General features: G+C 60.4%; 442 protein-coding genes, 2 tRNA genes, 1 pseudogene and 1 riboswitch (2 of these 446 running past the window's edge). Of the genes and pseudogenes, 200 read left to right on the top strand and 245 right to left on the bottom strand.

Features of this window, described 5'->3' with window-relative positions; translation table 11 throughout:
* On the bottom strand, positions 1–154 hold the start of the coding sequence (locus tag BFP92_RS08950) for an MlaA family lipoprotein (protein WP_065929195.1). Its footprint begins 536 nt before the window's first position; only the first 154 of its 690 coding nucleotides appear in the window; it begins with the start codon at positions 152–154; its stop codon lies beyond the left edge, outside the window.
* Between the two features lie 209 nt (positions 155–363).
* Between BFP92_RS08950 and BFP92_RS08945 the strand changes: the two genes are divergently transcribed.
* Positions 364–972, top strand: coding sequence for an HAD superfamily inactivated hydrolase PcrP (locus BFP92_RS08945; RefSeq protein WP_065929194.1), 609 nt, complete (start codon positions 364–366; stop codon positions 970–972).
* A 110-nt stretch (positions 973–1,082) separates the two neighbouring features.
* Entirely contained in the window at positions 1,083–1,349 is a 267-nt protein-coding gene (locus tag BFP92_RS08940) for a DUF4404 family protein (RefSeq protein WP_058419628.1), read from the top strand.
* 136 nt (positions 1,350–1,485) lie between these two features.
* Here the strand turns inward: BFP92_RS08940 and queF are convergent, their stop codons facing one another.
* A complete protein-coding gene (gene queF, locus BFP92_RS08935) occupies positions 1,486–2,316 on the bottom strand; it encodes an NADPH-dependent 7-cyano-7-deazaguanine reductase QueF (protein WP_065929193.1) in 831 nt (276 codons plus the stop codon).
* A gap of 66 nt (positions 2,317–2,382) precedes the next feature.
* Positions 2,383–2,904: a copper-resistant cuproprotein CopI gene (locus BFP92_RS08930; RefSeq protein ID WP_065929192.1), complete on the bottom strand. Its 522-nt coding sequence runs from the start codon at positions 2,902–2,904 to the stop codon at positions 2,383–2,385.
* A 156-nt stretch (positions 2,905–3,060) separates the two neighbouring features.
* Here BFP92_RS08930 and BFP92_RS08925 point away from each other — a divergent pair, with 156 nt between their 5' ends.
* Complete coding sequence (locus BFP92_RS08925; protein WP_065929191.1) at positions 3,061–3,741, top strand: heavy metal response regulator transcription factor; 681 nt, start codon at positions 3,061–3,063, stop codon at positions 3,739–3,741.
* Entirely contained in the window at positions 3,738–5,096 is a 1,359-nt protein-coding gene (locus BFP92_RS08920; protein ID WP_065929292.1) for a heavy metal sensor histidine kinase, read from the top strand. Before BFP92_RS08925 ends, BFP92_RS08920 begins: the two co-directional genes overlap by 4 nt.
* A 116-nt stretch (positions 5,097–5,212) precedes the next feature.
* Here BFP92_RS08920 and BFP92_RS08915 read toward each other — a convergent pair whose 3' ends face one another.
* The 3 genes from BFP92_RS08915 to BFP92_RS08905 form a co-directional block, all read right to left on the bottom strand.
* Positions 5,213–6,460 carry a lipoprotein-releasing ABC transporter permease subunit gene (locus BFP92_RS08915; protein ID WP_056857275.1) on the bottom strand — a complete coding sequence of 416 codons (1,248 nt, stop codon included), beginning with the start codon at positions 6,458–6,460 and terminating at the stop codon, positions 5,213–5,215.
* Positions 6,461–6,521: 61 nt separating this feature from the next.
* On the bottom strand, positions 6,522–7,205 hold the full coding sequence (gene lolD / locus BFP92_RS08910; RefSeq protein ID WP_020372695.1) for a lipoprotein-releasing ABC transporter ATP-binding protein LolD: 684 nt from the start codon (positions 7,203–7,205) through the stop codon (positions 6,522–6,524).
* 7 nt (positions 7,206–7,212) lie between these two features.
* Complete coding sequence (locus BFP92_RS08905; RefSeq protein ID WP_065929190.1) at positions 7,213–8,463, bottom strand: lipoprotein-releasing ABC transporter permease subunit; 1,251 nt, start codon at positions 8,461–8,463, stop codon at positions 7,213–7,215.
* A 94-nt stretch (positions 8,464–8,557) separates the two neighbouring features.
* Between BFP92_RS08905 and BFP92_RS08900 the strand changes: the two genes are divergently transcribed.
* Positions 8,558–9,136 (top strand): PilZ domain-containing protein, encoded by a 579-nt coding sequence (locus tag BFP92_RS08900; RefSeq protein ID WP_065929189.1) that lies wholly within the window; start codon positions 8,558–8,560, stop codon positions 9,134–9,136.
* A gap of 44 nt (positions 9,137–9,180) precedes the next feature.
* The gene (locus BFP92_RS08895; protein WP_065929188.1) at positions 9,181–9,903 is read left to right on the top strand and encodes a glycerophosphodiester phosphodiesterase; all 723 of its coding nucleotides are present in this window, start codon (positions 9,181–9,183) and stop codon (positions 9,901–9,903) included.
* A gap of 42 nt (positions 9,904–9,945) precedes the next feature.
* On the opposite strand, the gene sthA is transcribed toward BFP92_RS08895, so the two are convergent.
* Complete coding sequence (sthA, locus tag BFP92_RS08890) at positions 9,946–11,340, bottom strand: Si-specific NAD(P)(+) transhydrogenase (RefSeq protein ID WP_003189670.1); 1,395 nt, start codon at positions 11,338–11,340, stop codon at positions 9,946–9,948.
* A 235-nt stretch (positions 11,341–11,575) separates the two neighbouring features.
* Here sthA and BFP92_RS08885 point away from each other — a divergent pair, with 235 nt between their 5' ends.
* Together BFP92_RS08885 and BFP92_RS08880 are read left to right on the top strand one after the other, a co-directional pair.
* Positions 11,576–12,118 carry a chalcone isomerase family protein gene (locus BFP92_RS08885; protein ID WP_065929187.1) on the top strand — a complete coding sequence of 181 codons (543 nt, stop codon included), beginning with the start codon at positions 11,576–11,578 and terminating at the stop codon, positions 12,116–12,118.
* A gap of 257 nt (positions 12,119–12,375) precedes the next feature.
* Positions 12,376–13,674, top strand: coding sequence for an MFS transporter (locus BFP92_RS08880; protein WP_065929186.1), 1,299 nt, complete (start codon positions 12,376–12,378; stop codon positions 13,672–13,674).
* Positions 13,675–13,838: 164 nt separating this feature from the next.
* Here the strand turns inward: BFP92_RS08880 and BFP92_RS08875 are convergent, their stop codons facing one another.
* On the bottom strand, positions 13,839–15,302 hold the full coding sequence (locus tag BFP92_RS08875; RefSeq protein ID WP_065929185.1) for a glyceraldehyde-3-phosphate dehydrogenase: 1,464 nt from the start codon (positions 15,300–15,302) through the stop codon (positions 13,839–13,841).
* Positions 15,303–15,642: 340 nt separating this feature from the next.
* Between BFP92_RS08875 and mfd the strand changes: the two genes are divergently transcribed.
* Genes mfd through BFP92_RS08860 form a run of 3 tightly spaced genes read left to right on the top strand, consistent with a single transcriptional unit; the run spans position 15,643 to position 22,373 of the window.
* On the top strand, positions 15,643–19,092 hold the full coding sequence (mfd, locus tag BFP92_RS08870) for a transcription-repair coupling factor (RefSeq protein ID WP_065929184.1): 3,450 nt from the start codon (positions 15,643–15,645) through the stop codon (positions 19,090–19,092).
* 11 nt (positions 19,093–19,103) lie between these two features.
* Positions 19,104–19,673: a CsiV family protein gene (locus tag BFP92_RS08865; RefSeq protein WP_065929183.1), complete on the top strand. Its 570-nt coding sequence runs from the start codon at positions 19,104–19,106 to the stop codon at positions 19,671–19,673.
* Between the two features lie 9 nt (positions 19,674–19,682).
* Positions 19,683–22,373 carry a DEAD/DEAH box helicase gene (locus tag BFP92_RS08860; RefSeq protein WP_065929182.1) on the top strand — a complete coding sequence of 897 codons (2,691 nt, stop codon included), beginning with the start codon at positions 19,683–19,685 and terminating at the stop codon, positions 22,371–22,373.
* A 100-nt stretch (positions 22,374–22,473) separates the two neighbouring features.
* On the opposite strand, the gene nagZ is transcribed toward BFP92_RS08860, so the two are convergent.
* Positions 22,474–23,484, bottom strand: a complete 1,011-nt coding sequence (nagZ, locus tag BFP92_RS08855) for a beta-N-acetylhexosaminidase (protein ID WP_065929181.1) — start codon at positions 23,482–23,484, stop codon at positions 22,474–22,476.
* Positions 23,485–23,618: 134 nt separating this feature from the next.
* Positions 23,619–24,326 (bottom strand): transcriptional regulator PsrA, encoded by a 708-nt coding sequence (psrA, locus tag BFP92_RS08850; protein ID WP_058419618.1) that lies wholly within the window; start codon positions 24,324–24,326, stop codon positions 23,619–23,621.
* A 263-nt stretch (positions 24,327–24,589) separates the two neighbouring features.
* Here psrA and lexA point away from each other — a divergent pair, with 263 nt between their 5' ends.
* Both lexA and sulA read left to right on the top strand, forming a co-directional pair.
* Positions 24,590–25,198, top strand: a complete 609-nt coding sequence (lexA, locus tag BFP92_RS08845) for a transcriptional repressor LexA (RefSeq protein WP_017137423.1) — start codon at positions 24,590–24,592, stop codon at positions 25,196–25,198.
* 10 nt (positions 25,199–25,208) lie between these two features.
* A complete protein-coding gene (sulA, locus tag BFP92_RS08840) occupies positions 25,209–25,682 on the top strand; it encodes an SOS-induced cell division inhibitor SulA (RefSeq protein ID WP_065929180.1) in 474 nt (157 codons plus the stop codon).
* 270 nt (positions 25,683–25,952) lie between these two features.
* On the opposite strand, the gene BFP92_RS30270 is transcribed toward sulA, so the two are convergent.
* From BFP92_RS30270 to BFP92_RS08805, 7 genes are all read right to left on the bottom strand, one after another.
* Positions 25,953–26,186, bottom strand: coding sequence for a hypothetical protein (locus BFP92_RS30270; RefSeq protein ID WP_017254451.1), 234 nt, complete (start codon positions 26,184–26,186; stop codon positions 25,953–25,955).
* 260 nt (positions 26,187–26,446) lie between these two features.
* Positions 26,447–26,968 carry a DUF6586 family protein gene (locus tag BFP92_RS08830; protein ID WP_065929178.1) on the bottom strand — a complete coding sequence of 174 codons (522 nt, stop codon included), beginning with the start codon at positions 26,966–26,968 and terminating at the stop codon, positions 26,447–26,449.
* Positions 26,969–27,095: 127 nt separating this feature from the next.
* Positions 27,096–29,717, bottom strand: a complete 2,622-nt coding sequence (gene topA / locus BFP92_RS08825) for a type I DNA topoisomerase (RefSeq protein WP_065929177.1) — start codon at positions 29,715–29,717, stop codon at positions 27,096–27,098.
* A gap of 114 nt (positions 29,718–29,831) precedes the next feature.
* Entirely contained in the window at positions 29,832–30,068 is a 237-nt protein-coding gene (locus BFP92_RS08820; RefSeq protein ID WP_017137419.1) for a DUF1653 domain-containing protein, read from the bottom strand.
* Positions 30,069–30,165: 97 nt separating this feature from the next.
* Positions 30,166–31,341, bottom strand: coding sequence for an acetyl-CoA C-acyltransferase FadA (gene fadA, locus BFP92_RS08815; protein ID WP_017137418.1), 1,176 nt, complete (start codon positions 31,339–31,341; stop codon positions 30,166–30,168).
* A gap of 29 nt (positions 31,342–31,370) precedes the next feature.
* Positions 31,371–33,518 (bottom strand): fatty acid oxidation complex subunit alpha FadB, encoded by a 2,148-nt coding sequence (gene fadB / locus BFP92_RS08810; protein WP_017137417.1) that lies wholly within the window; start codon positions 33,516–33,518, stop codon positions 31,371–31,373.
* A 491-nt stretch (positions 33,519–34,009) separates the two neighbouring features.
* Positions 34,010–34,447, bottom strand: a complete 438-nt coding sequence (locus tag BFP92_RS08805) for a hypothetical protein (protein ID WP_017137416.1) — start codon at positions 34,445–34,447, stop codon at positions 34,010–34,012.
* Between the two features lie 105 nt (positions 34,448–34,552).
* Here BFP92_RS08805 and BFP92_RS08800 point away from each other — a divergent pair, with 105 nt between their 5' ends.
* The gene (locus BFP92_RS08800; protein WP_058419614.1) at positions 34,553–35,005 is read left to right on the top strand and encodes a universal stress protein; all 453 of its coding nucleotides are present in this window, start codon (positions 34,553–34,555) and stop codon (positions 35,003–35,005) included.
* A 130-nt stretch (positions 35,006–35,135) separates the two neighbouring features.
* Here the strand turns inward: BFP92_RS08800 and BFP92_RS08795 are convergent, their stop codons facing one another.
* On the bottom strand, positions 35,136–37,055 hold the full coding sequence (locus BFP92_RS08795) for an ATP-binding cassette domain-containing protein (RefSeq protein WP_065929176.1): 1,920 nt from the start codon (positions 37,053–37,055) through the stop codon (positions 35,136–35,138).
* A 213-nt stretch (positions 37,056–37,268) separates the two neighbouring features.
* Between BFP92_RS08795 and BFP92_RS08790 the strand changes: the two genes are divergently transcribed.
* Positions 37,269–39,197, top strand: a complete 1,929-nt coding sequence (locus tag BFP92_RS08790; protein WP_065929175.1) for a transglycosylase SLT domain-containing protein — start codon at positions 37,269–37,271, stop codon at positions 39,195–39,197.
* A 193-nt stretch (positions 39,198–39,390) separates the two neighbouring features.
* On the opposite strand, the gene BFP92_RS08785 is transcribed toward BFP92_RS08790, so the two are convergent.
* Complete coding sequence (locus BFP92_RS08785; RefSeq protein ID WP_170875826.1) at positions 39,391–41,178, bottom strand: ABC transporter transmembrane domain-containing protein; 1,788 nt, start codon at positions 41,176–41,178, stop codon at positions 39,391–39,393.
* A 235-nt stretch (positions 41,179–41,413) separates the two neighbouring features.
* Between BFP92_RS08785 and BFP92_RS31700 the strand changes: the two genes are divergently transcribed.
* Positions 41,414–41,587, top strand: a complete 174-nt coding sequence (locus tag BFP92_RS31700; RefSeq protein WP_163005420.1) for a PA1571 family protein — start codon at positions 41,414–41,416, stop codon at positions 41,585–41,587.
* An 82-nt stretch (positions 41,588–41,669) separates the two neighbouring features.
* Here the strand turns inward: BFP92_RS31700 and pdxB are convergent, their stop codons facing one another.
* Positions 41,670–42,812, bottom strand: a complete 1,143-nt coding sequence (gene pdxB, locus BFP92_RS08780) for a 4-phosphoerythronate dehydrogenase PdxB (protein WP_065929174.1) — start codon at positions 42,810–42,812, stop codon at positions 41,670–41,672.
* Positions 42,813–43,015: 203 nt separating this feature from the next.
* Here pdxB and BFP92_RS08775 point away from each other — a divergent pair, with 203 nt between their 5' ends.
* On the top strand, positions 43,016–44,398 hold the full coding sequence (locus BFP92_RS08775; protein WP_065929173.1) for an MATE family efflux transporter: 1,383 nt from the start codon (positions 43,016–43,018) through the stop codon (positions 44,396–44,398).
* Here BFP92_RS08775 and tusA read toward each other — a convergent pair.
* Both tusA and rlmM read right to left on the bottom strand, forming a co-directional pair.
* The gene (tusA, locus tag BFP92_RS08770) at positions 44,395–44,646 is read right to left on the bottom strand and encodes a sulfurtransferase TusA (protein WP_065929172.1); all 252 of its coding nucleotides are present in this window, start codon (positions 44,644–44,646) and stop codon (positions 44,395–44,397) included. The genes BFP92_RS08775 and tusA overlap by 4 nt on opposite strands.
* Before the next feature lie 145 nt (positions 44,647–44,791).
* The gene (rlmM, locus tag BFP92_RS08765) at positions 44,792–45,868 is read right to left on the bottom strand and encodes a 23S rRNA (cytidine(2498)-2'-O)-methyltransferase RlmM (protein WP_065929171.1); all 1,077 of its coding nucleotides are present in this window, start codon (positions 45,866–45,868) and stop codon (positions 44,792–44,794) included.
* A gap of 196 nt (positions 45,869–46,064) precedes the next feature.
* Between rlmM and acnA the strand changes: the two genes are divergently transcribed.
* Positions 46,065–48,806, top strand: coding sequence for an aconitate hydratase AcnA (gene acnA / locus BFP92_RS08760; RefSeq protein ID WP_065929170.1), 2,742 nt, complete (start codon positions 46,065–46,067; stop codon positions 48,804–48,806).
* 128 nt (positions 48,807–48,934) lie between these two features.
* Here the strand turns inward: acnA and BFP92_RS08755 are convergent, their stop codons facing one another.
* Positions 48,935–49,873, bottom strand: a complete 939-nt coding sequence (locus tag BFP92_RS08755) for an aspartyl/asparaginyl beta-hydroxylase domain-containing protein (RefSeq protein WP_065929169.1) — start codon at positions 49,871–49,873, stop codon at positions 48,935–48,937.
* Between the two features lie 276 nt (positions 49,874–50,149).
* Entirely contained in the window at positions 50,150–51,124 is a 975-nt protein-coding gene (gene cysK, locus BFP92_RS08745) for a cysteine synthase A (RefSeq protein ID WP_056857297.1), read from the bottom strand.
* A gap of 124 nt (positions 51,125–51,248) precedes the next feature.
* Between cysK and BFP92_RS08740 the strand changes: the two genes are divergently transcribed.
* From BFP92_RS08740 to BFP92_RS08730, 3 genes are all read left to right on the top strand, one after another.
* Positions 51,249–52,325: a DUF748 domain-containing protein gene (locus BFP92_RS08740; protein ID WP_017137403.1), complete on the top strand. Its 1,077-nt coding sequence runs from the start codon at positions 51,249–51,251 to the stop codon at positions 52,323–52,325.
* 151 nt (positions 52,326–52,476) lie between these two features.
* Positions 52,477–53,322, top strand: coding sequence for an AAA family ATPase (locus BFP92_RS08735; RefSeq protein WP_065929167.1), 846 nt, complete (start codon positions 52,477–52,479; stop codon positions 53,320–53,322).
* On the top strand, positions 53,322–54,500 hold the full coding sequence (locus tag BFP92_RS08730; RefSeq protein ID WP_065929166.1) for a vWA domain-containing protein: 1,179 nt from the start codon (positions 53,322–53,324) through the stop codon (positions 54,498–54,500). Before BFP92_RS08735 ends, BFP92_RS08730 begins: the two co-directional genes overlap by 1 nt.
* Positions 54,501–54,543: 43 nt before the next feature.
* Here BFP92_RS08730 and BFP92_RS08725 read toward each other — a convergent pair whose 3' ends face one another.
* From BFP92_RS08725 to BFP92_RS08715, 3 genes are read right to left on the bottom strand one after another with little or no spacing between them, the layout of a single operon-like run.
* Positions 54,544–55,458: a 5-oxoprolinase subunit C family protein gene (locus tag BFP92_RS08725; protein ID WP_065929165.1), complete on the bottom strand. Its 915-nt coding sequence runs from the start codon at positions 55,456–55,458 to the stop codon at positions 54,544–54,546.
* Entirely contained in the window at positions 55,455–56,159 is a 705-nt protein-coding gene (gene pxpB / locus BFP92_RS08720) for a 5-oxoprolinase subunit PxpB (protein ID WP_065929164.1), read from the bottom strand. The genes BFP92_RS08725 and pxpB overlap by 4 nt, the downstream gene beginning before the upstream one ends.
* Positions 56,156–56,896 (bottom strand): 5-oxoprolinase subunit PxpA, encoded by a 741-nt coding sequence (locus BFP92_RS08715; RefSeq protein WP_065929163.1) that lies wholly within the window; start codon positions 56,894–56,896, stop codon positions 56,156–56,158. The genes pxpB and BFP92_RS08715 overlap by 4 nt, the downstream gene beginning before the upstream one ends.
* A 175-nt stretch (positions 56,897–57,071) precedes the next feature.
* Between BFP92_RS08715 and BFP92_RS08710 the strand changes: the two genes are divergently transcribed.
* A complete protein-coding gene (locus BFP92_RS08710; protein ID WP_065929162.1) occupies positions 57,072–57,986 on the top strand; it encodes a LysR family transcriptional regulator in 915 nt (304 codons plus the stop codon).
* A 109-nt stretch (positions 57,987–58,095) separates the two neighbouring features.
* Here the strand turns inward: BFP92_RS08710 and BFP92_RS08705 are convergent, their stop codons facing one another.
* Genes BFP92_RS08705 through BFP92_RS08695 form a run of 3 tightly spaced genes read right to left on the bottom strand, consistent with a single transcriptional unit; the run spans position 58,096 to position 59,993 of the window.
* Positions 58,096–58,638, bottom strand: a complete 543-nt coding sequence (locus BFP92_RS08705; RefSeq protein WP_056857304.1) for a DUF2937 family protein — start codon at positions 58,636–58,638, stop codon at positions 58,096–58,098.
* An 11-nt stretch (positions 58,639–58,649) separates the two neighbouring features.
* On the bottom strand, positions 58,650–59,426 hold the full coding sequence (locus tag BFP92_RS08700) for a class II glutamine amidotransferase (RefSeq protein WP_065929161.1): 777 nt from the start codon (positions 59,424–59,426) through the stop codon (positions 58,650–58,652).
* A 30-nt stretch (positions 59,427–59,456) separates the two neighbouring features.
* On the bottom strand, positions 59,457–59,993 hold the full coding sequence (locus tag BFP92_RS08695) for an MFS transporter (RefSeq protein WP_065929160.1): 537 nt from the start codon (positions 59,991–59,993) through the stop codon (positions 59,457–59,459).
* Between the two features lie 21 nt (positions 59,994–60,014).
* Here BFP92_RS08695 and BFP92_RS08690 point away from each other — a divergent pair, with 21 nt between their 5' ends.
* Together BFP92_RS08690 and BFP92_RS08685 are read left to right on the top strand one after the other, a co-directional pair.
* Positions 60,015–62,057 (top strand): S9 family peptidase, encoded by a 2,043-nt coding sequence (locus tag BFP92_RS08690; RefSeq protein WP_065929159.1) that lies wholly within the window; start codon positions 60,015–60,017, stop codon positions 62,055–62,057.
* Positions 62,058–62,127: 70 nt separating this feature from the next.
* The gene (locus BFP92_RS08685) at positions 62,128–62,601 is read left to right on the top strand and encodes a cyclic nucleotide-binding domain-containing protein (protein WP_065929158.1); all 474 of its coding nucleotides are present in this window, start codon (positions 62,128–62,130) and stop codon (positions 62,599–62,601) included.
* Here the strand turns inward: BFP92_RS08685 and BFP92_RS08680 are convergent.
* Complete coding sequence (locus BFP92_RS08680) at positions 62,598–62,882, bottom strand: hypothetical protein (protein ID WP_065929157.1); 285 nt, start codon at positions 62,880–62,882, stop codon at positions 62,598–62,600. The genes BFP92_RS08685 and BFP92_RS08680 overlap by 4 nt on opposite strands.
* A gap of 78 nt (positions 62,883–62,960) precedes the next feature.
* Here BFP92_RS08680 and BFP92_RS08675 point away from each other — a divergent pair, with 78 nt between their 5' ends.
* Positions 62,961–63,647, top strand: coding sequence for a spermidine synthase (locus tag BFP92_RS08675; protein WP_065929156.1), 687 nt, complete (start codon positions 62,961–62,963; stop codon positions 63,645–63,647).
* 78 nt (positions 63,648–63,725) lie between these two features.
* Here BFP92_RS08675 and BFP92_RS08670 read toward each other — a convergent pair whose 3' ends face one another.
* On the bottom strand, positions 63,726–64,646 hold the full coding sequence (locus BFP92_RS08670; protein ID WP_065929155.1) for a ParB/Srx family N-terminal domain-containing protein: 921 nt from the start codon (positions 64,644–64,646) through the stop codon (positions 63,726–63,728).
* Between the two features lie 151 nt (positions 64,647–64,797).
* Here BFP92_RS08670 and BFP92_RS08665 point away from each other — a divergent pair, with 151 nt between their 5' ends.
* From BFP92_RS08665 to BFP92_RS08655, 3 genes are all read left to right on the top strand, one after another.
* Positions 64,798–65,172, top strand: a complete 375-nt coding sequence (locus tag BFP92_RS08665) for a YajD family HNH nuclease (RefSeq protein WP_003210675.1) — start codon at positions 64,798–64,800, stop codon at positions 65,170–65,172.
* Between the two features lie 172 nt (positions 65,173–65,344).
* Complete coding sequence (locus BFP92_RS08660; protein WP_003189607.1) at positions 65,345–65,812, top strand: RNA methyltransferase; 468 nt, start codon at positions 65,345–65,347, stop codon at positions 65,810–65,812.
* 67 nt (positions 65,813–65,879) lie between these two features.
* Complete coding sequence (locus tag BFP92_RS08655) at positions 65,880–66,221, top strand: YgaP family membrane protein (RefSeq protein WP_065929154.1); 342 nt, start codon at positions 65,880–65,882, stop codon at positions 66,219–66,221.
* A gap of 55 nt (positions 66,222–66,276) precedes the next feature.
* On the opposite strand, the gene BFP92_RS08650 is transcribed toward BFP92_RS08655, so the two are convergent.
* Entirely contained in the window at positions 66,277–67,497 is a 1,221-nt protein-coding gene (locus BFP92_RS08650; protein ID WP_065929153.1) for a hypothetical protein, read from the bottom strand.
* Between the two features lie 14 nt (positions 67,498–67,511).
* Positions 67,512–67,961, bottom strand: coding sequence for a YcgN family cysteine cluster protein (locus BFP92_RS08645; protein WP_058419594.1), 450 nt, complete (start codon positions 67,959–67,961; stop codon positions 67,512–67,514).
* A 153-nt stretch (positions 67,962–68,114) separates the two neighbouring features.
* Between BFP92_RS08645 and BFP92_RS08640 the strand changes: the two genes are divergently transcribed.
* Positions 68,115–68,699, top strand: a complete 585-nt coding sequence (locus BFP92_RS08640) for a nitroreductase family protein (RefSeq protein ID WP_056857314.1) — start codon at positions 68,115–68,117, stop codon at positions 68,697–68,699.
* Between the two features lie 124 nt (positions 68,700–68,823).
* Here the strand turns inward: BFP92_RS08640 and BFP92_RS08635 are convergent, their stop codons facing one another.
* The 5 genes from BFP92_RS08635 to BFP92_RS08615 form a co-directional block, all read right to left on the bottom strand.
* Positions 68,824–69,756, bottom strand: a complete 933-nt coding sequence (locus tag BFP92_RS08635; protein WP_065929152.1) for a D-2-hydroxyacid dehydrogenase — start codon at positions 69,754–69,756, stop codon at positions 68,824–68,826.
* A gap of 108 nt (positions 69,757–69,864) precedes the next feature.
* Positions 69,865–70,158 (bottom strand): YcgL domain-containing protein, encoded by a 294-nt coding sequence (locus BFP92_RS08630; protein WP_056857316.1) that lies wholly within the window; start codon positions 70,156–70,158, stop codon positions 69,865–69,867.
* The gene (gene rnd, locus BFP92_RS08625) at positions 70,155–71,288 is read right to left on the bottom strand and encodes a ribonuclease D (RefSeq protein WP_056857317.1); all 1,134 of its coding nucleotides are present in this window, start codon (positions 71,286–71,288) and stop codon (positions 70,155–70,157) included. The genes BFP92_RS08630 and rnd overlap by 4 nt, the downstream gene beginning before the upstream one ends.
* A 122-nt stretch (positions 71,289–71,410) precedes the next feature.
* Positions 71,411–72,010, bottom strand: a complete 600-nt coding sequence (locus tag BFP92_RS08620) for a class I SAM-dependent methyltransferase (RefSeq protein WP_065929151.1) — start codon at positions 72,008–72,010, stop codon at positions 71,411–71,413.
* Positions 72,011–72,191: 181 nt separating this feature from the next.
* Entirely contained in the window at positions 72,192–73,562 is a 1,371-nt protein-coding gene (locus tag BFP92_RS08615; protein WP_065929150.1) for a glutamine synthetase family protein, read from the bottom strand.
* A 356-nt stretch (positions 73,563–73,918) separates the two neighbouring features.
* Between BFP92_RS08615 and BFP92_RS08610 the strand changes: the two genes are divergently transcribed.
* Both BFP92_RS08610 and BFP92_RS08605 read left to right on the top strand, forming a co-directional pair.
* Entirely contained in the window at positions 73,919–74,683 is a 765-nt protein-coding gene (locus tag BFP92_RS08610) for a transporter substrate-binding domain-containing protein (protein WP_065929149.1), read from the top strand.
* A gap of 50 nt (positions 74,684–74,733) precedes the next feature.
* Complete coding sequence (locus tag BFP92_RS08605) at positions 74,734–75,570, top strand: cache domain-containing protein (protein ID WP_065929148.1); 837 nt, start codon at positions 74,734–74,736, stop codon at positions 75,568–75,570.
* Positions 75,571–75,702: 132 nt separating this feature from the next.
* On the opposite strand, the gene BFP92_RS08600 is transcribed toward BFP92_RS08605, so the two are convergent.
* Together BFP92_RS08600 and pobA are read right to left on the bottom strand one after the other, a co-directional pair.
* The gene (locus BFP92_RS08600) at positions 75,703–77,157 is read right to left on the bottom strand and encodes an MDR family MFS transporter (protein WP_236371456.1); all 1,455 of its coding nucleotides are present in this window, start codon (positions 77,155–77,157) and stop codon (positions 75,703–75,705) included.
* Positions 77,158–77,305: 148 nt separating this feature from the next.
* Positions 77,306–78,499, bottom strand: a complete 1,194-nt coding sequence (gene pobA / locus BFP92_RS08595) for a 4-hydroxybenzoate 3-monooxygenase (RefSeq protein WP_065929146.1) — start codon at positions 78,497–78,499, stop codon at positions 77,306–77,308.
* A gap of 181 nt (positions 78,500–78,680) precedes the next feature.
* Between pobA and BFP92_RS08590 the strand changes: the two genes are divergently transcribed.
* Complete coding sequence (locus BFP92_RS08590) at positions 78,681–79,556, top strand: helix-turn-helix domain-containing protein (protein ID WP_065929145.1); 876 nt, start codon at positions 78,681–78,683, stop codon at positions 79,554–79,556.
* 78 nt (positions 79,557–79,634) lie between these two features.
* Here BFP92_RS08590 and BFP92_RS31695 read toward each other — a convergent pair whose 3' ends face one another.
* Both BFP92_RS31695 and BFP92_RS08585 read right to left on the bottom strand, forming a co-directional pair.
* Complete coding sequence (locus BFP92_RS31695) at positions 79,635–79,811, bottom strand: hypothetical protein (RefSeq protein ID WP_017137373.1); 177 nt, start codon at positions 79,809–79,811, stop codon at positions 79,635–79,637.
* Positions 79,812–79,910: 99 nt separating this feature from the next.
* Positions 79,911–80,816 carry a LysR family transcriptional regulator gene (locus tag BFP92_RS08585; RefSeq protein ID WP_056857325.1) on the bottom strand — a complete coding sequence of 302 codons (906 nt, stop codon included), beginning with the start codon at positions 80,814–80,816 and terminating at the stop codon, positions 79,911–79,913.
* Between the two features lie 104 nt (positions 80,817–80,920).
* Between BFP92_RS08585 and BFP92_RS08580 the strand changes: the two genes are divergently transcribed.
* Both BFP92_RS08580 and BFP92_RS08575 read left to right on the top strand, forming a co-directional pair.
* The gene (locus BFP92_RS08580) at positions 80,921–81,787 is read left to right on the top strand and encodes an MBL fold metallo-hydrolase (protein ID WP_065929144.1); all 867 of its coding nucleotides are present in this window, start codon (positions 80,921–80,923) and stop codon (positions 81,785–81,787) included.
* Positions 81,788–81,821: 34 nt separating this feature from the next.
* Entirely contained in the window at positions 81,822–82,436 is a 615-nt protein-coding gene (locus BFP92_RS08575) for an NAD(P)-dependent oxidoreductase (RefSeq protein WP_065929143.1), read from the top strand.
* 114 nt (positions 82,437–82,550) lie between these two features.
* Here BFP92_RS08575 and BFP92_RS08570 read toward each other — a convergent pair whose 3' ends face one another.
* Positions 82,551–83,420 carry a LysR substrate-binding domain-containing protein gene (locus BFP92_RS08570; protein WP_065929142.1) on the bottom strand — a complete coding sequence of 290 codons (870 nt, stop codon included), beginning with the start codon at positions 83,418–83,420 and terminating at the stop codon, positions 82,551–82,553.
* A gap of 110 nt (positions 83,421–83,530) precedes the next feature.
* On the opposite strand from BFP92_RS08570, the gene BFP92_RS08565 reads away from it, so the two are divergent.
* The 3 genes from BFP92_RS08565 (at position 83,531) to BFP92_RS08555 (ending at position 87,797) form a co-directional block, all read left to right on the top strand.
* Positions 83,531–85,156: a 5-guanidino-2-oxopentanoate decarboxylase gene (locus BFP92_RS08565; RefSeq protein ID WP_065929141.1), complete on the top strand. Its 1,626-nt coding sequence runs from the start codon at positions 83,531–83,533 to the stop codon at positions 85,154–85,156.
* A complete protein-coding gene (locus BFP92_RS08560) occupies positions 85,153–86,595 on the top strand; it encodes an aldehyde dehydrogenase family protein (RefSeq protein ID WP_065929140.1) in 1,443 nt (480 codons plus the stop codon). The genes BFP92_RS08565 and BFP92_RS08560 overlap by 4 nt, the downstream gene beginning before the upstream one ends.
* Positions 86,596–86,861: 266 nt before the next feature.
* Entirely contained in the window at positions 86,862–87,797 is a 936-nt protein-coding gene (locus tag BFP92_RS08555; protein ID WP_065929139.1) for a LysR family transcriptional regulator, read from the top strand.
* 3 nt (positions 87,798–87,800) lie between these two features.
* Here BFP92_RS08555 and BFP92_RS08550 read toward each other — a convergent pair whose 3' ends face one another.
* Positions 87,801–88,163 carry a 5-carboxymethyl-2-hydroxymuconate Delta-isomerase gene (locus tag BFP92_RS08550; RefSeq protein ID WP_058419580.1) on the bottom strand — a complete coding sequence of 121 codons (363 nt, stop codon included), beginning with the start codon at positions 88,161–88,163 and terminating at the stop codon, positions 87,801–87,803.
* Positions 88,164–88,326: 163 nt separating this feature from the next.
* Positions 88,327–89,262: a LysR substrate-binding domain-containing protein gene (locus BFP92_RS08545; protein WP_065929138.1), complete on the bottom strand. Its 936-nt coding sequence runs from the start codon at positions 89,260–89,262 to the stop codon at positions 88,327–88,329.
* A gap of 221 nt (positions 89,263–89,483) precedes the next feature.
* Between BFP92_RS08545 and BFP92_RS08540 the strand changes: the two genes are divergently transcribed.
* Positions 89,484–89,876, top strand: coding sequence for a VOC family protein (locus BFP92_RS08540; protein WP_065929137.1), 393 nt, complete (start codon positions 89,484–89,486; stop codon positions 89,874–89,876).
* A gap of 123 nt (positions 89,877–89,999) precedes the next feature.
* Here the strand turns inward: BFP92_RS08540 and BFP92_RS31690 are convergent, their stop codons facing one another.
* Positions 90,000–90,146: a hypothetical protein gene (locus BFP92_RS31690; protein WP_017137360.1), complete on the bottom strand. Its 147-nt coding sequence runs from the start codon at positions 90,144–90,146 to the stop codon at positions 90,000–90,002.
* Between the two features lie 197 nt (positions 90,147–90,343).
* Here BFP92_RS31690 and BFP92_RS08535 point away from each other — a divergent pair, with 197 nt between their 5' ends.
* On the top strand, positions 90,344–91,648 hold the full coding sequence (locus tag BFP92_RS08535; protein ID WP_065929136.1) for an MFS transporter: 1,305 nt from the start codon (positions 90,344–90,346) through the stop codon (positions 91,646–91,648).
* Positions 91,648–92,406 (top strand): substrate-binding domain-containing protein, encoded by a 759-nt coding sequence (locus BFP92_RS08530; RefSeq protein ID WP_065929135.1) that lies wholly within the window; start codon positions 91,648–91,650, stop codon positions 92,404–92,406. Before BFP92_RS08535 ends, BFP92_RS08530 begins: the two co-directional genes overlap by 1 nt.
* Here BFP92_RS08530 and BFP92_RS08525 read toward each other — a convergent pair.
* On the bottom strand, positions 92,398–93,300 hold the full coding sequence (locus BFP92_RS08525; RefSeq protein WP_065929290.1) for a LysR family transcriptional regulator: 903 nt from the start codon (positions 93,298–93,300) through the stop codon (positions 92,398–92,400). The two genes, BFP92_RS08530 and BFP92_RS08525, sit on opposite strands and share 9 nt — an antisense overlap.
* Before the next feature lie 344 nt (positions 93,301–93,644).
* Here BFP92_RS08525 and BFP92_RS08520 point away from each other — a divergent pair, with 344 nt between their 5' ends.
* From BFP92_RS08520 to BFP92_RS08505, 4 genes are all read left to right on the top strand, one after another.
* Positions 93,645–93,926, top strand: coding sequence for a ribbon-helix-helix domain-containing protein (locus tag BFP92_RS08520; RefSeq protein WP_065929289.1), 282 nt, complete (start codon positions 93,645–93,647; stop codon positions 93,924–93,926).
* Complete coding sequence (locus tag BFP92_RS08515; RefSeq protein WP_065929134.1) at positions 93,923–94,237, top strand: type II toxin-antitoxin system RelE/ParE family toxin; 315 nt, start codon at positions 93,923–93,925, stop codon at positions 94,235–94,237. The genes BFP92_RS08520 and BFP92_RS08515 overlap by 4 nt, the downstream gene beginning before the upstream one ends.
* Positions 94,238–94,287: 50 nt before the next feature.
* Positions 94,288–95,166, top strand: coding sequence for an SMP-30/gluconolactonase/LRE family protein (locus tag BFP92_RS08510; RefSeq protein WP_065929288.1), 879 nt, complete (start codon positions 94,288–94,290; stop codon positions 95,164–95,166).
* 170 nt (positions 95,167–95,336) lie between these two features.
* A complete protein-coding gene (locus tag BFP92_RS08505; RefSeq protein WP_065929133.1) occupies positions 95,337–95,546 on the top strand; it encodes a cold-shock protein in 210 nt (69 codons plus the stop codon).
* A 378-nt stretch (positions 95,547–95,924) separates the two neighbouring features.
* Here the strand turns inward: BFP92_RS08505 and BFP92_RS08495 are convergent, their stop codons facing one another.
* From BFP92_RS08495 to BFP92_RS08475, 5 genes are all read right to left on the bottom strand, one after another.
* Positions 95,925–96,692, bottom strand: a complete 768-nt coding sequence (locus BFP92_RS08495; protein WP_065929131.1) for an anti-sigma factor family protein — start codon at positions 96,690–96,692, stop codon at positions 95,925–95,927.
* Positions 96,689–97,186 carry an RNA polymerase sigma factor gene (locus tag BFP92_RS08490; RefSeq protein ID WP_065929130.1) on the bottom strand — a complete coding sequence of 166 codons (498 nt, stop codon included), beginning with the start codon at positions 97,184–97,186 and terminating at the stop codon, positions 96,689–96,691. Before BFP92_RS08490 ends, BFP92_RS08495 begins: the two co-directional genes overlap by 4 nt.
* A 60-nt stretch (positions 97,187–97,246) precedes the next feature.
* Positions 97,247–97,798, bottom strand: a complete 552-nt coding sequence (locus BFP92_RS08485; RefSeq protein ID WP_065929129.1) for a tetratricopeptide repeat protein — start codon at positions 97,796–97,798, stop codon at positions 97,247–97,249.
* Positions 97,799–97,838: 40 nt separating this feature from the next.
* Positions 97,839–98,390, bottom strand: a complete 552-nt coding sequence (locus BFP92_RS08480) for a cytochrome b (protein ID WP_065929128.1) — start codon at positions 98,388–98,390, stop codon at positions 97,839–97,841.
* A 143-nt stretch (positions 98,391–98,533) separates the two neighbouring features.
* Complete coding sequence (locus tag BFP92_RS08475; RefSeq protein WP_065929127.1) at positions 98,534–98,788, bottom strand: hypothetical protein; 255 nt, start codon at positions 98,786–98,788, stop codon at positions 98,534–98,536.
* A gap of 274 nt (positions 98,789–99,062) precedes the next feature.
* On the opposite strand from BFP92_RS08475, the gene BFP92_RS08470 reads away from it, so the two are divergent.
* Complete coding sequence (locus BFP92_RS08470; RefSeq protein ID WP_065929126.1) at positions 99,063–99,935, top strand: DUF6216 family protein; 873 nt, start codon at positions 99,063–99,065, stop codon at positions 99,933–99,935.
* A 351-nt stretch (positions 99,936–100,286) separates the two neighbouring features.
* Positions 100,287–101,513 (top strand): MFS transporter, encoded by a 1,227-nt coding sequence (locus BFP92_RS08465; protein WP_065929125.1) that lies wholly within the window; start codon positions 100,287–100,289, stop codon positions 101,511–101,513.
* A 73-nt stretch (positions 101,514–101,586) separates the two neighbouring features.
* On the opposite strand, the gene BFP92_RS08460 is transcribed toward BFP92_RS08465, so the two are convergent.
* Entirely contained in the window at positions 101,587–101,853 is a 267-nt protein-coding gene (locus BFP92_RS08460) for a DUF6124 family protein (RefSeq protein WP_065929124.1), read from the bottom strand.
* A gap of 528 nt (positions 101,854–102,381) precedes the next feature.
* Here BFP92_RS08460 and BFP92_RS08455 point away from each other — a divergent pair.
* A complete protein-coding gene (locus tag BFP92_RS08455) occupies positions 102,382–102,621 on the top strand; it encodes a type II toxin-antitoxin system RelB/DinJ family antitoxin (protein ID WP_026013721.1) in 240 nt (79 codons plus the stop codon).
* Positions 102,611–102,898 (top strand): type II toxin-antitoxin system RelE family toxin, encoded by a 288-nt coding sequence (locus BFP92_RS08450; protein ID WP_065929123.1) that lies wholly within the window; start codon positions 102,611–102,613, stop codon positions 102,896–102,898. Before BFP92_RS08455 ends, BFP92_RS08450 begins: the two co-directional genes overlap by 11 nt.
* 69 nt (positions 102,899–102,967) lie before the next feature.
* On the opposite strand, the gene BFP92_RS08445 is transcribed toward BFP92_RS08450, so the two are convergent.
* From BFP92_RS08445 to dapA, 7 genes are all read right to left on the bottom strand, one after another.
* Positions 102,968–103,417, bottom strand: a complete 450-nt coding sequence (locus BFP92_RS08445; RefSeq protein WP_065929122.1) for a type VII toxin-antitoxin system HepT family RNase toxin — start codon at positions 103,415–103,417, stop codon at positions 102,968–102,970.
* A complete protein-coding gene (locus tag BFP92_RS08440) occupies positions 103,407–103,802 on the bottom strand; it encodes a type VII toxin-antitoxin system MntA family adenylyltransferase antitoxin (protein ID WP_065929121.1) in 396 nt (131 codons plus the stop codon). The genes BFP92_RS08445 and BFP92_RS08440 overlap by 11 nt, the downstream gene beginning before the upstream one ends.
* A gap of 119 nt (positions 103,803–103,921) precedes the next feature.
* Positions 103,922–104,011, bottom strand: a tRNA-Ser gene (locus BFP92_RS08435).
* 83 nt (positions 104,012–104,094) lie between these two features.
* Entirely contained in the window at positions 104,095–104,808 is a 714-nt protein-coding gene (gene purC, locus BFP92_RS08430; protein ID WP_065929120.1) for a phosphoribosylaminoimidazolesuccinocarboxamide synthase, read from the bottom strand.
* Positions 104,809–104,835: 27 nt separating this feature from the next.
* Entirely contained in the window at positions 104,836–105,594 is a 759-nt protein-coding gene (locus BFP92_RS08425) for an MBL fold metallo-hydrolase (protein WP_065929119.1), read from the bottom strand.
* A gap of 4 nt (positions 105,595–105,598) precedes the next feature.
* On the bottom strand, positions 105,599–106,714 hold the full coding sequence (gene bamC, locus BFP92_RS08420; RefSeq protein ID WP_065929118.1) for an outer membrane protein assembly factor BamC: 1,116 nt from the start codon (positions 106,712–106,714) through the stop codon (positions 105,599–105,601).
* Between the two features lie 17 nt (positions 106,715–106,731).
* On the bottom strand, positions 106,732–107,610 hold the full coding sequence (gene dapA, locus BFP92_RS08415) for a 4-hydroxy-tetrahydrodipicolinate synthase (protein WP_056857365.1): 879 nt from the start codon (positions 107,608–107,610) through the stop codon (positions 106,732–106,734).
* Between the two features lie 273 nt (positions 107,611–107,883).
* On the opposite strand from dapA, the gene BFP92_RS08410 reads away from it, so the two are divergent.
* Both BFP92_RS08410 and BFP92_RS08405 read left to right on the top strand, forming a co-directional pair.
* Positions 107,884–108,444 carry a glycine cleavage system transcriptional repressor gene (locus BFP92_RS08410; RefSeq protein ID WP_017137336.1) on the top strand — a complete coding sequence of 187 codons (561 nt, stop codon included), beginning with the start codon at positions 107,884–107,886 and terminating at the stop codon, positions 108,442–108,444.
* A gap of 10 nt (positions 108,445–108,454) precedes the next feature.
* Positions 108,455–108,928 carry a peroxiredoxin gene (locus BFP92_RS08405; RefSeq protein ID WP_065929117.1) on the top strand — a complete coding sequence of 158 codons (474 nt, stop codon included), beginning with the start codon at positions 108,455–108,457 and terminating at the stop codon, positions 108,926–108,928.
* 38 nt (positions 108,929–108,966) lie between these two features.
* On the opposite strand, the gene BFP92_RS08400 is transcribed toward BFP92_RS08405, so the two are convergent.
* Complete coding sequence (locus BFP92_RS08400; protein WP_017137334.1) at positions 108,967–110,037, bottom strand: AI-2E family transporter; 1,071 nt, start codon at positions 110,035–110,037, stop codon at positions 108,967–108,969.
* A 30-nt stretch (positions 110,038–110,067) separates the two neighbouring features.
* Positions 110,068–110,307 carry a sulfurtransferase TusA family protein gene (locus BFP92_RS08395; protein ID WP_010212198.1) on the bottom strand — a complete coding sequence of 80 codons (240 nt, stop codon included), beginning with the start codon at positions 110,305–110,307 and terminating at the stop codon, positions 110,068–110,070.
* Between the two features lie 95 nt (positions 110,308–110,402).
* On the opposite strand from BFP92_RS08395, the gene BFP92_RS08390 reads away from it, so the two are divergent.
* The gene (locus tag BFP92_RS08390; protein ID WP_065929116.1) at positions 110,403–111,836 is read left to right on the top strand and encodes a M48 family metalloprotease; all 1,434 of its coding nucleotides are present in this window, start codon (positions 110,403–110,405) and stop codon (positions 111,834–111,836) included.
* 67 nt (positions 111,837–111,903) lie between these two features.
* Here the strand turns inward: BFP92_RS08390 and BFP92_RS08385 are convergent, their stop codons facing one another.
* The 4 genes from BFP92_RS08385 to rpoE all read right to left on the bottom strand — a co-directional run bounded on the left by BFP92_RS08385 (position 111,904) and on the right by rpoE (position 115,755).
* Positions 111,904–113,343 (bottom strand): DegQ family serine endoprotease, encoded by a 1,440-nt coding sequence (locus BFP92_RS08385; protein WP_065929115.1) that lies wholly within the window; start codon positions 113,341–113,343, stop codon positions 111,904–111,906.
* Between the two features lie 234 nt (positions 113,344–113,577).
* Positions 113,578–114,537: a MucB/RseB C-terminal domain-containing protein gene (locus BFP92_RS08380; protein ID WP_065929114.1), complete on the bottom strand. Its 960-nt coding sequence runs from the start codon at positions 114,535–114,537 to the stop codon at positions 113,578–113,580.
* Between the two features lie 16 nt (positions 114,538–114,553).
* Entirely contained in the window at positions 114,554–115,141 is a 588-nt protein-coding gene (locus tag BFP92_RS08375) for a sigma-E factor negative regulatory protein (RefSeq protein ID WP_034096393.1), read from the bottom strand.
* Positions 115,142–115,173: 32 nt separating this feature from the next.
* Positions 115,174–115,755 (bottom strand): RNA polymerase sigma factor RpoE/AlgU, encoded by a 582-nt coding sequence (gene rpoE / locus BFP92_RS08370; protein ID WP_003172477.1) that lies wholly within the window; start codon positions 115,753–115,755, stop codon positions 115,174–115,176.
* Positions 115,756–116,218: 463 nt separating this feature from the next.
* Between rpoE and nadB the strand changes: the two genes are divergently transcribed.
* Positions 116,219–117,835: an L-aspartate oxidase gene (nadB, locus tag BFP92_RS08365; RefSeq protein WP_065929113.1), complete on the top strand. Its 1,617-nt coding sequence runs from the start codon at positions 116,219–116,221 to the stop codon at positions 117,833–117,835.
* On the opposite strand, the gene BFP92_RS08360 is transcribed toward nadB, so the two are convergent.
* Complete coding sequence (locus BFP92_RS08360) at positions 117,804–118,250, bottom strand: hypothetical protein (protein ID WP_065929112.1); 447 nt, start codon at positions 118,248–118,250, stop codon at positions 117,804–117,806. The genes nadB and BFP92_RS08360 overlap by 32 nt on opposite strands.
* Positions 118,234–118,488 (bottom strand): FAD assembly factor SdhE, encoded by a 255-nt coding sequence (locus BFP92_RS08355; RefSeq protein ID WP_065929111.1) that lies wholly within the window; start codon positions 118,486–118,488, stop codon positions 118,234–118,236. Before BFP92_RS08355 ends, BFP92_RS08360 begins: the two co-directional genes overlap by 17 nt.
* 140 nt (positions 118,489–118,628) lie before the next feature.
* On the opposite strand from BFP92_RS08355, the gene BFP92_RS08350 reads away from it, so the two are divergent.
* Both BFP92_RS08350 and BFP92_RS08345 read left to right on the top strand, forming a co-directional pair.
* Complete coding sequence (locus BFP92_RS08350) at positions 118,629–119,570, top strand: CAF17-like 4Fe-4S cluster assembly/insertion protein YgfZ (protein ID WP_065929110.1); 942 nt, start codon at positions 118,629–118,631, stop codon at positions 119,568–119,570.
* 36 nt (positions 119,571–119,606) lie between these two features.
* Positions 119,607–120,428 carry an HDOD domain-containing protein gene (locus tag BFP92_RS08345; RefSeq protein ID WP_065929109.1) on the top strand — a complete coding sequence of 274 codons (822 nt, stop codon included), beginning with the start codon at positions 119,607–119,609 and terminating at the stop codon, positions 120,426–120,428.
* Here BFP92_RS08345 and BFP92_RS08340 read toward each other — a convergent pair whose 3' ends face one another.
* Positions 120,429–121,814 carry a sensor histidine kinase gene (locus BFP92_RS08340; RefSeq protein ID WP_065929108.1) on the bottom strand — a complete coding sequence of 462 codons (1,386 nt, stop codon included), beginning with the start codon at positions 121,812–121,814 and terminating at the stop codon, positions 120,429–120,431.
* On the bottom strand, positions 121,807–122,478 hold the full coding sequence (locus BFP92_RS08335) for a response regulator (RefSeq protein WP_017137322.1): 672 nt from the start codon (positions 122,476–122,478) through the stop codon (positions 121,807–121,809). Before BFP92_RS08335 ends, BFP92_RS08340 begins: the two co-directional genes overlap by 8 nt.
* A 235-nt stretch (positions 122,479–122,713) precedes the next feature.
* On the opposite strand from BFP92_RS08335, the gene BFP92_RS08330 reads away from it, so the two are divergent.
* The 5 genes from BFP92_RS08330 to BFP92_RS08310 are packed head-to-tail and all read left to right on the top strand — an operon-like array spanning position 122,714 to position 128,085.
* The gene (locus BFP92_RS08330; protein WP_065929107.1) at positions 122,714–124,003 is read left to right on the top strand and encodes an OprD family porin; all 1,290 of its coding nucleotides are present in this window, start codon (positions 122,714–122,716) and stop codon (positions 124,001–124,003) included.
* Between the two features lie 33 nt (positions 124,004–124,036).
* Entirely contained in the window at positions 124,037–125,020 is a 984-nt protein-coding gene (locus BFP92_RS08325) for a Bug family tripartite tricarboxylate transporter substrate binding protein (RefSeq protein WP_017137320.1), read from the top strand.
* 60 nt (positions 125,021–125,080) lie between these two features.
* Positions 125,081–125,539 (top strand): tripartite tricarboxylate transporter TctB family protein, encoded by a 459-nt coding sequence (locus BFP92_RS08320; RefSeq protein WP_065929106.1) that lies wholly within the window; start codon positions 125,081–125,083, stop codon positions 125,537–125,539.
* A 1-nt stretch (position 125,540) separates the two neighbouring features.
* Positions 125,541–127,055, top strand: coding sequence for a tripartite tricarboxylate transporter permease (locus BFP92_RS08315; RefSeq protein ID WP_065929105.1), 1,515 nt, complete (start codon positions 125,541–125,543; stop codon positions 127,053–127,055).
* On the top strand, positions 127,048–128,085 hold the full coding sequence (locus tag BFP92_RS08310; protein ID WP_065929287.1) for an AbrB family transcriptional regulator: 1,038 nt from the start codon (positions 127,048–127,050) through the stop codon (positions 128,083–128,085). The genes BFP92_RS08315 and BFP92_RS08310 overlap by 8 nt, the downstream gene beginning before the upstream one ends.
* Positions 128,086–128,210: 125 nt before the next feature.
* On the opposite strand, the gene ung is transcribed toward BFP92_RS08310, so the two are convergent.
* Complete coding sequence (gene ung / locus BFP92_RS08305; RefSeq protein WP_065929104.1) at positions 128,211–128,903, bottom strand: uracil-DNA glycosylase; 693 nt, start codon at positions 128,901–128,903, stop codon at positions 128,211–128,213.
* A gap of 136 nt (positions 128,904–129,039) precedes the next feature.
* Between ung and BFP92_RS08300 the strand changes: the two genes are divergently transcribed.
* Positions 129,040–130,152: an enoyl-CoA hydratase/isomerase family protein gene (locus tag BFP92_RS08300; RefSeq protein ID WP_065929103.1), complete on the top strand. Its 1,113-nt coding sequence runs from the start codon at positions 129,040–129,042 to the stop codon at positions 130,150–130,152.
* Positions 130,153–130,206: 54 nt separating this feature from the next.
* On the opposite strand, the gene BFP92_RS30265 is transcribed toward BFP92_RS08300, so the two are convergent.
* Positions 130,207–130,572 carry a hypothetical protein gene (locus BFP92_RS30265; protein WP_074854444.1) on the bottom strand — a complete coding sequence of 122 codons (366 nt, stop codon included), beginning with the start codon at positions 130,570–130,572 and terminating at the stop codon, positions 130,207–130,209.
* A 305-nt stretch (positions 130,573–130,877) separates the two neighbouring features.
* On the opposite strand from BFP92_RS30265, the gene BFP92_RS08295 reads away from it, so the two are divergent.
* The 12 genes from BFP92_RS08295 (at position 130,878) to BFP92_RS08240 (ending at position 144,926) form a co-directional block, all read left to right on the top strand.
* Positions 130,878–132,500: a methyl-accepting chemotaxis protein gene (locus BFP92_RS08295; protein WP_065929102.1), complete on the top strand. Its 1,623-nt coding sequence runs from the start codon at positions 130,878–130,880 to the stop codon at positions 132,498–132,500.
* A 157-nt stretch (positions 132,501–132,657) separates the two neighbouring features.
* Positions 132,658–132,761, top strand: a riboswitch (guanidine-I (ykkC/yxkD leader).
* A 60-nt stretch (positions 132,762–132,821) separates the two neighbouring features.
* Complete coding sequence (locus BFP92_RS08290; protein ID WP_065929101.1) at positions 132,822–133,889, top strand: putative urea ABC transporter substrate-binding protein; 1,068 nt, start codon at positions 132,822–132,824, stop codon at positions 133,887–133,889.
* A 12-nt stretch (positions 133,890–133,901) separates the two neighbouring features.
* Positions 133,902–134,717 (top strand): ABC transporter permease, encoded by an 816-nt coding sequence (locus BFP92_RS08285; RefSeq protein WP_065929100.1) that lies wholly within the window; start codon positions 133,902–133,904, stop codon positions 134,715–134,717.
* A complete protein-coding gene (locus tag BFP92_RS08280) occupies positions 134,714–135,478 on the top strand; it encodes an ABC transporter ATP-binding protein (protein ID WP_065929099.1) in 765 nt (254 codons plus the stop codon). Before BFP92_RS08285 ends, BFP92_RS08280 begins: the two co-directional genes overlap by 4 nt.
* Entirely contained in the window at positions 135,475–136,200 is a 726-nt protein-coding gene (locus BFP92_RS08275; RefSeq protein ID WP_056857391.1) for an urea amidolyase associated protein UAAP1, read from the top strand. Before BFP92_RS08280 ends, BFP92_RS08275 begins: the two co-directional genes overlap by 4 nt.
* Positions 136,201–136,209: 9 nt before the next feature.
* Positions 136,210–136,839, top strand: a complete 630-nt coding sequence (locus tag BFP92_RS08270) for an urea amidolyase associated protein UAAP2 (protein ID WP_065929098.1) — start codon at positions 136,210–136,212, stop codon at positions 136,837–136,839.
* Positions 136,840–137,095: 256 nt separating this feature from the next.
* Positions 137,096–140,722 (top strand): urea carboxylase, encoded by a 3,627-nt coding sequence (gene uca / locus BFP92_RS08265; protein WP_065929286.1) that lies wholly within the window; start codon positions 137,096–137,098, stop codon positions 140,720–140,722.
* Between the two features lie 28 nt (positions 140,723–140,750).
* Positions 140,751–142,523, top strand: a complete 1,773-nt coding sequence (atzF, locus tag BFP92_RS08260; RefSeq protein WP_065929097.1) for an allophanate hydrolase — start codon at positions 140,751–140,753, stop codon at positions 142,521–142,523.
* A 51-nt stretch (positions 142,524–142,574) separates the two neighbouring features.
* The gene (locus tag BFP92_RS08255) at positions 142,575–142,787 is read left to right on the top strand and encodes a cysteine-rich CWC family protein (protein WP_017137305.1); all 213 of its coding nucleotides are present in this window, start codon (positions 142,575–142,577) and stop codon (positions 142,785–142,787) included.
* Positions 142,787–143,479, top strand: a complete 693-nt coding sequence (locus BFP92_RS08250; protein ID WP_065929096.1) for a pseudouridine synthase — start codon at positions 142,787–142,789, stop codon at positions 143,477–143,479. Before BFP92_RS08255 ends, BFP92_RS08250 begins: the two co-directional genes overlap by 1 nt.
* A gap of 304 nt (positions 143,480–143,783) precedes the next feature.
* Positions 143,784–144,668 carry an alpha/beta fold hydrolase gene (locus BFP92_RS08245; RefSeq protein ID WP_065929095.1) on the top strand — a complete coding sequence of 295 codons (885 nt, stop codon included), beginning with the start codon at positions 143,784–143,786 and terminating at the stop codon, positions 144,666–144,668.
* Positions 144,669–144,852: 184 nt separating this feature from the next.
* Positions 144,853–144,926: transfer RNA gene (locus tag BFP92_RS08240), tRNA-Gly, on the top strand.
* Between the two features lie 194 nt (positions 144,927–145,120).
* Here the strand turns inward: BFP92_RS08240 and BFP92_RS08235 are convergent.
* On the bottom strand, positions 145,121–145,360 hold the full coding sequence (locus tag BFP92_RS08235; RefSeq protein WP_056857397.1) for a DUF6124 family protein: 240 nt from the start codon (positions 145,358–145,360) through the stop codon (positions 145,121–145,123).
* Between the two features lie 464 nt (positions 145,361–145,824).
* Here BFP92_RS08235 and BFP92_RS08230 point away from each other — a divergent pair, with 464 nt between their 5' ends.
* Positions 145,825–146,118, top strand: coding sequence for a type II toxin-antitoxin system RelE/ParE family toxin (locus tag BFP92_RS08230; RefSeq protein ID WP_065929094.1), 294 nt, complete (start codon positions 145,825–145,827; stop codon positions 146,116–146,118).
* A gap of 2 nt (positions 146,119–146,120) precedes the next feature.
* Positions 146,121–146,429: an addiction module antidote protein gene (locus tag BFP92_RS08225; protein WP_065929093.1), complete on the top strand. Its 309-nt coding sequence runs from the start codon at positions 146,121–146,123 to the stop codon at positions 146,427–146,429.
* Here the strand turns inward: BFP92_RS08225 and BFP92_RS08220 are convergent.
* Positions 146,414–147,613 (bottom strand): MFS transporter, encoded by a 1,200-nt coding sequence (locus tag BFP92_RS08220; protein ID WP_065929092.1) that lies wholly within the window; start codon positions 147,611–147,613, stop codon positions 146,414–146,416. The two genes, BFP92_RS08225 and BFP92_RS08220, sit on opposite strands and share 16 nt — an antisense overlap.
* A complete protein-coding gene (locus tag BFP92_RS08215) occupies positions 147,610–148,773 on the bottom strand; it encodes an MFS transporter (protein WP_065929091.1) in 1,164 nt (387 codons plus the stop codon). The genes BFP92_RS08220 and BFP92_RS08215 overlap by 4 nt, the downstream gene beginning before the upstream one ends.
* 95 nt (positions 148,774–148,868) lie before the next feature.
* On the opposite strand from BFP92_RS08215, the gene BFP92_RS08210 reads away from it, so the two are divergent.
* From BFP92_RS08210 to BFP92_RS08190, 5 genes are all read left to right on the top strand, one after another.
* Complete coding sequence (locus tag BFP92_RS08210) at positions 148,869–149,762, top strand: LysR family transcriptional regulator (RefSeq protein ID WP_065929090.1); 894 nt, start codon at positions 148,869–148,871, stop codon at positions 149,760–149,762.
* 165 nt (positions 149,763–149,927) lie between these two features.
* Positions 149,928–150,110 (top strand): type II toxin-antitoxin system HicA family toxin, encoded by a 183-nt coding sequence (locus BFP92_RS08205; protein ID WP_065929089.1) that lies wholly within the window; start codon positions 149,928–149,930, stop codon positions 150,108–150,110.
* A gap of 22 nt (positions 150,111–150,132) precedes the next feature.
* On the top strand, positions 150,133–150,543 hold the full coding sequence (locus BFP92_RS08200) for a type II toxin-antitoxin system HicB family antitoxin (protein ID WP_065929088.1): 411 nt from the start codon (positions 150,133–150,135) through the stop codon (positions 150,541–150,543).
* A 74-nt stretch (positions 150,544–150,617) separates the two neighbouring features.
* Positions 150,618–150,941, top strand: a complete 324-nt coding sequence (locus BFP92_RS08195; RefSeq protein WP_065929087.1) for a hypothetical protein — start codon at positions 150,618–150,620, stop codon at positions 150,939–150,941.
* 88 nt (positions 150,942–151,029) lie between these two features.
* Positions 151,030–151,530, top strand: a complete 501-nt coding sequence (locus BFP92_RS08190; protein WP_065929086.1) for a methylated-DNA--[protein]-cysteine S-methyltransferase — start codon at positions 151,030–151,032, stop codon at positions 151,528–151,530.
* Here BFP92_RS08190 and BFP92_RS08185 read toward each other — a convergent pair whose 3' ends face one another.
* Positions 151,531–152,313, bottom strand: a complete 783-nt coding sequence (locus tag BFP92_RS08185) for a GNAT family N-acetyltransferase (RefSeq protein ID WP_065929085.1) — start codon at positions 152,311–152,313, stop codon at positions 151,531–151,533.
* Positions 152,314–152,494: 181 nt separating this feature from the next.
* Here BFP92_RS08185 and BFP92_RS08180 point away from each other — a divergent pair, with 181 nt between their 5' ends.
* Entirely contained in the window at positions 152,495–152,920 is a 426-nt protein-coding gene (locus BFP92_RS08180) for a low affinity iron permease family protein (protein ID WP_065929084.1), read from the top strand.
* Positions 152,921–152,978: 58 nt separating this feature from the next.
* Here the strand turns inward: BFP92_RS08180 and BFP92_RS08175 are convergent, their stop codons facing one another.
* From BFP92_RS08175 to BFP92_RS08160, 4 genes are all read right to left on the bottom strand, one after another.
* Positions 152,979–153,506: a DUF4142 domain-containing protein gene (locus BFP92_RS08175; protein WP_017137290.1), complete on the bottom strand. Its 528-nt coding sequence runs from the start codon at positions 153,504–153,506 to the stop codon at positions 152,979–152,981.
* A gap of 119 nt (positions 153,507–153,625) precedes the next feature.
* Positions 153,626–154,267, bottom strand: a complete 642-nt coding sequence (locus tag BFP92_RS08170; protein WP_065929083.1) for a LysE family translocator — start codon at positions 154,265–154,267, stop codon at positions 153,626–153,628.
* A 53-nt stretch (positions 154,268–154,320) separates the two neighbouring features.
* Positions 154,321–154,731, bottom strand: coding sequence for a VOC family protein (locus BFP92_RS08165; RefSeq protein WP_065929082.1), 411 nt, complete (start codon positions 154,729–154,731; stop codon positions 154,321–154,323).
* Positions 154,732–154,749: 18 nt separating this feature from the next.
* Positions 154,750–155,673: a LysR family transcriptional regulator gene (locus BFP92_RS08160; protein ID WP_065929081.1), complete on the bottom strand. Its 924-nt coding sequence runs from the start codon at positions 155,671–155,673 to the stop codon at positions 154,750–154,752.
* A gap of 68 nt (positions 155,674–155,741) precedes the next feature.
* On the opposite strand from BFP92_RS08160, the gene BFP92_RS08155 reads away from it, so the two are divergent.
* Positions 155,742–156,230: a DMT family transporter gene (locus BFP92_RS08155; RefSeq protein WP_065929080.1), complete on the top strand. Its 489-nt coding sequence runs from the start codon at positions 155,742–155,744 to the stop codon at positions 156,228–156,230.
* On the opposite strand, the gene BFP92_RS08150 is transcribed toward BFP92_RS08155, so the two are convergent.
* The 6 genes from BFP92_RS08150 to yiaY form a co-directional block, all read right to left on the bottom strand.
* Positions 156,231–157,562 (bottom strand): MFS transporter, encoded by a 1,332-nt coding sequence (locus tag BFP92_RS08150; RefSeq protein ID WP_065929079.1) that lies wholly within the window; start codon positions 157,560–157,562, stop codon positions 156,231–156,233.
* Between the two features lie 59 nt (positions 157,563–157,621).
* Entirely contained in the window at positions 157,622–158,563 is a 942-nt protein-coding gene (locus BFP92_RS08145; protein ID WP_065929078.1) for a hydroxymethylglutaryl-CoA lyase, read from the bottom strand.
* Entirely contained in the window at positions 158,560–159,753 is a 1,194-nt protein-coding gene (locus BFP92_RS08140) for a CaiB/BaiF CoA transferase family protein (RefSeq protein WP_065929077.1), read from the bottom strand. Before BFP92_RS08140 ends, BFP92_RS08145 begins: the two co-directional genes overlap by 4 nt.
* Before the next feature lie 217 nt (positions 159,754–159,970).
* A complete protein-coding gene (locus tag BFP92_RS08135) occupies positions 159,971–160,882 on the bottom strand; it encodes a LysR family transcriptional regulator (protein ID WP_065929076.1) in 912 nt (303 codons plus the stop codon).
* The gene (locus tag BFP92_RS08130; RefSeq protein ID WP_065929075.1) at positions 160,882–161,556 is read right to left on the bottom strand and encodes an NAD(P)H-binding protein; all 675 of its coding nucleotides are present in this window, start codon (positions 161,554–161,556) and stop codon (positions 160,882–160,884) included. Before BFP92_RS08130 ends, BFP92_RS08135 begins: the two co-directional genes overlap by 1 nt.
* Positions 161,557–161,648: 92 nt before the next feature.
* Positions 161,649–162,797, bottom strand: a complete 1,149-nt coding sequence (gene yiaY / locus BFP92_RS08125) for an L-threonine dehydrogenase (protein ID WP_065929074.1) — start codon at positions 162,795–162,797, stop codon at positions 161,649–161,651.
* 123 nt (positions 162,798–162,920) lie between these two features.
* On the opposite strand from yiaY, the gene BFP92_RS08120 reads away from it, so the two are divergent.
* Complete coding sequence (locus tag BFP92_RS08120; protein ID WP_065929073.1) at positions 162,921–163,937, top strand: DUF4917 family protein; 1,017 nt, start codon at positions 162,921–162,923, stop codon at positions 163,935–163,937.
* A gap of 81 nt (positions 163,938–164,018) precedes the next feature.
* Here the strand turns inward: BFP92_RS08120 and BFP92_RS08115 are convergent, their stop codons facing one another.
* Positions 164,019–164,546 (bottom strand): helix-turn-helix domain-containing protein, encoded by a 528-nt coding sequence (locus tag BFP92_RS08115; RefSeq protein ID WP_065929072.1) that lies wholly within the window; start codon positions 164,544–164,546, stop codon positions 164,019–164,021.
* 106 nt (positions 164,547–164,652) lie between these two features.
* Here BFP92_RS08115 and BFP92_RS08110 point away from each other — a divergent pair, with 106 nt between their 5' ends.
* The 6 genes from BFP92_RS08110 to BFP92_RS08085 all read left to right on the top strand — a co-directional run bounded on the left by BFP92_RS08110 (position 164,653) and on the right by BFP92_RS08085 (position 171,715).
* Positions 164,653–165,435 carry an aldolase gene (locus tag BFP92_RS08110; RefSeq protein WP_065929071.1) on the top strand — a complete coding sequence of 261 codons (783 nt, stop codon included), beginning with the start codon at positions 164,653–164,655 and terminating at the stop codon, positions 165,433–165,435.
* A 27-nt stretch (positions 165,436–165,462) separates the two neighbouring features.
* Entirely contained in the window at positions 165,463–166,335 is an 873-nt protein-coding gene (locus BFP92_RS08105) for a dihydrodipicolinate synthase family protein (protein ID WP_065929070.1), read from the top strand.
* Positions 166,336–166,473: 138 nt separating this feature from the next.
* Positions 166,474–167,013 carry an RNA polymerase sigma factor gene (locus tag BFP92_RS08100; RefSeq protein WP_065929069.1) on the top strand — a complete coding sequence of 180 codons (540 nt, stop codon included), beginning with the start codon at positions 166,474–166,476 and terminating at the stop codon, positions 167,011–167,013.
* Entirely contained in the window at positions 167,010–167,978 is a 969-nt protein-coding gene (locus BFP92_RS08095; RefSeq protein ID WP_065929068.1) for a FecR family protein, read from the top strand. Before BFP92_RS08100 ends, BFP92_RS08095 begins: the two co-directional genes overlap by 4 nt.
* A gap of 129 nt (positions 167,979–168,107) precedes the next feature.
* Positions 168,108–170,666, top strand: coding sequence for a TonB-dependent receptor (locus tag BFP92_RS08090; protein ID WP_065929067.1), 2,559 nt, complete (start codon positions 168,108–168,110; stop codon positions 170,664–170,666).
* A 149-nt stretch (positions 170,667–170,815) separates the two neighbouring features.
* A complete protein-coding gene (locus tag BFP92_RS08085) occupies positions 170,816–171,715 on the top strand; it encodes a DMT family transporter (protein ID WP_065929066.1) in 900 nt (299 codons plus the stop codon).
* 105 nt (positions 171,716–171,820) lie between these two features.
* Here BFP92_RS08085 and BFP92_RS08080 read toward each other — a convergent pair whose 3' ends face one another.
* From BFP92_RS08080 to BFP92_RS08065, 4 genes are all read right to left on the bottom strand, one after another.
* Positions 171,821–173,038: a class I SAM-dependent methyltransferase gene (locus tag BFP92_RS08080; protein ID WP_065929065.1), complete on the bottom strand. Its 1,218-nt coding sequence runs from the start codon at positions 173,036–173,038 to the stop codon at positions 171,821–171,823.
* Between the two features lie 235 nt (positions 173,039–173,273).
* Complete coding sequence (locus tag BFP92_RS08075) at positions 173,274–173,891, bottom strand: TPM domain-containing protein (protein ID WP_056857428.1); 618 nt, start codon at positions 173,889–173,891, stop codon at positions 173,274–173,276.
* 31 nt (positions 173,892–173,922) lie between these two features.
* Positions 173,923–174,654, bottom strand: a complete 732-nt coding sequence (locus BFP92_RS08070; protein ID WP_065929064.1) for a TPM domain-containing protein — start codon at positions 174,652–174,654, stop codon at positions 173,923–173,925.
* A gap of 18 nt (positions 174,655–174,672) precedes the next feature.
* Positions 174,673–175,284, bottom strand: a complete 612-nt coding sequence (locus tag BFP92_RS08065) for a LemA family protein (protein ID WP_017137266.1) — start codon at positions 175,282–175,284, stop codon at positions 174,673–174,675.
* Between the two features lie 241 nt (positions 175,285–175,525).
* On the opposite strand from BFP92_RS08065, the gene bglX reads away from it, so the two are divergent.
* Positions 175,526–177,817, top strand: a complete 2,292-nt coding sequence (bglX, locus tag BFP92_RS08060) for a beta-glucosidase BglX (protein ID WP_065929063.1) — start codon at positions 175,526–175,528, stop codon at positions 177,815–177,817.
* A 113-nt stretch (positions 177,818–177,930) separates the two neighbouring features.
* Here the strand turns inward: bglX and BFP92_RS08055 are convergent, their stop codons facing one another.
* The 4 genes from BFP92_RS08055 to BFP92_RS08040 form a co-directional block, all read right to left on the bottom strand.
* Positions 177,931–179,088: a phospholipase D-like domain-containing protein gene (locus tag BFP92_RS08055; RefSeq protein ID WP_065929062.1), complete on the bottom strand. Its 1,158-nt coding sequence runs from the start codon at positions 179,086–179,088 to the stop codon at positions 177,931–177,933.
* A 1-nt stretch (position 179,089) separates the two neighbouring features.
* Positions 179,090–179,671 (bottom strand): YceI family protein, encoded by a 582-nt coding sequence (locus BFP92_RS08050; protein WP_065929061.1) that lies wholly within the window; start codon positions 179,669–179,671, stop codon positions 179,090–179,092.
* Positions 179,672–179,844: 173 nt separating this feature from the next.
* Positions 179,845–180,603 carry an IclR family transcriptional regulator gene (locus tag BFP92_RS08045; protein WP_065929060.1) on the bottom strand — a complete coding sequence of 253 codons (759 nt, stop codon included), beginning with the start codon at positions 180,601–180,603 and terminating at the stop codon, positions 179,845–179,847.
* Positions 180,604–180,667: 64 nt separating this feature from the next.
* The gene (locus tag BFP92_RS08040; protein ID WP_065929059.1) at positions 180,668–182,110 is read right to left on the bottom strand and encodes an amidase; all 1,443 of its coding nucleotides are present in this window, start codon (positions 182,108–182,110) and stop codon (positions 180,668–180,670) included.
* Positions 182,111–182,173: 63 nt separating this feature from the next.
* On the opposite strand from BFP92_RS08040, the gene BFP92_RS08035 reads away from it, so the two are divergent.
* Complete coding sequence (locus BFP92_RS08035) at positions 182,174–182,710, top strand: colicin-like pore-forming protein (protein ID WP_065929058.1); 537 nt, start codon at positions 182,174–182,176, stop codon at positions 182,708–182,710.
* Between the two features lie 24 nt (positions 182,711–182,734).
* Here the strand turns inward: BFP92_RS08035 and BFP92_RS30250 are convergent, their stop codons facing one another.
* The 3 genes from BFP92_RS30250 to BFP92_RS08030 all read right to left on the bottom strand — a co-directional run bounded on the left by BFP92_RS30250 (position 182,735) and on the right by BFP92_RS08030 (position 184,272).
* On the bottom strand, positions 182,735–183,049 hold the full coding sequence (locus tag BFP92_RS30250; protein ID WP_083221716.1) for a colicin E1 family microcin immunity protein: 315 nt from the start codon (positions 183,047–183,049) through the stop codon (positions 182,735–182,737).
* Positions 183,050–183,153: 104 nt separating this feature from the next.
* Positions 183,154–183,495 (bottom strand): Cki family colicin immunity protein, encoded by a 342-nt coding sequence (locus BFP92_RS30245; RefSeq protein WP_074854450.1) that lies wholly within the window; start codon positions 183,493–183,495, stop codon positions 183,154–183,156.
* Positions 183,496–183,900: 405 nt separating this feature from the next.
* Entirely contained in the window at positions 183,901–184,272 is a 372-nt protein-coding gene (locus tag BFP92_RS08030; RefSeq protein ID WP_065929057.1) for a colicin E1 family microcin immunity protein, read from the bottom strand.
* 544 nt (positions 184,273–184,816) lie between these two features.
* On the opposite strand from BFP92_RS08030, the gene BFP92_RS08025 reads away from it, so the two are divergent.
* The gene (locus BFP92_RS08025; RefSeq protein ID WP_065929056.1) at positions 184,817–185,107 is read left to right on the top strand and encodes a DUF3077 domain-containing protein; all 291 of its coding nucleotides are present in this window, start codon (positions 184,817–184,819) and stop codon (positions 185,105–185,107) included.
* 335 nt (positions 185,108–185,442) lie between these two features.
* Here the strand turns inward: BFP92_RS08025 and BFP92_RS08020 are convergent, their stop codons facing one another.
* Positions 185,443–185,757, bottom strand: a complete 315-nt coding sequence (locus BFP92_RS08020; RefSeq protein WP_065929055.1) for an amidase — start codon at positions 185,755–185,757, stop codon at positions 185,443–185,445.
* Complete coding sequence (locus tag BFP92_RS08015) at positions 185,754–186,836, bottom strand: serine hydrolase domain-containing protein (protein ID WP_065929054.1); 1,083 nt, start codon at positions 186,834–186,836, stop codon at positions 185,754–185,756. The genes BFP92_RS08020 and BFP92_RS08015 overlap by 4 nt, the downstream gene beginning before the upstream one ends.
* A 185-nt stretch (positions 186,837–187,021) precedes the next feature.
* On the opposite strand from BFP92_RS08015, the gene olsB reads away from it, so the two are divergent.
* On the top strand, positions 187,022–187,777 hold the full coding sequence (olsB, locus tag BFP92_RS08010; RefSeq protein ID WP_017137255.1) for an L-ornithine N(alpha)-acyltransferase: 756 nt from the start codon (positions 187,022–187,024) through the stop codon (positions 187,775–187,777).
* The gene (locus BFP92_RS08005; RefSeq protein WP_065929053.1) at positions 187,777–188,568 is read left to right on the top strand and encodes a lysophospholipid acyltransferase family protein; all 792 of its coding nucleotides are present in this window, start codon (positions 187,777–187,779) and stop codon (positions 188,566–188,568) included. Before olsB ends, BFP92_RS08005 begins: the two co-directional genes overlap by 1 nt.
* Before the next feature lie 109 nt (positions 188,569–188,677).
* Here BFP92_RS08005 and BFP92_RS08000 read toward each other — a convergent pair whose 3' ends face one another.
* Complete coding sequence (locus BFP92_RS08000; RefSeq protein ID WP_065929052.1) at positions 188,678–189,262, bottom strand: acyl carrier protein phosphodiesterase; 585 nt, start codon at positions 189,260–189,262, stop codon at positions 188,678–188,680.
* Positions 189,263–189,416: 154 nt separating this feature from the next.
* Between BFP92_RS08000 and BFP92_RS07995 the strand changes: the two genes are divergently transcribed.
* Genes BFP92_RS07995 through BFP92_RS07985 form a run of 3 tightly spaced genes read left to right on the top strand, consistent with a single transcriptional unit; the run spans position 189,417 to position 192,010 of the window.
* A complete protein-coding gene (locus BFP92_RS07995; RefSeq protein WP_017137252.1) occupies positions 189,417–189,743 on the top strand; it encodes an ArsR/SmtB family transcription factor in 327 nt (108 codons plus the stop codon).
* Between the two features lie 13 nt (positions 189,744–189,756).
* The gene (locus BFP92_RS07990) at positions 189,757–190,923 is read left to right on the top strand and encodes an MFS transporter (RefSeq protein WP_065929051.1); all 1,167 of its coding nucleotides are present in this window, start codon (positions 189,757–189,759) and stop codon (positions 190,921–190,923) included.
* A gap of 31 nt (positions 190,924–190,954) precedes the next feature.
* A complete protein-coding gene (locus BFP92_RS07985; RefSeq protein ID WP_065929050.1) occupies positions 190,955–192,010 on the top strand; it encodes an alkene reductase in 1,056 nt (351 codons plus the stop codon).
* A gap of 397 nt (positions 192,011–192,407) precedes the next feature.
* Here the strand turns inward: BFP92_RS07985 and BFP92_RS07980 are convergent, their stop codons facing one another.
* Positions 192,408–193,040 carry a TetR family transcriptional regulator gene (locus tag BFP92_RS07980; protein ID WP_056857447.1) on the bottom strand — a complete coding sequence of 211 codons (633 nt, stop codon included), beginning with the start codon at positions 193,038–193,040 and terminating at the stop codon, positions 192,408–192,410.
* 265 nt (positions 193,041–193,305) lie between these two features.
* Between BFP92_RS07980 and BFP92_RS07975 the strand changes: the two genes are divergently transcribed.
* The 3 genes from BFP92_RS07975 to adeC are packed head-to-tail and all read left to right on the top strand — an operon-like array spanning position 193,306 to position 199,079.
* Positions 193,306–194,460 (top strand): efflux RND transporter periplasmic adaptor subunit, encoded by a 1,155-nt coding sequence (locus tag BFP92_RS07975; RefSeq protein ID WP_065929049.1) that lies wholly within the window; start codon positions 193,306–193,308, stop codon positions 194,458–194,460.
* Positions 194,461–194,463: 3 nt separating this feature from the next.
* Positions 194,464–197,625, top strand: coding sequence for an efflux RND transporter permease subunit (locus tag BFP92_RS07970; protein WP_065929048.1), 3,162 nt, complete (start codon positions 194,464–194,466; stop codon positions 197,623–197,625).
* Entirely contained in the window at positions 197,622–199,079 is a 1,458-nt protein-coding gene (gene adeC, locus BFP92_RS07965; RefSeq protein WP_065929047.1) for an AdeC/AdeK/OprM family multidrug efflux complex outer membrane factor, read from the top strand. Before BFP92_RS07970 ends, adeC begins: the two co-directional genes overlap by 4 nt.
* A gap of 94 nt (positions 199,080–199,173) precedes the next feature.
* Here the strand turns inward: adeC and BFP92_RS07960 are convergent, their stop codons facing one another.
* Positions 199,174–199,614: a hypothetical protein gene (locus BFP92_RS07960; protein ID WP_065929046.1), complete on the bottom strand. Its 441-nt coding sequence runs from the start codon at positions 199,612–199,614 to the stop codon at positions 199,174–199,176.
* 251 nt (positions 199,615–199,865) lie between these two features.
* Here BFP92_RS07960 and BFP92_RS07955 point away from each other — a divergent pair, with 251 nt between their 5' ends.
* Positions 199,866–201,116 (top strand): OprD family porin, encoded by a 1,251-nt coding sequence (locus BFP92_RS07955; protein WP_065929045.1) that lies wholly within the window; start codon positions 199,866–199,868, stop codon positions 201,114–201,116.
* 83 nt (positions 201,117–201,199) lie between these two features.
* Positions 201,200–202,087, top strand: a complete 888-nt coding sequence (locus BFP92_RS07950; RefSeq protein WP_065929044.1) for a polysaccharide deacetylase family protein — start codon at positions 201,200–201,202, stop codon at positions 202,085–202,087.
* Positions 202,088–202,204: 117 nt separating this feature from the next.
* Here the strand turns inward: BFP92_RS07950 and pcaC are convergent, their stop codons facing one another.
* From pcaC to pcaR, 11 genes are all read right to left on the bottom strand, one after another.
* The gene (gene pcaC / locus BFP92_RS07945; RefSeq protein WP_056857455.1) at positions 202,205–202,603 is read right to left on the bottom strand and encodes a 4-carboxymuconolactone decarboxylase; all 399 of its coding nucleotides are present in this window, start codon (positions 202,601–202,603) and stop codon (positions 202,205–202,207) included.
* 228 nt (positions 202,604–202,831) lie between these two features.
* Complete coding sequence (gene pcaD, locus BFP92_RS07940) at positions 202,832–203,623, bottom strand: 3-oxoadipate enol-lactonase (RefSeq protein WP_065929043.1); 792 nt, start codon at positions 203,621–203,623, stop codon at positions 202,832–202,834.
* A 10-nt stretch (positions 203,624–203,633) separates the two neighbouring features.
* Positions 203,634–204,998, bottom strand: a complete 1,365-nt coding sequence (locus tag BFP92_RS07935; RefSeq protein ID WP_065929042.1) for a 3-carboxy-cis,cis-muconate cycloisomerase — start codon at positions 204,996–204,998, stop codon at positions 203,634–203,636.
* A 9-nt stretch (positions 204,999–205,007) separates the two neighbouring features.
* Complete coding sequence (locus BFP92_RS07930; protein ID WP_065929041.1) at positions 205,008–206,303, bottom strand: MFS family transporter; 1,296 nt, start codon at positions 206,301–206,303, stop codon at positions 205,008–205,010.
* A 190-nt stretch (positions 206,304–206,493) separates the two neighbouring features.
* Positions 206,494–207,060, bottom strand: coding sequence for a protocatechuate 3,4-dioxygenase subunit alpha (gene pcaG / locus BFP92_RS07925; RefSeq protein WP_058421728.1), 567 nt, complete (start codon positions 207,058–207,060; stop codon positions 206,494–206,496).
* A 1-nt stretch (position 207,061) separates the two neighbouring features.
* Complete coding sequence (gene pcaH / locus BFP92_RS07920; protein WP_065929040.1) at positions 207,062–207,766, bottom strand: protocatechuate 3,4-dioxygenase subunit beta; 705 nt, start codon at positions 207,764–207,766, stop codon at positions 207,062–207,064.
* 17 nt (positions 207,767–207,783) lie between these two features.
* Entirely contained in the window at positions 207,784–208,986 is a 1,203-nt protein-coding gene (gene pcaF, locus BFP92_RS07915; protein ID WP_170875831.1) for a 3-oxoadipyl-CoA thiolase, read from the bottom strand.
* Entirely contained in the window at positions 208,983–209,762 is a 780-nt protein-coding gene (locus BFP92_RS07910) for a CoA-transferase subunit beta (protein ID WP_065929038.1), read from the bottom strand. The genes pcaF and BFP92_RS07910 overlap by 4 nt, the downstream gene beginning before the upstream one ends.
* Positions 209,762–210,619, bottom strand: a complete 858-nt coding sequence (locus tag BFP92_RS07905; RefSeq protein WP_065929037.1) for a CoA transferase subunit A — start codon at positions 210,617–210,619, stop codon at positions 209,762–209,764. The genes BFP92_RS07910 and BFP92_RS07905 overlap by 1 nt, the downstream gene beginning before the upstream one ends.
* Before the next feature lie 295 nt (positions 210,620–210,914).
* Positions 210,915–212,255, bottom strand: coding sequence for a 4-hydroxybenzoate transporter PcaK (locus BFP92_RS07900; RefSeq protein WP_065929036.1), 1,341 nt, complete (start codon positions 212,253–212,255; stop codon positions 210,915–210,917).
* A gap of 143 nt (positions 212,256–212,398) precedes the next feature.
* Positions 212,399–213,241, bottom strand: coding sequence for a pca regulon transcriptional regulator PcaR (gene pcaR / locus BFP92_RS07895; protein WP_065929035.1), 843 nt, complete (start codon positions 213,239–213,241; stop codon positions 212,399–212,401).
* Positions 213,242–213,743: 502 nt separating this feature from the next.
* On the opposite strand from pcaR, the gene BFP92_RS07890 reads away from it, so the two are divergent.
* Both BFP92_RS07890 and BFP92_RS07885 read left to right on the top strand, forming a co-directional pair.
* On the top strand, positions 213,744–213,944 hold the full coding sequence (locus tag BFP92_RS07890; RefSeq protein WP_003189295.1) for a hypothetical protein: 201 nt from the start codon (positions 213,744–213,746) through the stop codon (positions 213,942–213,944).
* 334 nt (positions 213,945–214,278) lie between these two features.
* Positions 214,279–215,754 (top strand): inorganic phosphate transporter, encoded by a 1,476-nt coding sequence (locus BFP92_RS07885; RefSeq protein ID WP_056857464.1) that lies wholly within the window; start codon positions 214,279–214,281, stop codon positions 215,752–215,754.
* 225 nt (positions 215,755–215,979) lie between these two features.
* Here BFP92_RS07885 and ccoM read toward each other — a convergent pair whose 3' ends face one another.
* The 3 genes from ccoM to BFP92_RS07880 form a co-directional block, all read right to left on the bottom strand.
* Positions 215,980–216,096 (bottom strand): cytochrome c oxidase subunit CcoM, encoded by a 117-nt coding sequence (gene ccoM / locus BFP92_RS32335; protein WP_017137226.1) that lies wholly within the window; start codon positions 216,094–216,096, stop codon positions 215,980–215,982.
* A gap of 143 nt (positions 216,097–216,239) precedes the next feature.
* Complete coding sequence (locus BFP92_RS31685) at positions 216,240–216,401, bottom strand: hypothetical protein (RefSeq protein ID WP_099485822.1); 162 nt, start codon at positions 216,399–216,401, stop codon at positions 216,240–216,242.
* A 101-nt stretch (positions 216,402–216,502) separates the two neighbouring features.
* On the bottom strand, positions 216,503–216,988 hold the full coding sequence (locus tag BFP92_RS07880) for a lipocalin-like domain-containing protein (protein WP_083221715.1): 486 nt from the start codon (positions 216,986–216,988) through the stop codon (positions 216,503–216,505).
* A 158-nt stretch (positions 216,989–217,146) separates the two neighbouring features.
* On the opposite strand from BFP92_RS07880, the gene BFP92_RS07875 reads away from it, so the two are divergent.
* From BFP92_RS07875 to BFP92_RS07865, 3 genes are all read left to right on the top strand, one after another.
* A complete protein-coding gene (locus BFP92_RS07875) occupies positions 217,147–218,019 on the top strand; it encodes a LysR substrate-binding domain-containing protein (RefSeq protein WP_065929034.1) in 873 nt (290 codons plus the stop codon).
* Between the two features lie 90 nt (positions 218,020–218,109).
* Positions 218,110–218,580, top strand: coding sequence for a RidA family protein (locus BFP92_RS07870; RefSeq protein ID WP_065929033.1), 471 nt, complete (start codon positions 218,110–218,112; stop codon positions 218,578–218,580).
* Positions 218,577–219,758, top strand: coding sequence for an aminotransferase class V-fold PLP-dependent enzyme (locus BFP92_RS07865; protein WP_065929032.1), 1,182 nt, complete (start codon positions 218,577–218,579; stop codon positions 219,756–219,758). The genes BFP92_RS07870 and BFP92_RS07865 overlap by 4 nt, the downstream gene beginning before the upstream one ends.
* Here BFP92_RS07865 and BFP92_RS07860 read toward each other — a convergent pair.
* Entirely contained in the window at positions 219,755–220,096 is a 342-nt protein-coding gene (locus BFP92_RS07860; protein WP_065929031.1) for an aspartate-semialdehyde dehydrogenase, read from the bottom strand. The two genes, BFP92_RS07865 and BFP92_RS07860, sit on opposite strands and share 4 nt — an antisense overlap.
* Positions 220,097–220,313: 217 nt before the next feature.
* Between BFP92_RS07860 and rapA the strand changes: the two genes are divergently transcribed.
* The gene (gene rapA, locus BFP92_RS07855) at positions 220,314–223,160 is read left to right on the top strand and encodes an RNA polymerase-associated protein RapA (RefSeq protein ID WP_065929030.1); all 2,847 of its coding nucleotides are present in this window, start codon (positions 220,314–220,316) and stop codon (positions 223,158–223,160) included.
* Positions 223,161–223,320: 160 nt separating this feature from the next.
* Here rapA and BFP92_RS07850 read toward each other — a convergent pair whose 3' ends face one another.
* Positions 223,321–224,667: a spinster family MFS transporter gene (locus BFP92_RS07850; RefSeq protein WP_017137218.1), complete on the bottom strand. Its 1,347-nt coding sequence runs from the start codon at positions 224,665–224,667 to the stop codon at positions 223,321–223,323.
* A gap of 251 nt (positions 224,668–224,918) precedes the next feature.
* Between BFP92_RS07850 and BFP92_RS07840 the strand changes: the two genes are divergently transcribed.
* Together BFP92_RS07840 and BFP92_RS07835 are read left to right on the top strand one after the other, a co-directional pair.
* Entirely contained in the window at positions 224,919–225,284 is a 366-nt protein-coding gene (locus BFP92_RS07840; protein WP_065929028.1) for a YkgJ family cysteine cluster protein, read from the top strand.
* Positions 225,285–225,422: 138 nt separating this feature from the next.
* Complete coding sequence (locus BFP92_RS07835) at positions 225,423–227,687, top strand: putative bifunctional diguanylate cyclase/phosphodiesterase (protein WP_065929027.1); 2,265 nt, start codon at positions 225,423–225,425, stop codon at positions 227,685–227,687.
* 356 nt (positions 227,688–228,043) lie between these two features.
* Here the strand turns inward: BFP92_RS07835 and BFP92_RS07830 are convergent, their stop codons facing one another.
* Positions 228,044–228,364 carry a DUF2288 domain-containing protein gene (locus tag BFP92_RS07830; RefSeq protein WP_065929026.1) on the bottom strand — a complete coding sequence of 107 codons (321 nt, stop codon included), beginning with the start codon at positions 228,362–228,364 and terminating at the stop codon, positions 228,044–228,046.
* Between the two features lie 341 nt (positions 228,365–228,705).
* Here BFP92_RS07830 and BFP92_RS07825 point away from each other — a divergent pair, with 341 nt between their 5' ends.
* The 5 genes from BFP92_RS07825 (at position 228,706) to BFP92_RS07805 (ending at position 233,701) form a co-directional block, all read left to right on the top strand.
* The gene (locus BFP92_RS07825) at positions 228,706–229,833 is read left to right on the top strand and encodes a branched-chain amino acid ABC transporter substrate-binding protein (RefSeq protein WP_017137213.1); all 1,128 of its coding nucleotides are present in this window, start codon (positions 228,706–228,708) and stop codon (positions 229,831–229,833) included.
* A gap of 227 nt (positions 229,834–230,060) precedes the next feature.
* Positions 230,061–230,984, top strand: coding sequence for a high-affinity branched-chain amino acid ABC transporter permease LivH (gene livH, locus BFP92_RS07820; protein WP_017137212.1), 924 nt, complete (start codon positions 230,061–230,063; stop codon positions 230,982–230,984).
* Entirely contained in the window at positions 230,981–232,234 is a 1,254-nt protein-coding gene (locus BFP92_RS07815) for a high-affinity branched-chain amino acid ABC transporter permease LivM (RefSeq protein WP_065929025.1), read from the top strand. The genes livH and BFP92_RS07815 overlap by 4 nt, the downstream gene beginning before the upstream one ends.
* Positions 232,231–232,998: a high-affinity branched-chain amino acid ABC transporter ATP-binding protein LivG gene (livG, locus tag BFP92_RS07810; protein WP_065929024.1), complete on the top strand. Its 768-nt coding sequence runs from the start codon at positions 232,231–232,233 to the stop codon at positions 232,996–232,998. Before BFP92_RS07815 ends, livG begins: the two co-directional genes overlap by 4 nt.
* Before the next feature lies 1 nt (position 232,999).
* Positions 233,000–233,701: an ABC transporter ATP-binding protein gene (locus tag BFP92_RS07805; RefSeq protein ID WP_017137209.1), complete on the top strand. Its 702-nt coding sequence runs from the start codon at positions 233,000–233,002 to the stop codon at positions 233,699–233,701.
* Between the two features lie 49 nt (positions 233,702–233,750).
* Here the strand turns inward: BFP92_RS07805 and BFP92_RS07800 are convergent, their stop codons facing one another.
* On the bottom strand, positions 233,751–235,043 hold the full coding sequence (locus BFP92_RS07800) for an MFS transporter (RefSeq protein ID WP_065929023.1): 1,293 nt from the start codon (positions 235,041–235,043) through the stop codon (positions 233,751–233,753).
* Between the two features lie 223 nt (positions 235,044–235,266).
* Between BFP92_RS07800 and BFP92_RS07795 the strand changes: the two genes are divergently transcribed.
* The 4 genes from BFP92_RS07795 to BFP92_RS07780 are packed head-to-tail and all read left to right on the top strand — an operon-like array spanning position 235,267 to position 237,738.
* Complete coding sequence (locus BFP92_RS07795) at positions 235,267–235,572, top strand: BufA1 family periplasmic bufferin-type metallophore (RefSeq protein ID WP_058421711.1); 306 nt, start codon at positions 235,267–235,269, stop codon at positions 235,570–235,572.
* 23 nt (positions 235,573–235,595) lie between these two features.
* Positions 235,596–236,483 carry an MNIO family bufferin maturase gene (locus BFP92_RS07790; protein ID WP_065929022.1) on the top strand — a complete coding sequence of 296 codons (888 nt, stop codon included), beginning with the start codon at positions 235,596–235,598 and terminating at the stop codon, positions 236,481–236,483.
* Positions 236,480–237,256 (top strand): HvfC/BufC N-terminal domain-containing protein, encoded by a 777-nt coding sequence (locus BFP92_RS07785; RefSeq protein WP_065929021.1) that lies wholly within the window; start codon positions 236,480–236,482, stop codon positions 237,254–237,256. The genes BFP92_RS07790 and BFP92_RS07785 overlap by 4 nt, the downstream gene beginning before the upstream one ends.
* On the top strand, positions 237,253–237,738 hold the full coding sequence (locus BFP92_RS07780) for a DoxX family protein (RefSeq protein WP_065929020.1): 486 nt from the start codon (positions 237,253–237,255) through the stop codon (positions 237,736–237,738). Before BFP92_RS07785 ends, BFP92_RS07780 begins: the two co-directional genes overlap by 4 nt.
* Here the strand turns inward: BFP92_RS07780 and BFP92_RS07775 are convergent.
* Positions 237,729–238,643, bottom strand: coding sequence for a LysR family transcriptional regulator (locus BFP92_RS07775; protein ID WP_065929019.1), 915 nt, complete (start codon positions 238,641–238,643; stop codon positions 237,729–237,731). The genes BFP92_RS07780 and BFP92_RS07775 overlap by 10 nt on opposite strands.
* 104 nt (positions 238,644–238,747) lie before the next feature.
* On the opposite strand from BFP92_RS07775, the gene BFP92_RS07770 reads away from it, so the two are divergent.
* The 3 genes from BFP92_RS07770 (at position 238,748) to BFP92_RS07760 (ending at position 241,836) form a co-directional block, all read left to right on the top strand.
* The gene (locus BFP92_RS07770; protein WP_065929018.1) at positions 238,748–239,347 is read left to right on the top strand and encodes a short chain dehydrogenase; all 600 of its coding nucleotides are present in this window, start codon (positions 238,748–238,750) and stop codon (positions 239,345–239,347) included.
* 97 nt (positions 239,348–239,444) lie between these two features.
* Positions 239,445–240,116: a COG3650 family protein gene (locus BFP92_RS07765; protein ID WP_065929017.1), complete on the top strand. Its 672-nt coding sequence runs from the start codon at positions 239,445–239,447 to the stop codon at positions 240,114–240,116.
* A 106-nt stretch (positions 240,117–240,222) separates the two neighbouring features.
* The gene (locus BFP92_RS07760; RefSeq protein WP_065929016.1) at positions 240,223–241,836 is read left to right on the top strand and encodes an NAD(P)/FAD-dependent oxidoreductase; all 1,614 of its coding nucleotides are present in this window, start codon (positions 240,223–240,225) and stop codon (positions 241,834–241,836) included.
* A gap of 75 nt (positions 241,837–241,911) precedes the next feature.
* Here the strand turns inward: BFP92_RS07760 and BFP92_RS07755 are convergent, their stop codons facing one another.
* On the bottom strand, positions 241,912–243,006 hold the full coding sequence (locus tag BFP92_RS07755; protein ID WP_065929015.1) for a PLP-dependent cysteine synthase family protein: 1,095 nt from the start codon (positions 243,004–243,006) through the stop codon (positions 241,912–241,914).
* Between the two features lie 215 nt (positions 243,007–243,221).
* Here BFP92_RS07755 and nhaA point away from each other — a divergent pair, with 215 nt between their 5' ends.
* Entirely contained in the window at positions 243,222–244,397 is a 1,176-nt protein-coding gene (nhaA, locus tag BFP92_RS07750) for a Na+/H+ antiporter NhaA (protein ID WP_065929014.1), read from the top strand.
* Positions 244,398–244,609: 212 nt separating this feature from the next.
* Positions 244,610–246,232 carry a methyl-accepting chemotaxis protein gene (locus tag BFP92_RS07745; protein WP_065929013.1) on the top strand — a complete coding sequence of 541 codons (1,623 nt, stop codon included), beginning with the start codon at positions 244,610–244,612 and terminating at the stop codon, positions 246,230–246,232.
* Between the two features lie 707 nt (positions 246,233–246,939).
* On the opposite strand, the gene BFP92_RS07740 is transcribed toward BFP92_RS07745, so the two are convergent.
* From BFP92_RS07740 to dinG, 6 genes are all read right to left on the bottom strand, one after another.
* The gene (locus tag BFP92_RS07740; protein WP_056857494.1) at positions 246,940–247,404 is read right to left on the bottom strand and encodes an outer membrane lipoprotein; all 465 of its coding nucleotides are present in this window, start codon (positions 247,402–247,404) and stop codon (positions 246,940–246,942) included.
* 262 nt (positions 247,405–247,666) lie between these two features.
* Positions 247,667–248,314 carry a pyridoxamine 5'-phosphate oxidase gene (gene pdxH / locus BFP92_RS07735; RefSeq protein ID WP_065929012.1) on the bottom strand — a complete coding sequence of 216 codons (648 nt, stop codon included), beginning with the start codon at positions 248,312–248,314 and terminating at the stop codon, positions 247,667–247,669.
* A 28-nt stretch (positions 248,315–248,342) separates the two neighbouring features.
* Entirely contained in the window at positions 248,343–249,497 is a 1,155-nt protein-coding gene (locus BFP92_RS07730; RefSeq protein ID WP_065929011.1) for an OmpA family protein, read from the bottom strand.
* Positions 249,498–249,640: 143 nt separating this feature from the next.
* Entirely contained in the window at positions 249,641–250,786 is a 1,146-nt protein-coding gene (locus tag BFP92_RS07725; protein ID WP_065929010.1) for a serine hydrolase domain-containing protein, read from the bottom strand.
* A gap of 82 nt (positions 250,787–250,868) precedes the next feature.
* Positions 250,869–253,166 (bottom strand): beta-galactosidase, encoded by a 2,298-nt coding sequence (locus BFP92_RS07720; protein WP_065929009.1) that lies wholly within the window; start codon positions 253,164–253,166, stop codon positions 250,869–250,871.
* A gap of 98 nt (positions 253,167–253,264) precedes the next feature.
* Positions 253,265–255,409, bottom strand: coding sequence for an ATP-dependent DNA helicase DinG (gene dinG / locus BFP92_RS07715; protein WP_065929008.1), 2,145 nt, complete (start codon positions 255,407–255,409; stop codon positions 253,265–253,267).
* Positions 255,410–255,508: 99 nt separating this feature from the next.
* Here dinG and BFP92_RS07710 point away from each other — a divergent pair, with 99 nt between their 5' ends.
* Positions 255,509–255,973 (top strand): CopD family protein, encoded by a 465-nt coding sequence (locus BFP92_RS07710; protein WP_065929007.1) that lies wholly within the window; start codon positions 255,509–255,511, stop codon positions 255,971–255,973.
* A gap of 172 nt (positions 255,974–256,145) precedes the next feature.
* On the opposite strand, the gene BFP92_RS07705 is transcribed toward BFP92_RS07710, so the two are convergent.
* The 3 genes from BFP92_RS07705 to BFP92_RS07695 form a co-directional block, all read right to left on the bottom strand.
* Positions 256,146–256,904, bottom strand: a complete 759-nt coding sequence (locus tag BFP92_RS07705) for a hypothetical protein (protein ID WP_056857500.1) — start codon at positions 256,902–256,904, stop codon at positions 256,146–256,148.
* Entirely contained in the window at positions 256,897–257,190 is a 294-nt protein-coding gene (locus tag BFP92_RS07700; RefSeq protein WP_065929006.1) for a DUF1145 domain-containing protein, read from the bottom strand. The genes BFP92_RS07705 and BFP92_RS07700 overlap by 8 nt, the downstream gene beginning before the upstream one ends.
* Positions 257,191–257,322: 132 nt before the next feature.
* A complete protein-coding gene (locus BFP92_RS07695) occupies positions 257,323–258,018 on the bottom strand; it encodes a PA1041 family peptidoglycan-binding anchor lipoprotein (protein ID WP_065929005.1) in 696 nt (231 codons plus the stop codon).
* Positions 258,019–258,208: 190 nt separating this feature from the next.
* On the opposite strand from BFP92_RS07695, the gene BFP92_RS07690 reads away from it, so the two are divergent.
* The 4 genes from BFP92_RS07690 to BFP92_RS30240 are packed head-to-tail and all read left to right on the top strand — an operon-like array spanning position 258,209 to position 259,894.
* Positions 258,209–258,706 (top strand): DUF6231 family protein, encoded by a 498-nt coding sequence (locus BFP92_RS07690; protein ID WP_065929004.1) that lies wholly within the window; start codon positions 258,209–258,211, stop codon positions 258,704–258,706.
* A gap of 4 nt (positions 258,707–258,710) precedes the next feature.
* Positions 258,711–259,181, top strand: a complete 471-nt coding sequence (locus BFP92_RS07685) for a YchJ family protein (RefSeq protein ID WP_056857503.1) — start codon at positions 258,711–258,713, stop codon at positions 259,179–259,181.
* Positions 259,182–259,202: 21 nt separating this feature from the next.
* Positions 259,203–259,685, top strand: a complete 483-nt coding sequence (locus tag BFP92_RS07680; RefSeq protein WP_065929003.1) for an LEA/WHy family protein — start codon at positions 259,203–259,205, stop codon at positions 259,683–259,685.
* The gene (locus BFP92_RS30240) at positions 259,682–259,894 is read left to right on the top strand and encodes an SEC-C metal-binding domain-containing protein (protein ID WP_082463548.1); all 213 of its coding nucleotides are present in this window, start codon (positions 259,682–259,684) and stop codon (positions 259,892–259,894) included. The genes BFP92_RS07680 and BFP92_RS30240 overlap by 4 nt, the downstream gene beginning before the upstream one ends.
* 124 nt (positions 259,895–260,018) lie before the next feature.
* Here the strand turns inward: BFP92_RS30240 and BFP92_RS07675 are convergent, their stop codons facing one another.
* Positions 260,019–261,404: an ATP-binding protein gene (locus BFP92_RS07675; RefSeq protein WP_065929002.1), complete on the bottom strand. Its 1,386-nt coding sequence runs from the start codon at positions 261,402–261,404 to the stop codon at positions 260,019–260,021.
* Entirely contained in the window at positions 261,401–262,111 is a 711-nt protein-coding gene (locus tag BFP92_RS07670; protein ID WP_065929001.1) for a response regulator, read from the bottom strand. The genes BFP92_RS07675 and BFP92_RS07670 overlap by 4 nt, the downstream gene beginning before the upstream one ends.
* Positions 262,112–262,308: 197 nt before the next feature.
* Here BFP92_RS07670 and BFP92_RS07665 point away from each other — a divergent pair, with 197 nt between their 5' ends.
* From BFP92_RS07665 to pdeM, 15 genes are all read left to right on the top strand, one after another.
* Entirely contained in the window at positions 262,309–264,693 is a 2,385-nt protein-coding gene (locus BFP92_RS07665) for a TonB-dependent receptor (RefSeq protein WP_065929000.1), read from the top strand.
* A gap of 25 nt (positions 264,694–264,718) precedes the next feature.
* Positions 264,719–265,834 carry an ABC transporter substrate-binding protein gene (locus BFP92_RS07660; protein WP_065928999.1) on the top strand — a complete coding sequence of 372 codons (1,116 nt, stop codon included), beginning with the start codon at positions 264,719–264,721 and terminating at the stop codon, positions 265,832–265,834.
* Between the two features lie 74 nt (positions 265,835–265,908).
* A complete protein-coding gene (locus tag BFP92_RS07655) occupies positions 265,909–266,967 on the top strand; it encodes a FecCD family ABC transporter permease (RefSeq protein ID WP_065928998.1) in 1,059 nt (352 codons plus the stop codon).
* On the top strand, positions 266,964–267,749 hold the full coding sequence (locus BFP92_RS07650) for an ABC transporter ATP-binding protein (RefSeq protein ID WP_065928997.1): 786 nt from the start codon (positions 266,964–266,966) through the stop codon (positions 267,747–267,749). The genes BFP92_RS07655 and BFP92_RS07650 overlap by 4 nt, the downstream gene beginning before the upstream one ends.
* A 93-nt stretch (positions 267,750–267,842) precedes the next feature.
* Positions 267,843–268,487: a glutathione binding-like protein gene (locus tag BFP92_RS07645; RefSeq protein WP_065928996.1), complete on the top strand. Its 645-nt coding sequence runs from the start codon at positions 267,843–267,845 to the stop codon at positions 268,485–268,487.
* 193 nt (positions 268,488–268,680) lie between these two features.
* Positions 268,681–271,122, top strand: coding sequence for a penicillin acylase family protein (locus BFP92_RS07640; RefSeq protein WP_065928995.1), 2,442 nt, complete (start codon positions 268,681–268,683; stop codon positions 271,120–271,122).
* A gap of 236 nt (positions 271,123–271,358) precedes the next feature.
* Complete coding sequence (locus BFP92_RS07635) at positions 271,359–272,363, top strand: ligase-associated DNA damage response exonuclease (RefSeq protein WP_065928994.1); 1,005 nt, start codon at positions 271,359–271,361, stop codon at positions 272,361–272,363.
* Complete coding sequence (locus BFP92_RS07630; RefSeq protein WP_065928993.1) at positions 272,360–273,994, top strand: ATP-dependent DNA ligase; 1,635 nt, start codon at positions 272,360–272,362, stop codon at positions 273,992–273,994. Before BFP92_RS07635 ends, BFP92_RS07630 begins: the two co-directional genes overlap by 4 nt.
* A 229-nt stretch (positions 273,995–274,223) precedes the next feature.
* The gene (locus BFP92_RS07625; protein ID WP_017137173.1) at positions 274,224–275,003 is read left to right on the top strand and encodes a transporter substrate-binding domain-containing protein; all 780 of its coding nucleotides are present in this window, start codon (positions 274,224–274,226) and stop codon (positions 275,001–275,003) included.
* A gap of 60 nt (positions 275,004–275,063) precedes the next feature.
* Complete coding sequence (locus tag BFP92_RS07620) at positions 275,064–275,792, top strand: ABC transporter permease (protein ID WP_017137172.1); 729 nt, start codon at positions 275,064–275,066, stop codon at positions 275,790–275,792.
* Entirely contained in the window at positions 275,789–276,499 is a 711-nt protein-coding gene (locus tag BFP92_RS07615) for an ABC transporter permease (RefSeq protein WP_017137171.1), read from the top strand. The genes BFP92_RS07620 and BFP92_RS07615 overlap by 4 nt, the downstream gene beginning before the upstream one ends.
* Before the next feature lie 9 nt (positions 276,500–276,508).
* Entirely contained in the window at positions 276,509–277,627 is a 1,119-nt protein-coding gene (locus BFP92_RS07610; protein WP_065928992.1) for a succinylglutamate desuccinylase/aspartoacylase family protein, read from the top strand.
* 13 nt (positions 277,628–277,640) lie between these two features.
* Positions 277,641–278,405 carry an ABC transporter ATP-binding protein gene (locus tag BFP92_RS07605; RefSeq protein ID WP_017137170.1) on the top strand — a complete coding sequence of 255 codons (765 nt, stop codon included), beginning with the start codon at positions 277,641–277,643 and terminating at the stop codon, positions 278,403–278,405.
* Between the two features lie 57 nt (positions 278,406–278,462).
* Positions 278,463–280,943 carry a ligase-associated DNA damage response DEXH box helicase gene (locus BFP92_RS07600; RefSeq protein WP_065928991.1) on the top strand — a complete coding sequence of 827 codons (2,481 nt, stop codon included), beginning with the start codon at positions 278,463–278,465 and terminating at the stop codon, positions 280,941–280,943.
* Positions 280,943–281,593, top strand: a complete 651-nt coding sequence (gene pdeM / locus BFP92_RS07595) for a ligase-associated DNA damage response endonuclease PdeM (protein WP_065928990.1) — start codon at positions 280,943–280,945, stop codon at positions 281,591–281,593. The genes BFP92_RS07600 and pdeM overlap by 1 nt, the downstream gene beginning before the upstream one ends.
* Positions 281,594–281,618: 25 nt before the next feature.
* Here the strand turns inward: pdeM and BFP92_RS30230 are convergent, their stop codons facing one another.
* Both BFP92_RS30230 and dcd read right to left on the bottom strand, forming a co-directional pair.
* Positions 281,619–281,819 (bottom strand): hypothetical protein, encoded by a 201-nt coding sequence (locus BFP92_RS30230; RefSeq protein ID WP_017137167.1) that lies wholly within the window; start codon positions 281,817–281,819, stop codon positions 281,619–281,621.
* 107 nt (positions 281,820–281,926) lie between these two features.
* Positions 281,927–282,493 (bottom strand): dCTP deaminase, encoded by a 567-nt coding sequence (gene dcd, locus BFP92_RS07585; RefSeq protein WP_017137166.1) that lies wholly within the window; start codon positions 282,491–282,493, stop codon positions 281,927–281,929.
* Positions 282,494–282,882: 389 nt separating this feature from the next.
* Between dcd and BFP92_RS07580 the strand changes: the two genes are divergently transcribed.
* Positions 282,883–283,092, top strand: a complete 210-nt coding sequence (locus BFP92_RS07580) for a cold-shock protein (protein ID WP_002554837.1) — start codon at positions 282,883–282,885, stop codon at positions 283,090–283,092.
* A 261-nt stretch (positions 283,093–283,353) separates the two neighbouring features.
* Here BFP92_RS07580 and rpoS read toward each other — a convergent pair whose 3' ends face one another.
* The 8 genes from rpoS to BFP92_RS07540 all read right to left on the bottom strand — a co-directional run bounded on the left by rpoS (position 283,354) and on the right by BFP92_RS07540 (position 290,486).
* The gene (gene rpoS / locus BFP92_RS07575; RefSeq protein ID WP_056857520.1) at positions 283,354–284,364 is read right to left on the bottom strand and encodes an RNA polymerase sigma factor RpoS; all 1,011 of its coding nucleotides are present in this window, start codon (positions 284,362–284,364) and stop codon (positions 283,354–283,356) included.
* Positions 284,365–284,470: 106 nt separating this feature from the next.
* Positions 284,471–285,313 (bottom strand): peptidoglycan DD-metalloendopeptidase family protein, encoded by an 843-nt coding sequence (locus BFP92_RS07570; RefSeq protein ID WP_065928988.1) that lies wholly within the window; start codon positions 285,311–285,313, stop codon positions 284,471–284,473.
* 209 nt (positions 285,314–285,522) lie between these two features.
* Positions 285,523–286,158 carry a protein-L-isoaspartate(D-aspartate) O-methyltransferase gene (locus BFP92_RS07565; protein ID WP_169850588.1) on the bottom strand — a complete coding sequence of 212 codons (636 nt, stop codon included), beginning with the start codon at positions 286,156–286,158 and terminating at the stop codon, positions 285,523–285,525.
* A gap of 41 nt (positions 286,159–286,199) precedes the next feature.
* The gene (gene surE, locus BFP92_RS07560; protein ID WP_017137163.1) at positions 286,200–286,949 is read right to left on the bottom strand and encodes a 5'/3'-nucleotidase SurE; all 750 of its coding nucleotides are present in this window, start codon (positions 286,947–286,949) and stop codon (positions 286,200–286,202) included.
* Positions 286,937–287,995: a tRNA pseudouridine(13) synthase TruD gene (gene truD / locus BFP92_RS07555; protein WP_065928987.1), complete on the bottom strand. Its 1,059-nt coding sequence runs from the start codon at positions 287,993–287,995 to the stop codon at positions 286,937–286,939. The genes surE and truD overlap by 13 nt, the downstream gene beginning before the upstream one ends.
* Positions 287,992–288,465 carry a 2-C-methyl-D-erythritol 2,4-cyclodiphosphate synthase gene (gene ispF, locus BFP92_RS07550; RefSeq protein WP_064451170.1) on the bottom strand — a complete coding sequence of 158 codons (474 nt, stop codon included), beginning with the start codon at positions 288,463–288,465 and terminating at the stop codon, positions 287,992–287,994. The genes truD and ispF overlap by 4 nt, the downstream gene beginning before the upstream one ends.
* 54 nt (positions 288,466–288,519) lie before the next feature.
* A complete protein-coding gene (gene fghA / locus BFP92_RS07545; protein WP_065928986.1) occupies positions 288,520–289,365 on the bottom strand; it encodes an S-formylglutathione hydrolase in 846 nt (281 codons plus the stop codon).
* An 8-nt stretch (positions 289,366–289,373) separates the two neighbouring features.
* Entirely contained in the window at positions 289,374–290,486 is a 1,113-nt protein-coding gene (locus BFP92_RS07540) for an S-(hydroxymethyl)glutathione dehydrogenase/class III alcohol dehydrogenase (RefSeq protein ID WP_017137160.1), read from the bottom strand.
* A gap of 109 nt (positions 290,487–290,595) precedes the next feature.
* On the opposite strand from BFP92_RS07540, the gene BFP92_RS07535 reads away from it, so the two are divergent.
* Positions 290,596–291,492 (top strand): LysR substrate-binding domain-containing protein, encoded by an 897-nt coding sequence (locus tag BFP92_RS07535; protein WP_058421678.1) that lies wholly within the window; start codon positions 290,596–290,598, stop codon positions 291,490–291,492.
* A gap of 112 nt (positions 291,493–291,604) precedes the next feature.
* On the opposite strand, the gene ispD is transcribed toward BFP92_RS07535, so the two are convergent.
* The 23 genes from ispD to rpsB all read right to left on the bottom strand — a co-directional run bounded on the left by ispD (position 291,605) and on the right by rpsB (position 317,807).
* Positions 291,605–292,312 carry a 2-C-methyl-D-erythritol 4-phosphate cytidylyltransferase gene (gene ispD / locus BFP92_RS07530; RefSeq protein WP_056857525.1) on the bottom strand — a complete coding sequence of 236 codons (708 nt, stop codon included), beginning with the start codon at positions 292,310–292,312 and terminating at the stop codon, positions 291,605–291,607.
* On the bottom strand, positions 292,309–292,587 hold the full coding sequence (ftsB, locus tag BFP92_RS07525; RefSeq protein WP_017137157.1) for a cell division protein FtsB: 279 nt from the start codon (positions 292,585–292,587) through the stop codon (positions 292,309–292,311). Before ftsB ends, ispD begins: the two co-directional genes overlap by 4 nt.
* A 170-nt stretch (positions 292,588–292,757) precedes the next feature.
* Positions 292,758–294,047, bottom strand: a complete 1,290-nt coding sequence (gene eno / locus BFP92_RS07520) for a phosphopyruvate hydratase (protein ID WP_065928985.1) — start codon at positions 294,045–294,047, stop codon at positions 292,758–292,760.
* Positions 294,048–294,204: 157 nt separating this feature from the next.
* Positions 294,205–295,050 carry a 3-deoxy-8-phosphooctulonate synthase gene (gene kdsA, locus BFP92_RS07515; RefSeq protein ID WP_065928984.1) on the bottom strand — a complete coding sequence of 282 codons (846 nt, stop codon included), beginning with the start codon at positions 295,048–295,050 and terminating at the stop codon, positions 294,205–294,207.
* A gap of 5 nt (positions 295,051–295,055) precedes the next feature.
* Positions 295,056–296,687, bottom strand: coding sequence for a CTP synthase (locus BFP92_RS07510; protein WP_056857526.1), 1,632 nt, complete (start codon positions 296,685–296,687; stop codon positions 295,056–295,058).
* 273 nt (positions 296,688–296,960) lie between these two features.
* The gene (tilS, locus tag BFP92_RS07505) at positions 296,961–298,295 is read right to left on the bottom strand and encodes a tRNA lysidine(34) synthetase TilS (RefSeq protein WP_065928983.1); all 1,335 of its coding nucleotides are present in this window, start codon (positions 298,293–298,295) and stop codon (positions 296,961–296,963) included.
* 190 nt (positions 298,296–298,485) lie between these two features.
* Positions 298,486–299,433: an acetyl-CoA carboxylase carboxyltransferase subunit alpha gene (locus BFP92_RS07500; protein ID WP_065928982.1), complete on the bottom strand. Its 948-nt coding sequence runs from the start codon at positions 299,431–299,433 to the stop codon at positions 298,486–298,488.
* Between the two features lie 129 nt (positions 299,434–299,562).
* Entirely contained in the window at positions 299,563–303,084 is a 3,522-nt protein-coding gene (dnaE, locus tag BFP92_RS07495; RefSeq protein WP_065928981.1) for a DNA polymerase III subunit alpha, read from the bottom strand.
* Between the two features lie 77 nt (positions 303,085–303,161).
* Entirely contained in the window at positions 303,162–303,794 is a 633-nt protein-coding gene (gene rnhB / locus BFP92_RS07490) for a ribonuclease HII (RefSeq protein ID WP_065928980.1), read from the bottom strand.
* Positions 303,791–304,930 carry a lipid-A-disaccharide synthase gene (gene lpxB / locus BFP92_RS07485; RefSeq protein WP_056857530.1) on the bottom strand — a complete coding sequence of 380 codons (1,140 nt, stop codon included), beginning with the start codon at positions 304,928–304,930 and terminating at the stop codon, positions 303,791–303,793. The genes rnhB and lpxB overlap by 4 nt, the downstream gene beginning before the upstream one ends.
* Before the next feature lie 2 nt (positions 304,931–304,932).
* The gene (gene lpxA, locus BFP92_RS07480; RefSeq protein WP_056857531.1) at positions 304,933–305,709 is read right to left on the bottom strand and encodes an acyl-ACP--UDP-N-acetylglucosamine O-acyltransferase; all 777 of its coding nucleotides are present in this window, start codon (positions 305,707–305,709) and stop codon (positions 304,933–304,935) included.
* Complete coding sequence (gene fabZ, locus BFP92_RS07475) at positions 305,706–306,146, bottom strand: 3-hydroxyacyl-ACP dehydratase FabZ (RefSeq protein ID WP_003172281.1); 441 nt, start codon at positions 306,144–306,146, stop codon at positions 305,706–305,708. The genes lpxA and fabZ overlap by 4 nt, the downstream gene beginning before the upstream one ends.
* Before the next feature lie 111 nt (positions 306,147–306,257).
* The gene (gene lpxD / locus BFP92_RS07470; protein WP_056857532.1) at positions 306,258–307,313 is read right to left on the bottom strand and encodes a UDP-3-O-(3-hydroxymyristoyl)glucosamine N-acyltransferase; all 1,056 of its coding nucleotides are present in this window, start codon (positions 307,311–307,313) and stop codon (positions 306,258–306,260) included.
* 3 nt (positions 307,314–307,316) lie between these two features.
* Positions 307,317–307,820 carry an OmpH/Skp family outer membrane protein gene (locus BFP92_RS07465; protein ID WP_003189173.1) on the bottom strand — a complete coding sequence of 168 codons (504 nt, stop codon included), beginning with the start codon at positions 307,818–307,820 and terminating at the stop codon, positions 307,317–307,319.
* A 45-nt stretch (positions 307,821–307,865) separates the two neighbouring features.
* The gene (gene bamA / locus BFP92_RS07460) at positions 307,866–310,256 is read right to left on the bottom strand and encodes an outer membrane protein assembly factor BamA (RefSeq protein ID WP_065928979.1); all 2,391 of its coding nucleotides are present in this window, start codon (positions 310,254–310,256) and stop codon (positions 307,866–307,868) included.
* Positions 310,257–310,330: 74 nt separating this feature from the next.
* The gene (gene rseP / locus BFP92_RS07455; protein WP_065928978.1) at positions 310,331–311,683 is read right to left on the bottom strand and encodes a sigma E protease regulator RseP; all 1,353 of its coding nucleotides are present in this window, start codon (positions 311,681–311,683) and stop codon (positions 310,331–310,333) included.
* A 53-nt stretch (positions 311,684–311,736) separates the two neighbouring features.
* Entirely contained in the window at positions 311,737–312,927 is a 1,191-nt protein-coding gene (gene ispC / locus BFP92_RS07450; protein ID WP_065928977.1) for a 1-deoxy-D-xylulose-5-phosphate reductoisomerase, read from the bottom strand.
* A complete protein-coding gene (locus BFP92_RS07445) occupies positions 312,924–313,733 on the bottom strand; it encodes a phosphatidate cytidylyltransferase (RefSeq protein WP_065928976.1) in 810 nt (269 codons plus the stop codon). The genes ispC and BFP92_RS07445 overlap by 4 nt, the downstream gene beginning before the upstream one ends.
* Entirely contained in the window at positions 313,734–314,489 is a 756-nt protein-coding gene (gene uppS / locus BFP92_RS07440) for a polyprenyl diphosphate synthase (protein WP_056857537.1), read from the bottom strand.
* Between the two features lie 17 nt (positions 314,490–314,506).
* Positions 314,507–315,064, bottom strand: coding sequence for a ribosome recycling factor (frr, locus tag BFP92_RS07435; RefSeq protein ID WP_065928975.1), 558 nt, complete (start codon positions 315,062–315,064; stop codon positions 314,507–314,509).
* Positions 315,061–315,804, bottom strand: coding sequence for a UMP kinase (gene pyrH / locus BFP92_RS07430; protein ID WP_003172271.1), 744 nt, complete (start codon positions 315,802–315,804; stop codon positions 315,061–315,063). Before pyrH ends, frr begins: the two co-directional genes overlap by 4 nt.
* A 210-nt stretch (positions 315,805–316,014) precedes the next feature.
* Positions 316,015–316,878 (bottom strand): translation elongation factor Ts, encoded by an 864-nt coding sequence (gene tsf, locus BFP92_RS07425; RefSeq protein WP_053254736.1) that lies wholly within the window; start codon positions 316,876–316,878, stop codon positions 316,015–316,017.
* A gap of 191 nt (positions 316,879–317,069) precedes the next feature.
* Positions 317,070–317,807 (bottom strand): 30S ribosomal protein S2, encoded by a 738-nt coding sequence (gene rpsB / locus BFP92_RS07420; protein ID WP_003219330.1) that lies wholly within the window; start codon positions 317,805–317,807, stop codon positions 317,070–317,072.
* Between the two features lie 387 nt (positions 317,808–318,194).
* Between rpsB and map the strand changes: the two genes are divergently transcribed.
* From map to BFP92_RS07400, 4 genes are all read left to right on the top strand, one after another.
* On the top strand, positions 318,195–318,977 hold the full coding sequence (gene map, locus BFP92_RS07415) for a type I methionyl aminopeptidase (protein ID WP_032877377.1): 783 nt from the start codon (positions 318,195–318,197) through the stop codon (positions 318,975–318,977).
* A 66-nt stretch (positions 318,978–319,043) separates the two neighbouring features.
* Entirely contained in the window at positions 319,044–321,746 is a 2,703-nt protein-coding gene (locus tag BFP92_RS07410; protein WP_065928974.1) for a [protein-PII] uridylyltransferase, read from the top strand.
* Between the two features lie 140 nt (positions 321,747–321,886).
* Positions 321,887–323,083: a succinyldiaminopimelate transaminase gene (gene dapC, locus BFP92_RS07405; protein WP_065928973.1), complete on the top strand. Its 1,197-nt coding sequence runs from the start codon at positions 321,887–321,889 to the stop codon at positions 323,081–323,083.
* A gap of 167 nt (positions 323,084–323,250) precedes the next feature.
* Positions 323,251–323,961: a M12 family metallopeptidase gene (locus tag BFP92_RS07400; protein WP_065928972.1), complete on the top strand. Its 711-nt coding sequence runs from the start codon at positions 323,251–323,253 to the stop codon at positions 323,959–323,961.
* Positions 323,962–323,980: 19 nt separating this feature from the next.
* Here BFP92_RS07400 and BFP92_RS07395 read toward each other — a convergent pair whose 3' ends face one another.
* A complete protein-coding gene (locus BFP92_RS07395) occupies positions 323,981–325,624 on the bottom strand; it encodes a Na+/H+ antiporter (RefSeq protein WP_065928971.1) in 1,644 nt (547 codons plus the stop codon).
* Positions 325,625–325,902: 278 nt separating this feature from the next.
* Here BFP92_RS07395 and BFP92_RS07390 point away from each other — a divergent pair, with 278 nt between their 5' ends.
* From BFP92_RS07390 to BFP92_RS07375, 4 genes are all read left to right on the top strand, one after another.
* Entirely contained in the window at positions 325,903–326,211 is a 309-nt protein-coding gene (locus tag BFP92_RS07390) for an arsenate reductase (RefSeq protein WP_231982825.1), read from the top strand.
* Between the two features lie 31 nt (positions 326,212–326,242).
* Positions 326,243–327,277, top strand: a complete 1,035-nt coding sequence (dapD, locus tag BFP92_RS07385) for a 2,3,4,5-tetrahydropyridine-2,6-dicarboxylate N-succinyltransferase (RefSeq protein WP_017137134.1) — start codon at positions 326,243–326,245, stop codon at positions 327,275–327,277.
* Between the two features lie 63 nt (positions 327,278–327,340).
* On the top strand, positions 327,341–328,546 hold the full coding sequence (locus BFP92_RS07380; protein ID WP_065928970.1) for an aminotransferase class V-fold PLP-dependent enzyme: 1,206 nt from the start codon (positions 327,341–327,343) through the stop codon (positions 328,544–328,546).
* Positions 328,543–328,956, top strand: coding sequence for a SufE family protein (locus BFP92_RS07375; RefSeq protein WP_065928969.1), 414 nt, complete (start codon positions 328,543–328,545; stop codon positions 328,954–328,956). The genes BFP92_RS07380 and BFP92_RS07375 overlap by 4 nt, the downstream gene beginning before the upstream one ends.
* Before the next feature lie 116 nt (positions 328,957–329,072).
* Here the strand turns inward: BFP92_RS07375 and tcdA are convergent, their stop codons facing one another.
* Positions 329,073–329,888, bottom strand: a complete 816-nt coding sequence (gene tcdA, locus BFP92_RS07370) for a tRNA cyclic N6-threonylcarbamoyladenosine(37) synthase TcdA (protein WP_065928968.1) — start codon at positions 329,886–329,888, stop codon at positions 329,073–329,075.
* A gap of 211 nt (positions 329,889–330,099) precedes the next feature.
* On the opposite strand from tcdA, the gene BFP92_RS07365 reads away from it, so the two are divergent.
* The 4 genes from BFP92_RS07365 (at position 330,100) to BFP92_RS07350 (ending at position 335,331) form a co-directional block, all read left to right on the top strand.
* Positions 330,100–332,691: a glycosyltransferase gene (locus tag BFP92_RS07365; protein WP_065928967.1), complete on the top strand. Its 2,592-nt coding sequence runs from the start codon at positions 330,100–330,102 to the stop codon at positions 332,689–332,691.
* Positions 332,692–332,938: 247 nt separating this feature from the next.
* A complete protein-coding gene (gene dapE, locus BFP92_RS07360; protein ID WP_056857547.1) occupies positions 332,939–334,090 on the top strand; it encodes a succinyl-diaminopimelate desuccinylase in 1,152 nt (383 codons plus the stop codon).
* On the top strand, positions 334,090–334,899 hold the full coding sequence (locus BFP92_RS07355; RefSeq protein ID WP_065928966.1) for a putative RNA methyltransferase: 810 nt from the start codon (positions 334,090–334,092) through the stop codon (positions 334,897–334,899). The genes dapE and BFP92_RS07355 overlap by 1 nt, the downstream gene beginning before the upstream one ends.
* A gap of 54 nt (positions 334,900–334,953) precedes the next feature.
* The gene (locus BFP92_RS07350; protein WP_056857549.1) at positions 334,954–335,331 is read left to right on the top strand and encodes a hypothetical protein; all 378 of its coding nucleotides are present in this window, start codon (positions 334,954–334,956) and stop codon (positions 335,329–335,331) included.
* Between the two features lie 137 nt (positions 335,332–335,468).
* On the opposite strand, the gene BFP92_RS07345 is transcribed toward BFP92_RS07350, so the two are convergent.
* The gene (locus BFP92_RS07345) at positions 335,469–335,678 is read right to left on the bottom strand and encodes a cold-shock protein (RefSeq protein WP_003219353.1); all 210 of its coding nucleotides are present in this window, start codon (positions 335,676–335,678) and stop codon (positions 335,469–335,471) included.
* 182 nt (positions 335,679–335,860) lie between these two features.
* On the opposite strand from BFP92_RS07345, the gene plsB reads away from it, so the two are divergent.
* From plsB to BFP92_RS07330, 3 genes are read left to right on the top strand one after another with little or no spacing between them, the layout of a single operon-like run.
* On the top strand, positions 335,861–338,365 hold the full coding sequence (gene plsB, locus BFP92_RS07340; RefSeq protein ID WP_065928965.1) for a glycerol-3-phosphate 1-O-acyltransferase PlsB: 2,505 nt from the start codon (positions 335,861–335,863) through the stop codon (positions 338,363–338,365).
* 51 nt (positions 338,366–338,416) lie between these two features.
* A complete protein-coding gene (locus BFP92_RS07335) occupies positions 338,417–338,818 on the top strand; it encodes a YbaY family lipoprotein (protein WP_065928964.1) in 402 nt (133 codons plus the stop codon).
* A gap of 39 nt (positions 338,819–338,857) precedes the next feature.
* A complete protein-coding gene (locus tag BFP92_RS07330) occupies positions 338,858–339,547 on the top strand; it encodes a DUF4197 domain-containing protein (protein ID WP_065928963.1) in 690 nt (229 codons plus the stop codon).
* Positions 339,548–340,049: 502 nt separating this feature from the next.
* Here the strand turns inward: BFP92_RS07330 and BFP92_RS07325 are convergent.
* Genes BFP92_RS07325 through BFP92_RS07310 form a run of 4 tightly spaced genes read right to left on the bottom strand, consistent with a single transcriptional unit; the run spans position 340,050 to position 343,468 of the window.
* Complete coding sequence (locus tag BFP92_RS07325; protein ID WP_065928962.1) at positions 340,050–340,643, bottom strand: LysE family translocator; 594 nt, start codon at positions 340,641–340,643, stop codon at positions 340,050–340,052.
* Between the two features lie 48 nt (positions 340,644–340,691).
* The gene (locus BFP92_RS07320; protein ID WP_083221713.1) at positions 340,692–341,309 is read right to left on the bottom strand and encodes a LysE family translocator; all 618 of its coding nucleotides are present in this window, start codon (positions 341,307–341,309) and stop codon (positions 340,692–340,694) included.
* A gap of 33 nt (positions 341,310–341,342) precedes the next feature.
* On the bottom strand, positions 341,343–342,659 hold the full coding sequence (locus BFP92_RS07315) for a serine hydroxymethyltransferase (protein WP_239694242.1): 1,317 nt from the start codon (positions 342,657–342,659) through the stop codon (positions 341,343–341,345).
* Positions 342,660–342,703: 44 nt separating this feature from the next.
* Complete coding sequence (locus BFP92_RS07310; RefSeq protein ID WP_065928960.1) at positions 342,704–343,468, bottom strand: HalD/BesD family halogenase; 765 nt, start codon at positions 343,466–343,468, stop codon at positions 342,704–342,706.
* Between the two features lie 166 nt (positions 343,469–343,634).
* Between BFP92_RS07310 and BFP92_RS07305 the strand changes: the two genes are divergently transcribed.
* Complete coding sequence (locus BFP92_RS07305; protein WP_065928959.1) at positions 343,635–344,090, top strand: Lrp/AsnC family transcriptional regulator; 456 nt, start codon at positions 343,635–343,637, stop codon at positions 344,088–344,090.
* A gap of 103 nt (positions 344,091–344,193) precedes the next feature.
* On the opposite strand, the gene BFP92_RS07300 is transcribed toward BFP92_RS07305, so the two are convergent.
* A complete protein-coding gene (locus tag BFP92_RS07300) occupies positions 344,194–347,259 on the bottom strand; it encodes an efflux RND transporter permease subunit (RefSeq protein ID WP_065928958.1) in 3,066 nt (1,021 codons plus the stop codon).
* A 6-nt stretch (positions 347,260–347,265) separates the two neighbouring features.
* Entirely contained in the window at positions 347,266–348,366 is a 1,101-nt protein-coding gene (locus BFP92_RS07295; RefSeq protein ID WP_065928957.1) for an efflux RND transporter periplasmic adaptor subunit, read from the bottom strand.
* 93 nt (positions 348,367–348,459) lie between these two features.
* Here BFP92_RS07295 and BFP92_RS07290 point away from each other — a divergent pair, with 93 nt between their 5' ends.
* The gene (locus BFP92_RS07290; protein ID WP_017137119.1) at positions 348,460–349,095 is read left to right on the top strand and encodes a TetR/AcrR family transcriptional regulator; all 636 of its coding nucleotides are present in this window, start codon (positions 348,460–348,462) and stop codon (positions 349,093–349,095) included.
* Between the two features lie 122 nt (positions 349,096–349,217).
* Here BFP92_RS07290 and BFP92_RS07285 read toward each other — a convergent pair whose 3' ends face one another.
* Entirely contained in the window at positions 349,218–350,000 is a 783-nt protein-coding gene (locus BFP92_RS07285; protein ID WP_065928956.1) for a class I SAM-dependent methyltransferase, read from the bottom strand.
* 96 nt (positions 350,001–350,096) lie between these two features.
* On the opposite strand from BFP92_RS07285, the gene BFP92_RS07280 reads away from it, so the two are divergent.
* Entirely contained in the window at positions 350,097–350,717 is a 621-nt protein-coding gene (locus BFP92_RS07280; RefSeq protein ID WP_065928955.1) for an energy transducer TonB, read from the top strand.
* A gap of 1 nt (position 350,718) precedes the next feature.
* On the opposite strand, the gene BFP92_RS07275 is transcribed toward BFP92_RS07280, so the two are convergent.
* From BFP92_RS07275 to ppc, 6 genes are all read right to left on the bottom strand, one after another.
* Positions 350,719–351,546 (bottom strand): isocitrate lyase/PEP mutase family protein, encoded by an 828-nt coding sequence (locus BFP92_RS07275; RefSeq protein ID WP_065928954.1) that lies wholly within the window; start codon positions 351,544–351,546, stop codon positions 350,719–350,721.
* Between the two features lie 27 nt (positions 351,547–351,573).
* Positions 351,574–352,434 carry a DUF72 domain-containing protein gene (locus BFP92_RS07270; protein WP_065928953.1) on the bottom strand — a complete coding sequence of 287 codons (861 nt, stop codon included), beginning with the start codon at positions 352,432–352,434 and terminating at the stop codon, positions 351,574–351,576.
* Positions 352,434–352,736 (bottom strand): hypothetical protein, encoded by a 303-nt coding sequence (locus BFP92_RS07265; protein ID WP_017137114.1) that lies wholly within the window; start codon positions 352,734–352,736, stop codon positions 352,434–352,436. The genes BFP92_RS07270 and BFP92_RS07265 overlap by 1 nt, the downstream gene beginning before the upstream one ends.
* A gap of 160 nt (positions 352,737–352,896) precedes the next feature.
* Positions 352,897–353,583 (bottom strand): tRNA (adenosine(37)-N6)-threonylcarbamoyltransferase complex dimerization subunit type 1 TsaB, encoded by a 687-nt coding sequence (tsaB, locus tag BFP92_RS07260; RefSeq protein WP_065928952.1) that lies wholly within the window; start codon positions 353,581–353,583, stop codon positions 352,897–352,899.
* Between the two features lie 90 nt (positions 353,584–353,673).
* On the bottom strand, positions 353,674–354,321 hold the full coding sequence (gene adk / locus BFP92_RS07255; RefSeq protein ID WP_065928951.1) for an adenylate kinase: 648 nt from the start codon (positions 354,319–354,321) through the stop codon (positions 353,674–353,676).
* Between the two features lie 280 nt (positions 354,322–354,601).
* Positions 354,602–357,229, bottom strand: coding sequence for a phosphoenolpyruvate carboxylase (ppc, locus tag BFP92_RS07250; protein WP_065928950.1), 2,628 nt, complete (start codon positions 357,227–357,229; stop codon positions 354,602–354,604).
* A gap of 184 nt (positions 357,230–357,413) precedes the next feature.
* Between ppc and BFP92_RS07245 the strand changes: the two genes are divergently transcribed.
* The 3 genes from BFP92_RS07245 (at position 357,414) to BFP92_RS07235 (ending at position 359,308) form a co-directional block, all read left to right on the top strand.
* Positions 357,414–357,758, top strand: coding sequence for a pilin assembly protein (locus BFP92_RS07245; protein ID WP_065928949.1), 345 nt, complete (start codon positions 357,414–357,416; stop codon positions 357,756–357,758).
* A gap of 283 nt (positions 357,759–358,041) precedes the next feature.
* Positions 358,042–358,467 carry a DUF4398 domain-containing protein gene (locus BFP92_RS07240; protein ID WP_017137109.1) on the top strand — a complete coding sequence of 142 codons (426 nt, stop codon included), beginning with the start codon at positions 358,042–358,044 and terminating at the stop codon, positions 358,465–358,467.
* 55 nt (positions 358,468–358,522) lie between these two features.
* Positions 358,523–359,308, top strand: coding sequence for a lipotoxin F family OmpA-related lipoprotein LptF (locus BFP92_RS07235; RefSeq protein WP_056857564.1), 786 nt, complete (start codon positions 358,523–358,525; stop codon positions 359,306–359,308).
* Positions 359,309–359,355: 47 nt separating this feature from the next.
* Here BFP92_RS07235 and BFP92_RS07230 read toward each other — a convergent pair whose 3' ends face one another.
* The 16 genes from BFP92_RS07230 to BFP92_RS07150 form a co-directional block, all read right to left on the bottom strand.
* Positions 359,356–359,679 carry a hypothetical protein gene (locus BFP92_RS07230; RefSeq protein ID WP_083221712.1) on the bottom strand — a complete coding sequence of 108 codons (324 nt, stop codon included), beginning with the start codon at positions 359,677–359,679 and terminating at the stop codon, positions 359,356–359,358.
* A 121-nt stretch (positions 359,680–359,800) separates the two neighbouring features.
* Entirely contained in the window at positions 359,801–360,127 is a 327-nt protein-coding gene (locus tag BFP92_RS07225) for a PA3694 family proteiin (RefSeq protein WP_017137106.1), read from the bottom strand.
* Positions 360,124–361,029 (bottom strand): alpha/beta hydrolase, encoded by a 906-nt coding sequence (locus tag BFP92_RS07220; RefSeq protein ID WP_065928948.1) that lies wholly within the window; start codon positions 361,027–361,029, stop codon positions 360,124–360,126. Before BFP92_RS07220 ends, BFP92_RS07225 begins: the two co-directional genes overlap by 4 nt.
* A 175-nt stretch (positions 361,030–361,204) precedes the next feature.
* The gene (locus BFP92_RS07215) at positions 361,205–362,482 is read right to left on the bottom strand and encodes a flavohemoglobin expression-modulating QEGLA motif protein (RefSeq protein ID WP_017137104.1); all 1,278 of its coding nucleotides are present in this window, start codon (positions 362,480–362,482) and stop codon (positions 361,205–361,207) included.
* A gap of 21 nt (positions 362,483–362,503) precedes the next feature.
* Entirely contained in the window at positions 362,504–363,064 is a 561-nt protein-coding gene (locus BFP92_RS07210; protein WP_065928947.1) for a hypothetical protein, read from the bottom strand.
* Between the two features lie 29 nt (positions 363,065–363,093).
* Positions 363,094–363,810 carry a TetR/AcrR family transcriptional regulator gene (locus tag BFP92_RS07205; protein ID WP_074854403.1) on the bottom strand — a complete coding sequence of 239 codons (717 nt, stop codon included), beginning with the start codon at positions 363,808–363,810 and terminating at the stop codon, positions 363,094–363,096.
* 96 nt (positions 363,811–363,906) lie between these two features.
* On the bottom strand, positions 363,907–365,409 hold the full coding sequence (gene lysS / locus BFP92_RS07200; RefSeq protein WP_065928945.1) for a lysine--tRNA ligase: 1,503 nt from the start codon (positions 365,407–365,409) through the stop codon (positions 363,907–363,909).
* Positions 365,410–365,488: 79 nt separating this feature from the next.
* Positions 365,489–366,584 (bottom strand): peptide chain release factor 2 gene (prfB, locus tag BFP92_RS07195; protein WP_096236834.1). Its coding sequence is split into 2 segments (ribosomal slippage): positions 365,489–366,511 and positions 366,513–366,584, totalling 1,095 coding nucleotides; the frame shifts between segments, so codons are not numbered across the junction.
* Between the two features lie 235 nt (positions 366,585–366,819).
* Positions 366,820–367,821 (bottom strand): response regulator, encoded by a 1,002-nt coding sequence (locus BFP92_RS07185; RefSeq protein ID WP_056857569.1) that lies wholly within the window; start codon positions 367,819–367,821, stop codon positions 366,820–366,822.
* 52 nt (positions 367,822–367,873) lie between these two features.
* Positions 367,874–368,884, bottom strand: coding sequence for a chemotaxis response regulator protein-glutamate methylesterase (locus BFP92_RS07180; protein WP_065928944.1), 1,011 nt, complete (start codon positions 368,882–368,884; stop codon positions 367,874–367,876).
* Positions 368,881–371,160: a hybrid sensor histidine kinase/response regulator gene (locus BFP92_RS07175; protein WP_065928943.1), complete on the bottom strand. Its 2,280-nt coding sequence runs from the start codon at positions 371,158–371,160 to the stop codon at positions 368,881–368,883. Before BFP92_RS07175 ends, BFP92_RS07180 begins: the two co-directional genes overlap by 4 nt.
* Positions 371,157–371,858 carry a chemotaxis protein CheW gene (locus tag BFP92_RS07170; protein WP_065928942.1) on the bottom strand — a complete coding sequence of 234 codons (702 nt, stop codon included), beginning with the start codon at positions 371,856–371,858 and terminating at the stop codon, positions 371,157–371,159. Before BFP92_RS07170 ends, BFP92_RS07175 begins: the two co-directional genes overlap by 4 nt.
* A complete protein-coding gene (locus BFP92_RS07165) occupies positions 371,855–373,108 on the bottom strand; it encodes a CheR family methyltransferase (protein ID WP_065928941.1) in 1,254 nt (417 codons plus the stop codon). The genes BFP92_RS07170 and BFP92_RS07165 overlap by 4 nt, the downstream gene beginning before the upstream one ends.
* Entirely contained in the window at positions 373,105–373,617 is a 513-nt protein-coding gene (locus BFP92_RS07160; protein WP_058421643.1) for a chemotaxis protein CheW, read from the bottom strand. Before BFP92_RS07160 ends, BFP92_RS07165 begins: the two co-directional genes overlap by 4 nt.
* Entirely contained in the window at positions 373,617–375,239 is a 1,623-nt protein-coding gene (locus BFP92_RS07155) for a methyl-accepting chemotaxis protein (protein WP_056857575.1), read from the bottom strand. Before BFP92_RS07155 ends, BFP92_RS07160 begins: the two co-directional genes overlap by 1 nt.
* A gap of 171 nt (positions 375,240–375,410) precedes the next feature.
* The gene (locus BFP92_RS07150; RefSeq protein WP_065928940.1) at positions 375,411–376,121 is read right to left on the bottom strand and encodes a tellurite resistance TerB family protein; all 711 of its coding nucleotides are present in this window, start codon (positions 376,119–376,121) and stop codon (positions 375,411–375,413) included.
* Positions 376,122–376,425: 304 nt separating this feature from the next.
* On the opposite strand from BFP92_RS07150, the gene BFP92_RS07145 reads away from it, so the two are divergent.
* A complete protein-coding gene (locus BFP92_RS07145; RefSeq protein ID WP_065928939.1) occupies positions 376,426–378,051 on the top strand; it encodes a glucan biosynthesis protein D in 1,626 nt (541 codons plus the stop codon).
* A 51-nt stretch (positions 378,052–378,102) separates the two neighbouring features.
* Here BFP92_RS07145 and BFP92_RS07140 read toward each other — a convergent pair whose 3' ends face one another.
* The 3 genes from BFP92_RS07140 to BFP92_RS07130 all read right to left on the bottom strand — a co-directional run bounded on the left by BFP92_RS07140 (position 378,103) and on the right by BFP92_RS07130 (position 381,759).
* Complete coding sequence (locus BFP92_RS07140) at positions 378,103–378,288, bottom strand: hypothetical protein (RefSeq protein ID WP_065928938.1); 186 nt, start codon at positions 378,286–378,288, stop codon at positions 378,103–378,105.
* Positions 378,289–378,623: 335 nt separating this feature from the next.
* On the bottom strand, positions 378,624–379,730 hold the full coding sequence (locus tag BFP92_RS07135) for an NADH:flavin oxidoreductase/NADH oxidase (RefSeq protein WP_065928937.1): 1,107 nt from the start codon (positions 379,728–379,730) through the stop codon (positions 378,624–378,626).
* 127 nt (positions 379,731–379,857) lie between these two features.
* Positions 379,858–381,759, bottom strand: coding sequence for a potassium transporter Kup (locus tag BFP92_RS07130; RefSeq protein WP_056857580.1), 1,902 nt, complete (start codon positions 381,757–381,759; stop codon positions 379,858–379,860).
* A 301-nt stretch (positions 381,760–382,060) separates the two neighbouring features.
* On the opposite strand from BFP92_RS07130, the gene rimO reads away from it, so the two are divergent.
* The 5 genes from rimO to tsaA all read left to right on the top strand — a co-directional run bounded on the left by rimO (position 382,061) and on the right by tsaA (position 386,161).
* Entirely contained in the window at positions 382,061–383,389 is a 1,329-nt protein-coding gene (gene rimO, locus BFP92_RS07125) for a 30S ribosomal protein S12 methylthiotransferase RimO (protein ID WP_170875830.1), read from the top strand.
* A gap of 158 nt (positions 383,390–383,547) precedes the next feature.
* Positions 383,548–384,015 (top strand): GNAT family N-acetyltransferase, encoded by a 468-nt coding sequence (locus BFP92_RS07120; protein ID WP_065928936.1) that lies wholly within the window; start codon positions 383,548–383,550, stop codon positions 384,013–384,015.
* Between the two features lie 205 nt (positions 384,016–384,220).
* Positions 384,221–384,931, top strand: coding sequence for an rRNA pseudouridine synthase (locus tag BFP92_RS07115; RefSeq protein WP_065928935.1), 711 nt, complete (start codon positions 384,221–384,223; stop codon positions 384,929–384,931).
* Between the two features lie 69 nt (positions 384,932–385,000).
* Positions 385,001–385,462, top strand: a complete 462-nt coding sequence (locus BFP92_RS07110; protein WP_056857589.1) for a YehS family protein — start codon at positions 385,001–385,003, stop codon at positions 385,460–385,462.
* Positions 385,463–385,465: 3 nt separating this feature from the next.
* The gene (gene tsaA / locus BFP92_RS07105) at positions 385,466–386,161 is read left to right on the top strand and encodes a tRNA (N6-threonylcarbamoyladenosine(37)-N6)-methyltransferase TrmO (RefSeq protein WP_065928934.1); all 696 of its coding nucleotides are present in this window, start codon (positions 385,466–385,468) and stop codon (positions 386,159–386,161) included.
* Between the two features lie 66 nt (positions 386,162–386,227).
* Here the strand turns inward: tsaA and fpr are convergent, their stop codons facing one another.
* Positions 386,228–387,007, bottom strand: a complete 780-nt coding sequence (gene fpr, locus BFP92_RS07100; RefSeq protein WP_003189055.1) for a ferredoxin-NADP reductase — start codon at positions 387,005–387,007, stop codon at positions 386,228–386,230.
* 124 nt (positions 387,008–387,131) lie between these two features.
* Here fpr and BFP92_RS07095 point away from each other — a divergent pair, with 124 nt between their 5' ends.
* On the top strand, positions 387,132–388,058 hold the full coding sequence (locus BFP92_RS07095) for a LysR family transcriptional regulator (RefSeq protein WP_065928933.1): 927 nt from the start codon (positions 387,132–387,134) through the stop codon (positions 388,056–388,058).
* A 3-nt stretch (positions 388,059–388,061) separates the two neighbouring features.
* On the opposite strand, the gene BFP92_RS07090 is transcribed toward BFP92_RS07095, so the two are convergent.
* The 3 genes from BFP92_RS07090 to BFP92_RS07080 all read right to left on the bottom strand — a co-directional run bounded on the left by BFP92_RS07090 (position 388,062) and on the right by BFP92_RS07080 (position 390,122).
* On the bottom strand, positions 388,062–388,424 hold the full coding sequence (locus BFP92_RS07090) for a diacylglycerol kinase (RefSeq protein WP_017137081.1): 363 nt from the start codon (positions 388,422–388,424) through the stop codon (positions 388,062–388,064).
* Positions 388,425–388,499: 75 nt separating this feature from the next.
* Entirely contained in the window at positions 388,500–389,150 is a 651-nt protein-coding gene (erdR, locus tag BFP92_RS07085; RefSeq protein ID WP_065928932.1) for a response regulator transcription factor ErdR, read from the bottom strand.
* A 252-nt stretch (positions 389,151–389,402) separates the two neighbouring features.
* Positions 389,403–390,122 carry a tRNA-uridine aminocarboxypropyltransferase gene (locus tag BFP92_RS07080; RefSeq protein ID WP_065928931.1) on the bottom strand — a complete coding sequence of 240 codons (720 nt, stop codon included), beginning with the start codon at positions 390,120–390,122 and terminating at the stop codon, positions 389,403–389,405.
* A gap of 178 nt (positions 390,123–390,300) precedes the next feature.
* Between BFP92_RS07080 and BFP92_RS07075 the strand changes: the two genes are divergently transcribed.
* Positions 390,301–390,741, top strand: coding sequence for a PA3611 family quorum-sensing-regulated virulence factor (locus BFP92_RS07075; RefSeq protein ID WP_065928930.1), 441 nt, complete (start codon positions 390,301–390,303; stop codon positions 390,739–390,741).
* A 379-nt stretch (positions 390,742–391,120) separates the two neighbouring features.
* Positions 391,121–392,233 carry an LOG family protein gene (locus BFP92_RS07070; RefSeq protein ID WP_065928929.1) on the top strand — a complete coding sequence of 371 codons (1,113 nt, stop codon included), beginning with the start codon at positions 391,121–391,123 and terminating at the stop codon, positions 392,231–392,233.
* A 203-nt stretch (positions 392,234–392,436) separates the two neighbouring features.
* Here BFP92_RS07070 and recX read toward each other — a convergent pair whose 3' ends face one another.
* The 28 genes from recX to BFP92_RS06955 all read right to left on the bottom strand — a co-directional run bounded on the left by recX (position 392,437) and on the right by BFP92_RS06955 (position 410,966).
* Positions 392,437–392,904: a recombination regulator RecX gene (gene recX, locus BFP92_RS07065; RefSeq protein ID WP_034118389.1), complete on the bottom strand. Its 468-nt coding sequence runs from the start codon at positions 392,902–392,904 to the stop codon at positions 392,437–392,439.
* An 8-nt stretch (positions 392,905–392,912) separates the two neighbouring features.
* The gene (recA, locus tag BFP92_RS07060; protein WP_048720087.1) at positions 392,913–393,971 is read right to left on the bottom strand and encodes a recombinase RecA; all 1,059 of its coding nucleotides are present in this window, start codon (positions 393,969–393,971) and stop codon (positions 392,913–392,915) included.
* Between the two features lie 83 nt (positions 393,972–394,054).
* Positions 394,055–394,555, bottom strand: coding sequence for a CinA family protein (locus tag BFP92_RS07055; protein ID WP_065928928.1), 501 nt, complete (start codon positions 394,553–394,555; stop codon positions 394,055–394,057).
* Positions 394,556–394,663: 108 nt separating this feature from the next.
* Positions 394,664–395,221: a glycoside hydrolase family 19 protein gene (locus BFP92_RS07050; RefSeq protein WP_065928927.1), complete on the bottom strand. Its 558-nt coding sequence runs from the start codon at positions 395,219–395,221 to the stop codon at positions 394,664–394,666.
* Between the two features lie 54 nt (positions 395,222–395,275).
* The gene (locus tag BFP92_RS07045; RefSeq protein ID WP_065928926.1) at positions 395,276–396,037 is read right to left on the bottom strand and encodes an N-acetylmuramoyl-L-alanine amidase; all 762 of its coding nucleotides are present in this window, start codon (positions 396,035–396,037) and stop codon (positions 395,276–395,278) included.
* Between the two features lie 132 nt (positions 396,038–396,169).
* Positions 396,170–396,361 (bottom strand): Com family DNA-binding transcriptional regulator, encoded by a 192-nt coding sequence (locus BFP92_RS30220; protein ID WP_074854400.1) that lies wholly within the window; start codon positions 396,359–396,361, stop codon positions 396,170–396,172.
* A 77-nt stretch (positions 396,362–396,438) separates the two neighbouring features.
* Positions 396,439–396,636 carry a hypothetical protein gene (locus tag BFP92_RS07040; protein WP_056857599.1) on the bottom strand — a complete coding sequence of 66 codons (198 nt, stop codon included), beginning with the start codon at positions 396,634–396,636 and terminating at the stop codon, positions 396,439–396,441.
* 128 nt (positions 396,637–396,764) lie between these two features.
* On the bottom strand, positions 396,765–396,941 hold the full coding sequence (locus BFP92_RS31680) for a hypothetical protein (RefSeq protein WP_170875825.1): 177 nt from the start codon (positions 396,939–396,941) through the stop codon (positions 396,765–396,767).
* Positions 396,942–397,098: 157 nt separating this feature from the next.
* Entirely contained in the window at positions 397,099–398,061 is a 963-nt protein-coding gene (locus BFP92_RS07035) for a DUF6242 domain-containing protein (protein ID WP_065928925.1), read from the bottom strand.
* A 38-nt stretch (positions 398,062–398,099) separates the two neighbouring features.
* Positions 398,100–398,258 (bottom strand): Com family DNA-binding transcriptional regulator, encoded by a 159-nt coding sequence (locus tag BFP92_RS30215; RefSeq protein WP_074854399.1) that lies wholly within the window; start codon positions 398,256–398,258, stop codon positions 398,100–398,102.
* A gap of 47 nt (positions 398,259–398,305) precedes the next feature.
* Positions 398,306–399,316: a contractile injection system protein, VgrG/Pvc8 family gene (locus BFP92_RS07030; protein WP_065928924.1), complete on the bottom strand. Its 1,011-nt coding sequence runs from the start codon at positions 399,314–399,316 to the stop codon at positions 398,306–398,308.
* A gap of 9 nt (positions 399,317–399,325) precedes the next feature.
* Complete coding sequence (locus BFP92_RS07025) at positions 399,326–399,538, bottom strand: tail protein X (protein ID WP_065928923.1); 213 nt, start codon at positions 399,536–399,538, stop codon at positions 399,326–399,328.
* Complete coding sequence (locus tag BFP92_RS07020) at positions 399,531–399,914, bottom strand: phage tail protein (RefSeq protein WP_065928922.1); 384 nt, start codon at positions 399,912–399,914, stop codon at positions 399,531–399,533. The genes BFP92_RS07025 and BFP92_RS07020 overlap by 8 nt, the downstream gene beginning before the upstream one ends.
* Positions 399,914–401,392, bottom strand: a complete 1,479-nt coding sequence (locus tag BFP92_RS07015) for a tail tape measure protein (RefSeq protein ID WP_065928921.1) — start codon at positions 401,390–401,392, stop codon at positions 399,914–399,916. The genes BFP92_RS07020 and BFP92_RS07015 overlap by 1 nt, the downstream gene beginning before the upstream one ends.
* 127 nt (positions 401,393–401,519) lie before the next feature.
* Positions 401,520–402,092, bottom strand: a complete 573-nt coding sequence (locus tag BFP92_RS07010) for a phage tail assembly protein (RefSeq protein ID WP_065928920.1) — start codon at positions 402,090–402,092, stop codon at positions 401,520–401,522.
* Between the two features lie 168 nt (positions 402,093–402,260).
* On the bottom strand, positions 402,261–402,767 hold the full coding sequence (locus BFP92_RS07005) for a phage major tail tube protein (protein WP_058421630.1): 507 nt from the start codon (positions 402,765–402,767) through the stop codon (positions 402,261–402,263).
* The gene (locus BFP92_RS07000) at positions 402,767–403,933 is read right to left on the bottom strand and encodes a phage tail sheath protein (protein ID WP_065928919.1); all 1,167 of its coding nucleotides are present in this window, start codon (positions 403,931–403,933) and stop codon (positions 402,767–402,769) included. The genes BFP92_RS07005 and BFP92_RS07000 overlap by 1 nt, the downstream gene beginning before the upstream one ends.
* 2 nt (positions 403,934–403,935) lie before the next feature.
* Positions 403,936–404,109 (bottom strand): hypothetical protein, encoded by a 174-nt coding sequence (locus BFP92_RS31675; protein WP_163005422.1) that lies wholly within the window; start codon positions 404,107–404,109, stop codon positions 403,936–403,938.
* A 98-nt stretch (positions 404,110–404,207) separates the two neighbouring features.
* Complete coding sequence (locus BFP92_RS06995) at positions 404,208–404,651, bottom strand: phage tail assembly chaperone (RefSeq protein WP_058421628.1); 444 nt, start codon at positions 404,649–404,651, stop codon at positions 404,208–404,210.
* Between the two features lies 1 nt (position 404,652).
* Positions 404,653–406,185 carry a phage tail protein gene (locus BFP92_RS30210; RefSeq protein ID WP_083221710.1) on the bottom strand — a complete coding sequence of 511 codons (1,533 nt, stop codon included), beginning with the start codon at positions 406,183–406,185 and terminating at the stop codon, positions 404,653–404,655.
* Positions 406,186–406,815: a phage tail protein I gene (locus tag BFP92_RS06985; protein ID WP_058421627.1), complete on the bottom strand. Its 630-nt coding sequence runs from the start codon at positions 406,813–406,815 to the stop codon at positions 406,186–406,188.
* Positions 406,812–407,807, bottom strand: a complete 996-nt coding sequence (locus BFP92_RS06980; protein WP_065928918.1) for a baseplate J/gp47 family protein — start codon at positions 407,805–407,807, stop codon at positions 406,812–406,814. Before BFP92_RS06980 ends, BFP92_RS06985 begins: the two co-directional genes overlap by 4 nt.
* The gene (locus tag BFP92_RS06975; RefSeq protein WP_053254663.1) at positions 407,804–408,136 is read right to left on the bottom strand and encodes a hypothetical protein; all 333 of its coding nucleotides are present in this window, start codon (positions 408,134–408,136) and stop codon (positions 407,804–407,806) included. Before BFP92_RS06975 ends, BFP92_RS06980 begins: the two co-directional genes overlap by 4 nt.
* A gap of 9 nt (positions 408,137–408,145) precedes the next feature.
* Positions 408,146–408,757 (bottom strand): phage baseplate assembly protein V, encoded by a 612-nt coding sequence (locus tag BFP92_RS06970; protein ID WP_065928917.1) that lies wholly within the window; start codon positions 408,755–408,757, stop codon positions 408,146–408,148.
* Between the two features lie 3 nt (positions 408,758–408,760).
* Positions 408,761–409,276 carry a hypothetical protein gene (locus BFP92_RS06965; RefSeq protein ID WP_065928916.1) on the bottom strand — a complete coding sequence of 172 codons (516 nt, stop codon included), beginning with the start codon at positions 409,274–409,276 and terminating at the stop codon, positions 408,761–408,763.
* A gap of 23 nt (positions 409,277–409,299) precedes the next feature.
* Entirely contained in the window at positions 409,300–409,638 is a 339-nt protein-coding gene (locus tag BFP92_RS06960) for a phage holin family protein (RefSeq protein ID WP_053254660.1), read from the bottom strand.
* 285 nt (positions 409,639–409,923) lie between these two features.
* The gene (locus BFP92_RS31670; protein WP_163005418.1) at positions 409,924–410,082 is read right to left on the bottom strand and encodes a hypothetical protein; all 159 of its coding nucleotides are present in this window, start codon (positions 410,080–410,082) and stop codon (positions 409,924–409,926) included.
* A 149-nt stretch (positions 410,083–410,231) separates the two neighbouring features.
* Entirely contained in the window at positions 410,232–410,966 is a 735-nt protein-coding gene (locus tag BFP92_RS06955; protein WP_083221709.1) for a LexA family transcriptional regulator, read from the bottom strand.
* A 570-nt stretch (positions 410,967–411,536) separates the two neighbouring features.
* Between BFP92_RS06955 and BFP92_RS06950 the strand changes: the two genes are divergently transcribed.
* The 3 genes from BFP92_RS06950 to fdxA all read left to right on the top strand — a co-directional run bounded on the left by BFP92_RS06950 (position 411,537) and on the right by fdxA (position 415,245).
* On the top strand, positions 411,537–411,812 hold the full coding sequence (locus BFP92_RS06950) for a DUF3077 domain-containing protein (RefSeq protein WP_065928914.1): 276 nt from the start codon (positions 411,537–411,539) through the stop codon (positions 411,810–411,812).
* A gap of 375 nt (positions 411,813–412,187) precedes the next feature.
* Positions 412,188–414,779 carry a DNA mismatch repair protein MutS gene (gene mutS, locus BFP92_RS06945; RefSeq protein WP_065928913.1) on the top strand — a complete coding sequence of 864 codons (2,592 nt, stop codon included), beginning with the start codon at positions 412,188–412,190 and terminating at the stop codon, positions 414,777–414,779.
* A gap of 142 nt (positions 414,780–414,921) precedes the next feature.
* On the top strand, positions 414,922–415,245 hold the full coding sequence (gene fdxA, locus BFP92_RS06940) for a ferredoxin FdxA (RefSeq protein WP_065928912.1): 324 nt from the start codon (positions 414,922–414,924) through the stop codon (positions 415,243–415,245).
* A 494-nt stretch (positions 415,246–415,739) separates the two neighbouring features.
* Here fdxA and apbC read toward each other — a convergent pair whose 3' ends face one another.
* Positions 415,740–416,834: an iron-sulfur cluster carrier protein ApbC gene (gene apbC / locus BFP92_RS06935; protein ID WP_056857618.1), complete on the bottom strand. Its 1,095-nt coding sequence runs from the start codon at positions 416,832–416,834 to the stop codon at positions 415,740–415,742.
* Between the two features lie 172 nt (positions 416,835–417,006).
* On the opposite strand from apbC, the gene metG reads away from it, so the two are divergent.
* The 4 genes and pseudogenes from metG (at position 417,007) to BFP92_RS06915 (ending at position 421,138) form a co-directional block, all read left to right on the top strand.
* A complete protein-coding gene (gene metG / locus BFP92_RS06930; RefSeq protein ID WP_065928911.1) occupies positions 417,007–419,058 on the top strand; it encodes a methionine--tRNA ligase in 2,052 nt (683 codons plus the stop codon).
* A 113-nt stretch (positions 419,059–419,171) separates the two neighbouring features.
* Positions 419,172–419,558: pseudogene (rsxB, locus tag BFP92_RS32000) on the top strand (electron transport complex subunit RsxB); the annotation flags it as partial.
* 651 nt (positions 419,559–420,209) lie between these two features.
* Positions 420,210–420,848 (top strand): endonuclease III, encoded by a 639-nt coding sequence (gene nth / locus BFP92_RS06920; protein WP_056857621.1) that lies wholly within the window; start codon positions 420,210–420,212, stop codon positions 420,846–420,848.
* Positions 420,849–420,955: 107 nt separating this feature from the next.
* Complete coding sequence (locus BFP92_RS06915) at positions 420,956–421,138, top strand: PA3496 family putative envelope integrity protein (protein ID WP_056857622.1); 183 nt, start codon at positions 420,956–420,958, stop codon at positions 421,136–421,138.
* Positions 421,139–421,223: 85 nt separating this feature from the next.
* Here the strand turns inward: BFP92_RS06915 and BFP92_RS06910 are convergent, their stop codons facing one another.
* The 3 genes from BFP92_RS06910 to BFP92_RS06900 form a co-directional block, all read right to left on the bottom strand.
* On the bottom strand, positions 421,224–421,856 hold the full coding sequence (locus BFP92_RS06910; protein WP_056857623.1) for a response regulator transcription factor: 633 nt from the start codon (positions 421,854–421,856) through the stop codon (positions 421,224–421,226).
* A gap of 639 nt (positions 421,857–422,495) precedes the next feature.
* Positions 422,496–423,713, bottom strand: coding sequence for an argininosuccinate synthase (locus BFP92_RS06905; RefSeq protein ID WP_003208700.1), 1,218 nt, complete (start codon positions 423,711–423,713; stop codon positions 422,496–422,498).
* Positions 423,714–423,842: 129 nt separating this feature from the next.
* Positions 423,843–424,751 carry a flagellar protein MotY gene (locus BFP92_RS06900; RefSeq protein ID WP_065928909.1) on the bottom strand — a complete coding sequence of 303 codons (909 nt, stop codon included), beginning with the start codon at positions 424,749–424,751 and terminating at the stop codon, positions 423,843–423,845.
* Positions 424,752–424,907: 156 nt separating this feature from the next.
* Here BFP92_RS06900 and pyrC point away from each other — a divergent pair, with 156 nt between their 5' ends.
* A complete protein-coding gene (gene pyrC, locus BFP92_RS06895; RefSeq protein WP_017137042.1) occupies positions 424,908–425,954 on the top strand; it encodes a dihydroorotase in 1,047 nt (348 codons plus the stop codon).
* Positions 425,951–426,622, top strand: coding sequence for a ribonuclease T (gene rnt, locus BFP92_RS06890; protein WP_017137041.1), 672 nt, complete (start codon positions 425,951–425,953; stop codon positions 426,620–426,622). Before pyrC ends, rnt begins: the two co-directional genes overlap by 4 nt.
* Positions 426,623–426,686: 64 nt before the next feature.
* Here the strand turns inward: rnt and BFP92_RS06885 are convergent, their stop codons facing one another.
* A complete protein-coding gene (locus tag BFP92_RS06885) occupies positions 426,687–427,289 on the bottom strand; it encodes a peroxiredoxin (protein ID WP_003172097.1) in 603 nt (200 codons plus the stop codon).
* Positions 427,290–427,532: 243 nt separating this feature from the next.
* On the opposite strand from BFP92_RS06885, the gene BFP92_RS30205 reads away from it, so the two are divergent.
* A complete protein-coding gene (locus BFP92_RS30205) occupies positions 427,533–427,751 on the top strand; it encodes a bacterioferritin-associated ferredoxin (protein ID WP_083221708.1) in 219 nt (72 codons plus the stop codon).
* A gap of 201 nt (positions 427,752–427,952) precedes the next feature.
* Complete coding sequence (gene bfr / locus BFP92_RS06880) at positions 427,953–428,423, top strand: bacterioferritin (protein WP_017137040.1); 471 nt, start codon at positions 427,953–427,955, stop codon at positions 428,421–428,423.
* Between the two features lie 132 nt (positions 428,424–428,555).
* Here bfr and grxD read toward each other — a convergent pair whose 3' ends face one another.
* On the bottom strand, positions 428,556–428,894 hold the full coding sequence (grxD, locus tag BFP92_RS06875; RefSeq protein WP_010212745.1) for a Grx4 family monothiol glutaredoxin: 339 nt from the start codon (positions 428,892–428,894) through the stop codon (positions 428,556–428,558).
* 84 nt (positions 428,895–428,978) lie between these two features.
* Positions 428,979–431,087, bottom strand: coding sequence for a molybdopterin oxidoreductase family protein (locus BFP92_RS06870; RefSeq protein ID WP_065928908.1), 2,109 nt, complete (start codon positions 431,085–431,087; stop codon positions 428,979–428,981).
* A gap of 422 nt (positions 431,088–431,509) precedes the next feature.
* On the opposite strand from BFP92_RS06870, the gene argF reads away from it, so the two are divergent.
* Together argF and BFP92_RS06860 are read left to right on the top strand one after the other, a co-directional pair.
* A complete protein-coding gene (argF, locus tag BFP92_RS06865; protein ID WP_065928907.1) occupies positions 431,510–432,430 on the top strand; it encodes an ornithine carbamoyltransferase in 921 nt (306 codons plus the stop codon).
* Positions 432,427–433,536, top strand: a complete 1,110-nt coding sequence (locus BFP92_RS06860; RefSeq protein ID WP_065928906.1) for an ABC transporter ATP-binding protein — start codon at positions 432,427–432,429, stop codon at positions 433,534–433,536. The genes argF and BFP92_RS06860 overlap by 4 nt, the downstream gene beginning before the upstream one ends.
* A 143-nt stretch (positions 433,537–433,679) precedes the next feature.
* Here the strand turns inward: BFP92_RS06860 and ybaK are convergent, their stop codons facing one another.
* Positions 433,680–434,150, bottom strand: a complete 471-nt coding sequence (gene ybaK, locus BFP92_RS06855) for a Cys-tRNA(Pro) deacylase (RefSeq protein WP_017137036.1) — start codon at positions 434,148–434,150, stop codon at positions 433,680–433,682.
* Positions 434,151–434,475: 325 nt separating this feature from the next.
* Here ybaK and BFP92_RS06850 point away from each other — a divergent pair, with 325 nt between their 5' ends.
* The 4 genes from BFP92_RS06850 (at position 434,476) to glpD (ending at position 439,592) form a co-directional block, all read left to right on the top strand.
* A complete protein-coding gene (locus BFP92_RS06850) occupies positions 434,476–435,333 on the top strand; it encodes an MIP/aquaporin family protein (RefSeq protein WP_056857650.1) in 858 nt (285 codons plus the stop codon).
* Positions 435,334–435,410: 77 nt separating this feature from the next.
* Entirely contained in the window at positions 435,411–436,916 is a 1,506-nt protein-coding gene (gene glpK, locus BFP92_RS06845) for a glycerol kinase GlpK (protein WP_017137034.1), read from the top strand.
* Between the two features lie 95 nt (positions 436,917–437,011).
* Positions 437,012–437,767 carry a DeoR/GlpR family transcriptional regulator gene (locus BFP92_RS06840; RefSeq protein WP_010212755.1) on the top strand — a complete coding sequence of 252 codons (756 nt, stop codon included), beginning with the start codon at positions 437,012–437,014 and terminating at the stop codon, positions 437,765–437,767.
* Positions 437,768–438,053: 286 nt separating this feature from the next.
* Entirely contained in the window at positions 438,054–439,592 is a 1,539-nt protein-coding gene (gene glpD / locus BFP92_RS06835; protein WP_065928905.1) for a glycerol-3-phosphate dehydrogenase, read from the top strand.
* 49 nt (positions 439,593–439,641) lie between these two features.
* Here the strand turns inward: glpD and BFP92_RS06830 are convergent, their stop codons facing one another.
* Entirely contained in the window at positions 439,642–440,352 is a 711-nt protein-coding gene (locus BFP92_RS06830; protein ID WP_065928904.1) for a tetratricopeptide repeat protein, read from the bottom strand.
* 124 nt (positions 440,353–440,476) lie between these two features.
* Between BFP92_RS06830 and BFP92_RS06825 the strand changes: the two genes are divergently transcribed.
* The 8 genes from BFP92_RS06825 to BFP92_RS06790 all read left to right on the top strand — a co-directional run bounded on the left by BFP92_RS06825 (position 440,477) and on the right by BFP92_RS06790 (position 450,102).
* Positions 440,477–442,801, top strand: a complete 2,325-nt coding sequence (locus tag BFP92_RS06825) for a TonB-dependent receptor (RefSeq protein ID WP_065928903.1) — start codon at positions 440,477–440,479, stop codon at positions 442,799–442,801.
* Positions 442,802–443,189: 388 nt separating this feature from the next.
* On the top strand, positions 443,190–444,116 hold the full coding sequence (locus tag BFP92_RS06820) for a glutamate/aspartate ABC transporter substrate-binding protein (protein ID WP_065928902.1): 927 nt from the start codon (positions 443,190–443,192) through the stop codon (positions 444,114–444,116).
* Positions 444,117–444,310: 194 nt separating this feature from the next.
* Positions 444,311–445,057, top strand: coding sequence for an amino acid ABC transporter permease (locus tag BFP92_RS06815; protein ID WP_017137031.1), 747 nt, complete (start codon positions 444,311–444,313; stop codon positions 445,055–445,057).
* On the top strand, positions 445,057–445,728 hold the full coding sequence (locus BFP92_RS06810) for an amino acid ABC transporter permease (RefSeq protein ID WP_017137030.1): 672 nt from the start codon (positions 445,057–445,059) through the stop codon (positions 445,726–445,728). The genes BFP92_RS06815 and BFP92_RS06810 overlap by 1 nt, the downstream gene beginning before the upstream one ends.
* On the top strand, positions 445,725–446,459 hold the full coding sequence (locus BFP92_RS06805) for an amino acid ABC transporter ATP-binding protein (protein ID WP_017137029.1): 735 nt from the start codon (positions 445,725–445,727) through the stop codon (positions 446,457–446,459). The genes BFP92_RS06810 and BFP92_RS06805 overlap by 4 nt, the downstream gene beginning before the upstream one ends.
* Before the next feature lie 66 nt (positions 446,460–446,525).
* Complete coding sequence (locus BFP92_RS06800; protein WP_065928901.1) at positions 446,526–448,427, top strand: two-component sensor histidine kinase AauS; 1,902 nt, start codon at positions 446,526–446,528, stop codon at positions 448,425–448,427.
* Positions 448,427–449,764 (top strand): two-component response regulator AauR, encoded by a 1,338-nt coding sequence (locus BFP92_RS06795; protein WP_065928900.1) that lies wholly within the window; start codon positions 448,427–448,429, stop codon positions 449,762–449,764. Before BFP92_RS06800 ends, BFP92_RS06795 begins: the two co-directional genes overlap by 1 nt.
* Positions 449,764–450,102, top strand: coding sequence for a GlpM family protein (locus BFP92_RS06790; protein ID WP_065928899.1), 339 nt, complete (start codon positions 449,764–449,766; stop codon positions 450,100–450,102). The genes BFP92_RS06795 and BFP92_RS06790 overlap by 1 nt, the downstream gene beginning before the upstream one ends.
* 134 nt (positions 450,103–450,236) lie before the next feature.
* On the opposite strand, the gene BFP92_RS06785 is transcribed toward BFP92_RS06790, so the two are convergent.
* Positions 450,237–451,565, bottom strand: partial view of a sigma-54-dependent transcriptional regulator gene (locus BFP92_RS06785; protein WP_056858830.1) — the 3' portion only. It continues 69 nt past the right edge of the window; 1,329 of the gene's 1,398 nt are visible here — the last part of the coding sequence; the start codon falls outside the window, past its right edge; the stop codon is at positions 450,237–450,239.

Raw genomic sequence — 451,565 nt, 5'->3', positions numbered from 1 at the left:
TGAGCGCGTAGGTATCAACGGTGTCGTTGAAGGTGAAGATCGGGCGGTTGACGCTTTCCCATGGATCGTCTTCCGACGCAGCCTGGGCCGCGAACGGGGCGAGCAGGATGGTTGCACACACAGATAGCTGAGCGAAGTACTGGCTCCAGCGCATAGCTTTGGCTCCTTGAATGGTCTGTCATGGGCGCTATGCCCTGAATAAGACTGTCAGTATATGACGGATGGGTGGATTTAGGCAGTAACGAGGAATCGACATACGCAAAATGCACAAAATTCCTACAAACAGGTTAAGTGTCATCCGCTTGTCATGCAGCGCGGATAGCGTCGTAGCTATTTCAGGATAGTTATTTCAGGGAAGTCGAAATGCCTCACGCCGAAATTGCCGTCGCCAGCGCTCCCACCTTGACTGCCGTACTGTTTGGCCTGAGTGGCTGCCTGGTGGATTTCGGTTCCCAGGCCCGCACCGACTCGCCCAACCCCGGCTCCCAGGCTACGCCCGGCGCGCTGAAGATTCTGCGCAGCCTCAAGGACCAGGGCGTGCCCTGCGCCTGGCTGGATGAACTGCCCGCCGCGGTCACCACCCCGCTGGCGGCTGCCCTGCCCGCGTGGCTCAAAGCGACGCCACCCTCCACGATCCGCTGGCCGGCGCCGCACGCCTGCTGGCAAGCCTTGATGGAACTGAATATCCAACGCCTCGAAGGTTGTGTGCTGGTCAGCGGCGAGCCGCGTTTGCTGCAATCGGGCCTCAATGCCGGGTTGTGGACCATCGGCCTGGCGTCCTGCGGCTCGCTGTGCGGCCTGTCGCCGGAACAATGGCAGGCGCTGACCGAGCAGCAACGCGAGCACAAGCGCGGTAAAGCCACGGTGGCGTTGTATGGGCTGGGCGTGCATTCGGTGATCGATCACCTTGGCGAGCTGGGCACGTGCCTGGCGGATATCAGCCTGCGCCAGCTTAAAGGCGAGAAGCCCTGATAGAGATCATGCACTCAAGGCGCCGGTGGATTAATCTACAGGTCAGCCCGTAGACCTTTCACGGCGAGCCGCGGTCTATGCCAGTGCCTATCGATAAAAGGAAGAACGTCATGCCTGCCCGCGAACAGCTGAAAGACCAAGTCAGAGAATTGCGCGAGCAATTGAACAGCGACCCGTTGATGTCGGCGGAGAAACGCGACGAGCTGGAATCATTGATTGCCGAACTTGAAGTTCAGGAACCGCTGGAAGGCGCTATCCAGGACCCAAGCATTGCTGATGGCGTGAACCTGGCGGTGGAACGCTTCGAGCTGGACCACCCAGGTATTGCCGGGACCTTGCGCAATATTGTGGTGACCCTGGGCAATATCGGGATCTAACCCGGCCCCAAGCCAAACACAGAACCAAAATGTGGGAGCGGGCTTGCTCGCGAAAGCGGTGTATCAGTTAAGAATCTATCGACTGACACACTGCCTTCGCGAGCAAGCCCGCTCCCACAGTTGTTTTGTGTGAGGGTTACTGACGCGCCAGGCGCACATTCTGGAACTGCACATTCTCCGTGCTGCGATACGGGTTGATATCCAACCCACCGCGCCGCACATAGCGCGCATACACCGTCAACTTCTCCGGTTTGAGCAACCGCTGCAGGTCCAGAAAGATGCGCTCCACGCACTGCTCATGAAAGTCCGAGTGCTGGCGGAAGCTCACGATATATTCCAGCAAACTGGCGTGATCCAGCGCGTGGCCACGGTATTCCACCACCACGCTGCCCCAATCCGGCTGGCTGGTGACCGGGCAGTTGGATTTGAGCAGGTGGCTGTGCACGCTCTCCTCGACGATGCGCGAGTCGTCGCACCGCAGCAGTTCCGGGCGCGGGTGCTCGTAGTTGCTGACGCTGATGTCCAGGTCATCAATGCACGCCCCCGGCAACGCCATCACGCCTTCAGCCTCAACCTCGGCCAGGCTGCGGATGCGCACACTCACAGGCAGGCCGGCGGCGGCGCTGAGGTCGGTGCGCAAGGTGGCTTCAAGGCTCTGCGTGTCGGCAAACGCGGTCTGGTTCAGCGAGTTGAGGTACAACTTGAACGACTTGGACTCGATGATGTTCGGCGACTCGGCCGGGATGCTGAACTCACCGATGGCCACCACCGGCTTGCCGGATGGCAGCAACCACGACAGTTCAAAGCAGTTCCAGAAATCCACGCCTTTATAAGGTAGCGTTTCGGCAGTCAGCCCCAGCTCGGCCCATTTGGCGGCGCGAGGGATCGGGAACAGCAGCGATGGCGTGTAGGTGGAGATGTATTCACTGGACTTGCCCAGCGGCGAATGTTCGGCTGCGGGATGCATGGCGGAAACCTGGCTAAATAAACCGCGCCAGTCTAACAGCCTTTGCTCCCGCCCTTAAGAATCGCCTCACTCAACGGTCAGTTTGCCGACCATGCCCGCCTGATAATGCCCCGGAATGTTGCAGGCAAACTCAAGACCGGTGGCCTTGTTGAAGGTCCAGGTCAGCTCGGCGGTCTTGCCCGGCTCCACCAGCACACTGTTGGGATCGTCATGCTTCATGCCGCCCATCTCGCCATGCCCCATGGCGGCGTGGTCCATCTTGCCCATGCCGGTGGCCGTGAGCATGCCGCTGGCCTGCATCTTGAGCATTTCTTTCTGGTGTTCGGCGTGCATCGCCGCATCGCCCAGGTTGAATTCGTGCAGCAACTGGCCTTTGTTGACCAGCACAAAGCGCACCGTCTCACCGGCCTTTACGTCCAGGGCCTTGGGCGAAAAGGAAATGTCCTGCAAGGTCACTTCCACCGTGCGCGTGGCTTTATCGGCCGGTGCCGGCTGGCCAAACGCATAGGTGTGGGCCTCGTCGGCCATTGCATTAACGCTCAATGCCAACAAACAGCCCGCCAATAACAGTGGTGTACGCAACGCCATGATGCTTCTCCAGAAAAGTGTGTCCAGCTTGCTCAGCACTTTAAGATGGCCCTGCTGCCAGCCAGCTGACTGCTAGATTACAACTTTGTCAGGTTGCGCCCTGACGCTGCCGCCCACGGTATAAAGCCCATCGTCACCTGTTGCCAAGAGTTGCCCATGAAACTGCTGATCGTTGAAGACCAACCGAAAACCGGCCACTACCTGCGCCAGGGCCTGACCGAGGCTGGTTTTACCACCGAGTTGGTGGCCGACGGCACGAGCGGGCAGCATTTGGCATTGACCGGCGATTACGACCTGCTGATCCTCGACGTGATGCTGCCCGGCCGCGACGGCTGGCAAATCCTGCACGCCGTGCGCAGTGCCGGCCTGGAAATCCCGGTGTTGTTCCTCACCGCCCGCGATGCGGTGGAAGACCGCGTGCACGGCCTGGAACTGGGCGCCGATGATTATCTGGTCAAGCCTTTCGCCTTCTCCGAACTGCTGGCACGGGTGCGCAGCCTGTTGCGCCGTGGCAGCAGCACGCCGCAGGAAACCGCCCTGCAACTGGCCGGCCTGCGCCTGGACCTGATCCGGCGCCGCGTCGAGCGCGACGGCCAGCGCATCGACCTCACCGCCAAGGAGTTCGCCTTGCTCGAACTGCTGCTGCGCCGCCAGGGTGAAGTGCTGTCCAAGAGCCTGATTGCCTCCCAGGTGTGGGACATGAATTTCGACAGCGACACCAATATCATCGAAGTGGCGATCCGCCGCTTGCGCCTTAAAGTCGATGACAACTTCCCCACCAAGCTGATCCACACCGTGCGCGGTATGGGCTATGTGCTGGAGGAACGGTGCAATTGATTGCGCGCCTGTCCCTGGCCAGCCGCCTGGCCCTGTTATTTGCCGGCTGTACGGCGGTGGTCTCGCTCATCGCTGGCGTATTGTTCAACCAGGCCAGCGAAGCGCACTTTATCGAACTGGACCAGCAGCAACTCGACGGCAAACTGATCGCGCTGCGCAGCACCTTGCAAGGCGTCGACTCACTGGCGTCCTTTACTCAGCGAGAAGCGCAACTGCGTGCCGAACTCAGCCGCCAGCCGGACCTTGCCTTGCGCATCAGCGCCGCCGGCCAACGCTGGTTTGATGGCGCGCCGAGCGTCACGCTGCCCGCAGCGCCCGGCCTGCACAGCCTGCAAAATGCCGGCACCGATTATCGCGTGTACAACGCGCCGTTACTGGCCGACCAAGCCGGTTCGCCGCAACTGTCGCTGATCCTCGACATCACGCACCACCAGCACTTTCTGCAACGCATGCAGCGGTTGATCTGGCTCACGGTCGGCTTGTCCGCCCTGGCCACCGCGCTGCTTGGCGCGTGGGCTGCGCGCAGCGGGCTGCGGCCGTTGCGGCGCATGAGTGAAGTGGCGGCCGGCGTGTCGGCCCACTCCCTGACCCAACGCTTGCCCCAGGCGCACATGCCGGTGGAGTTGGCCGAACTCGCCCAGGCGTTTAACGCAATGCTGGGTCGGCTCGACGATGCGTTCCAGCGCCTTTCGGCCTTCTCCGCCGATATCGCCCATGAACTGCGCACGCCGCTGTCGAACCTGCTGACCCACACCCAGGTGATCCTTACCCAGCCGCGCCCGCTGGAGGACTACCGCGAGGCGCTGCACAGCAACCTGGAGGAGTTGCAGTGGATGGCGCAGTTGGTCAATGACATGTTGTACCTGGCCAAAGCCGACCATGGCCTGCTGATGCCCAAGCGCGAAGCGCTGGCGCTGCACGATGAAGTGGGGGCGTTGCTGGAGTTTTTTGCGCTGTTGGCCGAAGACGCGCAGGTCAATCTGGTGTGCGAGGGCACGGCCCGAACGGCGGGTGATCGCGGCATGTTGCGGCGGGCCGTGTCGAACTTGCTGGATAACGCGCTGCGGTTTACCCCGGTGGGTGGCGAGGTGCGGGTGCGGATCATGGAAAGCGCACAGGCTGTGACGCTGACTGTCGCCAATACTGGGGAAGGTATTCCAGCGGCTTTGCTACCTAAATTGTTTGATCGGTTCTATCGGGCAGACCCGGCGCGCCGTGAAGGCAGCAGCGAGCATGCGGGGCTGGGGTTGGCGATTACCCAGTCGATTGTGCGGGCGCATGGGGGGAGGATTTATTGTGAGTCTGAAGCTGGGTGGACGCGGTTTGTGATTGAGTTGCCCAAAGGGCACAGATGATCGTTCCCACGCTCCGCGTGGGAACGCCTCACTGGACGCTCTGCGTCCGCTCTTAGTGACGCGGAGCGTCACGGGCTGCATTCCCACGCGGAGCGTGGGAACGATCGACTTAGCGTTTACGAATACCTGAGGGCATGCGCCGGCTCAATCTTCGCCGCCCGATACGCCGGGTAAATCGTCGCCATAAAGCTCAGCACAAACCCGGCCGTGCAAATCAGCAGCACATCGCCGCCTTGCAGCTCGGAAGGCAGGTTGCTGACGAAGTACACGTCCGAACTGAAGATATGCTGCCCGGTCACGCGCTCCAGCCAGCCCACCAGTTCACTCACGTTCAGCGCCGCAATCACGCCCAGTACGCCGCCGATCAAGGTGCCGACGATACCAATCACCGTGCCCTGCACCATGAAGATCGCCATGATCTGCCGTGGCGTGGCGCCGATGGTGCGCAAAATCGCGATGTCCGCGCCTTTGTCATTCACCACCATGATCAGGGTGGCGATGATGTTGAATGCAGCGACGGCGACGATCATCAGCAACAGCAGGCCGATCATGGTCTTTTCCATCTTCATGGCGCTGAACAGGCTGCCCTGGGTGTGGGTCCAGTCATCCGGTTTGTAGTCGGCGCCCAGGCTCGCGGCAATGTCCGCTGAAACCTTGGGTGCTGCGTACAAATCCTTCACCGCCAGGCGCACGCTTTGCACCTGGTTCGGCTGCCAATGCTGGATCTCGGCGGCGTCGGCCATGTTGATCAGGGCCATGGAGCCATCCAGCTCGGCGCCGACCTTGAAGATACCGACCACGTTCAAGCGCTGCATGCGCGGGGTGATGCCACCCGGTGCGGCCGTGCTGATTTCCGGCACGATCAGGGTCAGCTTGTCGCCCACGTTCAGGCGAAAACGCCGTGCGGTGATGTCGCCGATCACGACGCCGAACTCGCCGGCTTTGAGGTCTTCGAGTTTGCCGCGCACGATATGCTGGGCCACGATCGACACCTTGCCTTCCTGGGCCGGGTCAACGCCGCTGATCTCGATCGGCTGCATCGCGCCCTTGTAGGAGAACATGCCGTCCATTTGTGTGAATGGCACCGCAGCCGTGACCTCGGGGTTCTTCAATGCGGCGGCGGCCACGGGCTGCCAGTTGTCAATCGGGTTCACACCGACGATGGTGGCATGGGGCACCATGCCGAGAATGCGCGTGCTCATTTCACGCTGAAAGCCGTTCATCACCGACAGCACCACGATCATTGCCAATACGCCCAGGGCGAGGCCGATCATCGAGGTCATCGAGATAAACGAGACAAAACGGTTGCGGCGCTTGGCGCGGGTATAGCGCGTGCCGATAAAAATCGATAACGGTCTGAACATTCGCGGGCACCGTTTAAAAAAATGAAAAAGCCCGGCTTTAAAAAGCCAGGCTTGAAACGGGTCAGATGGCGACCAGATGACCTTCCTGCAGGTGCAACACGCGATCCATCTGGCGGGCCATGCTCATGTCATGGGTCACCACCAGGAACGCAGTGCGCATCTGGGTGCTCAGTTCCAGCATCAAGTCCTTGATGCCTTGCGCGGTGTGCGAGTCGAGGTTGCCGGTCGGCTCATCGAGCATCACCAGGCCGGGGTTGTTCACCAGGGCACGGGCAATGGCCACACGCTGGCGTTCGCCGCCGGACAGTTCAGCCGGTTTGTGCTCCAGGCGATGGCCGAGGCCGACGCGCTCCAGCAGTGCCTTGGCGCGCTGGCGGGCTTCGGGGATCGCGGTCTTGCCGATCAGCAGCGGCATGCACACGTTTTCCAGTGCGGTGAATTCCGGCAGCAGATGGTGGAACTGGTACACAAAACCGAGCGAACGGTTGCGCAGTTGGCCACGGGCTTTTTCACCGAGTGCCGACAGCTCTTCACCGGCCAGCCACACGCTGCCCTCCGAAGGTGTATCCAGGCCGCCCAACAGGTTGAGCAAGGTACTTTTGCCGGAACCGGAACTGCCGACGATCGCCACGCGCTCGCCCGGATGCAGCTCCAGCTGCAGGTTGGACAACACCACCACCGACTCCGGGCCTTCCTCGTAGGATTTGCCCAGGTTGCGGCAGCTCAAGATAGCTTTTTCACTCATGCCCGATTCACTCATAACGTAAGGCCTGTGCTGGCTGGGTACGTGCCGCGCGCCAGGCTGGATACAGGGTGGCAAGGAAACTCAATAGCAACGCGGCGCCGCCCACCATCAACACGTCCTGGGCCTGAACCTGGGACGGCAAGTAGTCGATGAAGTAGACGTCGGCGTTGAGAAACTTGTGGCCGATGACTTTTTCCAGCGCGGCGATGGCGGCGCTGACGTTCAGCGCGGCCAGAATGCCGACGGCGGTGCCGATCAAGGTGCCGACCACGCCGATCACGGTGCCCTGCACCATGAAGATCGCCATGATCTGCCCCGGCGTGGCGCCCAGGGTGCGCAGGATGGCGATATCGCCCTTCTTGTCGTTCACCACCATCACCAGGGTGGAGATGATGTTGAACGCGGCCACGGCGACGATCAGCAGCAACAGCAGGCCGATCATGGCTTTTTCCATGCGGATGGCCTGGTACAGGTTGCCGTGGGTGCGGGTCCAGTCGCGGGCGTAGTACTGCGAGTCGCCCAGGTGCTGGGCGATTTCCCAGGCGCCGCGCGGTGCCTCGAACAGGTCGTTGAACTTCAGGCGCAGGCCCTGCACCTGATCCGGCTGCCAGCGATGCAGGCGCGCCAGGTCGGTAAGGTTGGTGAGCCCCAGGTAGCCGTCGATTTCGCCGGCGCCGACGTGGAAGGTGCCGACCACGGTGAAGCGCTTCATGCGCGGGAACATGCCGGCCGGGGTCACGGTGACTTCCGGCGCGACGAAGGTGAGTTTGTCGCCGATGCCCACGCCGAGCTTGGCCGCGGCCTTGTCGCCGATCACGATGCCGAAGCTGCCGGGCGCCAGGTCGTCGAGTTTGCCCTGCAACATGAACTTGTCGATGATCGACACGTTACGTTCCTGGGCCGGGTCGACGCCATTGAGCAGGATCTTCTGCACCTTGCCGTCGTTGGTCAGCAGCCCCTGCATCTGAGTAAAGGGCGCAACGGCCACCACCTTGGGGTTCTGCTTGACCTTGGCGGCCAGGCTTTGCCAGTCGTTGATGGGTTCATCGGACTCGATGGTCGCGTGGGGCACCATGCCCAGCACGCGGGTGCGCATCTCATGATCGAAGCCATTCATCACCGACAGCACCACGATCATCACGACCACGCCCAAGGCGAGCCCGATCATCGAGGTCAGGGAAATGAACGACACAAAATGATTGCGGCGCTTTGCACGGGTATAACGCGTGCCGATAAATACGAAGAGAGGTCTGAACATGTCGGGGCTTGTTCGGAGGAAAAGAAGACGTCCCGGTGGCGGGGTCAGGTAAGCAGCTTTACACTCAGACCATTACCGCTACTTTGGGTTCGCCATGTCGACATTAGATGAAGAAGAACGCCGCGAATACTACCGTATCGACGACATGATCGCACTGCAAATCAGCACACTGTCTGCCCCGGAAGCGGCGAGCAAGGAAGTGTTGCTGGATGATTCCCCGCTATTCAATCTGCTCAGCGAACTGCACCTCAGCGAATTCGAAGCCCAGCACCTGCTGCGCCAGATCAGCGAGAAGGATCGCAGCCTGGCGGCCTTCCTCAAAGTCCAGAACAAACGCGTGGATCTGCTCAGCCAGATCATGGCCCGTGGTCTACTGGACGAGGTCGGCGCGCCGCAGCCGGTCATCATCTCCGAAGGCGGCATCGACTTCCAACACCCCACGCCCCTGGCGCCCGGCGCGCATCTGGCGGTCAAACTGGTGCTGATGCCCCAGGCGCTCGGCCTGCTGCTGCGCGCACGCGTGACGCATTGCGACCCCAAGGGCGATAGTTTTGACGTGGGCACGGAGTTCGAATCCATGACCGACGCCCAACGCCAGTTGCTGGCGCGCTATATCCTGCAGAAACAGGCCCAGGAACGCCGTCTGGCGCGGGAACAAAGCGACGACCTCTGAATACGTATTGACTACGCCAGGCTATCTGGCGCAAAGGAGCAACTGTGACCCTGATTTACGGCCACCGCGGTGCCAAAGGCGAAGCACCGGAAAACACCCTGACCAGCTTTCAGGAGTGCCTCAAGCACGGTGTACGCCGTTGCGAACTGGACCTGCACCTGTCCATGGACGGCGAGTTGATGGTGATCCACGACCCGACCCTCAAGCGCACCGCCGACCGGCGCGGCAAGGTCGTCGAGTATTCGGCGGCGGACCTGGTAAAGATGGACGCGCGCAAAGGTGGCCCAGGCTGGGTCAAACCGTGCCCGATTCCGCGCTTGGAAGAACTGTTCGAACAGTGCAACTTCGATCACTGGCAGCTGGAAGTCAAAAGCGCCTCACGCACCCGCGCCGCGACCACCGTGTTGGCGATCCGCGAGATGGCGGTGCGACATGGCCTGATGGACAAGGTCACCGTCACTTCAAGTTCGCGGGAAGTATTAAAAGCAGCGGTGGAACTCACCCCCGACCTGTCACGCGGTCTGGTGGCCGAATACGCCTGGCTCGACCCGTTGAAGGTCGCGCAAAACTACGGCTGTGAGTACCTGGCATTGAACTGGACGCTGTGCACCCCCGAGCGTCTGGAAAAAGCCCAGCGCCAGGGTTTGCACGTGTCCGTGTGGACGGTCAACGAACCTGCGCTGATGCGCAGGCTCGCCGACTTCGGCGTAGATAGCCTGATTACAGACTTTCCCGGTTTGGCCACTGCCACCCTCGAGAATTACTGAAATCGGTCTCCCCGGCCGGCTCAGGCCACCGGCCGGAGCCGCTCAAAAAAGCCGGTTGAGGCCGTCGTAGGCCGCTACCCGATAGGCTTCGGCCATGGTCGGGTAGTTGAACGTGGTGTTTACAAAGTACTTGAGGGTATTTTGCTCACCCGGCTGGTTCATGATCGCCTGGCCGATGTGCACGATCTCCGAGGCCTGGTAGCCGAAGCAATGTACGCCGAGAACCTCAAGGGTTTCACGGTGGAACAGAATCTTCAGCATGCCCTGCGGCTCACCAGCGATCTGCGCACGCGCCATGCTCTTGAAGAACGCCTTGCCGACTTCGTAAGGCACCTTGGCCTTGGTCAGTTCGTGCTCGTTCTTGCCGATCGAGCTGATCTCGGGAATTGTGTAGATCCCGGTCGGCACGTCGTTCACGTAGCGCCAGCTGCCATTGTCGACAATGCTGCCGGCGGCCGAACGGCCCTGGTCATGGGCGGCACTGGCCAGGCTCGGCCAGCCGATCACGTCACCGGCACCGTAGATGTTCGGTACGCAGGTGCGGTAGTTCTCGTCCACTTCGATCTGGCCACGGCTGTTGACCTTGACCCCGATGTTTTCCATGCCCAGCTTGTCGGTGTTGCCGGTACGGCCGTTGCACCACAGCAAGGCGTCGGCCTTGATCTTTTTGCCCGACTTGAGGTGCAGAATCACGCCGTTATCCAGGCCTTCGACCCGCTCGTACTCTTCGTTGTGGCGCACGGTGATGTTGTTGTTGCTGAAGTGGTAGCTCAACGCCTGGGAGATTTCCGAGTCGAGGAAGCTCAGCAACTGGTCGCGGTTGTCGACCAGTTCCACCAACACGCCCAGGCCGCTGAAGATCGAGGCGTATTCACAGCCGATCACGCCGGCGCCATAAATGATCAGTTTGCGCGGGGTGTGGCCCAGGCTCAGGATGGTGTCGCTATCGTAGATACGCGGGTGGTGGAAATCGATATCGGCCGGGCGATACGGGCGCGAACCGGTGGCGATGATGATGTGCTTGGCCACCAGTTTTTCGACCACGCCGTTGGCGCAGACCACTTCGACGGTTTGCTCGTCGGCAAAGCTGCCGGTGCCGAAAAACAGGTCGACGCGGTTACGGGCGTAGTAGCCGGTGCGCGAAGCAACTTGTTTGGAAATGACTTTTTCCGCGCTTTTCAATACGTCCGGGAACGAGAACCAGCGCGGCTCACCAATGGCCCGGAACATCGGGTTGGTGTTGAACTGCATGATCTGGCGCACCGAGTGACGCAAGGCCTTGGACGGGATGGTACCCAGGTGGGTGCAGTTACCGCCGACCTGGCGACGGCTATCGACCATCGCCACCTTGCGCCCCGCTTTGGCGGCGTTCATTGCCGCACCTTCTCCAGCCGGGCCGGAACCCAGTACCACTACGTCGTAGTTGTAGACAGCCATGCGTACTCCTCAGAACAGGCCAGGCGTACGGTTGGACGCCTGGCTAAATCATGCCGCGGCCAGCGGGCATGAAGGAAATTTTTGGCTCAAGTGTGTGAGCCGGGGCACAGTCTATATAAGGCTCAACGCCGCGCACATTAACCCTTGGTCGCGTCGTAGGCCAGTCTTGCCTTTACTACAGGAACTGCAAACTGGCATTACACTGCTGACACGCACCTTCGCAGGCGGGGCCATTATGCGGCATGTGGTTTTGTGTTTAATGATGATTTTTTCGTTCTCGGTGCATGCCAATGAGGCGGCCCGGCTCAAACAGGCTGGCTTCCCGGCGCAGTCTCATGAACTGGCGCTGAAAAACCAGGCGGTGCTGGTGTATCTCTGGGCGGATGTGTACGCAGCCGCGCTGTACGCTCCAGCGGATATCAGCGCCAGACAGGCCTGGGACCAGCGAAAGGCCGTGCGCCTGGCGCTGTATTACTTTCGCGACATCGACCGCAATGATGTGATCAAGGCCGCTACGGCCACCCTCGAACGCCAGCAATCCGCTGCAACCCTCGCCCGCCTGAAACCAGAGCTGGACCAACTGCACGCCAGTTTCCGCAACATCCGCACGGGCGATCGGTATGCCCTGGATTTTCGCCCTGGGCGTGGGCTGGACCTGGAGATCAATGCGCAGGTGGTGTTCAGCAGTGGCGATGATGAATTGGCGAAAGCCTACCTCGGTATCTGGCTGGCGCCCAAAGGCCTGTCGGACAGCCTGCGCAACGCCCTCCTGAATTAATCACAAATCCACTGTGGGAGCGGGCTTGCTCGCGAATGCGGTGTATCAGTGACTCATTAGTTGACTGACACACCGCATTCGCGAGCAAGCCCGCTCCCACATTTGATTCTCGCTGCCTTTGGTACTTGTGGCATTTAGTCAGCTTGCTATCAATTTTTATTGCCGGTAGTGGCCAATACACATATGGTTACAAAACTGCAGCCAGGACGAATGATGACCAGGGATCACTAATAAGACAGCCAAGATGAGTGCATGACATGTCCACCACAACGGGCAAAGGCAAGGCGATTTTTCGCGTTGTCAGCGGCAACTTCCTCGAGATGTTCGACTTTATGGTCTATGGCTTCTACGCCACGGCCATTGCCAAAACCTTCTTCCCCAGCGACAGCGCCTTCGCCTCGCTGATGTTGTCCCTGGCGACCTTCGGCGCCGGCTTCCTGATGCGGCCCTTGGGCGCAATCTTCCTCGGCGCCTATATCGACCGCCACGGCCGTAAAAAGGGTCTGGTCATCACCCTGGCCTTGATGGCTGCGGGCACCATCCTGATTGCCTGTGTGCCTGGCTACGCCACCCTGGGCGTTGCGGCGCCGTTGCTGGTGCTGTTTGGCCGCTTGCTGCAAGGTTTCTCCGCCGGCGTCGAGCTGGGCGGTGTGTCGGTGTACCTGGCGGAAATCGCCACGCCGGGCCGCAAAGGCTTTTTTGTCAGTTGGCAGTCCGCCAGCCAACAGGCTGCGGTGGTGTTCGCCGGTTTGCTCGGCGTGGGCCTCAACCACTGGCTCAGCCCCGAAGATATGGGCGACTGGGGCTGGCGCGTGCCGTTCCTGATCGGCTGCCTGATCGTGCCGGTGATCTTCGTGATTCGCCGTTCGCTGGAAGAAACCCCTGAGTTCCAGGCGCGTAAACACCGCCCTACCCTGCAGGAAATCGTGCGTTCGATCGGCCAGAACTTCGGCATTGTCATTGCCGGCATGGCGCTGGTGGTGATGACCACCGTGTCGTTCTACCTGATCACCGCCTACACCCCGACCTTCGGCAAGGCCGAACTGCACCTGTCCGACTTCGATGCGTTGCTGGTGACGGTGTGCGTGGGCATTTCCAACTTTATCTGGCTGCCGGTGATGGGCGCGGTGTCCGACAAGATCGGGCGCAAACCCTTACTGCTCGCGGCGACGATTCTGGCGATTCTTACGGCGTATCCGGCGCTGTCGTGGCTGGTGGCAAACCCGAGCTTCACTCACCTGCTGATTGTGCTGTTGTGGTTGTCGTTCCTGTATGGCTCGTACAACGGGGCGATGGTGGTGGCGCTTACCGAGATCATGCCGATTGAAGTGCGCACCACCGGATTTTCGCTGGCTTACAGCCTGGCGACGGCGACCTTTGGTGGGTTTACGCCGGCGGCCTGTACTTATCTGATCCATGTGCTGGATAACAAGGCGGCACCGGGGATTTGGCTGAGTGGCGCGGCGGTGCTGGGGTTGATTGCGACGCTGGTGCTGTTTAAAGGCAATCGGCATGAATTGCGGACGGCGCAGGCTTCGGTGGTTGGCGGCGCCTGATAGACCGCTATCGCAGGCAAGCCAGCGCCCACATTTGAAGGTGTTCACATATCAAAACTGTGGGAGCCGGGCTTGCACGCGATGAGGCCCTGACATTCACCACAAAACCAACAGACACAAAAAAGCCCCGAACCAGTCGGGGCTTTTTCATTTAGCGCAAAGGCTTAGCGCGGGAACGCAGGCGGGTTAACCCCAGCCATGTCTTCCATCACACGAACCACCTGGCAGCTGTAGCCGAACTCGTTGTCGTACCACACGTACAGTACAACGCGGTTGTCTTGGCTAATGGTCGCTTCAGCGTCCACCACACCGGCGTGGCGCGAGCCAACGAAGTCAGTGGAAACCACTTCCTGCGAGTTAACGAAGTCGATCTGCTTATGCAGGTCGGAGTGCAGCGCCATGTAGCGCAGGTACTCGTTCATCTCTTCACGGGTGGCGGCTTTCTCAAGGTTGAGGTTGAGAATGGCCATCGACACGTTCGGCGTCGGTACGCGGATCGCGTTACCGGTCAGCTTGCCGGCCAGCTCAGGCAGGGCCTTGGCAGCAGCAGTGGCGGCACCGGTCTCGGTGATCACCATGTTCAGCGCGGCGCTACGGCCACGGCGATCGCCTTTGTGGAAGTTGTCGATCAGGTTCTGGTCGTTGGTGTACGAGTGAACCGTTTCAACGTGACCGTTAACGATGCCGAACTTGTCATTCACAGCCTTCAGCACCGGCACGATGGCGTTGGTGGTGCAGGAAGCGGCGGACACGATCTTGTCGTCAGCGGTGATTTCACCGTGGTTGATACCGTGCACGATGTTCTTGAGCTTGCCCTTGCCAGGCGCAGTCAGCACAACGCGATCGATACCCGGGCAGGCCAGGTGCTGGCCCAGGCCTTCGGCATCACGCCATACACCGGTGTTGTCCACCAGCAGCGCGTCTTTAATGCCGTACTGGGTGTAATCCACCTCGGCCGGGTTCTTCGCGTAGATCACCTGGATCAGGTTACCGTTGGCGGTGATGGTGTTGTTTTCTTCATCGATGACGATGGTGCCGTTGAACGGGCCGTGTACCGAGTCGCGGCGCAAGAGGCTTGCGCGCTTGGTCAGGTCGTTCTCGGCACCTTTGCGCACCACGATGGCCCGCAGGCGCAGGCCGTCGCCGCCACCGGTTTTTTCGATCAGGATGCGCGCCAGCAGGCGGCCGATACGACCGAAGCCGTACAACACCACGTCGGTGCCTTTGCGGGCTGCGGCGTTTTGCTGGCCAACCACATCGGCCATTTCTTCACGCACGAACTGCTCGGCGCTGCGGCCGGCACCTTCCTTGCGGAACTTGTAAGCCAACTTGCCCAGGTCTACCGAAGCCGCGCCGAGCTTGAGCTCGCTCATGGCTTTGAGCAGTGGGAATGTTTCGTGGACGGAGAGTTCGCTGTCGTCGGCGGAACGGTGACGCGCAAAGCGGTGCGCTTTGAGAATCGCGATGACAGACTGGTTGATCAGGCTGCGGCCATAGATCGAGCTCACCACATTGTTATTGCGGTACAGCTGACCGATAAGCGGAATCATCGCTTCAGCGAGTGCTTCACGGTCGATCCATTCACCAAGACACTGGTCGGGCTTCTGAGTCACGGGAACCTTCCACATGTAGGGGCAGAAAAAAGGGGCTACATTATGTCGTCCGACTGCCCGTTGAGCAATGCGCCGAGCACAACAAAAAGCCCTTGCAAAAAAATACCACCCCGCTACAAGCCAGGGAACACGCGGGTTTCAGCAGAGCGCCCATGCCGCGATTGTGCCAACTTGTCCGTAACCCTCCGAAACATCCACGCAAAATGGCACTACATATTGAGTCAAAACCCGCCATTGTTTGTCTTAGCCACTACATTTCCTGCAAACCGTAATAGGCTCAGTCAGCAACTGACAGGCGGCACCTTGGACCGCTACAATTACCGACTTTGTCGCAACGCTTGGAGCTCAACCTTCCGTGCCCGTTCTGCGTCTACCGCTTCTCCCTGCCGCGGCAGGTAAACAGCACTGGGGCAACCTGCCCGGTGCCGCCCTGAGCCTGGCCATTGCCGAGGCTGCCAGCGCAGCCAAGCGCTTTACCCTGCTGCTTACCGCCGACAGCCAAAGCGCCGAGCGGCTGGAGCAGGAGCTGAGCTTCTTCGCCCCCGATTTGCCGGTGCTGCATTTCCCCGACTGGGAAACCCTGCCCTACGACCTGTTCTCGCCGCACCAGGACATCATCTCCCAGCGCATCGCCAGCCTCTACCGCCTGCCGGAACTGGCCCACGGCGTGCTGGTGGTGCCGATCACCACCGCCCTGCACCGCCTGGCGCCGACCAAGTTTCTGCTCGGCAGCAGCCTGGTGCTGGATGTCGGCCAGAAGCTCGATGTGGAGCAGATGCGCACGCGCCTGGAAGCCAGCGGTTACCGTTGCGTCGACACCGTGTACGAACACGGCGAGTTTGCGGTGCGGGGTGCGTTGATCGACCTGTTCCCGATGGGCAGCAAACTGCCGTACCGCATCGACCTGTTCGATGACGAAATCGAGACGCTGCGCACCTTCGACCCGGACAACCAGCGCTCCATCGACAAAGTCGAGTCGATCAAGCTGCTGCCGGCGCGGGAATTCCCGCTGCAAAAAGACGCGGTCACGCGCTTCAAGGCGCGCTTTCGCGAACGCTTCGACGTCGACTTCCGCCGCTGCCCGATCTTTCAGGATCTAAGCAGCGGGATTACCCCGGCCGGTATCGAGTACTACCTGCCGCTGTTCTTCGATGAAACCTCCACCCTGTTCGATTACCTGCCCGCAGACACCCAGGTGTTCTCGCTGCCGGGCATCGAGCAGGCGGCGGAAAACTTCTGGAACGATGTGCGCAACCGCTACGAAGAGCGCCGCGTCGACCCGTCGCGGCCTTTATTGCCGCCCGCCGAATTGTTCCTGCCGGTGGAAGACTGCTTCGCCCGCCTGAAAAACTGGCCGCGCGTGGTTGCCAGCCAGCAGGACGTGGACGCCGGCAGTGGCCGCGAGCGCTTCCCGGCGAGCACCTTGCCGGACCTGGCAATTCAGGCCAAAGCCACCCAGCCACTGGAAGCGCTGTCGAATTTCATTGGCGACTTCCCAGGCCGTGTGCTGTTTACCGCCGAATCCGCCGGCCGTCGCGAAGTGCTGCTGGAGCTGCTGGAACGCTTGAAGCTGCGCCCGAAAACCGTCGACAGCTGGCCGGATTTCGTCGCCAGCAAAGAGCGCCTGGCCATCACCATCGCACCGCTGGACGAAGGCTTGCTGCTGGACGACCCGGCGCTGGCACTCATCGCCGAGAGCCCGCTGTTCGGTCAGCGCGTGATGCAGCGCCGTCGCCGTGAAAAACGCGCCGACGCCAACAACGACGCGGTGATCAAGAACCTCACCGAACTGCGCGAAGGCGCGCCCGTGGTGCATATCGACCATGGCGTGGGCCGCTACCTGGGTTTGCAGACCCTGGAGATCGACAACCAGGCCGCCGAATTCCTCACCATGGAATACGCCGAAGGCGCCAAGCTTTACGTGCCGGTGGCCAGCCTGCACCTGATCGCACGCTACACCGGCAGCGACGACGCGCTGGCGCCGTTGCACCGCCTGGGCTCCGAGACCTGGCAGAAAGCCAAGCGCAAAGCCGCCGAACAGGTGCGCGACGTGGCGGCCGAGTTGCTCGACATCTATGCCCGCCGTGCCGCCCGTGAAGGCTATGCGTTCGCCGACCCGAAAGCCGACTACGCCACCTTCAGCGCCGGTTTTGCCTTCGAAGAAACCCCGGACCAGCAAACCACCATCGAAGCGGTGCGCGCCGATATGCTGGCGCCCAAGCCGATGGACCGCCTGGTATGCGGCGACGTGGGCTTCGGCAAAACCGAAGTGGCCATGCGCGCGGCCTTTATTGCCGTGCACGGTGGCAAGCAAGTAGCGATTCTGGTGCCGACCACCCTGCTCGCCCAGCAGCACTACAACAGCTTCCGCGACCGCTTTGCCGACTGGCCGGTGACGGTGGAAGTGATGAGCCGCTTCAAATCCGCCAAGGAAGTGAACGCCGCCATCGCCGATCTGGCCGAGGGCAAGATCGATATCGTGATCGGCACCCACAAGCTGCTGTCGGACGATGTGAAGATCAAGAACCTGGGCCTGGTGATCATCGACGAAGAGCACCGCTTTGGTGTGCGGCAAAAAGAACAGCTCAAGGCCCTGCGCAGCGAAGTCGACATTCTGACGCTCACCGCGACGCCGATCCCACGCACGCTGAACATGGCCGTGTCGGGCATGCGCGACCTGTCGATCATTGCCACCCCACCCGCACGGCGGTTGTCGGTGCGCACCTTTGTGATGGAGCAGAACAAAAGCACGGTCAAGGAAGCCTTGTTGCGTGAACTGCTGCGCGGCGGGCAGGTTTACTACCTGCACAACGACGTGAAGACCATCGAGAAATGCGCTGCCGACCTCGCCGAACTGGTGCCGGAAGCCCGTATCGCCATCGGCCACGGGCAGATGCGCGAGCGTGAACTCGAACAAGTCATGAGCGACTTCTACCACAAGCGCTTCAACGTGCTGATCGCCTCGACCATCATCGAGACCGGCATCGACGTGCCGAGCGCCAACACCATCATCATCGAGCGCGCCGACAAGTTCGGCCTGGCGCAATTGCACCAGTTGCGTGGCCGTGTGGGTCGCAGTCACCACCAGGCCTATGCCTACCTGCTGACACCGCCGCGCCAACAGATCACCTCCGATGCCGAAAAGCGCCTGGAAGCGATCGCCAATACCCAGGACCTCGGTGCCGGTTTTGTACTGGCCACCAACGACCTGGAAATCCGTGGCGCCGGCGAACTGCTCGGCGACGGCCAGAGCGGGCAGATCCAGGCGGTGGGTTTCACGCTGTATATGGAGATGCTCGAACGCGCGGTAAAAGCCATCCGCAAGGGCGAACAACCGAACCTCGACCAACCCTTGGGCGGCGGCCCGGAAATCAACCTGCGTTTGCCGGCGTTGATTCCCGAAGACTACCTGCCCGACGTGCATGCGCGGCTGATCCTGTACAAACGCATCGCCTCGGCCACCGACGAAGAAGGCCTCAAGGACTTGCAAGTCGAGATGATCGACCGCTTCGGCCTGCTGCCCGAACCAACCAAGAACCTGGTGCGCCTGACGCTGCTGAAATTGCAGGCCGAACAGCTGGGCATCAAGAAGGTCGACGCCGGGCCGCAGGGTGGGCGCATCGAGTTCGAGGCGCAAACGCCGGTGGACCCATTGGTGCTGATCAAACTGATTCAGGGCCAACCCAACCGCTACAAGTTCGAAGGGGCTACGCTGTTCAAATTCATGGTGCCGATGGAGCGTGCCGAAGAACGCTTTAATACCCTGGAGGCGCTGTTTGAGCGCCTCATCCCGAAATCTGCTTGAAGGACGCCCCCATGCGCCTGTTCCGCATTCTGAGCTTCATGTTGGTGGTGGTCGCACCTTCGGCGTTTGCCGACAGCCCGTACCTGGTTGAAATGATCCTGGTGCGCCAGAACGCCGAACCGGTGATCAACAGCCGCGCCGCGCCGGAAAACTGGGATGCCGGCGCTGCGCGGTTGCCGACCGACAAGCTGAGCCCACCGCGGCTGGGCAACATCGTCGACAAGCTGAGTGCGGACAACAGTTACACCGTATTGCTGCACCGCGCCTGGGATCAGAACCTGGGCGAGCAACCGGTGAAGCTGGCCATTACCGATGGCCAGGAGCAGTTCGGCCAGTTCCCCATCGAAGGCACGCTGAACCTGCAGTTGGGGCGCTTTACCGATATCGACGCGGATTTCTGGATCAACCGGTTCGACGCCAACGGCAGCGTGATTGCCAGCGAACACTTGAGCCAGCAAGACGTGCGCACCAAGAACAACCAGCTCAATTACCTGGATGGCGGCCACTTGGCGCTGCTGATCAAGATCACGTCGCTGACCGCCAAACCACCCAGTGCGCCACCGCCCGACATTCAGGACTGATCCAGCGCCATGCCCCTGACGTCGTCGTTGACCAAACCCCTGGCCCCTTCGTGGGCCAATCGCTTTAAAGAGCAAAGCCTTGAGCGCGGGCGGCGCTACGCCCTGGAAAACCGCGTGCGCATCGTCGAGTCCGGCGACAGCACCATCATCGCCAGCTGCGAAGGCTCGGGCGGCAATGTTTACCGACAAACCATCTCGCTGCGCGAATCGGCCAAGGGCACGCTGATCCTGGTGGACAGCCGCTGCACCTGCCCGGTACACACCAACTGCAAACACATCGCGGCCGTGCTGCTCAAGGTCCAGGAAACCCTGGCTTACCCGGCCGCTGCGCAAGATGCCGAACTGTTGGAAAGACTCCAGGCCGTGCTGGATAACCGCGTGGTGCTGCCACAAGTGGTTATGGAAGAGGTGCGGCCGGTGCCGCGCCTGTGGCTGGCCAGCGTGGAGTTCAGCGCGTTTGAACCGCGTAATGGCAAGATGCAGCGCTATATCCAGCACCGTGCGGCGCTGTCGTTCAATTACCTGGGCAACTATGTCAGCGGGCAGAAAAACGCCGACATCATCGTGCGCCAGGAAACCCAGAGCCTGCGCATCAAGCGCCATCCGGAGCTGGAGCAACCCTATCGCGAACAACTGCGCCTGCTCGGCTTCAAGATCGCCACGCGCCAGAGCAAGGCGTTGCCGGAGAGTGCCGGCGAGCTGTTCGAACTGGTCAATGACAGTGCGTGGCTGAACTTCACGCTCAACGCCTCGCCGACCTTGCGCGCCGAGGGTTGGGAGCTGCAAATAGAAGAAGATTTCGGTTTCGACCTCAGTGCCGTCGATGACTGGTACGCCACCGTCGATGAAGGCCCGGAACGCGACTGGTTCGACCTGGAGCTGGGGATTATCGTCAATGGCGAGCGCCTGAGCCTGTTGCCGATTTTGCTCAACTTGATGCGTTCCCACACCGAAATCCTCAACCCGGAGAAACTCGCCCGGCGCCGTGACGACGAGCTGATCCTGGTGAATATTCCCGGCCTGCCCAACGGCCACGGCCCACTGCAAGTGGCGTTGCCCTACGGCCGACTCAAGCCGGTGCTGGCCACCCTTGGCGAGTTTTACCTACAGGAAACCGGCACCACCAGCTTGCGCCTGGCCAAAGCCGACGCCATTCGCCTGAACCCGCTGGAAGACCTGCCGCTGCAGTGGGAAGGCGGCGAGAAGATCCGCAACTTCGCCCAGCGCCTGCGCGACATCAAGGACTTCACCTGCGTGGCGCCCGAAGGCCTGAACGCGACCTTGCGCCCGTACCAACTGGAAGGCTTGAGTTGGATGCAGTCGTTGCGCCAGCTCGATGTGGGCGGGATTCTTGCCGATGACATGGGCCTGGGCAAAACCCTGCAGACCCTGGCGCATATTCTCAGCGAAAAAGCCGCCGGGCGCCTCGACCGGCCTTGCATGGTGGTGATGCCCACCAGCCTGATTCCCAACTGGCTGGATGAGGCGGCGCACTTCACGCCGCAACTGCGGGTGCAGGCGCTATACGGCGCGGGTCGCAAGAAACATTTCGCCAACCTGCAGGACTATGACCTGCTGCTGACCACCTACGCGCTGCTGCCCAAAGACATCGACACCCTCGCCGCCCAGCCCTTGCACGTGCTGATCCTCGATGAAGCCCAGTACATCAAGAACCCCAACAGCAAGGCTGCCCAGGCCGCGCGCGAGCTCAATGCGCGCCAGCGCCTGTGCCTGAGCGGCACGCCGCTGGAAAACCACCTGGGCGAGCTGTGGTCGCTGTTCCACTTCCTGCTGCCGGGCTGGCTGGGAGACGTCAAAAGCTTCAACCGCGATTACCGCGTGCCCATCGAAAAGCGCGCCAGTGAGGTGCGCTTGCAGCACCTCAACGGGCGGATAAAACCCTTCCTGCTGCGCCGCACCAAAGAGCAGGTGGCCACCGAGCTGCCGCCCAAGACCGAGATCATCCACTGGGTCGACCTCAACGAGGCCCAGCGCGACGTGTACGAAACCATGCGCCTGGCCATGGACAAGAAGGTGCGCGACGAAATCACCCGCAAGGGCGTGGCGCGCAGCCAGATCATCATTCTTGAGGCGCTGCTCAAACTGCGCCAGGTGTGCTGCGACCTGCGCCTGGTCAACGACGCCACCCTGCCCGCCCGTGGCAGCAGCTCGGGCAAACTCGACAGCCTGCTGGAGATGCTCGAAGAGCTGTTTGCCGAAGGGCGGCGGATATTGTTGTTCTCGCAGTTCACCTCGATGCTGAGCCTGATCGAAGCCGAGCTGAAAAAACGCGGCGTGCCCTACGCATTACTCACCGGCCAGACCCGCGACCGGCGCACGCCGGTGAAGGATTTCCAGAGCGGCAAACTGCAGATTTTTCTGATCAGCCTGAAGGCCGGCGGCGTCGGTTTGAACCTGACCGAGGCCGACACGGTGATCCACTATGACCCGTGGTGGAACCCGGCGACGGAAAACCAGGCGACCGACCGTGCGTACCGCATCGGGCAGGAGAAGCCGGTGTTCGTGTACAAGATGATCGCGCGAGGCACGGTGGAGGAGAAAATCCAGCACCTGCAGAAGGAAAAGTCTGACCTGGCGGCGGGTGTGCTGGATGGGCGCACGACCGGGGATTGGCAGTTGGGTAATGAGGACATTGAGGCGTTGTTTGCGCCATTGCCCCATAAGCAAGAGAAGCGTTGACGGTTAGATCGCTATCGCAGGCAAGCCAGCTCCCCCCCTTGAACGTATTCACACATCAAAGGTAGGAGCTGGCTTGCCTGCGATGGCAGCGACGCGATATTCAGTCGATCAACTGAGCATCGCGCAGCGCCGTGAGCGCAGTCAGCCAACGCGGATCCTGCTTGTACTCCGTCGAAGCAATCGCCTGCCCACGCATCCGCGCAATCCGCGCCGATGGCGCGACCTTCATGCGCTGCGCCGCCGTGAGTGCCAGCTCCGCAGCCGCCCGGTCATTGCAGACCAAGCCCATATCACAACCGGCCGTCAGCGCCGCTTCAATTCGACTGGCCGCATCACCGACCACATGCGCCCCCGCCATGGACAGGTCATCGCTGAAAATCACCCCGTCAAATTGCAGCTCGCCGCGCAGAATGTCCTGCAACCAGCGACGCGAGAAACCGGCGGGTTGGGCGTCCACTTGCGGGTAAATAACGTGAGCCGGCATCACCGCCGCCAATTGCTTGCTCAGGCGTGCGAAAGGCACCAGGTCGTTCGCGCGAATCTGTTCCAGGCTGCGTTCGTCATTGGGAATCGCGACGTGGGAATCCGCCTCGGCCCAGCCATGGCCCGGGAAGTGTTTGCCGGTGGCCGCCATGCCGGCGCTGTTCATACCGCGAATGAAGGCACCCGCGAGCACGGCAGCGCGCTCCGGGTCGCCTTCGAAGGAACGGGTGCCGACCACGGCGCTGCGTTGGTAGTCGAGGTCGAGCACCGGGGCGAAGCTCAGGTCAAGGCCGACCGCCAGCACTTCAGTGGCCATGATCCAGCCGCACTGCTCGGCCAGGTATTCGGCATTCGGCTTATCCGCCAGCAGACGCATGGCCGGCAGGCGTACAAAACCCTGACGCAGGCGCTGCACACGACCGCCTTCCTGATCGACCGCCAGCAGCAGGTCGGGGCGCACCGCGCGAATCGCCGCGCTCAGCTCGCGCACCTGGCGTGGATGCTCGATATTGCGCGCAAAAATGATCAACCCGCCCACTTCAGGCTGGCGCAACAACTGGCGATCCTCGGCCGTCAGCCAAGTGCCGGCCACATCGACCATTAACGAACCTTGCAGGGCAGCAGTCATAAACCTTCCTTAAATAACGCACACAACCCGTTGCCCTCACCTGGCGCGGAAAGCGCGGTGAGCACAACGGGTTGCGAGTAAATAGCTGAAATCGGCATGGCGGCTAGCTTAGCCGCCGCGCACACCTGGGGCAATCACGCCTTGGCGACGGCCGGCGTCGACTTGCTGCGCGGGCGCAGTTGCGCGGCGGCCATGGCCGGGTCGGTCACGCCGGTTTCGGCGCGCATGCCGGCGGCAAGGAACGGCACCATCAGGCGCATCACTTGCTCGATGGAAGTGTTGACGCCGAAATCGGTTTCGGCAATCGCGCGTAAGGCCTTGATGCCGGACATGCTGAAGGCGGCGGCGCCGAGCATGAAGTGCACACGCCAGAACAGTTCGATCGGCGGAATACGCGGGGCGGCTTCGTTAACCAGCAGCATGTATCGGCGGAACACCTTGCCGTACATGTCTTCCAGATAACGGCGCAAGTGACCCTGGCTCTGGCTGAAGGCCAGCCCTAACAGGCGCATGAAGATCGATAGGTCGTTGCCGCTGCGCGGTTGAACCACCAGCGCTTGCTCAACCAGGATTTCCAGCAGGTCTTCCAGGCTTGGCTTGTTTTCGGGCTTGGTCTGGCGACGCTCCAGCTCACGGTCGAGGCTGGCACAGAACGGCCCCAGGAAGCGTGAGAACACCGCCTGGATCAGGGCTTTTTTCGAGCCGAAATGATAGTTCACGGCGGCGAGGTTAACCCCAGCCTTGCTGGTGATCAGCCGCAATGAAGTTTCAGCAAATCCTTTTTCCGCGAACAATTGCTCGGCAGCATCGAGAATGCGTTCAACGGTTTCCGACTGGGCCATGGCTACTCCGCCTGACAAACACTTGTTTGAAACATACGTTTCAGGGTGTGTCTTGTCAAGCCTGCGAGTCCGTTTTCCGGCCGGGCAGTCATCTATTTCATCGCTATTTAATCACATCCTTCGCGCCCTGTAGGCAGCGCTGTCTATGCCTTGCAGGAAGAGTGGCAGACGACCGTCCAGCGGCGTGCCAAAAAAGGATGATTGCCAAGCGCAGTTCACTGTATATAATCCCAGTCACTGTATAAAAAGACAGAGCGATCAACATGCTAAAACTGACGCCACGCCAAGCTGAGATTCTGGCTTTTATCAAGCGCTGCCTCGATGACAACGGCTACCCGCCGACGCGAGCGGAAATTGCGCTGGAACTGGGGTTCAAGTCCCCCAACGCCGCCGAAGAACACCTAAAGGCCCTCGCCCGCAAAGGCGCGATCGAGATGACCCCGGGTGCTTCACGCGGTATTCGTATCCCTGGCTTTGAAGCCAAGGCCGACGAATCGACCCTGCCGATCATCGGCCGCGTCGCCGCCGGTGCGCCGATCCTGGCGCAGCAGCACGTCGAAGAGTCCTGCAACATCAACCCGACCTTCTTCCATCCGCGTGCCGACTACCTGTTGCGCGTACACGGCATGAGCATGAAGGACGTGGGCATTTTCGACGGTGATCTGCTGGCCGTCCACACCACCCGCGAAGCCCGTAATGGCCAGATCGTCGTCGCCCGTATCGGCGATGAAGTCACCGTCAAACGCTTCAAGCGTGAAGGCAGCAAGGTCTGGCTTATGGCCGAGAACCCTGAGTTCGCCCCGATTGAAGTGAACCTGAAAGATCAGGACCTGGTGATCGAAGGCTTGAGCGTCGGCGTCATTCGCCGCTAAAGGAGGCACCATGCAGCTCGTGCACACACCGCAACACACACAACTGTCGCTGTTCGAGGCCTTTATGGCCCAACCCCTTGCGCCCATCCTCAAGGAAACGGTCGAAGCCCCCTGGGGCTCCGAACCTGAGGCGTTCAGTGAGCTGTCGTTGCGCGGTGCTGCCGGGAGCTGCCTGAGCCTGCTGGCGCCGATCCTTCGCGAATTGAGCGAGGAGCAGGACGCACGCTGGCTGACGCTGATCGCCCCGCCCGCCAGCCTGACCCAGGCCTGGCTGCGGGACGCAGGCCTCAACCGTGAGCGCATCCTGCTGCTGCAACCACGCGGCGCGCAAAGTGCTCAGCAACTGACGTGCGAAGCCTTGCGCCTGGGGCGCAGCCATACGGTGGTGAGCTGGTTGAACCCGCTGAATGCGGCCGCCAAGCAACAGCTGATCAGCGCCGCACGTACGGGCGATGCGCAGAGTTTGAATATTCGATTGGGGTAATGCGGCCTGATGCAGGCCAGCCTTGTGGACGGGCTTGTTGTGGCAGGCGAGCTTGTTGTGGCGAACGGGCTTGTTGTGGCGAGCGGGCTTGTTGTGGCGAGCGGGCTTGCCCCGCGTTGGGCTGCGCAGCAGCCCCAAAAACCAGGCACCGTGGAATACCTGATACACCGCATTAAAATATTTCAGGGCCGCTTCGCAGCCCAACGCGGGCCAAGCCCGCTCACCACAAAAAAAGCCTGCTCACCACGCAAGCACGCTCATCGCGAAGACTCAGTGAAGCACTCGCGGCCCATCTTCCTTCTCCGGCTCGCCTTCGGCCAGGCGACCAGCCATCTGCACACCAACGCTCAACATGGCTTTCGCCACTTCCACGTGCTGGCCTTGCAAGAACGCCTTAGCGTCCTCGGAAAAATCCAAAATAACCAGAGAACCCTCGTCCTCAGCCCGGCGCAGCTCGATTCGGCCGTCAGGCAGTTCAACAATTTCCAGAAAGGACGTTGGCATATAAGTCTGTTCTCCACGAAAGACCGGGATTATATCAGTCATCCACCCAGCCTCGCAGAGGATCTGAACAGGTTTCTTGGCGGCTTGATGAATGGTGCTTATTGAGGCCTGCGCCGCACTTCCTGTCTAACTGGGTTCAAATGTGGGAGCGGGCTTGCTCGCGAATGCGGAGTTTCAGTAAAGAATTCATTACAGACCCACCGCATTCGCGAGCAAGCCCGCTCCCACAGTTTTGATTCGTGTGTATCAGCAATAGCGCCTCAACACTCGTTCAAGCCTTCACGAAACCTGAGCGCCATCTTCTTCAGCGCCTGACGCCAGCTTTCCAGCTCCTCACGGCTCAGCGGCTTGGGCTCATCCTCTTCCAGCGCAACGGCCACGATCAGCGGCTGCGTCACATCGCCCTTGGGCACATGGGGGACACGCGGCGGTTGGAACATATCCGCATGCGCTTTGAGCAATCGCGCAACCCAACTGTCGGGGCTCTGGGCCATTTCCACCAGTTCGGCCAATTCAGGAATCGCCATGCTGTCCAGCACTTCGCGGTTCATGATCATTTCTGCGCGTGGCGCGCCTGCCTGGGGCAAGCGGTAGAACCCGGCAATTTCATGGCACAGGCCCAGCAAAGCGCCATAGAGGTGGAACAACGCCGCCTCACGCCCGGCCTGGACCAGCGCGATGGCATTCATCTCCTTCCCTTCCTCGGCGCGGCCAAGGGCTTCCAGGGACAAACCCGCGAAGTAAATTTTCTGATTGGTACGGGTATAGAGTTCGTTGGCCATAACGGCAGTCTCCACAACGAAATAAGCGTGATGCTGGCTGAACAGTGTCACGGATCAGCCAAGTTTCCTGCAAGCGCAAAAAAAGGCCGCCTTTTCAGGCGGCCTTTGTAGTAGGCAGATCAGCCGATCAAGCGCCCTGGCGCTTGTCCTCGACCTTCCACTTACCGCCGTCGTAGAACGCTTTCCAACCGGTAGGCTTGCCGTCCACCTCGGTCTGAACGTACTGCTCCTTGGTTTTGCGGCTGTAGCGGATCACGGACGGGCGACCGTCGGGATCCTTCTTCGGCGCTTCACACAGGAAGTGGTACTTCGGATCGATCTCGTCCTTGTGCGGCATGATCTCCATCACCAGCGGGGCACGGGTCTCGCGGTTTTTCGGGAACTGGCTGGCCGCCAGGAACAGGCCCGAAGCGCCGTCACGCAGGATGTAGGTGTCGTTGACCTTCTCGCACTTGAGTTCAGGCATCTTCACCGGGTCCATCTTCGGCGGCGCCGCGTCACCGCTTTTCAGCAGTTTGCGCGTGTTCTTGCAGGTCGGGTTGGTGCAGCCGAAGAACTTGCCGAAACGGCCGGTCTTGAGCTGCATCTCGCTGCCGCACTTGTCGCATTCCAGGCTCGGACCTTCGTAGCCTTTGATGCGGTAGGTGCCTTCTTCGATCTCGTAGCCATTGCAATCCGGGTTGTTACCGCAGATGTGCAACTTATGCTTCTCGTCGAGCAGGTAGGCGTCCATCGCCGTGCTGCAGATCGGGCAACGGTGCTTGCCACGCAATACCAGCGACTCGGACTCACCCTCGTCGTCGGCGGCAATCTCATCGCCCGGCACCAGGTTAACGGTGGCCTTGCAACGCTCCTTCGGCGGCAGGCTGTAGCCCGAGCAACCGAGGAACACACCGGTGGATGCGGTACGAATCTGCATCGGACGGCCGCATGTCAGGCATGGGATGTCGGTCATCACCGGCTGGTTGGCGCGCATGCCGCTATCAGGGCTTTCGGCTACTTCGAGTTTCTTTTTGAAGTCGCCGTAGAACTCATCCAGCACGTTTTTCCAGTCGCGTTCGCCCTGGGCCACGTCATCGAGGTTCTCTTCCATGCCGGCGGTGAAGCCGTAGTCCATAAGGTTGGAGAAGCTCTCGGACAGGCGCTCGGTGACGATGTCGCCCATCTTTTCCGAGTAGAAGCGGCGGTTGTGCAACGCCACGTAGCCACGGTCCTGGATGGTCGAGATGATTGCCGCATAGGTCGAAGGACGACCAATACCGCGTTTTTCCATCTCTTTTACCAGGCTGGCTTCGGAGTAACGCGCCGGCGGCTTGGTGAAGTGCTGGGACGGGTCGAGCTTGATCAGCTTCAACGTGTCGCCCTGGGCCATGTCCGGCAGCACGTCGTCATCGCCTGGCTTGGCGATTTGCGGCATCACGCGGGTATAGCCGTCGAACTTGAGGATACGGCCCTTGGCACGCAGCTCGAAGTCGCCTGCGCCCACACTGACGGTGGTGGACAGGTATTGCGCCGGCAGCATCTGGCACGCCAGGAACTGGCGCCAGATCAGCTCGTAGAGGCGCTCAGCGTCGCGCTCCATGCCGCTCAGCTTGCTTGGCTCGGTTTTGGCGTCGGAAGGACGAATCGCTTCGTGAGCCTCTTGTGCGCCTTCCTTGCTGCTGTAGACGTTCGGCTTCTCCGGCAGGTACTTCTTGCCGAACTCGCTTTCAATATAAGTACGCGCCATCGCCACCGCGTCTTGCGACAGGTTGGTGGAGTCGGTACGCATATAGGTGATGTAGCCGGCTTCGTACAGACGCTGGGCCATCATCATGGTCTTCTTCACGCCAAATCCCAGGCGGTTGCTCGCGGCCTGTTGCAGCGTGGAGGTGATAAACGGCGCCGACGGTTTGCTGCTGGTCGGTTTGTCTTCGCGCTTGACGATGCTGTAGCTGGAAGCCTTGAGCTTCTCCAGCGCGGCCATGGCCTGGGCTTCGTTCAGCGGCTTGAAGGCCTCGCCTTTCTCGCGGGCCACTTCAAAGCGCACGTTGTTGCCCTTGGCAGTGCCCAGGTCAGCATGCACTTCCCAGTATTCTTCGGGGTTGAACGCGCGGATCTCGCGCTCACGCTCCACCACCAGCTTGACCGCTACCGATTGCACACGGCCGGCGGACAGGCCACGAGCGATCTTCGCCCACAGCAGTGGCGAGACCATGTAACCCACCACGCGGTCGAGAAAACGACGCGCCTGCTGGGCGTTAACACGGTCGATGTCCAGCTCGCCCGGCTTGGAGAAGGCTTCCTGGATGGCTTTTTTGGTGATTTCGTTGAACACCACACGCTTGTAGCGGCTGTCATCACCGCCGATGGCTTCGCGCAGGTGCCAGGCAATGGCTTCCCCTTCGCGGTCCAAGTCCGTCGCGAGATAGATGGTGTCAGCATCTTTGGCGAGCCGGCGCAGCTCTTCGATGACCTTTTCCTTGCCCGGAAGGATTTCGTACTTGGCCTTCCAGCCATGATCCGGGTCCACACCCATGCGTGAGACCAGCTGCTTGCGCGCTTTCTCTTTAGGGCTGAGCACCGGACCTTCGCCCGCAGCCGCCTTGCCGCGCTTGGCGGCAGGCTCCTTGCTGGCGCTAGCCGAACCGCTGGTGGGCAGGTCTCGGATATGGCCGATACTCGACTTCACCACGTACTCGTTGCCCAAGTACTTGTTGATGGTCTTGGCCTTAGCCGGGGATTCCACAATGACCAGCGATTTGCCCATGGATCGGAAAATTCCTGAATTCGAGAAGTGAAAGGCAGTTGGCGCCTGTCGCGGCAACGCTATATATAGTGGCAACAAGGTGAGGTCAAGCGCAGCATTCTGCGCGGCCTGCCGTTATTGCCCTGAAAAAAGACTGGGTTCGACCTGCACCAAAGCAAAGCGCGGGACCTGCTCGCCGTCAACTTCGACAGTCTCCAGGAACATGCTCAATGGGCGTACCCAAAAGCCGTAATCGCCATACAGTGCTTGGTAAAACACCACTTCTTCTTCGGTCTCGGAGTGCCGCGCCACATTAAAAACACGGTACTGCGGGCCCTTGTAATGTTGGTAGAGCCCTGGTTCGACTTTCATGCTTTGGCCCTCGTGCAAAATTTGTTGAAAAAAAATATTAAAAATTCCAAAAAACAAAAACCGGGGCACTGGGCCCCGGCTTCCGTCAGCGAAACGTTTAGATACGTTCGAAGACGGTGGAAATGCCTTGGCCAAGACCAATGCACATGGTTGCAACCCCAAGGTTGCCGCCATTTTGCTTCATCACGTTAAGCAAAGTGCCGGAGATACGTGCACCGGAGCAACCGAATGGGTGGCCCAGGGCAATCGCGCCGCCGTGCAGGTTAACCTTCTCATTCATCTTGTCGAGTACTTTCAAATCTTTCAGCACTGGCAGGGCCTGTGCGGCGAAAGCTTCGTTGAGCTCGAAGAAGTCGATATCGGAGATGGTCAGGCCCGCGCGCTTCAAGGCTTTTTGTGTGGCCGGTACTGGACCATAGCCCATGATTGCCGGGTCCACACCTGCCACTGCCATCGAACGGATCACCGCCATCGGCTGAATGCCCAGGTCCTGGGCACGCTGCGCCGACATCACGATCATGCACGAAGCACCGTCGGTGATTTGCGACGACGTACCGGCTGTCACGGTGCCGCCCTTTGGATTGAAGGCGGGCTTCAAGGCCGCCAGGCTTTCCAGGGTGGTATCCGGACGAATGGTTTCGTCGTAGTCGAACAGTTTGAGGAAACCGTTCTCGTCGTAACCGTTCATCGGGATGATTTCATCCTTGAACTTGCCTTCCACGGTCGCCTTGTGGGCCAACTGGTGGGAGCGCACGCCGAAGGCGTCCTGGGCTTCGCGGGTAATGCCGTGCATTTTGCCGAGCATTTCTGCGGTAAGGCCCATCATGCCCGAGGCTTTTGCCGCGTACAGCGACATGTGCGGGTTAGGGTCGACGCCGTGCATCATGCTGACGTGGCCCATGTGCTCCACGCCGCCGACCACGAACACATCGCCGTTGCCGGTCATGATCGCCTGGGCTGCGGTGTGCAGCGCGCTCATCGACGAGCCACACAGGCGGCTGACAGTCTGGCCAGCTGCGGTGTGCGGGATCTGGGTCATCAACGACGCCATGCGCGCGATGTTCCAGCCCTGCTCCAGAGTCTGGTTGACGCAGCCCCAGATCACGTCTTCGACTTCGTTAGGGTCGACCTTGACGTTACGCTCCAGCAACTTGCTGATCAGGTGCGCCGACATGTCTTCGGCGCGGGTGTTGCGGTGCATGCCGCCCTTGGAGCGGCCCATTGGCGTGCGACCGAAGTCGACAATCACCACGTCTCTTGGATTCAAGCTCATAAATATTCTCGCTCTATTCGTCTGGGCGCTTAACCGAAGAAGCTTTGGCCGTTTTTGGCCATTTCACGCAGCTTCGCGGTCGGGTGGTACAGCGGGCCCAAATCAGCGTATTTGTCAGCCAGGGCAACGAACTCAGCCACACCGATCGAGTCGATGTAACGCAGCGCACCACCACGGAATGGAGGGAAACCAATACCGTACACCAGGCCCATATCGGCTTCGGCGGCGGTTTCAACGATGCCGTCTTCCAGGCAACGCACGGTTTCCAGGCACAGGGCGATCATCATCCAGTTGATGATGTCCTCATCGGACACCTCACGCTGTTCGTAGATGACTGGCGCGAGTACTTCGTGCACCGACGGGTCGGCCACTTTCTTCTGCTTGCCCTTCTTGTCAGCCTCGTAGGCGTAGAAGCCCTTGCCGTTCTTCTGGCCCAGGCGCTTGGCCTCGTAGAGCGCGTCGATCGCCGAGCGGCGGTCGTCTTTCATGCGGTCCGGGAAGCCTTCAGCCATTACGTCACGACCGTGGTGGCCAGTGTCGATACCGACCACGTCCATCAGGTACGCCGGGCCCATTGGCCAGCCGAATTTTTCCATGACTTTGTCGATGCGCACAAAGTCGACACCGGCGCTGACCAGCTTGGCGAAACCGCCGAAGTACGGGAACAGTACGCGGTTGACCAGGAAGCCCGGGCAGTCATTGACTACGATCGGGTTCTTGCCCATTTTCTTGGCGTAGGCAACGGTGGTGGCAACGGCCAGCTCGCTGGACTTCTCGCCACGGATCACTTCCACCAGCGGCATCATGTGCACCGGGTTGAAGAAGTGCATGCCGACAAAGTTTTCCGGACGCTTGAGGGCCTTGGCCAGCAGCGAGATGGAAATGGTCGAGGTGTTCGAGGCCAGGATGGTGTCGTCTTTAACCTGGGCTTCCACTTCAGCCAGTACGGCTTGCTTGACCTTTGGGTTTTCGACTACGGCTTCGACCACCAGGTCGACGTGGCCGAAATCGCCGTAGGACAGCGTAGGACGAATGCCGTTAAGCACTTCAGCCATCTTCGCGGCGGTCATGCGACCTTTATCAACGCGGCCCACCAGCAGCTTGGCGGCTTCTGCCAGGCCTTGCTCGATGCCGTGCTCGTTGATGTCTTTCATCAGGATCGGCGTGCCTTTGGACGCCGACTGATAAGCGATACCGCCACCCATGATGCCGGCGCCGAGTACGGCCGCCTGTTTCACGTCGCGGGCAATCTCGTCGTAGGCCTTGGCCTTTTTCTTCAGTTCCTGATCGTTCAGGAACAGGCCGATCAGGCTCTGGGCAGCCGAGGTTTTCGCCAGTTTGACGAAGCCGGCGGCTTCCACTTCCAGGGCTTTGTCGCGACCGAAGTTCGCAGCCTTCTGGATGGTCTTGATCGCTTCAACCGGCGCCGGGTAGTTCGGGCCGGCCTGGCCAGCCACGAAACCTTTGGCGGTTTCGAACGACATCATTTGTTCGATGGCGTTGAGCTTGAGTTTTTCCAGCTTCGGCTGACGCTTGGCCTTGTAGTCAAATTCGCCGCTGATGGCGCCTTTGATCAGGTTCAGGGCGGCTTCGGCCAGTTTATCCGGGGCAACCACAGCGTCGACGGCGCCGACTTTCAGCGCATCTTCGGCACGGTTTTCCTTACCGGCGGCGATCCACTCGATCGCATTGTCGGCACCGATCAGGCGCGGCAGGCGCACAGTGCCGCCAAACCCTGGGTAGATGCCCAGTTTGACTTCAGGCAAGCCGATTTTGGCGGTGGCCGACATGACGCGGAAGTCTGCAGCCAGGCACATTTCCAGGCCGCCGCCCAACGCGATGCCATTGATGGCAGCCACGGTTGGCACGTTGAGGTCTTCGAAATCGCTGAAAATCTTGTTGGCTTCGAGGTTGCCGGCCACAAGCTCTGCATCGGGCAGCTTGAAGTTGTCGACGAATTCGGTGATGTCAGCGCCGACGATAAACACGTCCTTGCCGCTGGAGACGATCACGCCCTTGACCGAAGCATCTGCTTTGATGGTGTCTACGGCCTGACGCAGTTCGTTCAGGGTTAGACGGTTGAACTTGTTGACGGACTCACCCTTGAGGTCGAATTTCAGTTCGACGATGCCACTTTCAAGAGCCTTAACCGTGATGGCTTTACCTTCGTAAATCATCAACTGATCTCCACGATATGGAAGCTGAACAGTACACACTGGACGCTGGCCTATTGGTTGGACATTGATAGTTGCGTCAATGCTCATGCCAATCCGCCAGGCACACCCGCCAATGCGCTAGTCGGGGTTCTGTATGAGTCGTCTGACAGACAAACGCTCAATTCATACGCCCGTTTGATTTGGGTACGTCACCTTCATCCAATTCAGGGCAATTGTCAATCGCCCGAAAGGCCAGGAAAAGCGCGACTTTCCAGTCAGTTCAGAACCCCACGCCCACGCCCTGTCAATATTCAAATATTCACAGAATCAATAATAAAAAAGATGTGGGAAAAGGCTGTACAGAATCGGATATGCCGCTAGGCTTGCGACAACCGCAAAGCGCCCGTGATGAACACCCGGCGCGAGGAACACAGAATTACCGGCCTGCCTGGCCAACTCCAGCCCGATGATGATGTCGGGCTTTTTAATGCCTGGCTTTTAACGCCATGGCGTCATGCCAAGGCCTTGAGCAGCGTATCGATGTCCTTCAGCACGCTGGCCTCGCCCTTCTCGCCCCAATACAAGGCGATCATTTGCTTGTCGGCCTCGACCTTGTAGACGTTGGCCGGCAACGTCGCAAAATGCGGCAACAACTTTTCATCCTCACACACTTCACGCCACTGATTGACCCACACGCCTGGCGACATTTGCCAATAACTCCACAGCGCCGGCGTGCTGCCGCGCCGTGGCCTGCAGTACTGCGCGCAGGGGCTCGGCGGCTCTTGGGCAAGCCAGTGCGGCCACTCCTGCGGCGCCAATTGCATGGCCAAACCGATGCGGCGCGCCTCCATACGCAGGGCCATGCGCCCGCTCTGATGGCGCGACGGGCGCAGCCATGCCAGGGGGCTCAGAACCACCAGAAGGATTGACACCACTATCCAGACCGTCATATGTGTACTCCCGAATTTCCAGATGTGCGGATTTGAGCTGACGCAACCCCATCCGCTTGAAACCAGCCATACTGAACTTATTGCAGTCTCCTGGAGGAACGCGCCATGCCCAACGAACATTCCTACAAACATATCCTGGTCGCTGTCGATCTGACCGAAGAGTGCGACCCGGTTATCAAGCGCGCTCAGGCTTCAGCAATCGCCAACGGCGCCAAGCTGTCACTCGTGCATATCGTCGAGCCCATGGCCATGGCTTTTGGTGGCGACGTACCCATGGACCTTTCCCAGTTGCAGCAACAGCAGTTTGACCAGGCCAAAGAGCGCCTGGATCGCTTGATCCTCAAATACCCGGAAGTGACCAAGGAAAACTCCCACCTCACCTACGGCCAGCCGCGCCAGGAAATCCATCACCTGGCCAAAGAGCAGAACTGCGACCTGATCGTGGTCGGCAGCCATGGTCGCCATGGCCTGGCGTTGTTGCTGGGTTCTACCGCCAATGACGTGCTGCACGGCGCGCCGTGTGATGTGCTGGCGGTGAAGCTGGTAAAAAGCTCGTAAGAACACTGCAGAACCAGTGTGGGAGCCAGCTCCCACACAAACCAGCTCCCACCTTTTGAATCGCATTTCATATAAAAAAGCCCGGCGCTCATAAAAATGAGCGCCGGGCTTTTTATTACCAACGAATCACTCAGGCATCCAGCTCAGCCCAACGCTCCATCAGCACTTCCAGCTCCTGGTTCAATGTTTCCAGGGAAGCAATCACCTTGGCGGTTTCCGCCGCCGGGCGCAGGTAGAAACCCGCGTCAGCCATGTCTGCTTCGACCGCAGCGATCTGCTGTTCCTTGGCGTCGATATCACCCGGCAGGGCTTCCAGCTCGCGTTGCAGCTTGTAGCTGAGCTTCTTCTTGGCCGCCGGTGCAGCGTCCGCAACCGGTGCAGCAGCGGCCACAGGCGCCACCACTGCCGAGGTCAGGTCGGCCTTGCCGGACTTGCTCTCGGTCACGCCCAACAGGCGCGGCGAGCCGCCCTGGCGCAGCCAGTCCTGGTAACCACCGACGTATTCACGCACCTTGCCTTCACCTTCGAAGACCAGGGTGCTGGTCACCACGTTGTCGAGGAATGCCCGGTCGTGGCTGACCATCAGCACGGTGCCGTTAAAAGTCAGCAGCACCTCTTCCAGCAATTCCAAGGTTTCAACGTCGAGGTCGTTGGTCGGTTCGTCGAGTACCAGCAGGTTGGCCGGTTTGCTGAACAGTTTGGCCAGCAACAGACGCGCACGCTCACCACCGGACAAGGCTTTCACCGGTGTACGTGCGCGCTGCGGGCTGAACAGGAAGTCGCCCAGGTAGCTCAGCACGTGGCGGCTCTGGCCGTCGATGTCGATAAAGTCGCGGCCTTCGGCAACGTTGTCGATCACGGTTTTTTCCAGGTCCAACTGGTGGCGCAACTGGTCGAAGTAGGCCACGTCGATCTTGGTGCCTTCCTCTACCTTGCCGTTGGTCGGCTGCAGGCCATTGAGCATCAGCTTGAGCAAGGTGGTCTTGCCGGTGCCGTTGGCGCCCAGCAGGCCGATACGGTCGCCGCGCTGCAGGACCATGGAGAAGTCCTTGATCAGGAACGGGCCGTCCGGGTGATGGAAACTGACGTTTTCCAGCACCATCACTTGCTTGCCCGATTTGTCGGCGGTATCCAGTTGGATATTGGCCTTGCCAGTGCGCTCGCGACGTTCACTGCGCTCGTTGCGCAAGGCTTTCAGGGCGCGCACACGGCCTTCGTTACGGGTGCGACGCGCCTTGATGCCCTGGCGGATCCAGACTTCTTCCTGGGCCAGTTTCTTGTCGAACAGCGCGTTGGCGGTTTCTTCAGCGGCCAGTGAGGCTTCCTTGTGCACCAGGAAGCTGGCGTAGTCGCCGTTCCAGTCGATCAGGCCGCCACGGTCCAGTTCGAGGATGCGCGTGGCCAGGCTCTGCAGGAAAGCACGGTCGTGCGTGATAAACAGCACGGCGCCCTGGAAGTCCTTGATGGCTTCTTCAAGCCAGGCGATCGCACCGATGTCCAAGTGGTTGGTTGGTTCGTCGAGCAGCAGCAGGTCCGGCTCAGACACCAGCGCCTGGGCCAGCAGCACGCGACGACGCCAGCCACCGGACAACTCGGCGAGGGTCTTGTCGGCCGGCAGTTGCAGGCGGCTCAGGGTGCTGTCGACCAGTTGCTGCAAGCGCCAGCCGTCACGGGCTTCGAGGTCTTGCTGAACATGCATGAGCTTGTCCAGGTCGGCTTCGGTGACGCAATTCTGCGCCAGGTGATGGTACTGCGCGAGCAACTCGCCCACGCCGTCGAGGCCTTCGGCAACCACGTCGAACACTGTCCGTCCGTCGGCCACCGGCAATTCCTGGGGCAATTCGCCAATCTTGAGGCCCGGCGCGCGCCATACAGAGCCGTCATCGGGCTTCTGGTCGCCTTTTACCAGCTTCATCATGCTGGACTTGCCGGTGCCGTTGCGGCCGATGATGCACACCCGCTCACCACGGGCGATCTGCCAGGACACCTTGTCCAACAACGGCATAGCGCCGAAAGCAAGGGACACATCGCTGAATTTGAGCAGGGTCATACGCTTCTCCAAAAACTGGGCGCGCATTCTACCTGACTTGAGGGTGGGATGCGGCCGGCATTTTTGCCACAGACACGTTCTGTAGGACATTTACAGTGAACTGCTGCCAGCCGGCCGGCAAAGCTTTCGCCAGCCGCAGGCAAAAGGCTAAGCTAGGGGCAATCAGTGTCGGCGGTGCCGGTGCTAGTCGTGATTTCTCTGCACGGACGTCTCATGCGCAGTCGCCTTTTCAACTTTTTATCTTGTCTGCTTCTTTCCGCCACCGCCGTTCAATCCGCCCAGGCCGTGGACCTCACCACCCAACGTCAATATTACGATGAAGCCAAACGCGCCCTCGCCAAAGGCGACAGCGGCCCGTACATGCAATACAGCCAGGCCCTGGCCGACTATCCGCTCACGCCGTACCTGGCCTACGACGAGCTGACCGCGCGCCTCAAAACCGCGAGCAACGAGGAAATCGAGCAGTTCCTCGCCAAAAACGGCGACCTGCCCCAGGCCAACTGGATGAAACTGCGCTGGTTACGCTGGCTGGCTGACCGGGGTGACTGGCAAACCTTTGAAAAGTACTACGACGCCAAGCTCAATTTCGTCGAGCTGGACTGCCTGCATGGCCAGTACCAGCTGACGCACAACCTCAAAGCCGAAGGCTACAAGACCACCGAAAAACTCTGGATGACCGGCAAATCCCAGCCGGCCGCCTGTGACGCCACCTTTGGCCAGTGGGCCGCCGACGGCCAACTCACCGAACAGAAAATCTGGGACCGCGCCAAGCTCGCCGCCGAAGCCCGCAACTACGCGCTGGCCAACAGCCTGGTAAAAACCCTGCCGACCCTCGGCGCCCAAGGCCGCCTGATGATCGACGTGGCGCAAAAGCCCGACATGCTCAGCGACCCGTCGCGCTTCCTGCCGGCCAATGAGGCCATGTCCGACGCCGTGGGCCTGGGCCTGCGCCGCCTGGCACGCCAGGACCCGGACAAGGCCATGGCCCTGCTCGACGGCTATGCCAGCAGCATGCACTTCTCCCGTGACGAAAAAGTGTCGATCGCCCGCGAAATCGGCCTGACCCTCGCGCGCCGCTACGACCCACGCGCCCTCGACGTGATGACCCAGTACGACCCCGAGCTGCGTGACAACACCGTCTCCGAATGGCGCCTGCGCCTGCTGTTGCGCCTGGCGCGCTGGGAAGATGCCTACCAGTTGACCCGCAAACTCCCACAAGACCTGGCCACCACCAACCGCTGGCGTTACTGGCAGGCGCGCAGCCTGGAACTGGCCGAGCCAAAGAACCCGCAGCCGCTGGTGCTGTACAAAAACCTCGCGCAGGAACGTGATTTCTACGGTTTCCTCGCCGCTGATCGCTCCAAAGCGCCGTACCAGTTGAAGAACAAACCGCTGGTGATGAGCCAGGCGCTGATCAACAAAGTGCGCAACACCCCCGGTGTGCGCCGCGCGATGGAGTTCTACGCACGCGGCCAGATTGTCGATGGCCGCCGCGAGTGGTACCACGTCAGCCGTCACTTCAACCGCGATGAAATGGTCGCCCAGGCCAAGCTGGCCTACGACATGAAGTGGTACTTCCCGGCGATCCGCACCATCAGCCAGGCGCAGTACTGGGATGACCTGGATATCCGTTTCCCGATGGCTCACCGCGACACGCTGGTGCGTGAAGCCAAGGTGCGTGGCCTGCATTCAAGCTGGGTGTTCGCCATCACCCGCCAGGAAAGTGCCTTCATGGACGACGCCCGCTCCGGCGTGGGTGCCAGTGGCCTGATGCAACTGATGCCCGGCACCGCCAAAGAAACCGCACGCAAATTCAGCATCCCGCTGGCCTCCCCGGCTCAGGTGCTGGACCCGGACAAGAATATCCAGCTCGGCGCCGCTTACCTGAGCCAGGTACACAGCCAGTTCAACGGCAACCGCGTACTCGCCTCCGCCGCCTACAACGCCGGCCCCGGCCGTGTGCGCCAGTGGCTGCGCGGTGCCGATCACCTGAGTTTCGACGTGTGGGTGGAAAGCATCCCGTTCGACGAAACCCGCCAGTATGTGCAGAACGTGCTGTCTTATTCGGTGATCTACGGGCAGAAGCTTAATTCACCGCAGCCGCTGGTGGATTGGCATGAGCGGTATTTTGATGATCAGTAAGACTGACTGAAGTGCGATCGGCAGGCTTGATGTGGCAAGTAGGCTTGTTGTGGCGAGCAGGCTTGCCCTGCGCTGGAGTGCGAAGCGCTCCCTATTCAGCCCCGCCATGGTGTAACTGATAGACCGAGTCGGCAGGTTTTGGGGCTGCTACGCAGCCCAACGCGGGGCAAGCCCGCTCGCCACATAGATCGAGCTAGCCTTGGTTTTTCGCAACCTCACCGCCATCACTGAACTGCAACGCCGCCAAGCGCGCATACAGCGGGTTACTCGCAATCAACTGTTGATGCGTGCCCACTGCCACCAGCTTGCCCTGGTCCATCACCGCAATGCGGTCGGCGTTCTTCACCGTGGCCAGCCGATGCGCAATCACCAGCGTGGTGCGGCCCTGCATCAGTTGCGGCAAGGCTTGCTGGATCAAGTGTTCACTCTGCGCATCGAGGGCGCTGGTGGCTTCGTCCAGCAGCAGGATCGGCGCGTCCACCAGCAACGCGCGGGCGATGGCCAGGCGCTGGCGCTGGCCGCCGGAGAGGCCCATGCCGCCGTCGCCCAGATGGGTCCGGTAGCCGTCGGGCATTTGCAGGATGAAGTCGTGGGCGTGGGCGATGCGTGCCGCGGCTTCGACCTGTTCGCGGGTGGCGGACGGGTTGCCGTAACGGATGTTCTCCTCAACGCTGCCGAAAAACAGCGCCGGGCTCTGGGACACCAAGGCGAAATGACGGCGCAGGTCCATCGGCTCGAGTTCAGTCAGCGCGTGCCCTTCGAGCAGGATGCGGCCCTGCTGCGGGTCGTAGAAGCGCAGCAGCAAATCAAAGATCGTCGATTTACCCGCGCCGGATGGCCCGACCAACGCCAGGGTTTCGCCGGGGTTGATGCTCAGGCTCAAGCCGTCGATGGCGTAGCTGTCCGGCCGCGACGGGTAGGAAAAGCGCAGGTCTTGCAGCTCCATACGACCACTGACCCGCTCCGGCAACTGCACGGTGCCTTCGGCGGGGGCCTGGATATCGTTGTTTGATTGCAACAGTTCGCCAATCCGCTCAGCGGCACCGGCGGCGCGCTGCAACTCGCCGAGCACTTCGCTCAGGGTGCCTACCGCACTGCCGACGATCAGGCTGTAAAACACGAACGCCGCCAGCTCACCGCCGGAAATGCGCCCACTGATCACATCCATACCGCCTACCCACAGCATCACGCCCACGGCGCCGAGCACCAGCATGATCACCAGCGTAATCAGCCAGGCGCGCTGTGCAATGCGTTTACGCGCGGTGGCAAACGCCTCTTCCACGGTGACGGCAAAGCGCTGTTCGTCCTGCACCTGGTGGTTGTAGGCCTGCACGGTCTTGATCTGGCCAAGCGTCTCCGACACGTAGCTGCCCACATCGGCAATACGGTCCTGGCTCAGCCGCGACAGGCTGCGCACGCGACGACCGAAGATCAGGATCGGCGCCAGCACCAGCGGCAGCGCCACCACCACGATGCTGGTGAGTTTGGGGTTGGTGACAAACAACAGCACGATGCCGCCGATGACCATCAAGGCATTGCGCAGGAACAGCGACAGGGACGAGCCGATCACCGATTGCAGCAAGGTGGTGTCGGTGGTCAGCCGCGACTGGATCTCCGAACTGCGGTTGTTCTCGTAAAAGCCTGGGTGCAGGTAGATCAGGTGATTGAAGACTTGCCGACGAATGTCCGCCACCACCCGTTCGCCGATCCACGACACCAGGTAAAACCGCGCAAACGTACCCACGGCCAGGCCCAGTACCAGCACCATGAACAGGCCGATGGACTGGTTGAGCAGGTGCGGCGACTGGGTCATGAAGCCTTGGTCCACCAGCAGGCGAATACCCTGCCCCATGGACAAGGTGATGCCGGCGGTGACAATCAGCGCCAGCAAGGCGCCCAGCGCCTGCCAACGGTAGGGCGCGATAAAGCGGCTGGCCAGGCGAATGGCACGGCGTTGACGGACTGAGAACATGGCGGGCATACCGATGAGGAACCTGTACACCAACATTGGGGGAACTTAGCTAAATAACAATGCGTCAGGTTAATTATGCCCGCCGATATCGATGCCTAGAGGCTATCGGTCTAACGCCTGGGTGGAAATTTGTATCGGTTTCTGCTGGACTGGGCGTTCGAACCGGTGATCGTGTAAGGAGTTGTAATAGCGCGGTCACGCGGGGGGATTAGATTAGGTACACAACCTGATGAGGAGACAGGCCATGACCTTGCAAAACAGCAGTGACGCCAAAATTGAAGTGATTCGCCAGCCGCAGCAGTTGCCGTGCTCGTATATCGATGCCAAGGGCCGCGAAGTGCAGATTACCGAAGAAATGATCCAGCAAGCGTGCAGCGACCTGGAACAGCGACTGGTCAAACCTGCCAAGCAAGGCTGACGCGCCCAGGCTCTTTCAGACCCGGCCTCTATGGCCGGGTTTTTTATGCCTGGATGTTTGTGCTCGGATTTGCGTGGCAGTCCTATAAAGGCATGGCGCCCAATGCAGTGACGATGTTCGACAACACTGCCGACTCGCCATTGATCCGCACCTTCAGGCCATCGAGCTCGCGACGCTCCGGGTAATGCTTGCGCAGCAGGTCAAACGCCTTGCGCTGCTCTTGCACGGTGCCTACGAGACTACGGCGAAAATCCGCATCATCGCGGCGCGGGTCATACACACTGCGGCACAAGGTCGCCAGCGCCCAGGCCGGGTCTGTGGAGGCATTAAGATGCACCTCGGTCAGCCATGGCTGCGGCAGCAAATCAGCCAGCTGAATACCGGGTTCCTGGCCCAGATAGGCGCAGAACGCCTGGTAGATCTGCGCCGTGCCGCGCTGTTTGCCGTCGAGGCTGTAGCCGGCGATATGCGGTGTGGCCAGCACGCACAGGTCGGCCAGGTCGACGTCCACTTCGGGCTCGCCTTCCCACACGTCCAGCACCGCTTGCAGGTCTTCGCGCTCCAGCAGCACTTGGCGCAGGGCCGCGTTATCGACGACAGGGCCGCGGCTGGCGTTGATCAGCCAGGTGCCGGGCTTGAGACGGCCAAGGCGCTCACGATCAAACAGGTGCCAAGTGGAGCCATTGCCGGATTTGGTCAGCGGTGTGTGCAGGCTGATCACGTCGCACTGCTCGATGATCTGCGCCAGGCTCACGTAATCGCCGTCTTCGGCGATCTGCCGTGGGGGGTCGCACACCAGCACGTTCCAGCCCAGGCCTTTAAGCACCTTGACCAGACGCCCGCCCACTTCACCGGCACCGACCACGCCGTAAGTGCGCTGGTTCAGGTCGGCGCCTTCGATTTCGGCCAGGGTCTGCAAACTGCCCAGCACGTAGTCCACCACGCCGCGGGCATTGCAGCCTGGGGCGCTGGACCAGGTGATACCGGCCTGCTTGAAGTAATCCAGGTCCAGGTGATCGGTACCGATGGTGCAGGTGCCCACAAAGCGCACCTTGGAGCCGTCCAACAAGGCACGGTTGACGTTGGTGACCGAGCGCACCAGCAGCACATCGGCCTGCTCGACCGTGGCGCGGTCGATGGAACGCCCGGGTACGCGGCGAATCTCGCCAAACCCTTCGAAGAAGGCATCGAGCAGCGGAATATTTTCGTCGGCAACAATCAACATGGCAGGCTCCTTTCGCGGATTGGCAGTGTACAGGGATGCGTAGTTTGAGTGTGGGAGCCAGCTCCCACACAAGTCCGCTCCACAAGGATTCTGAGGTGCCCGACAGGTCGCATTACAAATCAGCAACACAGGTTTTTTCCTGACCACTGCGTCAAAGCGTAGACTTCGCCGTCCTTTGCACCTCTTTTACTGGACACCCGCACGTGAACACCGCCACCGCCACCCTTTCCCGCCCCGCCCGCGTCAGTCGCGAGGTCCGCAGCCTGCTGACCCTGGCCCTGCCGATCATGATCGGCCAACTCGCCACCACGGCCATGGGCTTTGTCGATGCGGTGATGGCCGGGCGCGTGAGCCCGCGAGACCTGGCGGCGGTGGCCTTGGGCAACTCGATCTGGATTCCGGTGTACCTGCTGATGACCGGCACGCTGCTGGCCACCACACCCAAAGTCGCCCAGCGCTTCGGCGCCGGTCACCACACCGAAATTGGCCCGCTGGTGCGCCAATCCCTGTGGCTGGCAGTGGTGGTGGGCATCACTGCCTTGCTGATGCTGATCAGCGCCGAGCCGATCCTGCACGCAATGAATGTCGACCCCGAGTTGATCAAGCCCTGCATGGCCTACCTGCACGGCATCGCGTCCGGCATGCCCGCCATCGCCCTGTATTACGTGTTGCGTTGCTTCAGTGATGGCCTGGGCCGTACGCGCCCCAGCATGGTCATGGGCCTGTGCGGGCTGGCGTTGAACATTCCACTGAACTACGTGTTCATTTATGGCCACTTCGGTGTGCCGGCCATGGGCGGCGTGGGCTGTGGCTGGGCTACAGCCATTGTGATGTGGGTGATGATGCTCGGCCTCGCCGCCTGGACCCGCTGGGCACCGGCGTATCAGAGCAGCGAGTTGTTCAAGCGTTTCGACTGGCCGCAATGGGCCGTGATCAAGCGCGTGCTGGGCATCGGTCTGCCGATCGGGATCGCCGTGTTTGCCGAATCGAGCATCTTTGCGGTGATCGCCCTGCTGATCGGCAGCCTGGGCGCCAACGTGGTCGCCGGGCATCAGATCGCGCTGAACTTCAGCTCGCTGGTGTTTATGATTCCCTATTCACTGAGCATGGCGGTCACGGTGCGGGTCGGCCAGGCACTGGGCCGTGGCGAGCCGCGTGAAGCACGCTTTGCCGCCGGGGTCGGCATGGGCACGGCACTGACCTACGCGTGCCTGTCCTGCAGCCTGATGCTGCTGTTTCGCGAACAGATTGCCACGATTTACACGCCTGACCCGCTGGTGATCCATGTGGCATCGATGCTGATCGTGTTTGCGGCGCTGTTCCAGTTCTCCGACGCGATCCAGGTCACTGCTGCCGGCGCGCTGCGTGGCTACCAGGACACACGGGTGACCATGGTGTTGACCTTGTTTGCTTACTGGGGCGTGGGGTTGCCGGTGGGTTATGCCTTGGGGCTGACCGACTGGCTGGGCGCAGCGAGCGGGCCGAGTGGGCTGTGGCAAGGGCTGATCGTGGGCTTGAGCTGCGCCGCAGCGATGCTGGTGATCCGCCTGGCACGCAGCGCGCGCCGGCGGATTCGCCTGGTTTAAGCGGACTTCTTGCGAATCCAGTACAGGTATTTGCCGGCCTGCTCCTGCTGATCTACCAGTTCGTGGTCGAGGAACACGCAGAATTTGGGAATATCACGGCGGGTCGACGGGTCGGTGGCGATCACTTTGAGCAAGCCGCCCGGCGGCAGGTCGCGGATGTGCTGGTGCAACATCATCACCGGTTCCGGGCAGTTGAGGCCGGTGGCGTCGAGCACAGCGTCTACAGGCAGGTCGAGGGTTTGATTCATACATCACTCCTGAAACGGGCGCCGCTCAACAATGTGGGAGCGGGCTTGCTCGCGAAGACGCGGGCACATTCACTATAAATTTCGACTGTTATACCGCTTTCGCGAGCAAGCCCGCTCCCACATTTAAACTTAGCCAGACACACAATCAGCGGGATTTAGGTTTCTTCGTATCCACCAAGCGACGCAGGTGGCAGGTCACTTCCTCACGGTCGTGATACAGCTGCTTGCAGCCGATTTCCACTCGAATGCCACGGGCCTTGAAGCCGTCTTCGATGCGCTCAAGCAAACGCTTTACCTCAGCATAACGCTGCTTCATCGGCAGTTTCAGGTTCACCACCGCTTCGCGGCAATGCCCTTCGCCAATCCAGGTTTCCAGCAGCGCGGCGTTACGCGCCGGTTTCTCGACGATATCGCAGACCATCCAGTCCACCGGCTGCTTGGGCACGAAGGTAAAGCCGTCGGCCATCAAGTGCTGTACCAGGCCGGTGTCCATCAGGCTTTCGGCCATGGGGCCGTTGTCGATGGCGGTCACCAGCATGCCGCGGTTGACCAGTTGCCAGGTCCAGCCGCCGGGTGCTGCGCCGAGGTCGACGCCGGTCATGTCGCCGTGCAGGCGTTCGTCCCACTGGTCGCGGGGGATGAAGTGGTGCCAGGCTTCTTCCAGCTTCAGGGTCGAACGGCTGGGCGCGTCACGCGGGAACTTGAGACGCGGGATGCCCATCGGCCACATGGCCGAGTTGTTCGACTCGGCCAGGCCCATGAACACTTCGCGGCCACTTTTGAAGGTCAGCAGCAGGCGCGGCTTGCTCGGGTCGTCCACCAGCTTGCCGGCATTGAGCAGGGCTTTGCGCAGGTGCACTTCGAATTTCTTGCAGAAGTTCGACAGCTCTTTGCCGTCGTTGGTGTCGACCATCTCCAGCCACAGGCTGCCGCACACCGGGAATTCGCGCAGGTGGGCGAGGATCACGCTGATGCGGTCGGTTTCCGGCAGGTCGATAAATACCCCGCGCGCCCACTGCCTTGGGAAGATCAGCTCGGCAAACCGCTGGCCGTGCATCAAGCGCTGGGCGCCGTCTTCTTCGGTGCAGACAAATTCGGCGCAGGCGCTGCCGGTCTTGGCCTTGGCGTAGCCGGAAACGTTCAGGCGCGCGGCGTGTTCCGCGATCTCGGAACAGACTTCGCCTTCAAAACCCGGGCGGCAGTGCATAAAAAGGGTGTTCATCAACTCTCCTGGTGACTCAACCGGCCTTGCGCTATCGCAATACCTGTCATGAAAACGCGCGCATGATAGCCGAGTTCGGAACCTTGGACTTAACGATAGAGTCCAGTTATTAGCCTGCTAATGAAAACAGCGCTAAGTTGAAAGCTCTGTTCGTCCCGTCAGGTCCGTAGCCGTGCGGACCATAAGGAGTCATGTAATGTCATCGCTAGATAGCCTGAGAACCCTTAAAACCCTGCAGATCGACGACAAGACCTACCACTACTTCAGCTTGCCCGAAGCCGCCAAGAGCCTGGGTGACTTGGATAAGCTGCCGATGTCCCTCAAGGTGCTGCTGGAAAACCTGCTGCGCTGGGAAGACAACAAAACCGTGACCGGCACTGACCTCAAGGCCATCGCCGCCTGGCTCAAAGAGCGCCAGTCCGACCGCGAGATCCAGTACCGCCCGGCCCGCGTATTGATGCAAGACTTTACCGGCGTACCCGCGGTGGTCGACCTGGCCGCTATGCGCGCCGCCGTGGCCAAGGCCGGTGGCGACCCGCAGCGCATCAACCCGCTCTCCCCCGTGGACCTGGTGATCGACCACTCGGTGATGGTCGACAAGTTCGGCAACGCCGACGCCTTTGAGCAAAACGTCGACATCGAGATGCAGCGCAACGGCGAACGCTACGCCTTCCTGCGCTGGGGCCAGAACGCTTTCGACAACTTCAGCGTGGTGCCACCGGGCACCGGCATCTGCCACCAGGTTAACCTCGAATACCTGGGCCGCACGGTGTGGACCAAAGACGAAGACGGCCGTACTTACGCCTTCCCCGACACGCTGGTGGGCACCGACTCCCACACCACCATGATCAACGGCCTGGGCGTACTCGGCTGGGGCGTGGGCGGCATCGAAGCGGAAGCTGCGATGCTCGGCCAGCCGGTGTCGATGCTGATCCCGGAAGTGATCGGCTTCAAGCTGACCGGTAAATTGAAAGAAGGTATTACTGCCACCGACCTGGTGCTGACCGTCACCCAGATGCTGCGTAAAAAAGGCGTGGTCGGCAAATTCGTCGAGTTCTACGGAGACGGCTTGGCCGACCTGCCCCTGGCCGACCGCGCCACCATCGCCAACATGGCCCCGGAATACGGCGCCACTTGCGGCTTTTTCCCGGTGGACGAGGTGACGCTGGACTACCTGCGCCTGTCCGGCCGCCCTGCCGAGACCGTCAAGTTGGTGGAGGCTTACACCAAGGCCCAGGGCCTGTGGCGTAACGCCGGCCAGGAACCGGTGTTCACCGACACCCTGGCACTGGACATGGGCAGCGTCGAAGCCAGCTTGGCCGGGCCGAAACGCCCGCAGGACCGCGTGTCACTGCCGAATGTCGGCCAGGCGTTCACTGACTTTCTCGACCTGCAATTCAAACCCGCCAGCAAAGAAGAAGGCCGCCTGGAAAGTGAAGGCGGCGGCGGGGTTGCCGTGGGCAATGCGGATTTGGTCGGCGAAACCGATTACGAGTACGACGGCCACACCTACCGCCTCAAAAACGGCGCGGTGGTGATCGCCGCAATTACCTCCTGCACCAACACCTCCAACCCCAGCGTGATGATGGCCGCAGGGCTGGTGGCGAAAAAAGCCGTGGAAAAAGGCCTGACCCGCAAGCCGTGGGTGAAAACCTCCCTGGCGCCCGGCTCCAAAGTGGTGACCGACTACTACAAGGCGGCCGGTCTCACCCACTACCTCGACACGCTCGGCTTTGATCTGGTCGGCTACGGCTGCACCACCTGCATCGGCAACTCCGGGCCATTACCCGAGCCAATTGAAAAAGCCATTCAGAAGGCCGACCTGGCCGTGGCTTCGGTGCTGTCGGGCAACCGCAACTTTGAAGGCCGCGTACACCCGCTGGTGAAAACCAACTGGCTGGCCTCGCCGCCGCTGGTGGTCGCCTATGCCTTGGCCGGCACCGTGCGCATCGACATCAGCAGCGAGCCGCTGGGCGAAGGCAAGGACGGCAAGCCGGTGTACCTCAAAGACATCTGGCCGAGCAGTCAGGAGATTGCCGACGCCGTGGCCCAGGTCAGCACCGGCATGTTCCACAAGGAATATGCCGAAGTGTTTGCCGGTGACGAGCAGTGGCAGGCGATTGAAGTGCCACAGGCGGCCACCTATGTGTGGCAGAAGGATTCGACCTACATCCAGCATCCGCCGTTCTTCGACGATATTTCCGGGCCATTGCCGGTGATCGAAGACGTCAAGGGCGCCAACGTGCTGGCCCTGCTGGGCGATTCGGTGACCACCGACCACATCTCCCCCGCCGGCAATATCAAGACCGACAGCCCCGCTGGCCGTTACCTGCGCGAACAGGGCGTGGAGCCGCGTGACTTCAACTCCTACGGCTCACGTCGGGGTAACCATGAAGTGATGATGCGCGGCACCTTTGCCAATATCCGTATCCGCAATGAAATGCTCGGTGGCGAAGAAGGCGGCAACACGCTGTACATCCCTACCGGCGAGAAAATGCCGATCTACGACGCCGCGATGAAGTACCAGGCCTCGGGCACGCCGCTGGTGGTGATTGCAGGCCAGGAATACGGCACCGGCTCAAGCCGCGACTGGGCGGCCAAGGGCACTAACCTGCTGGGGGTCAAGGCGGTGATCGCCGAGAGTTTCGAGCGGATTCACCGTTCCAACCTGGTGGGCATGGGCGTATTGCCGTTGCAGTTCAAACTGGACCAGAACCGCAAGGCGCTCAAGCTGACCGGCAAGGAGAAGATCGACATTCTGGGGCTGACCGATGCCGAGATCGAGCCAAGGATGAACCTGACGCTGGTGATCACCCGCGAAGACGGCAGCAGCGAGAAGGTTGAGGTGCTGTGCCGGATTGATACGCTTAATGAGGTGGAGTACTTCAAGGCCGGCGGCATCTTGCACTATGTGCTGCGCCAGTTGATCGCGTCGTAAGCAACACTGCAAAACCAAATGTGGGAGCGGGCTTGCTCGCGAATGCGGTGGGTCAGTCAATTAAAGTATCGACTGACACTGCGCATTCGCGAGCAAGCCCGCTCCCACAGTTTTGATCGTATTTCAATTTAGCCGAACAGCCACTTCCACAGCAGCACCAACACAACCACCGCCAGCACCGGCCGCGCAATGCGATAGGCCTTGGGATGCTTGCGCTTCCACTGCTTGACCACACCACTGAACTTGTCGCTGAAGGTCTTGCTCCAGGCATAGGCCTGGTTGATCCCGCCCACCCGTTCGTCATCCAGGTTTTGCGGCGCTGTCGCGCGGCCCAGCTGCTTGCTGACCCAGCGGTTGACGCCGGTCATGAGGCGGTTGCTCAGCGGGCGTTCGATATCGCAGAACAGGATCACGCGAGTCTTTTCCGTCTCGTTCTTGACCCAATGCACATAGGTTTCATCGAACATCACGTCTTCACCGTCGCGCCAGGCGTAAACCTGGCCGTCGACGAAGATGCGGCAGTCGTCGGAATTCGGCGTGGACAGGCCCAAGTGATAACGCAGGGAGCCTGCAAACGGGTCGCGGTGCGGGTTGAGGTGGCTGCCGCCCGGCAACAGCGCGAACATCGCGCCCTTGACGTTGGGGATGCTGCTGACCAAGGCCACGGTTTTCGGGCACAGCGCCTCGGCCGATGGCAGCGGTTTGTCATACCACTTGAGGTAGAAACGCTTCCAGCCCTTCTTGAAGAACGAGCCGAAACCGGCGTCGTTGTTCTTTTCGGCGGCGCGAATATAACCCTCGTCGAACAGGTGCATGGCCTCTTCGCGGATCACTTCCCAGTTGTCCTTGAGCACATCCAGTTCCGGGAACTTGCTGCGGTCCAGGTACGGCTTGGACGGCACGGCCGAGAACAGGTACATCAAGGCGTTATAGGGGGCGAACAGTGCCGAATGGTTGACGAACTGGCGCAACACCGGCAAACGCGCCTTGCCGCGCAAGTGCACATACAGAATGCTGCCGATAAACAACGCCAGCACCGACAGTTTGGCGGCCAAAGAAAAGGTCATGCAGCAACTCCTGAAAATAAGCGCCTGGCCAGCAACCTCCCGTCAACGGGAAACCAGACGTAGCAGCCGGCCATGATAAACACTTGGGCCATTATGCAGAAGGCCCAGGCCGACCGGCTGATATACATCAACTCCGATGATGAGCGGCCTATCGTTCCCACGCTCCGCGTGGGAATGCAGCTTGTGACGCTCTGCGTCACGCCTTCAAAGCAGGACGCAGAGCGTCCGGGGCGGCATTCCCACGCAGAGCGTGGGAACGATCATCACAGGTGAGCATCACGCCTGGGTTTCTTGCTCGGTAAACAGATCGCTGAACAGCATGCTCGACAGGTAGCGCTCGCCGGAGTCCGGCAGGATCACCACGATGGTCTTGCCCTGCATTTCCGGCTTCTCGGCCAGACGCACGGCCACCGCCATGGCGGCGCCGCAGGAAATACCGCACAAAATCCCCTCTTCCTGCATCAGGCGCAGGGCCATGGCCTTGGATTCGTCGTCGGTCACCAGTTCCACGCGGTCAACCATCGACAGGTCGAGGTTTTTCGGCACAAACCCGGCGCCGATGCCCTGGATTTTATGCGGGCTCGGCTTGATTTCTTCACCGGCCAGCGCCTGGGTGATCACCGGCGACACCCTCGGCTCAACCGCCACCGACAGAATCGGCTTGCCGGCAATGTTTTTGATATAGCGCGAAACCCCGGTAATGGTGCCGCCAGTGCCCACGCCCGCCACCAGCACGTCCACCGCGCCGTCGGTGTCGTTCCAGATTTCCGGGCCGGTGGTTTTCTCGTGAATTGCAGGGTTGGCCGGGTTTTCGAACTGGGCCGGCATAAAGTAGGTAGCCGGGTCGCCGGCGACAATTTCACCAGCCTTGTCGATGGCGCCCTTCATGCCCTTGGCCGGTTCAGTCAACACCAGCTCGGCGCCCAGGGCCTTGAGCACTTTACGGCGCTCGATGCTCATGGAGGCCGGCATGGTCAGCAGCAGCTTGTAGCCACGGGCGGCGGCGACAAACGCCAGGCCGATGCCGGTGTTGCCGGAGGTCGGCTCGACAATGGTCATGCCCGGCTTGAGTTTGCCGGTGCTTTCGGCGTCCCAGATCATGTTGGCGCCAATGCGGCATTTCACCGAATAACCCGGGTTACGCCCCTCGATCTTGGCCAGGATGGTCACGCCACGCGGCGCAATGCGGTTGATCTGCACCAGGGGCGTGTTACCGATGGAGTGCGCGTTGTCGGCAAAGATACGGCTCATGACGGGTCCTTAAGGCAATTTCAAGAAGGCCCCAAGGGTATGCCTCAGGCCTTTGGGCGTCCAGTCAGAGGAACGTTGCGCCCGCGCGTGCGGTCCATCGCCTATACCGTTGGAGAGCATTGACATGAAACGTCGCTACAGTGGGCTGCTATGGATCGTCGCCGTACTGGTGGTAGTACTGATCGCCCTGGACCTGGCCCTGCCCTATCTGGTGCGCAATTACCTGAACGACAAGCTGGCCGACATGGGCGATTACCGTGGCCAGGTCACTGACGTGGACTTGGCCTTGTGGCGTGGTGCCTACCGCATTAATGGCCTGAAAATTGTCAAGGTCGACGGCAAAGTGCCGGTGCCGTTCGTCAACGCGCCGCTGATTGAATTTGCGGTCAGCTGGCACTCGTTGTGGTACGACCATGCCGTCGTCGCCGAGGGCCATTTCGTAAAGCCTGAAATCAACTTCGTCGACGGCGGTGCCAACAAACAGGCGTCCCAAACCGGTAAGGGCACAGACTGGCAGCAACAGTTGAAAAAACTGCTGCCGATCACGCTGAATGAAGTGCGCATTGAAGATGGCAAGATCGCCTTTCATAATTTCAGCTCCAAGCCCCAGGTGAACATCAAGGCCACCGAGGTCAATGCCAGTCTGTACAACCTGACCAACGTGGTAGACCTCAAAGGCAAACGCGACGCGCGATTCGAAGGCAAGGCCCTGCTGCAGGGCCAGGCCCCTATGGAGGCCAACGCAACCTTTGATCCTTTAAATAATTTTGAAGACTTCGAATTCCGCTTCCGCGCCCGCGACTTGCAACTTAAACGCATGAACGACTTCGCCTCGGCCTATGGCAAATTCGACTTCAAGGCTGGCACCGGCGACGTGGTGATTGAAGCCCAAGCGGAAAAAGGCCAGCTCACTGGCTATATCAAGCCGCTGCTGCGCGATGTAGAAGTGTTCGACTGGAAACAGGACGTGGAAAACAAGGACAAAAACATCTTCCGCTCGATCTGGGAAGCCGTGGTAGGCACCAGCGAAACCGTGCTCAAAAACCAGAACAAAAACCAGTTTGCCACCCGCGTGGAACTCAGTGGCAGCGTGCATCAGCAAGATATCAGCGCGTTCTCTGCGTTTTTGGCGATTTTGCGTAACGGTTTTATTCAAGCGTTCAACGCTCGTTATGAACAGCCCAAGCCTTCCGCCAACTAACCCTGGGAGCTCCCACATAAGCATCAGCATAACCCCCGCCCGTTGGCCTGCGATGTGACCGGCCATTCAGAGACTGAATAACCCGTCTGCGTTCACAGTCGCCGGGGCTGCGCGGTATAGTCCGGGCATTGATGAATTCGAGGAATGACCGATGAAGTTCGAAGGCACCCAGGCCTATGTGGCTACCGATGACCTGAAACTGGCCGTCAACGCCGCCATCACCCTGGAGCGGCCGCTGCTGGTCAAGGGCGAACCGGGCACCGGCAAGACCATGCTTGCCGAGCAGTTGGCCGAATCCTTCGGCGCCAAGCTGATCACCTGGCACATCAAGTCGACCACCAAGGCGCATCAGGGCCTGTATGAGTACGACGCGGTCAGCCGCCTGCGCGACTCGCAGCTGGGCAATGAGAAAGTCCACGATGTGCGCAACTACCTGAAAAAAGGCAAGCTCTGGGAAGCCTTCGAGGCCGATGAGCGCGTGATTCTGCTGATCGATGAAATCGACAAGGCCGACATCGAGTTCCCCAACGACCTGTTGCAGGAACTCGACAAGATGGAGTTCTACGTCTACGAAATCGACGAGACCATCAAGGCCAGGAAACGCCCGATCATCATCATTACTTCCAACAACGAAAAAGAGCTGCCGGACGCCTTCCTGCGCCGCTGCTTCTTCCACTACATCGCCTTCCCCGATCGCAGCACCCTGCAAAAAATCGTCGACGTGCACTACCCCGACATCAAGAAGGACCTGGTCAGCGAAGCGCTGGACGTGTTCTTCGACGTGCGCAAAGTGCCGGGCCTGAAGAAAAAGCCGTCCACCTCCGAGCTGGTCGACTGGCTCAAGCTGTTGATGGCCGACAACATCGGCGAAGCCGTGCTGCGCGAGCGCGACCCGACCAAAGCCATTCCGCCGCTGGCCGGCGCCCTGGTCAAGAACGAGCAGGACGTACAGCTGCTGGAGCGTCTGGCGTTCATGAGCCGTCGCGGTAATCGCTGATGCTGCTCAACCTGTTCAATGAGATGCGCGCCGCCAAGGTACCGGTGTCGGTGCGCGAACTGCTCGACCTGATCAACGCGCTTAAACAGCGCGTGGTCTTTGCCGACATGGACGAGTTTTATTACTTGGCCCGGGCGATTCTGGTCAAGGACGAGCGGCATTTCGACAAGTTCGACCGCGCGTTCGGCGCCTATTTCAATGGGCTGGAAAAGCTCGACGACCACTTGCAGGCGTTGATCCCTGAAGAATGGCTGCGCAAGGAATTCGAACGCTCGCTGACCGATGAGGAACGCGCGCAGATCCATTCCCTTGGCGGCCTGGACAAGTTGATCGAAGAGTTCAAGAAACGCCTGGAAGAACAGAAAGAACGCCACGCCGGCGGCAACAAGTGGATCGGCACCGGCGGCACCAGCCCGTTTGGCTCCGGCGGCTACAACCCGGAGGGTATTCGGGTTGGCGATGCCGGCAAACGCCAGGGCAAAGCCGTAAAGGTCTGGGACCAGCGCGAATACAAGAACCTCGACGATCAGGTCGAGCTGGGCACGCGCAATATCAAGATCGCCCTGCGCCGCCTGCGCAAGTTTGCGCGTCAGGGTGCGGCTGAAGAGCTGGATATCGACGGCACCATCGACCACACGGCGCGGGATGCCGGCTTACTGAATATCCAGATGCGCCCGGAGCGGCGCAACACCATCAAGCTGTTGCTGCTGTTCGATATCGGCGGTTCGATGGACGCTCACGTGAAGATCTGCGAAGAGCTGTTTTCGGCGTGCAAAACCGAGTTCAAGCACCTGGAGTACTTCTACTTCCACAACTTCGTGTACGAGTCGGTGTGGAAGAACAACCAGCGCCGCACTTCGGAGCGCACCTCGACCCAGGATCTGCTGCACAAGTACGGCGCCGACTACAAAGTGATCTTTATCGGCGATGCGTCGATGGCGCCGTATGAAATCACCCAGGCCGGCGGCAGCGTCGAGCACTGGAATGAAGAGCCTGGGTATGTGTGGATGCAGCGCTTCATGGCCAAGTACAAGAAGCTGATCTGGATTAACCCCTACCCGAAAGACACCTGGGGTTATACGGCGTCGACGGCAATTGTGCGCGAGTTGGTGGAGGATCAGATGTACCCGCTGACGTTACGTGGGTTGGAAGAAGGGATGCGGTTTCTTTCCAAGTAAATGAAGATCAAATGTGGGAGCGGGCTTGCTCGCTCCCACATTTTTAGATCGCGTTAAACCGCTGCAAAAACTCGATGTGCTGCCGATGCGCCGTCTCCTGCACCACCGGCGCCAACCTCACCGTCTCCCCTGGCAAACACTGCGCCAGCCGCGCCAGCGCCAACGGCGTCAAAGCGCCCAAACGTGGATACCCACCAATGGTCTGCCGATCATTGAGCAACACAATCGGCTGCCCATCCGGCGGCACCTGGATCGCACCCAGCGCAATCCCTTCAGAAATCAACGACGGCCCCTGGTACTGCAACGGCGTGCCCAGCAAACGCATGCCCATGCGATCGGCGCGGCTGTCCAGCGACCAGTCGGTATTGAATGCATCGAACAGGCTCTGCCCGCTGAACTGGCCGATCTGCGCGCCGACAATCACCTCCAGCGGCGCTTTGGCCGGCAGATCAGGCGTGCTCAGCACTTTCATCGCGCCGCCCGTACCGGAATAAACCAACCGCCCGCCTTCGGCCAAGGCCTTGCCTAAACCGTCCAGCCCGCCCAATGCCTCACGCACCACCGTGGCACAACTGCCCAGCACAGCCGGCGCATCAAACCCGCCGGGCGCCGCCAGGTAAGCCCGCGCACCGCTGAACGGCTGGGTAAAGCGCAGACGCTGGCCCTTTTGCAGGATAAAACTGCGCCCAGGGTTAATGGCGCGCTCGTCGATATAGGCGCCCAAATCCGCCCCGGCCAATGCCAGCAAACAATAGTCTTCGGCCTGCACGGTAAACCCGCCCAAGGTGATTTCCACCACCGGTGCATCCAGCGCATTGCCCAGCAGCCAATTGGCCCAAGACATCGACACCCAATCCAGTGCCCCACCCTGGGTCACGCCCAGGTGGCGCACGCCAAAGCGCCCGGCGTCCTGCAACAGGCACAGCGGCGTGCTGGCCTCGATCAACAAGCGGCTCATGCCTGCGCCTCCAACGGCGTGTCATCGCCACCCAGATTGATGAATTCGGCGTGATCAACTGCTTCGAAACGCACCGTGTCGCCCGGCTGCATCAGGCTGTAGCCATCACGCTCACGGTCGAACAGTTTGGCCGGGGTGCGGCCGATCAGGTTCCAGCCGCCCGGCGACACCACCGGGTAGGCAGCGGTTTGCCGCTCGGCAATCCCGACACTGCCGGCCGCCACGCGTTTACGCGGTGTGTTGAGGCGTGGCGTGGCGAGGATTTCGTCCACCAACCCCATAAAGGCAAAGCCGGGGGCGAAACCGAGGGCAAATACCTGGTATTCGTGGGCACTGTGACGATGAATCACGTCCTCAACCGACAACCCGCTGCGCTGGCTGAGCAAGGTCAGTTCCGGGCCGACACTCAGGTCGTACCACACCGGCAACACGTGGCACTGGCCGCTGCCTTGCGCCTGGGGTTGCAGGTCGTTCAGCGCTTGGCTAATGAACTCCCGCGCCTGGGCCGGGCTTAGCGCAGTCAGGTCGTAATGCACCATCAAGGTGGTGTAGGACGGCACCAGATCCACCAGCGCGTTACCAAAACTTTCACGCAGACGTTGGGTGGCGGCGAGCATCCACGGCATGTTGGCTTCGGCAATCACCTCAAACAGACGCACCATCAGGCAGTCGATGGCCACCACTTCGATGCGTGGCTTCATGCTGGCTTCAACGCCTCGCGGATGCGCTGCACAGCGGCGATCGAGCTGGCATTGTCGCCGTGCACGCACAGGGTGTTGGCCTGCAACACCAGGGCGCTGCCGTCGCTGGCCGTCAGGGCTTGCCCACGGGAAATGGTCAGGGCTTGTTGCACGATAGTGTCGCAATCGTGATGGACGGCACCCGGCACCTGGCGGGAAACCAGATGGCCTGTAGGGTCGTAGGCACGATCAGCGAAGGCTTCGAACCACAGCGTGACCCCATATTCGTCAGCCAACGCCTGAGCCGCGCTGTTGTCACGCATGGCCAGCAGCATCAACGGCAGATCGCCATAGGCGGCCACCGCCTGGATTACCGCGCGCAATTGAGCCGGGTTAGCCATCATGTCGTTGTACATCGCACCATGGGGTTTGACGTAGCTGACACGCGAACCTTGTGCCCGGCAGATACCATCAAGGGCACCGATTTGATAATGCATCAGGTCCTGGATTTCTTGCGGCGTATAGTTCATGGAGCGGCGGCCAAACCCTTGCAGGTCCTGGTAGGCCGGGTGCGCGCCTACTTGCACACCGTGCTTGAGCGCAAGGCCGACGGTCTTGCGCATGATGCTCGGGTCGCCGGCATGAAAGCCGCAAGCCACGTTGGCACAATCGATGAACGGCATGACCTCGGCGTCCAGACCCAGGGTCCAGTTGCCAAAGCTTTCGCCAATATCACAATTCAATAGCAAGCGGCTCACGGTGGATACTCCTGTAGGCGTTGTATTTTTTGTAGTGTGGGATTTTTCACGCAGAACTCGCAACTTGTCCTGACACCCCAGCGACGCTTATCGTGCAATGGTTCGATTTTTGGCGTTTGCCCGGTGCGGCGTCCAACTAATAAAAACCGATCCAAGCATAAGAAAAGTTGATCCCATGAATTTGAAGTTCCTCGAAACCTTCGTTTGGGTGGCCAAGCTCAAGAGCTTTCGCCTGACCGCCGAGAAGCTGTTCACTACCCAGGCCTCGATTTCCAGCCGCATCGCCGTGCTCGAAAGCGAGTTGGGTGTGAAGCTGTTGCTGCGCGACTCACGCGGCGTGAGCCTGACCCCGGAAGGCGTGAAGGTACTCGATTATGCCGAGCAGATGATGGTCACTATGCAGGGTTTGAAGCAGTCCCTGGAGACCACCAGCAGCAAGGTTGGGCGCATCCGCATCGGCGCCATGGACACGGTGATCCACACCTGGCTGAGCCAGTTGGTGGCGCAATTGATGGAGCACTTCCCGCGAGTAGAAATCGAACTGGTCGCCGATACCGCGTTAAACCTCAGCGATCAGCTGCAAAAAGGCTTCCTCGACCTGATCCTGCAAACCGACCTGCTGCGCCTGGAAACCGTGCGCAGCCTGGAGCTGGCCAGCCATCCCATGGCCTGGATCGTCGCCAGCCAGTCTCTCTACAACCGTGACTACGCCTCCCTCGCCGAACTGGCCCAAGAGCGCATCATCACCTACTCGAAAAATTCCCACCCGCACCAGGATGTGCTGAGCCTGATGCAGGCCAACGGGGTGGCCTCGCCACGCATGAACTGCGTGAACTCGGTGTCGGCGATTACCCGCTTGCTGCGCGATGGTTTCGGGATTGGCGCGTTACCGCCGGTGCTGGTGATGGAAGAACTGGCCCGCGCAGAGTTGGTGATGCTGCCCATGGCGCAACGCCTGCCGAATTTGCAGGTGGTGGTGTCGTGGCGTGTGGGGGTGGAGTTGGTGGAGGAGATTGTGGGGTTGTGCCAGAAAGTAGTGGCGCGGTATGCCGAGGAAGTGGGTGAAGAAAGGATGGTACTAAGCCAATGATCGTTCCCACGCTCCGCGTGGGAACGCAGCCCGGGACGCTCTGCGTCCCAAAGCCTGACGCTGAGCGTCACAAGAGGCATTCCCACGCAGAGCGTGGGAACGATCATCTTTAGAGGCCTTTAAGGTCGCGCTCTTCGATCGGTCGGCTCTGGCGCAGGCGCTTGCCGCCCAACACCACCCAGTCGATCAGGCGGAACAGGCATTCGAGGCCGAACGACAACAGCATCGCCCCGCCCAGGCCCCAGCCCATCGCCTCAGGCGTCAGCAAAATCTGGTAGCTGTAGCCATTCCAGGTTTCCAGGCGGATATCCGGGTCGGCCGCCACCGCCACTTGCAGCGCACGGATGTACCACGGGCCTTGCATGGCCTGGAACTGCTTGTCCAACGCCACCTGACGATCGAGCAAAGTGCCCAGGCTGTTGGCATCGCTGCGAAACACCGGGTCATCACTGGCGCGGTAATGGGCCACCAGCGCCTGCAAGTCGCCATTGAAGAACTGCTGCGCCGTGGCATCGAAGCCGCGCAGGCCGGTCTGGGCTTCGATCAAATGGGCTTCGACGCGCTTGGCGTAGTCGTTGATAAACCCCGGCACTTGCACGCCGACCAACAAGCCAATGGCAAACAGCACCAACCGCAGATAACTGAGCAACATGGTCGATATCCTTACTCGGTAACGCCTTGGCTGACGCATTCACCACGTCGCCACAGGCTCCATTGGCCCGGTTCGTAGCGGGTCCAGTTTTCATTGTCGGTCAAGGGTTCGGTGGCGATCACCGTGACCACGTCATTGGGCGTGGTTTCGGCCTGAAAATCGACGATCACGTCGACATCTTTCAAGCGCGCCGGGCCAAACGGTGCGCGCCGGGTGATCTGTGCCAGTTTGGTCGAGCAGTAGCAAAACAGCCAGTCACCGTCACTGAGCAGGCAGTTGAACACGCCTTTGCTGCGGTACTCGGCGCAGGCGGCGATCAGGTCCGGCAGCACTTGCTCGATTTCCACCGGTTCCGGAAAGGCTTCGCGCACGCGGTTGAGCAGGTCGCAGAACGCCGCTTCGCTGTCGGTATCGCCCACCGGCCGGTAGAACGTGGCGCGCGGGTGAAAGTCGGCCAGCTGGCCGTTATGCGCAAAGCACCAGTTACGGCCCCACAGTTCGCGCACGAACGGGTGCGTGTTGGCCAGGCTCACCTTGCCCACATTGGCCTGGCGGATATGGCCGATCACCACTTCACTTTTGATTGGATAACGCTGCACCAGCAGCGCAACTTCCGACTCGCTGCTCGCGGCCGGGTCCTGGAACAGCCGCAGGCCACGGCCTTCGTAAAATGCGATGCCCCAACCGTCGCGGTGGGGGCCGGTACGCCCGCCGCGCTGCATCAGCCCGGTAAAGCTGAACACGATATCGGTGGGGACGTTGGCACTCATGCCCAATAATTCACACATGCCAGGGCTCTCGCTGCAGGGCTTACAACGTTAAAGGCGCGGCTCAACCCGCAGATTGCCGGCAGGCGCCGGGCGACGGAAAGGTTCGTCGTCTTCGTCTACCGGCTCGGCGGCCAGGGCGGCATCGGCGGCGGCCTTGCGCTCACGGCGGGCGTTGGCGGCGCGCTCGATGGGCCAGCGGATCAACACGATCACGATATACACGCCAAACGCGATCATCGTGTACATGAACAGGTCGGAGATGGCGCGCCAGGCGTTATTGCCCACATGCAGCACCAGGTCCAGCGCGGTAATGGCCACGGCCGGCGCAAACTGGGTCTTGACCGGGTCGACGATGGTCGGGCTGAACAGCAACACCGCCATCAGCAATTGCAGCGGCTCACGCAGCCAGCGCCAGATCCAGCGGGTCATGCGCCACCACACCAACAGGCAGCCCAAAGCGGCGAAGGCGTAAAGGCCCCAAGCGGTCAGATAGTCGTTCTCGGTCATGGTGTCCATGGCAAGGCTGGCAAAGAGGCGGCTATGATAACGGCTTTTGCGTGTCTCGGCTGCAATGCCTGCCACCATCCGCCAGACAGAGAGTGATCCATGCCTATATCGACCGCCCCGATCGCCCGCAAGGCCCAAGGCCCAGACCCGTACGCCTGGTTGCAGGAACGTGACACAGCTGAAGTGCTCGACTACCTCAAAGCCGAAAACGCCTGGCAGGAAGACCAGCTCGCCGACCAGCAAGCCCTGCGCGAAAGCCTGTTCGAAGAGATCAAGGGCCGCATCCTGGAAACCGACCTGTCGTTGCCTTCGCCGTGGGGCCCGTACCTGTATTACACCCGCACCACCGCCGGTGATGAATACGCCCGCCATTACCGCTGCCGTCGCCCGACGGATGACAGCAACGGGGTGGATGAAAGCAGCGAAGAACTACTGCTGGACCCGAACGTGCTGGCCAATGGCGGCTTTTTCTCCCTTGGCGCGTTCAGCATCAGCCCCGACCACCAGCGCCTGGCCTACAGCCTCGACACCAGTGGTGAAGAGATTTACACCCTGTACGTGAAGGAATTGGCCACCGGCAAGGTCAGCGAACTGGAGTTTGAAGACTGCGACGGCAGCATGACCTGGGCCAACGATAGCCTGACGCTGTTCTTCGGCGAACTGGACGACACCCATCGCCCGCACAAGCTTTATCGCTACCGCCTGGATGGCACGGCGGCGCAGGAAGTGTTCCACGAGCCCGACGGGCGGTTCTTCCTGCATTGCTACCGTTCCAGCTCCGAGCGCCAGTTGCTGCTGGCTCTGGGCAGCAAGACCACCAGCGAAATCTGGGCGCTGGACGCCGACCAGCCACAGCAGGCTTTCACCTGCCTGGCGCCACGGGTCGAAGACCATGAATACGATGTCGACCACGGCATGCTGGATGATAAATGGACCTGGTTTATCCGCAGCAACCGTGACGGTATCAACTATGCGCTGTTCGTTGCCGCCGACACCGGCAGTGTGCCGACTGAGGATCAATGGCAGAACCTGATCCCCCACAGCGATGACGTGATGCTCGACGGCGTGACCCTCAATGCCGGCGCCATGACCTTGAGCCTGCGTATCGGCGGCCTGCCGGTGATCGAAGTGCACCCGCAGGGTTCGAGCGCCTATCGCGTGGAATTGCCTGACGCCGCCTACAGCCTTTACGTGCAAAACAGCCTGGAATTTGCCAGCGACAAGATTCGCCTGCGTTATGAAGCCCTGAACCGTCCGGCCCAGGTGCGCCAGCTTGAACTGGCCAGCGGCGCGCAGGTGGTGCTCAAGGAAACCCCGGTACTCGGCGTGTTCAACGCCGACGACTATGTCAGCCAACGGCTGTGGGCGACGTCTGCAGATGGCACCCAGGTGCCGATCAGCCTGGTGGTCAAGCGTGATCAACTGGGCAAACCCACGCCGCTGTATCTCTATGGCTACGGCGCCTACGGTTCAAGCCTCGACCCGTGGTTCTCCCATGCGCGCCTGAGCCTGCTGGAGCGCGGCGTGGCCTTTGCCATCGCGCATGTACGCGGCGGCGGCGAACTGGGTGAAGCCTGGTATCGCAACGGCAAGCAGGCGCATAAACAGAACACGTTCAGCGACTTCATCGCCTGCGCCGAGCACTTGATCGCCGAAGGGCTGACCAGCTCCAAGCAGCTGGCTATCAGCGGCGGCAGCGCCGGTGGCCTGTTGATCGGCGCGGTGCTCAACCAACGCCCGGAGCTGTTCCAGGCGGCGATTGCCGAAGTGCCGTTCGTCGACGTGCTCAACACCATGCTCGACCCGGAACTGCCGCTGACCATCACCGAGTACGACGAGTGGGGCAACCCGCAAGAGCCCGAGGTGTATGAACGCATCAAGGCCTACGCACCGTACGAAAACGTCCAGGCCCAGGCTTACCCGCACATGCTGGTGATTGCCGGCTACAACGACAGCCGCGTGCAATATTGGGAAGCGGCCAAGTGGGTGGCCAAATTGCGCGACACCAAAACCGACCCCAACCTGTTGCTGCTCAAGACCGAGCTCGGTGCCGGCCATGGCGGAATGAGCGGGCGTTATCAGGGATTACGTGACGTAGCGCTCGAATATGGATTTGTCTTCAAGGCCCTGGGCCTCGTTTAAGGAACTTAGTTTGGCGGTCCTGTCTGAACACAAGACCGCCCGACTTGATTGATGGACCAAGACTGCAGCTATGCCACTACCGACTCTGATGAACAACGAAATTCGCGACATGCTCATGGATTGCGGCCTGTTCGACCCACTGTTGCCGGAAGATTTTCACGTGGCCGCCGGCTACTTCAATATCAGCAGCATTGCCCGCGACGAGGTGATTTTCCTCGAGGGCGATGCCGGCACCTTTATGTGCATCCTGCACAGCGGCCAGGTGGCCGTGCAGAAAACCAATCACAGCGGCCAGCGCCTGACCATCGCCACCCTGCGCAGTGGCCGGGCTTTTGGCGAGATGGCGGTGCTTGACGGCGAGCGCCGCTCCGCCAGTTGCGTGGCCGCCAGTGATTGCGTGCTGTTGAACCTGGGCAAGGATGCGCTGGAAAAAATGCTCAACGAAGCCCCCAGGGTGGCGGCCAAGATCATTCGCGCGATTGCGATTGCCTTGTCCAAGCGCCTGCGCATGGCCGACGGGCAATTACTGTCCCAGCAGTTTTAACCGCCGGGCGTCTTCGGCTTGCTGTCATTTTGCAGCAGGCCGGGCACCGTCTGATCCTTGGGCGGCGTTGGCAACACAATCGGCACCAGCGCCGGTGAACCGTTCGCAGAGGCTTTGGGCGCCACGGGCGGGGTGACTTGCGGGTACAAGGTGGGCGTCGGTGTGCCCGGCGCACCGGGAGTTGGCGCTGGCGCCACCGGCACGGTTTGCGCCTCTTGCGCCTGCGCCGCACCCAATGTGAGCGCGCTCAACGCAATGACCGTTAGAATGCTGCACTTCATCGATGGCTCCATGGCCTGACCGGAATGTCGTAAGGCTACTCCCAACCGCGCAAGAATGCCCTTCCCAATGAGATTTCCATGAAACGTTTCGTTCTGCTCGACACCACCCCAATCCCCGATAACGGCGGTGCCTTGTGCCTGTTCGAATACGGCGAGGATTTTGTCATCAAGATCCAGGGCGGAGACGGCGGCCAGTTGATGAACACGCGCATGCATGGCTCCGAAGACGCGCTGGCGGAAATTCCGTGCCGTAAAGTCGCCGGTCGGCCGGGTTCGCGGGTGCTGATCGGCGGCCTGGGCATGGGCTTCACCCTGGCCTCGGCACTCAAGCATTTGGGCAAGAGCGCTGAAGTGGTGGTGGCGGAATTGGTGCCCGGCGTCGTGGAATGGAACCGTGGCCCGCTGGGGGAAAAATCCGGCCGTCCGCTGCTGGACCCACGCACGGTGATCCGCATGGAAGACGTAGCCAAGGTCCTGCAGGCCGAGCCCCAGGGCTTTGACGCGATCATGCTGGATGTGGACAACGGCCCCGAAGGCCTGACGCAAAAGGCCAACAGCTGGCTGTATTCGGCCGGTGGCCTGGCCGCGTGTGCCAAGGCGCTGCGGCCCAAAGGCGTGCTGGCGGTATGGTCAGCCAGCGCCGACAAGCTGTTCAGCGACAAACTGCGCAAGGCCGGGTTCAAGGCCGAAGAAGTGCAAGTGTTTGCCCATGGCAACAAGGGCACCCGGCATACCATCTGGATTGCCGAGAAGCTCAAGGGCTGAGGCCCGCTGACAGCACACATTCCCTGTGGGAACTGGCCAGCTCCCACACAAACCAGCTCCCATATTTTTGGTTCTGCGTCAGTTTCGGGATTTGCGGTAGTCGACCACATACGGCACTTTTTTCTCGAAGGTCTTGTCCAGCTCGCCCTGGTCCAGCTGGGTCATACCGCCCAATTGCCTGGCGGTGAAACCGCTGCTGCCCACCTGTGAACCCGGCGCCAGGCTGACCATGCGCTTGGCGACCGCTTCAATCGCATCCTTGTAGCCGCCCTTCTTGTTCAGGTTGTACGCCTTCAAATCAATCTGCGTACGCAGCCAGTTGCCCCAGTAGAACTCCAGGAATTCCGGCGCAATCGCGCCATCGTCCGGCTTGCCGTAGGCGGCCTTGCGGGTGAAATACACCAGGCTGCGAAAGGTGTCGTCCTGCAGGTTCTTGAAGCCCAGGTGCGCAGGCAGTTGCTGCGGCGGCAGGGTCTGGCCCTGATTGTCCTTGAGCCAGACCTTGCGGGCCGCCTCCATACGCTGCCAGAAGGTATTCATGTCGGCGCTGTTGCTGAAGTCATCGGTCACCTTGACCCACATTTTCAACTGCGGGCCGCCGCCGGGCACTTCCCACAAGGTGGTGAAGCTGTGGTGACCGTCGGTCAGGTACAACTGGCCGCCGGGGCCGACCACCACGGTTTTCATGTCGTCGGGGTGGGTGCCCACCGGGTCCTTGCAGGTGAAGCTGTCGGGTTGGTGCAGGTCGGCTTTCTTCGGCACGTTGTCGGCGGCGCCCTGGCCGTTGGTTTCGCAGTATTCGTCGAACACCTTGGCCGGTTTGTCGGCGAACAGCCCCAGGCTGTAGTAGATCTGGTCAAAGCCCACCACGGCCTGGGTCGGGTGCAGTTGCTCGAGGGCCACCTCGATCACCTGGCCGGGCCTGGGTGTGGAAAACGCCTGGGCTTGAGCGGCCAGCACGCTGAGCAGCAGGGCTGCGGTCCATGTGTACACACGCATAGGTTTCAGATCCTTGTGAAGTGAATGTGCCGATACTACAAACCTTCGCTCAAGCCCGGCTGTACCGCGGCTGAAAAAGCCAGCGGTCATTTGCCGCGCGAGCGGCTAGAATCAACCCTATCCGTGAACCCCAAAATAGCCAGGAGCCATGATGAGCTCGACCAACCCGCCCTCCCACACCGCCAAGCTGGACCGCATCCTCGCCGATGCCCAGCGCGACCGGGAAATGGGCTACCGCGACAAAGCCTTGAAGATGTACCCGCACGTGTGCGGCCGCTGCGCCCGTGAGTTTGCCGGCAAACGCTTGAGCGAACTGACCGTACACCATCGCAACCACAATCATGATGACAACCCCCAGGACGGCTCCAACTGGGAGTTGCTGTGCCTGTACTGCCACGACAACGAACACTCGCGCTACACCGACCAGCAGTACTTCGGCGAAGGCTCCACCAGCAGCCCGACGATTGCCAAGGCCACGCACAACCCGTTTGCGGCGTTGGCGGGGTTGATGAAGAAGGACGACTAGAGGCTGCCTGTACTGGCCTCTTCGCGAGCAAGCCCGCTCCCACATTCGACCGCATTCCAAATGATGTACGCGGACAAATGTGGGAGCGGGCTTGCTCGCGAAGGCGATAGCACAAACACTGCATCTCGTTGAGGCCGTATAATCGCGGTTTTCCTCCAAGGCACCCTTCCCCGTGGGCAATAAACGCTACAGCTGCATCGGTCTGTACAACCCCAAATCCCCCGAAAACGTCGGCTCGGTGATGCGCGCCGCCGGCTGCTACGGCGTGGCCTCGGTGTTTTACACCGGCGTGCGTTACGAGCGCGCCCGGGATTTCATCACCGACACCAAGAAGGTCCACCACGACATTCCGTTGATCGGCATCGATGACCTGAAAAAGATCCTGCCGCTGGGCTGCATCCCGGTCGCCGTGGAGCTGGTGGAAGGCGCCCGCCCGCTGCCCGAGTACACGCACCCCGACCGCGCGCTGTACATCTTCGGCCCCGAAGACGGCTCGCTGGACAAAGAGATCCGCGATTGGTGTGAAGACGTGGTGTACATCCCGACCACCGGCTGCATGAACCTGGCCGCCACCGTCAATGTGGTGCTCTACGACCGTCTGGCCAAAGGCAACAACACCCGCTCGGGCCCCAAGTACTGATATTTCGGGAACATCCGACGCCTGCAAACAGTCAGCTACTTACACTTGCCTTTGTTGGAGACACACCATGAGCGACAGCAAAACCCTGCGACCTATCATCGAACACCTGCAACCAGCCGCCAAAAGCGCGCAAAACGTGCACGGGTCGGAACGCATTCTTTCGGTGGCCGGCGGTGTGATGATGGTCGGCAAAGGCCTGCGCCGTGGCGGCATCTTCGGGCTGATCCAGGTGGCAATTGGTGGCGTGGCGCTGGTGCGCGGCGTGACCGGGCACAGCTCGCTCAAGGACAAGCTGGAGCAAGGCCGCCAGGAAATGAACAGCGTGCGTACCAGGATCGAACGCGCGGGCGAAGAGTTGAAGAACTTGAAGACCAAGGCTGAAGTGGCGGCGGAGAAAGCCACTAAATAGCCCGGCCAACCCCAATCAACTGTGGGAACTGGCCAGCTCCCACAGTTGTTTTGGGTCAACGCAATAATTTGTTGTCCAGCACCACCGACGACTCGCCGATCACACTTTCGGCCAACTGCACAAACTCCGCCGTATTCACACTGTTCGCCCGCATCACCGCCTGCGCCAGATCATCCAGCGAGCGCTTGTTGTGGGTCTTGACGCGGATCTCGCGGTCCAGCTCCTGCAACACCAGCACCGCCTGCGCCACGGTCGCACCGTTGATGTGATCGCCGCGCAGGCTGGTCACGCCCTTGCCTTCCCTGGCCAACCGCGTCTGTATCGCCGCATAGCGCTCATCGGTAATCCCGCCGGCACGCCGCAGCAGTTCAATGGCGTAATACTCGCCCAACCCTTCGCTGATCCAGTCACTGGTATCGTGGTCGTTAAAGCGGCCAATGGCTTGCACCACTTCGCGCAACAATGGGCTGCTGCCGTTTTCGCTGATCAGCGGCGTGCGGCTGTTGAGGTAAATCGAATCGCGCGCCGAGAAAGCGCCACGGCGCATCGGGTCGCTGGCGCCGACGATCAACAGCTTGGCCGGATGGCGCGGCAGTGCAGCTTCCACTTGCGGCCACACGAACGTCAGCAGCGTCAGCACATCCATACGGCGCATGGCCTGGCCCTTGGGCGAGGCCACGGTGACGTCGGTGTCACCCAGGCGCACGCGACGGCTGCCGAGGTTACCGGCGAGCATCCAGCCGGTGGGCCGGTCGAACAGGCGGGACACATTGTCGATACGAAATTTATGCTTGCCGATACGCGGCCAGGCGGTTTCGACGCTTTGCCAGCCGGCCGGCAACTCGAACATCAGCCGCGACACAAGCTCAATGCCGTCCTGTTGGTCCAGTCGCGCAGCCGGCACCAGGTCTTCGCCGCGAAACAGCGCCCAGCTCGGCGTCACCCGCGCTTCATACACGCCCGGCTTGCGCGCATGGCTAAGGCGCACGCGGTATGTCAGGCTGGCTTTGTCGGCGCTGGGTTGCCACAGGCCACGGCTGCCGGTGACCTGCCATTGGCCGTCGGCCTTGAAGTCGCTGTAGTCGCCGTCACGGCCCAGGTCGAAGTTCAGGCTGCGCACGGCCGAGCCCTGGGACAGGCTCACGCGCACCTCGGCCTGATCACTCTGGGGCAGCAGTTTGACGTGATAATCCAGGTCGACTTTCTTCGCGCACCACGCAGGCAGGCTCAGTGTCAGCAGCACCAAGGATGCCGCCAGCCGGGTTGCCACCCTCATACACACTCCTTTTTTCAGCCTGCGCGGAAGATCAGGTAATCCTCCCAGTCATCTTCGGGCACGCTGCCTTCGGCGAGCATACGGCCGGACTGGGAAATGCGTTCATGGTGCACGGCATCGCGGTCACCACACACCAGGTGGTGCCACAGCGGCAGGTCCTTGCGTTCGCTGACCAGGCGGTAGCCGCAGGTCGGCGGCAGCCATTTGAACTGGTCGGCCTGGCCCGGCGTGAGCTGGATGCAGTCAGGCACCGAGGCGCGACGGTTGGCATAGTCGCTGCACTGGCAGGTTTTTAGATCAAGCAGTTTGCAGGCGATGCGCGTGTAATAGACGCTGTTGTCGTCTTCATCCTCAAGCTTTTGCAGGCAGCACAGACCACAGCCGTCGCACAACGACTCCCACTCCTCCTGGTCGAGGTGTTCAAGGGTTTTGCGTATCCAGAAAGGTTCGACTTTGGCGGCCATGGCTCTACATCAGTATCGGTAGGTGAAAAGGCCGCCAGTCTAGTGCCCAAGGCGCCTGGGGCCAAGCGCTTACGACTGGCGGTGCAACAACACTTGTCAGCCCAGTGGGCGCGCAGTAGCTTTGAAGGCCGAATTGACGATCAGGAACTGCCCATGACACGCGTTGCCGATTACCCGATCCACACCCAATTCACCGAGCGCTGGTCGCCCCGCGCCTTTACCGGCGAAAGCATCCCGCAAGAGACGCTGCTGAGCTTCTTCGAAGCCGCTCGCTGGGCGCCATCGGCTTACAACTCGCAGCCGTGGCGCTTTCTCTATGCGCGCCGCGACACGCCAAACTGGGAGCGTTTCCTGGGTTTGCTCAATGAATTCAACCGTGGTTGGGCGCAACACGCGTCAGCCCTGGTGATCATCGCCTCGAAAACCGACTTCATCGCCCCCGGCGCCACTGAAGAAACCCCGGCGCTGTGGCACACCTTCGACACAGGCTCAGCCTGGGGCCACCTGGCGCTGCAAGCCAGCCTCAGTGGCTGGCACACCCACGGCATGGCCGGTTTCGATCAGGAGCTGACCCGCAAGGAGCTGAAGATTCCTGAAGGTTATGCGCTGCACGCGGCTGTGGCCGTGGGTAAGCTGGGGGACAAGTCGAGCTTGCCGGAGTACCTGCAAGGTCGTGAAGCGCCAAGCCCGCGTCGGCCGCTGAGCGAGCTGGTGTCCGAGGGTGACTTCAGCCTGTAAACCTTGCATAGATCCAATGTGGGAGCGGGCTTGCTCGCGAAAGCGGTGTATCAGTCGCCACATTTTGTGCCTGACCCTCCGCTTTCGCGAGCAAGCCCGCTCCCACATTTTTTCCGGCGTTGTGTCAGTAACCCCTTTCGAAGCTGACTTCCCCGCGCAACGCTTCCTTGGCCTGATAAGCCCGCAGATTCTGCACAAACAACTCCACCATCATCCCCGGCGACGTCGGCGCGGAACTGTGCCCGGTCAGCAGCAAACCCCAGGCGGTCCAGAACGGGTGGCGTTGCGGCAAAGGCTCCTGACGGCACACGTCGATCACCGCACCGGCCAAGTGCCCTTCTTTGAGTGCCTCGACCAAGTCGGCATCGACCACCGCCACGCCGCGCCCGACGTTGATAAACAACCCGGTCGGCTTGAATTGCTTGAACAGCGCCGCATCGTACAAATCATGGGTGTCAGGCGTGTTCGGCAACAGGTTGATCACGTAGTCCACCTCGCCCACCAGCCGGCTCAGTTGGTCCAGGCCGGCCACTTCGATAAACGGTGCCTGCTCCCGCGCGCTGCTGGCGATCCCGTAGAGCTTGACGCCAAACGGCAGCAAAAAATCAGCCACGCTCTGGCCGATATCACCGGTGCCAACCACCAACACCTTGCGCCCCGCCAGGCTCTGGCCCATGCGGTTGTCCCACTTGCGCTCGACCTGGCTGACCAGCCGCGCCAGCACTTCGCGCTCATGCCCGAGCATATAGGTGAGCACGAACTCGGCCATGACCTGGCCAAAGATGCCGACCGCGCGGGTCAGGCGGTAGTCGCGCGGCAAGCCGTCGGCCAGCAGTGGCGTAATACCCGCCCAGGTCGATTGCAGCCATTGCGGCTTATGGCCCTGACGCAGCAGGGTGGCGAGCAGGTCAGGCTGGCCCAGCCAAACCGGGCAATCGGCGGCCAGGCGCGACAATTGGGCGGAGTCGCCGCTGGTCAACACCTCAACGTCCGGGGCCGCTTCGCTCAGCAATTGGGCGTAGAGCGGGTGATCCTGTTCAGCAATCAGAACACGCATGGTTCAAACCTTTCAAAAACAGTGCAGACGGCCGCCCGCTTCCTTACGGCCACCGCCAATCGAATACGAGTCCATAAAAGAATGTGCCCTGAACAGGGCACTGAACGGTTACATCGGGTCGTTGCGGCGCAGCAGCTCTTCGGGCAAGTGTTCGATGTACTCGTCCTCGGCCGGCGGCATTTGCAGGTGGTAGCCCTGTTTGTCGAGGTTTTCCAGAACCACGGTGATGTCCTCGCGCGACAGCTTGCGCTCGGGCGTCAGTATCATCTCGAACGCAAGATGAGCCTTGCCGAAGGCGGCCATCAACGGCTCCGGCACGCGCTCCAGCGCATCGCTTTTGAGCACGTAGAGGTACATCCCGTCTTTTTTCAAGCTGCGATAAATGGAGCAAATACGTTTCAAGGCTGTTCTCCGGCAGTGGCCAGGCTGTCGAGCAGCGCCTGGCCCATCAACTCGCGGCGCCAGCCACGCAGCGAGTCTGGCAATGTATAAGGCCCATCGGGGTAGCCGCTCTTGACCAGGGCTTCGAGGGTTTTCTTGCGCAGCATCAGTTCCGGCGCCATCTCCAGGCGCTCGGCCTCGGCCTGGCCCAGGGCGCGCAGTTGCTTGATCAGCGCAGCGGCATCCACCGGCAACGGTTCGGCCACGGCGGGCGGCCACTGGTCCATCGACACGCTGGCGGCGCGTTTGATCAGGTCCAGCAGGAACTGGCCATCCTGACGCACGGTGCGCGGGTGCATGTCTTCGATCTTGCCCAACGCGGCGAGGTTATCCGGCTGAGACTTGGCCAGGGGCCACAACGAGTGCTCACGAATGATGCGGTTGCGCGGCAGGTCTCGGGCACGGGCCTGCTGTTCGCGCCAGGCGCACAGTTCGCGCAATACCGCGAGTTGGGCACGCGAGAGTTTCCACGCCAGCTTGGCGTCGCGGTACACCTCATACGGGTCGACTTCGCGGCGCAGGTTGGCCACCAGCTCGGCGCCGTCTTCCAGTACCCAGGCGTATTTGTCATCCGACAGCTGCGGGCGCAAGCGCACATAGACCTCGGCCAGGTGCACCGCGTCTTCGGCGGCATAGCTCACCTGCGTCTCGGACAATGGTCGCTGCAGCCAGTCCGAGCGGGTTTCGCCCTTGGGCAGTTCGATATCCAGCACGGCCTGCACCAGGCGCGAGTAGCCCATGGAGAAACCGAGGTTCAGGTAAGCCGCCGCCAATTGAGTGTCGAACAACGGCACCGGCAGGCTGCCGGTCAGACGCAGCAGCACTTCCAGGTCTTCGCTGCAGGCATGCACCACCTTGATCACCGCCGGGTTCTCCAGCAAGGCGGCCAAGGGTTGCCAGTTGTCGATGGTCAGGGGGTCGATCAGGTAAGCGCGAACGCCATCACCGATCTGGATCAGCCCGGCAATGGGATAAAAGGTGTCGACCCGCATGAATTCGGTGTCGAGGGCGACGAATGGCAACTGCTGCCATTCGGCGCAATGCTGGCCGAGGCTATCGTTGTCGCAGATCCAGTGAATATCGATGGCCACACGGCTCTCCCTTGAAGAATGGCGCGCAGTATATATCGCGAAAGGGGCTTGCGAGCATCCGCAGTGCACACACCTTCATGAAAACTCTGACAAGAGATGGAGAATAGTCCGACAGGCGGGAGTTAGCCCCTCTTACGCAAAACATAGACACGCCACAACTTGGAGCCCGGCAGGAACTCCTGGTGATGAAGGACTTTGAACCCGGCCTGGCGGAATTCGTCCTCCACCGGCGTGCGCGAGTTCACCGAGACAATCACCGTGTCGCGGCTGACACGGTGGAATTCGCGCAACAGCGCTATTCGCACGTCACTGCCGGGCACGTGACGAAACAGTTCCAGACAGAAAATACAGTCCACCGCGTTGGCCGACAGGCCGATGGAAAACGCCGAGCCCTGGAACGTTTTGACCCGCTTGAGCAACGCCGCCGGGTGATGGGTGCGCGCGTGGTCGAGCATGGCCTGGGAGTTGTCGGATGCCAGGATCACCCGGTTGACGTGTTCGGCCAACACGGGCCAAAACCGGCCGGAGCCACACGCCAGGTCGAGGATCAACCCAGGCTCACCGGCCACTTTCAACGCTTGGCGCACCAGCCGTTCATCGCGCCAGGCCGCCAGACGCTTGAGCAGCGCGGGCGGACGCGTGTCGCCGCAGACCTGGGCATGCTCGCGGTCACAGCGTTCGGCGAATTCAATCTCGATAGAGGATGGAGGTTGTGGCGACATTGCGGGCTCATGTGAGTGGAACGGTGGTGAACGACCTTGAACCGCAGCTTAACCACTGCAACGTGAAAAAAAGGTTGAAACCATGACGGCTATAAAACACCGGCGATCGACTGTGGGAGCTGGCTTGCCAGCTCCCACACAAAAGCAGCGCTTCGGTGTATCCAAATCTGCTGCCCGCGGATCACGCCTGATGCAGATACCAGCGCCAATCCTGCTCGCCCACCGCCCCCATGAACTGGCGATATTCCTCACGTTTCACCGCCAAATAGACGCCGAGGAATTCACTGCCAAACGCCTCCCGTGCCCAGCTTGAACCCTCCAGCGCACGCAAGGTGGTCAGCCAGTCGGTGGGCAGCAATGCATTGGCCTGGGCGTACCCGTTGCCTTCCACCGGCACACCGGGGTCGCGCTGTTCGCGAATGCCTCGGTGAATACCCGCCAGGATGGCAGCAGCGGCCAGGTATGGGTTGGCGTCGGCCCCGCAAATCCGGTGTTCGATATGCCGCGAATGAGCCGGCCCGCCCGGTACGCGCAGGCTGACGGTGCGGTTATCCACGCCCCAGGTGGCCGCCAGCGGCGCATAGCTGTTGGTCTGGAAACGCCGGTAGGAGTTGGCATTCGGGCAAAACATCAGCAGCGAATCGAGCAAAGTGCTGAGCATGCCGCCCACCGCCTGGCGCAGCAGCGGCGTGCCATCGGCGGCCTCACTGGCAAACAGGTTATTGCCCTGGGCATCCGCCAGGCTCACATGCATGTGCATGCCTGTGCCCGCCAGGTCATCGAATGGCTTGGCCATAAAGCAGGCGGTCATCCCGTGCTTATGCGCCACGCCCTTGACCAGGCGCTTGTAGCGCACCGCTTCGTCCATGGCTTGCAGGGCATCGGCGCGATGTTCCAGGGTGATTTCCACCTGGCCCGGCGCGTATTCGGAAATCGCCGTGCGCGCCGGAATGCCTTGCAGCTTGCAAGCGCTGTAGAGGTCGGCCAGGAACGGCTCGATCTGCTCCAGTTCACGCAGGCCGTACACTTGGGTGGAGCGTGGGCGATTGCCGTCAACATCCCGTGCCGGTTGCGGTCGGCCGTTGCTGTCGGGTTTCTGGTCGAGCAGGTAAAACTCCAACTCCGCCGCCATCACCGGGTAGTAACCGTCGGCCTTGAGCCCGTCGATCACCTTGGCCAACACATGCCGAGGGTCTGCCACGCTGGCCGGCAAGCCTTCAGTGGGGTGCATGCTGACTTGCACGGCGGCGGTCGGGATCAGGCGCCACGGCATGCGCTGCAAGCTGCCGCTGACCGGGTAGGCGCGGCAGTCGATATCGCCGACTTCCCACACCAGCCCTGAGTTTTCCACGTCGTCGCCGTTAATCGTCAGGCCCAGGATGGTGCTGGGCAACGGGCGGCCACTTTCATACACCGCCAACAGCTCATCACGGTGCAGCAACTTGCCGCGTGGTACGCCGTTGTTATCGAGGATAAACAGCTCGAACATTTCGATGTCCGGGTGCTGTTCAAGAAAAGACCGGGCTTCTTGCAGGCTGGCAAAAACACTCATGGGAACTCTCATACGTTTGCGTCAGGCAGGCGCACAGGCGCCGCCGGGCAGATGCGCACAGGTGTGCGTCATCCATGGGGCAGTCAACGCAAGAGCAAGGTATCCGGTGGGCGCGCGTGTCGGCAGTGGAACAAGGCCCAGAAGGCCAGCGCGGACGGCAGTGTCGCGAGGTGAGTGTCGGGAGAGCCGTCCATGGGAGATTCACAGTGAGGTAGATGCCCGGCAGCGTCACACGCGTGCAAAGGTTGTTCAATTGCGGGTTGACGGAGTTTGGTTGCGGCCTGGCTAAACAATTGCCATCCCCGCGTATAGCTGGAAATAATGGCGACCCGAGCATGCCCCAAGGATTCGACCGCATGAAAGCTCCCCTGGCCTTCTGTTTACTGGCAAGCGTGGCCACCCACGCCCTGGCCGATTCACGCCTGGACGAGGTGCTGCAAACCGGCACCCTCAGCGTCTGCACCACCGGCGACTACAAGCCCTACACGTCGTTGCGTGCCGATGGGCGCTACGAAGGCATTGATATCGCCATGGCCGAGTCCCTGGCCAAGAGCCTCAACGCCACCATCCAGTGGGTGCCCACCACCTGGAAAACCCTGATGCCGGACTTCCTCGCCCAACGCTGCGATATTGCGGTGGGCGGTATTTCGGTGTCGTTGGAACGTCAGAAAAAAGCCTTCTTCAGCCAGCCTCTTGGAGTAGACGGCAAGATCCCGCTGGTGCGTTGCGCCGATGTCCAGCGCTACCAGAGCGTCGAGCAGATCAACCAGCCGCAGGTACGCGTGATCGAGCCGGCGGGCGGCACCAACGAGGTGTTTGCCCGCGCCCACCTGGCCAAGGCGCAAATCCGCCTGCACGACAACGTGACGATTTTCGACGAACTGCTGGCGGGCAAGGCCGACGTGATGATCACCGACGCCAGCGAAGCGCGCTTCCAGCAAAAACAGAAGCCGGGGCTGTGTGCGGTCAACCCCGAGCGGCAGATGCAATACAGCGAAAAAGCCTTTTTGCTGCCCCGTGATGATGTGGCGTGGAAAAGCTATGTCGACCAGTGGCTGCACCTGAGCATGGCCACTGGGGTATATGACGGCATCGTCAATCAATGGCTGGCGGCGCCCTGAGCCGGAGCCGTCTACGCTGTGGTCACATCAACAATAATGAGGGATGGATAATGAAGGGACTCTTGCGACTCACCTGGCTGCTGCTGTTGGGTTTCAGTCAGGTGCACGCGGCCACCCAGGAAGAGGACGCCCAGGCCGCCAAGGCGTTGCTGGAAAAGGCCGTCACCTACTTTCAAAGCAACGGCGACAAGGCGTTCGCCGCGTTCAGCCGCCAAGGTGAGTTTATCGACCACGACCGCTACGTGTTCGTGGTTGATACCAAGGGTGTGTTGCTGGCCAGCGGCGGGCCCTCCTCGGCCTTGATCGGCCGCGATGTGTCCGAAGTGCTCGGGCCAGACCTGCAAGCCTCATTTAAACAGGCGCTGGCCGTGCCCGAAGGCCAGGGCATCCAACAAGCCGACTATCGCTGGCAGAACTGGAACGACGGCAAGGTTGAGCACAAGCATGTGTTTTATCAGCGCGTGGGCGAGCGCATCCTGGCGGTGGGTTACTACCTGCCACGGGCCACGCCGGAACAGGCCCGGGCGTTACGCAACAAGGCAGTGAATGCGCTGAACAAGGACGAAGCCGGCACGCTCAAGGCGATCAATTCATTGCAGGGCGGCTTTCTGCAGGATGATCTGTATGTGTTTGTGGTCGACCTGAACACCGGGCGCTATGTGGCGCACGGCACCAACCTGCGACTGATCAATACCGATTTTCGCAAGATCAAGGACCCGGATGGCAAGCCGGTGGGTGAGCCGATTCTTAAACTGATGGCCGAACAGGATCAGGGGGAATACAAGTACCGCTGGAAGAACCCGGTGACCGGCAAGGTTGAAAACAAGCATGCGTACGTGCGCAAGGCCGGGCATTTCATGGTGGCGGTTGGGTACTACAGCCCCTGAGTTGAATTGGAACACAATCCATTGTGGGAGCGGGCTTGCTCGCGAATGCGGCGTGTCAGTCAAAGATGCTTCAACTGAATCACCGCATTCGCGAGCAAGCCCGCTCCCACATTTGGATTTCTGTTATGTCAGTTATTTCGCTTTGTCTTCACGGCCACGCAGCACACGATTGGGCATCGCAATTGCCGCCGCCAACCCCAGCAACGACACCGCCGCACTCACCATCAGCAAATGCCGGAACGTCACCGCCAGTTCTCCGCGCAAGGCATCCTGTGCGGGCCCTGGCGCGGCGTTGAGGCCGTCGAGCAACACGTTGCCGGAACTGCCTTCAGCCCCCAGCGCGCCGCTGGCCAAATGCGCGAAGCTGGAATCCTGCAACAACGCCAGCAGCAGCGCCGACATGCACGCCACACCCACCGCCCCGCCCAACGAACGGAACAGGTTAGTGGTGCTGGTGGCCACGCCAATGTCGCGCTGTTCCACCGAGTTCTGCGTGCCCACCAGGGACGTCGGAAACTGCATCCCCGCCGCAATCCCGCACAGCAGCATAAACACCGCCGTTAGGGCCACGGCCTGCGGCGCGCTGTAGGCCATACCGAGAATCGCCAGCGGGCTCAAGCATGCGCCGGTCAGAATCATCGGTTTATAACGCCCGGTCACCGAGGTCATGCGTCCGGCGAAATAGGCACCCATCGGCAAGCCCATGGCCAACGGCAGTAAATGCAAGGCGGCGCTGTCTGCCCCCGAGCCGGTCACCGTCTGATAACGCAGCGGCATCAACACCGTCAGGGAAATCGCCTGGAAACTGGTGAAAAAAATCGTGCACCAGCACAGCACCGCGCTGCGGTTGGCGAACAGGTGCATCGGCAACAACGGCTCGCGCGCCCGACGTTCGTGCCACACGAACGCCGTCAAGGCCACCAGCGCGCAGGCCAGCAGCCCCAGCACTTGCTCGTCACGCCAATGATGGCCCTGGCCGATTTCGGTAATGCCCAGCAACAAGGCGGTCAGGCCGATGATCATCAGCACCGTGCCGAGGTAATCGATGATCGGCTTGCGCTGCGGCACCGGCAGGCCCACCAGTGTGCGGTGCGCCACATACCAGGCGCCGGCGCCCAGCGGCAGGTTGATCAAAAACACCCAGCGCCACGACAGGTATTCGGTCATGTACCCGCCCAGCACCGGCCCCGCCACACTGGCCACCGCGTACATGCTGCTGAAATAGCCCTGGTAACGCCCACGCTCGCGGGGCGGGATGATGTCGCCGATGATCGCCTGGCTGACCGAGATCATGCCGCCGGCGCCGATGCCCTGGAGAATCCGCGCCAGCACCAACTGCTCCATGCTTTGCGCCATGCCGCAGAACAGCGAGGCCAGGGTGAACACACCCATGCCGATCAACATCATCGGCCGACGCCCATACAAGTCGCCCAGCTTGCCGTAGATCGGCACGGCCACGGTCATCGCCACCATGTAGCCGGAGATCACCCAGGCCAGCAGGTTTACATCATGAAACTGCGCGGAAATCGCCGGCATCGACACCGCGACAATGGTCTGGTCCAGAGCGCCCAGAAAAATTGCCAGCATCAAGGCGGCGAGCACACTGCGAACGGCGGGAGCGGGTTGAGTGGGCTGAGCAGGCTGAGCGGGTGGGTTGAGGCGAGTCACGGCAGAACCTTCGAGCAAGGCCCGCAGGCAAGGAAGGGCCTGCGGGAATGCCGGATACGATAGCAGGCTACTCGATAGCTTCGTAAGGAAGCCCGACGTAATTTTCTGCGATGGTCTGGCGCCCCGCCTGTGAGTGGATGAAATACTCCAGCTCGCTCTGCGCAATGCGCTGGCTGAAGCCGTCGGCTTGCGGGAACTGGTGCAACATCGAGGTCATCCACCAGGAAAACCGCTCGGCTTTCCACACCCGGCGCAGGCAGATGGCCGAATATTTTTCCAGCAGGTCCACGCGGCCCTCGCGGTACACCTTGAGCATGATGCGAAACAGCGTGCTCACATCACTGGCCGCCAGGTTCAAGCCTTTGGCACCGGTGGGCGGCACGATATGCGCGGCGTCGCCGAGCAGGAACAGGCGCCCGTACTGCATCGGCTCCACTACGAAGCTGCGCAGCGGCGCGATGCTTTTCTCGATCGACGGCCCGGTCACCAGTTGCTCGGCCAACCGGCTGGGCAGGCGGGTTTTGAGCTCGGCCCAGAAACGCTCATCCGACCAATCATCCAGCGGCTCATCGACCGGCACCTGCAGGTAATAACGGCTGCGCGTCGGCGAGCGCATGCTGCATAACGCAAAGCCACGCGGATGTTTGGCATACACCAGTTCATCATGCACCGGCGGCGTATCGGCGAGGATGCCCAGCCAGCCGAACGGATAGACGCGTTCGAACACCTGCAACGCCTCAGCCGGAATCGCCTGGCGCGCCACCCCGTGGAAACCGTCGCACCCGGCGATGTAGTCGCAGTCCAGGCGAAAGGTTTCGCCGGCATGTTCGAAGGTGAGCCAGGGCCGATCAGTTTTAAGGTCATGGGGCTGCACGTCGCGTGCTTCGTACAGCGTGACGGCGCCGGCAGCCTCGCGGGCGGCCATCAAGTCGCGGGTGACCTCGGTCTGGCCGTAGATCATCACCGACTGCCCGCCGGTCAAGCCCTTGAGGTCGATATGGGTCAGTTGGCCATTAAGCGCCAACTCAAAGCCGTCATGCACCAGGCCTTCGGCGTCCATGCGTCGGCTCACGCCCGCCTCGCGCAGCAGGTCGACCATGCCTTGCTCCAGCACCCCGGCGCGGATGCGGCCTTGCACGTAATCGGCGCTCTGGCGCTCTAGAATCAGGGTCTGGATACCGGCGTTGTGCAGCAGTTGACCGAGCAGCAATCCGGAGGGACCGGCGCCAATAATGGCGACTTGGGTTTTTAGCGTTTTCATTATTTTTATGGCCCGCAAGCTTCACCCGAACGGATAGGGTGAAAGAGTTGTCATTCATCTTGTTGCTGATCATTTTTCACTTGAGTGGCCGCCATAAGAAGGTGAAAACTGAGACAAAGCCTGCGCTTTTTGCCAATTGGGGCGATTACCGCACCACTATCCTGAGTATCGGATTTAAACCATGACCAAAACTGCCAGTACCGCGATTCCGGTCTTCAAGCTTTACGGAGAAAGCCAGCAATGGCCGACCCCGGATTTGTTGCACTGTGAAACCATTTCCCGACGGAGCCGGGAATACCAGTGGGAAATCCAACCCCACCGGCACGCGGATCTGTGCCAGTTGCTGTACGTACACAGGGGCCAGGCACAGCTGGAAATCGAAGGCCAGCGCACCACACTCAGCGAAGCCACCTTGCAGGTGTTGCCGCCTTTGTGTGTGCACGGGTTTCGGTTTTCTGAAGATGTGGAAGGTTTTATCGTGACGCTGGCCGCGCCGCTGGTCAGCCATTTGCAGACCCAGCTGGGCGCAACGGTGGACGGTTTGCAAGCCCTGGGCAACTACCCGGCCGGCAAGGACAGCGACTATCTCAACAGCCTGTTCGCGCGCCTGCAGGACGAATACGCCGATGAACAACCGGCCCGCGACATGATGATGCACGCCCTGGTCAGCGTGCTGCTGGTGTGGATCAGCCGCCAGGCGATCCAGCGCCGCCATCCGCGCGCGCCGCGCGGGCGTGAATATTTCCGGCGCTTCACGCAGTTGGTCGAGCAGCATTACCGCGAGCACCCGAAGATTGAAGACCTGGCCCACAAGCTGGGTATCTCGGTCTCACACCTGAACGGCACGTGTCGGGAATTGGGTGGGCAGCCTGCCTTGCAGATCATGCATGACCGCCAGTTGCTGGAGGCCAAGCGCCTGCTGACCTATACCAGCATGACCATCAATGAGATGTCGGAGGTGTTGGGGTTTTCCGACCCGACCAACTTCTCCCGGCTGTTCCGTCGTCGGGTGGGGTTTTCGCCCAAGGCGTTTCGCGAGCAGCTGAAGGCCGATTGACGCGGGACGCGGAGCGTCCTGGGCTGCATTCCCACGCGGAGCGTGGGAACGATCATCCCACGGGGAGCGTGGGAACGATCATCTGAGCGCGCTGAAACTGCCGGTACGCGGCACACACAGATCCTGGTGGCAGCTGATCGCGAAGGTCGGCTGCATGCGGGTCTGTTCAACCCGGTAGGCAGCCGTGCCGTACAGCGCGGTGGCCAACGCGCACAGGATGAAAATCATCAGGTACTTTCTAATTTTTAGGGTCATGGCACACCTCTGAATAGATCGACTCGGTGCTGTTTAAAGCATAGGTCAGTCAGGGCGAGTTGCCATTATTGGGCGTCATTCAACATCTTTATGTCGGCTTTACAGACCGATATCCCACACCGGCTCTTCCGGGAACCGCAGCACCAGAAAATCCAGCAGGCTGCGCAGCGCCAACGGCATGTGTTTACGCGAGGCATACACGGCATAGACGTTCATTTGCTGCGGCTCGGCTTCGGGCAACAGCCGGGTCAATTCGCCACTGCGGATGTAGTCCCCCGCCTGATAACTGGGCAAACGCGCCACACCCGCGCCCGCCAGCGTCACACGCAACAGTGTGGTGGCCTCGTTGGCGGTGATATTGCCCTGAACCGCCACCGACACCGGCTCGCCGTTCTCGGTGAAGTGCCACAGGCTTTTGCCGAAATAGGAGTGGGTCAGGCAGTTGTGCTCGGCCAAGTCGTGGACTTGCCGAGGCTGCGGGTGTTCCAGCAGGTACGCCGGTGACGCGCAGATCACCGAACGGCACAGCGTGAGCTTGCGTGCGATCAGGTTGGGGTCCAGTTCAAAGCTGGTGCGGATGGCCAGATCGATGCGCTCATCCACCAGGTTCACTGTGCGGTCGAGCATCTGCAGGTCGATGCTGACCAACGGGAAGCGCTTGACGAATTCGGCCACGGCCTCCGCCAACTGCGCCTGGCCGAATGAGCTGCTGACACTCAGGCGCAACTGGCCGCGCGGCGCTTCATCCGGCTCACTGACGGCCGCCTGCATGTCATTGCACAGCTCGAGCATTTGCCGACAGCGCGGCAGGGTTTCACTGCCGGCGGCGGTGAGGCTGAGCTTGCGCGTGGTGCGATGCATCAGGCGCGCTCCGACCCAATCCTCAAGTTCAGCCAGATAGCGCGAGACCACCGGCCGCGACAGGTCCAACTGATCGGCGGCGGCGGACTGGCTGCCCAGGTCAACTACCGTGACAAACACCCGCATTGCTTGAAGACGATCCATGATTTGCACGCTTTTAGAAACAAACTATGTCCAAGCATCGCATTTTTTGTTGTGTTTGGTGCAACTAAGCTCTGTGCATCACTTACCTGCTGCTGGAGCTGCACATGATCTCGGTACTTAAACGATTTGCCCTGGCTTCGGCCGCTCTGGCGTTCGCTGCCCATGCTGCGGCTGCCGACCTGAAGCTGGACGCCTACAACCCAGGCACCTCGGCCATGATGCCGGTCAGCTCGGTGCTGGTCAGCGGTGAAAAAGACCTCATCCTGGTCAACGCCCAATTCGGCAAGGCCCAAGCCGAGCAACTGGTGCAGAAAATCCGCAGCAGCGGCAAACACCTCACCACCATCTACGTCAGCGACGGCGACCCGGACTTCTACTTCGGCCTCGACACCCTGACCGCCGCGTTCCCCGACGCCAAAGTGCTGGCGACCCAGCCGGTGGTGGACCATATCAAGGCCACCGTCGAGCAAAAAATCGCATTCTGGAGCCCGAAACTCGGCGCCGACAAGCCAAGCAAAGCCGTGATCCCGCAGGTGTTGCAGGGCCATACCCTGACGCTGGAAGGCAAAAGCCTGGAAGTGATCGGCCTGGACGGTCCGCAGCCGGAGCGCACCTTTGTGTGGATCCCGTCGATCAAGGCGGTCGTCGGTGGCGTCGTGGTGTTTGAAAACACCCACGTGTGGATGGCCGACACGCAAACCGCCAAATCCCACACCGACTGGCTGGCCACCTTGCAACGTATCCAGGACCTCAAGCCCACCACCGTGATCCCGGGCCACTACCTGGGCACACCGACCGTGCAGTCCGTGGCCTTTACCGCCGACTACATCAAGGCCTTCGATAGCGAGACCGCCAAGGCCAAGGACTCCGCTGCACTGATCGCGGCGATGAAAAAGCGCTACCCCAACCTTGAAGACGAAAGCAGCCTGGAACTGGGTGCCAAAGTTGCCAAGGGCGAAATGAAGTGGTGAATGGTTTTTAAACCCTAACGTACTGGAGAACGTCATGAGCAAGATTGCAATCATTGGTGCCACCGGCCGTGCCGGCAGCCAACTGCTGGAAGAAGCGCTGCGTCGTGGGCATACCGTTACGGCCATTGCGCGTAACACCGACACGCTGGCTGCACGCCCTGGCCTTAGCGTTAAAAAAGTCGATGCTCTTGATGCGGCTGCCTTGCAGCAAGCGGTGAGCGGCCACGACGTGGTGATCAGTGCGGCGCACTTCGCCACCCTGCCCGCCAGCGCTGTGATCGGCCCGGTTAAAAAGGCCGGTGTGAAACGCCTGCTGGTGGTGGGTGGTGCGGGCTCGTTATTGTTGCCAGGTGGCGGTCGAGTGATCGACAGCGAGGGTTTCCCGGCTGAATACAAAGCCGAAGCCAGCGCCGGTGCCGAGTTTCTCGACGTGCTGCGTCAGGAAAAAGAACTGGATTGGACCTTCCTGTCACCGTCGGCAGAGTTTGTTGAAACCGAGCGCACCGGCAAATTCCGTCTGGGCCAGGATGACCTGCTGGTGAGCGCCGAAGGCCGTAGCTGGATCAGTTTTGCCGACTTCGCCATCGCCCTGATCGACGAAGTGGAAACACCGAAGCACTCGCGTCAACGCTTCACCGTCGGTTACTGACCCTGTAATGATCGTTCCCACGCTCTGCGTGGGCATGCAGCCCCGGACGCTCCGCGTCCCGAAGCGTGACGCAGAGCGTCACCAGAGGCATTCCCACGCAGAGCGTGGGAACGATCATCGGTGGGCCTCGCTCACCAGCCACGCCATCAAAGCTTGCAGCCCAGCCGAAGGCTCAGTCCCCGGCGGGTACACCAGGTAATAGCCCATTCCCGTCGGCACCCGCAGTTCAAACGGCGTCGCCAATCGCCCGGCTTTCACATCCTCGCCCATCAACGCACTGTCGCCTATCGCCACGCCCGAGCCCTGGGACGCTACCGTCATGGCCAGGTCCAGCGTTTCGAAATGATGCCCCGTAGCCAGGTTGCTCAGCCGCGTATTCGCCGCCTTTAACCACAACGCCCAATCCCGCTCGTCCCGCGTGGGGTGCAGCAGCACCTGTTGTTGCAGGTCTGCCGGGGTGTGCAGACCGCCGAGCAACGCCGGTGCGCAGACTGGCGTGAGTTGCTCATCAAACAGGTGCCGTGCCTCGGCCGACTGCTCGGCGATGGGCGCATAAATCACCGCCGCGTCAAATTGCTCGCGACGAAAGTCCACGGTGTAGGCCACGGTGGTAGTCAGCTCAACCGGCACATCCGGGCGCTCCTTTTGCCACTGCATCAGGCGCGGCAGCAACCAGCGCATCACGCAGGTGGAGGCCTTGAGTTGCAGGGTCGCGCGGCGGCTGCCGATCTGCTCCACCGCATCACCGATCAGGCCGAATACCTGCTGGGCACGCAACGACCATTCGCGGCCTTCTTCGGTCAGGCTCAAGCCGCGCGCCTGGCGCTGAAACAGGGCGTAACCCAGATGGCTTTCCAGCCCGGCAATCTGACGGCTCACCGCGCCTTGGGTGATGTGCAGTTGTTCGGCGGCGCGGGTGAAATTGCAGCACTGGGCGGTGACCCAAAACGTGTGCAGCGCGGGCAGTGGCGGAAGGCGTTTCATTGGGGTAAGCCATGACGTGGGAACATGGCTAGTATGACTTTTTATCGATTGTTGCCGCTATGGGCCAGCCGCTCCAATAGCGCCTCGAATCCATAACACGAGCGACACCTATGGCGACCTGCGGCGAAGTATTGGTCAACCTCCTGGAGAGCTACGGCGTGGACCAGGTGTTCGGCATTCCCGGTGTGCACACCGTGGAGCTGTATCGGGGCCTGGCGCGTTCCGGCATCCGCCATGTCACACCGCGTCACGAACAGGGCGCCGGTTTCATGGCCGACGGGTATGCACGCACCCGCGGCAAACCTGGCGTGTGCTTCATCATCACCGGCCCGGGCATGACCAATATCACCACCGCCATGGGCCAGGCCTATGCCGACTCGATCCCGATGCTGGTGATTTCCAGCGTGCAGTCGCGCAGCCAATTGGGCGGCGGGCGCGGCAAATTGCATGAGCTGCCGAACCAGAGCGCGATGATCGCCGGCGTGGCGGCGTTCTCCCATACCTTGATGTCGGCGGCCGAGTTGCCTGGCGTGTTGGCGCGGGCGTTTGCGTTATTCCAGGCGGGGCGACCGCGCCCGGTGCATATCGAGATCCCGCTGGATGTGCTGGTGGAAAATGCCGATGCATTGCTCACCAGCCTGCCGGTCAGCGTCGCCCGCGCAGGCGCAGCGCCGTCGGCGGTCAAGCAGATGAGCCAGTTGCTCGCCGTGGCCAAGCGCCCGCTGATTCTGGCCGGTGGCGGTGCCATCGATGCCGCGCCAGAGCTGACGCGCCTGGCTGAAACCCTCGGCGCGCCGGTGGCACTGACCATCAATGCCAAAGGCATGTTGCCATCAACGCACCCGCTGCTGATCGGCTCGACGCAAACCCTGGTCGCCACCCGTGCGCTGGTCGCAGAAGCCGACGTGGTGCTGGCCATCGGCACAGAACTGGCGGAAACCGACTACGACGTGACCTTCGCCGGTGGCTTCCTGATCCCCGGCGCACTGTTGCGGGTCGACATCGACGCCGACCAGACCGTACGCAATTACCCGCCGCACGTGGCACTGGTGGCCGATGCGCAGATGGCCGCCGAAGCCTTGCTCACCGAATTGAATAACACGCCGCTGGCTGCACGCGACAGTAGCTGGGGCAGCCAACGAGTAGCCCGCTTGTGGGCCGATTTGACGCCCACCTGGGACGCGGCCACCCGCGCACAAACCCTGTTCCTCAACACCGTGCTGCAAGCGCTGCCCAACGCCGTGCTGGTGGGCGACTCCACCCAGCCGGTGTACAGCGGCAACCTGACCCTGAACCTTGACCACCCACGCCGCTGGTTCAACTCGTCCACCGGCTACGGCACCTTGGGTTACGCCCTGCCCGCCGCCATCGGTGCCTGGCTGGGCCGAGGTGACGGCCAGCCGGTGGTGTGCCTGATCGGCGACGGCGGCCTGCAATTTTCCCTGCCGGAACTGACCAGCGCGGTGGAAGCGCAGGTGCCGGTCATCGTGCTGCTGTGGAATAACCAGGGCTATGAAGAGATCAAGAAATACATGCTCAACCGCGCCATCGAGCCGGTCGGTGTGGACATCTACACCCCGGACTTTATCGGCGTCGCCAAGGCCTTGGGTTGCGCTGCGGAAAGTATCCAGGGCATCGAGCCCTTGCGCGGCGCGTTGCGCGCCGCCGCAGATCGCCAGGGGCCGACACTGATTGAAATCAACCAAGGGCTTTGGATGCAGGCGGTGGCGGTATGAGCGCAGTCTTGAACGGTGTGTTTATCAATGGCCAATGGCGCGCAGGCCATGAAGTGCTGGAGGTGATCAACCCGGCCACCGAAGCGACCCTGGCTCACGTCAGCGTGGGCGATGCCTCGGCAGTACAATTGGCGGTCGACGCGGCCAGCGCGGCTTTTGTCGATTGGTCGAACAGCAGCGGCCGTGATCGCGGCGCCCTGCTGCGCAAGGTCGCCCATGGTGTGAGTAAGCAGCGTGAACAGCTGATGCAGTTGCAGTCGAGCAACAACGGCAAGCCGCTGTTTGAAGCGGGTATCGATGTGGATGACGTGATCGCCACCTTCGAGTACTACGCGGGGATCTGCGATGCGATGGACGCAGGACAAGACAGCCCGGTGGCCTTGCCCAGCGACGATTTCAGCGCACGCCTGCGCCGCGAACCCTGCGGCGTGGTGGGCCTGATTGTGCCGTGGAATTTCCCGATGGTGACCACCGCCTGGAAGCTTGCCCCCGCATTGGCGGCCGGTTGCTGCGTGGTGCTCAAGCCGTCGGAAGTCACGCCCCTGGCGGAGTTGCGATTGGCGCGGATTATTGCTGAGGCCGGCTTCCCGGCGGGTGTGTTTAACCTGGTGTGTGGCACGGGGCTGGCAGTCGGTGCGCCGCTGGCTGCGGACCGTCGCGTGGCGAAAATTTCCTTTACCGGCAGCAATGCGGTGGGCGTGCAGGTGATGCAGCGCGCCGCCGAAACCATTAAGGGTGTGAGCCTGGAACTGGGCGGCAAATCCTCGTTGCTGGTGCTGGCCGATGCAGACCTCGACCTGGCAGTGGAACTGGCCTGTGGCGGTGGCTTTTTCAACGCAGGGCAGATCTGTTCGGCCACCAGTCGCGTGTTGGTGGCCGACAACCTGGCGGATGAATTCCTGCAGCGTTTGCAGGCACGGGCTGAAGGAATTCGCGTGGCGGACCCGTTTGCCAAGGATGTAGAGATGGGCGCGCTGATCAACCGTGCGCAGTATCAGCGGGTGCTGGGGCATATCCAGCGCGGCATCGATGAGGGCGCGCGGTTGTTGTGCGGCGGCGCTCGCCCGGAGGGCCTGGAAAAAGGCTTTTTCATTCGCCCGACGGTGTTTACCGACGTGCCGCCGGGCAGCGCCTTGTGGAACGAAGAGATCTTTGGTCCGGTGCTGTGCGTACGACGTTTTGCCACCGAGGCCGAGGCCATCGCCCTGGCCAACGACAGCGACTTCGGCCTGGTCGCCAGCGTGGTGAGCGCCAACATCGACACCGCCGAACGCGTGGCCAATGCCTTGCAGGCGGGCCTGGTGTGGATCAACGCACCGCAAGTGATCTTCCCGCAGACGGCGTGGGGCGGCTACAAGCAGAGCAGTATCGGCCGCGAACTGGGGCCGTGGGGGTTGGCGGCGTTTCAGGAGATCAAGCATGTGATTCGCGCGAGTTGACACCACGGTCCCCTGTGGGAACGATCAGTCATCTTCAGCCCGCAACCCCTCGATCGGCTGTGGCCTGGTGGTCACTGTGCTGATCGTCACACGCTTGAACCCAAAGCATTACAGCCGACATATCCACTGACGTCGTATTGCCAACATTTTATGTCCCACACCAAACATAGAAACGCCCTACAGCGCTTTCTATTGGTACGACCGTTCCGTTAAGCTTTTGCCAGTCTTGTACTGAGTTCGGTACAAAGGGTTTACGGACGAAACCGATGCTAAACAGTAACTTGCTCAGAAAGCTTGATATGCAGGACTTGATGGTGTTTATCGCCGTCTATGACCAGAGCAGCGTTACCGAGGTGTCCGAGACGCTGTTCGTGAGCCAGTCAACCGTGAGCTACAGCCTGAAGAAGCTGCGCACCAGTTTTGAGGATGAGCTGTTTATCAACACGCGGGCCGGCATGCGCCCGACGTACAAGGCCACCACCATGTACGGGCACGTGCAGAAGATTCTGGAAAGTATCAACCTGTGCCATGCCGGCAGCCAGGCCTTCGACCCGACGCAGCAGGCGGTGACCTTCAATGTCTGTGCCCCGGAATATTTCGATCAGTTGATTTTGCCGCGCCTGTTGAAGCACTTCGACCGAGCCGACCTGCCGGTGAGCGTCAATGTGCAAAAACTTGAAACCGAGATGCCTGCCAATGACCTGCGTGAAGGCCGCCTCGACCTGGTGATCTGTTTCGGCCCGCACCTTCACAGCACCCACAAAGACTTCAAGACCCAGATGCTGTTGGAAGACGATTTGGTGTGCGTGTTCGATAAACGTTCGAGCCCGCGCGAGCCGGCTTTTAGCTTGCAATCGTTTGTCGAACGACGCCACGTGTTCCCCACGCCCTGGACTTGCGACACCAACATGATTGACGGCTGGCTGGCACGCCAGGCTTACAAGCGCCAGGTGATTGCGCGTGCCAACAGCTACAGCGCCGCCTTGAAGATGATCAGCGGCACCGACTTTATCGTCACCCTGCCGCGTCGCGTGCAAAAGCTGCTGGCCCCGGCCACCGTGTTCGGCCATTGCGAAGCGCCGAACGGGTTGCCGGGTTTTACCCTGGACATGCAGTGGAATGAAGCCAGTGGCCAGGACAGCGCCAATACCTGGTTTCGGGAGCAGATCGTCAAGGTGTGCGCCGATCAGAGCTTGTTGTAACCCTTAGCCGATTGCGACTTTGCTGTAGGAATCACGATCCATGTCCAGCAACTGGACACTGAGTTGAACCTGCAAATCGGCCGGCCACTCAGCGGCGTCCTGCAGGGCCGCCAACAGGCTTTCCGACAACTGCTGCTTGACCTGCGGTGAGCGCCCGCTGAGCAGCGAGAGCTTTAGCGCAATAAAACCGCGCGGGCTGAGGGAGGTGCCCACCTGGAAACTCTCGACCTTGATTGCACGGCTCTTGATATCGAACTCTGAACCGAACTGCCCGGACGCCATCAGCACGTTGTTCAGGCGCAGCAGGGTTTTCTCGACGGCAAGGCCGGTCAGGTTGGCGGTGTATTCCAGGTGCAGGTGCGGCATGAAAAGCTCCGAGTGGGCTTGAAAAGAAACCTACATATAGCATGCAGTTGAACGAAGTCAGACCGATTTCAATTTGAAATTTCGATCAGCCCTCGCAGCGAAGGATTTTCCCGGAACGCCACGATCACTAACACCCCGGGACACAGCGCCTTGAAGGCTTATCTCAAGATTTTTCCGTGAGGACCGGCAAGCTGTCGCGCTCACTCATGAACGCCTCCAGCCGTGAACGCATCCAGCGTTCGGCAGGGTCGGTGTCGACGTGGCTGAGCCAGACCATGGACAGGTCCAGGGTCGGGGTTTCGAACGGGAACGGCTCACAGAACAGATTGCCGCCGGCGGCCATGGCATGGGCGGTGTAATCCGGCAGGCTGGCGATCATGTCGGTGCCGGCGAGCAGCGCCGGCAATGCACTGTATTGCGGCACCGACAGCACCACGTGGCGCTTGCGACCAATCTCGGCCAGCCACTCATCGGCAAACCCGGACACGTTGGCGGTGTGAGACACCAGCACATGAGGGCGCGCGCAATATTCATCGAGGGTCAGCGGTGTGTCCGAGGCATCGGCACGCAACAGGCAGGGGCGGATATGCCGCAACAACTTGCGCTTGGCATTGGCCGGCAGGCCGCGTGTCTGGGTGATGCCCACGGTGATATCGCCGGAAGCCAGCAGGTCGGGGATGCGCCAGTAATCGACGTGCTGCACCACGAACACCACCAACGGCGCTTCCTGGCGCAAGGCCCGCAACAGCGGCGGCAGCAGGCCGAATTCGACGTCATCGGACAGGCCGATGCGGAAGGTCATGGTGCTTTGGGTCGGGTCGAAATCATGGGTCAGGCTCAAGGCCGACGACAATGAGTCCAGGGCCGGCGACAAGTGCTGGATGATCTCTTCGGCCCGCGCGGTGGGCTCCATGCGGTGACCGACGCGAATAAACAGCGGGTCGTTGAACAAGGTGCGCAAGCGGTTGAGGGCCGAACTGATGGTTGGCTGGCCGAGAAACAGTTTCTCTGCCACCCGCGTCACATTGCGCTCGAGCATCAGTGCTTCGAAGACCACCATCAGGTTGATGTCGGCCTTGCGTAATTCATTGCGATTCATCGGCGCCTGCCCCTTTCCCCAAGACAAGCCGCAGTTTAGAAAGCCCGGCGGGCTGCGTCTATGTGAACACTGTTCATCCGGCGCCTTTGGGACTATAAATCAGCGCTTGAAGGTCAAAGGATCGCCATCGTGCTGGTCATTATTGGCTTAGCCATAGCGTGGGTTTGTCTGTCGCCGTGCTGGTGCCTTGACCGGTTACTTTTCAGCAAGGAGTGCCTGTCTTGAAATTCGCCTACACCATCATCTATGTGCCTGACGTTGCCGCGTCACTGGCTTTCTTTGAAACAGCCTTCGGTTTCAGTCGCCGTTTCCTGCATGAATCCGGCACTTATGGCGAGCTGGAAACGGGTGACACTACGCTGTCGTTCGCTGCGCATGAACTGGGCGAAATGAACTTCGACGGCGGGCACGTCGAGGCGCACACCTCTAGACAGCCGCTGGGGATGGAAGTGGGGTTTGTCACCGAGGATGTATTCGTCGCCCACGCCAAGGCGCTGCTGCACGGCGCGAAGGAGCTGTCGCCACCGAGCACCAAGCCCTGGGGGCAAGTGGTGTCTTATGTGCGCTGCCCGGATGGCACGCTGGTGGAGTTGTGTACGCCGATCGTGGGCTGAACACAGATCTCATGTGGGAGCGGGCTTGCTCGCGAATACGGTGTATCAGTCAACACTTCAGTGGCTGACACACCGAATTCGCGAGCAAGCCCGCTCCCACATTTGGACCGAGTACGCTTTTAATCAGGGTTTGAGCGGCCGCTCCTGATCGCGCTCGGACAGCTCGGTGCCGTCGTCCGGGTGTTTCCAGGTCTGCGGCTTGTCTTCTTCGCGCTGCCGCCGGGCCTGCTCGTGCTCCGGCTCGTCCTGACGTTTGTGCTCGTCACCCATACGCACCTCCCTTCCATAAGAAATTGGTCACTTCTGAAGCATAGAACAGCAGTGAGATTTTGGCGGACCTGCCGATTGATAGCCAATATGCATCAATCCATCCAAATTACTCACTTATCATTTCTAAATGTGTCAGCCACTATCCGCGGTCTTAAGCGAAACAAGCACTTTAAAAAGAACGCTGGAGACACAAAACCATGACTAGCCCTTCCCGGCCCGACTCTGCCCGCTCTAAAGTGGGTGCGGTATTCCGCGTTACTTCGGGCAACTTCCTCGAACAGTTCGACTTCTTTCTGTTCGGCTTCTACGCCACCTATATCGCTGCCGCGTTCTTCCCCGCCGCTAATGAGTTTGCGTCATTAATGATGACCTTCGCCGTGTTCGGTGCAGGCTTCCTGATGCGGCCTCTGGGCGCAATTATCCTGGGTGCCTATATCGATGACGTCGGTCGTCGCAAAGGCTTGATCGTGACCCTGTCGATCATGGCCAGCGGTACGCTGCTGATCGTGCTCGTGCCGGGCTATCAGACCATTGGCCTGTGGGCACCGTTGCTGGTGCTGCTGGGCCGCCTGCTGCAAGGCTTCTCGGCTGGCGCAGAACTGGGCGGCGTGTCGGTGTACCTGTCTGAAATGGCCACGCCGGGCCGTAAAGGCTTCTACACCAGCTGGCAGTCGGGCAGCCAACAGATCTCCATCGTAGTGGCCGCCGCACTGGGCTACGGCCTGAATGTGTGGATGGAACCGTCGGTCGTGGCCGATTGGGGCTGGCGCATTCCGTTCGCCCTCGGCTGCGTGATCATCCCGTTCATCTTCGTGCTGCGTCGCAACTTGCAGGAAACCGAAGAATTCGCCAACCGCAAGCATCGCCCGACCATGCGCGAAGTGCTGGCAACCCTGGTGAAAAACTGGAGCGTGGTGATCGGCGGCATGCTGATGGTGGCCATGACCACCACCGCGTTCTACCTGATCACGGTGTACGCGCCGACCTTCGGCAAGACCGTGCTGCACTTGAGCACCTCCGACGCCCTGCTGGTGACCTTGCTGGTAGCCGTGTCGAACTTTGTCTGGCTGCCGATCGGCGGCACCCTGAGCGACCGCTTTGGCCGCAAGCCGGTGCTGGTCGCAATGACCGCCCTGACCGTGATCACCGCCTACCCGGCGCTGTCGTTCGTGGTCAACGCACCGAGTTTTGCGCATATGCTCGAAACCCTGCTGTGGTTCTCGTTCCTGTACGGCATGTACAACGGCGCGATGATCCCGGCGCTGACCGAAATCATGCCGGTGGAAGTGCGCGTGGCGGGCTTCTCCCTGGCCTATAGCCTGGCAACGGCGGTCTTCGGTGGCTTCACACCGGCGATCTCCACGTGGTTCATTCACATCACCGAAGACAAAGCCTCGCCGGCCTATTGGATGATGTTTGCCGCGGCATGCGCGCTGTGCTCGACCCTGGCGCTGTACCGTCGTGCCAACACGCGCGGCCAGGTCATGCAGGGGGCGGTGTAATGAGGATGCTATTGAAAACCCTGACGGCCCTGGCCCTCGGTGCCCTGGCACTGACGGCCCAGGCCGAACAGCTCAAGGTGATGACCTCCGGCGGTTTCACCGCCGCCTATAAACTGCTCGGCCCGCAATATGCCCAGCACAGCGGCGACACCCTGGACACCATCCTCGGCCCGTCGATGGGCAAGGCGCCGGAAGCGATCCCCAACCGCCTGGCCCGTGGCGAACACGCCGACGTGGTGATCATGGTCGGCTATGCCCTGGACGACTTGATCAAACAAGGCAAGGTCGACCCTGCGTCCCGCGTGGAACTGGCGGATTCGCGCATCGGCCTGGTCGTCAAAGAAGGTGCGGCCAAACCGGCGATCGGCACCGATGCCGAGCTGAAGGCAGTGCTGAGCAAAGCCAAGTCCGTGGCGTATTCGGACAGCGCCAGCGGTGTGTATGTCGAGAAGGAGCTGTTCAAGAAGCTCGGCATGCCCGCCAAGGGCACGATGGTCGAGCGCACCCCGGTGGCCGAAAAGGTCGCCAAGGGTGATTACGAGGTGGGCCTGCAACAGGTGGCGGAATTGTTGCCGGTGCCGGGCGTGACGTACGTGGGCAAGATCCCGGAAGACGTGCAATCGGTGACGCGTTTTGCGGCGGGCATTCCGGTCAACGCCGAACACCCGGCGCAGGCCAAGGCATTGTTGCAATTCCTGGCCTCGCCCGAAGCGCAACCGGTGGTGCAATCCACCGGCCTGGACTCGGTGTCACACTGACCGAAACGGCATCTCGCGCACCAACCGCTCCAACTCCAGCGCCGCTGGCGGCAATGTCCGCCCGCGGCGTTTTATCAAGCCCACATGGCGCATCACCTGCGGCTCGATCAGCGGCACACTCACCAGAATAGGGTGTTCGCACGCCGGCATCGCAATCGACGGCACCATCGCCACGCCCAGCCCCGCCTCCACCAGCCCGATCATGGTGGTCACGTGATGGGTCTCGCAGATACTCGGTTTTTTCACCCGCACGCCGCGCAACGCCTGGTCCAGCAGGAAGCGGTTGCCCGAGGTTTTGTCCACGGTGATGTAGTCGTGCTCGTAGGCCTCAGCCCAGCTCACGCTGTCGCGTTCGGCCAATAGATGGTCACGGCGGCAGGCCAGCACATAGCGCTCCTGGAACAGCAACTCGAACTCCACCTCATCGGCCAGGCTGCCGCTGAAACTCACGCCGAAATCCGCCTCGCCGCTTTCCACCGCATTGCACACCTCGCCCGCACTGGCATCCAGTACGCGCAGGCGAATCTTCGGGTACAGCTTGTGGAATTCGGAGATCACGTGGGGCATGAAGTAATACGCGGTGGACGGCACACAGGCGATGGTGACGTTGCCCATGCGCGTGGAGGCGACGTTGCTGATCCCCATCAAGGCGATGTCGAGGTCGTCGAGAATGCGCTCCACCTGAGGCAGGAACGCACGCCCGACCATGGTCAGGCTGACCCGCCGCGTGGTGCGCTCGAACAGCTTGACGTCGAGGGCGGATTCGAGCTTTTCGATACGTCGGCTGAGGGCCGGCTGCGAGATGCGGATGGCCTCGGCGGCGCCGCGAAAACTGCCCTTGTCTACCACGGCGCGGAAGGCTTGGAGGTCGTTGAGGTCGAAGTTGATGATCACGGGGGATGGGCCAGTGTGGTCGATTTGGGGGGCATTATCATACGGCCGGTGGTAAGGCGCCATGCGTGCCGGGGGCAGGTTGCGTTAATAACCCTGCTACAAATATGAAGTCATACATATCAGTGCGTTATTGGCCGAGTGGCGCCACGCAGTCGCGAAAAAGCGTCAATACTTGCGTCCTGAGTTACTCAAAGGAGAGAGAAACGCCCATGGAAACCTGCCAGAACCCCTACCTGTTTTGGATCGACGATGAGACGCCCGACACCGACATCGGTCAGTTGCTCCTTGCAACACGCCAATGGTCAAGTAGGATTGAATCCTACCCACTATCTGCGGGCTTCGACATACGCTCAACCCAGCAAATGAGTATTACCTTGCCACTCGAAATGGCCGCCCTGGTCAAAGCCAAGGTCACTTGCGGTGAATACGCGAGCGAAAGTGAAGTGATACGCGACGGCCTCAGGGCGCTGATGGCCCGTGACCGTGCCATGGAAGACTGGTTGCGCGACCAGGTGATCCCTGCCGCAGCCGCCCTCGATGCAGCCCCTGGCCGAGCGCTCTCCACCGAGCAGGTTCGCGACCACATGGCAGCCAAGCGCCGGCGAACCGGTACTGAACAACCGTGAGTTATTCGGTCGCCTTTGCACCAAAGGCATTAACCCAACTCGAAGCCCTCGAAGACTACATCAGCAAAACCGAAGCCCCCGACGTTGCAGCACGTTTTGTCGACAACATCATCAGCTACTGCGACAGCCTTAGCGTGTCTCCATTGCGCGGTAAATGCCGTAACGACCTGCTGCCTGCCTTGCGCATCATCCATTACCGGCACACCACCGCCATCGCATTCAGCGGGGCCGCCGAGACTGAAACCGTGTCAATCCTGGGCGTGTTTTACGGCGGCCAGGATTATGCTGCCCAATTTCAGAATCACGGATGAGAGCAAGCCTCACGCCCACCTACGGTGTGCCCAAAAACACGGAAGAAAAAATGACTGACACCCCAAATCCGCGTCGACCTTTGCTCTGGGGGTTAAGCCTGACCGGCTTGCTGGTCGTCGCCACCCTGGGATTCTTCGCCTGGCAAAGTTTCTACCCCGTCAGCGCCGCGACCGGCTGGAGTGTGCAAACCGTGCACCGTGACGTGCCCAAAGCCGCTTCATTGATGCCCATGCCGGATGGCTCGCTGATGATCAGCCAGGAGCTCAATGATGCCAAAGGCAGCATCGTGCGTATCCATCCCGATGGGCGACGCGATGTGGTAGTGGGCAACCTGTCCAAACCCGACGGCATGTTCGCCACCCACGGCGGCTGGGTCTTCAGCCAGGAAACCGGCAACGCCCCGGTCAGCTTTCTCAAGGATGGTGTGGTTAGCGAGCTGTTTCGCGGCGAAAACGTACAAGGCCTGTGGGTTGAGGGCGACGACCTCTACGCCATCGAAGACCGCAAGGACAACGGGCGGCTATTGCGTTATCGCTGGGGTGACCGGTCGCTGACGGTCATACGCGACAAGCTGCACGAAGGCGAATCCATCACCCGTTGCACCGATGGCCGAATGCTCTACACCGAAAAGAAAAAAGGCGTGGTGCGCGAGCTGACCGATGACGGCAGCGATCCGGTGATGCTGGCAGGGTTGAACAAACCGACGTTCTTGATGTGCGATGAGCGAGGGCTGTGGGTGAATGAGGATTCGACGCACCGTGCCAGGTTGTTGCTGATTGATAAGCAGGGGCAACAACAGACGATTTTGTCGTTTCTCAAAGCGCCGCAGTCGATTGTGCCGACGGATCGAGGCACTTATTTGCTGGCCGAAGGTGGGCGCAATCGGGTGCTGGAACTGACGCCGGCGGTACGCACAGTGTCGCCCTAAAACCTCGCAGTATGTGCCCATTTTGAAGTCCGTAAACCTGTCAGGAATGACAGTACCGCTGGTCCCGCAGAGCGTTGACTCGAAGTCGGTTTGGGCCTTTTCTTATAGATACGGCTACCGGTAAATCGGTGGCTTTAAGCGGGCAATTTTGGATTGGAGGGATAGATAAAATGGGCGATAGACAAACTGGAACAGTGAAGTGGTTCAACGACGAAAAGCACTTTGGATTTATCACACCGCAGAGTGGAGACGACCTTCTCGTTGATTTCAGCACTACTCAAGCGGGCGGTATCAAGACATTAAAAGAAGGACAACAAGTCACTTTTGTTGCCATCAGGAGAAAAAAAGGCATGCAAGCCGAAGAGGTTCAAGTGATTTGAATGGCGATTTGCATACAGCCATAACCCGCCCGAAACAGATAGCGCACTGCACTGAAACAGGAGGACGGCCATGCCCACAAAGACTCCACAGACTGCCAACGTCACCCGCAGTGCACCCCATCACCGCGCAGTTGCCTACGATGAACAGGACATCTTCTTTCGCACCCCCCCCCCCTCTCGCCAGAGTGGGTTGGTGGTGCGAGAGGGGCAAAGTGTCACCTATGACCTGGTAAGAGGGCCTGACGGAGAGTGGGTGGCAGCCAATATCGAGAGTGTGGAGGAACCCACGCTGAATTAGCGCGCCCACACCTGCGGGCTACGAAAAAACGCCTGCGCACTACTGACCAGCGTCTCCAGGCAAACGACGACTCACTGAGATCAAGCCAGCAAGCGCCGTTCGACGCCACTGGCCATGTGCTGCAAATCCTCCACGGGGTTTCGCCCAATCAGCATGAAAGCATGGGCAGGATTGGCCCAATACACCACGTTCAGGCCTCGGCGCTGCTCGCTGGCCAGCGGCTGCAGGCCCTTTTTACTGGCGGTAATGCACAGTGCCAAAGGGCCGTGGCGTGGATCGAGGTAGGTGAGTTGGCCGATCAACACGCCGTCATAGTCGAGGATCTGCGCCCGTCGGAATTCGGCGCCGGGCAGGCTCACGGACTCAGGCGATAACGACACACCCAATTGTGCGCCCACAGAGGTCAACTGGGCCGTGTGAGAGGCCGCATCCAAGCTGAGGTTTTCCAGAGTCTGTGGCGTGTACAAGGCCATGTATTCGGCCACCGAGGCTCGCCAGCCCTGGCCGGATTCAGCACGCTGCCACCCCATGAACAGGCGATCGGCCGCCACGCCGGCCACCGCGAAGCTCGCGGCCACGGCAAGAAAACGCCGACGGCTCCAGGCTTGGGGCGGTGCCGGTGGCAAGGCGTTGAGCATGGCGTGCAGGCGTTCAGTCGGGGCGTGTTCCAGCACCGTGTCGAAGGCAGCCTTGAACGGCAAGTCGGCGCAGCGCAATGTGTCCAGGCGTGCGGCAAGCGCCGGGTCAACGCTGGCCTGGTCGGCGATCCGTTGATGGTGGTCGGTGCTCAGTTCGCCATCCAGATAAGCCACTAGCTGCTCATCGGACGGTGTATCGGTATGGCTCATCGCCGTTCTCCGTTGGCTTTATCCTGCTGGGCTGTCGGGGAGGCGGCTTCGGCAAGCTTAATGCGAGCAGCGGCCAGCCGGCTCATCACCGTGCCGATAGGTATCTGCAGGATTTCGGCAATTTCCTTGTATGAAAGCCCTTCGACATACGCCAGAAACACCGTTTCACGCTGCGCTTCGGGCAAGCCGTTAACGCGCTTGATCACCTGCGCAGCGAGGATTTGCTCCTGTGCCTGGCTTTCACCATCAAACGACAATGCCTGTTCGGCATCGACAAACCCCTGCCCCTGGCGCACCCGTTGCGAGCGCAGTTCGTTGAGCCAGATCGAATGCATGATCGCCAGCAACCAACGATCCAGGCGCGTGCCGGCCACAAATTGCCCGGCACGCTCCAAGGCCCTGACGCAGGTGGCTTGCACCAGGTCTTCGGCCAGGTGCTTTTGTCGCGACAACACCCACCCGTATCGCCATAACCTTGGCAACAACTGGCCCAACTCGCGGCGAAACTCAGCGTCCCGAACGATGGCTGCCTCCTGCCGATGGACTCATGGCATTCAAGCCTGTGGCGCTGCGGCGATGGCTGCGGCCAGGTCTTCGTATTCTTCGCAGGTGGTACTGCACAAGGCTTTGATTTTCACCAGTTGCTCTTGCGCAAGGTCGACCCGGCCCTTGATCACATAGGCCTCGCCCAGGTACTCGCGAACCTGTGCGTAGTTGGGGTCGAGAGCGACCGACTTCAGGTAATAACCGATGCCTTCATCGGTGCGCCCCAGCTTGCGCGTGGCGTAGCCGCGATAGTTGAGGGCCTTGGCGGTGTTGGGATTTTGCAGGGTGTCGAGCAAGGCCAGCGCCTCATCAAAGCGCCCGTCCTCGGCCAGGCGGTAGGCGTAATCGGTGCGATCGGCATCGGAGGTGGCCTTGCTGGTTTGCAGCACGCACTTGCCGGTCTTGGTGTCCCAAACCTGGCCTTTGGGGCAGTTGGGCTTGGGTGGGGCCGACTCATCGCCGGAGGCGTGGGCCTGGCCTGCGAGTAAAGCGGCGGCCAGGCAAGCGCCGAAGAACAGCGCGGTGCGGTAGGTGACGGGGTGTTGGTGGCGAGCCTTCATGGTTGTCTTACTCCGTAACGATAGGGAGGAAACATCACTGTTAAAGCGCATTGCGTGAACCCGGCAGCATGCGGCGTAAGGTGCTGTCGCCCAGCACGTAGTGATGCCAGAGCGCAGCCACGGCATGCACGCCCGCCAGCAGGATAATCGCCCAGGCCACATTGTTATGCAGGCCGCCCAAGGTGCCCCGCCAGGCATGATCGATCACAAAAGGCGCGGGCACGGTAAACAGTCCGAAAAAATTGAAAGGCTCGCCTTGAGCCCAGCGAAACAGGAAGCCCAACATAATCTGCGACACCAGCAACAGGTACAGGCAACCATGCGCCAATTTCGCCAGCAGGTTAAGCGCCGGGTGACTGTCGGCCTTGGGCCGAGTGCCGCCGAACACACGCCACAGAATCCGCGCGACAACCAGCAGCGCCATGGCGATACCTAACGAAATATGCACCGATTGCAGGCCCTTGCGCAGCGGCGTGCCCTTCTCCAGGTTTTCCCAGATATGCGCACTGGCAAACATGAAAATCACCACGGCGGCGGTCAGCCAGTGGAAGCTGCGAGTGAGGCGGTCATAGCGATCGGATGCTGTGTTCATGGACGTTTCCTGGGTGGTCTGTGGAGTGAACACCGCAGTGGCGAAAGTTATTCGGTGAGGGACGAATAATTTTTACTGATCGGGAAACGAAGAAGCCCCGCCGCTGATTCAGCGACGGGGCGTTTTTATGCGGTGTTTATGATTCAGCTGCCACGCTCTTTGTTGGCTTGAGAGAGGACCGATGCCGCCAGGGACTTGGTGTCCTCACTGTATTTATCGCTTTGAAGGGCTTTGCCGGCTTTCTCCTCCATGTGTGCGCTCGTCTGCTTATCCGTACCGGTCTGGGACAGCGCCGACGCGGCCAGGCTTTTGGCGATGGCCGAGGCGTTTGGATTATTCAAGGTTTCGGCGGCCAACGTCGCCATCGTGCTGGAGGTCTTTTTTGTGTTTTTGCTCATGGTGCATTTCCTTTGCGTTTGAGGGAAACCCTACGAGTGAACGACTCGTCGTCAGAAGATAGTGAGTTAAATATCCGTTCGCAACGAACTGGCTGTAGCCTTTGTTTTTAAAAGATGTAAGAAAGATTCCAGTGCTATGTAGTACCCGCCCAGATCGATATTCACACAATGATAATATTTGAAAAGTCGCCTTGTTTTTATTAGATTTCCGCCCGGCCGGTCACGGCAACTTCGCCTGCGCGCCGCTCTACTAACCCTTCAAGGATGACCCTGCATGTCCCAACCTGCACTCAACGACAATATCGTCACATGGACATTCCAAAACTACGCCGCCATCGTCGGGCTGCTCAGTGGCCTGGCAATATGTGCGCTGGTTTTATATATCTACTCACGCTCGGGCTCGCTGATATTTCTGCGTGACTTGATGTGGCGGTTCTTCGGTGGCTCGACCACGTTTGAAAACCCAAAATATGAAGCCACCCGCAAAGACCTGCGCGAAGTTGAATATTATCGGTTCGAATTCAATATCCCCGCGCAAAACCTGGAACACGCGCGGCAGGCGGATAAATGGATCACTGACAACAACTTCAGTTACAACGATGTGGCCAGGATCAGAAAGTACATTGACTGGAAAGACTTCACTCAGTTATCGCTTAAAGAGGCAATGATCACACCCTTCAAACGTAATGGGTTTTTGGGGTTGGGCATCTTCTTCCTGGCGATTATCAGCATTACGCCGCCATTGGCTGACTCCAGCTACCTGATGGTGTCGTTGAAAAAAGCCGCGGATGTGCCGTCTTTCTATCTGTCGGAAAACAACGCCAAATTCCATTTCTTGCCCAGTGAAACGCTGTCTGTCGACGAATGCAAATCACCGACGGCGCTGGAAAAGTTTTATAACGAGGACTTCTCTGAAGGCACCATCAATACTATTTGCACGCTGTTTCTTTCGCCCACCTACGCTGAAAACGTAAAAACCGGATTGAAAGAGCAAAAAGGCTTTTTGCTGTTCATCGCCTGCCTGTCGATATTTGCGGTTTTTTGTATTTTGACCAAGCTCTCGCGTTTGGGTGTGGCCAGGAAACTCCATGACCAGATGACCGCGCAGAGCACCCATACGCCCGCAGAGACCGCCGCTCAACCGTAAACACTGTCACTGTGGCGAGCCGGTTTGGTGTGGCAAACAGGCTCGTTGTGGCGAGCAGGCTTGCCCTGCGTTGGGCGGCGAAGCCGCCCCATCCCAGGCGCCCAGTGCCTGGAGGAAGATCGCGGCGGCAGGTTTCAGGGCCGCTACGCAGCCCAACGCAGGGCAAGCCTGCTCGCCACAGCAAGCTGGCTCACAGGCCATAAAGGCCGCCCCAGAGCGTCGAATCGATTGCACTGATGGTTATTATCGAAACGAGCGCCTGTGTGATTGCCAGCACCGGTTCCTATAATCGCCTCCACTTTCCCTCCCCTTCGCCTGGCTTCAGGCGACATTCCTTCTGGAACCGACACCATGCCAAGCCCCAGCCAGGCCCACAGCGGCCGTCCCGAACATAATCAACAAAGTGTCAAACAGCAGTGGCTGGCGATTCTCTCGGTTGCCGTAGGCGCTTTCGCCCTGGTAACCAGTGAGTTTCTGCCAGTGGGCGTGCTCAACGACGTCGCCAGCGACCTGGGCATCAGTGCCGGTCACGCCGGCCTGATGGTGACCCTGCCCGGCATCATGGCCGCCCTTGCCGCGCCTTTGCTGTCAGTCATCATTGGTGGCATGGACCGTCGTTACCTGCTGATCGGCCTGACGCTGATCATGATCATCGCCAACACCGTAGTGGCCTACGCCAGCGACTTCAGCCTGCTGCTGTTCGGCCGTGTCCTGCTCGGCATCAGCATCGGCGGCTTCTGGGCCACGGCGATTGCCCTCAGCGGCCGCTTGGCACCCAAGGGCGTGGGCGTAGCGAAGGCTACCTCGATCATCATGATGGGCGTGACCCTGGCCACCGTGCTGGGCGTGCCCGTCGGCACCTGGCTCAGCGGCCTGATGGGCTGGCGCATGACCTTCCTGGTGACCGCAATTGTGGGCGTGCCGGTGCTGCTGGCGCAGGTGTTCCTGCTGCCGCGACTCACTCCGGAAAAAGCCATCCAGATCCGTGACCTGCCGGCCTTGTTTATCAACCCACAAGCGCGGGTCGGCTTGATCGCCGTGCTGCTGATCGGCCTGGCGCACTTTGCTGCCTACACCTATGTCGCGCCGTTCTTCAAAAACAGTTCCGGCTTCGACGGCCCAACCATCGGTTCGCTGTTGCTGCTGTATGGCGTGGCCGGCGTGATGGGCAACGTCTTCGCCGGTTTCGCCGCCAACCGCAGCGTGCGCCACACCCTGCTGCTGGTCGCGCTGATGATCGGCACCAGCACCGCGCTATTCCCTCACTTCGCCACTGGCATGACCGGCGCCGCAATGCTGATCGCACTCTGGGGCTTCGCCTTTGGCGCCTTCCCGGCATGCGCGAGTATCTGGATGTTTGTAGTCGCGCCTAAAGACGTCGAACGCGGCATGCCACTGTTCGTTGCCCTGTTTCAGGTGATTATCGCCTTGGGTTCGTTCTTTGGCGGCCGGATCGTCGACCAGATGGGCAGCGCAATGCTCTTGAGCCTGGCCACGGCGCTGGTGGGGCTTGGGTTTGTGACCGTGCTGGTGTTGGGGCGTAATGTGAGTAATAGCTTGGCGGTGCAGCCTGGCTGATACGACTCGGTAACAACTAAAAAGCCTGCTGAGCATTGAGCTCGGCAGGCTTTTTTTGTTTCAGGGTATTGGGTTAGTTGCCTGGTTTATCCGTTGGGACATGACGCTCAAGTGCAGCGTCCACCAGTGCCTGAGCATTCTCGATCAATTGCGCCAGGCCCATGATTACGGGTGACTGCGTGCTGTCCGGGTCTTCGGCGCATTGGTAGGCGGTTTGAAGGGCGGATGCGAGGATTTCGGAGGCGTTGGCCAGGGCTTCTTCGGTGCCGACGTCGGCGCCTACGTGGAAGATTTTGCGCGGGGGAAACTCGGAATCAGAATCAGGGTTGGTCATGTTCATTTTGTAGCTCCTGTATGCAATGGGAGCTGTCACATTCCGCTGTCAAACAGAATCAGGTGGCAGCTATGCGCGGGTTGACAGACCGGTATACAGGACCCGGCGCACCCGAAGATGCCCCACGCACAGCCGCCATAAAACGACGTCACAGCAGAAAAGGCCTGTAATCGTATGGAGGTCGTACACCTGTATATCGGTCTGTCAAAACCGGTCGCCATGAGGGCGACGGCGGAAGGTTAGCGTCCTGCCTCAACCAGTGCAAGCTCGTGAGGGAGCTGCAGAGCCAACGCCACGGGTAATCACGCTTATGGAAATGCCCAGTAACGAGTGTTCCCAAAATGAAGCTTGTGCACTCAAGCCCCTGGGCTAGCCTAAAAAAGATCGCTTGTGTACTGAGGAGCTTCTATGACACATGGACATTGTGATGCGCTGACAAGGGAGTATGCGAACGCCATACGTCCCGACAAACTTGCCAATAGGCCTCTCCTGGTCCACTGTAATGACCATTGTTATTACACGAGCATCTTTCCCATGGCGACTATAAGCATCCGTATCGATGACGACCTGAAAGCGCGCGCCTATCTCGAACTGGAAAAGCTCGGCGTTACGCCTTCCGAACTGATGCGCCAGGCCCTGCAATATGTGGCGGACCGCGGCCAGCTACCTTTCAAGCCCGTTCTGATGACAGAGGAAGATGAAGCGTTGATGGCCACCGTCCGGGAACGATTGGCATCGCCTCAACGGGTAAAGGTTTCTATAGATGACCTATAGCCTTGATTTCGATGCGCGTGCATTGAAGGAGTGGCAAAAGCTCGGCGACACCATTCGTCAGCAGCTCAAGAAGAAGCTGGTGGAAATCCTGAACAACCCACGCATTGAAGCCAATCGCCTGCATGACCTGCCCGACTGCTACAAAATCAAGCTACGCAGCAGCGGTTACAGGCTAGTTTATCAGGTGATCGATCAGGAAATCACAGTGGTGGTGGTGGCCATTGATAAACGAGAGCGTGAACAGGCTTATCGTAAAGCGGGCGAGCGTTTGAGCTAGCAGTAGATCTGACATCCTTCGCAATATTGCGCTTGGACAGAAAGCCCAGGGGGACCAAGTCAAGCTCGTTCAAATGAACCCAGTATCTGCGACAACCGCTGACTGCCCTGCATCCTTAGTCAGGATAAATGCGCTAAATGCCAGAAAATCACCTAAATGCTGAGTGATGATTGCAACAGTGATCGGCAACTGAAGCGTTTGATACTCATGCACTGCGATATTGCGGAAACCGACCATGTTTTTCAGGTTGGTCAGCAGAGACGATTGGACCCAACCGCCTCGTGACAGCAACTCAAACACGTCTCGAGCACCCTGAGGAACACCCAGTCGTTCACGTCGAATTAGATGCTGTCCCATATCCAGAGCGGCCTCACACGCACGTAGAATATTAAGAATCGCCGCATCCTGACGGGTGAAGTCAGTAGCGAAACTGGCGGGGGCCTTGTCGTATTCCCCGCGAGCGCGAGCGACACAACGCTCAATGCTCGACGCTTTGTTGAAGAGCACATCATCGACCATGTACTTTCCCTTCCTTCTGGATATCGGCCAGCAACCCTGCCCTTGCAGTGTCCAGCTCGGTTTTTTCGCTGAGGATGTAACTCTCGAAAATACCTGCCTGGCTGTCCTTGTTCCAGAGCCTGCGCCCTGTTGTTATGACTTGATATTGCATGACGGTGGACGCCGCACGCAGGTCGAGTAGATCGACGGGCACTGCCACGATGTCAGCAAGCTCTCCAGCTAACCGCCACAACAGCAGCGGGTCAACAGAGCCCGCAGCAAGCACTGCCAAGTCCAGATCGCTGTCAGCATGTGCCTCGCCTGTCGCCTGACTGCCAAAGATATAAACCGCGATCAGATCAGGAATACCGACCAATAAGTGAGCCAACACTTGCTCAACGTTCATGTTGCGCCCCACGTGTCACCTGATGAATGACCGTAGCAGAAATCGCCTCGACATTTCTGCCCCAAACAAAAAACCCCCAACAACAATTAAGTTATCGGGGGTTTTTCGTTATTCAATAATGGCGGAGAGATAGGGATTCGAACCCTAGGTACCGGTGAAGGTACAACGGATTTCGAATCCGTCCCATTCGGCCACTCTGGCATCTCTCCAACGGCGCGCATCATAACAGTGTGTTTGGCGAAAGCAAACCAAAAAAGCGATTTTTTTCCGTGCTATCAGATGCTTGCGTCGATTACAGCGGTACGCCCAGACGATTGGCGACTTCTTCGTAGGCTTCGATGACGTCACCGAGGCCTTGGCGGAAGCGGTCTTTGTCCATCTTCTTCTTGGTGGCTTTGTCCCACAGGCGGCAGCCGTCCGGGCTGAATTCGTCGCCCAGGACGATGGTGCCGTCGTGGAACACGCCGAATTCGAGTTTAAAGTCGACCAGCAACAGGCCTGCGTCGTCGAACAGTTTGCTCAGCACGTCGTTGACCTTGAGGGACAACTCCTTCATGCGTACCAGTTGCTCAGCGGTGCCCCAGCCGAATGCCACGACGTGGGATTCGTTGATGAACGGGTCGCCCTTGGCGTCGTCCTTCAGGAACAGCTCGAACGTGTAAGGATTGAGCTTGAGGCCCTCTTCCACGCCCAGGCGCTTGACCAGGCTGCCGGCGGCGTAGTTACGCACGACGCATTCGACCGGGATCATGTCGAGCTTCTTGACCAGGCACTCGTTGTCGCCCAGCAGTTTGTCGAATTGGGTCGGAACGCCGGCCGCTTCGAGCTTTTGCATGATGAAGGCGTTGAACTTGTTGTTCACCATGCCTTTGCGATCGAGCTGTTCGATGCGCTTGCCGTCGAACGCCGAGGTGTCGTTGCGAAACAGCAGGATCAGGCGGTTGGCGTCGTCGGTCTTGTATACCGACTTGGCTTTGCCGCGGTAGAGTTCTTCACGTTTTTCCATGATGGGCTCCGCTTGCTAAATGGTGGGCTAGGCGATGTGTCGCCAATCGAGCCCTGAATCTTGATCGGCCAGTTGCAGCCAGTCCGGGTCGCACCCGAGGGTGTCGACAAAACATTGCCGCGCAAGCGCAGGCAGGTTGTTCTTGCTGCTCAGGTGGGCCAGGACCAGGTGTTGCAAGTCTTGCCAGCCCAACTCATACACCAGGTACGCCGCCTGGTGGTTGTTCAAATGTCCCAGTTCGCCGCCTACCCGCTGCTTGAGAAAGTAGGGGTAATGACCACGTGCCAGCAGGTCGCGGCAGTGGTTGGACTCGATCATCAAGGCATCGAGGTCACGGTAACCATCCAGTACCCTGGAGCAGTAAGAGCCCAGGTCGGTGAGCACGCCGAAACGCCGCTGGCCGCCACTGAATACATACTGCGTCGGTTCCTGGGCGTCGTGCGCCACGGCAACTACGTCGATGCTCAACGCACCGACCTGCAGCGTCTCGCCACCGGCCAGTAAACCTGCGGGTTCTATGGGTTTGCGCATCCCGCGCAAGGTGCCGCGACTCAGGTACACCGGAAGATTGTAGCGCCGAGACAGCAAACCCACGCCATGCACGTGGTCGGCATGTTCGTGGGTCACCACAATTGCGCTCAGCTGCGCGGGGTGAACCCCCAGGCGCAGCAGGCGCCGCTCGGTTTCTTTTAACGAGAAACCACAATCCACCAGCACATACGTGTCGTCATGTGCGACCAGCGTGCCGTTCCCTTGGCTACCGCTGCCGAGAACGGCAAAACGCATCGGATCAGCCCAGGTTGTCCTGAATCACGCCCAACACTTTGCGCGCTGTTTCAGCCGGCGCAACGGTGTTGATGTTCTTCTCGACGGTCACTTGTACGCTCTCGCCCACCTTGCTCAAACGAACCTGGTAGCGCTCGGCACGGGTTTCGATCTCTTCCTTGGTCGGCTTGCTGCCGAACAATTTGCCAAAGAAACCTGGTTCGTCGTCTTTCTTCTCGGCCTTTTCCGCTACGTTGATGTAGTACAGGCCCAGGCTGCGGTTGATGTCTTCAACGCGCCATGGACCTTGCTCCAACGCGCGGCCAACACTGGCCCAGGCACGGTCGAGGTCTTCACCCAGGGTGAGCACCACGTTGCCGCTGCCGTCTTCGGTGAGGCTGACGCGGTTAGGCGTGTCGAAGTTACCGGCGGCGAGCAGGGAAACCGAACCGCCCTTCTCGGAGATACGGCTCATGCTGGCCAGCATCTCGTCGACCAACGCGGCGTCTACACCCATGTTGACCGAGCGCGGGGTGAAGTCGACGTTGGCAGTGCTGCCGGCAGGACGCTCGGCGCTGACCACGTAGACTTCACTGGTATTACGCTGCACGCCTGGCTCGATGCGCACCCGCACACGGGCTTCGCTGTCGGGCGCTACACCGCTCGCCTGCAGGCGTTTGGCCATGCTGGCGGACAGTTCGCTGCCGTGCTGCCAGGCCGTGGTGAACTCACCGGTCTGCGGGCGTTGTTGATCAATGCTGAAACCGTTGTCCTGGAAGAACTGCACCGCCACCGGCCAGACTTCAGCCGGAGGGCGCTGAGCCATGATCCAGCGGTTGTCGCCGCTCTTTTGCAGGCTGTAGTCGCTGGCGTCCGCCACGGCCGAGATCGGCTGCGGGCGTGGCACCACGTACTCACCCTTGGTGGTGTCGTCGGCGACGTTGCGCGGAATTGGCAGCAACGGGTCAAGGCGCTTGGCGACGTTGACGTCCGGCGGCAATTGCATCGGTTTGGTTGCTTGTGCTTCCAGGTAATCGCTGCCGCGGTCACGGAAGTAACCTTCCGGGCCCCATACCCAACCGCAGCCACTGGTGCTGGAGATAATCAAGGCAAGTGCGGAAAGTCCGGCCAATCGCTTCATGCGTAGTGCTTCCTCAATTAAACCAGGACGCCGGACTGGCGCAGGGCCTGTCGCAGCGGTTCGTGACAGGCTTCGCTGAGCCGGGTGAGCGGCAGACGGATACCGTCCGGCATCAAGCCCATCTCAAACAGCGCCCATTTCACGGGGATAGGGTTGGATTCGATAAACAGTGTTTTGTTGAGCGGCATCAGTTGCTCGTGGATCGCACGGGCTTTTACGGCGTCACCGGCGATGGCGGCAGCACACATGTCGCTCATGGCGCGCGGCGCGACGTTGGCGGTCACCGAGATGTTGCCTTTGCCACCCAGCAGGATCAGCTCAACCGCCGTGGCGTCGTCACCGGAATACACTAGGAAGTCGCTGCTCACGCCGGCCAGGATGTCCTTGGCACGCTGCAGGTCGCCGGTGGCTTCCTTGATGCCGATGATGTTCGGCACGGTGGACAGGCGAATCACGGTCTCGGCCTTCATGTCGCAGGCCGTGCGGCCAGGAACGTTGTAGAGGATCTGCGGGATGTCGACGGCTTCGGCAATAGCCTTGAAATGCTGGTACAAGCCTTCCTGGGTCGGCTTGTTGTAGTACGGGGTTACCAGCAGGCAGGCATCGGCGCCGGCTTTCTTGGCGTTCCTGGTCAGCTCGATCGCTTCACGGGTCGAGTTGGCGCCTGTGCCGGCGATTACGGCAATGCGGCCCGCCACGCGCTTGACCACGAATTCGATGACCTGGATGTGTTCTTCCACGTCAAGGGTGGCCGATTCACCTGTGGTGCCGACCGCCACGATGGCGTTGGTGCCTTCTTGCAGGTGGAAGTCCACCAGTTTGCCAAGGCTGTCCCAGTCGAGATGACCTTGTGCATCCATGGGTGTGACCAGTGCCACCATACTGCCCGCAATCATGCAACCGCTCCTGCCGGAAAAAGAGAGCCGTAATGGTACTGGCGCCAAGATGCTTGTACAAGCGAAGTACCGCCTGAGGATGCGTTCTGGGGCAACTAAACGACGGGCAATGCCATCATTGGGCCAAAGCGCGGCTTGAAGCACGCTGAAATCAGACCGATCGCGTAATGAAAACGCCACCTCCTAGCCCTTGGCGATGGTTTTCGCTACCCTTCATCCTTTGATCGATACGGCCCACACGGTATCGACCGCTCATCGCTTTAGGAAGGCTGCATGTCCACCCCCACAGTTCGCGAACAATTCCTTGTTATCAGTGCCCTCGGCGCCAACCCCATGGAGCTGACCAACGTCCTGTGCCGCGCCAGCCATGAGAACCGCTGCGCCGTCGTGACCTCGCGCCTCACCCGCCACGGCGAGTGCAGCGCGTTGGTGCTGCAGATCTCCGGCAGTTGGGACGCCCTGGCGCGCCTCGAAACCGGCCTGCCGGGCCTGGCCAAGAAGCACAACTTCACCGTCAACGTGGTGCGCAGCGCCGCCCTGGAAAACCGCCCGCAGGCCCTGCCTTACGTGGCGTATGTCAGCTCGGCCTACCGCTCGGACATCGTCAATGAGCTGTGCCAGTTTTTCATCGACCACAACGTCGAGCTGGAAAACCTCACCTGCGACACCTACCAGGCCCCGCAAACCGGCGGCACCATGCTCAACGCCACGTTCACCGTGACCTTGCCGGCCGGCGTGCAGATCAGTTGGCTGCGTGACCAGTTCCTGGATTTCGCCGATGCCCTGAACCTCGACGCTCTGATCGAGCCATGGCGCCCACAGAACCCAATGTAAGGAAGTACCTATGCCGGTAGCCATCGACAAACCCGTGGCCGATTTCGAAGCCCAGGCCACCAGCGGCCAGACGTTCAGCCTGGCAGCCCTCAAGGGCAGACAAGTGGTGATCTACTTCTACCCGAAGGACAGCACCCCGGGTTGCACAACCGAAGGCCAGGGTTTTCGTGACCAGTACGCCGCGTTCAAGGCCGCCAACACCGAAGTGTTTGGCCTGTCGCGAGACAGCGTGAAGTCCCACGAGAACTTCAAGGCCAAGCAGGAATTCCCCTTCGAGCTGATCAGCGACAAGGATGAAGCGGTTTGCCAGCTGTTTGATGTGATCAAGCTGAAGAAGCTGTACGGCAAGGAATACCTGGGCGTGGACCGCAGCACGTTCCTGATCGACAAGGATGGCGTGCTGCGCCAGGAATGGCGTGGTGTGAAAGTGCCGGGCCATGTGGATGCGGTGCTGGCGGCGGCGCAGGCATTGAATAAGGCTTGAAGCATAATTGGGGCGAACCTTTAGTTCGCCCCAAGTATTTACAACAAAGGCGCCACCACCGGCTCTTGCCGCGGCCACGCATCCAGCACGGCCTTGAACAGCGTCGCCAGCGGGATCGCAAAAAACACACCCCAAAACCCCCACAGCCCTCCAAACAACAGCACCGCGCAGATAATCGCCACCGGGTGCAGGTTGACGGCCTCAGAGAACAGCAGCGGCACCAATACGTTGCCATCCAGGGTCTGGATAATCCCGTACACCGCCATCAGGTAGATGAACTGATCGCTCCAGCCCCACTGGAACAACGCGATCAACATCACCGGCACGGTCACCACCACCGCGCCCACATACGGCACCACCACCGATACGCCCACCAGCAAGGCCAGCAGCGCCGCGTAGTTCAGCCCGAGCGCGACAAACGCGATGTAGGTCACGCCGCCACAAATCACAATCTCAATGACTTTGCCGCGAATATAATTGGCAATCTGCCGGTTCATTTCTTCGGCCACTCGGGTGATCAGCGCCCGTTCACGCGGCAGATAGCCGCTGACCCAGCGGCCGATCATTGCGCGGTCCTTGAGGAAGAAAAACACCAGGATCGGCACCAGCACAAGGTAGATCATGATGTTGACCAGGAGCGGCAGGCTGGACAGGGAAAAAGTCAGCGCCCATTGCCCGAATTTTCCGATTTCGCCGCGCGCCACTTCAATGGCCTGCAACACCTGCTCATCCGACACCAGGTGCGGATAACGCTCCGGCAACAGCAGCAACAGCGATTGCCACTTGGCGAGCATGCCCGGCAACTCGTTGAACAAGGTGATCAACTGATGCCACAGCAATGGCAGCACCACGACGATAAACACCACCAACAGCCCCATGAACAGGGCAAACACCAGCCCAACCGCCACACCGCCAGGCAAACGCAGACGCTCCAGGGTAGTGACCAGGCCTTGCATCAGGTACGCCAGCACCATGCCCGCCAGTACCGGCGCCAGCATGCCGCCCAAGGTGAGCACGGCGGTAAAGGCCAGAAACAGCAGGACGGCCAGCACCACCGCTTCTTCATCGGAAAAATAGCGCTGAATCCAGTCTCGTAACACTTTGAACATCAATCAACCTCGGGTGGTGGGGCGAACAGTTCAGGCCTTGCGCAACCAGTAACGGTACACACCGGCGGCATCTTCTTCGTGCAGCAGGGTGTGCCCGGCCAGTTTGGCAAAGGTGCGAAAATCCCGCTGGGAGCCCGCGTCCGTGGCGATCACCTTGAGCACGGCACCGCTGGCCAAGCGGTTGAGTTCCAGCTTGGCCTTGAGCAGGGGCAGCGGGCAATTGAGGCCACTGGCATCGAGTTCGGCGTCAAAGGCTACAGCGTCGGTCATCGGTTTGCTCCAGGCATGCGTTTGGGCTGCTTAGAATATCTGGTCCGAAGCTCAGTGTCCGGCTACAGTAAGCTCTTTGTCGAAAGGCTTTGTGCATGACTTTTTTGCGCCCTACCCTGCTGACGCTGGCTTGCCTGCTGGCCTCCCCGGCCTTCGCTGACGACCTGCCGTCACTCGGCGACGCCAGTTCTGCCATTGTCTCGCCGCAACAGGAATTCCAACTGGGCCGCGCATGGCTGGCCTACCTGCGGGGCCAGGTCTCGCAGCTCAATGACCCGCAGCTCAAGGATTACGTCGAAACCAGCGTGTACAAGCTGGTGGAGACCAGCCAGGTGAATGACCGGCGCCTGGAGTTCATCCTCATCGACAGCCCGCAACTCAACGCCTTTGCCGCACCCGGCGGGATTGTCGGGGTTAACGGTGGCCTGTTTCTGAATGCCCAGACCGAAGGCGAATATGCCTCGGTACTCGCTCACGAATTGGCTCACTTGTCCCAACGCCACTTTGCGCGAGGTGTGGAAGCGCAGTCGCGCATGCAGATCCCGATGATGGCCGCCCTGCTCGGCGGCATTATCGCGGCGGCAGCGGGTGCGGGCGATGCCGGCATTGCCGCAATTGCGGGCAGCCAGGCGGCAGCGATCCAGGAGCAGCGCAGGTTTTCCCGCCAGAACGAACAAGAGGCTGACCGCATCGGCATTCTTAATCTGGAAAAAGCCGGTTACGACCCACGCTCCATGCCGACCATGTTCGAACGCCTGATGCGCCAATACCGTTTCGATGCCAAGCCACCGGAATTTTTGCTGACTCACCCGGTGACCGAATCGCGGATTGCCGACACCCGCAACCGTGCCGAGCAAGCCAAGCAGGGCGGTAAGGAAGACAGCTTGCGCTACCAGTTGATTCGCGCACGGGTGCAGTTGCAATACGAAGACACGCCGGGGCTGGCCGCCAAGCGTTTCCAGGCACAATTGGACGAGAACCCGAAAAACGATGTAGCCCGTTACGGGCTGGCCATCGCGCAGATCAAGGGTACCCAGTTCAAAGAGGCGCGGGAAAGCTTGCAGCCGCTGCTGGCCAAGGCGCCCAACGACATTACTTACAACCTGGCGCAGATCGAGCTGGATATCGACAGCAACCACCTGCCGGATGCCCAGCAACGTACTGATCGGATGCTGGCCCAGTACCCCGGCAGCTACCCGCTGAATCAGATACGCATTGATGTGCTGCTCAAGCAGAACCGTACGGCCGATGCTGAAAAAGCCTTGGATGGGTTGCTCAAGTCGCGTCCCGATGATCCGGATGTGTGGTACCAGGTGGCAGAGACTCGCGGCCTGTCCGGCAATATCATTGGCCTGCATCAGGCGCGTGCCGAGTACTTTGCACTGGTGGGTGACTTCAAGCAGGCTATTCAGCAACTGGACTTTGCCAAGCGTCGGGCCGGCAACAACTTCCCACTGTCCTCGCGCATCGACGCGCGCCAGCGTGAGCTGATCGAACAGGAACGCCTGGTGAAAGGGATGATGAGCTAAAACCATCGCCCACAAAAAAGCCCCGCTTTCGTTAACCGACAGCGGGGCTTTTTATTGAGCTAGCGGATTACTCGGCCAGCTTGAAGGTGATGAAACTTGCACGCCCCTGACGCAGCACGCGCATCGACACCGAGCGATTCTTCGGCAACGCTTTGGCGATGTCGGTGAACTCCTTGGTGGAGTTGATCGCCTGGTTGTTCAGGTGGGTGATCACGTCGCCCGGCTGCAGGCCGATCAGGGCGGCTGGGCCGTCCTGGACTTCTTTGATCACAACACCGCTCTTGAGGTCGAAGCTCTTCTTCTGCTCGTCGGTCAATTCAACCACGGCAATGCCCAAGCGATTGCTGCTGCGTTCAGCGCCGGGTTTGGCGTTGCCCAGCGCATCCAGGGTTGCACCCTCTTCCGGGATCGCGCCGACGGTCAGCTCAACGGTCTGGCGCTTGCCGTCACGGATCACTTCCAGCTTGGCTTTGCTGCCGGCTTTCAAGGCACCCACCAGATGTGGCAGGTCGGCGGACATGATGATCGGCTGGCCATTCATGCTCAGGATCACATCGCCCACTTGCAGGCCGCCTTTGGCAGCAGGGCCGTCGTCCTGGATCTGCGCGACCAGGGCACCGGCCGGCTTGTCGAGGCCGAACGATTCAGCCAGGTCTTTGTTCACTTCCTGGATCACCACACCCAACCAGCCACGGCTGACCTTGCCACCGCTTTTGAGTTGGTTGGAAACGTCCATGGCCACGTCGATCGGGATGGCAAAGGACACGCCCATGAAGCCACCGGAGCGGGTGTAGATCTGCGAGTTGATCCCCACCACTTCGCCCGCGAGGTTAAACAGCGGACCGCCGGAGTTACCCGGATTGATCGGCACGTCGGTCTGGATGAACGGCACGTAGTTTTCGTTTGGCAGGCTGCGGCCGATGGCGCTGACGATGCCCTGGGTCACGGTATGGTCGAAGCCGAACGGCGAACCGATCGCGACCACCCACTGCCCGGCTTTCAGGTCCTGGGATTTACCCAGCTTCAGCACAGGCAGGTCTTTGCCTTCGATTTTCAGCAAAGCCACGTCGGAGCGTGGGTCGGTGCCCACCAGCTTGGCTTTCAACTCACTGCGGTCGGCCAGGCGCACGAGAATTTCGTCAGCGTCGGCAATCACATGATTGTTAGTGAGGATGTAACCGTCAGGCGAAATGATGAAGCCCGAGCCCAGGGACTGCGCCTCGCGCTGACCGCCACCGCCGCCACGCGGGGAACGTTGTTGCGGCATACCGCGCTCGAAGAACTCGCGCAGCATGGGCGGCAGGCCTTCCAGGTCAGGCATCTGCTGGTTCGAGACTTTGCGATCCGGCAGCTTCTGCGTGGTACTGATGTTCACCACGGCAGGCGAGGCCTGCTCCACCAGTTGGGTGAAGTCAGGCAGCTCGACCGCTTGCGCGGACACTGCCTGACCCAGCACCAATACCGTGGCGACTAGGGTTAGGTAAGACTTCAAACGTGGTATCGACATACAGCTCCCATTACGACGAGCAGGGTTGAGCGACAGGGTTCAAGAAACGCCGAAAACTTCGACCGGCATTTTTGTTCCGCGAACAAAATAAGGTCAGAGCCGACAAGCTCTGACCTATAAAAAACATGGGGATTTTTTGCAAGTGAAAATACTGATCCAGAAATTTCATGCTCTCAGCCCCCAACCACGCAAAGGCTCACATTGAAAGGTCAGGATGAACATAGGATTAACGACTCATGGCTTGGCGGCGGTCTTTTCGCCGCGCACCGACAGCGCGATGCGTTCGGCAGTGCCGATGGGAATTTCGCCGACAACCGTCACCATGACTTCGCCATCGACCGTGTTCAGACGACGCGACACGGCGACCGTTGGGCCAAGTTGCGTACGAGTTTCGCTCACACTCGCACCGTCGGTGGACTCAAGAAATACTGAGAAACGTGCAAGTCCGTCGTCATACATCAGACTGTCGACCGTAGCGTGGGTCTGAGTATCTTTTCGCGAGACGCTGCTGGTGAGCTGAAAACCGGGAGGCAACCAGTCCAGATGCCAAGCGTGCGTAGCAGGTACCTCGGGTGCTTTGGTGCTGGAAACAGCAACAGGTGAGCATTCGCTGCTGGGCTGTAAGTCACGATCTGACGGCGCAGCCGAGGTGTTCAGTCGAGTGAACTGGAAGCGCTCCAACAACTGGCCCTGCTCATTGAGTAACAGGGATTTCAGCGGCAGCGCGGTTTCACGATCCAGGTGCAACTCAAAGCCATATCGGTATTGATCACGGGGAGTAATCGACACAATCACCGCATTTCGACCGGCCACGCGAGATTTGCCAATGACGGCCAGTGCGTAGAATTGAGTTAGTTTTTGCGGATCCAGAGCGCGCGAAGGCGCATCAGGCGAATTGCCAAGGCCGGCGACCAAGGTGCCACTGACACATTGGGTACGACCGTCTACCCGCACCAGTTCCTGGGCAGAGCCATCGAGCTGCAACAGCCGCTCACGGACGTGACCGTCCTGGACGCGATGCCAGATGTCATGGGTAGAAAAGTTGCCGTTACGCTCGTAGACGAACGTACCTGCAAAGCTTTGCTGCTGCTCTGCACGCCCAAGTCGAGTCAGCCAGTCTTGGGCTTCGTCGGCATGGGCGGATAGTGCAAAACAACCACTGAGCAAAAGCGTAAGGAGCGGTATGGCGCGCATAGGGCCCCTTAGCGGTTTAGCGGTTTTCCAGGCTGGCTGCACGAGCGTATGGCAGAGCGCTTTCAGTGCCTTTCAAAGCAGATTCCTGTGCATGTTGGCGCAGGTAGCCTGGAAGACGCTGGTCCTGCCAGCCGGATTGCCCTTGAAGTACACCGTTGGCCATAGGGCCAGTGGCATCAGAGCTTTCCTTGTAGCCGGCCAGTACCGCCGGGCCTTTGACTTGCGGACCGGCCATGACCGGTTGCTGAGTCTGCTGGGCCAGTTCGGCACCGGCGATTTCGTCCTGGTTGTACAGGCGAACACCGGCCAACACGGCAACAGTCACCGAGGCTGCTACTGCCAAGCGACCCAGGCTACGCCATGGACCACGAGCAGCTTTCGCCGGAACGGCTTCATCGGCCAACGCGGCAGAAACGGCCGCAGCAATATCCAGACGAGGGATTAGTAGATCCTTGTGCATCACCGCCCGAGCGACTTGGTAACGAGACCAGGTATCACGGGTTTCGGCATCATCAAATGCATTGAGCACTCGACGAAGTTCCAGTTCATCCGCTTCGTTATCCATCACTGCGGACAGCGATTCCTGCAGGGCATCACGACTCATGGCGGTTCCTCTCTTGGCTGTCGCCGCTGTCTTTAGTTTTCCTGCAACAACGGTTGCAAGGCTTTGTCGATGGCTTCCCGGGCCCGGAAAATCCGTGACCTTACAGTCCCCACCGGACATTGCATGACGCTCGCAATGTCTTCGTAACTGAGACCATCGAATTCACGTAAAGTTAACGCCGTACGCAAATCTTCTGGCAGTTGCTGAATAGTGCGATGAACGGTGCCCTCGATCTCGTCGCGCAGCAAAGCACGTTCCGGCGACTCGAGATCTTTGAGGCCGTGATCACCATCGTAAAATTCTGCATCTTCTGAACTTACATCACTGTCCGGTGGGCGGCGGCCGCGAGACACCAGATAGTTCTTCGCCGTGTTAATGGCGATGCGGTAGAGCCACGTATAAAACGCACTATCACCGCGAAAATTGCCAAGTGCACGGTACGCCTTGATAAAGGCTTCCTGTGCAACGTCCTGCGCTTCATGGGTGTCGTGCACAAACCGCACGATCAACCCGAGAATTTTGTGCTGGTATTTCAGCACTAGCAGATCAAATGCTCGCTTGTCGCCACGCTGAACGCGCTCGACCAGCTGCTGATCCTCTTCCTGGGTTAGCATGAACACTCCTCGTTGTACTCGCAGGAGGCTTGCATAACTAAACGATCAGGCTTGCAAACATAGACTAGGACTTCTCGCAAAAGTTCTCCCCCTCCAAGCAAGTTTCCGGCATGCACTGATTTGGCACACACGAAAAACGCAGCGCGGGCTAGGCCGGCTGCGCGAATAATCTTGTCGCCGGTTTTCTGACGCGTCCAATGCTCCCGACGGGCCAATAAACTCAACGTTTTCCCAGCTTTCGGGCAACCTGCTATTGAGTCGGGGCTCATGCAAAAAGTTCCCATCTCAATAGCCGGCCCATATGACCCCAGCTGTGCACCGTAATTTCACTTTGCCACGAATGCCCCGCTATTGTGCCGCTCCCCCCCTCTATATACTAGTGGCCCGTGTGACCCTTTGATTCGCCGATCCAGGCGTCCTGTTTGCGCCAGACCTTTGGATCGCTTTTTGCGGAATCCTTCAAATGAGCCAACAGTTTCAACACGATGTTCTGGTGATCGGTAGCGGTGCGGCCGGCTTGAGCCTGGCACTCACCCTCCCCAGCCACTTGCGCATTGCGGTCCTGAGTAAGGGCGACCTGGCCAACGGCTCGACATTCTGGGCCCAGGGCGGCGTCGCAGCCGTACTGGACGACACCGATACCGTGCAATCCCACGTCGAAGACACCCTTAATGCCGGCGGCGGCCTGTGCAACGAAGACGCGGTGCGCTTCACCGTTGAGCATAGCCGCGAAGCCATCCAATGGCTGATCGACCAGGGCGTGCCGTTCACCCGCGACGAACACGCCGGCAGTGATGACGGCGGATTCGAATTCCACCTGACCCGCGAGGGCGGCCACAGCCATCGCCGCATCATTCACGCCGCCGACGCCACCGGCGCCGCCATCTTCAAAACGCTGCTCGAGCAAGCCCGCCAGCGCCCCAATATCGAACTGCTGGAGCAACGCGTCGCCGTCGACCTGATCACCGAAAAGCGCCTGGGCCTGGACGGCGAACGCTGCCTCGGCGCCTACGTGCTCAACCGAGCCAGTGGCGAAGTCGATACTTACGGCGCACGCTTCACCATTCTGGCCTCGGGCGGCGCCGCCAAGGTCTACCTCTATACCAGCAACCCCGACGGCGCCTGCGGTGACGGCATCGCCATGGCCTGGCGTTCGGGCTGCCGGGTGGCCAACCTGGAATTCAACCAGTTCCACCCCACCTGCCTGTATCACCCGCAAGCCAAGAGTTTCCTGATCACCGAAGCCCTGCGCGGTGAAGGTGCGCACCTGAAACTGCCCAACGGCGAGCGTTTCATGCAGCGCTTCGACCCGCGTGCCGAGCTGGCGCCACGGGATATAGTGGCCCGCGCCATCGACCACGAAATGAAGCGCCTGGGCATCGACTGCGTGTACCTGGACATCAGCCACAAACCCGAAGCCTTCATCAAGACCCACTTTCCCACCGTCTACGAACGTTGCCTGGCATTCAACATCGACATCACCAAAGGCCCGATCCCGGTGGTGCCGGCTGCGCACTACACGTGCGGCGGCGTGATGGTCGACCAAAACGGTCGCACTGACGTGCCTGGCCTGTATGCGATCGGCGAAACCAGCTTCACCGGCCTGCATGGCGCCAACCGCATGGCCAGCAACTCGTTGCTCGAATGTTTCGTTTATGCACGCTCGGCGGCTGCCGACATCCTTGAGCAACTGCCCCGCATTCCGGTGCCCGCCGCCCTGCCGCGCTGGGACGCCAGCCAAGTGACCGATTCCGACGAAGACGTGATCATCGCGCACAACTGGGACGAGCTGCGGCGCTTCATGTGGGACTACGTAGGCATTGTGCGCACCAATAAGCGTCTGGCGCGGGCTCAACACCGCGTGCGCTTGCTGCTGGACGAAATCGACGAGTTCTACAGCAACTACAAAGTCAGCCGCGACCTGATCGAGTTGCGCAACCTGGCCCAGGTTGCCGAATTGATGATCCGCTCAGCCATGGAGCGCAAGGAAAGCCGTGGCCTGCATTACACCCTCGACTACCCGCAAATGCTGCCCGAAGCCCGCGACACTATTCTGGTGCCAACCACCTACGGCGGCTGAACTTCAAGCGTACCCGCAGGCGCCGGTGCACATCGGCGACCTGCGAATCCATCGGTACGCAAACCGAGCGCACCCACCACTGGCCCGGCACCCGGTAGCGCAGCACCACGATCAGCGGCAGCGCCAGGCTGTCCGGGCGCAACTGCACGCCGTGCCAGCCACGCTCGGCACTGAACAACTGCCAGCCGTCTTCGTCACGGCGCAGGCCACGAATCGACGAACGGTGAGTCAGCAGAATATGACGCGGCAGAACCCAGCCGGCATGCGCCAGGCACAACAGCATGCCAAGGCTTGCGAAGGGCAAATCAATAATCAACAAGGCACCCAGCGCGAACAGCTGGGCAAGCAGATACGCCGCCAGCAACAGCCGCGAGGCCTGCCAGCGGCACTCGAAGCGATTACTTGGGCTGGACACGATCCAGAATCATCCGAACCATGCGCTGCAGCTCCGGGTCTTCAGATTCGGCGCGCTCCATGAACCAGCCAAACATGTCCTGGTCTTCACACTCCAGCAGCCGCACATAGAGGTCGCGGTCTACCTTATCCAGCGTCGCGTACACTTCTTTAGTGAACGGCACCAGCAACACATCCAGCTCCAGCATGCCACGGCGGCTGTGCCAGTAGAGGCGGTTGATTTCTACTTCTTCTACCATGGACTGCTCCTCAAATAGCGCGCAAGTATACAGGGCCGACGGCAGCGGGACACTCGGCTTTGGTCGCCCCATATGGAAACTATCCATTTGCCGGGCGCCCCTCTATGATGCACCCATGACTTTTTGACCTGCGAAGACCCATGGCCGACTCTGCATTTTTCTGCCCCCTGACACACGAAGGCGTCCTCGCCGTCCGCGGCTCCGACGCTGCCAAGTTCCTGCAAGGGCAACTGACCTGCAACCTCAATTACCTGAGCGACACCCAGGCCAGCCTCGGCGCACGCTGTACGCAAAAAGGCCGCATGCAGTCGAGTTTTCGCATCCTGCTGCAAGGTGACGGCGTATTGCTGGCGATGGCCACCGAGCTGCTCGAACCGCAACTGGCAGACCTGAAAAAATACGCGGTGTTCTCCAAATCCAAACTCACCGACGAAAGCGCTGCCTGGGCACGCTTTGGCCTGTCGAATGCCGATCAAACCCTGGCCACCTTCGGCCTTGAGCTGCCGGCCGACACCGACAGCGTGGTGCGCACCGACACATTGATTGCCATTCGTGTCTCCGTGAATCGCGCCGAACTCTGGGTGCCTGCCGAGCACGCCGAAACAGTAGGCCAACAATTGACCAGCCAACTGCAACAAGCTGACTTGAATGCCTGGCTGCTGGGCCAGATCCGCGCCGGCATCGGGCAAGTCATGCCACAGACCCGCGAGCTGTTCATCCCGCAGATGCTCAACCTGCAAGCCGTTGGCGGCGTCAGCTTCAAAAAAGGCTGCTACACCGGCCAGGAAATCGTCGCGCGCATGCAGTACCTGGGCAAACTCAAGCGTCGCCTGTATCGCCTGAGCCTCGATGCGGCGCAGTTGCCCGAGCCAGGCGCCCCGCTGTTCTCGCCCAACCATAACAGCGCGATCGGCGAAGTCGTCATCGCGGCAAAAGCTGACCAATCAATTGAACTTCTGGCCGTGCTGCAAGCCGAAGCTGCCGACAACGGCGATGTGCACGTAGGCAGCCTGGAAGGCCCGGGCCTCAACCTGCTCGACTTGCCGTACCAACTGGATCGCGATAAAGAGATCCAGCGTTAATCGCCGTACCCTTTTGCAACGCCCTAGAGAGCATGAATGAACAAGCTGGCGGAAAAAGTCCAACAGGCTTTGGTGAAGGCCATCGACAACGATGACCTGGTTCTGCCGACATTACCGGAAGTGGCCTTGAACATTCGTCAGGCCGCCGAAGACCCGGATATCAGCATCAGCCACTTGAGCAAAGTGATCAGTCGCGATACCGCCCTGTCGGCGCGCCTGATCAAAGTGGTCAACAGCCCGCTGCTGCGTGCCACCCAGGAAGTCACCGACCTGCATACCGCCATCACGCGGCTGGGCACCAACTACAGCAGCAACCTGGCCATCGGCTTGGTCATGGAACAGATCTTCCACGCCCGCTCCGAAGTCGTCGAACTGAAAATGCGCGAAGTGTGGCGCCGCAGCCTGGAAGTGGCGGGTGTGAGCTACGCCTTGTGCCGTAACCATAGCCAGCTCAAGCCGGACCAGGCAGCCCTCGGCGGGCTGGTGCATCAGATTGGCGTGCTGCCGATCCTCACCTACGCCGAAGACCATTACGAACTGCTGGCCGACCCGGTCAGCCTCAACCATGTGATCGACAGCATCCACCCGTTGCTGGGCGACAAACTCCTGGGTGTGTGGGACTTCCCGGAAATGCTGGCCAAGCTGCCGGGGCAGTACCTGAACCTGGAGCGCGACTCCCCGATTCTGGACTACATCGACGTGGTGCAAATCGCCGCACTGTATTGCCACCGCGGCACCGCGCATCCACTGGCCAACGTAGACGTGACCAGCCTGCCGGCGCTCAAGAAACTGCGCATCGACCCCTACAGCGAGACGCTGCGTGCGGAGTTGGATGAAGCGCGCTCGATGTTCTATTGACTACCCCGCGATAAAACTCACCCGCACCTTCAACCCCGCCAACTCACCATCGTGCAGGCTGATCTGGGCCAAGTGCGCCCGGCAGATCTCGCCGACAATCGCCAGCCCCAAGCCTGAGCCCATGCCCTGCTGGCTGCGGCGGTAGAAACGTTCGAAGACCCGATCCCGTTCATCCAGCGGGATGCCTGGGCCGTCATCTTCAACTTCAAGGATGGCTGGCGCGGTCACCCGCAGGATCACATTGCCGCCCGGCGGAGTGTGGGCCAGGGCGTTATCCACCAGATTGCTCAGCAGTTCATTCAACAAGGTCGGCTCACCGCGCAGCCACACCGGTTCATCCGCCTCCAACGCCAGGGCAACGCCTCGTGCGTGGGCCAGTGGCGCCATGGCCATGCCCAGCTCCCGCGCCAGTTGGCTGAGGTCAAGCAATTGCGCACCGCCCTCGGCGATCGCCCGGGCGCCGTTTTCGATGCGTGCCAGGGATAACAGTTGGTTGGCCAAATGGGTCAGACGGTCAGTACCTTGAGCGGCGGTTTCCAAGGTGCTGCGCCAGGTCGCCGGGTCGCTGCTGCGCAGGCCCAGCTCAAGCCGGGCCTTGAGCGCCGCCAGCGGAGTGCGCAGTTCGTGGGCGGCGTCGGCAATAAACTGCGCCTGGCGCTCGAACTGGCCGCGCAGGCGCTCGGTGAAGTGATTGAGCGAGCGCACCAACGGGCCGAACTCGTGTTGCACCTCCACCAGCGGCAGCGGGCGCAAATCATCGGGCTGGCGCTCTTCCACGGCGGTGCGCAGGCGCTCCAGCGGGCGCAGCGCCGCGCTCACGGCAAACCACACCAGCAATAACGCACCGACCGCCAGCATGCCCAGGCGCAGCAAAGTGTCGGCCATCAGGCTGCGGGCCATGCTTTCGCGCGCTTCGTCGGTTTCGGCCACGCGAATTTCCGCCATGCCGTTCATGTTCGGCTCCGACACCGCCTTGAGCAGGCTGACCACCCGTACATGCTGGCCCTGGTACATGGCGTTGTAGAAGCGCGCCAACGCCGGGTAATCATCGGTGCGCGGCGTGCCCGGCGGCGGGCCAGGGAGGTTCTCGTAGCCGGAGATCAATTTTCGATCGATGTCATTGACCTGATAATAGATCCGCCCCGCACTGTCGTAGGCGAACGTGTCCAGCGCCACATACGGCACGTTGGCGCTCAGGGTGCCGTCCACCTGGGTCAACCCGGCAGCAATGGTACGCGCCGAGGCGAGCAAGGTGCGGTCATAGGCGGTGTCGGCGGCTTCGCGGCCATTCCAGTAAGCACTCATGCCGCTGGCGAGCATCAGCACCACCAGCAACAGCGCCAGGTTCCACAATAGCCGCCAGCGCAGGCTGCTGGGCTTATGCATCGCGCGCTTCCAGCAGGTAGCCAAGGCCACGGAAGGTCACGATCGCGATGGGCTGGCCGTCGAGCTTCTTGCGCAGGCGGTGCACGTAGATTTCAATCGCGTCGGGGCTGGCTTCCTCATCCAGGCCGAACACTTGCGAGGCCAATTGCTCCTTGCTCATCACGCGGCCGGGCCGGGCGATCAGCGCCTCAAGCACCGCCTGCTCGCGGGAGGTCAGCGTCATCAGCTCGCCGCCCACGGTGAAACGCCGGGTATCCAGGTCGTAGACCAGCACGCCGCACGCCTGCTGACGCTCGCCGCCCAGCACACTACGGCGCAGCAACGCCTTGACCCGCGCTTCCAGCTCGGTCAACTCAAAGGGCTTGGCCAGGTAGTCATCAGCGCCCAGGTTCAGGCCATGCACACGGTCTTTTACATCACTGCGCGCCGTCAACATCAACACGGGCAGATTTTTTCCACGCGCCCGCAGTCGCGCCAGCACCTCAAAACCGTCCATGCGCGGCAGCCCCACATCGAGGATCACCACCGCGTATTCCTCGCTGCTCAGGGCCAGGTCCGCGGCCACGCCGTCGTGCAACACGTCGACGGTCAAACCCGTGCTCTTGAGCGCTTGGGCAACACTTTCGGCGAGTTGCAGATGGTCTTCAACCAAGAGGACGCGCATGGATTTTCACCTCGTTCTGGCATGGTCGACGCCACGCTTTGGCGGGCAGTTTACAGGCGCCGCCTGCCCTGTGAAGCCCGAAAACATTGAAAGACAACTGAAAGGTTAGTGAAAGCTTCGCCCTTTAGCATCCAGCAACGGTGGCTAATGCCCGCTGAGCTACCTGATCCGTAGCGCCCGAAAAACGCCTCGAAGCGTTTTCGCCAAAATAAGAACAATAACGGAGTACACCACAATGCTGTCGACCCAGCCCCAGGCTTGCCCGCCTGTGCGTTTTTCCCGTCTTGCCAAGACCGCCCTTGCCAGTGCCACCGCCCTTGCCAGCTTTTCGCCGCTTAGCCAGGCTGCCTTCTTCGAAGACAGTAGCGCTACGCTGGAAACTCGCAACATGTACTTCAACCGCGACTTTCGCGACGGCACCAGCGCACAACAATCCAAGCGCGATGAATGGGCCCAGGGCTTCATGCTCAATCTGCAGTCGGGCTACACCGACGGCACCGTCGGCTTTGGCGTGGACGCGCTGGGCATGCTTGGAGTCAAGCTCGACTCCAGCCCCGACCGCACAGGTTCTGGCTTGCTGCCCACCGATAACGGCCGCGCTGTCGACGACTACTCCAAACTCGGCCTGACCGGCAAAGTGAAGATCTCCGCCACCGAACTCAAGATCGGCGCGCTGATCCCCGAACTGCCGATCCTCAAACCCAACGACGGCCGCATCCTGCCGCAGACCTTCAACGGTGGCTTGCTGACCTCCAAAGAATTCAAAAACCTGGTGTTTACCGGCGGCCGCCTGGATAAAGCCAAAGACCGCGATTCCACCGACTACGAAGAAATCGCCCTCAACAACAAGAACAGCCGTTTCGTCAGCGGCGCTACCGGCAAGCACTTCAACTTCGGCGGCGTGGATTACAAGTTTGCCGACAAGATCACCGGCAGCTACCACTTCGCCCAACTCGATGACGTGTACCGCCAGCACTTCCTCGGCCTGGTTGCCTCGCGCCCACTCGGCCCAGGCACCTTCGGCACCGACTTGCGCCTGGCCATCAGTGATGACACGGGCGCGGCCCATGGCGGCAAGATCGACAACACATCCCTCAACGGCCTGTTCAGCTATGCCCTCAATGGCCATAAGCTCAGCGCCGGTTACCAGCACATGTCCGGCGACAGCGCCTTTCCCTATGTGGATGGCGCCGACCCGTACCTGGTCAACTTCGTACAAATCAACGACTTTGCCGGCGCCGAAGAACGCTCCTGGCAAGCGCGCTACGACTACGATTTCGCCAAGCTGGGTATTCCCGGCCTGAGCTTCATGAGCCGTTACCTGTCAGGTGACAACATCAAACTCAAGAACGGCGAGACCGGCAAGGAGTGGGAACGCAACAGCGAGATCCGCTACATCGTGCAAAGCGGCACGTTCAAGGATGTCGCGTTTCGCCTGCGTAACGCCACGTACCGCTCCAACTACTCGGCCCGTGATGCGGATGAAGTGCGCGTGCTGGTGAGTTACAGCCTGGCTCTTTGGTAGTCGTACCCCATAACAACAAAGACGGAGTTAAAAATGACCTATTCACTGCGTAAATTGGCCCTCGCCGCCGGCTGCATGCTGTTCGCCGGCCAACTGCTGGCCGCTGATGAACCCAAGCGCCCGGAATGCATCGCCCCAGCCTCTCCCGGCGGCGGTTTTGACCTGACCTGCAAACTGGCGCAAAGCGCGTTGGTCAACGAGAAGCTGCTGAGCAAACCGATGCGCGTCACCTACATGCCCGGCGGCGTGGGCGCGGTGGCCTATAACGCGGTGGTCGCCCAGCGCCCAGCGGACGGCGGCACATTGGTGGCCTGGTCCAGCGGTTCGCTGTTGAACCTGGCCCAGGGCAAGTTCGGCCGTTTTGATGAAAGCGCCGTGCGTTGGTTGGCAGCGGTCGGCACCAGCTACGGTGCCATCGCGGTGAAAAGCGATTCGCCCTACAAGACCCTCGACGATCTCGTCAAAGCCCTGAAGAAAGATCCGGGCAGCGTGGTAATCGGTTCCGGCGGCACGGTTGGCAGTCAGGACTGGATGCAAACCGCCCTGATTGCCAAGGCCGCCGGCATCAACCCTCGCGAGCTGCGTTACGTCGCCCTCGAAGGCGGCGGTGAAATCGCCACGGCCCTGCTCGGCGGCCACATCCAGGTGGGCAGTACCGACATCTCCGACTCCATGCCGCACATCCTCAGCGGTGACATGCGCCTGCTCGCCGTGTTCGCTGAAGAGCGCCTGGACGAGCCGGAAATGAAGAATATCCCGACCGCCAAAGAGCAAGGCTACGACATCGTCTGGCCAGTGGTCCGCGGTTTCTACCTCGGGCCAAAAGTCAGCGATGCCGACTACGCCTGGTGGAAAGAAGCATTCGACAAACTGCTGGCCTCCGAAGAGTTCGCCAAGCTGCGTGACCAGCGCGAGCTGTTCCCGTTCGCCATGACCGGCCCGGAGCTGGACACCTACGTGAAGAAACAGGTGGCTGACTACAAAGTGCTGGCCAAAGAGTTCGGCCTGATCCAGTAATCGCCCCTCTTTTGCACGGCCGCGCCCTCATCAACGGGCGGCGCGGCCCAGGAGTTCCACATGCTCTTACAACGCATTTTCGCCTCGGTGATGCTGCTGGTCTGCGCCGGCCTGGCACTGATGGCCTGGCCATATCAGGCGGCGTTTTCCTACGAGCCGGTCGGTCCACGCGCCTACCCGCTGCTGATGCTCGGCCTGATGAGCCTGGGCCTGATCTACATGATCTTTCGCCCGCAGCCGACCAAGCACACCGAAGAAGAACCGGCACTGGACCGCGAAACCCTGATCAAGATCAGCATCTGCGTCGCACTGTTGATCGTGTTCGCCGGCACTTTCGAGCCCTTGGGTTTCATCCTCAGCAGCATGCTGATCGGCATTCCGATGGCACGCCTGTATGGCGGCCGCTGGTTGCCCAGCGCAGTGATCGTCACCCTCATGGCTATCGGCCTGTACCTGCTGTTCGACAAGGCCATGGATGTACCGCTGCCCCTCGGCCTGCTTGAAGTTCTGGAGAACTGATATGGATACGTTCAGCTATTTGGGCCAGGGCTTCGGCGTTGCACTGACCCCTTACAACCTGGTGACCGCGCTGTGCGGCACCTTGATCGGCACCGTGGTCGGCCTGTTGCCGGGCCTGGGCCCGATCAACGGCGTGGCCTTGTTGATCCCCATCGCGTTCGCCTTGGGCCTGCCGCCGGAATCGGCGCTGATCCTGCTTGCAGCCGTGTACCTGGGCTGCGAATACGGCGGCCGTATCAGCTCGATCCTGCTCAACATCCCGGGCGAAGCGTCTACCGTAATGACCACCCTCGACGGCTACCCGATGGCCCGTAAAGGCCTGGCCGGTGTGGCGTTGTCGCTGTCGGCCTGGAGTTCGTTCATCGGCGCGTTTATCGCCACCTGCGGCATGGTGTTGTTTGCACCGTTGCTGGCCAAATGGGCGATTGCCTTCGGCCCGGCGGAATATTTCGTACTGATGGTGTTCGCGATTGTCTGTCTGGGCGGCATGGCCGGTGACAAACCGCTGAAGACATTTGTTGCGGCGCTGATCGGTCTTTTCCTGTCTGCCGTCGGCATCGATGCCAACAGCGGCGTGTACCGTTTTACCGGCGACAACATTCACCTCACCGACGGCATCCAGTTTGTGGTGTTGGTACTGGGCCTGTTCTCCATCAGCGAAATCCTGCTGCTGCTGGAAAAAACCCACCGTGGCCAGGAAGCGGTAAAAGCCACCGGGCGGATGATGTTCAATCTGAAGGAAGCCGGTGCGGTTTTTGTAGTTAACATCCGCTGCGGCTTGCTCGGTTTCATCATGGGCGTGCTGCCGGGTGCCGGTGCGACCCTCGCTTCGGCCGTTGCCTATATGACCGAGAAACGCCTGGCCGGTGCCAGCGGCAAATTCGGCCAGGGCGACATGCGCGGCCTTGCGGCGCCGGAAACCGCCATCGGTGCGTCCGCCTGCGGCGCCCTGGTGCCGATGCTGACCCTCGGCGTCCCAGGTTCGGGCACCACGGCGGTGATGATCGGCGCGCTGTCGCTGTACAACATCACCCCTGGCCCGCTGCTGTTCCAACAACAGCCGGACATTGTCTGGGGCCTGATCGCGTCGTTGTTTGTCGCCAACATCATGCTGGTGATCCTCAACATCCCGATGATCCGCATCTTCACGCGCATCCTCGCCGTGCCGAACTGGGCGCTGGTGCCGGTCATCGCCATCATCACCGCCATCGGTGTGTACGCGGTTCACGCCACCACCTTCGACCTGTTCCTGATGGTCGGCATCGGCATCTTCGGCTACATCCTGCGCAAGCTCGACTTCCCGCTGTCGCCAGTGCTGCTGGGCTTTATCCTCGGTGGCCTGATGGAGCAGAACCTGCGCCGCGCGCTGTCGATCTCCAACGGCGCGCTGGAGATCCTCTGGTCCAGCCCGATCACCTTTGGCGTGTGGGTACTGACAGCAATCATGTTGTTCGTGCCGCTGCTGCGTATCTGGCGTAAACGTGCCCAACAGCGTCGCGCCCTGGCCGATGTCTGAGGTCACCTTTAAACAATGGTGGGCAACACCGCTGGTCGGCCTGGCCGGCGGTTACCTGGCCAGCCTCATCGGCTGGCCTTTGCCGTACATGGTCGGCTCGTTGCTGGCGATTATCCTGGTGCGCTGCCTCACGCCGTGGCAGTTGGCGGAAATTCCCGGCGGGCGCAAATGCGGCCAATGGGTGGTGGGCATCGGCATCGGGCTGCACTTCACGCCGGTGGTGATCGAGCAGGTGATGAGCCACTTCGGCCTGATTTTTTTCGGTGCGTTGATCACCAGCCTGTCGAGCGTGGTCGGCGTGTGGTTGATGCGCCGCAGCGGTGAAGACCGCGCCACCGCGTTCTTCTCCAGCATGCCGGGCGGTTCCGGTGAGATGGTCAACCTCGGCGCCCGCAATGGCGCAGTGCTCAGCCGTGTCGCAGCGGGCCAGAGTCTGCGCGTGCTGGTGGTGGTGCTGTGTGTGCCGGCGATCTTCAAGTACTTGCTCGAAGGCGGCACGCCGCAGTTTCACCCGGCCCCAGTCAGTTGGGGCTGGCTGGCGCTGCTGTTCCCGCTCGGCGCGCTGGTGGCTTGGGGCTGGCAGCGTTTGCGTCAGCCCAACCCGTGGCTGTTCGGGCCACTGTTGGTCAGCGCGACGGCCAGTGTTGTCTGGGACTTGCATTACGGCCTGCCGGACGGCGGCAGCCAGATCGGCCAATGGCTGATCGGCAGCGGCCTGGGCTGCCACTTCAACCGTCAGTTCTTCCGCCGTGCGCCGTCGTTCATAAGCCGTACCTTGATCGGCACCGCCTTGACCATGGCACTTGCGACATTGGCAGCGGTGGGCTTGAGCGCGCTGACACAGCTGGATTTGCGTTCACTCACCCTGGGCATGATGCCAGGCGGCATTGCCGAAATGAGCCTCACCGCAGAAACCTTGCAGCTGTCGGTGCCTTTGGTGACGGCGATGCAGGTGATGCGTTTGTTGTTTGTGCTGTTTCTGGCGGAACCGTTGTTCAGGCACTGGAACCGCCAGCCGGAAAAAATCTAAGCCTAGCGCAGTTCAAAATGTGGGAGCGGGCTTGCTCGCGAAAGCGGTGTGTCAGTCGATACATTCAGTGACTGGCACTCCCTCTTCGCGAGCAAGCCCGCTCCCACATTTGAATGTGTTTGGCCTTAAATTGGCGGCAACCGCCACTCAATCGGCGTCTCGCCATTCTGCTCAAGAAACTTATTGGTACGGCTGAAGTGCCCACACCCCAAAAACCCGCGATACGCCGACAATGGCGACGGGTGCACCGATGTCAGCACCAGGTGCTTGGTCGCATCCACCAGCTTTTGCTTGCCTTGCGCATGGGCGCCCCACAACAGGAACACCAGGTGCGGCTGGTGCTCGCTGACCACCTCGATCACACGATCGGTAAAGAACTGCCAGCCCTTGCCCGCGTGGGCATTGGCGTTCGCGCGCTCCACGGTCATGGTGGTGTTGAGCATCAGCACGCCCTGGTCGGCCCAGCTTTGCAGGCAGCCGTGGTTGGGGATGTCGATGTTCAGGTCGCGCTTGAGCTCTTTATAGATGTTGACCAGCGACGGCGGCGTCGGCACGCCCGGTTGTACCGAGAAGCACAGGCCATGGGCCTGGCCGGGGCCGTGGTACGGGTCCTGGCCGAGGATCACCACCTTGACCTTGTCCAACGGCGTGGAGTTGAGCGCGTTGAAGATCAGCGGGCCAGGCGGGTAGATCTCTTTGCCGGCGGCATGTTCCTGGCGCAGGAACTCGCGCAGTTCGGCCATGTAGGGCTTGTCGAACTCTTCCCGCAGGGCGTGTTTCCAGCTGGGTTCGAGTTTGATACGGTCGCCTTCGGTCATGGTTTGTTCATCGTGTAAAAAAAGAATGGGCGAACCCTAGGAAAGCCGACTCCGCTTGTCAATTGATCTGACACATCATCGGCACTTTCCCACGGAGCGATCATACTGATCGCTCACTGTCTCGATTGAGGTCACAATGAACCTGCACTTCGAAGAGCTGACCGGCAGCGACGGTGCCCGCCTCGGCATCGCCAGCCTGGACGCGGAAAAATCCCTCAACGCGCTGTCCCTGCCCATGATCCTGGCCCTGAGCGAACGCCTGGAAGCCTGGGCCAAAGACCCCAATATCGTGTGTGTGCTGCTGCGCGGCAATGGACCCAAAGCCTTTTGCGCCGGTGGCGAAGTCCGCAGCCTCGCCCTGGCCTGCCGTGAACAGCCCGGCGTCGTGCCCGCCTTGGCCGCGCAGTTCTTCGCCGCTGAGTACCGCCTTGACTACCGCCTGCACACCTACCCCAAACCGCTGATCTGCTGGGGGCACGGCTATGTGCTCGGCGGTGGCATGGGCCTGCTGCAAAGCGCTTCGGTGCGCATCGTCACACCGAGCAGCCGCCTGGCCATGCCCGAGATCAGCATCGGCTTGTACCCGGATGTGGGGGCCAGTTGGTTTCTGTCGCGCCTGCCGGGCAAACTCGGGCTGTTCCTGGGCCTCACCGGCGCCCACCTCAACGGGCGTGACGCTCTGGACCTGGGCCTGGCCGATCGTTTCCTGCGCGACGACCAACAAGACGAACTCATCGATGGCCTGCTGCAACTGAACTGGCAGGAACAGACCCCGATGCAACTCAACAGCCTGCTCAAAGCGCTGGCCCAGGAAGCTGTCGACCAGCAACCCGACGCCCAATGGCTGGCGCACCGTGCGCAGATCGACGAATGGCTGGACGTGGCTGATGCACGCAGTGCCTGGCGTGCCTTGAGCCCCTTGCGCGACCACGCCGACCCGCTGTTCAGCCGCGCCGGCAAGAACCTGAGCGAAGGCTGCCCGCTGACCGCGCACCTGGTGTGGGAGCAGATCCAGCGCGCGCGGCACCTGTCGTTGGCCGAGGTGTTCCAGATGGAGTACACCCTCAGCCTCAATTGCTGCCGCCACCCGGAATTCAGTGAAGGCGTGCGCGCCCGGTTGATCGACAAAGACCAGACACCCCACTGGCATTGGCCGGATATCAACACGATCCCGGAGGCGGTGGTGCAGGCGCATTTCAACAAGGTGTGGGAAGGCCGGCATCCGCTGGCGGATTTGTCCGATTACTGAAAAGTGTCGCCCACAAAAAACGGCGCTTCCTGCGCCGTTTGCATTCAAGGCCTGTCAGCGGTGACCGCCGCGGCCACCTCCATGATCGCCACCCCGACCGTGCCCGCCTCTGCCGCCGTGATCGCCCCAACCCTGGTTCGGATAAGGCCGGTAACCGCCCCTTGGGCCCGAGGGGTAGTAGCGCGGGGCCGCTTGGTAATAACGCGGCGCCGAGTAGTAACGCGGTGCGGGGGCGTAATAGCGCGGAGCCGGTGCGTAATAACGTGGCGCCGAATAGTACGTGCCACCGCCGTAGTAATACGCCGGCGCCGGCGCGGTGTAGACCTCGGATCGATAGTAGCTACCGCCTCCATCGTAGTAGGGCACACAGGCAGAAAGGGTAAGACCGAGTAAAGCGCTGAGCAGCAGTCGTCGATACATGGCGGCCTCCTGGACCGCGGAAGAGCACCTCCAGCGACGCGGGAGGGCGGCACCCGACTTTCGCCGAATGACACAGTATCGGACATCGAAAACCAGATCTGGTGCGTTTTGGTAATAACTTGATACATGAACGTAGGCAGTCGATACAATCCGTTGCGCATCCCGGTAACTATCAAGTTACTTTATCGATTCAGTAAATTTTGCTGGCCCGGAACCTTGTCGATTGCGATGATGTCACTATGACATTGCACATAGCCAGGGAGGCTCTATCGTGCACCCCTCGCCAATATCGCCGGATTAGAGTCATGAAAATTTCAACCAAGCTGCTGCTTTCATTCCTACTGTGCGCGTTGGTCACCCTCGGGGTTGGCCTGCTGGGCATCAAAAGCGTCGTGCGCCTTTCCAGCGCATTGGAACTCACGTTCTCCAACAACCTGGTTTCCGTCAGCAGCACGGCAAGTACGCTCAATGGTCTGGTCGCCCACAACCGTGGTCTGTACCGTTTGCTGGACGCCAGCAAGGGCGACGTCTCCGCCCAGGACCGCGACCGCGTGAACCAGGACATCGCCAACGAACTCAAACGCAGCCAGAGCGCCTACGCCACCTATCGCGCCACGCCGCTGGCAGACGACGAACGGGCAGCCGGTGACAAGCTCGACCAGATCTGGCCCACCTACATCAGCAACTCCGAGCGCATCGTCGCGATGATGAACGGCGGCCAGCTCGAGCAGGCGCGCGCTCAGCTCAACAGCACCAACAATGAGCTGTTCCGTCAGGCGCGCGAGCTGATCCGTGTGATTATCGATTCCAACAACCGCCAGATCCAGGAAGGCGCCGCCGCCGCCGCCGACCTGCGCAGCAGCGCCTTGACCTGGATGATCAGCGGCATCGTGCTGGCCTTCATCATCGCCCTCATCATTGGCGTGCTGATCACCCGCCTGATCACCCGCCCTATCGCCCAGGCCGTCGAGAGCGCCCAACGCATTGCAAAGGGTGACCTGACCCAAGCCATCATCACCGACCGTACCGACGAAGCCGGAAAATTGTTGATGGCATTGGCCGACATGCAGGGCGGGCTGAAAAGCACGCTGGTGGAAATCGCCAACGCCGCCGACCAGCTCGCCTCCGCCGCCGAAGAACTCAGTGCGGTCACCGACGAAAGCAGCCGTGGCCTCACGCGCCAGAATGACGAAATCCAGCAAGCCGCCACTGCCGTCAACCAGATGACGGCGGCGGTGGATGAAGTGGCCAGCAATGCGGTGTCGACCTCCGAAGCCTCGCGCCAGGCCACCACCGAAGCGGAGGAAGGCCGTGAGCAGGTAGCGCAGGCCGTGTCCGGCATGAGTTCGATGGTGATCGAGATCAACGATTCGACACAATCGGTGGCCGACCTGGCCGGCCAGGTGCGCGAGATCGGCAAGGTGATCGACGTGATCCGCGGTATCGCCGACCAGACCAACCTGCTGGCCCTTAACGCTGCCATCGAAGCCGCACGCGCGGGTGAGCAAGGCCGTGGTTTTGCGGTGGTGGCCGATGAAGTCCGCGCGCTGGCCCATCGCACCCAGACCTCAACCGTCGATATCGAAAAAATGATCGGCGAAGTGCAGGTCGGCGCCGATGACGCCGTGGCCGCCATGAACAAAAGCCTGACCTGGGCCAACAACACCCAAACCCTGGCGCAAAACGCCGGCGAAGCCCTGGAACGCATTACCGCCAGCGTGGCGAAGATCAACGAACGCAACCTGGTGATCGCCTCGGCTTCCGAGGAGCAGGCCCAAGTGGCCCGCGAAGTGGATCGCAACCTGCTCAACATCCAGGACCTGTCCACCCAGACCGCTGCCGGTGCCAACCAGACCAACGCCTCCAGCCAGGACCTGTCGCGCCTGGCCACCTCATTCAACGTGCTGGTCAGCAAGTTCCAGTTGTAACCGCCTCATTGCAGTGCGCCAACGCACCCGAGTGGCGCACGCACACCCCTCTTCCCCGCCACGCCCGGCCGTAAACCGGGCCTCTGGCCCAGTTGGCACGACTCTCGCTTTGCCTCTCCCGTGCAGGATTCATCACAGGTTCGCGGCACCACAATTTGCAATGGCCGACTAGGGTTCCGGCTCGCTTGAAAGGCGAGTGGCTGGTCCGAGAGTTGGCGACCTCCAGTTGAGGTTACACGGCGGGATAAAAGCCCGGGAGACAAGCCACCGTTCGCGGTGCCGCGTTGCTCCTGCTCGCCCATGTTCAACTGGAGAAGCCCCATGCCCGCAATCCGTTTACCCGCCCTGCTCGCCGCCGCCCTTGCCGCCGTGCTGAGCTTTCAAACCCAAGCTGCTGCCAAAGACCACTTCAGTGTGTGCTGGACGATCTATGCCGGCTGGATGCCGTGGGAATACGCCGGCAGCCAAGGCATCCTCGACAAGTGGGCCAGCAAGTACGGCATCAAGATCGACATGGTGCAGCTCAATGACTATGTCGAATCCATCAACCAATACACCGCCGGCCAGTTCGACGGCTGCACCATGACCAACATGGACGCCCTGACCATTCCCGCCGCCGGTGGTGTGGACAGCACCGCGCTGGTGGTCAGCGACTTCTCCAACGGCAACGATGGCGTAGTGATCAAGGGCACCGGCAAGACCGTGGCCGACCTCAAGGGCATGAACGTCAACCTGGTGGAACTCTCGGTGTCCCACTACCTGCTGGCCCGCGCCCTGGAGTCGGCCGACCTCACCGAAAAAGACCTCAAAGTGGTCAACACCTCCGACGCCGACATCGCCGCCGCCTTCAACACCGACCAGGTGCAAGCCGTGACCACCTGGAACCCGATGCTCTCCGAGATCAAGGCCAAACCGGGCGTCACCCAAGTGTTCGACTCCAGCAAAGTGCCCGGCGAAATCATGGACATGATGGTGGTCAACACCCAAACCCTTAAAGACAACCCAGCCCTGGGCAAAGCGCTGACCGGCGCGTGGTTTGAAGTGGTTGCGCTGATGAACGCCAAAAACGCGGCCAGCACCGCTGCGCTTGAGCATATGGCCAAGGCCTCGGGCACCGACCTCAAGGGGTTCCAGGCGCAACTGGACACCACCAAGCTGTTCGCCACGCCCAAGGAAGCCCTGGCGTTCGCCACCAGCGCGCAATTGCCCGCCACCCTGCGCAAGGTCGCCGAGTTCTCGTTTGAACACGGCCTGCTCGGCGAAGGCGCCAAGGACGCCAGCGCCGTGGGCATGAGCTTCGCCAAGGGCGTGACCAGCGGCGACACCGCCAACCTCAAGCTGCATTTCGACCCCAGCTACGTGCAGATGGCCGCCGACGGCACGCTGTAAGAGGACCCGGCCATGCGCCTGATCAACCGTCACCCGGAACGCTCCAGCCGCCTGCTGTTGGTGCTGCTGCCGTTCGCCCTGCTGCTGTTCGCCTACTTTGTAGGCTCGGCCGAGCGCCTGGCGGATAACCCCAACGACAAATTGCTGCCCAGCGCCGCGCAAATGGGCGACGCGGTGAAACGCCTCGCGTTCAATGCCGACACGCGCACCGGTGAGTACGTGCTGTGGCAAGACAGCGCCTCCAGCCTGCGCCGCCTGGCGATCGGCTTGGGCATCAGCGCCCTCGCCGGCCTGTGCCTGGGGATTGCCGCCGGCACGCTGCCGCTGTTTGGCGCGCCGTTATCGCCATTGCTGACGGTGCTGTCGATGGTGCCGCCGCTGGCGATATTGCCGATTCTGTTCATCGTGTTCGGGCTGGGGGAATTGTCCAAGGTGATGCTGATCGTCATCGGCATCACCCCGGCGCTGGCCCGTGACCTGGAGCAACGCGCGCGGGAAATCCCCGTGGAGCTGCTGGTGAAAGCACAGACCCTCGGCGCGTCCACCTGGACGTTGATGCTGCGCGTGGTGCTGCCGCAATTGCTGCCGCGCCTGCTGATCTCGCTGCGGCTGATGCTCGGCTCGGCGTGGTTATTCCTGATCGCCGCCGAAGCCATCGCCTCCACCGACGGCCTCGGCTACCGGATCTTCCTGGTGCGCCGCTACCTGGCGATGGACGTGATCCTGCCCTACGTGGTGTGGATCACCCTACTCGCCTGGCTGATGGACTGGGGCCTCAAAACCCTCACGCGGCGTGCCTTCCCCTGGTACGAAGGAGCGCGCGCATGAGCTTTATCAGCGTCAACCATGTGTGGCAGCGCTATGGCGACCAGGTGGTGCTCGAAGGGCTCAACCTGCACGTCAATGAGGGTGAATTTTGCACCCTGGTCGGCACCTCCGGTTGCGGCAAATCGACCTTCCTGCGCCTGCTGCTGGGCCAGGAAACCCCGAGCAAAGGCCAGATCCTGCTGGACGGCCACCCCCTTGCCGGCGAGCCGGATGCCAGCCGTGGCGTGGTGTTCCAGCGTTATTCGGTGTTCCCGCATCTGACGGTGCTGGACAACGTTGCCTTGGGCCTGGAATTGCCGCGCTCACGCCTGCTGGGTCGGCTGTTCGGCAAAGCCAAACAGGAGGCACGGGAACAGGCCGCCGCCCTGCTGCAAAAAGTCGGCCTCGGCCACGCACTGGACAAATACCCGGCGCAGCTCTCCGGCGGCATGCAGCAACGCCTGGCCATCGCCCAGGCCCTGATCATGAAACCCCGCGTGTTGCTGCTGGACGAACCCTTCGGCGCCCTCGACCCGGGCATTCGCAAAGACATGCATCAGCTGTTGCTGGCGCTGTGGCGCGAAACCCGGCTGACGGTGTTCATGGTCACCCACGACCTCAGCGAAGGCTTCAGCCTCGGCACACGCTTGCTGGTGTTCGACAAAGTCCGCGTCGACCCCCAGGCCCCCTGCGCCTATGGCGCGCGCATCACCTACGACATCCCTTTGAACAGCGAGCGCCGCAAAGCGCTGGCCGCCGAACTTGGAGCGACTTGCAAATGACCGATTCCATTGAACTGTTCCCACCCTTCGCCGAAGAAATGCTACCCGGCGGCGGCCACCGCTCCTTTGTGCTCAAGCGCGGCCAACTGCTGCGCCTCACGGATATTCGCGGCGGTGCCAACGTCAGCCTGACCCTGCTCAATGCCAACGAAAAAACCGAGCGCCTGAACCTGCCCGACAGCCTCAAATGCCAACACACCGCCAAACTCACCCGCGGCCACTGCCTGTACTCGGACATGGGCCGCGTGCTGGCCGCCATCACCGCCGACACCTGCGGCTGGAGTGACAGCATCGGCGGCGTGCTGTGCGCCGCCGAGGTCGCTGAAAAGTACGGCCAGGGCCGTTATCAGGAGCTGCGCAACGGCTTCTTGCGCAACGGCACCGACAACCTGCTAGTGGAGTTGGGCAAGTGGGGGTTGGGGCTGTCCGACCTGTTGATGACCCTCAACCTGTTCAGCCGGGTCAGCGTCGACGAAGGCGGCGGCCTGCATTTTGTGCCGGGCAATTCCAGGGCGGGTGACTACATCGAACTCTACGCGCCGATGGACACGCTGGTGGTGCTGACCGCACTGCAACACCCGATGGACCCCAACCCGAACTACGCGCCGCAACCGCTGAAACTCAGTTGGATGAACGCCGATTCCAGCGTCGCCGAACACTGCCGCACGTCGCGCCCGGAAAACGAGCGCGGCTTTATCAACACCGACCGCCTGTTCGCCTGAGGAGCTGCCATGTCTACTGCACTGAAACAACCCGAGGCGGCCGTGTACCGCGCCACCATTCCCGCCGGCGAGCCATGGCTGATGGAAGTCAGCGCCGGGCAGACCCTGCGCATCCTCGACCTGGAGGGCAACCAGGCCGTCGACACGCTGTTCTACAGCCGCAAAAACCCCAGGGAACGCTACGACGTACAGCGCACCCTGCGGCGGCAAAACCGCGTGTACCTGAGCACCGGCAGCGTGCTGTATTCCAACCTCGGCCAGCCGATGCTGACCATCGTCGACGACACCTGCGGGCGCCACGACACCCTCGGCGGCGCCTGTGCCCAAGAGAGCAACACCGTGCGCTACGCCCTGGAAAAACGCTACATGCACAGCTGCCGCGATAACTACCTGCGCGCCTGCGCCCACGACGGTCGGCTGGGCAAAGGCGACATCGGGCCGAACATCAATTTCTTCATGAACGTGCCGGTGACCGCCGACGGCGGGCTGACCTTTGAAGACGGCATTTCCGCGCCCGGCAAGTACGTCGACCTGCGCGCAGAGATGGACGTGATCGTACTGATCTCCAACTGCCCGCAACTGAACAACCCATGCAATGGCTACAACCCGACCCCTGCGGAGTTATGGGTATGGAACTGAAAATAAAACACCTGCGCCGTTGGCTCTTCGCCTTGTGCCAAGCCCGCGCCGGGCAATGCATCCGGAAACCCTGAAGTCTAAATGTGGGAGCGGGCTTGCTCGCGAATGCGGTGGGTCAGCCAGTGCATCTGTAACTGACACTACGCCTTCGCGAGCAAGCCCGCTCTCACACTTGGATCTTCATTGCTTTCAGAATTAGGACTGCGGACGACCGCAGTGCTCCCTCACTTTGCGGGACGGCCCGCAGGGTTTTGCCATGTTCGAAAAACTCTTGATCGCCAACCGTGGCGCCATCGCCTGCCGCATCCTGCGCACCTTGCGCGAGCTGCAGGTCAAAGGCATCGCCGTGTATGCAGAAGCCGACGCAGCCAGCCTGCATATCCAGCAAGCCGACGAAGCCTACAGCCTCGGCGAAGGCGCGGCGGCGGCGACCTACCTGGCAGTGGAAAAAATCCTCGCCACCGCCAAGGCCTGTGGCGCCAAGGCGATTCATCCTGGCTATGGCTTTCTCTCGGAAAACGCCGCCTTTGCCCAGGCCTGTGAAAATGCGGGGATTGCCTTCGTCGGTCCGACGCCGGAACAACTGCGCGTATTCGGCCTCAAGCACACCGCGCGGGCCTTGGCCAAGCAGCATCAAATTCCCTTATTGGAAGGCACCGAGCTGCTCGACAGCCTCGATACCGCGTTGCTGGCAGCCCATACCGTGGGCTATCCGGTGATGCTCAAAAGCACCGCTGGTGGCGGTGGCATCGGCATGCGTGTGTGCCGCAGTGCGGCCGAGTTGAGCGAGTCTTTCGAGGCGGTCAAACGCCTGGGGCAAAACAACTTCAGTGACGCCGGTGTGTTTATCGAAAAATACATCGAGCACGCCCGCCACCTGGAAGTGCAGGTGTTCGGCGACGGTTTGGGCGAAGTCATCGCCCTTGGCGTGCGCGATTGTTCCGTGCAACGACGCAACCAGAAAGTCCTCGAAGAAACGCCCGCGCCGAACCTGCCCGACGGCATGGCCGAGGCCTTGTGCACGGCCGCCATCACCCTGGCCAAAGCGGTTAATTACCGCAGCGCCGGCACCGTGGAATTCATCTTTGACAGCGCTGATGGCCGCTTCTACTTCCTCGAAGTGAACACGCGCCTGCAGGTAGAACACGGGGTCACCGAACAGGTCTGGGGTGTGGACCTGGTGCGCTGGATGGTGCAATTGGCAGCGGGTGAATTACCCGCGTTGAGCGAATTGAAGTTGCGCCCTCAGGGCCACGCGATTCAGGCGCGGCTGTATGCGGAAGACCCCGGCAAGGACTTCCAGCCGAGCCCAGGCCTGTTGACCCGAGTGGACTTCCCGACGGCTGAAGGTTTGCGAATCGACACCTGGGTGCAAGCCGGTTGCGAGATCCCGCCGTACTTCGACCCGATGATCGCCAAACTCATCACGTGGGCGCCGACGCGCGAACAGGCGCGTCTGGATCTGCATCAGGCCTTGAGCGACAGCCAGCTCTACGGCGTGGAAACCAACCGCGACTACCTGCGCCAGATCCTGCTGGCCACGCCGTTTGCCGACGGCCGCCCGTGGACGCGTTGCCTGGAAGGCCTGGTCTACAGCGCCAGCACCTTCGAAGTATTCAGCCCCGGCACCCAAACCAGTGTGCAGGACTATCCTGGCCGCCTCGGTTACTGGGCCGTCGGCGTGCCGCCGTCCGGGCCGATGGACAGCCGTGCACTGCGCCTGGGCAATCGCCTGCTGGGCAATGACGACGGCGCGGCGGCGCTGGAAATCACCATGAATGGCCCACTGTTGCGCTTCAATTGCGCGGCGGTGGTGGCTGTCACGGGTGCAGACATTGGGCTGTTGCTGAATGACCAGCCAGTGCCGATGAACACCGCGTTGCGGGTTGAAGCAGGCTCGGTGTTGAGCCTTGGCAGTATTGCTGGAGCAGGTGCGCGCAGCTATCTGTGCCTGCGCGGCGGGCTGCAAGTGCCGGACTACCTGGGCAGCAAAAGCACCTTTACCCTCGGCCAGTTCGGCGGGCACGCCGGGCGCGCGTTACGCACGGGCGATGTGTTGCATTTGCTGCCATTGACAGATGCCGAGGCCGGGCAACAATTGATCGCTGAACCCTTGCCAGCGGTGCGCACGCTCCGGGTGATTTATGGCCCGCACGGCGCGCCGGAATACTTTAAGCCTGAGTACATCGACACCTTCTTCGCCACCCAATGGGAAGTGCACTTTAACTCCAGCCGCACCGGCGTGCGGTTGATCGGGCCCAAGCCTTTATGGGCGCGCACAGACGGTGGCGAAGCGGGGCTGCATCCGTCGAATATCCATGACAACCCCTATGCCATCGGCGCAGTGGATTTTACCGGCGACATGCCGGTGATCCTGGGGCCGGATGGGCCGAGCCTGGGCGGGTTTGTGTGCCCGGTGACGGTGATCGAGGCGGACCTTTGGCAGTTGGGGCAACTCAAGGCCGGGGACAAACTGCGGTTCGAACCCGTGAACCTCAAAACCGCCCGCGACCTCGCCCTGAAATGGGATCAAATGTGGGAGCCGGGCTTGCTCGCGAACGCGGTGGAACAGTCGCCAGATGGGTTGAATGACACACCGTATTCGCGAGCAAGCCCGCTCCCACATTTGATCGAGTCGCCTGTGGTATTGCATGTAGGCCATGATGACACCCGCCTCATCGCCCGCCTCGCGGGCGACACCCACCTGCTGCTGGAAATCGGCGCCCCCGAGCTGGACCTGGTGCTGCGCTTTCGCGCTCATGCGCTCATGCAAGCCCTGGAAACTCTCGCCCTGCCGGGCGTTATCGACCTGACCCCAGGCATCCGCTCCCTGCAAATCCACTACCAGCCGGAACAATTGCCGCTGGCCGATTTGCTGGTGCTGATCACCACGCAATGGGCTGCCGTGTGCGCCACCCCCAACCTGCAAGTGCCCTCGCGCATCGTGCACTTGCCACTGTCGTGGGACGACCCGGCGTGCCAGCTGGCGATCGAAAAATACATGACCACCGTGCGCAAGGACGCGCCGTGGTGCCCGAGCAACCTGGAGTTCATTCGCCGCATCAACGACTTGGCGAACCTCGACGAAGTACGCCACACGGTGTTCGATGCCAGCTACCTGGTGATGGGCCTGGGTGACGTCTACCTCGGCGCCCCGGTGGCCACGCCGCTGGACCCGCGCCATCGCCTGGTGACCACCAAATACAATCCGGCCCGCACCTGGACTGCCGAAAACTCGGTGGGCATCGGCGGCGCCTACCTGTGCGTGTACGGCATGGAAGGCCCAGGCGGTTATCAGTTTGTGGGGCGCACCTTGCAGATGTGGAACCGCTACCGGGAAGTCGCCGCGTTTGATGGCAAGCCATGGTTGTTGCGCTTTTTTGACCAGATCCGTTTTTACCCGGTGACGGCTGATGAGCTGGTGCAGATCCGCCGCGATTTTCCGCTGGGGCGCTTTGAATTGAGCATCGAGCACAGCCAGTTGAACCTCGCGGAGTATCAGGATTTCCTCGCGCGCGAAGCCGCAAGCATTGGCGCGTTTCGTGAGCATCAGCAGCACGCCTTCAATGCCGAGCGTGAGCGCTGGATTGCCAGTGGCCAGGCGCATTTCGACAGTGAAGAACTCGCAGCACCACCAGGTGCAGACACGCCGTTGCAGGCCAACCAAATCAGTGTCGACAGCCCTATCGCGGGTAACCTCTGGCAAGTCCAGGTGGGGATGGGTGAGCAGGTGTCGGCCGGTGATGTGCTGGTGATTCTGGAGTCGATGAAAATGGAAATCCCGGTAGTGGCGCCGTTCGCCGGCACTGTGCGCGAGATCCCCGTGCAACCCGGCAGCGGCATTGGCGCCGGGCAACGGGTGGTGGTGCTCGAACGTGACTGACTCTTCTATTTCTACAGGCGGACAAGCCATGAACCTGCAACTGGACAACCTGCGCAATGCCTACCTGAGCGGCGATACCACGCCCCGTGAAGTGCTGCGGCACCTGCGCGAAAAAGCCGCGCATTTGAACCCCGACTATCACCTGTTCATTCACCTGCTGACCGAGTCGGAACTGGAGCCGTACCTGGCCGCACTGGACACTCGCGAACCGGCTGACTTGCCGTTGTTCGGCGTACCGTTTGCGATCAAGGACAACATAGATTTAGCCGGCATTCCCACCACCGCCGCGTGCCCGGCGTTCGCCTATGTGCCGCAACGCAGCGCGAGCATTGTCGAGCAGTTGCTCGCCCTGGGCGCGGTACCAGTGGGCAAGACCAACCTCGACCAGTTCGCCACCGGCCTCAATGGCAGCCGCTCGCCGTATGGCGCGTGCCCCAACAGCGTGTTGCCGGAGTATCCGTCGGGCGGCTCCAGTGCCGGGTCGTCGCTGGCCGTCGCTTTGGGTGTCGCAAGTTTTGCCCTGGGCACCGACACCGCAGGTTCCGGACGGGTGCCGGCGGCGCTGAATAACCTGGTGGGGCTCAAGGCGAGCAAAGGCTTGATCTCCACGGCTGGCGTGGTGCCGGCGTGCCGCACGCTGGATTGCGTCACCACCTTTACCCGCACCGCGCGCGAGGCCAGCCAGTTACTGGCGCTGACCGCCAGGCTCGATCCGTTGGATGCGTACAGCCGAGCAAACCCGGCGTGGAACGATGGGTCGGCGTTCGGCGCACCCCGCGCATTTCGCTTTGGCGTGCCGCGCGAGCAGGACCTGGAGTACTTCGGCTGCGAGCAAGGCCCACAACTGTTTGCTCAGGCCATCGACCGCTTGACGGCGCTGGGTGGTGAGCCGGTAACTTTGGACCTGTCGCCCTTCCTTGAAGCCGCGCGCCTGCTCTACGAAGGGCCGTGGGTGGCCGAACGCTACAGCGTGGCCGGCGAACTGATGGAGCAAAATCCCGAGGCCGTGCTGCCGGTGATTCGTGCGGTGCTGGCCAAGGCGCCTGCGGTGAACGGCGTGGAGACCTTTCGCGCCCAGTACCGCCTGCAAGCCTTGAAAGCCCAGTGCGATGGTTTGCTCGAAGGCCTCGACTGCGTACTGACGCCTACCATCGGCCGCCCGGTGACGCTGGAAGAACTGCGCGCCGAACCGGTGCTGCGCAATGCCGAACTGGGCTACTACACCAACTTCATGAACCTGCTGGACTACGCCGCCGTCGCCGTGCCCAGCGGCTTTATGCGCAACGGTTTGCCCTGGGGTGTGACGCTGTTCGGCCGGGCATTTACCGACCAATACCTGCTGGGCGTGGCGGATGCATTGCAGCGTCAGCAGGATGCGTCTTTATCTGTACCTGCGGGTGTCGCCAGCCATGACCTCACGCGGCTGGTGGTGTGCGGCGCGCATCTGCAAGGGTTGGCACTTAACAGCCAATTAGTGCGGCGTGGCGCACGCCTGCTGGAGCGCACCCACAGCTCGGCCGACTATCAACTGTTCGCGCTGGCAGGCGGCCCGCCTTACCGCCCCGGCATGCTGCGGGTGAGCACAGGCGGTGTGGCCATTGAGGTGGAAGTGTGGGAGCTGCCGAGCCGTGAGCTGGGCTCTTTTCTCACCGGTATCCCTGCGCCGTTGGGCCTGGGCAAAGTGCAACTGGCCGACGGACGCTGGGAAACCGGCTTCATCTGCGAGCCCTACGGCTTGACGGGCGCCGTGGACATCAGCCATTTCGGCGGCTGGCGCGGTTACTTGCGCAGCTTGCAATAGCACGGCGGCGCTGTATCGTGCAGGGAATTGCGCGATACAGCCCGAACCGACATGACCACACCCACCCTTTGCCCCGCCTGCGGTGCCCGCAACGACTGCACCCTGGCCGACCCGCGTACCGCCGACCAAGCCTGTTGGTGCTACAGCGTCACCATCGACCCGGCGGTGCTCGAAGCGCTGCCCGATGAACTGCGCAATAAGGCCTGCCTGTGCCCACGCTGTGCGCAGGTAGATGCGCAATTGCGTGGGGCTGAACAGCCGTAATGCGCGTTGATCGTTTCCTCAGCAACCTGCCGCGTTTCAATCGTAAGCAAGTGCGTGTGCTGCTGGTTGAGCGACGGGTGACGGTCGATGGCGTGGCCGTCAGCGAACCGCACCATGACGTGCGAGCATTCAGCCGCGTGTGTGTCGATGACGAGGTACTGCAAGCCGGCAAACCGGCGCGTTATTTCATGCTGCACAAACCCCAGGGCTGTGTGAGCGCTACCGCCGACCCGGTGCACCCCACGGTCCTTGATCTGCTGGATGAACCGGACAAGAGCGAGCTGCATATCGCCGGCCGTCTGGATTTCAACACCACCGGGCTGATGCTGATCACCAACGACGGCCAGTGGTCGCGGCGCCTGACCCAACCCCAGACCAAACTGCCCAAGGTTTACCTCGTTGAAACCGAGCAGGACATTGGTCCTGAGTATGCAGTGACCTTTGCTGCGGGCCTGTATTTCGCCTTCGAAGACCTCACCACCCAACCCGCCGACCTTGAGCTACTCGGCCCAAGGACCGCACGCCTGAGCATCATCGAAGGCCGCTACCACCAGGTGAAGCGCATGTTCGGGCATTTTAATAACAAGGTAATCGGCCTGCACCGTGAGCGGATGGGGCCTTTGGTGCTGGATGCCACCCTTGCGCAGGGCGAATATCGGGAACTGACCGACGAAGAAATCCGACAGGTCTGACGACCGTTCGGCCGGTGATGGCAAAAAACCAGCTTGGCGCCTTGCGAGCTGGCGCCTGTGCTGCTTGAATCAAAACGTCAGCCAAATCATGACTGGCGAGTCGCCCCATAACCTCCAAGAAACACCTTGCCCCGCCCGCGCTTGATCGACGGGCCTCCCAGGCAAACAGCCCGCCATAATAACACCCGTCGGCCAGCCGTTATCGGACCGACATGGGCCTCATCTTCCAGGCGTATGCCTACCTGTCATAAAGCTCGTGCAGAGTGATCTGCGCGCCCTACCCGCTTGCCAGGAGTCTTACGACATGAGGCCAGAAATCGCTGTGTTGGATATACAGGGTCAGTATCGGGTTTACACGGAGTTCTATCGCGCGGACGTTGCTGCAAAGACCATCATCCTGGTCAATGGCTCCATGGCCACCACGGCATCCTTCGCTCAAACCGTGAAAAGCCTGTACCCGCAATTCAACGTGGTTTTGTACGACCAGCCCTATGCTGGCCGCTCCAAAATCCATAACCGTCATGAGCACATGCTGACCAAGGAAGTCGAAGGCCAGATCCTGCTGGAACTCATCGACCACTTCAGCGCCGAACACGTGCTGTCGTTCTCCTGGGGTGGCGCCGCTGCCCTGGTCGCCCTCGCCCACCGGCCGCGCCGCGTGGAAAAGGCCGTGATCAGCTCGTTCTCGCCGGTGATCAACACGCCCATGCGCGACTACCTCGAACGCGGTGTCGACTACCTCGGCAACCTCGACCGCCACAACGTCGGCCACCTGGTCAACAGCACCATCGGCAAACACCTGCCGTCACTGTTCAAGCGCTTCAACTACAAGCATGTGAGCGGTCTGGCAGAGCATGAATACGGGCAGATGCACTTTCACATCAGCCATGTGCTCAACAGCGACCGGCTGTGCTACCTCAAAGCCGCCAGGCAGATCGACATTCCGGTGCTGTTTTTGAATGGCGAATGGGATGAGTACACCAGCGCCGAGGATGCCAAGCTGTTTGGCCAGCACGTGGCCAACAGCAGCTTCAGCACCATCCAGGCGACCGGGCATTTTCTGGACATGGAGCACAAGGCGGCCTGCCGAGACAGCCGGGACGCGGTGGTGGGCTTTTTGAAACCAGAACGCCAGGTGAGCCGGTTGCGTTATCACCAGGGCCAGACGCAGCATGCGTTTGCTGTCTGAAAGGCGGCTTATGTGGGAGCCGGGCTTGCCCGCGCTGCAGGCGCCGCGGTGTGCCAGTCACACTCAGGTGATGCAATCGCAGGCAAGCCAGCTCCCACACAAGCTTGATGAACCCAACTCACACATTTTTCGAAGAAAAACTTCAAATCCCGGCGAACATCTGGTACAAAGTCAGCCGCTCTGAGCGGGTATAGTTTAATGGTAGAACAGTAGCTTCCCAAGCTTCCGACGAGGGTTCGATTCCCTCTACCCGCTCCACTCAGATTTTGGTCTTGCGTCAGATTGGTTCTGGCGGGAGATGCACAAAAAAACCGGCCCTTGGTGGCCGGTTTTTTTATGTTCTAAATTTGGCTTCATGCGTGAGCGACCTGTTCCGATGCAGGGTATCTGGCTCCCCTTCCCCTTGGTATGTGCGGCCTGGGAAGGCAAGCCTGTTGCAGGGCGTGAAAAACCTACGCGGCGCGGTCGACGCGGTCTTGTGCCGCTTCTACCAGCATCAGCCCCAGTTCGATCATTTGCTGAATGGCCAAGGCCAGGTAGCGATGTTGAGAAGGCAGGCTTTCGGCGAACTCGTTGGTCATGGCACCCGCGCCGGCAATGGTTTCGTAAGCGTTGGCGAGCAAGGCTTCGGTGTTGGCTTCGGGGCGGACGCTGAACAGGGTCGCGGTGGGGTTACAGGCGTCAGTACACATCTGTTGATCCTCGGTAAGGACCACCTTCCAGAGCTACTAAACAATGGGTGGCGGCTGTATGCAGGTTAGTAGACCGGCGGATCAACGAAACCGGCGCACCCGAAAGTGCCCTGCGTACAGCCACCATTGAGAACAGACATCGAGATGCCTGACTGATAGGACAGCCATACGCCGTTGATCAAATCGGGCTACTAAACCCGACCGCTGATGGGCAGCGGCAGGCGAACCTTAAAGGGCTCGTCCAAGGCGTACAACTCAGACGATTCTGAGTGTTGTGTAGGCAATAACACAACATTCAGGACCGCCGTACCGTTCTCCTTCAGACCGTAAATTCTGGCAATAGGAAAACCCTGAAGAACGTTTGAAACCGGCGCGCCCTCGCAGCACTCTCCCCAGCCTTCGACACTGACGTGTCTCTTGCCAACCCGTATCCAAGTAGATACAGTGAAACTCTGTGAGGCCCCGTGCGTTATTCGATCCAGCAAACCCAAGCCTTCACTCACTGGTGCTCGGCAATCCGCGATCTGCGCGCAAAAATCACCATTGCTCGACGTATCGAGCGAGCCAGTGTGGGCAATCTGGGTGATTTCAAGGTGCTGGGCGGCGGTGTTTCAGAGATGCGGATAGACGTGGGTGCGGGTTATCGCGTTTATTTCACCCTGCGCGGCAGGGAGGTCGTCATCTTGCTGGCAGGTGGCGACAAGTCTTCACAAGAGGCCGATATACGGCGAGCAAAAAAATTAGCAAAGGAGGTTTGATCATGGCTCAAACACTGACGACATTTGATATGGCCGAGCTGCTCGACAGTGATGAGGCCATCAGCGAATACCTTTCTCAGGTGCTGGCAGACGGTGACAACGAGGAGTTCCTTCGAGCATTAGGCTATGTAGCCAAAGCCCGTGGCATGACAAAGATTGCCACGGATGCGGGCGTAGGACGCGAGAGTTTGTACAAGGCATTTGCCCCAGGCGCCAAACCTCGTTTTGAAACGGTTCTGAAGGTGCTGCACTCACTGGGCATTGATCTGTTGGCTCGGCCTGGGCATTCCAGCAATTATTCGACTGTTTGAGGCTCGCAACCCCGCTGCACCAACCACGCCAGCGGCAACGTCACCATTAACATGCCTGCCAGTACCATCACCGCTACCGGTACACCCAGCGCGTCGCCCACCCCACCAAATACCACGGGTGCCAGCGCGCCGCCGCCGATTGTGCCGGTGTAAAACACTGCAAACGCCTGCTCGCGTTTACCCGCCGTTGCCAGGTCCGGCACGGCGCCGTACAGCACTGAAGAGGTGCCATTGAGCACCAGGCCCAGCAGCGGCAGCATCGCCATCAGCCCGCTTAGCGGCAGGTATACAGCAGCAACGATCAGCAGCGCCGTACTGGTTTCCGTCAGCCATACGGTTTTCATCATGCCGATGCGGGCACCGAGGTAGCCGCAGAGCAATTTGCCGAACGCGCCACCGATAAACAGCAGCGTCAACGCCAGGCCGATGCCGGCAGTTCCCGCGCCTTTGGCTTGCAGCAGAAACGGCAGAAAAGTGAGAAAGCCCATGCGCACGGCGCTGTCGAGGGTACCGGTAAGAATCAACGCGCGCAGGCCGGTGACAGAGCCCGTTCCGCCAGTCGGCTTGGCCGTTTTTGTAGACACGGATTCGGCTATTTGCGCAGGCACCAGCCACCACAACAACCCCGCCGCAGCCAGGCCGAGCAACCCCAACAGTGTGGCACTGGCGCGCCAACTGATGACGGTGAGCAACAGCCCGACCAACCCCGGGATCAGGGTTTTGCCGATATCGCCGGAAAAATTGTAGTGGGACAGCGCTTGCTTGACCCCGCCGCCGTTCTCGTAAGCATCAGTAATCATCGAAGAGGCTAATGGGTGTTGGGTGCTGGCGCCCAAACCGCCTAACAGCAGCGCCAATAGCAACAGGCTCAGCCCAGTGGCTTGCCCCACCAATAAGTACGCAACGCCCGCCAGCGCAGTGCCGCCTACCAACATCGGCAGACGGCCCCAGCGCCGCGCCGCGCGGCTGGCCATCAGCTGGAACACGGCCATCATCCCGGAATAGGCACCGCGCAATAATCCGATCTGGGCGTAGGAGAGCGCGAACTTCGCCTGCCAGATCGGCAGCAGCACGTAGATCACATCCGTAAGGCCATCGTGAACGGCATGGGCGCCGCAGCCCGCGATCAGCGAGCGGCGGCGGGTCGAGGTTTCGCGGGCAGGCACAGCGATGGCGTCGTTCATGAGGCTTGGATCAACTCAGGTTTAAGAGGCTTCCAGCCCGTCAGGGCGATCAGCAACGTCAGCAGTTGAAAACCGATAATCAGCGCTACACACCCAGCCCAGCCCCAGCGCTCCCACATCAAGGCGGGGACGATGGCACCACAACTGCCCCCCAGGTAATAACACGTGAGGTAAACGCCCACGGCACTCGCCTTGTTACCCTGCGCAGTGGCGCTGATGAACGCGTTGGCGGCGGCCTGGGCGAGAAAGACCCCGGTCGAACTGAGCGCCAGCCCCGCCACGATGCACCACAGCGATGGCGCCAGGGTCAGTGCCGAGCCGCTGATGCCCAGCACGCCAGCGACGGCCAGCAGCTCGGCGTGAGGCCGGGCTTGGCTGAGGCGGCCGGCGATCGGGATCACGATCAAGGCCAGCAGAAACACCATGTACAGCGTGCCCAGGGCCGCAGGCCCGAGATTAAAAGGAGGTAGGCCAAGGTACAGGCCCGCGTAGGTAAAGGCCGCGACCTGGGAAAACAACACACAAAACCCGACGGCGTAGGCAGCCACCAACGGCTTGCGAAAAACGCCTGACGAAGCAGCCTTGACCGGTGCGACTCGCGGTGGGTTATCGGGCAGCAAAAACTGAATGAACCCACCGACCATCACGCTCAATACGGCCAACAATTCGAAGGCCTCACGCCAGCCGACATATTCGGTCATCACGCCGACGACGAAGCGCCCGGCGAACCCGCCCAGTACGGTGCCCGCCACATAGAGGCTGGTGACTTCGGTCACCGTGGCGCCGCGCCAGCGGTCGCCGATGTAAGCCACGCTGGTGGCAAACACCACCGGGATCAACATACCTTGCACAAAACGCCACACCAGCACTTCGGCAAAGCTGCCGGCGTAGGCGGTCATCAGCGCGGGCACAGCCAGTAACAGCGCGGCCACGGCGATGACCGTACGCTGCTCGAAACGCCCGGTCAGCCGGCCGACAAACGGCGCGGTAATCGCTACTGCCAGGGTGGTGACCGTAATACTCCAGCCCGCCGCCTTGGCGCTGATATGAAACTGCGCGGCGAAGGTGGTCAGGATGCTCTGGGTGGCATACAGGTTCAGAAACGCCGCGCAGCCACACAGGAACAGGGCAAGACGGGCACAATGCAGGCGCGGTTTCATGAAACCTCTCGTTTTATTTTGTGAGGTCTTTATAGAATGGCCAGCGGGTCTTAAACCAATACCGAATTCGAACCGATCAATACCCAAGGATCAGGATGCTCGACCTACGCAAGCTGCGTTACTTTCTGACGGTCGCCGAAGAACTGCACTTCGGCCGCGCAGCCCTTCGCCTGCACCTGGCCCAGCCGCCGCTGACCCGGCAGATCTCGGCGCTGGAAACGGAGTTGGGCTTCAAGTTGTTTGATCGCACCAGCCGCACGGTGTCCCTCACCGCCCAGGGCCGTTCGTTCCTGCCCTATGCGCGCGGCGTGTTGGAACAGGTGGAACTGGCACAGGTCATCGCCGGTAAATTGGCCGCTGGGACCGCCGGGCAACTGACCTTGGGTTACGTCAGTTCGATCGCGCTGTCGGACCTGTTCAGCCAGGCGATCCAGGCTTTCGCCCAGGGTTTCCCCGATGTGCAACTGACCTTGGTGGAGTGCGCTTCCGGCAGCTTGGGCGCGCAAGTGGCGGATGGGCGCCTGGATGTCGGGCTAAGCCGCCTGTTGCCGCAAAGCCAGGCCGTGCAAGCGTTGTCGCTGGGTGAGGAGCGTTTGTGGGCGGCGGTTTCCAGTGATAGCCCGTTAGCCCGCCAAACGCAGGTGAGCCTGGCGCAGCTCAGTGCTTACCCGCTGATTCTGTTTCCGCCCGATTACGGGTCGGGGTTGAACCAGTCGATCGAGCAGTTGTACCGACACCATGGCGTGCCCCTGCGTGCCGGGCCGACCGGGCGGCAGATCACCTCGATCATTGCGTTGGTGGCCGCCGGACAGGGCGTGGCGTTGGTGCCCGAATGTACCCGCAGCTTGATGAACAAGGGCGTCACCTATAAACCCATGGTCGAGGTGGATGCCTGTGCGCAACTGTTAGTGCTGACACCTGCAGCCGGCAAAAGCCTGTTGGCTGACGCATTTCTCGCGGTGCTCGCCCAGGCTTTACACACCGAGTAACACCTCGAAAATCCCCGCAATACCTCTCTACGACGCCGTTTTCAAAGGCTCATACACTTCATTCAGCACTTACCGAAACGCCGGTCGTCAGCCGTCGGTAGGTAGAGTGTTGATAATTTATTTTCAGTGGTTATAGTCGCCACCAACACACCACAAGGAGGTGCGGTGGATAGCCGATATTTGATAGGTCACATTGTTGCGGATGGCTGGTACCTGGTGCGTACCCGAGGCAGTCACCACCACTTCAAACACCCGACCAAACCGGGGTTGGTGACGATTCCTCATCCCAAGAAAGACCTGTTGGACGAGACCGCCAAGAGCATTTTGAAACAGGCGCTGCTGAGCTGAGCGTCCCTGGAGGGCAATAGACATGCTTTACCCCATCGCAATTTCAACCGGTGACCAGGAAAACGCCTGGGGCGTGGAAGTGCCGGATATTCCTGGCTGCTACTCCGCCGGCGACGACCTGGACGACGCCATGGCCATGGCCCGCGAAGCGATCGAAGGGCACTTCGAAATCCTTGCAGAGGATGGCGCGCCGATTCCCCCTGCACAAAAAGTCACCCTGCACGCGGCCAACCCGGAATATGCCGGCTGCATTTGGGCCGTGGTTGATATTGATGTCACTAAATACCTGGGCAAAGCGCAGAAGCTCAATATCACCCTGCCGGGTTACCTGCTCAATCGAATTGATGAATACGTGTTGCATCATCCTGAAGAAAAAAGCCGTTCCGGCTTTCTGGCATCGGCAGCACTCAAGGTTCTGCAGCAGGAACATTGACTTAAGCAAAGTCCTAAAGCGACGAAGACGACCTTGGTTAAAATGCGCACCTGTCTTACCCATGAGCAGAGCCAATGCGCGTGCCTGTACAAAAAACTGAGAACCAAGTAGTTAGAAAGGTGGTGGGGCTGGTATTGATCATTCCACTGCTGTTACCGCTGACGCCAATCCCTTTCGGCCTCGGGCGCATGGCGTCGACAGCGGCTCTGGCGGGATCCATCTATGGCGTATGGTATTCAAGGCAGAACGCCAGTCGAGGCATCACACTGTGCGCAACCGCCCTTGCGCTACTTAACCTCGGTTCATGGGTGGCACTGTCGACGCCCTCGATCATCTGGTTCATCGTTTTCGTCGCTTGGGCCTATGGTTCCGGTAGCTGGATTCACTGGAGCATTTAGTCCCAGCAGGATTTGACCGCAAGAAACTGGGTTTCCCAACCGCCCACAAGGTGGAAAGTGGCACCCTACATCTCCAAGGAATCCGCTCATGCCTTACCACTACAAGCTCATGCCCTCCCCCGTCGGCCAGCTCACCCTGGTGGCACGCGACGGCAAACTCAACGCCATCCTGTGGGAAACAGAACGCGCCAATCGCGTGCGCCTGGGCGAGTTGCAGCAAACCGACGACAGCCCGGTGTTACTGGAAGCCGAGCGCCAGCTAGAGGAATACTTCACTGGCACTCGCCAGCAGTTCGATCTGGAGCTGGATTTCGACGGCACCGATTTCCAAAAACAAGTCTGGCAGGCCCTGCTGACCATCCCCTTCGGCGAAACCCGCAGCTACAGCCAGATTGCCCAGCAGATCGGCAACCCCAAGGCCGTGCGCGCGGTAGGCGCAGCCAATGGCCGCAACCCTATCTCGATCATTGCGCCCTGCCACAGGGTAATAGGCGCCTCGGGCGGGCTGACCGGGTTTGCCGGAGGCCTTGAGGCCAAGCAGTATTTGCTGGCGCTTGAAGACCGCGGCCAGGCAAAGCTGCCCCTCTGATTACACGTCTGCAATGGCGTCACGGGTAAAGGCCCGGCACTCGTACAAAGGCTCGAAACCTAATTGCCGATACAACGCGAAGGCACCCTGCGAGGCCTCTAGAAAGCATCGCAGGGCCCCGAGGCTCGACGCGTGAAGCAAAGCGGCGTGGATCAATCGGGAGGCGTACCCCCTGCCACGAAACCCCAGGGTTGTGCCGATGTCGCTGAGCCGGGCCTCGCCATCACACAGTGACAACACCAGCGAAGACCTTACCTGCCGCTCATCGGACAAGGTGAAGTGGTATAGCGCCTGACCCGCGTCCAGGGCCCGCTGATGGCGGGCCTGATAACGCGCAACCTCCTCGGGCAGTCTCATGAACGCACTGCCAAAGGGCTCAGCCCAATCGTTCATGTTCCGCGTCAGTTGGACCTGCACACCGCTATCGCCCACCCATGGCGCCAGGCCCGCCAGGTCACCCACCATCGCAGTGGTCTTTTCGACCGGCTTAAAGCCGTGTGCCAAAAACACCTCACCCAGCTCTTCGACCTTTTTTTCATGGATCACCACGCGTATTGCCTGCGTGGTACGCCGGACAAGTTCCAGCGGCGCGGCCAAAGCGTTATCCGGCAAAGAGCTGCCGACCCGGATAAACAATAAATTGAACGGGCTGAAATACTCATCCGTGAAATAAGCGTTGATGCCGCCGCCGTATCGGCGATGCGTTGAGCACACAGCAGCAAAAAAATGCTCTTCGGTTTTAGCGTAGAGCGTGGGCAAGTCGCAGGCGGCGTTAACGTGCATGGAAGAACATCCGGATAAAAAAACCAGTCTTGCTCGCGCCATTCATACGCCGGAGTAGGCCTATTCCTAAAATAGCCGAAGGAAAGAGCACAACTTTGTTCAATTCCCAAATGTAAAAAGAAATTTCAAAGCACGCTTGCAGTCCATAGTTTCATCACCCAACGGTCAAGGAACAACGGTCATGAAATTCTCTGCAGTCTCCCAATCTCTGTCCCGCTGGGCAGGCAGTGCCCGCACGTTCTACGCGGCTGTCGCGCTGATCTGCCTGTGGAGCCTCAGCGGGCCGTATTTTCACTACAATGACACCTGGCAACTGATCATCAACACCTCAACCACCATCATCACGTTCCTGATGGTGTTCCTGATCCAGAACACGCAAAACCGCGACAACGACATCCTGCATATCAAGATCGACGAGTTGCTGCGCGTCTCCAAGGATGCGCAAAACGCCGTGCTCAGCCTTGATGGCCTGGACCGTAAAGAGCTGGAAAAACTGCGCCGGGAATACCGCAGCATCGGCGCGGCAGGCAGTGTCAGCCTTAACAGCAGTTGCGGCGAAGTGGTTGACGATGCCGTGCCCAACAAGACCGATCTGAACCAGGCATAAAAAAACGGCGGTTGGAGAAANAAAATCCAACCGCCGTTTTCTATCTCAAGTGATGGACTCAACCGTCGCCTTGATGACCTTTGCCATAGGTCGACGCCAAGGCGCGGGCCTTTTGCAGGCGCTCCTCCAGCTTGGGCAGCGTCTCATCCACCAGCGCTTTGATTTCGGGTACGTCCGACGCCGCGCCTTCCTGTTTGAACAGGGCAATGGCGTCTTCGTTTTCCTTGACCTGTTGCGCGGTGTAAGCGGCGTCAAACGAGTCGCCGTCCTTGAGTTCCGGCATCAGGGTTTCGGCTTTATCAACGATCTTCTCGCGCGGCGCTACCGGCAAGTCGAGCTTCTTGGCGATGGCCGCCAGGTGTTGATTGGCCTGGGTGCGCTCGTTGATCACCTCGATGGTGTAGTCCTTGATTTCCTGGGACGAGGTTCTGGCGTGGGCCATGCGACTGGTTTCGATATCGGCCATCCCTTTGGCCGAAGCCTGCTCGATGAATTCAGCAGGCGACTGGGCGAAAGCATTGCTGGCGCCGAGGCCCAGCAGCATCGCGAAACTGGCGGTGCGTAACCGGATAGCCATGCGGCTCATGATGGGTTCCTCCAGGTCAAAAATAGGTGCGGGCACAGACGCCCCGCCCTGAATTCGAATTTTCAGGGCGGCAAAGGTTTAGAAAAAACTTGCCAGTGCGACGAACGGTCGTCGCTGTATCAGGCCGGTTTGCTGCCAAACAGGCCCGGCAACGCGTGCGCCAGGGCATTGATGGCGAAGCCGATAAACATCACGCCACAGAGTTTGGTGATGAGGATTTCATGGCGCTGATACACCGTACGCACACGTTGAGCGCCGACCACGCCGATCAGAATGGCATAGGCCAACAGGCCACCGATAAAGCTCAGGAAGATCAACGACGGCAGCATCGCCCATGTCAGCAATTCGGCACGGCTGGACAACAACGCGGTGAAGGTCGCCACGGCCACCGGGTAAGCCTTGGGGTTGGTGAGACCGAACACAATACCGTGCCAGAACGGATGCCGCGCCGCGCCCTGAGGTGCATCGCCGCTACGCCGCTGGGTACGGATCGCACGCCAGCCGAGCCAGAACAGGTACAAGCCGCTGAGCACGCCCAGCGCATCAAAGGCTGTGCTGCCCACTTCCCGCGCGCCCACGATGGCAATCAACGCCGTGCTGCACCACACCACGTCACCCAGCAAATGCCCGCACAAAAAACCTGCCCCGGCACGACGGCCACGGGCAGCGCCGATACCGAATACGGCGAGCACGCCTGGACCTGGCGTAATGCCGTAGATAAAACCCGAAGCAAGCACGGCGAACAGCAGGGATAGGGTCATGGGCGCGACTCGATAGACGGTGATGAAGTGAATGGATTCTGCACGTTCCGCCGCTACGGGTAAAACGTCATTCCGGCATAAGGCTTGGCGCGACAGGCCTGCAAACGCGAGGCCAGATCGCCGACGTGGGCTTCGAGCTTGTAGCCATCGGGGTCGAGAAAGTAGAACGACGCGCCTTCACTGCGGTTGTCGCGCCATTCCTGCACCTGCGCAGCACGCAGGCGCGCCACCAGCGCCGCGAAACCACCGGTATCGGCGGTAAACGCGTAATGCGTGTATTCAGCCGCAGGTTCTGGCGAGCGCAATAGGTCGAGGGACAAGCACAGCCATAAACCGGGCAGCGACAGATAGGCGCCGCCGTCCCAGCTCGCGTCGAGCCGAAGTTGCAACAATTGATGGTAGAAGCTGATGCTGCGGTTCAGGTCGGTGACGGCAAGGGTCAGGTGGTTAAGGCCTGAGAGCATTTTTATTATTTCCTGTTATCAATGACTTTCGGACAATACACCCTGCACCTGCCCAATCAACCACTGCAACCCCGAATCCCCGCCCCGCCGTGCATGCCACGCCAGCTCAAACGCAAACGAAGGAATATGAAACGGCGGCAGCACAGTCAGCAGGTGTTGCTGATCGATGCTGAGCAAGCCTCGGGATGACACCGTCAAAATCAGGTCTGTGCCCTGGATCAACTGCGGCGCCACGCCCCAGTGCGGCAGGCTGATCGCCACATGCCGGCGCTCACGAATCGCCGTCAACGCCCGTTCGATCTCCGGGGTGCCGCTGCCGCGCATTTCCAGCAACACATGCGCACGTGACAGGTAAGTCGGCAGGTCCAGCACACCGTTTGGCGGCAGGCTGTCGCGGTCAATCAGGCAGGTGTAATGCTCGTTGAATAACGGTGTGGTGCGCAGTTCGGCGGGCATGTCGGGGAACACCCCGGCAGCCAGGTCGAGGTCGCCATTGAGCACGCCGTCGACCATGCCTTCGCGGCTGGCCTGGACGATTTGCAAGTCGATGCCGGGCGCTTCTCGGCGCAAGGTGCGGACCAGCCCCGGCAGGAAAATCGCCGCGCTGTAATCCGACATCGCCACACGAAACCTGCGCTTGGCCGATGCTGGTTCAAACCGGTTGGGCGCCAGCAGCGCCTGCACCTGGGCCAGGGCTTCAGCCAGCGGCGCAGCCAATTCCAGCGCGCGGGCGGTGGGCACCAAAGCGCCGCCCTGGCGCACCAGCAACGGGTCACCGAGCAGATCACGCAAACGCGCCAGCGCATGGCTGACCGCCGGCTGGCTCAGGTGCAAACGCTCGGCGGCGCGGGTGACGTGTTGCTCACTGAGCAAGGCGTCGAGGATCACCAACAGGTTGAGGTCGATGCGGCGCAGATCATTCATCAGCTGCATGCTCGGCATAAGAACTTGGAATTTAAATTTGCGCGACGAATAGCCTAGAGTCCAGCAAAACCTCTGGGAGTACTGAGATGACGACATTGCATTGGGCAGGTTTGTTGGCACTGGCGGTGATCGCCGGTGCGGTGGTGCCGTTTCAGAGTGCGATCAACGCAAGCCTCGGGCGCGGGCTGGGGCACCCGTTGTGGGCCACACTGGCGTCACTGCTGGTGAGCATTATTGTGTTGCTGCCGGTGATTATGGCACTGCGTTTACCGCTGCCGAGCCTGGCCTTTATCACCCAGGCGCCGCTGTGGATGTGGGCCGGTGGCGCGTTTGGGGTGTGCTTTATTTCGCTGGCGTTGATGTTGCTGCCCAAGCTCGGCGCGTCGGGGTTTATTGCGCTGGCCATGGCCGGGCAGATTCTCGCTTCGCTGTTGCTCGATCACTTTGGCTTGTTTGGCCTGGTGGAGCGCCAACTGACAACGCCCCGCGTGTTGGGGGCGTTGTTGTTGATTGGCGGGGTGGCACTGATTCAGTTCAGCGCCACACCGGCTCGCGCCCTGGCCACGGCAGGCTGATCAGCCCTTGTCGAGCGTGCGCAGTTTTTGTGGCAAGCCCCACAGCAGCAGCGCCGCGGCCAACAGCGCACACAGGCCGATCACATACAGCGCCGGCGTGGTGCTGCCGGTAAGGTCCTTGATGCGCCCCACCATCACCGGGCTGACGATACCGCCGAACTGCCCGAGGGTGTTGATCACCGCAATGCCACCGGCCGCCCCCGCACCGGCGCCGGCCAACAGTTTGGGCGGCAGCGTCCAGAAGGCCGGGATCGAAGCAATAATGCCCGCGCCCAGCAGGCCCAGGGCGATGATCAGGAAGGTGGTGTGGTCGGCAAAGATCCCGGCACAGAAGAAGCCGATGGCGCCCAGCACCACCAGGCCGCAGACAAACTTGCGGCGCTCGCCGGTGGCGTCCGACAGTCGCCCGATCACCACCATGCTGATCGCCCCGCACACATAGGGAATGGCGGTGAGCAGGCCGATCATCACCGGGCTCTGGGTACCGGCACTGCGGATCAATTGCGGCGCCCAGAAGTTGAGGCCGTAGGACGCCACCTGGATCAGAAAGTAGATAAACCCAAGCATCAAAAACCCAGGAATGCGGATCGCCGAAAGCAGCGAGCCACCGTGCTGGTTCGGCTCATGCTTGGCGATGCGGCTCGACAGCAGGGTTTTCTCGGCAGCCGTCAGCCAATGCGCGTCTTCAATGCGGTCCTTGAGCAAGGTCAGCACCAGAAAACCCAGGCCGATGCAGGGCAAGCCGCCGAGCAGGAACAACCAGTGCCAGCCGCGCATTTGCAGCACGCCGTCGAGGTGCTCCAGCACCAGCCCGGAAAATGGCGCGCCGACCAAACCGGCGAACGCCGAGGCCAGGAACAGCATCGAGGTGATGCGCCCACGAAAGTGCTGCGGGAACCACAGCGTCATGTAATACAGCACGCCCGGCGCAAACCCCGCCTCCATGGCGCCAATGATGAAGCGCAGGCCATAGAACTGCCATTCGGCGGTGACAAACACCATGGCCGCCGTGGCCAGGCCCCACGACATCATGATGCGTGCGATCCAGCGGCGGGCACCGACCTTGTAGAGCATCATGTTGCTCGGCACTTCGAACAGCACGTAACCCACCACAAACAACCCGGCGCCCAGGCCATAAGCGGTGTCGCTCAGGCTCAGGTCGGTTTGCAGCTGGAACTTGGCGAAGCTGATGTTGATGCGGTCAAAAAATGCGAACAGGTAGCACACCATGATCAGCGGCATCAGGCGCCAGGCGACCTTGCTGACCAGGGCTTTTTCGGCATCGATTTCAGCGGCCGGGCGCACGCCGGCCTCTAACGTATTAGTGCTCATGGTTTCTCTCCAGCGGGCTGCTCACAGGCGCCCGATTGTTTTTGTTGTCTGGTCGCGCGTTACAGCGTGGCGATGTAAGCCGGTGGCGGGTGCAGGTCGCCATTGCGCCCGGCCTTGGCCACTTGGCCGGGCAGTTCATGCCCCAGCAAGGCCGGCAAGCGGCGGGACATTTGCAACAGGTGCGGCAGGTCGATGCCGGTGTGAATGCCGACCTCCTCGCACAGGTTGACCAAATCTTCGGTGCAGATATTGCCCGACGCCCCCGGCGCAAACGGGCAACCGCCGAGGCCACCCAAGGCCGCGTCAAACCGCCGGGCTCCGGCCTCGTAAGCGGCCAGCACATTGCACAACCCCAGGCCACGGGTGTTGTGAAAATGCAGGGTCAAATCGCTGGCCGGCACCTGTTGCAGCACGCGCTTGACCAAACGTTCGACCTGACGCGGATTGGCCATGCCGGTGGTGTCGGCCAACGTGATGCCCGCAATGCCCAGCTCGCGATAGGCGTCGACCATTTGCAGCACGCGGTCTTCATCGATCTTGCCTTCGAACGGGCAGCCGAAGGTGGTGGCGATGCTGCCGTTAAGGCGCACCGGGTGGTCGGCGGCAAAGCTGACGATGTCGCCAAAGGCGGCCAACGACGCCTCGCAACGCATGCGCATATTGGCCAGGTTGTGAGTCTGGCTGGCCGACATCACCAGGTTCAGCTCATCGGCGCGCGACTCGATGGCGCGCTGGGCGCCCTTGAGGTTGGGGATCAGCGCGACATAAATCACACCGGCCCGGCGCTCAATCCCCTGGAACACCTGCTCGCCATCACGCAATGCGGGAATGGCTTTGGGCGACACAAAGGAACCCGCCTCGATTCGCGAAAAACCGGCCAGGGCCAGCCCGTTGATCAGCGCAATCTTGTCGGCGGTTTCAACCCAGGTCGGTTCGATCTGCAAGCCATCGCGCGGCGACACTTCCTGCACGATCAGCGTGTCGGAATAATCAGTAATCATTGCACCACTCCCGCGGTTTTCAGGCGTTGGATATCGGCACCGGTGAGGCCCAGGCTGCCGAGGATGTCATCGGTATGCTGGCCCAGGCTCGGGCCCTGCCAGTTCACACCACCGGGGGTTTCGGAGAGTTTGGGCACAATGCCGGGCATCTTCACCGACACGCCGCCGGGCAGCTGGGCATTAAGCAGCATGTCACGGGCCTGGTAGTGCGGGTCGCTGACGATATCGGCCACCGAGTAAATGCGCCCGGCCGGCACCTCGGCGGCTTCGAGCGCGCTGAGTACCTGGTCGATAGGCAGGCTGCTGGTCCAGTGGGTGATGGCCGCGTCGAGCAGGCCACTTTTGGCGGCGCGGCCGTCGTTGTGGGCAAACTCCGGCGCTTCGGCCAGGTCGGCACGGCCGATGGTGTGCATCAGGCGCTTGTAGATCGGGTCGCTGTTGCCGGCGATCACCACATAGGCGCCGTCGGCGGTCAGGTAGGTGTTGGACGGCGCGATACCCGGCAAGGCGCCGCCACTGCGCTCACGCACATGGCCGAGCATGTCGTATTCGGGCACCAGGCTTTCCATCAGGTTGAACACACTTTCAGCCAGTGACACATCCACCACCTGCCCCTCGCCCTGCCCGGTCTTGACCCGCAACAACGACATCAGCGCGCCGATCACCGCGTGCAGCGAGGCGAGCGAGTCACCCAGGCTCACGCCCACTCGCGCCGGTGGCGAGTCGGGGTTGCCGGTGGTGTAGCGAATGCCGCCCATGGCCTCACCGATGGCACCAAATCCTGGGCGATCGCGGTAAGGCCCGGTCTGGCCGTAGCCGGAGATGCGCACCAAGGTCAGCTTGGGGTTCAACGCATGCAACACGTCCCAACCCAGGCCAAGTTTCTCCAGGCCGCCGGGGCGCAGGTTTTCGATCAACACGTCGGCGTCGCCCAGCAGTTGCTTGATCAGCCCCAGGCCCTCCGGGGACTTGAGGTCCAGTGCGAGCGACTTTTTGTTACGCGATTGCAAGTACCACCACAGCGACGTGCCTTCGTGCAGCTTTCGCCATTTGCGAAGCGGGTCGCCCTGGCCCATGGCTTCGATCTTGATCACCTCGGCGCCGAACTCGGCCAGCATCCGCGCGGCGAACGGGGCGGCAATCAGCGTGCCGATTTCAATCACCTTGATACCGCTCAACGGCGCCGTCATGGGGTGGTCCTCTTATTCTTGGAATGTGCAGCCAAGGCTAGAGGACAGACGGGCGATAAATCCAACCGTCAGTTGGCAAGGAGCGTTCGTGGATTGCGAACGGTTACCGAGGGTCGGTGTCAGTCAGATCGCTATCGCGGGCAAGCCCGGCTCCCACAAGGAACCACATTCCTACTGTGGGAGCCGGGCTTGCCCGCGATGAGGCCACAGGGTTTGCTTACTTCAGTGGCGTGCGCAGGTAGTCAAACAACAACCGGCTCACCGGCGACAACTGCGCCTCATCACGCACCACCACAATCAAGCTGCGATCCGACCACGTGTCGGTCAACGGCACCGCATGCAACCCCAACGCGCGACCAAACAGCTCATAGGCCTTTTGCGGCAGGATGCCGATGCCCATATTCGCCTGGACCATCCGGCACATCGCATCAAACCCCGGCACATGGATACGCAGGCGCAGCATCTTGCCGGCCTCACGCGCTGCGGCATGGGTGCGCATATTGATCGAGCTGGCGGCGTGCAGGCCGACGTAATCGCTGCCCAGGGTTTCGTCGAACGCCAGGGTGTGGCGTGCGGCCAAGGGATGCTCCGCCGGCATCAGCACCACCAGTTTGTCGTGGCGATACAGCACGCTGGGCAAGCCTTTGGTGTCGGTGTCGCTGGAGCAGATGCCCAGGTCCGCCACCCCGTCCAGCACGCCCTGGACCACGCCGTTGCTGGGGCGCTCTTCCAGATCCGTCTTGACCTCGGGGTGTCGCTGGGAAAAGTCGCGCAGGTCTTCCGGAAGAAACTGAATAATCGCCGACAGATTCGCCAACATGCGCACATAACCACGCACGCCGTGGCTGTGCTCGCCCAGTTCAAGGCCCATTTTCTCGACGTTGAACAGCATCTGCCGCGCATGGTGCAGCAAGGTTTCGCCGGCGGCGGTCAAGTCCATGCCCTTGGCACGCCGCACGAACAGGCTCACGCCCAATACCTGCTCCAACTCCATCAGGCGCTTGCTGGCCGCCGACACGGCGATGGCCTCACGGGCCGCAGCGCGGGTCAGCGTGCCTTCTTCAAACACCGCAACGAACAGTTGCAGGGTGATCAGGTCAAGGCGACGCACCAGGCTTTTGTGCAGCATCAGCGCGTCTCGCTGGCCAGGCGATTGATCTCGGCCTGCTCCACCACGGCCTGCGGCGCGCCCTGACGCGCCACCGCCAACATCGCCTGGCCGACGGTCTCGGTGCTCACCACCCAGTCGGGTTTGATCCGGCGAAAAAACGACAGCAGCGGCCCGAGCACGGTATAGAAGGATTGATACAGCGGCGTCTTTGAACGCACGCCATGCAACGGCTGAATCACCCCAGGCCGAAACAGGTACACCGCCTTGAACGGCAGGCGCAGCAAGGCGTTTTCGGTCTTGCCCTTGACCCGCGCCCACATCGAGTTGCCCGCCTCGGAGCTGTCGGTGCCGGCGCCGGACACATAGATAAAGGTCATCTGCGGATTGAGCCGCGCCAAGGTGCTGGCCGCGACCAGGGTGAGGTCATAGGTGAGGTGGGTGTACTTGGCTTCCTTCATGCCCGCCGACGATACGCCGAGGCAGAAGAAGCACGCGTCAAAGCCTTGCAGCAGGTTTTCCAGCGGTTGGAAGTCCAGCATGTCGCTGTGCAACACCTGGTGCAGCTTGCCGTGCTCCTGGGTCAGCGGCGTGCGGCCGACGGCGACCACTTCCTGCACGTCAGCGGCCAGCAGGCACTCACGCAGCACGCCTTGGCCGACCATGCCGGTGGCGCCGAATAATAGAACTCTCATCAGGGGACCTCAGCGGCAAGCCGCAAGCTTCATGCTCAAGTTGAATACCGTTCAACTTGTAGCTTAACGCTTGCGGCGTGCGGCTGCCGCCTTTAGAACGCGCTGCGAAAGATCTCCTCAATTTGTCGCTGATCCGCCCGGCGGGGGTTGGTCAGACCACAGGCATCCTTCAACGCATTGGTGGCCAGCAGCGGAATATCCTGCAACTTGGCGCCCAATTCGCGCAAACCGGCCGGGATCTCAACGTCATGGGCCAAGGCGCGAATAGCGACGATGGCCGCCTGAGCGCCCTCTTCCGGGGTAATGCCCTTGATATCGGCACCCAAGGCGCGCGCCACGTCGCTCAAGCGTTTGGCGCAGACGCTGGCGTTGAAGCTTTGCACATGGGGCAGCAACACCGCGTTGCACACGCCGTGGGGCAGGTCGTAGAGGCCGCCAAGCTGGTGGGCCATGGCATGCACAAACCCCAGCGACGCATTGTTGAAGGCCATCCCGGCGAGGAACTGCGCGTAAGCCATGTTTTCCCGCGCGGCTTTGTCGCTGCCATCACGCACGGCCAGGCGCAGGTTGGCGCTGATCAGCTCCATGGCCTTGATCGCGCAGGCGTCGGTGATTGGCGTGGCAGCCGTCGACACATAGGCTTCGATCGCATGGGTCAGCGCGTCCATGCCGGTGGCCGCCGTCAGCCCCTTGGGCATGCCGACCATCAGCGTCGGGTCGTTGACCGACAGCAGCGGCGTGACATTGCGGTCGACGATGGCCATTTTCACATGGCGGGTTTCATCGGTGATGATGCAGAAACGGGTCATCTCGCTGGCCGTGCCGGCGGTGGTGTTGATCGCCACCAGCGGCAATTGCGGTTTGCTCGATTGGTCGACACCTTCGTAGTCGCCGATATGCCCGCCATTGGTGGCGCACAACGCGATGCCCTTGGCGCAGTCATGGGGCGAGCCGCCGCCCAAGGACACGACAAAATCACAGGCCGTGGCCTCCAGCATCGCCAAGCCTTTCTCGACGTTTTCCACATTGGGGTTGGGTTTGGCGCCGTCGTAGATCACCGAATCGATGTCCTGCATCGCCAGCTTCTCGGCGATCATGCTGGCCACGCCGGCCCTGGCCAGCCCGGCGTCGGTGACGATCAGCGCCTTGCGAAAACCGTAGTTGCGGATGGCTACCATGGCTTCGTCGAGGCAGTCGGTGCCCATGATGTTGACGGCGGGAATAAAAAAGGTGCTGATCATGGTCAATCCTCGGAGGCGGTATGCCGACAGAATCAACCGATAACGCGTGGCGCATCTTGATCAGGATCAACGCACGCTCGTGATAAAGTCACCACCCAGCCGATTTCGAGTAGACCCGCCGCAATGAAGGATTTCCAGGATATTGACGCCCACCTTGAAGACTGGAGCGCCCTGCGCAGCGCCATCGACTTCAATGGGATTCTGATCGGTAATGGCGCCAGCCGTGCGATTTGGGAAGACTTTGCCTACGACTCGCTGTTCGAAAACGCCCGCACCGTCGAAGAAAAGCCCCTGAGCCCCTCCGAACTCAGCGTGTTCGATGCCCTGCAAACCCGCAGTTTCGAGCAAGCGCTGGGCGCATTGAAAACCACCAGCCGGGTCAACAAGGCGCTGGCGGTCAGCTCGGCGGCGCCGCGCAACCGCTACTACGCGATCAAGGAAGCGCTGATCAACACCATCCACGCCGTGCACATTCCGTGGCGCCTGGTGCAGCCCTCAACCCTGGCGACGATCAACACTGAGTTGAAGCACTACGCCACGGTATTCACCAGCAACTACGACCTGCTCAACTACTGGGCGATCCTGCACACGCCGGGCATCGATGACCTGTTTCGCAGCGCCGACGCCAGCTTCGACCTGCGCAACACCCGCACCCAAGCCACACGCATCCTCTACCTGCACGGCGGCCTGCACCTGGTGCGCAACCTCGACGGCACCGCGCGCAAATTGCCAACCACCGACAGCACCTTGCTCAGCAGCTTTGCGATCAACAATACGATCAAGACCCTGGACGACGTGCCGCTGTTTGTCAGCGAAGGCAAGGTGGAGGAGAAGCTCAAGACCATTCGCAGCTCGGACTACTTGTCGTTCTGCTACGAGCAGTTGCTGAGTCATGATGGCGCGCTGTGCATCTTCGGTCATGACCTGGGGCCGCAGGATCAGCACCTGGTGGATGCGCTTCGCGAGGCCAAGCTGACGACATTGGCAATCTCGGTGTCGGGGCGCAGTGACGGGTTTATCCGCCAGCAGAAGCGCCGTTACTCGCAGTTGTTCGAGGGCAGTGGCGTGGAGCTGAAGTTCTTTGCGGCGCGTACGCATCCGTTGGGTAGTGCCGCGTTGTCCGTGCCGGTCGAACGCTGATTCTCTAAACAAAGAAGATCCAATGTGGGAGCGGGCTTGCTCGCTCCCACATTTAGGCTGCATTTCAAATAGCAATCAGGGTCACTCGTCGCCGCTGTGCACCACCACCAACAACTGCGCCTGCACCTCCCCCACCGAACGAATCCGGTGAGGTTTCTGTGCATTGAAGTGCAGCGCATCGCCCCGCTCCAGAATCACCCGCTCGTTCATGAAGTCCACTTCCACCTGGCCTTCGTGCACAAATAAAAATTCCTCACCCAGATGTTCCTTGAAGGTCTTGTCGGTGAATTCCGCCGGCGGGTAGATGATGAATGGCAGCAGGCTGCGCTCGCTGACCTGATGGGCCAGCACCGCATAACCCGGCGCGGTGTCGGGGCGTTCGTGGCTGCGCACCAGGCTGTAGCTGTCGAGGCGGACGTTGTCTTCGCTGAACAGTTCTTCGACCTTCACGTTCAACGCCTTGGCCAGTTTCAGTGCGGCGGCAATCGACGGCGTGTTGAGCCCACGCTCGACCTTGGACAGATAACTCTTGGTCATCCCGGATTTTTCGGCCAGGGACTCCAGGGTTACGCCAAGTTTTTTTCTCAATAATTTCAAACGGATAGACATGTGCTGCGGTTAATCCCTGCAGAAAAGGCAGAATCATGCTTGCTAATGACACAAAGTGTCATATAGCATCTTTAGTGTCATTTGCTCTAACCCAAAGGACACCGATATGGCCAAGACATTAGCACTTCCCAAAGACCAACTGGTCAAGCAAGCACTGATCCAGATGCAAAACAGCCTGGCGGATAATACGTGGACCGACCGGCAAAAGCTGGCGCTCACTTGCCGCATCCTGTTCGAACACGGCCACGACTCCGGCCTGGCCGGGCAGATCACCGCACGCGGGCCCACGCCTGGCACCTATTACACTCAGCAACTGGGCCTGGGTTTCGATGAAATCACGGCCAGTAATCTGTTGCTGGTCAACGAAGATCTGGAAGTACTCGAAGGGCATGGCATCCCCAACCCGGCCAACCGTTTTCACACCTGGGTCTACCGTGGGCGGCCGGATGTGAATTGCATCATCCATACGCACCCCACGCATATTGCCGCGCTGTCGATGCTTGAAGTGCCGCTGCAGGTGTCGCATATGGACCTGTGCCCGCTGTACGAAGACTGCGCCTTCCTGGAGGCCTGGCCGGGCGTGCCGGTGGGCAATGAAGAAGGCGAAATCATCACAGCAGCTTTGGGCGACAAGCGCGCGATTCTGCTTTCGCACCACGGTCAGCTGTCCACCGGCGCAAGCATCGAGCAAGCCTGCGTCATCGCGCAGTTGATTGAGCGGGCGGCCAGGTTGCAGTTGCTGGCGATGTCGGCGGGCAGCATCAAGCCGATTCTGCCGGAATTGGGTCGCGAGGCCCACGACTGGATCTCCAAGCCCAAGCGTCATGGCGCCGCCTTCAACTACTACGCCCGGCAGAACCTGCGCAAACACGCCGATTGCCTGAACTGATTGCCCTTTTTCACGCGGAGACTTCCCATGTCCAGCCCCACTATTCACGGCATCATCGGCTACACCATTACCCCGTTCAGCGCCGACGGCCAGCGCATTGACCTCGACGCCCTCGGCCGCTCCATCGACCGCCTGATCGACAGCGGCGTACACGCCATCGCGCCCTTGGGCAGCACCGGCGAAGGCGCGTATTTGAGCGATGCGGAGTGGGATGAGGTCAGCGCCTACAGCCTTGCGAAAATCGCCAGGCGCGTACCCACTGTTGTCAGCGTGTCTGACCTGACCACCGCCAAAGCCGTGCGTCGCGCCCGTTATGCCGAAGCCAATGGTGCCGATGTGGTGATGGTGCTGCCGGCCTCGTACTGGAAACTCAGCGAGGCGGAAATTCTTGCCCACTACGCCGCAATTGGCGACAGCATCGGCGTGCCGATCATGCTTTACAACAACCCGGCCACCAGTGGCACGGACATGTCGGTGGACTTGATCCTGCGCATCGTCAAGCAGGTGGCGAACGTGACCATGGTCAAGGAAAGCACCGGCGATATTCAACGCATGCACCAGTTGCGCCGTCACAGCGACGTGCCGTTCTACAACGGCTGCAACCCACTGGCGCTGGAAGCCTTCGCGGCGGGTGCCAAGGGTTGGTGCACGGCCGCGCCGAACCTGATCCCGCAGTTGAACCTGGATTTGTATAACGCGGTGATGGCCAATGACCTGAATAAAGCGCGGGAGCTGTTCTATCGCCAGTTGCCGTTGCTGGAGTTCATCCTCAAAGGTGGTTTGCCCGCGACGATCAAGGCCGGGTTGCGGCTGACCGGCCTTGAGGTGGGCGATCCGCGCTTGCCGGTATTCCCGCTGGGTGAGGCAGGAATCGAACAGCTGAAGACACTATTGAGCTAGAGCCACAATCCATGTGGGAGCGGGCTTGCCCGCTCCCACTTTTTTGATTGGGTAAACCCGTTACATAGAGACAAATGACAATAGTTCTCGATATCATTCGCGACTTTTCTACGTCGTGCTTCGTCAAGAAGGATATCCATGTCTCGTCCCAAGCCCGACCCGTTGTCGGCCGATGCCTTTCGCGGGTTTTATGCAGATATCCTGCATTTCCTGCGCAAACGCACGGACAACGCCAGCGACGCGGCAGACATGACCCAGGATGTCTTCACCCAATGGCTCAACTACCGCGACCGCGCCAAGGTCGAGCAGCCACGGGCGTTTCTGTTTCAGATGGCGCGCAACCTGCTGCGCGATCACTGGCGTAAGCAGAAGGTACGCCAGAGCGCCCATTCCGACGCGGCCGACGCTGACACGGAGCCGGTCACCGACGCGCAAAACGACCCCATGGCCGCTGCGCAGCGCCTGCAACGCCTGGAACAGTTGAAAGAAGTCCTCGCCGAACTCTCGCCCCGCAGGCGAGAAGCCCTTATGCTGCACCGCTTCGAAGGCCTGAGCCAGGCGCAGATCGCCGAGCGCATGGGCATTTCCACCAGCATGGTAGAAAAGCACATTGCTTTTGCCCTGCTGCATTGCAAGCGACGCCTTCAACCAGAACCCGGCACGGAGCAGCCAGAATGAACCGCCTGAGCGACATCGACGCCCTGGACATCGAGGCGAGCGACTCCATCGATGCCCAAGCCGCCAGCTGGTTTGCCCGCAACCGCAATGGCGCCGCACGGGCCGAGCGCAAAGCCTTTGCCGCCTGGCAGGCAACGCCCGCCCACGCCCGCGCCTATGCCGAATTCGAACAGCTGTGGGACGACCTCGCCCAGTTGCAGCAACTGAACAAACCCGTACCGCTGCCCCAGCGCAAACCCTCGATAATGCGCCCGGCCCTGGCCGTGGCCGCCGCGCTGGTGTGCGCCGTGCTGACGACGACTATCGGCGCGCCCCGCGAGCTCTATCACAGCCAGATTGCCGGGCACGTCAAAGGCATGCGCACCCTCGCCCTGCCCGACGGCAGCACGCTGTATGTGAATGCCAACACCCATCTGCGCGTGGATTTCAGCGCGTATCAACGCATCCTGCATCTGGACAAGGGCCAGGTGTTTATCGAAGTTGCCGCCGACAAAGAGCGCCCGCTCTACGTGCAAGCCGGCGAGGCGAATGTGCGGGTGGTCGGCACCGGGTTTGACGTGCGGCGCAGCCAGCAACAACTGGTGGTCAGCGTCGCCCACGGCCAGGTTGCCTTCGAGCCGGACGCCAAAAGCCCGGTGGCGGTGCTCGGCGCCCAGCAACGTGCCGCGTACAACTACGCCAAGGGCACCGTGCAGCAGCAGACACTCACCACCGAAGAAGTGGCCGATTGGCGCAGCGGGCACCTGTCGTTTCGCAATCGAGAATTGGCCAGCCTGATCGATGAACTGAGCCTCTACCGGCCTCAAGCGCCCTTGCAGGTCAACAAAGCCGTGGCGCAACTGAAGGTCTCGGGCAATCTGGATGTGAATGACCCGGACGCCCTGCTCAACGCCCTGCCCGCCCTGCTGCCGGTTAAAACCGTGGCCTCGGCCGATGGCATCGTCCGCATCGAACCGCTCAAGTAAGGCCTGCACAAATCACACTTGAGAATATTTTGCATTCGCATGTGTGGTTTTTTGCAGCTGCCCCGTCTTCCTCCCGACTGTGTTGGATACGCACACCTTTTTGGCTATTTAGCCACCCCGGGGGATTTCATGTTTCGCGCGCCTTGCCACGCTTCGCACCTGTTGCTTCGACCGACCCTTATTGCCACCTGCATGGCCTTGAGCCTCAGCGCCCAGGCCGAGTCGCTCACGCTGCAACTGCCCGCCCAATCGCTGGCCACGTCCCTGAGCTTTGTCGCGCAGCAGGCGAAAATCCAGCTGTTGTTCGATGAAACACTGCTCAAGCATGTGCAGGCGCCGGCGCTCAACGGCGAGTTCAGCCCGGAAGTGGCGATTCGCAGCTTGCTGAAAAACGGCGAGTTCACCCTGATCAAAGTCGGCAACACCTACGTGGTGCGCCCCGACGAGGGCAAGACCACCCACAGCGGCGCCATCCAGCTCGATGCCCTCAGCGTGATCGGCACCGGTAACGAAGTCGATTCCAGCACCGTCAACCGCTCGACCATGACCCAGGCCGACATTGACCGCTACCAGTCCAACAACATCCCCAGCCTGTTGCAGACCTTGCCCGGCGTAAGCCAGGGCGGCTCGCTCAAGCCCGGTGGCCAGACCATCAATATCCGTGGTTTCGGCGACGCCGAAGACGTGCCGATGACCGTCGACGGCGCCACCAAGACCGGCTTTGAGCGCTACCAGCAAGGCACCGTGTTTATCGAGCCGGAGCTGATCAAGAGCATCGAGGTCGAGAAAGGCCCCAACTCGCCGTTCACCGGCAACGGCGGCTTTGGCGGCACGGTCAACATGACCACCAAGGATGCCCCGGACCTGTTGCAGGACGGTCGCAACAGCGGCGCGATGCTCAAATACGGCTACTCCAGCAACGACCACGAACAGATCTACAGCAGTGCCGTGTACGGCCGCACCGACGACGGCCGTTTCGACGCGCTGGCCTACCTGACCCAGCGCGATGGCGGCGACATGAAGGTGGCCGGCAAACTGCCCAACGACAACAACGAATACCCGGTCAACCCTCAGCGCCTGCCCAACAGCGCCCAGGATGTGGACGGCAAACTGTTCAAGGTCAACGCCCACTTCACCGAGGAGCACAGCGTTGGTCTGTCTTACTCACGCTCCCACAGCAACCGCTGGACGCCGTTCTCCGCCGCCAGCTACCCGACGCCGCCGACTCAGGCCAACATCGACCGCTACGGTTACGAAAACGCGCTGAAGCGTTTTTTAGCCCAGCGTGACACCACCGACACCACCTGGTCGGGCAAGTACGAATACACGCCGGTGAATAACCCGCTGATCGACCTGACCGTCAAATATTCCCAGTCCAACACCGACCAGACCGACGAACGCGACGCCACCGCGTTTTTCCAACTGGCCTCCGGCGGGCGCAAGATGGACACCGCCTACACCGACAAGAACCTCGACATCCGCAACGTCAGCCTGTTTGACACCGGCCCCTTGCAGCATGCGCTGACCGTCGGCGGGCAGATCCGCAAGCACATCCGCGAAACCGAGATGTGGATGCCCGGCACCACCTACAACACTGCGCGCTACAACTACGGGCGCTTCCAGCCGGGCTTCATGCCCCACGGCAAGGTCGACACCAACAGTTTCTTCGTCCAGGACGCAGTCACCGTGGGCGACGTGACCATCACCCCGTCGCTGCGCTATGACCATGTGCGTAACCGTGGCGAAGGTAACGATGCGCCGTACTACAACAACCCGGATCCGTCCTTCGGCCATGACTACAGCGACCGCACCTACACCGGCTGGTCGCCGCGCCTGGCGCTGTTCTGGAACGTCACGCCGAACCTGGGCCTGTTCGCCAACTGGAGCAAGACCTGGCGTGCGCCGGTGATCGACGAGCAATATGAAGTACAAGGCCTGGGCAGCCGCACCGCCACCAGCGTCGACCTCGACCCGGAGCGCATCACCTCGATCACCCTGGGTAGCGTCACCAGCTTCGACAACCTGATCGCCCGGAACGATAACCTGCAAGTACGCGCCACCCTGTTCCACAACAAAGTCGAAGACGAAATCTTCAAGGCCACCGGCGTGGGTTGCCAGAACCAGGCCGTCAACGGCGGCACCATTGCCAACGCGTGCCCGCCGGGGGCGATGCCCAACTACCGCAATATCGGCGGCCTGACCATCAAGGGTTTTGAGCTCGAATCCTTCTACAACTCCACCTACCTGTTCGGCTCGGTGTCGTTCGCCTACGCCAAGGGTGAACACGAAGGCGCCTACACCAACCCATGGGGCCCGGATGTGCCGGCACGTGATATTCCACCGACCAAATGGGTGCTGGTATTAGGCACCCATATTCCGGCCTGGGATGCCCAGGTGGGCTGGATGGGCCAGTTCATCGGCGCCACCGATCGCTTGCCGAGTGACAAATACTCCGGCGGCCCGGGCAGCAGTGTGGGTGACCTGTTCTACGACCAATACGGCAACAAGGCCTACAACACCCAAGGCCTGTTCGCCAAATGGAAGCCGCAACAGGCCTACCTCAAAGGCACCGAGGTGAACTTCACCGTGGACAACCTCTTCAACAACAACTTCCGCCCGGCCTTGAGCGGTGATCGTGCCTACACCAAGGGCCGCGATGCGAAGGTCAGCATTACGCGGTTCTTCTAATAGACCAGGGTGACGCGATGGCGGCGGCACTGCCTGCAGAGCGATTGGAACTGTACGGATAAATCTGCGACCAGCTGTAGGCCCTTAATCAGCGGGGGTTGTGGCTAGATGGGCTTCCCTTGAAGCCCTCCAGATTCGGGTCCCCACTCATGAGCTCGCGCGAAAACACCGGCATGGCCCTCGGCCTGCTGGGCGTCGTTATCTTCAGCCTGACATTGCCCTTCACCCGCATCGTGGTGCAGGAGATCCACCCCTTGCTCAACGGCCTTGGCCGGGCGCTATTCGCGGCGATCCCGGCGGCGGCGCTGTTGCTGTGGCGCCGAGAAAGCTGGCCAACCTGGCGCCAGGTGCGCGGGCTGAGCCTGGTCATCCTCGGTGTGATCCTGGGCTTCCCCGTGCTCTCGGCCTGGGCCATGCAAACCTTGCCGGCTTCCCATGGTGCGTTGGTCAATGGCCTGCAGCCGCTGTGCGTGGCGCTGTACGCGGCGTGGCTGTCCCATGAGCGGCCGTCAAAAGCCTTCTGGGCCTGCGCGGCGCTGGGCAGCGCGCTGGTGTTGGGTTACGCGTTGATCACCGGCGCCGGCAGCATTCAAGCCGGCGATTTGCTGATGCTCGGTGCGATTGCCGTGGGCGGCCTGGGGTATGCCGAAGGCGGCCGGTTGGCCAAGGAGATGGGCGGCTGGCAAGTGATCTGCTGGGCGCTGGTGCTGTCGACGCCCGTATTGATCGGCCCGGTGTGGTACTTGGCAGCGCAGCACCAGGGCGCGATTTCCACGCGCACCTGGTGGGCGTTTGGGTATGTGTCGCTGTTCTCGCAGTTTTTGGGGTTCTTCGCCTGGTACGCCGGGTTGGCCATGGGCGGTATTGCGCGGGTCAGCCAGATTCAGCTGTTGCAGATCTTCTTCACCATCGCGTTTTCGGCGTTGTTCTTTGGTGAACATATCGAGCCGATTACCTGGGTGTTTGCGTGTGGCGTGATCATTACGGTAATGCTCGGGCGCAAGACGGCGGTGCAGCCTGCGCCGACCTCAAAGATGAATGCGATCTAAATGTGGGAGCGGGCTTGCTCGCGAAGGCGGTGCATCAGTCACTTGATAGGTTGGCTGACACTCCGCTTTCGCGAGCAAGCCCGCTCCCACATTTTGGTCCTGTTTTCAGCCTAAATAACCATCCGCACGCAGCAGGGTTTCCAGGCAGTGTTCGCTGATGTGGTAGAACGCCTTCAATTCCTGAATCTTTTCCAACAGTTGCGCATTGTCCACGGGCTCGGTGCGCTTGACCGCCAGAATCATCTTGTTCTTGTTGGTGTGTTCCAACGAAATGAACTCGAACACCTTGGTCTCGTAGCCACAGGCCTCCAGGAACAGCGCACGCAAGCTGTCGGTGACCATTTCCGCCTGCTGGCCCAGGTGCAGGCCGTATTGCAGCATCGGCTTGAGCAGCACCGGGCTCTGGATCTGCAGGCGGATCTGTTTGTGGCAGCACGGCGAACACATGATGATCGACGCGCCGGAACGGATGCCGGTGTGGATCGCGTAGTCGGTGGCGATATCGCAGGCATGCAGCGCGATCATCACCTCCAGTTCGCTGGGCGCCACACTGCGCACATCACCGCATTTGAACACCAGCCCCGGATGCTCCAGGCGCGCGGCGGCGGTGTTGCACAGGGTCACCATGTCTTCACGCAATTCCACGCCCGTCACTTCGCCCTCGGCCTTGAGGGTATTGCGCAGGTAATCGTGGATGGCGAACGTGAGGTAGCCCTTGCCCGAACCGAAATCCGCCACGCGCACCGGCTGGTCGAGCTTCAACGGCGAGGAGGTCAGCGCATGGCTGAACACTTCGATGAACTTGTTGATCTGCTTCCACTTGCGCGACATCGACGGGATCAGCGCCTGTTTGGCATCGGTGACGCCCAGGTCCGCAAGGAAGGGCCGGCTCAGGTCGAGAAAGCGGTTTTTCTCGCGGTTATGCTCAGCCGAAGGCGCCTCGCGCAATTGCTGCGGCTTGCTTTTGAACAGCGAGCTTTTGTTCTTTTTGCTGTATTCCAGCTGGGCTTCGTCGGTCAGCGACAACAGGTGCGCATTCTTGAACGACGCCGGCAGCAGCGCGGCAATCGCCGCCACGCCGTCGGCCAGCGGCAAGTTCTTGGTGATGTCGCGGGTCTTGTAGCGATAGACAAAGGACAGGCACGCCTGCTCCTTGACCACGACCTGCTTGATGATCAGCCGCTGCAACTCGGCCTCTTCGCCGACGTACTTGGCCAGCACCAGCTTGATAAACGCGTTCTGCGCGAGGCTTGCGCTCAGCAGTTCGATGAACTGGGCGTGATGATCCGGCGCAGGGCTGGCAGGTTGAGCAGTGACGGACATGAACAAAAACGCCTCGGGCAAAGAATGCCGGGCATTTTAGGGGGGATGAAGGTTTAGGGCACGGGGTTATTTGATCAACGGTCAAATCCCATGGGCTGCACAGAACCCATGTGGGAGCGGGCTTGCTCGCGAATGCGGAGTGTCAGCCAACCTATTTAGGGCTGACCCACCGCGTTCGCGAGCAAGTCGAATCGTCGCACCGCCGCTCCCACATTTAGATTTGCGGTGCTTGGCGTTACTCCAGCACGATCAGGCGGTTAGGCAGCTCATTACGCGTCTGCGTCACCGGCACATGCACCTTCAGCAATTCACCACACGCTTCGATGCAGGCAATAAACCCCGCCAGCGTCTGCCCCTGCTTCACCTGCTGGGTGAACGCCTTGACGATCTCATCCCAACTGCCGTCATCCAGGTGTTTGGAAATACCGTCGTCCACCAGGATCTCCACATACCGCTCCGCCTCGCTGACAAAAATCAGCACGCCGGTACTGCCCAGTGTGTGGTGCAGGTTTTGCTCCAGGAACTGCCGCCGCGCCAGGTTCGATGCGCGCCAATGCCGTACCGAACGCGGAATCAGGCGGGTGGTAACCTTGGGCAGGCGAAACACCAGGCACAGCACAATGAAGGTCGCCCATTGCGCCAGCAGCAGGGTGTACATGGTCAGGTAGCCCGACAGGTAGTGCACGATGCCAGGCACCACCAAGGCGATCAGGCTGGCCCACAGCAGCGGGATATAGGCGTAATCATCCGCGCGCGCGGCCAGCACGGTGACCAGTTCGGCGTCGGTGGTTTTTTCGACGCGGGCAATCGCTTCGGCGACTTGGCGCTGCTCGTGTTCAGTCAGTAATGCCATGGTTATGCATGCTCTGTTCTAGTTATTGTCATTACCAGCCACCTGAGGCACCACCGCCGCCAAAACCACCGCCGCCGCCTCTGAAGCCACCGCCACCGCCGCCTCCCCCGCCACCGCCGCGTCCACTGCTGCTGAGAATCGCCAGCAGGATCGCCCCCACGGGCAGCCCCAGCCGATTGCACAGCCACAACACGCCGATCAGCAGGATGAACAGGCCGATGGAAAGCCCCGGATTATCCTTGGCAAAACTCGCATCCGCCACATGGGCCGGCACCGCCAGCGGCTCGCCGCCCACCACCTGAATCATGGCCGCAACGCCGTCGCTGATGCCCTGGCTGTAATTGCCGGCCTTGAACCTGGGCGCGATCACCTGGTTGATGATCACCCACGACTGCGCATCGGTCAGCACGCCTTCAAGGCCATAACCGACTTCGATGCGCAATTTGCGCTCATCACGGGCGACGATCAACAGCGCGCCATTGTCCTTGCCCTTCTGGCCGATGCCCCACTGGCGGCCCAATTGATAACCGTAGTCCTCAATGGGCACACCTTGCAGGTCGGGCACGGTGACCACCACGATCTGGTCGCCCGAGGTTTGCTCCAGCGCCTGCAATTGCCGGGTCAGCTGCGCACGTACCGCCGGGTCGATCATCTGCGCGGTGTCCACCACCCGCCCGGTCAAGGCCGGGAAGGTCAGCGCCGCCTGGGCCACGCCCACGCAGGCCAGCAGCCACAGCGCCAAGCCTATCCGTAATAAACGCATCGACACCTCAAAGACGCCTTATTTGAACTTCACTTGCGGCGCTTTATCGGCGTCGGCACTGGTGGCCTCAAACGTGGCGCGGATCGGCAAGTCGCTGTACATCACGCTGTGCCACAGGCGACCCGGGAAGGTGCGGATCTCGGTGTTGTAAGCCTGTACTGCCTGGATAAAGTCGCGACGGGCCACGGCGATACGGTTTTCGGTGCCTTCAAGCTGAGACTGCAACGCCAGGAAGTTCTGGTTGGCTTTCAGGTCCGGGTAGCGCTCGGACACCACCATCAAACGGCTAAGCGCACCGCTCAGGCCATCCTGGGCTTGCTGGAACTGCTTGAGTTTCTCGGGGTTGTCGAGGGTGCTGGCATCCACCTGAATCGAGGTGGCCTTGGCCCGCGCTTCGATCACGGCGGTGAGGGTGTCTTGCTCATGGGCCGCATAGCCCTTGACCACTTCCACCAGGTTGGGAATCAGGTCGGCGCGGCGTTGGTACTGGTTCTGCACCTGGCCCCAGGCCGCCTTGGCCTGTTCGTCCAGGGTCGGAATGGTGTTGATGCCGCAACCGCTCAGCACTGTGCTGATCAATAGCAAAGCCGCGGCCTTGAAGCCCCAGCGGTAATGTTGTGCTGCTTGCATAGTGTTTCTCCTGCCCAATCTGAATGGAATGTGACGACTAACCCTATACACCGCGCGCTTGGGGCATAATCCGCCATCACTGGATTGCGTCGAGCCAATCAGCTAAAAAGATGCCCAGCGCGAATAAGAGTTCACAAGTGTCGTGCATTTACTGCAATAACACTCGAACAACAACATAGGTTCCCCCACATTTTGGCAGACCAGCGCATTTTCGCTGTGCAGTAGCCGAAAAAGGATATTCATGAAAAAGCTGTGTTTGCTCGGCCTTGTTGCCACTCTGGCCAGTCACCCCGTATGGGCAGAAACAAAGCCTGCTGCGCTTAAAGACAAGGACGCCTTCGTCAGCGACCTGCTCAAGCAGATGACCCTGGATGAAAAGATCGGCCAATTGCGCCTGATCAGCATCGGCCCGGAAATGCCCCGGGAGCTGATCCGCAAGGAAATCGCCGCCGGGCGCATCGGCGGCACGTTCAACTCGATCACCCGCCCGGAAAACCGTCCGATGCAGGACGCGGCCATGCGCAGCCGGTTGAAGATCCCGATGTTCTTCGCCTACGACGTGATCCACGGCCACCGCACGATTTTCCCGATCAGCCTGGCCCTGGCCTCCAGCTGGGACATGGACGCCATCGGCCGCTCCGGGCGCATTGCCGCCCAGGAAGCCGCCGCCGACAGCCTCGACATCACCTTTGCGCCGATGGTCGACATTTCCCGCGACCCACGCTGGGGCCGCACCTCCGAAGGTTTTGGTGAAGACACCTACCTGGTCTCGCGCATTGCCGAAGTGATGGTCAAGGCGTTCCAGGGCGCAAGCCCGGCAAATGCCGACAGCATCATGGCCAGCGTCAAGCACTTCGCCCTGTATGGCGCGGTGGAAGGCGGTCGCGACTACAACGTGGTCGACATGAGCCCGGTCAAGATGTACCAGGACTACCTGCCGCCGTACCACGCGGCGATCAAGGCCGGTTCCGGCGGCGTGATGGTGGCGCTCAATTCGATCAACGGCGTGCCGGCCACCGCCAACACCTGGCTGATGAACGACCTGCTGCGCAAGGACTGGGGCTTCAAAGGTTTGGCGGTGAGCGACCATGGCGCGATCTTCGAGCTGATCAAGCACGGTGTGGCCAAGGACGGGCGTGAAGCCGCCAAGCTGGCGATCAAGGCCGGCATCGACATGAGCATGAACGACTCGCTGTATGGCAAGGAATTGCCTGGGTTGCTCAAGTCCGGCGAAATCGAGCAAAGCGACATCGACAATGCGGTGCGCGAAGTGCTCGGCGCCAAGTACGACATGGGCCTGTTCAAAGACCCGTACCTGCGCATCGGCAAGGCCGAAGACGACCCGGCCGACACCTATGCCGACAGCCGCCTGCACCGCAGCGATGCACGCGATATCGCCCGCCGCAGCCAGGTCTTGCTGAAAAACCACAACAACACCCTGCCGCTGAAAAAATCCGCGACCATCGCGCTGGTCGGCCCGCTGGCCAAGGCCCCGATCGACATGATGGGCAGTTGGGCCGCCGCCGGTAAGCCTGAACAATCCGTCACGCTGCTGGACGGCATGAACCACGTGATCGGCGACAAAGGCAAAATCATCTACGCCCGTGGCGCCAACATCACCAATGACAAGGCCGTGGTCGACTACCTCAACTTCCTCAATTTCGATGCGCCGGAAGTGGTGGATGACACCCGCCCAGCCCAGGTGATGATCGACGAAGCGGTCAAGGCCGCCAAGGCAGCCGACGTAGTGGTCGCCGCCGTGGGCGAGTCCCGTGGCATGTCCCACGAGTCTTCCAGCCGCACCGACCTGAACATTCCGCAAAGCCAGCGCGACCTGATCAAGGCGCTCAAAGCCACCGGCAAACCGCTGGTATTGGTGCTGATGAACGGCCGCCCGCTGTCGATTGTGGATGAAAACAAAGAGGCTGACGCGATCCTGGAAACCTGGTTCGCCGGCACCGAAGGCGGCAACGCCATCGCGGATGTGCTGTTCGGTGACTACAACCCATCAGGCAAGCTTCCGATCACCTTCCCACGCTCGGTGGGGCAGATTCCGACTTACTACAACCACCTGAGCATCGGCCGGCCGTTCACCCCAGGCAAGCCGGGCAACTACACCTCGCAGTACTTCGATGACGTCACCGGGCCGCTGTTCCCGTTCGGTTATGGCCTGAGCTACACCACGTTCAGCCTGTCGGACATGGCGCTGTCGTCCACCACCCTGAACAAGACCGGCAAGCTCGACGCCAGCGTCACCGTGAAGAACACCGGCAAAGTCGATGGCGAAACCGTGGTGCAGTTGTATATCCAGGACGTGGCCGGTTCGATGATCCGCCCGGTCAAAGAGCTGAAGAACTTCCAGAAGGTCATGCTCAAGGCCGGTGAAGAACGCACCTTGCACTTCACCATCACTGAAGAAGACTTGAAGTTCTATAACACCCAACTCAAGTTCGCCGCGGAACCGGGTGAGTTCAATGTACAGATCGGGTTGGATTCCCAGGATGTGCAGCAGCAGACGTTCGAACTGCTCTGATGATCGTTCCCACGCTCCGCGTGGGAATGCAGCTCGGGACGCTCCGCGTCCCACAGCGTGACGCGGAGCGTCACAAGAGGCATTCCCACGCCGAGCGTGGGAATGATCACGTGTCAGCCGCGTCGATCCAGCAGGTTAACCACCAACCGATCAATCCAGCCCCACACCCGCTGCTTCACCCGCCGCCACAACGGCCGCGCCTTCCACGCCTCCAGGCTCACCGCCTGGCTCTTGGCAAAATCACGCTCGAAACTGCCCGCCACCGCTGCCGTCAACTCAGGGTCCAGCGCCTCGAGGTTGGCCTCCAGGTTGAAGCGCAAATTCCAGTGGTCGAAATTGCACGAGCCGACGCTCACCCAGTCGTCCACCAGCACCATTTTCAGGTGCAAAAAGCACGGCTGGTATTCAAAAATCTGCACACCTGCGCGCAACAACCGTGGGTAATAACGGTGCCCGGCGTAGCGCACTGAAGGGTGATCGGTGCGCGGGCCGGTCAGCAATAAACGCACATCCACGCCACGCCCGGCTGCGCGGCGCAACGCACGGCGCACGCTCCAGGTCGGTAGAAAATACGGGGTGGCCAGCCAGATGCGCGTCTTGCTGCTGTTCAGCGCGCGGATCAGCGACTGCAGGATATCGCGGTGCTGACGGGCGTCGGCATACGCCACGCGCCCCAGGCCAGGCCCGGTGGCCGGCACCTTGGGCAAGCGCGGCAAACCGAAATGGGTGGCGGGTTTCCATTCGCGGCGCGCCGCGTTGGCGTGCCATTGCCGGTCGAACAACGCCTGCCAGTCCAGCACCAGCGGGCCGCTGATCCGCACCATCACTTCATGCCAGTCGGCGGTGTCTTGCCCTGGCGTCCAGAACTCATCGGTAACGCCCGTGCCGCCGACCACGGCGATGCCCTGATCGATCAGTAACAGTTTGCGATGATCGCGGTACAGGTTACGCATCCAACGGCGCCAGCTCAGGCGATTGTAGAAGCGCAGTTGCACGCCCGCGTCGGTGAGGCGCTTACGCAGGCCCAGCGTGAAGGCCAGGCTGCCGTAATCATCAAACAGGCAGCGCACCTGCACGCCGCGCTCGGCGGCTTGCACCAACGCTTGCACCATGGCTTCAGCGCAGGCACCCGCTTCCACCAGGTACAACTCCAGATCGACCTGGCGCTCGGCCCGGGCAATACCCACCAGCATCTGCGGGAAGAAACTCGGGCCGTCGATCAGCAACTCGAAACGGTTGGCGCTGCGCCACGGGAACACTGCGCCGCTCATGTCAGCGCGCCGTGAAAATCAGCACCGCACCGACCGGCACCGACAAACTGATCGACGCCAAGCCGGCCGCCTTGCGCAGTGCCGCCACACCCGGCACCAAATCAAAATCCTCGGCATGCAGCACCACAGGTTCCAGGGTCACCACCTGGAAGCGCCGGTCGTCCAGGCGCGTGGCAAGCAATTCGGCGCTGTAGGTCTGGGTCTTGCCGCGCAGGGTCACCGACAACGGCAGGCGCAACTCGATTTGCGCGCCGGGGGCCAGGTCATTGATCGGTTGCAGATTAATCTGCGCGCTGATCTGCGCTTCGGGGAACGTCTTGATCTGGAACAGATCATTGCGCATGCGCTCATCGCGCAGCGGAATGCCGCTGTTGATCGACTCCATCTCGACCTCAAGCTGCGCCGCGCCTTTGCTGTCGACCTTGCCGTGCAACACCAGGAAGCGATGCACCTCGGCAATCTCGGTGTTCTTGGTAGTGACGAACGACAGGCGCGAGGATTCGTTATCCAGGTACCAGTCAGCGTGGGCCGGCAAGGCGGCCGCCGTCAGCAGGGCGAAGGCCAGAGGTTTGACATTGAACATAGAAACTCGGGGGGCAAAAAACCTGCACGAACCTTAAGCGCAATCTCATGAACCGCGCAAATCCAATGTGGGAGCGGGCTTGCCTGCGATGACGGCGGCACAGGCAACAGCAATGGTGACTGACCTGCCGCTATCGCAGGCAAGCCAGCTCCCACAGGGTTCGGTGGATGCCTTTAGATCAACGCCCGCTGCACATCGCGCACCGTCGCTTCGAGGCTGGCCATGTGCAGGTTCAATACGCGCTCCACCGGCGCCTGATGCATCGGCCAGTGCAACGCCATACTGCCCACCAGCCGCCCATTGGCCTGCACCGGCAAAGCCACCGCGCGAATCAGAAACGGCAGGCGCACCGGGTATTCCCAATAGCCTTCAGTGCGCTGGCCAAAACCCTGGTGCTGGGTTTGCTCGCAGGTATGCACCTGCTCATCCGCAGCGACATGATCGCGGCCCGCCAGACGCTGCACCTCCTCAACCGGCAATTGCGTCAGGCACGCCTTGCCCATCGCCGAGTGAAACAGGCTGGCGTGCTGGCCGACGATCTGGCAGTTATTGGGGTACAACTTGCGCAACACACTGGGGATCGCACTTTCCATGACCTCCAGGCGCTCGCCATCAAAGCAGGACAGATCCACCACCAGCCCGGTGCGTTCACTGAGTTCCAGCAGCCAGGGCGCGGCGCTTTCCACCACCTGGCGCTTGAAACGTTGCTGGGTGTCGCCGAACAAACGTTGGGCGCGCAGGCGGTAACGGCGGTCGCTGAGGCCGCGATAGACCCAGCCTCGTTCCTGCAGGGTCAGCAACATGCGCGACACCGTAGCCTTGGGCAACCGCGTGAGGTAATGCAGCTCTTCCAGCCCCAAGGCCTGGTGCTCACCGAGCAATTCGACGATGGCGAGTGCGCGCTCAACCGACCGTACCGTGCCTGTCTCCATGTTCGATCTCCCTGTTGCCGGTGGATGATCATTTTTCACAGCAAGATACAGGCCCGATCGCAGATCAACTCGTCGATTCAAGGCACGCAGGCGGGCGACGCTTTACCCAGTGCGTCAGCTGTTCATGGGCATAAGCCAGCTGCAAGACAGCCCGGTCCGCCTGGGCCGGGCCGATAATCTGCAGGCCCATGGGCAAGCCTTGAGGATTGAAGCCCACCGGAATACTCATGCTCGGCAAGCCTGCCAACGTAGGGCCGATCACCACCTCCATCCAGCGGTGATAAGTGTCCATTTCGCGCCCACCCACACGGCGCGGCCACGCCTGTTGTGCATCAAAAGGGAACACTTGGGCGGTGGGCAACAGCAGGAAATCGTAACGTTCAAACAGTTTGGCCAAGGCACGATACCACTCGCTGCGGTCCACCGACGCCTGGTACACCTGCTGCGCACTCAAGCCCAGGCCGCCCTCCACTTCCCATTGCGCTTCGGGTTTAAGCAACGCGCGTTTTTGCGGGTTGGCGTAGGCCGCACCGAGGTTACCGTGTACCAACCAATGGCGATGCACCAACCAGCAGCGCCATAGACGCGCCAGGGAAAACGCCGGCTGGCAGCTTTCCACCTCGCAGCCCAATGCGGCAAAATCGCCGAGGGCCGACTCGCACAGGCTCATCACACCGTCGTCCATCGGCAGGTAGCCGTTGTAATCCCCCAACCAGCCCAGGCGCGTACCTTTAAAATCGCGCTGCAACGGCTGGCCGAACACCGACGGATCGTCCTTGGATGACAGCGGCACCCGCGGGTCGTAACCGGCCTGAATGCTCAAGAGCGTCGCCACATCGGTCACACTGCGGCCCATTGGGCCTTCGGTGCCCAATTGCTGCACAAACAATTCCGGCACCGGCCCGTGGGGCACACGCCCTTGGGACGGGCGCAGGCCGAACACGTTGTTGAACGCCGCCGGGTTGCGCAGCGAGCCCATCATGTCACTGCCATCGGCCACCGGCAGCATGCGCAACGCCAGCGCCACCGCCGCGCCGCCGCTGCTGCCGCCGGCCACCAAACTTGGGTCATAGGCATTGCCGGTGGTGCCGAACAGCGTGTTGTAGGTCTGTGAGCCGAGACCGAACTCCGGCACGTTGGTCTTGCCGATAATAATCGCGCCACTGGCCCGCACCCGCGCCACGCTGATGGCATCTTCGGTGGGCACATGTTCTGCGAACAGCGGCGAGCCAAGTGTGGTGCGCAAGCCCTTGGTGGCCGCCAAATCCTTGATCGCCTGGGGCATGCCGTGCATCCAGCCACGGGACTTGCCCTGGCCCAGTTCGCGATCACAGGCGCGGGCTTCGGCCAGCACTTCATCGGCATCACGCAACGACACCAGCGCATTCACACTCGGGTTAAACCGCTGGATCTGCGCCAGGTACTCGCCCATCACGTCTTCACACGACACCTGCCGCGCATGGATCGCTTGCGACAGCTGCGTAGCATCCCAATCAATACTGCTCAAGGCTTCACCTCGTTGGAAAAGGGCAGCGGTTTCTTCGCCCGTGGGGCTTCGTGCATGCAGTAAGTGCCCATCAACGTCAGCACGCAAGCGAACAGTGCAGAGGTCGGTAAAAAATTTGACGACAGCGCATCTAAACTGGCAGAAGAATTAGCAGAAAGCGCTAAAGGAAAAAAGATCCGCTCCGCGGGCGACGCGCTTAAAGCATTCGACAAATACAAAAACGAATTAAACAAAAAATTCAGTGCCAAAGACAGAGCCGCCGCAGCCAACTACATTGACTCAATGGACTTTGAAGCGATTGGTAAAGCCGCAGCCAAATTCGGAAAAAGCTTGGGCTACGTTGGGCATATCATGAATGCTAAAGATAGCTTTATTGAGTTTCAAAAAGCTATGAAATCAGATAACTGGAAGCCCTTCTTTGTAAAGGCAGAAGCCATTGCTCTAGGCATGGCAGCAACCTACTTGGTTACTATTACGTTTGGATTTATCGCTGTAACCCCACTGGGCATCTTATTATTTGCATTTTTGGTTGCGGCCACAGGAGCAGCCATTGACGACCAGTTAATTGAAAATATAAATTCATTCATCGTAGGGTTGTAAAAATGCGCTGCCACTATGGCAGCGTCATTTCTTTATGCACAACCACATCATATAAAATAGCCCCAAAGGGATAGCAAACAAAAAATAAAACATCCATAACAGTGTATAACCACCCCCTCTAGCGGCCGCTGTCATTGAATCTGAACCCCAAAATTCTTTTCCGGTACAGTGAAAGACTATATTTTCTACTAAACGCTTGGAAAACGGGAACAAAAGGGCATTCACAGCTGATACTGAAAAATAAATGACAGCATTTTCGTCTGATTTAAAAACATACACACATACGGCGAACAGCGTCAACCCAACAAAAAAACTTTTAAGATAATAGTTTCTTTCCATATCCCTACCACTCAAACGTTCGATTACAACTCAACGCTCTATGCCACCAACATTATACATTAACAACGCAAGCGCACAGAACAGAAACTATCTCATCACACAACTTACACATTAGGCCGACTACATAGCGGCCTTTTTTTAACATACAAAATTATTAAAAAAAGCAAACCAACGGGAATCGCAAATGCAAAATAAAACCCATACACCAGCGTATAACCACCATTTGCAGCCCCAGTCAATACTGGCCCCGAACTCCAAAAACCCTTGCGAATATAACGAAAAACTATATTTTCTACTGCGCGCTTTGCAAAGGGAAACAATAGTGCATTTGCGCCTGCGACTATAAAAACAACCGCAGCATTATCGTCTGCTCTGGAAATAAACGCACAGATGAAAAACATAACCAAACCAAATATTAGATCTTTAAAATAATACTTGTTTTCCATACCTACCAACCTTTACCGACTATTTGAGCGAGAGCCAAACGCATCCTTTATGCCTGAGGCTGGCCTTCAGGGCCTCCGACCGTCTTCGAAATTACTACATGACGAGAGCGTTCACTCCATCCACAATACTTGGGCCAGCACGTTTGTTTTGTGCTGAAAATACCCTACACGCCCCCCGCAGAATCCGCACTGCGCGCCCTGCAGCTTGCATGCAAGGCCTTCCGAATGGGTAAGTCTGCAACATTAAGTTGCTTTAAAGCACTGGATGACCGCGTGATAAGGCTCGGAAAACAGTAAAACTCACGGTAAAAAGCTTGCTTGCGCCGGGGTGCGCTGCGCCCCAAAACGAGGGGCCCAACAAATATAGGTTCCACTCTCAGAAAGCAGAGGCCACGCGAATGGGCACTATTTTTTCAGCCACAACCAAAGCCCATAGCACGCGCCAAGCGGAATGGCAAAAACGAAATAACACATCCACAGCAGTACGTGACCACCATAAGATGCGGCGGCCCGTAGAGGATGTGTCGCCCAAAATTCTTTTCCAGTAAAACGAAAGACAACGTTTTCGACTGCACGCCTGGCCAGTGGGAACAACAACGCATTAACCCCACAGATCAAGATATAGAGGGCGGCCTTATCGCTTGATTTGAATACGGAGACGGTCAAGCAAAAAATAAACAGCGCAATAACAAAGCTTTTTAAATAATAGTTTTTCTCCAGGCGCATTCGCGTTCTTATCTTCCTGAAGTAGTTTTCGGCCTTGCGCCCCTGCGTCATAAGTCTCCTTTTTACGCCTGTTAACGGCCGACGTGAGTGGGGTCGGCCGCGGGCAAGGTTACTACAGGCGCGCGCACTGGAAACGCGGCACCCGGCAAATTTCAAGACAACAATAGACACTTCTGCCGCTGCGCATAACCCTGTGGCGAGCAAGCTTGCTTGCGCTGGGGTGCGAAGCGCCCCCAAAAAGGCGGTGACTGCTGCGCAGTCAAACGGGACGCTGCTCCCTCACCACACAACGCAGATTGCGGACAGCTATTGGCCACCGGTTGCGACGGCGCGTGCATAGAGTTAACCTCGCCTCCGTCGCTGCTCATCAGTGACCGGGCCTGGAAACCCGATGCTTAAGGACGCTACAGCGTCGTCAAACAATCAGCAGGCGCTTTTTTTATGCCTGCAGTTTGTGCTTTTTGGCGGCTGTACGTGGGAGACCTTCGGGTCTGCCGGGTTCCTTTTGCCTCGGTTTCCAGCCCGCGTACAGTTGCCACCCTTCGCCTGGAAACGTTAGTGGCAGCTCTTTTTGTTCATGCAAAAGGAATCAGTTATGACTAACGCCACATCAGCCGAAACCATCGGCGCCGCCACCTTCGCAGACTGCGGAGAAAACAAAAGCCACCTGAAACTGTTCCGCGTCAACGCCGGGGTTCCGCTCGTAGAAGCCCTCGAACACGCATCCCACGTGCTCTATTACGCAAAAATGCTATCCCTTGAAGCCGCCATGGACCCCAAGGCAGAGAAGTTCGCGTTCGCCTCGCATTACCTGGGTGAAATGGGTAAAGCCATCATCGATGACCTGCTGCTGGCCTTGCAGCCTGGCAGCCCAACCCCGCAGTAAGTCGTTCGCGCCCGGTGCAGTGCATCGGGCGCCTGCCTGAAGTTCCTCAATTCCCATGATCAGCACAAATCCAATGTGGGAGCTGGCTTGCCTGCGATAGCCATAGGTATCTACACAACTTTTGAAGGCAGCCAATTTCTCCTGTGGCGAGCAGGCTTGCCCTGCGTTGGGCTGCGAAGCAGCCCCAAACTCAGTCGCTGAGTTCTTTCAGGAAAATTGCAGTGCCTTTACTGGGGCCGCTTCGCAGCCCAACGCAGGGCAAGCCTGCTCGCCACAGGGGCATGTGGGTGCCTTCAAACATTGTCAGCCAGCTTCCACAGAAAATCCTTGGTGTGTCAGGGGCTGAGGCGGCAGCCTTGACGGTCGCCCAACCACCGCGCCGTGTGCGTGCGCCCCAAGCCGCTTGCCGTGACTTCACTGCGTTCCGGCGAGTCGGTGAACGCGCTGGTCGGCACGTACTGCTTCACATACCCCAGGCAATAGTCCGCCGGGTTGTTTTCCACATACCGGCACGAGCAATACTCCTTGGCCGTGTACGCCGCGATGATGTCGGGGAAGGCTTGCAGGTTGACGCGTTCGTGCCACACCCAGCCCGGCAGGGCGAGTAACAGCAGCAAAAACACGCTGATAAACGGATGACGTCGGATCATGGTTGCACCGCCGCCAGCACGCGTTTGAGCAGTTCGTTATGGCGGTAAGTGCCGTCACGGTCATCGCCATAACGCACGATCACCAGGTGTTCGTCGGGCAGCACGAACAGCGCCTGGCCCCAGTGGCCGAGGGCGGCGAAGGTGTCGGCAGGCGCGTCGGGCCAGGGTCTTGGGGCACCTTGTACGTCGAGGTTGAGCCACCATTGCCCGCCGGGGACGGCTTCGTCCTGGCCGGCCTGGTATTTGTCGAATGGCTGGCGGTTGAAGGCGACCCATTCTTCAGGCAGCAACTGCTGCTCCCCCCAGCGGCCGTCGCGTGCCATCAGCAGGCCGACCCGCGCCAAATCGCGAGCGGTGAGGTAGGCATAGGACGAGGCGACGAAGGTTTCGTCGGCATCGGTTTCCCAGGTGGCGTTGTGAATGCCCAGCGGCTTGAACAGCGCGTCCCACGGGTAACTCATATAGGCCTTGTGGCCGAGCATGCCTTTAAGGGCGGCGGACAAAATATTGCTGTCGCCACTGGAATAACGAAAGGCCTGGCCCGGTTCGGCGGCGGCCTCGGTGGCGGCGGCAAACTCGGCCATGTCGCTGCGGCCACGGGTGTAAAGCATCGCCACCACCGAGGATTTCAGTGGGGCGTATTCGTAGTCTTCCTGCCAGTCCAGGCCCGAGCCCCAGTGCAGCAGGTCGACCATGGTCACTTTGGGGTGCTGCTTCATTGGCGGGTAAAAACGTGCGGCCGGGTCATTGAGTTTGAAGCGGTTTTCGCCATAGGCCACGCCGAGCACGGTGGCCATCAGGCTTTTGCTCACTGACCAGGTCAGGTGCGGCGTGCTCGCGGTGGTGGGCGCGTCGTAGCGCTCGTAAACGATCACGCCATCGCGGATCACCAGCAGCGCATCGGTGCGGATGCCTTTACGAGTGGCGTCGTCACGCGGTGGAAAAGCGTAGGCATTCAGTGCATCGACCGCCGCGCCTTCGAGCGGCGCGCCCTTGGCCCATTCCTTGTCCGGCCAGGTGTCGGCGTGGGCGGCAGCGGTGACTAACAGCAGGGCAACGCACAACAAGCCTCGGACCATGGACGCAAACTCAAGGGGGCATTCAAGCCCGCGAGCCTAGCCCAGGCGCATGACAGATTTGCGACAGGAACGCCTGTCATCCAAGCGTCACCATAACTTCATGGAGCTGACACCGAGCCTACATAGCCTGAGTTTGGACAAACAAGTCGACCGGCCGGTACGTGGCCGGCACTCGGAGATTCGCCATGACTCAGATCGCCCGCATCAGCGACACCGGCAATGAACGCCGCCTGCAAGCCGAACGCCTGGTTGGCGCCAAGGCTTTGCAGGAAGCCCAGGCCCTGCGTTTCAACGTGTTCAGCGGCGAGTTCAACGCCAAGCTGAAAGGCGCGGAACAGGGTCTGGACATGGATGACTATGATGTTCACTGCAGCCACATCGGCGTGCGGGACTTGAACAGCGGTCGACTGGTAGCCACCACCCGTTTGCTCGACCACCAGGCCGCCAGCACCTTGGGCCGGTTTTACAGCGAAGAAGAATTCAGCCTGCACGGCTTGCTGCACTTGCAAGGCCCGATCCTGGAGATCGGCCGCACGTGCGTCGACCCGGCCTATCGCAACGGCGGCACCATCGCGGTGTTGTGGGGCGAATTGGCCGAAGTGCTCAACCAGGGCGGCTACAGCTACCTGATGGGGTGCGCGAGCATCCCGATGCACGACGGCGGCATCCAGGCCCACGCGATCATGCAGCGCCTGCGCGAACGCTACCTGTGCAACGAACACCTGCGCGCCGAACCGAAAAAACCACTGCCGGCGCTGGACCTGCCGTCCAACGTGATCGCGGAAATGCCGCCGTTGCTCAAGGCTTATATGCGCCTGGGGGCGAAGATCTGCGGCGAGCCGTGCTGGGATGAGGATTTCCAGGTGGCCGACGTGTTCATCCTGCTCAAGCGCGATGAGTTGTGCCCGCGCTACGCCCGCCACTTCAAGGCGGCCATGTGATGGGCCGCCTGCGCATATACGGGCGCATTGCCCGGGTGCTGCTGGTGGTGGCGCTGGGGTTGAGCATGGCCAGTGTGTTTGGTGTGTTCGAGCGTTTGCGCATTGCCAACTCGATGGTGCGGCGCCAGCGTTGGTCGCGGTTTTTTATGGCGCGGCTGACCAACGCCCTGCCCTTTCGCGTGACGGTACACGGTGAGCTCCCGACACAGCCGATGCTGTGGGTGAGCAATCACGTGTCCTGGACCGACATTCCGCTGCTCGGCGCGGTGGCGCCGATGTCGTTTTTGTCCAAGGCCGAAGTGCGCACCTGGCCGGTGGCCGGCTGGTTGGCGGCGAAGGCCGGCAGCTTGTTTATTCGCCGTGGCTCGGGCGACAGCCAGTTGATTCGCAAGCAGATGACCCGGCACCTGGAGCAACAGCATCCGCTGCTGATGTTCCCCGAAGGCACCACCACCGACGGGCGCAGCCTGCGTACGTTCCACGGGCGCTTGCTGGCCAGTGCGATTGATGCGGATGTGTCGCTGCAACCGGTGGCGATTCGTTATTTGCGTGATGGGCAGGTGGATGCGCTGGCGCCGTTTATTGGCGATGACGATTTGCTCTCGCACCTGATGCGTCTGTTTAGTCATGACCAGGGTGATGTGGAGATTCATGTGCTCCAGCCGATTGCCTGTGCCGGGCAGGAACGTGCGGCGCTGGCGTATCAGGCGCAGCAGGCGGTGCAGAAGGCGTTGTTTGGGCCGGTGCCGGAAACTGAGCACGTGGCGGTGCGACCGGCGTTTGCTGCCTAAAGCGGGCACGGTCAAAAAATGTGGGAGCGGGCTTGCTCGCGAATGCAGTCTGTCAGCAACAAATAGGCTGACTGATACACCGCATTCGCGAGCAAGCCCGCTCCCACATTTAGATCCCACTCATCAGTTGGGCTTGTGCGAATTTCTGCAATTCGGGGTAGAACACCCGGAAGTCTTCGCTCAACGGCTCATACAACTTCCGCAACTCCTGCATCGCATGCCCCAGCTCCTGTGGCTGGGTGAGCCGCCGCGAAATCCCGCGCAGCACCTGCTCCATCACCGCAAACTCGCGGTACGAGCCCAACCAATCATCCGCCGCCATATAGGGTGCAATCTGCGCCAGCCGCCCCGGCAACTGCGGCTCGGCCGCCAGCACGCGGTACACCTGCGCGGTGAAGCGTTCCAGCGGTTGGTCGGCGTACAGCGTCCAATCCCGCGCCAGGCAGTGGTCGAAAAACACATCGAGGACAATCCCGGCGTAGCGCTTGCGGGTCAGGCTGAAGCGTGACAACGCCTCACCCACCAACGGGTGGCTGTCGGTAAAGCGGTCGATCGAGCGGTGCAACTGAATCGCCGACTCGATTTGCGGGCTGAACTGGCCTTGCAGGCGGCCTTTTACAAAGTCGCCATACAGGCTGCCGAGCAATTGAGCAGGAAGTTGGCCGCCCAGGTGCAGATGTGCGAGATAATTCATGCCGCGCAGTCTACCACTGCCGCTTACGTATCGTTATAACCCGATATACCGAAATAGCCTGACCTCAGATCAAAATCATATTGGTATATCGGGATAGACCGATTTAAAGTTCGCCTCATCGCGATATAACGCTGTACGAAACCGAGCAACCGCCATGTCCATCGACCTCGACGAAATAATAAAAGCCCTGGCACACCCAGTACGACGAGACATCCTCACCTGGCTGAAAGACCCGAAGGTGCAGTTCCCCGAGCAGGTGCACAACCATGAATACGGCATTTGTGCCGGGCAGATCGACCAGCGTTGCGGCTTGTCCCAATCGACCGTATCGGCGCACCTGGCCACCTTGCAACGCGCCGGGTTGATCAGCAGCCAAAAGGCCGGGCAGTGGCACTTTTTCAAACGCAACGAGGCAACCATCCAGGCCTTCCTCGCGGCGCTCATCACCGAACTCAGCGCTGACGAAAACGCAGCGCTGTAACAAGGAAATACCCATGCCTCTCTCGCTACTCATACTGGCCCTCAGCGCCTTTGCCATCGGCACCACCGAGTTCGTCATCATGGGCTTGCTGCCCGATGTGGCGGCGGACTTGGGCGTGTCGATCCCCGGCGCCGGCTGGCTGGTCACCGGCTACGCCCTGGGCGTGGCCATCGGCGCGCCGTTCATGGCACTGGCCACCGCCAGGCTGCCACGCAAGGCCGCGCTGGTAGCGTTGATGGGCATCTTTATTGTCGGCAACCTGCTCTGCGCCCTGGCCAGTGACTACAACGTGCTGATGTTTGCCCGTGTGGTCACCGCGCTGTGCCACGGTGCATTCTTTGGTATTGGTTCGGTGGTGGCGGCCAACCTGGTGCCGGCCAACAAACGCGCTTCGGCCGTGGCGTTGATGTTCACCGGTTTGACCCTGGCCAACGTGCTCGGCGTGCCGCTGGGCACCGCGCTGGGCCAGGCCACCGGCTGGCGCTCCACGTTCTTTGCCGTCACGGTGATCGGCGTAATCGCGCTGATCGGCCTGATCCGCTTTCTGCCCGCCAAGCGTGACGAAGAAAAACTCGACATGCGCGCCGAACTTAAAGCCCTTAAAGGCGCCGGCATCTGGTTGTCGCTGACCATGACGGCATTGTTCTCCGCGTCGATGTTCACCCTCTTTACGTACGTCGCGCCGCTGCTCGGCGATGTCACCGGCGTGTCGCCCAAAGGCGTGACCTGGACCCTGCTGCTGATCGGCCTGGGCCTGACCGTCGGCAACATCATCGGCGGCAAGCTGGCGGATAAACGCCTGGCGGCCACCCTGATCGGCGTGTTTATCAGCATGGCAGTGGTCTCCACGGTGCTGACCTGGACGAGCGTCGCGGTGATCCCGACGGAAATCACCCTGTTCCTGTGGGCCACCGCCTCGTTTGCCGCCGTACCGGCGCTGCAGATCAACGTGGTGACCTTCGGCAAGGCCGCTCCGAACCTGGTGTCCACCTTGAATATCGGCGCCTTCAACATCGGCAACGCCCTCGGCGCCTGGGTCGGCGGCAGCGTGATTGCCCACGGTTTCGGCCTGACCAGCGTGCCTTTGGCGGCAGCGGCCCTGGCGATCCTGGCCCTGCTGGTGACCTTGATGACTTTCCGTCAGAGCGGCGATGCCGACCTGGCCCCTGCGACCCACTGATCAATCCACTTAAAGAGAAGGGTGTTTTCCCATGACGACTATTTTCGATCCGATCACACTGGGCGACCTGCAATTGTCCAACCGCATCATCATGGCGCCGCTGACCCGCTGCCGCGCCGATGAAGGCCGCGTACCCAATGCGCTGATGGCCGAGTACTACGTGCAACGCGCTTCCGCCGGGCTGATCCTCAGCGAAGCCACCTCCGTGACGCCGCTGGGCGTTGGCTACCCGGACACTCCCGGCATCTGGTCCAACGACCAGGTACGCGGCTGGGCCAATGTCACCAAGGCCATCCACGGCGCGGGCGGCAAGATCTTCCTGCAACTGTGGCATGTGGGCCGTATCTCCCATGAGTCGTACCTGAACGGCGAAACCCCGGTGGCGCCGAGTGCCATCCAGCCTAAAGGCCACGTCAGCCTGGTTCGCCCGCTGGCCGACTACCCGACGCCGCGCGCTCTGGAAACCGCTGAAATCGCCGACATCGTTGACGCTTACCGCGTCGGTGCCGAGAACGCCAAGGCGGCAGGCTTTGACGGCGTGGAGATCCACGGCGCCAACGGCTACCTGCTCGACCAGTTCCTGCAAAGCAGCACCAACCAGCGCACCGATAACTACGGCGGCTCCCTGGAAAACCGCGCTCGCCTGCTGCTGGAAGTGACCGACGCGGCCATCGAAGTCTGGGGCGCCGGCCGTGTGGGTGTGCACCTGGCCCCCCGCGCCGACTCCCATGACATGGGCGACGATAACCTGGCGGAAACCTTCACCTACGTCGCCAGCGAGCTGGGCAAGCGTGGCATCGCGTTTATCTGCTCCCGTGAAAAAGAAGCTGGCGACAGCCTCGGCCCACAGCTGAAAAAAGCCTTCGGCGGCGCGTACATCGCCAACGAACGCTTCACCAAAGACAGCGCCAACGCCTGGCTGGCGGCCGGCAAGGCCGATGCGGTGGCCTTCGGCGTGCCGTTCATTGCCAACCCGGACCTGCCGGCGCGTTTGAAGGCCGATGCGCCGTTGAACGAACCGCACCCGGAAACCTTCTACGCTAAAGGCCCGGTGGGTTACATCGACTACCCGACGCTGGCGTTGTAATCGCCTGAAACGCAAAAAGCCCCGGCTGGCAACAACCGGGGCTTTTTTACACCTGCCTGAAAAACGCCGCAGATCTACTGTGGGAGCGGGCTTGCTCGCGAAAGCGGTGAGTCAGTCAAAGATGTATCAACTGGCAGCACGCCTTCGCGAGCAAGCCCGCTCCCACATTTGATCGTTCCCGCACCCTGGACGCTCTGCGTCTGCCCATGGTTCGCACAGAGCCTGGGAAACACTCCTTCACAGCCTTGCAACAAAATCGCTACAAAATACTTAGGCGGCTACCTATCAACCGCCCGCCAGCCCGTATATAAAGTCACCCCACAAATCCTGCGAAGGGACGATTGACGGTCTCTGGACTTTACTGTTGACACAACTGGATGCAATTACGCATTTTGTCTTAATTGCGCAGGCTGGGGCTCAAGCGCAGCATGTCCAGCCCTGCGTCCACCCAGCGTTCAGCGTCCTGATGCAATTGGAAGCTGTCGGGTACCAACAGCCACTGGCCAATCAAGCCATGGATGTAAGCATGAATGCACACCGCGCCCCGTGTGGTGTCGAGGTTTTCCGGAAGTTGCCCGCGATGGACCGCGTTGCGCAGTGTCAGGCCGATGCGCAGGTTGCATTCCAGGCTGTGGGTCTGGCGTTGGCGCCGCATGTCGCACATCTCATCGGTGAACTCGCACTTATGAAACAGGATTTCGTTGATGCGCCGGGTTTTCGGGTCCAGGGCCACTTGATGATAAAGATGGATCAACAGCTTGCGCATACAGCCCAGCGGGTCGACTTCATCCTCGCTTTCACTGGCCCGGGCCAATTCGTCCAGGGGTTCGTGCAGCGTGTCGAGCAGTGCCTGGAGCAAATCGGACTTGTTACTGAAATGCCAATAGATAGCCCCGCGCGTCACGCCGGCCAACGCGGCGATGTCCGCCAGCGTGGTGCGGGCCACTCCGCGTTGATAAAAGGCTTGCTCGGCGGCGTCGAGAATCTGGCTGCGCGTTTCCTGAGCTTCCTCTTTGGTGCGACGAACCATGGCAGTAAAACCTCAATCAGGACACTGTGGATGGTGCTTGAGCATCATCTGAATAATTGTGGGACGACGTCGTCTTGGGCGCCGAACGTACTAAAATCGAGGCTTTGGCGGATGCTTTGTCAACAATCCGCGAAACCTGTCAAGAGTTTACAAACAACCGTGAACGTAAGTATATTGCGTAGCAAGCTACTTATCCACTCACGGCTTGTTTTTTACCCTTCCACACTTCTTGTGCGCACTCTGCGCGCCTGACCCGAGGATCTTCATGCAACTTAAGCCAGCTGTTACCGCTCTGGTCACTGCCGTCGCCCTGGCATCGCTGCTCAGCGGATGTAAAAAGGAAGAAGCGGCTCCGCCCGCTCAAACCCCTCAGGTCGGCGTGGTCACCATTCAACCGCAAGCCTTCACCCTGACGTCCGAATTGCCAGGCCGCACCACCGCCTACCGCATCGCGGAAGTTCGTCCCCAGGTGAACGGCATCATTCTCAAGCGCCTGTTCAAGGAAGGCGCCGACGTGAAGGAAGGGCAACAGCTCTACCAGATCGACCCGTCGGTGTATGACGCCACCCTCAAAAGCGCACAAGCGAAACTGACCCAGACCAAGTCCATCACCGACCGCTACAAGCAACTTGTCGATGAGCAAGCCGTCAGCCGTCAGGAATACGACACCGCCGTGGCCAACCGCATGACGTCTGAAGCCGACGTGCAAACCGCCCAGATCAACGTGCGCTACACCAAAGTGTTCGCGCCGATCTCCGGGCGTATTGGTCGTTCTTCGGTCACCGAAGGCGCGCTGGTCAGCAATGGCCAGGCCGATGCCATGGCCGTGATTCAGCAACTGGACCCGATCTACGTCGACGTCACCCAGTCTTCGGCTGAAATGCTGAAACTGCGCCGCGACCTGGAAAGCGGCCAGCTGGAGAAAGCCGGCGAAAACGCGGCCAAGGTCAAGCTGACCCTGGAAGACGGCAGCGCCTACGCCCAGGACGGCAAGCTGGAGTTCTCCGAAGTGTCGGTTGACCAGACTACTGGCTCCGTGACCCTGCGCGCCGTATTCCCCAACCCTGACCACACCCTGCTGCCAGGCATGTTCGTGCACGCCCAACTGCAGGCCGGTGTGAACAGCAAGGCCATCCTGGCACCGCAGCAAGGCGTGACCCGTGACCTGAAGGGCACGCCAACGGCGCTTATCGTCAACGCCGACAACAAGGTCGAGCAGCGCGAACTGGTAGCCAACCGTACGTACGGCGCCTACTGGCTGGTGGAAAAAGGCCTGAACGCCGGCGACCGTGTGATCACAGAAGGCTTGCAATACGTCAAGCCGGGCGTCGAGGTCAAAGTCAAGCCGGCCGACAACGCCAAGCCTGCTGACGCTGGCAGTGCTGCTGCTCCTGCTGCCGCTGCTGGCAAAGGGGAGTAATCCATGTCGAAATTCTTTATCGACCGTCCCATTTTCGCCTGGGTTATTGCCCTGGTGATCATGCTGGTCGGGGCACTTTCGATCATGAAGCTGCCCATCAACCAATACCCGGCCATCGCGCCGACCGCCATCGACATCCAGGTGACCTACCCAGGCGCGTCCGCACAAACCGTGCAGGACACCGTGGTGCAGGTGATCGAGCAACAGCTCAACGGTATCGACAACCTGCGTTATGTTTCCTCGGACAGTAACTCCGACGGCAGCATGACCATCACCGTGACGTTCAACCAGGGTACCAACCCGGATATCGCCCAGGTTCAGGTGCAGAACAAGCTGAACCTGGCGACCCCACTGCTGCCGCAAGAAGTGCAGCAGCAGGGTATCCGCGTGACCAAGTCGGTGAAGAACTTCCTGATGGTGATCGGTCTGGTGTCCGAAGACGGCAGCATGACCAAGGACGACCTGTCCAACTACATCGTGTCCAACATCCAGGACCCGATTTCCCGTACGGCGGGTGTCGGTGACTTCCAGGTGTTCGGTTCGCAGTACGCCATGCGTATCTGGCTGGACCCGGCCAAGCTGAACAACTACCAGCTCACGCCGGTGGATGTCAGCGCCGCGATCTCTGCGCAGAACGTACAGGTGGCTACCGGCCAACTGGGCGGCCTGCCTGCCCTGCCCGGCACACAACTGAACGCCACAATCATTGGCAAGACCCGCCTGCAGACAGCTGAGCAGTTCGGCAACATTCTGATGAAGGTCAATACCGACGGCTCACAGGTGCGCCTGAAAGATGTCGCCCGTATTGAACTCGGTGGTCAGAACTACAGCATCGCTGCGCAGTTCAACGGCAAGCCGGCTTCCGGTATGGCGATCAAGCTGGCTTCGGGCGCCAACGCCCTGGACACCGGCAAGGCCATCCGCGCCACCGTGGCGTCGCTGGAACCGTTCTTCCCGCCCGGTATGAAGGCGGTGGTGCCGTATGACACCACCCCTGTCGTTACCGAATCGATCTCCGGGGTAGTCGACACCCTGGTCGAAGCGATCGTGCTGGTGTTCCTGGTGATGTTCCTGTTCCTGCAGAACTTCCGCGCCACCATCATCACCACCATGACCGTACCGGTCGTACTGTTGGGTACCTTCGGGATCCTGGCCGCGTTCGGTTTCACCATCAACACCCTGACCATGTTCGGCATGATCCTGGCCATCGGCCTGCTGGTGGACGATGCCATCGTGGTGGTGGAAAACGTCGAACGGGTAATGGCTGAGGAACACTTGTCGCCCAAAGAGGCGACGGTCAAGTCCATGGGCCAGATCCAGGGCGCCCTGGTGGGTATTGCCCTGGTACTGTCGGCGGTGCTGTTGCCGATGGCGTTCTTCGGTGGTTCCACCGGTGTGATTTACAAACAGTTCTCCATCACCATCGTTTCGGCCATGGCGTTGTCGGTACTGGTTGCGCTGATTTTCACCCCGGCGTTGTGCGCCACCATGCTCAAGCCGATCGATCCGGAAAAGCACGGCCAACCCAAGCGTGGTTTCTTCGGCTGGTTCAACCGCACCTTCGACCGTGGCGTACTGAGCTACGAGCGCGGCGTGGGCAACATGATCAGGCACAAGATTCCTGCGTTCCTGGTGTACGCGCTGATCTTCGCCGGCATGATCTGGCTGTTCATGCGCATTCCTGCAGCGTTCCTGCCCGATGAAGACCAGGGCGTGATCTTTGCTCAGGTGCAGACGCCGGTCGGTTCCACGGCTGAGCGTACGCAAAAAGTCATCGACGACATGCGTGCGTATCTGCTCAACGACAAGGAAGGCGAACCGGGCGAAGGCAAAGGCGTGAAATCGGTGTTTACCGTAAACGGCTTCAACTTCGCCGGTCGTGGCCAAAGCTCTGGCCTGGCCTTTGTGATGCTCAAGCCGTGGGGCGAACGTGACGCCTCCAACTCGGTGTTCGAGATCGCCAAGCGCGCCCAGGGCTACTTCATGCAGACCTTCAAGGACGCCATGGTATTTGCCATCGTGCCGCCGTCTGTACTGGAACTGGGTAACGCCACCGGCTTCGACGTGTTCCTGCAAGACCAGGGCGGTGTCGGCCACGATAAATTGATGGCGGCGCGTAACCAGTTCCTCGGTATGGCAGCACAGAGCAAGATTCTGGCAGGCGTGCGCCCCAACGGCGTGAACGATGAGCCGCAGTACGAACTCACCGTCGACGACGAGAAGGCCAGCGCCCAGGGCATCACCCTGTCGAACATCAACCAGACCCTGGCGATTGCCTTGGGTGGCAGCTACGTCAACGACTTCATCGACCGCGGTCGGGTGAAGAAGGTGTATGTGCAAGGTGACGCCGCCAGCCGCATGTCGCCTGAAGACCTGGACAAATGGTACGTGCGCAGCGACTCCGGGAAGATGGTGCCGTTGTCCTCCATCGCATCGGGCAAGTGGATTTACGGTTCGCCGAAACTGTCGCGCTACAACGGTGTAGCGGCGATGGAAATCCTCGGCACCCCGGCGCCGGGCTACAGTACCGGTGACGCCATGACCGAAGTCGAGCGTATTGCCAAGCAACTGCCGGCAGGTATCGGCTATGCATGGACCGGCCTGTCGTATGAAGAGCGTCTGTCCGGCTCCCAGGCGCCAGCGCTGTACGCCTTGTCGCTGCTGGTGGTGTTCCTCTGCCTCGCGGCACTGTATGAAAGCTGGTCGATCCCGATCGCGGTCATCCTGGTAGTGCCCCTGGGGGTTGTGGGCGCATTGATGGCGACCAGCTTGCGCGGGTTGTCCAACGACGTGTTCTTCCAGGTGGGCCTGTTGGTGACGGTGGGCTTGGCGGCGAAAAACGCCATCCTGATCGTGGAGTTTGCCAAAGAGCTCCACGAACAAGGCAAAGGCATCGTCGAGGCGGCTATCGAAGCGTCCCGCATGCGTCTGCGGCCGATCATCATGACCTCCATGGCGTTCGTCCTCGGCGTATTGCCACTGGCAATCTCCACCGGCGCGGGCTCAGGTAGCCAGCATGCAATCGGTACCGGCGTAATTGGCGGTATGATCACAGCGACGGTCCTGGCGATCTTCTGGGTACCCCTGTTCTTCGCGACCGTTTCGGCTGCGGGCGAACGCAAAAAGAAAGACACTACTGAAACTCCTAAAGAGGCTGGCCAATGAGCAAGTCGCTACTTTCCTTAGCCGTCACCGCATTCGTGCTCAGTGGCTGCTCGCTGATCCCTGACTACCAGCGCCCTGAAGCGCCGGTAGCAGCCCAGTTCCCGCAGGGGCCGGCGTACTCGTCGGCCCAGGCGCCGGGCCAGGCCGCTGCCGAGCAAGGCTGGAAGCAGTTTTTCCATGACCCTGCCCTGCAACAGCTGATTCAGACCGCGTTGGTGAACAACCGTGACCTGCGTGTCGCGGCCCTGAACATCGACGCCTATGCGGCGCAGTACCAGATCCAGCGTGCCGACCTGTTCCCGGCGGTTTCGGCCACCGGCAGCGGCAGCCGTTCGCGTACCCCGGCCAAGCTGTCGCAGACCGGCGAATCGAGCATCTCCAGCCAGTACTCGGCGGGCCTGGGTATCAGCTCGTATGAGCTGGACCTGTTCGGTCGCGTGCGCAGCCTCAGTGAAGAAGCCCTGCAAAAGTACTTCGCCACTGAAGAAGCACGGCGCAGCACCCAGATCAGCCTGGTGGCCAGTGTGGCGAATGCCTACCTGACCTGGCAGGCCGACAAGGAACTGCTCAAGCTGACCCAGGACACCCTCGGCGCGTTCGAGCAGAGCTTCAAGCTGACCTCGCGCAGCAACGAAGTCGGCGTGGCCTCGGCCCTCGACTTGAGCCAGGCACGCACCTCGGTGGAAAACGCCCGTGTTCAATTGGCGCGCTATACGCGTCAGGTGGCCCAGGACGAAAACAGCCTGACCCTGTTGCTGGGCACCGGCCTGCCGGCCAATATCGCCAGCAAGCCACTGTCGGATGACCTGCTCAGCGAAGTGCCGGCCGGGTTGCCATCCGACCTGCTGCAACGTCGCCCTGACATTGTGCAGGCCGAGTACAACCTCAAAGCCGCCAACGCCAACATCGGCGCGGCCCGTGCTGCGTTCTTCCCGAGCATCAGCCTGACCGCCAGCGCCGGTACCGCCAGCCCTACCCTGGGTGGCCTGTTCAAAGGCGGTTCGGGCACCTGGTCGTTTGCTCCGCAGATCAACATCCCGATCTTCAACGCCGGTAGCCTGCGCGCAAGCCTGGACTACTCGAAGATCCAGAAAGAGATCAACGTGGCCAACTACGAGAAGGCCATCCAGACCGGCTTCCAGGAAGTCTCGGACGGCCTCGCCGCCCGTGAGACCTACAAGCAGCAGCTGGATGCCCAACGTGGCTTCGTCGCGGCCAACCAGGATTACTACCGCCTGGCCGAGCGTCGCTACCGCATTGGTGTCGACAGCAACCTGACCTTCCTCGACGCCCAGCGCCAACTGTTCAGTGCCCAGCAATCGCTGATCACCGACCGCCTGGCGCAGCTCAACAGCGAGGTCAACCTGTACAAGGCCCTCGGCGGCGGCTGGAACGAGCAGACGGCCAAGAACGAGCCGTTGAAAGAAGAAGCACCGGCGCTGAAGTTGTTCTGATGCAATTGTAAAAACTAGCGCCGCAGTAAACAAAAACCGCTTCCGTCACCGGAAGCGGTTTTTTTATGCCCGCCAACTTGCTACGACCTATTACTCAAGTGCTCACCTTCAAGGTCTGACACCGGACCTCTAGATCCTTGCCAGCATCCTGAAAATAGATTGAAAAGCTGCCAGTCACCGTCGTGACACCATACTCGCTGGTGTTGACCGACTCGACGTTGAACATTCCGGAGTAATCCGCCGGTAGCGACTGCGTGTAGTTTGCCAAAGCGAAGCGTGCCGCCACGCCTTTGAATATTGGAGAAATCGGATAAGTCATACCCGATGCCAGCACAGTCCCACTCAGTGTCAGTTCATTTTTTTGGCCTGAGTCATTCACCAGACCGAGGTGAATAAAAAATGATTCGCCCTTTTTATAAGTCAATTGGAAGCTGTTGAAATCAATCGGGATCGTTTCTTGATCATCGATGATCAAGTCTGCCCTGAACTCATCCGACGTCGTTAAATAGCCACCCATCTCTGATCCAAAGCTCATGAAATTCCACTCCTTAGATACCTTCAAAAAATGTTGCTGTCGCCTGGAACATAAGCCGCTGGAGCCACAACATCTACTGTCAACACTGACAGTAGACACCTGCGCCAATGCGCCTGAAGCTGACATGCTGATCCCCCTTATTTGCGTTCGATCATCGCCCACAACCCGCTCTCCCCCACTTTCATCGCCCCCGCACCGCCCCGCACCATGGCCCGCACCTGCATAACCCCAATAACAACAGGTCCAACACCATGAGCACGTTCCGCCCGCGCCAGCTATTGCTGGCAACCGCTGTCGCCAGCCTTGCCCTGCCCGTCGTCGCTGAAGAGCACGGTTTTCTCGAAGACGCCAGCGCCAACCTCAACCTGCGCAATTTCTTCTTCAACCGCAATTACACCAACCCGACCAAAAGCCAGGGCGGCGCGCAGGAGTGGACGCAAAGTTTCATCCTCGACGCCCGCTCCGGCTTCACCCAGGGCACGGTGGGTTTCGGTATGGATGTATTGGGCATGTACTCACAAAAGCTCGATGGCGGGCGCGGCACCGGTGGCACCCAGCTGTTGCCGCTGGACCGCGACGGCCGCCCGGCGGACAACTTCGGGCGTCTCGGGGTCGCGTTCAAGGCGCGGATCTCCAAGACCGAAGTCAAGGTCGGCGAATGGATGCCGGTGCTGCCGATTTTGCGCTCGGACGACGGCCGCTCCCTGCCGCAAACCCTGCGTGGCGGGCAGATCACTTCCAGGGAAATCGACGGCCTGACCCTCTACGGCGGCCAGTTCCGCGCCAACAGCCCGCGCGACGACAGCAGCATGACCGACATGTCGATGGTCGGTAAAACCGCTTTCACCTCCGACCGCTTCAACTTCCAGGGCGGTGAATACGCCTTCAACGACAAACACACCCAAATTGGCGTATGGAATGCCCAACTCAAGGACATTTACAGCCAGCAATACATCAACCTGACCCACAGCCAAGCTGTGGGCAGCTGGACCCTGGGCGCCAACCTCGGGTTCTTCTACGGCAAGGACGACGGCAGCGCCCGCGCAGGCGAGCTGGACAACAAGACCTGGTCCGGCCTGTTCTCCGCCCGTTACGGCGGCAACACCTTCTATGTCGGCCTGCAAAAACTCACCGGCAACAGTGCCTGGATGCGCGTCAACGGCACCAGCGGCGGCACCCTGGCCAACGACAGTTATAACTCCAGCTACGACAACGCCCAGGAAAAATCCTGGCAAGTGCGCCACGACTACAACTTCGCCGCACTCGGCATACCGGGCCTGACCTTGATGAACCGTTATATCAGCGGTAGCAACGTGCATACCGGCACCCTCACCGACGGCAAGGAGTGGGGGCGCGAGAGTGAAGTGGGCTACACGGTGCAAAGCGGCACCTTCAGAGACCTGAACGTGCGGTGGCGCAATTCCACGATGCGCAGGGACTACAGCAACAATGAGTTTGATGAGAACCGGTTGATCGTCAGCTATCCGATAAGTCTGCTGTAAACCGGCGTCGGACTTACTGTATGGTGCGCGCCTGCCGCTGCTGATCCGCCCAGCAGCGGCCTCTATTCGAGCACATGCACACCATGAAATCCTTCGTCATGCTGGTCCTGGCCCTGAGCCTTTGCGGCTGCATCGGCGCACCTGTCGTTCTGACGCCGCAGACCGAACAACGCCTGCAAACCCAGGCACCGATTCGCTTCCTGTTGACCTTCGACGACGGCCCCAGCGCCTCGGGTTACAACAACCCCAGCCGCTCCGTAATTGCCGACCTTGCACACAACCCGGTGCTGCCAGGCATCAAGGCGGTGTTTTTCCTGCAGACCGAAGCGTCCCGCTCCGGTGGCAGCCCGCGGGGTCGCAAGACCATGGCGCGCGAATACGCCGCCGGGCATGTGCTGGCGTTCCACACCGCCACGGCGTTTCACACCAACCATCGCTGGCTCAGTGATGCCGAGCTGGAAAGCACCCTCACCGAGGGCGCAGCCGACATTGCCTCAATCACCGGCACCGCACCGACGCTGGTACGCCCGCCGTTCTGGAACTATGACAAGCGCACCTTCGCCGCTTACCAGCGCCATGGCATGCAGGTATTGCTCACGGACCTGAGTGCCAATGACGGCAAGATCTGGGGGTTCAATGCCAGCCCACGCCGGCGGGCGAATTTGTATCGGCAACTGTCAGTGGTGCGCGAGCGCATTGCCTTGGGCGAACTGCCGACGGTGGACGGTGTGATACCGGTGGTGGTGACCTTCCACGATATCAACCGCTACACCGCACGGCATATGCAGGAATACTTGCAGATCCTGATGGACAGCGCACGGATCAACGGCATGAAGGTCGCTGCCGAGCCGTTCTACACCGAGCATGCCGGGCTGGAGCGCGCAGCATTGGCGCGCACGGTAAAGGATGTGAATGAAGCCGTGCATTTGCCGGGGGTGTGGAATTGGGTGTGGGATGCGGACTCACACTGACCTTGCACACACAGAAGGCTTCCTGTGGGAGCTGGCTTGCCTGCGATGGCATCACCTCGGTTTAACTGACAAACCGAGTTGCCTGTATCGCAGGCAAGCCAGCTCCCACATTCAGGCTCAATCCTGCTGGCGTGACTCCACGCCCAGTTCATCCCACACCGACTCGGCCAGGTGGAACGTCGCATTCGCCGCCGGTATGCCGCAGTAGATCGCGCTTTGCATCAGCACTTCCTTGATCTCGGCACGGGTCACGCCGTTGCTGGCGGCCGCGCGCAGGTGCAGCTTCAACTCTTCACTGCGGTTCATGCCGATCAGCATGGCGATGGTGATCAGGCTGCGGGTATGCCGCGGCAGGCCGGGGCGGGTCCAGATATCACCCCAGGCGTGGCGGGTGATCATTTCCTGGAACTCGCTGTTGAACTCGGTCAGGGCATTGAGGCTGCGGTCGACATGGGCGTCGCCCAGCACTTCGCGGCGCACTTGCAGGCCATCGGCATAACGTTGTTTCTCGTCCACAAAAACTCCTTAAACAGTTGATAGAAGCCCGATCACTTGTGGCGAGCAGGCTTGTTGTGGCGAGCAGGCTTGCCCTGCGTTGGGCTGCGAAGCGGCCCCAAAACCTGGCGATGAGGTTCATCTGGAAGAACGGGGTGACTGTATCAGGGCCGCTTCGCGCCCCAACGCAGGGCAAGCCTGCTCGCCACAACAAGTCAGCTCTCCAGAACAAGCTCGCTTACCACAGGTTTAATCAGCCAACAGGAACGCCAGCACGCGCTCGCTGAACGCCGCGCCGGCTTGTACGTTGGACAGGTGCGCCGCATAGAACTCGGCGTACTCGGCGCCCTTGACCTGGTTCTGGATAAAGCGGCTGCCGGCCGGCGGCGTGACGGCATCTTCGGTGCCGGCAATCGCCAGGGTCGGCACTTTGATCCTGGACAGATGCTCGCGCAAATCCGCATCACGTACGGCCGCGCAGTTGGCGGCATAACCTTGAGGCGATGTGGCGGCGAGCATGTCAGTGATCTGCTGGGCCTGGTGCGGGTTGGCGGCGGCGAAATCGGCGGTGAACCAGCGTGCAATCGACGCATCGCGCAATGCAACCATGGCCGCCGCGCCGTCGCGCAGCACCATCTCGATACGTGGGTTCCAGATTTCCGGCGTGCCGATCCTGGCGGCGGTGTTACACACCACAAGACGCAGCAGACGATCACCTGCGTGAATGCCCAGCCACTGGCCGATCAGGCCACCCATCGACAGCCCGCAAAAATGCGCGCGTTGGATATCCAGCGCATCCAGCAGCGCGATCACGTCATGACCCAGTTGCTCAATGCTGTACGGGCCCTCGGTGACCAGGGATTTGCCATGCCCACGGGTGTCGAAACGCAGCACGCGAAAGTGCTTGATGAAGGCCGGGATCTGGATGTCCCACATATGCAGGTCGGTGCCCAACGAGTTGGACAGCACCAGCACCGGCGCGCCCTCAGGCCCGTCCAGTTGGTAATGCAATGGGCCATCGGCCAGTTGTACAAAAGCCACAGCGGTCTCCTTACGCGGTCAATGCAAAATGGTCGGTTACGGCGCGGGTGACCCAGGTGTGGGCCTGGCCCAGGTAATGGGCCGGATCGAGCAGGCGGTCCAGCTCCGCCGCCGACAACTCGGCGGTGACCTGCGCTTCATCCGCCAGCACTGCGCGCAGATGGCGCCGTTCGGCGACGGCGCGTTTACAGCATTGCTCCAAAAGATGGTGAGCGGTCTCACGGCCCAGGCGTTGGGCAAGCACGATGCTCACGGCTTCGGCCAGCACCAGGCCTTGGGTGAGGTCAAGGTTGCGCGCCATGCGCTCGGGGTCGACCTCCAGGCCTTGGCTTACCAGCAGCGCCTGTTTCAAGGCACCCGACACCAGCCGGCAAATCTCCGGCAGGGTTTCCCACTCGGCGTGCCACAGGCCCAGGCTGCGCTCATGCTCCTGGGGCATGGCGCTGAACATCGTCGCCACCAGCCCCGGCACGCGGGTGGCCGCGCTGATCAATACGGCGGCGCCCACCGGGTTACGCTTGTGCGGCATGGTCGACGAGCCGCCTTTGCCGGGCGCCGATGGCTCGAACAGCTCCGCCGCTTCGGTCTGCATCAACAGGCTGAGGTCGCGCCCCAGCTTGCCGAGGCTGCCGGCGATCAGGCCGAGCACGCCGGCAAACTCCACCAGCCGATCACGTTGGGTGTGCCAGGGTTGCTCGGGCAGGCCCAGTTGCAACTCCGTTGCCAAGGCCTGCGCCACCGGCATGGCGTGCTCACCGAGTGCCGCCAGGGTGCCGGATGCACCGCCGAACTGCAGCACCAGCAAGCGCGGCTTCAGCTCGGCCAGGCGTTGGCGACAGCGCGTCACCGCGCCCAGCCAACCGGCGATTTTCATCCCGAGGGTGACCGGCGTCGCATGCTGCAACCAGGTTCGCCCAGCCAGGGGCACGTCGGCATAACGCTGTGCCTGCACAGCAAGCACCTCGCCCAATTGCGCCAGGTCCGCTTCAATCAGCGCCAACGCCTGGCGCAGTTGCAACACCAGCCCGGTGTCCATCACATCCTGGCTGGTCGCGCCCAGGTGCACGTAACGCTCGGCGCCGGCATCTTCAGCGGCAATCAACTTGCCCAAGGCCTTTACCAGTGGAATCGCCGAATTCCCCGCCGAGGCAATCGCCTCACCGAGGGCGTCCACATCGTAAAGCGACGCCAGGCACGCCTGGGCAATCGGCGCGACGGCAGCTTGCGGAATCAACCCGACCCGGGCCTCGGCCCGGGCCAGCGCCGCTTCGAAATCCAGCATGCCCTGCAAACGTCCCTGGTCACAGAACACTTCGGCCATGCTGTCAGCGGTGAAGTAAGCGTCGAACAGTTGATTGCTCGTGCGCAGTGTCATAACTCATCCCTAGAGGTCGTGGTGTAGATAAGCCGCCTGTTTGGGCAGACGCAGGCTGAACAGGAAGGCGACCGCCATCATCGCGGTGACGTACCAGTAAAAGGTATTTTCCATGCCGATGGATTTCAGGCTCAGCGCGACAACTTCAGCCGAACCACCGAAAATCGCATTCGCCACCGCATAGGCCAGGCCTACACCCAGTGCGCGCACCTGCGGCGGGAACATCTCGGCTTTGACCAGGCCGCTGATCGAGGTGTAGAAGCTGACGATCGCCAAGGCCAGGGTGATCAGCACAAAGGCCAGGAACGGGCTGGTGACGGTTTTCAAGGTCAGCAGGATCGGCACGGTGAACAGCGTGCCCAGGCCTGCGAACCACAGCATCGAATTACGTCGACCGATCTTGTCCGCCAACATGCCGAACAGCGGCTGCATGCACATGTACAGGAACAGCGCGCCGGTCATGATGTAGCTCGAGGTCTTGGCGTGCATGCCGACGGTGTTCACCAGGTATTTCTGCATGTACGTGGTGAAGGTGTAGAAAATCAGCGAGCCACCGGCGGTGTAGCCCAACACGGTAATGAACGCTTTGCCGTGGTCGCGGAACAACGCGACGATGCTGCCGGCGTCTTTGTCTTCACGCATTTCCTTGCTGGTGGTTTCTTTCAAGGTGCGACGCAGCAGCAGGGAGATCACCGCAGCAATGGCGCCGATCACGAACGGAATGCGCCAGCCCCAGGCGCGCAGTTCTTCTTCGCTGAGGATCTGTTGCAGGATCACCACCACCAGCACCGCCAGCAATTGGCCGCCGATCAGGGTCACGTATTGGAATGAGGCAAAAAAGCCGCGCTGGCCCTTGAGTGCCACTTCACTCATGTAGGTCGCCGTGGTGCCGTATTCGCCCCCCACCGACAGGCCCTGGAACAGGCGAGCCACCAGCAGCAGGGCCGGCGCCCAGGCGCCGATATCTTTGTAGGTGGGCAAAAAGGCGATGACCAGGGAACCGGCGCACATCATCAGCACCGAGATCATCATCGAATTTTTACGCCCGTGCTTGTCGGCCACTCGGCCAAACAGCCAGCCGCCAATAGGGCGCATCAGGAACCCGGCGGCAAATACACCGGCGGTGTTGAGCAGTTGGACCGTGGGATCGTCCGAGGGGAAAAACGCCGGGGCAAAATAGATCGCGCAGAAGGCATACACATAGAAGTCGAACCATTCGACCAGATTGCCGGAGGAGGCCCCGACAATCGCAAAAATCCGTTTGCTGCGTTCTTCTCCGGTGTAGTGACTCGTTGTTGTTGTCATGTTTTTTACTCAGTGGGAACGGTTATAGCCTAGACATACTTTGCAACAACCATGTTCCGCAAGCAGACTTTTGGTGATCGTTCCCACGCTCTGCGTGGGAATGCCGCCTGGGACGCTCCGCGTCCGCTCTGTAAATCGTGACGCAGAGCGTCACAGGATGCGTTCCCACGCGGAGCGTGGGAACGATCACTCAATAGTCGAAGAACACCGTTTCCTTGTCTGTGCCCTGCAAAATCACATTCCACTGATGCACACCCTGAGCATCCGGCTTGGCAATCAACGTGCCGCGACGTTCAGCCGGCACACACGCCAGCAACGGGTCATCGCCATTCAACGCTTCACCGTCAAAATAAATCCGCGTCAGCAAGTGCTTGACCAAACCACGGGCAAACACCAGCACCACCAGATGCGGCGCCTGGGTCGTGCCTTGCAGGCCCGGCACACTGCCCGGCTTGATGGTGGTAAACCGAAAACGCCCTTCGGCGTCCACCGGCACCCGGCCGAACCCTTCAAAGTTGGGATCGACGGCCTTGGCCTGCTCGTCTTCGGGGTGGTCGTACTTGCCGGCGGCATTGGCCTGCCAGACTTCCAGCATGGCGTCGTTGACGACATCACCGTTGCCGTCCACCACTTGCCCGCTGATTGCCACGCGCTCGCCCAAGGTGGCCGGCACGGTCAGGTCTTCGCGGTTCAGCCAGGTCAGGCCGATATGGTAATACGGCCCGACGGTGTGGGACGTGGTCGCATTAAGGGTCATCTCATTTCTCCATCGGCGTGGCGTCGCGGCCGCGCAAAACGATGTCCCAGCGATAGCCGAGGGCATAGGACGGAACGGTTTTTTCCAGATCAAAACGCGCGATCAGGCGCTGCTTGGCGCTGGTGTCCGGCACGCAGTTGTAGATCGGGTCGTATTCCAGCAACGGGTCGCCGGGGAAATACATCTGCGTGACCAGCCGCGTCAGCACGCTGGGGCCAAACAGCGAGAAGTGAATATGCGCCGGGCGCCATGCGTTGTGGTGGTTGCCCCACGGGTAAGCGCCGGGTTTGATGGTCTGGAACTGGTACCAGCCGTCGGCGTCGGTGACGGTGCGGCCGGTGCCGGTAAAGTTCGGGTCCAGCGGCGCGTCGTGCAGGTCGCGTTTGTGGTTGTAGCGACCGGCGGCGTTGGCCTGCCAGATCTCCACCAGAATCCCCGGCACCGGCAGGCCGTTTTCATCCAGCACACGGCCGTGGATGATGATGCGCTCGCCCTGGGGCTCGCCTTCGTGCTGGGCGGTGAGGTCGTTGTCCTTCTCGTTGATCCGCTCGGCGCCGATGGTCGGGCCGGTTATTTCCGACAAGGAATGGGGCAGAAACACCAACGGCTGGGACGGCGAACGCAGGTTCGTCGACTGGTAGGCCGGGTGCAGGTAATCAGGTTGGGTGCCCGCTTGCGGGCGCCGGTAACCGGGCTTGTCACTCATGGAGCAATCCTCTCTTATTAGACGCGTTCAATCGCCAGGGCCAGGCCTTGGCCGACGCCCACACACATGGTCGCCAGGCCTTTGCGGCCGCCGGTTTTCTCCAACTGATGCAGCGCCGTCAGCACCAACCGCGCGCCGCTCATGCCCAGCGGGTGGCCAAGGGCGATGGCGCCGCCGTTCGGGTTGACCTGCGCGGCATCGTCGGCGATCCCCAGTTCACGCAACACCGCCAGGCCTTGGCTGGCGAAGGCTTCGTTGAGTTCGATCACGTCAAAGTCGGTGACCGCCAACCCCAGGCGCTCCACCAGTTTGCGCACCGCCGGCACCGGGCCGATGCCCATCACACGCGGCGCAACCCCGGCGCTGGCCATGCCCAACACGCGTGCGCGGGCGGTGAGGCCGTGCTTTTTGACCGCTTCGGCAGACGCCAGAATCAACGCCGCCGCGCCATCATTCACGCCCGACGCATTGCCGGCGGTGACGGTTTTATCCGGGCCATTGACCGGCTTGAGTTTGGCCAGGGCCTCCAGGGTGGTGTCGCGTGGATGCTCGTCGTGCTCCACCACGGTTTCGCCTTTTTTATGGGCGACGCGCACCGGCACGATTTCTTCAGCAAAGAACCCTGCGGCTTGTGCGGCAGCGGTGCGTTGCTGGCTGCGCAGGGCGAAGGCGTCCTGATCGGCGCGGGACACGTTGTAGTCGTCGGCGACGTTATCGGCGGTTTGCGGCATCGCATCCACGCCGTATTGGGCCTTCATCAACGGGTTGATAAAGCGCCAGCCGATGGTGGTGTCTTCCAGCTTCATGTTGCGTGAAAACGCCGCGTCAGCCTTGCCCATCACAAATGGCGCACGGGACATCGACTCGACGCCACCGGCAATCGCCAGCTCCATTTCGCCGCTGGCGATGGCGCGAAAGGCCGTGCCGATCGCGTCCATGCCCGAGGCGCACAGGCGGTTGAGGGTCACGCCCGGAATGCTGTCCGGCAAGCCCGCCAACAGCAACGCCATACGCGCGACGTTGCGGTTGTCTTCACCGGCCTGGTTGGCGCAACCAAGGAATACTTCGTCGACCGCGCTCCAGTCCACCGACGGGTTGCGCTCGATCAGCGCCTTGATCGGCAAGGCTGCCAAGTCATCGGCGCGCACCGTGGACAAACCACCGCCGAAACGGCCGATGGGCGTGCGGATGGCATCACAGATAAAGACGTCGCGCATCAGGCTTCTCCCGGTGCTTGGCCGTGGGCAGCGGCAGTGCGCGCTTCGAGATCACGCAGGGCAGTCAGCTCAACGTCGGTCGGCTCGGCGGTGGTGCTCACGTGGTCGGCAAAACGAACCGCCCAACCAGTGGCCGCCACCACTTGCTCACGGGTGACGCCAGGGTGCAGCGCGGTGACCACGAACTCATGACTGCCCTCCTCCGGCTCCATGATGCACAGGTCGGTAATAATCCCTACAGGGCCGGCGCCAGGCAGGCCCAGGCGTTTGCGTGAGTCACCGCCTTCGCCGTGGCCGACCGAGGTGATGAAGTCCAGCTTGTCGACAAACGAACGCGCCGACTGCTTGAGGATGATCAACACGCTCTTGGCGGAGCCGGCAATCTCCGGCGCGCCACCGGCACCCGGCAGGCGCACTTTGGGTTGGTGATAGTCGCCCACCACGGTGGTGTTGATATTGCCGAAACGGTCGACCTGAGCGGCGCCGAGAAAGCCGACGTCAATGCGCCCGCCTTGCAGCCAGTAGCGAAAAATCTCACCGGTCGGCACGACCGTGTCGGCGGTTTCCGCCAGTTCGCCGTCACCGATGGACAGCGGCAATACGCTTGGCTTGGCGCCAATCGGGCCGGATTCGTAAATCAGCACCACGTCCGGCGACGAGGTCAGGCGTGCCAGGTTGGCGGCCTTGGAAGGCAAGCCGATGCCGACAAAGCACACCGAGCCGTTCTTGAGGCGGCGCGCGGCGGCGACGGTCATCATTTCATTGGTCGAGTAAGCCATTACTTGGCCTCCTGCGCGTGGGTCAGCTTGGCCTGGAATTCACTGAAGTCAGCGGTGCCGTGGATGTATTCGTCGATCCATGCGGTAAAAGTCCCACGGTCACGGGCGATTGGGTCCCACGCCTGATAGAAACGGTTGTCGCGCTCGTTGTAGCCGTGGGCGTAGGACGGATGTGCGCCACCGGGCACGTGGCATACCGCGGTCAGGGCCCAGGTCGGCAATACGCAGCTGTTCATCGGTGCATTCAGGTCATCGACGATTTCTTCGACGGTGACGATGCAACGCTTGGCCGCCAGGGCCGCTTCCTTCTGCACACCGAGAATGCCCCAGAGCAGCACGTTGCCCTTGCGGTCGGCCTTTTGTGCGTGGATCACGGTGATGTCCGGGCGCACCGACGGCACCGCCGCCAGCACTTCGCCGGTGAATGGGCAGGTCACGGTCTTGATCAGCGGGTTGACCTTGGGCAGGTCGGAGCCGGCGTAGGCGCGCAGCACCGCAAACGGCAGGCCGGAGGCACCGGCGACGTAGGCATTGGCCAGGTCGGCGTGGCTGTGTTCTTCGATCTCCAGCGGCTGCGGCCATTGTTTTTCGACCGCATCACGCAGGCGATGCAGGGAACCCACGCCCGGGTTGCCGCCCCAGGAGAAAATCAATTTGCGCGCGCAGCCGGCACCGATCAACTGGTCGTAGATCAGGTCAGGCGTCATGCGCACCAGCGTCAGGTCTTTCTTGCCCTGACGAATGATTTCATGACCCGCTGCCGTAGGAATCAGATGGGTGAAGCCTTCGAGGGCGACGGTATCGCCGTCGTTCACGAAGCGCTTGACCGCATCACGCAGGGTGAGAATTTCAGCCATGGGGTTGGGCTCCCGGTGTTGATCGAAAAAGGCGCTGAGGTGGCGCCGAAGTGCTTGAAGATTAAGCCGGGCAAATGGGCCAAACAATCCGATAATCGACTCAGCGTTCGATTATCGAACAGATTGTTGTCTAGCTAATCTTTTGCCAAAACTCGATCAGTCTGAGGGTTTGGCTTATGTGGGAGCTGGCTTGCCTGCGATGCAGACACCTCGGTCTGTCAGGTAAACCGTGGTGATGCAATCGCAGGCAAGCCAGCTCCCAAACAATTTAGCGCCCACTTGAATCGCGCGGGTATCAGGTAGCATCCGCATGGCTGACCATGCCCTTGATCACCACAGCAGCCGTGGCCAACGCCGCCGGAATCACCAACGCCGTCAGCACCTGCTCGAAGTTCCAGCCCAGGCCCAGCAAGGTGGCGCCCATCCACGCGCCGAGGATCGCGCCGAAGCGGCCGATGCCAAGCATCCACGACACACCGGTGGCGCGGCCCTGGGTCGGGTAGAAGCGTGCAGCGAGGGACGGCATGGCCGATTGCGCGCCGTTGACGCACATCCCGGCGATCAACACCAAGGTCGCCAATAGCGTGATATTGCCCAGACTCTGCCCCACGGCGTAGGCAAACACCCCGGCCAGCAGGTAGAAGGTGCCGATGACCTTGTGAGGGTTGAAGCGGTCCATCGCCCAGCCCACGCCGACCGCACTGAGCACGCCGCCAAACTGGAACAACGCGCCGATAAAGGCGGCCTGTTCCATGCTGGCGCCGCTGTCGCGCATCAGGGTCGGCAGCCAACTGGTCAGCAGGTAAACAATCACCAGGCCCATAAAGTAGGTGAGCCACAGCAGCAAGGTGCCGGCGCTGTAGGTGCCGGAGAAAATCACCGCAAACACGCTGCGGGCCTTGACGGTTTTTTGCTCGGGCACGCTGAAGCTGCTCGCCTGGGCAACAATCGTGGGTTCAATGGGAGACAAGGTTTTACGCACCTTGTCGGTGCCGCGATTGCGCACCACCAGGTAACGCGCCGATTCCGGCAGCCAGACCAGCAGCACCACCGCCAGGATCAACGGCAGGATGCCGCCGATCAGCAACAGGCTATGCCAGCCGAACGCCGGGATCAGCTTGGCCGAGATAAACCCGCCGCCGGCCATGCCCAGGTTGAAACCGCAGAACATGCTGGTCACCAGCAACGATTTGTGGCGCTCGGGGGTGTATTCGGACAGCAGCGTCGTGGCGTTCGGCATTCCCGCGCCCAGGCCCAGCCCGGTCAGAAAGCGCAGCACCAGCAGTTGGTCGACGTTAGTGCTGTAGGCCGAAGCCAGGCTGAATGCGCCAAACACCAACACCGCACTCACCAGCACCACTTTGCGCCCGAAACGGTCCGCCAGCGGGCCGGAACCGAGTGCGCCGAAAACCATGCCGATCAGCGCGGCGCTCATCACCGGGCCGAGGCTGGCGCGGTCGATACCCCAATCCTGGGACAACGCCGGCGCAATAAAGCCCATGGCGGCGGTGTCGAGGCCGTCGAGGAAGACAATCAGGAAACACAGGATCACCACACGCCACTGGTAGCGCGACAGTGGCTGGGCGTTGATAAAGGACTGCACGTCCAGGGTGGTACCGACAGAAGGCTGATTCATTATTTTTATTCCACACCGATGGCGGGCTAACGACCTGGGGTCGTCATTATTATTGGCGGCTCTTCAGAGCGCTGCCGCACAGTAATAAGTCGGGGGAAACAGCGTCAATTGATCAAGCCGGGATCTGTGCGGTCACCGAACACTTAGGCAAACAGTTGCGCACTCAGCTCGCGGCTGGCGCTGAGCATGCTCGGCAGGAAACGCTGTTCCAGCTCGCTGCGGCTGACGCGTCCGGCGTGGGTGCTGACATTGAGCGCGGCCAACACCTGGCCGGACGCGTCGTACACCGGCACGGCGATGGAGCGCAGGCCCTGTTCCAGCTCCTGATCGACGATGCACCAGCCCTGCTGACGCACTTGTTGCAGGCATTCGAACAAGGCTTCGGGTGTGGTCAGGGTGCGGCTGGTCTTGGTTTGCAGCTCGGCGTGGTCGAGATAGTCCTTGAGCGAGGCATCGTCCAGCGCCGCCAGGAGGATGCGCCCCATCGATGTGCAATACGCCGGCAAACGCCCGCCCACCGACAGGTCCACCGAGATCAGGCGCTGGGTAGTGGCCGAGCGGGCGATATACAGGATGTCGTCGCCTTCCAGGGTCGCCATGTTGCAAGCCTCGTGCAATTGCTCGCTCATACGGTCCAGGTACGGCTGGGCCGATACGGCCAATGGCGTGGAGGACAAATACGCATGCCCCAGGGTCAGGACTTTGGGCAGCAGTGAATAGGTGCGCCCATCGGTGGTGGCATAACCGAGTTTGATCAAGGTGTGCAGGCAACGGCGCACGGCGGCGCGCGGGATTTCGGTGCGATGGCTGATCTGGGCGATGGTCAGGTGGCGCTTGCGCTCCTGAAATGCCTGCACCACCGCCAGGCCTCGGGCCAGGGAGGTCATGAAGTCCGGATCACCGGTAAACGCCTGGATACGTTTGGCCGGTGAAGCCACGATCGGCGGCGCCACTGACGCGAAGGAGTTGCGCAATTGATCGTTCATTTCAAGGGTCCTTTCTCTTGTTTTCAACCGCTGGGAGGGTTGGCCGCCATTACAAGCCGGGCCGGTCGGGATGTACAAGGCGGCGCCCGCAACATTGGGCGATTATCGGACGATCATGCGATTATCGCAATTCTCCTGGTGGAACCCGAAAGCCGAGATGACCACTACAGTAATGCGCCCAATGCCCAGGACTCACACCGCCATGTAACAAAAGCCTCACACGAAGTTGACGCTTTTTAACTTAATGCTGATAGTTTTATTCAAACGCGCCGCTATAATGCAGCTTGTGCAGAGGTCAGCCCGGTTTCTTTATCATCGGGAGTGGAGCTCACCAGGCGATGCGCATTGCAGGCATCACCGGTCACACATACCTGTTTATAAGATCTGCCCTTTGGTCCTTTTCAAACTTGAATGGTTTTACTGTTCAATTTCAAACAACCCGAGGACGACTTTCAGGCATGACGCTGCACCGTCAATACACTCAACTTAATTAGGTAATACTGTGACGAAAGACGAACTGCGCGCGGAACTTGAGCGCCAGGAACAACGTTACAAGGACGTTTACGGCGGGGAAGTCACCACCTACGCCGCGCAACCTGAACCCGAGCGCAAACCCTGGCGCAAACGGGCCAGTTTGCTGGATCAGGCATTTGCCCAGGAAATTCAAAAGATTGAACAGGAACTCAAAACCGAAGAGCCATAAGCCCTTCGCTCAGAGTTTCCAGGGTTTTGCTGTCTCTGCTGGCTCACCGCCAGCGGAGGGCACCGCGCATTGACACACCATTGGTCAGCGTCCTGCTGCAGCCAACGAAATTTCATACAAATGTTTCTGACATGACGTTTGCATGACAAATCCGTGTCTTTTCGACCCCGCACTTTATAAATCAAAGACTTGCCAAAGCCCCGAAAACCCTGGGATGCGCCGCGTTGCCCGGTATTTTTTCAGTGAAGATTGTTACCGATGAGCAGCTAATGCATCGATTACTGAGGTTTTCTGGCATAATCGCGCCCCCTTACGACCGGGTCAGAAAACCTTCATGATCGATTTATTCAGCGGACTGGATGCTTGGGTTCTAGTGAGCCTGTTGCTCGCCCTGGCCTTTGTCCTCGCCTTCGAGTTCATCAATGGCTTTCATGACACCGCTAACGCGGTGGCCACAGTCATCTACACCAAAGCCATGCCGCCGCATCTGGCCGTGTTCTTCTCCGGGGTGTTCAACTTCCTCGGCGTGTTGCTCGGTGGTGTGGGTGTCGCCTACGCCATCGTGCACTTGCTGCCGGTGGAGTTGCTGATCAATGTGAACACCGGCCATGGCCTGGCAATGGTCTTCTCTTTATTGGCAGCAGCGATCACCTGGAACCTGGGCACCTGGTACTTCGGTATCCCGGCCTCCAGCTCCCATACCTTGATCGGCTCGATCCTCGGTGTCGGCCTGGCCAATGCCCTGATCAACGATATCCCCTTGGCTGACGGTGTGAACTGGCAGAAAGCCATCGATATCGGCGCTTCCCTGGTGTTCTCGCCGATGGCCGGTTTCCTGGTCGCAGCCCTGGTGCTGATCGGCCTGAAGTGGTGGCGCCCACTGTCGAAAATGCACAAGACCCCGGACCAGCGCCGCAAGCTCGACGACAAGAAGCACCCACCGTTCTGGAACCGTCTGGTATTGGTGATCTCGGCCATGGCCGTGAGCTTCGTGCACGGCTCCAACGATGGCCAGAAGGGCATCGGCCTGATCATGCTGGTGCTCATCGGTATCGTACCGGCGCAGTTCGTACTCGACCTGGGCAGCACCACTTACCAGATTGAACGTACTCGCGACGCTACTGTGCACTTGAGCCAGTTCTACGAGCGCAATAACGCCACCCTCGGTGAGTTCCTGGCACTGGGCAAAAGCGTCAAGGACGACCTGCCGGGCAAGTTCCAGTGCAACCCGCAGCAGACCGAACCGACCATCAATGCGTTGATGGACACCTTGAAAGGCGTTTCCGACTACCACTCGCTGACTGCCGAGCACCGCATTGAAGTGCGCCGCTACCTGCTGTGCCTGGACGACACCGCGAAGAAAGTCGGCAAGCTGCCGGGCCTGGATGCGCGTGAGAAGTCCGACCTGGACAAGCTGCGCAAAGACTTGACCGCCACCACCGAATACGCCCCGTTCTGGGTGATCCTCGCCGTCGCACTGGCCCTGGGCCTGGGCACCATGGTGGGCTGGAAGCGTGTGGTACTGACCATCGGTGAGAAGATCGGCAAGCAAGGCATGACCTACGCTCAAGGCATGTCGGCGCAAATCACAACGGCGAGCATGATTGGCCTGGCCAACATCTTCAGCCTGCCGGTGTCGACGACCCACGTGTTGTCATCCGGCGTGGCCGGCACCATGGTCGCCAACAAAAGCGGGCTGCAAGGTGGCACGGTGAAGACCATCCTGATGGCCTGGGTGTTGACCTTGCCGGCAACCGTGGGCCTGTCGGCCGGGTTGTTCTGGCTGGCGTCCAAGGCATTGGGTAGCTGATAGGCTGCGGCTTTTTTATCTACAGATCATTCCCACGCTCCGCGTGGGAATGCAGCCCTGGACGCTCCGCGTCTGCTCTTAAAGGCGTGACGCGGAGCGTCACATGAGGCATTCCCACGCGGAGCGTTGGAACGATCATCTGCACAACACATTAAATAGCAGGCAAAAAAAAGGGCGACCGAAGTCGCCCAAAATGCCTTGCGTGCTCATGTAACCCGGAAGAACTTACGGTTCTTTACGCTTATTAGCGTCCTTCCAGATAAAAATCCCGAACCCTACAAAAAACAGCACCATGAGGCTGACAGTCAGCACCCCGGCAAATACCACATTATCGAAAAACATGACCGGCCTCCTGCTCATGCCCTGTTGCGATAGGGCTAAGTTAATGGAGAAGGCGGATTGGAAAATTGACGGGGATCAATGTCGCCCGCAACGGGGCGTAAAGAAGGGCAATAACTGACCTGCATCAACAGATGCAGGTTGTTTCAACGCTTTTTCGGTTTGTTCTTCGACTTCTTCCTGGTCTTGCCTAAAGGCATCGCCTGTTCAAACGCCTGGCGCACTTCGTTCAGGCGCTTGTCATTCAGGTCATGCACACGCTTGGCGCGTTCAGCATTCAGGTCAATCAGCTTGTCGTCATCACTCATGGCTGGGCATACGTCGTGGCGGGAATGGCTCAATAATGCGGCCTCTCCCGCTCGACGGCAAATACCAGAATGAAAATCCCCGTACTTCCCTCTCCTGGCGCTTATTTATCCCGCTCAAAGGTAATGATGGAACGGGTAGTCCCCGGCCAATTCGGCATTTGGCGCCAGGGCGTCAGCACTTCCAGGGTGTTGCCCCTGACCTGAAAATCACGGCATTGCACCGTCCCCACCCACGCCGGATTCCAGGCAGAATCAACCTCTGTGCACCATTGATTGCCCTCGACCCGCTCAATACCGGTATAAGCCACCAGCGTATTCAACAGCACTGATTTTTCAGCGTCGGAAGTGCCGGGCTTTCTTCCCTCGCCGGTCAACACGAAAGCCACTCGATGATCCGCGGTAAAAATAACGCGCCCGGAAGGACGGCTGCCCATTGCCGGGATTTTCTCGCGGGTATCCTGGGATTCAACCTGATAGCCGACCAGCTTCCAGGCCCCCACCAGCGGTGACTCATTCGCTGCGGCGCCCGCGCAAAGGCCCATTGAAACAGCCAACCCGATCACATTGGCCTTTATAAGGTTTTTCATCGCTCTACCGTCTCAAAAAAGACACAGAGCTTTGCGTACAGCTGCCCGGGGAGATGTAGGGCATATCCCCAAACTACGACAGGAGAATCTGCGGGCGACAAAAGGAAGCACATCGCCCAAAATCGACACTTTCCCACTTACCCTGTAGGCGCACTCAGTTGGCACTGCACAATGACCTTCCGCCGCTGCTGGCCCTGCGCGCTTTTGAGGCGGTGGCGCGGCACTTGAGTTTTATCAAGGCCGCCAATGAGTTGTCGGTTACCCAGAGCGCACTCAGCCACCAGGTGCAAAAGCTCGAACAGTATCTGGGCAAACCACTGTTTATCCGACGCACCCGCGCGATTGATCTGACCACCGACGGCCAACACTACTACGACGAAATTCGCCCGGCCCTCGGCATGATTGCCGCCGCCACCCGCGCGCAGAAAGTCGCCCCCACGACCACAGTCCTGCGCGTAGGCCTGCTCGCCTCGTTTGCCACTCTGTGGCTGGCCCCGCGCCTGGCCGGGTTTCTCAATCGTTATCCGCATATCCAGGTGGAACTGCTGCCGGCGATTCAATTAGCCAATGTCGCCGCCGCCGAGGTCGACCTGGCCATTCGTTATGGCAAGGGCGACTGGCCCGATGTACAGGCCACGCGCTTGATGGCGGAAGTCATTTCACCGGTGTGCAGCCCGGCCTTCAAGGCCAGCCAACTGCACAACGCGCCCTTGTTGATGGCCACCTCGCACCGCCCTTTCGAGTGGACGGATTGGTCGGCGCACTATCAGGTCAACCTCGACCACCACCCCCGCGTGCTGCTGCACGATTACAACATCGTGGTTGAGGCCGCCGTGGCTGGCCAAGGCATCGCCATGGGCCGTCATCGCCTGATAGCGCGCAGGCTCCAGGACGGCAGCCTGGTGGAAGCCTTTGACTGGCCGCGCTATCACAGTGAAATCGGCTACTGGCTGATCGCCGCCCAAGGCCCGGCCAGCGAAGCCGTCGAATGTTTCAGCGCCTGGCTAAAGGAAGCTTGTTGCGACACTTGAGTTATTTCGATACGTCCCGTGAGATCTATCCGTTTGTCGCCCCTCACTGCGTCCAACATGCTCACCCCTCTTCACCCAAGAGGATTGAACATGAGCGACTCCATCCGCCAACGCGTACTAGCCCTTGGCCTGACGCTGCCAACTCCCAGCCAACCCGCAGCCAACTACATCAACCACGTCACCAGCCAGAACCAGCTGTTTATTTCCGGGCAAATTCCAATGCTCGACGGTAAACCTGCCTACATCGGCCGGCTGGGCGAATCCCTCAGCGATGAAGAAGGCGCCCAGGCGGCAGAGCTGGCGGCGTTGGGGTTGCTCGGCCAGTTAAGCGCTGCCGTCGGCGATGACCTGTCGCGTGTAGTGCGCATTCTCCGCTTGGGTGTGTTCATCGCCAGCAGCGGCGATTTCACGCGCCAAAGCGGGGTTGCCAATGGCGCATCCAATCTGCTGGTGAATGCCTTGGGCGACAAAGGCCGGCATGTGCGCACCGCCGTCGGTGTGTCGAGCCTGCCCGCCGGCGTCGCCGTGGAGGTGGACGCAATTTTCGAGCTGCTGTCGTGAGCCCGCTGCAAGTCCAGGACCTGCGCGACGCCACACCCGGCTGCCATTCGGGCATCGTGCACTTCAACCATGCCGGTGCGTCGCTGCCGAGCCAAGCCACACTCGACGCGATCTTCGACCAGTTGCAGCGCGAAGCCCGCGATGGCCCGATGGAAGCCGGCGAGCATGGCGCGATCCTGGTGGAAAAAGCCCGGCGCGCAGCTGGACAATTGCTCAATGCGCCCGCCGCCTCGATGGCCTTTGCCAGCAGCGGCTCAACCGCCTGGAGCATGGCGTTCCAGGCTTTGGGGCCGTGGCAGCCCGGCGACCGCATCCTGGTGGGCCGCCATGAATGGGGCGGCAACCTGGCGAGTATGCAGTTGGCCGTGCAAGCGGGTGCACATGTGGAGGTCATTCCCTGCGATGCGACCGGCGCAGTCTGCCCGCTGGCGCTGGAAGCGATGATTGATACCAACGTCAAGCTGATCGACCTGACCTGGCTGCCGGCCAATGGCGGCCTGATCAACCCGGCCCAGGCCATCGGCGAAGTGGCCAGGCGCTACGCAATCCCCTACTTCATCGACGCCGGCCAGGCGGTCGGCCAGTTGCCGGTGGATGTGCAGGCGCTGCACTGCGATGTGCTCAAGTCCGCCGGGCGTAAACACCTGCGCGGGCCGCGTGGCACGGCGCTGTTGTATGTGCGGCCGGACTTTCTGCAACGCCTGAACCCCGCCCAGCGCGACGTGTTCTCGGCGCCCTGGACCGCTCAAGGGTTCGACCTGCGTAACGATGCCCGCCGCTTTGAAACCAGCGAAGTGTCCTACGCCTTATTGGCGGGGTTGGGCAATGCGTTGCAGGAAATCAACCGACTGGGCGTGGAGCGGACATGGGAAAGGGTCCTGCAGCTCAGTGGACGAATCCGCGACGCGCTGCGTCAGATTCCGGGCGTTTCCCTGCACGATCTGGGCACGGCTCACTCCGGCCTGGTCGCCTTCAACCTCGCCGGCTGGGAGGCGTTTGAACTCAAACGTCGGCTGGGACTGAAGCGCATCAACATCGGCGCCAACGGCGTGGCCTACACGCCGCTGGATATGCAGGCGCGGGGGCTTACAGGCATCGCGCGGGTTTCCGTCAGCCCGCTCAACACCGAACACGACATCGAGTTGCTGATCGCCGCGCTGCGCGAGTTGCGCGATTAAACCTCGACGTCCACCCACAAACCCTGGCGCGGCGCGTCTTCGATCAGCGGCGCCACCGGTACCGTGTTGTCGGCGTTGAGCTCATCGCCAGGGACCGCCAGATGCGCCTCGGGGTCTGCATCCGCTTCGCGCCGGCGTTTCTGTTGCTCCTGCTGACGGCGTTGTTCTTCGCGCAACAGCAGGGTCGACTGCTCGGCATCGCCCTTTTTCAGGTCGATGGTGCTTTCGTTCGAGCCGGCCTGCACGGGCACCACGGGCGGGATGTCCGGCTTCTGGCGCACCGGATCAAGTTGCGACGTGACCGGCACAACGCTCAAGGGCAGTATGGGTGGCAGCATGGTTTTTAGTCTCCTGTTGCGCAGACTGTCGGCTGCGGGAGGGACGACTTGAGTGCCAAGCCCCCAACTTGTGAACCAATCGTCATCTATCCGACGAACCTATCGCCCTTTTTCTTGCCGCTTGTAGCTTAAAGCATGAAGCTGCACCTATTCCTTTTGGTCTGGAAGCCGTGTTCCGTTAGAATAGTCGGCTTTTTCACGGCGGGAGTCAGGCAGCATGGCGCAGCAGTATCAACCGGGGCAACGCTGGATTAGTGACAGCGAAGCAGAGCTGGGGTTAGGCACCGTTCTGGCACAGGACGGGCGCTTGTTGACCGTGCTCTATCCGGCCACTGGCGACACTCGTCAGTATGCGCTACGGAATGCGCCCCTCACTCGTGTGAGGTTTTCGCCGGGTGACAGCATCACCCATTTCGAAGGCTGGAAAATGACCGTACAGGAAGTCGACGACGTCGATGGCCTGCTGGTCTACCACGGCCTTAACGGGCAGAACGAGCAAGTCACCCTGCCGGAAACCCAACTGTCGAACTTTATCCAGTTCCGCCTGGCCAGCGACCGTCTGTTCGCCGGGCAGATCGACCCGCTGGCCTGGTTCTCGCTGCGCTATCACACGCTGGAACACACCAGCCGTCAGTTGCAGTCCTCGCTGTGGGGCCTGGGCGGCGTGCGTGCGCAACCTATTGCTCACCAACTGCACATTGCCCGTGAAGTCGCTGACCGTATCGCGCCACGGGTATTGCTGGCCGACGAAGTGGGCCTGGGCAAGACCATCGAAGCGGGCCTTGTGATCCATCGCCAGCTGCTGTCGGGGCGCGCCAACCGCGTACTGATCCTGGTGCCGGAAAACCTCCAGCACCAGTGGCTGGTGGAAATGCGCCGTCGCTTCAACCTGCAGGTTGCGCTGTTCGACGAAGAACGTTTTATCGAAAGCGATGCCGCCAACCCGTTCGAAGACACCCAGCTGGCGCTGGTGGCTCTGGAATGGCTGGTGGACGACGAAAAGGCCCAGGACGCGCTGTTCGCCGCCGGCTGGGACCTGCTGGTGGTCGACGAAGCCCACCACCTGGTCTGGCATGAAGAAAAAGCCAGCCCGGAATACGCGCTGGTCGAGCAACTGGCCGAAGTGATCCCAGGCGTGCTGCTGCTGACCGCCACTCCGGAACAACTGGGCCAGGACAGCCACTTCGCGCGCCTGCGCCTGTTGGACCCGAACCGCTTCCACGACCTGCACGCCTTCCGCGCCGAAAGCGAGAACTATCGCCCGGTGGCCGAAGCGGTGCAGGAATTGCTGGACAAGGGCCGCCTGTCGCCAAAAGCGCACAAGACCATCCAGGGTTTCCTCGGTGACGAAGGTGAAGCACTGCTCACCGCCGTCAACGATGGCGACACCGAAGCCAGCGCACGCCTGGTGCGTGAGCTGCTCGACCGCCACGGCACCGGCCGCGTACTGTTCCGTAATACCCGCGCCGCCGTGCAGGGTTTTCCGGAGCGCAAGCTGCACGCTTACCCGCTGCCGAACCCGGACGAATACCTCGAACTGCCGCTGGGCGAACACGCCGAGCTGTACCCGGAAGTCAGCTTCCAGTCGCAGCCGGATGTTGAAGAAGAAAACCGCTGGTGGCGTTTCGACCCGCGCGTCGAGTGGCTGATAGACCAGCTGAAAATGCTCAAGCGCACCAAAGTGCTGGTGATCTGCGCCCACGCCGAAACCGCCATGGACCTGGAAGACGCCCTGCGCGTGCGCTCCGGCATCCCGGCCACAGTGTTCCACGAGGGCATGAACATCCTCGAGCGTGACCGCGCCGCTGCCTACTTTGCAGACGAAGAGTTCGGCGCCCAGGTGCTGATCTGCTCGGAAATCGGCAGTGAAGGTCGCAACTTCCAGTTCTCCCACCACTTGGTGCTGTTCGACCTGCCGTCCCACCCGGACCTGCTGGAACAGCGGATCGGCCGTCTGGACCGGATCGGCCAGAAGCATGTGATCGAGCTGCACGTGCCGTACCTGGAAACCAGCCCGCAAGAACGGCTGTTCCAGTGGTACCACGAAGCGCTGAACGCGTTCCTCAACACCTGCCCGACCGGCAACGCCTTGCAGCATCAGTTCGGCCCGCGCCTGCTGCCGCTGCTGGAAAACGCCGACGACGGCGAGTGGCAAGCCCTGATCGACGAAGCCCGTGCCGAGCGCGAGCGTCTGGAACAGGAACTGCACACCGGTCGCGACCGCCTGCTGGAGCTCAACTCCGGCGGCGCGGGTGAAGGCGATGCGCTGGTGGAAGACATTCTTGAGCAAGACGACCAGTTCGCCCTGCCGATCTACATGGAAACCCTGTTCGACGCCTTCGGCATCGACAGCGAAGACCATTCGGAAAACGCCCTGATCTTGAAGCCCAGCGAAAAAATGCTCGACGCCAGCTTCCCCCTCGGCGACGACGAAGGTGTGACCATCACCTACGACCGTAACCAGGCGCTGTCGCGTGAAGACATGCAGTTCATCACTTGGGAACACCCGATGGTGCAAGGCGGCATGGACCTGGTGCTGTCCGGCTCGATGGGCAACACCGCCGTGGCGCTGATCAAGAACAAGGCGCTCAAGCCGGGCACCGTGTTGCTCGAACTGCTCTACGTCAGCGAAGTGGTGGCACCGCGCGCGCTGCAACTGGGTCGTTACTTGCCGCCGGCGGCGCTGCGCTGCCTGCTGGACACCAACGGCAATGACCTGTCTGGTCGTGTGTCGTTTGAAACCCTCAATGACCAGCTGGAAAGCGTGCCACGCGCCAGCGCCAACAAGTTCGTGCAGGCCCAGCGCGATCAACTCACGCCACGCATCAATGCCGGCGAAGAGAAGATCACCCCGCGCCACGCCGAGCGTGTGGCCGAGGCTAAACGCCGTCTGGCAGCCGACACCGACGAAGAACTGGCGCGCCTGACCGCGTTGCAAGCGGTCAACCCGACCGTGCGCGACAGCGAGCTGGTGGCGCTGCGCAACCAGCGCGAGCAAGGCCTGGCCATGCTCGACAAGGCGGCGCTGCGGTTGGAGGCCATTCGGGTGTTGGTAGCGGGTTGATAACCGCCCTGCCCTGCTAAAGAAGAAGGCCCGCGCAATGCGGGCCTTTGATCGTTCCCACGCTCTGCGTGGGAATGCCGCCCTGGACGCTCTGCGTCCGCTCCTAGAAGCATGACGCAGAGCGTCACAGGATGCATTCCCACGCGGAGCGTGGGAACGATCAAGCTACAGCGGCAGCAGCCGGCACCTCCACCGCCCCCAGCCCATCCTTCATCTTCTTGGCATCGCGTACAAAACTGCGTGAGGCCTGGAACAGAAACAACATGGTCAAGAACAGCGCCACCGGAATCAGGTACATGGCGTCGTGCAACCCCACCGCTTTATACGCCTCGGTCATCTGCGAGGCGCCATCGGCATACATTGCCGAATGGGCAAAATGATCAGACAGGCCGCCCACCACCACCGGCCCCATGCCACCGCCCAGCAAGTACAAGCCGGCAAAAAACAGTGCCATCGCCGTGGCGCGCAGGCGCGGCTCAACCACGTCCTGGATCGCCGTGTACACGCAGGTGTAGAAGTTATAGGCAAACAACCAGCCCACACTGAACAGCGCCACAAACACGCCAATCTCAATGCGCCCCGCGTGCAAGGCCCAGGCAGTGGTAATGGTCGAGATAATCAGGCTGCACGCGGCAAACAGCAGCCGGCCGTTGGCGACCCGCTGATGGATCTTGTCGGCAATCCAACCGCCCAGGGTCAGGCCCACCAGCCCGGTGATGCCGACGATCACGCCGGTGGCCACTGCGGCGTCCTGCAACGGCATCAGGAAATAGCGCTGCAACATCGGCACCAGGAACGAGTTGCACGCATAGGTGGCGAAGTTAAAGCACAACCCGGCCAGCACCAGCCACAGGAAGGTCGGTACCGCCAGAACGCGACGAATCGGGCGGTCGACGCGTTCCTGGGAGACTTGCACGGTTTCCGCCGCGCCGCGCTTGGGTTCCTTGATATAGAACATGAAGATCGCGAGGATCAGCCCCGGCACAGCCGCGATAAAGAACGGTGCGCGCCAGCTGTCGAACGCCTTGACCATCGCGCCAATGGTGAAGAACGCCAGCAGCAGGCCCAACGGCAGGCCCAGCATGAAAATACCCATGGCCCGGGCGCGGCGGTGGGCGGGAAACAGGTCGCCGATCAGCGAATTGGCCGCCGGCGCATAGCTGGCTTCACCGATGCCGATGCCCATGCGCACCAGCAAAAAGGTCCAGAAGCTGCCGACCATGCCGTTGACCGCCGTCAGCCCGCTCCAGGCAAACAAGCCCCAGCCCATCAGTTTGCTGCGTGAACCGGTATCGGCCAGGCGCCCGAGCGGCAGGCCGGCGATGGCGTAAACGATGGTGAAGGCGGTGCCGATGATACCGAGCTGGAAGTCGCTCAAATGCCATTCCATGCGGATTGGCTCGATGATGATGGCGGGGATGGTGCGGTCGAAAAAATTGAACAGGTTGGCGAGAAACAGCAGGAACAGAATGCGCCAGGCATTCGCCGCTTGGGTCGAGTTCTGCATGGGTCCGTCTCTTTTATTGTTATGAGAGCTGCGATGCCCGATGCATCCTGCCCGGTACCTGCAACATAATCAGGCCAGGCACGCTTGTCTGTAATGATTCGTAAAGCTGATAGGGCATGATTTCGCCCGTAACCGCGGGACTTTCCCTACGAAAATATAAGTTCGCGCCCCCCTTCCCAACCGCCATGGCACGGATAGAATGGCGAGCCTTCCGTAACACCCCAATCCTGCTTTTCTTATCGATGACGCCCATGTCCGAAGCCAGTCCGTGTCTGAGTTGCGGTGCCTGCTGTTCACACTTTCGTGTGTCTTTCTTCTGGGGTGAATGCGCCTCATCGGGTGGCACAGTGCCCGATGACCTGGTGGTGCAGATCAACCCCACGCGCGTGGCGATGATCGGTACCGACCAGAAACCCGCCCGGTGTTGCAGCCTTGAGGGTGAAGTCGGCAAGGGCACCCGTTGCACCATCTATGAACAACGTTCGAGCCCCTGCCGTGAGTTCGACGCGTCATGGAGCCAGGGCGAACACAACGTCGACTGCGACAAGGCGCGCGCCGCCTTTGGCCTGCCGCCGTTAGAGGCACCTTTTGAACTGGACCTGCCGATCAGCGCTTAGCATCAAACGCTATGGCGGGCATGCCAAAATGGTTGAGAGCAAAGTGCCATTATCCCTGGCAAATCCCGCGAGGCTTCTATACTCGACTTCATAGGTCATCGCCGTAGGCAGTGACGTGACGCTATGACGGGGCTTGCTATGGAATGGCTGGGTCTGCATTTTTTTACCGACCTGCCAGAGAACGGGCACTTATTACTCAATTGCAGTCATAACCCTTTTCTGGTGCTACTGGCGTATCTGGTTGCTTGCGCGGCCGGTTTCGGCACGCTGGACATGGCTGAACGTGTCGGCCATGTCGACGACCCTACCGCCCGCCGTCATTGGCGCTGGTTGGGAGCGGGTTGCCTGGCGGGTGGCATCTGGTCGACGCACTTCATCAGCATGCTGGCCTTCCAGGCACCTATCGCCATTCATTATGAATTGCTCATGACGTTCGCCTCGCTGGTGATCGCCTTGATCGCTTCGCTGTTCGCCATGCAAACCCTGAGTCACACGCGCCTGCGATTCCATCAATATTTGCTGGCGTCGATTTGGATGGGCCTGGGTATCGCGCTGATGCATTACGTCGGCATGTCGGCCATGCGCTCCCAGGCCGATGTGTACTTCGCAACCGACCTGTTCATGGCCTCCGTGGCCATTGCCATCGGCGCCAGCCTGGCCGCGCTGTTGCTGTCGAGCTACCTGCGCACCGGCGCCGGCGTTTTCCATCAACTGCTCAAATACGCCGCCAGCCTGGTGCTGGGCGCCGGCATCCTGAGCATGCACTTTACCGGCATGGCGGCCATGCAAATGCTGGTGCCGGCCGGCGCTGACCTGTCGTTGCCACTGGATAACAACCCGATTCAACTGGGCTTGTCGGTGGCCGTGATCACCCTGTTGGTGATCGGCAGCAGCGTCAGCGCCGCTCTCGCCGACAAAAAACTGCAACACAAGGAGCGCGACCTGCGCCGGGTCAACGCCCTGCTCAGTGAGCTGGACCAAGCCCGCGCTTCGCTGCAACAAGTGGCGCACTTCGATGCGTTGACCAGCCTGCTCAACCGTCGCGGCTTCAACCAGATCTTTGCCGAGAAGGTCGCGGAAAAAACCGCTAGTAACGGCATGATGGCGGTGATCTTCCTCGATATCGACCACTTCAAGCGCATCAATGACAGCCTCGGCCACGATGCCGGCGACCAACTGCTCACCGTACTGGCCGGGCATATCAAGGGGTCGGTACGCAGCCATGACGATGTGGTCGCGCGGTTTGGCGGCGACGAGTTCTGCATCCTGATCAACATTCACCATCGCGACGAAGCGCGGCACCTGGCCCAGCGCATCATGCTGAAGATGAAAGAACCGATCGAACTGGCCGGCCGGCGCATGGTGATGACCACCAGCATTGGCATCAGCCTGTTCCCCGATGACGGGCTGACCTGCGAAGAGTTGCTTAAAACCGCTGACCTGGCGCTTTACCAGTCCAAGGACGCCGGGCGTAACAGCCTGAACTTCTTCAGCTCCAACCTTAAAACCCGCGCCTTTCTTGAACTGCAACTGGAAGAGGAGCTGCGCGCCGCGCTGCGCGGCCGCAATGAATTGGTGCTGTTCTACCAACCGATCTTCGACATGAAACTGGGCAAGGTCACCCGCCTGGAAGCACTGGTGCGCTGGCAACATCCGCAACATGGGTTGCTGGCCCCGGACCGGTTTATCGGCATTGCCGAAAACAACGGATTAATTGCCGAGCTCGACCACTGGGTATTGCGTCAGGCCTGTCACGATTTGAGCCTGCTGTCTGACCGCGGTTACCCCGAGCTGACCATGGCCGTGAATTGCTCGGCCTTGAACCTGGCCCGTGACGAGTTGGCCGATGAGATCGAAGCCGCCCTGCGTTTTGCCGGGATCGCCGCCAGCCGCCTGGAACTGGAAGTCACCGAAAACGCGCTGATGGGCAATATCAGCAGCACCCTGGCGCTGTTGCGCCAGATCCGCGCCCTGGGCGTTTCGCTGGCCATTGATGATTTCGGCACAGGGTATTCCTCCCTGGCCTACCTCAAGCGCCTGCCGCTCAATACCCTGAAGATCGACCGGTCGTTTATCCAGGACATCCCCAAGTCCACCGCCGATGTCGAGATCGTGCAGGCGATCATCGGCATGGCCCACACTCTGCACTTGCAGGTGGTCACCGAAGGTGTGGAAACCCAGGCGCAATTTGAACTGCTGCTCAAGCACGGCTGCGACTTTATCCAGGGCTACCTGCTCAGCCCGGCGGTGCCTTTGAGCGATGTGGTGGGTGTGATCCAGGGCATCCACATGCGTAACCCGCTCTACCCGTTCAGCGTCGAGGGCAATAAGGACGCGATCACGCCTAAGGACCCTGGGGCAGGCCGCATCGGCCCGCCATCCATTGTCAGGCCCATTCGATAACGTCGTTTTTTGGGATTTAGCCATCATCTATTTGGATGAACGCCGACGAACGGCCGATTCATCGGAGTACGCCGGGTACACCTCTTGAAAAGGCAGAGTTGATCGTTCCCACGCTCTGCGTGGGAATGCCGTCCGCTCTTCGTGACGCAGAGCGTCACCGGATGCATTCCCACGCGTGGGAATGATCTGCGGCTTTGCCACACCCGGAAACAATTCCCTCGATGTTTCGCCCGCTTTAAAACTGTTCCCGTGACGCTTACGTCACCGTCACCTGTGACCTTTCTCTACGGCAAGATGCCATCACGGCGCCAGCGGTTACTCCGCTACACACTTGAGCGGCGAAAAAACACGCACCTTTATAGTGCATGACTTTCTTGCGCTGCCCTTTCCTGGATCAGAATCCACGGTGAAACCACCACCGCCCACAGGCCTGGATCGCGCTCAACCAAGTCCAGCGCCCGCGTCGCAGACACTTCGCCAAGGCTCCCTGCGGCCAGCCACCCAGCGACTTTGTCGCGGTTATCTTCGGCCATTGCTTCGGCCGCTTCGATCAAATCCAGGCCGGCGTCGACCCACAATAGGGCACCCTTGGCAAAGAACGGTTCAAGCTCCTTCCAGGAAATTTCGGCGGTTTCACCGAGCAGCTTGGCATAGAGGGTGCTAGGTTCTTGCGTCATGGGAATTCACCTGAATAAAAAATCGGCGCAATCATAGCGTCAGGCGTCAGGCAGAAAAACCCAGTTGCAAATGAGGCACCGAACGAAAGTGTCAGGAAAGCCAAGGATTGCCTGAAACTCTGGCATCAGCCCGCCGCGATTCTGTCTTTTTCTTTCATTAAAGCGACACACCCAGGGTTTGCCCCCAGCAGCCAGCTTTTCAAGCGATCAACCGGCGCTCTACACTGTACCGGTACAGTTGCCAGGGCAATGCCGGGGGGATATCCGCGATATCTGATCCGGTTCTGCAGCTCACAAGGCCGCTAGAACTATAAAAAATACAACAGTAAGAGTGGAGCACTATGAATAAGGCTACTAAGCAGATTTCCAAACTGTTTGCCGCTATGGTCCTGGCTGGGGTTGCCGGCCATTCGTTCGCAGCCGACACCATCAAGATCGGTATCGCCGGGCCTAAGACCGGTCCAGTGACGCAATACGGCGACATGCAATTCATGGGTGCCAAGCAGGCAATCGCCGACATCAACGCCAAAGGCGGTGTCGACGGCAAAATGCTTGAAGCAAAAGAATACGACGATGCGTGCGATCCAAAACAAGCCGTTGCCGTAGCGAACAAAGTGGTCAACGACGGCGTCAAGTTCGTAGTCGGTCACCTCTGCTCCAGCTCCACTCAGCCAGCGTCCGACATCTACGAAGACGAAGGCGTGATCATGATCACCCCGGCGGCCACCAGCCCGGAAATCACTTCCCGTGGCTACAAGCTGGTGTTCCGCACCATCGGTCTGGACAGTGCTCAAGGCCCAGCGGCCGGCAACTACATCGCCGACCACGTGAAGCCTAAAGTCGTTGCTGTTATCCACGACAAACAGCAATACGGTGAAGGCATCGCCACCGCCGTTAAACAGACCCTCGAGAAAAAAGGCGTGAAAGTCGCCCTGTTCGAAGGCATCAACGCTGGCGACAAAGACTTCGGCTCGCTGATCCAGAAGCTCAAGCAAGCCAACGTCGACTTCGTCTACTACGGCGGCTACCACCCAGAGCTGGGTCTGATCCTGCGCCAGGCCAAGGAAAAAGGCGTGAACGCCAAGTTCATGGGCCCAGAGGGCGTCGGCAACGACTCCATCTCGCAAATCGCCCAGGGCGCTTCCGAAGGCCTGCTGGTCACCCTGCCGAAATCCTTCGACACCGACCCGGCGAACAAGGCCATCGTTGAAGAGTTCACCAAGAACAAGCAGGACCCAACCGGTCCATTCGTGTTCCCGGCCTACTCGGCTGTTGAAGTGATCGCCGGCGGTATCGCTGCCGCGAAAAGCGAAGACACCGCCAAAGTGGCGGCTGCCATCCACGCCGGCACCTTCAAGACTCCAACCGGCGACCTGAGCTTCGACGCCAAGGGCGACCTGAAGGACTTCAAGTTCGTGGTCTACGAATGGCACTTCGGTAAACCAAAAACCGAAGTTTCCCCTCAGTAAGCCAGGCGTTACTGGTCCAACAAGCCCACTGTGAGAGCAGTGGGCTTTGTTTTACGAGGTTTATGGGCCTGTCACCCGCGATCCGGGCGCGGGCTCACCTGAAAATCTTAAAACCGTCACCAGCGGTTCGCTGGCAAACGCTTCGTGCAACCTGATCACAGAGCAGGGCACCGAGCCGGAAATGACTCCACCAGTGAAATGCGTATCGGGTTTTTAGGAGCGCTGTAATGCCTGAGATCTATCATTTTTTCCAAACGCTGGTTAACGGCATGACCGTTGGCAGCACCTATGCCTTGATAGCCATTGGCTACACAATGGTTTACGGCATCATTGGAATGATCAACTTCGCCCATGGCGAGGTGTACATGATTGGTTCCTACGTGGCCTTCATCGCCCTTGCCGGGCTGGCCATGCTGGGTATCCACTCCCTGCCGCTGTTGATGACCGCCGCGTTCCTGGCGTCGATCGTCGTGACCAGTGCCTATGGCTACAGTATCGAACGCGTCGCCTACCGCCCCTTGCGTGGCAGTAACCGTTTGATCCCGCTGATTTCCGCCATCGGCATGTCGATTTTCCTGCAGAACACCGTATTGCTGTCCCAGGACTCCAAGGACAAGTCCATTCCCAACCTGATCCCGGGGAGCTTCTCCTTCGGCCCAGGTGGCGCACAAGAAGTGCTGATTTCGTACATGCAGGTGCTGGTTTTCGTCGTTACCCTGGTGGCGATGCTCGGCCTGACCCTGTTCATTTCCCGCTCCCGTCTGGGGCGCGCCTGCCGGGCCTGCGCCGAAGATATCAAGATGGCCAACCTGTTGGGCATCAACACCAACAACATCATCGCCCTGACCTTCGTGATCGGTGCCGCATTGGCCGCCATTGCGGCGGTGCTGCTGAGCATGCAGTACGGCGTGATCAACCCCAACGCCGGTTTCCTGGTAGGCCTCAAGGCCTTTACCGCAGCGGTCTTGGGCGGCATCGGCAGTATTCCGGGCGCGATGCTCGGCGGGCTGGTGCTGGGTGTGGCTGAAGCCTTTGGCGCCGATGTGTTCGGCGACCAGTACAAGGACGTCGTGGCGTTCGGCCTGTTGGTTCTGGTGCTGTTGTTCCGTCCGACCGGCATCCTGGGCCGTCCGGAGGTTGAGAAAGTATGAGCAGATATCTTAAATCGGCGTTTTTCAGCGCCTTGCTGGTATGGGCCGTGGCCTTTCCGGTACTCGGCCTCAAGCTGAGCATTGTCGGCATCAACCTGGAAGTGCATGGCACCGGTCCCGTGACCTTGACCATCATCGCCCTGTGTTCGGTGCTGATGTTCCTGCGCGTGTTGTTCACCGAGCATATCGGTGCGTTTTTCAAGGGCAACCGTGGCCCGTTGGTGCCGCCCAAGGTCAGCCAATTCCTGACCCTGCCGCGTACTCAGCGCTACATCATCATCGGCTTGATTGCAGCCGCTCTGGTATGGCCATTCTTCGGTTCCCGAGGCGCTGTCGATCTTGGCATGCTGATTCTGATCTACGTGATGCTCGGCTTGGGCCTAAACATCGTGGTGGGTCTGGCCGGTCTTCTCGACTTGGGCTATGTCGGGTTCTACGCCGTCGGTGCTTACACCTACGCGCTGCTCTCACACTACCTCGGTTGGGGCTTCTGGATCTGCTTACCAATTGCCGGGATGATGGCTGCGACCTTCGGCTTTCTCCTGGGATTCCCGGTTCTACGCCTGCGCGGTGATTACTTGGCCATCGTGACGCTGGGTTTCGGAGAAATCATCCGCCTGTTCCTGCGCAACCTGACCGACATCACCGGTGGCCCCAACGGCATCAGCAATATTCCGAAACCAACGTTTTTCGGGATGACATTCGACAAGACTGCGGCTGACGGCGCGCAAACGTTCCATGAATACTTTGGGCTGGCCTACAGCGGAACGGACAAGATCATTTTCCTTTACCTCATCGCGCTGCTGCTCGTGCTGGCCACATTGTTCGTGATCAACCGGCTGTTGCGCATGCCTATCGGGCGAGCCTGGGAAGCGCTTCGCGAAGATGAAATCGCGTGCCGCGCACTTGGTATGAATCCGACCATCATCAAGCTCTCGGCCTTCACCCTCGGGGCGACATTTGCGGGTTTTGCGGGGAGTTTCTTCGCCGCACGCCAAGGTTTGGTCACGCCCGAGTCATTCACGTTCCTGGAGTCTGCAATCATCCTGGCGATTGTGGTGTTGGGCGGGATGGGGTCTCAGCTTGGGGTCATCCTCGCCGCTATCGTAATGACGGTGCTACCTGAGTTGATGCGTGACTTCAGCGAATACCGCATGTTGATGTTCGGCGCCATGATGGTGCTGATGATGATCTGGCGTCCTCAAGGTCTGCTGCCGATGCAACGCCCACACATGGAGCTGCGCAAATGAGCCGCGAGATCCTGAAAGTCGAAAACTTGAGCATGCGCTTCGGTGGTTTGCTCGCGGTCAACGGCGTGGCCCTGACCGTCAAAGAGAAACAGGTTGTGGCGTTGATCGGCCCGAACGGCGCCGGCAAGACCACGGTGTTCAACTGCCTCACCGGCTTCTACAAGCCGAGCGGTGGCAGCATCCTGCTGGATGGCCAACCCATCCAGGGCCTGGCCGGTCACGAGATCGCCCGCAAGGGCGTGGTGCGTACCTTCCAGAACGTGCGCTTGTTCAAGGACATGACGGCGGTCGAAAACCTGCTGATCGCCCAGCACCGTCACCTGAACACCAACTTCTTTGCCGGTCTGTTCAAGACCCCGGCGTTCCGCAAAAGCGAACGCGAGGCGATGGAATACGCCGAGTACTGGCTGGACAAGGTCAACCTCACCGAGTTCGCCAACCGCCCGGCCGGCACCCTGGCCTATGGTCAGCAACGCCGACTGGAAATCGCGCGTTGCATGATGACCCGCCCGCGGATCCTGATGCTCGACGAACCGGCCGCCGGCCTGAACCCCAAGGAAACCGAAGACCTCAAGGCACTCATCACAGTGCTGCGCGAGGAAAACAACGCCACGGTGCTGTTGATCGAACACGACATGAAACTGGTCATGAGCATTTCCGACCACATCGTGGTGATCAATCAGGGCACACCATTGGCCGACGGTACGCCGGAGCAGATCCGCGACAACCCGGAAGTGATCAAAGCCTATTTGGGGGAAGCGTAAAATGCTGCAATTCGAAAACGTTTCCACTTTCTACGGCAAGATCCAGGCGCTGCACAGCGTCAACGTGGAAGTGCGCCAAGGTGAAATCGTCACGCTGATCGGCGCCAACGGTGCCGGCAAGTCGACGTTGCTGATGACCCTGTGCGGTTCCCCCCAGGCCCACAGCGGCAGCATCCGCTACATGGGTGAAGAACTGGTGGGCCAGGCCTCTTCCGAAATCATGCGCAAGAGCATTGCCGTGGTGCCCGAAGGCCGCCGTGTGTTCTCGCGCCTGACGGTAGAAGAGAACCTGGCCATGGGCGGGTTCTTCACCGACAAGGGCGACTACCAGGAGCAGATGGACAAGGTGCTGCACCTGTTCCCACGGCTCAAGGAACGCTTCAGCCAGCGCGGCGGCACCATGTCCGGCGGCGAGCAGCAAATGCTCGCCATCGGCCGGGCGCTGATGAGCAAGCCCAAGCTGTTGCTGCTCGACGAGCCTTCGCTGGGCCTGGCACCGATCATCATCCAGCAGATCTTCGATATCATCGAACAACTGCGCAAGGACGGTGTGACGGTGTTCCTGGTGGAGCAGAACGCCAACCAGGCGCTGAAAATCGCCGACCGCGCCTACGTGCTGGAAAACGGCCGGGTGGTGATGCAGGGCACCGGGGAGCAGTTGCTGACGGATCCTAAGGTGCGTGAAGCCTATCTCGGTGGCTGAGCCATTGAGGTAAACAAAAACGGCCCTCGGGCCGTTTTTTTATCGCCGCTTAATGCGTCGCAACCCATTGCCCCTTACTCGCGCGCTGGCCTGCCAGCATCAATGCCCCGCCCAATAGCAACAGGCCCGCCGCCAGGAAGATATACGCGCCGTACACGTCCAGCGGCGCGTCTAAATAGCCGATGACGCGCTCTGCCCTATTCAATGTCTGAGAACACACCAGCGTACCGGTCAACGAGGCGATGGCCAGTACCGGCGTGACCGTTGCGGACACACGCCCCATGTAGCCTTCAGGCACGGCTTCCTGGAGCATCGGCCCTTGCACAATCGCAAACACCGAGAAGAACAACCCACAGCTGAACATCAGCGCCCACGCCAGGTAAAACGGCGGATGCAGCGAATACGCCAGGTAACTGAACCCCATGCACAGCAGCGCAAAGGTAAAGGCCTGACGCGTGCTCAGTGACTTCAACAGCGGCCGGACCAGCACGGCAGCGATCAACCCGCCGACAGGGAACGCTGCGAGAATCAGCCCGTATTCATAAGGGCTCAAGCCCAAGGTTTTGAATGCGTACAAGGACAACGCGACGTTATTGACCCCCAGGGAAAACCCGTACAACGCGACACCGATCAACAACGTCCTGATCGAGGCGTGCCCCCAGGAAAACCGCAGCCCTGCGAGCACTCCATGCCAAAAGGGCAGCCGTTGTGGCTCGACCAGCAAGGCCCGGCGCAGGCCCTGGGTAGACGCGATGCACAGGGCCGAACAGGCAAAGGCCAGCACATTGATCAGCAGTGCCAGGGCGGGGCCCATCCAGACAAATAAGGCCGGCCCAAGGGACGCCGACAACACTGAAATGCCCGTCAGGGAAAACATTGCCTTGGCCGATGCTTCAACGCGTCGTGCCGAAGGGATGACCACTTGCATGATCGCCTGGCGTGACGGGTTGAAAAACTGTGCGGCCGTGCTGTTAACCAACAACAACAGCAGCACACCGACGAGCACTTGCATCGGGTCCAGGCCGGCCAGCGAATAGATCACAAAAAAGATCAGGAAGTTGAGCACCCGAATCCCGTCCGCCGCGATCATCACGTACAGCGGCGTCATCCTGTCCACCCAAGCCCCGGCCAGTGGCGCTACCAGTACACGTGGTATAGCCGAAGCCGCCACTGCCAGGCCTACGGCCGTCGGCAAGAACACACTGTCGTGAAACAAGTCAGTCACCAGCCACACAATGACGGTGCTCTCGAAAACGAACTCCCCAAACGATGAGAGGGCTTGCCCCAGCCACAGGAATGAGAAATTTCTGCTGATGAAAAAATCTGCAAAGCGGTTCCTCACAGCCAAAGCTCCTTATTGGTCTTGCGCACATTCGCCCAGTGCCAGGCATTGCTTGATCGTACAGCACGCACCAACACAGCTAGCGAACACTAAGACCCACGGCCATTTGCCCGGCATCGAAAATTTATTTACTACCTGCTGTAACGCAAACTGATGCCCCAACTCTAGAGGGGTAAGCAAGCAAAAACGCTTCCTTACCCAACCTCACTGCTGGAGTTACACCATGACTACTAAATCCCGTTCGCTGTCCGCCGCTACCCTCGTTCTGGCCCTGGGTTCGGCCCTGAGCCTGTCCGCCCTGACCAGCACCGCGCACGCCGCCGATGACATGCAGAAATGCTTTGGTGTCGCCGAAGCCGGCAAGAACGATTGCGCTGCAGGCGCCGGCACTTCCTGCGCCGGCACCTCGAAAGTCAAAGACCAGGCCAATGCCTGGAAACTGGTCCCGGCCGGCACTTGCGCCAAGACCCCAAGCTCCACCTCACCGACCGGTTTCGGCCAGGAAGCAGCCTTCACCGCCAAGTCCTGAAATCCTGCAAACCCTGAGTACTGATGATGACGCTTTTACCCCAGCACACGGTCTCACCGGCTCAGGTGCCCGGCCTCCCTTATCGGGCCGGGCTGGGGCTGAAGAACGAGCACTTTATTGAAGTGCTCGATACCTCGCCCGATATCGGTTTTTTTGAAGTGCACGCCGAAAACTACATGGTCGCCGGCGGCCCGTTTCATCACTACCTGGGCTTGATACGCGAGCAGTACCCACTGTCATTGCATGGCGTGGGTCTGTCCATCGGCGGCGAAGGCCCGCTCAACCGTGAGCACCTGGCACGGTTGGCCACGCTGATCGAACGCTATCAACCCCACTCTTTTTCCGAACACCTGGCCTGGTCCAGCCACGGCCCGACGTTCCTCAATGACTTGCTGCCGCTGGCCTACGACGCCGCAACCCTGCACCGGGTATGCGAACACATCGACCAGGTACAAAGCACCCTCAAGCGGCCAATGCTGCTGGAAAACCCTTCGACGTACCTGCAGTTCCAGCGCTCGACCCTGGACGAGACGGACTTCATCAGCGAGATCATCCGGCGCACCGGTTGCGGGCTGTTGCTGGACGTCAACAACGTCTATGTGTCATGCATTAATCATCAGCGCGACCCACTGGCCTACCTCCATGCGCTGCCGTTGAAGGCCGTGGGTGAGATTCATCTGGCCGGTTTTGCCGAAGACACCGACAGCCTGGGCGACCGCCTGCTGATCGATGACCATGGCGCGCCCATCGATAACGCGGTGTGGCAGCTCTACGAACAGGTACTCAAACACACCGGCCCCGTCGCCACGCTGATCGAGCGGGATAACCAGGTACCCGCCTTGAGCGTGTTGCACGCCGAAGCCCAACACGCCGACTGGCATCTGTCACAGGCGAAGGTATTGAAGCTATGAGCGATCAAGCTGCATTTGCCGACGCCTTGCTCGACGCCGGGCAGGCTTGCCCCGAGGGTGTGTTCAGCAGCAACGGCGCCGACCCGGCCAGCCGTTTTGCGGTGTATCGAAACAATGTCCACAGCTCGCTGATCAACGCGCTCGCCGCCGCTTACCCGGTGACATTGCAATTGGTCGGTGATGAATTTTTCCGCGCAATGGCCCGCCTTTACGTGCAAGCCAGCCCGCCCGACAGCCCGTTGATCAGCGAGTACGGCAGCACCTTTGCCGCGTTCATCCAGGCGTTCGAACCGGCGGCGAGCGTGCCTTACCTGGCGGACGTCGCCCGCCTGGAACGCCTGCGGGTGCGTGCTTATCACGCCGCCGACAGCCGGCCACTGAATCAGCAGGCCATCCTTGAACAACTGCAAGGGCCGACCGACCTGGGGCAGCTAAGCCTGCACCTGCATCCGTCCCTGGCCACCATGCATTCACCCTACGCCGTCGTTGCGGTATGGGCCGCGCACCAGACCGAAGGCGCTATCGCCACCTTGAACCCCTGGTACGCCCAAAGTGCACTGGTGTTGCGCCAGGGCCTGGCGGTCAAGGTCTTCGCCATCGACAAAGGTTCGGTGGCGTTTATCAACAGCCTTAACCAGGGATCAGGCCTGGAAATGGCGGTGGCGCACGCGCTTGAAGCATCGGCCGAATTCGACCTCAACCACTGCCTGACGCTACTGATCAGCCACGACGCCATCACTCATTTGCACACAGAACAAAAGGAATCGCCATGAACACTCACCCTACTTGCCTGGTAAAACGGGCCATCGCTCTGTTCGAAAAAATCCCCTACAGCCTGATCGCCTTTCTCGCACGGTTTTCCATTGCGGCGGTGTTCTGGAAGTCCGGCCAGACCAAGGTTGAAGGTTTTGCCATTGATATCATCAACGGCACCTTTCAATTGGGCGAACCCAAGCTTGCCGCCTCGACCCTGCCGCTGTTTCGCAGCGAGTACCACGTGCCGTTGCTGTCGCCGGAAGTGGCCGCGCACATGGCGGCATTTGCCGAGCACTTTTTCCCGGTCCTGATCCTGGTGGGTTTTGCCACGCGCTTCTCGGCCCTGGCGTTGATTGGCATGACCTTGACCATTCAACTGTTCGTCTACCCGCAAGCGTATCCAACCCACGGCACCTGGATCGCGTTGCTGCTGCTGTTGGTGGCCAAAGGCCCAGGCCGCCTGTCGATCGACCACCTGATCGCGCGCCGCTACCGCTGAAGACGATCCAGGGCTTCGCCGCTGCGTCTGAACCAGTCCACCAAGTAGTCGGCCAACACTTGGGTTCGGCGCGGCAGGCCACCTTGATAAGGATGCACCAGGTACATCGGCATGCTGCGCGTTTGATAATCACGCAGCAGCCAGCGCAAACGCCCGTCAGCCAGTTCCGCCGGCAACACGTAAGACGGCAGACGCGCGATGCCGGCGCCCACCAGGGCGGCTTTTTTCAACAGGTTGTAATGGTTGGACGCGAAGGTACCGCTGACCCGAACCCGCAGCAGTTCATGTTGCTGGTGATACAGCCATTCTTCACGCCCGCTGTAGTGGCTGTTGAGCAGGCAGGTGTGCGCGGCCAGATCCGCAGGCGTCAGCGGTTCGCCGTGCTGCTCCAGGTAGGCCGGGCTGGCGCAGGTCATCTCATGCCAGGCCAGCAGTGGCTTGGCCACCAGCCGCTCGTTGTCCATCGCCCCCATACGCACGCCCAAATCAAAGCCATCGCGCGCCAGGTCGCGGTAGCTGTTGTTCAGTTCCAGCTCGATCTGCACCTGCGGGTATTGCTGGGTGAATTCCAGCAACAAGCCATCAAAGAAGGTTTCTCCCAACGACACCGGCACCGTTATACGCACCGGCCCGGCCAGATCGTCCTTGAGCCGCGCCAACGCCTGACGGGCGCGTTCCACCTGGGCCACCAGCGCCTGGGCCTGGGGCAGCAACGCCGCACCGGCGGCGGTCAGGCTGAGTTTGCGCGTGGTACGGTGCAATAACACCACCGAAAACTGCGCTTCCAATTGGCTGATGCGCTTGGACAATTGGCCCTTGCTACAGCCCAATTGCTCTGCCGCCAGGGTAAAACTGCCCGCCTCGATCAGCACGGCAAAGGCCGCCAAGTCATCCATTTCGCTCATGGATTGTTTCCAATTGAAAACCAAAGGTTGCCTATTAGCGCGTTTATCCACTTAAAAAGCCATCCTAGACTGAACCCTCACTTAATCCCCGGAGGAACAGCACGATGAAAATCCTATTGATTGGTGCCAGCGGCACGGTCGGCTCAGCGGTCAAGGCGGAACTGGCGCAGCGTCACGAGGTGATCAGCATCGGCCGCAGCGGCGGCGACTTCCAGGTGGATATCAGCGACAGCGCGTCGATCCGCACACTGTTCGAACAGACCGGCAAGTTCGACGCGTTGGTCTGCGCGGCAGGCAGCGTGAATTTCGTGGCATTGGGTGAGATGAGCGAAGCCGACTTTGAACTGGGCCTGCGTGACAAGCTGATGGGCCAGGTCAACCTGCTGCTGATCGGCCGCGACTACGCCAACGACGGTGCTTCGTTCACCTTTACCAGCGGCATTCTCAACCGCGACCCGATCCGCACCGGCGCCTCGGCCGCCTTGGTCAACGGCGCATTGGATGCCTTCGTCAAGGCGGCGGCAATCGAACTGCCACGCGGCTTGCGCATCAACTCGGTGAGCCCGACCGTCCTGCTCGAAGCCATGGGCAGCTATGCGCCGTATTTCCGTGGCTACAAACCGGCTCCGGGTGCCGATGTAGCACTGGCCTACGCGAAAAGTGTCGAGGGCTTGCAGACCGGTCAGACCTTTATCGTTGGCTGAAATCTGATGTCTGTCAGAATCGCCTGAACCTGGCGAACGGGCTTGTGGTGCGGCGCCACCCTGAGTAACGTGGCGGCACTTGTTTGGAGACCCGATAATGCGCGCCGCCCGTACCCTTGCTCTGTTTGCCCTGCTGCCCCTGTTCACCGCTTGCCAGATGTTCGAGAACGAGCCGGCCAAACCGTCTACCGTCGGGCTGACCCGTATGCAGGGTGAACTGACGGCAGTGGGCGGCAAACTGTTGTTCCAGCCGTGTGGCGACAAACGCAATTACGTGGTCAACGACACCGGCGGCACCAGCGTACTGCAGGAAGCCGCGTCCCTGGCCGGCCAGCAAGGCGTGCTGTTTGCCGATTTGCGCGGCAAGTTTTCCGGCGTGGCCAGCGGCACCCAGGGTTCGGTCGACCTGCAACAACTGTATCGCGTAGAGCGCTCGACCTCGGCCTGCGACGACCCGGACTTCAAACGCATGATTCTGCGGGCCAACGGCCATAACCCGGCCTGGGCGATGAACGTCACCGGCAAAGGCATGGTGCTGGAGCGCGAAGGCCAGCCGCCACTGGCGGTGCCGTTTGTCGAAGAGCAACTGGGTGACGGCCGTTTCAACCTGATGACCGAAGCCAATAACCAGCACATCGAACTGTGGGTAGCCCCACAGCGCTGCATCGATGCTGTGAGCGGCAGCTTGCAGCACATGACCGCCGAGTTGCGGGTCAATGGCCAGGTCCAGCGTGGTTGTGCGTCATTCGGCGGCTCGCGGGACGACTGATTCGGCCTTGGGCTGTTTTAACATGACGGGAATCAGCCTTTGGGGCTTATAATCGCCGGTTTGCAAAACCGCCGGCATCGAAGCCCGCCGCCCACCGGATCCTGTCATGTTACGAATCACCGAACTCAAGCTGCCCATCGACCATCCCGAAGAAGACCTGCGGCCTGCCATCGTGCAGCGCCTGGGCGTCGCCAGTGATGACCTGCTCGACTTCACCCTGTTCAAACGCAGCTACGACGCGCGCAAGAAATCGTCGGAGCTGTGCTTCATCTACACCATCGATCTGAACGTAAAGGGCGAAGCCGCCCTGCTGCTCAAGTTCGCCGATGACCGCAACATCAACCCGGCACCGGACGTCAGCTACAAGGTGGTGGGCCAGGCGCCTCAAGGCCTGGTTGAACGGCCGATCGTGGTGGGTTTTGGCCCCTGCGGCATTTTCGCCGGGCTGTTGCTTGCGCAGATGGGCTTCAAGCCGATCATCCTCGAGCGCGGCAAGGAAGTGCGCCAACGCACCAAAGACACCTGGGGCCTGTGGCGCAAAAACGTGCTCAACCCCGAGTCCAACGTGCAATTTGGTGAAGGCGGTGCCGGGACCTTTTCCGACGGCAAACTCTACAGCCAGATCAAGGACCCGAAGTTCCACGGCCGCAAAGTGCTGCACGAGTTCGTCAAGGCCGGCGCGCCGGAAGAAATCCTCTACGTCAGCAAGCCGCACATCGGCACCTTCCGCCTGACCGGCGTGGTGGAAAACATGCGCGAGCAGATCATCGCCCTCGGCGGTGAGGTGCGTTTTGAGCAGCGCGTCACGGATGTGCTGATCGAAGACGGCCAGTTGAACGGCGTGGTCGTCGACGGCGGCGAGCAGATCCTCTCCAGGCACGTGATCCTGGCCCTGGGCCACAGTGCCCGCGACACCTTCCGCATGCTGCACGGCCGCGGTGTGTACATGGAAGCCAAGCCATTCTCGGTGGGGTTCCGTATCGAACACCCGCAGTCGCTGATCGACGCGGCGCGCCTGGGCAAATACGCCGGGCACCCGAAACTGGGCGCCGCCGACTACAAACTGGTGCACCACGCCAAGAACGGCCGTTCGGTCTACAGCTTCTGCATGTGCCCGGGCGGCACCGTGGTGGCGGCGACTTCCGAGCCGAACCGCGTGGTGACCAACGGCATGAGCCAATACTCGCGCAACGAGCGCAACGCCAACTCCGGCATCGTGGTCGGCATCACGCCTGAGGTGGATTACCCGGGTGGCCCGCTGGCCGGTATCGAACTGCAGGAGCGGCTGGAGTCCCACGCCTATATCCTCGGCGGCAGCAACTACGAGGCGCCGGCGCAGTTGGTGGGCGACTTTATCGCCGGCAAGCCGTCCACCGCCATCGGCAGTGTGGAACCGTCCTACAAACCGGGGGTGGCCCTGGGTGACCTGGCCCTGGCTCTGCCGGATTTCGCCATCGAGGCGATCCGTGAAGCGCTGCCGGCGTTCGAAAAGCAGATCAAAGGCTACTCGCTGCACGATGCGGTACTGACCGGTATCGAGACCCGTACTTCATCGCCGCTGCGCATTACCCGTAACGAATCGATGCAAAGCCTGAACGTGAAAGGCCTGTTCCCGGCCGGTGAAGGTGCCGGTTACGCCGGTGGCATCCTGTCGGCGGGCGTTGACGGAATTCGGATTGCCGAGGCGCTGGCGCGGGATATGCTGGGTATCGAGGCTTAAGCACCTCTATTACAGCCGACCCGGATCAAATGTGGGAGCTGGCTTGCCTGCTCCCACATCAGTTTATGAGGTGTGTCAGATATTGGCGCGCAGGACGCTGGCCGGCAACGGCTCGCCCTTCTCTACACTGGCCGCCACGGCTGCAATCAAGCCGCCCAGCTCATACCCCTGCTGCGCCAACCACGCCTGATCGTAATAAGTACTCGCATACCGCTCGCCCCCATCACACAAGATCGCCACGATCGACCCCGACTCCCCCGCCGCTTTCATCTGCAGCGCCGCGACCAAAGCCCCCACCAGGTTCGTCCCGCTGGAGCCCCCCACCCGCCGTCCCAAACGCTCGGCCAGGTAATGCATGGCCGCCAATGACAGTGCATCCGGCACCTTGACCATCGCATCGATCACCTTGGGCAAAAACGACGCCTCGACCCGTGGCCGCCCAATCCCTTCGATGCGTGAGCCGCAGTCCAGTCGCAAGCTGGCGTCGCCCGTCTGGTAATAGTCAAAAAACACCGAACGCTCGGCATCGGCACACAGCACACGGGTGCAATGCTGGCGATAACGCACATAGCGGCCCAGGGTCGCCGTGGTGCCGCCGGTGCCCGGGCTGGAAATCAACCAGCTCGGCTCCGGGTAATGCTCAAAGCGCATCTGCTGGAAGATCGACTCGGCGATGTTGTTGTTCGCCCGCCAGTCCGTCGCACGCTCGGCGTAGGTGAACTGGTCCAGGAAGTGACCGCCACTTTCCTTCGCCAAGCGTTCGGACTCGGCGTATATCTGCGTCGGATCCTTTACCAGATGGCTCTTGCCACCATAGAAGGCAATCTGCTCGATCTTCGCCTGGGAGGTGCTGGCCGGCATCACTGCAATAAACGGCAGGCCAAGCAAGCGCGCAAAGTACGCCTCCGACACCGCCGTAGACCCGCTGGACGCCTCGATCACCGGCGCGCCGGGCTTGAGCCAACCATTGCACAGCGCATACAGAAACAGCGAACGCGCCAACCGATGCTTGAGGCTGCCGGTGGGGTGGCTGGACTCATCCTTGAAATACAACTCGATACCCGGCAGCCCCGGCAACGGCAGAGGGATCAGGTGCGTGTCGGCGCTGCGCTGGAAGTCCGCTTCGATGATGCGGATGGCTTCGCGAGCCCAGGTACGGTGGTCGTTCATAAGGTGGGTCTCTAAGGGTTTCAGTCCCGATTTTAGGGGGTTTCCTACAGCGCACACAGATACAGTGACGACGCAAATAGACACACAATTGCTAGGCTTCGAAGCAAGCCCCATCCTGACCGTTGCTTATAACAAATAAGAATATAACTTTTGTTTTAACAACTAACAGTACGGGTTAGGGTACCCACCTATTGAACCTTATTGGAGAGCATCCCTTGCCTCTGCGTAGCACATTCACTCGTTTCTTCCAGCTGGAAGCCGCCGGCGGTTTGTTATTGATCGCCGCTGCCGCTTTGGCGCTGATCATCAATAACTCACCGTTATCGCATCTTTACGGCGCCTTCCTTGATACGCCGGTCGTGGCGCAGGTTGGCGCGCTGCAAATCGCCAAGCCGGCTCTGCTGTGGATCAACGATGGCCTGATGGCGCTGTTCTTCCTCTTGATCGGCCTGGAGGTCAAGCGCGAGTTGCTCGACGGCCACCTGTCCAAGCCATCGCAAGTGGTATTGCCGGGGGCGGCCGCGATTGGCGGCATGGTGGTGCCCGCGCTGATCTACTGGGCACTGAACAAGGACAACCCCGCCGCACTCGCCGGCTGGGCAATCCCGATGGCCACCGATATCGCTTTTGCACTCGGCGTCCTGGCCCTGCTGGGCAAGCGGGTGCCGGTGTCACTCAAGTTATTCCTGATGACCCTGGCGATTATTGATGACCTGGGCGCCATCATCGTCATTGCGGTGTTCTACTCCGCCGAGTTGTCGAATGCGGCCCTGGCGGGCGCGGCCACGTGCCTGGTCGCCTTGATCGCGATGAACCGCCTGGGCGTGGTCAAACTCGGCCCGTACATGATCATCGGCTTGATCCTGTGGGTCTGCGTGCTCAAGAGTGGCGTGCACGCCACCCTGGCCGGGGTGACCTTGGCGTTCTGCATTCCACTGCGCACCAAAAATGCCGAACCCTCGCCACTGCTGACCCTGGAGCACGCCCTGCACCCGTGGGTGGCCTACGCCATCCTGCCGTTGTTCGCCTTCGCCAACGCTGGCGTGTCGCTGACCGGGGTCACCCTGGACAGCTTCACTCACCACGTGCCCATGGGCATCGCCGCCGGCCTGCTGATCGGCAAGACCATCGGCGTGTTCGGCCTGACCTGGCTGGCGATCAAGACCGGTATCGCCGCCCTGCCCAGCGGCGCCAACTGGGGCCAGGTGCTGGGGGTGGCGATCCTGTGCGGTATCGGTTTCACCATGAGCCTGTTTGTCGGCTCCCTGGCGTTTGTGCCGGGCGCCAGTGAGTTCGCGGGTGAGGATCGGATGGGGATCCTGACCGGGTCGATCCTGGCAGCCTGTATTGGTTATGCGGTCACAGCCCTGGCCAGCCGCAAGAAAGCCTGAGCGCTCTGAAAGCCCCACAAAATGAAAGCCCCACAAAAAACCCCAACCGGTTACCCGGTTGGGGTTTTTCTTTTGGCGAAGATGACACTTTTGCGCAACGCCTAAAGACTTTGCCCTGGCCGCCGACTAAGGATTGTGGCGATCCGCCTGCCCCGCCAGGGGCATCCGCCCGACACAGCTCTTCAACGCGTTCCCTGCCCGAGCGATAACCCATGTTCCTGAGAAATATAAGAATTGCAGCCAGAGCTTTCATCGGCTTCGCTGCCATTGCGTCGCTGAGTGTGTTTCTCGGCCTGTTCGCGCTCAAGCAGATCGGCGAAGTGCAGTCCCAGGCTGCCGACATCCAAAACAACTGGATGCAGCGCGTGAGGATCCTGGCCCTGGCCAATGCCTCGCTGGATCGTTTTCGCTTGGGGGAAATGGCGCACATCCTGTCCGCAAGCGACGCCGACATGCAGACCTACGAGGACAAATCCGCCGGGCGCCTGAAAAGCGTCAAGGAGCAACTGGCTCAATATGCCGCGCTGTTGCGCACGCCGGAGGAGAAATCGCGTCTGGAGGTGTTCAACCAAAGCCTGGAAGGGTACGCCAAGAACCACACCGAAATGCTCAAACGCTCGCGTTCGGGCGATAAGGCGGGCGCCCGTGACTTTCTCAACAGCATTCGAGAAAGCTATGAGCAGATGACCAAGAACTTCGATCAGTTGATCGACCTCGCCAATAAGGGCGCAGAACTTGCCGGCCAGACTTCCGTGGCCGCGTACCAGCATGCCGTGGGCGGTATCGCCATCGTCATCGTGCTGGTGAGTGGCGGCACGGTGCTGGTGGCCTGGCTGCTGACCCGCAGCATTACCGGCCCCATCATTGAAGCGGTCCGGGTGGCTGAAACCATCGCCAAGGGCGATCTCACCCAGCCCATCAACCCGACCGGCAACGACGAAGCCACACGCCTGTTGCGGGCACAAGAGACCATGCGCAACAACCTGGTGCAAACACTGCGGCAAATAACCGGCTCATCAAGCCAACTGGCAGCGGCGGCCGAGGAACTGAATGCCGTCACCGCCGAGGGCAGCCGCGACCTGCAGCAGCAACATGGCGAAATCGAGCAGGCCGCCACCGCCGTCACCGAGATGACCACGGCCATTGAAGAGGTGGCCAGGAATGCCGCCACCACCTCCGACCTCTCCCAGGAATCGCGCAGCATCGCCTTGAAAGGCCAGCAACGTATGGTCGAGGCGCTCGACTCCATCCAGGCCCTGACCCGTGGCGTGCAAGTCAGCTCCGACCAGGTAGGCGGCTTGGCCGAGCAGGCCAAAGGGATCGGCAAGGTGCTCGACGTTATCCGCACCATTGCCGAGCAAACCAATTTGCTGGCACTGAACGCGGCCATCGAAGCGGCTCGCGCCGGGGATGCCGGCCGTGGTTTTGCCGTAGTCGCCGACGAAGTACGCGCCCTCGCCCATCGCACCGCGCAGTCGACCCAGGAAATCGAGCAGATGATTGGCAGCATCCAGACCAACACCGCCAGCACCGTCAATACCATGCTCGACAGCAGCACCATGACTCAGCAAACCATTGGCCTGGCCGAACTGGCGCAGCAAGCGCTGGCCGATATTCTTGCCGCCAATGACGAGATCAACAACCGCAACCTGGTGATTACCACGGCGGCGGCGGAGCAAGCTGACGTTGCCCGGGCGGTGGACCGCAACTTGCTGAATATTCAGCAGCTGTCGATTCAGTCCGCTGAAGGCTCGACTCAGACCACCGCCGCTTCGCAATCGCTTGCCAGCCTGGCGCATGAGTTGAATACGATGGTGAAGCACTTTCAGGTGTGAGGTGATTGCGTGAAAACCAAAAGGCCGCCTCGGTTTAAGCCGAGGCGGCCCCACTTCTCAGACCTTACAGGTCATCGAAGCTGTCCCGCAGAAATACCCATACGTGATAAACACGCACGGCATTCACTACGAGGTTCCACGTACGTCGTGCAAACTTGGACATACTCGGCCCTCCCTTAAGTTGGGCCTTACCTCCAGCTCACTTACCGGAACACGTGGGCCTTTGGATGCACGTCAGTGCTCCTGTGAGGCGGCTGGGTTTATGGTCCTCGTGCATGACTCCGGCACGGATTACTAGCCCGTGGCAGTCGGTCCAAAATTCGCGCGCTAACCCAGCCAACCTGCTTCACGACGAGTGCAGAACGAGAGCGATACTAGCTCAGCCGCCCATGCCAAGGTGTGACAAGCAACGACTAATCGCCCAGCAAGTTGTTGCTGTTTTTTACTGTTCTAAATTTACAGAATGGGCGAGTAAATCTTTGAAATTCCCTGTCGGTTGGCCTTGCATAAAGTCCTAAAGCGGCAGTAGTATCGCCAACACGTCAGTGCTCCTCGTGAGAACGCAAACCCAGTCGTAAATCGGGTTTGCAATAAAAACCGCCCTACTAAGGCGGTTTTTTATTACCTGCGATTTTTCAGAAAACCGCAGGCAATAAAAAACCCCAACCCGTCACCGGGTTGGGGTTTTGCGTTTCTACAACCAACGCTTAGCGCGTTACACGGCTGGTGCCATTGACCGTCATGATGCGCACGCGGTCGCCAATACGGAAGATTTCATTTTCCTCCACGGCCTGAACGTAGGCGCGCATGCTGCCATCGTCTTCGCGAACGGTGATTTCCACGCCCTGGGTGCGAGTCAGGCCTTCTTCGGTGGCCGAGCCCAGCAAGCCGCCAGCTACCGCGCCGATCACCGCGGTGACGATACTGCCACGGCCGCCGCCGATGGCGCTGCCACCGACACCGCCGATAACCGCACCGGCAGCACCGCCGATTGGGGTCTTGGTGCCTTCGATTTTCACCGGACGCAGGGATTCAATGGTGCCCATGCGCACGGTCTGTACACGACGCGCTTCGTCACGGGAGTACGAGTCGCCGGTCAGACTCGAGGCGCAGCCACCCAACAGCAACGACAGGGTGGTAAAGCAGGCAACTAGTAAAACAGACTTACGCATAGCATCAACTCCAAAGGACAGGTGTTCATTAGACGCCGCTGCTTGGCGCCTGTCACGGCAAGCACGCCAGAAAATTGCTTTCATTCAGCCTGAGTACAGACTGCCAGCACCAGAAAACTCGACGAACGGTAGCTCCCACCCTGATCCAAAAATCACCTGGAACCGCTCTTCATTGTAGTCACACAAGCAAAAACGCCGAAGCCTCTGTGTAGAGACTTCGGCGTGATGACCAACATTCAGCTGGAATGACGAAAGGTGAAGCTCAGGGCGCCAGGCGCTCGCGCGTCCACTCGCCCGCTTGCAGGCGATAGTTCAGGCGGTCATGCAGGCGACTGGCGCGGCCTTGCCAGAATTCGATGCGCTCGGGCAACAAACGATAGCCACCCCAGTGCTCCGGGCAGTCGGGCTGGGTATCGCTGAAGCGCTGTTCGGTGGCCTTGAGCAAATCCTGCAACTCCTGGCGGTCCCGAATAACCTGGCTTTGCGGCGAAGCCCAGGCCCCAAGACGGCTACCCAGCGGCCGGACCTGATAATAAGCATCCGACTCCTCAGGCGTGACCTTGACCACCCGCCCTTCGATGCGCACCTGGCGCTCCAGGGTCGGCCAGAAGAAGGTCATGGCCGCGAAAGGCCGTACCGCAAGGTGTTCACCCTTGGCACTCTGATAGTTGGTGAAGAAGGTAAAACCCTGTGCATCCAGGCCCTTGAGCAGCAGGATGCGACAGTGCGGGCGACCATCCTGGTCGACAGTCGCCAAGGTCATGGCATTGGCCTCCACCGGCGGCTGCTCGGTTTTCACCGCATCGCCAAACCACTGGTGGAACAACGCAAACGGTTCGTCCGGGGCCTGGGCCTCGCTCAAACCGTCCCGTGTGTAGTCACGGCGCATATCGGCCAGTGCCTGGGTCATGCGGTTTTATCCTTTTTGTTTCAACGGATCAGTTTTTCGCCTGGTCGTTTGCTGCGGGCGCGTCGGCCTTGGGCGCCGCTTTCTTCGCGGCCGGCTTGGCAGCGGCTTTTTTCGCAGCGGGCTTGGCGGCGGCTTTCTTGGCCGGAGCCTTTTTCGCCGGGGCGGCTTTTTTCGCGGCCGGGGCCGGTACTGGGGCCGGCGCAGTTTGCACCGCGACCATGTCGGCGACCGGTGGTTTACCCGAGTTGTACTTGCTCAGCAGTGCCAACATAGTTGTACGCTGAGTGAACATGATTTCCATGCGACGGTTCAGCGCACGCCCCTGATTACTGTCGTTGGCGGCACGCGGCATAAGGTCGCCCATGCCGCGCAGCATCAAGCGATCCTGCTTCAAGCCGCTAAGGCTGAAGATAGACGCGATGGATTGCGCACGCTCTTTGGTCAACGCCTGGCTGGCCGGGGCGGTACCTGTGGCATCGACGTGACCCAGGACCAGAACCGCGGTTTTGGGGTCAGCTTCAACAGCCTTGGCAACACGTGTGAACGGGCCGAGTGTGACCGGCAGCAGCATTGCAGGGCGTTTCGGGTTGTAAGAGCCGTCAACCGGGGCAATCACCACCAATACGTTGTCACGACGTTCCAGTTGCAGGTTGCTGTCCTTGATGGCGGCGCGCAGGCGCGGCTCATAGTCGTCCAGCCAGGCTTGGGTGATTTTCGGGTCGGGCATCTGCACGTTGGTCACATCGACCTTGGCCAGTGGCTTTGGCTTGCTTTCGAACGGCCACCACCATTTGGTGTCGGTCTTGGCGACGGCCGGCACGGCATCCGGCGCGGAAGCGGGGGTTGCGGCCTTGAGGTCGGCTTTCAGGTCGGCCTTGGCATCCGCCGCCTTTTCGTCGGCGCGCTTGGATGCGAATGGCCACCAGTTGAAGCCGGTGTCAGCCTTGGCTACCGGTGCAGACGCTGGAGCTGGAGCAGTGGCGGCTACAGGCTCGACAGGCTTGGCGCCGGCGGCAGGTTTGGCATCCGGCTTGGTGTCGGTTTGGGTCACTGCGTCCTTGGTAGCAGCCTTGTCAGATCCAAATGACCACCAGTGCCCACCTTCGGCATCACTTTGTGGAGTTTGTGCGCAGCCAGTAATAGTGAGGCACAGCGCCAGTGCCAAGGACTTGTTCGATAACATGAGGTATCCACAAAATGAGAAAAAAACGGGGGGCCTGGTTGACCCGTTAAACAGACGCTTAGAGAACAGTAAAGTTACACAATTTCGTTCAGCGCCTTCTTATACTTGCCTTTGTAACAAAAAAACGTGAAACAGCAAGCTCTTTACAGACAACCGGCCAATATTCCGACCAACTTCTGCGCACGCGGGTCCATAAGTACATAAGGGCCCAGTGTATTAGTCACGAAACCAAATGCTACATCGCGCTCAGGGTCGGCAAACCCCACCGAACCCCCGGCGCCAGGGTGGCCAAACGCACGCGGGCCAAGGCCAAAGGTGGCATTGGGCAGTTGCGGTTGATCCAACATGCACCCCAAACCGAATCGGGTTTGAGTCAATAATGTTTTGTCTGGCCCGATACTGTGTTCGCGGGTCAATTGTTCAAGCATGTCGCTCTCAAGCAAACTACCGTCCAACAATCCGCTATAAAAACCCGCCAGGCCGCGCGCATTACCGTGACCATTTGCCGCCGGCTGCTGCATCCGCCGCCATTCGGGCTTATTAGTGCTGGTCAGAATAGACGGTGGGTTGGCAAATGCGCGGGTGGTCATGGCATTTGGTTCGCGCATCATTACTTGAAGTAACCGCTGCGCCGCTTCATCGCCCATATTGCCTTTGCTGCGCGCTATATGTGCCACCCGGTAAAACTCTTCGTCCGCCAAACCGACATGGAAGTCCAGGCCCAATGGCCGCGCAACCCGCGCCACAATCGATTCGCCCGGCCCGCGCCCGTCGGCGCGGCGCAGCAACTCACCGACCAGCCAACCGTAGGTGATGGCCTCGTAGCCGTGCCCTTCGCCCGGTGTCCACCACGGGGCTTCGGCCGCCAGGGTGTCGACCATCAATGGCCAGTCATAAAGGGCTTCGGTCGGCAACATCTGGCGAATCGCCGGCAGCCCGGCCTGGTGGCAAAGCAACTGGCGCAGCGTGATGGTTTCTTTACCCGCCGCTGCAAACTCGGGCCAGTAGTCGGCAACCGGCGCATCCAGTTTCAGCTTGCCTTCGGCAACCAGCTGCAGGGCCGTGACGGCGGTGAAGGTCTTGGTGCAGGAAAACAGGTTGACGATGGTGTCGCTGTGCCAGGCCTCGGCACCGTCCTTATCGGCGGTACCGGCCCACAGGTCGACGACGGTTTCGCCGCCGATCTGGATACACAGCCCGGCACCACGCTCCTGCGGATCATCGAACAACGCGGCAAACGCTTCACGTACCGCTTCGAACTGGAGCTCGTAATGACCCTGAATCTGCACCTAAGCCGCCTTGGAAAACACCGTAAGAAGTGGCCGACATTGTTCCAGTCATTGCAGGTTTTGTGAACCCGTCAATGATCATTCAATGGCCATTTCCAGCATGTCCACCCGCATGTCCGGCGCCCTGCCCTGCGCCCTTGCCTTCATGCCCGGACTTGCCGCCTTCGTTCTCGCGAACCGTGCTGGCCGCCTTGGCTTTTTCGGCCTCCTTGCCCAGTTGGTCGACCGCCGCCAGGTTGCTTTTACGCACACTGTCGACAAAGCCCTGGAACGGCACATCGGTGATGCCCACCAGCCCGAAGTGGCCGTTCTCGCCATCCAGCAAGCGCCCGGTAACCGGCTGGTCCAGGTACTGGAACCAATGCACGCCGACAATCGACGGCTCGGCCATGGCCTGCTTGAGAAAGTTGCTGTACGCCACGCCACGGTCTTCTTCACGGGCCAACTGCGTCACGCCGCCCCAGAACGGGCCACGGTCGGCCGAGCCGAAGTTGAACTCGGTGATCAGCACCGGCTTGTCCAGCGCGCGCAGAGCGGCAAAGTCATAACCATCCTGCGGCTTCAAGGTGTACATGTTGAAGCTCAGCACGTCGCAATACTGGGCGCAGGACGCCACGGCCTCCGGCGTGCTGACGGCATACCGACCGCCCAGCAGCAGTTGGTTGGGCGCGTGCCATTTCAACGAATCGGAGATGGTCTTGAAGTAGGCATCGGCGAAGGTCTTCTGGAAATATTTGAAGTCGGCTTCGATTTCCGGGTGCTCAGGGCTCGGCATCGGCGGCTCAAAGCCTGGGTCCTCCATCAACTCCCAACCCGCCAGGTGGATGCCCCAGGCTTTCGACAGGCCTTCTTCGTTACGGTACTTGTCGCGCAATTGCTTGAGGAACGCGCGCTTGGCCGGTACATCGGTGGTCATGCGCAAGGTGCCGTAAGCCAAGGCGTAACGGGATTTTGGATCATCGCCGGGGCCGGCCCAGGCCAGCTCGTTGTCGGCAAAATAGCCGATCAGCCACGGATCATCACGGTGGTCGCGGGCGGCAATGGCCACGGCGCGTTCGGTGGCCATGGCAAAGCGTGGGTCGAACGGGTCGGGCATGCCGCCCCACCAGTCGGTGCCGGTGCTGATGCTGGCGTAGTCACCAACAATCGACAGCGGCAAGGTGTACGGCACGCGGTCGGCGCGGGCCAGGGCCTCATCGCTCCAGTTGCCCACGGTGTTGAAGCCCCAGGCTTGCAGGCGATCAAGGGTGTGGCTGACCCAGCGTTTCTGGTCGAAACCTTCGCCGCCGTAGGTACGTTGCAAGTTGGCGCCGTAAAAATCGTACCAACGCCCTACGCTGAAGCCCCGGCCCTGATCGGCACCGTTGCCGCCCCGGTTATCGCCACTGCCGTAATACTTGTCGAACGGTTCACCGGCCTTGGGCAACGCGGCGAACATCCACTCACGACCGGCCACGTAGGTCTGGTTGTTGTCCGGCGCCACGGTGTTAACACCCAGCGAATAGAACGGATGGCCTTGCGGCGTCACCAGGTACCAGCGACCGTCACGCTTCTCGGTGCGGAAAAAGCCACTGGCGTCGAACGCCGGGCCTTTGTTCCAGCCGCCGTATGGGTCCAGAGCGGATTTGTCGCGCTCGGCCAGCCAGCCCTTGAGCTGCTGCTGCTCCTTGGCCGCGGCGGCTTTGAGTTGCTCGTCACTGCTGATTTTTTCCGGCCAGCGCGCACGGGTGGATTGGCCATATGCGTCCACCAGTTCGCTATAGGCTGCCTTCAGTACCGGCTCGCTGTCCTGCACGCCAAAACGCTCAAGCAAAATGCTTTGGGCGGCGTTGGGTTTGAGCATCGACAGGGTGACCGAGGCCACCTGGCTGCGGTCGATCTCACCGGCACTGGCGGCCAGCAATACACGCTGACCGTCCACGGTGATCGGCATCGGCGGGCCGGCCTTCATGCCCTGGCTCAGCGGCGAGTTGGCCTGCAACGGAATCAACAGGGTCTGGGCCGGGCCGGCCGGCAGGTCGATGCGGCTGACCAGGGTCTTGCCGTCAGTGCTCTGTACTTTGACATACAAGGTCAACGCCCAATCCATGGCGCTTTGGATACGCAGGCTCATGGCGCCGGACTGCGACCAGTCCCACACGCCAGTCTGCGGGCTGAGCACCAGGCTCGGCTCGGCCGCCGGGTTGAAGGTGATGCGGCGCAGCACCTCGCCTTCGGGGGTTTGTTCGGCGTTGTATTGCGGCAGGCTGGCGTCCTGAGTCGCCACCTTGACCACATCGGCAGGCCGGACGAAGTTGAACAGCGTTTGTTGCCCGGCAGGCGCGGCCATCAAGGGCGCAGCGAACAATAAGGCAAAAAGAGCGGGCAGCGTGCGAATCATACGAACAAGGTTCTCCCAATCGGCCGGTGACTGGCCTGATGACATAAAGCGTTGGCAGTGAGATAGACCACGAAGTGGGCGACTTCGCCCACAGCGGCTTAAGAAATTTCGCGCCTGAAGGGCGGCAAGGCATTAAGGATAGCTTTGCCATAGCGCTGCGTGACCAAACGGCGGTCGAGCAAGGTGATGGTGCCGCGGTCTTCCTCGGTACGCAGCAAGCGACCGCAGGCCTGGACCAGCTTCAAGGACGCATCCGGCACCGAGATTTCCATGAACGGGTTACCGCCCCGCGCCTCGATCCACTCGGCCAAGGCTGCCTCGACCGGGTCATCCGGTACCGAGAACGGAATCTTGGCAATCACCACGTGCTCGCAATAGGCGCCGGGCAAGTCCACGCCTTCGGCAAAACTGGCGAGGCCGAACAGCACACTGGAATCGCCGCCATCAACCCGCGCCTTGTGTTTGTTGAGGGTTTCCTGCTTGGACAGGTTGCCCTGGATAAACACTTGTTTGCGCCAGTCGCGGTCGAGGCCGTCGAACACGTCCTGCATCTGTTTACGCGACGAAAACAGCACCAGCGTGCCGCGTGAACCTTCGACCAGCGCCGGCAAGTCGCGAATAATCGCCGCCGTGTGCGCGGCCGCATCCCGTGGGTCGGCCTTGAGGTCCGGCACGCGCAGCACGCCGGCATCGGCATGGTGGAATGGGCTCGGCACCACGGCCGTCACCGCTTTTTTCGGCAGCCCGGCGCGCATGCGGAAGCGGTCGAAAGTGCCCAGGGCCGTCAGCGTGGCCGAGGTCACCAGGCAGCCATAAGCCACGTTCCACAGGTTACGGCGCAGCATTTCGGCGGCGAGGATGGGACTTGCATTGACTTCGATATCAAACAGCGCACCGCTTTCGGAGAGGGTGAGCCAACGCGCCATCGGCGGGTTGTCTTCCGGGTCTTCGACGGTGAAGGCGGTCCACAGCTCCCAGTTGCCCTGGGAGCGCGACAACAGGCTGCCGAACAGTGGGTACCATTCCTCGGCCTGGTTGCTGGCGATGCCGATATTGACCTCGCCGTCCATGCCTTCCTTGAGCAAGTCGGTGAGGCGTGTGAACAGGTCGGTGAGGCGTGAAAAGCCCTTCTTCAGCTCAATGCCCATTTCGCGCATATGCTCGGGGATCAACCCGCCGACAAAGCGGTGGCGTGGCCGCTCACGGCCCTCCACGTCTTCACCGGGCTTGAAGTCGGCGACTTGCTCGCAGGCGCTGAACATGAATTGCTGCTGAGTCTTGATCTCCCGCGCCAGCTCCGGCACTTGCTCGATCAATTTGCCCAAATCGCCGGGCAGCGGGTGCTGGGCCAGCAGTTTGGTGAGGTTCTTGGCGGTGGTTTCCAGCCAGTCGGCCGTGGAACGCAGCCGCGTGTAGTGGGCGAAGTGGCCGATGGCCTTGTCCGGCAGGTGGTGGCCTTCGTCGAATACGTAGAGGGTGTCGCGTGGGTCGGGCAATACCGCGCCGCCGCCCAGGGCCAGGTCGGCCAGTACCATGTCGTGGTTGGTGACGATCACGTCGACCTTGCCCATGCCTTCGCGGGCCTTGTAAAAGGCGCACTGGCCGAAGTTGGGGCAATGGCGGTTGGTGCACTGGCTGTGGTCGGTGGTCAGGCGTGCCCAGTCCGCATCTTCCAGGGCAGTGGGCCAGCTGTCGCGGTCGCCGTCCCATTTATTGCCGGCCAGCTTCTCGATCATGCTGGTAAACAGCTTCTGGCTGACTTCATCCACTTCGATCTTGAAGCCTTCTTCTTCGAACAAGGAGGCAGTGGCGGTTTGTGCGTGGCCTTCCTGCAACAATACGTCGAGCTTGGACAGGCACATGTAGCGCCCACGCCCCTTGGCCAGGGCGAAGGTGAAGTTCAGGCCGCTGTTGCGCATCAGGTCGGGCAGGTCTTTGTAGACAATCTGTTCCTGCAGGGCGACGGTGGCGGTGGCGATCACCAGGCGCTTGCCGGCGGCCTTGGCGGTCGGGATCGCGGCCAGGCTGTAGGCCACGGTTTTACCCGTACCGGTGCCGGCTTCGACGGCCACGATCGCAGGGTCGCCACTGCGCCGCCCTTCGTCGTCGGTGTCGATATCTCCGAGGACCTTGGCCACTTCGGCGATCATCAGGCGTTGGCCGTAGCGCGGTTTCAAGCGCTTGGCTTCGAGAAAACGCGAATAAGCGCCCTGGATCGTGGTTTTGAGTTCAGTGCTGATCATGGATAGTCGGGCGCAAAAAACGCTGGATAAATTTTCAGTGGTTCGGATCGGCCGCTATCATACCCCGCTAATTAATCCCGCGCAGAACGGAGTACCACAATGACCGCGTTTAGCCTCGCTTACACCCTGCATGTACTGGCCGCCCTGGTTTGGGTCGGCGGTATGTTTTTCGCCTGGATGATCCTGCGCCCCGCCGCCATGGCGGCACTTGAGGGCCCCGCCCGGCTCAAGCTGTGGGCAAATGTGTTTCAACGTTTTTTTGTGTGGGTCTGGGTCGCGGTGCTGATTTTGCCGATCAGCGGCATCGGCCTGTTGCAACTGCGGTTCAGTGGTTTTGAGACCGCGCCGCGCTATGTACAGGTGATGATGGGTTTGTACCTGGTGATGACGGCGCTGTTTATCCGCATCCAAGCACTGAAGTTCCCGGAACTGCGCACAGCGGTGGCGGCTGAGGATTGGCCGACGGGTGCGGCCGCGCTGGGGCAGATCCGCAAACTGGTGGGGATCAATTTGATTGTGGGGTTGGTGGTGGTGGCGATTGCTTCGGCGCGGCCGATGTTCTGACCACCGCGCCTGTGACGAGCGGGCTTACTGTGGCGAGCGGGCTTGCCCCGCGTTGGGCTGCGCAGCAGCCCCAATAATGTCACTGCGTTTTTTCCGACAAATTGCGGCGTCTGGTTTTGGGGCTGCTGCGCAGCCCAACGCAGGGCAAGCCTGCTCGCCACAAAAGCCAGGATTAGAGCCGCTGAATGGTCACAGCACCCGCAGGCCCAGCCGGCCCCGGCTGGCCTTCCAACCCTGGCCGGCCTTTATCGCCGCCATCGGCGCGGTACACCAGGCAACCCTTGGACTGCCCGCCTTTGCCCGGCTTGCCCGCCGTACCGGCCAAGCCACCCGGCCCGCCGTCAACCCAGACCTTGATCTGCTCAGCCGGGAAGCTCTGTGGCAGCTCGACCCGCACAGTCGCCCCCGACGCGCCCGGCAGACCGTCGCCGCCATTATCGCCATTGGCACCACGCCCGGCGGAACCCCAGGTGCAACCCGGGTCAACGCCGTTGGCGCCATCCAGGCCGGCATAACCTTGGGCACCGGCGCCGCCACGGGCGTCCACCGAGAGTTCATCGGCGGTCAGCGCGTTAATGCGCAGCACCAGGTCACGCCCGGCCTTGGCCGGCCTTTCGTGGGTACCGGGAGCCCCGCGCGACGTGATCTGGCTGCCATGCTCCAGTTGCGCATTACGCACCTGCAATTGCAGCGCGGTATTGCCGGGGGCGATGGTGATGCGCGCCTCGCGGCCCAGGTGCAACTCATCCACCGTCACTTGGCTGATGGTCGCCGGCACCAGCAACGTGCCGTAGTCCGCCACATCCAGGCGCTCCAATTGCAACACGCTGGTGCTGCTGGGCAGACGCATCAACGAGTTGGTTTCAACACTGACGCTCTGCGCCAGAGCAATGGGGCTGACCAACAGGGCCAACAGAAAAACCTTATGCATGATTGGCCTCCTTGTTCGTTTCATTAACCGTTGCAGGCGCCGACAGGCCCCGCACATGGAACATCCCCACCAGCAGAATCTGCAAGCGGTCACGCCAAGGGTGGGCACGGTGTTTCACGCTGCTGTTGAACAACAGCAATTCAAGCAGGTGGGTAAGCAACAACAGACTGCCGGCCAGGCTGACCAACAGGTGAAACGGATTGGTCAGCGGCCGGAACAGGTTGACCAGCACCACCACCCAGAACAGCAACGTCAGAAACTTCCCCAGCCCCCAAAACACCTTCATCCCGCATGCCCCTGCCTATTATTCTTTGGGCGCACAGTACCGACTTCTGCAGGCGATATGCCAGTGAAGGATGAAAAAACTTGCCAGGGCTCGCCGGCAATGCCCCTGCGGCGCCCGCAGGGGCAAGGGCTGTCAGCGATTGATCTGGATTTCCACACGACGGTTCAACGCACGCCCTTCAGCGGTTTTGTTGTCGGCCACCGGGTGGCTTTCGCCGGCACCGGTCACCGAGACAAAGTTGCTGCGAGGCACACCGGAGCTGACCAGGTAATCCGTCACCGAGTGGGCGCGTTTTTCCGAGAGCTTCTGGTTGTAGGCATCCTTACCGACGCTATCGGTATGGCCACTGACCCGCAACTGCGCGCCTGGGGCTTCTTGTTTCAGGCGGGTGGCGACGGTGTCGAGCTTGGTTTTGTCCGCGGCCGTCAGCTTGGCGGAGTCGAACTGGAAGTGCACATCACGAATCACGATGGTTTCTTCCTTGACCACCACCACTTCCTCAACCACTGCGGCCGGCGGTGCGGGTGGGCAACCGTTGGCATCGACCTGCACGCCTTTTGGCGTGCCAGGGCACTTGTCGCGGCTGTCCGGCACACCGTCACCATCTTCGTCGCCATCACCATGCACCCAGCAATAGGCGCCGGCCATGCCGCCGATCAGCAACGCGCCTGCGCCTGCGTAGGCTGAACTTTCAGTCGCGCCAATGGCAGCGCCCGTCACACCACCGACTGCAGCACAGGTGGGCCAATCGGTTTTTTGCAACCCTGCGCAACCTGTCAATACTCCGGTTAGCAGAACCAAGGGTAGAGCTGTCCGCATGATGCTCATGTGATTTCTCCTGAGGGTATCGGCGGGGGCCGACAGGTGGAGTAAAGACCGCTCTTTTCATCTGCGCCAGTACGCCACACCCCCGGTTTCATTGAGGATCGCCGCACTTGCAGGACTTTTCACCGCCGCCCGCTCTAGGCCCGCACGCTCAGCCGCGCTAGTCTCTAGGGTTCTGATGTGAGGATCTGTGATGACCGCTGGTATTTCTTCCCGTACACCCCAGCAAGCCCTGGCGGCTTTGCTCGATTTGCACCGGCCCAAACGCCTGTTGCTGTTGGGCGCCAGCCAGTTCCCGGCGCTGGAGGCGTTTCAAGCCGAGCATCCTGACACCGTGGTCGCCGTCGCCCCGCCCGGGCCGTTACCGCCGGAACTGGCGGCGCAGCGTTTTGACCTGGCGCTGGTGGTCGACTGCCTGGAGCACCTGTCAAAACCGCAAGGCCTGACCCTGCTCGGCGGCATTCGCAACCTTAATAGCAGCCGCATTGCGGTGCTGGCAGACCTGAACGCCTGCGACTGGAAGGAAACCGATTTCTTCTCCCTCGCACTGCAAGCCGGCGAGCGTTTCCAGCGTGATGAGCAGGTGCTGACGCTGTTTACCTATGATCTGCTTGACTATAAACAGGTGCCCGACTGGCTCAACGCCCGTTTCTGGGCCAACCCGGAAAATTTTGGAAAGTATTGGTGGTAACCCGATGAGTACATCCATTTGCCCCTGCGGCAGCGGCAACCTGCTGGACGCCTGCTGCGGCCACTATCACGCCGGCCACCCCGCGCCCTGCGCCACCGCGCTGATGCGCTCGCGCTACAGCGCCTACGTGCTGGGCCTGGTGGACTACCTCGTGGCCACCACCTTGCCCGCGCAGCAAGCCGGCCTGGACCGCAACGCGATCAGCGCCTGGAGCGCGCAGAGCACCTGGCTGGGCCTGGAGGTGGAAAGTTCGGAAGTGTTCGGCGGCCAGCCGGAACATGCATTCGTGACCTTTACCGCACGCTGGCATGACAGCACCGGCGAACACAGCCACCGTGAGCAGTCTTCTTTCGTACAGAATGACGGGCGCTGGTACTTCATCGACCCGACGGTTGAGGTGAAGGCCGGGCGCAATGATGTATGTTTGTGCGGCAGCGGCCAAAAATTCAAGAAGTGCTGTTCCAGCTACCTCTAATTACCTCACAGGGAAAACGCCATGCTTCGGATGTACAGCTTGATGCTGGCGTTAACCCTGAGTCTCAGCGGCTGCGCGTCGTGGTTCGAAGACGATACACCTACGCCCCACGTCGCCCTGGTGAAAGTCGAGGTGGTGCGGGCCAAGCTGCTGGAGCAGAAATTCAAACTGTGGTTTCGCGTGGATAACCGCGACGACGCCGACCTCACGGTGCGCGGCCTGATCTATAAGGTCAGGCTGGGCGGTTTTGTGCTCACCGAAGGCGAGTCCAATGAATGGCTGACCATACCGCCGCACGGCCATGGGTTTTTTCGGGTGAAGGTGCGCACCAACCTCTGGCCGCAGATACGCGATGTGGTGCAAATGCTCAAAAACCCGACCAAACCCGTGCCCTATCGCCTGGAAGGCGAGCTGAAAACCGGATTATTCATCGGTAATGACGTGCAGGTCGCCCACAATGGCGAGATAATCCCCGGCGATTTTATTCCGGAGCGACATCGATGACTCAGCAACCCCATGTCCATGGTCCTGACTGCAACCACGATCACGATCACCATGATCACGGCCATGATCACGACCATGGCCATGTCCACGGCCCGAACTGCGGCCACGCTCACCAGGAGCCGGTGCGCAACGCGTTGAAGGACGTGGGTCGCAACGATCCTTGCCCGTGCGGCAGTGAGAAGAAATTCAAGAAGTGCCACGGGGCCTGATGCCCTGAATGCAGTCAGTGTGGGAGCTGGCTTGCCTGCGATAGCGGTCTGACAGATAAACCTGTGTCAGCTGACCCACCGCCATCGCAGGCAAGCCAGCTCCCACATTGGATCGTATTGCAGCTCAGGATTTGCGTTGGAACTGCAACACCACCTCCAGCCCGCCGCCTTCCCGATTACTCAAACTCAATCGCCCCTCATGCGCCCGCGCAATGGTGTGCGCAATGCTCAGGCCCAACCCATACCCGCCCGTGTCGGCGTTGCGTGAGCCTTCGACCCGGTAAAACGGCTCCATCACCTGCTCCAGTTGTTCCTGGGGAATCCCCGGGCCACGGTCACTGATGACGATTTTCAAACTGTCCGCCTGATCCTCCACCCGCACCACCACGTCTCGGCCATAACGCACCGCGTTTTCCAGCAGGTTTTGCACACAGCGCTTGAGGCTGCGCGCGTACCCCGGCAACGGTTGCCTGGCGCGCCCCACAACGGTCACGCTTTCGCCCACGTCTTGCAGGTCGGCCTGCAGGCTTTGCAGCAAGGCGTTGATGTCGATGTTCTGCCGCGTCTCGTTGATTTCGCCGCTGCTGACAAAATCCAGAGTGCTGGAGACCATGTGTTCCATTTCTTCCAGGTCGCTGCGAAAACGCTCCTTGGTGCGCGTGTCTTCGAGCATCTCGGTGCGCAGGCGCAGGCGTGTGATCGGCGAGCGCAGGTCGTGGGAAATCGCCGCCAGAAAGCGCGTGCGCTCGGCAATATTGGCAATCAGCCGTTGCTGCATGGCATTAAACGCCTGGGCCGCGCGGCGCACTTCGGTGGGGCCGTCCAGCGCTAACGGCGGGCGCTGGATATCCCGGCCCAGGGCTTCGGCGGCCCTGGCCAAGGCGTTGAGCGGGCGAATGGCCAGGCGCACCGCCACCAGCGCGATGATCACCAGCACCAGCACGCGCAGCAAATAGATGCGCATCACGTAGTCGAACAGCAAGTCCAGCGGCGACGTGCTGGTCCAGCCCTGCTCTTCGCTGGCGTCCACCTGCAACCAGCGCCCATCGGGCAGGCGCAGGTCGATCAGGAACTGCCCGACTACCGGCCTGGAGCTGAGCAAAGTCGAGAGCCCGGCGCTTTGCCCTTCGTCATCGACCAGAGACAGGCGCAACAACATCAGGGTCTGGGCATACCCGGTTTTCTCCGACAGCACTTTCTTGATCAGCCGCTCGGTGGGCCGGTCACTGTCGGTCAGTGTGCTGGGCGTGTTGCTGGCCTGATCGCTCAAGGTCAATTGAAAGTGCGGCGTATTGAGCAGTTTGATCAACTGGTCGGCCTGCTGCGGGTCGTTGTGCACCAGGCGCACCACATCTGCCAGGCGCGTAGCGATCAGCCGTGCAGGAATTTCCAGCACCTGGCCATGCCGACGGTCGTACCAGATACTGCTGGTCAGCGCCTGGGCCGCGAGCATGCCGCTGACCAGAATCAGCACCAGCCGCCCGAACAGCGAACGCGGCAGCAGTCTCACGACTCCAGCACCACGTCATCGGCAGTCAGCATGTAACCCTCGTTGCGCACGGTTTTGATCAGCCCTGCCGGCAGTTGCGAACGCAGGCGGCTGACGCACACGTCGATGGAGCGGTCGAACGGCGTGCTGTCCTTGTCGAACACATGGTTGAGCAAAAAGTCGCGACTCAACGGCCGGTTGGGGTGCTGCAACAACAGGCGCAGCACGCGGTAGTCGGAGTTGCCCAGGCTCACCACTACGCCCTCGGGCGTGAGCAATTGCCGCGCCCGTGTGTCGAGCTGCCAGCCGGCAAACCGGATGCTCGGCGCCTCGTCCAGCCGCGCGCGGTCCGGAAAGCTCTGCACCCGGCGCAACACCACTTTGATCCGCACCAGCAGCTCACGCGGGTCGAACGGTTTGGGCAGGTAGTCGTCGGCGCCGATTTCCAGGCCGACGATGCGGTCGATCAACGAGCCTTTGGCGGTGAGCATCACCACCGGCGTATTGGAACTCACGCGCAGTTCGCGGCACAGGCTCAGGCCGTCTTCGCCGGGCAGCATCACGTCGAGCACGATCAGGTCGATCACATTCAGCGCCAGGCGGCGGCGCATTTCCTTGCCGTCGGCGGCGGTGGACACCTGAAAACCCGCGTCGCTCAAGTAGTCGCAGAGCAACTGACGGATTTGCGGGTCATCATCAACGATCAGCAGGTGGTCAAGCTTGGCCATGGGCAGTCAATCCGAAAACGCAAAACGCAGGAGATAGCCGAACGTTCATCCAGCGATACACGCAAATGTAATGGAATGTTGTGGGGAACCATAATCACGCATCAGCGATACAAAGCCAGGGCATGGCAGGCGGAATCGCTCTTTAGACTACCGAACCTGAATGAGAGTAATTGTAATTTAGACTCGGATCATCACCTATGTCACTGCCCACGCCCCAACGTCACACGCTGCACACCACCCTGGCACCGATGTTCGGTTTCCTCGCTGCCGGCAGTGTTGCGCCGACCGCCTGGGCCGATGCGCCGGCCGCCGCGCCGAATGATTCGGTGGTGAGCCTGCCGCAGATCACGGTCGACGGCCAGGAAGCCAGCTCCACCTTCAAAGTCGACCGTGTGACCTCGGCCAAAATCAGCCAGCCGCTGCTCGACGCCCCGCAAAGCGTGACTATCGTGCCGCAGCAGGTGCTCAAGGAGCAGAACGCGCAGACCCTGCAGGAAGTGTTGCGCAACGTGCCGGGCATCACCTTCATGTCCGGCGAAGGCAACCTGGGCTGGGGCGATCTGTTTTCAATTCGCGGGTTTTCCTCCGAGCAGAGCCTGACCGTCGACGGCGTGCGCGACGCGGGCATGTCCACGCGCACCGACACTTTCAACCTGCAACAGGCTGAAGTGTTCAAGGGCACCGGCTCGATTGAGTCCGGCGTTTCCGCCGTGGGCGGCAGCGTCAACCTGGTGAGCAAAGAAGCGCACCTGGGCGATGCCAACAAGGTGTCCGCCGGGATCGGCACCGACAGCTACCGTCGCCTCACCGCCGACCTCAATAAACAGCTGAACGACACCACCGCCGTGCGCATCAACCTGATGAAGCACTACAACCAAGTGGCCGACCGCGACGACGTGGACTACGACCGCTGGGGCATCGCCAGCTCGTTCGGCTTCGGCCTGGGCACCGACACGCGTTTCTTCGTCGACACCTTCTACCAGAAAGACACCAACACCCCGGACGGCGGCGTGCCGATCCAGCGCGGCACCGACGGCCACCGCATGCCCGGCGTCAAACGCTCCAACTGGTACGGCGACTCCAGCCTTTATACGCAGGAGAACGAAACCACCTCGCTGACCGCCCGCTTCGAGCATGACTTTGACTGGAACGAGGCCCACCTGCGCAACCAGACCCGCTGGGAACGCAGCGACAACTTCGCCATGCTGTCCCCGGCACGCTTCTTCGCCGCCGACGCCAGCGGCAAAAAAACCTGCACCGGCGCCCGCTGTGCGACCTTGGGCTACACCGGCACAGGCCCAATCAGCCAAGTGCCCGGCAGCACGGTGAATGCCTACACCGACTACGTAAACAACAGCAACACCGGCTACGGCATCCTGCGGGGCAGCGACTTCGGCTTGTCCAAGCGCTACACCATCCTGGATAACCAGACCGACTTCAGCTTCACGTTCAACACCGGCAGCCTGCAGCACGCGGTGGTCAGCGGCCTGGAGTTCTATCACGAGACGTATGGCGGCCTGAAACGCAACGCCGAAGTGCCGGCCGGCGACCTGTTCTTCAACATGAACGAGCCCACCCACAGCTTCGCCAGCACCTACGTAACCAAGGGCGAAGGCGACCCGCGCTCGGTGATCGATAACGCCGGTCTCTACGTGGGCGACACCGTCACCCTCAACGAGCAATGGCAAGTGCTCGGCTCGCTGCGCTACGACAACTGGCGCGCGCAAACCCGCCAGCGCGGCCAGGCCGACATCAGCAGCACCGACGGCGCGGTGAGCGGTCGCGTCGGCGCGGTGTACAAGCCATTGCCGAACGGCAGCATCTACGTGTCCTACAGCGAGGCGGCGCAACCGTCGGCGCTGGGCGCCTCCACCAACAACCAGATCTACGGCGCGTCCACCACCCGCAACTACAGCCCGGCCAAGTCGAAAACCTACGAGATCGGCACCAAGTGGGACATTGCCCACGACAGGCTCAATGTCACGGCGGCGATCTTCCGCACCGAACTGGACAACGCCTGGGAATACCAGGACGGCGAATCCGCCCCGGTGCGCGCCCTGCCCGCCAAGCGTGTGGACGGCATCGAACTCGGCCTGCAAGGCAACATCACCCCGCGCTGGACCGCCTACACCGGTTTTTCGGCGCTCAAAAGCACGCAGACCAAAGGCATCAACAAGGGTGCCGAAGCCATGAACGTCCCCGACCTGACCGCCAACCTGTGGACCACCTACGCCGTCACCGACGCCCTGAGCCTCAGCTACGGCGAGCAGTACGTGGGTCGTCGCCGCTACAGCGACAACAACTATGTCGGCGGTTTGAACAACAACAGCAGCTACGCCAATGGCCCGTCCGGTGTGTATGCGATCTACACCCGCGACCACGAAAAAGCCCCGGGTTACTGGCTGAGCAACCTGGCGGCGCAATACAAGGTGAACAAGGACACCAGGGTCAACCTCAACCTCAACAACGTGTTTAACAAGTTCTATTACAGCCAGGTCGGCGCGTCCCTCGACGGCTTCCAGCTCTACGGCATCCCAGGCGCCGGTCGCACGCTCACCGCCAGTGTCGATTATGAATTCTGATTGCCCCTCACCCGGAGTCCTTTCCATGTTCAAACCTCGTAACGTGCTCAAGCTCGGCGTGCTGTGCGCCGCGCTGGTCCTCGGCCACGCCGAAACGGCCGCTGCCCATGAAGTCACCGACGTGTTGGGCCGCAAGGTCGAGGTCAAAGACGACGTCAAACGTGTGGTACTGGGCGAAGGCCGCTTGATTTCGGCGTTTGCCTTGCTCGACAAGGACGCACCGTTCCAGCGCATCGTCGGCTGGCAGAATGATTTGAAGCTGCTGGACCAGCACACTTACAACGCCTATGTGGCGAAGTTTCCTTCGGTCAAAAACATCCCGTTGATCGGGCAAGCGTCCGAGCAGAGTGTCAGTGCCGAGGAAATTCTCTCGCTGAAACCGGATCTGGCGGTGTTCAGCATTTCGGGCCACGGCCCGACCGAACACAGCGCGGTGGCGGACGTGCTGGCCAAAGCCGGCATCCCGGTGTTGTTCGTCGACTTTCGGATCAACCCGGTGCAAGGCACCCACACCAGCATGAACGCGCTGGGCCAGGCCTTGGGCCGTGAAGCCCAGGCCAAGGCGTTCCTGGGTTTCTATGACCAGCACATCAAGGCCATCACCGACGCCATTGCCACCTCGCCGGCCGGCCCGCGCCCGAGTGTGTTCCTCGAATTGCTGGCCGGTGCCTGGCAGGCGCCGGGGCACACCACCGGCAAAAGCGGTATGGGTGAAGTGATCAAGCTGGTCGGCGGGCGCAATATCGCCGCCGACGTGGTGCCGGGTGCGCTGGGGGATATCAGCGTTGAATACGCGCTCAAGGCCGACCCGGATGTGTACGTGGCCACCGGCAACCACACACCGGGGCTGATTCTTGGCGCTGGTGTGAGCACCGATGAAGCCCGCGAGGCGTTCGATCGTGTGCTGGCGCGGCCGGAGTTCGCCAACCTGCGTGCCATCCGCGCGGGCAATGCCCACGGCCTGTGGCATGACTTCTACAACTCGCCATACAACTTGCTGGCGATTGAAGCATTGGCCAAATGGGTGCACCCGGAGCTGTTCGCCAAACTTGACCCGCAGGTGACTATGCAACAGATCAACCAGCAGTTCCTGGGCATGCCATTGCAGGGTGCTTATTGGATTGACGCCAACACCCAGTAACCCCAAGCGCCCTGCAGGAATGCAGCCAGCTCCCAAATGTAGATTTTCGTTGTTTTCAACATTGCGTGAGCCCCATGACCACTCAAACCCTCGACCTTGCCAGCGCCACTCACGGCTATCGCCGCTTGCTGGCCCGGCGTGCCTGGCTGCTGGCGCTGCTCGGCATCGCGCTGGTCTGCGCCATTTTAGTCGACCTGGCCAGCGGCCCGTCGGGCATGGGCCTGCCGGCGTTGCTCGACGGCGTCCTGCATCCGTCGCACCTGAGCGCCACCGACCAGGTGATCATCTGGAACGTGCGCCTGCCCTACGCGCTGACGGCGGTGCTGGTGGGTTGCGCGCTGTCGCTGGCCGGGGCCGAGATGCAGGCGATCCTCAATAACCCGCTGGCCAGCCCGTTTACGTTGGGCGTGTCGTCGGCGGCGGCCTTGGGCGCTTCGTTGGTCATCGTGTTTCCGGTGACCACGCTGTGGGTGTCGGCCAACACCGCGATTTCCATCTCGGCGTTTATCTTTGCCGCCGCCTCGGTGTTTTTGCTGCAAGCCATGTCACGCCTGCGCGGTGCGGGGGTGGAAAGTTTGGTGTTGTTCGGCATCGCGCTGGTGTTCAGTTGCAACGCCGTGGTGGCCTTGCTGCAACTGGTGGCCACCGAAGACGTGTTGCAACAGTTGGTGTTCTGGACCTTGGGCAGCGTGACCCGCGCCAACTGGGACAAGCTCGGCATCCTCGCCTTTGTGGTTGCCGTGGTGCTGCCGTTTTCCTTCGCCGCCGCGCCGCGCCTGACCCTGCTGCGTATGGGCGAAGACCGCGCACAAAGCTTTGGCGTGGACGTGAAGCGCCTGCGATTTTTCTCGTTGCTGCGTATCAGCCTGCTGTCAGCCACCGCCGTGGCGTTTGTAGGCACCATCGGTTTTATCGGCCTGGTGGGGCCGCATATCGCGCGGATTCTCGTGGGTGAAGACCAACGTTTCCTGCTGCCCGCCAGTGCGTTGACCGGCGCCTTGCTGCTGGCGCTGTCGTCGATTGCCAGCAAACTGATCATGCCCGGCGTGATTGTGCCGGTGGGCATTGTCACCGCCCTGGTGGGCGTACCGATTTTTGTGGTGTTGGTGTTCAAGCGCGGGAGGCAGTTATGAGTGCGGGGTTATCGGTACACAACGCCACGGTCAGCTACGGGCGTCGGCAGATTGTGCATGAGCTGAGCTTGCCGACCCTGCCCCACGGCAGCCTCACCGCCTTGATCGGCCCTAATGGCGCGGGTAAATCCACGCTGCTGCGGGCCATTGCCGGGCTGGAAAAGATGCAAGGCGTGGTCAGGCTGGGTGACCTCGACCTGTCAGCCATGTCGGTGGCCGAGCGTGCGCGCCGCGTGACGTACATGCCACAAAACCTGCCGCCGGGCCTGAGCCTCAGTGTGATGGAAAGCGTGATCGCCGCGCTCCGCGTGGCCAATGTGGACGGCATTCCATTGTCCAGCGAGGCCTGTCTGCGCGAAGCCTTCGAAGCGTTGCAGCGTATCGGCATCGCGCATTTGGCCGATCAACTGTTAAGCACCTTGTCTGGCGGCCAGCGCCAATTGGTCAGCCTCGCGCAGCTGATTGCGCGGCGCCCGCAAGTGATGTTGCTCGACGAACCCACCAGCGCGCTCGACCTCAATTACCAATTAAAAGTCATGGACTGCGTGCGCGCGCTGGTGCGCGAACACAACTTGATCGCCGTGGTGGTGCTGCACGACATCAACCTGGCTGCACGCTTCGCCGACCATATTGCCGTGCTGCGCCAGGGCCGGTTGTACGCCAGCGGCGTGGCGGAGGAGGTGCTCGACCCGGCATTGTTTGCGCAGGTCTATGGCGTACAGGTGCGCATTGAGCGCTGCTCGCAGCAGTCATTACAGGTGTTGGTCGATGGGGCGGTGTGATGGGCTTCTAAGGTTAGACGTAAATGTTTGATTGAATTATTGCCCTGCAATCATCACCTATAGAGACAGGCATTCGCTCATTTGGAGAGCTTCATGATCGACCTGTACTACTGGACCACCCCCAACGGTCACAAAGTCTCGCTGTTCCTGGAAGAAGCCGGCCTGCCCTACACGGTGCACCCGATCAACATCGGCCAGGGCGAGCAGTTCAAGCCGGACTTCCTGAAGATCGCTCCCAACAACCGCATCCCGGCCATCGTCGATCACAGCCCGACCGACGGCGGCGCGCCGATTTCACTGTTCGAATCCGGCGCGATCTTGCTGTACCTCGCGGAAAAAACCGGCCAATTCATCCCCAAGGACCTGCGCGGCCGCCAGGAAGCGCTGCAATGGCTGTTCTGGCAAATGGGCGGGCTGGGGCCGATGGCGGGTCAGAATCATCATTTCAGCCAGTTCGCACCGGAGAAAATTCCCTACGCCATTAAACGTTATGTGGATGAAACCGCCCGTCTGTATGGCGTGCTGGACCGCCGTTTGGCCGACCGAGCGTTCGTGGCGGGTGAGGACTACAGTATCGCCGACATGGCGATCTACCCCTGGATTGTTTCCCACAAGTGGCAGAGCCAGCGTCTGGAGGATTTCCCCCACGTGCAGCGCTGGTTCAACCGCATCAAGGAACGCCCAGCGACGGTTCGGGCCTACGAGCTGGTGCAGCAAGTGAACCCGCCAAAGTCCTGATTAGCCGAGGATCGTTCCCACGCTCCGCGTGGGAATGCCGCCCCGGACGCTCCGCGTCCCCCCAAAAAAGCGTGACGCCGAGCGTCACAAAATGCATTCCCACGCAGAGCGTGGGAACGATCCTGCTTGCGTCGTTTCGCCGCGCTCACTAACGTAGCGCCTTTAATGACGCTACCCCCGCAGGAGCTTTGCCATGGCCTCGCCAGCCCTCTCACATTTTATCCCCCGGTTCGGCGTTGCCGCGGCAGTGGCCAGCGCTTTAAGCCTGGCCGGTTGCCAGCTCCAGAGCACCCAGGACACCCTGCCGCCGGTGGCCGGTGTGCAACCGATCAAAGGCCTGGCACAGAATGTGTCAGTGCGCCGCAATGCCCAAGGCATGCCGTTGATCGAAAGCAACACCTTCCATGACGCGCTGTTCAGCCTCGGTTATGTACACGCCAGCGACCGCATCACGCAGATGGTCACTTTGCGCCTGCTGGCTCAAGGCCGCCTGGCGGAGATGTCCGGGCCGCAGGTGCTGGATGTCGACCGTTTCATGCGCGCGGTCAACCTGAAAAAAAGCGCCGGTGAGCTGTATAACGCTTCGTCGCCGCGCCTCAAGCGCTTCTTTGAAGTGTATGCCCGTGGCGTCAACGCCTACCTGTTCCGCTACCGCGACAAGCTGCCGCCGGACCTGGCCCAGACCGGCTACAAACCCGAGTACTGGAAGCCGGAAGATTCGGCACTGTTGTTCTGCCTGCTGAACTTCAGCGAGTCGAGCAACCTGCAGGAAGAACTCTCGTCGCTGGTGCTGGCGCAGAAAGTCGGCGCCGACAAGCTCGCCTGGCTCACGCCGAGTGCGCCGGACGAGCCAATCCCGATGGACGAAGCCGACAAGCTCAAGGGCGTGAACCTCAGCCAGGTCACCGGCCTTGCCGGGCTTGAAAGCGTCGGCCAACAGTTGAACAGCCTTAACGCACTGGCCGTCACCACCTCCAACAACTGGGCCATCGGCCCGCAACGCAGCCGCAGTGGCAAAAGTCTGTTGGCCAGCGACCTGGCGGCCCAGCCACAAGCGCCGTCGCCGTGGAACTACGTGCAGATCCGTGCCCCGAAATACCAGGCGGTCGGCGTCTCGATTGCCGGTTTGCCGACCCTGCTGTCCGGCTTCAACGGCAAAGTGGCGTGGAGCATGAGCGCGGTCAAAGGCGACACCCAGGACCTGTTCCTGGAGAAGGTCAAACGCCAAGGCAGCGCGTTGTACTACGAGAACAACGGCAAATGGCTACCGGCCATCGTGCGCAACGAAACCTACTTCGCCAAGGGCCAGCGGCCGATTCGCGAAGTGGTGTACGAAACCCGCCACGGCGCCCTGCTCAACAGCAGCCAGGCACTCACCACCGGGTTCGGCCTGGCCCTGCAAACCGCTGACCTCAAGGACGACAAGAGCCTGGACGCATTCTTCGACCTGTCCCGTGCCCAAAGCGCCGGCAAGGCCTCGGACGCGACCCGGGAAATCCGCGCCATCGCCCTCAACATGATGTTTGCCGACGCGAGCAGCATTGGCTGGCAAGTCACCGGCCGCTTCCCCAACCGCCGCGAAGGCCAGGGCCTGCTGCCCTCGCCGGGCTGGGACGCGCGCTTTGACTGGGACGGCTACGCCGACGCGATGCTGCACCCTTACGATCAAGACCCGGCCCAAGGCTGGATCGGCACGGCCAACCAGCGCACCGCGCCACGCGGTTATGGCATGCAGTTGTCCAACTCCTGGGACGCCCCGGAGCGCAGCGAGCGCCTGGCGCAACTGGCCAACGCCGGCAAGCATGACAGCCGCAGCATGATCGCCATGCAGTACGACCAGACCACTACGTTTGCCGCCAAGCTCAAGACCATGTTCCAGGCGCCGGGCATGGCCCAGCCGCTGAGACAGGCAATCGATGCGCTGCCGGCAGCCGACGCCGTGAAGGCCCGCGAAGCGCTCAATCGCTTGATGGCCTTTGACGGTCGCCTGGCACCGACCTCCGCCGATGCGGCGATCTATGAGCTGTTCCTGCAGGAAAGCACCAGGCAGATCTTCCTCGACGAACTCGGCCCGGAAACCAGCGCCAGCTGGAAAGCCTTTGTCAGCAACGCCAACCTGTCCTACTCCGCCAACGCCGACCACCTGCTGGGCCGTGAAGACAGCCCCTTCTGGGACGACGTACGCACCGCGCAAAAAGAAGACAAACCGGCGATCCTCGCCCGCAGCCTTGCCGCCGCCATCACCGCTGGCGACAGCCAATTGGGTGGCGATCACAAGGCCTGGCAGTGGGGCAAACTGCACACCACCACCTGGAAAAACACCAATGGCCAGGTGATCCGCGGCCCGTTTGCCAGTGGCGGCGACCACAACACCCTGAACCCGGCGCCCTACAGCTGGGGGCAGGATTTTGTCACCACCCAAGTGCCGGCGCTGCGCATGATCGTCGACTTCAGCCAAATCGAACCGATGATGGGTCAAGGTGGCATCGGCCAATCCGGCAACCCGGCGAGCCCCAATTATGCGAACGGCATCGATGCGTCGCTCAAGGCGCAATACCTGAGCTTCCCGATGCAGCCGCAGAACTTTGACAAGGCGTATGGGAAAACCCGCTTGACCCTCACACCCGGCAAGTAACCCGGTGATCGTTCCCACGCTCTGCGTGGGAATGCATCCTGTGACGCTCCGCGTCACGCCATCAAAATGTGGGAGCTGGCTTGCCTGCGATGAGGCCGTCTCAGTCACTGATCAAGTGGCTGATGCACCGCCATCGCAGGCAAGCCAGCTCCCACATTTGATCGCCTGAATTTAGATAGAACTTCTCCAGTCTCATTCCCCTCATACCTGATAAGCCCATCGCCCCCGGCACGCCCATGGACCTTGTCATCGCCCGCCCCGAAGGCCTCTATTGTGCTGCGGGAGATTTCTACATCGACCCCTGGCGCCCGGTGGACCGCGCCGTCATCACCCACGCCCATGGCGACCACGCCCGCACCGGCAACCAGCATTACCTGGCCGCCGCTCCAGGCGAAGGTATCCTGCGCTCGCGACTGGGCCAGGACATCAACCTGCAAACCCTGGCCTACGGCGAAAAGCTCATTCACCACGGCGTCACCCTGAGTTTCCACCCCGCCGGGCACGTGCTCGGCTCTGCCCAGGTGCGCCTGGAATACCAGGGCGAAGTCTGGGTCGCCTCCGGCGACTACAAAGTCGAACCCGACGGCACCTGTGCGCCCTTTGAGCCGGTGCGTTGCCACACCTTCATCACCGAATCCACCTTCGGCCTGCCGATTTACCGCTGGCAGCCCCAGGCGCAGATTTTTGCCGGCATCAATGACTGGTGGCAGGCCAATATCGCGGTCGGCAAGGCCAGCGTGTTGTTCTGTTATTCCTTTGGCAAAGCCCAGCGCATCCTGCATGGCATCGACGCCAGCATCGGCCCGATCCTCAGCCATGGCGCGGTGGAGCCGCTGAACCGCGTGTACCGCGAGGCCGGCATCTATATCCCTGAAACCCTGTATGCCGGTGACTTCAAAAAGACCGACCCATTGCTGCGCCAGGCACTGATCATCGCCCCGCCGTCTGCCGGTGGCAGCAGTTGGATCAAGCGCTTCGGCGACTACAGCGACGCTTTCGCCAGCGGCTGGATGCGCCTGCGTGGCACGCGACGGCGGCGCGGTGTGGACCGAGGCTTTGTGCTCTCGGACCACGCCGATTGGCCTGGATTGCTGTGGGCCATCGAACAGACCGGCGCCGAACGGGTGATGGTCACCCATGGCTCTGTCGGCGTATTGGTGCGCCACTTGCGGGAAAAAGGCCTGGATGCCCAGGGTTTCACCACCGAATACGGCGATGACGAAGAAGAGGCCACGGCATGAAAGCCTTCGCCGAGCTGTACGCCAACCTCGACGCCACCACCTCCAGCAACGCCAAGCTGGCCGCACTGCAAGCCTACTTCCGCCAGGCGCCACCCGAAGATGCGGCCTGGGCCGTGTATTTCCTGTCCGGCGGCCGACCTCGGCAATTGGTGCCGACCCGCTTATTGCGCGACATGGCCACCGCAGCGTCGGGTATCGAGCCGTGGTTATTCGAAGAGAGTTACCAGTCGGTGGGCGATCTGGCCGAGACCATTTCGCTGTTGTTGCCCGAATCCTCCTATACCTCGGAGGACGGATTGGCGGTGTGGCTGGAAGACAAGTTGCTGCCGCTGCGTGGCTTGCCGCCGCTGGAATTAGCCGAACGCCTGCCAGCGTTATGGGCGCAGCTCGATCAGCCGAGCCTGATGGTGTGCATCAAATTGATCACCGGCAGTTTTCGCGTCGGCGTGTCCAAACTGCTGGTCACCCGCGCCCTCGCCGCCATGGCCGACCTGGACAGCAAACGTGTGGCCCAGCGCCTGGTGGGCTACACCGACCTGTCCAACCGGCCTACGGCCGAAGGCTACCTCAAGCTTATCGCCGCCGAATCGTCTGACGAACATGCGCAACGCGGCGGGCAGCCGTATCCGTTTTTTCTGGCCCATGGGCTGGCGCAACCGGTGGAGCAATTCGACGCCTTGCTCGGCGCAACCGCCGACTGGCAGGTGGAATGGAAGTGGGATGGCATTCGCGCGCAACTGGTCAAGCGCGAAGGTCGCCTGTGGGTTTGGTCGCGCGGTGAGGAGTTGGTCACCGAGCGCTTCCCCGAACTGCACAGCCTGGTCAGCGGCCTGCCGGATGGCACGGTGATCGATGGCGAAATTGTGGTGTGGAAGGACGCGGTGCAACCCTTCGCCCTGCTGCAACAGCGCATTGGCCGTAAAACCCTGAGCAAGAAAGTCCTGGAGGATGCGCCGGTGGCTGTCCTCGCCTACGACTTGCTGGAATATCAGGGCGACGACTGGCGCAACCACACCCAGGCCGAGCGCCGCGCCCAGCTTGAGCAAGTGATTGCGCAGTGCAACCAGCCCGTGCTGTTGCCATCGCCCTTGCTGACGGGCGCGAGCTGGAAGGACCTGGCAGAACAACGCGAAGACTCTCGCCGCCTCGGCGTGGAAGGCATGATGCTAAAAGCCCGCGATGGCCTGTACGGCGTGGGCCGCACCAAGGACATGGGCGTGTGGTGGAAATGGAAGGTCGACCCGTTCAGCGTCGACGCCGTATTGATCTACGCCCAGCGCGGCCATGGCCGACGCGCCAGTTTGTACAGCGATTACACCTTTGCGGTGTGGGACGGCCCACCCGGCACTGAGCGCACGCTGGTGCCCTTCGCCAAGGCGTATTCAGGGCTGACGGACGAAGAAATGCGCAAGGTCGACGCCATTGTGCGCAAGACCACGGTGGAGAAATTCGGCCCGGTCAGCAGCGTAACGCCGAGCATGGTGTTTGAGCTGGGGTTTGAGGGGATTGCCTTGTCCAAACGCCACAAGAGCGGGATTGCGGTGCGGTTTCCCAGGATGTTGCGGTGGCGGCAGGATAAGGCAGTGGAAGAAGCCGACAACCTCGGGACCTTGCAGGATTTGTTGACCTGACATAAATCCCCCTCCCACATTTTGATTTCCATTTGTTTCAGAATGGTGCACTGATTTTTCCATGCCCATTTTCGGGCATCTCCTACACTCACATCTCCCTTATCCCACCTTTTAAAACAATCATTCGGAACTATGGTGCAGAAATTGCTACTTGTGATCCGTCTGACACCGTTCAGTAACAGTCCTAACCGCGCCACAAGCGCTTATCTTGGTTTCCAGGGATTACATAATGAAAAAAGCATTGCTGACCCTTTCTGCACTGGCTCTGTGCATGGCTGCTGGTACCGCGCTGGCCAAGGAATACAAGGAATTGCGTTTTGGTGTCGATCCTTCCTACGCGCCATTCGAGTCCAAGGCCGCCGACGGCAGCCTGGTAGGCTTCGATATCGACCTGGGCAATGCGATCTGCGCCGAGCTGAAAGTGAAGTGCAAGTGGGTTGAAAGCGACTTCGACGGCATGATTCCAGGCCTGAACGCCAACAAGTTCGACGGCGTGATTTCCTCGATGACCGTGACTGAAGCCCGTGAAAAGGCGATCGATTTCTCCAGCGAGCTGTTCTCCGGCCCGACGTCCCTGGTGTTCAAAAAGGGCGCGAACTTCTCCACGCCTGAGTCCCTCAAGGGTAAATCCGTGGGCTACGAGCAAGGCACCATCCAGGAAGCCTACGCCAAGGCCGTGCTGGACAAGGCCGGTGTGACCACCAAGGCCTACGCCAACCAGGACCAGGTTTACGCCGACCTGACTTCGGGCCGCCTGGACGCTTCCGTGCAGGACATGCTGCAGGCCGAACTGGGCTTTTTGAAGTCGCCGGCCGGCGCTGACTACGAAGTCAGCAAGGCCATCGACGACCCACTGCTGCCATCGAAAACTGCGGTCGGTATCAAAAAAGGTAACAAAGACCTCAAGGCTCTGCTCGATAAAGGTATCAAAGCGTTACACGATGATGGCACCTACGCCACCATCCAGAAGAAACACTTCGGCGACCTGAACCTCTACAGCGGTAAATAACACCCGGGCGCCCACCGGTTTGCGGTGGGCGCTTTTTTATCGCCATTAGGTCCTGAATTCATGTTTGAAGATCTTTTGCAAACCCTGGGGCTGGGTGCCTTCAGCTTGAAGGGGTTCGGCCCGCTGTTGCTGCAAGGTACGTGGATGACCGTGAAACTGTCGGTCGCCTCCCTGGCCGTCAGCGTCCTGCTGGGCCTGCTCGGCGCCAGCGCCAAACTGTCCAGCGTCAGCCTGATACGCATCCCTGCCCAGCTCTACACCACCTTGATTCGCGGTGTGCCCGACCTGGTGCTGATGCTGCTGATTTTTTACAGCCTGCAAATCTGGCTGACCGGCTTTACCGACTTTATGGAATGGGACTACATCGAAATCGACCCATTCAGCGCCGGGGTCATCACCCTGGGCTTCATCTATGGCGCCTATTTCACCGAGACCTTTCGCGGCGCGATCCTCGCCGTGCCCCGTGGCCAACTGGAAGCGGCGACCGCCTACGGGCTCACGCGCGGGCAGCGGTTTCGCTTCGTGACCTTCCCGCAGATGATGCGCTTTGCCTTGCCGGGCATCGGCAACAACTGGATGGTGATGCTCAAGGCCACCGCGCTGGTGTCGATCATCGGCCTGGCGGACTTGGTCAAGGCCGCGCAGGATGCTGGCAAGAGTACTTATCAGCTGTTCTATTTTCTGGTCATCGCTGCGCTGATCTACCTGCTGATCACCAGTGCATCCAACGTCGTCCTGCGCTGGCTTGAGCGCCGCTACTCCGCTGGGTCCCGGGAGGCCGTGCGATGATCGAACTTATCCAGCAATACTGGCGGCCGTTCCTTTATAGCGACGGCCAGCACATCACCGGGCTGGCGATGACCATGTGGCTGCTCAGCGCGGCGCTGGTGATCGGCTTTCTGGTCTCGATCCCACTGTCCATCGCCCGCGTCTCGCGCAAACGCTCCATACGCTGGCCGGTGCAGTTCTACACCTACCTGTTTCGTGGCACGCCGCTGTATATCCAACTGCTGATTTGCTACACCGGCATCTACAGCATCGCCGCCGTACGCGCGCAGCCGGTACTGGATGCGTTCTTTCGCGATGCAATGAACTGCACCATCCTGGCTTTCGCCCTCAACACGTGCGCGTACACCACGGAGATTTTCGCCGGGGCGATCCGCAGCATGGCCCACGGCGAAGTCGAAGCGGCCAAGGCTTACGGCCTGAGTGGTTGGAAGCTGTATGCCTACGTGATCATGCCCTCGGCGCTGCGTCGCTCGCTGCCCTACTACAGCAACGAAGTGATCCTGATGCTGCACTCGACCACCGTGGCTTTTACTGCGACGGTGCCGGACATTCTCAAGGTAGCGCGGGATGCCAACTCGGCCACTTACATGACCTTTCAATCATTCGGCATCGCCGCGCTGATCTACCTGACCGTGACCTTCGCGCTGGTCGGGTTGTTTCGTCTGGCGGAGCGCCGTTGGCTGGCCTTTCTCGGGCCGAGCCATTAAGGAGTCGCGATGCGTCATCAGGTACATGATCTGATCGCGCCGGTGCCCGGCACTGCGCGGCAGGTTCACAGTTTCCACTTCGGCCCGGAACAGGCTGAGGGCAAGGTTTACATCCAGTCATCACTGCATGCCGATGAGCTGCCGGGCATGCTGGTGGCCTGGCACCTGAAGCTGCGTCTGGCGGAGCTGGCAGCGGCCGGGCGCCTGCGCAGCGAGATCGTGCTGGTGCCCGTCGCCAACCCGGTGGGGCTTGAGCAGGTGTTGATGGACATTCCATTGGGCCGCTACGAGCTGGAAAGCGGGCAGAACTTCAATCGCCTGTTTGTCGATCTCAGTGAGGCAGTCGGCAATCAGGTCGAAGACCTGCTGGGCGACGACCCCACGCACAACGTCGAGCTTATTCGCGACGCCCTGAGCCTGGCCCTTGCGGCGCAAACGCCCGCGACCCAGCTGCAATCCCAGCGCCTGGTGCTGCAACGCCTGGCCTGTGACGCCGACATGGTGCTGGACCTGCATTGCGACTTTGAGGCCGTGGCACACCTGTACACCACGCCCGAGGCGTGGCCGCAGGTGGAGCCGCTGGCGCGCTATATCGGCTCGGAGGCCAACTTGCTGGCGACCGACTCCGGCGGGCAGTCGTTCGACGAGTGCTTCACGCTGGTGTGGTGGCAGTTGCAGCAACGCTTCGGCGAGCGCTTCCCGATCCCGATGGGCAGCTTTTCGGTGACCGTCGAACTGCGCGGCCAGGGCGACGTCAACCACGGCCTGGCGGCGCTGGATTGCCAGGCGATCATCGATTACCTGATTCACTTCGGTGCAATCGAAGGCGATGCAGCCCCCCTGCCCGAGCTGCCTTACCCGGCCACGCCACTGGCGGGCGTCGAACCGGTGGCCACGCCGGTCGGCGGCTTGCTGGTGTTCTGCGCCCTGCCCGGTGAATACGTGGAAGCCGGGCAACTGCTCGCCGAAATCATCGACCCCATTACTGACCGCGTAACGCCTGTGCACTGCCAACATGCCGGCCTGCTTTACGCCCGTTCGCTGCGGCGCATGGCCACTGCCGGCATGGTGATCAGCCATGTTGCCGGCACGCAGGCCTATCGCAGCGGCTACCTACTTTCGCCTTGAGGATGCACGCCCCATGTACAAATTGACCGTTGAAGGCCTGCATAAAAGCTATGGCGACAATGAAGTGCTCAAAGGTGTTTCGCTCAAGGCCAACACCGGTGACGTGATCAGCCTGATCGGCGCCAGTGGTTCGGGCAAAAGTACCTTTTTGCGCTGCATCAACTTTCTGGAAACGCCCAACGACGGCGCCATGACCCTTGATGGTCAGCAGATCCGCATGGTCAGCGACCGCCACGGCATGCGCGTGGCCGACGACGCCGAACTGCAACGCCTGCGTACGCGGCTGGCGATGGTGTTCCAGCATTTCAACCTGTGGAGCCATATGAGCGTGCTGGAAAACATCACCATGGCGCCGCGCCGGGTACTGGGTTGCAGCAAGAAGGACGCCGAAGACCGTGCCCGTCGCTATCTCGATAAGGTCGGGCTGCCGGCACGCGTGGCCGATCAATACCCGGCGTTTCTCTCTGGTGGCCAACAGCAACGGGTGGCCATCGCCCGCGCCCTGGCCATGGAGCCGGAGGTAATGCTGTTTGACGAACCCACCTCGGCCCTCGACCCGGAACTGGTCGGCGAGGTGTTGAAGGTGATCCAGGGCCTGGCCGAGGAAGGCCGCACCATGATCATGGTCACCCACGAGATGAGCTTTGCGCGCAAGGTGTCGAACCAGGTGCTGTTCCTGCACAAGGGTCTGGTGGAAGAGCAAGGCACGCCCGAAGATGTGTTGGGCAATCCCAAGAGCGAGCGCCTGCAGCAATTTCTGAGCGGTAACTTGAAGTAAACCTTTGCCACGCCTGGAGGGTCTCTGACATAGAGCCTCCAGAGCGTCAGCCGCCGAATGGCAAAACCCCTCGACTTCGCCAAAAAATGGTTTGCCGCCAAGGGCTGGAAGCCGTTCGCCTTTCAAAAAGCGGTGTGGGCGGCCGTTAAAGAAGGCCAGTCAGGCCTGCTGCACGCCAGCACCGGCGCGGGCAAAACCTATGCGCTGTGGTTTGCCGCCCTTAACCGCTTCGCCGTCACTCGCCCGCCCGCTACTGGTAAACGCAAAATACCCGCCGAGCCGCTGACGGTGTTGTGGATCACACCTATGCGCGCCTTGGCCGCCGACACGGCACGCGCCCTGGAGGCGCCACTGGCGGCACTGGAGATTCCCTGGAGCGTCGGCCTGCGCACGGGGGATACCAGCAGCAGCGAACGCGCACGCCAGACCCGCCGCCAGCCCACCGCGCTGGTGACCACACCGGAAAGCCTGACACTGATGCTTGCGCGTGCCGACAGTGAGACGAGCCTTACGCACCTGCGCATGGTGATCGTGGATGAGTGGCACGAACTGATCGGCAATAAGCGTGGCGTGCAGTTGCAATTGGCGTTGGCGCGCTTGCGGCGTTGGCATCCGGATTTGATGGTGTGGGGGATTTCCGCGACGTTGGGCAACCAGTCCCACGCCCTTGAGGTTCTGGTCCCGCAAGGCGGCGCAATTAATGTGCAGGGGCAGACGGCTAAAGAACTGAAGGTCGACACCTTGTTGCCGCCCACTGTCGAGCGTTTTCCCTGGGCCGGGCATATCGGCTTGAAGATGCTCCCGCAGGTGGTGGCCGAAGTGGAGGCCAGCAGCAGTTGCCTGGTGTTTACCAATACGCGCGCGCAGTCGGAGATCTGGTACCAGGCGTTGCTGGAGGCGCGCCCGGATTGGGCGGGTTTGATTGCCCTGCACCATGGCTCGCTGTCGCGTGAAACCCGCGACTGGGTGGAGCGCGCCCTGAAAGACGGCCAGCTCAAAGCGGTGGTGTGTACCTCGAGCCTGGACCTGGGCGTGGATTTCCTGCCGGTGGAGCGCGTGCTGCAAATCGGCTCGGCCAAAGGCGTGGCGCGCCTGATGCAACGCGCCGGGCGCTCCGGCCATGCGCCAGGCAGGCCATCACGGGTGACGTTGGTGCCGACCCATAGCCTGGAACTGGTGGAAGCCGCCGCTGCCCAGGATGCGATAGCGCAGCGGCGCATCGAAGCTCGCGAATCGCCCTACAAGCCTTTGGATGTACTCGTACAACACTTGGTGAGCATGGCCCTGGGCGGTGGTTTTACCCCGGATGCACTGTTGACGGAGGTGCGTGGTGCCTGGGCTTATCGTGACCTTACTGACGCCGACTGGGCCTGGGCGCTGGGGTTTGTGCGCCATGGCGGCCTGTCGTTGACGGCCTATCCGGATTACCGCCGTGTGGAGCCCGATGAGCATGGCGTGTGGCGCGTGCCGGATGCACGCCTGGCGCGACGCCATCGCATGAGCGTGGGCACGATCGTCAGCGATGCGAGTATCCAGCTGAAATTCTGGAGCAAGGGCGGCGGCGGCAAGAATCTGGGCAGTGTCGAAGAAGGCTTTATCGCCCGGCTCAAGCCTGGCGACGGTTTTTTGTTTGCAGGGCGTTTGCTGGAGTTGGTGCGCGTGGAAAACATGACGGCGTATGTACGCCGCAGCACCGCGAAAAAGGCTGCCGTGCCGCGCTGGAATGGCGGGCGCATGCCGCTATCCAATGAATTGGCGCAAGCGGTGGTCGAGCGCTTTGATGCAGCCGCCCACGGTCACTTTGACGGCCCTGAGATGCGCGCGGTGCAACCTCTGCTACAAACCCAGTTGCGCTGGTCAGGTCTGCCGACACGTGCGCGCTTGCTGGCGGAAGCCCTGAAGTCGCGGGAGGGCTGGCACCTGTTTCTCTACCCGTTCGCCGGGCGCCAGGTGCATCTGGGGCTGGCGAGCCTGCTGGCGTGGCGGGTCAGCCAAGGCCAGCCGGTGACCTTTTCGATTGCGGTGAATGATTACGGGCTGGAACTGTTGAGTGCCACCCCGGTGGACTGGCCGGTGTTGTTGAACGAAGCGCTGCTGAGCCCGGCTAACCTGCTGGTGGATGTAGCCGCCAGCTTGAACGCCGGGGAACTGGCGCTGCGCCGCTTCCGCGAAATCGCCCGCATCGCCGGGCTGGTGTTTGCCGGTTACCCCGGTGCGCCGAAAAGCACGCGGCAGGTGCAAGCTTCCAGCGGCTTGTTCTTCGAGGTGTTCAAACAATATGACCCAGAGAACCTTTTACTGACCCAGGCCGGGGAAGAAGTCCTGCGTGATGAGTTGGATATTCGTCGGCTCGAAGAGACACTCAGCCATCTGTCGGCACTGAAACTCGACCTGCATGTAATCGAACGGCCGACGCCGCTGGCTTTTCCCCTGCTGGTGGAACGAATGCGCGAGAGCATGAGTTCGGAGAAGCTGTCCGAGCGCATTGCACGTATGGTCAAGGACCTGGAAAAAGTCGCGGATAACGGGAAACGCTGATGCATTTTTCGCTGACGCTTGAAGGCGAGGAACTGTGGCTGCTGGCGGAAAAGGCGATTTACTGGCCCGCCCGCCAGTGCCTGCTGATCGCCGATGCGCATTTTGGCAAGGCCTCGGCGTATCGCAGCCTCGGGCAACCGGTGCCGCAGGGCACCACCACCGAAAACCTGCAGCGCCTGGACCGTCTGTTGTCGGCCCTGCCGTGCACGTGGGTGATCTTTCTCGGCGACTTCCTGCATGGCCCTGGCTCACACGCCAGCGGCACCCTGAGCGCCTTGAGAGCCTGGCGCGCGCGCAATCACGAACTGAACCTGACCTTGATTCGCGGCAATCACGATAAACGCGCTGGCGACCCGCCTGCCGACCTGAGGATTGAAGTGGTGGCCGAGCCGCTGTTGATGGGGCCGTTCGCGCTGCAGCATGAGCCGGATGCCCACCCCAGCCATCATGTGCTGGCCGGGCATGTGCATCCGGTGTACCGGCTGCGCGGCAAAGGCCGCCAGAGTTTGCGACTGCCGTGCTTTCAGATCGGCTCGCGGATCAGCTTGCTGCCGGCGTTCGGAGCTTTTACCGGCGGCTATTCCGTGGAGAAAAGCGATGATCAGCGGTTATTTGTGATCGGCGATCAAGACGTATGGCCGGTGCACTGAAGCGCCAGCCATGTCTTTTGATAAATCAGGCGACAGGCGCTGGAGGCGGCTCATCGGGAAGGACTGGCTCACCGGGCTCGGTGGGCTGCTGTGGCCAATCTTCGTCAGGTTGACCAGGGATGCCGCCCGCATATGCAGGGTCGGCCATCAGGGACCAGGCCAAAACACCAATCTGGTTGGGTTCAAGCCGGGCGAGTTCGGCGCTGATTCGCGGGTCGATCTTCATAAAGTACTCCTCAAGCGTGGCTCGGCGCGTTTTGCACGCGCCGAGGCAGTACACCCAATAGAGTCACTTCACGCAGACTAATTCCCTTTACGTGTAAGACCTTTCGATCAAGCGCGTGGGAGAGTGACGCCGCGCTGGCCCTGGTACTTGCCGGCGCGGTCTTTATAGGACACTTCACAGGCTTCGTCGGACTGCAGGAACAGCATCTGCGCCACGCCTTCGTTGGCGTAGATCTTGGCCGGCAAGGTGGTGGTGTTGGAGAACTCCAGGGTCACGTGGCCTTCCCACTCCGGCTCAAGGGGCGTCACGTTAACGATGATGCCGCAGCGTGCGTAGGTGCTTTTACCCAGGCAGATGGTCAGCACATCACGGGGAATCCGGAAGAATTCCACGGTGCGCGCCAGGGCAAAGGAGTTTGGCGGAATGATGCACACGTCGCTCTTGACGTCGACGAAGCTCTTTTCGTCGAAGTTCTTCGGGTCGACGATCGCCGAGTTGATGTTGGTGAACACCTTGAATTCATCGGCGCAGCGCACGTCGTAGCCGTAGCTGGACACACCGTAGGAAATCACGGGAGCCGCGCCTTCGCCACGGATCTGGCGCTCAACGAAGGGTTCGATCATGCCGTGTTCTTGCGCCATGCGGCGAATCCACTTGTCCGATTTGATGCTCATGGCGGGTGTCCTGAATAGCGAGGTGGAAAAATTCTGTTGGGCATCTTACCGGGGCCGGCCTTGGGGTTCAAAGGGCGCGGGGCATTTGTTGATGAATGTGCTGCCTGCCATAAGCGGCCGCCACTGTGGCCGGGGCCGACGCAGCAGCGCCAGGCGACTGTAAATACCACCGCCAGTCACGAAAATAGAGAAACCTTCGGAAATACCATTGGCACGTTCGGTAAAAACGGTTAAGGTGACGTCACTGTGTTGCTTGTGTCACTGAGAATCTCTACACGATATGTTGAATTTCGATCCAACCATCTCCAAGAATTTTTCCTGCTCTTTGCACTCAGTCTCGGCCAGGGCTTTTCCTGAGTCGCAGTTAACTTTGTTCAAGGAGTTACACCATGTCTAATCGCCAAACTGGTACCGTTAAGTGGTTCAACGATGAAAAAGGCTTCGGCTTCATCACTCCACAATCCGGTGACGACCTGTTCGTTCACTTCAAAGCTATCCAATCCGACGGCTTCAAAAGCCTGAAAGAAGGCCAACAGGTTTCTTTCATCGCTACCCGCGGTCAGAAAGGCATGCAAGCTGAAGAAGTTCAAGTTATCTAACTTGTACTGACTTAGTCGAAAAAACCCCGCCCTTAAAAGCGGGGTTTTTTTATGCCTGATCGTTCCCACGCTCTGCGTGGGAATGCCTCTTGTGACGCTCTGCGTCACGCTTGGGGACGCTCTGCGTACTGGGCTGCGTTCCCACGCAGAGCGTGGGAACGATCAGGGCAGGTACAAAAAAAATGTGGGAGCAGACTTTATGTGGAAGCTGGCAAGCCAGTTCCTACATAAAGTCTGCTCCCACATTTTGTTCAGCGTCGCTTATTGGAACAACGACTCACTCGACAAGCCATTCTTCTCAAGGATCTCACGCAAGCGTTTGAGGCCCTCTACCTGGATCTGCCGCACCCGCTCACGGGTCAGGCCGATTTCCAGGCCTACATCCTCCAGGGTGCTGCTCTCATGGCCGCGCAGGCCGAAGCGGCGAATCACCACCTCGCGCTGCTTGTCCGTGAGCTCCGACAACCACTGGTCAATGCTTTGGGAAAGATCATCGTCCTGCAACAGCTCACAAGGATCTGTCGGGCGATCATCCGTCAGGGTGTCCAGCAGGGTTTTATCCGAATCAGGACCCAGCGAGACATCGACCGAAGACACGCGCTCATTCAAGCCGAGCATGCGCTTGACCTCTCCCACCGGTTTTTCCAGCAGGTTGGCGATTTCTTCAGGCGAAGGTTCATGATCGAGTTTTTGTGTCAGCTCACGTGCCGCCCGCAGGTAGACGTTGAGCTCCTTGACCACATGGATCGGCAACCGGATCGTGCGGGTCTGATTCATGATCGCCCGTTCGATGGTCTGGCGAATCCACCAGGTGGCATAGGTAGAGAAGCGGAAGCCCCGCTCAGGGTCGAACTTCTCCACCGCCCGGATCAAGCCCAGGTTGCCCTCCTCGATCAGGTCCAGCAGCGACAGGCCACGATTGACGTAGCGTCGGGCGATTTTCACCACCAGCCGCAGGTTGCTTTCAATCATGCGCTTGCGCCCAGCCGGATCGCCCTTTTGCGACAAGCGCGCAAAATGGACTTCTTCTTCGGGAGTCAGCAAAGGGGAAAAGCCGATTTCATTGAGATACAGCTGCGTGGCGTCGAGCGCCCGCGTGTAGTCAATGTACTTGTGTTGCTTCAACGCGGTGGAGTTCTTGGATTTGGTGCGAACTGAAGGAGTTGGAGACCCTTCATCATTCGACATCGATTCCTTTTCGGTGAGTATCTCCATTTCAAGGAGAACCTCATCGTCGATGTCAAACTCCGGCGCTTCTTTACTGAGAGCCATTGTTATAGTCCTTTGGTGAGTTCGACCTCAAGCTCAAGCGACGCCTTTATCCTTGGCAACGCTGGAGCCTGTTCCTTCTACGTGAGGGAACAGGCTGTGCAACACATCAACGACGGGGTAGGAATTGCAGCGGGTCTACAGGTTTCCCTTGGCGGCGAATCTCAAAGTGCAGTTTCACCCGGTCTGTACCAGTTGACCCCATTTCGGCAATTGTCTGTCCGACTTTGACCTGCTGCCCCTCCCGAACCAACAGCCTGCGGTTATGACCGTAGGCACTGACGTAGGTATCGCTGTGTTTGATGATGACCAGCTCGCCGTAGCCCCGTAAACCACTCCCGGCGTAAACCACTGTCCCATCAGACGCAGCTAAAACAGGCTGTCCCAAATCCCCGGCGATATCAATGCCTTTATTCAAACTACCGTTTGAAGAGAATTTTCCAATCAGCACCCCGTTTGAAGGCCATCCCCAACCGGTCGGTGCCGGCCCGGCAGGTGGCAACGGCGCAGCTGCCGGCTTGCTCGCAACCGCAGGCGCGGCGGTGCCCGCAGGCCTGGTGATGATCGTGGTTTTGCTTGAAGACGAGGCCGAGGATCCGGACTTTGTCACAACTGCCGTCGAGGCCGAACCGGTACGCCCATCGAAACGGATGGTTTGCCCCGGATGTATCGTATAGGGCACAGGAATATTGTTACGAGCTGCGAGCGCCTTGTAATCCCAGCCGTAACGGAAGGCGATCGAGAACATCGTGTCCCCCTTTCGCACTACATATTGCCCGGTGGTGACCGTCGGTTTTTGCGGCACGGCGCTGGCACCGCTTCGGTCGACAACCCGAGCGCCACTGGACGGAGAGCTTGAGCAACCCACCAATAAGGAACTCAAGACGAGGCCAAGCACCAGTCGCTGAAAACTTGTTTTACTCATACGCTGCGCAAGACCTGTGAGACTCACCCGCCGCTCCCTTTGTGCTGGCCGAACATGAATGCCTGTATCAGGCTTGAAATATGTCGCAAGTATAACTGGGCATTGGCTTTTTACCGGTACACGACTGAAACGAAAAATTCATCGTGTTTAAACCCGGCGTCCAATCATGTTGACTCAATAAGCCCCGCCGTAAGACACATCCCCATCAACAGAATTCACTGTTTACAAAGAAATGATCAGGCCAGCGGGCCATTGAGCAGCGGAACGAAGCGCACGGCACCCAGTACATGCCGGGAAAAACCTTCGTCCTCACGGATAATGAGCATCAATTGTTGCACTTCGCCAGAGCCCACCGGGATGACCAGGCGCCCGCCGGGGGCGAGCTGATCGAGCAACGCCTGGGGTACGTCGGTGGCGACCGCCGTGACGATAATGCCGTTATACGGCGCCAGCGCCGGCCAGCCTTCCCAACCGTCGCCCCAACGAAACACCACGTTGCGCAGGTTGAGCTCCACCAGGCGCTCCTTGGCGCGGTCCTGCAGGACCTTGATGCGCTCCACCGAGAACACCCGTTCCACCAGTTGCGAGAGCACAGCGGTCTGGTAACCCGAGCCGGTGCCGATCTCCAGCACCTTGTCCAACGGCCCCGCCGCCAGCAACAGCTCACTCATGCGTGCAACCATATAAGGCTGCGAGATGGTCTGGTTGTGGCCAATCGGCAACGCAGTGTCTTCATAGGCGCGATGCGCCAGCGCCTCATCCACGAACAGATGCCGAGGCGTGCGCCGGATGACTTCCAGCACCTGGGCGTTGGACAGACCTTCTTCATACAGACGCTGGATCAAACGCTCGCGGGTACGCTGGGAGGTCATCCCGATACCACGACGCAACAGGTCGTCTTGTTCACGCGCCATTAACGCAGCCCCTCAAGCCAACCATCCAGACTACTGAAGGCATCACTGAAGGTGCGATCGAGCTGCAACGGGGTAATCGAAACATAACCTTGCATCACCGCATGAAAGTCGGTGCCGGGGCCGCCATCTTCGGCATCGCCGGCGGCAGCAATCCAGTAACCTTCCTTGCCACGCGGGTCGACCACCTTCAACGGCGCTGCCGCACGGGCGCGATGGCCCAGGCGGGTCAGCTGAATGCCGCGGATATGGTCGAGGGGCAAATTGGGAATATTGACGTTGAGCACCGTGCGCGGCGGCAAGTCCAGGGAGCCGTGGGCCTCCACCAGCTTGCGGGCGAAGTACGCCGCCGTCGCCAGGTTATCCAGTTGCCGTGAGGCAAACGAAAAAGCGAACGAAGTGCGCCCCAGGAAACGCCCTTCAAGGGCCGCCGCCACGGTGCCGGAATACAGCACGTCATCGCCCAGGTTGGCGCCCAGGTTGATGCCCGACACCACCAGATCCGGCTCCTGGTCCAACAAGCTGTTGATTGCCAGGTGCACGCAGTCGGTGGGGGTGCCGTTCACGCTGATAAAGCCATTGGCCAGAACCTGCGGGTGCAGCGGACGGTCGAGCGTCAGCGAACTGCTGGCGCCGCTCTTGTCCTGGTCCGGGGCAACCACCACGCACTCGGCGTAATCCTGCAGCGCAGCATAAAGCGCGGCAAGACCGGGTGCGGTGGCACCGTCATCGTTTGATATCAGAATACGCATGGGTTGTCCGTCGGCCCCACCGGCACCAGATCAACAAGCTCGCGCACCAACACAGTGGCGAAGCATCCGGCCGGCAGGACGAATTCCAATTGCAGAATGTCAGGACCGGGATAATGCCACGTCAACCCGCCAATGGGCAGTCGCAGAATGCGACGTTCCTGGCTCATGCCGGCGCTCACCAGCCAATCGCGCAGCTCTGGCTCGCTGGCGGCAATGGTTTGCTCAAGCGTATGGGTCGCGCCGCCGGCCGGTGAATCACCCTCGCCCCACTGCGGGCCGGTGGGGTGCAGGTCCAGAATCGCCAGGCGCGGGTCGCTGCATTCAGCCTCGCCCGCCGGGAAAAAACTGCGACTGTCGGTAAACGCCAGCAGGTCACCGACCTGGGCACGCTGCCAGGAGCCGTCCGCAACCCGCGCCGCCAACACTTTGTTAAACAGAAAGCTGCGCGCGGTCGACAGCAGCCGCGAACGCACATTGCGCTGTTCCGGCAACGCCTTGCGCGCCGCCCAATCACGGGCATCCACGACATTGCCGCCGTTATGGCCGAAACGCTGGGCGCCGAAGTAGTTCGGGATGCCGTGCTGGGCGATCAGTTGCAAGCGTGCGTCAATGGCGGCGGTATCGCCGGCCAATTGGGTCAGGCGCAGGGTAAAGCCGTTGGCCGAATGCGCGCCGCGTTGCAGCTTGCGCCTGTGGCGGCCCATCTTAAGAATCTTGAGGGTGTCGTTTTCGGCGCCGCTCATGTCCGGGTCGGCCTTGCCTGGCAATTGCACGCTGAACCACTGACGGGTCAACGCCTGACGATCCTTGAGCCCGGCGTAGCTGACGGTGCGCAAGGGCACGCCGGCAGCCTTGGCGATACGGCGCGCAGCCTCTTCGGTATTCAGGCCGCGCTTTTCGACCCACAGCCACAGGTGCTCACCGTCGCCGCTCAGGGGAATGTCCAGCACTTCGTCGACCTGGAAATCTTCAGCCGTCGCTTTCAAAACCGCGCGGCCCAGGGCCTCGCCATAGGCACGCGGGCCCAGCAATTGCAGATCATTCATGCGCGCAGCAACAAGGCGACGGAGTGCACCGCGATGCCCTCTTCCCGGCCGGTAAACCCGAGCTTTTCGGTGGTGGTGGCTTTCACGTTGACTTGATCCAATTCAATTTGCAGGTCGGCGGCAATCAGCGCGCGCATCGACTCGATATGCGGGGCCATTTTCGGTGCCTGGGCCACGATGGTGTTGTCGACGTTGCCGACCTTCCAGCCCTTGGCGTGGATCAGGCCGACCACATGGCGCAACAACACACGGCTGTCCGCGCCCTTGAAGCTCGGGTCGGTGTCTGGAAAGTGCTTGCCGATATCGCCCAACGCGGCCGCGCCGAGCAGAGCATCGCTCAAGGCGTGCAGCACAACGTCGCCGTCGGAATGAGCCAGCAACCCATGGTGGTGTGCAATGCGCACGCCGCCCAAGGTGATGAAATCGCCTTCAGCGAAACGGTGCACATCATAGCCGTGGCCAATACGCATAAAAAAACGCCCCGATTTAATTCAGGGCGTGATTCTACCTACTTTTGCCTCACATTAACCGAGCAAAGCACGACCATGATGTCGCAAATGGTCTTCGATGAAGCTGGCGATAAAGAAGTAGCTGTGGTCATAACCCGGCTGCAGGCGCAGTTCCAGCGGATGGTTGGCGGCCTTGGCCGCTTGCTGCAACGCCTCAGGCTTAAGCTGCACGGCAAGGAAATCGTCGCGATCACCCTGGTCTACCAGCAACGGCAGTTTTTCCGAGGCTTCGCTGATCAGCACGCAGGCATCCCACTCGCGCCATTTGGCGCGTTCTTCGCCCAGGTAACGGGAGAAGGCTTTCTGGCCCCACGGGCAATCCATCGGGTTGTTGATCGGCGAAAACGCCGACACCGATTGGTAACGCCCCGGGTTGCGCAAGGCACACACCAGCGCACCGTGACCGCCCATGGAGTGGCCGCTGATGCCGCGCTTGTCTGAAGCCGGGAAATGCGCTTCAACCAAGGCAGGCAATTCCTGCACGACATAGTCATGCATCCGATAGTGCTTGGCCCAGGGTTCCTGCGTGGCATTCAGGTAGAAGCCGGCGCCGAGGCCAAAGTCCCAGGCGTTGTCCGGGTCGCCCGGCACACCCGGCCCACGCGGGCTGGTGTCGGGTGCGACGATGATCAACCCAAGCTCGGCGGCCATGCGCTGGGCGCCGGCCTTTTGCATGAAGTTCTCATCGGTGCAGGTCAGCCCCGACAGCCAGTACAGCACTGGCAACTTGCCGCCCTGCTCCGCCTGCGGCGGCAAGTAGACAGCGAACGTCATGTCGCAACCGAGCACATCGGAATGATGCTTGTAGCGTTTATGCCAGCCGCCGAAGCTCTTCTGGCACGACAGGTTTTCCAGGTTCATGGCCGACCTCAGAAGTGGATGACGGTACGAATGCTCTTGCCTTCATGCATCAGGTCAAACGCTTTGTTGATGTCTTCCAGGCCCATGGTGTGGGTGATAAAGGTGTCCAGCGGGATCTCGCCGGTCTGGGCCATTTCCACATAGCTTGGCAATTCGGTGCGGCCGCGCACGCCGCCGAACGCCGACCCGCGCCAGACGCGGCCGGTGACCAGCTGGAATGGGCGGGTGGAAATTTCCTGGCCGGCACCGGCCACACCGATGATCACCGACTCGCCCCAGCCTTTGTGGCAGCACTCAAGCGCGGCGCGCATCAGTTGTACGTTGCCGATGCACTCAAAGGAGAAGTCCACGCCGCCGTCGGTCAAGTCGACGATCACGTCCTGGATTGGGCGGTCGTAGTCTTTCGGGTTAATGCAGTCGGTGGCGCCCAGTTGCTTGGCGATTTCGAACTTGGCCGGGTTAATGTCGATGGCAATGATGCGACCGGCCTTGGCTTTCACCGCGCCGATCACCGCCGACAGGCCGATGCCGCCAAGGCCGAAGATGGCCACGGTGTCGCCTGGCTTGACCTTGGCGGTGTTGATCACTGCACCGATGCCGGTGGTAACGCCACAGCCCAGCAGGCAGACTTTTTCCAGCGGTGCTTCTTTAGGGATCTTGGCCACGGAGATTTCCGGCAACACGGTGTACTCGGAGAAAGTCGAGGTACCCATGTAATGGAAAATCGGCTGGCCCTTGTAGGAGAAACGCGTGGTGCCGTCGGGCATCAGGCCTTTGCCCTGGGTGGAGCGGATGGCCTGGCACAGGTTGGTCTTGCCCGACAGGCAGAATTTGCACTTGCCGCATTCCGGGGTGTACAGCGGGATCACGTGGTCGCCAACCGCGACCGAGGTCACGCCCTCGCCGATCGCTTCAACCACCGCACCGCCCTCGTGTCCGAGGATCGACGGGAAGATGCCTTCCGGGTCGGCGCCCGACAAGGTGTAGGCGTCGGTATGGCACACGCCGGACGCAACCACACGCAACAGCACCTCGCCGGCCTTGGGCATGGCGACATCCACTTCAACAATCTCAAGGGGCTTTTTCGCTTCGAAGGCTACGGCGGCGCGAGACTTGATCATCCGGGTTTCTCCAGGGAGTTAAAAACTGAGGCAGTGAGTGTAAAACATGGCTCAGTGATGAATAATCCAGGCAAAAGCAAAACATTATTGCCATACAGGGATAATCAACATGCTGGAAAACCGCTGGGAAGGCATCGATGAGTTCGTTGCTGTGGCCGAGTGCAGCCAGTTCACGGCGGCGGCCGAGCGCCTTGGGGTTTCTTCATCGCATATCAGCCGGCAGGTGGCGCGCCTGGAAGAACGGCTGCAAACGCGCTTGCTCTACCGCAGTACGCGCAAGGTAACCCTGACCGAAGCCGGCCAGACCTTTCTGCAACATTGCCAGCGCTTGCAGGATGGTCGTGAAGAAGCCTTGCGCGCGGTGGGCGATCTCACCAGCGAGCCAAAAGGCATGTTGCGCATGACCTGTGCGGTGGCGTATGGGGAGCGCTTTATCGTGCCGTTGGTCACGCGGTTCATGGGGCTGTACCCCCAACTGCGCGTGGATATTGAATTGAGTAATCGCCAGTTGGACCTGGTGCACGAGGGGCTGGACCTGGCGATTCGCCTGGGGCGCTTGCAAGACTCACGCATGGTCGCCAGCCGCCTGGCGCCTCGGCGCATGTACCTGTGCGCGTCGCCGTCCTACCTGGCGCGGTATGGTCGGCCACATAGTTTGTCGGAATTGAGTCGGCATAACTGCCTGATCGGCAGCTCGGATATCTGGCAACTGGCTCAGGATGGGCGGGAATTTTCCCAACGGGTGCAGGGAAACTGGCGCTGCAACAGTGGGCAGGCGGTACTGGACGCGGCGCTGCAAGGGGTTGGGTTGTGCCAACTGCCGGATTATTACGTGCTGGAACATTTGCACAGTGGCGCGCTGGTGTCATTGCTGGAGGCGCATCAGCCGCCGAATACGGCGGTGTGGGCGTTGTATCCGCAGCAGCGGCATTTGTCGCCGAAGGTTCGCAAACTGGTGGACTTTTTGAAGGCAGGATTGGCTGAAAGGCCGGAGTACTGTGGCTGATTATTCGGCGCCTGTACCGGCCTCATCGCGGGCAAGCCCGGCTCCCACAAGGGAATGCATTTCAAAGGTGGGAGCTGGCTTGCCTGCGATGAAGTCGACACGGTTTAACTGACTACCTGCGGTTAGCCCACCGCAACCTGAGCCATTCAAGATCTTCCGGCCGGGTCACCTTGATGTTGTCCGATCGCCCCTCGATCAAGCGCGGCGCTTGACCGGACCATTCCATGGCCGAGGCTTCATCGGTGATCACCGCATCGGCCACCAGGCTGTCAGCCAAGGCGCGGTGCAAGGCGCCAAGGCGAAACATCTGCGGCGTATACGCCTGCCAGATCAGGCTGCGGTCGACGGTTTCGACCACACGGCCATGCTTGTCGACGCGTTTGAGCGTGTCGCGAGCCGGCACGGCCAGCAGGCCACCAACGGGATCATCGGCCAGTTCAGCCAGGAGTTTGTCGAGGTCATCCCGGCTCAGGTTCGGCCGCGCTGCGTCATGCACCAGCACCCAGTCATCATCACTGGCGCCCAGGGCGTTGAGTTGCAACAACGCATTGAGCACCGAGCCCGAGCGCTCGTCGCCGCCGTCCGCACGCACGATGCGTGGGTCGTTGGCACACGGCAGGTTTGGCCAGTAAGGATCATCAACAGCAAGACTGACCACCAGCCCCTTGAGGCCTGGATGGTCGAGAAAACAGCCAAGGCTGTGTTCCAGAATAGTGCGTCCGCCCAGTTGCAGATACTGCTTGGGACGGTCCGCAGCCATACGGGCACCCACGCCCGCGGCAGGAATCACGGCCCAGAAGGCCGGTAAAGACTCAATCATTGGGCCAACTGGTAGAGGGTTTCACCCTCCTTGACCATGCCCAACTCATGGCGAGCCCGCTCTTCAACGGTCTCCGTACCTTTTTTCAGCTCAAGCACTTCGGCATCGAGGACGCGGTTGCGCTCCAGCAGACGTTCGTTTTCGGCATGCTGGTCGGCAATCTGCTGGGTCAACTCTTTTACCTGCGCAAAGCTGCCATTACCCACCCATAGGCGGTATTGCAGGCCAGCCAGCAACAAGAGCAAGACGAGGAACAACCAATTGGGACTGCGCATCGAAATCCGGGTATCCAGTAAAAAAAGACAGCCATGTAAAACTTTTACAGCAACTGATAGCACGAAGCCTGGAAGACCCAGGCTTGTGCTTGATAGCCGTCAGATTAGCGCCGAAATACACACTGTCGTGAACTTTCCGACACAATCCTTAGACTTTTACCACTTAACAATCAGCCGCGAAACTCGCTGCGACCGTTGTACTTGGCCTTACCTGCCAGTTGCTCTTCGATACGCAGCAATTGGTTGTACTTGGACACGCGGTCGGAACGGCACAGCGAACCGGTCTTGATCTGACCTGCCGAGGTGCCCACAGCCAGGTCGGCAATGGTCGAGTCTTCGGTTTCGCCGGAGCGGTGCGAGATCACGGCAGTGTAGCCCGCAGCCTTGGCCATCTGGATGGCTTCCAGGGTTTCGGTCAGGGTGCCGATCTGGTTGAATTTGATCAGGATCGAGTTGGCGATCTTTTTGTCGATGCCTTCTTTCAGGATCTTGGTGTTGGTGACGAACAGGTCGTCGCCCACCAGCTGGATTTTCTCGCCGATCTTGTCGGTAAGGACTTTCCAGCCATCCCAGTCGGACTCGTCCAGGCCATCTTCGATCGAGATGATCGGGTAGCGCTCGGTCAGGCCTTTGAGGTAGTCGGCAAAACCTTCCGATGTGAACACGTGGCCTTCGCCGGACAGGTTGTATTTGCCGTCTTCGTAGAATTCGCTGGCCGCGCAGTCCAGGGCCAGGGTCACGTCGGTGCCCAGCTTGTAGCCGGCATTGGCCACGGCTTCGGAGATGACTTTGAGTGCATCTTCGTTGGACGCCAGGTTCGGCGCGAAACCACCTTCGTCACCGACCGCAGTGCTCAGGCCACGGGCCTTCAGCACAGCCTTGAGGTGATGGAAAATCTCGGTACCCATGCGCAGGCCTTCGGAGAAGGTCTTGGCGCCCACCGGCTGCACCATGAATTCCTGGATGTCGACGTTGTTATCGGCGTGCTCACCACCGTTGATGATGTTCATCATCGGCACCGGCATCGAGTAAACACCCGGGGTGCCGTTCAGGTTGGCGATGTGCGCGTACAGCGGCAGGTCCTGGTCCTGTGCAGCAGCCTTGGCAGCGGCCAGGGACACGGCGAGGATGGCGTTGGCGCCCAGGCTGCCTTTGTTTTCGGTGCCGTCGAGCTTGATCATCGCGTGGTCCAGGGCTTTCTGGTCCAGCGGGTCTTTGCCCAGCAACAGGTCACGGATCGGGCCGTTGATGTTGGCTACAGCTTTGAGTACACCTTTGCCCAGGTAACGGCTCTTGTCGCCATCGCGCAGTTCCAGCGCTTCGCGCGAACCGGTAGACGCACCGGACGGCGCGCAGGCGCTGCCGATGATGCCGTTATCGAGAAGCACGTCGGCTTCGACGGTGGGGTTGCCACGGGAGTCGAGAACTTCACGACCTTTGATGTCGACGATTTTTGCCATTGTTGTAAACACTCCAAAGTTGACGAAAACGACGCAGCTGTAGGAAATCTTTTGACCGACCGCAAGGGTGGAACAACAGGGCAGGCTTGCAGGCGACAAGGCTCAGGCCCGCAGGCCTGAGCGTTTAGCGTGGGATACTTTACCGGAGAAACGCGGCTTACGCGGTCTCTACCGTCGGAAAACTCTTGACCAGTTCGTCCAACTGCTTCAACTGGGCCAAAAACGGCTCCAGCTTGTCCAGGCGCAGGGCGCAAGGGCCGTCGCACTTGGCGTTGTCCGGGTCCGGGTGAGCTTCCAGGAACAGGCCCGCCAGCGACTGGCTGATGCCCGCCTTGGCCAGGTCCAGCACCTGGGCACGTCGCCCGCCAGCGGAATCGGCGCGACCACCGGGCATTTGCAGCGCGTGGGTCACGTCGAAGAACACCGGGTATTCGAACTGTTTCATGATGCCGAAACCGAGCATGTCCACCACGAGGTTGTTGTAGCCGAAGCTCGAACCGCGTTCGCAGAGGATCAACTGGTCGTTACCCGCTTCCACGCACTTGTTCAGGATGTGTTTCATTTCCTGGGGCGCGAGAAACTGGGCTTTCTTGATATTGATCACAGCGCCGGTCTTGGCCATCGCCACGACCAGATCGGTCTGGCGCGACAGGAAGGCCGGCAACTGAATGATGTCGCACACCTCGGCGACCACGGCAGCCTGTTCAGGCTCGTGGACGTCGGTGATGATCGGCACGCCGAAGGCTTGCTTGATGTCCTGGAAGATCCGCATGCCTTCTTCGAGGCCGGGCCCACGATAGGAGGTCACGGACGAGCGGTTGGCCTTGTCGAAGCTGGCCTTGAATACGTAAGGGATACCGAGCTTCTCGGTCACTTTTACGTACGCTTCACAGACCTGCATCGCCATGTCACGGCTTTCCAGCACGTTCATGCCGCCGAACAGCACCATGGGCTTGTCGTTGGCAATCTCGATGTCGCCTACGCGAATGATCTTCTGGGCCATCAGGTTTACGCCTTCTTCTGATGTTGCGTCAGTGCTGCTTTAACGAAACCGCTGAACAACGGGTGACCGTCGCGCGGGGTCGAGGTGAACTCAGGGTGGAACTGGCAGGCCACGAACCACGGATGATCCGGTGCCTCGACCACCTCAACCAGCTTGCCATCACCGGAGCGACCGGAGATTTTCAGGCCGGCTTCTTTGATCTGCGGCAGCAGGTTGTTGTTCACTTCGTAGCGGTGACGGTGACGCTCGACGATCACGTCCTTGCCGTAGCAGTCGTGAACCAGCGAACCCGGCTCCAGCAGGCAGTCCTGCGCGCCAAGGCGCATGGTGCCGCCCAGGTCGGAGGTTTCGGTGCGGGTTTCAACGGCGCCGGTGGCGTCTTCCCACTCGGTGATCAGGCCCACGACCGGGTGGCCGCTGGTGTGATCGAACTCGGTGGAGTTGGCGTCTTTCCAGCCCAGCACGTTACGGGCGAACTCGATAACGGCCACTTGCATGCCCAGGCAGATACCCAGGTATGGCACTTTGTTTTCACGGGCGTATTGAACGGCAGTGATCTTGCCTTCCACGCCACGCAGGCCGAAACCGCCGGGTACGAGGATCGCGTCAACACCTTCGAGCAGCGCAGTGCCCTGGTTCTCGATGTCTTCGGAGTCGATGTAGCGCAGGTTGACCTTGGTACGGTTGCTGATACCGGCGTGGCTCATCGCTTCGATCAACGACTTGTACGCGTCCAGCAGTTCCATGTACTTGCCGACCATGGCGATGGTGACTTCGTGCTCAGGGTTGAGCTTGGCGTCGACTACCGCTTCCCATTCGGAGAGGTCGGCACTGCCGCACTGCAGACCGAAGCGCTCGACCACAAAATCATCCAGGCCTTGCGCATGCAGGATGCCCGGGATCTTGTAGATGGTGTCGGCGTCTTCCAGGCCAATCACCGCACGTTCTTCAACGTTGGTGAATTGCGCGATCTTGCGACGCGAGGAAATGTCGATCGGGTGATCGGAGCGACAGATCAGTACGTCCGGCTGCAGGCCGATGGAACGCAGTTCCTTGACCGAATGCTGGGTCGGCTTGGTTTTGGTCTCGCCGGCGGTGGCGATGTACGGCACCAGGGTAAGGTGCATCAGCATCGCGCGCTTGGCGCCGATTTCGAAACGCAGTTGGCGGATGGCTTCGAGGAACGGTTGGGATTCGATGTCACCTACGGTGCCACCAATCTCGACCATTGCCACGTCGGCATCGCCTGCACCCTTGATGATGCGGCGCTTGATTTCGTCGGTGATGTGCGGGATCACCTGGATGGTTGCACCCAGGTAGTCACCACGACGCTCTTTGCGCAGCACGTGCTCGTAGACACGGCCGGTGGTGAAGTTGTTGTTCTGGGTCATGGTCGTGCGGATGAACCGCTCGTAGTGGCCCAGGTCCAGGTCGGTTTCGGCGCCGTCGTGGGTGACGAACACTTCACCGTGCTGGAACGGGCTCATGGTGCCCGGGTCAACGTTGATGTACGGGTCCAGCTTGAGCATGGTGACCTTAAGTCCCCGCGCCTCCAGGATGGCCGCCAATGAAGCGGAGGCAATGCCTTTCCCCAATGAAGAAACAACACCGCCCGTGACGAATATGTAGCGCGTCATGAAAAACCCTAGAAGTCTGCGTTAAAGCGGTCCGAGCCGCCGGGGAAAGCGAAGGAAGGCCGAAGCCCCCGATCACCTGCATTAATCACAGTGCACCTTTCAAAAAAACCGCCGCGTGGTGACAGACCAGCAATGAAACACCGGTACGTTGATCGCTACACATTTTTTGGAATCGCCCAGCAAAGACTGCTTGGTAATCGGCAACTGCTGCGATTCAGCTGAATCCACAGAAGTTGTATCAAGAAGGGAGCGTAGTCTACCGGAAAGCCTCTATCAGCTCAAACCTTGATCGCACGTCTGTGGCATCCAATGTAATCGCCACTTGCCAGCCGAGCAGGCCCATAGTCCCGCAAGGGTTGGGACAGCCAGCAATTGCTCGCCCTGATAGAGCAGCGGCAATCTGCCACGGATGAAACCTGGCAAGCCACTTTCATTCAGCAGGCGCTTCAAGTCCCGCCGGCCTCGACCAGGCACATCGATGATTTCGCCGCCTTGGCGATATCGAATCACCAACGGGCCTGCGGGCGCGTCTCCGATAAACTCAAGCTGACCATTACCCGGTAACTCTAGTGGGTTTTGCGGATGGGGCCAGCTCACCGGCGCGTCGGAAAACTCTGAGTAGGTGGAAGGCAGCCACCACACGCGCTCGCCGCTGCGGTGCAACTGACCATCGGCCAGGCGCCACAGCGGTTGCGCATCACCCTTGGCATCCCGCAAGGCATACCAACCGGCCCAGTGGTCGCTGTCGGGTAAACGCGTCAGCGGCGTCAGCCAATGGCGCAGGGCATTGCGCTGGCGGGCGTCGGAAAGCCCGCGCAAGGGAGCGAGGGCCAATGACGGCAAGGCCAGCCAGGGAAACGGCGAAGGTGGGTCGGCGGCTTGCAGGTCAATGACGGCCAATTCGTCGAGCAAGGCCTGGGCTTCGCTCAAGTGCTCGGCAGTACGGGCCAGGCTGGCGACGGCTTGGGGCCAGCGCTCGGTCAGCAGCGGGAACACACGATGGCGCAAGTAATTGCGTGCAAACCGGGAATCGGAATTGGAAGGGTCTTCGATCCACTGCAACTGATGCTGCTGCGCATAGGCTTGCAGCTCGGCGCGTGAGACATCCAGCAACGGCCGTACCAAGTGTCCGTCAGCCAAGTGCGCCCCCGCCAATGGGCGATGCGCCGGCATGGCCGCCAAGCCTCGCACCCCCGCGCCGCGCAACAGGCGAAACAGCAGGGTTTCGGCTTGGTCGTCACGATGCTGGCCGGTGAGCAGCACCTGCCCTGCCCCGGTCACCTCGGTAAACGCCCGGTAGCGCGCATCACGCGCTGCACGTTCAAGGCTGGCACCCGACTGGACTTGCACGCGCATCACCTGCAAAGGCACGCCCAGCTCGTCACAGACGGCTTGGCAATGACCTGGCCAGGCATCGGCGGCCGCTTGCAGGCCATGGTGAACATGGATTGCGCTGAGGGGCGGCAGGGTTTCGGTGTTTGCCAGGGAGGCCAGGAAGTGCAGCAGGACGGTGGAATCAAGGCCGCCAGAAAAGGCGACATGCCAGGCGGGGGCGTTGCGCCAAGGGGTGAGGTTTTGCAGGAGTTTGGCGGTCAGGGTGGGCTTCATAGCAAAGTACGCCATCAATCTGGAAAGCGATAACCCAGCATACACAAAGCAAATGTGGGAGCGGGCTTGTGTGGGAGCCGGGCTTGCCCGCGATGCAGACAACTCGGTTTATCTGTTACACCGAGTTGACGCTATCGCAGGCAAGCCAGCTCCCACATAAGCCAGCTCCCACATTGGGTACTGCGTCGACTTAGAGGCCGTAGCTCATCAGGCGCTCATAACGACGCTTGAGCAGCGCTTCATTGTCCAGCTTCTTGAGCATCGCCAGTTGCGAACCCAGCTCGGCACGGATAGTCGCAGCAGCGGCAGCCGGGTCGCGATGGGCGCCGCCCAATGGCTCGGCGATAACCTTATCCACGATGCCCAGGCCTTTGAGGCGATCGGCGGTGATACCCATGGCTTCGGCAGCGTCCGGGGCTTTTTCGGCGGTTTTCCACAGAATCGAGGCGCAACCTTCCGGCGAAATCACCGCGTAGGTCGAATATTGCAGCATGTTCAGTTGGTCGCAGACGCCAATGGCCAGCGCACCGCCGGAACCACCTTCACCAATCACGGTGGCGATGATCGGGGTTTTCAAGCGGGACATCACACGCAGGTTCCAGGCAATCGCTTCGCTCTGGTTGCGCTCTTCGGCGTCGATACCCGGGTAGGCACCCGGGGTGTCGATGAAGGTCAGGATCGGCATCTTGAAGCGTTCGGCCATTTCCATCAGGCGGCAGGCCTTGCGGTAGCCTTCCGGGCGCGGCATGCCGAAGTTGCGACGCACCTTTTCACGCACTTCACGGCCTTTCTGGTGACCGATCACCATCACTGGCTGGTCGTCCAGGCGAGCGATACCGCCCACGATGGCTGCGTCGTCAGAGAAGTGGCGGTCGCCATGCAGCTCGTCGAACTCGGTGAAAATGTGCTGAATGTAGTCCAGGGTGTACGGACGGCGCGGGTGGCGGGCCAGGCGCGCGATCTGCCAGCTGGTCAGCTTGCCGAAGATGTCTTCGGTGAGCGAGCTGCTCTTGTCTTGCAGGCGAGCGATCTCATCGCCGATATTCAGCGAATTGTCATTGCCGACCAGGCGCAGTTCTTCAATCTTGGCTTGCAGGTCAGCGATCGGCTGTTCGAAATCAAGAAAATTCGGGTTCATAAGCGTCCGTCTTGGGTCGACGGCCAGGGAGTGCCTGGCCAGCCGGTTGTCTATTCGCGCCCTACCTTAAGGGAGAGGCGCGTTTAGGTCGAGATTAAATGTTCAGCCGAGATCAGACTTATCTGACCGTCAGCGGTATTGGAGGAAGACGTTGTCTCGCCCGAACTGGTCACGCAAAGCTTGAATCAAGCCATCAGCGGGATCAATTCGCCACGTCTCGCCAAACTGCAACATCGCCTTGGCGTCGTTGCCGGTGTACTCCATGGTCACCGGGCACGCGCCGCGGTGACGTTTGAGCAGGTCACCCAACCAGCGTAGCTGATCGCCTTTGAGGGCTTCGGTCTTGACCTTCAGGCGCAGGCTTTCGGCCAGGTTGGTGCGCGCATCTTCCATGCTCATCACCCGCTTGATCCGCAGGCGCAGGCCGCCGGAGAAGTCATCGTTGCTGACCTCACCCTCCACCACCACCATGGCATCGGTCTGCAGCAGCGACTGCGCGGAGTGGAACGCATCGGCAAACAGCGACGCCTCGATGCGACCCGAGCGGTCATCAAGGGTAATAAAGCCCATTTTGTCGCCCTTCTTATTTTTCATCACCCGCAGGGCGATGATCATGCCGGCGACGGTCTGGGTATCGCGCGCCGGCTTCAGATCGATGATGCGCTGGCGGGCGAAACGGCGTATTTCACCCTCGTACTCGTCAATCGGGTGACCGGTCAGGTACAGGCCCAGGGTGTCCTTCTCACCTTTGAGACGCTCCTTGAGGGTCAGTTCCTTGGCCTTGCGATGGTTGGCATAAACGTCGGCATCTTCCTCGACAAACAGCCCGCCAAACAGGTCGGCGTGGCCGCTGTCATGGGTGCGGGCGGTCTGTTCGGCGGCCTTGATCGCTTCTTCCATGGCGGTGAGCAGCACCGCACGGTTGCGGTCGATATTCGCCTGGTAAGCCTTGGGCTCATCATGGAAATACGGGCCGAGACGGTCAAGTGCCCCACTGCGGATCAAACCATCGAGGGTGCGCTTGTTGATACGCTTAAGGTCGACCCGTGCGCAGAAGTCGAACAGATCCTCGAACGGCCCGTGCTGACGCGCCTCGGTGATCGCTTCGACCGGGCCTTCGCCCACGCCCTTGATGGCGCCCAGGCCATAGATGATGCGGCCTTCGTCGTTCACCGTGAACTTGAACTCCGAGGCGTTCACGTCCGGCGCGTCGAGGCGCAGCTTCATGGTGCGCACTTCCTCGATCAAGGTCACGACCTTGTCGGTGTTGTGCATATCCGCCGAGAGTACCGCCGCCATGAACGGCGCCGGGTAGTGGGCTTTCAGCCACGCGGTCTGGTACGACACCAGGCCGTAGGCGGCAGAGTGGGATTTGTTGAAGCCGTAACCGGCGAACTTCTCTACCAGGTCGAAAATGTTACCGGCCAGGTCCGCGTCGATATTGTTGGTGGCGCAACCCTCAATGAAACCACCGCGCTGCTTGGCCATTTCCTCGGGTTTTTTCTTACCCATGGCGCGACGCAGCATGTCTGCGCCGCCGAGGGTGTAACCCGCCATCACCTGGGCAATCTGCATCACCTGTTCTTGATACAGGATGATGCCGTAGGTCGGTGCCAGTACCGGCTTGAGGCCTTCATACTGGTAATCGGAGTGCGGATACGCCAGTTCGGCGCGGCCGTGCTTACGGTTGATAAAGTCGTCCACCATGCCCGATTGCAGCGGGCCAGGACGGAACAGGGCCACCAGTGCGATCAAGTCTTCCAGGCAGTCGGGCTTGAGCTTTTTGATCAGCTCTTTCATGCCACGCGACTCAAGCTGGAACACCGCCGTGGTTTCGGCTTTTTGCAGCAGCTGGTAGGTAGGTTTGTCATCCAGCGGGATAAACGCGATATCCAGCGGCTCCTCGTCGACCTTGGCGCGTTCGCGGTTGATGGTCTTGAGCGCCCAGTCGATGATCGTCAGGGTTCGCAGGCCGAGGAAGTCGAACTTCACCAGGCCGGCCGCCTCCACATCATCCTTGTCGAACTGGGTGACCAGGCCATCGCCTTCTTCATCGCAATAAATCGGCGAAAAATCAGTGAGCTTGGTCGGCGCAATCACCACACCGCCGGCGTGTTTACCGACGTTACGCACCACACCTTCGAGTTTGCGCGCCATGTCCCAGATTTCGGCGGCTTCTTCATCGACCTTGATAAAGTCGCGCAGGATTTCTTCCTGCTCATAAGCCTTCTCAAGGGTCATGCCGACTTCAAACGGAATCATCTTCGACAGACGGTCCGCCAGGCCGTAGGACTTACCCTGCACCCGCGCTACGTCGCGGATTACGGCCTTGGCCGCCATGGAACCGAAGGTGATGATCTGGCTCACGGCGTTGCGGCCGTATTTCTCGGCCACGTACTCGATCACACGGTCGCGACCGTCCATGCAGAAGTCGACGTCGAAGTCGGGCATGGAAACCCGTTCCGGGTTCAGGAACCGTTCGAACAGCAGGTCGTATTCCAGCGGGTCAAGGTCGGTGATCTTCTGCACATAGGCCACCAGCGACCCGGCACCCGAACCCCGGCCTGGGCCTACCGGCACGCCGTTGCTCTTGGCCCACTGGATAAAGTCCATCACGATCAGGAAGTAACCGGGGAACCCCATCTGGATAATGATATCCAGCTCGAAATTCAGCCGGTCAACGTAGACCTGGCGCTTGGCCTCATAGTCTTCGGTGGTGTCCTTGGGCAGCAGAACGCTTAAGCGCTCTTCCAGGCCGTCGAACGACACCTTGCGGAAATACTCGTCGATGGTCATGCCATCGGGAATCGGGAAGTTGGGCAGGAAGTGCTTGCCCAGCTTCACTTCAATATTGCAGCGCTTGGCGATTTCGACCGAGTTTTCCAGCGCCTCAGGCAGGTCGCTGAACAGCTCGGCCATTTCATCGGCACTTTTGAGGTACTGCTCTTCGCTGTAGTTCTTGGAGCGACGCGGGTCATCCAGGGCCCGGCCTTCGCCGATGCACACACGGGTTTCGTGGGCCTCGAAATCTTCTTTCTTGATAAAGCGCACATCGTTGGTCGCAACCAGCGGCGCGCCCAGCTTGTCGGCCAGGGCCACCGCGGCGTGCAGGTGCTCTTCATCGTTGGGGCGGTTGGTGCGCTGAACTTCCAGGTAGAAGCGATCGGGGAAGACGTCCATCCACTCGCGAGCCAGCACTTCGGCTTCCTGGGGGTTGCCGCCCAGCAGCGCGATACCGATCTCACCTTCCTTGGCGGCCGAGAGCATGATCACGCCCTCGCTCGCCTCGGCTACCCATTCACGCTCGATAATGATCGAGCCGTTGCGCTGGCCGTCGATAAACCCGCGGGAGATCAATTCGGTGAGGTTGCGATAACCCACGCCATTCATCGCCAACAGGCTGATGCGACTCAGTGGGTTATCCGGGTCTTTGTTCGACAGCCACAGGTCGACGCCACAGATCGGCTTGATGCCGGCGCCCATGGCGTTTTTGTAGAATTTGACCAGGGAACACATGTTGTTTTGATCGGTAACCGCCACCGCAGGCATGTTCATGCCCACCAGGGTTTTGACCAGCGGTTTGATCCGTACAAGGCCGTCGACCAGGGAGTATTCAGTGTGCAGGCGCAGGTGAACGAATGAAGCCGGCATAGTGATCCTGTCTAAAAACTTAGAAACAACAAGGCCCGGGATTGTACCGGGCCTTGAGCAAAACATCAGCCTCGCGACTAAACCCCGATCAGGCTCTCGCGCGCCTCGTAAGCCTGGCGGACCGGGGCGAACGAGCGACGGTGGATCGGCGTCGGGCCCAGGCGAGCCAGGGCTTCCAGATGAACGGGCGTCGGGTAGCCTTTATGACCACCGATGCCATAACCCGGATAGATCAATTCGAACGCCGCCATTTCGCGGTCGCGGCTGACCTTGGCCAGGATCGAGGCGGCGGCAATCGCCGGAACCTTGCTATCGCCCTTGACCACGGCTTCTGAAGGCATCGCCAGTTTGGGGCAGCGGTTGCCGTCGATCATCGCCATTTTCGGCGTGATGTGCAGCCCTTCGACGGCGCGCTGCATGGCCAGCATGGTCGCGTGAAGGATGTTCAGTTCATCGATCTCTTCGACTTCAGCCCGGGCGATGTGCCAGCTCAACGCTTTTTCGCAGATCTCGTCGTAGAGCTTTTCACGGCGTGCTTCGGTGAGTTTTTTCGAGTCATTGAGACCGAGGATCGGGCGATTTGGGTCGAGGATCACCGCCGCCGTCACCACCGCGCCACACAACGGGCCGCGCCCTACTTCATCCACACCGGCGACCAGTGCGTCGGCGTGTGCGACCAGACTGAAATCCAGGCCCATTTGCGTGGTCATAAAGCGTCCTGTTTTTGCCCGATCAAGGTTAATACGGCATCGGCCGCCTGGTTCGATGCATCACGCCGCAGGGTGCGGTGGATGTCGTCAAAACCACGGGTCTGCTCTTCGCCGCCGTCGATCAAGGGTAGTAGGGTTTGTGCCAGGGCTTCGGGCGTCGCATCGTCCTGCAACAACTCCGGCACCAGCAGGCGTTGGGCCAGCAGGTTAGGCAAGGAGATGTAAGGGCTCTTGACCATGCGCTTGAGAATCCAGAACGTCAGCGGCGCCAGGCGATAAGCCACCACCATTGGGCGCTTGTACAGCAGCGCCTCCAGGGTCGCGGTGCCCGAGGCAATCAGTACCGCATCACAAGCGGCAAGTGCCAGGTGCGACTGGCCGTCGAGCAAGGTCAACGGCAGAGTGCGGCCTTCGAGCAACGTCTCGATTTGTGCACGCCGTTGCGGGCTGGCGCAAGGCAACACGAAACGCACGCCTGGCTTCAAGGCTTGCAGGCGTTCGGCAGCCTCGAAAAACACACTGGCCAGACGCCCGACTTCACCGCCACGACTGCCCGGCATCAGTGCCACCAGCGGACCGTCGGGCAAGCCCAGCTCGGCACGCGCGGCGGCGCGATCAGCTTGCAGTGGGATAGTGTCGGCCAAGGTATGCCCGACAAACCGCACCGGCACGCCCTTCTCTTCGTAAAACCTGGCCTCGAACGGCAGCAAGGTCAGCATCAAGTCGCAACCCTCACGGATCTTCAGCACGCGCTTCTGCCGCCACGCCCATACGGACGGGCTGACGTAATGCACGGTCTTGATGCCGGCCTGACGCAACTTGAGCTCGATATTGAGGGTGAAGTCCGGCGCATCGATGCCAATAAAGACGTCGGGCTTTTCTTCGATCAGGGTTTGAATCAGCAGCTTGCGGCGCGCCAGCAACTCACGCAGGCGGCCCAGCACCTCCACCAGCCCCATGACCGACAGGCGCTCCATGGGAAAGTAGGAGGTCAGACCTTCGGCCTGCATTAGCGGGCCGCCCACACCGATAAACTCCACTGCAGGATGCTGGGCCTTGAGTGCCCGCATCAGGCCAGCGCCCAGAATATCGCCGGAAGCTTCACCGGCCACCAGCGCGATTCGCAGATTAGCCATGATCAGCGGGTGATGCCGCGGGTCGATGCCTGGATAGAGTCACGGAACACCGCAACTTCCGGGAACAACGCTGCCGGCTCGGTCAGTTCAGTCAGGGCCTGTTCAACCGTCAGCCCCTGACGGTAAACCGTCTTATAGGCGCGGCGCAGGGCGTGAATCGCATCTTCGCTGAAACCACGACGGCGCATGCCTTCGAAGTTCATGCTGCGGGCTTCGGCAGGGTTGCCGAACACCGTGACAAATGCAGGAACATCCTTGCCGATCGCGGTGCCCATGCCGGAAAAGCTGTGGGCGCCGATATGGCAATACTGGTGAACCAGGGTGAAGCCGGACAGGATCGCCCAATCGTCAACGTGCACATGGCCGGCCAGCGCCGTGTTGTTGACCAGGATGCAATGGTTGCCGATCACACTGTCATGGCCGATATGCGCATAGGCCATGATCAAATTGTGGTCACCCAAGGTGGTTTCGGCACGATCCTGCACAGTGCCCCGGTGAATGGTCACACCTTCACGGATGATGTTGTGATCACCGATTACCAGGCGTGTCTCTTCACCCTTGTACTTCATGTCCGGGGTGTCTTCGCCTACCGAGGAAAACTGGTAGATGCGATTGTGTTTGCCAATGCGGGTCGGACCTTTGAGGATCACGTGTGGCCCGATGACAGTCCCCTCGCCGATTTCAACACCTGCGCCGACGATCGACCAGGGGCCGACCTCAACGTCGGCGGCCAGAACGGCCGACGGATCGATGATTGCGCGAGGGTCAATCAAACTCATAGTTTGCGTTCCGCGCAGATGATCTCGGCGGAGCACACCGGCTTGCCGTCCACCGAAGCCTGGCATTCGAACTTCCAGATCTGGCGCTTGCAGCTGATGAACTTGGCTTCCAGGATCAACTGGTCACCCGGGGTGACCGGGTTGCGAAAGCGCAATTTGTCGGAGCCCACGAAATAGTAAAGCGTCCCGTCGGCAGGCTTGAGGTCGAGCATTTTGAAACCAAGGATACCGGCAGCCTGGGCCATCGCCTCGATGATCAGCACGCCCGGCATGATGGGATGCGCGGGGAAGTGACCATTGAAGAACGGTTCGTTGATGCTGACATTCTTGTAGGCACGAATGCGCTTTTCCTCGACGTTGAGGTCCACTACTCGGTCCACCAGCAGGAACGGGTAACGGTGAGGCAGGTATTCGCGAATCTCGTTGATGTCCATCATTTCGGGGGGAAGCCTGTAATAAAGATTGGGGGCGGGCGAACTAAACGCACGCCCCGCTAGCAAATCAAGGAGGCAGTCTAGCGGCTGTGCACACTTGATATGGAAATGGTATCAGCCTTCTGATGAAGCATTACCGCCAGGGGTCACGTCCTCGACACGCTTTTCGACCTGCTTGAGGCGTCGGGCCATGTCGTCGATCTTGCGCAAACGTGCCGCACTTTTGCGCCATTCAGCCGCCGGCTGCATGGCCGTACCGGAAGAATAGGAACCCGGCTCGGTAATCGAGTGGGTCACCATGGTCATGCCGGTGATGAAGACGTTGTCGCAAACTTCAATATGACCCACCAGGCCTACGCCACCGGCGAGCATGCAATGCTTGCCGATCTTGGTACTGCCGGAGATGCCTACACAGGCCGCCATGGCAGTGTGATCGCCAATCTGCACGTTGTGGGCGATCTGGATCTGGTTGTCGAGCTTCACGCCGTTACCGAGCACGGTATCGGCCAAGGCCCCGCGATCCACAGCGGTGTTGACACCGATTTCCACGTCATCGCCGATCAATACGCCGCCGACCTGGGCAATTTTGTGCCAGATGCCTTTGGCGTTGGCAAAACCGAAACCTTCACCACCGATCACGGCGCCCGACTGAATCACCACCCGCGCACCAATACGCACGTCGTGGTACAGGGTAACCCGCGGTGCCAGCCAACCATCGGCGCCGATTTCACAGCGCGCACCGATAAAGCAATGAGCACCCACCGTGACGCCGGCAGCAATGCGCGCACCACTCTCGATCACCGCAAACGCACCAATGCTGGCCGCAGGATCAACCTGGGCATCATCGGCAATCACGGCCGAAGGATGTATACCAGCCGCCGCCTTGGGTTTTGGATCGAACAGGTGCGACGCCCGGGCATACGCCAGGTAAGGGTCGGCAACCACCAGCGCATCCCCGGCAAACCCTTCGGCGTCAGCGGCCTTCAGCAACACGGCTGCGGCTTGGCTGTCGACCAGGTATTTACGGTATTGGGGATTTGCGAGGAAGCTCAACTGAGCTGGGCCAGCCTCCTGCAAGGTGGCTAGCCCAGTGATTTCTTTCTCCTTGGAGCCACGCAAGGTGGCCCCCAGGAACTCGGCCAACTCGCCGAGCTTGATAGTCGCGGTCATGGCTTACTTCAGCTGGTTCATGCGCTCGATCACCTGGCGGGTGATGTCGTATTGAGGCTTGACGTCAATCACGGCGCCGCGCTCGAACACCAGGTCAAAGGCACCTTTCTTGATGACTTCTTCCACAGCGCTGTCGAGCTTAGGCTTGAGCTGCTTGAGCATTTCACGGTCAGCAACGGCTTTGGCTTCGTTCAGTTCCTTGGATTGGAACTGGTAGTCGCGGGCCTTTTGCTTGAACTCAAGCTCCAGACGCTCACGCTCGCCTTGCTGCATTTTGTCGCCACCGGCTACCAGACGATCCTGGATACCCTTGGCACTGCTTTCCAGCGTCTTGAGCTTGGTCAGTTGCGGACCGAACTTCTTCTCGGCATCCACGGCGTAACGCTTGGCCGCGTCGGATTCCAGCAGGGCCATCTGATAGTTCAGGACGGCGATTTTCATTTCGGCGAAGGCCGGGGTGGTTACCAGCACGGTGGCCAGCAGAACCAATTGAGTCAACTTACGCACGATGTACTCCTACAGAATCCGTTGTCGTTATCTTGGGTCAGACGCTTAGAACGTCTGGCCGAGGGAGAATTGGAAAATCTGGGTTTCAGCGTTATCCGGTTTCTTGATCGGCATGGCCAAAGCAAAGCTCAATGGGCCAAGTGCGGTCACCCACGTCACACCCACACCAACGGAGCTGGCGAGGTTGCTCAGGCTGACGTCGTTGCACTGGGTCTGGGACACAGAACCAGGAGCCGGGTTGTTGACCTGCTGGCACTTGGAGTCGAACACGTTACCCACGTCCCAGAAAACCGAAGTACGCAGCGAACGCTGATCTTTGACGAATGGCAGTGGGAACAGAAGTTCAGCACCACCCTGGATCAGTACGTTACCACCGAATGCCAGAGCGTCATTGTTGGAATCAGGGAGCGTGCCTTGGTTACCGGTTACCGCTTGACCACGACTCGGCGTACCGCGCGGGCCCAAGGTGCTGTCCTTGAAGCCACGAACCGAGTTGAAACCACCTGCATAGTAGTTCTCATAGAACGGCAGACCACTGGTCGAACCATAACCGTCGCCATAACCCAGTTCGGTGTGCAGGCGCACGGTGTAGTTGTCGCTCAGGGGCTGGAACAACTGGCCACGGTAGTCGAGTTTGAAGAACGACAGGTCGCTGCCCGGCGTAGTGGCTTCAGCAGTCAGGCTTTGGGAATGGCCACGGGTCGCCAATACACCTTTGTTCAGGGTCGATTCCGACCAGCCAACCGACGCCTTGAAGTTCAGGAACTGATCACCTTCACGACGCACGAAGTCGAAAATCTCGTCCGTGGTGTACACACCGGTCTTGATTTTGTCCTGTTGCGCAGTAAAACCGAAGGTCAGACGCGAAGTCTCGCTGATCGGGTAACCGATGTTGACACCGGCGCCGAGGCTGTCGATCGCGTAGCTGGCAACGTCAACGTTAAGGTCTTTGTAGTCGGTGGTGCGATAGAAGGCGTTGTAGCCCAGGCTCACACCGTCAGCTGTCCAGTAGGGGTCGACATAACCGAAGTTATAGCGGCTCTGGTATTCGCTTCGGGTCAGGCCGATGGAGACCTTGTTACCGGTACCGAGGAAGTTGTTCTGGGTAATCGAACCACCAAGGATCAGGCCGGCGCTCTGTGCGAAACCGACGCTGGCGGTGATCGAGCCCGAGGCTTGTTCTTCAACGGCGTAGTTCACGTCAACCTGGTCATCCACACCCGGTACGGCCGGGGTTTCGACGTTGACTTCCTTAAAGAAGCCCAGGCGCTCAAGACGGGTCTTGGACTGGTCGATCAGGTAAGTCGACGCCCAGCCACCTTCCATCTGACGCATCTCACGACGCAGCACTTCGTCCGCAGACTTGGTGTTGCCACGGAAGTTGATGCGGTTCACGTAGGCACGCTTGCCAGGGTCGACAACGAAGGTGATGTCCACGGTGTGGTCTTCGTCGTGCGGGGTCGGCACGCCGTTGACGTTGGCAAAGGTATAGCCTTCGTTACCCAGGCGACGGGTGATCAGTTCGGACGTGGTGGTCATCAGCTTGCGCGAGAACACCTGGTCTTTCTGCACCAGCAACAGCGACTTCACCTGGTCTTCAGGGACTTTCAGGTCGCCGCTGAGCTTGACGTCACGCACGGTGTATTTCTCACCCTCGTTGACGTTGACGGTGATGTAGACGTGTTTTTTGTCCGGGGTGATGGACACCTGGGTCGAAGCGATATCCATGTTGATATAGCCACGGTCCAGGTAGTAGGAACGCAGACGTTCCAGGTCACCGGAGAGTTTTTCACGGGCGTACTTGTCATCGTTCTTGAAGAACGACAGCCAGTTGGTGGTCTTGAGTTCGAACAGGTCGATCAGGTCGTCATCAGCAAACTTGGTGTTACCCACCACGTTGATGTGCTGGATGGCCGCCACGGTGCCTTCGTTGATCTTGACCTTGAGGCCAACACGGTTACGAGGCTGCGGGATCACTTCGGTTTCCACGGACGCGGAGTAGCGACCCTGGGCGACGTACTGACGTTGCAGTTCGTTACGCACACCCTCGAGGGTGGCGCGCTGGAAGATCTCGCCTTCGGCCAGGCCGGATTGCTTGAGACCCTTCATCAAGTCTTCAGTGGAGATCGCCTTGTTACCCTCGATCTCGATACTGGCGACGGAAGGTCGCTCAACGACGGTGATGACCAGGACGTTACCTTCGCGACCCAGTTGGATATCTTGAAAGAACCCGGTTTTGAACAGCGCACGAGTGGATTCCACCAGGCGACGATCATCCGCCTGTTCCCCGACGTTCAACGGCAAGGCACCAAAGACGCTACCGGCGGAAACCCGCTGGAGGCCGTTGACGCGAATATCGGAGATAGTGAAGGACTCGGCGTGAACTTCGGCGATCATCAATACGGTGAGAACCGCAGTTAGCAGCAGACGTTTCATGAAGTCCTTTCTTATTCCAACTGGCAATAAACAAACTGCCGCAAAATGCGGCAGATTCGCAATTCAGCGAAGCGTTACAGTCGTCCCAGATCGTTGACCAGAGCTAACAACATCACTCCGACCACCAAACTGATACCGATCTGTATCCCCCAACCCTGCACCCGATCCGACAAGGGGCGACCACGCACCCACTCGACCAGATAAAACAACAGATGCCCCCCATCCAATACTGGGATGGGCAACAAATTCAGAACTCCAAGGCTAATACTCAGATAAGCCAGGAAATTCAGGAAATCCGCGACACCCGACTGGGCAGAAGCGCCCGCCACTTTAGCAATGGTTATCGGTCCACTCAAGTTTTTTACCGAGAGCTCGCCGAACAACATTTTCTTGAGCGATTCGAGGGTCAGCACACTCATGGTCCAAGTGCGTTTTGCACCCTCGCCAATTGCGGCCAACGGCCCGAAGCTGACCTCCCGTACCATCGATGGCGGCCAGTCGACACCTTTTACCCCGGCACCCAGATAACCCCCGGCTGCCTTGGCTTCCCCACGTACCGCCAGGGTCACAGGGACGTCGATTTGAGCACCATCGCGCTCAACTTTCAGCACAATTTTGGTATCAGGACGTACACGCACCAGGTCGACCACTTGCTGCCAGTCGCCCAGCGCCTGGCCATCGAGTGCCAGCAAGCGATCGCCGGTTTTCAGACCTGCGGCTTGCGCCGGGCCTTTCGGGTCCAGCTCGGCCAGCACCGGCGGCAAGGCCGGGCGCCAAGGCCGAATCCCCAACGATTTGATCGGATCAGGCTCATCCGCCCCCTTGAGCCAATGGTCCAGGGTTAGAGCGCGAGGCGTCTCGGCAGTGGAATCCGGTTCGCGCACCAGCACATTAATGGTGCCGCTTTCACCCATGCGGCGTACCAACTGCAAATTGACTGCGCCCCAACCCGTGGTCGGCTCGCCATCAATGGAAACAATTTCTTGCCCTGCGACCAGGCCGGCCCTGGCCGCCATGCTATCCGCTTCGACCGCGCCGATGACCGGGCGCACCTGTTGGCTGCCCATCATGGCCAGGACCCAGAAGAACACCATCGCCAACAGGAAGTTAGCGATCGGACCGGCAGCCACAATCGCGATACGCTGACGAACGGTCTTGCGATTGAAGGACTGGTCCACCTGGTCGGCGGGCACTTCGCCTTCACGCTCGTCGAGCATCTTGACGTAGCCACCCAGCGGAATGGCCGCAATCACGAATTCGGTGCCACGCCGATCATGCCAACGCAGCAACGGCATGCCGAAACCGACGGAAAAGCGCAGTACCTTGACGCCGCAACGACGCGCCACCCAAAAGTGGCCGAATTCGTGGAAGGTAACCAGCACACCCAGAGCAACCAGGGTGCCGACAATCATGTAGAGCGCACTCATCTAATTTCTCCGCATTCCAATCCAGTGCCTGAAGGCTCAAACCCGCCCACAGACTAACGCGCGTTGCGGTTCAACCATTGCCCGGCGAGGGTACGGGCCTTTGCATCGGCCTCGAACACTGCGCCTAAATCATCCACTGCCACAACGGGCTCAAGGCTCAAAACTTCCTCGATGATACTCGGGATCTGCGGGAAACGAATACGCCCGTCCAGAAACGCCGCCACAGCCACCTCGTTTGCCGCATTGAGCATCGCCGGCGCGCTGTTGCCCGCCTCTGCCGCTTGCCGCGCCAAACGCAGGCATGGGAAGCGTTGCTCGTCCGGCGCCTCGAAGTCCAGGCGCGCAACCGCGAACAGGTCCAACGGCGCGACACCCGAGTCAATCCGTTCCGGCCAGGCCAGGGCATTGGCGATCGGCGTGCGCATGTCCGGGTTACCCAACTGCGCCAACACCGAGCCATCCACGTAGTCGACCAGGGAATGAATCACACTTTGCGGGTGGATCACCACTTCAACCTGATCGGGCCGAGCGTCGAACAACCAGCACGCCTCGATCAACTCCAGGCCTTTGTTCATCATGCTCGCCGAGTCCACGGAAATCTTGCGCCCCATGGACCAATTCGGGTGTGCACAGGCCTGATCAGGCGACACGTGCTCCAGATCAGCCAGTGGAGTTTGCCGGAACGGGCCACCGGATGCCGTAAGAAGAATCCGCCGTACACCCACTTGGCTCAAGCCGCGGGCAAAATCGCCGGGCATGCACTGAAAGATTGCGTTGTGCTCACTGTCGAGGGGCAGCAACACCGCGCCGCTCTTGCGTACCGCCTGCATAAAGAGCGTGCCGGACATCACCAGCGCTTCTTTATTGGCCAACAGGATCTTCTTGCCGGCATCCACCGCCGCCAGGGTCGGGCGCAAACCCGCCGCGCCGACAATGGCCGCCACCACGGTGTCTACCTCGGCATCGGCCGACACCTGGCACAGTCCTTCTTCACCCACCAGCACCTGCGTAGCCAGCCCGGCAGCCTGCAGTTGTTGCTGCAAGCCACGCGCTGCTGCCACTTCAGGCACCACGGCAAAGCGCGGCGTATGGCGCACGCACAGGGCCAGCAGCTCGCTCAAACGGCTGAAGCCGGTCAAGGCAAACACCTGATAACGATCAGGATGGCGAGCGATCACATCCAGGGTGCTCAACCCGACCGAGCCGGTTGCACCCAGCACGGTCACCTGTTGCAAGCGGCTCACGAAGCCGTCATCCACAGCAGTACGGCAAAGATTGGAATCGCAGCGGTAAGGCTGTCGATACGATCCAGCACGCCGCCATGACCCGGCAGCAGGTTGCTGCTGTCCTTGATTCCGGCCTGGCGCTTGAACATGCTTTCAGTCAGGTCGCCCACCACCGAGATGAACACCACGACGGCCGTACCCAGCAGGGCCAGGAGTATTTCCTTTACCGACCAGTCGCGCACAACACCCACCACCAGCGTGATCAGCAAGGTCAACGCCAAGCCGCCGTAGACGCCTTCCCAGCTTTTGCCGGGGCTGACAGCCGGGGCCAGCTTGCGCTTGCCGAAGGCGCGGCCGGAGAAGTAGGCGCCGATATCCGCGCCCCACACCAGCACCATCACCGCCATGATCAACCAGTTGCCCATGGGCGCATTCTTGATTTCCACCAGGCCTTGCCAGGCCGGCAGCAAAATCAGCAAGCCGATCACCAATTTACTGGCGACACTGGACCAATGGCCGCTGGTGCGCGGAAAGGTCAGCACCAGGAAGGTCGCGAGCGCCCACCACAGTACCGCAGCGCCCAATACCCAAGGCACCACGATACTCGACAGGGTATGCATCAGAAACAGCAACAGCGCCACGACAGCGGCGTAGACCACGCGCGGCAATTGCGCGTTGAAGCCCGCCAGACGCGCCCATTCCCAGGCACCCAGGGTCACGACCACGCCGATAAACAGCGCAAAGCCGGAACCGTCGAGCAGGAAAAACCCACACAAGGCAATCGGCAGCAGGATCAGTGCGGTGATGATTCGTTGTTTAAGCATTTAAACCCGGGCTCCAGCTTCGATCTGCTCGCTCGTTTTACCGAAGCGGCGCTGACGGGAAGCGAAATCGGCCAGCGCATTACGCATGGCATCGTGTTTGAAGTCCGGCCAGAACAGGTCGGAGAAGTACAGCTCGGTATAGGCTAGCTGCCACAACAGGAAATTGCTGATGCGGTGCTCGCCACCGGTGCGGATGCACAGGTCCGGCAACGGCAGGTCGCCGGTCACCAGGCAGGTTTGCAGCAGTTCGGGCGTGATGTCGTCGGGCCGCAGGTGCCCGGCCTGTACTTCGCGGGCCAGGCGCTGCGCGGCCTGGGCGATATCCCACTGGCCGCCATAGTTGGCCGCGATCTGCAGTACAAAGCGGTCGCTGCCGGCGGTGATGGCTTCAGCTTCGCGCATGGCCGCCTGCAACTCCGGATGAAACCGCGAGCGGTCACCGATGATACGCAGGCTGATGTTGTTGTCGTTGAGGCGCTTGGCCTCACGACGCAGAGCCTTGAAGAACAGGTCCATCAAGGCACTGACTTCTTCGGCCGGCCGTTGCCAGTTCTCACTGGAGAAGGCAAACAAGGTCAACACTTCGACCTTGGCCTCGGCACACACCTCAATCACGGCGCGCACTGCATCGACACCCGCTTTATGCCCGGCGACACCCGGCATAAAGCGTTTCTTCGCCCAGCGATTATTCCCATCCATGATGATCGCGACATGGCGCGGCACCACAGAGGGCACAGTCTGCTTGGTCTTTTCCATGAAGGCGTCCTGACCCCTTATACGGCCATCAGGTCCTTTTCTTTCTCTTCCGTGGCCTTGGTGATCTGGGCCTCGGAATCTTTGGTCAGCTTGTCGATGTCGGCGACGGCGCGACGCTCTTCGTCTTCGCTGATTTCCTTGTCCTTGACCAGCTTCTTCAGGTCACCCAGTGCATCACGGCGGATATTACGCACCGCAACCCGCGCGTCTTCAGCCGCGCTGCGCGCCTGCTTGGTGAAGCCCTTACGGGTTTCCTCGGTCAAGGCCGGCATGGAGATCAGCAGCAACTCGCCCAGGTTGGTCGGGTTGAGGTTCAAGCCGGCGCTCTGGATGGCTTTGTCGACAGCGCCGAGCATGTTGCGCTCAAAAGCCACGACTTGCAGGGTGCGCGAGTCTTTTACGGTGATGTTGGCTACCTGGGTGATGGAGGTATCTGTGCCGTAGTACGGCACCATCACGCTACCCAGGATACTTGGGTGCGCCTTGCCGGTACGAATCTGACCAAACGCGTGGTTCAGAGACTCCAGGGATTTGTGCATACGCTCTTGAGCGTCTTTCTTGATTTCGTTGATCATTGTTGGCCTTCCTCGATCAGAGTCCCTTCCGCGCCGCCGTGTACGATATTCAGCAGGGCACCGGGCTTGTTCATGTTAAATACGCGCAGCGGCATCTTGTGGTCGCGGCACAGGCAAATAGCCGTCAGGTCCATCACACCCAGCTTGCGATCCAGCACTTCATCGTAGGTCAGATGATCGAACTTCTCGGCATGCGGGTCTTTGAATGGGTCGGCAGTGTAGACGCCATCCACCTTGGTGGCCTTGAGCACCACGTCGGCATCGATTTCGATGGCGCGCAGGCAAGCAGCCGAGTCCGTGGTGAAGAACGGGTTGCCGGTACCGGCAGCAAAGATCACCACTTCCTTGGCGTTCAGGTGGCGCATGGCTTTGCGACGATCATAGTGATCGGTCACGCCAACCATGGAAATAGCCGACATCACGATGGCCGAGATATTGGCGCGCTCCAGGGCGTCGCGCATGGCCAGGGCGTTCATCACAGTGGCCAGCATGCCCATGTGGTCGCCAGTGACACGGTCCATACCGGCAGCGCTCAGTGCCGCGCCACGGAACAGGTTACCGCCGCCAATCACCAGGCCGACTTGTACGCCGATGCCGACCAGCTGGCCGACTTCGAGTGCCATGCGGTCGAGCACCTTGGGATCGATCCCGAACTCTTCCGAGCCCATCAGGGCCTCGCCGCTGAGCTTGAGTAGAATGCGTTTATAGCGAGCCTGATAACCACTGCCCTGCTGAGCCATTGCGAATCTCTCCTGCGGCGTATTTTTTAAAAATTCTTGGCGAGCCGTTTACGGCTTGCGTTCACTCTAGCTGGACGCTATCACAGCGCCATCGGAACACGGCTTTGTAAGCCAGTTCCGACAGGAAACCAAATAAAATTGGCCTTCCCATTTGAAAAGAGGCTGCGCGCGTGAGCGGGCAGCCTCTTTCGGCGACAGTTGAAAACTGTCTTATTGCTTGGCGGCAGCCAGCTGGGCAGCAACTTCTTCAGCGAAGTTGTCGACCGGCTTCTCGATGCCCTCGCCTACTTTGTAGTAGGTGAAGGAAACGATTTCAGCACCGGCTTTCTTGGCCAGTTCGCCAACCTTGATTTCAGGGTTCTTGACGAACGCCTGCTCAACCAGGCTCGCTTCAGCCAGGAACTTGCTGATACGGCCTTTGATCATGTTTTCAACGATGTTTTCCGGCTTGCCGGCGATCTTGTCGGCGTTGAGGCTCAGGAACACGGCTTTTTCGCGTTCGATTGCGTCAGCGGAGACTTCCGATGGCAGCAGGAATTCAGGGTTGCTGGCCGCTACGTGCATAGCGATGTCTTTGGCCAGCTCAACGTCGCCGCCTTTAAGGGCAACCACAACGCCGATTTTGTTGCCGTGCAGGTAACCACCAACCACATCACCTTCGATGCGAGCCAGGCGACGGATGTTGACGTTTTCGCCAACCTTGCCGACCAGTACCAGGCGATCAGCTTCTTGAGCTTCGATCAACGGCTCAACGGTAGTGAGCTTGTCGTCGAATGCTTTCTTGACGCTGGCAGCAACGAATGCTTTGAAGTCGTCCTGCAGAGCCAGGAAGTCGGTCTGGGAGTTCACTTCCAGCAGAACGGCAGCCTTGCCGTCTTCAACCAGAGCGATAGCGCCTTCAGCAGCAACGTTGCCTGCTTTCTTGGCAGCCTTGATGGCGCCGGAAGCACGCATGTCGTCGATGGCTTTTTCGATGTCGCCGCCAGCCTTGGTCAAGGCCTTTTTGCAATCCATCATGCCTTCGCCGGTACGCTCACGCAGTTCTTTAACCAACGCTGCAGTAATCTCTGCCATTTCAAAATCCTCTTGGATAGGTTTTCAACCATTCCACCCGATCAAACGGGCGATCAATTCTTCCCGAATCACCCTTGTAGGCCGCTGCACGTTACAGAAGTTGTAGCTGCGCTGCCGACAAATGGTTTTCGAGGTGGCAAAAAGGGGGCCAAGCCCCCTTTTTGCTTACTGAGTCAACGCCAGGGCGCTAATTACTCAGCGGCAGCTACCGGAGCTTCTTCAACGAACTGCTCGGTACCACCAGCAACGTGGTTGCGACCACGGATTACAGCGTCAGCCATCGAACCCATGTACAGCTGGATAGCGCGGATTGCGTCATCGTTGCCTGGGATGATGTAGTCAACGCCTTCCGGGCTGCTGTTGGTATCGACTACGCCGATAACCGGGATGCCCAGCTTGTTGGCTTCGGTGATCGCGATGCGCTCGTGATCAACGTCGATAACGAACAGTGCGTCAGGCAGACCGCCCATGTCCTTGATACCACCCAGGGAACGATCGAGCTTCTCAAGATCGCGAGTGCGCATCAGCGCTTCTTTCTTGGTCAGCTTGGCGAAAGTACCGTCTTCGGCTTGCACTTCAAGGTCACGCAGACGCTTGATGGAAGCACGGATGGTTTTGAAGTTGGTCAGCATGCCGCCCAACCAGCGGTGATCGACGTACGGCGAACCGCAACGTGCTGCTTCTTCAGCAACGATCTTGCCAGCGGAACGCTTGGTGCCGACGAACAGGATCTTGTTTTTGCCCTGGGCCAGACGCTCTACGAAAGTCAGAGCTTCGTTGAACATTGGCAGGGTTTTTTCAAGGTTGATAATGTGGATCTTGTTACGCGCGCCGAAAATGTATTTACCCATTTTCGGGTTCCAGTAACGGGTCTGGTGACCGAAGTGCACACCGGCCTTCAGCATATCGCGCATGTTGACTTGGGACATGATAGTTCCTTAATAAGTCGGGTTTGGCCTCCACGTATCCCAATGACCAACCAGCGGCATCAAGGCCTCCGGCACCCAGGTCATCGTGTCGACACGTGTGTGGATTTAAGCTTTGCGGGGTATCCCCGGAAAGCGGCGCATTTTATACCACACGAAGGACGAAAACGAAACCCGCAATCACATTTGCCGGCCACCGCGTTCGCGTAACCCCTTGAATAGAGCCAACATCCCCCTACTCTATAGAGAGAAGCGATCATCAGAGGCTCATGATTTGACGCCAGCGTCTGTTAGAATCGCGTTTTTTGAGGCTTGTGCGAATTCCGTAACCATTTGTCGCACGCCCGTAAACCGTATTGATTTCAGCGCGTCGCGCTAGAGAGAGCCTGTATGACCGTTAGTTTGAAAACCGCCGAAGACATCGCCGGCATGCGCATTGCCGGCAAACTGGCTGCCGACGTGCTGGAAATGATTGCCGAGCATGTCAAGCCAGGCGTCACCACCGAAACCCTGAACCAGATCTGCCACGACTATATAGTCAACGTGCAGAAGGCCATCCCTGCCCCCCTGAACTACAAGGGCTTCCCCAAGTCGATCTGCACCTCGGTCAACCACGTGGTCTGCCACGGGATTCCAGGCGACAAGCCGTTGAAGGACGGCGACACCCTGAACATCGACGTTACCGTGATCAAGGACCGCTATTTCGGCGATACCAGCCGCATGTTCCACGTCGGCAATGTGCCGGTCTGGGCTGAGCGCCTGTCCCAGGTCACCCAGGAATGCATGTACAAGGCGATCGAGATCGTAAAACCTGGCTGCCGCCTGGGCGACATCGGTGAAGTGATCCAGAAGCACGCAGAAAAGAACGGCTTTTCGGTGGTGCGCGAATTCTGCGGCCACGGTATCGGCACCGTATTCCACGAAGAACCGCAGATTCTGCACTACGGCCGCGCCGGCACCGGCATGGAACTCAAGGCAGGCATGACCTTCACCATCGAGCCGATGATCAACCAGGGCAAGGCCGACACCAAGGTGCTGGGCGACGGCTGGACCGCCATCACCAAGGACCGCAAGCTCTCGGCCCAGTGGGAACACACCCTGCTCGTCACCGAAACCGGTTACGAGATCTTCACCCTGCGCGCAGACGACACGATCCCGCGCGTCTCGGCGTAATGGTTGCCGCGGTTTTCCAGCGACACCGTTGTGACTGACTCCATAGACAGATAGGAAAGCCGATCGATGCCCCAGGTGGATCCCGAACTCTTCGACCGTGGCCAGTTCCAGGCCGAACTGGCCCTGAAGGCAAGCCCCATCGCCGCCTTCAAGAAGGCTATCCGCCAGGCCCGCGAGGTGCTCGATGCACGCTTTCGCAGCGGCCGCGACATCCGTCGGCTGATCGAGGATCGCGCCTGGTTCGTCGATAACATCCTGCAAAAGGCCTGGGAACAGTTCAGCTGGAGTGAAGACGCCGACATCGCTCTGGTGGCGGTCGGCGGCTACGGGCGCGGCGAGTTGCACCCCTACTCCGACATCGACCTGCTGATCCTGCTGGACAGTGCCGACCATGAGATCTTTCGCGATTCCATCGAGCGTTTTCTGACGTTGCTGTGGGATATCGGCCTGGAAGTCGGCCAGAGCGTGCGCTCGGTGGACGAATGCGCCGAAGAGGCGCGCGCCGACCTCACCGTGATCACCAACCTGATGGAAAGCCGCACCATCGCCGGCCCCGAACGCCTGCGTCAGCGCATGCTGGAGGTCACCAGCACCGCACATATGTGGCCGAGCAAGGAGTTCTTCCTGGCCAAGCGGGCCGAGCAAAAAGCCCGGCACCACAAGTACAACGACACCGAATATAACCTGGAGCCCAACGTCAAAGGCTCACCGGGCGGGCTGCGCGACATCCAGACCATCCTGTGGGTGGCTCGTCGCCAGTATGGCACCCTCAACCTGCGTGCCCTGGCTGGCGAAGGCTTTCTGGTCGAGAGCGAAAATGCACTGCTGGCCTCGTCCCAGGAGTTCCTTTGGAAGGTGCGTTACGCCCTGCACATGCTCGCCGGGCGCTCCGAAGACCGCCTGCTGTTCGACCACCAGCGCTCCATCGCCACCCTGCTGGGCTTTGAAGGCGAAGACGCCAAAACCAGCATCGAAAGCTTCATGCAACAGTATTACCGCGTGGTCATGAGCATTGCCCAGCTCAGCGACCTGATCATCCAGCACTTTGAAGAAGTGATTCTGGCCCCGGAGGACGAAGCCCCGCCGCTGCCGATCAACTCGCGCTTTCAACTGCACGACGGCTATATCGAGGCGCGCAACGACAATGTGTTCCGCCGCACACCGTTCGCCATGCTGGAAATCTTCGTGCTGATGGCCCAGCAGCCGGAAATCAAAGGCGTGCGCGCCGATACCATCCGCCTGCTGCGGGAAAACCGTCACCTGATCGACGATGAGTTTCGCAACGATATCCGCAACACCAGCCTGTTTATCGAACTGTTCAAGTGCAAGATCGGCATCCACCGCAACCTGCGGCGCATGAACCGCTACGGCATCCTCGGCCGCTACCTGCCGGAGTTCGGCTTTATCGTCGGGCAGATGCAACACGACCTGTTCCACATCTATACCGTGGACGCCCACACGCTCAATTTGATCAAACACCTGCGCAAGTTGCAGTACACCCAGGTGTCGGAGAAATTCCCGCTGGCCAGCAAGCTCATGGCCAAGTTGCCCAAACCCGAACTGATCTACCTGGCCGGCCTGTACCACGACATCGGCAAAGGCCGGCATGGCGACCACTCCGAAGTGGGCGCGGTCGATGCCGAAGCCTTCTGCCAGCGCCACCAACTGCCGCTGTGGGACAGCCGCCTGATCGTCTGGCTGGTGCAGAACCACTTGGTGATGTCGACCACCGCACAGCGCAAAGACTTGTCCGACCCGCAGGTGATTCATGATTTTGCCGGGATCGTCGGCGATGAAACCCGCCTCGACTACCTCTACGTGCTGACCGTCTCCGACATCAACGCCACCAACCCGACACTGTGGAACTCCTGGCGCGCCAGCCTGTTGCGCCAGCTCTACACCGAGACCAAGCGCGCGCTGCGCCGTGGCCTGGAAAACCCGGTGGACCGCGAGGAGCAGATCCGCCGTACCCAAAGCGCGGCCCTGGATATCCTGGTGCGCGGCGGTAACGACCCGGATGACGTCGAGCAGCTATGGTCGCAACTGGGCGATGATTACTTCCTGCGCCACACTGCCGGCGACGTGGCCTGGCACAGTGACGCGATCCTACAGCAGCCGGCCGACGGCGGGCCACTGGTGCTGATCAAGGAAACCACCCAGCGCGAATTCGAGGGCGGCACGCAGATCTTCATCTACGCGCCGGACCAGCACGACTTCTTCGCTGTGACCGTGGCCGCCATGGACCAGCTCAACCTGAACATCCATGACGCGCGGGTTATCACGTCCAGCAGCCAGTTCACCCTCGACACCTATATCGTGCTCGACACCGACGGCGACTCGATCGGTGACAACCCCGCACGCGTGAAAAAGATCCGTGAAGGCCTTACCGAGGCTTTGCGCAACCCGGACGACTACCCGACCATCATCCAGCGTCGGGTACCGCGCCAGCTCAAGCACTTTGCGTTTGCGCCCCAGGTGACCATTTCCAACGACGCCCAGCGCCCGGTCACAGTGCTGGAACTCAGCGCACCCGACCGCCCAGGCTTGCTGGCGCGCATCGGCGGGATCTTCCTGGAGTTCGACCTGTCGTTGCAAAACGCCAAGATTGCGACCCTGGGGGAACGCGTGGAAGACGTGTTTTTCATTACCGACGCCGACAACCAACCGCTGTCCGACCCGCAGCTGTGCCTGCGTTTGCAGGAAGCCATCGTGCAGCAGTTGAGCGTGACCCAGGAACCGGGTGTCGAGCTGACCAGACTGACCATTTGATTTTTAACATTGTGGACACGATTCATGTGGGAGCTGGCTTGCCTGCGATGCAGACACCTTGGTCTATCAGGCAAACCACAGTGATGCCATCGCAGGCAAGCCAGCTCCCACAGAGTGCGTGCCGACCGTAAGAGGCTTACATGAACAACGCCCTGAACCAGCTCCAGCCCTACCCGTTCGAGAAACTGCGCGCCCTGCTCGGCAGCGTCACGCCCAACCCGGACAAACGCCCGATTGCGCTGTCGATCGGCGAGCCGAAGCACAAATCCCCAGCCTTCGTAGCCAAGGCCCTGGCGGATAATCTTGACCAGATGGCGGTGTACCCGACCACTCTGGGCATCCCGGCCCTGCGCGAGGCCATCGGCGCCTGGTGCGAGCGGCGCTTCGACGTGCCCACAGGTTGGCTCGACCCGGCGCGCAACATCCTGCCGGTCAACGGCACCCGCGAGGCGCTGTTTGCCTTCACCCAAACCGTGGTCAACCGCGCTGACGATGCACTGGTGGTCAGCCCCAACCCGTTCTATCAGATCTACGAAGGCGCTGCGTTCCTGGCCGGGGCCAAGCCGCATTACCTGGCGTGCCTGGACAGCAATGGTTTCAACCCGGACTTCGACGCCGTCTCGCCAGACATCTGGAAACGCTGCCAGATCCTGTTCCTGTGCTCGCCCGGCAACCCGACCGGCGCGCTGATCCCGGTCGAGACCCTGAAAAAGCTCATCGCCCTGGCCGACGAATATGACTTCGTGATCGCCGCCGACGAGTGCTACAGCGAGCTGTACTTCGACGAACAAACTCCGCCGCCAGGCCTGCTCAGTGCCTGCGTGGAACTGGGCCGCCAGGATTTCAAGCGTTGCGTGGTGTTTCACAGCCTGTCCAAGCGCTCCAACCTGCCGGGCCTGCGCTCGGGTTTCGTGGCTGGCGATGCCGATATCCTCAAGGCCTTCCTGCTGTACCGCACCTATCACGGTTGCGCGATGCCGGTGCAAACCCAGCGGGCCAGCATTGCTGCCTGGCAGGATGAAGCTCACGTATTGGCCAACCGTGATTTGTATCGGGAGAAATTCGACGCCGTGCTGGCCATTCTCAAGCCAGTGCTGGATGTACAAGCCCCAGACGGCGGCTTCTATCTGTGGCCGAACGTGAAGGGCGACGATGCCGCGTTCTGTCGTGACTTGTTTGTAGAAGAACACGTGACCGTAGTGCCGGGTTCGTACCTGTCACGCGAAGTGGACGGTTTCAACCCGGGTGCCGGGCGCGTACGCCTGGCGCTGGTGGCGCCGTTGGCGGAGTGTGTGGAAGCGGCAGAACGGATTCGCGACTTCATAAGTCGTCGCTGAACATCCCTGCGCTGCCCGTACTGTGAATAAAGTGCGGGCAGCGCCATATCATCGACACTGCGCTGCATAAGCAGCTGTTTGCGTAAAAATGATAATCGGTGGAACCTTATCAGCCACAAGTACCACTCAATGTTCATTAACGTTTTGAACAATGTGGACATGGCACGATGACGAACCTGAGCACAGCAACTCTCGGTTTCACCTCCATACGCACTCACGACAGTGATAGATATCAAACGTCCCCGGATAAATCCCACTCAAGAAAAACCCGCGCAGTTTCAGCACCCGAAAAATACTGGCCGCAAAATTCCACGCTGAAGATCGCTGTCTATGATGCCGACGAAGAAGCACTGGAGCAGATAAAAAAAGCTGCGAATCTTTGGCTACCGCATATCAATCTGACCTTCGAATTTGTTTCAGGGGAAGAGGGAGATATACGCATCGCGCTGGACTATGGGGAGACTCAATCAGGCAGCTCTGCACTGGGCACCAACGCGCAAAAGGTGCCCTTCTACATGCCGACCATGGTGTTGCCAAACCCTTACGACAACCCAAGATTCGAAGCGATTGCAGCCCATGAATTCGGGCATGCCCTAGGGCTGTACCATGAACATAAACACCCCGATAGAACGATCGATTTTAATACGCCGGTCATCTACAGACATTTCAAAGGCCATGGGTCGGATGAAGCCATCCATAAAGACATTCTCCAGCGCCTTGCTGGACAAAACGTCGCCGCCTCCGAATACGATCAAAACTCAATCATGCATTACGGCTTCAGCCGCGACGAGCTATGGAAGCAGCCGGCGATCCCCTGGCCCACCCGATTGACAGAACTGGATAAGTCTTTCATAGCCTCGCAATACCCCAAACCTTAAGGCACCGCGGTGCGCACAACTACTTCATCACCCCCAGATTCGCCTCACTCATATCCAGATCCGCCAATACTTCGCGCAACACGTCATCACCAATCTGGTGATGACGGCTCAGGCTGTACAACTCCAACCGCTGGGCGCGCAGGGCCTTGAGCCGCAACTTGCGCTCAAGCTGGTCCATCTGCAACGCCAGCGCCTGGGCTTCGGCCGAATCGTTGAACACGTCCAACTGGTGACGATACTCGGACATCAACCGTGCCTTAAGCTCAGCGGCCAACGCCGCCTGGGCGGCGTCAGGGGTTTCGCTTTCTGCCGGTTCTTCTGCTTCAAGGGCATGGATCGCCGCCACGGCAGTTTTTTTCCACGCTTCACGCACTTCGTTATGGCGTTTTTCGTCGGGGCTTTGCTCGATACCGCGCAACAGCAATGGCAATGCAATGCAGGCGGCCACCAGCGACAGCAGGATTACCCCGGCGGCGATGAAGATCAGCAGGTCACGCTGAGGAAAATCCTGGCCGGGCGCCAGCAGCAAAGGCACCGACATCACACCCGCCAACGTGACCGCACCGCGCACGCCACCCACGGTCAACAGCCAGCAGGAGCGGGCCGTGGGCACAAGTGTCAATTCGCTTTTCCCACGTAGCCGCCGCAACAGCCCCGACAGCCGCCAGATGCTTTGCACCCAGACAAACCGTAACACCACCAGCACCAGGAAAATCGCAACCACATCCAGGCAGCGGTACAGCAAGGTTGGCCACAGTGTCGGCTCATGGCTGACCACGGCCTTGATGATGTCGGGCAGTTGCAGGCCCAGCAGCAGGAAGATCAGGCCATTAAACGCAAACTCCAGCAGCGACCACACACTGCGGTTGAGCAAACGCGTGCTGGTCTGGCGTGGCAGCAAGTCGAGCCAGCTTTGCATCATGCCCGCCGCCACCGCCGAGAGAATCCCCGAGGCGCCCAGGCGCTCGGCCAGCACATAGGCTGCGAACGGCAGCAACAACATAAACACCACGTGGGTGGCCGGGTCGTCCCAGCCCCGCGCGATCATCCAGGCGCGTAAACGGCCGACCAGCCAACTCAGCGCCACGCCAACGGCCAGACCGCCCACCGCCACCAGCACAAAAGTGAGGCTGGCATCCGCCAGGGAAAACACGCCGGTCAACGCAGCCGCCAGGGCGAACTTGAAGGTCACCAGGCCGGAGGCATCATTCATCAATGCCTCGCCTTGCAGCATATGCATCAGAGGTTTTGGCAGGCGATTTTGGGAAATGGCCGACACCGCCACGGCGTCAGTCGGGGACAATACAGCCGCCAAGGCGAAGGCCACCGGCAACGGGATCGTAGGCAATATCCAATGGATGAAGTAACCGGCGCCCACCACGGTAAAGAGCACCAGCCCCACCGCCAGCGTAAGGATCGGGCCTCTGAGCCGCCACAATTCGCGCTTGGGCATGCGCCAGCCATCGGAGAACAGCAACGGCGGCAGGAACAGAAACAGGAACAGCTCCGGGTCCAGCGCTACGTGCAGCCCCAGCGTCGGCCAGGCCAGCAAGGCCCCGGCGGCGATCTGCACCAAAGGCAACGGCAGGGGAATAATGCGCCCGACAAGGCGTGAAACGCTGACCAGCATCAGCAGGATAAGAACAGTGTAGGCGGTTTGCATAACGCGGGGTTCCCGGACAATCGACTTGCTATGACACCGATCAGGCAACAACAGGCCGTTGAAGTGCCATATTAACCGGCTATGTTACCCCCATGGCTGCGCAACGGCTTTTGCACATAAGTCGCACTGAATCATCGGCGAGTATGACGAGCGGCACCCAAACCCGCTGGCCGTGGCATAATCCGTGACCTTTAACTTTCATACGTCCAAAGGGGGGCAATTCCTTGACCGCTTCAAGCAAAACCTTGCACCTTTTCGGCATCAAAGCCTGCGACACCATGAAAAAGGCGCGCACCTGGCTCGATGAGCACGCTGTGAGCTATGAGTTCCACGACTACAAAACGGCCGGTATCGACCGCGAACACTTGACCCAATGGTGCAATGAGCACGGTTGGCAGGTGGTTTTGAACCGTGCGGGCACCACCTTTCGCAAACTCGAAGACGAACGCAAAGCCGATCTCGATCAGTCGAAAGCCATTGAATTGATGCTCGCACAACCCTCGATGATCAAGCGCCCGGTGCTCGATCTCGGTGACAGAACCCTGATTGGCTTCAAGCCAGATAGTTATTCGGCGGCCCTCAAGTAGGCCAGCCTTCCATTTTTGTAGAGGTAACAGCATGTCCAATTCCCTGTTCAGCCTGGGCTTCGGCGTCGGCACTCAGAACCGCCAAGGTGCTTGGCTGGAAGTGTTTTACGCACAACCGCTGCTCAACCCGTCGGCCGAGATCGTGGCCGCCATTGCGCCGATCCTCGGTTACACCGAAGGCAACCAGGCTATTACCTTCACCGTGAGCCAGGCGCTGCAACTGGCTGACGCGCTCAAAGGCGTCGACACAGCCCAGGCCGCACTGCTCAGCCGTCTGGCCGAAAGCCACACCCCATTGGTCGCGACCCTGTTGGCCGAAGACGCCGCATTGACCTCCACGCCTGAGGCCTACCTCAAGCTGCACCTGCTGTCCCACCGTCTGGTCAAGCCCCACGGCCTGAGCCTGGCCGGTGTGTTCCCGCAGTTGCCGAACGTGGCGTGGACCAGCCAGGGCGCAATCGACATCAACGAACTGGCCGAACGCCAACTGGAAGCGCGCCTGCGTGGCGAGCTGCTGGAAGTGTTCTCGGTGGACAAATTCCCGAAAATGACTGACTACGTAGTGCCGGCCGGTGTGCGCATCGCTGATGCCGCGCGCATCCGCCTGGGCGCCTACGTGGGCGAAGGCACCACCGTGATGCACGAAGGTTTCGTCAACTTCAACGGCGGCACCGAAGGCCCGGGCATGATCGAAGGCCGTGTATCGGCAGGCGTGTTCGTCGGCAAGGGTTCGGACCTGGGCGGCGGTTGCTCCACCATGGGCACCCTGTCGGGCGGCGGCAACATCGTGATCAAGGTGGGCGAAGGCTGCCTGATCGGCGCCAACGCCGGTATCGGTATCCCGTTGGGCGACCGCAATACCGTGGAATCGGGCCTGTACGTGACTGCCGGCACCAAGGTTGCCCTGCTCGACGAGCACAACCAACTGGTCAAAGTGGTCAAGGCGCGCGAACTGGCCGGCCAGCCGGACCTGCTGTTCCGTCGCAATTCCCAGACCGGTGCCGTGGAGTGCAAAACCCACAAATCGGCGATCGAACTGAACGAAGCGCTGCACGCTCACAACTAAGCAGCCACTCGATGCCACTAGCGGGCCCCACACCTGGGGCTCGCTTATACGAGTCTTAAGACCATGCTTGTGCCCTCCCCCTGGCGCGCCGATTTCCCGGCCATCGCCACCCTGCAACGGCAAGACCAGACCTACCTGGACAACGCCGCCACCACGCAAAAACCCCAAGCCCTGTTGGACGCCATCAGCCATTACTACGCCAATGGCGCAGCCAATGTGCACCGCGCCCAGCATTTGCCGGGGGCTCACGCGACCCAGGCGTTTGAAGACAGTCGCAGCAAGGTCGCGCAGTGGTTGAACGCAGGTGACAGCGGGCAGATCGTGTTTACCCACGGCGCGACGTCTGCGCTGAACCTCTTGGCCTATGGCCTTGAGCACTTATTCAATACGGGTGATGAAATTGTCATCAGCGCCCTGGAACACCACGCCAACCTGCTGCCCTGGCAGCAACTGGCCAAGCGTCGCGCACTCACGCTGGTGGTCTTGCCCCTTGGCGATGATGGCGTGATTGACCTGCAAGCCGCCGCCGAATTAATCGGCCCGCGCACGCGCTTGCTGGCAGTGAGCCAGCTATCCAACGTGCTCGGCGCCTGGCAACCCCTGCAGGCCTTGCTGCCTATGGCCAAGGCCCACGGCGCCTTGACCGTGGTCGATGGTGCCCAAGGCATTGTTCATGGTCGCCACGACGTACAGGCGCTGGGTTGCGACTTCTATGTATTCTCCAGCCATAAGCTCTACGGCCCGGACGGCGTCGGCGTGCTGTATGGCCGTAATGAAGCCCTGCATCACCTGCGCCACTGGCAGTTCGGCGGCGAGATGGTGCAGCAGGCCGAGTATCAAAGTGCGAGCTTTCGCCCTGCGCCGCTGGGTTTCGAGGCGGGCACGCCGCCGATTGCGAGTGTGATCGGCCTGGGCGCCACGCTGGATTACCTGAATTCACTCGACCCGCCGGCCGTGGTCGCCCATGAAGCGGCCCTGCATGACTACCTGCTGCGCGGGCTGAAAGCGCGCAATGGCGTGCGCGTACTCGGCTCTCCCCAGGTGGCACTCGCCAGTTTCGTGGTGGAGGGCGTGCATAACGCCGACCTGGCGCACTTGCTCACCGAACAAGGCATTGCCGTGCGGGCCGGCCACCACTGCGCAATGCCGTTGCTCAAGGCCATGCACTTGTCCGGGGCGATCCGTGTGTCCCTGGCGCTGTACAACGACTCCGATGACCTGGAGCGCTTTTTTGAAGCGCTGGACCAGGCGCTGGATATGTTGCGATGAGCTTGCCGGTGGATGCCGTCAGCGCGCTTGAGTCGTTTCAGGCAGTAGCCAGTTGGGAGCAGCGCGCCCGCATGCTGATGCAATGGGGCGAGCGGCTGCCGGCGCTGGCGGATGACGAGAAGGTCGAGGCCAACCTCGTGCAGGGCTGTGAAAGCCTGGTGTGGTTGGTCGGCCGTTTGCAGGCTGGTCATTGGCAATTTGCCGCCAGCAGCGACGCGCGCATGATTCGTGGGTTGGTGGCGTTGCTGCTGGCACGGGTCAATGGGTTGTCGGCAAGTGAGTTGCAGGCCGTTGACCTGCCGGACTGGTTCGCTCAACTGGGGCTTTCCCGGCAACTGTCGCCGTCGCGCAGTAACGGCTTGAATGCGGTACTGCAGCGCATGCGCGAATTAAGCCGTACACAACACTAAATGTGGGAGCGGGCTTGCTCGCGAATGCGGTGGTTCAGTCAATGATGTATCGACTGACACTACGCTTTCGCGAGCAAGCCCGCTCCCACATTTGGATCTATGCTCGGCAGTGAGATTCAGGCGGATTTTACCCGCTCCGACGGCCTGCGCACCCCGGCCACAATCTTGTCCACCGCCTTGGTCGCCGCCACCATGCCGAACGTGGCCGTGACCATCATCACCGCGCCAAACCCACCGGCGCAGTCCAGCTTCACGCCGTCACCGACGAAACTCTTCTGCAAACAAATGCTGCCGTCCGGCTTGGGGTAGCGCAGTTGTTCGGTAGAAAACACACACGGCACGCTGTAATGGCGGGTCACGGTGCGCGAAAAACCGTAGTCGCGGCGTAGCGTGGAGCGCACTTTCGAGGCCAGCGGGTCGTTGAAGGTGCGGTTCAAGTCGCAGACCTGGATCAGCGTCGGGTCGATCTGCCCGCCGGCGCCGCCGGTGGTAATGATCTGGATCTTGCGGCGCTTGCACCAGGCGATCAGTGCGGCCTTGGCATTGACCGCGTCGATGCAGTCGATCACGCAATCGATATTCGGCGTGATGTACTCGGCCATGGTGTCGCGCGTGACGAAGTCCGGCACCGCGTGCACCGTGCAGTCCGGGTTGATGCCGCGCAGGCGTTCGGCCATCACGTCGACCTTGGGCTTGCCCACGGTGCTGTCCAGGGCGTGCAACTGGCGGTTGCTGTTGCTGACGCAGACATCGTCCAGGTCAAACAGCGAAATCTCGCCCACGCCGCAACGGGCCATGGCTTCCGCCGCCCAGGAGCCCACGCCGCCAACGCCGACGATCGCCACATGGGCCGCTTTCAAGCGGTCCAGGCCTTCAATGCCATACAAGCGGGCGACGCCTGCAAACCGCGGATCTTCTGTGCTCATGACCATTACCCCAAAAACCGGCGCGCATTATGGACTACGCAGCGACAAGTTCGAAGCTTCCAGCTACAAGTAAAGAACTTAGAGGGTCTTTCGCTGACTAACGTCCGGCTTTTCTCTGTCTGCTGTACGCTCAGTTGAAGGCCGGTGTAGGATGCGCGCCGTTCGGCGTAGGCCGACACCTCTTTTCGTTCCACACCCTTTGGAACCCGAAATAGCCATGTCATCGCGTAAATTTGGACTCAACCTGGTGGTAGTGCTGGCAATTGCCGCGCTGTTTACCGGCTTCTGGGCGCTGATCAACCGCCCGGTCACCACCCCTAACTGGCCTGAACAGATCTCCGGGTTCTCCTACTCGCCGTTCCAACAAGGCCAGTTCCCGCAGAAAGACCAGTACCCCACTGACGATCAGATGCGCCAGGACCTGGCGATTATGAGCAAGTTGACGGACAACATCCGTACTTACTCGGTGGACGGCACGTTGGGCGATATCCCCAAACTGGCCGAAGAGTTCGGCCTGCGCGTGACCCTGGGGATCTGGATCAGCCCGGACCTGGAACGCAACGAGCGTGAAATCCAGCGCGCCATCGAGATCGCCAACACCTCGCGCAGCGTTGTGCGCGTGGTGGTCGGTAACGAGGCATTGTTCCGCGAAGAAATCACCCCAGAGGCGCTGATCGTGCTGCTGGACCGGGTGCGCGCCGCCGTGAAAGTGCCGGTGACCACCTCCGAGCAATGGCACATCTGGGAAAAGAACCCGCAACTGGCCAAGCACGTCGATCTGATCGCCGCGCACATCCTGCCGTTCTGGGAGTTCATCCCCATGGACAAGGCCGGCCAGTACGTCCTCGACCGTGCCCGCGACCTGAAAAAGCTGTTCCCGAAAAAGCCGCTGCTGCTCTCGGAAGTGGGCTGGCCGAGCAACGGCCGTATGCGCGGTGGCAATGAAAGCTCGCCGGCCGACCAGGCGATTTACCTGCGTACGCTGGTCAACAAGCTCAACCGCCAGGGTTACAACTATTTCGTGATCGAGGCTTTCGACCAGCCTTGGAAAGTCAGTGACGAAGGTTCGGCCGGCGCTTATTGGGGTGTTTATAACGCCGCGCGCCAGCAGAAATTCAACTTTGAAGGCCCGGTCGTCGCCATTCCGCAATGGCGCGTGCTGGCCATCGGCTCGGTGGTGCTGGCACTGCTGTCGCTGACCCTGCTGATGATTGACGGCTCGGCCCTGCGCCAGCGTGGCCGCACCTTCCTGACCTTTATCGCGTTCCTCTGTGGTTCGGTATTGGTGTGGATCGGCTACGACTACAGCCAGCAATACAGCACCTGGTTCAGTGTGACGGTGGGCATCTTGCTGGCCCTCGGTGCGCTGGGCGTGTTTATCGTGTTGCTCACCGAAGCCCACGAACTGGCGGAAGCGGTGTGGACCCACAAGCGCCGGCGTGAATTCCTGCCGGTGGAAGGCGATTCGCACTACCGCCCGAAAGTCTCGATCCATGTGCCGTGCTACAACGAGCCGCCGGAGATGGTCAAACAGACCCTCGACGCCCTGGCCGCCCTCGATTACCCGGACTTCGAAGTCCTGATCATCGATAACAACACCAAGGACCCGGCCGTCTGGGAGCCGGTGCGCGACTACTGCGAAACCCTCGGCCCGCGCTTCAAGTTCTTCCACGTCTCGCCCCTGGCCGGTTTCAAGGGCGGCGCGCTGAACTACCTGATTCCGCACACCGCCAAGGATGCCGAAGTGATCGCGGTGATCGACTCGGACTACTGCGTGTCGCCCAACTGGCTCAAGCACATGGTGCCGCACTTCGCCGACCCGAAAATCGCTGTGGTGCAGTCGCCGCAGGACTACCGCGACCAGAACGAAAGCACCTTCAAGAAGCTCTGCTACGCCGAATACAAGGGCTTTTTCCATATCGGCATGGTCACCCGCAACGACCGTGACGCGATCATCCAGCACGGCACCATGACCATGACCCGTCGCTCGGTGCTCGAGGAACTCGGCTGGGCCGACTGGTGCATCTGTGAAGACGCCGAACTCGGCCTGCGGGTATTCGAAAAAGGCCTGTCGGCGGCGTATTACCACGACAGCTACGGCAAGGGCTTGATGCCGGATACCTTTATCGACTTCAAGAAGCAGCGTTTCCGCTGGGCCTACGGCGCGATCCAGATCATCAAGCGCCACACCGCCAGCCTGTTGCGCGGCAAAGGCACCGAGCTGACCCGTGGCCAGCGTTACCACTTCCTCGCGGGCTGGTTGCCGTGGGTGGCGGATGGCATGAACATCTTCTTCACCGTCGGCGCCCTGTTGTGGTCGGCGGCGATGATCATCGTGCCGACCCGTGTTGACCCGCCGCTGCTGATTTTCGCGATCCCGCCGTTGGCGTTGTTTGTGTTCAAGGTCGGCAAGATCATCTTCCTCTACCGCCGTGCGGTGGGTGTGAACTTGAAAGATGCGTTCTGCGCGGCACTGGCCGGGCTGGCGTTGTCGCACACCATCGCCAAGGCGGTGCTGTATGGCTTCTTCACCACCAGTATTCCGTTCTTTCGCACACCGAAAAACGCCGATAACCACGGCTTCTGGGTCGCAATTTCCGAAGCCCGCGAAGAGATGTTCATCATGTTGCTGTTGTGGGGCGCCGCACTGGGGATTTACCTGGTGCAGGGCCTGCCGAGCAATGACATGCGCTTCTGGGTGGTGATGCTGCTGGTGCAATCACTGCCGTATGTGGCGGCGCTGATCATGGCGTTCCTGTCGTCGCTGCCAAAACCTGCACCTAAGGTTGAGCCGGCAACCGCAGAGTAAAAACTTGCGCAATGCACTAAACGGCGGCCTCTGGCCGCCGTTTTGCTATAAGATAACGGCCGTTTTGTTGGATCAGGCAAGCACCGATTGCTTTATGTGGGAGCGGGCTTGCTCGCGAAAGCGCAGGGTCAGTTCCTGATGTATTGACTGACACACCGCATTCGCGAGCAAGCCCGCTCCCACATTGGATCTGCGCCGTTTCAGCACATTCGTCCTGCGCCCCTTACACGCTTCCCGGAGTTTCCCCATGACGGCCCATGCCGACCTTTCGCCGACCCTTCAACTTGCCATCGACTTGATCCGTCGCCCCTCGGTGACGCCGATCGATGCCGACTGCCAGAAGCTGATGATGCAGCGCCTGGGCGACGCCGGTTTTGCGCTTGAGCCGATGCGTATCGAAGACGTTGACAACTTCTGGGCCACCCATGGCAAACACGAAGGGCCGGTACTGTGCTTTGCCGGTCACACCGACGTGGTGCCAACCGGCCCGGTGCAGGCGTGGCAGAACGACCCGTTCGACGCGTTGATCGACGAACACGGCATGCTCTGCGGGCGTGGCGCGGCGGACATGAAAGGCAGCCTGGCGGCAATGCTGGTGGCCTCGGAGCGTTTTGTGACCGACTACCCGGACCACAAGGGTTCGGTGGCTTTTCTGATCACCAGCGATGAAGAAGGCCCGGCGCACCACGGCACCAAAGCGGTCATCGAGCGCCTGGCGGCCCGCAAGGAGCGTCTGGACTGGTGCATCGTCGGCGAACCGTCGAGCACTACGCTGGTGGGCGATGTGGTCAAAAATGGTCGTCGCGGTTCCCTCGGTGCCACCCTGACCGTGCGCGGCGTACAGGGCCACGTGGCGTACCCGCACCTGGCGAAAAACCCGATCCACCTGGCCGCGCCGGCGCTGGCGGAACTGGCGGCCGAGCACTGGGACGATGGCAACACCTTCTTCCCGCCAACCAGCTTCCAGATTTCCAACCTCAATTCCGGTACCGGCGCCACCAACGTGATTCCGGGCGACCTGACGGCAGTGTTCAACTTCCGGTTCTCCACCGAATCCACCGTCGAGGGCCTGCAACAGCGCGTTGCAGCGATTCTGGATAAACACGGCCTGGACTGGCACGTTGAATGGGCCTTGTCGGGCCTGCCATTCCTCACCGAGCCGGGCGCGTTACTGGATGCTGTTTCGGCCAGCATCAAGGCGATTACCGGCCGCGAGACCAAGGCGTCCACCAGCGGCGGCACGTCCGATGGGCGCTTCATTGCCACCCTCGGTACTCAGGTCGTGGAGTTGGGGCCGGTCAACGCGACGATCCATCAGGTCAACGAACGCATCCTGGCCAGCGACCTCGATGTGCTGACCGAAATCTACTACCAAACCCTGATCAAGTTGCTCGCCTGATGCTCGCCTGCCCCCTTTGCAGCGCACCGCTCAACGCGGTGGATAACGGCGTGGCGTGCCCGGCCGGGCACCGTTTCGACCGTGCGCGCCAGGGTTACCTGAACCTGTTGCCGGTGCAGCACAAGAACAGCCGCGACCCAGGTGACAACCTCGCCATGGTCGAGGCACGCCGCGACTTTCTCAATGCCGGGCACTATGCGCCAGTGGCCAAGCGCCTGGCCGAACTGGCCGCCGAGCGCGCGCCGCAGCGCTGGGTGGACATCGGATGTGGCGAGGGTTACTACACCGCGCAAATCGCCGACGCCCTGCCCCACGCTGACGGCTATGCGCTGGATATCTCCAAGGAAGCGGTGAAACGCGCGTGCAAACGCAACCCGGCGCTGACCTGGTTGATCGCCAGCATGGCCCGCGTGCCGCTGGCGTCGGGCAGTTGCCAATTTCTCGCCAGCGTGTTCAGCCCTTTGGACTGGGACGAAGCCAAGCGCCTGCTCAGCCCCGGCGGCGGTTTGATGAAGGTCGGCCCAACCGCCGGCCACCTGATGGAACTGCGCGAGCGCCTGTACGACGAAGTGCGTGAATACACCGACGACAAGCATTTGGCGTTGGTACCCGAAGGCATGAGCCTGGCGCACAGTGAAACGCTGGAGTTCACCCTGAGCCTGATCGAGCCCCGGGACCGCGCCAACCTGCTGGCGATGACGCCCCATGGCTGGCGTGCGAGTGCCGAGCGCCGTGCTGAAGTGATCGAGGCCGCCGAACCGCTGCTGGTCACCGTATCGATGCGCTACGATTATTTCGTGCTTCAATAACCGACTTTTAAGTATCCGCGAATGGATTTTCGAATCCCGCAACGAGGAACATCCATGCGCCAACCTGATATCGAGATTTACCTGAAAGACGCCGAGGTCGATTACAAGGCCATCGCCGCCTGGCTGGGCACTGCCCTCGGCCCGTGCACCGACTGGGTCCAGAAAGGCCAGACCTACAAGTGCAAGGCCGGCACTGTGCCGGTCACCTGGCTGCCAAAAGCCGTCGGCAAGTGGAACAGCCTGTACCTGGAAAGCGACCAGACGCCGTGGGACGACGACATCGCCTGCGCCCGCGCCGCCTTTGCCGCGCTGAACGTCGAAGTGCGCTGCGCGCCGGGTACCTGGGTTGAGGAGGAAGGTGAGGAAAGCGCTGATACCTGGATTCGCATCAGTGCCGACGGTGAAGAGCAGATCACCTGGAAAACTGCCTGATCCAAACCGGAAAACCCAATCAATGTGGGAGCTGGCTTGCCTGCGATAGCATCACCGCGGTCCGACTGATAGACCGAGGTGTCTGCATCGCGGGCAAGCCAGCTCCCACAGTTGACTGGGTTGGCAGGACAAGGGTGTTACAGGCCCACCACATCCTCAGCCTGCAAGCCCTTCTCGCCGGTTACCACGGCGTATTCCACCTGCTGCCCCTCCGCCAATGAGCGGTGGCCCTCACCGCGAATGGCGCGGTAGTGCACAAACACATCCTTGCCGTCTTCACGCTGGATAAAGCCATAGCCCTTTGCATCGTTGAACCACTTCACATTGCCGGTTTCACGCGTTGCCATCTGTCTTACTCCCACATGCATTTTTATTGTTGAGTCGCTCGCATTGAACTGCCGAGTATAAGACAGGCTCAAAAACGATCAACTCAAGTTTACATCGCTGCTTTTTTGCCGATTTTCGGCGAATACGGCACACTACCCGCCCGAGCACCTGCTCGGTTTTTTCCACTTCAAGCAGCACGCCTATGACCCGCTCCCCGTTCCGCCGTCTGGTGTTTGGCACCTTGCGCCGACTGTTGTACCTCTGGGTTCGCTCGGAGACGATCAATCAGTCGTCCCTAACCCTTAACCTGGACCGCAGCCGGCCGGTGTTTTACGTGCTGCAATCGCCTTCTCTCACCGAATTGGCGGTGGTCGACAAGGAATGCACCAAGGCCGGCCTGCCGCGCCCGGTGCTGCCGGTATCGGTGGGCCCGCTGATGGAACCGGCGGCGTTTTTCTACCTCACGCCGGAACCCGACTGGCTCGGCCGCCAGGACAAGCGCGGCGCGCCGCCGACCCTGACCCGCCTGGTCAACACCCTGACCGAGCACGCCGAAGAGAATGCACAAATCATTCCGGTCAGCGTGTTCTGGGGGCAGTCGCCCGAAAGCGAGTCCAGCCCATGGAAACTGCTGTTTGCCGACAGCTGGGCGGTCACCGGCCGCCTGCGCCGCTTGCTGAGCATCCTGATCCTGGGTCGCAAGACCCGTGTGCAATTCTCCGCGCCTATCAACCTGCGTGAATTGATCGAGCACAATAAAGGCCACGAACGCACCGTGCGCATGGCCCAGCGCATCTTGCGCGTGCACTTTCGTAACCTGAAGACTGCGGTCATCGGCCCCGACCTGTCACACCGCCGTAACCTGGTCAAAGGCCTGGTCAACATGCCGCTGGTGCGCCAGGCGATTGCGGATGAGGCCGAACGCGAAAAAATCACCCCGGAAAAAGCCAAGGCCCAGGCCCTGCGCTACGGCAACGAGATCGCGTCGGACTACACCTACACCGCCATTCGCTTTCTGGAAGTGGTATTGAGCTGGTTCTGGAACAAGATCTACGACGGCATCAAGGTCAACAATATCGAAGGTGTGCAAAAGGTTGCCCAGGGTTACGAGGTGATCTACGTGCCTTGCCACCGCAGCCATATCGACTACCTGCTGCTCTCATACCTGCTGTTCAAAAACGGCCTGACCCCGCCGCACATTGCCGCCGGCATCAACCTGAACATGCCGGTGATCGGCAGCCTGCTGCGCCGTGGCGGTGCGTTTTTCATGCGCCGCACCTTCAAGGGCAACCCGCTGTACACCTCGGTGTTCAACGAATACCTGCACACCCTGTTCACCAAGGGCTTCCCGGTGGAGTACTTCGTCGAAGGCGGGCGCTCGCGCACCGGGCGCATGCTGCAACCGAAAACCGGGATGCTGGCGATCACACTGCGCAGCTTCTTGCGCTCCTCACGCATGCCAATCGTGTTCGTGCCGGTGTATATCGGCTATGAACGCGTGCTCGAAGGCCGTACTTACCTGGGCGAGTTGCGCGGGGCGAGCAAGAAGAAAGAATCGATCTTCGATATTTTCAAAGTGGTCGGCGCGCTCAAGCAGCGCTTTGGCCAGGTCGCGGTCAACTTCGGCGAGCCGATCAAGCTGGCCGAGTTCCTCGACGCCGAGCAGCCGGACTGGCGTGCCCAGGAGCTGGGCCCGAACTACAAACCGGCGTGGCTCAACGAAACCACCAACCGCCTCGGCGAGCAGGTGGCACGCCACCTCAACGAAGCCGCAGCCGTCAACCCGGTGAACCTGGTAGCCCTGGCCCTGCTTTCCACCACGCGCCTGGCCCTGGATGAACAGGCCATGGCCCGCCAGCTGGACCTGTACCTGGCACTGCTGCGCCGCGTGCCCTACTCACCGCACACCACGTTGCCTGAGGGTGATGGCCTGGCGCTGATCAAGCACGTCAAGGACATGAACCTGCTCTCGGAGCAGAGTGACGCCTTGGGCAAGATTGTGTATCTGGATGAGCAGAATGCCGTCCTGATGACTTATTACCGCAACAACGTGCTGCACATTTTCGCCCTGCCGGCGCTGCTGGCGAGCTTCTTCCAGAGCAGCTCACGCATGAGCCGCGAGCAGATCCTGCGCTTTACTCGCGCGCTTTACCCGTACCTGCAATCGGAGCTGTTTATTCGCTGGTCGCTGGAGGAGTTGGACGCGGTAGTCGACCAATGGCTGGAAGCCTTTGTCGAACAAGGCCTGCTGCGTTTTGAAAACAACGTGTACCTGCGCCCGGCCCCGAGTTCGCGGCACTTTGTGCTGCTGACGCTGTTGTCCAAGAGCATCGCCCAGACCCTGCAACGCTTCTACATGGCGATCTCGCTGCTGCTTAACAGCGGCCAGAACAGCATCAGCGCCGAAGAGCTGGAAGACCTGTGCACGATCATGGCCCAGCGCCTGTCGATCCTGCATGGCCTGAACGCGCCGGAGTTCTTCGACAAGAGTCTTTTCCGACATTTTATCCAGACATTGCTGGAACAAGATGTGCTGCGTCGCGACGAGGCCGGGAAATTGAGTTACCACGACCTGCTGGGTGAACTGGCGGAAGGCGCGGCCAAACGCGTGTTGCCTGCCGAGATTCGCCTGTCGATTCGCCAGGTGGCCTTGCATCGCGTCGACGGCGCCGCTGAAGTGCCTGTGGAACCGGCAGAAAGCCGCTAGATTGACTGAGGCGCCGGGCTGTTTCCGGCGCCGTTGAAAAGGAGCCGTACCATGAAAAAGATCATCCTCCTGGGCCTTACCGCCCTGCTCGGAGCCTGCCAATCCATGACTCCAGCCCCCAAGGCCAGCCTCGACGGCGAAGTGTTCTACCTGCAACGCATCGCCCTGCCGCCCACTGCCACTTTGAGCGTCAGCCTGCAGGACGTGTCGCTGATGGACGCGCCGGCGGTGACCTTGGCCGAACAGAAAGGCCCGGTCAAAGGCCAGGTGCCGCTGCCGTTTCACCTGAGCTACGACCCGGCGCAGGTCAAGCCCGGCCACACTTACTCGGTAAGTGCTCGCATCGAGCTGGACGGCAAGCTACTGTTTATTACCACCGAACGCCACGCGGTGCGGCTCGACGGCAAGGACCAACAACCCCTGCGCCTGCGCGTTGATGCTGTTGCACACTGACCTTTTCCAGACCATAAGCCCGAACCTAAGGAAGCGCTCATGCTCCGTCACTCTCTTCGCCTCACCGCCCTGTGTGCCGGCTTGCTGCTCGGTGCCAACGCCATGGCCCTGGACCTTGGCAGCCTGTCCCAGGGCGACGCCTCCGGCGGTCTCAAGGACGCCTTGACCCAAGGCGCTCAGATCGCCGTGAAGCAACTGGGCACGCCCGGTGGTTTCAGCAACAACCCCGAAGTAAAGATCGGCTTGCCAGGCAAGCTGGGCAAAGTCGCCGACAAGCTGAAGATGTTCGGCATGGGTGACCAGGTCACGCAGCTGGAAACCAGCATGAACAAGGCCGCCGAAACGGCGGTGACCCAGGCGCAACCGATCCTGGTCAATGCGGTTAAAAACATGAGCGTGACCGACGCCAAGGGCATTCTCAGCGGCGGCCAGGACTCAGCGACGCAGTACCTGAATAAAAGCAGCCGCGAGCAGATCCGCGCCAAGTTCCTGCCGATCGTCAAGGCGGCTACCGACAAGGTTGGGGTTGCTCAGCAGTACAACGCTCTGGCCGGCAAGGCGGCAGCATTCGGTGCAGTGGATGCCAAAAGTGCCAACGTTGAAAACTACGTGACCGAACAGGCGCTGGACGGCTTGTTCAAGATGATCGCGCAGCAGGAAGAAACCATTCGCAAAAACCCGGCAGCCGCGGCCACCAGCCTGGCGAAGAAGGTGTTTGGCGCGCTGTAAGCCGCTCAAACATGCTGGATCCACTGCGCCAAGGCCGCTTACCACGGGCCTTGGCGCAGTTGTTTCTGGCCAGGCCGCTTAACGACTCAAAGTATAAAGCGGATACGTAGGCCGGTAGGGTGAAGGCTGCTCGCAGATCCTGGGTTGCTGCGTATGCGGCTCGCCAGGATTCGTCTGGCAGGGATAGGTATTGCCCGCATGTGGCCGAACTGTTTGAGGACGATGGAGATGGGGGTGATCGTTTGTTGCGTGCCCTGACCGATACCCGTTTCCAAAATCATTGCGCGGTACGTTATTGCCCAGCAGGGCTCCGAGCAGCGCACCTTTGAGAGCAATTACAGCATCAAAAAAAGCCATGTATATCTCCATAAACTCATTGAATAGGCCGGACTGCCGCATCAGGGAAGTCCAAACCTGTGCCTGTCCATCAGGCAATTCTGAGTGGAGGGAAAAAACACAAACGTTCCACAGGCGCACACGCCTGTTTCAATCAGCATGTGAATCAGTGAATCACCGCCCCTGCCAATCGCCCCATCATGATCGTGGCAAAACAACCAATGGCCACGGAGGCGATGCGGTTGATCTTCAAGGGGGTTAACCAGGCTTTCTGAACGCCTTCAAAACGGCTGCCCAGTACGATCCAGACAGCGCCTACCGGTATCACCACCAACGCCAGCAGGGTCATGAACCCGACATAGCCTGGCAGCGAAGTGAAGGTGCCGAGCGGCGCGATAAACGAAACAATCAGCAGGCCCTTGGGGTTCATCACCGTGAGCCAGAAAAAATGCACGCCGGATAACCGATCGTGCTGTGAGTCGACACTGCTGGTGTGGCGTTGCCACAGCGTGAATGACAATTTGAGCAGATAGCAGGCCGCCGCCATTTGAGTGGCTTTCACCGCCCACGGTGACCAGGCCGAGAGATAAAACAGCACCACGCCCCAGACAGAGACTTGCAGCAGATAAGCCAGGCATTCAATCAATGCCATACGCCACGAAGCGGCAAACCCAAACAGCACACCCGCGCGTAACAGCAGCGTGTTTGTCGGCCCAGGCACGACCAGTAACAACACCAGTGCAGAAACGGTCCCAAACATGAAGGTTTTCCTCGGTTGGAATGATCACGGGCCCTCCCACCGATAGCGCTACCACGTCAGCGTGAATGACCAGGCGACAGTCGCTACCATCAAAATCGCGAAGCTTACGTTAAGTCGTCGACTCCAAACGGGATGGATGAACAACTTGCGCATCCGGCTGCCTGCAAAAAGCCACAAAAAATCGAATACCACGCAAACCAATAAACAAATAAACGCTTTTGTACCCTGCTCCCAGCCCGGCGTCGTCCCCAAGGTGAAACTGCCCAGTAACGCTGCAAACGCGGCATACGCTTTGATATTCGCAACCCCCAGCACAAAACCGGCACCCCAGCCCGGCGTGACCACGGCTTGCTCATCCTGAATGGGCGGTGCCGTGCCAATGCGGTAAGCCAACCAAAAAATATAAACAATAGAGATGACCGTCAGTGCCACCGCCAACCCGGGAAAGCTGTGCAAGACGACGTATAAACCCGAAGCAACCAACGCCATGGCAATAACTAAACCCAGGGTGACCCCGACAAAAAACTCAAACGAGCGTTGCATGCCATACGCCGCGCCGCTGGCTGCCAGCGCCAGGGTGGCGGGGCCGGGGCTGGCAAGTAAGGCGATAGCTGCGAGGGTAAAGGTGAATATCGCCTGGTAAACGGAAATCAGGATGTCAGGCATGCACTTTTCCTCTGTGACTACGTTCAGGATGGCTCAACCGGGTAGCCCATTTTCGTGGCAGTAATAGATTGTCCTGTGGTTTTTCATGAAATCAATCACACCATTGGCAACGCCCATCGGGTCCTCTTTATGCAGGAGCACCCTGGCAATCTGCTCGGCGATCCAGGCCATTTCCGGCTCCTTCATGCCCAGGCGGGTAGCCTCGACAGTACCGAGCCGAATGCCTGTTTCTCGATAAGGGTCGGTGTCCCAAGGCAACGGCATTTCGTTGGTAATGATGTTGGCGGCCTCCAGGCGCTGTACTGCCTCACGGCCGCAGGCGAAGGGCTTTGAATCAATCACAATCTGATGGGTTCGGGTGTAACCCTGTTCTCGATAGAAGGCCGTCACCCCCCGAAGCTCCAGGTGCATGGCCAACGCCTGGGCGTTACTGACCACCTGTTTCATATAGGTTCGCCCGAACTCGAGCATTTCCGTAGCCGCCACCGCGAGCGCAGCCACACGGTTGATTTGATGGCTACCGGTCAGCGTAGGGAAAATCGCCTCATGCAGCGGCGCTGTCAGTGTTGCATCGTTCCAGACAATGACGCCGCCCTGAGGGCCACTGAACGTCTTCCCGGAAGACCCGGTCATGAGGTCGGCGCCCTCAGCCAATGGGTCCTGGAACAAGCCGGCACTGATCAAGCCCAATTGGTGGGCGGCGTCGAAATAGACCTTGCCCTCCCAGGATGAAACGATGCCTTTTATGTCCGCCAACGGTAACGGAAACAAGGTCAGTGTCATGCCCAACCCAATCACAGCAGGTTTGAGGGTCTGAGCGATTTCACTGAAGCGTGTGAGGTCGATGTCTGCAGTTTTGTGCACAAACGGAATGTCCCACACCTTGAGTCCGCGAACCCCAGGCGGCCCGTTGGTGCGGTTACTGGTATCTCCACCGCGGATCACCGGCACCGTCATCACGTTGTCTTCAAGACGAGCCAGCGCTGTGTACGCAGCCATTACACCCGCCAGACCACCCATCAAACGATGATCGGCGTACCGGGCATGCAGCGTGATTTTAAGCAATTCCACGCAGAGCGATTCCAGCTCGTCGATGTTCTTCATCCCGGAGAAAAACCGGTTGTCACGTCCGATATGCCCACCCGATGCGCGCGTCCCCACCTCACTGGCCAGTAACGCACGCACCGACGGGCTGGTGGGCGACTCAGCGGCCACGAGATTGATGCACTGCTGCCCACGCCATTGCTCATTGCGGCCCACCGCCGCCCGGACCAGATCGGCCATGGCCGAGTGTGATTGCGCCTGCTTGAGCAGGGCATTGGCGCGCTGGAGGCATTCAATATCATGCATGACCTTCATCCCATCTGTTCGCGTGACAACCAGCCACAGGCGTTTTACGTCAGGCTTTTGGCCGCCTCAACATGCTGGTCTTCCCACCAGCGATCATTGCCGTGCAGGTTTGCGCTGAGGTCTTTTTCAGCCGCCCACGTCATATTGAGGATGATCCGGGTGGCATCTTCATTGAGTGGGATAGTGCGATGCAGGGTGGTATCGGTGCGCAGGAAATAAATATCCCCGGTCTTGAAACCGTAAGTCGCAATCGGGTTACTGCACAGCAGCTCGTGAATCCTCGGGTTGGCCTTGTCCCACGAGGTATGGGGCACGCACTGCAACATCCCGCCCTTGGCGACAGGGGGCGTTTCGATAATCCAGATCAGTGCAAAGCTGTAATCCCCCCAGTGCCATCCATGGGTGTCGCCTTTGCGCTCCTGCTGGGTGATCAGGTATTCCTCGTCCTTGGAGACGGACGGGACAATGCGTGTTCCGGCTATCTGTGACAGGGTGCCAAGCAACACATCGGACTTCGACAGCGCATTAATGAGAGGACTGTTTTCAGCAATGAATTCGCTGCGCACAACACTCATATAACGCGGTGTATTATCGGTAGTTGCCAAGTGAAGGTCACGCCGTTCAAGCTGGCGCTCGATCAAATTTTTTACTTCAGCGGCAATCTCTTCACGCACCGTATCATCGACGATATCGCGCAACTTTATAAACCCATCTCGGGCAAATTCATGACGTTGCGAAAACAATCGCTGCTCAGAAAAATTATTATTATGGTGCTCTTGCAAGCGTGCCTCATCAAGTACGTGGTTCATTTCAATCCCTCGACGAATAGATCAAGTTGAAATAGCACTACAGTACTGCGTCTGACTGCAGACAAAACAATAGGTAGGAGTTTTCGAAAAATCCATCCTTTTTTTCAGGGATCTGTGGTATGTAAGATTTTCACGCTATTTCATCAATGTTCGTAAGGTCCATCTAATGAAAAGGCTTACAAAAAACGATCAGACACTCGATGCAATTGATCGCGCGCTGCTGATCGCCCTGCATCAGAATGCGCGGGCGTCTATCCGCGCACTTGGCCGGCAGGTGGGGTTATCTGCCCCAGGTTGCAGCGAGCGTCTCAAACGCCTGGAGGTGGCAGGGGTTATAAGCGGGTTCAGCGTAGAGTTGGACGCACACGCTCTCGGGTTTGCGCTTCAAGCTCTGGTGCGGGTAAAACCGCTGACGGGGAATTTTCAAACCGTGGAGCAGTTACTGTCAGAAATGCCTGAGTGTATTGTTTGTTACAAGATTACCGGCGAAGACAGTTTCGTCTGCCATCTGTACACACACTCCGTCAGCCACCTTGACCAGACATTACAAAAAATAACGCCGTTAGCCGACACCAACACCTCCATTATAAAAACCGTTGAGAAGAAACTGCCCCCACTCTAATCAAACAAGTGGGAGACATTCAGGCTTAAACAGCAGTTATCGGATTTCAGGCTTTTCCCACACCCGCCAACACTAACTACACGCCTTCGTCTCCCGTCATGAACTAGTGCGCCTCCTTCTTAATGCGAAACCACGCAGCATACAGTGCCGGCAAGAACAATAACGTCAACGCCGTCGCCACAATCAACCCGCCCATGATTGCCACCGCCATCGGCCCGAAGAACACGCTGCGTGACAGTGGAATCATCGCCAATACCGCCGCAAGCGCCGTCAGTACAATCGGGCGAAAGCGTCGGACGGTGGCTTCGATGATCGCTTGCCAGGGCGTGAGCCCGGCCTTGATGTCTTGTTCGATCTGGTCCACCAGGATCACCGAGTTACGCATGATCATGCCCGACAGCGCGATGGTGCCGAGCATGGCGACGAAGCCGAAGGGCTGGCGGAACACCAGCAGGAACAAGGTCACACCGATCAAGCCCAGCGGCGCCGTCAGAAACACCATCGCGGTGCGTGAGAAACTGCGCAGTTGCAGCATCAGCAAGGTCAGCACCACCACGATAAACAGCGGCACGCCGGCCTTGACCGAGCTCTGGCCACGGGCCGAATCCTCGACGGTGCCGCCCACTTCGAGCAGGTAACCGTCCGGCAGTTCGGCGCGCACACCTTCCAGGGTCGGCAGGATCTGCTGGACCAGGGTGGCCGGCTGTTCCTTGCCGTAGATATCGGCACGCACGGTCACCGTCGGCAAGCGATTGCGGTGCCAGATGATGCCTTCTTCAAAGCCATACTCAAGGGTCGCAATCTGCGACAACGCTACGCTTTTGCCGTTGTCGGTCGGCACCGCCAGGCTCGGCAGCAGCGACAGTTCGGTACGCTCATGCACGGTGCCGCGCAGCAGGATCTCGATCAATTCGTTGTCCTCGCGGTACTGGCTGACGGTGGAGCCGGTCAAGGAGCTTTGCAGGAATTTCGACAGGTTGGCAGTGCTGACGCCCAGCGCACGGGCACGGTCCTGGTCGATATTCAGGTAGACGATCTTGCTCGGCTCCTCCCAGTCCAGGTGCACGTTGACCACGTGGGTATTTTCACGAACCTTGGCCGCGACCTTGCGCGCCAGGGCACGGACTTCTTCGATGTGCTCGCCGGTCACGCGAAACTGCACCGGGTAGCCCACGGGCGGGCCGTTTTCCAGGCGCGTGACGCGTGAACGCAGGTCGGGGAATTGTTCGTTAAGGGTCTCGATCAGCCAGGTGCGCAGGCTCTCGCGTTCCTCGATGGTTTTGGCCAGTACCACAAACTGCGCAAAGCTGGCGGCCGGCAGTTGTTGGTCCAGCGGCAGGTAGAAGCGCGGCGAACCGGTGCCCACATAGGCCACATAGTTGTCGATACCGGCATGTTCCTTGAGCAAGGCTTCCAGGCGTTTGACCTGGTCGGCGGTGTTGCTCAGCGAGGCACCTTCAGCCAGTTTCAGGTCGACCATCAACTCCAGGCGACCGGAGGCCGGGAAGAACTGCTGAGGCACAAAACGGAACAGCGCCACCGAGCCGATAAACAACAGCAAGGTCAAAACGATCACGGTTTTGCGCCGACGCACACACCATTCGACCAAGCGTCTTACACGCTGATAGAAAGGTGTGCCGTAGGGATCCGGCCCATCCGTGCCGTGTTTGGCCGCATGAATCTTCGCCAGGTCCGGCAGGAGTTTTTCCCCCAGGTACGGCACAAACACCACCGCCGCGACCCACGAGGCCAGCAGGGCAATGGTCACCACCTGGAAGATCGAACGGGTGTATTCGCCGGTGCTCGATTGCGCAGTGGCAATCGGCAGGAAACCTGCGGCGGTGATCAATGTGCCGGTGAGCATCGGGAACGCGGTGCTGGTCCAGGCAAAACTGGCGGCCTTGAGCCGGTCGTAGCCCTGCTCCATTTTGATCGCCATCATCTCCACGGCGATGATTGCATCGTCCACCAGCAAGCCCAGGGCCAACACCAAGGCACCGAGGGAGATTTTGTGCAGGCCGATGCCCAGGTAATACATGGTCGCAAAGGTCATCGCCAGCACCAGCGGAATCGCCAGGGCCACCACCATGCCGGTGCGTACGCCAAGGGAGAAGAAGCTCACCAGCAGCACGATGGCCAAGGCTTCAGCCAGTACCTGGACGAATTCGCCGACGCTGGTTTTCACCGCTGCCGGTTGGTCCGAGACCTTGCGCAGTTCCATGCCTGCCGGAAGGTTCTTTTGCAGGCGTGCGAATTCGCCTTCGAGCGCTTTGCCCAGTACCAGAATGTCGCCGCCGTCACGCATCGCCACGGCCAGGCCGATGGCGTCTGCGCCCATGTAGCGCATGCGCGGCGCCGGTGGATCGTTGAAACCGCGATGGATTTGCGCCACGTCACCGATGCGCAAGGTGCGGTCACCGACGCGAATCGGGAAGTTGCGGATCTCATCGACCGTTTTGAAGTTACCCGAGACCCGCAACTGCACGCGTTCCGTCGGCGTTTCAAAGAAACCGGCGGTGGAGACGGCGTTCTGTTCTTGCAGTGCCTGCTGCACCGCAGCCAATGGCAGGCCGAGGGTGGCGAGCTTGAGGTTGGACAGCTCGATCCAGATCTTCTCGTCCTGCAGGCCCAGTAACTCGACCTTGCCCACGTCCGGCACGCGTTGCAACTGAATCTGGATGCGGTCGGCGTAGTCCTTGAGCACCGCGTAATCGAAACCGTCACCGGTCAGGGCGTAGATATTGCCGAAGGTGGTGCCGAATTCATCGTTGAAAAACGGCCCCTGGATATCCGGCGGCAAGGTCTGGCGAATATCGCTGATCTTCTTGCGCACCTGGTACCACAGCTCCGGGATTTGCGCCGAGTGCATCGAATCGCGGGCTATGAAGGTAACCTGGGATTCACCCGGCCGCGAGAACGAGACAATGCGCTCGTACTCGCCCGTTTCCATCAGCTTTTTCTCGATGCGTTCGGTCACCTGTCGCGAGACTTCCTGGGCCGTGGCGCCCGGCCAGTTCGTCTTGATGACCATGGCCTTGAAGGTAAACGGCGGGTCTTCACTTTGCCCCAGCTTGGTGTAGGACAAGGTGCCGACCACGGCCAGCAGGATCATCAGGAACAGTACGATCTGGCGATTACGCAACGCCCATTCGGAAAGATTGAAACCCATCGGGGACTACTCCTTGGCCGCCAGATTCACAACGCGGTTGGCGCGATCCACCGGGCGCACTTGCTGGCCCTCATGCAGCACATGCACGCCCGCCGCGATCACCCAATCGGTGGGGGCCAAGCCTTCGAGCACCGGCACGGTTCTTTCACCAAAAGCGCCGATGCGCACCGGGGTTCGCTTGAGGGTGTTGTCCGGCTGTACCCGCCAGACGTAGGACGCACCGTTCTCCGCACTCAGGGCCGACAGCGGCACGGACAGTGGGACAACGCCATCGGCCTGGATAAAGACGCGGGCGCTCTGGCCCAGCTCGGCGGGGACTTTGCCGCCGGTGAAGGCGACGCGCGCAGCGAAAGTGCGGGATTTGGGGTCGGCGGCCGGTGAGAGTTCACGAATGCGCCCGGCGAAACGCTGGTCGGGCTGGCTCCACAATTCCACCGACACCGGCTGGCCGATCTTGAAGCGGCCAAAACCTTGCTCGGGCAGGCTGATCGACACTTCGCGCTCGCCATCGGTGGCCAGGGTAAACACCGTTTGGCCGGCGGACACCACTTGGCCGACTTCCACCGCTCGTTTGGCGACCACGCCATCCTGAGGTGCGCGCAACACGGCGTAGCCGGCCTGGTTACTCGATACGTCGAACTCGGCCTTGATCTGCTTAAGGCGTGCTTCACCTGCTCGGTAGAGGTTTTCGGAATTGTCGTACTGCGAGCGGCTGACCATCTGACGGTCCATCAGGGTCTTGTAGCGGTCGCGTTCGGCGCGCACCAGGCTCAGGTTGGCTTCGGCGGCGGTAACCTGGGCGCGGGTAGCTTCCAGTTGCAGGCGCACGTCCTGGGGGTCGAGCTCTGCCAATGGCTGGTTGGCCTTGACCCGCTCGCCCTCCTCCACCAGGCGCTTACTGACCTTGCCGCCGATGCGAAAGGCCAGGTCCGGCTCATAACGGGCGCGTACTTCCCCCGGAAAACTGTCCATCGCCAGTGCCGAAGGCTGCGGTTGCACCACCATGGCCGGGCGGATGGTGGTTTGGGCCGCTTCTTCATGGCCGCAGGCGGCCAACAGGAAGACCAGGCTGACAGGCAACGCAAGGGGCAGGAAAGTGCTGCGCATGCTGAAGGACCTTTCGCAAATGAAGCTAGGAATAATTATACTGGCCGGTATGTTATTAATACCAAACTCACCAGTCCAGTATTAAAGGTGAAAATGTCCGACAATCCTGTAAACACCAATAGCCCCGGGCGTCCCAAGGACATGGCAAAACGCCAGGCAATCCTCGAAGCAGCCAAAATCCTGTTTTTGAGCAATGGCTACGCCAGCACCAGCATGGATGCCGTGGCCCTTGAGGCCGGCGTGTCAAAGCTGACGGTCTACAGCCACTTCACCGATAAAGAGACCTTGTTCACCGCCGCCGTCGTGGCCAAGTGCGAGGAACAGTTGCCGGTGATGTATTTCGAGTTGCCCGAGGGCATGCCGGTGCACACCGTGCTGCTGAACATCGCGCGCGGCTTTCATCGGCTGATCAACAGCGAAGAATCGGTGAACCTGCACCGCCTGATGATGACCACCGGCAACCAGGACGTGAAACTCTCGCAGATCTTCTTTGAGGCCGGGCCCATGCGCATGCTGCAAGGCATGGAGCGCCTGCTTAGCCGTATCGACCAGAGCGGCGCCTTGAGCATCGACAAACCGTTTACGGCGGCCGAGCACTTCTTTTGCCTGCTCAAGGGCACGGCGAATTTCTGCTTGTTGTATGGCTGCGGCGGGCAGTTGAGTGAAGAAGCCGCTGAAGCGCATGTGCAGGAGGTGGTGGGGTTGTTTATGCGGGCGTATCGGCCTTGAACGGTTGTGTTGCCTGATCGGGCGCTATCGCAGGCAAGCCAGCTCCCACCTTTGACTGTGTTTGCAAATCAAAAGGTGGGAGCTGGCTTGCCTGCGATGAGGCCCGAAAGAGCAACAATAATTCAGGACTTGAGCGCTTTCTTCGGATAGATGTCATACCGGCTGGACTTGCCATCCAACGCATGGCTCGGTTTCGGCCCGTCAATGCACGGCGCCTTGCGCGGGCGCTTGACCACCACGCGGTGGCTGGCCAGGGCCAAGGCCGCCGCGAGTAAGGCTGGAGCATCCGGATCATCGCCCACCAAAGGGCGGAACAGGCGCATCTCCTTCTTCACCAGCGCCGTTTTCTCACGGTGCGGGAACATCGGGTCCAGGTAGATCACCTGCGGCGGCTCACCCTCCCAATTGCGCATCACCTCGATCGAGTTGCCCTTGAGCAAGTGCATGCGCGCCACAATCGGCGCCACTTCAAAGTCATCTGCGCCGCGGGCCAGGCCGTCTTCGAGCAAGGCGCCGATCAAAGGCTGCCGCTCGATCAGGCTCATCTCGCAGCCAAGGCTGGCCAGTACGAACGCGTCCTTGCCCAGGCCTGCCGTGGCGTCGAGCACCCGTGGGCGCACGCCCTGGGCCACGCCGACCGCCTTGGCGATCATCTGCCCGCTGCCACCGCCGTAGAGACGCCGATGCGCCGCGCCACCTTCGACAAAATCCACCCGCACCGGCCCCGGCGCGTCAGGCCCGAGCTGTTGCAATTGCAGGCCGTGTTCCCCGACCTGCAGGGAAAAGTCCGCCTCATCCAGTTGCAAAGGCAGGCCAAGCTGCGCGGCCCAGTGCTCGGCGCGGGCCTTGAAACCGTCGGCCAAAGCCTCGACCCGAATGCGGCTGGCCGCTGGTTGTTCGCTCATCAATCGCTACGCTCAAAAATATTAAGGATCGGCAAACGACGGCCGATAAAAACAACAGTCAGGTATTTTGCCAGAGCTGAGCGTCGACCGAGAAAAATGTCAGACATTCTTCCCCTAACCATCGGTGTACTGCCGACCCACAACCACTACGGCCTGCGCAATACTCAAGCGCTGGCCGGGGTGAGCCATGTGTGGCAGGACTTCTTCGCCCGGGCGTTGGCCGAGCAGCTTGGCGATACGCCGGGCGCGCTGGCGGCCAAAGCCCCGGCGCCGAGGGACCCGGCGGTAGAACCCAGCGAAGGCGCCGACCTGTTGTCGCAGATCCTCACCCAGCGTGAGTGCGACGTGCACGACACCGAGATCGCCCCACCGGAGCCGCTGTTCCTGCCCATCGCCGAATTTGAAACCGAGCTGCTGCCGCCGCCTGCCACGCCGTTCCCGGCAGAAGAAATCATCGCCCAGCAGCGCCAGCAAAACTTCGAAAGCGGCTGGGTCCGCCCGATTGTGCTCAATGCCGGCAACCCGCCGCCCGAGCCTGGCCCGGCGCCGCAACCCCAGCCGCTGCACCTGCCGATTGCCGAATTCGAACTGGACCTGCTGCCACCGCCTGCCACACCTTACCCGGTCGAGGAGCTGGTGGCGCAACAGAAGGCGCTGGACTTCGACTACCACTGGGCGCGCCCGCTGATCCTCAACAACCTGCGTTTGGCGGCCTGATTCAGTCTTTGAAAAAACCGTTGGCCTGGCTGAACGGCATCTTGCGTTCAGTGAAGGTAAAGGTGCCCAGTTCATACACCTCCTGCGCCGCCCGATAGAACTCGCCATACGCCGCCAGCGCCATGGCCGAGCCGACGCTGATACGGCGCACGCCCATCTCGCTCAACTGCGCCACGCTCAGGTTCAAGCCGCCGGACATCAGCACATTCACCGGTTTGGGCGCCACCGCCTTGACCACCGCGAGCACTTCCTCGGCACTGCGCAAGGCGGGAGCGTAGAGCACGTCGGCACCGGCTTCGGCGTAGGCTTGCAGGCGGCGAATGGTGTCAGGCAAATCCAGGCGGCCATGCAGAAGGTTTTCTGCACGGGCGGTGAGCGTAAAGGCAAATGGCAAGCTGCGGGCAGCGGCGACGGCGGCTTCCACGCGTTCCACCGACAGGTCAAACGGATAGATCGGGTCGACCGCGATGCCCGTGGCGTCTTCGATAGAGCCACCCACAATGCCGCTGGCCGCGGCGCGCAGGATGGTCTGGGCGCAGCCTTCGGGGGTGTCGCTGAAGCCGTTTTCCAGATCAGCCGCTACCGGCAGCGCAGTGGCCTGCACGATTGTCGAGGCATTGGCCAAGGTGTCTTCAAGGGATAATGCGCCTTCCGCATCCGGGCGCCCGAGGCTGAACGCAAAGCCCGCACTGGTGGTGGCCAACGCTTCGAAACCCAGGCTGGCGAGCATGATGGCGGAGCCGGCGTCCCACGGGTTGGGCATCACGAACGCGCGATCACGCTCATGCAAGGCCTTGAAGGTTTCGGCGCGAAGGGTTTGGGCATCCATGACTGACTCCTGTCGGAAAAAGGAGCCCTAGAGTAACCCCAGTTGCTCCGCTGCGGGTTCCCGATACAAGGTCGGCAGCGCTGGCAAACCCGGCAAGCGCAGCATCAACTGTTGGTGAAAACGCAGCGCCAGTTGCGCGGCGAGGCGGTTATCCGAGGTGTGCAGGAACACATAAGGCGTGCGCCCCTCTTCGATCCAGCCAGCAATTTTTTCCACCCACGGAATCAGGAATGGGTCATTGGCCTCCAGTTCCGGATGACCGATAAAGCGCACCTGGGGAAACTGAGTCAACGCCGCCGGCCGTGTTGGCACCTTGGGCTTTTTCGATTGGGCGTGCAACACGGCCGCAGAGGTTGAAGTGCAACTGAACAGCGCCCGCGGATCGAGGCAAATACGCTCGACGCCACGGTCGCGCAACAGGCGGTTGAGCCTGCGCTCGGCATCGCCCTTGGCGAAGAACTCCGGGTGGCGCACTTCCACGGCCAGCGGGCGCTCCAGGCCGTCAATAAAACCCGCCAGCTCGCCCAGGCGTTGCGGCGAAAAGCTCGCTGACAATTGCAGCCACAGCGGTGAAACCCGTTCACCCAAAGGGCTCATCAAGCCGACGAAGCTTTCTGCTGCCGGCAATTGCTCGCGCAAGTCGCCGCCGTGGCTGATGTCTCGCGGGAATTTGGCGGTGAAGCGAAAATCCTCAGGCATGATTTCAGCCCAGCGCTGCACCGTGGCGGCCGAGGGGCGGGCATAAAACGTGGTATTGCCTTCAACCGCGTTGAAGACCTGGGAATACAAAGCGAGGTAGTCGCCGGAGCGGGCATCGGCTGGGTACAGGTACTCGCGCCAGGCGTTTTCACTCCAGGACGGGCAGCCGATGTAGTAAGGCAGGCGCATCAGATGTGGATGTCGAGACCCAGCACTTCCATATCCCATTCGACAAAGCCGGCAGTGGTCAGGTAGCTGGCCAGCGCGGTGGCGACGCTTTTGCTCATGGAACGGGGGAAGACCATGTCTTGCTGACGGGCAGGAAGACCACTGATGCGTGCAGCGCCAGAACCCTGGGCACTGGGCTGCGACTCGGACTGAACCTCGATGAAGTCCGGCGAATCTTCGACGGACTCGTCTACCGTGACGTTCGCCTTGCGCGGCTTACGCTTGAGTGGGTAGGACTGTGAGGAAAAGCCGTCTATACGCATACATGCAGACTCGGTATCAATGATGGCAATTTAGCGGCACTTTCCGTGGTGCGCAAATGCTCTGGTGATAACTAGAACACATAATTTGTAAAAGGTTTACAAACAGGGGCAAATTCTGACGATTGGGGATTTTTGCATCAAATTGCCAGCATTTTTGACGTCAAATAATCCCGCGTTCGGCCTTGGTTTGCGCAACTTTATCGCGCAGATAAACCGGTGCAGCCTGGTCGGCCACAATCGCTTCACCGCGCTCGAAAGCGAAACGTGCGAGGGTCAGCAAGTCTTCGGCGTGGGGCAACATGGCCGCGTCCTGCCCCGCCAATTGCACGGGGATGCGCTCGGCATAACCCCAGCCGGTGCCGGCACCGAACCAATCGCCGCTGGCATCAGCAGGCAACACCGATGATTGCGGAGCCTGTACGGCTTCCACGCCCACCAGACGCATTTCGCCAGCAGTTTCGCGGTAGCAGCCCCAATACACTTCATCCATACGCGCATCAATCGCCGCCGCCACCTGCGTCGCGCCGTGTTCACGCAATGCACGCTGGGCCAATACCGCAAGGTTGGACACCGGCAGTACCGGGCGCTCCAGCGCAAAGGCCAGGCCCTGCACTACACCAATGGCGATACGCACACCCGTAAAGGCGCCTGGGCCACGGCCAAAAGCAATCGCATCCACGGCCGACAGCGTGGTGCCCGCCTCTTCCAGCAGTTGCTTGATCATTGGCAACAGCTTCTGCGCATGCAGACGCGGGATCACCTCGTAGTGGCTCGTTACCTTGCCATCGTGCAGCAAGGCGACGGAGCAAGCTTCAGTCGCGGTGTCCAGGGCCAGCAGGGTGCTCATCGGTGTAGGTGTCCAAGTCGAAAAAAAGTGCGCCAGTATAAACAACAACGGCCCGCAAGCGGGCCGTTGTACGCAAAGCCGATCGAAGGATCAGCTCAGGGCTTGCAACACCTTGGCGGTGATGGCTTCTACCGAACCCACGCCAGGGATGTGGCTGTACTTGGGCTTGCCTTGGGCAGCCGAAAGCTTCTGGTAGAAATCCACCAGCGGCTTGGTCTGTGAGTGATAGACCGACAGGCGATGACGCACGGTTTCTTCAGTGTCGTCCTTGCGCTGCACCAGGTCTTCCCCGGTCACGTCGTCTTTGCCTTCAACCTTTGGCGGGTTGTAGACGATGTGGTACACGCGGCCCGAGCCTTCGTGCACGCGACGGCCCGCAATACGCTGAACGATTTCTTCGTCTTCAACTGCGATTTCAACCACAGCGTCCAGTTCAACGCCGGCTTTCACCAAGGCTTGCGCCTGGGGAATGGTGCGTGGGAAACCGTCGAACAGAAAACCGTTCTTGCAATCTTCCTGGCTGATGCGTTCCTTGACCAGGTTGATGATCAGGTCATCGGAGACCAGGCCGCCGCTGTCCATTACGCTCTTGGCGATCAGGCCCAGTTCGGTGCCAGCCTTGACGGCAGCACGCAGCATGTCGCCGGTGGAGATTTGTGGAATGCCGAATTTTTCAGTGATGAACTTTGCCTGAGTACCTTTACCGGCCCCGGGAGCTCCCAGCAGAATGACGCGCATCGATGTGCTCCTCAATTTTTTATAGAGATGACGCTCGGATTCGCCGCGTGGGGCCAATCTCGTAAAAATGTGGGTCCTGGCCGATCAAACGGCCAAAGGCTGATCAAGATACACAGCGGGCTCTATCCATACAAGCCGCCAAAAGTCGCAAGAACCGCGCCCGGCATGCAGTCATAGGTAGGGTGTGCCTGAGTGCAACCCCGCCCCATAAACGCCGACCGCCCGTTTCCGGGCGGCCGTCGTTGTTTATCCGCAAGCCTTTGAGAACACGCACAAAACCTCAGCCAGTATTGCGCAAACCGGCGGCAATACCGGCCACAGACACCAGCAGCGCCTGTTCCAGAGGGCTGTCCTGCGCCGCCTCTTGCTGGCGCGAGCGCGCGAGTAATTCGGCCTGCAACAGGTGCAGCGGGTCGAGGTAAGTGTTGCGCAGGCGAATGAACTCAAGCGTGTCGGGGCTATGGGCCAGCAGTTGCGACTGGCCGGTCAGGCCAAGCACCACGTTGCATGCCTGCGACAATAGGTCGCGTAAGTGCGCACCCAATGGCAGCAGGTCCGGCTGCACCAAACGCTCGTCATACAGCCGCGCGATGTCGGCATCGGCCTTGGCCAGCACCATCTCCAGCATATCGATACGGGTGCGGAAGAACGGCCACTGCTCGCGCATCTGCCCCAGCAACTCGCCTTCGCCACGCTCCAGCGCCTTGCTTAATGCCGCTTCCCAGCCTAGCCAGGCGGGCAGCATCAGGCGGGTTTGGGTCCAGCCGAAGATCCACGGAATCGCGCGCAGGCTCTCGATACCACCCGCACGACGCTTGGCCGGGCGACTGCCCAATGGCAAGCGGCCCAGCTCCTGCTCGGGTGTGGACTGGCGGAAGTATTCGACGAATTGCGGATTTTCCCGCACCACGGCGCGATAAGCACTGACACCGTCTGCCGCCAATTCATCCATCAGATGGCGCCAGGCCGGCTCAGGTGGCGGCGGTGGCAACAATGTGGCTTCCAGCACGGCAGCCAGGTAAAGGTTGAGGTTCTGCTCGGCAATGTCCGGCAGGCCGAACTTGAAGCGGATCATCTCGCCTTGTTCGGTGGTACGGAAACGCCCCGCCACCGAGCCTGGCGGCTGCGACAGGATCGCCGCATGCGCCGGGCCGCCGCCACGGCCAACGGTGCCGCCACGACCGTGGAACAACAGCAACTCCACCTGTTGTTCGCGGCAGATATCCACCAGGCGTTCCTGGGCCCGGTACTGTGCCCAGGCTGCGGCGGTGGTGCCGGCGTCCTTGGCCGAGTCCGAATAGCCGATCATCACTTCCTGCGGGCCTTGCAAACGCGCGCGATAGCCCGGCAATTGCAGCAGGCGCTCCATCACCGGCCCGGCGTTATCCAGGTCGGCCAGGGTTTCAAACAGTGGCACCACGCGCATCGGCCGTTGCACGCCCGACTCTTTAAGCAGCAGTTGCACGGCCAGCACGTCCGACGCGGCACCGGCCATGGAAATCACATAAGAACCGAGCGATGCAGCCGGTGCGGCGGCGATTTCCTTGCAGGTGTTCAACACTTCGGCGGTGTCTGCCGACGGCTTGAAATAACCCGGCAGCAGCGGCCGGCGATTGGTCAGCTCTTTGCTGAGGAAGCTGATGCGCGCCTCTTCGTCCCAGTCTTCATAACGGCCCAGGCCCAGGTAATCGGTAATTTCGGTCATGGCCGCCGAGTGGCGGCTGGAATCCTGACGCACGTCCAGACGCACCAGGAACAAGCCGAAGGTCACGGCACGGCGCAGGCAATCGAGCAACGGGCCATCGGCGATCACGCCCATGCCGCACGCGTGCAGTGACTGATAGCACAGCTCCAGCGGGTCGAGCAGGTCGCGGTTGTTTTGCAGCACCTCGGCCGGCGCGGGCGTGCTGGCGGTTAGCGCGGTATGCGCCCATTGGCGCGTGGCGCGCAGGCGTTCGCGCAGTTGCTTGAGCACGGCACGGTAAGGTTCGACGCTATCCCCGACTTTGGCCTGCAACGCAGGGCTGGCCTGCTGCATCGACAGCTCGGAGGCCAAATGGTCGACATCGCGCAAATACAAGTCCGCTGCCATCCAGCGCGCCAGCAGCAACACTTCGCGGGTGACCGGCGCGGTGACATTCGGGTTGCCGTCCCGGTCGCCGCCCATCCACGAGGCAAAGCGAATCGGCGCCGCCTCAAGTGGCAGGCGCAGGCCGGTGGCGGCGTGCAATGCCTGGTCGGCCTTGCGCAAATAATTGGGAATGGCGTGCCACAGCGAATGCTCGATCACCGCAAAGCCCCACTTGGCTTCGTCCACTGGCGTGGGCCGGATGCGGCGGATCTCTTCGGTGTGCCAGGCTTCGGCGATCAGCCGCTGCAAGCGCTGGCGGATCTGCTCGCGCTCGGCGCCGGTGAGGTCGCGGTGATCCTGCAACGCCAGTTGTGCGGCAATCGCATCGTATTTCTGGATCAGGGTGCGACGCGCCACTTCGGTCGGGTGGGCGGTGAGCACCAGCTCGATGTCCAGGCGCGCCAGCTGGCGGGCCAGGGACTCATTGCTGTGCCCTTCGCTTTGCAGGCGGGCCAGCAACTCCGGTAACACGCGGGACTCGAAGGGCGCCGGCTGCGATTCATCGCGCCGATGGATCAGTTGGTATTGCTCGGCGATGTTGGCCAGGTTGAGGAACTGGTTGAACGCGCGTGCCACGGGCAGCAGTTCGTCTTCCTGCAACTGATTGAGGCGGGTACTCAACTCATCACCGGCACCGCGTCTATCAGCCTTGGCGCCTTTACGGATCTGCTCGATCTTGTCGAGAAAAGCATCGCCGTACTGCTCTCGAATGGTGTTGCCCAGCAGCTCACCCAGCAGGTGAACATCCTCACGCAAGCGTGCATCGATATCACTCATCAACCAATCTCCAGCCAGAAATCCGGGACGCGCAGGCCTTCCAGAGTGCCGCCCGCGTCAGTTTCTGACAAGACACTTTAAACCTTGCGACTTGCAGCTAGTCTCAACAGTGAGTCGTCGCGTTACCCACGCAGGCGGCTGGACACCCATCACCGCCTGCCATCGCGGGCTTATTGAGGTTGCCATGAAAATTCGAGAACTGGCCCAGCATTGGGAAGAGAACGCCAAGGGTCGCCTGACCAAAACCGAGTACGCGATCCACTTGGACGTCGAGTCGGCTGCGCGCCTGGCCGCCATCGCCGAGATGTACCCCAAGCGCAGCACCGAAGAATTGCTCGGCGAGCTGATCGGCGCGGCCCTTGAAGAGCTGGAAGCGAGCTTCCCCTACATCAAGGGCCAGCACGTGATCGCCACCGATGAAGAGGGTGACCCTTTGTATGAAGACGTCGGCCCTACTCCGCGCTTTCTGACCTTGTCACGCCGCTATCTGCATGATTTGTCTGCCGCCGCCGACAAACAGCAACACTGATAAACAGTCGATAACCCCCCGTTTAACCCCGGTATTCCGGGCCTCACAGAGGCTCGGCGTACCGCTGCGCAACGTAAAAGTTCAAACTTTTAAACGCTGACCAAACAGTCAGATATTTTTTTAGGCAAATCGCCATCTCCGCTGAACTTTTGAAAAAAGGCTCCGGTCACAACCAGTAAGCCATCACTTGGAACGGCCGTTTGAAAAGGGCATTTGGTGCTTTACCGCCGGGCCTGCAACCGCCAACCAATGAAGTGGATTTTGATTTTTCAGGAGTTATCCAATGGAGTTGAAGACGATGAAGACCAGCACTGCCAAATCCTCGTTTAACCATCTGCGCGGGCTGAAATTGGCCGCGCTGGCAATCGGCACCAGCTTCGTTCTGGCGGGCTGCGCCGGCAACCCGCCGACCGAGCAATACGCCGTGACCCAGTCCGCCGTAAACAGCGCAGTCAGCGCCGGCGGCACCGAGTACGCAGCGGTAGAAATGAAGTCGGCCCAGGACAAGCTCAAAGCTGCTGAACTGGCGATGCACGACAAGAACTACGACAAAGCGCGTCAACTGGCTGAACAAGCCGAGTGGGATGCCCGTGTCGCAGAGCGCAAGGCCCAGGCTGCCAAGGCTGACCAGGCTGTGAAGGATTCCCAGAAAGCTGTGCAGGAACTGCGTCAGGAAGGCATGCGCCCGGCTGTGATCAAACAGCAGTAAGCCGCCGCCACTGATTGCATTGCACCCGATATCGAATTGAAAGGACGACACGACTATGCGTAAACAATTGATGATCCCTGCCCTGCTGGCGATGAGCGTTGCTCTGGCGGCCTGCTCCACCCCGCCGAACCAGAACCTGGAAAACGCGCGGACCAACTTCTCGGCCCTGCAATCCAACCCGCAAGCCACCAAGGTAGCGGCGCTGGAAACCAAGGACGCGCAGGATTGGCTGGACAAGGCTGACAAAGCCTACCGCGACAAGGAAGACGAGAAGAAGGTCGACCAACTGGCCTACCTGACCAACCAGCGCGTTGAAGTGGCCAAAGACACCATCTCGCTGCGTGAATCCGAAGCCAAGCTGAAAAACGCGGGTGACGAACGTGCCAAGGCGCTGCTGCAAGCCCGTGATGCACAGATCAAGCAACTGCAAGACAGCTTGAACGCCAAGCAGACTGATCGCGGCACCCTGGTGACCTTCGGTGACGTGCTGTTCGCCACCAACAAGTCCGACCTGAAATCCAGCGGCCTGGTGAACATCACCAAACTGGCTCAGTTCCTGCGCGACAACCCGGACCGTAAAGTGATCGTCGAAGGCTACACCGACAGCACCGGTTCCGATTCGTACAACCAGAGCCTGTCCGAGCGCCGTGCCGCTTCGGTACAACGTGCACTGGCTCAACAAGGCGTGGATATTTCGCGCATCGTGACCCAGGGTTACGGCAAGGAATACCCGGTTGCCGACAACGGCAGCGTTTCGGGCCGTGCCATGAACCGCCGCGTTGAAGTGACCATCTCCAACGACAACCAGCCAGTCAAGCCACGCTCTTCCGTTGCTAACTGATTGATTGACGCTGTATAAAAAACCCACCTCACGGTGGGTTTTTTCTATCAGGCCTCGATTTTTCGGCCGGTATCCTCAGCCGGCATCATGGCCTCCATGCCTTGACGCCCGCCCATCAGCTTTTCAAGCATGTCTTGACCCATTTGGCCTTCACCACCTGAGCCTTCAGAACCGCCGCCACCGCCGCCCTGGGCGCCGCCGGCCGCCTTCGAGAGCATATCCATAAGCATCTTCATCGGGTCTGGTTTGTCTTTCCCACCTTTCTCAGCGCCCTTATCAGCGCATTGCTCGCCTTGAGCACCACCCTGCTCCAAACTTTCCTGGCCCCTGGCCATGCCCAACATTTTACCGATAGCACCAATGTCCATCATCACGCTCCAAAGTCCGTCATTCGTAAGTTAATCATCAGCAACACTGACGACTCATTCAGTGGCTTCTTACGCGATTCGGTTCCAGATATTTCCACGATGCGCAGTGGTGATAAAAAGCAGGCTACTCTTGCAGTTGCGGCGTTTCTTGGCCCATGCAACGCACGGCTTGTTTCTTATTGTTCACCAGCACACCGCTCAAGCCTTTCTGTTCGGTATCAAACATCACCAACACGCCATCGATGCATTGCGCCACCTGCGCAGCCGGGGTCAGCGAAACCTTATAATCCTCGCCCGGCACGGTCTTGAGCATAGTGAAGTCGCTGAGCAACAAGGCGTCTTCCGGCTTGGCGAAGTGCAGGTAGCCGTAGAACCACAGGCAGCCGACGGTGCCGATGATGGTGCCGATGCCGGTGAGGATCAGCGGGATCATGTTGCGTTCTTCGCTCATTGCGGGCTCTCTGATGAATCAACTTTAGGAATAGGGTAATTCGGGATCTCGCCCAGGCGGCGCAGGCCGTTGAAGTGCTGCGGGTCATCCAGATAGCGCAGCATCACGGTTTGCCAGGTCTTGTCGGCAAAGGTCTGCACATGGCCGCCACGGGTCAACTGCAACACCCTCGGTGGCGGCGCGGCCTGGTACAGGCGAATGCCGTTGGCCACCGGCACAATCGGGTCATCCAGGCTGTGGAACAGCAGCTTGGGCACGCCGGTGAGCTGGGGCATGGCATTGATCGCACTGTCGGCGTCAGGCACCAGCCACGACAGCGGTACCTGAAACGGCCATGTTAACCAGGAGGTGCTGAGGGCGAATTGTCCTACGTCACGATAACTGGCGGGCACGCCATCCAGCACCAGCGCCTTGAGCTGAGTTTGACGCTGCGGGTGTGCCGCCAGGTAATGCACCGCCAGCGCACCGCCCAGGCTCTGGCCCAACACAATCAGCGGCTGGCCTTGGGTTTCAGGGGCCTTGTCGATCCAGGCGAACGCCGCATCGATATCCTGATACACCGCCGGCAAGGACGGCTTGCCTTCAGACAGGCCGTAGCCGCGATAGTCCAGCAACAGCACTTGATAGCCCTGCTCCGGCAACCACCAACTGCCACCCAGGTGCCAGGCCAGGTTGCCGCCGTTGCCGTGCAGGTGCAGCACCGTGCCTTTGAGCGGCACACCGGGTTTGGCCGGCAGCCACCAGGCATGGAGTTTTACTCCATCGGCGGTGGTCAGGGTGATATCACGGTATTGCAGGTGGGCTTTTTCCGGCGTAAACGGCAGGCCGGGTTCGGGGTAGAACAGCAGTGAGCTGCAGCCGTTTAAAGTGAGTAGCAGGCAAAGAATGCCGAGGATTCTCATCCGTTGAAGCCTCGCTGATAGGTTGTACTCAGTTCTCAAGAACCAATGAGATCAAATGTGGGAGCTGGCTTGCCTGCGATAGCAGTCTTTCAGTTGAAACGACGGTGACTGATACACCGCTATCGCAGGCAAGCCGGCTCCCACATGTTTTAACCGGTTTCGTCAGGTGAATGGCCTAAAGGATATTCGAGTAATCCGCCTCGATCCGGTCCAGGCTCAGGTGGTTGAGGAAGTTGGAGAAGCACATCCACGCCGCCAGTGCGTTCATGTCGCGAAACTGTTCGGGCAAGTACTTGGGCGGCACGACCAGGCCTTCGTCGACCAGTTGGCGCAAGGTGCGCATGTCTTCCAGAGTGGTCTTGCCGCAGAACAACAGCGGCACTTGCTCCAGTTTGCCTTTGCGCACGGCCAGCTGGATGTAGTTGTAGACCATGATAAAGCCCTTGAGATAGGACAAATCCTTGGTAAACGGCAGGCCCGTCGGCGTCGAACCTCGGAACACGCGGCTGGCATTGCCGTAGCTTTCGGCCATTTCAAAGCCTTGCTCGCGGAAGAACTCAAACACCTGCAGGAAGTCGGCCCCCTCCTCGACCATATGGATGGCGCGGGTGCGGTTGGTCAGTTTGCGCAGGCGGCTGGGGTAGGAGGCAAAGGTGATGATCTCCATCAGAATCGCCAGGCCTTCCTGGGTCACCGTGGACGAGGGCGGCCCTTTGGACAGGAAGGTGCAGATCGGCTGGTTCTGGCCATTGAGTGTGGTGCCGACGTGCACCAGGCCTTCGTGCACTTCCAGCGCGCGCACATCACGCTCGTTGAACATCGCGTCGGCGCGGATCTTGATGTAGTCGGCGCCCGCCGCCGCATCGGCAACGATTCCGTCGGACTCGAACACGCGGATGGTCTCTTCGGCCTCACCGAACACCTTGTTCAAACGGGTTTGCAGCAAGGCCACCGCATGCTTGGCCGTGAGCGTCTTGGCTTCGTCCTTGAGGTCGCCCCGGCCGTCGATCTGGTTCAGGTAGTCGGACATCATCAGGCCCAGGTCGGCCAGCGTCGGGTCACCCGCGTGGAACGCGTCCGAGGCGGCGCCGTAGAGTTCCTGGGAAATCAGGCCGAAATCTTCGGTGCCCCGCGCTTCGAGCATGCGCACCACCATGCGGTACTCGCGGCACATGCGGCGCATGATCTGCCCCACCGGACTGAACTGGCCGAGACGGCGAGTAATGTCGCGCTCGATGTTCTGGAACTCCAGCTTCACCGCACTGGAGTCGAACGACAGCGGCCGGCCCAGATAGTAATCGCGGTCCACGGCCGGCATGGCCTTGCCCTTGGCCTTGAGAAAGCCCTGGCGAATGTTCTCGTCCCACTTCACGGCGTCGAGGACGCGAATCGGTGTTTGTGCCAGCACAATGCGATCGGACAAGGTGCGTATCGTCTGCTGGTAATCGTCCACCCGGTGCTTCCTCTTTAAACGTTATTTGCCCGCGCGCCGGTAGCGCACGGCTTCAACGAACACATCGGCATTGGCCGGGTCATCCAGATAGGCAAATACCTGGTCCATCGGGCTGTCGACCCGCACGCCCTCACCTTCGACGGTTTGCACGGTACTGCCGTGCAAGGCGTTTTGGCCTATGGCTTGATGGATCTGCTCAAGGTCGAGGTTGTAGACCACCCATTCACGCGTTTTGTCGCCCTCACCTTCAAAGTCGAAGCCGGCGAGGAAGTAATTGCCACCGAAAGCGGCCGGCAACGGCGCCGACAGGTACCAGCGGTTGCCATGGCGCGACACCGTAAACGGGTATTCATCGCGCTGGCCCGGTTTGGCTTTAGGGTAGCTTACGGCCTTGTAATGATGCTGATCGACACGGGTGATCTGCAGATTCAGCGGTTCGCCCCAGGCGTTTGTACTCGACCAGCGGCCGAGCAAGGCGTCGGGCGCCGCTTCAGGGGCCGGCAGCGGGTCCTTGAAGGTGACCAGGCAACCGCTGAGCAGCAGGAACGATATAGCGATTGCAATGACACGCCAGGCTTTCATCGAATACCCCATCAAGTGTGGGAGCTGGGCTAGACCGAGGCCAACACCAAATGCATGTAACGCTTGAGAATCTCAAGCATCTCATCGCTGGTCAGAGGCTCAGGGCCGCCAAGCAGGCCCTGATATTCCATCCGACCGATTATCGCCGTCAACACTCTGGCATCCTGTTGCGGCTCGCGGGAGCCCAATACCTGAAAAAACTGCCCGGTGCCCTGCAACAGAATCTGCTGATGGGAACGCACCAGCTCAGCCAGGCGCGGGTTGAGCAAGGCTTCCTGGCGAAAGGCCTGTTCGGCCATCAAGTGTTCGCGGCGGTTGGTCAGTTGGCGCATCACGTAGTCGGCGGTCAGCCGCGCAATATCATCAGCAAGCTGTGAGCGTGACTGCGGGCTGCCGTCGCCATAGGCGACCATTTCACGCAGCAGGCCTTCGTTGCGCACCCACAGCTTGCCCATGAACGCAGCGCTGCGCTCCACGTATTGGGCGAAAGTATCGGTGAGCAGGTCATCGATGTCCTTGAAGTAATAGGTGGTGGCCGACAACGGCACGCCGGCCTCTGCTGCCACCGCGCGATGGCGCACACCGCGTACACCATCGCGCACGACGATGCGCATGGCCGCATCGAGAATGTCTTGCCGGCGTTGCTCGCTGCCTCGGCGGCTGGCCTTGCGGCCCTGGTACTGGACACTATCAGCCACGGCAGCAGCAATGCCGGCGGCGCCTTCTTGAGCCATTACGCGGTTCACGACAGATCTTCCTTTAAAGGGCGCCGTTCTGTTGACGGCTGAATTCGCCACACAAAAAAGCCGCCTTATAAAAGGCGGCTTCGGATCTCGCTACGGTTACGCTTGTGGCCGCATGTGCGGGAACAAGATCACGTCGCGGATCGACGGCGAGTTGGTCAACAACATCACCAACCGGTCGATGCCGATACCTTCACCGGCAGTCGGCGGCATGCCGTACTCCAGGGCGCGCACGAAGTCGGCGTCGTAGTGCATCGCCTCGTCGTCACCGGCGTCCTTGTCGGCCACCTGGGCCATAAAGCGCTCGGCCTGGTCTTCCGCGTCGTTAAGCTCGGAGTAGGCGTTGGCAATTTCGCGGCCGCCGATGAACAGCTCGAAACGGTCGGTGACGTTCGGGTTGTCATCGTTGCGACGGGCCAGCGGCGACACTTCGAACGGGTACTGGGTAATGAAGTGCGGCTGTTCCAGCTTGTGCTCCACCAGTTCTTCGAAAATCATCACCTGCAATTTGCCCAGGCCTTCGAAGCCCAGCACCTTGGCGCCGGCTTTCCTGGCGATGGCGCGGGCCTTGTCGATGTCGGTCAGGTCGTCAGCGGTCAACTCAGGGTTGTACTTGAGGATCGAGTCGAACACCGACAGACGCACGAACGGCTCGCCGAAGTGGAACACCTTGTCGCCGTAAGGCACGTCGGTGCTGCCCAGCACCAACTGCGCCAGTTCGCGGAACAGTTCTTCGGTGAGGTCCATGTTGTCTTCGTAGTCGGCGTAGGCCTGGTAGAACTCCAGCATGGTGAATTCCGGGTTGTGACGGGTCGAGACACCTTCGTTACGGAAGTTGCGGTTGATCTCGAACACCTTCTCGAAGCCGCCAACCACCAGGCGCTTGAGGTACAGCTCCGGCGCGATACGCAGGAACATTTCCAGGTCCAGTGCGTTGTGGTGGGTTTCGAACGGCTTGGCCGCGGCACCACCAGGGATGGTTTGCAGCATCGGCGTTTCCACTTCGAGGAAGTCACGCTTCATCAGGAAGCTGCGGATGTGCGCAATCACTTGCGAACGCACGCGGAAGGTCTGGCGCACGTCTTCGTTGACGATCAGGTCAACGTAGCGCTGGCGGTAGCGCTGCTCGGTGTCGGTCAGACCGTGGTGCTTGTCCGGCAGCGGGCGCAGCGACTTGGTCAGCAGGCGCACGCTGGTCATTTCAACGTAAAGATCGCCCTTGCCGGAACGCGCCAGGGTGCCAACGGCTGCAATGATGTCGCCCATGTCCCAGGTTTTCACCGAGGCCAGGGTTTCTTCAGGCAGGGTTTTACGGTTGACGTACACCTGAATGCGACCGGTCATGTCCTGGATCACCATGAACGAGCCACGGTTGAGCATGATGCGACCCGCCACCTTGACCGGGATTGCAGCCTCTGCCAGCTCTTCCTTGGTCTTGTCCGCGTACTGTTTCTGCAAGGCATCGCAGTAGTTGTCACGGCGGAAGTCGTTCGGGAAGGCATTGCCCTTGGCGCGCTCGGCAGCAAGCTTTTCCTTGCGCAGGGCGATCAGGGAGTTTTCTTCCTGTTGCAGGGCTTGCGGGTCGAGTTGTTGGTCGCTCATGTCTTTAAATTTTCCATCAGGTTCGTTGTCCCCAGCCTTCGGCGGGGGATCGCGGGCAAGCCCGCTCCCACAGAGGGTGTTAGAGGCCGGATTTCAGGCTGGCTTCCAGGTATTCGTCGATATCACCGTCGAGCACCTTGTCGCAGTCGCTGCGTTCGATGTTCGTGCGCAGATCCTTGATCCGCGACGCATCAAGCACATACGAACGGATCTGGTGGCCCCAGCCGATATCCGACTTGGTATCTTCCAGCGCCTGGGACGCCGCATTGCGCTTCTGCATTTCCTGCTCGTACAACTTGGCCCGCAGCATTTTCATGGCGGTGTCCTTGTTGGCGTGCTGGGAACGTTCGTTCTGGCAGCTGACCACGGTGTTGGTCGGTACGTGGGTGATACGTACGGCCGAGTCGGTGGTGTTTACGTGCTGGCCACCGGCACCGGAGGAGCGGTAGGTGTCGATGCGCAGGTCGGCCGGGTTGATCTCGATTTCCACCTTGTCGTCGATCTCTGGCGAGACGAAAACGGCGGAGAACGAGGTATGGCGACGATTGCCGGAGTCGAACGGGCTCTTGCGCACCAGGCGGTGTACGCCGATCTCGGTCCGCAGCCAGCCAAAGGCGTATTCGCCCTTGATGTGCACGGTCGCGCCCTTGATACCGGCGACTTCACCGGCGGACAGTTCCATGATGGTGGCGTCGAAACCGCGTTTATCCGCCCAGCGCAGGTACATGCGCAGCAGGATGTTGGCCCAGTCCTGGGCCTCGGTGCCGCCGGAACCGGCCTGGATGTCCAGGTAGGCGTTGTTCGGGTCCATTTCGTGGCTGAACATGCGGCGGAATTCAAGCTTGGCGAGGTTTTCCTCGAGACGGGCCAGCTCGGCGACGACATCGCCCACTGCGCCTTCGTCGTTTTCTTCGACGGCCATGTCCAGCAGGTCGCGGCAATCGCCCAGACCGGTGTTCAACTCGTCGAGGGTGTCGACGATCTGCGCCAGCGCAGCGCGCTCGCGGCCCAGTTCCTGGGCGTATTCAGGTTTGTTCCAGACAGCCGGATCTTCAAGCTCGCGATTGACTTCGGTCAGACGCTCATGCTTTTGATCGTAGTCAAAGATACCCCCGAATAGTTTCGGAGCGCTCGGACAGGTCCTTGATGGTGTTAAGGATCGGGTTGATTTCCATGGCGGGCAGCACTCGTTGGCGAACTTTTGAAAGCCGACGAGTATAACGACAAACCGGGGCTAACGGCAGCCCGCTTGGCGAAAAGGCGGGGTTGTGCACGATCTCAAAGACAATGAAGAGTCAAATGTGGGAGCGGGCTTGCTCGCGAATGCGGTGTGTCAGGTGGTGAATCAGTCACTGACCCACCGCATTCGCGAGCAAGCCCGCTCCCACAGGGGGTCAGCGTCGTTGTCAATTACTCGATACCGACCTGATTGCGCCCATTATGCTTGGCCGTATACAACCCCTTGTCCGCCGCCATGATCAACTGCCGACAATCCGTGCCCTGCACCGGCGTCATGGTCGACAGGCCGATACTGATAGTCAGGCTCGCCCCTTCTGCCGGGGCAATGTGCGGGATTTTCAACCCGGCAACCGCCATGCGCAGTTTCTCGGCCACCAGGCGCGCGCCGCCCGGCGAGGTATTGGGCAATACCAGCGCAAACTCTTCACCGCCGTACCGCGCCGGCAAGTCCGAAGGCCGGCTACTGGCCTCACGGATGCTCGCGGCGACTTTGCGCAGGGCTTCATCACCTTCGACGTGGCCAAAGCTGTCGTTGTAGGTCTTGAAGAAGTCCACGTCGATCATCAATAACGACAGCTGGGTCTGGTCACGCATGGCACGGCGCCATTCCAGCTCCAGGTATTCGTCAAAATGGCGGCGGTTGGACAGCCCGGTGAGACCATCGGAGTTCATCAGCCGTTGCAACACCAGGTTGGTGTCCAGCAACTGCTGCTGGCTCACCCGCAGCGCGCGGTACGCCGCATCCCGTTGCAACAACGTCATGTACGAGCGTGAGTGATAGCGAATGCGCGCCACCAGCTCGATGTTATCCGGCAGCTTGACCAGGTAATCATTGGCCCCGGCCGAAAACGCCGCGCTCTTGATCAGCGGGTCTTCCTTGGTCGAAAGCACGATGATCGGGATATTCGCCGTGGCCGGGTGGTTGCGGTATTCGCGCACCAGTGTCAGGCCATCAAGACCTGGCATCACCAGGTCTTGCAGGATCACCGTCGGTTTGATGCGGATCGCCTGGGCGATCGCCTGATGCGGGTCGGCGCAAAAGTGAAAATCGATGTTTTCTTCGTGGGCCAGGCCACGCCGCACGGCTTCGCCGATCATGGCCTGGTCGTCGACCAGCAACACCATGGCAGCGTTTTCGTCGGTCTTGATGTCGTCGATCTGTAAATCATTCATGTGCAGTCACCTGAATTACTGTCCTGCAAGCCGGCACCGCGAGAGGTCTTGCTCATTTTGCAAATACCTCCAGCAATCGGGGCGCAATTCTGTCCAGTGGGCGAATTTCAACAGCAGCATCAATGGCCGCCGCCGCTTTGGGCATGCCATACACCGCACAGCTCTGCTGATCCTGAGCGATGGTCAAATAGCCTTGTTCACGCAATATCTTGAGGCCCTGGGCCCCATCGCGCCCCATACCGGTCAGGAGTACGCCGACGGCGTCACCGTTCCAGTGGCTGGCGACGCTCTCGAAAAACACGTCGATGGACGGCCGGTAAATCTCGTTCACCGGCTCCGCGGTATAGGCTAGCGTGCCATTTTTCAACAGGCGAATGTGGTGGTTGGTACCGGCCAGCAGCACCACGCCGCTTTGTGGCGGCTCGCCCTCTCGCGCCAGGCGCACCGGCAGGCCGGAGGCGCTGCTCAACCATTCGGCCATGCCGGCGGCGAACACCTGGTCCACATGCTGCACCAGCACAATGGCGGCGGGAAAATCGCGGGGCAAGCCCTTGAGCAGGATTTCCAGGGCGGCCGGGCCGCCCGCCGACGACCCAATCGCCACCAGGCTTTGACGTTTGCCGGGCGCGCGTGCAGGCGCGGTGTCGGCGCGTACGCGGCTGCCTCGCTGGCCGATCAGCCAGCCAATATTGAGGATTTTGCGCAGCAACGGCGCCGCCGCATCCTTGGGGTTGCCCACGCCCAGCGCCGGGGTGTCCACCACATCCAGGGCGCCATGGCCCATGGCTTCGAATACGCGACTCATATTTGCCTGGCGGTCGACGGTCACCAGCAGAATAGCGCATGGGGTCTCGGCCATGATCTGTCGCGTGGCCTCCACGCCGTCCATCACCGGCATGATCAGGTCCATAAGGATCAAGTCCGGGGTCAATTCGGCGCAGCGCTGTACGGCCTCCAGGCCATTGTTGGCCACCCACACCACCTGGTGCGCCGGCTCGAAGCTCAAGGCACGGCGCAGCGCCTCTACCGCCAGGGGCATGTCATTGACGATCGCAATCCTCATGCCCGGGCGCCCCCGATCAGCTCCATCACGGCATCCAGCAAGGCGTCGTCGTGGAAACTGGCTTTAGCCAGATAATAGTCGGCACCGGCGTCCAGTCCACGGCGCCGGTCTTCTTCGCGATCCTTGTACGACACCACCATCACCGGCAACGATTGCAGGCGACTATCACGGCGCAAGAGTGTGACCAATTCGATCCCGTCCATACGAGGCATATCAATGTCAGTGATCAGCAGGTCGAAGTCTTCGGAACGCAGTGCGTTCCAGCCATCCATGCCATCGACGGCGACCGCCACTTCATAACCACGATTAAGTAACAATTTACGTTGCAGCTCACGCACGGTGAGCGAGTCATCCACCACCAGCACGCGCTTGCGCGGTGCTTCGGTGGCCTGCTGGCTGCGCCGGGCGATACGCTCCAGGCGGCCAGTGTTGAGCAATTTATCCACCGACCGCAGCATGTCTTCGACGTCGACGATCAACACCACCGAGCCGTCATCCAGCAAAGCACCGGCGGAAATATCCTGGACCTTGCCCAAGCGGTCATCCAGCGGCAACACCACCAGGGTGCGTTCGCCGATAAAACGTTCCACCGCAATGCCATACACCGCATCGCGCTCGCGGATCACCACCACCTTCAGGGTTTCGTCATTGCTCTGCCCCGGCGGGCGCTGCAATAACTGGCTGGCGGCCACCAGGCCGACATGCCGGCCTTCGTGCCAGAAATGCTGGCGGCCTTCCAATTGCACGATGTCCTCCGGCGCCAGGTCGCACATCCGTTCGATATGCGCCAGCGGGAAGGCATAGGCTTCCTCGCCGACTTCCACCACCAGGCTACGCACCACCGACAAGGTCAACGGCACTTCCAGGTGGAAACGGCTGCCCTGCCCCGCCGTCTGTTCCAGCACCACCGCGCCGCGCAGTTGGCGGACCATGTGCTGCACCGCATCCAGGCCGACGCCGCGCCCGGACACTTCGGTGACCTTGTCGCGCAGGCTGAAGCCCGGCAGGAACAGGAAGGTCAGCAGCTCTTCTTCACTCAAGCGCAGCGCGGTTTCCAGCGGTGACAGATGCCGGTCGACGATAGTGCCGCGCAGGCGCTCCAGGTCGACGCCATTGCCGTCGTCGCTTAACTCCAGCACCAGCAAACCGGCCTGGTGGGAGGCGCGCAGGCGGATCAAGCCTTCGGCGGGTTTGCCCGCCAACACCCGCTGCTCGGGCATTTCAATGCCGTGGTCGACGGCATTGCGCAATAAGTGCGTGAGCGGCGCTTCGAGTTTTTCCAATACGTCGCGGTCGACCTGGGTCTTTTCCCCCTCGATCTCCAGGCGCACCTGCTTGCCGAGGCTGCGGCCAAGGTCGCGCACCATGCGCACCTGGCCGGCAAGCACATCGGCAAACGGCCGCATGCGGCAGGCCAGCGCGGTGTCATAAAGCACTTGGGCGCGCTGCCCGGCCTGCCAGCCGAACTCATCCAGCTCGGCGGTTTTATCCGCCAGCAACGCCTGGGCTTCACTCAACAGGCGGCGCGTGTCGGCCAGGGCTTCCTGGGCTTCCAGGCTCAAGTCCATGGCCTTGAGCTGGCCATCGAGCGTGTCCAGGGCGCGCGCACTGTTGCTTTGAATACGCTTGAGGCGTTGCAGGCTCACCAGGTAAGGCTTGAGCCGCTGGGTCTCGACCAGGGACTTGCTCGACAAGTCGAGCAGGCTGTTCAAGCGCTCGGCGGTGACACGCAGCACGCGCTCGCCGCCTTCGGTCATGCGTTTGTTCGGGCGCGGCAGGTCAGTGCTGACAGGCGGCGCGGGCTCAGGCGGCAACGGGTCAATCACCGGCGCAGGCGCAGGTTGCGCAGTGGCGACGGCAACCGGTGCGGCTTGGACGATCGGCTGCGACGGATCCAGCAGGCGTTCCATCAGCGCCACGTACCCGTCGATATCCGCCGGGCCGACGTTATTGCCCGGCGTGGCGATGCGCATCAGCAGGTCGGTGCCCTGCAGCAAGGCGTCGATATGTTCGGGTTGCAGATACAGACGGCTTTCCTGGGCGCTGACCAGGCAGTCCTCCATCACGTGGGCCACGCTGACCCCGGCGTCCACGCCGACAATCCGCGCCGCGCCTTTAAGCGAGTGCGCGGCGCGCATGCACGCCTCGAGCTGGTCGGCCTGGGTGGGGTTGCGCTCCAGGGCCAGCAGGCCCGCGCTCAGTACCTGGGTTTGTGCATCGGCTTCCAGGCTGAACAGTTCCAGCAGCGAGGCATCGCGCATCTGGTCGGGGGTCATGTGAGGCTCCGGGTCACGGCAGACAACAATTGCGCCTCGTCCAGCCAACGCAGGCTGCGGCCTTTCCACTGCAACACGCCTTGGGTGAAGCGCGCACTGGCCTGGGTGCCGGAGGCCGACGCGGCCTTCAAGGTGCGCTCATCGATGGCATGGATGCCGTCGACTTCGTCCACCGGCACCACCACCGGGCCGTCCTGGGCAGCAATAATCAACATGCGCGGCATCACGCGTGCGCCGGTAGTGACTGTGCCGGCAAGGTCCAGCCCCAGCAGCTCCACCAGTGACAGGCACGCCACCAGCGCGCCGCGCACATTCGCAACGCCCAGTAATGCGCGGGAACGCTGGTGCGGCAACGAATGAATCGGCTGCAGTGGCGCCACCTCCACCAGGCATCGGGTGGCAATGCCCAGCCACTCTTCACCCAGACGGAACATCAGAATCGAACGGGTGACGATGTCTTCGTCAACTTCCGCGACGGCATACGCCTGCCGGTCGCCCTGCTGCAACGCGTAACGGTCAAGCAGGCGCGTGGCGGCGGCGGAATACACCGAGCAGTTGCGGCAGTGGATATGCTCGGCGAGCAACGGGCAGGACTTGTCACCATGGATGCCGATGCGGTTCCAGCAGTCGTCGATGGCTTGGGTGTCGGCCAGGGTCAGGTCCAGGCCTGCGGTGTCGAGCGCATCAAGGTTATTCATCGTTTGGACTCACTGTCTGCCCGCTCGCTGCGCGCGGCCCGCGCCTGCAAGCGGCGCGCGCCCGCGCTGTCACCCTGGGACTCGAGCAATGCGGCCAGGTGCATCAAGGCCTGCGGGTGCTGCGGTTCCAGGTACAAGGCTTTGCGGTAATAACCCTGGGCTTCCAGGGCGCTGCCGGCCACGTCGCTGAGCAGCCCCAGCCAGTAAAACACCTGGGCGGCCGGCGGGTGGTGACTCAAATACTGTTCACACGCGGCACGGGCCTCGGCACTTTTGCCTTCGTTGGCCAGCGTGGCGATGCGGCTGAGCAAGTCGCCCGCATCGCTGTGCGGCGCCTTTATCGGCACTACTTGGGCGCTCACTGTGCTGAACGGGCGCGGCTTGGCGGGAATCGGCGCTGCGCTGCGCGGGGGGATGGGCAGGGGCACAAACACCGGTTCAGGCTTGACCGGCTCGGCATGCCGGCTGAATGCAAAGGATTGCGGCACGCCAATCGAACGCATGCCATGGCGCCCCAACAGGCTGCCCTCGGCGGGGCCGATAAACAGCACACCGTCTTCGTGGGTCAGGCGCTTGAGCACATCGAACACTTGCTTCTGGGTGGGCTGGTCGAAGTAGATCAGCAGGTTGCGGCAAAATACAAAATCGTAGCTGGGCTCATTCGCCAGCAACGCCGGGTCGAGCAAGTTGCCGACTTGCAGGCGCACTTGTTCGCGCACCCGCTCGGCGATGTGGAAACCGTCGGGCTGTTCGCTGAAGTGACGCTCGCGAAACTCGATATCACCGCCGCGAAAGGAGTTCTTGCCGTACACGCCACGCTTGGCGCGCTCCACCGACAGCGGGCTGACATCCAGCCCCAACACCTTGAACTGGTGCGGCGCCAGCCCGGCATCGAGCAAGGCCATGGCAATCGAATAAGGCTCTTCGCCCGTGGAGCATGGCAGGCTGAGAATACGCAGGGCGCGCATCTGCTTGATCGTCGCCAGGCGCTCCTTGGCCAAACGCGCCAGGGTGGCAAAGGACTCGGGGTAGCGGAAAAACCAGGTCTCGGGGACGATCACCGCTTCGATCAGCGCCTGCTGCTCATCATGGGAACTCTGCAAATGCTGCCAGTACTCTTGTGCGGTCTGCGCCTGCACGGTCTGGCTGCGCTGGCGTACGGCTCGCTCGATGATCGCCTCGCCTACCGAGGCGACGTCCAGGCCAATACGGTCCTTCAAGAAGGCAAAGAAGCGCGGGTCGTTACTCATAGGCTCAGCTCACTGGCAAACAGCAAGGCGCGCACGTCATCGGTGAGCAGGTCGGCGACGCCGATCCATTGCATCAAACCCAAGGCATCTTCACGCACCGGCCCCAGGTACGGCGCCTCGCGGTTAGCCAGGCCGTAAGGCTGGAATTCGGCCGGGTCGCAACGCAGGGTGTCGGTGGCCTGCTCCAGGATCAGCCCCAGCCAGCGCGCCTCGAGCCAGGGTTGCGGCTGGTAATTGACCAGCACCAGCCGGGTGCTGGTGCGCGCCTGGGCCGCTGTGCCGAAGGTCAACGCACACAGGTCGACGACGGGCACCAATGCGCCACGGTGAGCAAAGATCCCCGCCACCCACAATGGTGCATGGGCGATAGGTTTGAGCGGCAGGCGCGGCAACACCTCGGCCACTTCCGTGGCCTTGAGGGCGTAGCGTTCACCACCGATGCGGAACACCAGGAACAACGCCTTTTTCGCTGCCGGGACGGCGCCGCGTTTAGCCGCGAGGTCGCTCATCAGACTTTGAAACGCGATACGCCGCTGCGCAGACCGACCGCAACCTGGCTCAGTTCATCAATGGCAAAGCTGGCCTGGCGCAGGGATTCCACGGTCTGGCTGCTGGCATCGCCCAGTTGCACCAGCGCGTGGTTGATCTGCTCGGCGCCGGTGGCCTGGGCCTGCATGCCTTCGTTGACCATCAGCACCCGCGGCGCCAGGGCCTGTACCTGATGGATGATCTGCGACAGCTGCTCGCCCACTTGCTGCACTTCGAACATGCCGCGACGCACTTCTTCGGAGAACTTGTCCATGCCCATCACGCCCGCCGACACCGCCGACTGGATCTCGCGCACCATCTGCTCGATGTCGTAGGTGGCCACGGCGGTCTGGTCGGCCAGGCGGCGCACTTCGGTGGCCACCACGGCAAACCCGCGTCCGTACTCGCCGGCCTTCTCGGCTTCGATGGCGGCGTTGAGCGACAGCAGGTTGGTCTGGTCGGCCACCTTGACGATGGTCACCACCACTTGGTTGATGTTGCCGGCCTTCTCATTGAGGATCGCCAGCTTGGCGTTCACGAGGTCGGCGGCGCCCATCACCGAGTGCATGGTTTCTTCCATGCGCGCCAGGCCTTGCTGGCCGGAGCCGGCGGCGACCGAGGCCTGGTCGGCGGCGGTGGACACTTCGGTCATGGTGCGCACCAGGTCTTTGGACGTGGCGGCAATTTCCCGTGAGGTCGCGCCGATCTCGGTGGTGGTGGCCGCTGTTTCGGTGGCCGTGGCCTGTTGTTGCTTGGAGGTGGCGGCGATCTCGGTCACCGAGGTGGTCACCTGCACCGACGAACGCTGGGCCTGGGAGACCAGGGCGGTCAGCTCGGTCATCATGTCATTGAAGCCGGTTTCGACAGCGCCGAATTCGTCCTTGCGCTCCAGGTTCAAACGCTTGCTCAGGTCGCCGGTGCGCATGGTTTCGAGGATTTCGACGATGCGATTCATCGGCGCCATGATCGCGCGCATCAGCAGCAGGCCGCACAGGCCGGCAGCGAGGATGGCCACGGCCAGCGACACGAACATACTGATTTTCGCGGCGGATACTGCGTCATCGATCGCGTTGGTTGCGCGGTCGGCGACATTCTTGTTATCGGTGATGATGTCGTTGAGCTTCATGCGACCTGCGGTCCAGGTCGGCGTCAACTGGGTGTCGAATTCCTTGCGCGCGCCGGCCAGATCACCCCGTTGCAGGCTGTCGAGCACGACGGCGAGGCTCTTGTTATAGGCCTGGTGCAGCGCCTCGAACCGGTCGAACTGACTGCGATCCTCATCACCGCGGATGGTTTGTGCGTAATTGGCCATCTGCTGCACGACGCGGGCTTCGAAGGATTTGAAGTCGGCCTTGTCGGCGTCCGTCAACCCTTTGTCGTCGCGCAGGCCGATCAATTGCAGGGTATCGAGGTAACTGTCGACCCAGGCGCTGCGAATCATCGAACTGAGGTACACCCCAGGCACCGCGTCATCCCGAACCGAATTCTCACCCTCCTCGATTTTCAGCAACCGTGAATAAGAGACCACAACCATTAACAGCATGATGGCGATAATGACCGCAAAGCTTGCCAAGATCCGTTGGCGCAAGGTCCAGTTCTTCACAGTAATTCCTCGAAGGGCCAATCAAATGCCGAGGAGTATAGCTGAGCGGGTGCCCGCATTAATCAACAGGTTTTGATGTAGCGCTCACAGAACGCAAAAACACTGCGCAAGTGACGCAATGGGTCACGGGCTACGCTCCCACTCAGAGCGTGGGAGCGATCATTCCTGCGGTCAGAGCGTGGCTTGGCGTACCTGTTTTTCCAGCTCGGCCTTTAGGCCAGGCTCAAGTTTGAGTTGGCGGGCCAGCTCGTCCAGGTAGGCTTTTTCCATGAAGTTTTCTTCGTCCACCAGCATCACGCTGGCGATGTACATCTCGGCGGCCATTTCCGGGGTGCTCGCTGCCCGCGCCACGTCGGCGGGATCCAGAGGCTTGTTCAGCTCGGCGTGCAGCCAGCTTTGCAGTTCACGGTCGTTATCGAGCTTGGTAAATTCGCCTTCGATCAGGGCGCGTTCACGTTCGTCTACATGCCCGTCGGCTTTGGCGGCAGCGACCAGCGCCTTGAGAATGCCCTGGCTGTGTTGTTCGACCTGGGCCGGCGGCAGGCGGTCGATGGTTTGCGGCTCGCCTTGGGGTGCGCCGGCCTGCTGCGCCTGCCAGTTGCCGTAAGCCTTGTAGGCGATCACGCCAAGTGCCGCCAGCCCGCCATAGGTGAGCGCCTTGCCGCCGAATTTGCGCGCCTTTTTATTCCCCAGCAACAGCCCCATCGCTCCCGCCGCCAGGGCGCCGCCGCCAGCACCGCCGAGCAAACTGCCGAGCCCGCCGCCACCGAGCAAGCCGCCGAGGGCGCTTTTGTCGTCCGATTTGCGTTGCCCGCCGGCTTTGTTTTGCAACATGTCCTGGCCGGATTTGAGCAACTGATCGAGCAATCCACGGGTATTCATGCGTAGCCTCCAGACACTTGGGTTCGTAGGACCAATAGGCCCCCAGCGTAAAACTAAGTGCCAAAAAGCCGCGATCTAGAGTGCTTCCAGATGTAACGCCGACAGCACAAGCTGGAAACGTCTTGTTTCACATGCAACGCCATCACCCCGCCATCAATCAATTTTCCTTCTGCATCGAACCGCTTAAGCTATCCGGCGTCTGTTTATTGTCCGTTGCGTTTGGTCGAAGGCATGTCCGAACCGTTATTTCTGATCCGTTACGTGCCAGGAACGGCGCGGGATTTGCTCACGACAGGTTGTCTCTATGCACCGCAGGAATTTGCTTAAAGCGTCCATGGCCATTGCGGCTTACACCGGTTTGTCGGCCAGTGGCCTGCTGGCCGCGCAGGCCTGGGCCGGGAACCGTGCCGCCGATGGCAAGGCCGTGGCGTTCGACTTCGAAACGCTCAAGGCCCAGGCCAAGCAGCTCGCCGCCACCGCGTATAAAGACACCAAACAGGTGCTGCCGCCGACGCTGGCAACCATGACCCCACAGAATTTCAATGCCATTGGCTACGACGGCAACCATTCGCTGTGGAAGGAGCTGAACGGCCAGCTTGACGTGCAATTCTTCCACGTCGGCATGGGCTTCAAGACGCCGGTGCGCATGCACAGCGTCGACCCCAAGACCCGCGAAGCCCGCGAGGTGCATTTCCGCCCTTCGCTGTTCAACTATGCCAAGACCACGGTGGACACCAAACAGCTGACCGGCGACCTGGGGTTCTCCGGCTTCAAGCTGTTCAAGGCGCCGGAACTGGATCGCCATGACGTGCTGTCGTTTCTCGGCGCCAGCTACTTCCGTGCGGTGGACGCAACCGGCCAGTACGGCCTCTCCGCACGCGGCCTGGCGATCGATACCTACGCGAAAAAACGCGAAGAATTCCCCGATTTCACACAGTTCTGGTTCGAAACCCCAAGCAAGGACGCCACGCGCTTTGTGGTTTACGCCCTGCTCGACTCGCCGAGCGCCACTGGCGCTTACCGCTTCGACATCGACTGCCAGGCCAGCCAGGTGGTGATGGGCATCGACGCGCACATCAATGCGCGCACCGCCATCGAACAACTGGGCATCGCACCCATGACCAGCATGTTCAGCTGCGGTACCCACGAACGGCGGATGTGCGACACCATCCACCCGCAAATCCACGACTCGGACCGCCTGGCCATGTGGCGTGGCAACGGCGAGTGGATCTGCCGCCCACTGAACAACCCGGCCAAGCTGCAATTCAACGCCTTTGCCGACACCGACCCCAAAGGGTTCGGCCTGGTGCAGACCGACCATGAGTTCGCCAGCTACCAGGACACCGTGGACTGGTACAGCAAGCGCCCAAGCCTGTGGGTGGAACCGACCACCGCCTGGGGCGAAGGCTCGATCGACCTGCTGGAAATCCCCACCACCGGCGAAACCCTGGACAACATCGTGGCCTTCTGGACCCCGAAAAAGCCCGTGGCCGCCGGCGAATCACTCAACTATGGCTACAAGCTGTACTGGAGCGCGCTGCCGCCGGTAAGCACACCGCTGGCGCAAGTGGATGCCACCCGTTCCGGCATGGGCGGTTTTACCGAAGGCTGGGCACCGGGCGAACATTACCCCGACGTGTGGGCGCGCCGCTTCGCCGTGGATTTCAAGGGCGGCGGCCTGGATCGCCTGCCGGCCGGCACCGGGATCGAACCGGTGGTGACCTGCTCCCACGGCGAAGTCAAAGACTTCAGTGTGCTGGTGCTGGACAACATCAAGGGCTATCGCATTCTGTTCGACTGGTACCCGACCAGCGACAGCGTAGAGCCGGTGGAACTGCGGCTGTTTATCCGCACCCAGGACCGCACCTTGAGTGAAACCTGGCTGTATCAGTACTTCCCGCCGGCACCGGACCAGCGCAAGTACAGCTGAAACGCGCCAACAGAGCGTTCCCACGCGAGCGTGGGAACGCGCTTATGCCGGTTAAAACCGCGACACGCTCTTCATTGCGCCGATCAAGTAGCGCATCGCCACCTGATCGTTTTCGGTCAGGGCGCGATACTGCGCCAGCAACTCCACCTCATCCGAACTCAACCTTCGCCCCCGCAAGGACATCCGGCGACCCAAAAAAGACGCCACCGCACCCGCTACGCCATAAGACTTGGTCATGGACCGTTACTCCTGATATCAGTCAATTACTCCTGGTGCCCATTCCCAACGCTCATGAAGCGCAGTGGCTTCAAGGGCAAACAGCCTGACTCCCTGGGCCAGAAATCACACTTACCTTAAGCGTAGAAACAATCTGGTGACGTGTGGGATTTTTTTAGAGTATTCACTTAAAAAATTACTTCGGTAACAAATACCTACAACCCTTTCTCACGCAGCGGCGGCTAAAGGTGGATATCGTGAGGCTCTTGCGCATACGGCTGCGGGTCAGGCTTGCGTTAAACGTGGGTAACAAAAAACCCACCGAATTGGGTGGGTTTGTGGAACGCTGCGCGGGTTCAATCCCTCAGGTCAGACTCATGAATCGGCTGATCACGGTGGGTCGCCCGCTGGTACTGCGCAGGCCAGATGGCTTTGCGCCCGCCCAGGTCATCGTCGGCATGCAGCGGCCAGTAAGGGTCACGCAACAGCTCACGGGCGAGGAAGATGATGTCGGCCTGGCAGGTGCGCAGGATATGTTCGGCCTGGGCCGGTTCAGTGATCATGCCCACCGTGCCGGTGGCGATACCCGACTCTTTGCGCACGCGCTCGGCAAACCGCGTCTGGTAGCCGGGGCCGGTGGGAATCTCGGCGTTCGCGGCGGTGCCACCGGAGGACACGTCGATCAGGTCCACGCCCAGGTCTTTGAGGCGGCGCGCCAGCTCCACGGTTTCATCGGGGTTCCAGCCGTCTTCGACCCAATCGGTGGCCGACACCCGCACAAACAGCGGCAGCTCCTGGGGCCAGACGGCGCGCACGGCTTTGGTCACTTCGAGCACCAGGCGGATACGGTTTTCAAACGAGCCGCCGTAGTGGTCCTGACGCTGGTTGCTGATCGGCGAAAGGAATTGATGCAACAGGTAACCGTGAGCGGCGTGGATTTCCACCACTTCGAAACCGGCGGTCAGCGCACGCTTGGCGGCGGCGACAAAATCGGCAATCACCTGCTGTATCTGCCCTTCATCGAGTGGCTTGGGTTGCGTGTGGTTCGGGTCAAAGGCAATCGGCGAGGGCCCCACCGGCACCCAGCCGCCGTCTTCCGGCTTGACGCTGCCGTGCTTGCCGATCCACGGCCGGTGGGTGCTGGCCTTGCGCCCGGCATGCGCCAGCTGGATGCCCGCCACCGCGCCTTGGGCGGCAATAAAGCGCGTGATGCGTTGCAGCGGTTCGATCTGCGCGTCGTTCCACAGGCCCAGGTCCTGGGCGGTGATGCGGCCATCGGCGGTGACGGCGGTGGCTTCGGTAAAAATCAGCCCGGCGCCACCGACGGCGCGGCTGCCCAGGTGCACCAGGTGCCAGTCATTGGCCAGACCATCGTCGGACGAGTATTGGCACATCGGCGAGACGGCGATGCGGTTAAGCAGGGTCAATTGACGGAGGGTGTAGGGTTCGAGCAGCTGACTCATGGCGCACCTCTTCTGGGTTCTGTGGGCACTATTCAAACAGTGCTTAGAGCCTAGTCGACAACGCTGGATTGCACAGGGTTCAGAAAGGAAAGCGGGAGCCGAGGGCCGGCTCCCGTGTTGCAAGAGATTACATCTCGACCTGGGTGCCCAGCTCGATCACCCGGTTTACCGGGAGTTTGAAGAAGCGCAGGTTGCCGTTGGCGTTTTTCAACATGAATGCAAACAACGCTTCGCGCCAGCGCGCCATGCCTTTGATGCGCGAGGCGATCACGGTTTCGCGGCTGAGGAAGTAGGTGGTGCGCATCGGGCTGAAGTCCAGTTCGTCCAGATGGCACAGCTTCAGGGCTTCGGGCACGTCCGGCTCGTCGGCAAACCCGAAATGCAGGATGACCCGGAAGAAGCCTTCGCCGTAGGCATCGACCTCGAAACGCCGTGTGACCGGCACGCGAGGAATGTCCTCGTAGACCACCGTCAACAGCACCACCTGCTCGTGCAACACCTGGTTATGCAGCAGGTTGTGCAACAGCGCGTGGGGCACGGCGTCCGGCCGCGCGGTGAGAAACACCGCCGTACCCTGCACGCGGTGAGGCGGCTGCACGCGGATGCTGCTGATAAAGATCGGCAACGGCAGGCCGCCTTCGTCGAGGCGCTCGACCAGCAACTGCTTGCCGCGCTTCCAGGTGGTCATCAGCACGAACAGCACAATCCCCGCGAGCACCGGGAAGGCGCCGCCCTGGATGATCTTCGGCACGTTGGCGGCAAAATACAGGCCGTCCACCAACAGGCAGCAGACCAGCACCGGCACCGCCAGGATCGGTGGCCACTTCCATAGCAGCAGCATGACTGCCGACACCAGGATAGTGGTCATCAGCATGGTCCCGGTCACCGCCACGCCGTAGGCCGAGGCCAGTGCGTTGGAAGACTCGAAGCCAAGCACCAGCAGGATCACACCAACCATCAGCGACCAGTTCACCGCACCGATGTAGATCTGGCCCTGCTCGGCGCTGGAGGTGTGCTGGATGTGCATGCGTGGGATGTAACCCAGCTGGATCGCTTGACGCGTCAACGAGAACGCGCCGGAAATCACCGCCTGGGAGGCAATCACCGTGGCCAGGGTGGACAACACCACCAGCGGGATCAGCGCCCAGCTCGGCGCCAGCAGGTAGAACGGGTTGCGCGCGGCTTCCGGGTCGCCGAGCAGCATGGCGCCCTGGCCGAAATAATTAAGCACCAGCGCCGGCAACACCAGGATGAACCAGGCGCGGGCAATGGGTTTGCGGCCGAAGTGGCCCATGTCGGCATACAGCGCCTCGGCGCCGGTCAGTGCCAGCACCACGGCGCCGAGGATCGCCACGCCAATGCCTGGGTGGGCCTCGAAGAACCGCACGGCCCACATCGGGTTCATCGCGCTGAGCACTTCAGGGTGCAAGGTGATGCCATAGATCCCAAGGCCGCCCAGCACCAGGAACCAGGTGACCATCACCGGCCCGAACAGCTTGCCGATGCGGTCGGTGCCGTGTTTCTGGATCAGGAACAGCGCCACCAGCACCACCAGTGCAATCGGCACGACCCATTTTTCCAGGCCATCGAACGCCAATTCCAGGCCTTCAATGGCCGACAACACCGAAATCGCCGGGGTGATCATGCTGTCGCCATAGAACAGCGCCGCACCGCACAGCCCGCATACCACCAAAAAACTGCGCAGGCGCTTGCGCGTGCCTGCCGCCCGCCGTGCCAGTGCCGTCAGCGCCATGATGCCGCCCTCGCCCTGGTTGTCGGCGCGCAGCACGAACAGCATGTATTTGATCGATACGACCCAAATCAGCGACCAGAAGATCAGCGCCAGGATACCCAGCACGCCATCATGGTTGACCTGCACACCGTAACCACCGGTAAACACTTCTTTAAGGGTATAGAGCGGGCTGGTACCGATATCGCCGTAAACCACCCCGACCGCCGCCACCAGCATGCCAATCGGCTTTGCATTGGAATGCTCGGCACCTGCCGCCTGACTATTTGCCTGACCCATCAACCACTCCTGCCCTTTGACCTGAGGTCTTTTATAAACAACGCGCCTAAGCTGACCCTAGCATGCGCTGTTTTACTTCTCGTAACAGACGTTTTATTGACCCCGGGCTTTCACCCGTGTGCAACGGCGCGAAGCATAGCGCAGCACTCGTCGCATTTCCCCGTATAAAGCTGGTCAAGCGCGCTGCCCGTCGATAGAATTGCGCACTTTTTGATCAGAGGCGCACCAAGCGCCCGTCTACCGCCGTGTCGTGCCCGACTGGCGGCGTCATTCAATACCGAGGTTAGACATGTCCACCACCATCGCAAAAGCCAACCCCAAGGTCGGCTTTGTATCCCTGGGTTGCCCGAAGGCTCTGGTCGACTCCGAGCGCATCCTTACGCAACTGCGTATGGAAGGCTATGACGTTGTGTCCACCTATCAGGACGCCGACGTGGTGGTGGTCAACACCTGCGGCTTCATCGACTCGGCCAAGGCTGAGTCCCTGGAAGTGATCGGCGAAGCCATCAAGGAAAACGGCAAGGTCATCGTCACCGGCTGCATGGGCGTGGAAGAAGGCAATATCCGCAACGTGCACCCAAGCGTGCTGGCCGTGACCGGCCCGCAGCAGTACGAGCAGGTGGTCAATGCCGTTCACCAGGTGGTGCCGCCGCGTCAGGACCACAACCCGCTGATCGACCTGGTGCCGCCGCAAGGCATCAAGCTGACGCCGCGTCACTACGCGTATCTGAAGATTTCCGAAGGCTGCAACCACAGCTGCAGCTTCTGCATCATCCCGTCGATGCGCGGCAAGCTGGTCAGCCGCCCGGTGGGCGATGTACTCGACGAGGCCCAGCGCCTGGTCAAATCCGGCGTTAAAGAGCTGTTGGTGATCTCCCAGGACACCAGCGCCTATGGCGTCGACGTGAAATACCGCACCGGTTTCTGGAACGGCGCGCCGGTCAAAACCCGCATGACCGAACTGTGCGAAGCCTTGAGCAGCCTGGGCGTATGGGTGCGCCTGCACTATGTTTACCCGTACCCGCACGTCGACGAACTGATCCCGTTGATGGCCGCCGGCAAGATCCTGCCGTACCTGGACATCCCGTTCCAGCACGCCAGCCCGAAAGTCCTCAAGGCCATGAAACGCCCGGCCTTTGAAGACAAGACCCTGGCGCGCATCAAGAACTGGCGCGAGATCTGCCCGGAGCTGATCATCCGTTCGACCTTTATCGTCGGCTTCCCTGGCGAAACCGAAGAAGACTTCCAGTACCTGCTGGACTGGCTGACCGAAGCGCAGTTGGATCGCGTCGGTTGCTTCCAGTACTCGCCGGTCGAAGGCGCGCCGGCCAACCTGCTGGATGCGGCCATCGTGCCGGACGACGTCAAGCAGGAGCGTTGGGAGCGTTTCATGGCACACCAGCAGGCCATCAGCTCGGCGCGCCTGCAACTGCGCATCGGCAAGGAAATCGAAGTGCTGATCGACGAAGTCGACGAGCAAGGCGCAGTGGGCCGTTGCTTCTTCGACGCGCCGGAAATCGACGGTAACGTGTTTATCGACGATGCCAGCGGCTTGAAGCCGGGTGACAAGGTCTGGTGTACCGTGACGGATGCCGACGAGTACGACCTGTGGGCTGAAAAGCGCGACTAGCTCTGCGAACGCAAAGCGTCCGGCGAGGCATTCCCACGCAGAGCGTGGGAACGATCGGCGTGAAAAATTCAAAAAGCCTCGTGTCTGAACAAGATGGGGGGCTTTTTTAGGTCTATCGTTTGCCCATCAGCACCGATCATCGGCAAGGGGCAGCGGGCATGCGTCAGCATTCGGTTATCCACACACCTAAAACCAGCGACTACGCGCAATTGGCGCAAATCTGGGAAGACTCCGTGCGGGCGACCCATGATTTTTTGCCGGACAGCTACATCGTAGTGCTCAAAGAGCTGGTGCTGACGCGCTACCTGGACGCGGTGATGCTGATCTGCACCAAGGACGCGCGCCAGCGCATCACCGGGTTTGCCGGGGTGGCGGCGGGCAAGGTCGAGATGCTGTTTATCGACCCGCAATACCGTGGCCAGGGCTTGGGTCGGCAACTGCTGGGTTATGCGATCGAGCACCTGAATGCCGATGCGCTGGACGTTAATGAGCAAAACCCGCAGGCCCTGGGGTTTTACTTCAAGCAGGGTTTCGAGGTGATCGGACGTGCCGAGCATGATGGCCTTGGCCAGCCGTACCCGCTGCTGCATATGCGCTTGCGCCAACAGCAACGGCGCAGTGGCTGACAGCGCCAATGTGGGAGCGGGCTTGCTCGCGAAGGCAGTAGCACATTCAACCTGTCTGTTGACTGACACACCGCTTTCGCGAGCAAGCCCGCTCCCACATTTTGAACCGTGTACCAACCAATAAAGCCACCGTGCTGAAATGGGTCCGGGATTAACCGCGCCCACACAGGTACAATAGCCGCCCCCTTTTGCTACGGCCCTTGTCATGACTGACCCCATACGCCTCTCCAAACGCCTTATCGAACTGGTCGGTTGCTCCCGTCGGGAGGCTGAGCTGTTTATCGAAGGCGGCTGGGTCTCGGTGGACGGTGAAGTGATCGACGAACCGCAATTCAAGGTCACCACCCAGAAGGTCGAGCTGGACCCAGAGGCTAAAGCCACTGTGCCGGAACCGGTAACCATCCTGCTGCACGCCCCGGTGGGCGTGGATGTGGAAACGGCGATGGCCTCGATCAGCGCCGAGTCGCTGTCCGAAGAGCACCGTTTCAGCAAGCGCCCGCTCAAGGGCCATTTCCTGCGCCTGACCGCCAGTGCCGACCTGCAGGCCAAGGCCAGCGGCCTGCTGGTGTTTACCCAGGACTGGAAGATTCTGCGCAAGTTGACCGCCGATGCCGCCAAGATCGAGCAGGAATACGTGGTGGAGGTCGAGGGCGACATGGTTGCCCATGGCCTCAACCGCCTGAACCACGGCCTGACCTACAAAGGCAAAGAGCTGCCGGCCGTCAAAGCCAGCTGGCAGAACGAAAACCGCCTGCGCTTTGCGCTGAAAAACCCGCAGCCGGGCGTAATTGCCCTGTTTTGCGAGGCGGTCGGCCTGAAAGTCATCGCCATCCGTCGCATCCGCATTGGCGGCGTGTCCATCGGCAAAGTGCCGGTCGGCCAATGGCGTTACCTGTCCGGCAAAGAAAAGTTCTAAGCCGCTCCCCTTTTCCCGGCACCGGCAACTTTGCGCGGTGCCCTCAGTTGAATACCAGGATTGCCCACCATGATTCACAACGACGTATTGCGCAGCGTGCGCTACATGCTCGACATCAGCGACAACAAGATGGTCGAGATCATCAAGCTCGGCGGCATGGACGTCACCAAGGAAGACCTGCTGACCTACCTCAAGAAAGACGAGGAAGAAGGTTTTGTGTTCTGCCCGGACGACGTCATGGCGCACTTCCTTGATGGCCTGGTGATCTTCAAGCGTGGCAAGGACGACAGCCGTCCGCCGCAGCCGATCGAAACTCCGGTGACCAACAACATCATCCTCAAGAAGCTGCGCGTGGCCTTCGAACTCAAGGAAGACGACATGCACGCCATCCTCAAGGCGGCTGAGTTCCCGGTGTCCAAGCCTGAGCTGAGCGCGCTGTTCCGCAAGTTCGGCCACACCAACTACCGCACCTGTGGCGACCAGTTGCTGCGCAATTTCCTCAAGGGCCTGACTCTGCGGGTTCGTGCGTAAGCCATGAGCTACTCGGTCTCGCCTGTCGGCTTCGTGCGCTCCTGCTTCAAGGAGAAGTTCGCCATCCCGCGCCAGCCGCAGTTGGCGCCGGCCGCCCGTGGCGTGCTGGAGCTGGTGGCGCCGTTCGACCAGGGCGAGGCGGTGCAGGGCCTGGAGCAGGTCAGCCACGTGTGGCTGCTGTTTTTGTTCCACCAGGCCCTGGAAGACAAGCCGCGCCTCAAAGTGCGGCCGCCGCGCCTGGGCGGCAACGCCTCAATGGGTGTGTTTGCCACTCGCGCTACACACCGGCCCAATGGTATTGGCCAGTCGGTGGTGAAGCTGGACAAGGTCGAGCCAGGCCGCTTGTGGGTGTCCGGGATCGATTTGCTCGATGGCACGCCGGTGTTGGATATCAAGCCGTATGTGCCCTATGCCGACATCATCGACACCGCTACCAACAGCATCGCCAGCAGTGCGCCGCAACTGATTGCCGTGCAGTGGCTGAAGGCCGCCCTGTTGCAGGCGCAAGGCCATGCGCAGCGCCTTGAGGAGCCGCTGGTGGCGTTGATCGAGCAGTGTTTGGCCCAGGACCCACGGCCGGCGTATCAGACGCCAGGGCCTGAGCGTGAATACGGCGCGCAGTTCTGGGATGTGGATGTGCGCTGGCACTATCCAGAGGCGGGCATGATTTGTGTGCTTGAAGTGATTCCCGCCAGGTAAACGCCGAAAACAACTGTGGGAGCCAGCTCTCACACAAGCCGGCTCCCACATTTTTTTGAGCAGTGTTTACTTCTCGACGAACGCACGCTCGATCAAATAATCACCCGGCTCGCGCATGCGTGGCGAAACTTTCAGGCCGAAGCTGTTCAGCACTTCGCTGGTCTCGTCCAACATGCTCGGGCTGCCGCACAGCATGGCGCGGTCGTCCTCGGGGTTGATCGGCGGCAGGCCGATGTCGCTGAACAGCTTGCCGCTGCGCATCAGGTCAGTCAGGCGGCCTTCGTTTTCGAACGGCTCGCGGGTCACGGTCGGGTAGTAGATCAACTTGTCACGCAGCGCCTCGCCGAAGAATTCGTTCTGCGGCAGGTGCTCGGTGATGAATTCGCGGTAAGCGACTTCGTTGACGTAACGCACGCCGTGGCACAGGATCACTTTTTCGAAGCGCTCGTAGGTTTCCGGGTCCTGGATCACGCTCATGAACGGCGCCAGACCGGTACCGGTGCTGAGCAGGTACAGATGTTTGCCCGGCTTCAAATCGTCAAGCACCAGGGTGCCTGTCGGTTTTTTGCTGATGATGATCTCGTCGCCTTCCTTCAAGTGCTGCAATTGGGAAGTCAGCGGGCCATCGGGCACCTTGATGCTGAAGAACTCCAGATGCTCTTCCCAGTTCGGGCTGGCAATGGAGTACGCGCGCATGAGTGGGCGGCCGTTGGGCTGTTGCAGGCCGATCATCACGAACTGACCGTTCTCGAAGCGCAGGCCCGGATCGCGGGTGCACTTGAAGCTGAACAGCGTGTCGTTCCAGTGATGAACACTGAGGACACGTTCGTGGTTCATGTTGCTCATGTACGGGGAACTCCTGGAAATGGGTCTGCGCCAACGATGAGATGCGCAATTGCACAGCATTCTAATGGCGGCGACAATATCTGTTAACTGGATTATTAAGATAAGGGTTATCGGTTATATCGATATGCGATTTACTCTACGTCAACTGCAAGTCTTCGTCGCCGTCGCCCAGCAGGAAAGCGTCTCACGCGCTGCTGGCCTTCTGGCCTTATCTCAATCCGCCGCCAGCACCTCGATCACCGAGCTGGAGCGTCAATCCAGCTGCCAATTATTCGACCGCGCGGGCAAACGCCTGAGCCTCAACGCCCTCGGCCATCAGCTATTGCCCCAGGCCGTGGCCCTGCTCGACCAGGCCAAGGAGATCGAAGACCTGCTCAACGGCAAGTCCGGCTTTGGCTCCCTGGCGGTCGGCGCCACCCTGACCATCGGCAACTACCTGGCGACCCTGCTGATCGGCAGCTTCATGCAGCAGCACCCTGAGAGCCAGGTGAAGCTGCATGTGCAGAATACTGCCAATATCGTGCACCAAGTGGCGCATTACGAAATTGACCTGGGTCTAATCGAAGGTGACTGCAGCCACCCGGACATCGAGGTACAAACCTGGGTCGAGGATGAGCTGGTGGTGTTCTGTGCGCCGCAGCATCCCTTGGCCAAGCGCGGTGTGGCGACCATGGAAGAGCTGACCCATGAAGCATGGATCCTGCGCGAACAGGGCTCGGGCACGCGCCTGACCTTTGACCAGGCCATGCGCCATCACCGCAGCGCGCTGAATATCCGCCTGGAGCTGGAACACACCGAGGCGATCAAGCGTGCAGTGGAGTCAGGGTTGGGAATTGGCTGTATTTCCCGGCTGGCGCTACGCGATGCGTTCCGGCGTGGCAGTTTGGTGCCGGTGGAAACCCCGGACCTGGACCTGGCCCGGCAGTTTTATTTCATCTGGCATAAACAGAAGTACCAGACCTCGGCGATGCGCGAGTTTCTGGAACTGTGCCGCGCCTTCACCGCCGGGGTTCAGCGCAGCGACGAGATCGTGCTGCCAAACATTGCCTGAGGCTTAGATCAGGATCACGGCCCACACCAGGGTGATCATGGTCAGCGCTACGAATTGCGCGGCGCTGCCCATGTCCTTGGCGTTTTTCGACAGCGGGTGGCGGTCGAGGGAAATCCGGTCGATGGCCGCTTCCACTGCCGAGTTGAGCAACTCAACGATCAAGGCCAGCAAGCAGACCGCGATGAGCAAGGCGCGCTCGACCCGACTGACGTGCAGGAAGAAGCTCAACGGGATCAGGATCACGTTAAGCAACACCAACTGACGGAATGCCGCCTCGCCGGTGAATGCTGCGCGCAGGCCATCCAGGGAATAGCCACCTGCGTTGAAGATACGTTTGATACCGGTTTGACCCTTGAAAGGCGACATAGATGTAGGCAACTGAACCAAAGAAGTGGGGAAACTAGATCACGCAAAGTCAAAAAAGCGTGAATCGGGCACAGCTTAATGCTGCGAAATTGACTCAAGTTGTTGCAGGAGCAGCGCCGCCTGAGTGCGAGTGCGCACGCCGAGCTTGCGGAAGATCGCCGTCACGTGGGCCTTGATGGTCGCTTCCGACACACTCAACTCATAGGCAATCTGCTTGTTCAACAAGCCTTCGCAGACCATGGTCAACACCCGAAATTGCTGAGGCGTCAGGCTGGCAAGGCCATCACGGGCGGCTTTGGCTTCGTCGGACACGTTGATTTCTTCAAACGCTTGCGGCGGCCACGACACATCGCCGTCCAGCACCTTGCGCACGGCGTTCTGGATATCTTCCATGGCGCTCGACTTGGGAATGAACCCGCTGGCACCAAACTCCTTGGAGCGCACCACCACATCGGCGTCTTCCTGGGCCGAGACCATGACTACCGGGATCTGCGGGTACTGCCCGCGCAACAGCACCAGCCCCGAGAAACCGTAGGCACCCGGCATGTTCAGGTCGAGCAGCACCAGGTCCCAGTCGGACTTTTCGTTGAGGCGGGTTTCCAGTTCGGCAATGCTGGCCACTTCGACCAGGTTCACGTCAGGGCCAAGGCCCAAGGTAACGGCCTGATGCAGCGCACTGCGAAACAGCGGATGGTCATCGGCTATCAGGATTTCGTATGTGGCCATTGATTAAATGATCCTGTTTTTTATGGGAGCCCTGATGGGTTCAGGGTTCGCCAGTACACAAGGCAACAGCCAGGCAGCCATCGCCACAGGGCACACTCAGCATCAAAAACACCTGAAACGATACTGAAAAGTCACGGTTACGCCCCAATCGGCGCCCAGCATGCCCAGCGTAGCCTAGGGGGTCAAGCACTACGCCCGTGGGCATTTTAGCCGGTTGCGGGTTTGCGGTGCCATCATGCAAACGTCGTCTGGTTATACCGCGGGGATATAAGGCGCAAGTCGCGTGTGCACGCTGTCCGCAGGGTCGACCGGCAATTGGAATTTAGCGGCCAGGTAATGCGTGCTGAACACATCGAGGTAGGCGTCCAGCACTTCACTGGCCGCTGCGTCGCCGGCCAGTTCCAGGCACAGCGCGGCCACTTCGGCGGTACAGAAATGATCATCGCGCTTGGACCGGCGCAGCTTGTAGCGTGACAGTTGCTCAGGCGCCAGGCTCAACACCGGCAAGTGTTCCAGGTATGGGCTTTTGCGGAACATCTTGCGCGCCTCGCTCCAGGTGCCATCCAGCAGAATGAACAGCGGGCGTTTGCCGTCTTGCACCCTCACCTCACTGCACACTCGCTCAGGCACCACGAATTCGCCCGGAAACACGATATACGGTTGCCATTGCGGGTCGGCTAACAAGCTCAGCAACTCAGGGGCCACTTCTGTGCGTGACCAGGCGAACGCGGTGGTGTCGTCGATCACATCGGCGATCAGCCAGCCGGTGTTGCTGGGCTTCATCGGTTCCACGTCATGCATCAACAGGCACATGGCCGAGCGGGCCTGCACTGTCGGGCGCCAGGCGCACAGGCAGTACTCGGGAATCACCCGGCAACCGGGGCAACGTTCGGCACGCGAACCCCGGTTGAGAAACGGCCGGACGGCGCGCGCCAGGCGCTGGGTACGCAAGCGGGAGACGGCGTGGCTCATCGGGCGCACCGCGAGCAGAGGTCAATCGACACAGAAAAAACTCGAACAAGACTAAGTGGCCGCAGTTTACCAGCGATACGCCTGGCTGTAGTGGCAAGCGGTCCCCTATAATTGCGCGCCACTGAACGCACAGCGCAGTGGCTGGTCTATGCACCAGTAACCGAATCAGGAGAGTTTCATGCTGCGTTCCATGCTGCGCCTTGTTGCCCCATCCGTCGCCCTTGCGCTGGTCCTGCCCCTGGGCGCCCACGCGGCGTCGTTGCTGGAGGCCCAAATGAACAGGAAGCTGCAAAGCGTCGCGGCCGAGAGCAACAAAGACCTGCCTCGGGAAATCGACGCAAAGACCCTGGAAGTGGCCTACACCGTTGAAGGCATGCAACTGATTGATCACCTCAGTGTGCTACCTGACCGTGCCGAACAGATGCGCGCCAACCCCAAGGCTGTGTATTTCCAGCTGGGTCAGAGCGTATGCCTGAACAAAGGCTATCGCGAGCTGATGGCCAAGGGCGCCGTGATGCGTTATGAAATCACCGAGAACAAGACCAACCGCCCGGTAGCATCGGTCAAGTTTGTGGAAGCCGATTGCCCGGCACCGGCGGCCGCCAAGAAGAAAAAGTAAACCGCTGCTCGATCTCTGTGCGCGACTGTCCGGTGGCGCACACCTCCCCCGCTGCATTTGCCCGGCAACGACTAAACTGCGTGATGAGTGACCAATAAGCGGTTGCCAGCCATGGGTTTTTCGGCTCATCATCAAGCCATCCCGGCAGCCCATCTACTGCGTTTTTCACGCCGTTCTGTAACATTCTCAGGGCAAAAGAGGGTTGCCCTCCTGCGACTTGCAGTGCAAAGGTTTCCAAATCACAAGGAACATACAGAGCCCGTTTTGCCGCCTGGCGAACACCGTGCAACGCCAAGGGCGTGCAGCGACACATGCAGTGTCGTGGCCGCGGACGAATCTCTCGCCGATGGCCCAGGTTCTGTGAAGAAGGAGAAGTTGAATGCCTTACGAACCGAATGACCGCCTGCTCCGTCATTTTGAAGCAAACGGCGCTGACCTCACCCAGCAGGTCGACGCACAACTCCAGCTGGTCGCTCCCAACAGCCCGAACATCCCTCTTTATCGCGACATGATCCTCACCGTGCTGCGCATGGCGCAGGACGACCGCAACCGCTGGAACGCCAAAATCACCTTGCAGGCGATCCGCGAGTTGGAGAATGCCTTCCGCGTACTGGAACAGTTCAAGGGCCGCCGTAAGGTGACCGTATTCGGCTCGGCACGCACGCCGCTCGAAAGCCCGTTATACGCCCTGGCCCGGGAAGTCGGGGCACTGCTGGCACAATCGGACCTGATGGTGATCACCGGCGGCGGCGGCGGCATCATGGCTGCCGCCCACGAAGGGGCTGGCCTGGAGCACAGCCTGGGTTTCAACATCACGCTGCCCTTTGAACAGCACGCCAACCCGACCATTGATGGCACTGACAACCTGCTGTCTTTCCACTTTTTCTTCACTCGCAAGCTGTTCTTCGTCAAGGAAGCCGACGCGCTGGTGCTGTGCCCAGGCGGTTTCGGCACCCTGGATGAAGCGCTGGAAGTCCTGACCCTGATCCAGACCGGCAAGAGCCCGCTGGTGCCGGTGGTGCTGCTGGATGCCCCCGGTGGCGGTTTCTGGCAAGGCGCGCTGGACTTTATCCGCAACCAGCTCGAGGCCAATCGCTATATCCTGCCCACCGACCTCAAGCTGGTTCGCCTGGTCTACAGCGCTGAAGAAGCGGTGGCGGAAATCAACCAGTTCTATGCCAACTTCCACTCCACCCGTTGGTTGAAGCGTGAGTTTGTGGTGCGCATGAACCACCGGCTCAGTGAACGGGCCTTGGCCCACTTGCAGACAGAGTTCGCCAGCCTGCGCCTGAGTGGTGAGTTTCAACAGCTTGCTTACACTGGCGAGGAACACGATGAGCCCAGGTTCAGCCATTTGACCCGCCTGGTGTTCAACTTCAATGGCCGTGATCAGGGCCGCCTGCGGGAATTGGTGGACTACATCAATTTGCCGGAGAACTGGGCCCAGGCTCAGGGGAAGACGCAGCAGCGGGTGGCGCCGGAGCCGGCGTGATTTTTTAGGCAAAAAAAAAGGCCCACTACTGTCGTAGTGGGCCTTTTGTTTTACCGAGATCTGGCATCTCAGCAGCCAACACAATCCGATGTGGGAGCTGGCTCGCCTGCGATAGCGGTTTGCAAGCTAGCTTATAGGTTGCTGACCCACTGCTATCGCAGGCAAGCCAGCTCCCACATTCAGATTTTTACCAGCCTGAAGACTTAATCGTCCATGTCTCGGCCGCTGAGCAACCGACTGATCATGTCCATCGAAAACCCGCGATAACTCAGGAAGCGACCTTGCTTTGCACGCTCCCTGGCATCAATCGGCAAATGGCCGGCAAACTTGCGCCGCCAGGTATCTTCCAACTGCGACTGCCAACTGATACCGCACTCACGCAGGGCAAGGTCGATATCGGCACGTTGCAGGCCACGCTGGCTCAGCTCTTCACGAATTCGCGCTGGGCCGTAGCCGGAGCGCGCGCGGTAGGAGACAAAGCTTTCAAGGTAACGGGCTTCGGAAAGCAGCCCTTCTTCCGTCAAACGGTCCAGGGCTGTTTCGATCATCTCGGGCTCTGCACCGCGCTGACGCAGTTTACGCGTCAGCTCGACTCGACCATGCTCGCGGCGAGCGAGCAGGTCCATCGCGGTGCGCCGAACGGCGACGAGTGTATCCAGTACCACAGTCATCGTTTGCTTCAGATATCAGTGTCAGCTTCTTCCACTTCTTCAACCGGCTCGCGGTTGGCAGCAGCTTTCACGTCCGGCGCTGGGGTCAGCAGCTTGTCGCGAATCTGCTTCTCAAGCGTGGCAGCGATATCCGGGTTGTCCGCCAGGAACTTGGCCGAGTTGGCCTTGCCCTGACCGATCTTGCTGCCGTTGTAGGCATACCAGGCACCGGACTTCTCGACGAAACCGTGCAGTACGCCCAGGTCGATCATCTCGCCGTTCAGGTAGATACCCTTGCCGTAGAGAATCTGGAACTCTGCCTGACGGAACGGCGGAGCCACCTTGTTCTTCACGACTTTAACGCGGGTTTCGCTACCCACCACCTCATCACCTTCCTTCACCGCGCCGGTACGGCGGATATCCAGACGGACCGAAGCATAGAACTTCAGCGCGTTACCACCGGTGGTGGTTTCCGGGCTGCCGAACATCACGCCGATCTTCATGCGGATCTGGTTGATGAAGATCACCAGGCAGTTGGCGTTCTTGATGTTACCGGTGATTTTACGCAGCGCCTGGGACATCAGACGGGCTTGCAGGCCCACGTGCATGTCGCCCATTTCGCCTTCGATTTCAGCTTTCGGTACCAGGGCAGCCACGGAGTCGACCACGATCACGTCGATGGCGTTGGAGCGCACCAGCATGTCGGTGATTTCCAGGGCTTGCTCACCGGTGTCCGGCTGGGAAACCAGCAGGTCGTCAACGTTGACGCCCAGCTTGCCGGCGTATTCAGGGTCCAGGGCGTGCTCGGCGTCGACGAACGCACAGGTGGCGCCCATTTTTTGCGCCTGAGCAATCACCGACAGGGTCAGGGTGGTTTTACCGGAAGATTCAGGGCCGTAGATTTCAACGATACGGCCTTTTGGCAGGCCGCCAATGCCGAGTGCGATGTCAAGACCCAGAGAGCCAGTGGAAATAGCCGGGATCGCCTGACGGTCGTGATCGCCCATACGCATTACGGCACCCTTGCCGAATTGACGTTCGATCTGACCCAGGGCCGCAGCCAAGGCTTTCTTCTTGTTGTCGTCCATTAAAGTCCTCACGTAATCAATAAGGCCTGACGGCCAACACCTGTATAAGTAGACAGTATTGTTCCACAAAGATCCGGGATCGCCTACCCCTGATTTTCGATTTCTGCTGCAGCTCGTCGCAACAAGCCCTCCAGCGCGGCCTTTACCGTTTGTCGGCGGACCTCGTCGCGGTTACCGGGGAAGTGCGCCAGCTCGGCCGTCACCTCGTCGCCCACGCCGAACGCCAGCCATACGGTGCCCACCGGTTTGTCCGGCGAACCGCCATCCGGCCCCGCGACACCGCTGACCGCCACGGCAAAGCGCGACAGGCTTTTTTCCTGCGCACCGCGCACCATCGCTTCCACCACTTCCTGGCTGACGGCGCCGACCTTGGCGAACAACGCCTCCGGCACGCCCAGCTGGCGGGTCTTCTGCCGGTTGGAGTAAGTGACATACCCGGCCTCAAACCACGCCGAACTGCCCGGAATACGCGTGATGGCTTCGGCGATACCGCCACCGGTGCACGACTCGGCAGTGGTGACGTGGGCATTGAGCACCTGCAAACGGCGACCCAGATCAGCGGCCAGTTGAGTGATTTCCTTCACGGTCGTCTCCAGGAATGGGCGGGGGTTTGCCTACCCTACAGGAGCCTATCGGCCATGCAAGTTACAGAGTGCATCAAGACGCTAACGGCCGACGACGCGCACGCCACCTCAGGAAACGCCCAGCACCGCCTTCGCCCGTGCCCATAGTTGCAAACGCTCGTCCAGCCCGTTCAGCCCGCCATTGATGCGCCGGGTAACGGTGGTGAACTGGTCTTTGTCGGCGAGTTCATTCAAACCATTGCTCTGCCAGAACCAGGCAGCGGACTCACACGCCCATTGCGGCCGCTCCAGCAGTTGCGGTTGCTGCAACAGACGGTCGTCGCCAAACAACGCTTGGCTGCAGGCGAGGTAATTGCGCAGCCCCGTGATCTGGATAAGCCCCCTGCCCCGGTACTTCTGGCCATCGCCGTCGGCCTCGGGGGTGTTGCCCAAACGCGCCGCCAGGGTGCCGGTGTCGTATTTGCTCAGGTATTGATCGCTGCCCAGTTCTCGCACATAGAGCAACTGGCCGGATTCGTGGCCGATTTGGGCAAGAAATGCGGCCATGCGCTCAGGTGTGATGATTTGGTGGTGTGACATGGCGGCGTTTAACGCAGAAATGAAAACGCCGGCTTTAAGCCGTGAGCGTGGTAAGACTTTAACTAACTGTTGCTCGGACAGGACCATGTTGCCCTCCTCGGCGCTTCGAAATGAAGATCGAGCTTTGAGTGCCGCACGAACTCAGGCGTATTTTTCATTCAGTGCATACAAGATCGCGCAGGTTTCGCAATCCAGCACTCCATCAGGGTTTTCAGGCCGAAAGTGCAGTTGAAAAGCCCGTACCAGCGCACTGAAAAAACCATCAGAAATGGGCGTTTCAATGCCATAGCCATAGCGGGAAAACGCCTGAACCACTTGGTCACGCTCAGGAATTTCGCCACTGAATTGCTGGAGGTATTTGTCTTTGACTGAATCCTCGTACCAGGCGCCGATACCTGCCTGCGCAAGGTCTTTCCAGGGAAGCTTGGGGCCGGGGTCTGATTTGCGACCGACCGCAATATCGGAATGGCCTACCACGTTTTTCGGCGACATGTCCGGGTAACGTTGCAGGATGTTCCTCGCCAATTGCTTGAGGGCTCTGATTTGCGAAGCCTGGTAGTCAGGGAACGTGAAAACGCCGTCGACATCCGTGGCCTGGTTAACAATCTCGATACCGATAGAGGTGTCGTTCAACCCTGAACGACCGGCCCACTGGCTGACACCTGCGTGCCACGCACGGTCCTCTTCCGCCACCAGACTGAAAATCTTCTGCCCTTTGAAGCCCGCCGCAATGTAGCTCGGATCGATTGGATCCGGGATCAGATAATGCGCACTTGCAGCCCCGGTGGTCAGCGATTTGACCGAGCCAGAAAAGTCCAACGCGGTGTAGTGCAACACCAGGAAACGTACACGTTTGCCGTAAGGTTTAAGCGTGCGATAAGTGTTGTAGTCAATCGTAAACATAGAGCCTCCCTTTTTCCTATCCATCCTTTAGCTATTACGCAGCACACGCGCCTTGAATTAACCGCACGCAAATGCTGCGACCTGCCGCTCTCAGAGACGATGAAGTTCAATATAGTGCTCATGTGTATTCACCTATGGAGTCGAATGACTTGTCGCGGAAGATTCCGCTTTCATGTCGCTCAAAGGCGATTGCTCGAGGCTCGCGGGTTTCACATGACTCAACGTCCCGCATCGGGAACATTTGATCTGGAGCTCTGTAAACCCACCCGTGCGGGCGAGAAGTCTTTTGCAGTTACCGCATCTGAATTCTTTCAACACCTGCAAATTCCTTTTGCTGAATTACCCTTTCCGTGGGCAATAAAAAACCCGACACAATCGCCGGGTTTGTTAGCTGATTTTACTCAGTTGTCAGGATGCTCGCTCGCTACTGAATCAGCGGCGTCCACATCCGACATATCCTCTTCGAGAGGTGCATCGTCGTCAGGCGGCAGCGGGATCTTGTCCTCATCACGCCTTGGGTCATGCCCTGTCTCGTTATCAGTGCCGCGTGTGACTTCCTGCTGAGAAATATTGCCTGGCGCATTCTTATCGATGTCCATGCTGACTCTCCTTCTTTATGCTCGGGATATCCGCGCTTGAACATGGGAGGCTGGCAGGTCATGGTCAGTGCCAATCAACGGACGAACGGCTTAAGGCAAACGTCCCCGTTCAATGGCGAGGCCTGGAATTAACGATTGGTAGGTCCGAAGGTGAGCCCTTTCAGGAACCAGCGCTGCTCTGGTGTAATCGAGTCGGCCTGTTTTGCATTTTCGATTTCGGTAGCACCGATCTGCGCGTAGTAGGCGCATGCAATGCCGTCGACCACCATAAATGGCTTCGCCTCTTCGAGACTTCTGAGCAGCATGCTGATCCTCCAGACACGAAAAGCCCCAGCGAATGCCGAGGCCCTGAATAGGTCCCTCATCAGCGTGACAAGTCAGAGGCTCTGAGGGCTTGGGGAAAATCAGGCAATAAAAAGCCCAGCGCGACGGCTGGGCTCTATTACGCAAGGAGCTAGAAGATCATGGAGTCCAGTAAGCAATCTTGCCGCCTGCACCAACAGCGATAAAATTGCCGTTGCCGTAGGCGACGCTCCGGATATCGGTTCCTGCGAAAGTGTTGGCTTGCTGAACCCAGCCGATCCCATCCTCGGAAACGGCTGTCTTGCCGCCGTCGCCGACAGCTACATACTTGCCATTACCGTAAGCAATGTCGCGGATGATGGTTCCACCGAAACTGGTATCTGCAACAGCAGTCCAGTTAAGCCCATCGGGTGAATATGCCATCTTGCCATCCGCACCAACGATAAACATTTTCCCGTTGCAAAGCTTCATGGAAAGGATGGTGCTAGTGCCGAAGGTGCTGGTTACGGTCGAGAATGATTGCGGATTACCCGTCGCCATCTTCACAGCGCTAAGCAGCTTCCCATTCGATCCCGCAACCAACACGAAAACGCCAATGACGTTGACGCAGTACACAGTCTCGTCAGAAGTGAAGGTCGTAGTGCGCTCCACCTGGCCTGACCAATCGCCATAACGGGAAAAGACTTTACCGTTAGACCCAACCAGTATCCAGGTCGCGTCGCTGCCGGAAATTGGCTGATAATACACAATGCCTTGCAAGTCTCCGGACGCGCGAACAGTTGCCGTAATGTTTGTCCAAGCCCTTTCAGGGCGTGCTGTGCTGCCGTAGGCCACATTGCCGGATTGAGAAACGGCTTGAAGCTGTGTCCCAAGACCGTTCCAGTACAGGTCATTGAGGACCTTTGCGCTATCAGAGGTGACGACGTCCTTAAGCTTGGTCCACGCTGTACCAGTTGCGTTTCCGCTGACAAGCTGAGTGGTTGTTGGAAGACCGTTGCCACCAGCCGCATAAAACTTGCCGTCCCCAAAAACCACGCGCCTAAGCATGCCGGTGTTATCCACCGGTTGCACCTGGGTCCAAAGATCTTGCAAGGTTTGAGACGCTGAGTTTGCGTTTTCCATTTTAAACTCCGTTACTGAGCTGATTTAAGTTCAGGCCTCTATATTGGGCGTATGGCGCTCATGGGCGATGGCTCGAGGCGCGTGGCCTTCACATGGTTCAACGTCCCGCAACGGGAACATTTGATCTGGAGTTCTGTAACCTCACCTATTCGAGCAAGGAGTTTTTTGCAGTTTCCGCATCGAAGCTCTCTCAACATAAGTTCCTCCAACATCAGTGAACGGCTGCTTCGAATGACTTACCTGTTCACGCCGACAACCCATTCGCTGTAATCGAACTGCGATACCCAGTCACCGGATCGCCAACATGCACCACCTGTTTCATCGACCACTGGCCCTGCATATACGAAGGCCAGGTTTCATCCAGCACCAGCAAGCCCTCAGCGGCCAGCAGCGGGTTGCCAGGGCAATCGATCACCAGTTTCAAGCCTTCGCGTCCCACGCGACGCAGTTCGCCTTCAGCCACGGCACGCGCCTCGGCTTGGTTCTGGCAGCGCTGACGCAAGGTTTTGAACGGGGCCACCCCCACCTCGACTACCTGCTGTTTGCCACCTGCGGCATCCCACCAGGTCACGCGGCTGCCCATGTATTTGGAGCGAGACGTTTCGTCGAGCTTGGCAGTGATGAAGGCCTGGTCACCGGGGCGATTGTCCTGGGTCACGGACAGCTTCACCTGCGGTAATAATTGCCCGGAAAGTGATTTGACCTGCCCCGCTTCGGCCAGCACATACAACTCGTTGATCGGTTTGGTAACCGCGCTGTAGCGTTTGGCAAGGCGGGTGATGAATGCCATGTCGCTTTCATTGGACTGGTCGATATGGGCAATCGCAATGCCTTCCAGCGCCGGGGCCACACGCGGTGAAAAACCGTGGCGACTGACCAGTTGGCGAAACAGTGCGCCCAGCGTGGTTGGCCCGTAACTGGCCGACCGTCGCTGGCGATAACCGCTGGCATCGAGCATGCTGAAAGGCGCGGCAGTCGCCAAGATCATCAAGCGCATGGGAAACAGCACGGGCGTGCGCTGAGTGATCACAAACTCGCCTTTTTCCACCAGCGCCGACTCCTGAAAACCCACACGCAAACCGATCTTGCCGCTCAGGCTGGGCAAACCTTCCAGCCCCTCGATATTGAGGGTCAACTCCAGCCGGTCAGACTCGATACCTGCGGCGTCGGTATGGCTCCAATGCATCAGGCGTTGATTAAGCAGCGCGGCATTAGCGCCATAAAACTCCACGATCGGCGTAAATCCCTGTGCCATGTCGCCTCCTTAATCCCACGCCAGAACAGGCCGCACAGCAGCCGGCCGCGCTTGCATTTCCGGCACGATGACCCACACGCCAGCCGGCAGCACCGGACCGTATTCGGCCAGTAAGGGGTTCAGACGCCAAAGGGTTTCTTCCGCCGCGTCATCGCAACGGCCCAATTCGCGGTAGAGCAACAGGTTGACCGAATCACCGGCAATACTTCGCACTCTACGCATTGACGAATTCCTCCAGTTCCATAGTCCAGGCCATGACCATGGCAGTGCCATCATCGATCACGTTACTCTGGGTTTCCATTACCGAATTGATCCGCCACAGGCCCCAGTTGCGGCCGATGCCATCGACCAGCGGCAAGGGTACACGCGCATTTTGCAGCGCACGCAGTTCATCCAGGCGCTGCATGCCGATGGCGTACATCGCTGTGCCGGTGAACGTGAGCTTCTCCAGCTTCTGGCCGCTTTGCCGTGACTGGGGCTTGCTGGCAATGATCGCCAGGTCACTCCAGCCGCCGTCAGTGGTACGCACCAGCCCGGAATAGGCAAAGCCTCGGGACAAACCAAAAATAAAGTCGCCGAGGACCATTTGTTGTCGCATCAATCACCTCCTGAAGGGTCAGCCAGTGCCGCGTTGCGCCGAATGCCAAGGGTGTCGGTGACCATTGGCATGCACTGAAATTGCAGGGCCTGGATCACCTGATTGACGACTTGCTGGGCATCGGCGGGGTTGACGCCGGTGATCTGGATGCTCGGGGCAAGGGTGACTTGCACGTTGTCCGTGCGCGCGGCATTGAGCTCTTTGCTCACCGCACCAGGCGCGGGCAGGCGATCATTTGCGCTGAACAATTTCTCGCCAAGCCAGGTGCCCGCCTCACTGCCGAGCAGGCCGCCAATTGCGCCACCGACGGCGGTGCCGACACCGGGGAAAATCAGCGTGCCGATGGCGGCACCGGCGGAGGCGCCGGCCCAGGCGCCACCGGCCGCGGTGAGGCCTGCACCGACAGCTTTGGCGTCACCGTTACGTACGCCCTGCACCACGTCCATAGCGGTGTCGACGTACCTCAGTGGGCCGAGGCGGCGGGCGGCGGACGACTCCAGCTTTGCCAACGCTCCCGATAACCCGGCCGTCAGGCCTTTGGACGTGCCACGCGCCACGGTCCGGTTTGCCGCAGGCGCCGCATAGGCAGTAAACGAACTCACCGGAGACCGGGTAGAGGCTTGCGCCGCTCGCTTGCTGTCGAACGCAAGCAGTGGTTGACCCATGACATTGACCGGGAGCGAGACCTTGGCAACAGGGGCGGAACCTTGCGATTTGATATCGGCCGACGTTCTGACCAGGCTGGTTTTAACCTCGCGTGAACTGGATTGTCGGGTCTTCTTGCGCGCGCCGCGCGGCTTGCTTGCAGTGCCCTTGGGCCGCGCTTTGTCTTTCTTTCTGGTGGTCTCGCCAACGCTTTCAGGCATCTGCGCGGCGGCTGTTTCAAGTGGGCCACGAATATCCGCTGGCAGCGCTCCCGTGCAGCAGCACTCCTTGCCTTTGCCCGCATCCTTGTCTTTGCCTTTGTCTTCTTTAAGCCACTTGGCGGCGGTCGGGAAACGGTCGGCCACCGCATCCAGCGCGCGGCCGGAAATCCTGTCCTTGGCCTTGTCCCACAAACCGCTGAGCACTTCCTTACCGACGAACTTGGCGGCATCCGCGCCTAGCTCAAGGCCTTGGTCGGTCCAGGAGCGGGGAACGGGCTCAGGCTTCACCGGCTCGCCCGTGGCGGTTGCGGTGCTGGCATGGGTGGACTGGGTTGCCAGCGAACTTCCGGTAATAAACAGTGTGCTGGTGAGCGTCTCCAACGCCTCGCGCAAACGGACCTGCTCTTGTGTCAGCGTGTTGATGTCCACACTGACGGTAACCAACGCCGAGGTCAGCTCAGGCTGCGGCGCAGGCTGGGGCACCGAATCCAGGCTGACAGGCGCGGCAAGGTCTGCACTAAAAGGTGCCAGCACACTGCCGAGGTCCGCATCGCCAAGCAGCCACAGCTTGTCTTCCTGGGCGAGCCGCGTTCCAAATTGACTCTGTTGCATCCCGCTTACTCCTGTTTAACGCCAAGGCGAGTGATCGCAATGTCGTAGCGGCGCAATGCTTTGCCGGCGTCCCAGTCGAGGATCTCCGCCTCATTGACCGAGTAAATCAGCGGCACCACATCGAGGATTACTTCGATGTCGCGCTGCGAAAGAAGTCCGCCGGTTGATTTAAAAAATCGTCGATGCGCTCCTGCAGTTGCGTCCAGTCGGGCACGGTCAGGCCGGCGAGATCGGGGATCATCAAACCGGTGCAATGAGCGGTGATGAACTCGGCGCGTTCTTTGTGGGTGGCGAGTTTTTTCATCACTTTGGTGGCGCGCAGGGCCGGCATTTCCAGAGGCAGTTCGGTGAGGCTGCGACCGGCCGCGTCGAGGGCCAGCAACAGCTGGACAGGCTGGTCGTGGGATGCTTCGTCAGGCTGATCCAGGAAGAACGACGCCGGGCGTGTCGACATGTCATGTACGTACTGAGCGATGCTCACGTAGTCCGGGCGCTTGAGCTGATCGAGTTCTTTTTCCGACAGGCCGGTGGCGAGTTTCGCCAGTTCAAAAAACTGGTCGTCCTCGTCATCACCGGCCCGGGCCAGCGCGGCTTTTTGCGCGGCGTAGAACAGCGGTTTGAGTTGAATCTGCCGGATCGTCGCGCCAGTGTCGGCGGTGATCGGAGACAGCAGAATGTGCAGCGGTGGCATCCAGGCCATGGGGCAATTCCTTGGTGAGAAAGTATCTGCAAGACAACACCGGTCCATGTGGGAGCGGGCTTGCTCACGAATGCGGTCTATCAGTCACACATATATTGACTGACACTCCGTATTCGCGAGCAAGCCCGCTCCCACACTGACAGTGTCCACTTCAGGTGCAGTGAAGGCTTACGGCATCAGCACCGCACGGCGCGCATCGCCGAGAATATCGACGCCGTTGAGTACGAACTTCTGGGTGCGCACGTCGATGTCGATCACCGGAATGCCATTTTCCAGGCGGTTGTAGGTGCGGCAGGACAGCTCCAGGGTGGTGGTGACCTTGTCGCCCATCTTCAGCTTCGCCTCGGCCAGGGATTTCAATTTGCCGCCGACGGTGTGGTAGGTGAAGTAGGTTTTGCCGTCCTGGTCTTGTCCGGCTTCACGCACGTTGAGCAGGATGTCGTCACCCAGGCGCACGCCCAGGGCCAACATGATTTCCGGGCCGGCACCTTGCAGCACCAACGTGGCGCCGAGCACCTTGCCGCTCTTGGCCATTTCTTCGGCGATGAAGCGCCCGCCGGACATGGGCTCCATGTCGAACTCGATCTTTGGTGGGGTGAACTCCTCGACCGTCGCGGACAACGGCAGGCCTTGAAGGGTGGCCGCAATGGCCTGTCTTACACGGTTGGTAAACATTAGAGAACGTCCTCCAGGAACTGCTCGATGATTTCATCGCGGGCATTGAGTTGATAAATCATGTGTTCGTTCGGCGCGTAGCGGCCGTAGTCGATAACGATGAACCAGGTGCCGTTCTTGTACTTCTCGACACTGTTCAATTCCGGATGCAGGTACACGCTGCCGCCGGGAATGGTTTCATCGGCGACCAGGGTTTGCAGCCAGTCGTTGATGCGCTTGACCTCCTGGTCCATGAACGACTTGGTGAGGTTCTTGGCCATGGCCTTCTGGCCGGCCTTGACCAGCTTGCGGCTGATGGCATCTTCCAGGCCGACGTAGCTGATGAACTTGCCGGTGATGGAGCGGTTACCCAGCAGCGAAAAACCGCCGAGGATAGTGCGCGCGTAGTAGCTCACGCCGTAACGGTTGAGCAGGTCGCCTTCGGTGGAGGTGTCGAGGATGTTGTACTCGACCACGCGGGAAACGTCCTCGGCGAAGGTCACCTGGTTACCAGGGCTTTCCCATTGCTTGACCTTGGCCAACGCGGCGATGGCCAACGAGGATGGCGCCAGGAACACGTTTTTCTTGGCTGCCTTGGAATACACCGACGGCAGGTTGTGCACCAGCAGGCAACGGTCGAAGCCGAGGTCGGCACCGCCCAGTTCGCCGCTGTAGGTCACCTGGTCAGCGACCGAGACGTCCTTGCCGTCCAGCACCACACGGGCTTTGATGCGCTTGCCGAAAGCCGCGAACTCACCGGCCACGGCCTTGGTGCCGGTGAAGCCTGGCGCGCCGATGATGGTCAGGTCTTCCGGGACGCTGCTCAAAGCCGCCAGGCCCAGCTTGCGGCCGGTGGTTGGCTCATTGCCGCCGATCACGTTATTGACGGTGTCGGCCGGGGTTGCGCCCTCCTCCACGATCACCACATACACCGGCACCTTCACCACTTTGAGGATCTGGTACACCGCCTGAAACAGCGTGCCCGATTCGGCGCCGGTAGGGTCCAGCAGCGCCTGAGTAGTGAAGCTGTTGATGCGAAACGGCGCGTTTTTCGGAATCGACGCGTGGGCATTCGGCGCGGTGCCGACCAGGCCGATAACGTTGTCACCCAGGCCACCCATGGCCTCGGGGGATTCGGTGGCATTCACAGTGATGCCGTTGTGCTCGAAGTTCAAAACCTCAGCCATGATCAGTCAGCCTTCTTGGGGGTGGAGTTGAGGACGCTGGTCAATTCCAGACGGCCGGCGGTGCGCAGGGCGGATGCTTCGACGTCAAGCAGTTCCAGCTCCTCGCCGGCGGTGGACCAATGGCCACCTCCGGTGGGGAATGGGATGAGGACGGTGTAGGTTTGGCGGTTGGCCATAGGTGGATCTCCGGGCATAAAAAAAACCGCAGGGCGGTTTTAGTGGGTTATCAATAAGTGAGCGCGAGAAAAGAAAACGCCCCGTCTGTGCGAGGCGTTTACTTAAGTGAGGTGGTCAGCCAAGCAGGGCTAGTTGGACGGTGATCAGCTAAAGGAAACTCGGCTCCTTGCGGCCAGTCACGTAGCTTGCGTCGGTAAAGTTGCAGTTCAGCGTATTGCACGTCGTTGAGTGTAGCCATTTCGCCAAGTTCTAACTCGTCCCGATGCCTTGACACGATCGAGTCAGTCCAGGATAGCCGCACATCCCGCCACGTCCGCTCTACTGATTCAAGCAACTCATCACTCAGTGGCGGCGGGTCAATCAAAATAGGAAAACCATCAGCGTCAGCACCTATTCTTTTAGGACTGACCGCTAGTTCGGCAAGTATCGATTGCCACTGGATCAATGGCAGCTCAACTGCGTCGTCAGGAATATCGTCGCCGTTGATAGTCGGCAAGTAGGCGCCGAGCGTACTCGGGCTAAACAGGATTTTTTCTGTCATTTTAAACTCCAATAGCCCGCCAGTAGATACTCCAAACACCAGGTGAACCCGAGACGCCTTCTTGAATTCTTAAGGTTACCCCCTGCTTTGTTGCACTACCGCCAACACAAATAACAATTGCACCTGCCCCGCCCACATGAGTTGCCACAATATTGCGCATCGCCCCGGGAAAGGAGACAGGGAAAGTGACATAGAGATTTCCAGAGGCATCGCTTACTCCATAGCCCCATTGTTCAATAAGGCCAGATGGTTTCCTCTCAAAGCCATTTTCCCCCGTACTGGCAGAGAATTGGGCTGAGTATTTCAGCGCTGCGGTACCATAGACACACCACACACCCCACTCTTTAACGAAGGAAGCGCTCTCGCCAGCAGCCATTGTTATCGAGCTAAGATAAGCACCTTGTGGACTAATCTGCTGGCCTGACTTACTGGCCACAACAACGGTGCCGTTACTTCGACAGTGCATCGCAATAACCGAACCATCTGGCACATCGGCGATATCCGGCAAGGTCACCGTATAGCCAGAGTTCCCCCCCAAACCACAGGCGAAACCCACGTCCTCAACGGTAAATTGCGTCGCGGCAGTAATATTACGAATACCGATGAAACTGCCTCCGGCCTGTTTGACAAACTCGGTCGTTGCCAACGCCTTACTGTTGTCAAATCGTGCAGGAGTATTCGCCGAAGGGCCAATAAATACCGGCGACCTGAGTGGTGCAAAACCAAACGTTATGTTCTGAAAGACCAGCGAAGTGCTACCGGCAACAATCGAACCGTCGGTAATCAGCTGCCAAATCGTATCAGCGAGCGTTGCACCCTGCTCAACCGTCACCGTCATCGCAGGTGTCATTTTGGTGCTGGAATCCGCATCTTTAGCCCGAACCCACGCAGTGTTCGTCACAACATAAAGCCCGTTATCTTTCGCAACCAACTGGTTTTTGACAAGAACCCGGTCCCCCGCAACAACAGCCACACCATCAATTGTTTGCGCTGCACTCAAGGAGATGTTTGCCGTGGTCGCCACGCGAACCGACTGCTTGGCATCAAGCTTGGCCAACTCATCAGCCACATAACCCGTCACCCAAGCTCGAGTTGCCTTGACCACGGTGTCATCAATCAACAACGTCACCAACGACGCATTACTGGTCTCAAAAATCGACCGAATATAAAACTCTTTCCCCGAGCCGGACGTTGCCAACACCGGCTTGAACGACTCCGGGTATTTAACGATGGCGTACAAAACCCCGGTATCCGTCCAAAGCCCGGCCTCACGTACATACCAGCCACCCACCTCGGGTGGAATAGTCACTTCAGCCAGCAACCAGCTCGGATTTTTTTCATCCTGAAACAACGCATTCAATGGCCCGCGCCACACTTCACGTTTCAGCGCTTTTGCGCTGGCATCGGGGTTGTAGACAGCGCCATTGCCATCACCGACCGAGATTTGCGCGAGTTTGATAGGTACACCAGCAGCCTTGCAGGCAGTTTCATAAGCAATCCCTGCGTTGGTCAGCAGGGTATAAAAGTCGGCCATTTAGGACCCCTGTGGATAGATAGTGACGGTTTCGACGCTGTAGAACCCGGCTGCCAAAAAAGCCATGCCGGACGCTTCAAGCCCCTCGATAACAATCGGATAGATAGTGGTCAGTTCACCGCAGACAGTCGCCGCGCCGATGGAATGGCTGCCAAATGCGCTTAAGCCGACCGTGACGGTGAAAATGTCGCGCTCGCTTTTGGCGTCCGCCAAACGTCGATCCAGCCGTGCGTCGATCTCTTCGCTATAGGGCAACTCGGAGTACGCCCGGAGAGAAAAGCTGTAGGGTTTGCCTCGCGGTGTTTGTTCGTACCAGGCCCGCACCTCGGGGATTAGCTGTAAGCCTTTGGCCGCGTTCTCGAGTGCTTTACGGGTGCCCGCTTGTCGAGCGGTTGGCCAAGCGAGCTTTACCGTTGCACGCTTTTCCGCCTCGGCTGCGATGGAACTCCATTCGCTTACGCCTCGATCAGCCGCGAGATAGGGTAAAAAATCCAGTGGTGTTTGCGTCGGGTTCATCAGTTCGGGAAATGGCGGCGTTACTCGCTCAAGTAACCGTCCAAAGCCTTGGTCCAACGCCTTTTCCAATTGCGAACTGTTAGCGGGCAATAGGCTCGGTTTTCGCTCACTCATAGCGTGCGCACCTCCACCTCAACACCTGTGCAATACGGGGCCTGGAAGGCGTTGCTGATAATGGGTTCGAGCGGCTCAACGATCTGTAACTGCGCGGCACCGGCGCTGTGAATCGCGTAGTCGATCCAACTGGGGTCTACCCGCCCTTCGAGGCGATGACAGGACTCTGCGTAATCTTGCAGCAGTTTCTGCGCCGCTACCTGAGTGAGCCCCGAGTCCGGACCGGCATTGATCTTCGCGACCACACGGATTTTGTAACGCAGGATTTGCGCACCTTGCACGCTGACCAGATCCGTCTCCGGTCGCACATCCGGCCGTGCGAAATGGCGGCGAACCCCGTCAAGCAAATCCGCAGAGGGCGTGCCGTCGCCTTCGCGAGAAAGCACCGTGACCATCACTTCGCCGGGCGCTGTTCGACGCGCGTTGCCGTCCTTGACCTGCGCGGCATAACCGCCGGGATCAAAGGTGTAGCTGACCGTCACCACACCGGGCGTCGCGCTTTGCACCTTCGCCGACGGCCGTTCACCCAGGGTAAAAACCTCTCGCCGATACTGCATGCGCGAGCCCGCTGCCGGGGCATGGGGTGCCAGGTAATAACGCAAGCGAGCGTCGTCGTCACTCTCCAACGTCGGCGGTACCGGCGGAAACGCCGCCGGGTCGCCGGGGTCGAGTACTTGGCGTTCCAGGCCCATGTCCGCCAGGCGTGCATCCAGGTTGCTGCCGGTGGCCCACCACGCCAGCATCTGCTTGATACGGGCATTGTATTTGCGTTCGTGGGTTTGCAGCCTTACACAGAAGGCTTCCAGGGCCAGGGTCAGCAACTCGCTTTCGTTGTCGAGGCTGACCTTGAGTTTGGCCGCGCTTTGCGGTGCTCGGGTGGCGACGTAATCGACCACAAACGCCTTGAATTCGGCCAGCAGCGGCTCGAACTCATCCACCGCAATGATGGCCGGTTCCGCCAGTTGGTTCTGGCCGGGGATCAGCATGCTCATGTCACGACCTCGAAGGTTTGTTGGCGGTTTTTCCAGGTGCCGGCGAAGCGCAACAGCAGGCCGGCGCCCTGGCGGGTGGCGACGATGACCTGGGGTTGAAAATCGCCGATGCCGTTGTGGCTGTTGTAGAACGCCTGCGCGGCGTGGCTTTGGGCGAGGATCAGCAGGTCGTCGCCGAGGTTCTGGCCAAGCAGTTGCGGGATCAGCGAGCCGTACAGCGGGCGTTTCTGCCGAGTGCCCACGGGGGTGGTCAGCGCTCGGGTGGCGCGCTGCACGAATTGCAGCCAGTCATCGACGGCTGCCCCGGTGTTTCGATCGATGCCGAGCATGGGATGTCCTTATCGTGGGCTGATGACGCGCCCTTGGTGGTCCACCAGCGGGCCGCTGAAGTGCGCGCCGCCAGCGTCCAGTACCAGGCGGGTGCCGCCGATTTGCAGGGTGATGTTTTGGGCGCTCATGACCAAGCTGGCGGCACCGACCTTGACGTCTACCTGTTCGCGCGAACCGCTGAACGTGGTGGGGCCGTTGACCCAATTGAACATGTGGCTGGCGTCGTCATAGTCGCTTTGGGTGCCGTCCTGATGGCGCCTTCGGGTCAATGTGGCAACGCTGGAGACGGGCGGAAATTGACTACTGTTGAGGCCGAACAAGGCCACAGACTGCCCACCGCCTTCGCCGCCGCCGTAGTTGAGCAACAGGCATTGTTCGCCCACGGACGGGATGCGCGTTTCGGTTTGCGAACCCGCGCTGGGGTTGAAAAAACGGATGGCCGGCGTGACTAAATCACCGTGGCTGACCTTGCAGGTATTGCTGGCGGCATCGACCGACTGACACGTGCCAATCCGACAAAAACTTTCGGCGCGTCGATACAGGTCTTCAAGTTGGGTTTCCATCTCCGCCAGGCGTTCGACAATCGGCCCCAGTTGCATGCGTAACAGCGCGTCGAACATGGGCTACTCCGCCAGTGGTTTGTATTGGTCGGGATCGTCGATGTTCGACACTTCCCAGGTGCGGGCAAACAGCGGCTGGCCGGTAGGATCTGTGAGTAATACCGGCCCGATGTAGAGGGTTTGGGTGAAGGAAACAGTCCAGGTGTCGTAGTCCGTTTCAGCGGTTGTTGAAGCAACCGGAGCGGCGACGATATTTATCGGCAAATCACACTGGGCCAAGGGCAGGCCCCAACGGTTATCCAGCACTTGGTCCATTAGCTGGCTGGCCAGGTCGCAGGCATCAAACGGCAGTGCACCCGGCGCCACCATGGCCCTGAGAGAAACGGTCAGGGCGTGCGCCTTGCGCCCTTCGCGAGAACGAATGCCCGGGCCATTGCCTTCGACCGTGATCAACACGCCGGTTTTATCCAAGGCGCCCTGAAAATCCTGGTGATTGCCGACCTTCACGTCGGGGAAGGCCGCGTGCAGCGCCGCGCCGATGGCGAGGGGCAGTTGGGAGGGTTTTTCGATAAGGATCATAGTAAGTAGCGTCCTTGCAACGGTTACTGCGGGTCTTGGCCGGAGCCTTGGTTGACCCCGATGCGCTTGGCCGCCCAGCGTTCATAAAGGCCGATGGCGACGTCGGCACCGGCCATTGCGGTGAGGCAACCAATGGCGCCGGCGGTCCAGATCGACATGCCGGCGGCGTAGCACAGCATCAAGGCTGAAACGCCGCAGACCATGCAGGCCCCGGAGCGTAAAGCCAGGCGGCGAATCAGCGACCAGCCACGTGCGCCTTCCTTGTCGGCGCGCCACATTTCGCCGGAGACCCCGCCGATCACTGCCAATACGATGACCAGCCAGATAGGCATTTCCGCTAACGCTTGTTGTTCATTTGTCATGTCGCGCCTCCTGGCTGAGCACTCAATAGTCCATTTTTCATTTACACATGCTTCGATAGGTCGGCATTCCAAAAAGCCCGGTTGCCCGGGCTTTTCAGTAATGATGTCCTCGAACGTTCGGCGCTACTGGCGCGGTACGGTTCTTTCCTCAATGTTTTTCCGACCACGATCCCTGTCTGCCGGATAACTGCTTCTGGTGCTTTACGCTGCACACCCGGGTCAGTTGCCAACCCTCTGAACCGTTAAGGCCGGTTCATCGCTGCCTGTTTTTTTAAAGCGGTGTAACTAAAGAGCGTCGGCATCCTTGCCGGTGTTGCCTGGCATCCCTGCCATCGCTTCGATGGCGTCCTTGCCGATGTTGCGTGCCGTCCTTGTCACTTTCCTTGGCGGCATCCTTGCCGCCTCCACCACCGTGTTGGCTGGCTTGAGATGGAGAATATGCATGTATGCATATACAGTCAATGCACAAACGCATTTATTTTCACTAAGCTAATGCATCAGTGCATTGAGAGCCTGATAGGCCAGGGGTTTACCGGTTTTTTAAGGCCGAAAAAAAACCCGCACATGGGCGGGCTTTGTCTTACGTAAGGAGGTTAACGGGCGTACATGCCCCACCAGAACACATGGCCGAGGATGCTGATTTGCTCATCCTGAATCTCCTGGAAGCTGTAGTCCTCGTCCGGGTGCTCATCGCGATTAAAACTGCGCAGGCGAATCCCGGAAGGCAGGCGATAGAGCTGTTTCACCCGCAATTGGCCATTGTGATTGATGGCATACAAATCGCCATCGACGATGTCGCCAATGCCGCTCTTGCCCGCATTCACCCCGACCGTCGCACCATCGCGCAGCACCGGCAACATACTGTTGCCGCGCACCGTCACGCATTTGGCCTGGTCGAACTGCACACCGTTGTGGCGAAGGCTGCGCTTGCCGAACCGCAGGCTGGCCTTCTCGCTTTCCTCGATGACGAATCTTCCTGATCCAGCAGCCAATTCAACCTCGCGCAGAAAGGGGATCGACACCTCGTCATCATTAACGGGCGTGTCGTCGTCCCACAGGCTTATGTCCTTGAGTTCCGAATGCATCGGGTCGCGCCCGTCCTCGCGCCCAGCGCCCAACGCCGCGCGCCCGCGCAGGTGGTCGGTGCTGACGCGGAAGTACTCGGCGATGCGCGAGATGTGCTTGTCCGACGGATCAACGATCTTGCCGCTGAGGATCCGCGAGAGTGTGGATTGAGGCACGCCGGTACGCCGGTGAAGCTCCGTGGGGGAGATCCGGTCGCGGTCCAGCAGCTCTCTTAAGACGGTTGAAACGTTGCGTTTTTGCATAACGGCGATAGTGCCGGGAGTTTTTGGGGTTGGCAAATGCTAAATTGCATAATTTATGCAGTAGCACAAAATTCAACCTCCGTCCGGCTACATTCGGCAGCCAGCAAATCCTATGTAGGTTTCACGACCGTACCGCAAGCAAAAAAGGACGGCGCACTTATTTTCAATGACAAAAATTTCCCTCTCGTGTTTCGACAACGATGAATGGACAACCTACACCCACAGTTGCACCCACCCCACCATCACGCTAACCTCCCCCGGTCGCTGCAAATTCAGCGACCGGGTGTGAGAACCCGAGCAAATCAAGGCGCAAAGCGCCCAAGAACCCTATCGCGGCGTTTTTTTTCGTCTGCGGTATCGTTTTATGGTGGCTGTGCGTGGGAGACCTTCGGGTCTACCGGTTGCCTTGATTGCCGGTTTCTCACCCTGCGCACAGCTGCCACCCAAACCTGTGAGAAGGTTCGTGGCAGTTCCTCAAATCAAGGAACTTTCACTTATGTGCTTCTACGTTTATTGCATCAAAAGGTGTCACCTTTCTCGGCTCATTTCCTCCGTCCTCGGAGGTGTTTTATGAGCACTGCGCAAGATCTAACCACCCTAGGCGTCACACCCTTCTCCTTCCACTCCGACCAACCGCTATTTCGCGTCAACAGCGGCGTCTCCCTGCACGAAGCCTTGCACCACGCCTCCGACCTCCTCCACGTCGCCAAGCAACTCGCCGAAGACGCAGCGATGACCAAGGAAACGGACCGTTACGCCTGGGCGTCTCATTACTTGCAGGAGATGGTCAAGGCGGTGGTTGATGATGTGGTGAAGGTGTTGGATTCGCCCGGCAACCTTCAGTAAATCGGGCGACAGTAAAAATGGGCGGCGCTTATATAAAGGCGCTGCCCTTTTTGTGTTTTACCTGGCCGTTTGCGACCTGCGAAGGGCCGACTTCACGTGTTAACCTTGCGCCCATCGCAACAAATGCTGGGCCAAGCGCCCAATGCCGATCAGTTAAGCGACTACGATTGGGCACGATGTTGAGCTTTAGAACTTCAGCGATGCGCGGGCTGCGGCCTGCAGGTACAGCGCGGCGATCCCTTCGCAGCCTCGCTAAGGCTCGACAGCTCCCACATTCGGCCTGCGTCGGTGGAAAGTACGCGCTCCGCCACTGATCGACACTGGACCAAGCGTGCCCTTTGCCCCATCACTTTCAACGAATTTGCTAACTATCTGATGAGTAAAAACACCTCCGATCTGTCTTCCCACACTCCAATGATGCAGCAGTACTGGCGCCTGAAAAACCAGCACCCTGATCAGTTGATGTTCTATCGCATGGGCGACTTCTACGAGATCTTCTACGAAGACGCGAAAAAGGCCGCCAAGCTGCTGGACATCACCCTGACCGCGCGCGGGCAGTCGGCGGGGCAGTCGATTCCGATGTGTGGGATTCCTTACCATTCGTTGGAAGGCTACCTGGTCAAGCTGGTGAAGCTCGGCGAGTCGGTGGTGATCTGTGAGCAGATCGGCGATCCGGCCACCAGCAAAGGGCCGGTGGAACGTCAGGTAGTGCGCATTATTACGCCGGGCACGGTGAGTGATGAGGCGTTGCTGGATGAGCGTCGTGACAACCTGATCGCTGCGGTGTTGGGCGATGAGCGTTTGTTCGGCCTGTCGGTGCTGGATATCACCAGCGGCAATTTCAGCGTGCTGGAGATCAAGGGTTGGGAGAACCTGCTGGCGGAGTTGGAGCGCATCAATCCGGTGGAGTTGTTGATTCCGGATGATTGGCCCAAGGATTTACCGGCGGAAAAGCGCCGTGGGACCAAGCGTCGTGCGCCGTGGGATTTTGAGCGCGACACGGCGCTGAAAAGTCTGTGCCAGCAGTTCTCGGTGCAGGACCTTAAAGGCTTCGGCTGCGAAACCCTGACCCTGGCCATCGGCGCCGCCGGTTGCTTGCTCAGCTATGCCAAGGAAACCCAGCGCACCGCCCTGCCGCATTTGCGCAGCCTGCGCCATGAACGCCTGGATGACACTGTGGTGCTCGATGGCGCCAGCCGTCGCAACCTGGAGCTGGACACCAACCTGGCCGGTGGCCGTGACAACACGCTGCAGTCGGTGGTCGACCGTTGCCAGACCGCCATGGGCAGCCGCTTGTTGACCCGCTGGTTGAACCGTCCGCTGCGCGACCTGACCGTGCTGCAAGCGCGCCAGACATCAATTACTTGCCTGCTGGATCGCTATCGTTTTGAGAACCTGCAGCCGCAGCTCAAGGAAATCGGCGATATCGAGCGCATCCTGGCGCGGATCGGCCTGCGCAATGCGCGGCCACGTGACCTGGCGCGCCTGCGCGATGCCTTGAGCGCGCTGCCGCAGCTGCAAATGGCGATGACCGAGCTGGACACGCCGCACCTGCAACAACTCGCCGTCACGGCCGGCACTTACCCGGACCTCGCGGCGCTGCTGGAAAAAGCCATTATCGACAACCCGCCGGCGATCATTCGTGACGGCGGTGTGCTTAAAACCGGTTACGACAGCGAGCTGGACGAGCTGCAGTCCCTGAGCGAAAACGCCGGGCAGTTCCTGATTGACCTGGAAGCCCGCGAAAAAGCCCGCACCGGCCTGGCCAACTTGAAGGTCGGCTACAACCGCGTACACGGCTACTTTATTGAGTTGCCGAGCAAGCAGGCCGAGTCGGCGCCGATTGATTATCAGCGTCGCCAAACCCTCAAAGGCGCCGAGCGTTTCATTACGCCGGAGCTTAAAGAGTTCGAAGACAAGGCCCTGTCGGCCAAGAGCCGTGCCCTGGCGCGCGAAAAGATGCTGTATGAAGCGTTGCTCGAAGATTTGATCAGCCGCCTGGCGCCGCTGCAAGACACCGCCGCCGCCCTGGCGGAACTGGATGTGCTGAGCAACCTGGCCGAGCGTGCGCTGAACCTTGACCTGAACTGCCCGCGTTTTGTCAGTGAGCCATGCATGCGTATCGTGCAGGGGCGTCACCCGGTGGTGGAGCAGGTGCTGACCACGCCGTTCGTGGCCAACGACCTGTCGCTGGATGACGACACGCGCATGCTGGTGATCACCGGTCCCAACATGGGTGGTAAATCCACCTACATGCGCCAGACCGCATTGATCGTGTTACTGGCGCACATCGGCAGCTTTGTGCCGGCAGCCAGTTGCGAGTTGTCGCTGGTGGACCGCATCTTCACCCGGATCGGTTCCAGTGATGACCTGGCCGGTGGGCGTTCGACCTTTATGGTGGAAATGAGCGAAACCGCCAACATCCTGCACAACGCCACCGAACGCAGCCTGGTGCTGATGGACGAAGTGGGGCGCGGCACCAGCACCTTCGATGGTCTGTCGCTGGCGTGGGCGGCGGCCGAGCGTTTGGCGCATTTGCGCGCCTATACGCTGTTCGCCACGCACTATTTCGAACTGACGGTATTGCCGGAAAGCGAGCCGCTGGTGGCCAACGTGCATCTCAATGCCACTGAGCACAACGAGCGCATCGTGTTCCTGCACCACGTGCTGCCGGGGCCGGCGAGCCAGAGTTACGGCTTGGCCGTGGCGCAGTTGGCGGGGGTGCCCGCGCAAGTCATCACCCGCGCCCGTGAACACTTGAGCCGTCTGGAAGAAACCGCCCTGCCCCACGAGATTCCCGTGGCGAGCCAGGCCAAAGCCAGCAGCAAACCCAGCGCGCCGCACCAGAGTGATATGTTCGCCAGCCTGCCCCATCCGGTGCTGGATGAGCTGGCAAAGCTTGACCTGGACGGCTTGACGCCGCGTAAAGCGCTCGAAATGTTATATGCACTGCAAGTTCGGATATAACGCACAGGCTTGCAAGCTGGTAGACTCTCGCGCGGTTTGGGATGCTGCGGGTTATTAGCCTGGCCTGCAGACTATCGCTCCCGAACCTCGCGAGCCCTGCCACACAGGGTTTCGCTGCCGCCGCCTGAGGAGAAAATTAGAAATGACCTTCGTCGTTACCGACAACTGCATCAAGTGCAAGTACACCGACTGCGTCGAAGTGTGTCCGGTGGACTGCTTCTACGAAGGCCCGAACTTCCTGGTTATCCACCCGGATGAGTGCATTGACTGCGCCCTGTGTGAACCAGAGTGCCCGGCCAATGCGATCTTCTCCGAAGATGAAATCCCGGCGGGTATGGAAAACTTTATCGAATTGAACCAGGAGTTGGCTGACATTTGGCCAAACATCACAGAGCGTAAAGATGCGCTGCCAGACGCTAAAGAGTGGGATGGCAAGCCAGGCAAGATCGCCGATCTGGAACGCTGATCAACTTGCTGCATCGAAAAGGCCCCTTGCGGGCCTTTTTGCGTTTGCGGGTGGTCGGTTTCACTTTTCTGCAGGCAAAAAAAAGGGGCGGTATGACCCGCCCACATTTTTTCCCTAGTCCCTGTATTCCTTTTCATCATCCTGATGAATCGCTTCCTGCGACGTTCCTTCAACCATCGTTCCTTGATGGCTGTGCCAATCCGTGGACACAGGGCTGATCTTAGAGAGTTCCGAGGGAAGTTCAACGGGATCCAACTGATCGGCTGACAGACTTGAACGCTCATTCAAGTATAAATATTTGTTATTTTTCAAAAGGATAGAAAAATCTTTCGCCGTTTCGAGATGGACATGCCTGGTAAAAAAACCAAACACTTACGAGAAAGTAAGCAAATGCTTACACGCGCAATTGCGTAAACGCATGATTCGCAACCGTTGACTGATCGGCAGGCATAAAAAAGCCCCGACAATGCCGAGGCTGTTTTCCTTCAGCAGGCTCAGTCGTCGCTGACGGTGATGGTCGGCATTGCCGGTGCCGCGGCTTCCTGCAGGACGATCCGCGCGCCCACATGACGGGCCAGTTCCTGATACACCATAGCAATCGGCCCATCAGGCTCGGCGGCCACGGTGGGCTTGCCGCCGTCGGCCTGCTCACGAATTTCCATCGCCAGCGGCAACGACGCCAGCAACTCAACCCCGTATTGGGTCGCCAACTTCTCGCCGCCGCCCTCGCCGAACAAATGCTCGGCGTGGCCGCAGTTGGAGCAGATGTGTACCGCCATGTTTTCAACAACGCCCAGCACCGGGATGTTGACCTTGCGGAACATCTCCACACCTTTTCTGGCATCCAGCAGCGCCAGGTCCTGAGGCGTGGTCACGATCACCGAACCGGCCACCGGCACCTTTTGCGCCAGGGTCAGCTGGATATCGCCGGTGCCTGGCGGCATGTCGATCACCAGGTAATCGAGGTCGCCCCAAGCGGTCTGGGTAACCAGTTGCAGCAAGGCGCCGGAAACCATCGGCCCGCGCCAGACCATCGGTGTGTTGTCGTCGGTGAGGAACGCCATGGACATAACTTCCACGCCCAGCGACTCAATTGGCACAAACCACTTCTGGTCCTTGACCTTGGGCCGCGTGCCTTCGGCGATGCCGAACATCACGCCCTGGCTTGGGCCGTAGATATCAGCGTCGAGGATGCCCACGCGTGCACCTTCTCGGGCCAGCGCCAGCGCCAGGTTGGCGGCGGTGGTGGATTTACCCACGCCGCCCTTGCCGGAGGCCACCGCGATAACATTCTTGACGTTGGCCAGGCCCGGGATCTGCGCCTGGGCCTTGTGCGCGGCGATCACGCACTGGATGTCGACCTTGGCCGAACGCACGCCGTCCAGGCCTTCAATGGCCATTTGCAGCATCTGCGCCCAACCACTCTTGAACAAACCGGCGGCATAGCCCAGTTCCAACTGGACCGACACCTGGTCGCCCTGGACCTCGATGGCTCGCACGCAGCCGGCACTGACCGGGTCCTGGTTCAAATAAGGGTCGGTGTACTGGCGAAGAACGGCTTCCACCGCTGCGCGATTGACGGCGCTCATGGGCTACTCCCGAAAAAAGACTGACTGAAACAGGCGGCTATCCTAACCGTTCCGGCCGCCCAGCGGCATGCTTTCGAGGCCTGGGAAGATTCAGAAACAGCACCACGGGGTGAAATATATTTCCCGGCGCTTTATAGTGGCCGACCTCCGTTTCATCAAGTAGCCGAGCCCCATGTCCGAGCCACGCAAGATCCTCGTCACCAGCGCCCTGCCCTATGCCAATGGTTCCATCCATCTTGGCCATATGCTTGAGTACATCCAGACCGATATGTGGGTGCGCTTCCAGAAGCATCGCGGCAACCAATGCATTTATGTCTGCGCGGACGACGCCCACGGTTCGGCCATCATGTTGCGCGCCGAGAAGGAAGGCATCACCCCGGAACAACTGATCGCCAATGTGCAGGCTGAACACAGCGCCGACTTTGCCGAGTTCCTGGTGGACTTCGACAACTTCCACTCGACCCACTCCGAAGAAAACCGCGAGCTGTCGAGCCAGATCTACCTGCGCCTGAAAGAAGCCGGGCACATCGACCAGCGTTCGGTGACCCAGTATTTCGACCCGGAAAAGAAAATGTTCCTGGCCGACCGCTTCATCAAGGGCACTTGCCCTAAATGCGGCACCGAAGACCAGTACGGCGACAACTGCGAAAAATGTGGTGCGACCTATGCACCGACTGACTTGAAGAACCCGAAGTCGGCAATCTCCGGCGCCACTCCGGTGCTCAAGGATTCCCAGCACTTCTTCTTCAAGCTCCCGGATTTCCAGCAGATGCTGCAAACCTGGACCCGCAGCGGCACCTTGCAGGACGCCGTGGCCAATAAACTCTCCGAATGGCTCGACAGCGGCCTGCAGCAGTGGGACATCTCCCGCGATGCGCCGTACTTCGGCTTCGAGATCCCGGGCGAGCCGGGCAAGTACTTCTATGTGTGGCTGGACGCGCCGATTGGCTACATGGCCAGCTTCAAGAACCTCTGCGACCGCACGCCGGAGCTGGACTTCGATGCGTACTGGGCCAAGGATTCCACCGCCGAGCTGTACCACTTCATCGGCAAGGACATCGTCAACTTCCACGCGCTGTTCTGGCCGGCCATGCTCGAAGGCTCGGGCTATCGCAAGCCGACCGGCATCGCCGTGCACGGCTACCTGACGGTCAATGGCCAGAAAATGTCCAAATCCCGTGGCACCTTTATCAAGGCGCGCACTTACCTGGACCACCTGTCGCCGGAATACCTGCGCTACTACTACGCCGCCAAGCTTGGCCGTGGCGTCGACGACCTGGACCTGAACCTGGAAGACTTCGTGCAGAAGGTCAACTCGGACCTGGTCGGTAAAGTGGTCAATATCGCCAGCCGTTGCGCCGGGTTTATCCACAAGGGCAATGCCGGTGTGCTGGTGGCTGAAAACGCCGCACCGGAGCTGACCGAAGCCTTCCTGGCCGCCGCGCCCAGCATTGCCGATGCCTATGAAGCCCGCGACTTCGCCCGCGCCATGCGCGAGATCATGGGCCTGGCCGACCGCGCCAACGCCTGCATCGCCGACAAGGCGCCGTGGTCGCTGAACAAGCAGGAAGGCAAGCAGGCGGAGGTCCAGGCGATCTGCGCCACGGGCGTCAACCTGTTCCGTCAGTTGGTGATTTTCCTCAAGCCGGTGCTGCCATTGCTGGCCGCTGATGCCGAGGCGTTCCTCAACGTCGCGCCGCTGAACTGGAACGACCACGCCACCCTGCTCAGCAATCATCAGTTGAACGAGTTCAAGCCGTTGATGACGCGTATCGACCCGGTGAAAGTCCAGGCCATGACCGATGCATCGAAAGAAGACCTGGTCGCCAGCCAGACCGACACCGGTTCGGCTGCGCCCGCCGGTAACGGTGAGCTGGCCAAGGATCCGATTTCGGCGGAAATCGACTTCGACACCTTCGCCGCCGTGGATTTGCGCGTTGCGCTGATCGTCAAGGCCGAGGCCGTAGAAGGTGCCGACAAGCTGCTGCGCCTGACCCTGGACCTGGGTGGCGAGCAACGTAACGTGTTCTCCGGCATCAAGAGCGCCTACCCGGACCCGTCCAAGCTCGACGGCCGCCTGACCATGATGATCGCCAACCTCAAGCCACGCAAAATGAAGTTCGGTATCTCCGAAGGCATGGTGATGGCAGCGGGCCCTGGCGGCGAAGAGATCTACCTGTTGAGCCCTGACAGCGGCGCCAAGCCGGGTCAGCGTATCAAGTAAGCCTGCAAAACAGCCCTGTCGTTTCGGCGACAGGGCTTTTCAGCTAGTCCCCTTTTCCAGCTTGCCGGATAATCAGCCTCTGTTTGTTTAACCGGCATGCCAATGATCACCCCATGACTCTGATTCAACGTATCGACGCGCTGCTGCCGCAGACCCAATGCGGTAAATGCGGGCATCCGGGTTGCAAGCCTTACGCCGAGGGCATCGCCCAGGGCGAGGCGATCAACAAGTGCCCGCCCGGTGGGCAGGAAACCATTGCGGGCCTGGCCCACCTGTTGCGCGTGCCGGTGTTGGAACTGGACGCCAGTCGCGGTGAAGCCCCGGCCCAGGTGGCCTACATTCGCGAAGCCGAGTGCATTGGCTGCACCAAGTGCATCCAGGCGTGCCCGGTGGATGCGATTGTCGGCGCGGCCAAGTTGATGCACACCGTGATCATGGATGAATGCACCGGCTGCGACCTGTGTGTTGCGCCCTGCCCTGTGGACTGCATCGAAATGCGCCCGGCGACCGCTGTGCTGGCGATTGTCGGCGGCCTGGCCAGCAATGATCGGCAATATCAGGCACGCGCCCTCAAGCGCGACCGCGCGCGGCGGCGCTTTGAACAACGCAATGCGCGGCTGCAACGCGAGGAGGCGCATAAGCTCGCCGAGCGCCTGGCGCGGGCTAACCGTTCGGCACCGCCGGCTGCCCCCGTTGCAGCCGATGACACCCAAGCGGCCCGGGATACAGCGGTCAAGAAAGCCAAAATCGCCGTTGCCATGAGCCGTGCCCAACTGCATAAATCCCTCAAGGCATTTGGACATCCACCGACCTTTGAGCAGCAATCGCAGTTGATCGTGCTGCAACAGCAGTTCGAAGCGGCGGAGCAGGCGCTGGCCGCCCTGGAAGTACATGGCACGCCGGCGCCAGCAGTTGCGCCCAGTAACAGCGCCGACCTCAAGCGCGCTAAAATCCAACTGGCCATGCGTCGCGCAGAATTGCACAAAGCCCAGAATCTAAACGCCGACCCGGAGCAATTGGCCGAGGCGCAAAGCAAACTCGATGACGCACAACGCCAAGTGGATGCTCATAACAGCGCTTAAACCGAAAATAAACCCTGCTGTGTGTATGGCTACAATCCCGCTGATCGCCTGCAAGGAACCACCCGCCCCATGAATGCCGCAAAACGCCTGGAAATTTTCCGCAGGTTTCACGAAGACAATCCGGAACCCAAGACCGAGCTGGCCTACTCGTCGCCGTTCGAGTTGCTGATCGCGGTGATCCTGTCGGCACAATCCACCGACGTTGGCGTCAATAAGGCTACGGCCAAGTTGTACCCGGTGGCCAATACGCCAGCCGCCATTTACGCCCTGGGTGTGGACGGTTTGTCGGAATACATCAAAACCATCGGCCTGTACAACAGCAAGGCCAAGAACGTCATTGAGACCTGCCGCCTGTTGGTTGAATTGCACGGCAGTGAAGTACCGCAAACCCGCGAAGCTCTGGAGGCACTTCCGGGCGTAGGCCGCAAAACCGCTAACGTGGTGCTCAATACCGCGTTCCGGCAACTGACCATGGCAGTGGACACGCATATTTTCCGCGTCAGCAACCGCACCGGCATCGCGCGTGGCAAGAACGTGGTCGAGGTCGAAAAGCAGTTGATGAAGTTTGTACCCAAGCCTTATCTGCTCGACTCCCACCACTGGCTGATCCTGCACGGGCGCTACGTATGCCAGGCCCGCAAGCCTCGCTGCGGAAGTTGCCGGATCGAAGACCTGTGCGAATACAAGGACAAAACCTCGGACGATTGAGGGTTCATTGGTTTTCTCGATCAGTCGATTGAAAAAATCTTTTTTACCCGTTCGTGGATTATCGTTATAAGGAGCGCCAACGGCAGTCTTAGCCTGGAGTTAACCTTATGAGCACTGGCAAAGAACAACTGGATGTAGAAGACGATCTCGTTGAAGTGGCGGATGACGAAGGGGACGCCCCTGTGGCAGAGGTGGCCAAGACCAATTTGAGCAAACGCCGCACTATCGACAACCTGCTGGAAGAGCGACGCTTGCAAAAACAACTGGCCGATTACGACTTCGACCTCTGATCGATGCGCTGACGGCCGGAAGCCTCCCTGACGGAGGCTTTTTTTTGCCGGTTATTCGGGTTTTAGGGCACAACCGCACCCGCGTCTACACAAGGCCGTTGCGCTGGGCCAGCTCGATCAGGTCGACGAGGGAGCGTGCATTGAGCTTGAGTAACAGCCGGGTCTTGTAGGTGCTGACGGTTTTGTTGCTCAGGAACATGCCATCGGCGATTTCCTTGTTGGTTTTGCCTCGGGCCAGTTGCTGCAGCACCATCATCTCGCGACCCGACAGGCGTTCAACCATGTCCGCCTCGCTGGCATTGCCCATGGTCGAGCGTACCGAGTTGAGCGCCTGGTTGGGGAAATAGCTGTAGCCGGAGAGCACCGCCTTGATGGCGCTCAACAACTCGGTCAGGTCCTGTTGCTTGCACACGTAGCCCGCCGCCCCCGCCTGCATGCAGCGCATGGAAAAATGGCCGGGCGCCTGGGATGTCAGCACCAGCACCTTGACGGGCGCGGACTGCTTGGTAGACGCCAGGCGACAGATAACTTCCAGGCCATCGAGCTTGGGTATCCCGATATCCAGTATGACAATGTCCGGCATATGTTCCCGTGCAAGTTGCAACGCATCAACGCCGTTATCAGTCTCGGCAACGACTTCATAACCATGACGTTCCATTAGCATGCGCACAGCAAGACGAATGACGGGATGATCATCCACGATCAGCACTTTATTCATGAGAAAGTCCAATTTCGCTGTTCGAATTATTTAGAGCAAGCACAATAGCCTAGTCGTTTCCTAGTTGGCATAGCGCTCCCCCCCAAGCAACAGCAAGCAGAGACCCAACCCACAACGATATAGGAATTAACCTACAAAAAAACACAAACTCAGGTGCATCCGGTTTTATGGAGCCCTTCAGAACTTTCCGGGGCCGTACATATTTTGAGTGAAATATGCACCGCAGAACGGGTGCAAGGTAAATGTACCGCACATGACTTTCAGGAAATACCCCTTGCTTGTGGTAGCAAGGCCAGTGAGCAGTGGCAAAAAAATCAACTGTTTTAGTTCCATTCAACATAGCTATTTACATCCTTATTTCCTACAGAAGTTTCAGCGGCCTACATACTCGCCTTACTTAGGTAGTGAATTTTCCGTCAGATATAGTTCCTATGCAGGTGTAAAAAATTCATTCGACCGTACGGAAATAAACACACCGGCGCGGAAAAGACCCTGTTCAACTTCAATATTCAACAAACCTTAAACAGCCACGCACCGTTTAAACATCAGCGCGCATTTAAAGTCGTCTATCTTTATAATAGGCAGGCAAAAAAAATGGCCCCTTGAACAAGGGGCCATTTTTTACAACGAAGGCAGCACTCAGAACAGCTTGCGACCCTTGTTGGCGGCGATGCGCATACGCAACGCGTTCAGCTTGATGAAGCCTGCGGCGTCCGCCTGATTGTAAGCACCGCCGTCTTCTTCGAAGGTGGCGATGTTGGCGTCGAACAGCGACTCATCAGACTTGCGACCGGTGACGATCACGTTGCCCTTGTACAGCTTCAGGCGCACAACGCCGTTCACGTGGACCTGGGAGGCGTCGATCATCTGTTGCAGCATCAGACGCTCCGGGCTCCACCAGTAACCGGTGTAGATCAGGCTGGCGTATTTGGGCATCAGCTCGTCTTTGAGGTGAGCCACTTCGCGGTCCAGGGTGATGGACTCAATGGCGCGGTGGGCGCGCAGCATGATGGTGCCACCTGGGGTTTCGTAGCAGCCACGGGACTTCATGCCCACGTAACGGTTCTCGACGATGTCGAGACGGCCGATACCGTGTTCGCCACCGATACGGTTCAGGGTCGCCAGCACGGTGGCCGGGGTCATTTCGACGCCGTCCAGTGCCACGATGTCGCCGTTGCGGTAGGTCAGTTCCAGGTACTGGGCCTTGTCTGGAGCGTTCTCCGGGGAGACGGTCCATTTCCACATGTCTTCTTCGTGCTCGGTCCAGGTGTCTTCCAGCACGCCGCCTTCATAGGAGATGTGCAGCAAGTTGGCGTCCATCGAGTACGGGGACTTCTTCTTGCCGTGACGCTCGATCGGGATTGCATGCTTTTCAGCGTAATCCATCAGCTTTTCACGGGACAGCAGGTCCCATTCACGCCACGGTGCAATCACTTTCACGCCTGGCTTGAGGGCGTAGGCGCCGAGTTCGAAACGCACCTGGTCGTTGCCCTTGCCGGTAGCGCCATGGGAAATGGCGTCGGCGCCGGTTTCGTTGGCGATTTCGATCAGGCGTTTGGCGATCAGCGGGCGTGCGATGGAAGTACCCAGCAGGTACTCGCCTTCGTAGACAGTGTTGGCGCGAAACATCGGGAAGACGAAATCGCGGACGAATTCTTCGCGCAGGTCGTCAATGTAGATCTCTTTCACGCCCATGGCTTGCGCCTTGGCACGTGCAGGTTCGACCTCTTCGCCCTGACCCAGGTCAGCGGTGAAGGTCACCACTTCACAGTTATAAGTATCCTGCAGCCACTTGAGGATCACCGAAGTGTCCAGGCCGCCGGAATACGCGAGAACGACCTTGTTTACGTCGGCCATGCCATCACTCCACGGGGTTGTACGGAAAGCCGTCGATTCTACCGACCAAAACCGTGAATTTACAGGGGCGCGACAGCAAATGAAGATAAAGCGACAGATTATGTCGAGCGGGCGACCGATGGTCGCACCTTATGAGGTGTGTGCCGCGCTGCTCGGGCCAGTGGCCTGGGGCGCCGGTTTCGCGGGGGTAGCCACGCGTTCGAGCTGAATATTCACGCGACGATTGCGGGCGCGGTTGGCGGCATTGGTATTGGGCGCCAGTGGGTAACTTTCACCGTGAAAGCGCATCGTGATCTGCGATTCCTGGATGCCATTGGCCTTGAAGTAGTCCATCACCGCCAGGGCACGACGGCGCGAGACGTCACGGTTGGTCAGGCGGTTGCCGCTGTTGTCGGAATGCCCATTGAGCTCGACGTGGTTAACCGTCGGGTCGGCTTTCATGAACGCGAGAATCACATCCAGCTTCTTTTTGGCAGCGGCGTCCAACTCGATACCGCCACCGGGGAAGCCGACTTCAGTCTGTTTGACCTGATCGTAATTCATCGGCAACAGCTTGGTGGTGCACAGTTGATAGTCGTTGAAGGCCTTGTTGAATTTCACCGGCAACAGGCGGACTTCCGAGTAGCCGCCCTCACGCCCGTAATGCCGCACGGTGGGGCTGCGCCCTTCGAGCAAGCCGGTGAACAAACGCCCGGCCTGGGCCTGGGAGCTGTTGAACAGCACATCACCACTGCCGACACGCACCGCACCGAGGTTGATATCGCCACGGCCCGGCTGCCAGGGAGCAGCCGCCGCCAACAAGGTCGCCGAGCCCGCCCCGAGCGCGCCGCTGTAGGCTTTGAGGCGAAATGTGGCCTGCTCGCCGGCCCGGCGCACGAACTCACCCGAGCCGAAATCGGTGATCGGCTGGGTCAGGCGGCACTCGAACTGGTCGCCTTCCACCTTCCACTCAATGTTCTCCAGACGTGTCTGGAATGTGAGTGCCATCGCAGGCAGGCTGGCGAACACACTGAGCAGGGCTAGATAATGCTGGCGCACGGGAGGCTCCACTGGTTTCTACAACACTTCAAAGCGTCATACGTCGTTAAGGCATACCCAGGGATATCGGACACGTGCGGCAAAACTTGATAGCGAGTGCCTGCAAGAGTCTTTTCCGGTAGCATTCCCACCAGATTGACCCGCCTGGAATCCCCAATGTCCGACCGCCTGACCCTGCTGCGTCCCGACGACTGGCATATTCATCTTCGCGATGGTGCTGCGTTACCCCAAACCGTGGCCGATGTAGCGCGCACGTTTGGCCGCGCGATTATCATGCCTAACCTGGTACCTCCGGTGCGTAATGCCGAGCAAGCCGATGCCTATCGCCAGCGTATCCTCGCTGCGCGCCCGGCCGGCAGCCGCTTCGAACCGTTGATGGTGCTCTACCTCACCGACCGCACCCAGCCTGCCGAGATTCGCGAGGCCAAGGCCAGCGGTTTTGTGTACGCCGCCAAGCTGTACCCGGCGGGCGCGACCACCAACTCCGACTCCGGCGTGACCAGTATCGACAAGATCCTGCCGGCGATCGAAGCCATGGCTGAAGTCGGCATGCCGCTGCTGATCCACGGTGAAGTCACCCGTGGCGATGTGGATGTGTTTGATCGTGAAAAGATCTTCATCGACGAGCATATGCGCCGTGTGGTCGAGCTGTTCCCGACCCTCAAGGTCGTGTTCGAACACATCACCACCGCCGACGCCGTGCAGTTCGTCAACGAGGCTTCGGCCAATGTGGGCGCGACCATCACCGCGCATCACCTGCTCTATAACCGCAACCACATGCTGGTGGGCGGGATTCGGCCGCACTTCTATTGCCTGCCGATCCTCAAACGCAACACCCACCAGGTGGCCCTGCTGGACGCCGCCACCAGCGGCAGCCCGAAGTTCTTCCTCGGCACCGACTCGGCGCCCCACGCCCAGCACGCCAAAGAAGCGGCATGCGGCTGTGCCGGTTGCTACACCGCGTATGCCGCCATCGAGCTGTATGCCGAAGCGTTTGAACAGCGCAACGCCCTGGACAAGCTCGAGGCGTTCGCCAGCCTCAACGGCCCGCGTTTCTACGGCCTGCCGGCGAATACCGACCGCATTACCCTGGTTCGTGAAGACTGGACCGCCCCTGCCAGCCTGCCGTTTGGCGAGCTGACTGTTATCCCGCTGCGCGCCGGTGAAACACTGCGCTGGCGCCTGCTGGAGGAAAGCAAGTGAGTGAAGACCATTACGACGACGAACACGAGCACAGTGGTGGCGGCTCCCGCCACCCGATGGCCGAGCGGTTTCGCGGCTATCTGCCGGTTGTCATCGACGTAGAAACCGGTGGTTTCAACTGCGCCACCGACGCGTTGCTGGAAATCGCCGCTACCACCATCGGCATGGACGAGCAGGGTTTTGTGTTCCCGGAACACACCCATTTCTTCCGTGTGGAGCCGTTTGAAGGCGCGAATATCGAAGCTGCAGCCCTTGAATTCACCGGGATCAAGCTCGATCACCCGCTGCGCATGGCGGTGAGTGAAGAAGCGGCGCTCACCGATATCTTCCGTGGTGTGCGCAAAGCGTTGAAGGCCAATGGCTGCAAACGCGCGATCCTGGTGGGTCACAACAGCAGCTTCGACCTGGGCTTCCTGAATGCTGCCGTGACGCGCTTGGACATGAAGCGCAACCCGTTTCACCCATTTTCCAGCTTCGACACCGCCACGCTTGCGGGCCTGGCTTACGGCCAGACCGTGCTGGCGAAGGCCTGCCAGGCAGCGGGTATCGACTTTGACGGTCGTGAGGCCCACTCGGCCCGCTACGACACCGAGAAGACCGCCGAGCTGTTCTGCGGCATCGTCAACCGCTGGAAACAGATGGGCGGCTGGGAAGACTTCAACGACTGAAGTTGAACCCCGCGCATAAAAAAACCGGCCTTCTCAGGCCGGTTTTTTTTGCTTCGAACCTGGCTTACAGCTTGCCGGCGTTCTCGGTCAGGTAAGCCGCAACGCCTTCTGGCGAAGCGTTCATGCCTTTGTCGCCTTTTTTCCAGTTGGCAGGGCAGACTTCGCCGTGCTCTTCGTGGAATTGCAGGGCGTCGACCAGACGGATCAGCTCTTCCATGTTACGGCCCAGCGGCAGGTCGTTGATGATCTGCGAGCGCACAACGCCCTTGTCATCAATCAGGAACGCGCCACGGAACGCCACGCCGCCTTCGGACTCAACGTCGTAGGCCTTGGCAATGTCGTGCTTCATGTCGGCAGCCATGGTGTATTTGACTTTGCCGATGCCGCCATCATTGATGGCGGTGTTGCGCCAGGCGTTGTGGGTGAAATGGGAGTCGATGGAAACGGCGACCACTTCAACGTTGCGCGCCTTGAAATCGTCCATGCGGTGGTCCAGAGCGATCAGCTCCGACGGGCACACGAAGGTGAAGTCCAGCGGGTAGAAGAACACCAGGCCGTATTTGCCTTTGATGGCTTCAGACAGTTTAAAGCTGTCAACGATTTCGCCATTGCCGAGCACGGCAGGTACGTCGAAATCCGGGGCTTGTTTGCCGACGAGTACGCTCATTGGGTATCTCCTGATGTAAGGGTGACGATTGAAGTAAAAGGACCGACCCAAGTCTGGCGCAGTTAAGCGACAGGCCTGTGACGCGGTCACGCTTCGTGAAGACCGACCATCATACACTGAAAAAACCGTTCGTCAGCGCGCCGCAGGGACCTGGCAAAACCCTGCGAATCTACTTTGACAATCATTCTCGTTAACATTAAGATCCATCGCACTTAAGCCTTAAACCCGCGATGGTTCTCCCTTATGTATGTCTGCCTCTGCACTGGCGTCACCGACGGACAAATCCGCGAAGCAATCTATGAAGGTTGCTGCAGCTACAAGGAAGTACGTGAAACCACCGGCGTTGCCAGCCAGTGCGGTAAATGTGCTTGCCTCGCCAAGCAAGTGGTACGGGAAACCCTGACGCAGCTGCAAACAGCCCAGGCCGCGCTCCCCTACTCAGCAGAATTTATACACGCTTAAATAGGCGTGTTTTGAAGAACCGGACTTAGAGTCCGGTTTTTTTATGCCTGTAATTCAATTAGTTAGCGCCAAGACGCGGAACACAAACATTCTTATTCCGATTAATTTTCATTTATTATTCAATAACTTAGGTTTGACACTAGAGATTTCGCCGCTCAAACTCCGCCTTATACACAGCTATTACAGGGCAGGACCCCAGTCATGAAAGGCGACATCTCAGTCATCCAGCAACTCAACAAAATCCTTGCCAATGAACTGGTCGCGATCAATCAGTACTTTCTGCATGCGCGCATGTATGACGATTGGGGCCTGGAAAAGCTCGGCAAGCGTGAATACAAAGAATCGATCAAGGCCATGAAGGACGCAGACGCGCTGATCAAGCGCATCCTGTTCCTGGAAGGCCTGCCGAACGTACAGGACCTGGGCAAGCTGAACATCGGCGAGCACACCCAGGAGATGATCAGCAGCGACCTGAAGTTCGAGCAGAAGAGCCACAGCGACCTCAAGGCCGCCATCGCTCACTGCGAAACCAAAGGCGACTTCGGCAGCCGTGAGCTGCTGGAAGATATCCTGGAAGATCAGGAAGAACATATCGACTGGCTGGAAACCCAGCTGGGCTTGATCGTTAAAGTCAGCCTGGAAAACTACCTGCAATCGCAGATGGGTGAATAAGCGCTGAAGATCTTTCCCACTTGAGCATGGTGACGCAGAGCGTCACAGGATGCATTCCCACGCGGAGCGTGGGAACGATCACAAAAAAGCCCCGCTCTCTTTCGAGAAGCGGGGCTTTTTATTGCATTCGGATCAAGCGTCAGTCTTGGCCGCCGCATTTGCCGCTGCGTCTTTGATCAGCGCTTGCAACGAACCATCAGCTGCCATTTCAGTGATGATATCGCTACCGCCGACCAGTTCACCGGCCACCCACAGTTGCGGGAAAGTCGGCCAGTTGGCGTACTTCGGCAGGTTGGCGCGGATTTCCGGGTTTTGCAGGATATCCACGTAAGCGAATTTCTCGCCGCACGCCATGATGGCCTGGGAAGCCTTCGCGGAGAAACCGCACTGAGGAGCGTTCGGGGCGCCCTTCATGTAAAGCAGAATGGTGTTATTGGCAATCTGCTCTTTGATCGTTTCGATGATATCCATGGAACACCTCGGCTGGAACTTTGCGACTCACAGGTCGGCACGGTGGCGCATTGTAACGCAAAATTCCAGCGCGGTGCTCGGGCCTTATGCGGCGGCCACCTGCACCGGGACGCCATTGAGCGCGGCGTTCCCAGACAATTCGTCCAATTGCCGCTCGTCGGTCAGGTCATTGGCACTGGCCCCAGGCTGCTCACTGGCGATGGTCATGCGCACGCCTGGGCGACCGTGCCCCCAGCCGTGAGGCAGGCTGACCACGCCGGGCATCATGTCCAGGCTCGCCACCACTTCCACTTCAATCTCGCCAATACGTGAGCTGACGCGCACCCACTGCCCATCGCTCAATTGTCGGCTGGCCAGGTCGTCGGGGTGCATATGCAGTTGATGGCGCGGCTTGCCCTTCACCAGGCGGTGATAGTTATGCATCCAGGAATTGTTGCTGCGCACATGCCGACGGCCGATCAGTAACAATTCATTGACCATCGGCACCGGCTGCGCGGCAAACCGCGCCAGGTCCGCCAGGATCACCGCAGGCGCCGCCTGCACGTGGCCGTCGGCGGTTTTCAAGCGTGCGGCCAGATTAGGCTTGAGCGGCCCCAGGTCCACGCCATGGGGATGATCGGCGAGCATGGCCACCGACAGTTTGTGCTCGGAAGCATCGCCATAGACCCCGGCGCGCAAGCCAAAGTCGATCATCTGCGCCGGTGCCATGGTCGGCTTGAGCGCAACACCGGTGTGCGCAGCGAAGGCCTTGGCCAAACCGACAAAGATCTCCCAGTCATGCAACGCGCCGGCAGGCTTGGGCAGGATCGCGCGATTGAAGCGGGTGACGTTACGCACCGCAAACATATTGAATGTGGTGTCGTAGTGATCGTTTTCCAGCGCCGAGGTGGACGGCAGGATCAGGTCGGCATAGCGCGTGGTTTCGTTGATATACAGGTCGACGCTGACCATGAACTCCAAACCGTCCAGGGCTTTCTCCAGTTGGCGGCCGTTAGGCGTGGACAGCACCGGGTTTCCGGCCACCGTCACCAGGGCGCGGATCTGCCCCTCGCCTTCAGTGAGCATCTCTTCGGCCAGGGCCGAAACGGGCAACTCACCACCGTACTCCGGCCGCCCGGACACCCGGCTTTGCCAGCGATTGAAGTGCCCACCGCCAGTGGAGGCCACCAGGTCTACTGCCGGCGTGGTGCAGAGGGCGCCGCCGACACGGTCGAGGTTGCCCGTGACCAGATTGATCAATTGCACCAGCCAATGGCACAGCGTGCCGAAGGCCTGGGTCGATACGCCCATGCGCCCGTAGCACACGGCCTTGTCCGCCGCCGCAAAGTCCCGCGCCAACTGGCGGATCTGCTCGGCAGGCACCGCACACTGGCGGCTCATGGCTTCAGCGGTAAACCCGGCAATCGCCTGGCGCACAGCCTCCAGGCCAGCAATCGGCAAATGGCTGTCGCGGGTCAGGTTTTCGCTGAACAAGGTGTTGAGCAGCCCGAACAACAGCGCGGCGTCGCCACCGGGGCGCACGAACACATGCTGATCGGCAATCGCTGCCGTCTCGCTGCGTCGGGGGTCAACCACCACCACTTTGCCGCCACGCGCCTGGATGGCCTTGAGGCGTTTTTCCACATCGGGCACGGTCATGATGCTGCCGTTGGACGCCAGCGGGTTGCCGCCCAGGATCAGCATGAAGTCGGTGTGGTCGATGTCCGGAATCGGCAGCAACAAGCCATGGCCGTACATCAGGTGGCTGGTGAGGTGATGGGGCAACTGGTCCACCGAGGTGGCGGAATACCGATTGCGCGTCTTCAGCAGGCCAAGGAAGTAGTTGCTGTGCGTCATCAACCCATAGTTATGCACGCTGGGGTTGCCCTGATACACCGCCACCGCGTTCTGCCCGTGCCGGGCCTGAATGCCTGCGAGGCGTTCGGCCACCAGCGCAAAGGCCTCGTCCCATGGGATCGGCTGCCAGTCGCTGCCCACGCGCAGCATGGGCTGGTGCAAACGGTCCGGGTCGTTCTGGATGTCTTGCAGCGCCACGGCTTTTGGGCAAATGTGTCCGCGGCTGAACGTATCCAGCGGGTCGCCCTTGATGGAAGTGATCGCCAGGCTGCCGTCGTCCGCCTGGGTGGTTTCCAGGGTCAGACCACAGATGGCTTCACACAGATGGCAGGCACGGTGGTGGAGAGTCTTGGTCATGGCCAGTCTCTTTATTGGGCTTTGGCCCAACTATGGCCCGACAACCGGACGCGCACCAGCAACGTTCGCCGCGTGAATCAAAGGGCATAGGCCAGACCGTGAGCAAATGTTTCAAAACTTGCTACAGCACCGCTGAAACCGACGCAGCCTGGCCCGAGCCCGCCCCCACACATTGCAAAAGGTCTCGGCGCCAGTGTACAAATGGGGCGCTGCTGTCAGGAATCAGTCTTCAAAAGCGCCCCGGCGCCCCTCTTGAACACCCTTAAAAACCGTAGCCCTATTGGTAAGACGCGACATTTAATTATAAGATCGCGCCTTCCCCTATTTCGTCGCCCCGTGCGGCTTTCGCCGCAGGTCTCGCCCGTTGTCACAATAAACAAGGCTTTGAGTATCTGCGGTCTGTTGCAAAAAGGTAGTTAATGATGAGCGCAAGGCACTTTCTCTCCCTGATGGATTGCACGCCCGAAGAGCTGGTCAGCGTGATCCGTCGAGGCATTGAGCTTAAAGACCTGCGTAACCGCGGCGTACTGTTCGAGCCTTTGAAAAACCGTGTGCTCGGGATGATTTTCGAGAAGTCGTCGACCCGCACCCGCGTGTCGTTCGAAGCCGGCATGATCCAGCTGGGTGGCCAAGCCATCTTCCTGTCCTCGCGTGACACCCAACTGGGCCGTGGCGAGCCGATTGCCGACGCCGCCCGCGTGATGTCGCGCATGCTCGATGCGGTGATGATCCGTACTTTTGCCCACAGCACCGTGACCGAGTTTTCCGCCAACTCGCGGGTACCGGTGATCAACGGCCTGTCCGATGACCTGCACCCGTGCCAGTTGCTGGCCGACATGCAAACCTTCCTTGAGCACCGTGGTTCGATTCAGGGCAAGACCGTGGCCTGGATCGGCGACGGCAACAACATGTGCAACAGCTATATAGAAGCGGCGATCCAGTTCGACTTCCAACTGCGCGTTGCCTGCCCCGAAGGCTACGAGCCGGATGCACGCTTCCTGGCCCAGGCCGGTGATCGCGTGACCCTGGTGCGCGACCCGCGTGACGCGGTCATCGGCGCGCACCTGGTGAGCACCGACGTATGGACCTCCATGGGCCAGGAAGACGAAACCGCCAAGCGCCTGGCGCTGTTCGCGCCGTTCCAGGTGACCCGCGCCCTGCTCGACCTGGCCGCGCCGGACGTGCTGTTCATGCACTGCCTGCCCGCGCACCGTGGCGAAGAAATCAGCCTCGACCTGCTCGACGATGAGCGCTCGGTGGCGTGGGACCAGGCCGAGAACCGCCTGCACGCGCAAAAGGCGCTGCTCGAATTCCTCGTCCCGCCGTCGTACCACCACGCATGAGCCAGCCATTACTGCTGAACCTGCGCAATCTGGCATGCGGCTATCAAGATCAACGCGTGGTGCAGAACCTCAATCTGCACCTCAACGCCGGTGACATCGGCTGCCTGCTGGGCTCCTCAGGTTGCGGCAAAACCACGACCTTGCGGGCGATTGCCGGGTTTGAGCCGGTGCATGAAGGTGAGATCAGCCTGGCCGGTGAAGTAATCTCCAGCGCCGGGTTCACCCTGGCGCCGGAGAAACGTCGCATTGGCATGGTGTTCCAGGACTACGCGCTGTTTCCGCATTTGAGCGTGGCCGACAACATCGCCTTCGGCATTCGCAAGCACCCGCAAAAAGACCGCGTGGTCGGCGAACTGCTGGAACTGGTCAACCTGAAAAACCTCGGCAAACGCTTCCCACACGAGCTTTCCGGCGGCCAGCAACAACGCGTCGCCCTCGCCCGCGCGCTGGCGCCGGAGCCGCAACTGTTGCTGCTCGACGAACCCTTCTCCAACCTCGATGGCGAACTGCGGCGCAAGCTCAGCCATGAGGTGCGCGACATTCTCAAGGCGCGTGGCACCAGTGCGATTCTGGTCACCCATGACCAGGAAGAAGCCTTCGCCGTGAGTGATCAGGTGGGGGTATTCAAGGAAGGCCGCCTTGAGCAGTGGGACACGCCCTACAACCTCTACCACGAACCGCAGACGCCTTATGTCGCCAGCTTTATCGGCCAGGGTTACTTTATTCGCGGGCAACTGAGTTCGCCGGAATCGGTGAGTACCGAACTGGGTGACTTGCGTGGCAATCGTGCTTATACCTGGCCAACCGGTGGCGCGGTGGACGTTCTGCTACGCCCGGATGACATTGTTTATGCGCCGGACAGCGCGCTGAAAGCGCGAATTGTCGGTAAGACGTTCCTTGGCGCTTCGACCTTGTACCGCCTGCAACTGCCGACCGGCGCACAGCTGGAGTCGATTTTCCCCAGCCATGCAGACCATCAGGTCGGTGCGCAGGTGGGGATTCGGGTGGCGGCGGAGCATCTGGTGTTGTTTCAGGCATCGGGCAGCACGGCGGCGCAGATTCCTCAAGTTGAATCCGGCGTTCGCCGCTACAGCCCGGCTCACTGAGCAACTGACGAAACCGGGTAAAAAATGTGGGAGCGGGCTTGCTCGCGAATGCGGTGTGTCAGCTGACAGATTCATTACTGAACCACCGCATCGCGAGCAAGCCCGCTCCCACATTGGATCTCAAAAGCTTCAAAATATGAGTTTCAGCCCCGCCCAATCGGCGCAAATTTGGCCTGGGTGTGCTCGGCCAGCACCGCTGCAGCCAGTTCCACTTCCAACCCCCTTCTGCCGGCACTCACATGAATCGTCGCAAACTGTTGCGCGGTCTCATCGATAAAGGTGCGCAAACGCTTCTTCTGCCCTAAAGGGCTGATGCCACCCAACAGGTAGCCGGTAGAACGCTGCGCCGCGACCGGATCGGCCATCTCGGCTTTTTTAACCCCGGCCGCATGGGCCAGCGCCTTCAAGTCCAGACTTCCGACGACCGGCACCACCGCCACCAACAACTCACCTTTCTCACTGCTGGCCAGCAAGGTCTTGAACACCTGCGCCGGATCAAGACCCAATTTTTCCGCGGCCTCCAGGCCATAAGACGCGGCCTTGGGGTCGTGCTCGTAACTGTGGATGCGATGTTCGGCGCGAACTTTTTTCAACAGGTCCAGTGCGGGGGTCATGTCTACTCCTGGCGCAGCAAAAAGATCGCCAATTCTAGGCCAAGCCCGCACAAAACGCTCTAGTGCGACCCTCCTGCTGTGAACACTTGCAGCCTCCCCCGTGATCATTCACCAGACCAATAGTTCGAAAATGACCAATGGTTCACTTTCGACCTTTGACAGCGGTCATTCTTGTCTATATTTTTTCGTTTCCGAATACTGTAGGAATAGTGCTCCAGTGTTCCAGCGGGAAGCCGCAGTCAGGATGGGGATCCTGATTACGGTGAAAATCGCGCAATCGTCCGTTGAGGCTATGCGCCAACAAGAACAACAATCGAGGTTTGCCATGACTACTGCTCTTCAACAGCCTTCACTTTCGAGCCAATGCATGGCCGAGTTCCTGGGGACTGCGCTTCTGATCTTCTTCGGTACAGGATGTGTCGCTGCGCTCAAGGTCGCGGGTGCCAGCTTCGGGCTGTGGGAAATCAGTATTATCTGGGGCATCGGCGTGAGCATGGCGATCTACCTCACCGCCGGTATTTCCGGGGCGCATCTCAACCCGGCCGTGAGTATCGCCCTGTGCATCTTTGCCGATTTTGAAAAACGCAAACTGCCTTTCTATATCCTCGCGCAAATCGCTGGCGCCTTCTGCTCGGCGGCGCTGGTTTACACGCTGTACAGCAACCTCTTTTTCGATTACGAACAAACTCACCATATGGTGCGCGGCTCCCAGGCCAGCCTGGAATTGGCGTCGGTGTTCTCCACCTACCCGCATGCCTTGCTGAGCACGGCCCAGGCATTCCTCGTGGAAATGGTCATCACCGCCATCCTGATGGGCGTGATCATGGCCCTGACCGACGATAACAACGGCCTGCCCCGCGGCCCGTTGGCCCCACTGCTGATCGGCCTGCTGATTGCGGTAATCGGCAGCGCCATGGGCCCGCTGACCGGCTTTGCGATGAACCCGGCGCGGGATTTCGGCCCCAAGCTGATGACCTTTTTCGCCGGCTGGGGTGAAATGGCCTTTACTGGCGGCCGCGATATTCCTTACTTCCTGGTACCGATTTTCGCGCCGATTGTCGGCGCCTGCCTCGGCGCAGCGGCGTACCGCGGGCTGATTGCCCGCCACCTGCCAAGCGCCGCACCTGCTATAGCTGAAGAAACACCTGACACGGCTGTCAACGGCAAGACTCGTATTTCCTGAAAGCGCCGGCCTGGTGCCCCTGCCCTTCGCGGCCCAGGCTTATTTCCGACTTCCTTATTTCGTCCAAGGCAATTGACATGACCGACATTCAGAATAAGAACTACATCATTGCCCTCGATCAGGGCACTACCAGTTCGCGGGCGATCATCTTCGACCGGGACGCCAACGTGGTCTGCACCGCCCAGCGTGAATTCGCTCAGCATTACCCGCAAGCCGGCTGGGTCGAACATGACCCGATGGAAATTTTCGCCACCCAGAGCGCGGTAATGGTTGAAGCCCTGGCACAAGCCGGCCTGCACCATGACCAGGTCGCCGCCATCGGTATCACCAACCAGCGTGAAACCACCGTGGTCTGGGACAAGATCACCGGCCGCCCGATCTACAACGCGATCGTGTGGCAGTGCCGCCGCAGCACCGAGATCTGCCAGCAGCTCAAGCGCGACGGCCACGAGCAATACATCAGCGACACCACCGGCCTGGTGACCGACCCGTACTTCTCCGGCACCAAGCTCAAGTGGATCCTCGACAACGTCGAAGGCAGCCGCGAGCGTGCGCGCAACGGCGAACTGCTGTTCGGTACCGTCGACAGCTGGCTGATCTGGAAATTTACCGGCGGCAAAACCCACGTCACCGACTACACCAACGCCTCGCGCACCATGCTCTTCAACATCCACACCCTGGAGTGGGATGCGAAGATGCTGGAGATCCTCGACGTGCCGCGCGAAATGCTGCCGGAAGTGAAGTCCTCCTCGGAAATCTACGGCCGTACCAAAAGCGGCATCGCCATCGGCGGGATTGCCGGTGACCAGCAAGCGGCGCTGTTCGGCCAGATGTGCGTGGAAGCCGGCCAGGCCAAGAACACTTACGGCACCGGTTGCTTCCTGCTGATGAACACCGGCGACAAAGCCGTGAAATCCAAGCACGGCATGCTCACCACCATCGCTTGCGGCCCACGTGGCGAAGTGGCTTACGCCCTCGAAGGCGCGGTCTTCAACGGTGGCTCCACCGTGCAATGGCTGCGTGACGAGCTGAAAATCATCGCCGACGCCACCGACACCGAATACTTCGCCGGCAAGGTCAAGGACAGCAACGGCGTGTACCTGGTGCCCGCCTTCACCGGCCTGGGCGCCCCGTACTGGGACCCGTATGCCCGTGGCGCGCTGTTCGGCCTGACCCGTGGCGTGCGTGTGGACCACATTATTCGTGCCGCCCTGGAGTCGATTGCCTACCAGACCCGCGACGTGCTGGACGCCATGCAACAGGACTCGGGCGAACGCCTCAAAGCCCTGCGTGTGGACGGCGGCGCGGTGGCCAACAACTTCCTGATGCAGTTCCAGGCCGACATCCTCGGCACCCAGGTCGAGCGCCCGCAAATGCGCGAGACCACGGCACTTGGCGCCGCGTACCTGGCAGGCCTGGCCTGCGGTTTCTGGGGCAGCCTGGACGAACTGCGTGGCAAGGCCGTGATCGAGCGCGAATTCGAACCACAGCTTGATGAAGCCGCCAAAGAGAAGCTCTACGCCGGCTGGCAAAAAGCAGTCAGCCGCACCCGCGACTGGGAACCGCACGAAGGCGCTGAATAAGCCAACCGCCGGACCCATATCGGGTTGTAACTGGCGGGGAGTCGATTGCTGCGGCATCATGGGCCACTTTTGTATGGCAGCCCAAAGGACGCCCCATGAATCTGCCTCCCCGCCAACAACAAATCCTCGAACTGGTGCGCGAACGCGGCTATGTCAGTATCGAGGAGATGGCGCAGCTATTCGTTGTCACCCCGCAAACCATCCGCCGCGATATCAACCAGCTGGCGGACGCCAATCTGCTGCGCCGCTACCACGGCGGCGCGGCCTATGACTCCAGTGTCGAAAACACCGCGTACGCCATGCGGGCCGACCAGATGCGTGACGAAAAACAACGCATCGGCGAAGCGATTGCCGCGCAAATCCCTGACCACGCCTCGCTGTTTATCAATATCGGCACCACCACCGAGTCCATCGCCCGTGCGCTGCTCAATCACAACCACCTGAAAATCATCACCAACAACCTCAACGTCGCGACCATGCTCAGTGCCAAGGACGACTTCGATGTGCTGTTGACCGGCGGCAACGTGCGCCGTGACGGCGGTGTGGTGGGCCAGGCGAGTGTCGACTTTATCAACCAGTTCAAGGTCGACTTTGCCTTGGTGGGCATCAGCGGCATTGATGAAGACGGCAGCCTGCTGGACTTCGATTATCAGGAAGTCAGGGTTTCCCAGGCGATCATCGCCAATGCACGCCAGGTGATTCTGGCGGCGGACTCAAGCAAATTCGGGCGCAATGCCATGATTCGCTTGGGGCCGATCAGTCTGGTGGACTGCCTGGTGACCGATCAGCAGCCAGTGCCGGCACTTGTTCAGTTATTGAATCAGCATAAGGTTCGGTTGGAAGTGGTTTAGCGCCTGCACTGGCGCCTTCGCGAGCAAGCCCGCTCCCACAGTTAACCGCATTCTCATGCTGGAACTCGGTCAACTGTGGGAGCGGGCTTGCTCGCGAAGGCGATTTAACCAGCCCCCCTTCTATTGAGCCTTCCCCCGGCTCATGTTCACAATTCTTCCTTTCCCCACCCTTCGATGAGTTTTTTCAATCGAAGTCAGGTGGCTGCGCGCGCGTTTATCAGCTACCATTTTCGCAAATGAACATTAATGTTCGAATTCCAAGACGAAAAGATCGCGAGGCTAGCCGATGAACCTTTCCACCTTGCCTGCTCCACCGCTTGCCGAAGTCTATGATGTCGCCGTAATTGGCGGCGGGATCAATGGCGTCGGCATTGCAGCAGACGCAGCCGGGCGCGGTTTGTCGGTATTCCTTTGCGAAAAGGACGACTTGGCCAGCCACACCTCTTCGGCCAGCAGCAAGCTGATCCACGGTGGCCTGCGCTACCTCGAACATTACGAATTCCGCCTGGTGCGCGAGGCGCTGGCCGAACGTGAAGTGCTGCTGGCCAAGGCCCCGCACATTGTCAAGCAGATGCGCTTTGTCTTGCCGCACCGCCCGCACCTGCGCCCGGCGTGGATGATTCGCGCGGGCCTGTTCCTGTACGACCACTTGGGCAAGCGTGAAAAACTCGCCGGTTCCAAGAGCCTCAAGTTCGGCCCCGACAGCCCGCTGAAAAGCGAAATCACCAAAGGCTTCGAATACTCCGACTGCTGGGTCGATGACGCACGTCTAGTCGTGCTCAACGCCATGGCCGCCCGCGAAAAAGGCGCGCATATCCACACCCAGACCCGTTGCGTCAGCGCACATCGCAGCAACGGCATGTGGGAAATGAACATGGAGCGCGCCGATGGCAGCCTGTTCTCGATCCGCGCCCGCGCCTTGGTGAATGCCGCCGGCCCGTGGGTCGCCAAGTTCATCAAGGAAGACCTGAAGCTGGACTCGCCTTACGGCATCCGCCTGATTCAGGGCAGCCACTTGATCGTGCCGAAACTTTACGAAGGTGCGCATGCGCACATTCTGCAGAACGAAGACCAGCGCATCGTCTTCACTATTCCGTACCTGAACCACCTGACCATCATCGGCACCACCGACCGTGAGTACACTGGCGATCCGGCGAAGGTTGCGATTACCGAAGGTGAAACCGACTACATGCTCAACGTGGTCAACGCGCACTTCAAGAAGCAGCTGAGTCGCGACGACATCGTGCACACCTACTCCGGCGTGCGCCCGCTGTGCAACGACGAATCGGACAACCCGTCGGCCATCACCCGCGACTACACCCTGTCACTGTCTGGCGGTAAGGGTGAAGCGCCGATCCTGTCGGTGTTCGGTGGCAAGTTGACCACCTACCGCAAGCTGGCCGAGTCGGCGATGGCGCAACTGGCGCCGTTTTTCACGCAGATGCGCCCAAGCTGGACTGCCACGGCGAGCCTGCCGGGCGGCGAAGACATGACCACGCCAGAAGCCCTGGCCGAAGCGATTCGCGCCAAGTTCGACTGGGTACCCAGCGAGATCGCACGCCGTTGGTCCACCACGTACGGCAGCCGTACCTGGCGCTTGCTCGAAGGTGTGCAATCGTTGGCTGACTTGGGCGAGCACCTGGGTGGCGGCCTGTACACCCGCGAAGTCGATTACCTGTGCGCCGAAGAATGGGTGACGCAACCGCACGATGTGCTGTGGCGCCGCACCAAGCTGGGCTTGTTCACCACACCGCAAGAGCAGGACAACCTGCAGCGTTACCTGTCCAAGGTTGAGCAAAACCGCGCAAAGATTGAAGCGGCCTGATCGCAGGCCGTAACCAGAAGCCCCTGCACCGCAAGGTCCAGGGGCTTTTTTATGTCGCGAGTGCCAGGCGCTGATAACGCAGGCCCATGTCTCGAATCGCGCTGGACGCCGCGCTCAGCAGCACCGGATAAGCCGCCTGCAGAAACCCCTGCGTCGCCGTCGCCAGCGCACGCTCAAGCCATACGCAAGCCTGGGCTTCATCGCCCTCTGCCACCAACTCCGCAGCATGGTTGTACTGCCCGCGAAAATCTCCGGCCTCGGCCGAGCGCTGATACCACGCTTTGGCCAGGCGCAGATCCTTGGGCACCACCACACCTTCATGGTGGAAACGCCCCAGCAGGTTCATCGACTTGGCGTGGCCCTTATCCGCCGCCTGCGCAAACAGCGCATACGCCGCGCCCAGGTCACGCTCCACACCGCGCCCGCAGGTGAGCAATTGCGCGTAGTTGTACAACCCCCAATCCAGGCCCAGGTCGGCGGCGTGTCGGTAATGCTGCGCGGCATCCGCCAGATCGATGGCGCAGCCCCAGCCATTCTCCAGGCAGCGCCCGATCATGTTGATCGCCATGGGGTGGCGCTGGCGTGCGGCGATGCGAAACCAGGTCAGCGCCAGCGCCTCATCCTTCTGCACGCCACGGCCGTCGAGCAACAACTGCGCCAGTGCTGCCTGCGCGTCGGCATCGCCCAGTTGCGCGGTATGCATGACCCAACGTGCATAGGCGCGTGGGTTTTTACCGATATTCGACGGATCGCTCTGCATGGCAGCCCTGTATTGCGATCGAGAACCGCAAAAGTTTCATGAATTATTTCGTTACAAACTATTACATTTGAGATCCTTTATCAATTACGATCGCCTCTCACTTTCACTCACACGAGAATAATCAATGGCTACCGGGATCAGTTCTGCCCCCCTTTCATCGCGGCATTTGCTCGCGTCGGCGGTGGGTTTGGCAGTGGCTGCGCAGGGAGGATTCAGTTATGCGGTGGAGACTGCAGCAGATGACGGCACGGGCGTAATCCAGCTCGGCGCGACCAGTATCGAAGGTCAGGCGCCGAGCCAGAGCACTTACAACCCCGCCGCTCCCTCATCCCCCAAGTACACCGAGTTGCTGCGCGATACGCCGCAGACCATCACGGTGGTGCCCAAGGAAGTCATCCATGACCAGAACCTGCTGACCCTGCGCGATGTGCTCAGCACCGTGCCCGGCATCACCTTTGGTGCCGGCGAAGGCGGCAGCGGTTATGGCGACAGCATCAACCTGCGCGGCTTCTCGGCCAGCGGCGACATCTACGTCGACGGCGTGCGCGACAGCGCGCAATACAGCCGCACCGACCCGTTTAACCTGGAACAGGTCGAAGTGGTCAGCGGCGCAAGCTCGGTGTACTCGGGTTCCGGTGCAGTCGGCGGCACCATCAACCTGGTGACCAAGCAACCTGAGCTGCGCGATAAAACCACGATCAGCGCCGGTATCGGCACCGACAGCTACAAGCGCCTCACCCTGGACACCAACCAGCAACTCAACGACACCACCGCCTTCAGGTTGAACCTGATGGCCCATGGTAACGACGTGCCGGGCCGCGATTATGAAGATTACTCGCGCTGGGGCATCGCGCCCTCTATTGCCTTCGGCCTGGGCACGCCAACCCGCGTCACCGTCAGTTATGAGCATCAGAAAGACGACAACACGCCGCAATACGGCATCCCGATCTACAACGGCAAACCGATGCCGGGCGTGGGCTGGAGCGACTACTACGGCTACCACAACATCAATGACCAGCAAATCACCTCGGACGCGTTCAGCCTGAAGCTTGAGCACGACTTCAACGACGCCGTCTCGGTGCGCAACTTCACCCGCGTCGAGCGCGTGCGCCAAGACCTGCGCGCCTCCGGCCCCGAAGGCGCCCAGGCCGGCTGCCTCGCCACCGGCACCCAGATCACCGGCGCCCCGTGCACGGGCGGGCTCAAACCCGGCTACTTCCAGCCAAGCGGCGGCTCGCTGGGTAACGAGCGCAACACCCAAAACAAGATGTTCACCAACCAGACTGACGTGACCAGCCACTTCAGCACCGGTTTCGTCGAGCACACATTGGTCACCGGCATCGCCATCAGCCGCGAGGAATACGAGGCGGACACCGGCAAATGGCTGACCAACGCCAACGGCAGCACCCTCGTGCCGCCACCGGTCAGCTTCAGCGACCCGAACTCGGAATGGAACGGCCCGGTCAACTTCACCCGTGCCGCGCATATCGACGGTGCGCTTAACAACCGCGCCGCCTATGCCTTCGACACGCTCAAACTCAGCCCGCAATGGGAAATCAACGGCGGCCTGCGCTACGAGCACAACGCCGGCAGTTCGGTGACCAACGCCTACTCCAGCACCGGCGTGGAAACCCCTGGCGGGCGTTTCGGCCAAGCGGATGACCTGACGTCCTATCGCCTGGCGCTGGTGTACAAGCCGGCCGAAAACGGCAGCATCTACATTGCCTACGGCAACAGCAAGACGCCGTCCCAGGCCAGCGTGAACGGCAGTTGTTACACCCCGGCCAAGAACAACACGGCGGCCATCAACAACTGTAATGTCTCGCCGGAAACCGCGGTCAGCTACGAAATCGGCACCAAGTGGGACTTCTTCGACAACGCCCTGTCGATCACTGGCGCAGTCTTTCGCAATGACCGCACCAACTACAAAGTCGCCAGCAATGACCCAACCAACCTGAGCGGAACGCAATCGCTCGACGGTAAGGCACGTGCGGACGGCGTTGCATTGGGTCTGAGCGGCGCGATCACGGACAAATGGAAGGTCTTCGCCAACTACACCTACCTCGACACCCGCGTGCTGCGCAGCGCCAGCGACTTCACCCTGGCAAGTACCGGCTTCGACGCGCAGAAAGGTGAACCGCTACCGTTCACGCCAAAACACGCGGCCAGCCTGTGGACGGTGTACGACCTGCCGTATGACTTCCAAGTGGGCTACGGCATCACCGCGCAATCCAGGCAGTACCTGGTCAGCGCCGCCGGGGCACCGACTGCGCCTGGCTACGCGGTACAGCGTGCGATGCTCGGGTATAAGGTCAATAAACAGCTGAACCTGCAGTTGAACGTCAACAACCTGTTCGACAAGCAATACCTGACGCGCATCCGCAACAACGGTTGGGCCGTGCCGGGTGATGGGCGTGCGGCGGTGGTGTCGGCGGACTACACCTTCTAAGAGCGGATCTCGGTCAAAAATGTGGGAGCGGGCTTGCTCGCGAATGCGGTGGATCAGTTAAAGCTGTATTGACTGACACTGCGCATTCGCGAGCAAGCCCGCTCCCACATTTGGATCTCCATCTATCCGCATCAAGCATTCGGTTTTCCGAACGCCAAACCCCACCCTATTCGGTTTGCCGGACCGAAGCGTTACAAATCCCTCGTAACACAAAGTTAATCTCCTTATAAATCAACCAAATAACCTTTTATTTCCGGTATGGCACGACTCATGCTCTACACTCCCTGACGATTGCCTGAGGCGCCTTAGGAGCCGTCATGGGCAGTCGCAGTACAAAGAGAGCCACTTAGCAGGCTTCATAAAAAAAACAAATGTCGAGGAAGTATTGATGCGCATCGTTCCCCATATCCTGGGCGCAGCTATCGCTGCTGCTCTGATCAGCACTCCAGTTTTCGCCGCCGAACTCACCGGCACACTGAAGAAAATCAACGACTCCGGCACCATCACCCTCGCTCACCGCGACAGCTCCATTCCGTTTTCCTACATCGCTGATGGCTCGGGCAAACCCGTGGGCTACTCCCACGATGTTCAGTTGGCTGTGGTAGAAGCCCTGAAAAAAGACCTGAACAAGCCCGACCTGAAGACCAAGTACAACCTGGTGACTTCGCAGACTCGTATCCCGCTGATCCAGAACGGCACTGCGGACCTTGAGTGCGGCTCCACCACCAACAACGCCGAACGCGCCCAGCAAGTTGATTTCACCGTCAACATCTTCGAAATCGGCACCCGTCTGCTGGTCAAGAAGGACAAGGATGGCAAGCCGTCCTACGCTGACTTTGCCGACCTGAAAGGCAAAAACGTCGTGACCACCGCCGGCACCACGTCCGAGCGCATCATCAAAGCGATGAACGCCGACAAGCAGATGGGCATGAACGTCATCTCCGCCAAAGACCACGGCGAATCCTTCCAGATGCTCGAAAGCGGCCGTGCCGTTGCGTTCATGATGGACGACGCCCTGCTGGCCGGCGAAGAAGCCAAGGCCAAGAAGCCGGACGACTGGGTCATCACCGGTACTCCGCAGTCCTTCGAAGCCTACGCGTGCATGGTGCGTAAAGACGACCCGGCCTTCAAGAAAGCCGTGGATGACGCCATCGTCGCCCTGTACAAATCCGGCGAGATCAACAAGATCTACAGCAAGTGGTTCGAGAGCCCGATCCCACCAAAAGGCCTGAACCTGAACTTCCCGATGAGCGAAAAGGTTAAGGAGCTGATCGCTAACCCAAGCGACAAGCCAGCCCCCGACGTAAAAATCTGATACCTGACTAAGCTTATGTCCTGAGGGAGCCAACCCTCCCTCAGGCGTCTGTTACTACCTGCTGGCTTTAATGTGGAACACTCGACCTGGCGGTTTTCGAGCCGATCGCGTGTGCCTGGCGTTCACCGTCAGGCGGGAAAGGATCTTCCCCAAGCAGGTGCTTGTACATCGATCGATCTCGAGGGGAGACCCTAATGAATTACAACTGGGACTGGGGCGTGTTCTTCAAGTCCACGGGCGTTGGCAGCGAGACTTATCTCGACTGGTACATCGCCGGTTTGGGCTGGACCATCGCCATCGCTGTCGTGGCATGGATCATTGCCTTGTTGCTTGGCTCCATTCTGGGCGTCATGCGCACCGTGCCAAACCGTCTCGTAGCGGGCATCGCGACCTGCTACGTGGAACTGTTTCGTAACGTGCCGCTGCTGGTGCAGTTGTTTATCTGGTACTTCCTGGTGCCCGATATGCTGCCGCAGAACCTGCAGGACTGGTACAAACAAGACCTCAACCCGACCACCTCGGCCTACCTGAGCGTTGTCGTGTGCCTGGGCCTGTTCACCGCCGCCCGTGTGTGCGAACAAGTGCGTACCGGCATCCAGGCGCTGCCACGTGGCCAGGAAGCTGCGGCGCGTGCCATGGGCTTCAAGCTGCCGCAGATCTACTGGAACGTGCTGCTGCCCCAGGCCTACCGCATCATCATTCCGCCGCTTACCTCGGAATTCCTCAACGTGTTCAAGAACTCCTCCGTGGCGTCCTTGATCGGCTTGATGGAACTGCTGGCGCAAACCAAACAGACCGCCGAGTTCTCGGCCAACCTGTTTGAAGCCTTCACCCTGGCCACGTTGATCTACTTCACCTTGAACATGAGCCTGATGTTGCTGATGCGCGTGATCGAGAAGAAAGTCGCGGTGCCCGGCCTGATCTCCGTGGGGGGTAAATAATGGACTTCGATTTCAGCGGTATCATCCCCGCCATCCCGGGCCTGTGGAACGGCATGGTCATGACCTTGCAGTTGATGGTCATGGGCGTGGTCGGCGGCATTGCGCTGGGTACGGTCCTGGCGCTGATGCGCCTGTCGTCCAGCAAACTGCTGTCACGCCTGGCCGGCGCCTACGTGAACTACTTCCGCTCGATCCCGCTGCTGCTGGTGATCACCTGGTTCTACCTGGCGGTGCCGTTCGTGTTGCGCTGGATCACCGGCGAAGACACCCCGATCGGTGCGTTCACCTCCTGCGTCGTGGCCTTCATGATGTTCGAAGCCGCGTACTTCTGTGAAATCGTGCGGGCCGGCGTGCAGTCGATTCCCAAGGGCCAGATGGGCGCAGCCCAGGCGATGGGCATGACGTATGGCCAGACCATGCGCCTGATCATCCTGCCCCAGGCGTTCCGCAAGATGACCCCGTTGCTGCTGCAACAGTCGATCATCCTGTTCCAGGACACCTCGCTGGTCTACACCGTGGGCCTGGTGGACTTCCTCAACTCCGCCCGCTCCAACGGCGACATCATCGGCCGCTCCAATGAGTTCCTGATCTTTGCCGGTGTCGTCTACTTCATCATCAGCTTTTCCGCCTCGCTGCTGGTCAAGCGTCTGCAAAAAAGGTTTGCCGTATGATCTCTATCAAGAACATCAACAAGTGGTATGGCGACTTCCAGGTGCTGACCGATTGCAGCACTGATGTCAAAAAAGGCGAAGTGATCGTGGTGTGCGGCCCATCGGGTTCGGGCAAATCCACCCTGATCAAGTGCGTCAACGCGCTGGAACCGTTCCAGAAGGGCGACATCGTGGTCGACGGCACCTCCATCGCCGACCCGAAGACCAACCTGCCCAAACTGCGCTCGCGCGTGGGCATGGTGTTCCAGCACTTCGAGCTGTTCCCGCACCTGACCATCACCGAAAACCTGACCATCGCGCAGATCAAGGTGCTGGGCCGCAGCAAGGAAGAAGCCACCAAAAAAGGTCTGCAACTGCTTGACCGTGTGGGCCTGTCGGCACACGCCCACAAGCATCCGGGCCAGCTCTCCGGCGGCCAGCAACAGCGTGTGGCCATTGCCCGCGCCCTGGCCATGGACCCGATCGTCATGCTGTTCGACGAACCGACCTCGGCACTCGACCCGGAAATGGTCAACGAAGTGCTCGACGTGATGGTGCAACTGGCCCACGAAGGCATGACCATGATGTGCGTGACCCACGAAATGGGCTTCGCGCGCAAAGTGGCCGACCGTGTGATCTTCATGGACGCCGGCAAGATCATCGAAGACTGCCCGAAAGAAGAGTTCTTCGGCGACATCAGCGCCCGCTCCGAACGCGCGCAGCACTTCCTTGAGAAAATCCTGCAGCACTAAGCCCTACATAGCTCCCACATTGGACCGAGCAGGCCGGCAAGCTCTGGTTGACCCAAGGCATCTGTGATGAAATGCGACCCCAACCAATTTCGCGCCGCACCGCCATCACTTGCCGTGAAACCTCGTCTGATTCGCCAACTGTTCCTGCCGCCGTTGATCATCGCCCTGATGATCGGCCTGGGTTACATCGGCTTCTGGGTCAGTGAGTACTATGGCATCCGCACCCTCAGCGACAACGGCGAGCGCCAGCTCGAACTGCATGCCCGCACCGTCGAAAGCGAGCTGAGCAAATACACCTACCTGCCCAGCCTGCTGGAGCTGGAATCCAGCGTCTCCAGGCTGCTGGCCGACCCGAGCCAGGAAACCCGGCAAACGGTCAACGGTTACCTCGAAGGCCTGAACCGACGCAGTCGCAGTCGGGCCATCTACGTGATGGACACCACCGGCCGCGTGCTGGCCACCAGTAACTGGCGCGATGCCGACAGTTACCAGGGTGAAGACCTGTCCTTCCGTGCCTATTTCCAAAATGCCGTGCGCGGCCAGCCCGGCCGTTTCTATGGCATTGGCAGCACCAACGGCGAACCCGGTTACTACCTGGCCCACGGCCTCGAAGAGCATGGCAAGATCATCGGCGTGGCCGTAGTCAAAGTGCGCCTTGAAGCCCTCGAAGAACGCTGGCAACGCGCGCGTCTTGAAGCCTTTGTGAGCGACGAAAACGGCATCATCATCCTTTCCAGCGACCCGGCCCGGCGCCTCAAGGCCGTGCGCCCGCTGAGCGATGACACCAAGGAACGCCTGGCCCACAGCCTGCAATATTACTGGGCAACCTTGAACGAGCTGGAGCCGTTGGCCCGCGAGCGTCTCAACGAAGGCTCCGAGAAACTCACCTTCCCGGCCAACAGCGAAGTGGTCAACGACGAGCGTGAAGTCAGCTACCTGGCCCAGACCCGCCCGCTCAGCGACACGCCGTGGAACTTCACCCTGCTGACCCCGCTTAACGACCTGCGCCGCGCCGCGATCAATCAGGGCATTCTGGTGGCGGTCGCCTTTGGCCTGGTCGCGTTCCTGCTGATCGCCTGGAACGAGCGGCGCAAAGTCATCGCCACCCGCCTCGCTGCGCGCGAAGCCTTGCAGGAAGCCAACAGCCAGCTGGAACGACGGATTGCCGAACGCACCGCCGACCTGCGCGCCAGCAACGAACGGCTCAAGGGCCAGATCCGTGAACGCCGCCAGGCCGAAGAAACCCTGCGTCGCGCCCAGGACGAACTGGTGCAGGCCGGCAAGCTGGCCGCCATCGGCCAGATGTCGACCAGCATTGCCCATGAATTGAACCAGCCGCTGGCGGCATTGCGCACGCTGTCGGGCAACACGGTGCGCTTCCTCGAACGTGGCGCCCTCGACACCGCCAGCGCCAACCTCAAGACCATCAACGAGCTGATCGACCGTATGGGCCGCATCACCGCCAGCCTGCGCTCGTTTGCCCGGCGCGGTGATGACCAGGGCGAAGCCAACCTGGGCAAAGCCGTGGACGCCGCCTTCCAGGTGCTGGGCGCGCGCCTGGACGGCTTGCCATTGACCGTGCACCGCGACTTCGCCCCCGCCCGGCTGCAGATCGACCAGACCCGCCTGGAGCAGATCCTGGTCAACCTGATCGGCAACGCGCTCGATGCGATGCAAGCTCAGCCGACCCCCGAACTATGGTTGGACGGCCAGGGCACCGACGGTAAATACCGTCTGCACGTGCGCGACAATGGCCACGGTATCGACCCCGAAGCGCGCAAACATTTATTCGAACCGTTCTTCACCACCAAACCCGGCGAACAAGGCCTGGGCCTGGGCCTGACCCTCTCCGCCAGCCTGGCGGCGGCCACCGGCGGCAACCTCGCCGTGGAACACCCGGCCAGTGGTGGTACTGCCTTTGTCTTGTGCCTGCCGTTGGTGGGCACCCAAAAAGCTGAGTCGACATGATGAGTACCGATCCTAAAGACCTCACCGTTCTGATCGTCGAAGACGACCCCCATGTGCTGCTCGGCTGCCAGCAAGCGCTGGCGCTGGAAGACATTCACAGCGTGGGCGTGGGCAGTGCCGAGGAAGCGCTCAAGCGCATCGGCGAGAACTTTGCCGGCATCGTCATCAGCGACATTCGCCTGCCAGGCATCGACGGCCTGGAGCTGCTGACCCGCCTCAAGGCCCTGGATAAAAGCCTGCCGGTGGTGCTGATCACCGGCCATGGCGATATCTCGATGGCAGTCGGCGCCATGCGTAACGGCGCCTACGACTTCATGGAAAAACCCTTCTCCCCCGAACGCCTGGTCGATGTGGCGCGCCGCGCCCTTGAGCAACGTGGGCTGGCACGGGAAGTCTGGTCGCTGCGCCGCCAACTGGCCGAGCGCGACTCGCTGGAAGGCCGCATCATCGGCCGCTCGCCCGCCATGCAGAACCTGCGCGAGCTGATCGCCAACGTCGCTGACACCTCGGCCAACGTGCTGATCGAAGGCGAAACCGGCACCGGCAAGGAACTGGTCGCGCGTTGCTTGCACGATTTCAGCCGGCGCCACGACCACCAGTTCGTTGCCCTGAACTGCGGCGGCCTGCCGGAGAACCTGTTCGAAAGCGAAATATTCGGTCACGAAGCCAACGCCTTTACCGGCGCGGGCAAGCGGCGTATCGGCAAGATCGAACACGCCCATGAGGGCACGCTGTTCCTCGACGAAGTGGAAAGCATGCCAATCAACCTGCAGATCAAGCTGCTGCGCGTGTTGCAGGAACGCACCCTGGAACGCCTGGGCTCCAACCAGAGCGTGGCGGTGGATTGCCGGGTGATTGCCGCGACCAAATCCGACCTTGACGAGCTGAGCCGCGCCAGCCAGTTCCGCAGCGACCTGTACTACCGCCTTAATGTGGTGACCCTGGAATTACCACCGCTGCGCGAGCGCCGCGAAGACATTCTGCAGTTGTTCGAACACTTCCTGCAGCAGTCCTCCTTGCGTTTTGACCGCAGTGTGCCGGAGCTGGACAACCAGACCGTATCGACCCTGATGAGCCACGACTGGCCAGGCAACGTGCGTGAACTGCGCAACGTCGCCGAACGCTTTGCGCTGGGCTTGCCGGCCTTCAAGAAAAGCGGCGCCGGCAGCAGCAATCACGGCCTGGCCTTTACCGAAGCGGTGGAAGCCTTCGAGCGCAACCTGCTCAACGATGCCCTGCAACGCAGCGGCGGCAACCTCACCCAGGCGAGCCTGGAACTGGGCATGGCCAAGACCACGCTGTTCGACAAGGTCAAGAAATACGGGTTGAGCCACTGATGGACTTACTACTGAAAGCCGCCCTGGGCGCGGCGGTGGTGCTGATCCTGGCGGCGCTGGCGAAGACCAAAAACTACTACATCGCAGGGCTGGTGCCGCTGTTTCCGACCTTTGCGCTGATCGCGCATTACATCGTCGGCAAGGGCCGTTCGCTGGACGACCTGAAGACCACCATCCTGTTTGGGATGTGGTCGATCATTCCGTATTTTGTGTATTTGGCGACACTGTACGTGATGGTCGACCGCATGCGCCTGGAGGCGTCACTCGCCGTGGCGGCGGTGGCGTGGCTGATGGCGGCGACCGTGCTGGTGAGCGTGTGGGTACGCATCCACGCCTGACACACCTCAACCTGATCGTTCCCACGCTCCGCGTGGGAATGCCGCTTGTGACGCTCTGCGTCACGCTTCGGGACGCGGAGCGTCCAGGGCTGCGTTCCCACGCAGAGCGTGGGAACGATCGGCATCAAACACTTTCAGCGGATGATCTTCTCGACCTGAATCCCCAGCTTCTTCAGCCGATACCAGAAGCTGCGCTCGGAAATCCCGATCTTCGCCGCCGCCGCAGCCTGCACGCCATTGCTCTCGTTCAGCGCCGCCATGATGTAGGTTTTCTCAACCTCAGCCAGCGCCGCATCCAGGTCGGCAGGCACGCCCGGTGTGTCGCCCAGCAGCGCCGTAACGCCGTCCTCGGCAGGCTTGGACGCAAACAGGTAAGCCGGCAGGTCGATGTCTTCGATCACCGGCGAAGCCGCCACGATGGTCGCCCGCTCTACACAGTTTTGCAGCTCACGGATATTGCCCGGCCAGTGGTAAGCCGCCATCGCCTGCAATGCCTCGGGGCTGAAGCCGGTGATGCGTTTGCCCGCAGTAGCACTCAGGGTCTGGGCGAAGTGGCGAGCCAGGGGCACGATGTCTTCGGCGCGCTCGCGCAGGGCCGGCAACGGGATTGGGAATACATTGAGGCGGTAATACAGGTCTTCGCGAAACTCTTTATTGGCCACCGCATCCAGCAGGTTTTTGTTGGTGGCGGCGATCACACGCACATCCACCTTGCGCTCGCGGGGGTCGCCCACCGGCTCGATCACGCGCTCCTGCAAGGCCCGCAGGATCTTGGCCTGCAACGCCAACGGCATGTCGCCCACTTCATCCAGAAACAAAGTGCCCTGGTCGGCCTGCATAAAGCGCCCTACCCGGTCGGCCACGGCGCCGGTAAAGGCGCCTTTGCGATGGCCGAACATCTCGCTTTCCAGCAAGCCTTCGGGAATGGCCGCGCAGTTGACCGCCACGAACGGTTTGTCGGCGCGGCTGCCATGTTTGTGAATCGCTCGCGCGACCATTTCCTTGCCGGTGCCGCTCTCGCCGGTCAGCAGGATGGTGGCGTTGCTGTCGCGTACCGAATCGACCGCGTGCAGCACCTGGCGAAACGCCGGGCTGTCGCCCACCAGGCTGTCGAACTGCGCATGGTGATCCAGCTCGGCGCGCAGGCGTGCGTTGTCGCGCATAATGTCGCGAAACTGCAAAGCCTTGGCCACAGTGATGTCCAGCTCGTCGATATCGAACGGCTTGGCAATGTAGTCATAGGCGCCGTTGCGCATCGACTGCACGGCGTTTTTTACCGTGCTGTAGGCGGTCATCACGATCACCGGCAACTCCGGGAAGCGCACTTTTATCTCGGCCAGCAGCGCCGGCCCGTCCATGCCCGGCATGCGCCAGTCGCTGATCACCAGGTCGATGTCTTCCTGCTCCAGCACCTTGAGCGCGTGCAGGCCGTTGCCGGCGGTAAACACCTGGATGCCATTCTG

It is taken from the genome of Pseudomonas sp. 58 R 3, assembly GCF_900006605.1.
Classification (GTDB): Bacteria; Pseudomonadota; Gammaproteobacteria; order Pseudomonadales; family Pseudomonadaceae; genus Aquipseudomonas; species Aquipseudomonas salomonii.
The sequence above is the reverse complement of the archived record's forward strand: the minus strand, read 5'-3'. Positions and strand labels throughout refer to the sequence as shown.

Excerpts from the sequence above, each read along its gene's own strand:
- BFP92_RS08945 (WP_065929194.1), top strand. The coding sequence starts at position 364 with ATGCCTCACGCCGAAATTGCCGTCGCCAGCGCTCCCACCTTGACTGCC.
- BFP92_RS08940 (WP_058419628.1), top strand. The coding sequence starts at position 1,083 with ATGCCTGCCCGCGAACAGCTGAAAGACCAAGTCAGAGAATTGCGCGAG.
- queF (WP_065929193.1), bottom strand. The coding sequence starts at position 2,316 with ATGCATCCCGCAGCCGAACATTCGCCGCTGGGCAAGTCCAGTGAATAC.
- BFP92_RS08930 (WP_065929192.1), bottom strand. The coding sequence starts at position 2,904 with ATGGCGTTGCGTACACCACTGTTATTGGCGGGCTGTTTGTTGGCATTG.
- BFP92_RS08925 (WP_065929191.1), top strand. The coding sequence starts at position 3,061 with ATGAAACTGCTGATCGTTGAAGACCAACCGAAAACCGGCCACTACCTG.
- BFP92_RS08915 (WP_056857275.1), bottom strand. The coding sequence starts at position 6,460 with ATGTTCAGACCGTTATCGATTTTTATCGGCACGCGCTATACCCGCGCC.
- lolD (WP_020372695.1), bottom strand. The coding sequence starts at position 7,205 with ATGAGTGAAAAAGCTATCTTGAGCTGCCGCAACCTGGGCAAATCCTAC.
- BFP92_RS08905 (WP_065929190.1), bottom strand. The coding sequence starts at position 8,463 with ATGTTCAGACCTCTCTTCGTATTTATCGGCACGCGTTATACCCGTGCA.
- BFP92_RS08900 (WP_065929189.1), top strand. The coding sequence starts at position 8,558 with ATGTCGACATTAGATGAAGAAGAACGCCGCGAATACTACCGTATCGAC.
- sthA (WP_003189670.1), bottom strand. The coding sequence starts at position 11,340 with ATGGCTGTCTACAACTACGACGTAGTGGTACTGGGTTCCGGCCCGGCT.
- BFP92_RS08885 (WP_065929187.1), top strand. The coding sequence starts at position 11,576 with ATGCGGCATGTGGTTTTGTGTTTAATGATGATTTTTTCGTTCTCGGTG.
- BFP92_RS08880 (WP_065929186.1), top strand. The coding sequence starts at position 12,376 with ATGTCCACCACAACGGGCAAAGGCAAGGCGATTTTTCGCGTTGTCAGC.
- BFP92_RS08875 (WP_065929185.1), bottom strand. The coding sequence starts at position 15,302 with ATGTGGAAGGTTCCCGTGACTCAGAAGCCCGACCAGTGTCTTGGTGAA.
- BFP92_RS08865 (WP_065929183.1), top strand. The coding sequence starts at position 19,104 with ATGCGCCTGTTCCGCATTCTGAGCTTCATGTTGGTGGTGGTCGCACCT.
- BFP92_RS08860 (WP_065929182.1), top strand. The coding sequence starts at position 19,683 with ATGCCCCTGACGTCGTCGTTGACCAAACCCCTGGCCCCTTCGTGGGCC.
- nagZ (WP_065929181.1), bottom strand. The coding sequence starts at position 23,484 with ATGACTGCTGCCCTGCAAGGTTCGTTAATGGTCGATGTGGCCGGCACT.
- psrA (WP_058419618.1), bottom strand. The coding sequence starts at position 24,326 with ATGGCCCAGTCGGAAACCGTTGAACGCATTCTCGATGCTGCCGAGCAA.
- lexA (WP_017137423.1), top strand. The coding sequence starts at position 24,590 with ATGCTAAAACTGACGCCACGCCAAGCTGAGATTCTGGCTTTTATCAAG.
- sulA (WP_065929180.1), top strand. The coding sequence starts at position 25,209 with ATGCAGCTCGTGCACACACCGCAACACACACAACTGTCGCTGTTCGAG.
- BFP92_RS30270 (WP_017254451.1), bottom strand. The coding sequence starts at position 26,186 with ATGCCAACGTCCTTTCTGGAAATTGTTGAACTGCCTGACGGCCGAATC.
- BFP92_RS08830 (WP_065929178.1), bottom strand. The coding sequence starts at position 26,968 with ATGGCCAACGAACTCTATACCCGTACCAATCAGAAAATTTACTTCGCG.
- topA (WP_065929177.1), bottom strand. The coding sequence starts at position 29,717 with ATGGGCAAATCGCTGGTCATTGTGGAATCCCCGGCTAAGGCCAAGACC.
- BFP92_RS08820 (WP_017137419.1), bottom strand. The coding sequence starts at position 30,068 with ATGAAAGTCGAACCAGGGCTCTACCAACATTACAAGGGCCCGCAGTAC.
- fadA (WP_017137418.1), bottom strand. The coding sequence starts at position 31,341 with ATGAGCTTGAATCCAAGAGACGTGGTGATTGTCGACTTCGGTCGCACG.
- fadB (WP_017137417.1), bottom strand. The coding sequence starts at position 33,518 with ATGATTTACGAAGGTAAAGCCATCACGGTTAAGGCTCTTGAAAGTGGC.
- BFP92_RS08805 (WP_017137416.1), bottom strand. The coding sequence starts at position 34,447 with ATGACGGTCTGGATAGTGGTGTCAATCCTTCTGGTGGTTCTGAGCCCC.
- BFP92_RS08800 (WP_058419614.1), top strand. The coding sequence starts at position 34,553 with ATGCCCAACGAACATTCCTACAAACATATCCTGGTCGCTGTCGATCTG.
- BFP92_RS08795 (WP_065929176.1), bottom strand. The coding sequence starts at position 37,055 with ATGACCCTGCTCAAATTCAGCGATGTGTCCCTTGCTTTCGGCGCTATG.
- BFP92_RS08790 (WP_065929175.1), top strand. The coding sequence starts at position 37,269 with ATGCGCAGTCGCCTTTTCAACTTTTTATCTTGTCTGCTTCTTTCCGCC.
- BFP92_RS08785 (WP_170875826.1), bottom strand. The coding sequence starts at position 41,178 with ATGCCCGCCATGTTCTCAGTCCGTCAACGCCGTGCCATTCGCCTGGCC.
- BFP92_RS31700 (WP_163005420.1), top strand. The coding sequence starts at position 41,414 with ATGACCTTGCAAAACAGCAGTGACGCCAAAATTGAAGTGATTCGCCAG.
- pdxB (WP_065929174.1), bottom strand. The coding sequence starts at position 42,812 with ATGTTGATTGTTGCCGACGAAAATATTCCGCTGCTCGATGCCTTCTTC.
- tusA (WP_065929172.1), bottom strand. The coding sequence starts at position 44,646 with ATGAATCAAACCCTCGACCTGCCTGTAGACGCTGTGCTCGACGCCACC.
- rlmM (WP_065929171.1), bottom strand. The coding sequence starts at position 45,868 with ATGAACACCCTTTTTATGCACTGCCGCCCGGGTTTTGAAGGCGAAGTC.
- acnA (WP_065929170.1), top strand. The coding sequence starts at position 46,065 with ATGTCATCGCTAGATAGCCTGAGAACCCTTAAAACCCTGCAGATCGAC.
- BFP92_RS08755 (WP_065929169.1), bottom strand. The coding sequence starts at position 49,873 with ATGACCTTTTCTTTGGCCGCCAAACTGTCGGTGCTGGCGTTGTTTATC.
- cysK (WP_056857297.1), bottom strand. The coding sequence starts at position 51,124 with ATGAGCCGTATCTTTGCCGACAACGCGCACTCCATCGGTAACACGCCC.
- BFP92_RS08740 (WP_017137403.1), top strand. The coding sequence starts at position 51,249 with ATGAAACGTCGCTACAGTGGGCTGCTATGGATCGTCGCCGTACTGGTG.
- BFP92_RS08735 (WP_065929167.1), top strand. The coding sequence starts at position 52,477 with ATGAAGTTCGAAGGCACCCAGGCCTATGTGGCTACCGATGACCTGAAA.
- BFP92_RS08730 (WP_065929166.1), top strand. The coding sequence starts at position 53,322 with ATGCTGCTCAACCTGTTCAATGAGATGCGCGCCGCCAAGGTACCGGTG.
- BFP92_RS08725 (WP_065929165.1), bottom strand. The coding sequence starts at position 55,458 with ATGAGCCGCTTGTTGATCGAGGCCAGCACGCCGCTGTGCCTGTTGCAG.
- pxpB (WP_065929164.1), bottom strand. The coding sequence starts at position 56,159 with ATGAAGCCACGCATCGAAGTGGTGGCCATCGACTGCCTGATGGTGCGT.
- BFP92_RS08710 (WP_065929162.1), top strand. The coding sequence starts at position 57,072 with ATGAATTTGAAGTTCCTCGAAACCTTCGTTTGGGTGGCCAAGCTCAAG.
- BFP92_RS08705 (WP_056857304.1), bottom strand. The coding sequence starts at position 58,638 with ATGTTGCTCAGTTATCTGCGGTTGGTGCTGTTTGCCATTGGCTTGTTG.
- BFP92_RS08700 (WP_065929161.1), bottom strand. The coding sequence starts at position 59,426 with ATGTGTGAATTATTGGGCATGAGTGCCAACGTCCCCACCGATATCGTG.
- BFP92_RS08695 (WP_065929160.1), bottom strand. The coding sequence starts at position 59,993 with ATGGTGGCAGGCATTGCAGCCGAGACACGCAAAAGCCGTTATCATAGC.
- BFP92_RS08690 (WP_065929159.1), top strand. The coding sequence starts at position 60,015 with ATGCCTATATCGACCGCCCCGATCGCCCGCAAGGCCCAAGGCCCAGAC.
- BFP92_RS08685 (WP_065929158.1), top strand. The coding sequence starts at position 62,128 with ATGCCACTACCGACTCTGATGAACAACGAAATTCGCGACATGCTCATG.
- BFP92_RS08680 (WP_065929157.1), bottom strand. The coding sequence starts at position 62,882 with ATGAAGTGCAGCATTCTAACGGTCATTGCGTTGAGCGCGCTCACATTG.
- BFP92_RS08675 (WP_065929156.1), top strand. The coding sequence starts at position 62,961 with ATGAAACGTTTCGTTCTGCTCGACACCACCCCAATCCCCGATAACGGC.
- BFP92_RS08670 (WP_065929155.1), bottom strand. The coding sequence starts at position 64,646 with ATGCGTGTGTACACATGGACCGCAGCCCTGCTGCTCAGCGTGCTGGCC.
- BFP92_RS08665 (WP_003210675.1), top strand. The coding sequence starts at position 64,798 with ATGAGCTCGACCAACCCGCCCTCCCACACCGCCAAGCTGGACCGCATC.
- BFP92_RS08655 (WP_065929154.1), top strand. The coding sequence starts at position 65,880 with ATGAGCGACAGCAAAACCCTGCGACCTATCATCGAACACCTGCAACCA.
- BFP92_RS08650 (WP_065929153.1), bottom strand. The coding sequence starts at position 67,497 with ATGAGGGTGGCAACCCGGCTGGCGGCATCCTTGGTGCTGCTGACACTG.
- BFP92_RS08645 (WP_058419594.1), bottom strand. The coding sequence starts at position 67,961 with ATGGCCGCCAAAGTCGAACCTTTCTGGATACGCAAAACCCTTGAACAC.
- BFP92_RS08640 (WP_056857314.1), top strand. The coding sequence starts at position 68,115 with ATGACACGCGTTGCCGATTACCCGATCCACACCCAATTCACCGAGCGC.
- BFP92_RS08635 (WP_065929152.1), bottom strand. The coding sequence starts at position 69,756 with ATGCGTGTTCTGATTGCTGAACAGGATCACCCGCTCTACGCCCAATTG.
- BFP92_RS08620 (WP_065929151.1), bottom strand. The coding sequence starts at position 72,010 with ATGTCGCCACAACCTCCATCCTCTATCGAGATTGAATTCGCCGAACGC.
- BFP92_RS08615 (WP_065929150.1), bottom strand. The coding sequence starts at position 73,562 with ATGAGTGTTTTTGCCAGCCTGCAAGAAGCCCGGTCTTTTCTTGAACAG.
- BFP92_RS08610 (WP_065929149.1), top strand. The coding sequence starts at position 73,919 with ATGAAAGCTCCCCTGGCCTTCTGTTTACTGGCAAGCGTGGCCACCCAC.
- BFP92_RS08605 (WP_065929148.1), top strand. The coding sequence starts at position 74,734 with ATGAAGGGACTCTTGCGACTCACCTGGCTGCTGCTGTTGGGTTTCAGT.
- BFP92_RS08600 (WP_236371456.1), bottom strand. The coding sequence starts at position 77,157 with ATGCTGGCAATTTTTCTGGGCGCTCTGGACCAGACCATTGTCGCGGTG.
- pobA (WP_065929146.1), bottom strand. The coding sequence starts at position 78,499 with ATGAAAACGCTAAAAACCCAAGTCGCCATTATTGGCGCCGGTCCCTCC.
- BFP92_RS08590 (WP_065929145.1), top strand. The coding sequence starts at position 78,681 with ATGACCAAAACTGCCAGTACCGCGATTCCGGTCTTCAAGCTTTACGGA.
- BFP92_RS31695 (WP_017137373.1), bottom strand. The coding sequence starts at position 79,811 with ATGACCCTAAAAATTAGAAAGTACCTGATGATTTTCATCCTGTGCGCG.
- BFP92_RS08585 (WP_056857325.1), bottom strand. The coding sequence starts at position 80,816 with ATGGATCGTCTTCAAGCAATGCGGGTGTTTGTCACGGTAGTTGACCTG.
- BFP92_RS08580 (WP_065929144.1), top strand. The coding sequence starts at position 80,921 with ATGATCTCGGTACTTAAACGATTTGCCCTGGCTTCGGCCGCTCTGGCG.
- BFP92_RS08575 (WP_065929143.1), top strand. The coding sequence starts at position 81,822 with ATGAGCAAGATTGCAATCATTGGTGCCACCGGCCGTGCCGGCAGCCAA.
- BFP92_RS08570 (WP_065929142.1), bottom strand. The coding sequence starts at position 83,420 with ATGAAACGCCTTCCGCCACTGCCCGCGCTGCACACGTTTTGGGTCACC.
- BFP92_RS08565 (WP_065929141.1), top strand. The coding sequence starts at position 83,531 with ATGGCGACCTGCGGCGAAGTATTGGTCAACCTCCTGGAGAGCTACGGC.
- BFP92_RS08560 (WP_065929140.1), top strand. The coding sequence starts at position 85,153 with ATGAGCGCAGTCTTGAACGGTGTGTTTATCAATGGCCAATGGCGCGCA.
- BFP92_RS08555 (WP_065929139.1), top strand. The coding sequence starts at position 86,862 with ATGCTAAACAGTAACTTGCTCAGAAAGCTTGATATGCAGGACTTGATG.
- BFP92_RS08550 (WP_058419580.1), bottom strand. The coding sequence starts at position 88,163 with ATGCCGCACCTGCACCTGGAATACACCGCCAACCTGACCGGCCTTGCC.
- BFP92_RS08545 (WP_065929138.1), bottom strand. The coding sequence starts at position 89,262 with ATGAATCGCAATGAATTACGCAAGGCCGACATCAACCTGATGGTGGTC.
- BFP92_RS31690 (WP_017137360.1), bottom strand. The coding sequence starts at position 90,146 with ATGGGTGACGAGCACAAACGTCAGGACGAGCCGGAGCACGAGCAGGCC.
- BFP92_RS08535 (WP_065929136.1), top strand. The coding sequence starts at position 90,344 with ATGACTAGCCCTTCCCGGCCCGACTCTGCCCGCTCTAAAGTGGGTGCG.
- BFP92_RS08530 (WP_065929135.1), top strand. The coding sequence starts at position 91,648 with ATGAGGATGCTATTGAAAACCCTGACGGCCCTGGCCCTCGGTGCCCTG.
- BFP92_RS08510 (WP_065929288.1), top strand. The coding sequence starts at position 94,288 with ATGACTGACACCCCAAATCCGCGTCGACCTTTGCTCTGGGGGTTAAGC.
- BFP92_RS08505 (WP_065929133.1), top strand. The coding sequence starts at position 95,337 with ATGGGCGATAGACAAACTGGAACAGTGAAGTGGTTCAACGACGAAAAG.
- BFP92_RS08495 (WP_065929131.1), bottom strand. The coding sequence starts at position 96,692 with ATGAGCCATACCGATACACCGTCCGATGAGCAGCTAGTGGCTTATCTG.
- BFP92_RS08485 (WP_065929129.1), bottom strand. The coding sequence starts at position 97,798 with ATGAAGGCTCGCCACCAACACCCCGTCACCTACCGCACCGCGCTGTTC.
- BFP92_RS08480 (WP_065929128.1), bottom strand. The coding sequence starts at position 98,390 with ATGAACACAGCATCCGATCGCTATGACCGCCTCACTCGCAGCTTCCAC.
- BFP92_RS08475 (WP_065929127.1), bottom strand. The coding sequence starts at position 98,788 with ATGAGCAAAAACACAAAAAAGACCTCCAGCACGATGGCGACGTTGGCC.
- BFP92_RS08470 (WP_065929126.1), top strand. The coding sequence starts at position 99,063 with ATGTCCCAACCTGCACTCAACGACAATATCGTCACATGGACATTCCAA.
- BFP92_RS08465 (WP_065929125.1), top strand. The coding sequence starts at position 100,287 with ATGCCAAGCCCCAGCCAGGCCCACAGCGGCCGTCCCGAACATAATCAA.
- BFP92_RS08460 (WP_065929124.1), bottom strand. The coding sequence starts at position 101,853 with ATGAACATGACCAACCCTGATTCTGATTCCGAGTTTCCCCCGCGCAAA.
- BFP92_RS08455 (WP_026013721.1), top strand. The coding sequence starts at position 102,382 with ATGGCGACTATAAGCATCCGTATCGATGACGACCTGAAAGCGCGCGCC.
- BFP92_RS08450 (WP_065929123.1), top strand. The coding sequence starts at position 102,611 with ATGACCTATAGCCTTGATTTCGATGCGCGTGCATTGAAGGAGTGGCAA.
- BFP92_RS08445 (WP_065929122.1), bottom strand. The coding sequence starts at position 103,417 with ATGGTCGATGATGTGCTCTTCAACAAAGCGTCGAGCATTGAGCGTTGT.
- BFP92_RS08440 (WP_065929121.1), bottom strand. The coding sequence starts at position 103,802 with ATGAACGTTGAGCAAGTGTTGGCTCACTTATTGGTCGGTATTCCTGAT.
- purC (WP_065929120.1), bottom strand. The coding sequence starts at position 104,808 with ATGGAAAAACGTGAAGAACTCTACCGCGGCAAAGCCAAGTCGGTATAC.
- BFP92_RS08425 (WP_065929119.1), bottom strand. The coding sequence starts at position 105,594 with ATGCGTTTTGCCGTTCTCGGCAGCGGTAGCCAAGGGAACGGCACGCTG.
- bamC (WP_065929118.1), bottom strand. The coding sequence starts at position 106,714 with ATGAAGCGATTGGCCGGACTTTCCGCACTTGCCTTGATTATCTCCAGC.
- dapA (WP_056857365.1), bottom strand. The coding sequence starts at position 107,610 with ATGATTGCGGGCAGTATGGTGGCACTGGTCACACCCATGGATGCACAA.
- BFP92_RS08410 (WP_017137336.1), top strand. The coding sequence starts at position 107,884 with ATGTCCACCCCCACAGTTCGCGAACAATTCCTTGTTATCAGTGCCCTC.
- BFP92_RS08405 (WP_065929117.1), top strand. The coding sequence starts at position 108,455 with ATGCCGGTAGCCATCGACAAACCCGTGGCCGATTTCGAAGCCCAGGCC.
- BFP92_RS08400 (WP_017137334.1), bottom strand. The coding sequence starts at position 110,037 with ATGTTCAAAGTGTTACGAGACTGGATTCAGCGCTATTTTTCCGATGAA.
- BFP92_RS08395 (WP_010212198.1), bottom strand. The coding sequence starts at position 110,307 with ATGACCGACGCTGTAGCCTTTGACGCCGAACTCGATGCCAGTGGCCTC.
- BFP92_RS08390 (WP_065929116.1), top strand. The coding sequence starts at position 110,403 with ATGACTTTTTTGCGCCCTACCCTGCTGACGCTGGCTTGCCTGCTGGCC.
- BFP92_RS08385 (WP_065929115.1), bottom strand. The coding sequence starts at position 113,343 with ATGTCGATACCACGTTTGAAGTCTTACCTAACCCTAGTCGCCACGGTA.
- BFP92_RS08380 (WP_065929114.1), bottom strand. The coding sequence starts at position 114,537 with ATGCGCGCCATACCGCTCCTTACGCTTTTGCTCAGTGGTTGTTTTGCA.
- BFP92_RS08375 (WP_034096393.1), bottom strand. The coding sequence starts at position 115,141 with ATGAGTCGTGATGCCCTGCAGGAATCGCTGTCCGCAGTGATGGATAAC.
- rpoE (WP_003172477.1), bottom strand. The coding sequence starts at position 115,755 with ATGCTAACCCAGGAAGAGGATCAGCAGCTGGTCGAGCGCGTTCAGCGT.
- nadB (WP_065929113.1), top strand. The coding sequence starts at position 116,219 with ATGAGCCAACAGTTTCAACACGATGTTCTGGTGATCGGTAGCGGTGCG.
- BFP92_RS08355 (WP_065929111.1), bottom strand. The coding sequence starts at position 118,488 with ATGGTAGAAGAAGTAGAAATCAACCGCCTCTACTGGCACAGCCGCCGT.
- BFP92_RS08350 (WP_065929110.1), top strand. The coding sequence starts at position 118,629 with ATGGCCGACTCTGCATTTTTCTGCCCCCTGACACACGAAGGCGTCCTC.
- BFP92_RS08345 (WP_065929109.1), top strand. The coding sequence starts at position 119,607 with ATGAACAAGCTGGCGGAAAAAGTCCAACAGGCTTTGGTGAAGGCCATC.
- BFP92_RS08340 (WP_065929108.1), bottom strand. The coding sequence starts at position 121,814 with ATGCATAAGCCCAGCAGCCTGCGCTGGCGGCTATTGTGGAACCTGGCG.
- BFP92_RS08335 (WP_017137322.1), bottom strand. The coding sequence starts at position 122,478 with ATGCGCGTCCTCTTGGTTGAAGACCATCTGCAACTCGCCGAAAGTGTT.
- BFP92_RS08330 (WP_065929107.1), top strand. The coding sequence starts at position 122,714 with ATGCTGTCGACCCAGCCCCAGGCTTGCCCGCCTGTGCGTTTTTCCCGT.
- BFP92_RS08325 (WP_017137320.1), top strand. The coding sequence starts at position 124,037 with ATGACCTATTCACTGCGTAAATTGGCCCTCGCCGCCGGCTGCATGCTG.
- BFP92_RS08320 (WP_065929106.1), top strand. The coding sequence starts at position 125,081 with ATGCTCTTACAACGCATTTTCGCCTCGGTGATGCTGCTGGTCTGCGCC.
- BFP92_RS08315 (WP_065929105.1), top strand. The coding sequence starts at position 125,541 with ATGGATACGTTCAGCTATTTGGGCCAGGGCTTCGGCGTTGCACTGACC.
- BFP92_RS08310 (WP_065929287.1), top strand. The coding sequence starts at position 127,048 with ATGTCTGAGGTCACCTTTAAACAATGGTGGGCAACACCGCTGGTCGGC.
- ung (WP_065929104.1), bottom strand. The coding sequence starts at position 128,903 with ATGACCGAAGGCGACCGTATCAAACTCGAACCCAGCTGGAAACACGCC.
- BFP92_RS08300 (WP_065929103.1), top strand. The coding sequence starts at position 129,040 with ATGAACCTGCACTTCGAAGAGCTGACCGGCAGCGACGGTGCCCGCCTC.
- BFP92_RS30265 (WP_074854444.1), bottom strand. The coding sequence starts at position 130,572 with ATGTATCGACGACTGCTGCTCAGCGCTTTACTCGGTCTTACCCTTTCT.
- BFP92_RS08295 (WP_065929102.1), top strand. The coding sequence starts at position 130,878 with ATGAAAATTTCAACCAAGCTGCTGCTTTCATTCCTACTGTGCGCGTTG.
- BFP92_RS08290 (WP_065929101.1), top strand. The coding sequence starts at position 132,822 with ATGCCCGCAATCCGTTTACCCGCCCTGCTCGCCGCCGCCCTTGCCGCC.
- BFP92_RS08285 (WP_065929100.1), top strand. The coding sequence starts at position 133,902 with ATGCGCCTGATCAACCGTCACCCGGAACGCTCCAGCCGCCTGCTGTTG.
- BFP92_RS08280 (WP_065929099.1), top strand. The coding sequence starts at position 134,714 with ATGAGCTTTATCAGCGTCAACCATGTGTGGCAGCGCTATGGCGACCAG.
- BFP92_RS08275 (WP_056857391.1), top strand. The coding sequence starts at position 135,475 with ATGACCGATTCCATTGAACTGTTCCCACCCTTCGCCGAAGAAATGCTA.
- BFP92_RS08270 (WP_065929098.1), top strand. The coding sequence starts at position 136,210 with ATGTCTACTGCACTGAAACAACCCGAGGCGGCCGTGTACCGCGCCACC.
- uca (WP_065929286.1), top strand. The coding sequence starts at position 137,096 with ATGTTCGAAAAACTCTTGATCGCCAACCGTGGCGCCATCGCCTGCCGC.
- atzF (WP_065929097.1), top strand. The coding sequence starts at position 140,751 with ATGAACCTGCAACTGGACAACCTGCGCAATGCCTACCTGAGCGGCGAT.
- BFP92_RS08255 (WP_017137305.1), top strand. The coding sequence starts at position 142,575 with ATGACCACACCCACCCTTTGCCCCGCCTGCGGTGCCCGCAACGACTGC.
- BFP92_RS08250 (WP_065929096.1), top strand. The coding sequence starts at position 142,787 with ATGCGCGTTGATCGTTTCCTCAGCAACCTGCCGCGTTTCAATCGTAAG.
- BFP92_RS08245 (WP_065929095.1), top strand. The coding sequence starts at position 143,784 with ATGAGGCCAGAAATCGCTGTGTTGGATATACAGGGTCAGTATCGGGTT.
- BFP92_RS08235 (WP_056857397.1), bottom strand. The coding sequence starts at position 145,360 with ATGTGTACTGACGCCTGTAACCCCACCGCGACCCTGTTCAGCGTCCGC.
- BFP92_RS08225 (WP_065929093.1), top strand. The coding sequence starts at position 146,121 with ATGGCTCAAACACTGACGACATTTGATATGGCCGAGCTGCTCGACAGT.
- BFP92_RS08220 (WP_065929092.1), bottom strand. The coding sequence starts at position 147,613 with ATGAACGACGCCATCGCTGTGCCTGCCCGCGAAACCTCGACCCGCCGC.
- BFP92_RS08215 (WP_065929091.1), bottom strand. The coding sequence starts at position 148,773 with ATGAAACCGCGCCTGCATTGTGCCCGTCTTGCCCTGTTCCTGTGTGGC.
- BFP92_RS08210 (WP_065929090.1), top strand. The coding sequence starts at position 148,869 with ATGCTCGACCTACGCAAGCTGCGTTACTTTCTGACGGTCGCCGAAGAA.
- BFP92_RS08200 (WP_065929088.1), top strand. The coding sequence starts at position 150,133 with ATGCTTTACCCCATCGCAATTTCAACCGGTGACCAGGAAAACGCCTGG.
- BFP92_RS08195 (WP_065929087.1), top strand. The coding sequence starts at position 150,618 with ATGCGCGTGCCTGTACAAAAAACTGAGAACCAAGTAGTTAGAAAGGTG.
- BFP92_RS08190 (WP_065929086.1), top strand. The coding sequence starts at position 151,030 with ATGCCTTACCACTACAAGCTCATGCCCTCCCCCGTCGGCCAGCTCACC.
- BFP92_RS08185 (WP_065929085.1), bottom strand. The coding sequence starts at position 152,313 with ATGCACGTTAACGCCGCCTGCGACTTGCCCACGCTCTACGCTAAAACC.
- BFP92_RS08180 (WP_065929084.1), top strand. The coding sequence starts at position 152,495 with ATGAAATTCTCTGCAGTCTCCCAATCTCTGTCCCGCTGGGCAGGCAGT.
- BFP92_RS08175 (WP_017137290.1), bottom strand. The coding sequence starts at position 153,506 with ATGAGCCGCATGGCTATCCGGTTACGCACCGCCAGTTTCGCGATGCTG.
- BFP92_RS08170 (WP_065929083.1), bottom strand. The coding sequence starts at position 154,267 with ATGACCCTATCCCTGCTGTTCGCCGTGCTTGCTTCGGGTTTTATCTAC.
- BFP92_RS08165 (WP_065929082.1), bottom strand. The coding sequence starts at position 154,731 with ATGCTCTCAGGCCTTAACCACCTGACCCTTGCCGTCACCGACCTGAAC.
- BFP92_RS08160 (WP_065929081.1), bottom strand. The coding sequence starts at position 155,673 with ATGCCGAGCATGCAGCTGATGAATGATCTGCGCCGCATCGACCTCAAC.
- BFP92_RS08155 (WP_065929080.1), top strand. The coding sequence starts at position 155,742 with ATGACGACATTGCATTGGGCAGGTTTGTTGGCACTGGCGGTGATCGCC.
- BFP92_RS08150 (WP_065929079.1), bottom strand. The coding sequence starts at position 157,562 with ATGAGCACTAATACGTTAGAGGCCGGCGTGCGCCCGGCCGCTGAAATC.
- BFP92_RS08145 (WP_065929078.1), bottom strand. The coding sequence starts at position 158,563 with ATGATTACTGATTATTCCGACACGCTGATCGTGCAGGAAGTGTCGCCG.
- BFP92_RS08140 (WP_065929077.1), bottom strand. The coding sequence starts at position 159,753 with ATGACGGCGCCGTTGAGCGGTATCAAGGTGATTGAAATCGGCACGCTG.
- BFP92_RS08135 (WP_065929076.1), bottom strand. The coding sequence starts at position 160,882 with ATGCTGCACAAAAGCCTGGTGCGTCGCCTTGACCTGATCACCCTGCAA.
- BFP92_RS08130 (WP_065929075.1), bottom strand. The coding sequence starts at position 161,556 with ATGAGAGTTCTATTATTCGGCGCCACCGGCATGGTCGGCCAAGGCGTG.
- yiaY (WP_065929074.1), bottom strand. The coding sequence starts at position 162,797 with ATGATCAGCACCTTTTTTATTCCCGCCGTCAACATCATGGGCACCGAC.
- BFP92_RS08120 (WP_065929073.1), top strand. The coding sequence starts at position 162,921 with ATGAAGGATTTCCAGGATATTGACGCCCACCTTGAAGACTGGAGCGCC.
- BFP92_RS08115 (WP_065929072.1), bottom strand. The coding sequence starts at position 164,546 with ATGTCTATCCGTTTGAAATTATTGAGAAAAAAACTTGGCGTAACCCTG.
- BFP92_RS08110 (WP_065929071.1), top strand. The coding sequence starts at position 164,653 with ATGGCCAAGACATTAGCACTTCCCAAAGACCAACTGGTCAAGCAAGCA.
- BFP92_RS08105 (WP_065929070.1), top strand. The coding sequence starts at position 165,463 with ATGTCCAGCCCCACTATTCACGGCATCATCGGCTACACCATTACCCCG.
- BFP92_RS08100 (WP_065929069.1), top strand. The coding sequence starts at position 166,474 with ATGTCTCGTCCCAAGCCCGACCCGTTGTCGGCCGATGCCTTTCGCGGG.
- BFP92_RS08095 (WP_065929068.1), top strand. The coding sequence starts at position 167,010 with ATGAACCGCCTGAGCGACATCGACGCCCTGGACATCGAGGCGAGCGAC.
- BFP92_RS08090 (WP_065929067.1), top strand. The coding sequence starts at position 168,108 with ATGTTTCGCGCGCCTTGCCACGCTTCGCACCTGTTGCTTCGACCGACC.
- BFP92_RS08085 (WP_065929066.1), top strand. The coding sequence starts at position 170,816 with ATGAGCTCGCGCGAAAACACCGGCATGGCCCTCGGCCTGCTGGGCGTC.
- BFP92_RS08080 (WP_065929065.1), bottom strand. The coding sequence starts at position 173,038 with ATGTCCGTCACTGCTCAACCTGCCAGCCCTGCGCCGGATCATCACGCC.
- BFP92_RS08075 (WP_056857428.1), bottom strand. The coding sequence starts at position 173,891 with ATGGCATTACTGACTGAACACGAGCAGCGCCAAGTCGCCGAAGCGATT.
- BFP92_RS08070 (WP_065929064.1), bottom strand. The coding sequence starts at position 174,654 with ATGCGTTTATTACGGATAGGCTTGGCGCTGTGGCTGCTGGCCTGCGTG.
- BFP92_RS08065 (WP_017137266.1), bottom strand. The coding sequence starts at position 175,284 with ATGCAAGCAGCACAACATTACCGCTGGGGCTTCAAGGCCGCGGCTTTG.
- bglX (WP_065929063.1), top strand. The coding sequence starts at position 175,526 with ATGAAAAAGCTGTGTTTGCTCGGCCTTGTTGCCACTCTGGCCAGTCAC.
- BFP92_RS08055 (WP_065929062.1), bottom strand. The coding sequence starts at position 179,088 with ATGAGCGGCGCAGTGTTCCCGTGGCGCAGCGCCAACCGTTTCGAGTTG.
- BFP92_RS08050 (WP_065929061.1), bottom strand. The coding sequence starts at position 179,671 with ATGTTCAATGTCAAACCTCTGGCCTTCGCCCTGCTGACGGCGGCCGCC.
- BFP92_RS08045 (WP_065929060.1), bottom strand. The coding sequence starts at position 180,603 with ATGGAGACAGGCACGGTACGGTCGGTTGAGCGCGCACTCGCCATCGTC.
- BFP92_RS30250 (WP_083221716.1), bottom strand. The coding sequence starts at position 183,049 with ATGGAAAGAAACTATTATCTTAAAAGTTTTTTTGTTGGGTTGACGCTG.
- BFP92_RS30245 (WP_074854450.1), bottom strand. The coding sequence starts at position 183,495 with ATGGAAAACAAGTATTATTTTAAAGATCTAATATTTGGTTTGGTTATG.
- BFP92_RS08030 (WP_065929057.1), bottom strand. The coding sequence starts at position 184,272 with ATGACGCAGGGGCGCAAGGCCGAAAACTACTTCAGGAAGATAAGAACG.
- BFP92_RS08025 (WP_065929056.1), top strand. The coding sequence starts at position 184,817 with ATGACTAACGCCACATCAGCCGAAACCATCGGCGCCGCCACCTTCGCA.
- BFP92_RS08020 (WP_065929055.1), bottom strand. The coding sequence starts at position 185,757 with ATGATCCGACGTCATCCGTTTATCAGCGTGTTTTTGCTGCTGTTACTC.
- BFP92_RS08015 (WP_065929054.1), bottom strand. The coding sequence starts at position 186,836 with ATGGTCCGAGGCTTGTTGTGCGTTGCCCTGCTGTTAGTCACCGCTGCC.
- olsB (WP_017137255.1), top strand. The coding sequence starts at position 187,022 with ATGACTCAGATCGCCCGCATCAGCGACACCGGCAATGAACGCCGCCTG.
- BFP92_RS08005 (WP_065929053.1), top strand. The coding sequence starts at position 187,777 with ATGGGCCGCCTGCGCATATACGGGCGCATTGCCCGGGTGCTGCTGGTG.
- BFP92_RS08000 (WP_065929052.1), bottom strand. The coding sequence starts at position 189,262 with ATGAATTATCTCGCACATCTGCACCTGGGCGGCCAACTTCCTGCTCAA.
- BFP92_RS07995 (WP_017137252.1), top strand. The coding sequence starts at position 189,417 with ATGTCCATCGACCTCGACGAAATAATAAAAGCCCTGGCACACCCAGTA.
- BFP92_RS07990 (WP_065929051.1), top strand. The coding sequence starts at position 189,757 with ATGCCTCTCTCGCTACTCATACTGGCCCTCAGCGCCTTTGCCATCGGC.
- BFP92_RS07985 (WP_065929050.1), top strand. The coding sequence starts at position 190,955 with ATGACGACTATTTTCGATCCGATCACACTGGGCGACCTGCAATTGTCC.
- BFP92_RS07980 (WP_056857447.1), bottom strand. The coding sequence starts at position 193,040 with ATGGTTCGTCGCACCAAAGAGGAAGCTCAGGAAACGCGCAGCCAGATT.
- BFP92_RS07975 (WP_065929049.1), top strand. The coding sequence starts at position 193,306 with ATGCAACTTAAGCCAGCTGTTACCGCTCTGGTCACTGCCGTCGCCCTG.
- BFP92_RS07970 (WP_065929048.1), top strand. The coding sequence starts at position 194,464 with ATGTCGAAATTCTTTATCGACCGTCCCATTTTCGCCTGGGTTATTGCC.
- adeC (WP_065929047.1), top strand. The coding sequence starts at position 197,622 with ATGAGCAAGTCGCTACTTTCCTTAGCCGTCACCGCATTCGTGCTCAGT.
- BFP92_RS07960 (WP_065929046.1), bottom strand. The coding sequence starts at position 199,614 with ATGAGCTTTGGATCAGAGATGGGTGGCTATTTAACGACGTCGGATGAG.
- BFP92_RS07955 (WP_065929045.1), top strand. The coding sequence starts at position 199,866 with ATGAGCACGTTCCGCCCGCGCCAGCTATTGCTGGCAACCGCTGTCGCC.
- BFP92_RS07950 (WP_065929044.1), top strand. The coding sequence starts at position 201,200 with ATGAAATCCTTCGTCATGCTGGTCCTGGCCCTGAGCCTTTGCGGCTGC.
- BFP92_RS07935 (WP_065929042.1), bottom strand. The coding sequence starts at position 204,998 with ATGACACTGCGCACGAGCAATCAACTGTTCGACGCTTACTTCACCGCT.
- BFP92_RS07930 (WP_065929041.1), bottom strand. The coding sequence starts at position 206,303 with ATGACAACAACAACGAGTCACTACACCGGAGAAGAACGCAGCAAACGG.
- pcaG (WP_058421728.1), bottom strand. The coding sequence starts at position 207,060 with ATGACCCTTAATGCGACCACGTCCCACACCGTCGGGCCGTATTACCAT.
- pcaH (WP_065929040.1), bottom strand. The coding sequence starts at position 207,766 with ATGAGTGACAAGCCCGGTTACCGGCGCCCGCAAGCGGGCACCCAACCT.
- BFP92_RS07910 (WP_065929038.1), bottom strand. The coding sequence starts at position 209,762 with ATGGCTTACTCGACCAATGAAATGATGACCGTCGCCGCCGCGCGCCGC.
- BFP92_RS07905 (WP_065929037.1), bottom strand. The coding sequence starts at position 210,619 with ATGGCTGAAATTCTCACCCTGCGTGATGCGGTCAAGCGCTTCGTGAAC.
- BFP92_RS07900 (WP_065929036.1), bottom strand. The coding sequence starts at position 212,255 with ATGAATCAGCCTTCTGTCGGTACCACCCTGGACGTGCAGTCCTTTATC.
- pcaR (WP_065929035.1), bottom strand. The coding sequence starts at position 213,241 with ATGAACGATCAATTGCGCAACTCCTTCGCGTCAGTGGCGCCGCCGATC.
- BFP92_RS07885 (WP_056857464.1), top strand. The coding sequence starts at position 214,279 with ATGATCGATTTATTCAGCGGACTGGATGCTTGGGTTCTAGTGAGCCTG.
- ccoM (WP_017137226.1), bottom strand. The coding sequence starts at position 216,096 with ATGTTTTTCGATAATGTGGTATTTGCCGGGGTGCTGACTGTCAGCCTC.
- BFP92_RS31685 (WP_099485822.1), bottom strand. The coding sequence starts at position 216,401 with ATGAGTGATGACGACAAGCTGATTGACCTGAATGCTGAACGCGCCAAG.
- BFP92_RS07880 (WP_083221715.1), bottom strand. The coding sequence starts at position 216,988 with ATGAAAAACCTTATAAAGGCCAATGTGATCGGGTTGGCTGTTTCAATG.
- BFP92_RS07870 (WP_065929033.1), top strand. The coding sequence starts at position 218,110 with ATGAGCGACTCCATCCGCCAACGCGTACTAGCCCTTGGCCTGACGCTG.
- BFP92_RS07860 (WP_065929031.1), bottom strand. The coding sequence starts at position 220,096 with ATGCTGCCACCCATACTGCCCTTGAGCGTTGTGCCGGTCACGTCGCAA.
- rapA (WP_065929030.1), top strand. The coding sequence starts at position 220,314 with ATGGCGCAGCAGTATCAACCGGGGCAACGCTGGATTAGTGACAGCGAA.
- BFP92_RS07850 (WP_017137218.1), bottom strand. The coding sequence starts at position 224,667 with ATGCAGAACTCGACCCAAGCGGCGAATGCCTGGCGCATTCTGTTCCTG.
- BFP92_RS07840 (WP_065929028.1), top strand. The coding sequence starts at position 224,919 with ATGTCCGAAGCCAGTCCGTGTCTGAGTTGCGGTGCCTGCTGTTCACAC.
- BFP92_RS07835 (WP_065929027.1), top strand. The coding sequence starts at position 225,423 with ATGGAATGGCTGGGTCTGCATTTTTTTACCGACCTGCCAGAGAACGGG.
- BFP92_RS07830 (WP_065929026.1), bottom strand. The coding sequence starts at position 228,364 with ATGACGCAAGAACCTAGCACCCTCTATGCCAAGCTGCTCGGTGAAACC.
- BFP92_RS07825 (WP_017137213.1), top strand. The coding sequence starts at position 228,706 with ATGAATAAGGCTACTAAGCAGATTTCCAAACTGTTTGCCGCTATGGTC.
- livH (WP_017137212.1), top strand. The coding sequence starts at position 230,061 with ATGCCTGAGATCTATCATTTTTTCCAAACGCTGGTTAACGGCATGACC.
- BFP92_RS07815 (WP_065929025.1), top strand. The coding sequence starts at position 230,981 with ATGAGCAGATATCTTAAATCGGCGTTTTTCAGCGCCTTGCTGGTATGG.
- livG (WP_065929024.1), top strand. The coding sequence starts at position 232,231 with ATGAGCCGCGAGATCCTGAAAGTCGAAAACTTGAGCATGCGCTTCGGT.
- BFP92_RS07805 (WP_017137209.1), top strand. The coding sequence starts at position 233,000 with ATGCTGCAATTCGAAAACGTTTCCACTTTCTACGGCAAGATCCAGGCG.
- BFP92_RS07795 (WP_058421711.1), top strand. The coding sequence starts at position 235,267 with ATGACTACTAAATCCCGTTCGCTGTCCGCCGCTACCCTCGTTCTGGCC.
- BFP92_RS07790 (WP_065929022.1), top strand. The coding sequence starts at position 235,596 with ATGATGACGCTTTTACCCCAGCACACGGTCTCACCGGCTCAGGTGCCC.
- BFP92_RS07785 (WP_065929021.1), top strand. The coding sequence starts at position 236,480 with ATGAGCGATCAAGCTGCATTTGCCGACGCCTTGCTCGACGCCGGGCAG.
- BFP92_RS07780 (WP_065929020.1), top strand. The coding sequence starts at position 237,253 with ATGAACACTCACCCTACTTGCCTGGTAAAACGGGCCATCGCTCTGTTC.
- BFP92_RS07775 (WP_065929019.1), bottom strand. The coding sequence starts at position 238,643 with ATGAGCGAAATGGATGACTTGGCGGCCTTTGCCGTGCTGATCGAGGCG.
- BFP92_RS07770 (WP_065929018.1), top strand. The coding sequence starts at position 238,748 with ATGAAAATCCTATTGATTGGTGCCAGCGGCACGGTCGGCTCAGCGGTC.
- BFP92_RS07765 (WP_065929017.1), top strand. The coding sequence starts at position 239,445 with ATGCGCGCCGCCCGTACCCTTGCTCTGTTTGCCCTGCTGCCCCTGTTC.
- BFP92_RS07760 (WP_065929016.1), top strand. The coding sequence starts at position 240,223 with ATGTTACGAATCACCGAACTCAAGCTGCCCATCGACCATCCCGAAGAA.
- BFP92_RS07755 (WP_065929015.1), bottom strand. The coding sequence starts at position 243,006 with ATGAACGACCACCGTACCTGGGCTCGCGAAGCCATCCGCATCATCGAA.
- BFP92_RS07745 (WP_065929013.1), top strand. The coding sequence starts at position 244,610 with ATGTTCCTGAGAAATATAAGAATTGCAGCCAGAGCTTTCATCGGCTTC.
- BFP92_RS07740 (WP_056857494.1), bottom strand. The coding sequence starts at position 247,404 with ATGCGTAAGTCTGTTTTACTAGTTGCCTGCTTTACCACCCTGTCGTTG.
- pdxH (WP_065929012.1), bottom strand. The coding sequence starts at position 248,314 with ATGACCCAGGCACTGGCCGATATGCGCCGTGACTACACACGGGACGGT.
- BFP92_RS07730 (WP_065929011.1), bottom strand. The coding sequence starts at position 249,497 with ATGTTATCGAACAAGTCCTTGGCACTGGCGCTGTGCCTCACTATTACT.
- BFP92_RS07720 (WP_065929009.1), bottom strand. The coding sequence starts at position 253,166 with ATGATTCGCACGCTGCCCGCTCTTTTTGCCTTATTGTTCGCTGCGCCC.
- dinG (WP_065929008.1), bottom strand. The coding sequence starts at position 255,409 with ATGATCAGCACTGAACTCAAAACCACGATCCAGGGCGCTTATTCGCGT.
- BFP92_RS07710 (WP_065929007.1), top strand. The coding sequence starts at position 255,509 with ATGACCGCGTTTAGCCTCGCTTACACCCTGCATGTACTGGCCGCCCTG.
- BFP92_RS07705 (WP_056857500.1), bottom strand. The coding sequence starts at position 256,904 with ATGCATAAGGTTTTTCTGTTGGCCCTGTTGGTCAGCCCCATTGCTCTG.
- BFP92_RS07700 (WP_065929006.1), bottom strand. The coding sequence starts at position 257,190 with ATGAAGGTGTTTTGGGGGCTGGGGAAGTTTCTGACGTTGCTGTTCTGG.
- BFP92_RS07695 (WP_065929005.1), bottom strand. The coding sequence starts at position 258,018 with ATGAGCATCATGCGGACAGCTCTACCCTTGGTTCTGCTAACCGGAGTA.
- BFP92_RS07690 (WP_065929004.1), top strand. The coding sequence starts at position 258,209 with ATGACCGCTGGTATTTCTTCCCGTACACCCCAGCAAGCCCTGGCGGCT.
- BFP92_RS07685 (WP_056857503.1), top strand. The coding sequence starts at position 258,711 with ATGAGTACATCCATTTGCCCCTGCGGCAGCGGCAACCTGCTGGACGCC.
- BFP92_RS07680 (WP_065929003.1), top strand. The coding sequence starts at position 259,203 with ATGCTTCGGATGTACAGCTTGATGCTGGCGTTAACCCTGAGTCTCAGC.
- BFP92_RS30240 (WP_082463548.1), top strand. The coding sequence starts at position 259,682 with ATGACTCAGCAACCCCATGTCCATGGTCCTGACTGCAACCACGATCAC.
- BFP92_RS07670 (WP_065929001.1), bottom strand. The coding sequence starts at position 262,111 with ATGGCCAAGCTTGACCACCTGCTGATCGTTGATGATGACCCGCAAATC.
- BFP92_RS07665 (WP_065929000.1), top strand. The coding sequence starts at position 262,309 with ATGTCACTGCCCACGCCCCAACGTCACACGCTGCACACCACCCTGGCA.
- BFP92_RS07660 (WP_065928999.1), top strand. The coding sequence starts at position 264,719 with ATGTTCAAACCTCGTAACGTGCTCAAGCTCGGCGTGCTGTGCGCCGCG.
- BFP92_RS07655 (WP_065928998.1), top strand. The coding sequence starts at position 265,909 with ATGACCACTCAAACCCTCGACCTTGCCAGCGCCACTCACGGCTATCGC.
- BFP92_RS07650 (WP_065928997.1), top strand. The coding sequence starts at position 266,964 with ATGAGTGCGGGGTTATCGGTACACAACGCCACGGTCAGCTACGGGCGT.
- BFP92_RS07645 (WP_065928996.1), top strand. The coding sequence starts at position 267,843 with ATGATCGACCTGTACTACTGGACCACCCCCAACGGTCACAAAGTCTCG.
- BFP92_RS07640 (WP_065928995.1), top strand. The coding sequence starts at position 268,681 with ATGGCCTCGCCAGCCCTCTCACATTTTATCCCCCGGTTCGGCGTTGCC.
- BFP92_RS07635 (WP_065928994.1), top strand. The coding sequence starts at position 271,359 with ATGGACCTTGTCATCGCCCGCCCCGAAGGCCTCTATTGTGCTGCGGGA.
- BFP92_RS07630 (WP_065928993.1), top strand. The coding sequence starts at position 272,360 with ATGAAAGCCTTCGCCGAGCTGTACGCCAACCTCGACGCCACCACCTCC.
- BFP92_RS07625 (WP_017137173.1), top strand. The coding sequence starts at position 274,224 with ATGAAAAAAGCATTGCTGACCCTTTCTGCACTGGCTCTGTGCATGGCT.
- BFP92_RS07620 (WP_017137172.1), top strand. The coding sequence starts at position 275,064 with ATGTTTGAAGATCTTTTGCAAACCCTGGGGCTGGGTGCCTTCAGCTTG.
- BFP92_RS07615 (WP_017137171.1), top strand. The coding sequence starts at position 275,789 with ATGATCGAACTTATCCAGCAATACTGGCGGCCGTTCCTTTATAGCGAC.
- BFP92_RS07610 (WP_065928992.1), top strand. The coding sequence starts at position 276,509 with ATGCGTCATCAGGTACATGATCTGATCGCGCCGGTGCCCGGCACTGCG.
- BFP92_RS07605 (WP_017137170.1), top strand. The coding sequence starts at position 277,641 with ATGTACAAATTGACCGTTGAAGGCCTGCATAAAAGCTATGGCGACAAT.
- BFP92_RS07600 (WP_065928991.1), top strand. The coding sequence starts at position 278,463 with ATGGCAAAACCCCTCGACTTCGCCAAAAAATGGTTTGCCGCCAAGGGC.
- pdeM (WP_065928990.1), top strand. The coding sequence starts at position 280,943 with ATGCATTTTTCGCTGACGCTTGAAGGCGAGGAACTGTGGCTGCTGGCG.
- BFP92_RS30230 (WP_017137167.1), bottom strand. The coding sequence starts at position 281,819 with ATGAAGATCGACCCGCGAATCAGCGCCGAACTCGCCCGGCTTGAACCC.
- dcd (WP_017137166.1), bottom strand. The coding sequence starts at position 282,493 with ATGAGCATCAAATCGGACAAGTGGATTCGCCGCATGGCGCAAGAACAC.
- BFP92_RS07580 (WP_002554837.1), top strand. The coding sequence starts at position 282,883 with ATGTCTAATCGCCAAACTGGTACCGTTAAGTGGTTCAACGATGAAAAA.
- rpoS (WP_056857520.1), bottom strand. The coding sequence starts at position 284,364 with ATGGCTCTCAGTAAAGAAGCGCCGGAGTTTGACATCGACGATGAGGTT.
- BFP92_RS07565 (WP_169850588.1), bottom strand. The coding sequence starts at position 286,158 with ATGACCTCCCAGCGTACCCGCGAGCGTTTGATCCAGCGTCTGTATGAA.
- surE (WP_017137163.1), bottom strand. The coding sequence starts at position 286,949 with ATGCGTATTCTGATATCAAACGATGACGGTGCCACCGCACCCGGTCTT.
- truD (WP_065928987.1), bottom strand. The coding sequence starts at position 287,995 with ATGAATGATCTGCAATTGCTGGGCCCGCGTGCCTATGGCGAGGCCCTG.
- ispF (WP_064451170.1), bottom strand. The coding sequence starts at position 288,465 with ATGCGTATTGGCCACGGCTATGATGTGCACCGTTTCGCTGAAGGCGAT.
- fghA (WP_065928986.1), bottom strand. The coding sequence starts at position 289,365 with ATGAACCTGGAAAACCTGTCGTGCCAGAAGAGCTTCGGCGGCTGGCAT.
- BFP92_RS07540 (WP_017137160.1), bottom strand. The coding sequence starts at position 290,486 with ATGATCAAGTCTCGCGCCGCCGTAGCCTTCGAAGCGAAAAAGCCCCTT.
- BFP92_RS07535 (WP_058421678.1), top strand. The coding sequence starts at position 290,596 with ATGCTGGAAAACCGCTGGGAAGGCATCGATGAGTTCGTTGCTGTGGCC.
- ispD (WP_056857525.1), bottom strand. The coding sequence starts at position 292,312 with ATGATTGAGTCTTTACCGGCCTTCTGGGCCGTGATTCCTGCCGCGGGC.
- ftsB (WP_017137157.1), bottom strand. The coding sequence starts at position 292,587 with ATGCGCAGTCCCAATTGGTTGTTCCTCGTCTTGCTCTTGTTGCTGGCT.
- eno (WP_065928985.1), bottom strand. The coding sequence starts at position 294,047 with ATGGCAAAAATCGTCGACATCAAAGGTCGTGAAGTTCTCGACTCCCGT.
- kdsA (WP_065928984.1), bottom strand. The coding sequence starts at position 295,050 with ATGGCCCAGAAGATCATTCGCGTAGGCGACATCGAGATTGCCAACGAC.
- BFP92_RS07510 (WP_056857526.1), bottom strand. The coding sequence starts at position 296,687 with ATGACGCGCTACATATTCGTCACGGGCGGTGTTGTTTCTTCATTGGGG.
- tilS (WP_065928983.1), bottom strand. The coding sequence starts at position 298,295 with ATGAAGCCCACCCTGACCGCCAAACTCCTGCAAAACCTCACCCCTTGG.
- BFP92_RS07500 (WP_065928982.1), bottom strand. The coding sequence starts at position 299,433 with ATGAACCCGAATTTTCTTGATTTCGAACAGCCGATCGCTGACCTGCAA.
- dnaE (WP_065928981.1), bottom strand. The coding sequence starts at position 303,084 with ATGCCGGCTTCATTCGTTCACCTGCGCCTGCACACTGAATACTCCCTG.
- rnhB (WP_065928980.1), bottom strand. The coding sequence starts at position 303,794 with ATGACCACGCAAATGGGCCTGGATTTCAGTCTGGTCGCACACGCCGAC.
- lpxB (WP_056857530.1), bottom strand. The coding sequence starts at position 304,930 with ATGGCTAATCTGCGAATCGCGCTGGTGGCCGGTGAAGCTTCCGGCGAT.
- lpxA (WP_056857531.1), bottom strand. The coding sequence starts at position 305,709 with ATGAGTTTGATTGACCCTCGCGCAATCATCGATCCGTCGGCCGTTCTG.
- fabZ (WP_003172281.1), bottom strand. The coding sequence starts at position 306,146 with ATGATGGACATCAACGAGATTCGCGAATACCTGCCTCACCGTTACCCG.
- lpxD (WP_056857532.1), bottom strand. The coding sequence starts at position 307,313 with ATGACCGCGACTATCAAGCTCGGCGAGTTGGCCGAGTTCCTGGGGGCC.
- bamA (WP_065928979.1), bottom strand. The coding sequence starts at position 310,256 with ATGAAACGTCTGCTGCTAACTGCGGTTCTCACCGTATTGATGATCGCC.
- rseP (WP_065928978.1), bottom strand. The coding sequence starts at position 311,683 with ATGAGTGCGCTCTACATGATTGTCGGCACCCTGGTTGCTCTGGGTGTG.
- BFP92_RS07445 (WP_065928976.1), bottom strand. The coding sequence starts at position 313,733 with ATGCTTAAACAACGAATCATCACCGCACTGATCCTGCTGCCGATTGCC.
- uppS (WP_056857537.1), bottom strand. The coding sequence starts at position 314,489 with ATGGAAAAGACCAAGCAGACTGTGCCCTCTGTGGTGCCGCGCCATGTC.
- frr (WP_065928975.1), bottom strand. The coding sequence starts at position 315,064 with ATGATCAACGAAATCAAGAAAGACGCTCAAGAGCGTATGCACAAATCC.
- pyrH (WP_003172271.1), bottom strand. The coding sequence starts at position 315,804 with ATGGCTCAGCAGGGCAGTGGTTATCAGGCTCGCTATAAACGCATTCTA.
- tsf (WP_053254736.1), bottom strand. The coding sequence starts at position 316,878 with ATGGCAGAGATTACTGCAGCGTTGGTTAAAGAACTGCGTGAGCGTACC.
- rpsB (WP_003219330.1), bottom strand. The coding sequence starts at position 317,807 with ATGTCCCAAGTCAACATGCGCGATATGCTGAAGGCCGGTGTGCACTTC.
- map (WP_032877377.1), top strand. The coding sequence starts at position 318,195 with ATGACCGTTAGTTTGAAAACCGCCGAAGACATCGCCGGCATGCGCATT.
- BFP92_RS07410 (WP_065928974.1), top strand. The coding sequence starts at position 319,044 with ATGCCCCAGGTGGATCCCGAACTCTTCGACCGTGGCCAGTTCCAGGCC.
- dapC (WP_065928973.1), top strand. The coding sequence starts at position 321,887 with ATGAACAACGCCCTGAACCAGCTCCAGCCCTACCCGTTCGAGAAACTG.
- BFP92_RS07400 (WP_065928972.1), top strand. The coding sequence starts at position 323,251 with ATGACGAACCTGAGCACAGCAACTCTCGGTTTCACCTCCATACGCACT.
- BFP92_RS07395 (WP_065928971.1), bottom strand. The coding sequence starts at position 325,624 with ATGCAAACCGCCTACACTGTTCTTATCCTGCTGATGCTGGTCAGCGTT.
- BFP92_RS07390 (WP_231982825.1), top strand. The coding sequence starts at position 325,903 with ATGAAAAAGGCGCGCACCTGGCTCGATGAGCACGCTGTGAGCTATGAG.
- dapD (WP_017137134.1), top strand. The coding sequence starts at position 326,243 with ATGTCCAATTCCCTGTTCAGCCTGGGCTTCGGCGTCGGCACTCAGAAC.
- BFP92_RS07380 (WP_065928970.1), top strand. The coding sequence starts at position 327,341 with ATGCTTGTGCCCTCCCCCTGGCGCGCCGATTTCCCGGCCATCGCCACC.
- BFP92_RS07375 (WP_065928969.1), top strand. The coding sequence starts at position 328,543 with ATGAGCTTGCCGGTGGATGCCGTCAGCGCGCTTGAGTCGTTTCAGGCA.
- tcdA (WP_065928968.1), bottom strand. The coding sequence starts at position 329,888 with ATGGTCATGAGCACAGAAGATCCGCGGTTTGCAGGCGTCGCCCGCTTG.
- BFP92_RS07365 (WP_065928967.1), top strand. The coding sequence starts at position 330,100 with ATGTCATCGCGTAAATTTGGACTCAACCTGGTGGTAGTGCTGGCAATT.
- dapE (WP_056857547.1), top strand. The coding sequence starts at position 332,939 with ATGACGGCCCATGCCGACCTTTCGCCGACCCTTCAACTTGCCATCGAC.
- BFP92_RS07355 (WP_065928966.1), top strand. The coding sequence starts at position 334,090 with ATGCTCGCCTGCCCCCTTTGCAGCGCACCGCTCAACGCGGTGGATAAC.
- BFP92_RS07350 (WP_056857549.1), top strand. The coding sequence starts at position 334,954 with ATGCGCCAACCTGATATCGAGATTTACCTGAAAGACGCCGAGGTCGAT.
- BFP92_RS07345 (WP_003219353.1), bottom strand. The coding sequence starts at position 335,678 with ATGGCAACGCGTGAAACCGGCAATGTGAAGTGGTTCAACGATGCAAAG.
- plsB (WP_065928965.1), top strand. The coding sequence starts at position 335,861 with ATGACCCGCTCCCCGTTCCGCCGTCTGGTGTTTGGCACCTTGCGCCGA.
- BFP92_RS07335 (WP_065928964.1), top strand. The coding sequence starts at position 338,417 with ATGAAAAAGATCATCCTCCTGGGCCTTACCGCCCTGCTCGGAGCCTGC.
- BFP92_RS07330 (WP_065928963.1), top strand. The coding sequence starts at position 338,858 with ATGCTCCGTCACTCTCTTCGCCTCACCGCCCTGTGTGCCGGCTTGCTG.
- BFP92_RS07325 (WP_065928962.1), bottom strand. The coding sequence starts at position 340,643 with ATGTTTGGGACCGTTTCTGCACTGGTGTTGTTACTGGTCGTGCCTGGG.
- BFP92_RS07320 (WP_083221713.1), bottom strand. The coding sequence starts at position 341,309 with ATGCCTGACATCCTGATTTCCGTTTACCAGGCGATATTCACCTTTACC.
- BFP92_RS07315 (WP_239694242.1), bottom strand. The coding sequence starts at position 342,659 with ATGCATGATATTGAATGCCTCCAGCGCGCCAATGCCCTGCTCAAGCAG.
- BFP92_RS07310 (WP_065928960.1), bottom strand. The coding sequence starts at position 343,468 with ATGAACCACGTACTTGATGAGGCACGCTTGCAAGAGCACCATAATAAT.
- BFP92_RS07305 (WP_065928959.1), top strand. The coding sequence starts at position 343,635 with ATGAAAAGGCTTACAAAAAACGATCAGACACTCGATGCAATTGATCGC.
- BFP92_RS07300 (WP_065928958.1), bottom strand. The coding sequence starts at position 347,259 with ATGGGTTTCAATCTTTCCGAATGGGCGTTGCGTAATCGCCAGATCGTA.
- BFP92_RS07295 (WP_065928957.1), bottom strand. The coding sequence starts at position 348,366 with ATGCGCAGCACTTTCCTGCCCCTTGCGTTGCCTGTCAGCCTGGTCTTC.
- BFP92_RS07290 (WP_017137119.1), top strand. The coding sequence starts at position 348,460 with ATGTCCGACAATCCTGTAAACACCAATAGCCCCGGGCGTCCCAAGGAC.
- BFP92_RS07285 (WP_065928956.1), bottom strand. The coding sequence starts at position 350,000 with ATGAGCGAACAACCAGCGGCCAGCCGCATTCGGGTCGAGGCTTTGGCC.
- BFP92_RS07280 (WP_065928955.1), top strand. The coding sequence starts at position 350,097 with ATGTCAGACATTCTTCCCCTAACCATCGGTGTACTGCCGACCCACAAC.
- BFP92_RS07275 (WP_065928954.1), bottom strand. The coding sequence starts at position 351,546 with ATGGATGCCCAAACCCTTCGCGCCGAAACCTTCAAGGCCTTGCATGAG.
- BFP92_RS07270 (WP_065928953.1), bottom strand. The coding sequence starts at position 352,434 with ATGCGCCTGCCTTACTACATCGGCTGCCCGTCCTGGAGTGAAAACGCC.
- BFP92_RS07265 (WP_017137114.1), bottom strand. The coding sequence starts at position 352,736 with ATGCGTATAGACGGCTTTTCCTCACAGTCCTACCCACTCAAGCGTAAG.
- tsaB (WP_065928952.1), bottom strand. The coding sequence starts at position 353,583 with ATGAGCACCCTGCTGGCCCTGGACACCGCGACTGAAGCTTGCTCCGTC.
- adk (WP_065928951.1), bottom strand. The coding sequence starts at position 354,321 with ATGCGCGTCATTCTGCTGGGAGCTCCCGGGGCCGGTAAAGGTACTCAG.
- ppc (WP_065928950.1), bottom strand. The coding sequence starts at position 357,229 with ATGAGTGATATCGATGCACGCTTGCGTGAGGATGTTCACCTGCTGGGT.
- BFP92_RS07245 (WP_065928949.1), top strand. The coding sequence starts at position 357,414 with ATGAAAATTCGAGAACTGGCCCAGCATTGGGAAGAGAACGCCAAGGGT.
- BFP92_RS07240 (WP_017137109.1), top strand. The coding sequence starts at position 358,042 with ATGGAGTTGAAGACGATGAAGACCAGCACTGCCAAATCCTCGTTTAAC.
- BFP92_RS07235 (WP_056857564.1), top strand. The coding sequence starts at position 358,523 with ATGCGTAAACAATTGATGATCCCTGCCCTGCTGGCGATGAGCGTTGCT.
- BFP92_RS07230 (WP_083221712.1), bottom strand. The coding sequence starts at position 359,679 with ATGATGGACATTGGTGCTATCGGTAAAATGTTGGGCATGGCCAGGGGC.
- BFP92_RS07225 (WP_017137106.1), bottom strand. The coding sequence starts at position 360,127 with ATGAGCGAAGAACGCAACATGATCCCGCTGATCCTCACCGGCATCGGC.
- BFP92_RS07220 (WP_065928948.1), bottom strand. The coding sequence starts at position 361,029 with ATGAGAATCCTCGGCATTCTTTGCCTGCTACTCACTTTAAACGGCTGC.
- BFP92_RS07210 (WP_065928947.1), bottom strand. The coding sequence starts at position 363,064 with ATGAAAGCCTGGCGTGTCATTGCAATCGCTATATCGTTCCTGCTGCTC.
- lysS (WP_065928945.1), bottom strand. The coding sequence starts at position 365,409 with ATGAGCGACCAACAACTCGACCCGCAAGCCCTGCAACAGGAAGAAAAC.
- BFP92_RS07185 (WP_056857569.1), bottom strand. The coding sequence starts at position 367,821 with ATGAATGATTTACAGATCGACGACATCAAGACCGACGAAAACGCTGCC.
- BFP92_RS07180 (WP_065928944.1), bottom strand. The coding sequence starts at position 368,884 with ATGAGGATTGCGATCGTCAATGACATGCCCCTGGCGGTAGAGGCGCTG.
- BFP92_RS07175 (WP_065928943.1), bottom strand. The coding sequence starts at position 371,160 with ATGACCCCCGACCAGATGCGCGATGCCTCGCTGCTGGAACTGTTCAGC.
- BFP92_RS07170 (WP_065928942.1), bottom strand. The coding sequence starts at position 371,858 with ATGAATAACCTTGATGCGCTCGACACCGCAGGCCTGGACCTGACCCTG.
- BFP92_RS07165 (WP_065928941.1), bottom strand. The coding sequence starts at position 373,108 with ATGAGTAACGACCCGCGCTTCTTTGCCTTCTTGAAGGACCGTATTGGC.
- BFP92_RS07160 (WP_058421643.1), bottom strand. The coding sequence starts at position 373,617 with ATGAGCGACCTCGCGGCTAAACGCGGCGCCGTCCCGGCAGCGAAAAAG.
- BFP92_RS07150 (WP_065928940.1), bottom strand. The coding sequence starts at position 376,121 with ATGAATACCCGTGGATTGCTCGATCAGTTGCTCAAATCCGGCCAGGAC.
- BFP92_RS07145 (WP_065928939.1), top strand. The coding sequence starts at position 376,426 with ATGCACCGCAGGAATTTGCTTAAAGCGTCCATGGCCATTGCGGCTTAC.
- BFP92_RS07140 (WP_065928938.1), bottom strand. The coding sequence starts at position 378,288 with ATGACCAAGTCTTATGGCGTAGCGGGTGCGGTGGCGTCTTTTTTGGGT.
- BFP92_RS07135 (WP_065928937.1), bottom strand. The coding sequence starts at position 379,730 with ATGAGTCAGCTGCTCGAACCCTACACCCTCCGTCAATTGACCCTGCTT.
- BFP92_RS07130 (WP_056857580.1), bottom strand. The coding sequence starts at position 381,759 with ATGGGTCAGGCAAATAGTCAGGCGGCAGGTGCCGAGCATTCCAATGCA.
- BFP92_RS07120 (WP_065928936.1), top strand. The coding sequence starts at position 383,548 with ATGCGTCAGCATTCGGTTATCCACACACCTAAAACCAGCGACTACGCG.
- BFP92_RS07115 (WP_065928935.1), top strand. The coding sequence starts at position 384,221 with ATGACTGACCCCATACGCCTCTCCAAACGCCTTATCGAACTGGTCGGT.
- BFP92_RS07110 (WP_056857589.1), top strand. The coding sequence starts at position 385,001 with ATGATTCACAACGACGTATTGCGCAGCGTGCGCTACATGCTCGACATC.
- tsaA (WP_065928934.1), top strand. The coding sequence starts at position 385,466 with ATGAGCTACTCGGTCTCGCCTGTCGGCTTCGTGCGCTCCTGCTTCAAG.
- fpr (WP_003189055.1), bottom strand. The coding sequence starts at position 387,007 with ATGAGCAACATGAACCACGAACGTGTCCTCAGTGTTCATCACTGGAAC.
- BFP92_RS07095 (WP_065928933.1), top strand. The coding sequence starts at position 387,132 with ATGCGATTTACTCTACGTCAACTGCAAGTCTTCGTCGCCGTCGCCCAG.
- BFP92_RS07090 (WP_017137081.1), bottom strand. The coding sequence starts at position 388,424 with ATGTCGCCTTTCAAGGGTCAAACCGGTATCAAACGTATCTTCAACGCA.
- erdR (WP_065928932.1), bottom strand. The coding sequence starts at position 389,150 with ATGGCCACATACGAAATCCTGATAGCCGATGACCATCCGCTGTTTCGC.
- BFP92_RS07080 (WP_065928931.1), bottom strand. The coding sequence starts at position 390,122 with ATGAGCCACGCCGTCTCCCGCTTGCGTACCCAGCGCCTGGCGCGCGCC.
- BFP92_RS07075 (WP_065928930.1), top strand. The coding sequence starts at position 390,301 with ATGCTGCGTTCCATGCTGCGCCTTGTTGCCCCATCCGTCGCCCTTGCG.
- BFP92_RS07070 (WP_065928929.1), top strand. The coding sequence starts at position 391,121 with ATGCCTTACGAACCGAATGACCGCCTGCTCCGTCATTTTGAAGCAAAC.
- recX (WP_034118389.1), bottom strand. The coding sequence starts at position 392,904 with ATGACTGTGGTACTGGATACACTCGTCGCCGTTCGGCGCACCGCGATG.
- recA (WP_048720087.1), bottom strand. The coding sequence starts at position 393,971 with ATGGACGACAACAAGAAGAAAGCCTTGGCTGCGGCCCTGGGTCAGATC.
- BFP92_RS07050 (WP_065928927.1), bottom strand. The coding sequence starts at position 395,221 with ATGGTCCTGTCCGAGCAACAGTTAGTTAAAGTCTTACCACGCTCACGG.
- BFP92_RS07045 (WP_065928926.1), bottom strand. The coding sequence starts at position 396,037 with ATGTTTACGATTGACTACAACACTTATCGCACGCTTAAACCTTACGGC.
- BFP92_RS07040 (WP_056857599.1), bottom strand. The coding sequence starts at position 396,636 with ATGGACATCGATAAGAATGCGCCAGGCAATATTTCTCAGCAGGAAGTC.
- BFP92_RS31680 (WP_170875825.1), bottom strand. The coding sequence starts at position 396,941 with ATGCTGCTCAGAAGTCTCGAAGAGGCGAAGCCATTTATGGTGGTCGAC.
- BFP92_RS07035 (WP_065928925.1), bottom strand. The coding sequence starts at position 398,061 with ATGGAAAACGCAAACTCAGCGTCTCAAACCTTGCAAGATCTTTGGACC.
- BFP92_RS30215 (WP_074854399.1), bottom strand. The coding sequence starts at position 398,258 with ATGTTGAGAGAGCTTCGATGCGGAAACTGCAAAAAACTCCTTGCTCGA.
- BFP92_RS07030 (WP_065928924.1), bottom strand. The coding sequence starts at position 399,316 with ATGGCACAGGGATTTACGCCGATCGTGGAGTTTTATGGCGCTAATGCC.
- BFP92_RS07025 (WP_065928923.1), bottom strand. The coding sequence starts at position 399,538 with ATGCGTAGAGTGCGAAGTATTGCCGGTGATTCGGTCAACCTGTTGCTC.
- BFP92_RS07020 (WP_065928922.1), bottom strand. The coding sequence starts at position 399,914 with ATGCGACAACAAATGGTCCTCGGCGACTTTATTTTTGGTTTGTCCCGA.
- BFP92_RS07015 (WP_065928921.1), bottom strand. The coding sequence starts at position 401,392 with ATGCAACAGAGTCAATTTGGAACGCGGCTCGCCCAGGAAGACAAGCTG.
- BFP92_RS07010 (WP_065928920.1), bottom strand. The coding sequence starts at position 402,092 with ATGGCCTGGATGCCACCGCTGCACATTCTGCTGTCTCCGATCACCGCC.
- BFP92_RS07005 (WP_058421630.1), bottom strand. The coding sequence starts at position 402,767 with ATGTTTACCAACCGTGTAAGACAGGCCATTGCGGCCACCCTTCAAGGC.
- BFP92_RS07000 (WP_065928919.1), bottom strand. The coding sequence starts at position 403,933 with ATGGCTGAGGTTTTGAACTTCGAGCACAACGGCATCACTGTGAATGCC.
- BFP92_RS31675 (WP_163005422.1), bottom strand. The coding sequence starts at position 404,109 with ATGGCCAACCGCCAAACCTACACCGTCCTCATCCCATTCCCCACCGGA.
- BFP92_RS06995 (WP_058421628.1), bottom strand. The coding sequence starts at position 404,651 with ATGACAGAAAAAATCCTGTTTAGCCCGAGTACGCTCGGCGCCTACTTG.
- BFP92_RS30210 (WP_083221710.1), bottom strand. The coding sequence starts at position 406,185 with ATGGCCGACTTTTATACCCTGCTGACCAACGCAGGGATTGCTTATGAA.
- BFP92_RS06985 (WP_058421627.1), bottom strand. The coding sequence starts at position 406,815 with ATGAGTGAGCGAAAACCGAGCCTATTGCCCGCTAACAGTTCGCAATTG.
- BFP92_RS06980 (WP_065928918.1), bottom strand. The coding sequence starts at position 407,807 with ATGAGCATGCTGATCCCCGGCCAGAACCAACTGGCGGAACCGGCCATC.
- BFP92_RS06975 (WP_053254663.1), bottom strand. The coding sequence starts at position 408,136 with ATGCTCGGCATCGATCGAAACACCGGGGCAGCCGTCGATGACTGGCTG.
- BFP92_RS06970 (WP_065928917.1), bottom strand. The coding sequence starts at position 408,757 with ATGTTCGACGCGCTGTTACGCATGCAACTGGGGCCGATTGTCGAACGC.
- BFP92_RS06965 (WP_065928916.1), bottom strand. The coding sequence starts at position 409,276 with ATGATCCTTATCGAAAAACCCTCCCAACTGCCCCTCGCCATCGGCGCG.
- BFP92_RS06960 (WP_053254660.1), bottom strand. The coding sequence starts at position 409,638 with ATGACAAATGAACAACAAGCGTTAGCGGAAATGCCTATCTGGCTGGTC.
- BFP92_RS31670 (WP_163005418.1), bottom strand. The coding sequence starts at position 410,082 with ATGCATATTCTCCATCTCAAGCCAGCCAACACGGTGGTGGAGGCGGCA.
- BFP92_RS06955 (WP_083221709.1), bottom strand. The coding sequence starts at position 410,966 with ATGCAAAAACGCAACGTTTCAACCGTCTTAAGAGAGCTGCTGGACCGC.
- BFP92_RS06950 (WP_065928914.1), top strand. The coding sequence starts at position 411,537 with ATGAGCACTGCGCAAGATCTAACCACCCTAGGCGTCACACCCTTCTCC.
- mutS (WP_065928913.1), top strand. The coding sequence starts at position 412,188 with ATGAGTAAAAACACCTCCGATCTGTCTTCCCACACTCCAATGATGCAG.
- fdxA (WP_065928912.1), top strand. The coding sequence starts at position 414,922 with ATGACCTTCGTCGTTACCGACAACTGCATCAAGTGCAAGTACACCGAC.
- apbC (WP_056857618.1), bottom strand. The coding sequence starts at position 416,834 with ATGAGCGCCGTCAATCGCGCAGCGGTGGAAGCCGTTCTTCGCCAGTAC.
- metG (WP_065928911.1), top strand. The coding sequence starts at position 417,007 with ATGTCCGAGCCACGCAAGATCCTCGTCACCAGCGCCCTGCCCTATGCC.
- nth (WP_056857621.1), top strand. The coding sequence starts at position 420,210 with ATGAATGCCGCAAAACGCCTGGAAATTTTCCGCAGGTTTCACGAAGAC.
- BFP92_RS06915 (WP_056857622.1), top strand. The coding sequence starts at position 420,956 with ATGAGCACTGGCAAAGAACAACTGGATGTAGAAGACGATCTCGTTGAA.
- BFP92_RS06910 (WP_056857623.1), bottom strand. The coding sequence starts at position 421,856 with ATGAATAAAGTGCTGATCGTGGATGATCATCCCGTCATTCGTCTTGCT.
- BFP92_RS06905 (WP_003208700.1), bottom strand. The coding sequence starts at position 423,713 with ATGGCCGACGTAAACAAGGTCGTTCTCGCGTATTCCGGCGGCCTGGAC.
- pyrC (WP_017137042.1), top strand. The coding sequence starts at position 424,908 with ATGTCCGACCGCCTGACCCTGCTGCGTCCCGACGACTGGCATATTCAT.
- BFP92_RS06885 (WP_003172097.1), bottom strand. The coding sequence starts at position 427,289 with ATGAGCGTACTCGTCGGCAAACAAGCCCCGGATTTCGACGTACCTGCC.
- BFP92_RS30205 (WP_083221708.1), top strand. The coding sequence starts at position 427,533 with ATGTATGTCTGCCTCTGCACTGGCGTCACCGACGGACAAATCCGCGAA.
- bfr (WP_017137040.1), top strand. The coding sequence starts at position 427,953 with ATGAAAGGCGACATCTCAGTCATCCAGCAACTCAACAAAATCCTTGCC.
- grxD (WP_010212745.1), bottom strand. The coding sequence starts at position 428,894 with ATGGATATCATCGAAACGATCAAAGAGCAGATTGCCAATAACACCATT.
- BFP92_RS06870 (WP_065928908.1), bottom strand. The coding sequence starts at position 431,087 with ATGACCAAGACTCTCCACCACCGTGCCTGCCATCTGTGTGAAGCCATC.
- argF (WP_065928907.1), top strand. The coding sequence starts at position 431,510 with ATGAGCGCAAGGCACTTTCTCTCCCTGATGGATTGCACGCCCGAAGAG.
- BFP92_RS06860 (WP_065928906.1), top strand. The coding sequence starts at position 432,427 with ATGAGCCAGCCATTACTGCTGAACCTGCGCAATCTGGCATGCGGCTAT.
- ybaK (WP_017137036.1), bottom strand. The coding sequence starts at position 434,150 with ATGACCCCCGCACTGGACCTGTTGAAAAAAGTTCGCGCCGAACATCGC.
- BFP92_RS06850 (WP_056857650.1), top strand. The coding sequence starts at position 434,476 with ATGACTACTGCTCTTCAACAGCCTTCACTTTCGAGCCAATGCATGGCC.
- glpK (WP_017137034.1), top strand. The coding sequence starts at position 435,411 with ATGACCGACATTCAGAATAAGAACTACATCATTGCCCTCGATCAGGGC.
- BFP92_RS06840 (WP_010212755.1), top strand. The coding sequence starts at position 437,012 with ATGAATCTGCCTCCCCGCCAACAACAAATCCTCGAACTGGTGCGCGAA.
- glpD (WP_065928905.1), top strand. The coding sequence starts at position 438,054 with ATGAACCTTTCCACCTTGCCTGCTCCACCGCTTGCCGAAGTCTATGAT.
- BFP92_RS06830 (WP_065928904.1), bottom strand. The coding sequence starts at position 440,352 with ATGCAGAGCGATCCGTCGAATATCGGTAAAAACCCACGCGCCTATGCA.
- BFP92_RS06825 (WP_065928903.1), top strand. The coding sequence starts at position 440,477 with ATGGCTACCGGGATCAGTTCTGCCCCCCTTTCATCGCGGCATTTGCTC.
- BFP92_RS06820 (WP_065928902.1), top strand. The coding sequence starts at position 443,190 with ATGCGCATCGTTCCCCATATCCTGGGCGCAGCTATCGCTGCTGCTCTG.
- BFP92_RS06815 (WP_017137031.1), top strand. The coding sequence starts at position 444,311 with ATGAATTACAACTGGGACTGGGGCGTGTTCTTCAAGTCCACGGGCGTT.
- BFP92_RS06810 (WP_017137030.1), top strand. The coding sequence starts at position 445,057 with ATGGACTTCGATTTCAGCGGTATCATCCCCGCCATCCCGGGCCTGTGG.
- BFP92_RS06805 (WP_017137029.1), top strand. The coding sequence starts at position 445,725 with ATGATCTCTATCAAGAACATCAACAAGTGGTATGGCGACTTCCAGGTG.
- BFP92_RS06800 (WP_065928901.1), top strand. The coding sequence starts at position 446,526 with ATGAAATGCGACCCCAACCAATTTCGCGCCGCACCGCCATCACTTGCC.
- BFP92_RS06795 (WP_065928900.1), top strand. The coding sequence starts at position 448,427 with ATGAGTACCGATCCTAAAGACCTCACCGTTCTGATCGTCGAAGACGAC.
- BFP92_RS06790 (WP_065928899.1), top strand. The coding sequence starts at position 449,764 with ATGGACTTACTACTGAAAGCCGCCCTGGGCGCGGCGGTGGTGCTGATC.